This is a genomic window from Microbacterium testaceum, assembly GCF_029761935.1.
Taxonomy (GTDB): Bacteria; Actinomycetota; Actinomycetes; order Actinomycetales; family Microbacteriaceae; genus Microbacterium; species Microbacterium testaceum_A.
This window is the reverse complement of sequence record NZ_CP121699.1, coordinates 1,978,419-2,430,625: the sequence shown is the minus strand read 5'-3', so window position 1 is coordinate 2,430,625 and position 452,207 is coordinate 1,978,419. Positions and strand designations below refer to the sequence as shown.

General features: G+C 69.3%; 440 protein-coding genes, 4 tRNA genes and 4 pseudogenes (2 of these 448 cut by a window edge). 200 read left to right on the top strand and 248 right to left on the bottom strand.

Going from position 1 to position 452,207, the window contains the following annotated elements; all coding sequences use genetic code 11:
• The 11 genes from QBE02_RS11785 to hemE form a co-directional block, all read right to left on the bottom strand.
• A protein-coding gene (locus QBE02_RS11785; protein ID WP_279365867.1) for a hypothetical protein crosses the window boundary here: on the bottom strand, positions 1–72 show its 5' portion. The gene continues 60 nt to the left of window position 1, outside the view; only the first 72 of its 132 coding nucleotides appear in the window; it begins with the start codon at positions 70–72; the stop codon falls past the left edge of the window.
• Positions 73–147: 75 nt separating this feature from the next.
• Positions 148–1,488, bottom strand: coding sequence for a glutamate-1-semialdehyde 2,1-aminomutase (gene hemL / locus QBE02_RS11780; protein ID WP_268102590.1), 1,341 nt, complete (start codon positions 1,486–1,488; stop codon positions 148–150).
• A gap of 102 nt (positions 1,489–1,590) precedes the next feature.
• A complete protein-coding gene (gene hemB / locus QBE02_RS11775; RefSeq protein WP_074694664.1) occupies positions 1,591–2,574 on the bottom strand; it encodes a porphobilinogen synthase in 984 nt (327 codons plus the stop codon).
• Positions 2,571–3,386, bottom strand: coding sequence for a uroporphyrinogen-III synthase (locus tag QBE02_RS11770; protein ID WP_056224614.1), 816 nt, complete (start codon positions 3,384–3,386; stop codon positions 2,571–2,573). The genes hemB and QBE02_RS11770 overlap by 4 nt, the downstream gene beginning before the upstream one ends.
• Entirely contained in the window at positions 3,383–4,384 is a 1,002-nt protein-coding gene (hemC, locus tag QBE02_RS11765) for a hydroxymethylbilane synthase (RefSeq protein ID WP_279365866.1), read from the bottom strand. The genes QBE02_RS11770 and hemC overlap by 4 nt, the downstream gene beginning before the upstream one ends.
• On the bottom strand, positions 4,381–5,052 hold the full coding sequence (hemQ, locus tag QBE02_RS11760) for a hydrogen peroxide-dependent heme synthase (protein WP_074694663.1): 672 nt from the start codon (positions 5,050–5,052) through the stop codon (positions 4,381–4,383). Before hemQ ends, hemC begins: the two co-directional genes overlap by 4 nt.
• A gap of 191 nt (positions 5,053–5,243) precedes the next feature.
• Positions 5,244–5,522, bottom strand: a complete 279-nt coding sequence (locus QBE02_RS11755) for a hypothetical protein (protein WP_074694661.1) — start codon at positions 5,520–5,522, stop codon at positions 5,244–5,246.
• Complete coding sequence (locus QBE02_RS11750) at positions 5,512–5,922, bottom strand: phage holin family protein (protein ID WP_144784080.1); 411 nt, start codon at positions 5,920–5,922, stop codon at positions 5,512–5,514. The genes QBE02_RS11755 and QBE02_RS11750 overlap by 11 nt, the downstream gene beginning before the upstream one ends.
• 3 nt (positions 5,923–5,925) lie before the next feature.
• Positions 5,926–6,327, bottom strand: a complete 402-nt coding sequence (locus QBE02_RS11745) for a hypothetical protein (RefSeq protein ID WP_279365865.1) — start codon at positions 6,325–6,327, stop codon at positions 5,926–5,928.
• Between the two features lie 111 nt (positions 6,328–6,438).
• A complete protein-coding gene (gene hemG, locus QBE02_RS11740) occupies positions 6,439–7,947 on the bottom strand; it encodes a protoporphyrinogen oxidase (RefSeq protein ID WP_279365864.1) in 1,509 nt (502 codons plus the stop codon).
• The gene (gene hemE / locus QBE02_RS11735) at positions 7,944–8,981 is read right to left on the bottom strand and encodes a uroporphyrinogen decarboxylase (protein ID WP_279365863.1); all 1,038 of its coding nucleotides are present in this window, start codon (positions 8,979–8,981) and stop codon (positions 7,944–7,946) included. Before hemE ends, hemG begins: the two co-directional genes overlap by 4 nt.
• A gap of 100 nt (positions 8,982–9,081) precedes the next feature.
• On the opposite strand from hemE, the gene QBE02_RS11730 reads away from it, so the two are divergent.
• Genes QBE02_RS11730 through QBE02_RS11720 form a run of 3 tightly spaced genes read left to right on the top strand, consistent with a single transcriptional unit; the run spans position 9,082 to position 11,356 of the window.
• Positions 9,082–10,419 (top strand): glutamyl-tRNA reductase, encoded by a 1,338-nt coding sequence (locus QBE02_RS11730; protein ID WP_279365862.1) that lies wholly within the window; start codon positions 9,082–9,084, stop codon positions 10,417–10,419.
• 40 nt (positions 10,420–10,459) lie between these two features.
• A complete protein-coding gene (locus QBE02_RS11725) occupies positions 10,460–10,741 on the top strand; it encodes a hypothetical protein (protein WP_144784074.1) in 282 nt (93 codons plus the stop codon).
• A gap of 36 nt (positions 10,742–10,777) precedes the next feature.
• Entirely contained in the window at positions 10,778–11,356 is a 579-nt protein-coding gene (locus QBE02_RS11720) for an HhH-GPD-type base excision DNA repair protein (protein WP_279365861.1), read from the top strand.
• Between the two features lie 12 nt (positions 11,357–11,368).
• On the opposite strand, the gene QBE02_RS11715 is transcribed toward QBE02_RS11720, so the two are convergent.
• The 3 genes from QBE02_RS11715 to menC form a co-directional block, all read right to left on the bottom strand.
• Positions 11,369–15,862, bottom strand: coding sequence for an SCO7613 C-terminal domain-containing membrane protein (locus QBE02_RS11715; protein ID WP_279365860.1), 4,494 nt, complete (start codon positions 15,860–15,862; stop codon positions 11,369–11,371).
• 169 nt (positions 15,863–16,031) lie between these two features.
• Positions 16,032–17,420 (bottom strand): glycine--tRNA ligase, encoded by a 1,389-nt coding sequence (locus tag QBE02_RS11710; protein ID WP_056224644.1) that lies wholly within the window; start codon positions 17,418–17,420, stop codon positions 16,032–16,034.
• 99 nt (positions 17,421–17,519) lie between these two features.
• The gene (gene menC / locus QBE02_RS11705) at positions 17,520–18,653 is read right to left on the bottom strand and encodes an o-succinylbenzoate synthase (RefSeq protein WP_279365859.1); all 1,134 of its coding nucleotides are present in this window, start codon (positions 18,651–18,653) and stop codon (positions 17,520–17,522) included.
• A 330-nt stretch (positions 18,654–18,983) separates the two neighbouring features.
• Here menC and QBE02_RS11700 point away from each other — a divergent pair, with 330 nt between their 5' ends.
• The gene (locus QBE02_RS11700) at positions 18,984–19,799 is read left to right on the top strand and encodes an SDR family oxidoreductase (RefSeq protein ID WP_279365858.1); all 816 of its coding nucleotides are present in this window, start codon (positions 18,984–18,986) and stop codon (positions 19,797–19,799) included.
• Between the two features lie 5 nt (positions 19,800–19,804).
• Entirely contained in the window at positions 19,805–20,014 is a 210-nt protein-coding gene (locus QBE02_RS11695) for a multidrug transporter (protein ID WP_279365857.1), read from the top strand.
• A gap of 36 nt (positions 20,015–20,050) precedes the next feature.
• Here QBE02_RS11695 and QBE02_RS11690 read toward each other — a convergent pair whose 3' ends face one another.
• The 3 genes from QBE02_RS11690 to QBE02_RS11680 all read right to left on the bottom strand — a co-directional run bounded on the left by QBE02_RS11690 (position 20,051) and on the right by QBE02_RS11680 (position 22,954).
• Positions 20,051–20,737, bottom strand: a complete 687-nt coding sequence (locus QBE02_RS11690) for a GNAT family N-acetyltransferase (protein ID WP_279365856.1) — start codon at positions 20,735–20,737, stop codon at positions 20,051–20,053.
• Positions 20,738–20,769: 32 nt separating this feature from the next.
• Positions 20,770–22,092: an MFS transporter gene (locus QBE02_RS11685; protein ID WP_074694653.1), complete on the bottom strand. Its 1,323-nt coding sequence runs from the start codon at positions 22,090–22,092 to the stop codon at positions 20,770–20,772.
• A 301-nt stretch (positions 22,093–22,393) separates the two neighbouring features.
• Positions 22,394–22,954, bottom strand: a complete 561-nt coding sequence (locus QBE02_RS11680; protein WP_279365855.1) for a TetR/AcrR family transcriptional regulator — start codon at positions 22,952–22,954, stop codon at positions 22,394–22,396.
• An 80-nt stretch (positions 22,955–23,034) separates the two neighbouring features.
• Between QBE02_RS11680 and QBE02_RS11675 the strand changes: the two genes are divergently transcribed.
• Both QBE02_RS11675 and purU read left to right on the top strand, forming a co-directional pair.
• The gene (locus QBE02_RS11675; protein WP_279365854.1) at positions 23,035–24,153 is read left to right on the top strand and encodes a zinc-binding alcohol dehydrogenase family protein; all 1,119 of its coding nucleotides are present in this window, start codon (positions 23,035–23,037) and stop codon (positions 24,151–24,153) included.
• A gap of 139 nt (positions 24,154–24,292) precedes the next feature.
• Complete coding sequence (gene purU / locus QBE02_RS11670) at positions 24,293–25,174, top strand: formyltetrahydrofolate deformylase (protein WP_074694650.1); 882 nt, start codon at positions 24,293–24,295, stop codon at positions 25,172–25,174.
• 119 nt (positions 25,175–25,293) lie between these two features.
• On the opposite strand, the gene QBE02_RS11665 is transcribed toward purU, so the two are convergent.
• Positions 25,294–26,187, bottom strand: a complete 894-nt coding sequence (locus QBE02_RS11665; protein WP_279365853.1) for an FHA domain-containing protein — start codon at positions 26,185–26,187, stop codon at positions 25,294–25,296.
• Between the two features lie 14 nt (positions 26,188–26,201).
• Complete coding sequence (locus QBE02_RS11660) at positions 26,202–26,477, bottom strand: hypothetical protein (RefSeq protein WP_056224661.1); 276 nt, start codon at positions 26,475–26,477, stop codon at positions 26,202–26,204.
• A 154-nt stretch (positions 26,478–26,631) separates the two neighbouring features.
• Here QBE02_RS11660 and QBE02_RS11655 point away from each other — a divergent pair, with 154 nt between their 5' ends.
• Entirely contained in the window at positions 26,632–27,156 is a 525-nt protein-coding gene (locus tag QBE02_RS11655; protein WP_279365852.1) for an ArsR/SmtB family transcription factor, read from the top strand.
• Positions 27,153–28,358, top strand: a complete 1,206-nt coding sequence (locus tag QBE02_RS11650; RefSeq protein ID WP_279365851.1) for an MFS transporter — start codon at positions 27,153–27,155, stop codon at positions 28,356–28,358. Before QBE02_RS11655 ends, QBE02_RS11650 begins: the two co-directional genes overlap by 4 nt.
• A gap of 5 nt (positions 28,359–28,363) precedes the next feature.
• Here the strand turns inward: QBE02_RS11650 and QBE02_RS11645 are convergent, their stop codons facing one another.
• Together QBE02_RS11645 and QBE02_RS11640 are read right to left on the bottom strand one after the other, a co-directional pair.
• On the bottom strand, positions 28,364–29,329 hold the full coding sequence (locus tag QBE02_RS11645) for a serine hydrolase (RefSeq protein ID WP_074694815.1): 966 nt from the start codon (positions 29,327–29,329) through the stop codon (positions 28,364–28,366).
• A gap of 48 nt (positions 29,330–29,377) precedes the next feature.
• Positions 29,378–31,357 (bottom strand): M13 family metallopeptidase, encoded by a 1,980-nt coding sequence (locus tag QBE02_RS11640; RefSeq protein ID WP_279365850.1) that lies wholly within the window; start codon positions 31,355–31,357, stop codon positions 29,378–29,380.
• A gap of 103 nt (positions 31,358–31,460) precedes the next feature.
• On the opposite strand from QBE02_RS11640, the gene QBE02_RS11635 reads away from it, so the two are divergent.
• A complete protein-coding gene (locus tag QBE02_RS11635) occupies positions 31,461–32,795 on the top strand; it encodes an MATE family efflux transporter (RefSeq protein WP_279365849.1) in 1,335 nt (444 codons plus the stop codon).
• A gap of 60 nt (positions 32,796–32,855) precedes the next feature.
• On the opposite strand, the gene QBE02_RS11630 is transcribed toward QBE02_RS11635, so the two are convergent.
• Positions 32,856–33,554, bottom strand: coding sequence for a TrmH family RNA methyltransferase (locus QBE02_RS11630; protein ID WP_431844563.1), 699 nt, complete (start codon positions 33,552–33,554; stop codon positions 32,856–32,858).
• A 126-nt stretch (positions 33,555–33,680) separates the two neighbouring features.
• Here QBE02_RS11630 and QBE02_RS11625 point away from each other — a divergent pair, with 126 nt between their 5' ends.
• A complete protein-coding gene (locus QBE02_RS11625; RefSeq protein ID WP_279365848.1) occupies positions 33,681–35,024 on the top strand; it encodes an Nramp family divalent metal transporter in 1,344 nt (447 codons plus the stop codon).
• A gap of 9 nt (positions 35,025–35,033) precedes the next feature.
• Entirely contained in the window at positions 35,034–35,684 is a 651-nt protein-coding gene (locus QBE02_RS11620) for a metal-dependent transcriptional regulator (protein ID WP_279365847.1), read from the top strand.
• Positions 35,685–35,717: 33 nt separating this feature from the next.
• On the opposite strand, the gene QBE02_RS11615 is transcribed toward QBE02_RS11620, so the two are convergent.
• Positions 35,718–36,665, bottom strand: coding sequence for an SDR family NAD(P)-dependent oxidoreductase (locus tag QBE02_RS11615; RefSeq protein ID WP_279365846.1), 948 nt, complete (start codon positions 36,663–36,665; stop codon positions 35,718–35,720).
• 192 nt (positions 36,666–36,857) lie between these two features.
• On the opposite strand from QBE02_RS11615, the gene QBE02_RS11610 reads away from it, so the two are divergent.
• The 3 genes from QBE02_RS11610 (at position 36,858) to QBE02_RS11600 (ending at position 38,135) form a co-directional block, all read left to right on the top strand.
• Positions 36,858–37,028: a CsbD family protein gene (locus QBE02_RS11610; protein WP_055832729.1), complete on the top strand. Its 171-nt coding sequence runs from the start codon at positions 36,858–36,860 to the stop codon at positions 37,026–37,028.
• Between the two features lie 111 nt (positions 37,029–37,139).
• Positions 37,140–37,970 (top strand): HAD-IIA family hydrolase, encoded by an 831-nt coding sequence (locus tag QBE02_RS11605; protein ID WP_056224678.1) that lies wholly within the window; start codon positions 37,140–37,142, stop codon positions 37,968–37,970.
• Positions 37,971–37,988: 18 nt separating this feature from the next.
• The gene (locus tag QBE02_RS11600) at positions 37,989–38,135 is read left to right on the top strand and encodes a hypothetical protein (protein ID WP_176786312.1); all 147 of its coding nucleotides are present in this window, start codon (positions 37,989–37,991) and stop codon (positions 38,133–38,135) included.
• A 147-nt stretch (positions 38,136–38,282) separates the two neighbouring features.
• On the opposite strand, the gene pyrE is transcribed toward QBE02_RS11600, so the two are convergent.
• Complete coding sequence (gene pyrE / locus QBE02_RS11595; RefSeq protein WP_279365845.1) at positions 38,283–38,861, bottom strand: orotate phosphoribosyltransferase; 579 nt, start codon at positions 38,859–38,861, stop codon at positions 38,283–38,285.
• Positions 38,862–38,944: 83 nt separating this feature from the next.
• Between pyrE and QBE02_RS11590 the strand changes: the two genes are divergently transcribed.
• Positions 38,945–39,790 carry an exodeoxyribonuclease III gene (locus QBE02_RS11590; RefSeq protein WP_279365844.1) on the top strand — a complete coding sequence of 282 codons (846 nt, stop codon included), beginning with the start codon at positions 38,945–38,947 and terminating at the stop codon, positions 39,788–39,790.
• Between the two features lie 185 nt (positions 39,791–39,975).
• Here the strand turns inward: QBE02_RS11590 and QBE02_RS11585 are convergent, their stop codons facing one another.
• Positions 39,976–40,548: an NADPH-dependent FMN reductase gene (locus tag QBE02_RS11585; protein ID WP_279365843.1), complete on the bottom strand. Its 573-nt coding sequence runs from the start codon at positions 40,546–40,548 to the stop codon at positions 39,976–39,978.
• A gap of 144 nt (positions 40,549–40,692) precedes the next feature.
• Here QBE02_RS11585 and QBE02_RS11580 point away from each other — a divergent pair, with 144 nt between their 5' ends.
• From QBE02_RS11580 to QBE02_RS11560, 5 genes are all read left to right on the top strand, one after another.
• On the top strand, positions 40,693–41,952 hold the full coding sequence (locus tag QBE02_RS11580) for a sensor histidine kinase (RefSeq protein WP_279365842.1): 1,260 nt from the start codon (positions 40,693–40,695) through the stop codon (positions 41,950–41,952).
• Positions 41,945–42,622: a response regulator transcription factor gene (locus QBE02_RS11575; RefSeq protein WP_279365841.1), complete on the top strand. Its 678-nt coding sequence runs from the start codon at positions 41,945–41,947 to the stop codon at positions 42,620–42,622. Before QBE02_RS11580 ends, QBE02_RS11575 begins: the two co-directional genes overlap by 8 nt.
• A 230-nt stretch (positions 42,623–42,852) precedes the next feature.
• Entirely contained in the window at positions 42,853–43,737 is an 885-nt protein-coding gene (locus QBE02_RS11570; protein ID WP_279365840.1) for an ABC transporter ATP-binding protein, read from the top strand.
• Positions 43,734–44,879: an ABC transporter permease gene (locus QBE02_RS11565; protein ID WP_431844562.1), complete on the top strand. Its 1,146-nt coding sequence runs from the start codon at positions 43,734–43,736 to the stop codon at positions 44,877–44,879. The genes QBE02_RS11570 and QBE02_RS11565 overlap by 4 nt, the downstream gene beginning before the upstream one ends.
• 97 nt (positions 44,880–44,976) lie before the next feature.
• Positions 44,977–46,134: a hypothetical protein gene (locus QBE02_RS11560; protein WP_279365839.1), complete on the top strand. Its 1,158-nt coding sequence runs from the start codon at positions 44,977–44,979 to the stop codon at positions 46,132–46,134.
• A gap of 6 nt (positions 46,135–46,140) precedes the next feature.
• Here the strand turns inward: QBE02_RS11560 and QBE02_RS11555 are convergent, their stop codons facing one another.
• The 3 genes from QBE02_RS11555 to QBE02_RS11545 are packed head-to-tail and all read right to left on the bottom strand — an operon-like array spanning position 46,141 to position 49,140.
• Positions 46,141–46,521 carry a VOC family protein gene (locus QBE02_RS11555; protein ID WP_279365838.1) on the bottom strand — a complete coding sequence of 127 codons (381 nt, stop codon included), beginning with the start codon at positions 46,519–46,521 and terminating at the stop codon, positions 46,141–46,143.
• A gap of 14 nt (positions 46,522–46,535) precedes the next feature.
• Complete coding sequence (locus QBE02_RS11550; protein WP_279365837.1) at positions 46,536–47,318, bottom strand: hypothetical protein; 783 nt, start codon at positions 47,316–47,318, stop codon at positions 46,536–46,538.
• Between the two features lie 40 nt (positions 47,319–47,358).
• Entirely contained in the window at positions 47,359–49,140 is a 1,782-nt protein-coding gene (locus QBE02_RS11545) for a glycoside hydrolase family 15 protein (RefSeq protein ID WP_279365836.1), read from the bottom strand.
• Positions 49,141–49,253: 113 nt separating this feature from the next.
• Here QBE02_RS11545 and QBE02_RS11540 point away from each other — a divergent pair, with 113 nt between their 5' ends.
• Positions 49,254–50,615: a glucose-6-phosphate dehydrogenase gene (locus tag QBE02_RS11540; RefSeq protein ID WP_279365835.1), complete on the top strand. Its 1,362-nt coding sequence runs from the start codon at positions 49,254–49,256 to the stop codon at positions 50,613–50,615.
• A 159-nt stretch (positions 50,616–50,774) separates the two neighbouring features.
• Positions 50,775–51,359 (top strand): nitroreductase family protein, encoded by a 585-nt coding sequence (locus tag QBE02_RS11535; protein WP_279365834.1) that lies wholly within the window; start codon positions 50,775–50,777, stop codon positions 51,357–51,359.
• A 190-nt stretch (positions 51,360–51,549) separates the two neighbouring features.
• Here the strand turns inward: QBE02_RS11535 and rraA are convergent, their stop codons facing one another.
• The 3 genes from rraA to QBE02_RS11520 form a co-directional block, all read right to left on the bottom strand.
• On the bottom strand, positions 51,550–52,017 hold the full coding sequence (gene rraA, locus QBE02_RS11530) for a ribonuclease E activity regulator RraA (protein ID WP_268102626.1): 468 nt from the start codon (positions 52,015–52,017) through the stop codon (positions 51,550–51,552).
• A gap of 73 nt (positions 52,018–52,090) precedes the next feature.
• Entirely contained in the window at positions 52,091–54,289 is a 2,199-nt protein-coding gene (locus QBE02_RS11525) for an ATP-dependent Clp protease ATP-binding subunit (protein ID WP_279365833.1), read from the bottom strand.
• 137 nt (positions 54,290–54,426) lie between these two features.
• Positions 54,427–55,431 (bottom strand): GlxA family transcriptional regulator, encoded by a 1,005-nt coding sequence (locus tag QBE02_RS11520; protein ID WP_279365832.1) that lies wholly within the window; start codon positions 55,429–55,431, stop codon positions 54,427–54,429.
• 86 nt (positions 55,432–55,517) lie between these two features.
• On the opposite strand from QBE02_RS11520, the gene QBE02_RS11515 reads away from it, so the two are divergent.
• Positions 55,518–55,814: a hypothetical protein gene (locus tag QBE02_RS11515; protein ID WP_279365831.1), complete on the top strand. Its 297-nt coding sequence runs from the start codon at positions 55,518–55,520 to the stop codon at positions 55,812–55,814.
• Here QBE02_RS11515 and QBE02_RS11510 read toward each other — a convergent pair.
• The 4 genes from QBE02_RS11510 to QBE02_RS11495 all read right to left on the bottom strand — a co-directional run bounded on the left by QBE02_RS11510 (position 55,751) and on the right by QBE02_RS11495 (position 62,389).
• The gene (locus QBE02_RS11510) at positions 55,751–57,019 is read right to left on the bottom strand and encodes a glycosyltransferase (RefSeq protein WP_279365830.1); all 1,269 of its coding nucleotides are present in this window, start codon (positions 57,017–57,019) and stop codon (positions 55,751–55,753) included. The genes QBE02_RS11515 and QBE02_RS11510 overlap by 64 nt on opposite strands.
• A gap of 3 nt (positions 57,020–57,022) precedes the next feature.
• Complete coding sequence (locus QBE02_RS11505; RefSeq protein ID WP_431844561.1) at positions 57,023–58,279, bottom strand: glycosyltransferase; 1,257 nt, start codon at positions 58,277–58,279, stop codon at positions 57,023–57,025.
• 208 nt (positions 58,280–58,487) lie between these two features.
• Positions 58,488–60,665 carry an ABC transporter ATP-binding protein gene (locus tag QBE02_RS11500; protein WP_279365829.1) on the bottom strand — a complete coding sequence of 726 codons (2,178 nt, stop codon included), beginning with the start codon at positions 60,663–60,665 and terminating at the stop codon, positions 58,488–58,490.
• Positions 60,662–62,389: an ABC transporter ATP-binding protein gene (locus QBE02_RS11495; protein WP_279365828.1), complete on the bottom strand. Its 1,728-nt coding sequence runs from the start codon at positions 62,387–62,389 to the stop codon at positions 60,662–60,664. The genes QBE02_RS11500 and QBE02_RS11495 overlap by 4 nt, the downstream gene beginning before the upstream one ends.
• A 159-nt stretch (positions 62,390–62,548) precedes the next feature.
• Between QBE02_RS11495 and QBE02_RS11490 the strand changes: the two genes are divergently transcribed.
• Positions 62,549–63,142, top strand: a complete 594-nt coding sequence (locus QBE02_RS11490; protein WP_279365827.1) for a hypothetical protein — start codon at positions 62,549–62,551, stop codon at positions 63,140–63,142.
• A 103-nt stretch (positions 63,143–63,245) separates the two neighbouring features.
• On the opposite strand, the gene QBE02_RS11485 is transcribed toward QBE02_RS11490, so the two are convergent.
• The 5 genes from QBE02_RS11485 to QBE02_RS11465 all read right to left on the bottom strand — a co-directional run bounded on the left by QBE02_RS11485 (position 63,246) and on the right by QBE02_RS11465 (position 69,414).
• Positions 63,246–63,683 carry a heat shock protein transcriptional repressor HspR gene (locus tag QBE02_RS11485; RefSeq protein WP_279365826.1) on the bottom strand — a complete coding sequence of 146 codons (438 nt, stop codon included), beginning with the start codon at positions 63,681–63,683 and terminating at the stop codon, positions 63,246–63,248.
• A gap of 92 nt (positions 63,684–63,775) precedes the next feature.
• Positions 63,776–64,756 carry a DnaJ C-terminal domain-containing protein gene (locus QBE02_RS11480; protein WP_279365825.1) on the bottom strand — a complete coding sequence of 327 codons (981 nt, stop codon included), beginning with the start codon at positions 64,754–64,756 and terminating at the stop codon, positions 63,776–63,778.
• A gap of 8 nt (positions 64,757–64,764) precedes the next feature.
• Positions 64,765–65,382: a nucleotide exchange factor GrpE gene (locus QBE02_RS11475; RefSeq protein ID WP_279365824.1), complete on the bottom strand. Its 618-nt coding sequence runs from the start codon at positions 65,380–65,382 to the stop codon at positions 64,765–64,767.
• A gap of 9 nt (positions 65,383–65,391) precedes the next feature.
• Entirely contained in the window at positions 65,392–67,266 is a 1,875-nt protein-coding gene (gene dnaK / locus QBE02_RS11470) for a molecular chaperone DnaK (RefSeq protein WP_279365823.1), read from the bottom strand.
• Positions 67,267–67,659: 393 nt separating this feature from the next.
• Positions 67,660–69,414 carry a DEAD/DEAH box helicase gene (locus tag QBE02_RS11465; RefSeq protein WP_279365822.1) on the bottom strand — a complete coding sequence of 585 codons (1,755 nt, stop codon included), beginning with the start codon at positions 69,412–69,414 and terminating at the stop codon, positions 67,660–67,662.
• 128 nt (positions 69,415–69,542) lie between these two features.
• Here QBE02_RS11465 and QBE02_RS11460 point away from each other — a divergent pair, with 128 nt between their 5' ends.
• A complete protein-coding gene (locus tag QBE02_RS11460) occupies positions 69,543–70,913 on the top strand; it encodes an MFS transporter (RefSeq protein WP_279367884.1) in 1,371 nt (456 codons plus the stop codon).
• An 18-nt stretch (positions 70,914–70,931) separates the two neighbouring features.
• Here the strand turns inward: QBE02_RS11460 and QBE02_RS11455 are convergent, their stop codons facing one another.
• Positions 70,932–71,453: a MarR family winged helix-turn-helix transcriptional regulator gene (locus tag QBE02_RS11455; protein WP_279365821.1), complete on the bottom strand. Its 522-nt coding sequence runs from the start codon at positions 71,451–71,453 to the stop codon at positions 70,932–70,934.
• A gap of 108 nt (positions 71,454–71,561) precedes the next feature.
• Here QBE02_RS11455 and QBE02_RS11450 point away from each other — a divergent pair, with 108 nt between their 5' ends.
• The gene (locus tag QBE02_RS11450; RefSeq protein WP_279365820.1) at positions 71,562–72,326 is read left to right on the top strand and encodes a hypothetical protein; all 765 of its coding nucleotides are present in this window, start codon (positions 71,562–71,564) and stop codon (positions 72,324–72,326) included.
• Between the two features lie 58 nt (positions 72,327–72,384).
• Here the strand turns inward: QBE02_RS11450 and dcd are convergent, their stop codons facing one another.
• The gene (dcd, locus tag QBE02_RS11445; RefSeq protein WP_279365819.1) at positions 72,385–72,990 is read right to left on the bottom strand and encodes a dCTP deaminase; all 606 of its coding nucleotides are present in this window, start codon (positions 72,988–72,990) and stop codon (positions 72,385–72,387) included.
• Between the two features lie 262 nt (positions 72,991–73,252).
• On the opposite strand from dcd, the gene QBE02_RS11440 reads away from it, so the two are divergent.
• The 3 genes from QBE02_RS11440 (at position 73,253) to QBE02_RS11430 (ending at position 74,871) form a co-directional block, all read left to right on the top strand.
• Positions 73,253–73,323: transfer RNA gene (locus QBE02_RS11440), tRNA-Gly, on the top strand.
• Between the two features lie 306 nt (positions 73,324–73,629).
• On the top strand, positions 73,630–74,040 hold the full coding sequence (locus tag QBE02_RS11435) for a hypothetical protein (protein ID WP_279365818.1): 411 nt from the start codon (positions 73,630–73,632) through the stop codon (positions 74,038–74,040).
• A gap of 291 nt (positions 74,041–74,331) precedes the next feature.
• Positions 74,332–74,871 carry a DUF6611 family protein gene (locus QBE02_RS11430; protein ID WP_279365817.1) on the top strand — a complete coding sequence of 180 codons (540 nt, stop codon included), beginning with the start codon at positions 74,332–74,334 and terminating at the stop codon, positions 74,869–74,871.
• Positions 74,872–74,884: 13 nt separating this feature from the next.
• On the opposite strand, the gene QBE02_RS11425 is transcribed toward QBE02_RS11430, so the two are convergent.
• Positions 74,885–75,646, bottom strand: coding sequence for an SDR family NAD(P)-dependent oxidoreductase (locus QBE02_RS11425; RefSeq protein WP_279365816.1), 762 nt, complete (start codon positions 75,644–75,646; stop codon positions 74,885–74,887).
• Positions 75,647–75,866: 220 nt separating this feature from the next.
• Positions 75,867–76,223: a hypothetical protein gene (locus QBE02_RS11420; protein ID WP_144783945.1), complete on the bottom strand. Its 357-nt coding sequence runs from the start codon at positions 76,221–76,223 to the stop codon at positions 75,867–75,869.
• A gap of 125 nt (positions 76,224–76,348) precedes the next feature.
• Between QBE02_RS11420 and QBE02_RS11415 the strand changes: the two genes are divergently transcribed.
• Both QBE02_RS11415 and QBE02_RS11410 read left to right on the top strand, forming a co-directional pair.
• Complete coding sequence (locus tag QBE02_RS11415) at positions 76,349–76,933, top strand: YdeI/OmpD-associated family protein (RefSeq protein WP_279365815.1); 585 nt, start codon at positions 76,349–76,351, stop codon at positions 76,931–76,933.
• A 20-nt stretch (positions 76,934–76,953) separates the two neighbouring features.
• Positions 76,954–77,643 carry an SGNH/GDSL hydrolase family protein gene (locus tag QBE02_RS11410; protein WP_279365814.1) on the top strand — a complete coding sequence of 230 codons (690 nt, stop codon included), beginning with the start codon at positions 76,954–76,956 and terminating at the stop codon, positions 77,641–77,643.
• Here QBE02_RS11410 and QBE02_RS11405 read toward each other — a convergent pair.
• The 4 genes from QBE02_RS11405 to QBE02_RS11390 form a co-directional block, all read right to left on the bottom strand.
• Positions 77,638–78,270, bottom strand: a complete 633-nt coding sequence (locus QBE02_RS11405; RefSeq protein ID WP_279365813.1) for a Pr6Pr family membrane protein — start codon at positions 78,268–78,270, stop codon at positions 77,638–77,640. The genes QBE02_RS11410 and QBE02_RS11405 overlap by 6 nt on opposite strands.
• 40 nt (positions 78,271–78,310) lie before the next feature.
• Complete coding sequence (locus tag QBE02_RS11400; protein WP_279365812.1) at positions 78,311–78,748, bottom strand: BLUF domain-containing protein; 438 nt, start codon at positions 78,746–78,748, stop codon at positions 78,311–78,313.
• The gene (locus QBE02_RS11395) at positions 78,745–79,029 is read right to left on the bottom strand and encodes a hypothetical protein (protein WP_279365811.1); all 285 of its coding nucleotides are present in this window, start codon (positions 79,027–79,029) and stop codon (positions 78,745–78,747) included. The genes QBE02_RS11400 and QBE02_RS11395 overlap by 4 nt, the downstream gene beginning before the upstream one ends.
• Before the next feature lie 122 nt (positions 79,030–79,151).
• Positions 79,152–79,541: an ester cyclase gene (locus tag QBE02_RS11390; RefSeq protein WP_279365810.1), complete on the bottom strand. Its 390-nt coding sequence runs from the start codon at positions 79,539–79,541 to the stop codon at positions 79,152–79,154.
• 131 nt (positions 79,542–79,672) lie between these two features.
• Here QBE02_RS11390 and QBE02_RS11385 point away from each other — a divergent pair, with 131 nt between their 5' ends.
• From QBE02_RS11385 to QBE02_RS11375, 3 genes are all read left to right on the top strand, one after another.
• Positions 79,673–80,380, top strand: coding sequence for a ThuA domain-containing protein (locus QBE02_RS11385; RefSeq protein WP_279365809.1), 708 nt, complete (start codon positions 79,673–79,675; stop codon positions 80,378–80,380).
• Positions 80,353–81,438 (top strand): Gfo/Idh/MocA family protein, encoded by a 1,086-nt coding sequence (locus QBE02_RS11380; protein ID WP_279365808.1) that lies wholly within the window; start codon positions 80,353–80,355, stop codon positions 81,436–81,438. Before QBE02_RS11385 ends, QBE02_RS11380 begins: the two co-directional genes overlap by 28 nt.
• Positions 81,439–81,508: 70 nt before the next feature.
• Positions 81,509–82,828: a cytochrome P450 gene (locus tag QBE02_RS11375; RefSeq protein ID WP_279365807.1), complete on the top strand. Its 1,320-nt coding sequence runs from the start codon at positions 81,509–81,511 to the stop codon at positions 82,826–82,828.
• Positions 82,829–83,078: 250 nt separating this feature from the next.
• On the opposite strand, the gene QBE02_RS11370 is transcribed toward QBE02_RS11375, so the two are convergent.
• The 5 genes from QBE02_RS11370 to QBE02_RS11350 all read right to left on the bottom strand — a co-directional run bounded on the left by QBE02_RS11370 (position 83,079) and on the right by QBE02_RS11350 (position 88,336).
• A complete protein-coding gene (locus QBE02_RS11370; RefSeq protein WP_279367883.1) occupies positions 83,079–84,530 on the bottom strand; it encodes an amino acid permease in 1,452 nt (483 codons plus the stop codon).
• A gap of 151 nt (positions 84,531–84,681) precedes the next feature.
• Positions 84,682–85,680 (bottom strand): magnesium/cobalt transporter CorA, encoded by a 999-nt coding sequence (corA, locus tag QBE02_RS11365; protein ID WP_268102715.1) that lies wholly within the window; start codon positions 85,678–85,680, stop codon positions 84,682–84,684.
• Between the two features lie 71 nt (positions 85,681–85,751).
• Positions 85,752–86,078 (bottom strand): DUF3140 domain-containing protein, encoded by a 327-nt coding sequence (locus QBE02_RS11360; RefSeq protein WP_279365806.1) that lies wholly within the window; start codon positions 86,076–86,078, stop codon positions 85,752–85,754.
• 70 nt (positions 86,079–86,148) lie between these two features.
• Positions 86,149–87,057, bottom strand: a complete 909-nt coding sequence (locus tag QBE02_RS11355; RefSeq protein ID WP_279365805.1) for an EamA family transporter — start codon at positions 87,055–87,057, stop codon at positions 86,149–86,151.
• 7 nt (positions 87,058–87,064) lie between these two features.
• On the bottom strand, positions 87,065–88,336 hold the full coding sequence (locus QBE02_RS11350) for a serine hydrolase domain-containing protein (protein ID WP_279365804.1): 1,272 nt from the start codon (positions 88,334–88,336) through the stop codon (positions 87,065–87,067).
• Positions 88,337–88,524: 188 nt separating this feature from the next.
• On the opposite strand from QBE02_RS11350, the gene QBE02_RS11345 reads away from it, so the two are divergent.
• Positions 88,525–89,178, top strand: coding sequence for a heme oxygenase (biliverdin-producing) (locus tag QBE02_RS11345; protein ID WP_279365803.1), 654 nt, complete (start codon positions 88,525–88,527; stop codon positions 89,176–89,178).
• 3 nt (positions 89,179–89,181) lie between these two features.
• Here the strand turns inward: QBE02_RS11345 and QBE02_RS11340 are convergent, their stop codons facing one another.
• The gene (locus tag QBE02_RS11340; RefSeq protein WP_056224774.1) at positions 89,182–90,555 is read right to left on the bottom strand and encodes an ATP-dependent DNA helicase; all 1,374 of its coding nucleotides are present in this window, start codon (positions 90,553–90,555) and stop codon (positions 89,182–89,184) included.
• Between the two features lie 108 nt (positions 90,556–90,663).
• On the opposite strand from QBE02_RS11340, the gene QBE02_RS11335 reads away from it, so the two are divergent.
• Positions 90,664–91,491 (top strand): hypothetical protein, encoded by an 828-nt coding sequence (locus QBE02_RS11335; protein WP_279365802.1) that lies wholly within the window; start codon positions 90,664–90,666, stop codon positions 91,489–91,491.
• Between the two features lie 161 nt (positions 91,492–91,652).
• Here the strand turns inward: QBE02_RS11335 and QBE02_RS11330 are convergent, their stop codons facing one another.
• Complete coding sequence (locus tag QBE02_RS11330) at positions 91,653–92,201, bottom strand: MerR family transcriptional regulator (RefSeq protein ID WP_279365801.1); 549 nt, start codon at positions 92,199–92,201, stop codon at positions 91,653–91,655.
• Between the two features lie 51 nt (positions 92,202–92,252).
• On the opposite strand from QBE02_RS11330, the gene QBE02_RS11325 reads away from it, so the two are divergent.
• Both QBE02_RS11325 and QBE02_RS11320 read left to right on the top strand, forming a co-directional pair.
• The gene (locus QBE02_RS11325; RefSeq protein WP_279365800.1) at positions 92,253–93,086 is read left to right on the top strand and encodes an NAD(P)/FAD-dependent oxidoreductase; all 834 of its coding nucleotides are present in this window, start codon (positions 92,253–92,255) and stop codon (positions 93,084–93,086) included.
• Between the two features lie 42 nt (positions 93,087–93,128).
• A complete protein-coding gene (locus QBE02_RS11320; protein WP_279365799.1) occupies positions 93,129–94,208 on the top strand; it encodes a hypothetical protein in 1,080 nt (359 codons plus the stop codon).
• 16 nt (positions 94,209–94,224) lie between these two features.
• On the opposite strand, the gene QBE02_RS11315 is transcribed toward QBE02_RS11320, so the two are convergent.
• Both QBE02_RS11315 and QBE02_RS11310 read right to left on the bottom strand, forming a co-directional pair.
• Positions 94,225–96,207 (bottom strand): cytochrome c oxidase assembly protein, encoded by a 1,983-nt coding sequence (locus QBE02_RS11315; protein ID WP_279365798.1) that lies wholly within the window; start codon positions 96,205–96,207, stop codon positions 94,225–94,227.
• Between the two features lie 77 nt (positions 96,208–96,284).
• A complete protein-coding gene (locus QBE02_RS11310; protein WP_013584778.1) occupies positions 96,285–96,572 on the bottom strand; it encodes an HU family DNA-binding protein in 288 nt (95 codons plus the stop codon).
• Between the two features lie 414 nt (positions 96,573–96,986).
• Between QBE02_RS11310 and QBE02_RS11305 the strand changes: the two genes are divergently transcribed.
• Positions 96,987–98,438, top strand: a complete 1,452-nt coding sequence (locus QBE02_RS11305; RefSeq protein ID WP_279365797.1) for a helix-turn-helix transcriptional regulator — start codon at positions 96,987–96,989, stop codon at positions 98,436–98,438.
• Between the two features lie 114 nt (positions 98,439–98,552).
• Here the strand turns inward: QBE02_RS11305 and rpsN are convergent, their stop codons facing one another.
• The 8 genes from rpsN to QBE02_RS11265 form a co-directional block, all read right to left on the bottom strand.
• The gene (gene rpsN / locus QBE02_RS11300; protein ID WP_022878196.1) at positions 98,553–98,858 is read right to left on the bottom strand and encodes a 30S ribosomal protein S14; all 306 of its coding nucleotides are present in this window, start codon (positions 98,856–98,858) and stop codon (positions 98,553–98,555) included.
• A 4-nt stretch (positions 98,859–98,862) separates the two neighbouring features.
• Positions 98,863–99,033 carry a 50S ribosomal protein L33 gene (rpmG, locus tag QBE02_RS11295; RefSeq protein ID WP_013584775.1) on the bottom strand — a complete coding sequence of 57 codons (171 nt, stop codon included), beginning with the start codon at positions 99,031–99,033 and terminating at the stop codon, positions 98,863–98,865.
• Positions 99,033–99,269: a 50S ribosomal protein L28 gene (gene rpmB, locus QBE02_RS11290; protein ID WP_055832508.1), complete on the bottom strand. Its 237-nt coding sequence runs from the start codon at positions 99,267–99,269 to the stop codon at positions 99,033–99,035. The genes rpmG and rpmB overlap by 1 nt, the downstream gene beginning before the upstream one ends.
• Positions 99,270–99,497: 228 nt before the next feature.
• The gene (locus QBE02_RS11285; protein ID WP_279365796.1) at positions 99,498–100,178 is read right to left on the bottom strand and encodes a DNA-3-methyladenine glycosylase; all 681 of its coding nucleotides are present in this window, start codon (positions 100,176–100,178) and stop codon (positions 99,498–99,500) included.
• Positions 100,178–101,602 (bottom strand): hypothetical protein, encoded by a 1,425-nt coding sequence (locus QBE02_RS11280; protein WP_279365795.1) that lies wholly within the window; start codon positions 101,600–101,602, stop codon positions 100,178–100,180. Before QBE02_RS11280 ends, QBE02_RS11285 begins: the two co-directional genes overlap by 1 nt.
• On the bottom strand, positions 101,592–102,449 hold the full coding sequence (locus QBE02_RS11275; RefSeq protein WP_279365794.1) for a TIGR03943 family putative permease subunit: 858 nt from the start codon (positions 102,447–102,449) through the stop codon (positions 101,592–101,594). The genes QBE02_RS11280 and QBE02_RS11275 overlap by 11 nt, the downstream gene beginning before the upstream one ends.
• A complete protein-coding gene (locus QBE02_RS11270; RefSeq protein ID WP_144783887.1) occupies positions 102,442–103,476 on the bottom strand; it encodes a permease in 1,035 nt (344 codons plus the stop codon). Before QBE02_RS11270 ends, QBE02_RS11275 begins: the two co-directional genes overlap by 8 nt.
• A complete protein-coding gene (locus tag QBE02_RS11265) occupies positions 103,457–103,870 on the bottom strand; it encodes a Fur family transcriptional regulator (protein ID WP_056224791.1) in 414 nt (137 codons plus the stop codon). Before QBE02_RS11265 ends, QBE02_RS11270 begins: the two co-directional genes overlap by 20 nt.
• A gap of 242 nt (positions 103,871–104,112) precedes the next feature.
• Between QBE02_RS11265 and QBE02_RS11260 the strand changes: the two genes are divergently transcribed.
• The gene (locus tag QBE02_RS11260; protein ID WP_279365793.1) at positions 104,113–104,325 is read left to right on the top strand and encodes a hypothetical protein; all 213 of its coding nucleotides are present in this window, start codon (positions 104,113–104,115) and stop codon (positions 104,323–104,325) included.
• A 188-nt stretch (positions 104,326–104,513) separates the two neighbouring features.
• Here QBE02_RS11260 and QBE02_RS11255 read toward each other — a convergent pair whose 3' ends face one another.
• The 3 genes from QBE02_RS11255 to QBE02_RS11245 are packed head-to-tail and all read right to left on the bottom strand — an operon-like array spanning position 104,514 to position 107,184.
• On the bottom strand, positions 104,514–105,374 hold the full coding sequence (locus QBE02_RS11255) for a metal ABC transporter permease (protein ID WP_056224793.1): 861 nt from the start codon (positions 105,372–105,374) through the stop codon (positions 104,514–104,516).
• Positions 105,371–106,186, bottom strand: coding sequence for a metal ABC transporter ATP-binding protein (locus QBE02_RS11250; protein WP_279365792.1), 816 nt, complete (start codon positions 106,184–106,186; stop codon positions 105,371–105,373). Before QBE02_RS11250 ends, QBE02_RS11255 begins: the two co-directional genes overlap by 4 nt.
• Positions 106,183–107,184: a metal ABC transporter substrate-binding protein gene (locus tag QBE02_RS11245; protein WP_279365791.1), complete on the bottom strand. Its 1,002-nt coding sequence runs from the start codon at positions 107,182–107,184 to the stop codon at positions 106,183–106,185. The genes QBE02_RS11250 and QBE02_RS11245 overlap by 4 nt, the downstream gene beginning before the upstream one ends.
• Positions 107,185–107,343: 159 nt before the next feature.
• On the opposite strand from QBE02_RS11245, the gene QBE02_RS11240 reads away from it, so the two are divergent.
• Complete coding sequence (locus tag QBE02_RS11240) at positions 107,344–108,858, top strand: CoA-acylating methylmalonate-semialdehyde dehydrogenase (protein WP_279365790.1); 1,515 nt, start codon at positions 107,344–107,346, stop codon at positions 108,856–108,858.
• 136 nt (positions 108,859–108,994) lie between these two features.
• Here QBE02_RS11240 and QBE02_RS11235 read toward each other — a convergent pair whose 3' ends face one another.
• Positions 108,995–110,515, bottom strand: coding sequence for a PucR family transcriptional regulator (locus QBE02_RS11235; protein ID WP_279365789.1), 1,521 nt, complete (start codon positions 110,513–110,515; stop codon positions 108,995–108,997).
• A gap of 84 nt (positions 110,516–110,599) precedes the next feature.
• On the opposite strand from QBE02_RS11235, the gene QBE02_RS11230 reads away from it, so the two are divergent.
• Positions 110,600–111,925 (top strand): aspartate aminotransferase family protein, encoded by a 1,326-nt coding sequence (locus QBE02_RS11230; protein WP_279365788.1) that lies wholly within the window; start codon positions 110,600–110,602, stop codon positions 111,923–111,925.
• 11 nt (positions 111,926–111,936) lie between these two features.
• Here the strand turns inward: QBE02_RS11230 and QBE02_RS11225 are convergent, their stop codons facing one another.
• Positions 111,937–112,815, bottom strand: a complete 879-nt coding sequence (locus QBE02_RS11225) for a 3-hydroxyacyl-CoA dehydrogenase family protein (protein WP_279365787.1) — start codon at positions 112,813–112,815, stop codon at positions 111,937–111,939.
• A gap of 95 nt (positions 112,816–112,910) precedes the next feature.
• On the opposite strand from QBE02_RS11225, the gene QBE02_RS11220 reads away from it, so the two are divergent.
• The gene (locus QBE02_RS11220; protein ID WP_279365786.1) at positions 112,911–113,672 is read left to right on the top strand and encodes an acetoacetate decarboxylase; all 762 of its coding nucleotides are present in this window, start codon (positions 112,911–112,913) and stop codon (positions 113,670–113,672) included.
• Positions 113,673–113,682: 10 nt separating this feature from the next.
• The gene (locus tag QBE02_RS11215) at positions 113,683–114,312 is read left to right on the top strand and encodes a TetR/AcrR family transcriptional regulator (RefSeq protein ID WP_279365785.1); all 630 of its coding nucleotides are present in this window, start codon (positions 113,683–113,685) and stop codon (positions 114,310–114,312) included.
• Positions 114,313–114,448: 136 nt separating this feature from the next.
• Here QBE02_RS11215 and QBE02_RS11210 read toward each other — a convergent pair whose 3' ends face one another.
• From QBE02_RS11210 to QBE02_RS11190, 5 genes are all read right to left on the bottom strand, one after another.
• Positions 114,449–115,834, bottom strand: a complete 1,386-nt coding sequence (locus QBE02_RS11210; protein ID WP_279365784.1) for a GmrSD restriction endonuclease domain-containing protein — start codon at positions 115,832–115,834, stop codon at positions 114,449–114,451.
• A gap of 319 nt (positions 115,835–116,153) precedes the next feature.
• On the bottom strand, positions 116,154–116,564 hold the full coding sequence (locus QBE02_RS11205) for a DoxX family protein (RefSeq protein ID WP_279365783.1): 411 nt from the start codon (positions 116,562–116,564) through the stop codon (positions 116,154–116,156).
• Between the two features lie 72 nt (positions 116,565–116,636).
• Positions 116,637–117,296, bottom strand: a complete 660-nt coding sequence (locus tag QBE02_RS11200) for a methionine ABC transporter permease (protein ID WP_279365782.1) — start codon at positions 117,294–117,296, stop codon at positions 116,637–116,639.
• The gene (locus tag QBE02_RS11195) at positions 117,293–118,318 is read right to left on the bottom strand and encodes a methionine ABC transporter ATP-binding protein (protein ID WP_279365781.1); all 1,026 of its coding nucleotides are present in this window, start codon (positions 118,316–118,318) and stop codon (positions 117,293–117,295) included. Before QBE02_RS11195 ends, QBE02_RS11200 begins: the two co-directional genes overlap by 4 nt.
• Positions 118,315–119,217: a MetQ/NlpA family ABC transporter substrate-binding protein gene (locus tag QBE02_RS11190; protein WP_279365780.1), complete on the bottom strand. Its 903-nt coding sequence runs from the start codon at positions 119,215–119,217 to the stop codon at positions 118,315–118,317. The genes QBE02_RS11195 and QBE02_RS11190 overlap by 4 nt, the downstream gene beginning before the upstream one ends.
• 163 nt (positions 119,218–119,380) lie before the next feature.
• Between QBE02_RS11190 and QBE02_RS11185 the strand changes: the two genes are divergently transcribed.
• Positions 119,381–120,820: an MFS transporter gene (locus QBE02_RS11185; protein ID WP_279365779.1), complete on the top strand. Its 1,440-nt coding sequence runs from the start codon at positions 119,381–119,383 to the stop codon at positions 120,818–120,820.
• Between the two features lie 31 nt (positions 120,821–120,851).
• Here QBE02_RS11185 and QBE02_RS11180 read toward each other — a convergent pair whose 3' ends face one another.
• The 4 genes from QBE02_RS11180 to QBE02_RS11165 form a co-directional block, all read right to left on the bottom strand.
• Positions 120,852–122,180, bottom strand: coding sequence for a dihydrolipoamide acetyltransferase family protein (locus tag QBE02_RS11180; protein WP_279365778.1), 1,329 nt, complete (start codon positions 122,178–122,180; stop codon positions 120,852–120,854).
• Between the two features lie 114 nt (positions 122,181–122,294).
• On the bottom strand, positions 122,295–123,260 hold the full coding sequence (locus QBE02_RS11175; protein WP_279367882.1) for an alpha-ketoacid dehydrogenase subunit beta: 966 nt from the start codon (positions 123,258–123,260) through the stop codon (positions 122,295–122,297).
• An 8-nt stretch (positions 123,261–123,268) separates the two neighbouring features.
• The gene (locus QBE02_RS11170; protein WP_279365777.1) at positions 123,269–124,399 is read right to left on the bottom strand and encodes a thiamine pyrophosphate-dependent enzyme; all 1,131 of its coding nucleotides are present in this window, start codon (positions 124,397–124,399) and stop codon (positions 123,269–123,271) included.
• A 98-nt stretch (positions 124,400–124,497) separates the two neighbouring features.
• Positions 124,498–125,574, bottom strand: coding sequence for a histidinol-phosphate transaminase (locus QBE02_RS11165; protein ID WP_279365776.1), 1,077 nt, complete (start codon positions 125,572–125,574; stop codon positions 124,498–124,500).
• Positions 125,575–125,720: 146 nt separating this feature from the next.
• Between QBE02_RS11165 and QBE02_RS11160 the strand changes: the two genes are divergently transcribed.
• From QBE02_RS11160 to QBE02_RS11140, 5 genes are all read left to right on the top strand, one after another.
• Positions 125,721–126,125 carry a phage holin family protein gene (locus QBE02_RS11160; RefSeq protein ID WP_279365775.1) on the top strand — a complete coding sequence of 135 codons (405 nt, stop codon included), beginning with the start codon at positions 125,721–125,723 and terminating at the stop codon, positions 126,123–126,125.
• 34 nt (positions 126,126–126,159) lie between these two features.
• A complete protein-coding gene (locus tag QBE02_RS11155; protein ID WP_074694583.1) occupies positions 126,160–126,666 on the top strand; it encodes a low molecular weight protein-tyrosine-phosphatase in 507 nt (168 codons plus the stop codon).
• Positions 126,667–126,693: 27 nt separating this feature from the next.
• Complete coding sequence (purB, locus tag QBE02_RS11150; protein ID WP_279365774.1) at positions 126,694–128,073, top strand: adenylosuccinate lyase; 1,380 nt, start codon at positions 126,694–126,696, stop codon at positions 128,071–128,073.
• A gap of 325 nt (positions 128,074–128,398) precedes the next feature.
• Positions 128,399–131,710, top strand: coding sequence for an OmpL47-type beta-barrel domain-containing protein (locus QBE02_RS11145; protein WP_279365773.1), 3,312 nt, complete (start codon positions 128,399–128,401; stop codon positions 131,708–131,710).
• 151 nt (positions 131,711–131,861) lie between these two features.
• Entirely contained in the window at positions 131,862–132,899 is a 1,038-nt protein-coding gene (locus QBE02_RS11140; RefSeq protein WP_279367881.1) for a zinc-dependent alcohol dehydrogenase family protein, read from the top strand.
• Between the two features lie 21 nt (positions 132,900–132,920).
• Here QBE02_RS11140 and QBE02_RS11135 read toward each other — a convergent pair whose 3' ends face one another.
• The 3 genes from QBE02_RS11135 to QBE02_RS11125 all read right to left on the bottom strand — a co-directional run bounded on the left by QBE02_RS11135 (position 132,921) and on the right by QBE02_RS11125 (position 134,652).
• Positions 132,921–133,286, bottom strand: coding sequence for an amino acid transporter (locus tag QBE02_RS11135; RefSeq protein ID WP_279365772.1), 366 nt, complete (start codon positions 133,284–133,286; stop codon positions 132,921–132,923).
• Positions 133,283–133,915: an acyl-CoA synthetase gene (locus QBE02_RS11130; protein ID WP_082450295.1), complete on the bottom strand. Its 633-nt coding sequence runs from the start codon at positions 133,913–133,915 to the stop codon at positions 133,283–133,285. Before QBE02_RS11130 ends, QBE02_RS11135 begins: the two co-directional genes overlap by 4 nt.
• Before the next feature lie 104 nt (positions 133,916–134,019).
• Positions 134,020–134,652 carry a GNAT family N-acetyltransferase gene (locus QBE02_RS11125; protein WP_279365771.1) on the bottom strand — a complete coding sequence of 211 codons (633 nt, stop codon included), beginning with the start codon at positions 134,650–134,652 and terminating at the stop codon, positions 134,020–134,022.
• A gap of 74 nt (positions 134,653–134,726) precedes the next feature.
• Between QBE02_RS11125 and QBE02_RS11120 the strand changes: the two genes are divergently transcribed.
• On the top strand, positions 134,727–135,362 hold the full coding sequence (locus QBE02_RS11120) for a TetR/AcrR family transcriptional regulator (protein ID WP_279365770.1): 636 nt from the start codon (positions 134,727–134,729) through the stop codon (positions 135,360–135,362).
• A gap of 85 nt (positions 135,363–135,447) precedes the next feature.
• On the top strand, positions 135,448–135,633 hold the full coding sequence (locus QBE02_RS11115; RefSeq protein ID WP_279365769.1) for a hypothetical protein: 186 nt from the start codon (positions 135,448–135,450) through the stop codon (positions 135,631–135,633).
• A 273-nt stretch (positions 135,634–135,906) separates the two neighbouring features.
• Here the strand turns inward: QBE02_RS11115 and QBE02_RS11110 are convergent, their stop codons facing one another.
• From QBE02_RS11110 to QBE02_RS11100, 3 genes are all read right to left on the bottom strand, one after another.
• Complete coding sequence (locus QBE02_RS11110; protein ID WP_279365768.1) at positions 135,907–136,968, bottom strand: WxL protein peptidoglycan domain-containing protein; 1,062 nt, start codon at positions 136,966–136,968, stop codon at positions 135,907–135,909.
• A 64-nt stretch (positions 136,969–137,032) separates the two neighbouring features.
• The gene (locus tag QBE02_RS11105) at positions 137,033–139,024 is read right to left on the bottom strand and encodes a metallophosphoesterase family protein (protein ID WP_279365767.1); all 1,992 of its coding nucleotides are present in this window, start codon (positions 139,022–139,024) and stop codon (positions 137,033–137,035) included.
• A gap of 131 nt (positions 139,025–139,155) precedes the next feature.
• Positions 139,156–140,373: a HupE/UreJ family protein gene (locus QBE02_RS11100; RefSeq protein ID WP_279365766.1), complete on the bottom strand. Its 1,218-nt coding sequence runs from the start codon at positions 140,371–140,373 to the stop codon at positions 139,156–139,158.
• A 124-nt stretch (positions 140,374–140,497) separates the two neighbouring features.
• Between QBE02_RS11100 and QBE02_RS11095 the strand changes: the two genes are divergently transcribed.
• Entirely contained in the window at positions 140,498–141,154 is a 657-nt protein-coding gene (locus QBE02_RS11095) for a hypothetical protein (protein ID WP_279365765.1), read from the top strand.
• A 93-nt stretch (positions 141,155–141,247) separates the two neighbouring features.
• Here the strand turns inward: QBE02_RS11095 and QBE02_RS11090 are convergent, their stop codons facing one another.
• Positions 141,248–141,568, bottom strand: coding sequence for an LPXTG cell wall anchor domain-containing protein (locus QBE02_RS11090; protein WP_279365764.1), 321 nt, complete (start codon positions 141,566–141,568; stop codon positions 141,248–141,250).
• Between the two features lie 203 nt (positions 141,569–141,771).
• Between QBE02_RS11090 and QBE02_RS11085 the strand changes: the two genes are divergently transcribed.
• Entirely contained in the window at positions 141,772–142,653 is an 882-nt protein-coding gene (locus QBE02_RS11085) for a pyruvate, water dikinase regulatory protein (protein WP_279365763.1), read from the top strand.
• Positions 142,650–145,067, top strand: a complete 2,418-nt coding sequence (gene ppsA / locus QBE02_RS11080) for a phosphoenolpyruvate synthase (protein ID WP_279365762.1) — start codon at positions 142,650–142,652, stop codon at positions 145,065–145,067. The genes QBE02_RS11085 and ppsA overlap by 4 nt, the downstream gene beginning before the upstream one ends.
• Before the next feature lie 42 nt (positions 145,068–145,109).
• Here ppsA and QBE02_RS11075 read toward each other — a convergent pair whose 3' ends face one another.
• Entirely contained in the window at positions 145,110–145,859 is a 750-nt protein-coding gene (locus QBE02_RS11075) for a FadR/GntR family transcriptional regulator (protein ID WP_279365761.1), read from the bottom strand.
• 121 nt (positions 145,860–145,980) lie between these two features.
• Here QBE02_RS11075 and QBE02_RS11070 point away from each other — a divergent pair, with 121 nt between their 5' ends.
• The 4 genes from QBE02_RS11070 (at position 145,981) to QBE02_RS11055 (ending at position 149,994) form a co-directional block, all read left to right on the top strand.
• Positions 145,981–147,669, top strand: coding sequence for an L-lactate permease (locus tag QBE02_RS11070; RefSeq protein ID WP_279365760.1), 1,689 nt, complete (start codon positions 145,981–145,983; stop codon positions 147,667–147,669).
• A gap of 29 nt (positions 147,670–147,698) precedes the next feature.
• Entirely contained in the window at positions 147,699–148,964 is a 1,266-nt protein-coding gene (locus tag QBE02_RS11065) for an alpha-hydroxy acid oxidase (RefSeq protein ID WP_279365759.1), read from the top strand.
• Positions 148,965–149,086: 122 nt separating this feature from the next.
• Complete coding sequence (locus tag QBE02_RS11060) at positions 149,087–149,485, top strand: DUF6992 family protein (protein ID WP_279365758.1); 399 nt, start codon at positions 149,087–149,089, stop codon at positions 149,483–149,485.
• Positions 149,486–149,601: 116 nt separating this feature from the next.
• Positions 149,602–149,994, top strand: coding sequence for an NUDIX hydrolase (locus QBE02_RS11055; RefSeq protein WP_279365757.1), 393 nt, complete (start codon positions 149,602–149,604; stop codon positions 149,992–149,994).
• Positions 149,995–150,132: 138 nt separating this feature from the next.
• On the opposite strand, the gene QBE02_RS11050 is transcribed toward QBE02_RS11055, so the two are convergent.
• The 3 genes from QBE02_RS11050 to QBE02_RS11040 form a co-directional block, all read right to left on the bottom strand.
• Entirely contained in the window at positions 150,133–151,620 is a 1,488-nt protein-coding gene (locus tag QBE02_RS11050; RefSeq protein ID WP_279365756.1) for an SDR family oxidoreductase, read from the bottom strand.
• A 63-nt stretch (positions 151,621–151,683) separates the two neighbouring features.
• Positions 151,684–151,830, bottom strand: a complete 147-nt coding sequence (locus tag QBE02_RS11045; protein ID WP_279365755.1) for a hypothetical protein — start codon at positions 151,828–151,830, stop codon at positions 151,684–151,686.
• A gap of 9 nt (positions 151,831–151,839) precedes the next feature.
• A complete protein-coding gene (locus tag QBE02_RS11040) occupies positions 151,840–153,033 on the bottom strand; it encodes an acyltransferase family protein (protein ID WP_279365754.1) in 1,194 nt (397 codons plus the stop codon).
• Positions 153,034–153,284: 251 nt separating this feature from the next.
• Here QBE02_RS11040 and QBE02_RS11035 point away from each other — a divergent pair, with 251 nt between their 5' ends.
• From QBE02_RS11035 to QBE02_RS11025, 3 genes are all read left to right on the top strand, one after another.
• Positions 153,285–153,680: a hypothetical protein gene (locus QBE02_RS11035; RefSeq protein ID WP_279365753.1), complete on the top strand. Its 396-nt coding sequence runs from the start codon at positions 153,285–153,287 to the stop codon at positions 153,678–153,680.
• A gap of 95 nt (positions 153,681–153,775) precedes the next feature.
• Positions 153,776–155,611 carry an AMP-dependent synthetase/ligase gene (locus QBE02_RS11030; protein WP_279365752.1) on the top strand — a complete coding sequence of 612 codons (1,836 nt, stop codon included), beginning with the start codon at positions 153,776–153,778 and terminating at the stop codon, positions 155,609–155,611.
• A complete protein-coding gene (locus QBE02_RS11025) occupies positions 155,608–156,534 on the top strand; it encodes a DUF1295 domain-containing protein (protein WP_279365751.1) in 927 nt (308 codons plus the stop codon). The genes QBE02_RS11030 and QBE02_RS11025 overlap by 4 nt, the downstream gene beginning before the upstream one ends.
• A 15-nt stretch (positions 156,535–156,549) precedes the next feature.
• Here the strand turns inward: QBE02_RS11025 and QBE02_RS11020 are convergent, their stop codons facing one another.
• The 3 genes from QBE02_RS11020 to QBE02_RS11010 form a co-directional block, all read right to left on the bottom strand.
• Positions 156,550–157,296, bottom strand: a complete 747-nt coding sequence (locus QBE02_RS11020; protein WP_279365750.1) for a L,D-transpeptidase family protein — start codon at positions 157,294–157,296, stop codon at positions 156,550–156,552.
• 82 nt (positions 157,297–157,378) lie between these two features.
• Positions 157,379–158,185, bottom strand: coding sequence for a hypothetical protein (locus QBE02_RS11015; protein WP_279365749.1), 807 nt, complete (start codon positions 158,183–158,185; stop codon positions 157,379–157,381).
• 170 nt (positions 158,186–158,355) lie between these two features.
• Complete coding sequence (locus tag QBE02_RS11010) at positions 158,356–159,018, bottom strand: ArsR family transcriptional regulator (protein WP_279365748.1); 663 nt, start codon at positions 159,016–159,018, stop codon at positions 158,356–158,358.
• A 138-nt stretch (positions 159,019–159,156) separates the two neighbouring features.
• Here QBE02_RS11010 and QBE02_RS11005 point away from each other — a divergent pair, with 138 nt between their 5' ends.
• Both QBE02_RS11005 and QBE02_RS11000 read left to right on the top strand, forming a co-directional pair.
• Complete coding sequence (locus tag QBE02_RS11005) at positions 159,157–159,420, top strand: DUF6458 family protein (RefSeq protein WP_056224881.1); 264 nt, start codon at positions 159,157–159,159, stop codon at positions 159,418–159,420.
• Positions 159,421–159,473: 53 nt separating this feature from the next.
• Positions 159,474–160,490, top strand: a complete 1,017-nt coding sequence (locus QBE02_RS11000) for a serine/threonine-protein kinase (RefSeq protein ID WP_279365747.1) — start codon at positions 159,474–159,476, stop codon at positions 160,488–160,490.
• Positions 160,491–160,497: 7 nt separating this feature from the next.
• On the opposite strand, the gene QBE02_RS10995 is transcribed toward QBE02_RS11000, so the two are convergent.
• Positions 160,498–161,130, bottom strand: coding sequence for a HEAT repeat domain-containing protein (locus tag QBE02_RS10995; protein WP_431844596.1), 633 nt, complete (start codon positions 161,128–161,130; stop codon positions 160,498–160,500).
• A 641-nt stretch (positions 161,131–161,771) separates the two neighbouring features.
• On the opposite strand from QBE02_RS10995, the gene QBE02_RS10990 reads away from it, so the two are divergent.
• Positions 161,772–162,176 carry a hypothetical protein gene (locus tag QBE02_RS10990; RefSeq protein ID WP_279365746.1) on the top strand — a complete coding sequence of 135 codons (405 nt, stop codon included), beginning with the start codon at positions 161,772–161,774 and terminating at the stop codon, positions 162,174–162,176.
• Positions 162,177–162,284: 108 nt separating this feature from the next.
• On the opposite strand, the gene QBE02_RS10985 is transcribed toward QBE02_RS10990, so the two are convergent.
• The 10 genes from QBE02_RS10985 to QBE02_RS10945 all read right to left on the bottom strand — a co-directional run bounded on the left by QBE02_RS10985 (position 162,285) and on the right by QBE02_RS10945 (position 173,772).
• Positions 162,285–162,854 carry a nucleotidyl transferase AbiEii/AbiGii toxin family protein gene (locus QBE02_RS10985; protein WP_279365745.1) on the bottom strand — a complete coding sequence of 190 codons (570 nt, stop codon included), beginning with the start codon at positions 162,852–162,854 and terminating at the stop codon, positions 162,285–162,287.
• Positions 162,855–162,893: 39 nt separating this feature from the next.
• The gene (locus QBE02_RS10980) at positions 162,894–163,475 is read right to left on the bottom strand and encodes a helix-turn-helix domain-containing protein (RefSeq protein WP_279365744.1); all 582 of its coding nucleotides are present in this window, start codon (positions 163,473–163,475) and stop codon (positions 162,894–162,896) included.
• Positions 163,476–163,858: 383 nt separating this feature from the next.
• Positions 163,859–165,925 carry a KAP family P-loop NTPase fold protein gene (locus QBE02_RS10975; RefSeq protein WP_279365743.1) on the bottom strand — a complete coding sequence of 689 codons (2,067 nt, stop codon included), beginning with the start codon at positions 165,923–165,925 and terminating at the stop codon, positions 163,859–163,861.
• On the bottom strand, positions 165,870–166,211 hold the full coding sequence (locus QBE02_RS10970; RefSeq protein ID WP_279365742.1) for a hypothetical protein: 342 nt from the start codon (positions 166,209–166,211) through the stop codon (positions 165,870–165,872). Before QBE02_RS10970 ends, QBE02_RS10975 begins: the two co-directional genes overlap by 56 nt.
• A 337-nt stretch (positions 166,212–166,548) precedes the next feature.
• Positions 166,549–168,009 carry an RCC1 domain-containing protein gene (locus QBE02_RS16240; RefSeq protein ID WP_431844556.1) on the bottom strand — a complete coding sequence of 487 codons (1,461 nt, stop codon included), beginning with the start codon at positions 168,007–168,009 and terminating at the stop codon, positions 166,549–166,551.
• Between the two features lie 322 nt (positions 168,010–168,331).
• The gene (locus tag QBE02_RS10965; RefSeq protein WP_279365741.1) at positions 168,332–169,792 is read right to left on the bottom strand and encodes an RCC1 domain-containing protein; all 1,461 of its coding nucleotides are present in this window, start codon (positions 169,790–169,792) and stop codon (positions 168,332–168,334) included.
• 246 nt (positions 169,793–170,038) lie between these two features.
• The gene (locus QBE02_RS10960) at positions 170,039–171,355 is read right to left on the bottom strand and encodes an RCC1 domain-containing protein (RefSeq protein WP_279365740.1); all 1,317 of its coding nucleotides are present in this window, start codon (positions 171,353–171,355) and stop codon (positions 170,039–170,041) included.
• Between the two features lie 464 nt (positions 171,356–171,819).
• Entirely contained in the window at positions 171,820–172,395 is a 576-nt protein-coding gene (locus QBE02_RS10955; RefSeq protein WP_279365739.1) for a hypothetical protein, read from the bottom strand.
• A gap of 77 nt (positions 172,396–172,472) precedes the next feature.
• Positions 172,473–173,036, bottom strand: coding sequence for a hypothetical protein (locus tag QBE02_RS10950; RefSeq protein WP_279365738.1), 564 nt, complete (start codon positions 173,034–173,036; stop codon positions 172,473–172,475).
• A 112-nt stretch (positions 173,037–173,148) separates the two neighbouring features.
• On the bottom strand, positions 173,149–173,772 hold the full coding sequence (locus QBE02_RS10945) for a hypothetical protein (protein ID WP_279365737.1): 624 nt from the start codon (positions 173,770–173,772) through the stop codon (positions 173,149–173,151).
• A gap of 270 nt (positions 173,773–174,042) precedes the next feature.
• Between QBE02_RS10945 and QBE02_RS10940 the strand changes: the two genes are divergently transcribed.
• Entirely contained in the window at positions 174,043–174,285 is a 243-nt protein-coding gene (locus tag QBE02_RS10940; RefSeq protein WP_279365736.1) for a helix-turn-helix domain-containing protein, read from the top strand.
• Positions 174,286–174,387: 102 nt separating this feature from the next.
• Here QBE02_RS10940 and QBE02_RS10935 read toward each other — a convergent pair whose 3' ends face one another.
• Positions 174,388–175,125 (bottom strand): acetoacetate decarboxylase family protein, encoded by a 738-nt coding sequence (locus QBE02_RS10935; protein ID WP_279365735.1) that lies wholly within the window; start codon positions 175,123–175,125, stop codon positions 174,388–174,390.
• Positions 175,126–175,632: 507 nt separating this feature from the next.
• On the opposite strand from QBE02_RS10935, the gene QBE02_RS10930 reads away from it, so the two are divergent.
• From QBE02_RS10930 to QBE02_RS10920, 3 genes are all read left to right on the top strand, one after another.
• Complete coding sequence (locus tag QBE02_RS10930) at positions 175,633–176,211, top strand: hypothetical protein (RefSeq protein ID WP_279365734.1); 579 nt, start codon at positions 175,633–175,635, stop codon at positions 176,209–176,211.
• A 59-nt stretch (positions 176,212–176,270) separates the two neighbouring features.
• Positions 176,271–176,942 (top strand): signal peptidase I, encoded by a 672-nt coding sequence (locus tag QBE02_RS10925; RefSeq protein WP_279365733.1) that lies wholly within the window; start codon positions 176,271–176,273, stop codon positions 176,940–176,942.
• Positions 176,943–177,015: 73 nt separating this feature from the next.
• The gene (locus QBE02_RS10920; RefSeq protein WP_279365732.1) at positions 177,016–177,438 is read left to right on the top strand and encodes a response regulator transcription factor; all 423 of its coding nucleotides are present in this window, start codon (positions 177,016–177,018) and stop codon (positions 177,436–177,438) included.
• Positions 177,439–178,086: 648 nt separating this feature from the next.
• Here QBE02_RS10920 and QBE02_RS16235 read toward each other — a convergent pair.
• The 3 genes from QBE02_RS16235 to QBE02_RS10910 all read right to left on the bottom strand — a co-directional run bounded on the left by QBE02_RS16235 (position 178,087) and on the right by QBE02_RS10910 (position 179,944).
• The gene (locus tag QBE02_RS16235; protein WP_431844555.1) at positions 178,087–178,470 is read right to left on the bottom strand and encodes a BLUF domain-containing protein; all 384 of its coding nucleotides are present in this window, start codon (positions 178,468–178,470) and stop codon (positions 178,087–178,089) included.
• Positions 178,471–178,692: 222 nt separating this feature from the next.
• Positions 178,693–179,439 carry a L,D-transpeptidase family protein gene (locus tag QBE02_RS10915; protein WP_279365731.1) on the bottom strand — a complete coding sequence of 249 codons (747 nt, stop codon included), beginning with the start codon at positions 179,437–179,439 and terminating at the stop codon, positions 178,693–178,695.
• 82 nt (positions 179,440–179,521) lie between these two features.
• The gene (locus QBE02_RS10910; protein ID WP_279365730.1) at positions 179,522–179,944 is read right to left on the bottom strand and encodes a hypothetical protein; all 423 of its coding nucleotides are present in this window, start codon (positions 179,942–179,944) and stop codon (positions 179,522–179,524) included.
• Positions 179,945–180,473: 529 nt separating this feature from the next.
• On the opposite strand from QBE02_RS10910, the gene QBE02_RS10905 reads away from it, so the two are divergent.
• Positions 180,474–180,818 carry a histone-like nucleoid-structuring protein Lsr2 gene (locus tag QBE02_RS10905; protein ID WP_279365729.1) on the top strand — a complete coding sequence of 115 codons (345 nt, stop codon included), beginning with the start codon at positions 180,474–180,476 and terminating at the stop codon, positions 180,816–180,818.
• A 406-nt stretch (positions 180,819–181,224) separates the two neighbouring features.
• Here QBE02_RS10905 and QBE02_RS16230 read toward each other — a convergent pair whose 3' ends face one another.
• Complete coding sequence (locus QBE02_RS16230; RefSeq protein WP_431844595.1) at positions 181,225–181,656, bottom strand: Ig domain-containing protein; 432 nt, start codon at positions 181,654–181,656, stop codon at positions 181,225–181,227.
• Between the two features lie 68 nt (positions 181,657–181,724).
• Positions 181,725–183,452 carry a putative Ig domain-containing protein gene (locus tag QBE02_RS10895; RefSeq protein ID WP_279365727.1) on the bottom strand — a complete coding sequence of 576 codons (1,728 nt, stop codon included), beginning with the start codon at positions 183,450–183,452 and terminating at the stop codon, positions 181,725–181,727.
• Positions 183,453–183,809: 357 nt separating this feature from the next.
• On the opposite strand from QBE02_RS10895, the pseudogene QBE02_RS10890 reads away from it, so the two are divergent.
• The 3 genes and pseudogenes from QBE02_RS10890 to QBE02_RS10880 all read left to right on the top strand — a co-directional run.
• Positions 183,810–184,025, top strand: a pseudogene (locus tag QBE02_RS10890) (recombinase family protein); the annotation flags it as partial.
• Positions 184,026–184,149: 124 nt separating this feature from the next.
• Positions 184,150–184,536 carry a hypothetical protein gene (locus tag QBE02_RS10885; RefSeq protein ID WP_279365726.1) on the top strand — a complete coding sequence of 129 codons (387 nt, stop codon included), beginning with the start codon at positions 184,150–184,152 and terminating at the stop codon, positions 184,534–184,536.
• A gap of 1 nt (position 184,537) precedes the next feature.
• Complete coding sequence (locus QBE02_RS10880; RefSeq protein WP_279365725.1) at positions 184,538–184,738, top strand: helix-turn-helix transcriptional regulator; 201 nt, start codon at positions 184,538–184,540, stop codon at positions 184,736–184,738.
• Between the two features lie 59 nt (positions 184,739–184,797).
• On the opposite strand, the gene QBE02_RS10875 is transcribed toward QBE02_RS10880, so the two are convergent.
• From QBE02_RS10875 to QBE02_RS16225, 4 genes and pseudogenes are all read right to left on the bottom strand, one after another.
• Positions 184,798–185,265, bottom strand: a complete 468-nt coding sequence (locus QBE02_RS10875; protein ID WP_279365724.1) for a hypothetical protein — start codon at positions 185,263–185,265, stop codon at positions 184,798–184,800.
• 542 nt (positions 185,266–185,807) lie between these two features.
• A complete protein-coding gene (locus QBE02_RS10870; RefSeq protein ID WP_279365723.1) occupies positions 185,808–186,176 on the bottom strand; it encodes a DUF4913 domain-containing protein in 369 nt (122 codons plus the stop codon).
• Complete coding sequence (locus QBE02_RS10865) at positions 186,166–186,345, bottom strand: hypothetical protein (protein ID WP_279365722.1); 180 nt, start codon at positions 186,343–186,345, stop codon at positions 186,166–186,168. Before QBE02_RS10865 ends, QBE02_RS10870 begins: the two co-directional genes overlap by 11 nt.
• Before the next feature lie 67 nt (positions 186,346–186,412).
• Positions 186,413–186,694: pseudogene (locus QBE02_RS16225) on the bottom strand (TraG/TraD/VirD4 family protein); the annotation flags it as partial.
• A 304-nt stretch (positions 186,695–186,998) separates the two neighbouring features.
• On the opposite strand from QBE02_RS16225, the gene QBE02_RS10860 reads away from it, so the two are divergent.
• The gene (locus tag QBE02_RS10860; RefSeq protein WP_267788700.1) at positions 186,999–187,787 is read left to right on the top strand and encodes a hypothetical protein; all 789 of its coding nucleotides are present in this window, start codon (positions 186,999–187,001) and stop codon (positions 187,785–187,787) included.
• 34 nt (positions 187,788–187,821) lie between these two features.
• Here the strand turns inward: QBE02_RS10860 and QBE02_RS10855 are convergent, their stop codons facing one another.
• Positions 187,822–188,349, bottom strand: a complete 528-nt coding sequence (locus tag QBE02_RS10855) for a hypothetical protein (RefSeq protein ID WP_279365721.1) — start codon at positions 188,347–188,349, stop codon at positions 187,822–187,824.
• Between the two features lie 48 nt (positions 188,350–188,397).
• Between QBE02_RS10855 and QBE02_RS10850 the strand changes: the two genes are divergently transcribed.
• Both QBE02_RS10850 and QBE02_RS10845 read left to right on the top strand, forming a co-directional pair.
• A complete protein-coding gene (locus QBE02_RS10850; protein WP_279365720.1) occupies positions 188,398–188,751 on the top strand; it encodes an SdpI family protein in 354 nt (117 codons plus the stop codon).
• A 236-nt stretch (positions 188,752–188,987) separates the two neighbouring features.
• Positions 188,988–189,920 carry a nuclear transport factor 2 family protein gene (locus tag QBE02_RS10845; protein ID WP_279365719.1) on the top strand — a complete coding sequence of 311 codons (933 nt, stop codon included), beginning with the start codon at positions 188,988–188,990 and terminating at the stop codon, positions 189,918–189,920.
• Between the two features lie 67 nt (positions 189,921–189,987).
• On the opposite strand, the gene QBE02_RS10840 is transcribed toward QBE02_RS10845, so the two are convergent.
• Complete coding sequence (locus QBE02_RS10840) at positions 189,988–191,178, bottom strand: ROK family transcriptional regulator (RefSeq protein WP_279365718.1); 1,191 nt, start codon at positions 191,176–191,178, stop codon at positions 189,988–189,990.
• Between the two features lie 150 nt (positions 191,179–191,328).
• On the opposite strand from QBE02_RS10840, the gene QBE02_RS10835 reads away from it, so the two are divergent.
• From QBE02_RS10835 to QBE02_RS10795, 9 genes are all read left to right on the top strand, one after another.
• On the top strand, positions 191,329–192,099 hold the full coding sequence (locus QBE02_RS10835) for an amino acid ABC transporter ATP-binding protein (protein WP_279365717.1): 771 nt from the start codon (positions 191,329–191,331) through the stop codon (positions 192,097–192,099).
• Positions 192,100–192,160: 61 nt separating this feature from the next.
• On the top strand, positions 192,161–193,114 hold the full coding sequence (locus QBE02_RS10830; RefSeq protein ID WP_235556917.1) for a glutamate ABC transporter substrate-binding protein: 954 nt from the start codon (positions 192,161–192,163) through the stop codon (positions 193,112–193,114).
• 79 nt (positions 193,115–193,193) lie between these two features.
• Positions 193,194–193,838: an amino acid ABC transporter permease gene (locus QBE02_RS10825; RefSeq protein WP_056224894.1), complete on the top strand. Its 645-nt coding sequence runs from the start codon at positions 193,194–193,196 to the stop codon at positions 193,836–193,838.
• Positions 193,835–194,701, top strand: a complete 867-nt coding sequence (locus tag QBE02_RS10820) for an amino acid ABC transporter permease (RefSeq protein ID WP_074694561.1) — start codon at positions 193,835–193,837, stop codon at positions 194,699–194,701. The genes QBE02_RS10825 and QBE02_RS10820 overlap by 4 nt, the downstream gene beginning before the upstream one ends.
• 32 nt (positions 194,702–194,733) lie before the next feature.
• Entirely contained in the window at positions 194,734–195,741 is a 1,008-nt protein-coding gene (locus QBE02_RS10815; RefSeq protein ID WP_279365716.1) for an asparaginase, read from the top strand.
• Complete coding sequence (locus QBE02_RS10810) at positions 195,705–197,498, top strand: copper homeostasis protein CutC (protein ID WP_279365715.1); 1,794 nt, start codon at positions 195,705–195,707, stop codon at positions 197,496–197,498. The genes QBE02_RS10815 and QBE02_RS10810 overlap by 37 nt, the downstream gene beginning before the upstream one ends.
• Positions 197,495–198,265, top strand: a complete 771-nt coding sequence (locus QBE02_RS10805) for a glucosamine-6-phosphate deaminase (protein WP_279365714.1) — start codon at positions 197,495–197,497, stop codon at positions 198,263–198,265. The genes QBE02_RS10810 and QBE02_RS10805 overlap by 4 nt, the downstream gene beginning before the upstream one ends.
• On the top strand, positions 198,262–199,398 hold the full coding sequence (gene nagA / locus QBE02_RS10800) for an N-acetylglucosamine-6-phosphate deacetylase (RefSeq protein WP_279365711.1): 1,137 nt from the start codon (positions 198,262–198,264) through the stop codon (positions 199,396–199,398). The genes QBE02_RS10805 and nagA overlap by 4 nt, the downstream gene beginning before the upstream one ends.
• Before the next feature lie 246 nt (positions 199,399–199,644).
• Positions 199,645–200,826, top strand: coding sequence for an LPXTG cell wall anchor domain-containing protein (locus tag QBE02_RS10795; RefSeq protein ID WP_279365710.1), 1,182 nt, complete (start codon positions 199,645–199,647; stop codon positions 200,824–200,826).
• Positions 200,827–200,911: 85 nt separating this feature from the next.
• On the opposite strand, the gene QBE02_RS10790 is transcribed toward QBE02_RS10795, so the two are convergent.
• Complete coding sequence (locus QBE02_RS10790; RefSeq protein ID WP_279365709.1) at positions 200,912–202,072, bottom strand: GTPase family protein; 1,161 nt, start codon at positions 202,070–202,072, stop codon at positions 200,912–200,914.
• A gap of 122 nt (positions 202,073–202,194) precedes the next feature.
• Complete coding sequence (pdxH, locus tag QBE02_RS10785; protein ID WP_279365708.1) at positions 202,195–202,836, bottom strand: pyridoxamine 5'-phosphate oxidase; 642 nt, start codon at positions 202,834–202,836, stop codon at positions 202,195–202,197.
• A gap of 138 nt (positions 202,837–202,974) precedes the next feature.
• Between pdxH and QBE02_RS10780 the strand changes: the two genes are divergently transcribed.
• The 6 genes from QBE02_RS10780 to QBE02_RS10755 all read left to right on the top strand — a co-directional run bounded on the left by QBE02_RS10780 (position 202,975) and on the right by QBE02_RS10755 (position 208,993).
• The gene (locus QBE02_RS10780; protein WP_279365707.1) at positions 202,975–203,616 is read left to right on the top strand and encodes a TetR/AcrR family transcriptional regulator; all 642 of its coding nucleotides are present in this window, start codon (positions 202,975–202,977) and stop codon (positions 203,614–203,616) included.
• 165 nt (positions 203,617–203,781) lie between these two features.
• Positions 203,782–204,648: an ABC transporter substrate-binding protein gene (locus QBE02_RS10775; protein ID WP_279365706.1), complete on the top strand. Its 867-nt coding sequence runs from the start codon at positions 203,782–203,784 to the stop codon at positions 204,646–204,648.
• A 2-nt stretch (positions 204,649–204,650) separates the two neighbouring features.
• Entirely contained in the window at positions 204,651–205,457 is an 807-nt protein-coding gene (locus QBE02_RS10770) for an amino acid ABC transporter permease (RefSeq protein WP_279365705.1), read from the top strand.
• Positions 205,454–206,221 carry an amino acid ABC transporter ATP-binding protein gene (locus QBE02_RS10765; RefSeq protein ID WP_279365704.1) on the top strand — a complete coding sequence of 256 codons (768 nt, stop codon included), beginning with the start codon at positions 205,454–205,456 and terminating at the stop codon, positions 206,219–206,221. Before QBE02_RS10770 ends, QBE02_RS10765 begins: the two co-directional genes overlap by 4 nt.
• A gap of 38 nt (positions 206,222–206,259) precedes the next feature.
• Positions 206,260–207,816: a gamma-glutamyltransferase family protein gene (locus QBE02_RS10760; RefSeq protein WP_279365703.1), complete on the top strand. Its 1,557-nt coding sequence runs from the start codon at positions 206,260–206,262 to the stop codon at positions 207,814–207,816.
• Between the two features lie 100 nt (positions 207,817–207,916).
• Entirely contained in the window at positions 207,917–208,993 is a 1,077-nt protein-coding gene (locus tag QBE02_RS10755; protein ID WP_279365702.1) for an alkene reductase, read from the top strand.
• A 53-nt stretch (positions 208,994–209,046) separates the two neighbouring features.
• Here the strand turns inward: QBE02_RS10755 and QBE02_RS10750 are convergent, their stop codons facing one another.
• The 3 genes from QBE02_RS10750 to QBE02_RS10740 all read right to left on the bottom strand — a co-directional run bounded on the left by QBE02_RS10750 (position 209,047) and on the right by QBE02_RS10740 (position 212,106).
• Positions 209,047–209,607, bottom strand: coding sequence for a dihydrofolate reductase family protein (locus QBE02_RS10750; protein WP_279365701.1), 561 nt, complete (start codon positions 209,605–209,607; stop codon positions 209,047–209,049).
• The gene (locus tag QBE02_RS10745; protein WP_279365700.1) at positions 209,604–210,953 is read right to left on the bottom strand and encodes a hypothetical protein; all 1,350 of its coding nucleotides are present in this window, start codon (positions 210,951–210,953) and stop codon (positions 209,604–209,606) included. Before QBE02_RS10745 ends, QBE02_RS10750 begins: the two co-directional genes overlap by 4 nt.
• Before the next feature lie 148 nt (positions 210,954–211,101).
• Positions 211,102–212,106, bottom strand: coding sequence for a helix-turn-helix transcriptional regulator (locus tag QBE02_RS10740; RefSeq protein WP_279365699.1), 1,005 nt, complete (start codon positions 212,104–212,106; stop codon positions 211,102–211,104).
• Between the two features lie 98 nt (positions 212,107–212,204).
• On the opposite strand from QBE02_RS10740, the gene QBE02_RS10735 reads away from it, so the two are divergent.
• Positions 212,205–212,660: a VOC family protein gene (locus QBE02_RS10735; protein ID WP_279365698.1), complete on the top strand. Its 456-nt coding sequence runs from the start codon at positions 212,205–212,207 to the stop codon at positions 212,658–212,660.
• A 105-nt stretch (positions 212,661–212,765) separates the two neighbouring features.
• Positions 212,766–212,903 (top strand): hypothetical protein, encoded by a 138-nt coding sequence (locus tag QBE02_RS10730; protein ID WP_279365697.1) that lies wholly within the window; start codon positions 212,766–212,768, stop codon positions 212,901–212,903.
• On the opposite strand, the gene QBE02_RS10725 is transcribed toward QBE02_RS10730, so the two are convergent.
• Entirely contained in the window at positions 212,900–213,310 is a 411-nt protein-coding gene (locus QBE02_RS10725) for a dihydrofolate reductase family protein (protein WP_279365696.1), read from the bottom strand. The two genes, QBE02_RS10730 and QBE02_RS10725, sit on opposite strands and share 4 nt — an antisense overlap.
• A 170-nt stretch (positions 213,311–213,480) precedes the next feature.
• On the opposite strand from QBE02_RS10725, the gene QBE02_RS10720 reads away from it, so the two are divergent.
• From QBE02_RS10720 to QBE02_RS10710, 3 genes are all read left to right on the top strand, one after another.
• Positions 213,481–213,693, top strand: a complete 213-nt coding sequence (locus QBE02_RS10720; RefSeq protein WP_279367913.1) for a hypothetical protein — start codon at positions 213,481–213,483, stop codon at positions 213,691–213,693.
• A complete protein-coding gene (locus QBE02_RS10715) occupies positions 213,620–214,411 on the top strand; it encodes a DNA/RNA helicase domain-containing protein (protein WP_279365694.1) in 792 nt (263 codons plus the stop codon). The genes QBE02_RS10720 and QBE02_RS10715 overlap by 74 nt, the downstream gene beginning before the upstream one ends.
• A gap of 147 nt (positions 214,412–214,558) precedes the next feature.
• Positions 214,559–214,942: a hypothetical protein gene (locus QBE02_RS10710; RefSeq protein WP_279365693.1), complete on the top strand. Its 384-nt coding sequence runs from the start codon at positions 214,559–214,561 to the stop codon at positions 214,940–214,942.
• Between the two features lie 71 nt (positions 214,943–215,013).
• Here QBE02_RS10710 and QBE02_RS10705 read toward each other — a convergent pair whose 3' ends face one another.
• Together QBE02_RS10705 and QBE02_RS10700 are read right to left on the bottom strand one after the other, a co-directional pair.
• Entirely contained in the window at positions 215,014–215,487 is a 474-nt protein-coding gene (locus tag QBE02_RS10705; protein ID WP_279365692.1) for a very short patch repair endonuclease, read from the bottom strand.
• 49 nt (positions 215,488–215,536) lie between these two features.
• Positions 215,537–216,829: a DNA cytosine methyltransferase gene (locus QBE02_RS10700; RefSeq protein ID WP_279365690.1), complete on the bottom strand. Its 1,293-nt coding sequence runs from the start codon at positions 216,827–216,829 to the stop codon at positions 215,537–215,539.
• A gap of 184 nt (positions 216,830–217,013) precedes the next feature.
• Here QBE02_RS10700 and QBE02_RS10695 point away from each other — a divergent pair, with 184 nt between their 5' ends.
• Complete coding sequence (locus tag QBE02_RS10695) at positions 217,014–217,862, top strand: hypothetical protein (RefSeq protein ID WP_279365689.1); 849 nt, start codon at positions 217,014–217,016, stop codon at positions 217,860–217,862.
• Between the two features lie 97 nt (positions 217,863–217,959).
• On the opposite strand, the gene QBE02_RS10690 is transcribed toward QBE02_RS10695, so the two are convergent.
• Together QBE02_RS10690 and QBE02_RS10685 are read right to left on the bottom strand one after the other, a co-directional pair.
• Entirely contained in the window at positions 217,960–218,850 is an 891-nt protein-coding gene (locus tag QBE02_RS10690) for an O-methyltransferase (RefSeq protein WP_279365688.1), read from the bottom strand.
• Positions 218,847–220,274 (bottom strand): ATP-binding protein, encoded by a 1,428-nt coding sequence (locus QBE02_RS10685; protein WP_279365687.1) that lies wholly within the window; start codon positions 220,272–220,274, stop codon positions 218,847–218,849. The genes QBE02_RS10690 and QBE02_RS10685 overlap by 4 nt, the downstream gene beginning before the upstream one ends.
• A gap of 279 nt (positions 220,275–220,553) precedes the next feature.
• Here QBE02_RS10685 and QBE02_RS10680 point away from each other — a divergent pair, with 279 nt between their 5' ends.
• Positions 220,554–221,132, top strand: a complete 579-nt coding sequence (locus tag QBE02_RS10680; protein WP_279365686.1) for a hypothetical protein — start codon at positions 220,554–220,556, stop codon at positions 221,130–221,132.
• Between the two features lie 1,188 nt (positions 221,133–222,320).
• Positions 222,321–222,608 carry a hypothetical protein gene (locus QBE02_RS10675; protein ID WP_279365685.1) on the top strand — a complete coding sequence of 96 codons (288 nt, stop codon included), beginning with the start codon at positions 222,321–222,323 and terminating at the stop codon, positions 222,606–222,608.
• 89 nt (positions 222,609–222,697) lie between these two features.
• Here the strand turns inward: QBE02_RS10675 and QBE02_RS10670 are convergent, their stop codons facing one another.
• The 4 genes from QBE02_RS10670 to dnaB form a co-directional block, all read right to left on the bottom strand.
• Positions 222,698–223,108 (bottom strand): Imm70 family immunity protein, encoded by a 411-nt coding sequence (locus QBE02_RS10670; protein ID WP_279365684.1) that lies wholly within the window; start codon positions 223,106–223,108, stop codon positions 222,698–222,700.
• Between the two features lie 115 nt (positions 223,109–223,223).
• The gene (locus tag QBE02_RS10665; protein WP_279365683.1) at positions 223,224–223,553 is read right to left on the bottom strand and encodes a hypothetical protein; all 330 of its coding nucleotides are present in this window, start codon (positions 223,551–223,553) and stop codon (positions 223,224–223,226) included.
• The gene (locus QBE02_RS10660) at positions 223,550–223,975 is read right to left on the bottom strand and encodes a hypothetical protein (RefSeq protein ID WP_279365681.1); all 426 of its coding nucleotides are present in this window, start codon (positions 223,973–223,975) and stop codon (positions 223,550–223,552) included. Before QBE02_RS10660 ends, QBE02_RS10665 begins: the two co-directional genes overlap by 4 nt.
• A gap of 1,054 nt (positions 223,976–225,029) precedes the next feature.
• Positions 225,030–226,325, bottom strand: a complete 1,296-nt coding sequence (gene dnaB, locus QBE02_RS10655) for a replicative DNA helicase (RefSeq protein WP_371129313.1) — start codon at positions 226,323–226,325, stop codon at positions 225,030–225,032.
• 663 nt (positions 226,326–226,988) lie between these two features.
• On the opposite strand from dnaB, the gene QBE02_RS10650 reads away from it, so the two are divergent.
• Together QBE02_RS10650 and QBE02_RS10645 are read left to right on the top strand one after the other, a co-directional pair.
• On the top strand, positions 226,989–228,047 hold the full coding sequence (locus tag QBE02_RS10650) for a hypothetical protein (protein WP_279365679.1): 1,059 nt from the start codon (positions 226,989–226,991) through the stop codon (positions 228,045–228,047).
• Between the two features lie 78 nt (positions 228,048–228,125).
• Positions 228,126–229,889: a chaplin family protein gene (locus QBE02_RS10645; RefSeq protein WP_279365678.1), complete on the top strand. Its 1,764-nt coding sequence runs from the start codon at positions 228,126–228,128 to the stop codon at positions 229,887–229,889.
• Between the two features lie 237 nt (positions 229,890–230,126).
• On the opposite strand, the gene QBE02_RS10640 is transcribed toward QBE02_RS10645, so the two are convergent.
• From QBE02_RS10640 to rpsF, 10 genes are all read right to left on the bottom strand, one after another.
• Positions 230,127–230,870 carry an amino acid ABC transporter ATP-binding protein gene (locus QBE02_RS10640; RefSeq protein WP_279365677.1) on the bottom strand — a complete coding sequence of 248 codons (744 nt, stop codon included), beginning with the start codon at positions 230,868–230,870 and terminating at the stop codon, positions 230,127–230,129.
• Positions 230,867–231,733: an amino acid ABC transporter permease gene (locus QBE02_RS10635; RefSeq protein ID WP_144783737.1), complete on the bottom strand. Its 867-nt coding sequence runs from the start codon at positions 231,731–231,733 to the stop codon at positions 230,867–230,869. The genes QBE02_RS10640 and QBE02_RS10635 overlap by 4 nt, the downstream gene beginning before the upstream one ends.
• 4 nt (positions 231,734–231,737) lie before the next feature.
• Positions 231,738–232,604 carry an ABC transporter substrate-binding protein gene (locus tag QBE02_RS10630; protein WP_279365675.1) on the bottom strand — a complete coding sequence of 289 codons (867 nt, stop codon included), beginning with the start codon at positions 232,602–232,604 and terminating at the stop codon, positions 231,738–231,740.
• A 114-nt stretch (positions 232,605–232,718) separates the two neighbouring features.
• Positions 232,719–233,150: a cupin domain-containing protein gene (locus QBE02_RS10625; protein ID WP_279365674.1), complete on the bottom strand. Its 432-nt coding sequence runs from the start codon at positions 233,148–233,150 to the stop codon at positions 232,719–232,721.
• Positions 233,140–234,444: an amidohydrolase family protein gene (locus QBE02_RS10620; protein WP_279365673.1), complete on the bottom strand. Its 1,305-nt coding sequence runs from the start codon at positions 234,442–234,444 to the stop codon at positions 233,140–233,142. The genes QBE02_RS10625 and QBE02_RS10620 overlap by 11 nt, the downstream gene beginning before the upstream one ends.
• Entirely contained in the window at positions 234,441–235,811 is a 1,371-nt protein-coding gene (locus QBE02_RS10615) for an adenosylhomocysteinase (protein WP_279365672.1), read from the bottom strand. The genes QBE02_RS10620 and QBE02_RS10615 overlap by 4 nt, the downstream gene beginning before the upstream one ends.
• 192 nt (positions 235,812–236,003) lie before the next feature.
• The gene (rplI, locus tag QBE02_RS10610; protein WP_056224965.1) at positions 236,004–236,456 is read right to left on the bottom strand and encodes a 50S ribosomal protein L9; all 453 of its coding nucleotides are present in this window, start codon (positions 236,454–236,456) and stop codon (positions 236,004–236,006) included.
• A gap of 10 nt (positions 236,457–236,466) precedes the next feature.
• Positions 236,467–236,721 (bottom strand): 30S ribosomal protein S18, encoded by a 255-nt coding sequence (rpsR, locus tag QBE02_RS10605; protein WP_055832386.1) that lies wholly within the window; start codon positions 236,719–236,721, stop codon positions 236,467–236,469.
• Between the two features lie 101 nt (positions 236,722–236,822).
• On the bottom strand, positions 236,823–237,347 hold the full coding sequence (locus QBE02_RS10600; protein ID WP_279365671.1) for a single-stranded DNA-binding protein: 525 nt from the start codon (positions 237,345–237,347) through the stop codon (positions 236,823–236,825).
• A 5-nt stretch (positions 237,348–237,352) separates the two neighbouring features.
• The gene (gene rpsF / locus QBE02_RS10595) at positions 237,353–237,745 is read right to left on the bottom strand and encodes a 30S ribosomal protein S6 (protein WP_056224969.1); all 393 of its coding nucleotides are present in this window, start codon (positions 237,743–237,745) and stop codon (positions 237,353–237,355) included.
• Between the two features lie 190 nt (positions 237,746–237,935).
• On the opposite strand from rpsF, the gene QBE02_RS10590 reads away from it, so the two are divergent.
• Together QBE02_RS10590 and QBE02_RS10585 are read left to right on the top strand one after the other, a co-directional pair.
• Positions 237,936–239,096 (top strand): hypothetical protein, encoded by a 1,161-nt coding sequence (locus tag QBE02_RS10590; RefSeq protein WP_279365670.1) that lies wholly within the window; start codon positions 237,936–237,938, stop codon positions 239,094–239,096.
• Between the two features lie 2 nt (positions 239,097–239,098).
• Complete coding sequence (locus QBE02_RS10585) at positions 239,099–240,193, top strand: hypothetical protein (protein WP_279365669.1); 1,095 nt, start codon at positions 239,099–239,101, stop codon at positions 240,191–240,193.
• Positions 240,194–240,401: 208 nt separating this feature from the next.
• On the opposite strand, the gene QBE02_RS10580 is transcribed toward QBE02_RS10585, so the two are convergent.
• From QBE02_RS10580 to QBE02_RS10560, 5 genes are all read right to left on the bottom strand, one after another.
• Positions 240,402–242,093: an ABC transporter ATP-binding protein gene (locus tag QBE02_RS10580; RefSeq protein WP_279365668.1), complete on the bottom strand. Its 1,692-nt coding sequence runs from the start codon at positions 242,091–242,093 to the stop codon at positions 240,402–240,404.
• Positions 242,090–243,172 carry an ABC transporter permease gene (locus QBE02_RS10575; protein WP_279365667.1) on the bottom strand — a complete coding sequence of 361 codons (1,083 nt, stop codon included), beginning with the start codon at positions 243,170–243,172 and terminating at the stop codon, positions 242,090–242,092. Before QBE02_RS10575 ends, QBE02_RS10580 begins: the two co-directional genes overlap by 4 nt.
• A 1-nt stretch (position 243,173) precedes the next feature.
• The gene (locus tag QBE02_RS10570; RefSeq protein ID WP_144783721.1) at positions 243,174–244,247 is read right to left on the bottom strand and encodes an ABC transporter permease; all 1,074 of its coding nucleotides are present in this window, start codon (positions 244,245–244,247) and stop codon (positions 243,174–243,176) included.
• Positions 244,248–244,368: 121 nt separating this feature from the next.
• Positions 244,369–246,000, bottom strand: a complete 1,632-nt coding sequence (locus tag QBE02_RS10565; RefSeq protein WP_279365666.1) for an ABC transporter substrate-binding protein — start codon at positions 245,998–246,000, stop codon at positions 244,369–244,371.
• A gap of 184 nt (positions 246,001–246,184) precedes the next feature.
• Positions 246,185–246,784: a TetR/AcrR family transcriptional regulator gene (locus QBE02_RS10560; protein WP_279365665.1), complete on the bottom strand. Its 600-nt coding sequence runs from the start codon at positions 246,782–246,784 to the stop codon at positions 246,185–246,187.
• A 91-nt stretch (positions 246,785–246,875) separates the two neighbouring features.
• Between QBE02_RS10560 and QBE02_RS10555 the strand changes: the two genes are divergently transcribed.
• Together QBE02_RS10555 and QBE02_RS10550 are read left to right on the top strand one after the other, a co-directional pair.
• Positions 246,876–247,790 carry an SDR family NAD(P)-dependent oxidoreductase gene (locus QBE02_RS10555; RefSeq protein WP_279365664.1) on the top strand — a complete coding sequence of 305 codons (915 nt, stop codon included), beginning with the start codon at positions 246,876–246,878 and terminating at the stop codon, positions 247,788–247,790.
• On the top strand, positions 247,787–248,590 hold the full coding sequence (locus tag QBE02_RS10550) for an SDR family oxidoreductase (protein ID WP_141377117.1): 804 nt from the start codon (positions 247,787–247,789) through the stop codon (positions 248,588–248,590). Before QBE02_RS10555 ends, QBE02_RS10550 begins: the two co-directional genes overlap by 4 nt.
• 69 nt (positions 248,591–248,659) lie before the next feature.
• Here QBE02_RS10550 and QBE02_RS10545 read toward each other — a convergent pair whose 3' ends face one another.
• Complete coding sequence (locus QBE02_RS10545) at positions 248,660–249,700, bottom strand: putative FMN-dependent luciferase-like monooxygenase (RefSeq protein WP_279365663.1); 1,041 nt, start codon at positions 249,698–249,700, stop codon at positions 248,660–248,662.
• A gap of 77 nt (positions 249,701–249,777) precedes the next feature.
• Complete coding sequence (gene sfnG / locus QBE02_RS10540; protein ID WP_279365662.1) at positions 249,778–250,911, bottom strand: dimethylsulfone monooxygenase SfnG; 1,134 nt, start codon at positions 250,909–250,911, stop codon at positions 249,778–249,780.
• Between the two features lie 123 nt (positions 250,912–251,034).
• On the opposite strand from sfnG, the gene QBE02_RS10535 reads away from it, so the two are divergent.
• Complete coding sequence (locus tag QBE02_RS10535; RefSeq protein ID WP_279365661.1) at positions 251,035–252,096, top strand: LLM class flavin-dependent oxidoreductase; 1,062 nt, start codon at positions 251,035–251,037, stop codon at positions 252,094–252,096.
• Positions 252,097–252,136: 40 nt separating this feature from the next.
• Here QBE02_RS10535 and QBE02_RS10530 read toward each other — a convergent pair whose 3' ends face one another.
• Positions 252,137–253,450, bottom strand: a complete 1,314-nt coding sequence (locus QBE02_RS10530; RefSeq protein WP_279365660.1) for an O-acetylhomoserine aminocarboxypropyltransferase/cysteine synthase family protein — start codon at positions 253,448–253,450, stop codon at positions 252,137–252,139.
• On the bottom strand, positions 253,443–254,384 hold the full coding sequence (locus tag QBE02_RS10525) for an ATP-grasp domain-containing protein (RefSeq protein WP_279365659.1): 942 nt from the start codon (positions 254,382–254,384) through the stop codon (positions 253,443–253,445). Before QBE02_RS10525 ends, QBE02_RS10530 begins: the two co-directional genes overlap by 8 nt.
• A 101-nt stretch (positions 254,385–254,485) precedes the next feature.
• Here QBE02_RS10525 and QBE02_RS10520 point away from each other — a divergent pair, with 101 nt between their 5' ends.
• The 5 genes from QBE02_RS10520 to QBE02_RS10500 all read left to right on the top strand — a co-directional run bounded on the left by QBE02_RS10520 (position 254,486) and on the right by QBE02_RS10500 (position 258,860).
• On the top strand, positions 254,486–255,316 hold the full coding sequence (locus tag QBE02_RS10520) for a class I SAM-dependent methyltransferase (protein ID WP_279365658.1): 831 nt from the start codon (positions 254,486–254,488) through the stop codon (positions 255,314–255,316).
• 83 nt (positions 255,317–255,399) lie between these two features.
• Complete coding sequence (locus QBE02_RS10515; RefSeq protein ID WP_279365657.1) at positions 255,400–256,335, top strand: ABC transporter ATP-binding protein; 936 nt, start codon at positions 255,400–255,402, stop codon at positions 256,333–256,335.
• On the top strand, positions 256,332–257,129 hold the full coding sequence (locus QBE02_RS10510) for an ABC transporter permease (protein ID WP_279365656.1): 798 nt from the start codon (positions 256,332–256,334) through the stop codon (positions 257,127–257,129). The genes QBE02_RS10515 and QBE02_RS10510 overlap by 4 nt, the downstream gene beginning before the upstream one ends.
• Positions 257,130–257,148: 19 nt before the next feature.
• Positions 257,149–258,258 carry a sensor histidine kinase gene (locus QBE02_RS10505; RefSeq protein WP_279365655.1) on the top strand — a complete coding sequence of 370 codons (1,110 nt, stop codon included), beginning with the start codon at positions 257,149–257,151 and terminating at the stop codon, positions 258,256–258,258.
• The gene (locus QBE02_RS10500; protein ID WP_279365654.1) at positions 258,255–258,860 is read left to right on the top strand and encodes a response regulator transcription factor; all 606 of its coding nucleotides are present in this window, start codon (positions 258,255–258,257) and stop codon (positions 258,858–258,860) included. The genes QBE02_RS10505 and QBE02_RS10500 overlap by 4 nt, the downstream gene beginning before the upstream one ends.
• Positions 258,861–258,863: 3 nt before the next feature.
• Here QBE02_RS10500 and QBE02_RS10495 read toward each other — a convergent pair whose 3' ends face one another.
• The 4 genes from QBE02_RS10495 to QBE02_RS10480 form a co-directional block, all read right to left on the bottom strand.
• Positions 258,864–259,253, bottom strand: coding sequence for a DUF779 domain-containing protein (locus QBE02_RS10495; RefSeq protein ID WP_056225001.1), 390 nt, complete (start codon positions 259,251–259,253; stop codon positions 258,864–258,866).
• Between the two features lie 117 nt (positions 259,254–259,370).
• Entirely contained in the window at positions 259,371–260,921 is a 1,551-nt protein-coding gene (gene exaC / locus QBE02_RS10490; protein WP_074694517.1) for an acetaldehyde dehydrogenase ExaC, read from the bottom strand.
• 263 nt (positions 260,922–261,184) lie between these two features.
• Complete coding sequence (locus tag QBE02_RS10485) at positions 261,185–261,709, bottom strand: hypothetical protein (protein ID WP_279365653.1); 525 nt, start codon at positions 261,707–261,709, stop codon at positions 261,185–261,187.
• A gap of 79 nt (positions 261,710–261,788) precedes the next feature.
• The gene (locus QBE02_RS10480) at positions 261,789–263,075 is read right to left on the bottom strand and encodes a GAF domain-containing protein (RefSeq protein WP_279365652.1); all 1,287 of its coding nucleotides are present in this window, start codon (positions 263,073–263,075) and stop codon (positions 261,789–261,791) included.
• Positions 263,076–263,388: 313 nt separating this feature from the next.
• Here QBE02_RS10480 and QBE02_RS10475 point away from each other — a divergent pair, with 313 nt between their 5' ends.
• The 3 genes from QBE02_RS10475 (at position 263,389) to QBE02_RS10465 (ending at position 266,018) form a co-directional block, all read left to right on the top strand.
• Positions 263,389–264,423 carry an NAD(P)-dependent alcohol dehydrogenase gene (locus QBE02_RS10475; RefSeq protein WP_279365651.1) on the top strand — a complete coding sequence of 345 codons (1,035 nt, stop codon included), beginning with the start codon at positions 263,389–263,391 and terminating at the stop codon, positions 264,421–264,423.
• Positions 264,424–264,555: 132 nt separating this feature from the next.
• Complete coding sequence (locus QBE02_RS10470) at positions 264,556–264,915, top strand: PadR family transcriptional regulator (protein ID WP_056225013.1); 360 nt, start codon at positions 264,556–264,558, stop codon at positions 264,913–264,915.
• Entirely contained in the window at positions 264,912–266,018 is a 1,107-nt protein-coding gene (locus QBE02_RS10465) for a hypothetical protein (protein ID WP_279365650.1), read from the top strand. The genes QBE02_RS10470 and QBE02_RS10465 overlap by 4 nt, the downstream gene beginning before the upstream one ends.
• A gap of 321 nt (positions 266,019–266,339) precedes the next feature.
• Here QBE02_RS10465 and QBE02_RS10460 read toward each other — a convergent pair whose 3' ends face one another.
• Positions 266,340–267,767 (bottom strand): CCA tRNA nucleotidyltransferase, encoded by a 1,428-nt coding sequence (locus QBE02_RS10460; RefSeq protein WP_279365649.1) that lies wholly within the window; start codon positions 267,765–267,767, stop codon positions 266,340–266,342.
• Between the two features lie 53 nt (positions 267,768–267,820).
• Entirely contained in the window at positions 267,821–269,335 is a 1,515-nt protein-coding gene (locus tag QBE02_RS10455) for a DUF7059 domain-containing protein (protein ID WP_279365648.1), read from the bottom strand.
• A gap of 107 nt (positions 269,336–269,442) precedes the next feature.
• On the opposite strand from QBE02_RS10455, the gene QBE02_RS10450 reads away from it, so the two are divergent.
• The 4 genes from QBE02_RS10450 (at position 269,443) to trxA (ending at position 274,730) form a co-directional block, all read left to right on the top strand.
• On the top strand, positions 269,443–271,689 hold the full coding sequence (locus QBE02_RS10450) for a DUF6049 family protein (RefSeq protein ID WP_279365647.1): 2,247 nt from the start codon (positions 269,443–269,445) through the stop codon (positions 271,687–271,689).
• Positions 271,686–273,284, top strand: a complete 1,599-nt coding sequence (murJ, locus tag QBE02_RS10445; RefSeq protein WP_279365646.1) for a murein biosynthesis integral membrane protein MurJ — start codon at positions 271,686–271,688, stop codon at positions 273,282–273,284. The genes QBE02_RS10450 and murJ overlap by 4 nt, the downstream gene beginning before the upstream one ends.
• A 74-nt stretch (positions 273,285–273,358) precedes the next feature.
• Entirely contained in the window at positions 273,359–274,345 is a 987-nt protein-coding gene (gene trxB / locus QBE02_RS10440) for a thioredoxin-disulfide reductase (protein ID WP_074694511.1), read from the top strand.
• Between the two features lie 61 nt (positions 274,346–274,406).
• Positions 274,407–274,730 (top strand): thioredoxin, encoded by a 324-nt coding sequence (trxA, locus tag QBE02_RS10435; protein WP_279365645.1) that lies wholly within the window; start codon positions 274,407–274,409, stop codon positions 274,728–274,730.
• 251 nt (positions 274,731–274,981) lie between these two features.
• Here the strand turns inward: trxA and QBE02_RS10430 are convergent, their stop codons facing one another.
• From QBE02_RS10430 to QBE02_RS10420, 3 genes are all read right to left on the bottom strand, one after another.
• Positions 274,982–275,329 (bottom strand): tryptophan synthase subunit alpha, encoded by a 348-nt coding sequence (locus tag QBE02_RS10430; RefSeq protein WP_268102852.1) that lies wholly within the window; start codon positions 275,327–275,329, stop codon positions 274,982–274,984.
• 83 nt (positions 275,330–275,412) lie between these two features.
• Complete coding sequence (locus QBE02_RS10425; protein ID WP_279365644.1) at positions 275,413–276,387, bottom strand: ParB/RepB/Spo0J family partition protein; 975 nt, start codon at positions 276,385–276,387, stop codon at positions 275,413–275,415.
• On the bottom strand, positions 276,387–277,313 hold the full coding sequence (locus tag QBE02_RS10420) for a ParA family protein (protein ID WP_431844552.1): 927 nt from the start codon (positions 277,311–277,313) through the stop codon (positions 276,387–276,389). The genes QBE02_RS10425 and QBE02_RS10420 overlap by 1 nt, the downstream gene beginning before the upstream one ends.
• Before the next feature lie 4,446 nt (positions 277,314–281,759).
• Between QBE02_RS10420 and QBE02_RS10415 the strand changes: the two genes are divergently transcribed.
• Positions 281,760–282,338, top strand: a complete 579-nt coding sequence (locus tag QBE02_RS10415) for a TetR/AcrR family transcriptional regulator (RefSeq protein ID WP_279365642.1) — start codon at positions 281,760–281,762, stop codon at positions 282,336–282,338.
• A gap of 122 nt (positions 282,339–282,460) precedes the next feature.
• Here the strand turns inward: QBE02_RS10415 and rsmG are convergent, their stop codons facing one another.
• The 6 genes from rsmG to rpmH are packed head-to-tail and all read right to left on the bottom strand — an operon-like array spanning position 282,461 to position 285,522.
• Positions 282,461–283,090 carry a 16S rRNA (guanine(527)-N(7))-methyltransferase RsmG gene (gene rsmG, locus QBE02_RS10410; protein ID WP_279365641.1) on the bottom strand — a complete coding sequence of 210 codons (630 nt, stop codon included), beginning with the start codon at positions 283,088–283,090 and terminating at the stop codon, positions 282,461–282,463.
• 8 nt (positions 283,091–283,098) lie between these two features.
• Positions 283,099–283,602, bottom strand: coding sequence for a protein jag (locus QBE02_RS10405; protein ID WP_056225050.1), 504 nt, complete (start codon positions 283,600–283,602; stop codon positions 283,099–283,101).
• 15 nt (positions 283,603–283,617) lie between these two features.
• Positions 283,618–284,682, bottom strand: coding sequence for a membrane protein insertase YidC (gene yidC, locus QBE02_RS10400; RefSeq protein WP_279365640.1), 1,065 nt, complete (start codon positions 284,680–284,682; stop codon positions 283,618–283,620).
• Positions 284,683–284,684: 2 nt separating this feature from the next.
• Positions 284,685–285,041 carry a membrane protein insertion efficiency factor YidD gene (yidD, locus tag QBE02_RS10395; protein WP_143017815.1) on the bottom strand — a complete coding sequence of 119 codons (357 nt, stop codon included), beginning with the start codon at positions 285,039–285,041 and terminating at the stop codon, positions 284,685–284,687.
• Positions 285,038–285,376 (bottom strand): ribonuclease P protein component, encoded by a 339-nt coding sequence (gene rnpA, locus QBE02_RS10390; RefSeq protein WP_056225054.1) that lies wholly within the window; start codon positions 285,374–285,376, stop codon positions 285,038–285,040. Before rnpA ends, yidD begins: the two co-directional genes overlap by 4 nt.
• 8 nt (positions 285,377–285,384) lie before the next feature.
• Positions 285,385–285,522: a 50S ribosomal protein L34 gene (rpmH, locus tag QBE02_RS10385; RefSeq protein WP_013584598.1), complete on the bottom strand. Its 138-nt coding sequence runs from the start codon at positions 285,520–285,522 to the stop codon at positions 285,385–285,387.
• A 295-nt stretch (positions 285,523–285,817) separates the two neighbouring features.
• Here rpmH and dnaA point away from each other — a divergent pair, with 295 nt between their 5' ends.
• The 9 genes from dnaA to QBE02_RS10340 all read left to right on the top strand — a co-directional run bounded on the left by dnaA (position 285,818) and on the right by QBE02_RS10340 (position 295,980).
• Complete coding sequence (gene dnaA / locus QBE02_RS10380; RefSeq protein ID WP_268102860.1) at positions 285,818–287,242, top strand: chromosomal replication initiator protein DnaA; 1,425 nt, start codon at positions 285,818–285,820, stop codon at positions 287,240–287,242.
• A 451-nt stretch (positions 287,243–287,693) separates the two neighbouring features.
• The gene (dnaN, locus tag QBE02_RS10375) at positions 287,694–288,845 is read left to right on the top strand and encodes a DNA polymerase III subunit beta (RefSeq protein ID WP_268102861.1); all 1,152 of its coding nucleotides are present in this window, start codon (positions 287,694–287,696) and stop codon (positions 288,843–288,845) included.
• Positions 288,846–288,890: 45 nt separating this feature from the next.
• Positions 288,891–290,045: a DNA replication/repair protein RecF gene (gene recF / locus QBE02_RS10370; RefSeq protein ID WP_279365639.1), complete on the top strand. Its 1,155-nt coding sequence runs from the start codon at positions 288,891–288,893 to the stop codon at positions 290,043–290,045.
• The gene (locus tag QBE02_RS10365) at positions 290,038–290,526 is read left to right on the top strand and encodes a DUF721 domain-containing protein (protein WP_056225066.1); all 489 of its coding nucleotides are present in this window, start codon (positions 290,038–290,040) and stop codon (positions 290,524–290,526) included. Before recF ends, QBE02_RS10365 begins: the two co-directional genes overlap by 8 nt.
• Positions 290,527–290,645: 119 nt before the next feature.
• Positions 290,646–292,679, top strand: a complete 2,034-nt coding sequence (gyrB, locus tag QBE02_RS10360; protein WP_056225069.1) for a DNA topoisomerase (ATP-hydrolyzing) subunit B — start codon at positions 290,646–290,648, stop codon at positions 292,677–292,679.
• A gap of 47 nt (positions 292,680–292,726) precedes the next feature.
• Complete coding sequence (gene gyrA / locus QBE02_RS10355; protein ID WP_279365638.1) at positions 292,727–295,357, top strand: DNA gyrase subunit A; 2,631 nt, start codon at positions 292,727–292,729, stop codon at positions 295,355–295,357.
• Entirely contained in the window at positions 295,354–295,755 is a 402-nt protein-coding gene (locus QBE02_RS10350; protein ID WP_056225075.1) for a DUF3566 domain-containing protein, read from the top strand. Before gyrA ends, QBE02_RS10350 begins: the two co-directional genes overlap by 4 nt.
• A 65-nt stretch (positions 295,756–295,820) precedes the next feature.
• Positions 295,821–295,894, top strand: a tRNA-Ile gene (locus QBE02_RS10345).
• Positions 295,895–295,907: 13 nt separating this feature from the next.
• A tRNA-Ala gene (locus QBE02_RS10340) sits at positions 295,908–295,980 on the top strand.
• Positions 295,981–296,037: 57 nt separating this feature from the next.
• On the opposite strand, the gene QBE02_RS10335 is transcribed toward QBE02_RS10340, so the two are convergent.
• Positions 296,038–297,300, bottom strand: coding sequence for an acyltransferase family protein (locus QBE02_RS10335; protein ID WP_279365637.1), 1,263 nt, complete (start codon positions 297,298–297,300; stop codon positions 296,038–296,040).
• Between the two features lie 76 nt (positions 297,301–297,376).
• Here QBE02_RS10335 and QBE02_RS10330 point away from each other — a divergent pair, with 76 nt between their 5' ends.
• On the top strand, positions 297,377–297,808 hold the full coding sequence (locus tag QBE02_RS10330) for an NUDIX hydrolase (RefSeq protein ID WP_279365636.1): 432 nt from the start codon (positions 297,377–297,379) through the stop codon (positions 297,806–297,808).
• Between the two features lie 3 nt (positions 297,809–297,811).
• On the opposite strand, the gene QBE02_RS10325 is transcribed toward QBE02_RS10330, so the two are convergent.
• Positions 297,812–298,285 carry an aminoacyl-tRNA deacylase gene (locus tag QBE02_RS10325; RefSeq protein WP_279365635.1) on the bottom strand — a complete coding sequence of 158 codons (474 nt, stop codon included), beginning with the start codon at positions 298,283–298,285 and terminating at the stop codon, positions 297,812–297,814.
• The gene (locus QBE02_RS10320) at positions 298,282–298,854 is read right to left on the bottom strand and encodes a DNA helicase (protein WP_279365634.1); all 573 of its coding nucleotides are present in this window, start codon (positions 298,852–298,854) and stop codon (positions 298,282–298,284) included. The genes QBE02_RS10325 and QBE02_RS10320 overlap by 4 nt, the downstream gene beginning before the upstream one ends.
• A gap of 100 nt (positions 298,855–298,954) precedes the next feature.
• On the opposite strand from QBE02_RS10320, the gene QBE02_RS10315 reads away from it, so the two are divergent.
• The gene (locus QBE02_RS10315) at positions 298,955–299,512 is read left to right on the top strand and encodes a peptidylprolyl isomerase (RefSeq protein ID WP_056225086.1); all 558 of its coding nucleotides are present in this window, start codon (positions 298,955–298,957) and stop codon (positions 299,510–299,512) included.
• Positions 299,513–299,530: 18 nt separating this feature from the next.
• Positions 299,531–300,457, top strand: a complete 927-nt coding sequence (locus QBE02_RS10310; protein ID WP_279365633.1) for a rhomboid family intramembrane serine protease — start codon at positions 299,531–299,533, stop codon at positions 300,455–300,457.
• A gap of 51 nt (positions 300,458–300,508) precedes the next feature.
• Here QBE02_RS10310 and QBE02_RS10305 read toward each other — a convergent pair whose 3' ends face one another.
• A complete protein-coding gene (locus QBE02_RS10305) occupies positions 300,509–300,748 on the bottom strand; it encodes a cell division protein CrgA (RefSeq protein WP_094735171.1) in 240 nt (79 codons plus the stop codon).
• 54 nt (positions 300,749–300,802) lie between these two features.
• On the opposite strand from QBE02_RS10305, the gene QBE02_RS10300 reads away from it, so the two are divergent.
• The 3 genes from QBE02_RS10300 to QBE02_RS10290 are packed head-to-tail and all read left to right on the top strand — an operon-like array spanning position 300,803 to position 302,405.
• Positions 300,803–301,597, top strand: a complete 795-nt coding sequence (locus QBE02_RS10300; RefSeq protein ID WP_279365632.1) for a class E sortase — start codon at positions 300,803–300,805, stop codon at positions 301,595–301,597.
• Positions 301,597–301,752: a hypothetical protein gene (locus QBE02_RS10295; RefSeq protein ID WP_164481586.1), complete on the top strand. Its 156-nt coding sequence runs from the start codon at positions 301,597–301,599 to the stop codon at positions 301,750–301,752. Before QBE02_RS10300 ends, QBE02_RS10295 begins: the two co-directional genes overlap by 1 nt.
• Positions 301,749–302,405: an anthranilate synthase component II gene (locus QBE02_RS10290; RefSeq protein ID WP_279365631.1), complete on the top strand. Its 657-nt coding sequence runs from the start codon at positions 301,749–301,751 to the stop codon at positions 302,403–302,405. The genes QBE02_RS10295 and QBE02_RS10290 overlap by 4 nt, the downstream gene beginning before the upstream one ends.
• On the opposite strand, the gene pknB is transcribed toward QBE02_RS10290, so the two are convergent.
• From pknB to QBE02_RS10255, 7 genes are read right to left on the bottom strand one after another with little or no spacing between them, the layout of a single operon-like run.
• Positions 302,377–304,077, bottom strand: a complete 1,701-nt coding sequence (gene pknB / locus QBE02_RS10285; RefSeq protein ID WP_279365630.1) for a Stk1 family PASTA domain-containing Ser/Thr kinase — start codon at positions 304,075–304,077, stop codon at positions 302,377–302,379. The genes QBE02_RS10290 and pknB overlap by 29 nt on opposite strands.
• Before the next feature lie 30 nt (positions 304,078–304,107).
• Positions 304,108–305,886, bottom strand: a complete 1,779-nt coding sequence (locus QBE02_RS10280) for a serine/threonine-protein kinase (RefSeq protein WP_074694502.1) — start codon at positions 305,884–305,886, stop codon at positions 304,108–304,110.
• The gene (locus QBE02_RS10275; RefSeq protein WP_279365629.1) at positions 305,883–307,337 is read right to left on the bottom strand and encodes a peptidoglycan D,D-transpeptidase FtsI family protein; all 1,455 of its coding nucleotides are present in this window, start codon (positions 307,335–307,337) and stop codon (positions 305,883–305,885) included. The genes QBE02_RS10280 and QBE02_RS10275 overlap by 4 nt, the downstream gene beginning before the upstream one ends.
• A 49-nt stretch (positions 307,338–307,386) precedes the next feature.
• Complete coding sequence (locus QBE02_RS10270) at positions 307,387–308,790, bottom strand: FtsW/RodA/SpoVE family cell cycle protein (protein WP_144783604.1); 1,404 nt, start codon at positions 308,788–308,790, stop codon at positions 307,387–307,389.
• Complete coding sequence (locus QBE02_RS10265) at positions 308,787–310,025, bottom strand: PP2C family protein-serine/threonine phosphatase (RefSeq protein WP_074694499.1); 1,239 nt, start codon at positions 310,023–310,025, stop codon at positions 308,787–308,789. Before QBE02_RS10265 ends, QBE02_RS10270 begins: the two co-directional genes overlap by 4 nt.
• A 9-nt stretch (positions 310,026–310,034) precedes the next feature.
• Positions 310,035–310,574, bottom strand: a complete 540-nt coding sequence (locus QBE02_RS10260) for an FHA domain-containing protein FhaB/FipA (RefSeq protein WP_074694498.1) — start codon at positions 310,572–310,574, stop codon at positions 310,035–310,037.
• Complete coding sequence (locus tag QBE02_RS10255; RefSeq protein ID WP_268102871.1) at positions 310,571–311,308, bottom strand: FhaA domain-containing protein; 738 nt, start codon at positions 311,306–311,308, stop codon at positions 310,571–310,573. Before QBE02_RS10255 ends, QBE02_RS10260 begins: the two co-directional genes overlap by 4 nt.
• 152 nt (positions 311,309–311,460) lie before the next feature.
• Here QBE02_RS10255 and QBE02_RS10250 point away from each other — a divergent pair.
• Positions 311,461–311,547: transfer RNA gene (locus QBE02_RS10250), tRNA-Leu, on the top strand.
• A 55-nt stretch (positions 311,548–311,602) separates the two neighbouring features.
• Here the strand turns inward: QBE02_RS10250 and QBE02_RS10245 are convergent.
• Together QBE02_RS10245 and QBE02_RS10240 are read right to left on the bottom strand one after the other, a co-directional pair.
• Positions 311,603–313,021, bottom strand: a complete 1,419-nt coding sequence (locus QBE02_RS10245) for a ferredoxin reductase family protein (protein ID WP_279365628.1) — start codon at positions 313,019–313,021, stop codon at positions 311,603–311,605.
• Positions 313,022–313,097: 76 nt separating this feature from the next.
• The gene (locus QBE02_RS10240; RefSeq protein ID WP_279365627.1) at positions 313,098–314,021 is read right to left on the bottom strand and encodes a DUF368 domain-containing protein; all 924 of its coding nucleotides are present in this window, start codon (positions 314,019–314,021) and stop codon (positions 313,098–313,100) included.
• 176 nt (positions 314,022–314,197) lie between these two features.
• Here QBE02_RS10240 and QBE02_RS10235 point away from each other — a divergent pair, with 176 nt between their 5' ends.
• A complete protein-coding gene (locus tag QBE02_RS10235; RefSeq protein WP_279365626.1) occupies positions 314,198–314,464 on the top strand; it encodes a GlsB/YeaQ/YmgE family stress response membrane protein in 267 nt (88 codons plus the stop codon).
• 83 nt (positions 314,465–314,547) lie between these two features.
• On the top strand, positions 314,548–315,546 hold the full coding sequence (locus tag QBE02_RS10230) for an endonuclease/exonuclease/phosphatase family protein (protein WP_279365625.1): 999 nt from the start codon (positions 314,548–314,550) through the stop codon (positions 315,544–315,546).
• 190 nt (positions 315,547–315,736) lie between these two features.
• On the opposite strand, the gene QBE02_RS10225 is transcribed toward QBE02_RS10230, so the two are convergent.
• The 4 genes from QBE02_RS10225 to QBE02_RS10210 are packed head-to-tail and all read right to left on the bottom strand — an operon-like array spanning position 315,737 to position 318,805.
• Positions 315,737–316,414 carry a response regulator transcription factor gene (locus QBE02_RS10225; protein ID WP_279365624.1) on the bottom strand — a complete coding sequence of 226 codons (678 nt, stop codon included), beginning with the start codon at positions 316,412–316,414 and terminating at the stop codon, positions 315,737–315,739.
• Positions 316,411–317,715 carry a sensor histidine kinase gene (locus tag QBE02_RS10220; protein WP_279365623.1) on the bottom strand — a complete coding sequence of 435 codons (1,305 nt, stop codon included), beginning with the start codon at positions 317,713–317,715 and terminating at the stop codon, positions 316,411–316,413. Before QBE02_RS10220 ends, QBE02_RS10225 begins: the two co-directional genes overlap by 4 nt.
• Before the next feature lie 4 nt (positions 317,716–317,719).
• Positions 317,720–318,148 (bottom strand): GNAT family N-acetyltransferase, encoded by a 429-nt coding sequence (locus QBE02_RS10215; RefSeq protein WP_279365622.1) that lies wholly within the window; start codon positions 318,146–318,148, stop codon positions 317,720–317,722.
• A gap of 48 nt (positions 318,149–318,196) precedes the next feature.
• Positions 318,197–318,805 carry a GntR family transcriptional regulator gene (locus tag QBE02_RS10210; protein WP_279365621.1) on the bottom strand — a complete coding sequence of 203 codons (609 nt, stop codon included), beginning with the start codon at positions 318,803–318,805 and terminating at the stop codon, positions 318,197–318,199.
• 308 nt (positions 318,806–319,113) lie between these two features.
• Here QBE02_RS10210 and QBE02_RS10205 point away from each other — a divergent pair, with 308 nt between their 5' ends.
• Positions 319,114–319,320 (top strand): cold-shock protein, encoded by a 207-nt coding sequence (locus tag QBE02_RS10205; protein ID WP_056225145.1) that lies wholly within the window; start codon positions 319,114–319,116, stop codon positions 319,318–319,320.
• Positions 319,321–319,380: 60 nt separating this feature from the next.
• Here QBE02_RS10205 and QBE02_RS10200 read toward each other — a convergent pair whose 3' ends face one another.
• The 5 genes from QBE02_RS10200 to QBE02_RS10180 are packed head-to-tail and all read right to left on the bottom strand — an operon-like array spanning position 319,381 to position 325,410.
• Entirely contained in the window at positions 319,381–321,444 is a 2,064-nt protein-coding gene (locus QBE02_RS10200; RefSeq protein WP_279365620.1) for a bifunctional lysylphosphatidylglycerol flippase/synthetase MprF, read from the bottom strand.
• A gap of 60 nt (positions 321,445–321,504) precedes the next feature.
• Positions 321,505–322,701 (bottom strand): hypothetical protein, encoded by a 1,197-nt coding sequence (locus QBE02_RS10195; RefSeq protein WP_279365619.1) that lies wholly within the window; start codon positions 322,699–322,701, stop codon positions 321,505–321,507.
• Positions 322,694–323,398, bottom strand: a complete 705-nt coding sequence (locus QBE02_RS10190; protein WP_144783570.1) for an HAD hydrolase-like protein — start codon at positions 323,396–323,398, stop codon at positions 322,694–322,696. The genes QBE02_RS10195 and QBE02_RS10190 overlap by 8 nt, the downstream gene beginning before the upstream one ends.
• Positions 323,399–323,445: 47 nt before the next feature.
• Complete coding sequence (gene nucS / locus QBE02_RS10185; protein ID WP_279365618.1) at positions 323,446–324,144, bottom strand: endonuclease NucS; 699 nt, start codon at positions 324,142–324,144, stop codon at positions 323,446–323,448.
• Between the two features lie 9 nt (positions 324,145–324,153).
• On the bottom strand, positions 324,154–325,410 hold the full coding sequence (locus tag QBE02_RS10180; protein ID WP_279365617.1) for an MFS transporter: 1,257 nt from the start codon (positions 325,408–325,410) through the stop codon (positions 324,154–324,156).
• Between the two features lie 78 nt (positions 325,411–325,488).
• On the opposite strand from QBE02_RS10180, the gene QBE02_RS10175 reads away from it, so the two are divergent.
• From QBE02_RS10175 to mnhG, 7 genes are all read left to right on the top strand, one after another.
• Positions 325,489–326,538 carry a LacI family DNA-binding transcriptional regulator gene (locus QBE02_RS10175; protein ID WP_279365616.1) on the top strand — a complete coding sequence of 350 codons (1,050 nt, stop codon included), beginning with the start codon at positions 325,489–325,491 and terminating at the stop codon, positions 326,536–326,538.
• A gap of 95 nt (positions 326,539–326,633) precedes the next feature.
• On the top strand, positions 326,634–329,561 hold the full coding sequence (locus QBE02_RS10170; protein ID WP_279365615.1) for a Na+/H+ antiporter subunit A: 2,928 nt from the start codon (positions 326,634–326,636) through the stop codon (positions 329,559–329,561).
• Entirely contained in the window at positions 329,558–330,151 is a 594-nt protein-coding gene (locus QBE02_RS10165; RefSeq protein WP_279365614.1) for a Na(+)/H(+) antiporter subunit C, read from the top strand. Before QBE02_RS10170 ends, QBE02_RS10165 begins: the two co-directional genes overlap by 4 nt.
• A complete protein-coding gene (locus QBE02_RS10160) occupies positions 330,148–331,704 on the top strand; it encodes a Na+/H+ antiporter subunit D (protein ID WP_056225171.1) in 1,557 nt (518 codons plus the stop codon). Before QBE02_RS10165 ends, QBE02_RS10160 begins: the two co-directional genes overlap by 4 nt.
• A complete protein-coding gene (locus QBE02_RS10155) occupies positions 331,701–332,315 on the top strand; it encodes a Na+/H+ antiporter subunit E (protein ID WP_279365613.1) in 615 nt (204 codons plus the stop codon). The genes QBE02_RS10160 and QBE02_RS10155 overlap by 4 nt, the downstream gene beginning before the upstream one ends.
• Positions 332,312–332,578, top strand: a complete 267-nt coding sequence (locus QBE02_RS10150) for a monovalent cation/H+ antiporter complex subunit F (protein WP_141377014.1) — start codon at positions 332,312–332,314, stop codon at positions 332,576–332,578. Before QBE02_RS10155 ends, QBE02_RS10150 begins: the two co-directional genes overlap by 4 nt.
• A complete protein-coding gene (gene mnhG, locus QBE02_RS10145; protein ID WP_279365612.1) occupies positions 332,575–332,955 on the top strand; it encodes a monovalent cation/H(+) antiporter subunit G in 381 nt (126 codons plus the stop codon). The genes QBE02_RS10150 and mnhG overlap by 4 nt, the downstream gene beginning before the upstream one ends.
• A gap of 399 nt (positions 332,956–333,354) precedes the next feature.
• Here the strand turns inward: mnhG and QBE02_RS10140 are convergent, their stop codons facing one another.
• Together QBE02_RS10140 and QBE02_RS10135 are read right to left on the bottom strand one after the other, a co-directional pair.
• Positions 333,355–333,861 carry an SRPBCC family protein gene (locus tag QBE02_RS10140; protein ID WP_279365611.1) on the bottom strand — a complete coding sequence of 169 codons (507 nt, stop codon included), beginning with the start codon at positions 333,859–333,861 and terminating at the stop codon, positions 333,355–333,357.
• Positions 333,862–334,354: 493 nt separating this feature from the next.
• Positions 334,355–335,374: a LacI family DNA-binding transcriptional regulator gene (locus QBE02_RS10135; protein ID WP_103207358.1), complete on the bottom strand. Its 1,020-nt coding sequence runs from the start codon at positions 335,372–335,374 to the stop codon at positions 334,355–334,357.
• A gap of 136 nt (positions 335,375–335,510) precedes the next feature.
• On the opposite strand from QBE02_RS10135, the gene QBE02_RS10130 reads away from it, so the two are divergent.
• From QBE02_RS10130 to QBE02_RS10110, 5 genes are all read left to right on the top strand, one after another.
• Positions 335,511–337,700, top strand: a complete 2,190-nt coding sequence (locus QBE02_RS10130; RefSeq protein ID WP_279365610.1) for an alpha-galactosidase — start codon at positions 335,511–335,513, stop codon at positions 337,698–337,700.
• Positions 337,697–338,641: a carbohydrate ABC transporter permease gene (locus QBE02_RS10125; protein WP_180993415.1), complete on the top strand. Its 945-nt coding sequence runs from the start codon at positions 337,697–337,699 to the stop codon at positions 338,639–338,641. The genes QBE02_RS10130 and QBE02_RS10125 overlap by 4 nt, the downstream gene beginning before the upstream one ends.
• A gap of 9 nt (positions 338,642–338,650) precedes the next feature.
• A complete protein-coding gene (locus tag QBE02_RS10120; protein WP_103207352.1) occupies positions 338,651–339,607 on the top strand; it encodes a carbohydrate ABC transporter permease in 957 nt (318 codons plus the stop codon).
• A gap of 85 nt (positions 339,608–339,692) precedes the next feature.
• Positions 339,693–341,054 carry an ABC transporter substrate-binding protein gene (locus QBE02_RS10115; RefSeq protein ID WP_279365609.1) on the top strand — a complete coding sequence of 454 codons (1,362 nt, stop codon included), beginning with the start codon at positions 339,693–339,695 and terminating at the stop codon, positions 341,052–341,054.
• Between the two features lie 135 nt (positions 341,055–341,189).
• On the top strand, positions 341,190–343,841 hold the full coding sequence (locus QBE02_RS10110) for a hypothetical protein (RefSeq protein ID WP_279365608.1): 2,652 nt from the start codon (positions 341,190–341,192) through the stop codon (positions 343,839–343,841).
• Positions 343,842–343,970: 129 nt separating this feature from the next.
• On the opposite strand, the gene QBE02_RS10105 is transcribed toward QBE02_RS10110, so the two are convergent.
• The 6 genes from QBE02_RS10105 to QBE02_RS10080 all read right to left on the bottom strand — a co-directional run bounded on the left by QBE02_RS10105 (position 343,971) and on the right by QBE02_RS10080 (position 350,313).
• Positions 343,971–345,908, bottom strand: a complete 1,938-nt coding sequence (locus QBE02_RS10105; RefSeq protein WP_279365607.1) for a YhgE/Pip domain-containing protein — start codon at positions 345,906–345,908, stop codon at positions 343,971–343,973.
• Entirely contained in the window at positions 345,905–346,519 is a 615-nt protein-coding gene (locus QBE02_RS10100; protein ID WP_279365606.1) for a hypothetical protein, read from the bottom strand. Before QBE02_RS10100 ends, QBE02_RS10105 begins: the two co-directional genes overlap by 4 nt.
• The gene (locus QBE02_RS10095) at positions 346,516–347,121 is read right to left on the bottom strand and encodes a TetR/AcrR family transcriptional regulator (protein WP_279365605.1); all 606 of its coding nucleotides are present in this window, start codon (positions 347,119–347,121) and stop codon (positions 346,516–346,518) included. The genes QBE02_RS10100 and QBE02_RS10095 overlap by 4 nt, the downstream gene beginning before the upstream one ends.
• A 231-nt stretch (positions 347,122–347,352) precedes the next feature.
• Positions 347,353–348,795 carry an argininosuccinate synthase gene (gene argG / locus QBE02_RS10090; protein WP_279365604.1) on the bottom strand — a complete coding sequence of 481 codons (1,443 nt, stop codon included), beginning with the start codon at positions 348,793–348,795 and terminating at the stop codon, positions 347,353–347,355.
• A gap of 82 nt (positions 348,796–348,877) precedes the next feature.
• Complete coding sequence (locus tag QBE02_RS10085) at positions 348,878–349,555, bottom strand: peptidylprolyl isomerase (RefSeq protein WP_279365603.1); 678 nt, start codon at positions 349,553–349,555, stop codon at positions 348,878–348,880.
• Positions 349,556–349,587: 32 nt separating this feature from the next.
• Complete coding sequence (locus tag QBE02_RS10080) at positions 349,588–350,313, bottom strand: Pr6Pr family membrane protein (protein ID WP_279365602.1); 726 nt, start codon at positions 350,311–350,313, stop codon at positions 349,588–349,590.
• 104 nt (positions 350,314–350,417) lie between these two features.
• On the opposite strand from QBE02_RS10080, the gene QBE02_RS10075 reads away from it, so the two are divergent.
• From QBE02_RS10075 to QBE02_RS10065, 3 genes are all read left to right on the top strand, one after another.
• A complete protein-coding gene (locus QBE02_RS10075; protein WP_279365601.1) occupies positions 350,418–351,203 on the top strand; it encodes a hypothetical protein in 786 nt (261 codons plus the stop codon).
• Positions 351,204–351,276: 73 nt separating this feature from the next.
• Complete coding sequence (locus QBE02_RS10070) at positions 351,277–352,563, top strand: adenylosuccinate synthase (protein WP_150954110.1); 1,287 nt, start codon at positions 351,277–351,279, stop codon at positions 352,561–352,563.
• Complete coding sequence (locus QBE02_RS10065) at positions 352,563–353,765, top strand: lactonase family protein (protein ID WP_279365600.1); 1,203 nt, start codon at positions 352,563–352,565, stop codon at positions 353,763–353,765. Before QBE02_RS10070 ends, QBE02_RS10065 begins: the two co-directional genes overlap by 1 nt.
• A gap of 13 nt (positions 353,766–353,778) precedes the next feature.
• Here the strand turns inward: QBE02_RS10065 and QBE02_RS10060 are convergent, their stop codons facing one another.
• The gene (locus QBE02_RS10060) at positions 353,779–354,903 is read right to left on the bottom strand and encodes an AI-2E family transporter (RefSeq protein WP_279365599.1); all 1,125 of its coding nucleotides are present in this window, start codon (positions 354,901–354,903) and stop codon (positions 353,779–353,781) included.
• Between the two features lie 80 nt (positions 354,904–354,983).
• Between QBE02_RS10060 and QBE02_RS10055 the strand changes: the two genes are divergently transcribed.
• The 4 genes from QBE02_RS10055 to QBE02_RS10040 all read left to right on the top strand — a co-directional run bounded on the left by QBE02_RS10055 (position 354,984) and on the right by QBE02_RS10040 (position 359,054).
• Positions 354,984–355,289 (top strand): chorismate mutase, encoded by a 306-nt coding sequence (locus QBE02_RS10055; protein WP_074694465.1) that lies wholly within the window; start codon positions 354,984–354,986, stop codon positions 355,287–355,289.
• A 387-nt stretch (positions 355,290–355,676) separates the two neighbouring features.
• Positions 355,677–357,011, top strand: a complete 1,335-nt coding sequence (locus tag QBE02_RS10050) for a quaternary amine ABC transporter ATP-binding protein (protein ID WP_279365598.1) — start codon at positions 355,677–355,679, stop codon at positions 357,009–357,011.
• Complete coding sequence (locus QBE02_RS10045) at positions 357,011–358,015, top strand: ABC transporter permease (RefSeq protein ID WP_279365597.1); 1,005 nt, start codon at positions 357,011–357,013, stop codon at positions 358,013–358,015. Before QBE02_RS10050 ends, QBE02_RS10045 begins: the two co-directional genes overlap by 1 nt.
• A 133-nt stretch (positions 358,016–358,148) precedes the next feature.
• On the top strand, positions 358,149–359,054 hold the full coding sequence (locus QBE02_RS10040) for a glycine betaine ABC transporter substrate-binding protein (protein ID WP_279365596.1): 906 nt from the start codon (positions 358,149–358,151) through the stop codon (positions 359,052–359,054).
• Positions 359,055–359,107: 53 nt separating this feature from the next.
• Here QBE02_RS10040 and QBE02_RS10035 read toward each other — a convergent pair whose 3' ends face one another.
• Positions 359,108–359,839 carry a YqjF family protein gene (locus tag QBE02_RS10035; RefSeq protein ID WP_279365595.1) on the bottom strand — a complete coding sequence of 244 codons (732 nt, stop codon included), beginning with the start codon at positions 359,837–359,839 and terminating at the stop codon, positions 359,108–359,110.
• Between the two features lie 80 nt (positions 359,840–359,919).
• Between QBE02_RS10035 and QBE02_RS10030 the strand changes: the two genes are divergently transcribed.
• Positions 359,920–360,147: a DUF3253 domain-containing protein gene (locus QBE02_RS10030; protein WP_235556924.1), complete on the top strand. Its 228-nt coding sequence runs from the start codon at positions 359,920–359,922 to the stop codon at positions 360,145–360,147.
• Between the two features lie 83 nt (positions 360,148–360,230).
• Here the strand turns inward: QBE02_RS10030 and QBE02_RS10025 are convergent, their stop codons facing one another.
• Positions 360,231–360,977, bottom strand: a complete 747-nt coding sequence (locus tag QBE02_RS10025; RefSeq protein ID WP_279365594.1) for a hypothetical protein — start codon at positions 360,975–360,977, stop codon at positions 360,231–360,233.
• Positions 360,978–361,010: 33 nt separating this feature from the next.
• On the bottom strand, positions 361,011–362,003 hold the full coding sequence (locus QBE02_RS10020) for a hypothetical protein (protein ID WP_279365593.1): 993 nt from the start codon (positions 362,001–362,003) through the stop codon (positions 361,011–361,013).
• A gap of 141 nt (positions 362,004–362,144) precedes the next feature.
• Here QBE02_RS10020 and QBE02_RS10015 point away from each other — a divergent pair, with 141 nt between their 5' ends.
• Complete coding sequence (locus tag QBE02_RS10015) at positions 362,145–363,215, top strand: epoxide hydrolase family protein (RefSeq protein WP_279365592.1); 1,071 nt, start codon at positions 362,145–362,147, stop codon at positions 363,213–363,215.
• A 71-nt stretch (positions 363,216–363,286) separates the two neighbouring features.
• Here the strand turns inward: QBE02_RS10015 and QBE02_RS10010 are convergent, their stop codons facing one another.
• Both QBE02_RS10010 and purL read right to left on the bottom strand, forming a co-directional pair.
• Positions 363,287–363,424 (bottom strand): hypothetical protein, encoded by a 138-nt coding sequence (locus QBE02_RS10010; protein WP_164481587.1) that lies wholly within the window; start codon positions 363,422–363,424, stop codon positions 363,287–363,289.
• Positions 363,425–363,478: 54 nt separating this feature from the next.
• Positions 363,479–365,818 (bottom strand): phosphoribosylformylglycinamidine synthase subunit PurL, encoded by a 2,340-nt coding sequence (gene purL, locus QBE02_RS10005; RefSeq protein WP_279365591.1) that lies wholly within the window; start codon positions 365,816–365,818, stop codon positions 363,479–363,481.
• Between the two features lie 225 nt (positions 365,819–366,043).
• On the opposite strand from purL, the gene QBE02_RS10000 reads away from it, so the two are divergent.
• Positions 366,044–367,039, top strand: a complete 996-nt coding sequence (locus QBE02_RS10000) for a glycerate kinase (protein ID WP_279365590.1) — start codon at positions 366,044–366,046, stop codon at positions 367,037–367,039.
• Between the two features lie 39 nt (positions 367,040–367,078).
• Here the strand turns inward: QBE02_RS10000 and QBE02_RS09995 are convergent, their stop codons facing one another.
• Positions 367,079–369,400 (bottom strand): FdhF/YdeP family oxidoreductase, encoded by a 2,322-nt coding sequence (locus QBE02_RS09995; protein WP_279365589.1) that lies wholly within the window; start codon positions 369,398–369,400, stop codon positions 367,079–367,081.
• Positions 369,401–369,461: 61 nt separating this feature from the next.
• Positions 369,462–370,340, bottom strand: a complete 879-nt coding sequence (gene fdhD, locus QBE02_RS09990; RefSeq protein ID WP_279365588.1) for a formate dehydrogenase accessory sulfurtransferase FdhD — start codon at positions 370,338–370,340, stop codon at positions 369,462–369,464.
• Between the two features lie 301 nt (positions 370,341–370,641).
• On the opposite strand from fdhD, the gene QBE02_RS09985 reads away from it, so the two are divergent.
• The 7 genes from QBE02_RS09985 (at position 370,642) to QBE02_RS09955 (ending at position 375,606) form a co-directional block, all read left to right on the top strand.
• Positions 370,642–371,121, top strand: coding sequence for an Asp23/Gls24 family envelope stress response protein (locus QBE02_RS09985; protein WP_056225274.1), 480 nt, complete (start codon positions 370,642–370,644; stop codon positions 371,119–371,121).
• Entirely contained in the window at positions 371,118–371,306 is a 189-nt protein-coding gene (locus tag QBE02_RS09980; protein ID WP_056225276.1) for a DUF2273 domain-containing protein, read from the top strand. The genes QBE02_RS09985 and QBE02_RS09980 overlap by 4 nt, the downstream gene beginning before the upstream one ends.
• A complete protein-coding gene (locus tag QBE02_RS09975) occupies positions 371,303–371,695 on the top strand; it encodes a hypothetical protein (protein WP_268102911.1) in 393 nt (130 codons plus the stop codon). Before QBE02_RS09980 ends, QBE02_RS09975 begins: the two co-directional genes overlap by 4 nt.
• A complete protein-coding gene (locus QBE02_RS09970; RefSeq protein ID WP_268102912.1) occupies positions 371,695–372,273 on the top strand; it encodes a DUF6286 domain-containing protein in 579 nt (192 codons plus the stop codon). Before QBE02_RS09975 ends, QBE02_RS09970 begins: the two co-directional genes overlap by 1 nt.
• Positions 372,273–372,860, top strand: a complete 588-nt coding sequence (locus QBE02_RS09965; protein ID WP_056225284.1) for a hypothetical protein — start codon at positions 372,273–372,275, stop codon at positions 372,858–372,860. The genes QBE02_RS09970 and QBE02_RS09965 overlap by 1 nt, the downstream gene beginning before the upstream one ends.
• A 20-nt stretch (positions 372,861–372,880) precedes the next feature.
• On the top strand, positions 372,881–373,768 hold the full coding sequence (locus QBE02_RS09960) for an Asp23/Gls24 family envelope stress response protein (protein ID WP_279365587.1): 888 nt from the start codon (positions 372,881–372,883) through the stop codon (positions 373,766–373,768).
• Between the two features lie 275 nt (positions 373,769–374,043).
• A complete protein-coding gene (locus QBE02_RS09955) occupies positions 374,044–375,606 on the top strand; it encodes a putative Ig domain-containing protein (protein ID WP_279365586.1) in 1,563 nt (520 codons plus the stop codon).
• Between the two features lie 9 nt (positions 375,607–375,615).
• Here the strand turns inward: QBE02_RS09955 and QBE02_RS09950 are convergent, their stop codons facing one another.
• From QBE02_RS09950 to QBE02_RS09930, 5 genes are all read right to left on the bottom strand, one after another.
• Entirely contained in the window at positions 375,616–376,977 is a 1,362-nt protein-coding gene (locus tag QBE02_RS09950; protein WP_279365585.1) for an ABC transporter substrate-binding protein, read from the bottom strand.
• Between the two features lie 28 nt (positions 376,978–377,005).
• Positions 377,006–377,947 carry a carbohydrate ABC transporter permease gene (locus QBE02_RS09945; RefSeq protein ID WP_279365584.1) on the bottom strand — a complete coding sequence of 314 codons (942 nt, stop codon included), beginning with the start codon at positions 377,945–377,947 and terminating at the stop codon, positions 377,006–377,008.
• Positions 377,947–378,843, bottom strand: a complete 897-nt coding sequence (locus tag QBE02_RS09940) for a carbohydrate ABC transporter permease (RefSeq protein ID WP_322476327.1) — start codon at positions 378,841–378,843, stop codon at positions 377,947–377,949. Before QBE02_RS09940 ends, QBE02_RS09945 begins: the two co-directional genes overlap by 1 nt.
• 340 nt (positions 378,844–379,183) lie before the next feature.
• Complete coding sequence (locus tag QBE02_RS09935; protein ID WP_279365582.1) at positions 379,184–379,678, bottom strand: DUF1990 family protein; 495 nt, start codon at positions 379,676–379,678, stop codon at positions 379,184–379,186.
• A gap of 22 nt (positions 379,679–379,700) precedes the next feature.
• Complete coding sequence (locus QBE02_RS09930; protein ID WP_279365581.1) at positions 379,701–379,946, bottom strand: hypothetical protein; 246 nt, start codon at positions 379,944–379,946, stop codon at positions 379,701–379,703.
• A 98-nt stretch (positions 379,947–380,044) separates the two neighbouring features.
• Between QBE02_RS09930 and QBE02_RS09925 the strand changes: the two genes are divergently transcribed.
• The 4 genes and pseudogenes from QBE02_RS09925 to QBE02_RS16200 all read left to right on the top strand — a co-directional run.
• Positions 380,045–380,503, top strand: a complete 459-nt coding sequence (locus tag QBE02_RS09925; protein ID WP_279365580.1) for a GNAT family N-acetyltransferase — start codon at positions 380,045–380,047, stop codon at positions 380,501–380,503.
• Positions 380,504–380,552: 49 nt separating this feature from the next.
• The gene (locus tag QBE02_RS09920; RefSeq protein WP_279365579.1) at positions 380,553–381,749 is read left to right on the top strand and encodes a molybdopterin molybdotransferase MoeA; all 1,197 of its coding nucleotides are present in this window, start codon (positions 380,553–380,555) and stop codon (positions 381,747–381,749) included.
• A complete protein-coding gene (locus QBE02_RS09915) occupies positions 381,746–382,573 on the top strand; it encodes an NTP transferase domain-containing protein (RefSeq protein ID WP_279365578.1) in 828 nt (275 codons plus the stop codon). Before QBE02_RS09920 ends, QBE02_RS09915 begins: the two co-directional genes overlap by 4 nt.
• Positions 382,494–382,832: pseudogene (locus QBE02_RS16200) on the top strand (hypothetical protein); the annotation flags it as partial. The gene QBE02_RS09915 and the pseudogene QBE02_RS16200, both read left to right, overlap by 80 nt.
• Positions 382,833–383,097: 265 nt before the next feature.
• Here the strand turns inward: QBE02_RS16200 and QBE02_RS09905 are convergent.
• The 5 genes from QBE02_RS09905 to QBE02_RS09885 form a co-directional block, all read right to left on the bottom strand.
• Positions 383,098–383,487 carry a hypothetical protein gene (locus QBE02_RS09905; RefSeq protein ID WP_279367912.1) on the bottom strand — a complete coding sequence of 130 codons (390 nt, stop codon included), beginning with the start codon at positions 383,485–383,487 and terminating at the stop codon, positions 383,098–383,100.
• Positions 383,488–383,583: 96 nt separating this feature from the next.
• Positions 383,584–384,768, bottom strand: a complete 1,185-nt coding sequence (locus QBE02_RS09900; RefSeq protein WP_279365577.1) for a hypothetical protein — start codon at positions 384,766–384,768, stop codon at positions 383,584–383,586.
• Positions 384,765–384,998: a hypothetical protein gene (locus QBE02_RS09895; protein WP_279365576.1), complete on the bottom strand. Its 234-nt coding sequence runs from the start codon at positions 384,996–384,998 to the stop codon at positions 384,765–384,767. The genes QBE02_RS09900 and QBE02_RS09895 overlap by 4 nt, the downstream gene beginning before the upstream one ends.
• Positions 384,999–385,449: 451 nt before the next feature.
• On the bottom strand, positions 385,450–385,665 hold the full coding sequence (locus QBE02_RS09890) for a hypothetical protein (RefSeq protein ID WP_279365575.1): 216 nt from the start codon (positions 385,663–385,665) through the stop codon (positions 385,450–385,452).
• 121 nt (positions 385,666–385,786) lie between these two features.
• Positions 385,787–386,968 (bottom strand): citrate synthase, encoded by a 1,182-nt coding sequence (locus QBE02_RS09885; RefSeq protein WP_279365574.1) that lies wholly within the window; start codon positions 386,966–386,968, stop codon positions 385,787–385,789.
• Positions 386,969–387,020: 52 nt separating this feature from the next.
• On the opposite strand from QBE02_RS09885, the gene QBE02_RS09880 reads away from it, so the two are divergent.
• Positions 387,021–388,103, top strand: a complete 1,083-nt coding sequence (locus tag QBE02_RS09880) for a citrate synthase (protein WP_279365573.1) — start codon at positions 387,021–387,023, stop codon at positions 388,101–388,103.
• A gap of 4 nt (positions 388,104–388,107) precedes the next feature.
• Here QBE02_RS09880 and QBE02_RS09875 read toward each other — a convergent pair whose 3' ends face one another.
• The gene (locus tag QBE02_RS09875) at positions 388,108–388,479 is read right to left on the bottom strand and encodes a hypothetical protein (RefSeq protein WP_056225328.1); all 372 of its coding nucleotides are present in this window, start codon (positions 388,477–388,479) and stop codon (positions 388,108–388,110) included.
• An 81-nt stretch (positions 388,480–388,560) separates the two neighbouring features.
• Here QBE02_RS09875 and QBE02_RS09870 point away from each other — a divergent pair, with 81 nt between their 5' ends.
• Both QBE02_RS09870 and QBE02_RS09865 read left to right on the top strand, forming a co-directional pair.
• On the top strand, positions 388,561–389,310 hold the full coding sequence (locus tag QBE02_RS09870; RefSeq protein ID WP_279365572.1) for a DUF429 domain-containing protein: 750 nt from the start codon (positions 388,561–388,563) through the stop codon (positions 389,308–389,310).
• Positions 389,311–389,319: 9 nt separating this feature from the next.
• A complete protein-coding gene (locus QBE02_RS09865; RefSeq protein WP_279365571.1) occupies positions 389,320–390,393 on the top strand; it encodes a DUF4241 domain-containing protein in 1,074 nt (357 codons plus the stop codon).
• A 125-nt stretch (positions 390,394–390,518) separates the two neighbouring features.
• Here QBE02_RS09865 and QBE02_RS09860 read toward each other — a convergent pair whose 3' ends face one another.
• The 9 genes from QBE02_RS09860 to QBE02_RS09820 form a co-directional block, all read right to left on the bottom strand.
• On the bottom strand, positions 390,519–390,938 hold the full coding sequence (locus QBE02_RS09860; RefSeq protein ID WP_279365570.1) for a hypothetical protein: 420 nt from the start codon (positions 390,936–390,938) through the stop codon (positions 390,519–390,521).
• Between the two features lie 134 nt (positions 390,939–391,072).
• Complete coding sequence (locus tag QBE02_RS09855; RefSeq protein WP_279365569.1) at positions 391,073–391,357, bottom strand: WXG100 family type VII secretion target; 285 nt, start codon at positions 391,355–391,357, stop codon at positions 391,073–391,075.
• Between the two features lie 16 nt (positions 391,358–391,373).
• Positions 391,374–391,859: a hypothetical protein gene (locus tag QBE02_RS09850; protein ID WP_279365568.1), complete on the bottom strand. Its 486-nt coding sequence runs from the start codon at positions 391,857–391,859 to the stop codon at positions 391,374–391,376.
• 17 nt (positions 391,860–391,876) lie between these two features.
• Positions 391,877–392,650 (bottom strand): hypothetical protein, encoded by a 774-nt coding sequence (locus QBE02_RS09845; protein WP_279365567.1) that lies wholly within the window; start codon positions 392,648–392,650, stop codon positions 391,877–391,879.
• Positions 392,647–393,660, bottom strand: a complete 1,014-nt coding sequence (locus tag QBE02_RS09840; RefSeq protein WP_279365566.1) for a putative T7SS-secreted protein — start codon at positions 393,658–393,660, stop codon at positions 392,647–392,649. The genes QBE02_RS09845 and QBE02_RS09840 overlap by 4 nt, the downstream gene beginning before the upstream one ends.
• A 490-nt stretch (positions 393,661–394,150) precedes the next feature.
• A complete protein-coding gene (locus tag QBE02_RS09835) occupies positions 394,151–394,984 on the bottom strand; it encodes a DUF6671 family protein (protein WP_279365565.1) in 834 nt (277 codons plus the stop codon).
• Positions 394,984–395,307, bottom strand: a complete 324-nt coding sequence (locus tag QBE02_RS09830) for a P-II family nitrogen regulator (RefSeq protein WP_056225349.1) — start codon at positions 395,305–395,307, stop codon at positions 394,984–394,986. Before QBE02_RS09830 ends, QBE02_RS09835 begins: the two co-directional genes overlap by 1 nt.
• Entirely contained in the window at positions 395,307–397,853 is a 2,547-nt protein-coding gene (locus tag QBE02_RS09825) for a DUF2309 domain-containing protein (RefSeq protein ID WP_279365564.1), read from the bottom strand. Before QBE02_RS09825 ends, QBE02_RS09830 begins: the two co-directional genes overlap by 1 nt.
• Positions 397,853–399,328: a proton-conducting transporter membrane subunit gene (locus QBE02_RS09820; RefSeq protein WP_279365563.1), complete on the bottom strand. Its 1,476-nt coding sequence runs from the start codon at positions 399,326–399,328 to the stop codon at positions 397,853–397,855. Before QBE02_RS09820 ends, QBE02_RS09825 begins: the two co-directional genes overlap by 1 nt.
• 98 nt (positions 399,329–399,426) lie before the next feature.
• On the opposite strand from QBE02_RS09820, the gene QBE02_RS09815 reads away from it, so the two are divergent.
• From QBE02_RS09815 to QBE02_RS09805, 3 genes are read left to right on the top strand one after another with little or no spacing between them, the layout of a single operon-like run.
• Complete coding sequence (locus QBE02_RS09815) at positions 399,427–399,699, top strand: helix-turn-helix transcriptional regulator (RefSeq protein WP_056225357.1); 273 nt, start codon at positions 399,427–399,429, stop codon at positions 399,697–399,699.
• Between the two features lie 42 nt (positions 399,700–399,741).
• Positions 399,742–400,116 carry an ArsR/SmtB family transcription factor gene (locus QBE02_RS09810; RefSeq protein ID WP_279365561.1) on the top strand — a complete coding sequence of 125 codons (375 nt, stop codon included), beginning with the start codon at positions 399,742–399,744 and terminating at the stop codon, positions 400,114–400,116.
• Positions 400,117–400,134: 18 nt separating this feature from the next.
• A complete protein-coding gene (locus tag QBE02_RS09805; RefSeq protein WP_279365560.1) occupies positions 400,135–401,112 on the top strand; it encodes an SRPBCC family protein in 978 nt (325 codons plus the stop codon).
• A 20-nt stretch (positions 401,113–401,132) separates the two neighbouring features.
• Here QBE02_RS09805 and QBE02_RS09800 read toward each other — a convergent pair whose 3' ends face one another.
• The 3 genes from QBE02_RS09800 to QBE02_RS09790 form a co-directional block, all read right to left on the bottom strand.
• The gene (locus QBE02_RS09800) at positions 401,133–401,576 is read right to left on the bottom strand and encodes a hypothetical protein (protein WP_279365559.1); all 444 of its coding nucleotides are present in this window, start codon (positions 401,574–401,576) and stop codon (positions 401,133–401,135) included.
• Between the two features lie 141 nt (positions 401,577–401,717).
• Positions 401,718–402,173, bottom strand: coding sequence for a Fe-S cluster assembly sulfur transfer protein SufU (sufU, locus tag QBE02_RS09795; RefSeq protein WP_279365558.1), 456 nt, complete (start codon positions 402,171–402,173; stop codon positions 401,718–401,720).
• A complete protein-coding gene (locus tag QBE02_RS09790) occupies positions 402,170–403,411 on the bottom strand; it encodes an aminotransferase class V-fold PLP-dependent enzyme (RefSeq protein WP_279365557.1) in 1,242 nt (413 codons plus the stop codon). Before QBE02_RS09790 ends, sufU begins: the two co-directional genes overlap by 4 nt.
• A 261-nt stretch (positions 403,412–403,672) precedes the next feature.
• On the opposite strand from QBE02_RS09790, the gene QBE02_RS09785 reads away from it, so the two are divergent.
• The gene (locus tag QBE02_RS09785; protein ID WP_279365556.1) at positions 403,673–404,149 is read left to right on the top strand and encodes a hypothetical protein; all 477 of its coding nucleotides are present in this window, start codon (positions 403,673–403,675) and stop codon (positions 404,147–404,149) included.
• Positions 404,150–404,410: 261 nt separating this feature from the next.
• Here QBE02_RS09785 and QBE02_RS09780 read toward each other — a convergent pair whose 3' ends face one another.
• The 7 genes from QBE02_RS09780 to QBE02_RS09750 form a co-directional block, all read right to left on the bottom strand.
• Positions 404,411–405,082 (bottom strand): response regulator, encoded by a 672-nt coding sequence (locus QBE02_RS09780; protein WP_279365555.1) that lies wholly within the window; start codon positions 405,080–405,082, stop codon positions 404,411–404,413.
• Positions 405,079–407,601 (bottom strand): DUF4118 domain-containing protein, encoded by a 2,523-nt coding sequence (locus QBE02_RS09775; RefSeq protein WP_279367879.1) that lies wholly within the window; start codon positions 407,599–407,601, stop codon positions 405,079–405,081. The genes QBE02_RS09780 and QBE02_RS09775 overlap by 4 nt, the downstream gene beginning before the upstream one ends.
• A 158-nt stretch (positions 407,602–407,759) precedes the next feature.
• A complete protein-coding gene (kdpC, locus tag QBE02_RS09770) occupies positions 407,760–408,350 on the bottom strand; it encodes a K(+)-transporting ATPase subunit C (protein ID WP_279365554.1) in 591 nt (196 codons plus the stop codon).
• 11 nt (positions 408,351–408,361) lie between these two features.
• A complete protein-coding gene (gene kdpB / locus QBE02_RS09765) occupies positions 408,362–410,500 on the bottom strand; it encodes a potassium-transporting ATPase subunit KdpB (RefSeq protein ID WP_279365553.1) in 2,139 nt (712 codons plus the stop codon).
• Positions 410,500–412,185, bottom strand: coding sequence for a potassium-transporting ATPase subunit KdpA (gene kdpA, locus QBE02_RS09760; protein WP_279365552.1), 1,686 nt, complete (start codon positions 412,183–412,185; stop codon positions 410,500–410,502). The genes kdpB and kdpA overlap by 1 nt, the downstream gene beginning before the upstream one ends.
• Before the next feature lie 3 nt (positions 412,186–412,188).
• Entirely contained in the window at positions 412,189–412,278 is a 90-nt protein-coding gene (gene kdpF / locus QBE02_RS09755; protein WP_074696280.1) for a K(+)-transporting ATPase subunit F, read from the bottom strand.
• On the bottom strand, positions 412,275–412,415 hold the full coding sequence (locus tag QBE02_RS09750) for a hypothetical protein (RefSeq protein ID WP_279365551.1): 141 nt from the start codon (positions 412,413–412,415) through the stop codon (positions 412,275–412,277). Before QBE02_RS09750 ends, kdpF begins: the two co-directional genes overlap by 4 nt.
• A gap of 405 nt (positions 412,416–412,820) precedes the next feature.
• Between QBE02_RS09750 and arfB the strand changes: the two genes are divergently transcribed.
• Complete coding sequence (gene arfB, locus QBE02_RS09745) at positions 412,821–413,240, top strand: alternative ribosome rescue aminoacyl-tRNA hydrolase ArfB (RefSeq protein ID WP_279367878.1); 420 nt, start codon at positions 412,821–412,823, stop codon at positions 413,238–413,240.
• A gap of 103 nt (positions 413,241–413,343) precedes the next feature.
• Here the strand turns inward: arfB and QBE02_RS09740 are convergent, their stop codons facing one another.
• The 3 genes from QBE02_RS09740 to QBE02_RS09730 all read right to left on the bottom strand — a co-directional run bounded on the left by QBE02_RS09740 (position 413,344) and on the right by QBE02_RS09730 (position 416,955).
• Positions 413,344–413,790, bottom strand: coding sequence for a PLD nuclease N-terminal domain-containing protein (locus tag QBE02_RS09740; protein ID WP_279365550.1), 447 nt, complete (start codon positions 413,788–413,790; stop codon positions 413,344–413,346).
• 122 nt (positions 413,791–413,912) lie between these two features.
• Positions 413,913–416,006 carry an APC family permease gene (locus tag QBE02_RS09735; RefSeq protein ID WP_279365549.1) on the bottom strand — a complete coding sequence of 698 codons (2,094 nt, stop codon included), beginning with the start codon at positions 416,004–416,006 and terminating at the stop codon, positions 413,913–413,915.
• A 100-nt stretch (positions 416,007–416,106) separates the two neighbouring features.
• Complete coding sequence (locus QBE02_RS09730) at positions 416,107–416,955, bottom strand: serine hydrolase domain-containing protein (RefSeq protein ID WP_279365548.1); 849 nt, start codon at positions 416,953–416,955, stop codon at positions 416,107–416,109.
• Between the two features lie 44 nt (positions 416,956–416,999).
• On the opposite strand from QBE02_RS09730, the gene QBE02_RS09725 reads away from it, so the two are divergent.
• The 4 genes from QBE02_RS09725 to QBE02_RS09710 all read left to right on the top strand — a co-directional run bounded on the left by QBE02_RS09725 (position 417,000) and on the right by QBE02_RS09710 (position 419,282).
• Complete coding sequence (locus QBE02_RS09725) at positions 417,000–418,091, top strand: VanZ family protein (protein ID WP_279365547.1); 1,092 nt, start codon at positions 417,000–417,002, stop codon at positions 418,089–418,091.
• A 210-nt stretch (positions 418,092–418,301) separates the two neighbouring features.
• Positions 418,302–418,655: a DUF4190 domain-containing protein gene (locus QBE02_RS09720; RefSeq protein WP_279365546.1), complete on the top strand. Its 354-nt coding sequence runs from the start codon at positions 418,302–418,304 to the stop codon at positions 418,653–418,655.
• An 82-nt stretch (positions 418,656–418,737) separates the two neighbouring features.
• The gene (locus tag QBE02_RS09715; protein WP_279365545.1) at positions 418,738–418,971 is read left to right on the top strand and encodes a ribbon-helix-helix domain-containing protein; all 234 of its coding nucleotides are present in this window, start codon (positions 418,738–418,740) and stop codon (positions 418,969–418,971) included.
• Positions 418,968–419,282, top strand: a complete 315-nt coding sequence (locus tag QBE02_RS09710) for a type II toxin-antitoxin system RelE/ParE family toxin (RefSeq protein ID WP_279365544.1) — start codon at positions 418,968–418,970, stop codon at positions 419,280–419,282. Before QBE02_RS09715 ends, QBE02_RS09710 begins: the two co-directional genes overlap by 4 nt.
• 8 nt (positions 419,283–419,290) lie before the next feature.
• Here the strand turns inward: QBE02_RS09710 and QBE02_RS09705 are convergent.
• Positions 419,291–419,692, bottom strand: a pseudogene (locus tag QBE02_RS09705) (GNAT family N-acetyltransferase); the annotation flags it as partial.
• Positions 419,693–419,769: 77 nt separating this feature from the next.
• Here QBE02_RS09705 and QBE02_RS09700 point away from each other — a divergent pair.
• From QBE02_RS09700 to QBE02_RS09690, 3 genes are all read left to right on the top strand, one after another.
• Positions 419,770–420,360 (top strand): hypothetical protein, encoded by a 591-nt coding sequence (locus QBE02_RS09700; RefSeq protein WP_279365542.1) that lies wholly within the window; start codon positions 419,770–419,772, stop codon positions 420,358–420,360.
• Between the two features lie 69 nt (positions 420,361–420,429).
• A complete protein-coding gene (locus QBE02_RS09695; protein WP_279365541.1) occupies positions 420,430–421,173 on the top strand; it encodes a YcnI family copper-binding membrane protein in 744 nt (247 codons plus the stop codon).
• A 2-nt stretch (positions 421,174–421,175) separates the two neighbouring features.
• Entirely contained in the window at positions 421,176–421,784 is a 609-nt protein-coding gene (locus tag QBE02_RS09690; protein ID WP_279365540.1) for a copper resistance CopC family protein, read from the top strand.
• A gap of 153 nt (positions 421,785–421,937) precedes the next feature.
• Here QBE02_RS09690 and ypfJ read toward each other — a convergent pair whose 3' ends face one another.
• The 3 genes from ypfJ to QBE02_RS09675 form a co-directional block, all read right to left on the bottom strand.
• The gene (ypfJ, locus tag QBE02_RS09685; RefSeq protein WP_056228153.1) at positions 421,938–422,810 is read right to left on the bottom strand and encodes a KPN_02809 family neutral zinc metallopeptidase; all 873 of its coding nucleotides are present in this window, start codon (positions 422,808–422,810) and stop codon (positions 421,938–421,940) included.
• A 127-nt stretch (positions 422,811–422,937) separates the two neighbouring features.
• On the bottom strand, positions 422,938–423,432 hold the full coding sequence (locus tag QBE02_RS09680; RefSeq protein WP_279365539.1) for a hypothetical protein: 495 nt from the start codon (positions 423,430–423,432) through the stop codon (positions 422,938–422,940).
• A 100-nt stretch (positions 423,433–423,532) separates the two neighbouring features.
• Positions 423,533–424,747 carry an amidohydrolase gene (locus QBE02_RS09675; RefSeq protein WP_279365538.1) on the bottom strand — a complete coding sequence of 405 codons (1,215 nt, stop codon included), beginning with the start codon at positions 424,745–424,747 and terminating at the stop codon, positions 423,533–423,535.
• Between the two features lie 90 nt (positions 424,748–424,837).
• Here QBE02_RS09675 and QBE02_RS09670 point away from each other — a divergent pair, with 90 nt between their 5' ends.
• The gene (locus QBE02_RS09670; protein ID WP_279365537.1) at positions 424,838–426,031 is read left to right on the top strand and encodes an NAD(P)/FAD-dependent oxidoreductase; all 1,194 of its coding nucleotides are present in this window, start codon (positions 424,838–424,840) and stop codon (positions 426,029–426,031) included.
• A gap of 139 nt (positions 426,032–426,170) precedes the next feature.
• Entirely contained in the window at positions 426,171–427,424 is a 1,254-nt protein-coding gene (locus QBE02_RS09665; protein WP_279365536.1) for a DUF4190 domain-containing protein, read from the top strand.
• A gap of 446 nt (positions 427,425–427,870) precedes the next feature.
• On the opposite strand, the gene QBE02_RS09660 is transcribed toward QBE02_RS09665, so the two are convergent.
• Complete coding sequence (locus QBE02_RS09660) at positions 427,871–428,488, bottom strand: response regulator transcription factor (protein ID WP_279365535.1); 618 nt, start codon at positions 428,486–428,488, stop codon at positions 427,871–427,873.
• A gap of 180 nt (positions 428,489–428,668) precedes the next feature.
• On the opposite strand from QBE02_RS09660, the gene QBE02_RS09655 reads away from it, so the two are divergent.
• Both QBE02_RS09655 and QBE02_RS09650 read left to right on the top strand, forming a co-directional pair.
• On the top strand, positions 428,669–429,943 hold the full coding sequence (locus QBE02_RS09655) for a sensor histidine kinase (protein WP_279365534.1): 1,275 nt from the start codon (positions 428,669–428,671) through the stop codon (positions 429,941–429,943).
• A 127-nt stretch (positions 429,944–430,070) separates the two neighbouring features.
• A complete protein-coding gene (locus QBE02_RS09650; protein WP_279365533.1) occupies positions 430,071–430,409 on the top strand; it encodes a histone-like nucleoid-structuring protein Lsr2 in 339 nt (112 codons plus the stop codon).
• A 39-nt stretch (positions 430,410–430,448) separates the two neighbouring features.
• Here the strand turns inward: QBE02_RS09650 and QBE02_RS09645 are convergent, their stop codons facing one another.
• Together QBE02_RS09645 and QBE02_RS09640 are read right to left on the bottom strand one after the other, a co-directional pair.
• Positions 430,449–430,685, bottom strand: coding sequence for a hypothetical protein (locus QBE02_RS09645; RefSeq protein ID WP_279365532.1), 237 nt, complete (start codon positions 430,683–430,685; stop codon positions 430,449–430,451).
• A 233-nt stretch (positions 430,686–430,918) separates the two neighbouring features.
• The gene (locus tag QBE02_RS09640; protein ID WP_279365531.1) at positions 430,919–431,344 is read right to left on the bottom strand and encodes a hypothetical protein; all 426 of its coding nucleotides are present in this window, start codon (positions 431,342–431,344) and stop codon (positions 430,919–430,921) included.
• 129 nt (positions 431,345–431,473) lie between these two features.
• On the opposite strand from QBE02_RS09640, the gene QBE02_RS09635 reads away from it, so the two are divergent.
• From QBE02_RS09635 to QBE02_RS09615, 5 genes are all read left to right on the top strand, one after another.
• Positions 431,474–432,775, top strand: coding sequence for a sigma-70 family RNA polymerase sigma factor (locus QBE02_RS09635; protein ID WP_347710260.1), 1,302 nt, complete (start codon positions 431,474–431,476; stop codon positions 432,773–432,775).
• Between the two features lie 358 nt (positions 432,776–433,133).
• A complete protein-coding gene (locus QBE02_RS09630) occupies positions 433,134–434,666 on the top strand; it encodes a beta strand repeat-containing protein (protein WP_279365529.1) in 1,533 nt (510 codons plus the stop codon).
• A 71-nt stretch (positions 434,667–434,737) separates the two neighbouring features.
• Positions 434,738–436,726 carry a beta strand repeat-containing protein gene (locus QBE02_RS09625; RefSeq protein ID WP_279365528.1) on the top strand — a complete coding sequence of 663 codons (1,989 nt, stop codon included), beginning with the start codon at positions 434,738–434,740 and terminating at the stop codon, positions 436,724–436,726.
• 97 nt (positions 436,727–436,823) lie between these two features.
• Positions 436,824–438,908, top strand: a complete 2,085-nt coding sequence (locus QBE02_RS09620) for a DUF7507 domain-containing protein (RefSeq protein ID WP_279365527.1) — start codon at positions 436,824–436,826, stop codon at positions 438,906–438,908.
• Between the two features lie 158 nt (positions 438,909–439,066).
• Positions 439,067–439,669 carry a hypothetical protein gene (locus QBE02_RS09615; RefSeq protein ID WP_279365526.1) on the top strand — a complete coding sequence of 201 codons (603 nt, stop codon included), beginning with the start codon at positions 439,067–439,069 and terminating at the stop codon, positions 439,667–439,669.
• Here the strand turns inward: QBE02_RS09615 and QBE02_RS09610 are convergent.
• On the bottom strand, positions 439,659–440,720 hold the full coding sequence (locus QBE02_RS09610; RefSeq protein ID WP_279365525.1) for a LacI family DNA-binding transcriptional regulator: 1,062 nt from the start codon (positions 440,718–440,720) through the stop codon (positions 439,659–439,661). The two genes, QBE02_RS09615 and QBE02_RS09610, sit on opposite strands and share 11 nt — an antisense overlap.
• A gap of 26 nt (positions 440,721–440,746) precedes the next feature.
• Positions 440,747–442,426: a glycoside hydrolase family 13 protein gene (locus QBE02_RS09605; RefSeq protein ID WP_279365524.1), complete on the bottom strand. Its 1,680-nt coding sequence runs from the start codon at positions 442,424–442,426 to the stop codon at positions 440,747–440,749.
• 65 nt (positions 442,427–442,491) lie between these two features.
• On the opposite strand from QBE02_RS09605, the gene QBE02_RS09600 reads away from it, so the two are divergent.
• Together QBE02_RS09600 and QBE02_RS09595 are read left to right on the top strand one after the other, a co-directional pair.
• Complete coding sequence (locus QBE02_RS09600) at positions 442,492–443,016, top strand: adenine phosphoribosyltransferase (RefSeq protein ID WP_279365523.1); 525 nt, start codon at positions 442,492–442,494, stop codon at positions 443,014–443,016.
• Between the two features lie 166 nt (positions 443,017–443,182).
• Complete coding sequence (locus QBE02_RS09595; RefSeq protein WP_279365522.1) at positions 443,183–444,040, top strand: PhzF family phenazine biosynthesis protein; 858 nt, start codon at positions 443,183–443,185, stop codon at positions 444,038–444,040.
• A 6-nt stretch (positions 444,041–444,046) separates the two neighbouring features.
• Here QBE02_RS09595 and QBE02_RS09590 read toward each other — a convergent pair whose 3' ends face one another.
• From QBE02_RS09590 to QBE02_RS09575, 4 genes are all read right to left on the bottom strand, one after another.
• Positions 444,047–444,763, bottom strand: coding sequence for a GNAT family N-acetyltransferase (locus QBE02_RS09590; protein WP_279365521.1), 717 nt, complete (start codon positions 444,761–444,763; stop codon positions 444,047–444,049).
• Between the two features lie 66 nt (positions 444,764–444,829).
• The gene (locus QBE02_RS09585) at positions 444,830–446,707 is read right to left on the bottom strand and encodes an FAD/NAD(P)-binding protein (RefSeq protein WP_279365520.1); all 1,878 of its coding nucleotides are present in this window, start codon (positions 446,705–446,707) and stop codon (positions 444,830–444,832) included.
• Positions 446,704–448,056, bottom strand: coding sequence for an NtaA/DmoA family FMN-dependent monooxygenase (locus tag QBE02_RS09580; protein ID WP_279365519.1), 1,353 nt, complete (start codon positions 448,054–448,056; stop codon positions 446,704–446,706). The genes QBE02_RS09585 and QBE02_RS09580 overlap by 4 nt, the downstream gene beginning before the upstream one ends.
• On the bottom strand, positions 448,053–449,234 hold the full coding sequence (locus QBE02_RS09575) for an LLM class flavin-dependent oxidoreductase (protein ID WP_279365518.1): 1,182 nt from the start codon (positions 449,232–449,234) through the stop codon (positions 448,053–448,055). The genes QBE02_RS09580 and QBE02_RS09575 overlap by 4 nt, the downstream gene beginning before the upstream one ends.
• Positions 449,235–449,507: 273 nt before the next feature.
• Here QBE02_RS09575 and QBE02_RS09570 point away from each other — a divergent pair, with 273 nt between their 5' ends.
• Both QBE02_RS09570 and QBE02_RS09565 read left to right on the top strand, forming a co-directional pair.
• The gene (locus QBE02_RS09570; protein ID WP_279365517.1) at positions 449,508–450,923 is read left to right on the top strand and encodes an FAD-binding oxidoreductase; all 1,416 of its coding nucleotides are present in this window, start codon (positions 449,508–449,510) and stop codon (positions 450,921–450,923) included.
• A 26-nt stretch (positions 450,924–450,949) separates the two neighbouring features.
• On the top strand, positions 450,950–452,207 hold the 5' portion of the coding sequence (locus tag QBE02_RS09565) for an ABC transporter substrate-binding protein (protein ID WP_279365516.1). It continues 395 nt past the right edge of the window; 1,258 of the gene's 1,653 nt are visible here — the first part of the coding sequence; it begins with the start codon at positions 450,950–450,952; its stop codon lies beyond the right edge, outside the window.

Sequence of the window (452,207 nt, the reverse complement as noted above, 5' to 3'; positions counted from 1 at the left end):
CGTCGGCCACCACGCCACGAGTCTCGAGAACAGCTGCCAGATGGCGGACGGTGCGGGGCGTGCGGGGAGCATGACTCCAGCCTTCCGGCCGCACCTGCCCCGCGCATCATCGCAAAGGACGAAACGTGTCCCCCTCGAGGATGATCCCTACTGCGCGAGCAGCGTCGGATCCAGCGCCTCCGCGGCCGCCTTCGCCGCGACCGGCAGCGCCTCGAGCACGCGGTCGAGCGCGACCTCGTCGTGCGCCGCCGTGAGGAACCAGGCCTCGAACACGCTCGGGGGCAGCGAGACACCGGCATCCAGCATCGCGTGGAAGAACGGGGCGTACCGGTACGACTGCTGCGTGAGCGCCGTAGCGTAGTCGAGCGGCACCTCGGGCAGGAACGCGACACCGAACAGCGAGCCGGCGCGCGGCACGGCGTGCACGACGCCCTCGGCCGTGAGCGCAGCGTCCAGCGCCTCCGACACCTGAGCGGCCGCGGCGTCGACCGCCGCGTAGACCTCGGGAGTCGCGAGCCGCAGCGTCGCGAGGCCGGCGGCCACCGACAGCGGGTTCCCCGACAGCGTGCCGGCCTGGTACACCGGGCCGAGGGGCGCGAGGTGGTCCATGATCTCGGCGCGGCCGGCGAGGGCCGCCAGCGGCATACCGCCGCCGATGACCTTGCCGTAGGTGAGGATGTCGGGCAGGTAGCGCTCGCCCAGCGACGCCTGCAGGCCCCAGAATCCGGCGGGGTGCACGCGGAATCCGGTCAGCACCTCGTCCATGATCAGCAGGGCTCCGTGGCTGTGCGCGATGTCGGCTAGCGCCGCATTGAAGCCGGGGAGCGGCGGAACGACGCCCATATTCGCGGATGCCGCCTCGACGATGATCGCGGCGATGTTCTCACCGTGCACCTCGAACACCTCGCGCACCGCGTCGAGGTCGTTGTAGGGCAGCACGAGCGTCTGCGCGGCGATCGGCGCGGGAACACCGGCCGACCCGGGCAGGGCGAGGGTCGCGACCCCCGAACCCGCGGCGGCCAGCAGGCCGTCGGAGTGACCGTGGTAGTGACCGGCGAACTTGATCAGCAGGTCGCGACCGGTCACGCCGCGCGCGAGACGGATCGCCGTCATGGTCGCCTCGGTGCCGGTCGACACCAGCCGCACCTTTTCGATCGGCTTCAGATCGCCCACCTGCACGCGCTGCGCGACGAGATCGGCGAGCTCGACCTCGGCCCCCGTCGGAGCACCGAAGGACAGACCACGGGATGCCGCGGACTGCACCGCCCCGACCACCTCGGGGTGCGCATGGCCGAGCAGAGCCGGACCCCACGAGGCGACGAGGTCGACGTATTCGCGACCCGCGGCATCCGTGATCCGCGGGCCGGAGGCCGACTGCACGAACCGCGGCGTGCCGCCCACGGAGCCGTACGCGCGCACGGGCGAGTTCACGCCGCCCGGGATGACGTCTTTGGCGCGAGCGAACCACTGGTCGTTGAGATCGGTCATGCGTCAATTCTCCCAAGTGCGCAGGCGTGAGTCGCCAAGTTTTGTCGCTTCCGCGGACAGCGAAGCGACAAAAGTTGGCGACTCGCGCAAAAAGACGAGTGCTCAGAGCTCGGCGCGGAGCCAGCGGGCGGCCTCGACCGCCCAGTAGGTCAGGATCGCGTCGGCGCCGGCGCGACGGATGCCGAGCAGGCTCTCCATGATCGCGCCCCGGCGGTCGATCCAGCCGTGGGCCGCGGCGGCCTCGACCATCGCGTATTCGCCCGACACCTGGTAAGCCCACACGGGCACGTCGACCGAGGCCTTCACGTCGGCGAGCACGTCGAGGTAGGGCAGCGCCGGCTTGACCATGACGACGTCGGCGCCCTCTTCGACGTCGAGCAGCGCTTCGCGCACGCCCTCGCGGCCGTTGCCGGGGTCGAGCTGGTACGAGCGGCGATCGCCCTTCAGCTGCGAGTCGACCGCCTCGCGGAACGGACCGTAGAAGGCCCCGGCGTACTTCGCCGAGTAGGCGAGGATCAGCGTGTCGGTGAAGCCCTCGGCGTCCAGAGCCTCGCGCACCGCGCCGACCTGGCCGTCCATCATGCCCGACAGCCCCAGCATCGCCGAGCCCGCACGCGCCTGCGCGAGCCCCATGGCGGTGTAGCGCTCGAGGGTCGCGTCGTTGTCGACGGCCCCGTCGTCGCGCAGCACGCCGCAGTGCCCGTGGTCGGTGAACTCATCGAGGCACAGGTCGGTCTGCACGACCACCGCATCGCCGACCTCGGCCACCACGGCCTCGGTGGCGCGGTTCAGGATGCCGTTCGGGTCGTCTGCTCCGGAGCCCACGGCGTCGCGCACCTCGGGCACGCCGAAGAGCATGACGCCGCCGATGCGCTGCTCGGCGGCCTCGGCCACCGCGCGGCGGAGGGAGTCCATCGAGTGCTGCACGATGCCGGGCATCGAACCGATCGGGCTCGGCTCGGTGATCCCCTCGCGCACGAACATCGGCAGCACGAGCTGCGAGGGCACGAGGTGGGTCTCGCGAGCGAGACGACGGACGGCGGGGGTGCGGCGCAGACGCCGCGGGCGGTGCTCGGGGAAGCTCATGAGGTCGATTCGTCGGAGTGCAGGGGGAAGCGGGCGACGGCTTCGATGAGGGAGTCGACGGTCTGGGTCTCGGCCACCACGTCGACGCTCAGACCGGCGCGCTTGGCGTCTTTGGCGGTGCGGGGGCCGATGGCGGCGATGACGGTGGATGCCGGGATCTCGGGGAACTGATCGACGACCTGTTCCGCGACCGAGCCACTGGTGACGAGGATGGCGTTGATGCGGCCCGAGGTCACGTCGGCGGCGATCTTCTCGGTCACCGGCACGCCCACCGTGCGGTACGCGACGACGCTGCGCACGTCGTGGCCGGCCTCGATGAGCAGTCGCGTCAGCACCGGCTTGGCGATCTCGCTGCGCAGGGTCAGCACCTTGCGCGGCTCGGTCTCGATCGCGATCATCTGCTCGGCCATACCCTGAGCGGAGTTGTCCCGCTCGGGCACGAGGTCGACGTGGTACCCGACGGCCTGCATCGCGGCCGCGGTCGTCTCGCCGACGACGGCGACCTTCGTCTCGGCGGGGATGACCGCCTTATAGGCGTACAGCACGTCGACCGTCGTGGCGCTCGTGAGCGTCAGCCAATCGAAGGCACCCGCGGCCAGGTCGGCGAGCGCCTGGTCGAGCGTCGCCTGGTCGTTCGTCGGCGCGAAGTTGATCAACGGCGCGATGACGGGCACCGCTCCGAGCTGTCGAAGACTCGCCGCGACGCCGTCGCCCCAGGGGCCCCCTCGGGGGACGAGGACGCGACGACCGGCAAGAGGTTTCGGCACGCTGCCCGTGGAGGGGTTCGGCGTGTGCTGGTGGCCTTCGTTCATGTGGTCGACTCTCGTGGTACCAGGTCGGCCGCCCCGCGTTCGAGCAACCGACGCGCGGCTTCTTGGCCCGCTCGCGTCGCTCGCGCGATCGGTCCCCCGTCGTCGGCAGCATCTGCTCCATTGCCACTGCCCGTAGTGTCCCCACCATACCCCGGGTCGAGACGCACCGTCCGGTCGATGCCGATCCGTTGCGTTCCATCGAGCGCGTAGACCACCGCCCGCAGGCGCAGGTCGCCCTCCGCGAGCGAGGCGTGGGTGCCGACAGGCGCGCTGCACCCGGCATCGAGGGCGGAGAGCACGGTGCGCTCCGCGGTGATGGCCACCCGGGTGCGTTCGTCGTCGAGCTCGGCGAGGGCCGCGAAGATGTCCGGGTCGATGTCGTCGCGCGTCTCCACCGCCAGCGCCCCCTGCCCCGGAGCGGTCGGCCACTCCGCGAGACCGAGCTCCTCGGCGAGGAGTCCGCCCAGATCTCCTCCGAGCCGCGAGATTCCCGCGGCCGCGAGGATCACGGCATCCAATTCTCCCTCGCGCACCCGGGCGAGACGCGAGTCGACGTTGCCGCGGATGTCGCGGATGTCGAGGCGCGGGTTGTGCCGCAGGGCCTGAGCGATACGACGCGGGGAACCGGTGCCGACCCGCGACCCCGGGGCAAGGGACCCCAGGGCGACACCCTCGCGCGTCACGACGACGTCGCGCGCATCTTCACGAGGGGGCGTCGCAGCGATCACCAACCCGTCGGGCTGCTGCGTCGGCAGGTCTTTGAGCGAGTGCACGAGGAAGTCGCAGCGGTCCGCCGCGAGGGCCTCGCGCAGCCCGTTCGCGAAGACTCCGCGCCCGCCCAGCTGCGACAGCGAGGCGCGGTTGACGTCGCCTTCCGAGACGATCGGCACCAGCTCGACGGAACGACCGGATGCCGCGGACACGGCGTCGGCGACTATCTGCGACTGCGTCATCGCCAGGGTGCTGCGGCGAGTGCCGAGGCGCAGAGGCGCACTCACTGAAGGATCTCGGGGATCTCGTCGAGCGTGACCAGACGGCCGGTGTAGAACGGCACCTCTTCGCGCACGTGGCGGCGGGCCTCGGTGTAGCGGAGGTCGCGCATCATGTCGACGAGGTCGGTCAGGACGTCGGCCTCCATGGGCAGGAGCCACTCGTAGTCGCCCAAGGCGAACGAGGCGACCGTGTTGGCGATGACGCCCTTGTAGGCCGAGCCCTTCTTACCGTGCTCGATGAGCATCTCGCGACGCTCGGCCTCGGGCAGGAGGTACCACTCGTAGCTGCGGACGAAGGGGTACAGGCACAACCACTGCTGGGCCTCGATGCCGCGGAGGAAGCCGGGCACGTGCGAGCGGTTGAACTCCGCGTCGCGGTGCACGCCCATGGCGTTCCACGTGGGCAGGAGATTCTTCAGCAGGTCGGTGCGACGCAGGCGTCGCAGGTCGCGCTGAAGGGCCTGGGGGTCTTCGCCGTGGAGCCAGACCATGAGGTCGGCGTCGGCGCGCAGACCACTGACGTCGTAGAAGCCGCGGACGGTGACTCCGTCGGCCTCGACGAGCGAGACGAGGTCGGCGAGTTCGGTCGCGTCGGCGGCGGTGACCGGGTTCTCGGGATCGCGGCGGAAAACCGCCCACAGCGTGTACACGGAGGAGGAGCTGTCGTCGGACATACTTCCAGTCTCGTCCGGTCGGGGCGGCGGTCCAAACCGGTTGACTCGCCGCCGAACCACCGACAGGTGCGCCGGCGGCATCGGCGACCCCACGGCCACCGCCCGGTGCGTCCGCGACACCGCGACCACGGGCCGACCCGCGACGACGAAGCGGCCCGACCCCCGAAGGAGGCGGGCCGCTTCGCGGAGTCTCAGCGCGTGTAGGCGCGGACGATGCCCCAGACGGCGAGACCGACGAGCGCGGCGACGCCGGCGACCGCAGCCGCGGCTGCCCCGGGGTTCTGCTGCGCCTTCTCGCGCACCTCGCCGACGGTCCGGTCGATGGCCTCGCTGACGCGACGCGGGGCGTTGGCCTTCACCTCGATGGCGGCCAGCGCCGCTTTGAGCTCGGCGCGCGCCGACTGCACCGGGTCGGTGATCCCCAGGGGAACCGCGGTGCGGGGGACGGGGACGGGGCGATCAATACTCATCGCGGGCCTCTTTCACGATGCGGACGTCTTCGGAGATGGCCTTGCCCGGGTTCTCGCGGTTCGAGAGCTTCTTGAAACGCAGGTACCCCAGCAGGGCCAGGATCGCGGTGATGACGATCATCACGCCGAACACGACGAGCGCGGACAGCCACACCGGCCACCACGACGAGAGCCCCGCGATGACGAAAGCGAAGAAGACGGGAATGGCCCAGAAAACGACGATCAAGGCACCGACGAACCACCCGGCGCCGATGCCGGCGTCCTTGGCGGTGCGCTGCGCCCACGCCTTCGCGCCGTTGATCTCGGCGACGACGAGGTTGCGCACCAGTTCGGGGATGTCCCCGATGAGGGTGAACAGGCTGTCGTCGGAACGATCGCGGAATCCGCGCGGAGTGGTCATGCGTCAGCTCCCGGACGAGGTGGAGCCGCTCTTGGCCGCACGCGCCCGCGTGGTGGCCGACTTCTCCGCCTGCTTGGCGTCGTCGACGGAGTCCTCGACGACGTCGGCGACCTCGTGGGCCGACTGCTTGGCGGCACGTCCGGCGCGCTCGGCGCGCTCCTGCACGGTGCCCGAGCCGCTCGCGGCACCGGTGACCGACTTCGCGCCCTTCCACACCACGCCGGGAACGGACTTCAGGGCCGAGATACCGAAGGCCTTGACCTTCTCGACCTGTCCCTGGACGACGGGCTGGTCCCAGACCTTCGCGGCCTGAGTCTTGATCTGCTCGTACCGGTCGCGCCCTGCCCGTGCGCCGAGCACGTAGCCCGCCACGAGTCCGACGACGAGTGCTGCTTTGCCCCTCATGGGGTCTCCTCACGCTCGAACGAGTGCTGGTCGAGTCTCACAGTAGTCATGTATGCCGTGCTCGGCATCCACCCTTGACAGCCGGGCGGACTTGGTCGAGAGAGTGCGAGGTCAGCTCGTCCAGAGGGCGTCGCTGCGCACGCGATCGGCCTCATCGCGGGCGTCGGGGATGACCTGGGCGAGGCCCGTGCCCGAGATCCACGCGCCGGTCGCCCCGAGGCCCGGAACCGCGCGTACGGCACCGCGCGCGGCGGCGGTCTCGGCCGCCCGCCCGATGGTCGCCGCGGGCTGCGACTGCACGTATAGCACGCGATGCGCGTCCCGGAGGGCGGATGCCGACAGCTCGACGCCGAGCATCGCGGAGGCCTCCGAGAGGGCCAGGGCTGCCGCCGCATCGTCGTCGAGAGCGGCGGTCGCGGGCTCTTCGCCCTGAGCACCGAACGAGACGCGCACCACGTGGACGCCGGGCTCGGCGGCATCCCGGACCCAGTCCCATTTCGCGGTGGAGTGCGTGAGGGCCTTCGCGACGTGGCTGCCGGGAACGGTGAGGACGCCGGTTCCGCGCGGAGCCCGGTCGAGAGTGGGGGCGTGCACCACGAGGGTCACGACCTCGACGACCGGGGCGGCCGGATCGCCCACCTCGAGGCCGGGGACCACGGGCGCGAGCAGTTCGCGGGCGGGCCCCTCGGGCAGGGCGACGATGACGGCGCGCGCCACGAGCGGTTCGTCGTCGACCGAGGTGGTCACCGTCCAGCCGTCGTCGGTCTTCTCGAGAGCCCGCGCGGCGACGCCCGTGCGCACCTCCACGCCGCTCTCGACCAGGGCGGCGACGAGAGCGTCGACGAGGCGGGACATCCCGCCGGCGATGCCCTCGACCGCGCCCCCGGGGGCGGGAGTCTTCGAGGCCCCGCCGGACACGACGGGAACGTCCGACGCGGGAGCGTCTGCGGGGCGCGCAGCCGCCCGGCTCGCACGCAGATCGGCGACGGCGCCCGTGAGCGAGCCCGTCCGTGTCAGAGCCGCGTTCAGACCGGGAGCCGCGAGGTCGATGTCGATGTCGTCGGGGCGGGCCGAGTAGACCCCGCTCGTGACCGGTGCGACCAGCCGGTCGAGCACACGCGCGCCCAGCCGCGACCGCACGAGCTTACCGAGGCTGTGCGCGTGCCCGATCGTGAGCGGCGGCCGGAGGCGGTCCAGGTACGCGCGCCACGCCCCCGACCAGCCGATGACACGTCGCACGTCGGGGGCGAAGGGGTTGTCCGGGATGCCGAGCACCCCGCCCTTCGGCAGCGGCGCCGCCCCGACTCCCGGCACACCCGCGACCCACGCCCCGGCCGGGTTGGGGGAGACGATGTCGTCGGCGAGACCGAGCTCGTCGAGGAGTCTGCGCACGATTCCGCCGCGCGTCGCGAAGCTCTCGGCGCCGACGTCGAGGGTCATCCCGCCGACCTCGGCGGTCCGCAGGACCCCGCCGAACACCTCGGAGGCCTCGAGGACCGTGACCTTCAGGCCGACCTTGGCGCATTCGCGCGCCGCGACCAGACCCGAGATCCCGCCGCCGACGACGATCACCCGCGTCTCGTGCGCGTGACGCACGAGACGATCGAGGGGCTCGCTCACGCGTCCTCCCCGTGAGCGCGGGCGACGACGCGGGTCAGCACCTCGGGGTCGGTGTCGGGCGGCACGCCGTGCCCGAGGTTGAGGATGTGCGCGCGGGCCGCGCGACCGCGGGCGAGGACGTCGTCGACGTGCGCGGCCAGGACCGGCCACGGAGCGCCCAGCAGCGCCGGGTCGAGGTTTCCCTGCAGCGTCACGCCCGGGCCCACGATCGCCGCGGCCTCGTCGAGCGGCATGCGCCAGTCGACCCCCACCGCGTCGGCGAGACCGCCCAGGCGCATGTCGTCGAGAAAGGCCCCCGTGCCCACGCCGAAGTGGATGCGGGGGACCTCGATCCCCTCGAGGGCGGCGTGAGAATGCGGGGCGATGAACTCGCGGAACGTGGCGGGCGAGAGCGACCCCGCCCACGAGTCGAAGAGCTGCACGGCCTGGGCACCGCCGTCGATCTGCGCGTCGAGGAACGCGCGCGAGACCTTCGACAGCCACCCGGCCAGACGGTGCCAGGACTCCGGGTCGGCGTGCATCATGCCGCGCGCCCGCAGGTGCTCCTTGCTCGGCCCACCCTCGACCAGGTAGGCGGCGAGAGTGAAGGGCGCCCCGGCGAAGCCGATGAGGGGAACGGCCTCGTCGAGCTCAGCGGTCACGCGACGGGCGGCCTCGCGCACGGGCTCGGCCGCCGCGGCGACGTCGTCGGGGTCGATCGCGGTGATCCGCGCCACGTCGTCGGCGGTGCGGACGGGGTCGGCGAAGACCGGGCCGCGGCCGGGCTCGATCACGACGTCGACGCCGGCCAGACGCAGCGGCACGACGATGTCGCTGAAGAAGATCGCGGCGTCCACTTTGTGACGGCGGATCGGCTGGAGGGTGATCTCCGCCGCGAGGTCGGGGGTCAGGCACGCGTCGAGCATGCGCGTGCCCACGCGCAACTCCCGGTACTCGGGCAGGGAGCGCCCGGCCTGCCGCATGAACCACACCGGCTGCCGCTCGGGGCGATCGCCACGGAGGGCACGGAGCAGGGGCGCGTCGAGGGAGGCCATGGCATCCATCCTCCCACCCGCCCCGCGGGAGCACGTGGGATGCCTTGACGTCGAGAGGCCACCCGGAATACCCCGAGGAAGCCGGGCGTAGAATATGGACGTGCTGCTGTGCGTCAGCGCGAGTCACAAGACCGCGTCCTTCGATCTCCTCGAGCGGCTCAGCGTACCCGCGACACCCGTCGCCCCTCTGATCGCCGAGCACGACGAGTGCGTCCAGGGCGCCGTCGTGGTGGCGACCTGCAACCGCTTCGAGGCCTACGTCGACATGGACGAGCCCGTCACCGCGGCCGTCGCCCTCGGCATCGAGGCCACCCTCGCGGCCATCGAGTCCGCCACGGGCGTCCCGGCCGGCGAGCTCGAGGGCTCGTACACCGTCCTCGGCGGCAGCGACGTGGCCGAGCACCTCTTCTCGGTGGCATCCGGTCTCGAATCCGTCGTCGTCGGCGAGGGCGAGATCGCCGGTCAGGTGCGCCGCGCGCTCAACGAGTCCCGCCAGCTCGGCACCACCTCCGCCGAACTCGAGCGCCTGTTCCAGCGCGCCTCCGAAGCGCAGCGCGGCGTCAAGAACTCCACCGCGATCGGCCGCGCCGGACGCTCCCTCGTGCGCCTCGGCCTCGAGCTCGCCGACAGCCGCATCACCGACTGGTCGACCCAGCGGGTTCTGCTCGTCGGCACGGGCGCCTACGCCGCCGCCACGGTCGCGGCCCTCCGCGACCAGGGCGCCGAAGACATCTCGGTGTACTCGCCCTCGGGCCGGGCCGCGAAGTTCTCGGCCAAGCACGGTCTGCGCGCGATCTCGGCCGAGACCTTCCCGAGCGTCGTCGCCCACTCCGACCTCGTGATCACCTGCACCACCAGCGAGAACCACGTCCTCAGCGCGGCGACCTTCGCCGCGGGTCGCGGCGCGTTCGAGGCCGCGGTCGACGAGGCCGCGGGCGTCTGCCCCGTCGACCACATCGCGCGTCGCCTCGTGATCGACCTGGGTCTGCCCCGCAACGTCGACCCCGACGTCGCCACGGTTCCCGGCGTCGACCTGCTCGACCTCGAGACCATCCGCCTGCACGCCCCGCTCGAAGAGCTGCAGGCCACCGACGCCGCGCGCGACCTCGTGCGCGACGCCGCCCGCCGCTTCGCCTCGGTCGGCGAGCGCAAGAACATCACCCCCGCCGTCGTGGCCCTGCGCGCGCACGTCTTCGGCGTGCTCGACGCCGAGGTCGCCCGCGTGCGCGCCCGCGGCGACGAGGGCGGTCAGACCGAGCAGGCGCTCCGTCACCTCGTCGGCGTGCTGCTGCACACCCCGACCACCCGCGCCCACGAGCTCGCCGAGACCGGCCGCGCCGACGAGTACATCGACGCCCTGTCGGCTCTCTTCGGCATCGAGGTCGCCGAGCCCGCGGCCTCCGCCCCCGCGCGTCGCGACATCGCCGACGCGGGCTGACTCCCCGCCTGATCCCGGGTCCTCGGGCAGGATGGATGCCGTGAGCACACCGGCATCCGAGGTCTATGTCGTCGCGGGAGAACCCCGCCGCGGCAATGCGCTGCGCTGGGTGGCGACGTTCGCCCTGGGCCTGCTGCACATCGAGGACGACGCTCCCTCGGTGAGCGAGACCGTCATCCGTCGCGTCGACGGGTCGCTCGTGAAGCGGCTGAAGCCCGGAAGCGTCGCGCACTTCGAGGTGCAGATCAGCGAGGCGACGGAGGATCTGCTCGAGATGGATGCCGTGCCGTTCGCTCGGAAGTGGATCGCCGACCCGGCTTGAGGGCTGCGCCTGCGGGTGTCGCGGGAGAATGAGCGTATGAGCCTGCGCATCACCGACGACCCCGCCGCGGACGAGCTGCTGTCGAGCAACCCGCTCGCCCTGCTGATCGGCATGCTGCTCGACCAGCAGGTCGCCATGGAGACGGCGTTCGCCGGCCCGCTGAAGATCCAGGAGCGCACCGGATCGATGGATGCCGGCGCCATCGCGCACCAGGACCCCGACGCGTTCGCCGCCGCGTTCTCGCAGTCGCCGGCCGTCCATCGCTACCCGGGATCGATGGCGGGGCGCGTGCAGGCGCTCTGCGCGGCGATCGAGGAGGACTGGGACGGCAAGGCCGAGAACCTCTGGACGCGCGACGCCCCCGACGGCAAGACCGTGCTCAGGCGCCTGAAGGCGCTGCCGGGCTTCGGCGAGCAGAAGGCGAAGATCTTCCTCGCGCTGCTCGGCAAGCAACGCGGCTTCGACGGCGCCGGCTGGCGGGAGGCCTCGGCCCCCTACGGCGAAGAGGGCTCGTTCCGCTCCGTGGCCGACATCGTGAGCCCGGAGTCGCTCACCAAGGTGCGCGAGCACAAGCGCGCCGCGAAGGCCGCGGCGAAAGAAGCGAAGGCGAAGTAGGAACGCGCTCCCTCACCGAAGAGATCTGATCGCGAGGGCCACCGCCCTCACCTCCCGGATGCGGCGCTCGTACGTCGCCGCGATCACGATGAGGAGCACGCCGGCGATGCCGAGCCACAGCCACCAGAGGCCGGACGCGCTCTCGTAGAGCGACGCGATCCACGGCCAGAGCTGGGCGACGGCGTGGACGATCAGCACGATCCCGCCGAGCAGAACCGGGGCCTGCCAACGGAACCGCGCGCCGACCAGCAGCGTCAGCAGAGCGACGACGCCGAGCGCGAGGACGCGCCACAGCGCGTTGCCGCTCGAAAAGTCGAACAGCAGCGAGGGGATAAGCAGGAGCGCCAGGCCGATCCCGAGCGCCGGCCACGTCCGCACCGCGGGACGCTGACGGAGGGTCCGGATGCCGTGGATCAAGAGCGCCACGGCGAGGGGGGTCGTGATCGCCTCGACGGGATCGGCACTGCCGAGAACGATCGCCAAGAGGCCGAGGACGGCCGACAGACCGATCGCGGTCCACCGCACCGCCGCACCCTGCCACCACAGCCCGAGGGCGAGGACGGCGACGAGCGTGACGATCAGACGCAGCGGGCCCTCGCCCGTGGCCGAGAGCCGGGTAGCGGTGAGGACCACCGCGACCGCGGGAGCGGCGATCGCGAGCGCCTGCGACACCCCGGGCAGGACGTCCGCGCGCCGACGGTGGAGGAGAACGCCGACGACCACCAGAGGAACGGTCGCGGCGACGAGCCACACGTCGAACAGGGCGGTCACGAGCTCGTGCAGGGCGCGCAGCGACGCGGCCACGATCAGGCCGAGCGAGGCGACGCCGATCACCGGGGTTGCCAGCGGGGCGAGCGCGCCGCGGAAAAGAACGGCTGCGATCACCAGCACGGCGACCGCCGCGAGCGTCACGCCGATCGCGCGCACCGGCGACGCGTCGGCGATCGCCGCGGACGGCAGGAGCCCGACCGCCGCACCGCCGACGGCGAACAGCACCGAGGCCGGGGCGACCGGGCGGCGGCGATCGAGGAGGGCGGCGGCGATCCACACGAGCGCGAGAGGCACGGTGGCCCACTCGATCGGGCGGACATCCGCCCCCACGCCGATGAGGGCGACGAGCCCCGCTCCGGAGTGCGCGGTGATCGCGAGCGGCATCCCCCCGAGCCGGTGACGCACGCGCAGGGCGGCGACACCGACGGCACCGAGCACCGCGACGGCGATCACCATGCGCCCGATCGGCCCGCCGTCGACGGCGACCAGCACGGCCGATCCGAGCGCGAGCAGCACGGCGGCGCCGACCAGAGCGTTGCGCGCGGACGACGCCGCCCACGGGGCCGGGCGTCGCGCGACGCCCACGGCGGCAGCGCCGATCGCCACGACCGACACCACGACGACGAGATCCGCGATGCCGATGCCACCCCGCTCGACGGAGAAGAGGAGCTGTGCGACCGTGAGCAGCACGAGCGAGAGCGCTCCCGCGGCTCCGACCGCGACGGGGAGTTCATCGGGGGTCCGTGGAGGACGCACCCAACCCCCGACCACCAGAACCGCGGCCGAGAGGAGCGCGACCGCCAGCACGTGGACGAGGTCGCCCGAGGCCGAGAGGGCGCTGGGAGCGAGCGCGACGGTGGTCCCCGCGGCGGCGATCACCGCTGGGACGACCGCGGAACGGTTCTCTCCCACCCGCCGCGCCCGCTCATGGCCGGCCGCGATGCCGAGCACCGCGATACCGACCGGCACGGTGAAGAGCTCGACGGTCTCGGTCTGCTGCCAGAGCAGCCGCGTCCACAGCGCGAGGGTGCCCAGGACGAGCGCGAGCCAGATGAGGTGTCGGCGGGGCCCGCGAGAGCGGAAGAGGCCGTCGCCGTCGGTCGCCCACAGCACAGCGGCCACCGCCGCGAGCAGCAGCGGAAGCCACCGGACTCCCTGCGAGGGAACGACGACGATCGACAGAGCGGCCACGAGCGCGGCCCCCACGTCAAGGCAGGCGCGGGTGGACGGGTCGGTGCGGAGCACGCGCAGGCCCGCCGCGGCACTGACGACGGCGATCGCCGCGTAGACGATGGCCGTCACCAGCGGCAGCGGGTCGATCAGCCGGAGCGCGGAACCGGCCGCGCCCGCGACGAGCAGGGGCGTCATGACCGCCGCGAAGGGCCGCGCGACGCGCCATGGCAGGTAGGGCGTCGTGAGGACGGCCGCCGACGCGACCGCGGCGACCAGCGCCGACGCGAGCATCCACACGTCGGTCGCGGTGCCCGCGCGGAACCACAGCGCGGGGGCGGCGACCACCACGATCGCCGCCAGAGCGGTGACCACGCCGGCGCTTCGTTGCGCGACGTCGAGACCCCACCGGTGGAAGAGCGGGGCGACGAGAGCGACGAGACAGAGGGATGCCATCGCGAAAGGAACCGTCGTCGGGGTGGCCCCGTCGACGACGAGGTCGGCTCCGGCGCGCAACGCCCCGGGAACGAGGACGGCGCTCCCCGTCAGGAACAGGACGACCGCAATCGCGGACGGCACCCGGATACTCGGATGCGCTCCGGCCACCGCGGCGAGCACGGCCGCGACCACGACGCTGCACAGCCCCCAGGCGAGCGGAGAGGAGAACGACGACACCCACCCTGCGCCGAGGGCGAGGCAACCCCCGACCGCGGCGAGGGCGATGTCGCCGCGACGGCGGCGGAGGACGACGACGGCGACCACGGCGAGCGCCAGGTACCAGGCGACCACGAGGATCAGGACGCGCAGCTGGGGTCCCGCGAGCAGGGCGACGGCCGCCCCGGCGATCAGCACGGGGGTCCGGCGCTGCGCCCACGATCCCGACAGACGCCAGACCACGGCGGCGAGCACGACGATGGCCGCGAGGGCGATCACGGCCGCCGTGCTGACGGCATCCGGGGCATCGAGATCGAGGGCGGAGCGCCCGAAGACGACGATCGACCGACCCAGGACGGTGCCGACGGCATCCATCGCGCCGACCAGGGGCAGGATCGCGGCGACAGCGGCGGAGATCGCCGCAGCCAGCGAAGCGACGACGACGGTCGTCCGCCCGAGGCCCGGAGTCGCGCGACGCGCGGCGACGTCGAGCCCCAACGCGACGGCCGAGGCGACGAGCACCGGGACGGTGACGGACAGGGTCGCGTCGGCCGCACGGATGATCGTGCCCGCGATCCCCAGCCCGAGGACGACGACCGCTGCCACCGCGGCCGTCGACGCCAGGCGCGCGGCACCTCGGCGCGCGAGCGACCGGGCGTGGAGAGCGAGACCGAGGGAAAGCGCCGCGCCGAGGACCGCGGGCGTCGCCGTGCTGCGCGGGTCGACGATCAGGGCGGAGGTCATCGCGACGACCGCACCGACGGCGGCGAGAGCCCGGACGACCGCGATCTCGATCGTCAACGCCGGGCGCGGAGCCCGGGCGAGGAGCGGCGCGAAGGGGGCCGCGAGGGCCAGGAGCAGCAGGATGAGCCCCCACGCGTACCACCCGAGGGCCGCATCCCGCGTGAAGAGACCGGCGACCAGCATCGCGGGCCCGACCGCGAGGGCCGCGACAGCGACCGAGAGCGGGGCGCGCAGGCGCGACAGACGCGACCAGCCCACGAACGCGGCACCCGCGGCCACCGTCGTCGCGCCCCAGTACACGCTCGGTTCGAGGCTCGCCGCCCCGCCCAGGTCGTTGGCTCGGACGGCCCAGACGTCGAGGGCCACGAAAGCGATCCCGAGCAGCGCGATGCCCTCGGAGGTGGCACCGAGGCCCCGACGGCGCAAGAGCGAGGCGGTGGCGATGATCGCCGCCGTGACGAGTCCGATGATGACGGAGCGCAGGACGAGCCCGCCACTGATCCACGCGACGGTGAGGAAGAAGGCCGCAGCCACGGCGAGAAGCACCACGCCGACCGACAGGAGGAAGACCTGGACGCTCGAACGGCGGGGCGCGGCCGGCCCCGCGGGGACGGGTGCGGCCGGCTCCACCGGAGGACCACCGTCGAACGGCGGCGCAGCCGGGAAGCCTGCGCTCGGCTCGACCAGCGGCCCCGGGGGAATCGTCGGCCCCGACGGCGGTGCGAACGCCACGTCGGCGGCTGCGGCGGGCGCCGACGCCGTCGTCGAGAGCGATGCGGGCTCGGCCGTCACGGAGTCACCCGGGGGCATCGCGACCGGCGACGGAGGCGCGGGGGACGGAAACACCGGGGACGGCAGCACCGGGTGAAGCTCGGACGACGGGGGAGCCGGCATCCGTTCCTCTTCTGCCCGGGCAGCCGCGGTCTCCGCATCGCGGTGCACCCGCATGAGGACGTCGGCGCGCTCGTCGACCAGCTCCACGATTCGCTGCGACAGGTTGAGCACCCGCGTCGTGCGCGCATCGGTCAGGTCGAGTCCGCACGAGGCGCACGGCGACACGGTGATGGGTGCGAAGCACGACGGGCAGCGCGATGTGTCGACGAGCGCCCCCGGCTGCTCGGGCCAGGCGATGCCCGACACTGCTCCCCCGTGATCGACTTCCGTCATCGTGCCCCCTCGGCGTCGGTCGTCGACCCAGGCTAGCGAAGTCCGGCCGTCGCACCGGGGTCATGCACAGCGGCGGTTCCTCCCCAGCCCGGGGGGCACCCGATCCCCAACGACGGAAGACCGGATGCCACGGCCTCGGGCCACGGCATCCGGTCTTCGCTGAATCGGGTCAGGCTCCCCGCAGGCGCTCCGCCAGGTAGCCGTGCAACGCGTCGAGGCCGATGCGCTCCTGGCCCATGGTGTCGCGGTCGCGCACGGTCACGGCGTTGTCGTCGAGGGAGTCGAAGTCGACCGTGACGCAGAACGGGGTGCCGATCTCGTCCTGGCGACGGTAGCGGCGGCCGATCGCGCCCGCGTCGTCGAAGTCGATGTTCCACCCGGCCGCGCGCAGCGTGTCGGCGACCTCGCGGGCCAGCGGCGACAGGCGCTCGTTGCGCGAGAGCGGGAGCACGGCGACCTTGACGGGCGCGAGGCGGGGGTCGAGCTTGAGCACCGTGCGGGTGTCGGTGCCGCCCTTGGCGTTGGGCACCTCTTCTTCGCGGTACGCGTCGACGAGGAAGGCCATCATCGCGCGCGTCAGACCGAACGAGGGCTCGATGACGTAGGGCGTGTACTTCTCGCCCGATGCCTGGTCGAAGAACGTGAGCGACTGGCCCGACGCCTCGGAGTGGCTCTTGAGGTCGTAGTCGGTGCGGTTGGCGACGCCCATGAGCTCGCCCCACTCCTTGCCCGGGAAGCCGAAGCGGTACTCGACGTCGATCGTGCCGGCCGAGTAGTGCGCGCGGTCGTCTTCAGGGACGTCGAAACGCTTCATGTTCTCGGGGTCGATGCCGAGCTCGATGAACCAGTTCCAGCAGGCCTCGACCCAGTGCTCGAACCACTCGTTCGCCTCGGCCGGCGGGGTGAAGTACTCGATCTCCATCTGTTCGAACTCGCGCGTCCGGAAGATGAAGTTTCCGGGGGTGATCTCGTTGCGGAAGGCCTTGCCGACCTGGCCCACGCCGAACGGGGGCTTGCGACGCGATGCCGTGAGCACGTTCGAGAAGTTCACGAAGATGCCCTGCGCGGTCTCGGGGCGCAGGAAGTACAGGCCCGACTCGTCGTCGACGACGCCGAGGTAGGTCTTGACCAGGCCCGAGAACGACTTGGGCTCGGTGTACTGCCCCTTGGTGCCGCAGTTGGGGCAGGGCACGTCGGCCAGGCCGTTCTCGGCCTTGCGGTTCTTGCGCGCCTCGAAGTCCTCGATGAGGGTGTCGGCGCGGAAGCGCTTGTGGCAGCTCAGGCACTCCACGAGGGGGTCGGTGAAGGTGGCGACGTGGCCCGAGGCCTCCCACACGCGCTTGGGCAGGATGATGCTCGAGTCGAGCCCGACCATGTCGCCGCGACCGCGGACGAAGGTCTGCCACCACTGCCGACGGATGTTCTCTTTGAGCTCGGTGCCGAGGGGGCCGTAGTCCCATGCGGAGCGCGAACCGCCGTAGATCTCACCGGCCTGGAAGACGAACCCGCGATGGCGGGCGAGGGCGATGACCTTGTCGAGGCGGGACTGTTCGGCCACGGTGGCTCCAATGGTCGGGAAAGCTGTGGGGTTCGAGCGCGAGTGCGCGGCATCCAGTTTATCGAAGAGGCCCGCGCCCGCCCGGCCGCCCGGCGGACGTCACCGCGTGATGCGCTCGCGACGCACGGTGAACTCCTCGAGCGCGGCTTCATCGATCTCGACGCCGAGCCCCGGGCCCGTCGGCACGCGCACGTGCCCGTCCTCGATCACGGCCGGCTCGGTCACGATGTCGCGGGTGTAGAAGCGGGCGGATGCCGAGATGTCGCCCGGCAGCGTGAACCCGGGCAGGGCCGCGAGCGCCGCGTTGGCCGCGCGGCCGATGCCGGTCTCGAGCATGCCCCCGCACCACACGGGAACGCCCGCGGCGAGCGCGCGGTCGTGGATCGCGACGGCCTCGAGGTAGCCGCCCACGCGCCCCGCCTTGATGTTGATGATCGCGGCAGACCCGAGGGCGAGGGCGTCGGCGGCGGCCTTGTCGCTCACGATCGACTCGTCGAGGCAGACGGGCGTCGACAGGCGCTTCGCCAGGGTCGCGTGATCGACCAGGTCGTCCTCCTGCAGGGGCTGCTCGATGAGCAGCAGGTCGAAGCGGTCCAGTTCGGCGAGGGTGTCGGCATCCTGAAGCGTGTACGCGGAGTTGGCGTCGACCTGCAGCGGAATACCGCCGAAGGCCGCGCGGACGGCGGCCGTGTCGTCGATGTCGCGACCGGGCTTGATCTTGATCTTGATGCGCACGTACCCCTCGTCGAGGTAGCCGCCGACGGCCGCGACGAGAGCCTGCGGGTCGCTCTGGATGCCGACCGAGACGCCCGAGGGCACCCTGTCTTTCTCGGCGCCGAGGTACTCGCCGAAGCTGCGGTTCTCGGCCCGCAGGGCCGCGTCGATCACCGCGAGCTCGAGACCGGCCTTCGCCATGCGGTGACCGACGACGTGGTGCAGCGCTCCGGCGACCTCCTCGGGTGCCACGGTCCGACGCGCGAGCAGCGCCGGGGCGAGGAAGCGGGTCAGCACGTCCCACGCGCCCTGCGTGTACTCGCTCGAGTACGACGGTTCGGACTGCGTCACCACTTCTCCCCAGCCGCTGCCGTCGGGCGTCTCGGCGGTGACGATGATGACCTCGCGCACGGTCTCGGTGCCGAACGAGGTGGTGAAGGGCGACACGAGCGGCATGTGCAGCACGCGCAGGTCGACGGCATCGAGGGTCACGGGCGCGGCGGGGCGGATCAGCGGCATGACGGCAGGCTAGCGGGGGCGGCGGCACAACGCAGGAGACGCGGACGCCGGCCCCCGGCATACGGCCCCGCAGCCGGGACGGCCGAGCAATTCTCCTGCGTTGTGTCGCGGCACCCCGGCACAACTCCTGCAGAACGGGCGCGGAGGGGGAGGACCGGCGCCCGAGCCGGGGGAATCGCAGGAGTTGTGCACGCCACCCTTGCCCGACCCGCCGCGCCTGCGTCAGTCGGCCGGTGGCTTCCGCGCCCGGCCGACCCGCGACCGTAACGCCCGCGCCCGGCCGTGGCAAGGCCGCCGATGCCGCTGCCGCCCGCGCGTAGCGTCGGCCGCATGAGCGCTGACTTCACCCCCCGCCACGCGATCGTCACCGGCTCCGACTCGGGCATCGGCGCGGCCACGGCCCTCGCCCTCGCCTCCGCCGGGATGGACGTCGCCGTCACCTACCACTCCGACAAGGACGGCGCCGAAGAGACCGCCGCGGCCGTGCGCGAGCGCGGCGTGAAGGCGATCGTCGCGCAGTTCGACGCGACCGACTTCGACACGGTTCCGGATGCTGTGAACGCCATGGCCGACGAGCTCGGCGGCCTCGACGTGTTCGTCAACAACGCCGGAGGCGGTATCGGCGGCACCTTCCTCGACCTCGACTTCGACACCTGGCGCACCGACATCTCGCTCAACCTCGACGGGGCGTTCCTCGCCCTGCACACCGCCGCCCGCCGCATGGTGAAGGCGGGCAACGGCGGACGCCTGATCGTCGTGTCGAGCGTGCACGAGCACCAGCCGCGCGTCGGCTCGGCCCCCTACGTCGCCGCCAAGCACGGCGTCGGCGGACTCATCAAGACGATGGCCCTCGAGCTCGGCCCGTACGGCATCACCGCCAACGCGGTCGCGCCCGGCGAGATCGCCACCCCCATCAACGACATGTCGGCCGAAGACGCCGAGCGCACCCACCGCCCCGGCATCCCCCTGGGTCGCCCCGGAAAGCCCGACGAGGTCGCCGATGTCATTCGCTTCCTCGCCTCGCGCGAGAGCGCCTACGTCACCGGAGCCAGCTGGGTCGTCGACGGCGGAATGCTGCACATGGGCCCGCAGGCGGGCTCGCACATGGAGTCGGACGCCTGGCGCTCGGCCGGCGAGAAGGAGTGATCACCGTGAGCGACGAGAAGAGCTTCGAAGAGAACCGTCACGACCAGCTGACGAGCGCGCCGAAGGCGACGGAGGAAGACGCAGCTCCCCGCTTCGACGTCAGCGAGCACGACGGGATCACGCGGATCGACATCCGCGACGACGCGGCCGTGCGGCCGGGTCCGGGCCAGGGCGACCCGGCAGCCGAGAAGGACACCCCGATCACCGAGCAATGACGCCCCCGCGTCCCGGCGCGAGAATGCGGCCCCGTCTCAACCGACGACGAGGTACCCGCGGCGATCGAAGCCACCGATCCGCCGACCGGATGCCAGGTGCCGCCGTAGCTCGTCGCGCACGCGCCGACGCCACTCGGCGGCTGCCGCCGGGTCGCTCGAGCGCAGGGCCTCGATGTCGTCGGGCACGGGCACGACGGCCGAGATCCCGGCATCCGTCGGGGTGGGCGCGGGAGGTTCGGCGAGAGCCCACGACACCATCAGGCGGTCGGACTCGTCGCCGCGGTTCACCGCGTCGGCCATCTCGCCGTACTGGTTCACGAGGTAGTCGGTGACGCGCGCGCCCAGCACCGCGAGGTTGAAGTGGGCGTTGCGACCGACGAGCGGGTCGAACGTCCAGGTGATGCGGCCGACGCCGCGCTCGAGCGCCCACTCGCGCTGGTGGTTCTTCAGCTGTCGGCCCAGTCCGCGCCCCTGATATCCGGGGACGATGCCGGTGATGTGCGAGTGCATCGACCTCTCGGCGGGCGGGCCGAAGAACGCCGCCGAGGCGCCGATCATCCGGTCGCCGTCGTAGAGGCCGACGACGTAGTTTCCGGCGTGCTCGAGAGCCCGCAGGATGTTCGCCGGCATGGTCCCGTGCTCACCCCAGACCCGGTCGAGCACACCCGCGGCCTCGTGGATGGCCTCGACGGTGTCGAGGGTCCGGATGTCGATGTCGCTCATGCTCTCGAGTCTCGCACCGCGGCGCGGGCGCGTCAGCGCGGCAGCACCCCGCCGACGTGACGGATGGTCCGCCCGCGCTCGATGACGATCGCGATCCCGCCCACGAGCCACAGCGGCACCTGCGTCAGGAAGGCGAGACGGAACGCGTCGAGCGAGTACGTCTCGGGGCTTCCTGCACCCTGCACGTCCATCGCGATGCCGATGAACAGGATGGCCAGGAGGGCCGCGAGGAATCCGCCGCCGTTGACGATGCCTGTCGCCGTGCTGAGGCGGTGACTGGGGGTGAACGTACGCGCGTGATCGAACGCGATCATCGACGCCGGCCCCCCGGTCGACAGCGCGAACATCAGCACGACGAGCAGCCACACGGGCGCGGGCCCGGGCCAGACGATCACGACGATCCACATGACGGCCTGGAACACCACGGTCGGCAGCACGAGCCAGCGCGAACGGCGGGTGGGATGCCGACTCGACAGCGCCCCGATCACGGGGCCGCTGAGGATGCTGAAGAGCACGAGCGAGGTCATCACGAGAGACGCGGTGGCGGGGGCGAGGCCCTCGCCCGCGGTGAGGAAGGGGAAGCCCCACAGCAGCATGAACGCCGTGCCCGCGAAGGGAGTGGCGAAGTGCGACCAGAAGCCGAGACGCGTGCCGGGGTGCGCCCACGACTCGCGGAAACCCTGCCGCAGGTCGGGCGACGACCGCACCACGCGGATCGCGCCGGTCTGCGTGTCGACCGAGGTGTCGACCGGGTCGGACCGGCGTTCGGGCGGGCGGTTGCGGATGATCAGGAAGGTCAGGACCGCGAACAGCAGGCCGAGACCCGCGACGCTGCCGAAGGCGACGCTCCAGCTCGTGGCGTGCAGGAGGGCGGCGAGCGGGACCACGGCGACGATCTGGCCCAGCTGACCGATGATCCCGGTCAGCTGCACGAGCACCGGCGCCCGCTGCGCGGGGAACCACGTCGCGATCACGCGCAGCACGCTCGGGAAGATCGCCGCATCGCCCGCACCGATGAGGACACGGGCCAGGATGCCGATCCCCACGGCATCCGCGGAGGCCATGACGAGCTGACCCGCGGCCATCAGCACCATGCCGATCGCGATCATCGGTCGCGCGCCGTACTTGTCGAGCAGGAGCCCGACCGGGATCTGCATCGCGCCGTAGACGAAGAGCTGGATGACGGCGAACATCGACAGGGCCGAGGCGTCGGCTCCGAAGCGCACAGCGGCATCCACCCCCACCGCCGAGAGCGAGGTGCGGTTGATGATCGACACGACGTACGCGAGAACGCCAACGATCCACAGCGTCCAGGTACGCCACCCCGGCCGGTCGAGGCGGAGGGTGCTGGTCACGTCTTCCAGGCTAGCCCCGGCCACCGACATCGGCGGCGGGGTGGCGTTGTGCGCAAGGCATGCTCAGCGGGGTGCCTTCCGTGCAGCGGGGCGTCCGCCGACCCCCCCCCCCCCCGGTGCACGAGACGCGCCCCGGTGCCGGCGAGCAGCGGGTGGCGCGTCGCCGGGTTCGACGCGGCCCGCCGCGACGCCGGGGCACGGGACGGGGCCCCGGGGTGGCAGAAGTGGCCCCGGGGCCACGAACGACGCCCCGAAACGCACCCCGCGCGTGGTCGGCGCGTCACCGGCGCACGGGCGAGCGTCAGGACAGGACGGCCGACATCTCGCGGCGCACCCGTTCGAGATGGGCCCGCAAGGGCGTGCCCGTAACGTCCGCCGCCCACTGCTCGAGGGCCGTCTGCAGCAGTTCCACCGCGACCCCCGCGAGCACCCGGGCTTGCAGGGGCTCCACGCCGCGGGCGCGATACCCCTCGACCAACACCGCCCGCAGGTCGGCCTGTTTCTGCAGGTCGCGCTCGCGCAGGGCGGGCTCGGCCTCGATGAGGCGCCGCGCCGCCGCGATCTCGTCGCGGCGGGGCTCGAAGCGGTCGGTGGCGAGGGACTGGAACCCCGCCCACGCGATCTCGAAGGGCGAGCTGTCCGCCGGGGCGGCGGCGAGTATCTCGGCGGCCAGCCTCGGGATCGCGTCGTCGCCGAAGAACACCTCGCGCTTGTCGCCGAAATGGCGGAAGAAGGTGCGCCGCGTCACCCCGGCCCGCTCGACGATGTCGGGCACCGTCGTCGCGTCGAACCCGCGCTCCGCGAAGAGCTGCATCGCGGCTTCGCGCAAGCGCTCTCTGGTATCGGGTGCCCATCTGGCCATGCGGAGATCCTATGTGACGACACCACGTGTCATCACGTCTATAGTGAAGACACTCCGTGTCATCACGCGAAAGGTCCCCCATGTCCTCGCACGCCGCCGCCCTGCTCTCCGCGCCTCGAGCCGCCCTCATCCGCGGCACGGTCGATACCCCGGCACCCGCCGCCGACGAGGTGCTCGTGCGCGTTCGCGCGGTGGCGGTCAACCCGGTCGACTGGGTGATCCAGGGCACCAGCCGCATCACCTACCGATGGCTGCGCACCCCCGCCGTGCTCGGCTCCGACGTCGCGGGCGAAGTCGTCGCGATCGGGTCCGGCGTCACGCGCTTCCGCGTGGGTCAGCGCGTCTTCGGGCTCGCGACCGGTACCGACCGCGGCCGGGATCCGCTGCGCGAAGGCGCGTTCCAGGAGTACACGACCCTGCTCGAGCGCCTCACCGCCCCCACACCGGACAGCCTCTCCGACGAGGAGGCCGCCGTCTTCCCGCTGGGCCTGTCCACGGCGGCGTGCGCGCTGTTCCAACCCCAGCACCTCGGACTCCGGATGCCGAATGACCCGGCGCCCGACACCGCCCGAGGCGTCGTCGTGATCTGGGGCGGCTCCACGAGCGTGGGCATGAACGCCATCCAACTGGCCCGCGCCGCCGGCTACGACGTCGTGACCACGGCATCCGCCCGCAACGCGGCGACCGTGCGCGACCTCGGAGCGGACGCCGTCGTCGACCACCGCTCGCCCTCCGCCGTGGCCGAGCTCGTCGCGGCCGTCGGCGGACGCCCCGTGGTCGGGGCGGTCGCACTCGGGGCCGGTTCGACCGACGCGTGCATCGACGTCCTCGCCCGCACCGGCGGGAACCGGCTGGCCATGGCGAGCACACCGATCGCGCTCGACTCACTGGTCGGTCGGCGCCGTCTGTTCCCCGCGATGCTGCCGGTCTTCACGCGCATCGGGCTCGGCACGCTACGTTCGACGCTGCGCGCCCGCCGCCGCGGCATCCGCGCGAACTTCGTCTGGGGCAGCAGCCTCCGCGACGACGAGATGGGCCCACGCCTCTGGGGCGAGGTCGTCCCGCGCCTGCTCGCCGAGGGTGCGCTCCGTCCCGCGCCCGCCCCGCTCGTCGTCGGCGACGGCCTCGACACCGTGCAGGATGCCCTCGACCGCCAGCGCGCGGGCGTCTCGGCGCAGAAGATCGTCGTGCGCGTCTGATTCCGGGTCGGGGTCGGGCCTCCGCGGGGCGGCGTAAATGGCCCCGGGGCGTCACAAGTGGCCCCGGGGCCACGAACCACGCCCCGAAGCGACACCGGGCGTGGTCGGCGACGCCACCCGCGCGCGGAATAATGGTCCGATGGTCTCCGCGAGCCCCCACCTGCAGCCCGATCACGCCTGCCTCATCGTGCACGGCAGTGACACCCCCGGCATCATCGCCGCGGTCTCGGCGCTGATCGCGCGCCAGGGCGGCAACATCGTCGCCTTCGACCAGTACTCCGACGATCCCCGTGGCGGGGCGTACTTCCAGCGCGTGGTCTTCCACCGCCCCGACCTCTCGGCCGCGTTCCCCGAGATCGAGGCCGACCTCGCGAAGACCCTCGGCGACGGCTTCGAGCTCGAGTGGACGCTCACCGACCTCTCGACGCCCAAGCGCATGGCGATCCTCGCCTCGAAGCAGGACCACTGCCTGCTCGACCTGCTGTGGCGTCACCGCCGCGGCGACCTCCCCGTCAGCATCCCCATGGTCGTGTCGAACCACACGACGGCCGCCGAGGACGTGCGGTCGTTCGGGGTGCCCTTCTTCCACGTCCCGTCGACGCCGGGGCCCGACAAGTCGGCCTCCGAGGCCCGCATCCTCGAACTGCTGGTCGGCAACGTCGACTTCATCGTGCTCGCGCGCTACATGCAGATCCTCTCGCCGGAGTTCCTCGAGAAGATCGGCGTACCGGTGATCAACATCCACCACTCGTTCCTGCCTGCCTTCATCGGCGCCGAGCCCTACAAGAAGGCCAAGCAGCGCGGCGTCAAGCTCATCGGGGCGACCTCGCACTACGTCACGAGCGACCTCGACGAGGGTCCGATCATCGAGCAGGACACCGTGCGCGTGACCCACGCCGACTCCTCGGCCGAGCTCGCCCGCCGCGGCGCCGACGTCGAGCGCCAGGTGCTCTCGCGCGCCGTGCTCTGGCACGCCGAAGACCGCGTGATCCGCCACGGAAACCACACGATCGTCTTCTGAATCCCGGATGCCGGCCCCCGGCCGCCGCGCGCCGCTCGACGCCCGCAGGCGTGAGGGGTCGTTTCCCGTCGCCTCCGGTGATGCCAAGCGACAGAAGCCGACCCCTCACGCGCGCGTGGTCACTCCGGGTCGGTCGCCCGGCTGAGCGGACCCGAACCGCCGCGCGGCGGCTGCTTGCGCTGATCCGAGAGCTCGCCGCCCTGGCGGCCGCCATAGGGGCGTCCGTGGTCGGCGAACTCCGCGCGGAAGTACGCCAGACGCCAGCCGCCCAGCTCGATGCGCGCGCCGGTGCGCAGGATGCGCCCGCCGCGGTCGCGCCCGGGGCCCTGCTCGCGTGCCCCGCCGCCCCCGACCTCGTCGAAGCCGTAGAGGACGTACTCGTCGTCGCCCTCGTGGCGGATCTCGGCGTGAATCGGCGCGAGACCGGGAAGACGCAGGTCGACCCCCTCGCCCGAACCGATGACCGTCTTGGTCGGCAACAGGTCGAACTCCCGCGGACGCGAGCCGTCCCACGACGAATCGCCCACCGCGAAGATCAGACGCGGCCGGCCGGAACCGGGCGTGTAGTGGGTCGTCGTGATGCGCCGTCGCACCGTGCGATTGACCGTCGGCACGAGGGGCAGCGGTGTCTCGGGCGGAATCGGGAAGGTGAGCGCCTGCCCCTTGTTCCGCCGCGTCAGCAACGGCGCGACCGCCGAGACGGACCCGAGGCGGATGTGCTTCGACCCCGTGATCGCGCGCTGCAGCACGCTGCTCTTCACGTCGCCGAGATGAAGGATCGGGCCCTCGGGTCCCTCGAGCTTCACCGAGATACCTCGGGATGCCAGGGCGTCGGCGACCGTGGACAGCTCGGCGAGCGTCCGCCGGCCGTTGCCGGGCAGCCGCGAGGGGTCGCTCACGACGATGCGCACCTCGGTGCCCGCGGCCGTGACCGTGCCCTCGAACGGCGGGGTGTCGGCATCCTGGTCCTGCTCGTGTTCCGAGAAGGCGAGGTCGATGTCGAGGCGCACCATGATGGCGCCTCCCCTCAGTTGCCGCGGTACGGGTCGGACCCGGCCGCGGTGTCGTCGCTCGTGGTGACGCGGAGGGTGCCGTTGAGCTTCCAGGTCGCGCGGGGCGCGTCGGGGCCGATGTCGCGCGGCACCTCGACGGTCATGTCGACGAACGAGTAGTTGACCGCGGCACCGCGGCCGGTCAGGTACGACCACATCTCGCGGCCAAGGTCGGTCCAGTCGGTGATGGAGTGACCCTCGGGTCCGCTCGAGGCGGCGAACGGGTCGTTGGTGGGAGTGGTGTCCGACATGGCTTCGGTCCCTTCTTTCGTTTCGAGGCCACCAGCGTCCCAGCGGGTCGGGGCTCGAAAGGAGGGATTGCGCTCGGGCGTCGGGTGCGGGACCATCTGCTCAACCCCCAAAGAGCTGTTTGACGGTTGCTCACGGGCGCGCCACGATGGCGGGATGTCAGCGATCGACGAACTGCGCGCGACCGCGCACCCCCTGCGCCTGCGGTTGCTGTCGCTGCTCACGGGAGCGGCGATGAGCGCGGCCGAGGCCGGTCGCGAGCTCGGCATCTCCCAGGCGTCGGCGAGCTACCACCTGCGAGTGCTCGAACGGGCGGGACTGATCCGCGTGGTCGAGGTCGTGCGGCTCCGCGGCGGGGAGGCGCGGCGCTACCGCCACGAGAGCTCTTCGCGGCGGTACGACCCGGATGCGCACCTGGGCGAGCGCGCGCCCGCGGGCGAAGAGGAGTACGTCGCCGCGCTCGTCGACGAACTCCGCCGCCGCGCACGCGCACGCACGGACGGGCCGGCCCTGACCACGGATGCCGAACTCTGGGTCGACCCGCAGATCTGGGGCCGCATCGTGCAGCACGTCGGCGAAGCGTCTGCCCTTCTGCACGCCGCAGCCCAGCCTCCGCGAACCCCCGGCACACGACCGGTGTCGATGACAGCGGCGCTCTTCCCGATCCGACGCCCGCGGTGACAGGGCCCCTCTCCCACGCGCCGTTCCGCTGGCTGCTCGCCGCCCGGACCACCGCGATCGTGGGCAATTCCGTCGCCCCGATCGCGCTCGCCTTCGCCGTGCTCGATCTCACCGGCTCGGCAGCCGACCTGGGACTCGTGGTCGCTGCGCGCTCGATCGCGAACGTGGCGATGCTGCTGTTCGGCGGGGTCCTCGCCGATCGCCTGCCCCGCGGAGCCGTGTTGGTGGGGTCATCCCTGGCGGCGGCCGCCACGCAGGGCACGATCGCCGCCCTCGTGCTGACCGGAACGGCCGGCATCCCGATCCTCATCGCGCTCAGCGTCGTGAACGGCGCGGTATCGGCGGTGAGTCTCCCGGCCGCCGCGGCTCTCGTTCCCGACACGGTGCCGGCCTCCCTCCTGCGCCCGGCGAATGCGCTGCTGCGCCTCGGCCTGAACGGCGGCAGCATCGCCGGCGCTTCCGTCGGAGCCGTCGTGGTCGCCGCGGTCGGGCCCGGATGGGGTCTCGCGATCGACGCCGCCGCTTTCGCCGTGGCGGCGATCCTCTTCACTCGCCTGCGCCTCCCGCAGAGGTCGGATGCCGTGGGCCCCGACGCGACGGCATCGGTCTGGACCGAACTGCGCGAGGGGTGGCGGGAGTTCGCGAGTCGTCGATGGATCTGGATCGTCGTGCTGCAGTTCGCCGTGCTCAACGCCGCGTTCGTCGGAGCCACCACGGTTCTCGGCCCCCTCGTCGCGGACGAGACCTTCGGCCGCGGAGGGTGGGGACTCGTCGTCGCCGCGCAGACCGCAGGCCTCGCACTGGGGGCGGTGATCGCCCTGCGTTGGCACCCGCGACGTGCTCTCGGGCTGGGCGTCGTCGGCATGGCATCCGTCGCTCTCCCCGTCGCGGTGCTCGCGGTGCAGCCGACGCTCGCGCTGCTCGTGGTCGCGTTCGGTGTCGGAGGGGTCGCCATCGAGCTCTTCGCGATCGCCTGGGATCAGTCGCTGCAGACCCGGGTCCCGCGCGAGGCGCTTTCGCGGGTGTACTCGTACGACATGGTCGGTTCGTTCGTGGCCGTCCCCCTCGGGGAGATCCTGGTGGGACCCCTGGCGCACGAACTCGGAGCACCCCGCGTACTCCTCGGCTGCGCAGCCGTCATCGTGGTGGCGACGGTGTTCGCGGTCTGCTCCCGGAGCGTGTGGCGCGTGCGCACCACCTGAGAGCCTCAGTACACGTACTCCATCAGCTCGACGCCCAGCACGCGGAAGGCGTCGTGCGCGCGCAGGCGGTGTGCGATCGAGAGGTCGTCGAAGTTCACGATCAGCGCGTACGAGATCCCCGCGCGGGGCCCGCCGAGCACGCCCGCCTCGGCGCGGACGCCCGGGGCACGCCCCGTCTTGTTGATGAACAGCAGCCCGTGCTGGTCGTTCTCGTGCGCGAAAGGATCGAGGCCGGTGGCGGATGCCACGAGCGAGAGGTCGTGGTTCAGGCTCAGCCATTCGGCGACCTGGGCACTCACCCCGGGCGAGACGACGGTGGAGTTCACGAGCCCCGCGAAGACCTGGGCCATCTCGCGGGCCGTCGACAGGGCGAGATGCGGGGCGTCGTCGGGACCGCGGTCGTCACGGAAGCGGTCGAGCAGAGCCGTGCGACGCAGCCCGAGCTGCTCGACCCGCGCGCGCACCGACTGCAGACCCACCCGGTGCAGCAGGGCGTTGACGGCGAGGGCGTCGCCGGACGACGCGGCGAGCATGGCCACGTCGGTCAGGGGCAGCGCCGGGGCTTTCAGGTGCTGCCAGACGCCGCCGTGTGCGGCGCCGTGCACCGATGCACGATCGATGATCTCGAGCGGGTCGAGGCGCCCCGATTCGAACGCGGCCGCCGCTTCGATGAGCAGGGGGACGACGCCGAGACCTCCGACCGGCAGCGTGACGAAGTCGTCGCCGGCGAGCACCTCGGTGGAGCCCCCGTCGAGGTCGTCGATGCGCACCGACACCTTCGCGCCCGACGCGGCGAGTTCGTCGAGAGAGCGCAGGGTCGCCGTAAACGATCGGCGACCCGCCGCCGCGCGGCGGGGCAGTCGCTTGGGCCCCTTGCGCCCGGCCCCGCGGAGGGCCGGGGCGTCGCGTCGAGACGACTCCACCGGCCCGCCGACGGGATCGGGCAGGGCGGGCTCGGGAACCGGGGGCATGCCCACGAGCGTGGCTCCTTCCGCGTCAGGAGAGCAACAAACGCGACCTCACCAGATGGTGACGCGCTGGTCTGCGTCGAGCCAGAGGGCGTCGCCCTCGGTCACCTCGAACGCTTCGTAGAACGCGTCGATGTTACGCACGATCTGATTGCAACGGAACTCGTTCGGCGAGTGAGGGTCGATCGTGAGCAGGCGGATGGTCTCGGCGTCGCGGCCCTTCTGCTGCCAGATCTGCGCCCAGCTGAGCAGGAGCCGCTGGATGCCGGTGTACCCGTCGACGACCGGGCCGTCGAGGTCGGTCTCGCCCTGGCTCTCGAGGAACAGGCGGTATGCGGCGATCGCGATGCCCAGCCCGCCGAGGTCGCCGATGTTCTCGCCGATCGTGAGCGCGCCGTTGACGTGGTGCTCCTCGCTCAGCCCCTGCGGGACGAGGGCCTCGTACTGGGAGATCAGGGCCTTGGTGCGCTCCTCGAACGCCGAGCGGTCGGCATCCGTCCACCAGTCGCGAAGCGACCCGTCGGCGTCGAAGCGGCTGCCCTGGTCGTCGAAGCCGTGGCCGATCTCGTGACCGATGACCGCTCCGATGCCGCCGTAGTTGGCGGCCGCGTCGCGATCGGCGTCGAAGAAGGGGTACTGCAGGATCGCCGCGGGGAACACGATCTCGTTCATGAGCGGGTTGTAGTACGCGTTGACCGTCTGCGGGGTCATGTACCACTCGTCGCGGTCGATCGGCTGGCCGACCTTGGCGAGCTGGCGGTCGTGCTCCCAGACGTGCGCCCGACGGACGTTGCCGACGAGGTCGTCCGCGGTGATCTGGAGCTCGGAGTAGTCCTTCCAGCGGACCGGGTAGCCGATCTTCGGCACGAAGGTGTCGAGCTTGGCGAGCGCGCGCTCGCGGGTCTCGTCGGTCATCCACGACAGTCCCTGGATCGAGCGCCGGTACGCCTCGATGAGGTTCGCGACGAGACCGTCCATGGCGTCCTTCGCCGCGGGCTGGAAGTGGCGCTCGACGTACACCTTGCCGATCGCTTCGCCCAGGGCCGCCTCGACGAGGCTGACGCCGCGCTTCCAGCGCTCGCGGTTCACCGGCACGCCGGTGAGCTGGGTGCCGTAGAAGGCGAAGTTCTCGGCGACGAACGCCTCGGAGAGGAACGCCGCGGCGGCGTGCACGATCTTGAAGCGCAGCCACGCCTTCCAGTCGTCGAGGCGCTCCTCGACGAGCAGGGCGCCGAGCGACTCGACGAAGCTCGGCTGATAGACGACGACCTCGGCGAGCGCCTCCTCGTGTCCGGGGGCGACCCCTGCGCGCCACGGCTCGAGGTCGACGCCTGCGAGGGCGACGGTGTCGTCCCACGACTTCAGGTTGTAGGTCTTGACCGAGTCGCGGCTGTCTTCGCGCGTCCAGTGGTGCGCGGCGATGTCGGTTTCGAGGGCGAAGGTGCGATCGGCGGATGCCGCGGCCTCGGCGACCCCGGCGAGCTCGAGGATGCGCTCGATGTGCGCACGGTAGGCCGCGCGGGTGTCGGCGAAGTTGTCGAGGCGGTAGTAGCTCTCGTCGGGCAGCGAGATGCCGCCCTGGTAGACGACGGGCACGTAACGGGTCGGGTCGCCCGGGTCGGGCTCGACGAAGAGGGTCAGCAGGCCGCTGATCCCGTCGCGCTCGAGTTCGCCGATGAGCCGGAGGAGCGAGGGGATGTCGGAGACGCCGTCGACGCGCTCGAGCTGCGGGGCGAGCGGCTCGCTACCGGCGGCCTCGATGCGGTCGGTGTCCATGAAGCTCGCGAACAGGTCGCCGATCTTGCGGGCTTCGCTGCCCGGCTCGGCGTCCTGCGACTCCTGGACGATGGTGCGCACGTCCGCCTCGGCCTGCTCGGCGATGAGGTGGAACGAGCCCCAACGGGCCTTGTCGTCGGGGATCTCGGTGCGCTCGAGCCAGCTGCCGTTCACGTGGCGGAACAGGTCGTCCTGCGGGCGGATCTCGTCGCTGAGCTCGTCGAGCGCGAGACCGGAGCGGGGGATGTCGGTCATGGAGACAGGATAAGTGCCACACATCCACGGCGGCTCGGAACGGCCCTCCGCGCCGCGGGTGCGCCGCCGCGGCGGGGTCGGGACCCCGCTCTAGGCTCGGACCGTGACCACCCATCCGCCCGAGACGCTGAACCGCTCGATCCTGCGGCTCGCGCTGCCGGCCCTGGGCGCGCTCATCGCGGAACCGCTGTTCCTCATCGTCGACGCGGCGATGGTGGGCCACCTCGGTGTCGCTCCCCTCGCCGGACTGGGCATCGCGGGCGCCGTCTTGCAGACGGTCGTGGGGCTCATGGTGTTCCTCGCCTACTCGACCACTCCCGCGGTGGCCCGACGCTACGGCGCCGGCGAGTACGGCCGTGCCGTGCGCGTCGGGATCGACGGCATGTGGCTGGCCCTGTGCCTGGGCGCGCTGCTGGCCGCGGCCGGTTCGCTCGTCACGCCCGCGGTCGTCGATCTGTTCGGCGCCGCCCCCGATGTCGCCGAGAACGCGCGCACCTATCTCGCGATCTCGATGTGGGGTCTGCCGGCCATGCTCGTGGTCTTCGCCGCCACCGGGCTCTTGCGCGGCATGCAGAACACGGTCACCCCGCTCTGGATCGCCGGCCTGGGCTTCGGCGCGAACGCCCTCCTCAACGCGCTCTTCATCTACGGCTTCGGGTGGGGGATCGCCGGGTCCGCGATCGGCACGGTCGTCGCGCAGTGGGGGATGGTCGGCGCCTACGTGCTCGTGGCACGCCGACTGGCGCGGGTGCACACGGCATCCCTCGGCTTCCAACGGGAGAGCCTCGGCGGCACGGTGCGCTCCGGCGGCTGGCTGTTCGTGCGCACGGTCAGCCTGCGCGCCGCGTTCCTGGCCACGGTCGCCGTCGCCACGGGTCTCGGCTCGGCGGAGCTCGCCGGCTGGCAGATCGCGTTCACGATCTTCTCGACCGCCGCGTTCGCGCTCGACGCCCTCGCGATCGCAGCTCAAGCACTGATCGGCCGTTCTCTGGGTGCCGCCGACACCGTGACGGTGGGGCGGGTGCTCACCCGCACGAGCGCGTGGGGCATCTGGTTCGGTGTGGCGGTGGGGGCGGTGCTGGCGGCCGCCTCGGGCGTCATCGGCCTGATCTTCACGGGCGATGCCGAGATCGCCGCGCTCATTCAGCCCGCGTTGCTCGTGCTCGCGCTCGCCCAACCGCTGGCGGGGTTCGTTTTCGTGCTCGACGGCGTTCTGATCGGGGCCGGCGACGCGCGCTACCTCGCTCTCGCCGGGCTGCTGAACCTCGTGCCGTACGTTCCGGCGTTGATCCTCGTGGCGCTGTTCGCGGGCGGCGGCGCCGTCGGCCTGGCGTGGCTGTCGGCGGCGTTCTTCGGGGTCTACATGGTGGCGCGGGCGCTCACCCTCGGGCTGCGGGTGCGCGGCCGGTCGTGGATGAGCGCGGGCGACGCCGCCTGAGGCGGCCTCGCGGGTGGGCGCGCACCGCGCGGACACCCGCCCGACGCGGACTGTCGCGGGTCACGCCCAGCGGCGGCACCACTCGTACATGATCACGGCGGCGGCGGACGCTGCGTTGATCGAACGGGTCGATCCGTACTGCGTGATCTCGACGACCGCCGTGGCCGCCTCGATCGCCTCGGGGGACAGGCCCGGCCCCTCCTGGCCGAAGAGCAGGACGCAGGCCTCGGGAAGATCGGCGCGATCGACGGGCATCGACCCCTCGACGTTGTCCACCGCGATCACCGGCAGCCCCGCCTCGCGCGCCCAGGCGGCGAAGGCGGCGACGTCTTCGTGGTGGCGCACATGCTGGTACCGGTCGGTGACCATGGCGCCGCGACGGTTCCAGCGGCGCTTGCCGACGATGTGCACCTCGGCCGCGAGGAAGGCGTTGGCACTGCGCACGATGGACCCGATGTTGAGGTCGTGCTGCCAGTTCTCGATCGCGACGTGGAACGGATGCCGCTTCGCGTCGAGGTCGGCGACGATCGCGTCCATGCTCCAGTAGCGGTACTCGTCGACCACGTTGCGGGTGTCGCCGTTCTCGAGCAGGTCGCGGTCGTAGCGCGGGTCGTCGGGCCAGGCGTCCGCGCCCCCGGGCCACGGGCCCACGCCGTGCGTGGGGGTCGCTTCCTGCGACGACGCCGGGCCGTCGGCATCCGTCGATCGGGGCTCGGCGGCGTCCCCCTGCGACGGCGGGGGGTTCTCGGCATCCGTCACCGTTTCAGGCTACCCGCGGTGCGATGGCGACCTCGTCTCGACGGCACTGGACGGTCGGGGCGTGCGCCGCGCTCTCAGCGATCGCGCGCACTTTTCGGCTGCCCGAAAAATTGCTACGGTTTCGGGATGCCGAAAACAGCGGATGCCGTGCCCCGCCGCCGCGCGCCGCAGCGCGCTCTCTGGCTGCTCGGACCCGCGATGGTCGCCGGCGTCGCCTACCTCGACCCGGGGAACGTCGCGAGCAACATGACCGCGGGCGCGACGTTCGGCTATCTGCTCGTGTGGGTCGTCGTGCTCGGCAACGTCATGGCGTGGCTGATCCAGTACCTCTCGGCGAAGCTCGGCATCGTCACGGGAGAGAGCCTCCCCCAGGTGCTCGGCCGTCGGATCCGCCGCCCGTGGACGCGACGCGCCTACTGGCTGCAGGCGGAGCTCGTCGCGATGGCCACCGACGTGGCCGAGGTCATCGGCGGTGCCGTCGCGCTGCATCTGCTGTTCGGCATCCCCCTCGTGTGGGGCGGGGCGATCACGGGCGTCATCTCGATGGGCCTGCTGCTCGTGCAGACGCGGCGCGGGGCGCGGGCCTTCGAGACGGTGCTGATCGGCCTGCTGCTCGTGATCGCCGTCGGCTTCACGTTCGGCCTGTTCTTCGCGCCGCCCGAGCCCGCCGGGGTGATCGCCGGCCTCGTGCCGAGATTCGAGGGCAGCACCTCGGTGCTGTTGGCGGCCTCGATCCTCGGGGCGACGATCATGCCGCACGCGATCTACGCGCACTCCGCTCTCGCCCGCGACCGTTTCGCGCCCACCGGCGACCTTGCCGACCCTTCGGGCGGCATCGCCGCGGCGCACGCCCACGCACCGGAGTCGGCGACCGCCCAGAGCCGCGCCGACACCCTCGCGCACGCCCGGGGCATCTCGACCCCCCGTCTTCTGCGCGCGACGCGCTGGGACGTCACGATCGCCCTCGCCGTCGCCGGCACCGTGAACCTGGCGATCCTGCTGCTCGCCGCGGCGAACCTCGCCGGCGTCGACGGCACCGACAGCCTGGAGGGCGCCTACGCGGCCCTGCGCGACGGACTGGGCCCGCTCGTCGCCACCCTGTTCGCGGTGGGACTGCTCGCGGGCGGTCTCGCCTCGACGTCCGTGGGCGCCTACGCGGGCGCCGAGATCATGCAGGGACTGCTGCACGCGCGCATCCCCCTGCTCGCCCGCCGACTCGTGACCCTCGTGCCGGCGCTCGTCATCCTCGGACTCGGCGTCGATCCCACCCTCGCGCTCGTCCTCAGCCAGGTCGTGCTGTCGTTCGGCATCCCCTTCGCGCTCGTCCCGCTCGTGGCCCTCACCCGCCGACCCGACGTGCTCGGCGAGTACCGCAACCGCGGGCTGACGACGGCGGCCGGGGTGCTGGCATCCGTCTTCCTCATCGCCCTCAACGCCCTGCTCCTGTGGCTGGTGTTCACCGGCGGATAGGCTGACGGAGTGGAATCGCCCGTGGCCGACGACTATCTCAAGGCGATCTACCACCACACCGAGTGGCAGGACAATCCGATCACGCCCTCGCAGCTCGCCGCGGTGCTGAGCCTCGCGCCGTCGAGCGTGACCGAGATGGTCAAGAAGCTCGCCGCACAGGGGCTCGTCACGCACCGGCCGTACGGACCCGTGTCGCTGACGACCGCGGGCGGACGGCGGGCAGCGGGCGTCATCCGTCGCCACCGTCTCATCGAGACGTGGCTCGTCCGCGAGTTCGGCTACTCGTGGGACGAGGTGCACGACGAAGCCGAAGTCCTCGAGCACTCCCTCAGCGACCGTCTGCTCGAGGGCATCGACGAGCGGCTCGGCCGCCCGCGTTTCGATCCCCACGGAGACGCGATCCCGGATGCCGACGGTTCGGTGCACCGCGAACCCTTCGTGCTCCTCGCCGAGGCGCCGGCCGGGCACTCGGGTCGGGTCCTACGCGTGAGCGACCGCGATCCGGAGCTGCTGCGAGCCCTCGTGGAGAACGGCATCGACGTGGGGCATGAACTCGTGGTGCTCAGCGACGACGTCGTGCGCGCGGACGGTGTCGAGGTCGCGTTGCCCGCGGGGGCGGGGAGCTCGGTATGGCTGACACGCGTCACCGGGGCGAGCTGAGCCCTCTCACCGAGATCGCGCGAAGACCCGGATTCAGGATGCCGCGCGTCGAGCCCGATCGAACGGCCACCGCACGTGCGTCGCCGTCTCGCACGCGCGCCACAGGTCGGCGCCGAGCTCTCCCCCGCGCGTCCGACGAGCGGGTGTCGCCACCCGCGGAGCGCCCCGCGCGACCAGCGCCGGTCCATACATCGAGCCGCCCTCGGCGAAAGGGTCGACGAGCGCGCGGACGAGCGCCCAGGCCCCCTGCTCCTTGGACTGAGTGATCGGGGCCTGCAGGTTGTCGAGGAAGCGGGTGAGACGACTCGGCTCGTTGACCCCGCGCACTCCGCGGGTCCGGCCGCTCGTCGAGTACCCGGGGTGCGCGACGAGGCTCTGGACCGGGACGCCGTGAGCCATCAGGCGCTTCTGCGCCTCGAGCGCCAGAGCGGTCGTCGCCGCCTTCGACTGCACGTAGGCGCGCCAGGGCGAGTAGCCCTCACGCAGTTCGGGGTCGGTGGGGACGTGGCGCCACAGCGAGGTCGACATGCTGCCGACCCACACCATGCGCCCGCGCGCGGCGGCCAGGGGCTTGAGCAGCTCGCCGGCGAGCGCGAAGTGTCCGAGCACGTTGGTCGCGAACACCAACTCGTGGCCGCCGGCGGTCTCGCGCTCCTTGGGCGGGTGGACGATGCCCGCGTTCAGCAGCAGACCGTCGAGGCGCCCGCGCGCGCGGGCCGTGGCAGCGGCGGCACGCACCGAGCCCATGTTGCTGGTGTCGAGCAGCAGCGTCTCGATGCTGGCATCCGGAGTCGATCGCTTGATCGCTGCCTTGGCCGCGGACATCTTGTTGGGATTGCGCCCCGTCAGCAGCACGTGGGCTCCGGCGCCCGCGAGCTGCTCGCAGGCGAAGAAGCCGAGCCCGCGCGTGGCGCCCGTGACCAGATAGGACCGCCCGGAGAGGTTCGGGAGGTTCTCGGGGTCCCATTCGGTTCGCGTCACCCTTCGACCCTAACGAGATCGAGCCCGTCCGTCACGGGTGCATTCCGCAGGCGGAATACCGCCCGATGAAAAGTTTTTCGCGACCTCGCGTGACGAATCCCGCTCGGGGTACGTCTCCTCTGTGAGCAACCCGCTCCGTCGCGACGAGATCCTCCCGCCGCCGACGCCGACACGACAAGAAGGAGTCAGATCATGGGTCTCGACGACAAGATCAAGAACGCCGCTCAGGACATCGTGGGCAAGGCGAAGGAAGCGATCGGCAACGCGACCGACAACGACAAGCTCGCCGCCGAGGGTAAGGCCGACCAGGTCAAGGCCGACGCCAAGAAGGCCGGCGAGAACGTGAAGGACACCTTCAAGTAAGTCGGCTTCCGCGGACGGGCGGGTCACGACTCCGGTCGGGCCCGCCCGCGCTCGTTCATCGGAAAACCAGCCCCTGGGAGCGTGTCGGTGGCTGGGTCTAGGCTGGGCCCCATGCGGACCCGAGGCGATATCGAGTGCTGGCTGACCGACATGGACGGCGTTCTCGTTCACGAGAACACGCCCATCGCCGGAGCATCCGAGCTGCTCGCGCAGTGGCGCTCCGAGGGCACGCCGTTCCTCGTGCTGACGAACAACTCGATCTACACCCCGCGTGATCTCAGCGCCCGCCTGCGGGCATCGGGACTCGTCGTCCCCGAGTCGTCGATCTGGACGTCGGCGCTGGCCACGGCCGACTTCCTGAAGTCGCAGATGCCCGGCGGCTCCGCCTTCGTCATCGGCGAGGCGGGGCTCACCACCGCCCTGCACGAGGCGGGCTTCATCATGACCGAGACCACCCCCGACTACGTCGTCGTGGGCGAGACCCGCAACTACTCGTTCGAAGCGATCACGAAGGCGATCCGCTTCATCCGCGGGGGCGCGCGATTCATCGCGACGAATCCGGATGCCACGGGCCCCTCGACCGAGGGAGTGCTGCCCGCCACCGGAGCCATCGCGGCCCTGATCACCAAGGCCACGGGCAAGGAGCCCTACATCGTCGGCAAGCCCAACCCGATGATGTTCCGCTCCGCCCTCAACCGCATCGGCGCCCACAGCGAGAACACCGGCATGATCGGTGACCGCATGGACACCGACATCGTCGCCGGCATCGAGGCGGGCCTGCACACGGTGCTCGTCATGACCGGCATCAGCGACCAGCGCGAGATCGAGCGCTACCCGTTCCGCCCCGACGAGATCCTGGGCTCGGTCGCCGAACTCGTGCGCGCCGAACCCGTCGAAACCGATCTCGCCGACGGCGAAGAGGGCCTCGAAGCGGGACTCTGAGCCCGAGGAGACCACATCATGGACGACCGCACCCTCTGGCTGATCGTCGCCTTCGTCATCACGGCGGGAACACTCGTCGCCTTCATCGTGCAGTGGCGCCGTTCGCGTCGGGGCGGCAGCGGTCGTCGCGACCCGTTCGACGGGCCGGGAGACGACGCTCCCTGAGCGCGGCCGTCGCACCGTTCGGGGCGGCGAGGGGTCGGCATCCACTCCCTGTGCGTCACGAGAGCAGGGCGCGTCACCGAGGCAGGACGATTCGCGTGGAATCGGCCTGTTCTCGGCGCACCAGGCTGTTCCGGTGGCGCGGCGGGCTTACTGCGGGGCGAGGCCCAGGTCGTCGAGGTCGATCGACCCCAGCCACTGCAGGCCCTCGGCCTCGATCGCGGCCTGAGCGCCGGTCTTGCGGTCGACGACGACCGCGACGGCGACGACCTCGGCGCCCTCGCGGCGCAGGGCCTCGACGGCCTTGAGCGCCGACTGGCCCGTGGTCGAGGTGTCTTCGACGACGACGACGCGCTTGCCCTTCACATCGGCGCCCTCGATCTGGCGGCCGCGGCCGTGGTCCTTGGGCTCTTTGCGCACGACGAACGCGTCGAGCGGGCGACCGGCGTGCACCGACTCGTGCATGACGGCGTTGGCGATGGGGTCGGCGCCGAGCGTGAGTCCACCGACGGCGACGACGCCGTCGAGGTCTTTCACCAGGTCGAGCACCAGGCGACCGATCGCGGGAGCGGCGCGGTGGTCGAGGGTGAGCTTGCGCATGTCGACGTAGTACGTCGCCTTCTTGCCGCTCGAGAGGGTGAAGTCGCCGTGGAACACCGCCTCGTCCTTGATGAGGCCGATGAGGGCCTGACGGTCGGCTTCGAGCTCGGGCGTGGAGGCGGTGGTCACGGCCCCGAGTTTAGTGCTCCATACGGATAACGCCGGGGTCACCCTGGCCGCCGATGTCGGCGGCCGAAAGTAGGCTGGATGCCATGCGCCTGGCCACCTGGAACGTCAACTCCATCCGCGCCCGCGTCACCCGCACCGTCGAGTTCTGCGTGCGCGAGCACATCGACGTGCTGGCGATGCAGGAGATCAAGTGCAAGACGGAGCAGTTCCCCTACGCGGCGTTCGAAGAGGCCGGGTACCACGTCGTCGCGCACGGGTTGAACCAGTGGAACGGCGTCGCCATCGCGAGCCGCGAGCCCCTCGAAGACGTCGAGATCGGCTTCCCCGGCATGCCCGGGTTCGAGAAAGGCAAAGAGGGCCCCGACCTGCCGCAAGAGGCGCGCGCGATCGGGGCCACCGTCAACGGTGTGCGCGTGTGGAGCCTCTACGTGCCCAACGGGCGCGGGCTCGACGACCCGCACTACGTCTACAAGCTCGACTGGCTCGACAAGCTGCGCCAGTACACGGCCGACACCCTCGCCGCCCACCCCGACCTGCCGCTCGCGCTGACCGGCGACTTCAACATCGCCCCGACCGACGACGACAACGGCGACCCCACGGTCGTCGAGGGCGCGACCACCCACGTCTCCCCGCCCGAGCGCGAGGCGTTCCGCGCCTTCGAGGCCGCGGGCCTCACCGACGTCGTGCGTCCGCTGATCCCCACCGGCTACACCTACTGGGACTACAAGCAGCTGCGCTTCCCCCGCAACGAGGGCCTGCGCATCGACTTCATCCTCGGCTCGCGGGCGTTCGCCGACGCGGTGCACGGCGCCGAGATCCACCGCAACGAGCGCAAGGGCGAGGTCCCCAGCGACCACGTGCCCGTCGTCGCCGACCTCGACCTCTCGGGCGCCGACGACGAGGACGACCTGCCGATGATCTTCGGCTGAACGCCGGCTCCCGCGGCATCCCGAAACGCGTACGCAGGCCCGTCGATTCCGCAAGTAGAGGGCTGAGCCCGTCGAAGCCGTGGGGACCATTGCATCCCGCTCCGACGACAGGCTCACGGACGTGGATGGCTCCGATACGACGACGGGGCCGAGGGCGAACCCCCGACCCCGTCGCGAAAGGCGCCTCAGGCTGCGGGGACCTCGGCGGGAGCGGTGCGCTTCGCGAGGGTCACGAGCGCCTCGATGATCGAGCGCAGGAACGCGGCCGTGCCCTCGTCGGTGACGGTGCCGTCCTCTTCGAACAGGCCGGGGGTCGACTGGATGTAGCCCTCGGGCTGACCGAGGACGAGGGCGTTGTAGTGCAGGAGCACGGCGCGCAGGTGCTGCTGGCCGGCGGCGGTGGCGATGCCGCCCTGCGAGGTGCCGATGACGGCGGTGGGCTTGTCGGTGAACGAGGCCTCGCCGTAGGGGCGGGCCGACCAATCGAGGGCGTTCTTGAGCACGCCCGGGATCGAGCGGCTGTACTCGGGGGTCACGACGAACATGGCGTCGGTGTCTTCGATGGCCTTCTTGAAGTCACGCGCGACCTGGGGAAAGTCGCCGTCGTAGTCGGGCGAGTAGAAGGGCAGGTCCTTGATCGGGACCTCCTTCAGCGTCACGCCCTCGGGGGCGACCTTCTCGAGCGCCTTCGCCAGACGGCGGTTGATCGAGGTGCTGGAGATGCTGCCGACGATGTAGCCGATCGTGTAGTCGGTCACGATGATCCTCTTTCTGGACGACGGGGGCGCCGGGCGCCCGAACTCATTCACGTGCAAGCATCACGATCGAACCTGTATTCCCCCTCCTCTTGACTCCGCCTCGCGGGGGATGCAGGTGTCGGCGGTCGGCTCTAGCGTGGAGGGATGCCACGACTCACGCGCGCGCAACAGCGCAACGACATCGTGCTCGCGGTCGTGCTGTTCCTCGGGGGCGTGCTGAGTGCGGTGCTGTCGTCGATATCGGGCATCTACGGTGACCAGCAGGGCTCTCTCGCCGTGGCGCTCGGCTACGTCGCCGTGCTCGCGATCCCGCTGGCGTTCCGCCGACGGTGGCCGTCGGTGGCGGCGGTCATCGTGACCTTCGCGTACTTCCTCGCCGTGACCTTCCGCATCCCCGAGCTCTATGCCGGCAACATCGCCATGTTCATCGCGCTGTACACGGTGGGCGCGTGGGAGACGAACCGCCGGCGCGCGACGATCGTGCGCATCGCCCTCATCGTGGGCATGTTCGCGTGGTTGTTCGTCGTCATGTTCCAGCAGGCCACGCTCCCCGTCGGCGACGAGGTCGAGGGGGCCTTCTCCCGAGCGGGGTCGTTCTCACCCTTCGTCGCGTACCAACTGCTCACCATCGGGGTGAACGCCCTGTTCTTCGGGGGCGCCTACTACTTCGGCGACCGCTCCTACCAGCAGATGCGCGAGCGCGCGGCCCTCGAAGAGCGCACGGCGGAGCTCGAGTCCGAGCGCGAAGTGACCGCGGCGCAGGCCGTGGCCCTCGACCGCGTGCGCATCGCGCGCGAGTTGCACGACGTGGTCGCCCATCACGTGTCGCTGATGGGCGTTCAGGCGGGCGTCGCCCGCTCGCTCCTGACCCGCGACCCCGACGCCGCTCGAGAGACGCTCTCGAGCGTCGAGAGCTCGGCGCGCACCTCTCTTCACGAGCTGCGCCAGCTGCTCGAGACGCTGCGCGCGCCGGGGTCGGACGGCGCCCCCGACACCGCCCCCACCACCCATGGCCTGACGTCGATCCCGTCGCTGGTCGATGACGCCACCGCCGCAGGGCTCCCGACGACCTTCACGCTCGTCGGCGAACCCGCGTGCGACCCGCCACCCCTCGTCCAGGTGAATCTCTATCGCATCGCCCAGGAAGCGTTGACGAACGCCCGCCGCCACGCGGGTCCCGACGCCACCGCCGACGTGCGCCTCCGGTTCGAATCGGATGCCGTCGAGCTCGAGATCTCGAACACCGGGCGCAGCGGCTCCGCAACGCCCGGACTCGGCCAGCTCGGCATGCGCGAGCGCGCCGCCGTCTCGGGCGGGACGATCGAGATCGGGCCGCGCTCGCGCGGCGGATACCTCGTGCGGGCACGTGTGCCCCTCGCCGCGGCGGAGATGGCGAATGTCTGAGCTGCGCATTCTCCTGGTCGACGACCACGCCATGATGCGGGCGGGATTCCGGACGATCCTGTCGCTCGAGCCCGACATCGACGTGGTGGGTGAGGCGGCATCCGGTGTCGAGGCCCTCGCCGCCGCGGCCCGTCTGCGACCCGACGTGATCTGCATGGACGTGCAGATGCCCGACATGGACGGCCTCGAAGCGACCCGACAACTGACCGCCGACCCCGCGTCGGAGGCGGCCGTCCTCATCGTCACGACCTTCGACCGCGACGACTACCTCTTCGCGGCGCTGGCCGCCGGGGCCAGCGGCTTCCTCCTCAAGAACGCGGGGCCGGAGGAGCTGGTGTCGGCCGTCCGGATCGTCGGATCCGGCGATGCCCTCCTCGCCCCCGAGGTCACCCGCCGGGTCATCGAGCGTTTCGCGACGCGTGACGCCGAGGTGCCGGCATCCCTTCCCTCCGCCACCATCGAACCGCTGCACCTCAGCGAGCCGCTGACCGAGCGCGAGAGCGAGGTGCTCTCCCTCGTCGCCGAGGCGCTCAGCAACGCCGAGATCGCGGCGCGCCTGTTCATCGGCGAGGCGACGGTGAAGACGCACGTGTCGAACGTGCTGCAGAAGCTCGGCGCGCGCGACCGCGTGCAGGCCGTGGTGCTGGCGCACCGGCACGGCCTGGCCTGACCGCCGGCGCTCTCGAGCGCCGATCCCGCACCAAGACGCCCTGCGATCCGCGAGCTCACCGACCGTCCGGTGTCATCCCGGGTCGTCTCGACGGACGAGGGTGACCTCGGCGGCGCCGTGGCGGGCGGCACCCCCTCCCCCTCACGGTGGAGCCACGAACCGCCCCACGGCGGAGGTGGCGCGGCATCCCTATCCCTAGCGTGGGAGACATCGAGAAGAAGGGATGCATCGTGCTCCATCTGGACGGCATCACCAAGAGCTACGGCGGACGCCGCGTGCTCGACGGCGTGGGCTTCAACGTCGCCCCCGGGCGTCTCACGGGCTTCGTCGGCGGCAACGGCGCGGGAAAGACCACGACGATGCGCATCGCGCTGGGCGTGCTCGGCAAGGACGCGGGCACCGTCGAATTGAACGGCGCGGCGGTCACCACCGCCGACCGGCGCCGCTTCGGTTACATGCCCGAGGAGCGCGGGCTGTACCCGAAGATGAAGGTGGCCGAGCACATCGCCTACCTCGCTCGGTTGCACGGCTTCGGCAAGGCGGAGGCGACCCGCAAGGCGACGACTCTCCTCGAGCGCCTGGGCCTCGGCGAGCGCCTTGGCGATCTCATCGAGACGCTCTCGCTCGGCAACCAGCAGCGCGCGCAGATCGCCGCCTCGCTCGTGCACGAGCCCGAGGTGCTGATCCTCGACGAGCCCTTCTCGGGTCTCGACCCGCTCGCGGTCGACGTGGTGGCCGGCGTGCTGCAGGAGAAGGCCGCCGACGGCGCGGCCGTGCTGTTCTCGTCGCACCAGCTCGACGTCGTCGAGCGCCTCTGCGACGACCTCGTCATCATCGCCGACGGCACGATCCGCGCGAAGGGGAGCCGCGAAGGCCTCCGCGCCGAGCACGCGACCCACCGCTACGAGCTGGTCTCGCGCGGCGACACCGGGTGGCTGCGCGACGAGCCCGGGGTGCAAGTGATCGACTTCGACGGCGGATACGCCCTCTTCGACGCCGACGACGACCTCACCGCCCAGCGCGTGCTGCGCGACGCGGTCGGCCGCGGCGACGTCGCCAGCTTCTCTCCTCAGCGCCCCACCCTGGCCGAGATCTTCAAGGAGGTCATCCAGTGAGCACTCCGACCATCACCCCTCCCCCCTCGTCGACGAAGGCGGCACCCCACCGCGCGCCGGGAGAACTGCACAGCATCTGGCTGGTCGCCGAGCGCGAGATCGGCTCGAAGCTGCGCAGCAAGGCCTTCGTCATCTCGACCGCGATCCTCATCGTCGCGGCCCTCGCGTCGGTGCTCTGGGGCGGTTTCACCGCCTCGAACGCCAGCGCCAGCGGCATCCCGGTCGCCGTCACCTCGCAGACGCAGAGCGCTGTGTCGGGTCTCGACGGCCTCGAGGTGACGGTCGCCGACAGCGACGACGCCGCGCGCGCCCTCGTGACGGAGGGGACGGTGGATGCCGCCCTGGTCTCGGGATCGTCGGAATCGGCGTTCGACTTCACCGTCGTGGTGAAGGACAGCGTCCCCTCGACGCTCCTGCAGATGCTGAGCGACACCCCGCCGGTGGACCGCCTCGAGCCCGGGTCGAACGCCGCCGACGTGCTGCGGTACTTCATCGCGCTGGCCTTCGGCATCGTCTTCCTCATCGCGGCGACGACCTTCGGCGGGACGATCGCGCAGAGCGTGGTGGAAGAGAAGCAGACGCGCGTGGTCGAGATCCTCATCTCGGCGATCCCCGTGCGGGCTCTCCTCGCGGGCAAGGTGCTCGGCAACTCGATCCTCGCGATGGCCCAGATCGTTCTGCTCGCCGCCGTCGCGGTCGTGGGACTGGCCGTCACCGGTCAGGCCGGGGTGCTCGACGCTCTCGGCGCCCCGATCGCGTGGTTCGCGATCTTCTTCCTGTTCGGCTTCGTCCTTCTCGCGGCGCTGTTCGCCGCGGCCGCGGCGATGGTCTCGCGCCAGGAGGACATCGGGGCGACGACCACCCCGATCACCATGCTGATCATGGCGCCGTACTTCCTGGTGATCTTCTTCAACGACAACCCCGTCGTGCTGACGATCATGTCGTACGTGCCGTTCTCGGCCCCGGTGGGGATGCCGCTGCGCATGTACCTCGGCGACGCGCAGTGGTGGGAGCCCGTGCTCTCTCTCCTCGTGCTGCTGGCCTCGTGCGTGCTCGCGATCGGCGTCGCCGCGCGCATCTACCGCAACTCGCTGCTGCGCATGGGGGCGCGCGTCAAGCTCGGCGAGGCTCTGCGGGGCTGACCGGTTCGGGTCCGGTCGGCGGGCGGGTGGATGCTGCGGCTTCGGCATCCACCCGCCCTTTTCGTCGTCGCGAAGAGGCACCGTTAGGCTCGATGACATGCTGCGCCTGCTCGCTTTCCTCGCGCTCGGAGCCGTCCTCGGCGGTCTCGCGGTAGCCGCCCTCGGGGATCAGGAAACGGGTTTCGAGGTCTTCGGAATCGCTCTCGCGGTCTTCATCATCTCGACCGTGCTCGTCGGCGTCGCGAAGTCCCTGTCTCCCGCGCTCCCCTCGCCGGCGGCGGTCACCGCGGCCCGTGACGCTCGCCGTCTCGGGCACGCGCGCATCGACGGGGTCCGCCAGACCGGCACCCTCGTCAACGACCAGCCGGTGTGCGAGATCGACGTCACGGTGATCGCCCTCGACGGCGGGGCGTGGGCGACCACCCTCCGTCGGATCGTCCCCCTGATCGAGCTCGCCGCGTATCAGCCGGGCCTCGAGCGCGATGTCGTGATCCTGCTCGACGGCGGCCCCGAGGTCGTCTTCGCCGACGGCGAGCTCTCCCCCACCGAGCGGGCGCGACTCGTCGTGCCGGCCCGATCCGCGGTCGAGTTGCGACCGATCGAAGCGGGAACCCGCGTCCGCAACGGGCGCCGGAGCGGCCCCCTGCTCGGCGTGGGTCGTCGCGGGCGGCCGTGGCGCCTGGCCCTGTTCGCGGTGACCACGATCGTGGCCGCGACCGTGGTGCTCCTGCCCTATCGCGACGGAATCGCGCTCACGGTCGCGGCGTGGCAGGACGGCCGCTGGAACGCCGACATGCGCACCCCCGACTCCCTGCAGACGGCGAAGCGTGCCGTGCAGGCCGAGATCGGCCACGATCAGGTGGTCTCGATCGTCGTGACCCCGGATGCCGTGATCGTCGATGCCCCGATCCGACCCGGGGAACAGGCGACCGACGAGTGGAACTTCCGCGCGGGGCGTGTCAGCCACGACGGAGCCGCGCTGAGCCAGCCCCGTGTCGCCGAGGAGCAGTTCTCGTGGAGCGACGTCGCGCTCGACCGGGTGTGGCCCGCCCTTCAGGAGGCCTCGGAGCAGAGCGGCCTTCCGATCGGAGGCACGCCGGTGTCCATCAGGCGCACCAGCGACGGCGATATCGAAAGCCCCACGTTCACCGAGAGCGTGGGGCTCCCTGACGTCTCGTTCGGACTCAGCGACGACTACCGCAGAGCATCCTTCACCCTCTCGGCCGACGGGAGCCGGCTCACACCGATCGGGTGAACCCGGTCACTCGTCGAGGACGGCGAGAACGTTGCCCGCCGGATCGCGGAACCAGGCGACCAGCGGACCGCCCTCGCGCATGATCCCGCGCGAGTCCGTCGGGAAGTCGGCGTCGTCGTAGATCTTCGTGTCGACGCCGCGCGAGCGCAGATCGTCGACGGCCGCCTCGACGTCGGCCACCGGGAAGTTGAGCACGGTGAACGACGCGGGCTCGTGGTGCGGCTTGCCGTAGACGAGGACGCGCCCTCCGGACCCCAGATGGAGCGTGAGGAACCCCGACCCCTCGAGCACCTCCACCCGGAGTCCGAGGGTGTCCGCGTAGAAGCGGTGAGCGGCCTCGAGGTCGTCGACCGCGAACCCCGAAAAGGCGCCATCGGGACGGAACATGATGTTCTCCTTCGCTATTGCGCCACGTAGGCCGTGACGCTCGGTGACAGACGGATCGGGATGCCGGTGACGTCGGAACCGTCGGGGTCGCCGATCGCGACGGTCAGACCCTCGTCGACACCGAAGATCGCGGCTCCCTCCTGCGCTCCGCTCGCGCATCCGGCCGACCACGGACGGTTGTCGGTGGACGTGAACGTCACGATGCAGCGCCCGTCCCCGTCGTCGGGTTGGGCGAGGTAGATGCGGAAGTCGCTGACCGTGGCGATGTAGCGCGTGCTTCCGGCGTCGATCCCGCTGTCGCGCAGGATCTCGGCCGAGATGACGTCCTCGACCGTCTGCGGGAACGTCAGTTCGGGAAGGGCCGCCGCCGCGGGGTCGGGGGTCGCCGCCACGGTCGGCGCCGTGCTCGCCCCGATCGCGATGCCGATCCCGAGCACGACGAGGGCGCCGACGACGGTCGCGACGATGCGGAGGAGGCGGCGCGATGGCGAGGAGGCCGCATCCGGGATCGTGGCGCGGGTGCGGTCCGCGTCGCCAGCCGGTGCCGACGTGCCGAGCGTGGAGGCGAAGACGTCAGAGGCCGTCGAGGGGTCGGCCCGGGGGCCGACGGGGGACGAGGGCCACGTGGGATCGAGCGCTCCGACGGGGGCGGGTGCCGCGACCGTGACGGGGACGGCGGAGCGACGCGCGCGTTCCTCGAGCTCGGCGAGGCGCTCGATCATGTCGGGCGTCGCCGTGGCTCCCTCGGCCCCGTACACGCGCTCGCGCAGGCGGTGCAGCTCGACGTCGTCGTCCATGCGTCGACTCTAGGCCCGGGTCGGCGCGACCGGGCCCGACTCAGTCCTCGCGGGCGGGCGCCGTGGCGTCGAGGGCGTCGGCGGCGCCCACCAGAGCGAGGTGCGAGAGCGCCTGCGGGGTGTTCCCGGCCTGTCGACCGGTCGTCGGGTCGAACTCCTCGGACAGCAGGCCGAGATCGTTGGCCACTGCGGTCAGCCGCTGCATGAGAGCGAGAGCCTCGTCGCGGCGCCCGCTGTGGGCGTACTGGCCGACCAGCCAGAACGAGCACGCGAGGAAGGGGTGCTCGTCGCCGGTGAGACCGTCGACACCCGTCGTCCGGTACCGCAGCAGCCAGCCGTCGGGCATGAGCGTCTCTTCCATGCGCGCCACGGTGGCGAGCATGCGCGGATCGTCGTAGGCGCAGAAGCCCACCTGCGGCAACACGAGCAGCGAGGCGTCGACCTCGTCGGTCTCGAAGTGCTGGGTGAACCACCCGCCGGCGTGCACGCCGTGCGCGTCGATGTCGGCCCGGACCCGGTCGCGCAGCGTGCGCCAGGTCTCGACGTCGCCATCGCGCCCGCCCTCTTCGACGGCCCGGATGCCACGGTCGAACGCGGCCCACACCATCGCCCGCGAGTGCGTGAAGAAGTGCGGGTCGCCGCGCATCTCCCAGATGCCAAGATCGGGGCGATCGACCTCGCCGGCCAGTTGATCGAGGAGCGCACGCTGCAGGGCCCACGAGAACGTCGTCTCTTCGACGCCGGCGTCACGAGCCGCCTCGAGGGCCACCATGACCTCGCCGATGACGTCGGCCTGGTACTGATCGACCGCGCCGTTGCCGATGCGCACGGGGGCCGCGCCCCCGTAGCCGGGAAGACCGGAGATCTCGCGCTCGGGAAGGTCGCGCTCGCCCGCGATGCCGTACATGATCTGCACGTCCGCCGGATCGCCCGCGATCGCCCGCAGGAGCCAGTTGCGCCAGCGGTGGGCCGCGTCGAGGTACCCGTGATCGATGTACGCGCTCAGCGTGAGGGCGGCGTCGCGCAGCCAGACGTAGCGGTAGTCCCAGTTGCGCGATCCGCCGAACGCCTCGGGGAGCGAGGTGGTCGCCGCCGCGACGATGCCGCCCGTCTCGGAGTGGGTCAGGGCGCGGAGAACCATGAGCGAGCGGGTGACGAGTGCCGCGTGCGTACCGGCCGACTGCACCCGGTCGGCCCACGCGGCCCACCATTCGCGGGTCCGCTCGAGCGCCGCCTCGACGTTGAACGGCGCCGGCGGATCCTGCCACGACGGCCCCCACGCCAGCACCGAGTCGATGCTCGCGCCCGCGACCGTCGTCCATCGGCCGCGGTGGGCGGTGTCGACGGCGATGAGGCGGGGGCCCCGGAGGGTGACGGCGTCGGGTCCGGCGACGGCCAGGATGGCGTGCTCGTCGCCGCGGCCGACCTGGCGCACCCACGGCACGGCGCGGGCGTAATCGAAGCGGAGCCGCACCTCGCTGACGAAGTCGACCTCCCCCGACACCCCGACCACGCGGCGGATGAGCGCCTCGACACCCTCGTCGACCGGCATCGCGTCGTAGACGTCGGCGACTCCCGTAGCGGTCTCCCATCGCGTGACGAGGACGAAGGTGTCCCCGTCGTAGCGCCTTGTCGCTGTGGCCTCGGGATCGGCCGGACGCAGCGACCACGCCCCGTGGGACTCGTCACCCAGCAGGGCACCGAACATCGATCCGCTGTCGTACCGCGGCATGCACAACCAGTCGACGCTCCCGGCAGAGGAAACGAGAGCGGCGGATCGGCAGTTGCTGAGGACCGCGTAGTCCTCGATCGGAGTCGTCACCCTCGGATTGTGGCAGGTGCCGCCGACATCATGGCCGAACATCGCGCTAGTGGCATCCATGCGCCCGCTGCAAGCGGCACGGCGATGTCGCAACCGAGCGCTACGGTGGCCCCATGGCGGCGGACACCACCCTGATCATCCTGGGCGCTTCGGGCGACCTCACCTCGCGACTGCTCCTCCCGGCCCTCGGCCAGCTGCTCTCGCGCGAACCGAAGCGATCGGTGCGCCTGCACGGGGCGGGCATGGAGGACTGGACCGACGAGCACTGGCGCGAGGTCGTGCGCAAGGCCTTCCAGACGATGGATGCCGACTCCGCGTTCGCCGCGGTCTCCGACACAACGTACTCACAGGCCGACATCACGAAGGCCGACGACCTGCAGAAGCTCCTCGACGACGCCGATGGCCGCCCCGCGCTGTACTTCGCGGTGCCCCCGGCCGTCACCGAGAAGGCCTGCCTCGCGCTGAGCGACGTGACCATCCCCGAGGGCACGGTCCTGGCCCTCGAGAAACCGTTCGGCACCGACGAGGCGAGCGCGCACACGCTCAACACGCAGCTGGCGACCCTCGTGCCCGAAGACCAGGTCTTCCGCATCGATCACTTCCTCGGCCGCTCGACCGTGCTGAACCTGCTCGGAACGCGCTTCGCGAACCGCATCATCGAGAGCGTCTGGTCGGCCGACGACATCGCCTCCATCCGCATCGACTTCCCCGAGGCCCTCGGCCTCGAGGGCCGGGCCGGGTACTACGACGCCGCCGGCGCCCTGGTCGACATGATCCAGAGCCACCTCCTGCAGGTCATGGCGTTCGTCACGATGGAGCCCCCGGCATCCCTCGATCAACTCGACCTGCGCGACGCGACCTCCGCGGTCCTGCGTGCGACGCACGTCAAAGACGACGACCCGGTCGCGAACTCCCGCCGCGCACGCTACACCGCGGGCGATGTGGGCGACCGCCACTTCCCCTCGTACGTCGACGAGCCGGGCGTCGACGCGTCGCGGGGCACCGAGACCCTGGCCGAGATGACCGTCGAGGTGCGCACGGCCCGCTGGCAGGGGGTTCCGATCCTGCTGCGGTCCGGCAAGGCGCTCGGCGCGGGCGACCCGGCCGTCACGGTCGCGTTCAAGCCCGTGCGGCACCTCCCCGTCGGCTTCGTCGGCGAGAGCGAGCCCTCCGAGATGGTGTTCTCGCTCGGCCCCGACACGATCAGCCTCGGCCTGAACATCAACGGCGCCGACGACCCGCTCGACCTCGAGCGGGTGAACCTGTCGACCCACCTCGGCGAGGGCGCCCTCAAGGCCTACGGCGAGGTGCTCTCGGGCATCCTCGACGGAGACGCCATGCTCGCCGTCCGCGGCGACGCGGCCGAGCAGTGCTGGCGCATCGTGCAGCCCGTCATCGACGCGTGGCGCAAGAACGAGGTGCCTCTCGACGAGTACCCGGCGGGCACCGCGGGACCGTCGTCCTGGAACGACTGACCGATCCCGCGGCACGCCGCCATCACCCGGCGGCGCGGGATGAGGGTCGGCTCCTCATCAGAGACGCATAAGTTCACACGGGAACACGTCGCGCGGCGACGGCGTTCAATGGTGCGGGTCAACGGCGTCCCGCATCCGTCCCCGTTCTCAGGAGAACCCATGTCTCTCACGCTCGACCGCACCGCCCCCACCGACGCTCCCATCCTCGACGTGCTCGCCGAGCGCTGGAGCACCCGCGTCTTCGACCCCGAGACGCCGATCGACGAAGCCGCTCTGCGCTCCGCCCTCGAGGCCGCCCGTTGGGCCCCCTCGGGCATGAACTTCCAGCCGTGGCGCTTCATCGTCGCGCGCCGCGGGACCGCCGCCCACGAAAAGGTCGTCTCGGCTCTCATGGGCTTCAACCAGGCCTGGGCACCCGACGCCGGCGCCCTCCTCGTGGTGCTCGCCGAAACCGAGACCGAAGACGGCGAAGCGCGCACCTGGGCGCTCTACGACAGCGGCCAGGCCGCCGCGCACTTCACCGTGCAGGCGCACGCCGAGGGCCTCTCGACCCACCAGATGGGCGGCTTCGTGGCCGACGAGTTGCGCGCCGCCTTCGACATCGACGCGCGTTTCACCCCGGTCACCGTGATCGCCGTCGGCGCGCTCGGCGACGTCGACGCGGCCGAAGAGGGCCTGCGTCAGCGCGAGCTCGCCCCTCGCCAGCGTCGCACGGTCGAGGAGTCGCTGCTCGTCGACGACTGAGCCCCGGCATCCCGCTCGAAGAACGCCGTCTCGAGTGAGACACGCACCGTTGCGTCGTGTCTCGCTCGGGCGGCGTTCCTCATGGGCGCCCGGCCCGACGGGCGGAGGAGGTGCCCGGGCCGCGCCGAAGCGGCTTCCGCCGACGCGCCGTCACTCTCGCGTAGGACGCGTCGGCTCTCGGAACGCGCGCTCAGCGCTCCACGAGCACCCCGTCGGCGTCCGCCCACACGTGGCGTCCCGGCGCGAAGACGACCCCCGCGATGGTCACCGTCACGTCGACCTCGCCCGCGCCGTCCTTCGCGCTCTTGCGGGGGTTCGAGCCGAGCGCCTTGACCCCCAGGGGCAGCTCGGCCATCGCCGCGCGGTCGCGGATCGCCCCGTTCACGATGACCCCCGCCCACCCGTTGTCGACCGCGGACGCGGCGATCAGGTCGCCCACGAGCGCCGACTCGAGCGAACCACCGCCGTCGACCACGAGCACGGCTCCGTCGCCGGGGGTCGCGAGCACTCTCTTGACCAGCGCATTGTCGCGGTGGCAGCGGACGGTGCGGATCGGTCCGTCGAAGGCGACGTGCCCGCCGAGGTCGATCATCGCGAGAGAGAGCGAGTCGAGTTCGTCGCCGCGCTCGTCGTACAGGTCGGCCGTTGCGATCGTCATGGCGCCAGGCTAACGGGGCCGGTAGGCCAGAAGAGGGGATGCCGTGGTGGCATCCCCTCTTCTGGACGGGGCTCTACTCGACGATCTCGGCCTCGATCACGTCGTCGTCTCCGGGTTCTTCCGTGGCGGGACCGGTGCTCACGAGCATGAGCGAGTCACCGTCGCTGGCCACGTCGACCCGCACGACGTCTCCGTCGCGCACCGAGCCCGCCAGGATCGCCATCGCGAGGCGGTTCTGGATCTCGGTCTGGATGAGACGCCGCAGCGGACGGGCGCCGTACACCGGGTCGTATCCGCGCTCGGACAGCCACGACCGGGCGTCGGGGGTGACCGCCAGGCTCAGCCGGCGCTCGCGAAGACGCTTGTGCAGCGCGTCGACGGCGAGCTCGACGATCTGCGCGAGGTCGTCCTGGCTCAGGGCCTGGAAGATCACGATGTCGTCGAGACGGTTCACGAACTCCGGCTTGAAGGCCTGACGGACGAGCGCCTGCACCTGCTCGCGCTTGGTGTCCATCGACAGGGTCGGGTCGATGAGGATGGGCGAGCCGAGGTTCGAGGTGAGCACCAGGATGACGTTGGTGAAGTCCACGGTGCGGCCCTGGCCGTCGGTCAGTCGACCGTCGTCCATGACCTGCAGCAGCACGTCGAACACCTCGGGGTGCGCCTTCTCGACCTCGTCGAGCAGCACCACCGAGTACGGCCGACGGCGCACGGCCTCGGTCAGCTGGCCGCCCTGCTCGTAGCCGATGTAGCCCGGAGGGGCACCGACCAGGCGCGAGACGGAGTGCTTCTCGCCGTACTCCGACATGTCGATGCGCACCATGGCGTGCTCGTCGTCGAAGAGGAAGTCGGCGAGCGACTTCGCGAGCTCGGTCTTGCCGACACCGGTCGGGCCGAGGAACAGGAACGATCCGACCGGTCGGTGCGGGTCGCTGATGCCCGCGCGCGAGCGACGAACGGCGTCGGACACCGCCTTCACGGCATCCCGCTGTCCGATGAGGCGCCGGCCGAGCTCGCGCTCGAGGTTGAGCAGCTTCTCGGTCTCTCCCTGCAGCAGGCGTCCCACCGGAATGCCCGTCCACGCCGCGATGACGGCCGCGATGTCCTCGTCGGTGACCTGGTCGTTGACCATGCGGTCGCCCGCGGGCTCTTCGCGTTCGGCGACCATGAGCTCGCGCTCCAGCGCCGGGATCTCGGCGTACAGCAGTCGCGACGCCCGCTCGAGGTTGCCCTCGCGCTGCGCGCGCTCGGCGTCGACGCGAGCGGCATCCAGCCGGGTCTTCAGGTCGCCGACGCGGTTGAGCGAAGCGCGCTCGCGCTCCCACCGCGCCTGCAGGTCGTCGAGCTTGGCCTGCTCGGCGGCGAGGGTCTCGCGGAGCGTGGCGAGGCGCTCTTTCGACGCGTCGTCCTTCTCTTTCTTCAGCGCGAGCTCTTCGAGCTTGAGGCGGTCGACGTGGCGACGCAGCTCGTCGATCTCGAGCGGGGCCGAGTCGATCTCCATGCGCAGGCGCGATGCGGCTTCGTCGATCAGGTCGATCGCCTTGTCGGGCAGCTGACGCGCGGGGATGTAGCGGTTGGACAGGGATGCCGCGGCCACCAGCGCCGCGTCGGCGATCGCGACCTTGTGGTGCGCCTCGTACCGCTCCTTGAGGCCGCGGAGGATCGCAACGGTGTCCTCAACCGAAGGCTCGCCGACGTAGACCTGCTGGAAGCGGCGTTCCAGCGCGGCATCCTTCTCGATGAACTCGCGGTACTCGTCGAGCGTGGTCGCACCGATCAGGCGCAGCTCGCCGCGCGCGAGCATGGGCTTGAGCATGTTCGAGGCCGCGACCGAACCCTCGCCGCCACCCGCGCCCATGAGCACGTGCAGCTCGTCGATGAACGTGATGATGCGACCGTCGGACTCGGTGATCTCTTTGAGGACGCTCTTGAGGCGCTCCTCGAACTGCCCGCGGTACATCGCACCGGCCACCAGGGCCGAGATGTCGAGCGAGACGAGCTCTTTGTCCTTGAGGCTCTCGGCGACGTCGCCCGCGACGATGCGCTGGGCGAGGCCCTCGACGACGGCGGTCTTGCCGACGCCGGGTTCACCGATGAGCACGGGGTTGTTCTTGGTGCGCCGGGTGAGCACCTGGCTGACGCGACGGATCTCGCCGTCGCGCCCGATGACGGGGTCGAGCTTGCCCTGACGGGCCCGGTCGGTGAGGTTGATGCCGAACTGCTCGAGGGCGCTGCGCGCGTCCTCCTGCCCCGGCTGTTGAGTGGCGTTCATGTGGTCTCCTGAAAGTCTGTTCGCAAACTTGAGTTGCGTTGACTCAAGTTTAGCAGTGAGGCGTGTGGAGAGCAATGGATGCCGGGACCTTGGGCTCCCCGCGGGAGGGCGGCGCGCGGGCCCGCGCGCGGCGCGACTCAGGCCGGGACGGGCTCGGCGGTCGCCGCCACGACGGAGCCGGATGCCGCCTCCCCCGCGCACGAGAACCGCGCCCGGTAGGCCGTCGGGGTCAGCCCCATCGTGCGGGCGAAGTTCTGTCGCAGCACCGCCGCGGACCCGAACCCGCACTCCGCCGCGATGCGGTCCAGGCCGAGGTCGGTCTCTTCGAGCAGTCGCTGGGCGTGCAGCAGACGTTGGCGCGCGAGCCACGCCGCCGGTGTGGCCCCCAGGTCGGCCTTGAACCGCCGAGCGAAGGTGCGCGGCGACATGTGGGCGCGAGCGGCGAGCCGGTCGACCGAGAGCTCGGCATCCAGGTTCTGCAGCATCCACTCGGTCACCGGGGCGAGCGAGAGCGAGGAGTCGACCGGAATGGGCGAGGCGATGAACTGAGCCTGCCCCCCGTCGCGCTGGGGCGCGACGACCATGCGACGGGCGATGCGGTTGGCGAGCTCGGAGCCGAGCTCCTGGCGCAGCAGGTGCAGGCAGGCGTCGAGCCCGGCCGCCGTCCCGGCACTGGTGATGATGCTGCCCGACTGCACGTAGAGCACGTCGGGGTCGACCTCGATGCGGGGATACATGCGCGCCATGGTGTCGGCGTAGCGCCAGTGGGTCGTCGCGCGTCTTCCGTCCAGAACACCGGATGCCGCGAGCACGAACGACCCGCTGCACACGCTCAACAGCCAGGCGCCGCGCTCGTGCGCCGCACGCACGACCTCGATCACGCGGGGGTCGACGGCATCCCACTGCTCCCGGGGAATGGGCGCGAGCACGAGGATGTCGACATCGGCAGCCGCCTCGAGACCGTGCTCGACGTTGATCGAGAACCCGATGTTCGAGGGGACCACGCCGGGGTCGGGGGCCACGATGCGGAAGTCGAAGTTGGGGATGTCGTCATCGCCGCGGTCGAGGCCGAACGCCTCGCACGCGAGACCGAACTCGAACGGAGCGAACCCCGGCTGGGTGACGACGGCGACCGATCGCATGAAAACCTCCGGTGTGGCAGAAATCGGACGGATGCCGTCCATCATGCCACTCGTGGCCGGATTGCTCCAGTCGTAGCTTTTCGGTCATGGCTTACTTCATCGCTCTCGGCATCCTGGCCGTCGCCGGCATCGTCGGAACGGTGTGGCTCGTCCGCACCGACGGGTACGGCCGGATCCCCACCGACCCGCGCCGCGTCCGCTCCCGCCGGCCGGCCGCACCGCGACCACGACGGCGGGCGGCGCGAGAGACACGCCGTTCCGGGATGCCGACACCCCGGCGCGTCGCCGAAGCCCCCGCCGTCGTTCTCGCGGCGTCGGCTCAGCGCCCCTCAGCGACCGCGCGCGTGTACACGTCGACCATCGCCGCCGTCCGCGAGGACTGACGGAACCGTTCCGCGATCGACGGGTCGGGCACCGCCGGAGTGCCCGCGACGATGTCGGCCGCCGCGGTACGGAGCGCCTCGGCGAGGGCGGGGACCGTGGCATCCGCCACCGCCCACACCCCCGAGCCCAGCTCCGCCGCGATGTCGGGGTCGCTCACCACGGCCGGGGTTCCGAGCGAGGCCGCTTCGAACACGGTCATGCCCTGCGTCTCGAAGCCGATCGAGGTCTGCACCACCGCGTCGGCGTCGGCGAGTCGGCGGAGCGTCTCGGTGTACGGCAGTCGCCCCGCGAAGATGATGGACGCCGCGGGCGACGACCGCTCGACCAGGCGACGCGCGGCACGAAGCTGCGACCCGCCACCGACGATCTCGACCTCGGCCTCGATGCCCGACGCGATGACCGCTTCGAGGAACGGCAGCAGACGCTTCTCGGGACTCATGCGTCCGAGCCAGATGAAACGCGGTCGGCCCGGTCGGCGTTCCGACGCCTCGGCACTCAGGGCGGCGTCGAGCACGTCGTCGTCGATGCCGTTCCAGATCACGTCGACGACCTCGGCGACGCCGTGCGCCTCGAGGCGGCGGGCGAAGTGGCTCGATGGCGCCGTGACCGCCCGCGAGAGTCGGGCCAGCTGACGCAGGAACGCCCACCCGTCGGCCGGTCCGCGCGACGGACCCGTGCCTTCGCGGGCACCCCGGGGTGACGTGCTTGAATCGACTGCTCCCCCGCGAACTCCGGCGCGGTCGGCGGCGCCCCCGGGCAGCACCCGCCGCGCCCAGGCGTTGAGGGCCCGTAGCACGAGACCCGGGAAGGGCGCGGTCGCCTCGATCCCCACGTCGACGCGGTTGTGCATCGTGTGCACGACGGGCAGTCCGTGGCGCGCGGCGTACCGGTGACCGATGAACGCCCCCCAGAAGTCCGCCTGCACGTGCACGACGTCGACGCGAAGTCGCGCACCCATCTCGGCATCCAGGAATCGATCCGTCCGGACGCCCGGCCAGGTGAGGGCGTACTCGCGGTCGGGGGTGATCGCGATCGACGGAAGGTCGAGGTAAGCCGCGTCGCCGGCGCTCTCGCGGTGCGGGCGCGGCGCGACGACCGTGACCACGTGTCCCGCGCGCTCGAGGAAGCGTTTCTGCAAGCGCATGGACACCTGCGCGCCGCCGAGCGACTCGAGGTGCTGGTCGGCGAACATCACGACGTGCACGGGTTACTCCGGCAGCGGCCGACCGCGGTACAGCGCCTCGAAAGTGTCGAGCGTCCGGTTGATGTCGTGCACGGCGACCGCATCGAGCGACGCCTGCTGCATGCGCGTGCGCTCCTCGGGCGCGGCCGTGAGCACGTCGGTCAGGCGCGCGGCGAGCTCGTCGGCGTTGCCCGGCTCGAAGAGGTAGCCGTTCTCGCCCTCGTGAACGAGGTGCGGGAGCGCCACCGCGTTCGCCGCCACGATCGGCAGACCGGATGCCATGGCCTCCATCGTCGCGATCGACTGCAGCTCGGCGATCGAGGCGATGGCGAAGACGCTGGCCCGCGAGTAGAGCGTGCGCAGGTCTTCTTCCGACGCATGGCCGTGGAACGTCACGCGCGAGGAGACACCGAGCTGCTGCGCGAGGGTCTCGAGTTTGGCGCGCTGGTCGCCACCGCCGACGACGTCGAACGTGACGTCGAGGGCGGGGTCGAGCTGCGAAAGGGCCTTCAGCACCACGTCGATGTGCTTCTCGGTCGTGAGACGCCCCACGAACAGGATGCGGTTGGCGTCGCGAGGGGTGAGGTCGGGGCGGTAGTTCGACCGATCGATACCGCACGAGATCGGGATGACCCCCGAGATGTCGATCGTCGACTCGAGGAAGTCCGCGGCCTTGCGCGTGGGCGTCGTGACCGCGCGCGTCATCTTGAACGTGCGCTCGGCGTCGGCCCACGCGAGCTTCACGAAGATGCGGTCGAGGAAGTCGGGGAGCGTGGTGAAGTCGAGGATGTTCTCAGCCATCACGTGGTTGGTCGCGATGACGGGGATGCCGCGCTTACGCGCCTCGCGCGCGAGGCCTCGACCGATGACGATGTGCGACTGGATGTGCACGACGTCGGGCTTGATCTCGTCGAGCAGGATGCGGGCGTAATGCTTCGAACGCCACGGCAGCACGAAGGTGAGCCAGTCGTGCGGGAGGAAGCGGTACGCCGGGAGCCGGTGCATGGTCATCGGCTGATCTTCGATGACCTCGGTCGCCGTGCCGGCGTTGCCGTGGCCCACGCTCGGGGCGGCGACGTGCACGTCGTGGCCGCGAGCGACGAGGCCGGCGGCGAGGCGCTCGGCGAAACGCGCGGCGCCGTTCACGTGGGGGAGGAAGGTGTCGGCGCCGATGAGGATCCGCAGGGGGCGATCGGGGGCCGGCACCGCTTCGAGAGTGGCCGAAGGGTCGGTCGACGCGGCGGGCTCGGACGGATCGGCGGGCGTCGCAGGAGTGGTCACGAGGGGTGAGGCCTATCTATGCGGCGGTCGGTTCGCAGAGGCAGGTGCATGCGCCCGTCCACTGTACCCGAGCGGGTTTCGGGGCTCTGGGGCGCTCCACAGGTGTCGCACTGCCGGCCCGTGCGGAGCCCGGGCCGGCGCCCCCGTGGACCCCGACACGACAAAGCCCGCTCGGCGGGAGACCGAGCGGGCTTCGCGGCGGGGCGCGTTACGGCTGTCCGTCGAGGCGCGCGTCGGGCGCGGGCACGCCCTGCGCGGGGCGCGGCGGCCCGTCGGTGCCGGCCGCAGCGGGGACCTCGGATGCCGCGGCCGCCAGCGCCGACACCACCACGGCGTCGTCGGTGGTCGGGGTGCGCTGCGGGTCGCCGGCCGACGACGTCTCGGCCTCGGTGGCATCGAGGTCGGCGGTCGCCTGCTCGAACTGCGAGCGGTAGAGGCGGTAGTACGCGCCCTCGACCGCGATGAGCTCGTCGTGCGAGCCCTTCTCGACGATGTCGCCGTGCTCCATCACGAGGATGAGGTCGGCGTCGCGGATGGTCGAGAGGCGGTGCGCGATCACGAACGAGGTGCGCCCCTCGCGCAACGCGGCCATGGCCTGCTGGAGCAGCAGCTCGGTGCGCGTGTCGACCGACGACGTGGCTTCGTCGAGGATCAGCACCGAGGGGCGGGCGACGAACGCCCGCGCGATCGTGATGAGCTGCTTCTCTCCTGCGGAGACGTTGGCGGCGTCTTCGTCGAGCACCGTGTCGTACCCCTCGGGGAGGGAGTGCACGAACTGGTCGACGCGCGTGGCGACGGCGGCCTCGACGATCTCTTCGTCGGTGGCGCTTTCGCGCCCGTAGCGGATGTTGTCGCGGATGGATCCGGCGAACAGCCACGGGTCCTGCAGGACCATGCCGGTGCGCGAACGCACGTCGTCGCGACGGAGTTCGGCGATGTCCTGCCCGTCGAGCAGAATGCGCCCGCCGTCGAGTTCGTAGAACCGCATGATCAAGTTGACCAGCGTGGTCTTACCCGCCCCGGTCGGACCCACGATGGCGACCGTCTGACCGGGTTCGACGCGGAACGACAGGTCGGTGATCAGGGGGCGATCGGGCGTGTACGAGAACCGCACGTTCTCGAACTCGATCACTCCCCGGCCGTCGACGTGCGCCGGGGCGTCGGCCGAGTCCGGCTCCTGCTCGTCGGCGTCGAGCAGGGCGAACACGCGCTCGGCCGAGGCGGTGCCCGATTGCACGACCGCGGCCATGCCACCCAGCTGCGACAGCGGCTGGGTGAACTGCTGCGAGTACTGGATGAAGGCCTGCACGTCGCCGAGGCGGATCTGCCCCCCGGCCACCATGAGACCACCGAGAACGGCGATGCCGACGTAGGTGAGGTTTCCGACGAACATCATGCCCGGCATGATCATGCCGGAGAGGAACTGCGCCGTGAAGCTGGCCTGGTACAGCTCTTCGTTCTCGGCCTCGAACTTCTCGCGGGCATCCTTCTCGCGGCCGTAGACCTTGACCAGCGCGTGGCCCGAGAACGACTCCTCGACGCGGGCGTTGAGGCGGCCGACCTTCTTCCACTGCTCGCCGAAGGCCTTCTGCGACTTCGGACCGATGACGCCGAAGATCACCGCCATGAGCGGCAGCGAGACGAGGGCCACGAGAGCGAGCTGCCACGAGATGGTGAACATCATGATGAGCACGCCCACCACGGTGAGCACCGACGTCAGCGCACTCGAAAGGGACTGCTGCATCGTCTGCGTGATGTTGTCGATGTCGTTCGTGACACGCGAGATCAGCTCTCCGCGCTGCACGCGGTCGAAGTACGACAGCGGCAGGCGGTTGATCTTGGCCTCGACGTCTTCGCGCAGGCGCCACATCGTGCGAACCATGATGACGTTGATGACGTACCCCTGGATCCACGACAGCAGCGACGAGCCGACGTAGATCGCGAGCACCGTCACGATCACGACGCGCAGGGCGTCGAAGTCGACCCCCGCACCGACGGAGAAGGTGCTCATCGCTCCGACGATGTTGGCGATGTCGTTCTGCCCGGCGGCCCGCAGGGCGTCGACCACCTCGGTCTGCGAGGTGCCGGCGGGGAACTGCTGCGCGAGTCCCTTCGATACGACGCCCTCGAAGATGATGTTCGTCGCGTCTCCGAGCACGCGCGGGGCGAGCACGGCGAGCACGACGCCGATGGCGCCGAGGATCGACACGAACACGAAAGCGGCAGCGTATGGCCGGAGCAGGCCGATCAGGCGACGGAAGCTCGGGCCGAAGTTCGACGCCTTGCCGGGCGCGACGCTGTCCCAGCTGCCGGAGTTCACCCGCGCCTGCTCGGCGAGCTCGAGCTCTGCGCGTTCTTCTTCGGTGAGGGCGTCCACGGTGCTCATGCCTCGACCCCCAGCTGCGACTCGACGATCTCGCGATAGGTGGCGCTGGTGGCCAGGAGCTCATCGTGCGTACCCAGACCCGCCATCCGACCGTCTTCGAGCACCACGATGCGGTCGGCGCCCGTGATGGTCGACACGCGCTGGGCCACGACGATCTTGGTCACCTCGGGGAGCTCGCGCCACAGAGCTTGTCGCAATCGAGCGTCGGTACTCAGGTCGAGCGCCGAGAACGAGTCGTCGAAGACCAGCACGGCCGGCCGATGGACGATCGCCCGCGCGATGGCGAGGCGTTGGCGCTGGCCGCCCGAGACGTTCGTTCCGCCCTGGGCGATGCGCCCCTCGAGCTTTCCGTCCATCGCTTCGACGAAGTCGCGACCCTGCGCGATCTCGAGGGCATGCCACAGCTCAGCATCGGTGGCCTCTTCGCGGCCGAACCGCAGGTTGGACGCCACCGTGCCGCTGAAAAGGAACGGCCGCTGCGGCACGAGACCGATGCTCTTCCAGAGCACGTCCAGGTCGGCCTCGCGAACGTCGACCCCGCCGACGCGCACGGCTCCCGAGGTCACGTCGAAGAGCCGCGGCAGCAGCGAGACGAGCGTCGTCTTGCCGGCTCCCGTCGACCCCACGATCGCGACGGTCTCACCGGGACGTGCGGCGAAGCTGATTCCGGAGACGACGGGCGACTCGGCGCCCGGGTAGGCGAACGAGACGTCGTCGAACTGCACCGCGCCGGGCTCGGGCAGGCGCTCGACCGGGTTCGCCGGGCGTTCGAGCGTCGACCGGCTGTCGAGGACCTCGCCGATGCGCTCGGCCGAGACGGCGGCGCGCGGGATCATCACCGTCATGAAGCTGGCCATGAGCACGCCGCCCAGGATCTGCGCCACGTACTGGATGAAGGCGAACAGAGTGCCGATCTCGACCCCTCCGGCGTCGACCTGGATGCCACCGAACCAGATGACGCCCACCACCGTGACGTTCAGGACGAGCATCGCGAGGGGGAACAGCAGCACGAAGAGCGAACCGACCTTGCGGCCGACGACGAGGATGTCGGTGTTCGCCTCGCGGAAGCGCTCTTCTTCGATGCGCTCGCGGACGAAGGCGCGCACGACGCGCACGCCGGTGAGCTGCTCGCGCATGACGCGGTTCACGCCGTCGAGCTTGGTCTGGTAGCTGCGGAACAGCGGGACCATCCGCGCGATGATGAGCCCGGCCACGATCACCAGGACGGGCACGGCCACCGCGATGAGCCAGCTGAGCCCGACGTCCTGCTGCAAGGCCATGACGATGCCGCCGATGGCGAGCAGAGGGGCGCTGACCAGCATGGTGGCGCCCATCATCGCGAGCATCTGCACCTGCTGCACGTCGTTGGTGTTGCGGGTGATCAGCGACCCCGCGCCGAACTGCGACAGCTCGCGCTCGGAGAAGCCGCTCACGCGCTCGAACACGTCGAGGCGGATGTCGCGGCCCGCGGCCATCGCGGCCCGGGCGGCGAAGTACGTGGCGATGATCGAGGCCACGATCTGGCCGAGCGAGATGACGAGCATGAGCCCGCCGCGCGACCAGATGAAACCGGTGTCGCCCCGGGCGACGCCGAGGTTGATGATGTCGGCGTTCAGTCGCGGCAGGTACAGCGTCGCAACCGCGGACGCGGCCTGGAAGAGGAGGATGGCGACCAGCAGCCAGCGATAGCGCGAGAGATAGCGGATGAGGAGTTTGCCGAGCACGAGGCCCTCCGAGAGATCGACGCGGTCGCGATGACCGCGGAGTCCAGCCTGGCACTGACCTCTGACATCGGCGACCCCTCCCCGCGTGGGAGCGTTCTCTCGTCGCGAACGCGGGTCATCGGCATCCCCCTCTCAGGAGCCGGATCGTAGGCTGAGCGCATGTCTCGACTGCAGGCCGACGCTCCCGCCGACCTCTGGGTGCCCGTGACCGGCTCCCTCGGATTTCGCGGCCGACGCCACCGCAAGGCGGCGATCGGCATGCTGCTGAGCCAGGCCAATCAGGCCGCGGGCGCTGCTCCGCGCCCGGGCGGTGGAGCCTTCGCGTGGATCCTCAGCCAGGCGGCGCCCCTGCTCATGCGCCGCGCCGGCGGGCGCGTGCTCGTGTGGGTCTGGAAGAGCGACCCCGAACTGCTCGTCGTCATGGCGCAGCTGCAGGAGGCCACACCGCAGCTGCGCACGGCCCGGGCGATGATGCCGATGCAGTACGACGACACCGAGTCGTTCCGCAATCCGCACCTCGGCGTCGGCGAGAAGCTCGCGATGCCCCTGCCGAACGACCCCAAGACGCCTCCGTTCGCCACGTACACGTGGGACACCGGCTCGCACTTCGTGACCGTCACGGCGGTGTGCTCGGACCGCCAGCGTTTCGGCACGGTGATCGACGAGGTGGATGCCGTGGCGCGCACGATCCGAGTCATCGACGACCTGCAGGTCGGCGAGGCGCCGACCGTGTTGCGGATCGACCCGGCCTGAGCCGGGAGCAGCTGAGCCCGTCGAAGCCCGCGGCATCCCGGCCCGTTTCGCCACGCCCAGGAACCTCGCGCAGCGCACAGACCTCGCGCAGCGCGGGGCGGCGTCAGTCGGCGTGCATGTCGCGCGGACGCCACAGCACGATGTCGGTGGCTCGGCGCACGCGCGCTCCGTGGCGCAGCGTGACGACCGAACCGGTGGCCCCGGCCGCGAAGACGCGGGCACCGGGGCGCGACTGCCGCTCGATCGTGAGCTGACGCTCGAGGTCGTTCACGCGACGCGCGAGCTCGTGGACGCGCTCCTCGAGCGCGAGGAGGCGCGCGATGGCCGGCAGGCTCATCCCCTCGCCCGACAGGCGCGCGACCTCGCGCAACTGCTGGACGTGACGGCTCGAGTACCGCCGCGACCCGCCCTGAGTCCGCGCGGGCACGACGAGGCCGAGCCGGTCGTACTGCCGCAGCGTCTGCGGGTGCATGTTCGACAGCTCGGCGGCTGCGGCGATGGCGAAGATCGGGGCGTCTTCGTCGATCTCTCTCTCGGACACGTCTTCACCTCTTTCGTCGTGCCGGATGCGGGTGCCGGGTTCTCGGCATCCTGTCGTATCGGATGCCGAGAACCTCGGCGACGCGCGTGTGTCTATCGCGCCTTGGCCATGAGGTCGGCGCGGGGATTCTCTTTCGGCTCCAGTTCGTGGAACCGCTCGAGGGCCTCGCGCGCGGCGTCGTCGAGATGCGTGGGCACCGCGACCTGGACCTCGGCGAGCAGGTCGCCGGTGCCCTTGGTGGTCGAGATCCCGCGACCCTTGACGCGCAACACGCGTCCCGAGGGTGTGCCGGGAGCCACGCGCAAGCGCACGGGGTCGCCGCCGAGCGTCGGAACCTCGATCGTCGCACCGAGAGCGGCCTCGGTGAAGGTGACCGGCACGGTGATGCGCAGGTTGAGTCCGTCGCGCGTGAAGACCGGGTGGGGCCGCACGGCGACGGTCACGACGATGTCGCCGCTTTCGCCACCGTCGGGGGACTTGCGTCCGCGCCCGCGCAGCCGGATCTTCTGCCCGTCGGACACGCCGGCGGGGATCTTCACCTTGAACGGCACGTTGTCCTCGCCCGCGAGGGTGATGGTCTCACCCTTGGCCGCGGTGACGAAGTCGAGCGTCGTGCGGGCCGAGACGTCAGCGCCCTTCTGCGGGCCGCCGAAGCCGCGGAACCCTCCCGTCGTCTGACCGAACCGGCCGGAGCCGAAGCCGCCGCCCTGCTGATCGAACATCGTGAAGAAGTCGTCGAAGCCGCCCGACGGTGCCTGCCGCCCCTGACCGAACCGGCTGAAGACGTCGTCGAAGCCACCGCCCGCTCCGGCCCCGGGAGCCGAGAAGCGCGCCCCCGAGCCCATGGCCCGGATCTGGTCGTACTCCTCGCGCTGCTCGGGGTCGTTGAGCACCGAGTAGGCCTCGCTGATCTCCTTGAAGGTCGCTTCGGCCTTCGCGTCTCCCGGGTTCGAGTCGGGGTGGTACTGGCGCGCGAGCTTGCGGTACGTCTTCTTCAGATCGGCAGCGCTGACGCTCTTGTCGACACCGAGGACTTTGTAGAAGTCCTTGTCGAACCAGTCCTGACTCGCCATGGGTCCTCCTATTCGGCCGGCACGGCGACGACGACCTTGGCCGGTCGCAGTTCGACCGAACCGAGGCGGTAGCCGACCTCGACGACCTCGAGGATCGTGGTCTCGGTCACGCCGGGGGTGGGGGCCTGGAAGATCGCCTCGTGCTGCTGCGGGTCGAACACGTCGCCCACGGCGCCGTACGACACCACACCGAGGCGCTCGGCCACGGCGCGCACCTTGTCGCCGATCGCCGAGAGCGGGGTGCCCTCGACGAGGTCGCCGTGCTTGGCGGCGCGGTCGAGGTCGTCCATGACGGGCAGGAGGCCCTTCACGGCCTCGCCCTTGGCGCGCTCGATCTCGCGCTCGCGCTGCTCCTCGGTGCGCCGACGGTAGTTGGCGTACTCGGCCTGCAGGCGCTTGAGGTCGATCAGCAGCGAGGCCTCCTTGTCGGATGATGCCCCCTCTGCGGCGGCCTCGGGCGTCTGCTCGGCGCCGAGGATGTCGTCGATGGTCAGACCATCGGCATCCGTCCCTTCGGTCTGAGGCTGGTCGCCCGACGGCGCGGGGCCGGAGGTGTTCTCCTCCGGCCCCGTCTCGTCAGGACCGGCGCCCGAGCCCGTGGGCTGTTCGTCGTCCTTGTGTGCCATGTTCTCTGCTTACTTCTTGTTCTCGTCGGTCGGCTCGTCGTCGACGACCTCGGCGTCGATGACGTCTTCCTCGGGGTTCGGCGTCTCGCCGTTGCCCGGCTGACCCACGTTCGGGTCGGCGGGCTCGCCCGCGGCCTGCGACGAGGCGTAGATGGCTTCGCCGAGCTTGCCCTGGCTGGCGTTCAGCTTGTCGAACGCGGTCTTGACCGCGTCGTCGTCGTCACCGGCGAGAGCCGTCTTGAGCGCGTCGACGTCGCCCTGCACCTCGGTCTTGACCTCGGCGGGGAGCTTGTCGTCGTTCTCCTTGATGAGCTTGTCGATCGAGTACGACAGGGTCTCGGCCTGGTTGCGGGTCTCGGCGGACTCGCGGCGCTTCTTGTCGTCGGCCGCGTTCTCTTCGGCCTCGCGCACCATGCGCTCGATGTCTTCCTTCGGGAGCGACGAGCCGCCCGTGATGGTCATCGACTGCTCCTTGCCGGTGCCCTTGTCCTTCGCGGACACGTGCACGATGCCGTTCGCGTCGATGTCGAAGGTGACCTCGACCTGCGGGATGCCACGGGGAGCCGGGGCGATACCGGTGAGCTCGAAGGTGCCCAGCGGCTTGTTGTCGCGGGTGAATTCGCGCTCGCCCTGGAAGACCTGGATCGCGACCGACGGCTGGTTGTCGTCGGCGGTGGTGAAGGTCTCGCTTCGCTTGGTGGGGATCGCCGTGTTGCGCTCGATGAGCTTGGTCATGATGCCGCCCTTGGTCTCGATGCCGAGGCTCAGGGGGGTGACGTCGATGAGCAGCACGTCCTTGCGCTCGCCCTTGAGGACACCGGCCTGCAGGGCTGCGCCCACGGCCACGACCTCGTCGGGGTTCACGCCCTTGTTGGCATCCTTACCCGTCTCCTTCTTGACGAGCTCGGCGACCGCGGGCATGCGGGTCGAGCCGCCGACGAGCACCACGTGGGCGATGTCGTCGACCTTGACGCCGGCCTCACGGATGACGTCGGAGAAGGGCTTGCGGGTGCGGTCGAGGAGGTCCTTGGTGAGGTCCTCGAACTTCGCGCGGGTGAGGTTCTCGCTCAGCGAGACGGGGCCCGAGTCGGTCAGCGACAGGTAGGGCAGGTTGATCGAGGTCGAGGTCGAGCTCGACAGCTCCTTCTTGGCCTGCTCGGCCGCTTCCTTCAGGCGCTGCAGAGCGATCTTGTCGCCCGAGACGTCGACACCGGTGGTGTCCTTGAACTGCTTGATGAGGTAGTCGACGACGCGCTGGTCCCAGTCGTCACCGCCGAGGCGGTTGTCACCGGAGGTGGCGCGCACCTGGATGGTCGAGAAGTCGTCGTCCTTGCCCACTTCGAGCAGCGAGACGTCGAACGTTCCGCCACCGAGGTCGAAGACCAGGATGAGCTCGTCTTCCTTGCCCTTGTCGAGGCCGTACGCGAGGGCCGCGGCGGTGGGCTCGTTGATGATGCGCAGGACGTTGAGGCCCGCGATCTCACCGGCCTCCTTGGTGGCCTGACGCTCGGCGTCGTTGAAGTATGCGGGCACCGTGATGACGGCATCCGTCACGCTGTCGCCCAGGTACTCCTCAGCGTCGCGCTTGAGCTTCTGCAGGATGCGGGCCGAGATCTCCTGCGGCGTCCACTTCTTGCCGTCGACGTCGAACGTCCAGGTCGTGCCCATGTGGCGCTTGACGCTGGAGATGGTGCGGTCGACGTTGGTGACGGCCTGGCGCTTGGCGGTCTCGCCGACGAGCACCTCGCCGTCCTTCGTGTAGGCGACGACCGAGGGGGTCGTACGGAAACCCTCGGCGTTGGCGATGACCTTGGGCTCGCCACCCTCGAGCACGCTCACGACGGAGTTGGTCGTACCGAGGTCGATTCCCACTGCACGGGGCATATGTGTCTCCTTGCTTGTGAGCGCGGCCGTTGCCGCACTCGGGGTTCTGGTGAAAGTCTCTGCGCGGGTTGAGCCGCGATGACTCAAGGTTATCGGAGCCCGTTCGCGAGGTCAAGGCGACTTGATATGAATTGGCTCAACTTCCGGACGCCACCTAACTCGGTCGCCCCGAGCGCCCACCCCCGCGCGGCCCCGGGCTCTTCTGCGCAGCGCGGTGTCACGGCATCCCTCCACCCATGTCCCCATCTGCGCAGACCATGTCCCAAAAAGGGCTGCCTGAACGCACCCCAGGCAACCAAAAGTGGGACATGGTGCGCGCGATTGCGCTCCCACGACGCACGACGCCCCCGCACCCTCAACGGGGTACGGGGGCGCCGAACGGATGCCGTGGACTCAGTCGCGGTCGCGATCGCGGCGCTGCGGCCGGTCGCTGCGCTTGGCCGAACGGCCGCCCTGGTCGAGGCGCAGGTCGATCAGCTGGCCCGAGATGCGGGTGTCGGCGAGGCGGTCGATCGTGTCGTTCGACAGGTCGACGGGCAGCTCGACGAGGGAGAAGTCCTGACGGATCTGGATCGCACCGAAGTCGTTGCGGCGCAGACCACCCTCGTTCGCGAGGGCGCCGACGATCTGACGAGGCTCGACGCGCTGACGACGACCCACCGCGATGCGGTACGTCGCGAAGCGACCCGAGGAGTCGCGACGCGGACCGCCGTCGCGGGATCCTCCCTCGCGAGAACCGGAGTCGCGCGCGGGGCGGTCGTTGTCGAACCGCTGCTGGCGGAAGGCCTCGGCCTCGAGCAGCAGCGGGGTGTCGCCCTGGGCGACCACGGCGAGGGCCGCGGCTACGTCAGCCTCGGGCACGTCGTGGTGCGCCACGTAGTGAGCGACCACGTCGCGGAACGTCGCGATCGCGGCGGTGTCCTCGAGGGCCGTGGTGATGGCGTCGTCGAAGCGGGTGAGGCGCGTGGCGTTGACGTCGTCGACGCTCGGCAGCGACATCTCGGTCAGCGGCTGGCGCGTGGCCTTCTCGATCGCGGTGAGCATGCGACGCTCGCGCGGGGTGACGAAGCTGATCGCATCTCCCGTGCGCCCGGCGCGGCCCGTGCGGCCGATGCGGTGCACGTACGACTCGGTGTCGATGGGCAGGTCGTAGTTGACCACGTGGCTGATGCGGTCGACGTCGAGACCGCGCGCTGCCACGTCGGTGGCGACGAGGATGTCGAGCTTGCCGCTCTTGAGCTGGTTGACCGTGCGCTCGCGCTGCACCTGAGCCACGTCGCCGTTGATCGCGGCGGCCGTGTAACCGCGGGCGCGCAGCTTCTCGGCGACCGTCTCGGTCTCGTTCTTGGTGCGGGTGAAGACGATCATGCCCTCGAAGTTCTCGACCTCGAGGATGCGCGTGAGGGCGTCGATCTTCTGCTGGTACGACACGATCAGGTAGCGCTGGGTGATGTTCGTCGAGGTCGCGGTCTTGGTCTTGACCGTGATCTCTTCGGGATCGTTGAGGTACTGCGCCGAGATGCGACGGATCTGCGCGGGCATGGTCGCCGAGAACAGCGCGACCTGCTTGGTCGAGGGGGTGTCGGCGAGGATCGTCTCGACGTCTTCGGCGAAGCCCATCTTGAGCATCTCGTCGGCCTCGTCGAGCACGAGGTACTTCAGCTCGCTCAGGTCGAGGGTGCCCTTGTCGAGGTGGTCCATGATGCGGCCGGGGGTGCCCACGACGATGTCGACGCCGCGGCGCAGGGCCGACAGCTGCTGGCCGTAGCCCTGGCCGCCGTAGACGGGGAGCACCGAGACGCCCTTGATGTGCGCGGCGTACTTCTCGAACGCCTCGCACACCTGCAGCGCGAGCTCGCGGGTGGGCGCGAGCACGAGGGCCTGCGGGTTCTTGTGGCCGGTCTCCATCTGCGACAGCACCGGCAGCGCGAAGGCGGCGGTCTTGCCGGTTCCGGTCTGGGCGAGGCCGACGACGTCGCGGCCCTGCAGCAGCACGGGAATCGTGGCCGCCTGGATCGCGGACGGGGTCTCGTAGCCCACGTCTTTCAGGGCCTTGAGCACAGCGGCATCCAGTCCCAGATCGGCGAAGGTGAGCTTCTCGGGAGTGGTCTCGGCTTCAGCGGAGTCGACGGGGGTTTCGGATGCCATGACTCCACGGTAGTCTCCTCCGCGCTCTCGCGCGGGCCGGGGTCTAACCTGAACCCGCGCGCCGACGACGGCGCGGCTGCCTCCCCGGCCGTACCGGGCGTTCACCGAAGGACCCTAGCGTGACCGACATGTCCTCCCCCGGCACCACCGCAGCCCCCGCCACCGACCGCCGACCGGTGATCGCCTGGGCCCTCTGGGACTGGGGGTCGGCGGCGTTCAACGCGGTCGTGACGACCTTCGTCTTCAGCACTTACCTGGCCAGCCAACTCTTCGTCGACCCGACGATCGTGGCCGCCGCGAACGGGAACGACAAGGACCCGGCCCTCGTGCGCGCCCTCGCCGACAACGCGAGCCTGGTGGGTGTCGCGCTGATGATCGCGGGGATCGTGGTGGCCCTGGTCGCCCCGGTGCTCGGCCAGCGCTCCGATGGAACCGGCCGCCGCAAGCTCTGGCTCGGCATCAACACCGGTCTCGTCGTGCTGGCCATGGCGGCGATGGTGTTCGTCGAGGGCACCCCCGGGTTCCTCGTGCTGGGCGCGACCCTGATCGCGGTCGGAAACGTCTTCTTCGAGTTCGCGAGCGTCAACTACTACGCGATGCTGACGCAGGTCTCCACCCGCGAGAACATCGGCCGCGTCTCGGGCTTCGGCTGGGGAATGGGCTACGTCGGCGGCATCGTGCTGCTTCTTCTGCTGCTGGTGCTCTTCATCCAGAGCTTCGGAGATCCGGATGCCGGTGGGCTCCTCGCCGTGACCAAGGAGGGTGGATGGAACATCCGCCTCGCCGTCTTGGCATCCGCCCTCTGGTTCGGTGCGTTCGCGATCCCGGTGCTGCTGCGCGTTCCGGAGATCCCCGCCCGCAGCCGCCAGGTGCGGGTCGGTTTCTTCCGCTCCTACGTGGTGTTGTGGGGCACGCTGCGTTCGCTCTGGCGCGACAGCCGGGAGGTACTGCTCTTCCTCGTGGCCAGCGCCGTCTTCCGCGACGGGCTCGCCGGCGTCTTCACCTTCGGCGCGATCATCGCCGCACAGGTGTTCGGCTTCAGCTCGACGCAGGTCCTGTACTTCGCGGTGGCGGCGAACGTGGTGGCGGGGGTGAGCACGTTCGTCGCGGGCCGCTTCGACGATCGGTTCGGCCCGAAGCGCGTCATCGTCATCTCACTGATCGGACTCATCGTGCTCGGCGGGGCCGTCCTCTTCATCGGGACGTCGCAGGCCGCCTTCTGGATCACCGGCCTCGGCCTGTGCGCCTTCGTCGGCCCTGTCCAGTCGGCGAGCCGGTCCTTCCTCGCCCGCGTCGCTCCTGAGGGGCGCGAGGGTGAGATCTTCGGTCTCTACGCCACGACGGGTCGCGCCGTGTCGTTCCTCGCTCCCGGGCTGTTCGCCCTGTTCGTGGGCATCACGGGCGACACGCGTCTCGGCATCCTGGGCATCGTGCTGATCCTCGGCGCGGGGCTGCTGCTGCTCATCCCGGTGAAGGCGAAGCCGGCCGTCATCGTCTGATCCGCCGGGAGAGGGACGTCAGTCGCGCGGCCAGGAGTCGGCGAATTTCGCCAGCAGACGCGCGAACTCCACCCGCTCGGCGTCGGTGAAGGACTCGAGCGCGGAGCGCACGGCATCCCTTCGACGTCCGCGGAATCCCGATACGAGCCCCTCGCCCTCGGGCGTGAGCCGCACACGCGTGCGGCGGGCGTCGTCGGGGTCGGGCTCGCGCACGACCAGTCCCATCTGCGCCGCCTGCTGCACGAGTCGCGATGCGCGGGGTTGATCGACGCCCACGGCTTCGCCGATCTCGCTGACGGACAGCGACCCGGATGCCGCGATCAACGCGTCGAGCATGCGCAGCCGCGCGGGGCCGCCGAAGCGCCCGTGCGCGGGATCGGCGACCCAGGGCGGAGCGCCCCGCCCCCACGGCCCCCCGTGCCCGCCGCCGTGTTCACCGTGCGGGTGGCGGTGGCCGTCACCCGCGAAGGGCGGCCGCGGTCGTCGTCCACGCAGGCGCCCGAGGGCGGCGGCGATCTCGTCGGCGGGGTCGGTGGACATGGGGAGATTTTACATGTCGCTTGACAAGCATCAGGAATGCATGTCACAGTACATTCGTTGTCACATGACATGCAATGGCGGATCGACCGCCGACGAAAGGACCCCTCCATGAACACCCCCACACCCTCAGATTCCCGCAGCCTCGCCCACCGCCTCACGACGGTCGGCCACGCGCTGCACCACCGCCTGTTCGCGCAGCTACGCGACAGCGACCTGCACCCGAAGACCGTGATGGTCCTCTCCGTGATCGACGGGCGCCTCGACGCCCCGTGGATCAGCGACCGCATCGCCCGCGGCGGAAAGCGCATCAGCGCCCTCGCCGACCGGGGATGGATCGCCCCCGCCGGCGACGGCTGGACGCTCACCGACGAGGGTCGTCAGATCCTCGATCGAGTGGATGCCGATCGCCAGGCGCTTCTCTCCCAGGTCCCGGCCGACGAGATCGAGCGCCTCAACGCCGCTCTCGACGCGATCTCCGCCACCCTCGGGCTCGACGAGGACGCCGAGACGGCAGGCCCGCGGGGACCCCGCGGATTCGGCTTCGGTCACGGCCCGTTCGGCCCCGGCTCGGGCCGCGGATTCGGCCCCGGCATGCGCGGCGGCCCCCGCTTCGGCGGCGGCGAGCGCGATCACCGACGCGGTGACGGCGGCAACGCCCACCACGGCTTCGGACCCCGGCACGGCGGACACACCGACGGGCACCGACCCGACGGCGACCACGCAGCCGCGGACGGCTCCGGCGCGCACGGCGAGCACCGCCACGGCAACCCCGGCCACCGGCACGAGCGCGGACACCGCGCAGCGGAGCGCGCCTACGAGCGCGGTTTCGACGCCGGATTCATCCGTGGGCGCGAGTCCGCGGCATCCGAGTGATCATCGAGAACACGACGCGGCGGGACCTCCCTCGGGAGCCCGCCGCGTCGTCGTTTCGTCAGCGTCCCGCGGACCCCGCGTCGGTCGAACCGACGTCGGTGCGGTGGAAGTTCAGCGCCGACCGCGAGGCCGTCGGTCCGCGCTGCCCCTGGTAGCGGTTGCCGTAGGGGCCGGAGCCGTAGGGGTTCTCGGCCGGCGAGGTGAGCCGGAAGTAGCAGACCTGCCCGATCTTCATGCCGGGCCACAGCTTGATCGGCAGCGTCGCGACGTTCGACAGCTCCAGGGTGACGTGGCCCGAGAAGCCCGGGTCGATGAAGCCCGCGGTGGAGTGCGTGAGCAGCCCCAGGCGCCCGAGCGACGACTTGCCCTCGAGCCGTGCGGCGACGTCGTCGGGCAGGCTCACGCGCTCGAACGTCGATCCGAGCGCGAACTCCCCCGGGTGAAGGATGAACGGCTCGTCGGGCTCCACTTCGATGAGGCGGGTGAGCTCGGGCTGATCCTCGGCCGGGTCGATGAAGGGGTACTTGTGGTTGTCGAACAACCGGAAGTACCGGTCCAGACGCACGTCGACGCTCGAGGGCTGGATCATGGCCGGGTCGAAGGGCTCGAGGCCGAGGCGCTTCGCGTCGAGTTCGGCCCGGATGTCGCGATCGGAGAGCAGCACGGCCCCAGCCTAGAGGCGGGGCCCGCGCCCGTGCTGCCTGTGTCACCCTGTTTGCCCGGGTGGGCCGCGTCGAGGTGACCGGGTTCGCCGCGCGCATGGTGCGCGAGGACGTATCCGTTCGCCGAGAACGCACGCTGTCGCACGCACAGGAACGCGCACTCGACGAACGGATGCGGTTTCGCCGGCGGATGCGATCTCGGGGCGGATGCCGAGGGATGCCGCGCGGACGCTGTTATGCTGGCCGGGTCGCCGCAAGGCGCACGGGGCTGTAGTTCAATGGCAGAACTTCTGCTTCCCAAGCAGATAGCGCGGGTTCGATTCCCGTCAGCCCCTCAAAGGTCCGGTTCATCGCCTTGGCGATGGAACGGACCTTTTGTGTGGGTGCCGTAGGAACCGAACCCGCAGCGGGTGGGCCCACGCCGCCAGAGGCTCCGCGCGCTGCGCAGCGGCGCGTGGAGAGGCGGTGGGGACGATTCCCGTCAGCCCCTCAAAGCCCTCACGGGTGGCCATCGGCCGCCCGGGAGGGCTTTCGTGTTGCCGTGAAGCGAACCCTCGGGTAGTCCGGCGCCGCCGCACGTCAACCCCTCCCCGCCCCGTCGCCGCGACCCGCCAGGGTGGGGACCGACGAAGGGGGACGTCATGACGGAGATCTCGGAAGATCGAACGGATGCCGCGGGGATCGAGAGGCCGGGTCTGCCGTTCTGGGTGAAGGCGCTCGGGTGGCTGCAGGTCGTCGCGATCGCGCTCATCGTGGTGGCCTTCATCGCTCTGCAGGTCGTGCAGGCGCAGTCCACCGGTGTGAACTACACCGCTGCGGCGCTGGCGATCATCTTCGCCCTTCCTCTGCTGGTCGTGTGGCAGCAGCCCGTCGTCGCGGCCGTGGTCGCGATCGTGCTCATCATCGGAGCGGCACTCGGTGTTCGCTTCCGCCGCGGTCGGATGAGCGTGGGTGAGGCGATCTGGGGCTACACGTTGCTGGCGTGGACGCTGTTCTGGGTCGCGATGTGCGTTGTGGGCGCCGCCAGGATCTTCGGCAGCGTGATGGGCTGAGACCCGAGGCGGTGGCATCCGGTCGGGGATTCTCCACAGGGCGAAGCGCCGACGCCGGCCCGCCACTCCGCGAAATTACGCGCGTGTAGTTTCGAACACGTTAACGAATCCGGGGCTTATCCACACTTGTTTGCACAGGCGGTGCCGGTTTCCACACACACTTTCCACAAAGTTATCCACAGCTGTGGAGACGGCTGTTCGCCGGTGTGCACGACTCGGACGCGTTGCGCCTGCCGCATGGGTATCGTGAGGATCCTCGCGGGGCGAATCGGGTGAGCGCACCATCGTTACGTGCGATCGAACACCGGCTCCCCCTCTCACGTCAGCGGCACCTGGGGCTCGTACGAACGACGGCTGAGCGGACACGGGCTCGTCGTCGAGCACCTGCGGGTGCTCCCCCCGAACGGCACCCCCGAGGAGCGGCTCGCCTGGAACGCCGCCGTCATCTGGCCCACCGTCGGCTTCTTCTGCGGGATCGCCGCAGCCGTCCTCGTGCACCACGCCGCCTCCGTCTCGTGGAGCGTGGCGCTCGGCGCGGCCGTGTGGCTCGGACCGTGGGCGTGGCTGGTGTGGCGGAGCCGACCGTTCGCGCGTCGCGTGCGCGAGTCGTGGCAGATCAGCGGCGCGGGCGTGTGGATGACCGACGCCTCACCGCTGCGCGATCACGCGGAACGGCTGGACGAGGCCGGGCGATGGACTGCCGCGACGGGGAGCCGCGCGCACCTGATGCTCACCTGGGGCGACGTCTATACGGCACTGTCGCCCGCGCCAAGGCGCACTCCCGCCACGCTCGTGGAGCACATGACCGCAGTGCGTCCGGCGGGATCCTGACTCGTGCCGGCCGTCACGTGCGCAGGTGCGAGGCGCCGTTCAGATCGAGGATCGTTCCCGATGCCCACTGCGAGCCGGGCGCGCTGAGGTACACCACGGCATCCGCCACCTCTTCGGGCGTGGCCACGCGACCGAAGGGACTTTGATCTCGGATGCCGTCACCCTCCGCCCCGGTCAGCTTCTGCTGCTGCCGGTCGGTACCGACGAAGCCGGGGGCGACGCTCGTGACCGCGATGCCGTGGGGCGCGAGAGCGACGGCGACGGATTGACCCATCGCGTGCAGGCCCGCCTTCGCCGCACCGTAGGCGGGGAACTCCGGCTCGCCGCGAAAGGCGCCGCGCGAGCCGACGTTCACGATCGACCCCGGCAACCCCCGCTCGATCAAGGATCGCGCGACGAGGAAGACCATGTTCGCGGGGGCGTTCAGGTCGACGTCGACCATCCGCTCCCACGTGCGATGCCAGGTGGCGTAGTCGACGGTAGCGATCGGGTGCGAGGTCTCGGGGCTCGGGGCGATCGCGGCGTTGTTGACCAGAACGTCGATGCGTCCGAAGGCCGAGAGGACATCGCCGACCACGCGCTCCGCCGTCGCCGGGTCGGACAGGTCGCCGCCGACGAGCAGATGCCCGTCTCCGCGGAGCAGGGCGAGTGTCTCTTCGGCGGCGGCGCGGTCGTGGCCGTAGTGGACGGCGACGCGGTCGCCGCGTGAAGCGAGGGCGACGGCGATGGCCCGACCGATCCCGCGCGAGGCACCGGTGACGAGGGAGTGCAACATGCCCCCATCCTCCCGGTACGAGCGTCCGGGCGGCACCGCGAAACGGCGGGCCGCCCGAACTGTCCGGGGCTCACGCACCGGGGCGATGAACCGGTCACCTCCGGTGCGGATGACCCACGCTACGTCCGAGCGCGGGAGCGGGGGTGGGCTTGACGAGCTCCCTCACGGGGTGCGGGGGCCGACGGCCGTGCGAACACGGCCTGACCAGGGGCGGGCCCGCTCAGGCGCGGGTGAACCCGTCGAGGTCGGGGTCCCAGAACGCGTCGGGGTTCGCGTCCTCGCTCGGCTGCTCGACGGCGATAGCCGGCGCCTGGGGGAAGCGCTTGTGCTGACGCAGCTCTTCCGCCGCCCACGAGAAGTCGGGCTCCTCACCCGTCCAGTCGGCCGGAGCGCTGAGGACGTCGTTGCCGACGCCGATGACGAGCTCGGCCTCCTCCTCACCGCCGTCGGTGACGATCGGGATGCTCACGGCCTCCGCCTGCCCCTCAGCGGCGATCGACGCCGTCAGCTGGACCAGGGCCTCCGCCACGTCGTCGGTCGTGGTCACGGTCTCACCGGCATAGGTCACACTGCGCATTCAGCGATGATCTCCTCTCGAGCGCGTCGGCGGGGGCCGGTTGCCGTGGGGCGCCCGCTCCGATAGGGCGCGCGTGTCGGGGGTCCGCGCTAAGGTCCGGTGAGCCGTCGGAAAGGACCGCGATCGTGCCTGAAGCCCCCGAACTGATCGTCGACGACGCCGCACGATGGCGGTCGTGGCTCGACACCCACGAAGACACCAGCGACGGCGTGTGGCTGGTGCTCGCCAAGAAGGGCACGACCTCGCCCACGTCGCTCTCTTACGCCCAGGCCCTCGACGAGGCCCTCTGCAGCGGGTGGATCGACGGGCGGAAGCAGTCTCGGGATGCCGCCACCTTCCGGCAGCACTTCACCCCGCGCCGCGCCCGCTCGGTGTGGTCGAAACGCAACGTCGATCACGTGGCACGCCTCACCGACGAGGGCCGCATGCGCCCGCGCGGGGCCGACGAGATCGCCCGCGCCCACGCCGACGGCCGCTGGGAGCGCGCGTACGAGGGCTCCGCGGCGATCGAGGTGCCGGCCGATCTGCGCGCGGCGCTCGACGCCGTCCCCGACGCGGCGCGCGCTTTCGACGCCCTGACGAAGGCGGAGCGCTACTCCGTCCTGCACCCCGTGGTCACGGCGGCGACGCCGGCCACCCGTGCGGCGCGCATCGCACGCCACGTCGAACGCCTCTCCGCAGAATCGGTTCCCCCGGCCCCCGAGCAGTGATCGCCGCCGAGAATGGGGTCATGCGTGCGCGACGACTCCTCGGCCTGGTCTCCGCGGCATCCTTCCTCCTCATCGTCTCGGGGTGCGCGGCCCCGACCGCGGCACCGGCCCCCGCCGCGACCGGCCCGGTCGTGTCGTTCTACGGCGATTCGTACACGCGCGGCACGGGTGCGAGCGCAAACGACAAGCGCTGGTCGACGATCGTCTCGGCCGAGCGCGGGTGGCAGGAGATCAACCGCAGCGAGAACGGCCTGGGGTTCGTCAACCGCCGCGCCTCGATGGGGCCGGGCCTCGACGACATCCCCTCCCAGGTGATCGCGGACGATCCCGACCTCGTCTTCGTCACGATGGGCCTGAACGACAACTTCAGCTACGACCGCGCGGCCGACCGCATCCGCGAAACGATCGACAGCGACCTCGAGCGCTTGCGCGCGGGCCTGCCCGACGCGCGCATCGTCGTCGTCGAGCCCTTCTGGTACACCGCGGACCGCCCGGCGTCGGTCGACGTCATCGCGGGGTGGGTCGAAGACGCCGCCGCGCGGATCGGCGCCGACCACATCGCGGGGGCCAGCCACTGGCTCGATGGTCACTACGCCGATTCGTCCGACAGCTGGATGGCCGCCGACGGCCTGCATCCGAACGACACCGGCTACGCGTACATGGCGGAGCGGATGGATGCCGCGCTCCGCGCCCTCGACCCGCCGCTATGACGACGGGGCGCGTCGGGGTCGACGACCGAGCGCCCAGACCGCCGTGGCCGCGAGCAGGAGCAGGGCCAGGATGCCGACCACGTGCAGAACGAGAGAGGCGAGACCCCGCTCGGGCAGAAGGAAGCCGTAGGGCACCCATCCGTCGGTGGCGCCGCGCACGAGGACGACCGTGACCCACACCACGGGGTACGGCAGCACCCACCAGAGGTGGCGCCACGCGAGTCGGGGACGATCGGGAGCCGTGGCGATGTCGACGACGACGAGCAGCGGGAAGACGAGGTGCAGCACCGTGCTCACCCACGGTGGGGCCGATCCCGTCCCCGGGACGAGACCGTTGTAGACGACGGCGACCACGATGAGGCAGGCCGCCCCGATCGCCCACGCGAGAGCGAGCCCGACGGGCACGGGTCGATCCGCCGCGCCCCGGGCACCCACGCCGATCAGCACGAGCGCCGTCAGGCTGCTCGTCTGATTGGTGAAGTACCCGAAGAAGTCGAAGAAGCCGGGGTCGTCCGCGGCGATGCGTAGCCCGTAGGCGAACAGCACGACCCCGAGCACGCCCACGGCGGCGGCGATGCGGGCGACAGAGCGGGCGCGTCGACGAGAGCCTGCGGGGTGGGAGGTCACCCCGCGACGCTACCGCGCCCGACCCGTGGGGGCCTCTGCGTCAGTCGTCGCTCGCGGTCCGGGCGCGGAACCACACGGTGAGTTCGCGCACGGCGCGGATGCTCGCGTCCTCGTCGTCGGCCTCGAGATCGTCGAAGGTGTCGCGGAACCCCTCGGGAGCGGGAGTGGTGGGGGTGCCGATCGGCTCGTACCCCATCGTCCACTCGGTGAATCGACGGTCGTCGATGTGCTCCGTGAGCAGCACGCGGACACCGGTATGACGCGGGTCGCGACGGATCTTCGTCATGAGCTCGTCCACGGCATCCTGCGGCCCCTCGAGCACCTGGAAGAAGCGTCCGCGACGGTACAGCAGCATGCCGGTGAGGTCGTGCTCGTGATTCGAGCGGCGGCTCTGCGCGAGCAGGTCGTGCAGCCGGTCGTCGTCGAACGGCTCGGCGGCCGCGCTGACGTAGGAGATGGAGACGAGGTCGGAGCTCATGAGGCCTTCTCGCCGTCGATCGACCGAGGCGCGGGAACCCGCACTTCGCGGAGGGTGATCTCGGCGTCCTGCGGGGGCTGATCGTTGGTCACGGCGGCCATGGCGGCAGTGAGCGCGTCGAAGCGGCCGACGAGGCGCGAACGACCGTCGTACGCGAGCAACGCGCCGTCGGTCTGGCGGTCGATGTACCCCAGGAACACACCGTTCCTGCTACCGACATGGAAGCCGTCTTCGACGCGAGCCCACACGACTCCGGCGCCGGGGCGGTCGTGAGACACCATGGTCGCCCCTCTTTCTACCCGGGATGGAAACGGGCGAGAGCGACCGTACCCGGACCCCCCGACATACGGCCGCCCTTGACAGATCGCGCGACGCGATAGACCCCGACCGCACGCGCTCCGACTCAGCCGAGAGCGAGAAGGATCTGCGCGGGATCGTCGGTGCCGCTCGCCTCGACGATCCGGCCGCGCTCGAGACGGTACATCGCGAAAGACGCGATGTTCACCCGCCGCCGAGTCGGGCTCACGTGGCCGAACGAGCCCGTGTGCGATCCCCCGCCCCGCAGGTGCACCGCCAGACGGTCGTCCTCGACGATCAGCTGGATGCGTTTCCACTGCCAATCCGGGAAGCCGTGCCACAGTTCGGCGAGGTCGGCGATCCAGGCCTCCGCCCCCGCGGGAAGGTGCGCACGACGCACGGCGGGGTGCAGCAGCCCGCGAACCGCTTCGAGGTCGTGGCGGTTGAGTGCCTCGAGATAGTCGGCGAACCACTCGCGCGTCTCCCAGACCTCCACAGCTCCATTATCGGACGGGATGCCACGGGCTCGGCCCGTTCGCGCAGGGCCCTGGGCCATGTCGGTGGCCGACGGTAGCGTGAGGCGTCGATACGGGAGCCGGAGCCGGCATCCGGAGCGGAGGAGGGACGATGACGTCACGGACGGCGCTGATCGTGCGCGGCGGGTGGGACGGGCACCACCCCGTCGAGACGACCGAGATGTTCCTGCCGTTCCTGCGGAGCAACGGCTTCGAGGTGCGGATCGAGGAGTCCCCCCGCATTTACACCGACGCCGATGTCATGAGCGGTGTCGACCTCGTCGTCCAGGCCGTGACGATGAGCGAGGCCGACGCCGAGAGCATCGAAGGTCTCCGCGCGGCGGTGGCCGCGGGCACGGGTCTGGCCGGGTGGCACGGCGGGATCGTCGACTCGTACCGCCACGACGCCGCGTACCTGCAGCTGGTCGGCGGGCAGTTCGCCGCGCACCCCCGGAAAGACCCGGGCGACCGCGTCGATCCGGCGACCGACGCCTTCGTCGAGCACCGTATCGAGATCACCGACCTCGGGCGAACGCATGAAATCACGAGCGGGATCGACGACTTCCCCCTCGTCACGGAGCAGTACTGGGTGCTGCACGACGACCTGAACGACGTCCTGGCCACGACCACGCACCCGGTGCGCGGTGAGGAGCCGTGGCACCGACCGATCGTCTCCCCCGCGGTCTGGACGCGCGAATGGGGGCGGGGGCGCGTCTTCGTCGCGACGCCCGGTCACGACCCCGGCGTTCTGACCGACCCGCACGTGCGGACCATCATCGAAAGGGGACTGCTGTGGACGAGCCGACGCGCATCGGGCTGATCGGCCTCGGGGTCATCAGCGACCAATACCTCCGCACCCTGAGGGACCATCCCGCCGTCCGGATCGTCGCCGTTGCCGACCTGCGCGCCGATCGCGCGGCCGAGGTCGCCGAGGCCCTCCCCTCGGCCCGCGCGCTCGGCGTCGACGAGCTGCTCGCCGCGGACGACGTCGACGTGGTCGTCAACCTCACCATCCCCGCCGCGCACGCCGAGATCGCTCGCGCCGCGATCGCCGCGGGCAAAGGCGTGTTCGGCGAGAAGCCGCTCGCCACGACGCTCGCCGACGCGGAGCGCGTGATGGCGGATGCCACGGCCGCCCGCGTCGCCGTCGGGAGCGCCCCCGACACGGTGCTCGGCACGGGGGTCCAGACGGCCCGGGCGGCCATCGAGAGCGGCCTCATCGGTCGGCCGACGGCGGCCACCGCGACCTGGGTCTCGCCGGGCCACGAGCATTGGCATCCGAATCCCGACTTCTACTACCGCGAGGGCGGAGGGCCCCACTTCGACATGGGGCCGTACTACCTGACCTCTCTTGTGCACCTGCTCGGCCCGGTCGTGTCGGTCAGCGGAGAAGTCTCGCGTGGGCGGACCGAACGCGAGATCGGGTCGGGGCCGCGGGCGGGCGAGCGCATTCCCGTCGAGGTCGACACCCACGTCACCGGCACCCTCCGGCACGCGAATGGCGCCCTATCGAGCGTGACGTTCAGCTTCGACGCGGGCGGGACCACGGCCGCGCCGATCGAGGTACACGGCGAAGCCGGGTCGCTGGCCGTCCCCGACCCGAACGACTTCGACGGCGAGGTGCGTCATCACGCCGTCGGCTCGGACGGGTGGGTCGCCCTGCCGGTGAGCGCGGGGTACGTGGGGGCGGGGCGAGGGGTCGGCCTCGTCGACATGGTGCGGGGCCACGGGCGGGCGAGCGGCGAGATCGCCCTGCACGTCACCGAGATCGTGACGGCGCTCCCCCTGTCGGCACGCGAGGGCCGACGGATCGACCTGCGCACGACGCCCGCCATTCCACCGCTCGTGCCGTTGACGCCGCCGGAGCAGTGGCGCTGAGGGTTATCACACCGACCCGCGGTCGCGCCGCCCCCTCGGCGGCCGTCGCTCCGCGTGGAACCGTGAGGGCATGGCATCCCCCCTCGCCCTGCTCCGTGATGACTCGCTCTCTCTTCTGATCCGTGGATACGGCTTCGGCTCGCACCTGTGGCGTCGGGCCGACCGCGGTGCCCGCGCCGTGCCGTTCCGCCTGCTCGGGCGTGAGGCGCTGTTCGTGCGCGGCGAGGAGGGGGTGGAGCTCTTCTACGACGAGTCGCGTATCCGTCGTCACGGCGCCATGCCCGCCTTCATCCAGGAGTCGCTCTTCGGCCACGCATCGGTGCACAGCCTCGACGGCGCCGAGCACCGCCACCGCAAGGCGACCTTCGTCGACGTGCTGTACGACGACGTTGAGGTGCAGCGCCTGCTCCCCGAGCTCGACGGGCAGTGGCAGCGCGAACTCGACGCCTGGGTCGCCGGCGGCCAGCGTTCGGCGTACGACGCGGCGGTGGGCGCCCTCGGCCGGTCGATCATGCGCTGGGCCGGGATCCCCGGTACCGCGTCGGCGCAGACCCGCTGGGCGAAGCGCCAGGCGCAGATCGTCGACGGCTTCGGCGTCCCCTACTCCCCCGAGTTCGCGCTCGCGCTCATCAACCGCCGGTGGTCCGACCGTCACGCTGCCGAGCTCATCGACGCGGTACGCGCCGGCACCCTGCGCCCCGCCGAGAACACGGCCCTGCACGCGTGGGCGCACCACCCCGACGAGGACGGCGAACTCCTCTCCGCGAAGACCGCGGGGATCGAGCTGCAGAACAGCTTCCGGCCCATGATCGCCGTCTCGCGTTTCGTCGCCTTCGCCGCGAAAGAACTGCACGACCGCCCCGAGTGGCGCGAGCGCATCGCCGCCGAGACGACCGAACGCGGGACGCTCGTCGGCGGAGAGCTCGCGATGGCCTTCGCGCAGGAGATCCGCCGCACCGCCCCCTTCGTGCCGATGCTGCCCGCGTGGGCCGAGACCGACATCGAGCTCGACGGTCAGCGCGTGCCGGCGGGCGGGCGGGTCGTGCTCGACATCCTCGGCACCGACACCGACACCCGCGAGTGGGAGCGTCCCTCCGATTTCGCCCCCGAGCGCTTCGTCGGCGTCGACGACTACGAGGCGATCCGCGCGTTCGTCCCCCACGGCGGCGCCGACGTCCGCACCGGCCACCGCTGCCCCGGAGAGAAGCTCGCGATCGCCGGGCTCGCGGCATCCATCGCCGTCCTCAGCGACCCGCGCATCCGCATCAGCGGCCGCGGGCTCGAGGTGAACAGGCGACGGATGCCGACCAAGCCGCGCTCGGGTGGACGCGTGCGCCGGGCGCATGCGCCGTCGTCCTGCCCGTTCCACCTCGGTCGGTCCGCGCGCTGACGCGGTCCGGCACCGCGCTGCGCCCCACGAGAACGGGGGATGCGACGAGAACAGTCCGATCCGCGCCGAATCGGCCTGTTCGGGTGCCAATCCGGTTCTCGTGACGCCCCCAGGCGGATCGGCACCGACGCTCCGGCCTGCAGCGCCGCCGGTCACTCCTCACATCGCCAGCGCGCCCGGCGCGCCGGCGGGCTCGGCGGGCTCGGCGCGCAGGCCGTTGCGCAGCGCCGCGCGCGGGTGCCGCGCGGGCTCAGTCCTTCTTGTCGCGCGGCTTCGGGAAGGGGCTCGGCACCACCGGCACCGTGCCCGTGTACCCCTCGCGCTCGGCCGCCAGCTCCGCGATGCGCGTGCGGCACGCGAACCACCCGATCGTGATGGCGATGCTCGCGATGACGGCCACGAGCAGGGTCGCGGGCGAGTCGATGAACACCAGCACGAGCACGATGGCGAGGAACAGCAGCGTCGCGTAGCCCGTGTACGGCGCCCAGAACAGTCGGAAGGCCGGGCGCACCAGCTCGCCGCGGTCGGTGAGGCGCTTGAACTTCATCTGGCAGAGCATGATGGTCGCCCACGTGACCAGGATGCCGACGGCGGCGACGTTCAGCACGGTCTCGAACGCGTCGCTCGGGGCCACGAAGTTGATCACGACACCGAAGAGGGCCACGAACGCGGTGATCGCGATGCCGCCGTAGGGCACGCCCGCCTTGTTCATGCGCGCGGCGAACTTCGGCGCCGAGCCCGCGACCGCCATCGAGCGCAGGATGCGGCCGGTGGAGTACAGCCCCGCGTTCAGCGACGACAGCGCGGCGGTCAGCACGACGAGGTTCATGATCACGTCGACGCCGGGAACGCCGATGGAGGCGAAGAAGGTCACGAAGGGGCTCTCGTCCTTCGAGTACGCGGTGAAGGGCAGCAGGAGCGACAGCAGCAGCACCGAGCCGACATAGAAGACCGCGACGCGGAAGATCACCGAGTTGATCGCGCGGGGCATGACCTTCTCGGGGTTCTTGGTCTCGCCGGCGGCGGTGCCGACCAGTTCGATCGAGGCGTACGCGAACACCACGCCCTGCATGAGGATGATGGCGGGCAGGATGCCGTTGGGGAAGAACCCGCCGTTGTCGGCGATCAGCGAGAACCCGGTGGGCGCACCCGTGGGGGTGCCGAAGACGACGAAGTAGATGCCGACGAGCAGGAACGCCACGAGGGCGGCGACCTTGATGAGCGCGAACCAGAACTCCAGCTCGCCGAACACCTTGACCGAGACGAGGTTGACGGCGAGGACCGTCACGAGGGCGGCGAGCGCCCACACCCACTGCGGGACGGCGCCGATCCACGGCACGTACTTGCCGAAGAAGTTCATGTAGAGCGCGGCGGCGGTGATGTCGACCATGGTCGTCGTGGCCCAGTTGATCCAGTAGAACCAGCCCGAGACGAACGCGGCCTTCTCACCGAAGAACTCGCGCGCGTACGACACGAACGACCCCGACGTGGGGCGGTGCAGGACGAGCTCGCCGAGCGCGCGGAGGATGAAGAACGCGAACAACCCGCACACGGCGTAGGAGAGCACGATCGCGGGGCCGGCCTGCGCGAGGCGGCCGCCGGCGCCGAGGAACAGGCCCGTTCCGATCGCACCGCCGATCGCGATCATCTGCACCTGACGCGACGTCAGGCGCTTGTGGTACCCGTCGTCCTCGAGCTGCACGGTCGAGGTGGTGCGGGGCGGCTCTGCGGCGTCGCTCGAGCGGGGGGAGGAGTCGGTCACGTACCCATCGTGCGAATTGCGCAGCGTCTGTCCAGCAAGCGCGCCGCAGTGTCGGCATCCCGCATCGGATGCCGTGCCCCGGCGGGAGCGTTCAGAGCCACTGCTTGCGCTTGAACGCGAACCACAGTCCGATCGAGGTGGCGGCCATCAGGGCGAGGGCCATGGGGTACCCGAAGGTCCAATCGAGCTCGGGCATGTTCTTGAAGTTCATGCCGTAGATGCCGCCCACGAGGGACGGCGCGAACAGGATGGCCGCCCACCCCGAGATCTTCTTGACCTCTTCGTTCTGCTTCAGCGAGGTCTCGGTCTGTCGCTGCGTCACCAGCGTCGCGTTGACGGTGAGAGCGTTGTCGAGGATCGCCCGGAGCGCCGTGAGCTTCTCGCACTGTCGCAGTACGTGATCGAGCACGTCGCGCAGCGAGCGCTGCAGCTCGAGGTCGACGCCGTACTTGTCGGCCCCGCGCAGCAGGGCTTCGAGCATGTCGCGCAGGGGTTCGGTCGCCCGCTGGAAGTGGATGACCTCGCGCGCGAGCTCGTAGATGCGCTGCGTGAGATCCGCGCCGCCCTCGCCGAACAGCTGGTCCTCGATCTCGTCGACATCGTTCTGCAGGCCGCGGGCCACGGGGTCGTACTGGTCGACGACCTCGTCGAGGATCGCGTAGAGCACCGCCTCGGGACCGCGCGCGAGCAGGTCGGGGTTCTTCTCGAGTCTTCGGCGCACCTGCGAGAGGTCGGGAACCTCGGCGTGACGCACGGTCACGACGTAGTCGGGGCCGATGAAGACGTGGAGCTCGCCGAACTCCACCGTCTCGGTCTCGTCGATGTAGCGCGCGGGTCGGAGCACCGCGAAGAGGTTGCCCCCGTAGCGCTCGAGCTTCGCGCGCTGGTGGCCGGCGAGAGCGTCCTCGACGGCGAGCGGGTGCAGCGAGAACTCGGCGGCGACGCGCTCGAGCTCCTCGGGCGAGGGCCGCAACAGGCCGATCCACGCCATACCGCCGTGGGCCTCCATGTACTCGAAGGTCTGGTCGAGGCTGGCCGGGTTCTCGATGCGGTGACCGTCGACGTACACGGCGCTGTCGATGATGGGCATGAGTCCGTTGTACCCCGGATGCCTATGCGCGCGGGCCCCGTCGCGCCGACCCTCACGATGTCCTTACGGGGTCACTTCTTCGGGTCGTTGCCCCAGTTCATGAGCGAGTACCGCCAGTCGGTGTCGGTGATGTCGCCCTTCGGCTTCTGCGCGCTGTGCCGTTTGACGTAGCCGACGACCTTGCGCATGTGCGCGTAGTCGTCGTCGGTGAGGTCGGCCTTCCTCTTCTCGAGGATGCGCACGATGTGCCGCCCGCTCTCGTGCCCGGTCGACTCCCCGCCGTCCTTCTTCTGGCCGACGGACTTCGACTCGTCGGTGTCGAGCCACTTCTTCAGCTCGCTCGCGGTCATGTTGACCGCCTCGTCGAAATCCTTCTTCGTCTGATCGTCGTCGCTCATCCGGTCATCCTCGCCACCGCCCGGGTGCGCGAGAGACCCCTTGCGGAGTCGCCGGGGTCATGGCATCCGCTCAGCCGATCGGCTCGCTGAGGGGTTCTTCGGCGTCCGGTCCCAAATGCCGCGCCCCGGCGCTGCGGCGCGCGGCGGCGAGGACGGCGCCGATGCTGGCCGTGATCACCAGGGCGATTCCGGCCAGCTCGAGCCACGACAGGTGCTGACCGAGCAGCAGGAACCCGGCGATCGAGGCGGTGGCCGGGCCGAGGCTCATCAGGATCGCGAAGGCAGACGCCGCCAGACGGCGGAGGGCGACGAGTTCCAGGGCGTAGGGGATGGTCGACGACAGCAGCGCGACCGCGGCGCCGAGGGCCAGGATGTCGGGGCGCAACAGGGCCGATCCGGCCTGGGCGATGCCGAACGGCAGGGCGATGACGGCCCCCACGGCCATCGCGAGCGCGAGGCCGTCGAGTCGCGGGAACTCCCGACCCACCCGCGCCGAGGCGAGGATGTACAGGGCCCAGCTCACCGCTGCGCCCAACGCGAAGAGCACGCCGAGGGCGTCCAGGCGGTCCCATCCTCCGGCTCCGAGGGCGACGACGCCGCCCAGCGCGAGTCCGGCCCACACCCAGCGGGCGACACCCGTCGCGGTGAGGATCGACAGCGTGAGGGGCCCGAGCACCTCGATGGTCACGGTCACGCCCAGCGGCAGCCGCTCCAATGCGAGGTAGAACAGTCCGTTCATGGATGCCAGCACCACGCCGAAACCGACCACGGAGCGCCACGCGGAGCCCGTGTGCCCGCGCAGACGCGGGCGGGCGATGATGAGCAGCAGGACGGCCGAGAAGAGCAGCCGCAGCATGACGATGCCGAGCGGTCCGGTCTCGGGGAAAAGCATCACGGCGAACGACGCGCCGACCTCCTGGCACGCCAGTCCGACGAGCACGAGCGAGGCGGCCGACCCCTGCCCGCCGCGCGCGGTCATCGCGGGGTCATCCGGCGGGAGGAGCGCAGATGGCGTTGCCGGCGATGTTGTCACGCATCTGCTCGGCGGTCCACGGCAGCCCCGCCTGCGGAGCCGTCTGCCCCTGGGCGGCCGGAGCCTTCGACGCGATCGCCGCGAGCTCCCAGGCCAGCCACGCGCCCGTGGTCTTGTTGCCGCCGGAGTTGTTCAGCACGACCGCGATGGACATCCCCGTCGTCGGGTCGGCGAAGGCGCCGACCAGGTACCCCGGGGTCGATCCGTACTGACCGATGAGCGATCCCGCCTGGAAGGCGCCGCCCGCGGCGGTGAACCACGTGGGCTGATCGCCGCCGACGGGCACGGGGGCGGCGAATCGGTCGTTCCCGGCGGGCAGGAGCGCACCCGTGGCGAGCGCCTGCGCGTACCGCCCCAGATCGGTGATGTTCGTCACGGCTCCCGCCGCGGCGCCGCCGTAGCTCGAGGACATGTCGGTGTAGTCGCCCGGGTCGGTGCAGTTCCAGGCGCCCTCGGCGTTCTGCTGCGACCAGTAGCCCGAGAGCGAGACCGCTGCCGGATCCGCCGGGGCGGGGTCGGGGAGTCCGGTCGCGCCGAGGCCCAGGGGCTCGGTGACGCGCTCGGCGATGAGCTGGGAGAGCGGCTCGTTGGCGATGCGCTCGGCGGCGAGACCGGCGAGCACGTAGTCGGTCGCCGAGTCGGAGAAGGCCACACCGGGGGCGTTGGTCCGGGGGCTCGCGATGCCGTAGGTCATGAGCTCGCGCGGGTTCCACACGCGCTCGGGGTTCTTCGCCACCTGGCCGTCGAGCACCGAGGTGTAGGACGCGAGGCCCGAGGTGCCGTCGCAGAGTTGACGGAGCGTGATGTCCTCGTACCCGGGGAGGTTGCTGACCCAGTTGGTGACGGGATCGCTCAGCGACGCCTTGCCGTCTGCGGCCAAGCGGTAGAGCACGTCGCACGTCATCGCGCCGGTGACATCGCCCGCGCGGAATCCGAGGTCCGCGGTGACCTCTGCGCCGCCGGGTCCCTGGGTTCCCATGCCCGACACCCACGTGCCGCTCCACGGCGCCCAGACGCCCACGATCGCGCCAGTGGAGCCCGTCGCGGTCATGGCCGCGGTCACGGCGTTCTGCAGCTCGGTCACCGTCGCCTCGGGCAGCGGCGCGTCGACCTGCGCGGGGACGTTGACCGAGACCGAGCCTTCCGGCGTGCAGCCGCTCAGGACGACGGCGAGCACGCTCGCGCCCGCGATCGCGATGGCCGCGGAACGACGCCATGCCCGCATGTGAAACCCCCAGCACTTCCGCGCGCGACGAAGCGCCCGCTCCGAAGATTCAAACACACGGCACCTGAACGAAAGGGCCGCTTGCGCCCCCGTTACCGTCACGTCTGCATCACGACGCGGCTGACGCCGAGCGAGCCCGGAGGGAAATAGGGGTTAGGGGAACCTAACTCTGTGCGTAAGATGGCCGCATGAACGCCGTCGTCCCGTTCTCGACAGCTCTGCGCGAGCGTTCCAGCGACGCGCACTCCCCCAGCGAGTGCGACGGTTTCATGACCGACCTGCTCACGGGCGCCGGCACGCGCGACGACTACATCGCCCTCATCGCCCAGCACTGGTTCATCTACGCGGCCCTCGAAGAGGCGGCGAGCCGCATGCGGACCGATCCCGTGGCATCCGTGTTCCTCCAAGGCCGACTCTCGCGTCTTCCCGCTCTCGAGGCCGACCTGGCCTTCTTGATCGGTGCCGACTGGCGCGAGCGCATCGCCCCTCTTCCCACGACGCAGGCCTACGTGTCGCGTATCCGCCGCGTGGCCGCCACCTGGCCCGGCGGTTTCGTCGCCCACCACTACACCCGCCTGCTCGGCGATCTGTCGGGCGGTCCGTCGATCGGCCGCCTGATGCGGCGCCGGTTCGGTTTCGAGACCAACGGCATCGGCTTCCTGCTGTTCGGCGACATCGCCGATCCCAAGGCGTTCAAGACCGTCTATCGCGAACAGCTCGACGCCGCGCCGTGGGACGACCGCGAGAAGGAGCGGGTGATCGCCGAGGTGCTCGTCGCGTACCGGTTCACCACCGAGCTGTTCGCCGACCTCACCCGCGCGAAGGCCCACCAGGTCGCGTGAGGCTCACGCCTTCGCGGCGTCCTGCCGCGAGAGCCACGCCTGCTTCATGAAGCGTCGGACGTCCTCGTCGACCCGGATGTCGCTCGGCTTGAGCGGCCGCGTGAGGTAGAGGCCGTCGAGCGAGGTGAGACGGCTGAGGGCGACGTAGGTCTGCCCCGGGGCGAAGGCCCCCGCCCCGAGGTCGACGACCGCTCGGTCGTAGGTCTTGCCCTGAGACTTGTGGATCGTCACGGCCCACGCCAGGCGCAGCGGGAACTGCGTGAACTCCGCGACGATCTCGCGCGAGAGGTTCTTGGTCCCCGGGTCGTACGCGTAGCGGTACCTCTCCCACACGGCCGGCTCGACATCGTGCTGGATGCCGTCGACCTCGACGCGCACGCTGTCGCCGGCGATGCGGGTCACGGTGCCGATCGTGCCGTTGACCCAGCGCGGAGCCTCGCCGAACTGCGCGCCGTCGTTGCGCAGGAACATCACCTGTGCACCGACCTTGAGCGTCAGCTCCATCTCGGCCGGGTAGTTCGCCTCGCCGCGCCCGAAGTCGCCCGAGATCTCGGCGTTCGCGGTCTGCGTGCGACCGATGAGCTCATCGAGGTGCTTGCGGTTGATCGTGTTGACGCGGTCGTTGCGGGTCGCGAGCGTGATGATCGGGTGCTCGCCGTCGGCCGGGTGCGGGGGCGTGCGCGCACCCGCGGTGTTGAGCACCCCGGCCATCTCGGCGGTGACCCGGCCGTACCGCACGGCGTTCAGCAGCTGCTTGAACCCGGGGTCGGACTGCCGGTGGATCTCGACGAGCTCGTTCACGTGCAGGTCGGCCCCGTGGCGGCCGATGTCGATGAGACCGTCGCTGGCGGCCTCGCCCGACCACACCTTCGCGTCGAAGAACCAGAACGAGCGGTAGTGATCTCGGATGTAGCGCGCCTCGTCCCCACGCGGCGGCACGGGCGCCAGCTGGTACGGGTCGCCGAACATGACGATCTGGGTGCCGCCGAACGGCTCCGAGCGTCGACCGCGCGCCTGGCGGAGCGAGCGGTCGATGGCATCCATCAGGTCGGCGTTGACCATCGAGATCTCGTCGATCACGAGGGTGTCGATGGCGTTCAGGATCTTGCGCGTGGCGTCGTTCTGGTCGATATCGCCGTTCGCGATGAGCCCGATCGGCAGGCGGAACAGCGAGTGGATCGTCTGTCCCTCGACGTTGAGCGCGGCCACCCCCGTGGGTGCGCAGACCGCGATCTGCTTCTTGGTGTTCCACGCCAGGTGCTGCAGGAGGGTCGACTTGCCCGTGCCCGCGCGCCCGGTGACGAAGACGTGCTCGCGGGTGTCCTCGATCAGCCGGAACAGCGCCTGCTGCTCGGCGGAAAGGGGCGGCGTGGTCACCGGCCCATGCTAGTTCGCGCGGGTCGCCTCGGACGGCGAGCTGGGGATGGGCCCGCCTGGCCTGTGGAAAACGTCGGGGCCGGCACTCGCCGCCGCTAGCCTCCGTACATGGAACCGATGCCGTGGTCAGCGAACCAGCTGAAGCGGCTGAGCCGTCAGATCAGGACAGGCGAGCCCCCCAGCGGCTCGACCCCGTCCTATGGCGAGGTAATGCTCTGGTACAACGACCTCGCGGAATACGTCCAGTCGGCGATCGGGGGGTTGGATTGGACGCCGCTCCTCGGAAGTCGGTCCTACGAGATCACCTCCCGCCCGAAGACGCTGGACACCCTGCGCCAAAAGCTCCAGCGCGACCCCCGCACTCCTCTCCCCAGCGTGCAAGACGTGGCCGGGGTCCGTTTCGAGGCGGAGATGACACTCGACGAGCAGGATGCGGTAGTCAATGCCATCGCGGGCTTGTTCCGACATCCCCTTCCGGACTGCGTCCGAGACATGCGCGGTGCGCCACATTCCGGGTATCGCGCGGTCCATCTGTGGTTGCGGCTCGACGCTCGGGTCGAAGTGCAGGTCCGGACGCACCTCCAGGGCGACTGGGCAAACATGTACGAGGTCGCCGCCGACCTGTTCGGCCGGGGTATCCGATACGAAGCGCTGCCGGAAGGGGAGATCGAGCGTCAGATCGTTCTATCCCTTCGCGCGATCTCGACGAAAAGGGTTGCCCAGATCGAGAAGGACCGCAACGAGATCGCCACTCTCCTGATGTCTCTCGATGAACTTCCCGACGGGATTCGCACCAGGGCGCACTACCGCGCAGCCCGCCGTAGGGTAGAAATACTGGAAGAGCGGAACCTTTCTAACGAGCTGAAGCTCCGCTCTGATCTCGATCGTCTAAGAAATCTGCTGCACGATCAACGCGCGGAGAAAGAGGGGGGCTGATCATGGCTGGATTCGTCATCGAGTACAACCGCCTGAGCGGTGAACGTCGCGTCCACAGCTTCCCCGGTTCGACCGGCCATCGCGATGCGCTCCGTCTTCGTCTTGAGTTGGAAGACGCACGCGAGAGCGACGACTGGGAAATCGTCTCGCTCAACAGCGACTCACTCGCAACGGTTCAGCGCACCCACGCGCGGTACTTCGAGCGCGACCGGCTTACGGCCTGACTCACCCACGAGCGTCGCCTCGGACGGCGAGCTGGGGATGGGCCCGCCCATCGGCTCGGTGTGGACGAGCAGCCACCGCGCCTCCCCCGACAGCACGTCGGCGACGTGGCTGCGGAAGCGCGGGCACTCGGTGATGTCGTGCGCGCGGCAGCGCAGGGCGTGCTCGGTCATGGCGCGGGCCTGGGCGATGTCGGCCGCACGTCGGTCCAACTCCGCGACGTGCTCCTCGAGCACGCGATGCCGGTCGGGGGCTCCGTCGTCGAGCAGCACCCGGATCTGGTCGAGCGAGAGCCCCGCGGCCTTGTTCCGCAAAATCACCGCGATGCGCACGCTGTCGCCCTCGACGTAGCGGCGTCGGCCCGCGGCATCCCGAGCCGGATCCAGGAGTCCCGCGTCCTCCCAGTGCCGCAGGACATGCGTCTCGAGCCCGAACCGCGCCGCCGCCTCGCCGATCGACTCGCCGTCCTTCGCCGCGCTTGACTTCATGTCGACATGAAGTCACAGGATGGACGAGAACGCAAACGGAAGGAGCTCATCGTGTACGACGCGATCATCATCGGAGGCGGCCCCGCGGGCCTGCAGGCGGCCCTCACCCTCGGGCGCATGCACCGCCGGACCCTGCTGCTCGACTCGGGCGACTACCGCAACGGCACCGTGCGCCACGCGCACAACCTGCTGACGAACGACGGGCGCGACCCCGCCGAGCTCCGCCGCCTCGGCCGGGAGGAGATCGCCGCCTACCCCGACGTCGAGATCCGGGATGCCGCCGTCTCGGCCGTCGCCCGAGAGACCGACGCCGTGACCGTCACGGTGGGCGACGAGATCCTCCGCGCCCACGCCGTCATCCTCGCCACGGGGGTCGCCGACCGGCTGCCCGACATCCCCGGCCTCGCCGCGCAGTGGGGCGACCGCGTCGCCAACTGCCCGTTCTGCCACGGTCACGAGTTCGCCGGCCGACCGGTGGCGATCGTCAACGGCAGCGCCCACGCGGCAGCCCTCGGACGCATGCTCGAGCCCGTGGCATCCGAGGTGCACCTCGTCGATCCCGCCGACCTCGTGCGCGTCGCCGGGACGACCGACGGTCTCGCGCTCGAGCGCACCGACGGCTCGGCGCTCGAGGTCGCCGGGGCGTTCGTCGCCCCGACGTGGAGCTCACGGGCCGGCTTCGTCGAGGGGCTCGGCGTGGAGCTGCAGGAGTCGGGGGCCGTGCGCACCGATCCCTTCGGGCGCACGAGCATCGAGAACGTCTACGCGGTGGGCGACCTGGCGCACCCCGATCACCTGCCGGGACCCCTGTTCTCGCTCGCCGCAGCCATCGCCGGCGGTCAGCTGGCGGCGGTCGCGATCGTGCAATCGCTCGTCATGGACTGACGCGCGCGGCGCCTCCACAGGAGCTTTTCCTACACTGGAGGCGTGGACACCGCAGGCGGGGGCCCCGCGACGCCCGAAGGCGTTCGCGGCGCGCGCGCACGCCCCGCGGCCACGATCACCGGGATCGTCCTGGTCGGCGTGCTGCTGATCGCCGCGCTCGGGGCGGGAGCCGCCTCGCTGTACCGCGAGTTCTACAGCCCCCGCGCCTTCGTCCAGCACTACCTCGAGCTCCTGCAGGAGCGCCGCACGGCGGAGGCTCTCGCGGTTCCGGGCGTGGCCGTCGACTCCGCCGAGCTGCAGTCGGCGGGCCTGCCGGCCACGGCATCCGAGGCGTTGCTGCGCCCCGATGCCCTGACGTCCTTGACGGATGCCGAGATCACCGGCGAGAGCGCCGACGGCGACGAGACGCAGGTCACGGTCTCGTACACCGCGGGCGGGTACGCCGGAAAGACGACCTTCTCGGTGCAGCACGACACGAACGAGGGCCTGCTCCCCCGGTGGCGGTTCGCCCGCAGCCCGCTGTCGGTGATGAAGCTCACGGTCGAGGGATCGATGCGATTCGCCGTGAACGGGTTCGAGGTCGACAAGCGACAGGTCTCGGTCGACGGGGCCGACGTCGATCCCACGTCCGCTGTCCCGCTCCTGGTGTTCTCGCCGGGGCTCTACTCGGTCGACGTCGACACGGCGATCTCGGCGACCCCCGGTGTCGCCGTGCTCGCCGACGCGCCGCTGGCCGGCATCCCGGTCGACGTGCAGGCGCAGCCGACCGACGAGTTCATCTCGGTCGTGCAGTCGCGCGTCGAGGACTTCTTGACCACGTGCGCCCAGCAGAAGGTGCTGCAACCCACCGGCTGCCCCTTCGGTTTCACGGTGCGCAACCGCATCGACGACGCGCCCACCTGGTCGATCGTGCAGCAACCCGAGGTGACCGTGGTCCCCGACGGCGCCGGGTGGCGCATCCCCTCGGCGAAGGCCGTCGCGCACATCGTCGTCGACATCCGCTCGATCTTCGACGGCAGCGTCCGCACGGTCGAAGAAGACGTCGCGTTCCGCGTCGACGGCGAGATCACGGTGCTGCCGGACGGCACCGCCTCGATCCTCGTCGGCGGATCGTCCGACTGAGTCCCGCGCGACCCGCCTAGTTGCCGCGGGATGCGACCCGGGCGTCGCGCTCGGCGAGGCGAGCGAGCTCCTCGTTGTACGCGTCGAGCTCGAGATCGCCGACGCGGTCGACGTGACGGTCGCGTCGGCGCTGCTGACGCTCGTCGCTCCGGCTCCACTGGATGGCCACCGCGATCGCCAGAATGAGCGTGGGGATCTCGCCGACCGACCAGGCCACACCACCGCCGACGTACTGGTCTTGAAGAGGTGTCGCCCCCCAGGTCCTGCCCATCGCGCCGAACCACTCCGCGACCATCAGACCCGAGTTCATCATGATGGCGATGCCGAAGAAGGCGTGCATCGCCATGATCGCGATGAGCACGAGCAGGCGCATGGGGTAGGGCAGGCGGTACGGAACGGGATCGATGCCGATGAGGCTCAGCACGAAGAGGTAACCCGTCACCAGGAAGTGCGCGACCATCCAGATGTGCCCGACGTGGTCGTACAGCGACCAGCGGAACAGGTCGGTGTAGTAGAACGACCAGAGCGAGCCGATGAACAGGCCCGCCGCCACGTAGGGGTTGGTCAGCACCTTCGCGACCGGGTTGTGCACCGCCCAGAGGATCCACTCGCGGCCGCCGCGCGTCCCGTCGGTGCGCTTGCGGATGGCGCGCGCCGCGAGCGAGACCGGGGCCCCCGCCACGAGCATGAGCGGGATCGCCATCGACAGCAGCATGTGGCCGATCATGTGCATGCTGAACAGGTAGTCCTGGTACACGTTGATCGGACCGGACGTGACCCAGAACACGCTCAGCATGCCGAGGACCCACAGCACCGTACGGTAGATCGGCCACGAGTCGCCGCGGCGGAGCAGACGCCAGACGCCGGCGAGGTAGAAGAAGATCCCGAACGCGACCACAAGGGTCCAGAGCAGATCGACGTCCCACGCGGTGAACCAGCGCTCGATGGTCAGATCGGGAGGCAGCGGCGCGCCGGTCAGCACCTCGGCCGGGGTCTGTCCCACCAGCGGGGGCTGCACCGGCGGGGGTGTCCGCGCGAGGGCTGCAGCGACACCGCTGGCGATGCCCATGAACGCCAGCTCGAGGGTGATGACGCCCCAGAAGCGGCGGGAGCCGGGCTCGTCGGCCATGCCCGAGATCAGTCGACGGCGATACCAGGCGCCCAGGACGCCCATGGCGATCAGCGCGCCCACCTTGACGAGCACGAGGACGCCGTAGGCCGACCAGAGGTTCTGGAGGCCCAGGAGGCCGATCGAGGCGCGGACGGTTCCCGAGATCGCGACGACGATGAAGGCGACGAGGGCGATCGACGAGTAGCGCAGGAGCGCGGTCTGCAGGTGCCCGCGCGACATCGCGGGGCGGACGACCACCAGCAGGATCAGTCCGCCGAGCCACACGGCCGCGGCCATGATGTGCAGGACGAGCGAGGTCACGGCCGCGTTGTGGCTGGCCTCTTCGCCCGCGTGCCCCTGCGTGCCCATGGGGATGAGCGAGGCGAGGGCGAGGATCGCGACGACGAGCGTGGGGATCCACGAGCGGACGGCGAAGGTGAGCACGGTCAGCACGGCGCCGGCGATGGTGGTGATCAGCCACGCCTGCCCGATCGAGCTCTCGACGAGGAAGCGTCCGAGCTGCTGCCCGAACACCGCGTCGAGCGTCGGCTTCGCATTCAGGACGTTGAGGAAGGTCAGATACCCCGTGGTGGCCGCCGAGACGGTGAACACGGCGGCGCCGATGGATGCCGTGTCCAGGGCGATCTCGAAGGGTCGCTCCCCCGCCGTCAGGGCGAACAGCGCCAGGACCAGCGAACCGACCATCGTGGCGGCGGCGAGGTTGACGACGACGGTGGCGATCGGCAAGCCCCACCGGACGACCGGGCCGGGGTCGGCGAGCTGCGTGGGAGCCGCTCCGCCTCCGTACGCGAGCCCCACCGCGACGGCGATCAGCGAGACCACGACCAGGATGACGGGTCCCGCGACGCGGAGCAGGCGGGGATTCACCCCCTCAGCCTACGTCGCGAGAGAACCACAGAGGGGGGATGCCGTGTGGCATCCCCCCTCTGTCGTTCGACGTCGTCTTACTTGACGGCGGCCTTCAGCTTGGAGCCCGCGGTCACCTTGACGCGCTTGCCGGCGGGGATCGAGATCTCCTCGCCCGTCTGGGGGTTGCGGCCCGTGCGAGCCGACGTCGCGACCTGCTCGAAGGCGATCCAACCGGGGATCGAAACCTTGCTGCCCTTGGCGACCGCCTCGGAGACGGTGGAGAAGAGGGAGTCGAGCACGCCCGACACGGCGGACTGGCTCTGCCCGGTCGCGCTGGCGATGCTCGCGACGAGCTCGGTCTTGGTGATGGACTTGTCAGCCATGTGGTTGTCCTCCAGGCGACGACGTAGGTCGCCTCTCGTTACGCGGACGAGGGGGGAATCCTCCTCGGTGGTCGGGAGACCGCCTCGACAGTATCAACCGAACCGCGGAATTACGGGGATTCTGACGGATTTCGACCCATTCTCGACCGGCGTGTCGTGCGACCTATGGGACGCGTGAGGCGGATGGGTCGGGTGAGCCCGCCCGCGTCACCGCGCAGCCCCGGGCCCGGAGTCGAGAGTCCGCGCTCGTCCGAGCGTGCCCCGTCGCCGGCCGTCCGCGACGCCGCGACACGCTGTCACGCGTTGTTGACAGCATGCCCCGCTCACGCCGTCGGCGAGACCCACCCGAAGTACATTCGGCCGGATTGCGCTCCGCGCGCACTCCACCCGCTGGGCAGCGACGAAGGGGGAGAGATGCCAGGTTCACCCGCCTCGATGGAGGCACGCGCCATACTCCGCGCGGCCGCCACGACGACGGCCCTGCGATTGCTGCCCGGCCACGGAGTCCCCGCACCCCGCCACCTCGCGCTGCTCTCGGAGGCGGAGCTTCCCGAGCCGCCCGCGGTCTGGACCGACTCCACGGCTCTTCCGCTGGCAGCCCTCCTGGCCGCCCGTGCCCGCCGCGACGCCCTCACCGAGGGCACCGCCGCCCTCTCCCGCTACTTCGACGAGGTCCGCCTGCGGCGACCGGCCACGCTGTCGTCCGGCGCGCGGTCCCAGTTGTACGCCTCCGCCGGCGAGTACGGCACCGCCATCGGCTGGCCGCAGATGGGCGCACGCTTCGGAGTCGAGGCTCTCCTGTTCGCCGACACCGACGCGACCAGGTACCGGGCGCTGTCGGTGAGCGCCCTGGCACACGCACTGAACGGCGAATACCTCACGGCCGAAAGCGCCCGAGCCGAGGCCGCCGAGCTGTTCACGGCTCGGGAATGGGCTGCCGCCGACATCTCCCCCCTGCTTCAGCTCGCCGAGGCTCTCATCGCCGCCGCCGATCTGAACGTCTCGCGACTGCGGGGTGTGGCGGTGACGATGCGATGCGCGCATCCGGACGACCCCTACGCGGGGTACGCGGCACGCGTCGTCGAGGTGATGGCGATGGTCCTGGACCGTGACCTGGGCACCGGCCGCGCCGAATGCCAACGGCTCCTGCACGGCAGCCGCCGACTCAGCAGCCAACGCATGGTCCGGCATCTCCTCGTCTGCATGCTCGCCGACATCCTCGTCGCGCAGGGCGAACACCGTGAGGCGTTGACCACGCTGGATCCCTTCGAGTCCCCCGAGGGTCACGGCTCCTGTTTCGCGATGCAGCGGACCGGCGCGTTGCTCGGGCTCGGCCGCGAGCGCGAGCTGCTGCTCGAGACCGACGCCTGCGTCGCACCCGGATCGAACCATTGCCTGCGCACCCTGACCCCCGCCCTGGTGAGACGGGCGCTGGCGCAGAACCGGCTGGGTTACACCCGGCGTGCACGCCAGAGCATGCAGGCGGCCCTGCATCTGATCGTGCGCACCGGCTCCTCGGCGACGCCGTTCCTCGCTCTGCCGCACGACGAGACCCGGGCGCTGATGGACGCCGTGGCCGACGATGACACCGTGCTCGCCGCGGCCCTCCCGCACCTGCAGGCGACACTCGCGCGCGTCGCCACGTCCGGCTGCGACGCCCACTCGCCGGTCGCGGCGGCTCGTCTCACCCCGACCGAGAGGGCGACGGCCGACCTGTTACGGCAGTCGCTGAGCCTCGTCGAGATCGCCCGCGAGCGCGGCGTCTCGCTCAACACTGTCAAGAGCCAGGTGCGCTCGATCTACCAGAAACTGGGCGTGCGCGGTCGGACCGACGCCGTCGAGATGCTCGCCGCCCTCGACAAGTGAGCGTCGTGCAGCGCCGCGCTCCGGACCCTGATGGAGCCGCCGCCGATCGACGCCGTCAACGACGAGAGGCGAGGGCCCCGCTGGGGCCCCCGCCTCTCGTACGGTGTCTGGTGCTTACCAGGACGACTTGGTCACACCGGGCAGCTCGCCACGGTGGGCCATGTCACGGAAGCGGACGCGCGAGACGCCGAACTTCGTGAGGACACCACGGGGGCGGCCGTCGATGACGTCGCGGCTGCGCACGCGCGCGGGCGACGCGTTACGGGGGAGCTTCTGCAGACCCACGCGGGCGGCCTCGCGGGCCTCGTCGGTCGCGTTGGGGTCGACCAGGGTCTTCTTCAGCTCGGCGCGCTTCGCGGCGTAGCGCTCGACGACGACCTTGCGCTGCTCGTTGCGCGCGATCTTGCTCTTCTTAGCCATGTGCTTAGCGCTCCTCTCGGAAGTCGACGTGCTTACGGACCACGGGGTCGTACTTCTTGAGCACGATGCGGTCGGGGTTGTTGCGGCGGTTCTTGCGCGTCACGTAGGTGTATCCCGTGCCGGCGGTCGAACGCAGCTTGATGATCGGACGAACGTCCTGAGCCTTCTTCGCCATTACAGCTTCACGCCCTTCGCCTGCAGGTCACGGACGACGGACTCGATGCCGCGAGCGTCGATGACCTTGATGCCCTTCGCCGAAACGTTGAGCTTGATGTTGCGACCCAGCGACGGAACGAAGTAGGTCTTCTTCTGCACGTTCGGGTCGAAGCGGCGCTTCGTCCGGCGGTGCGAGTGCGAGATGTTGTGACCGAAGCCGGGAACCGCTCCAGTCACCTGGCACACTGCTGCCATGGTGATGTCTCCTTCTGTACCGTGACACCGGACGGTGTCACCCAAGATCCCTTGTCTGCACCCCGTTCGAGCACGGCGGAAGGCCGGGATCGAGAGGAGGGATGCGAACTGCGTGCTGGAGTGCGCGCAGACAAGGGGTCAGTCTAGCACGGCGTGTCGCCTTGACCTGATCAGGTCATCGAACGCGAGGTCCCCGAGCCCGTCGAAGGCACCGGGGCTTCGGCGGGGTCAGCCCCCTCGCGCCCAAGCCGCCTCCGCCGCGCCCCGGCCCCAGCGGAACGCCGAGACCGTGGCATCCCCCTCGATCCAGAAGCGCCACGGGAACGCGTCGGTGCCGGCGATGCCCGCGACCCCCACGCGCGGCCCCGTCGCCACGACCGGCGGCGGGCCCGCGGGCAAGAGCAGCCGCGCTCGAGCCCCGGCCCGCTCCGCGCCGGTGACCGCGTCGATGCCGTCGTGGATCGGATGCCGAAGACCCACCGCGTCGCCGAATCGTCCGGGACCGCGAGCGAGATCCCGCGACGCCCGCACCGCCCCGCGGCGCTCGAGCCGCCGCCGCTCTGCGATATCGGCCCCCTCGACGATCTCGCCGCCGCGCAGCAGCACTCCGCCCGCGACACCCTCGGGGCCGCACACGACGTTCACGCACGAATGGATGCCGTGACTCAGGTAGACGTATAGGTGCCCCGGCTCCCCCCACATCGTGGCGTTGCGCGCCGTCGGCCCCATGCGGGCGTGCGAACCCGGATCGGGGCGCTCTCCGGTGCCGAGGCCGTGGTACGCCTCGACCTCGGTGAGGCGCGCGACGACCCGTTCTCCGGCGACCTCGGTCTCGAGCAGGGCGCCCAGCAGCCGGGGAGCGACCTCGACCGGCAGATCGACGAGGTCGGCGCGGGTCGCGGGGCGCATCACTGCGGGGGCACCTGGCACCACGACAGGTCGAAGCCCTGCAGCGCGACGACCTCCTGGCCGGTGTCGACCTCGACGAGGTGGGTGAGCAGGCGCTGCGGAAGGGGCAGCTGGTAGCGGTCGAAGGGATTGTCGACCGCGCGCGGCGCGACCAGCACCGCGGCGTAGCGCCCGCTCGGCGACACGCAGGTCTGCAGCACGGTGTCGGAGCCCGGCACGCTCAGCAGCTGGCGAACGGTGCCGTCGGTGTCGACGTGCGAGACGATCGTCGATCGCGAGACCCCGTCGGAGCTGATGTCGGCGAACGAACGGATCGTCCCCGCCCCCGCCCCGGGCATCGGCGTCGCCCGTCCCGCCATCCCCGGCGGGTCGACGGGCTCGACGAGCCCCTGCTCTGAGCCGTCGGTCAGATCGATCTCGCGGATGCCCTCGAGCCTCTCGACGATCGCGACCGAAGAACCGCGGGCGATGCCGTCGATCGACACGGCGCTGCCGAGGGGCGCGGCGTTGCCGCCCTGCGCGTCGGTCAGGAGCAGGCGAGAGTCGAAGGTGAGCACCAGCATGCTGTCGGTGTCGGGCACGAAGCGATAGTCGGCGATGCGCACGTCGCCGCCGTTCAGCCCCACCTCGACGGGCGGGGAATCGTCGGCCGCCGACGCCGTGAACAGGCGACTCTCGCGACCTCCGGCGGCGCCCAGGTCGGCATCCGAGAAGGTGAATCCGATGCGCTCCCCCCGGTCGGCCGACTGCAGATTGGTCACGTACCCGGGGCCGGGGAGGGCGATGTCGCGCTCATTCTTGCCGTCGGGGTCGGTCACGATCACGCGCGGGGTGTCGCCGTCGCGCACCGAGATGACGAGGTGGTTGGCGGTGGCGCGGAAATCCTCGATGTGGGGGTTCACGAACACCGGGAGCCCCGCCTGGCCCTGCAGGTCGGTGCGGAAGATCGTGTCGCCCTCGGGAGTGCCGCGCTGCATCAGGTAGGCCTGCAGCGGAGGGGTGCGGAACGTCTCGGTAAGCGTCGAGGCCGGACCCGCACCCAGGCCGTTCACCCCGTTGACGGTGATGCGGTAGTCGGTGTCGTCGCGCAACGGCAGCGTGAAACGCACGCCGACGCTGCGCCCCGAGGTGTCGACCGTGAACGGCGTCGCCGGGTCGACCTCGACCTGCGAGGGGTCGACCTTCTGCAGCGACTGCGTCGTGGTGAGGATCACGCGCGACCCGGATGCCGCAACGGCCGCGGCGGGATCGACCTGCACGTCCGTGACGCGTGGCCCCTGCGCCACCGCGACCACTCCGCCGAGGCCGCCGACGACCACGAGACCGACGAGGACGGCGGCGAACGCGATCGCGAATCCACGCCCGCGCCGGCGGCGGGCGCGCGAACGGCGGGAGTCGCCGCCGCGACGGGAGTCAGTACTCATACGGGTCCGAGGGCTCGTCGATCGCGGCGACCTGATCGGCGTGCACCGCGAGCTTGCCGTCTCCGCTCGAGCGCACCGTCCCGGTGACGGTCACCCACTGGCCGGTCGAGGGGGTACCGGTCGCCGCGGCGATGGGCAGACGCGCGGTCTGCGCATCGATCACGCAGTGCGTGATCACGAGCCGGGTGAGGTCGAAGCTCGAACCGTCGTTCGCCGGGGTGATGAACCCGGTGAGGGTGACGGGCTTGCCGTCGAAGGTCTCGGGGTTGGTGGCGTGCGCGAAGACCGCCGACCAGTCGCCGATGCCGAATTTCGAGGTGTCGCCCGAGGCGGCCAGGGTCACCGCGTCGGAGCCGGCGAACAACGGAGGCGCACCCACGTCGCGCGACACCGCCAGCTCGGTCGACAGCGAGGCCGCGGGGGTGAGCAGCACGGCGATCACCGCCCCCGAGGCCAACACGCCTCCAGTGAAGGCGGCGATCCCGCCGGGTGTCAGGCGCGGGCGGGCCGCCAGGTGGTCGTGCGCGACGTGATCGTGCTCGTCGAGCGGGTCGGCGTGCGCGTGGTCGGCGTGAGCGAACGCCTCGCGGCGGGCGGAGGCCGCGGCGGGGGAATGCCCGTGCTCGTGGTCGTGGCCGTGATCGGCCTCGGCTCCGAGCGGCAGGGCGAACGAGGCGATCGCGCCGATCAGCGCGATGAAGGCCATGCCGACGGCGAACCACGCCGAATCGGGGTTGATGTACAGCGCCATCCGCCCGGTCGCCCAGAGCGCGATCGTCGTGATCGACAGGCACGCGGTCAGGCCCACCCCGAGCCAGCGCGTGGCGAGAGCACCCGTTCTAGACAAGAAGGTTCACCACCGTTCCGAGCGTGAAGGCGAAGAGCACGACGACCACCGTCATGCCCACGAGGACCCGTGACGAGAAGGTCGTGCGCAGCAGCGCCATCATCTTGAGGTCGATGATCGGCCCCACCACGAGGAAGGCCACGATCGAGCCGGGCGTGAAGGTCGAGGCGAACGACAGCGCGAAGAACGCGTCGACGTTCGAGCAGAGCGAGACCACGATCGCGAGCGCCATCATCGCGGCGATCGACAGCGCGGGGTCGGATCCGATCGCCAGCAGGGCGCTGCGCGGCACGAGCACCTGCACGGCCCCCGCGAGGAGAGAACCGATGATGAGCGCCGGCATGACCGAGCGCAGCTCGACGACGAACTGGGCGAGGGTGCGCCGACCGCGGTCGCCGCGCTCCTGGACGACGATCTCGCACGTCTCGAGGAAGCGCTCGGTGAGCAGCTTGTCGGGATCGGGATGCCGGCTGTACAGCCAGCCGATGAGGTTGGCGACCAGGTACCCGCCGATCAGACGCGCCACCAGGATGCCGTCGCTGAAGCCGAAGGCGGCGTGCGTGCTGATGATGACGATCGGATTGACGATGGGAGCGGCGACCAGGAAGGTCAGCGTGTCGCTCACCCCGAAACCGCGCATCAGCAGGCCGCGGGCGAAGGGCACGTTGCCGCACTCGCAGACCGGGATGAACATGCCCAGCAGCGAAAGGACGGCCCGGCGCGCCCACGGCGCGCGTGGCATCCATCTTTCGATCGCCCCCGGGGGCACCCAGACCTGCACGATGATCGACAGCACGACGCCGAGGACCACGAACGGCAGCGACTCGATCAGCACGCTGAGCGCGAGCGTGAGCCCGTCCTGCGCGCGGGTGGGGAGCGGTTGCGCGAAGAACGTGGGGGCGAAGGCGTCGACAAGGAACAGCGCCGTGACCACGACGACACCCAGGCCGAGCGCGACGAGGGTGCGGGAGGCGCCCGAGCGTTGCGGCGGGGGTGCCGTGGTGCGACTACTCGTCGCCACGCTCACGAGCCCGGGCGTGGGCGCAATCGGTGCAGATGCCGAAGATGTCGACCACATGCTCGGCCTCGCTGAAGCCGTGCTGCGCGGCGGTGCGCTGCGCCCACTCTTCGACGTCGGTCGCCGCGATCTCGACCGCCTTGCCGCACGAACGGCAGATCAGGTGGTGGTGGTGACCGCGGGTCTCGCAGGCGCGGAACAGGTTCTCGCCGTCGGGGCTCTGCAGGGAGTCGGCGTCACCGCGGGCCGCGAGACCCGCGAGGGTGCGGTAGACGGTCGCGAGGCCGATGCCGGTGTTCTCGTCGCGCAGGGTCGCGTGCAGCGACTGGGCGCTGACGAAGCCGGGAGCTCCGGACAGAGCCTCCCGCACGCGTTCGCGCTGCCACGTGTTGCGCTGGACCATGGCCGCGAGTCTAGCGAGGGGATCGGTGAATCGGCTGGGCGCGGGGCGGGTGCGCCCCGCGGGTGAATCTGCGGGTGAAATCCGACCGGGAGGGTGGAGTGCGTCTCACGGCGCTCGTTAACACGCCGCTCATGGATTCACGGGGGCGGATCTCGATGAGTGGCGACGCACTCACAGACGTGGCGCGTCGGGTGGACGGAGTTCGAGACCAGGCTCCGAGCGGGGTCTCGACACCCCCATCGGTGCACGACGACGATCTGGCGCGAGCGGGGAGCGACGCCGCCGACGCGCTGCGACTGTCGTTGAACGCACGGCGGGCCGATCTCGAGACCCTCGCCACGGGTGTGCGACAGACCGTGGCGCTGTGGCAGGAGCACGAACGAGCGATGGTGTCGCTTCTCGACGGCATCGAAGGGGGCTTCGACGATCCAAACCTGACGGCGGGTCCGCGGTGAGGTCTCCGGTCGGGCCCCACCGCGCCGAACTCGGAGACACCGACGATCCCGCTAGCTACGCGCTCCGCCTGTTCGACCTCGACGCTCCGTTCGAAGACCAACGCGGGAGCGCGAACTGACGGTCGTTGGCCTCTCGCGGGCGTCGCGCGTGACGGAACCCGCACCGCGTGGCATCCCCGAGGAACCCCTCAGACCGCCCGGGTCGTGCGATCGCGGCGGGCGCCGACCAGGCGGCAGACGAGGTAGATCGCGAACGAGATGGTCGTGATGTACGGGCTCACCGGCAGCGTTCCTGCCACGGCGAGCAGCACTCCGCCCACGGCCGAGACGAAGCCGAACAGCGCGGCCAGCAGCGGCACCGAGAGGGGACCGGATGCCACGCGCATCGCCGCCGCGGCGGGAGTGACCAACAGCGCCATCACCAGCAGCGCGCCGATGATGTGCACGGCCACGGCGACGATCAGGCCGAGCAGCAGCATGAACGCGAGCGACACGGCAGTGGTGGGCACTCCGCGCGCGGCCGCCGACTGCGGGTCGAGGGAGTCGAAGCGCAACGGGCGCCAGATGAGCAGAAGGGCGACCAACACCGCGACGCCGATCACCACGAGCCACCCCAGCTGCTCGCTCTGCACCGACACGATCTGCCCCGTCAGCAGGCTGAAGCGCGTCGCACTGCGCCCGTTGTAGAGCGAGAGGCACAGGATGCCGACACCCAGGCCGAACGGCATGAGCACGCCGATGATCGAGTTGCGATCGCGCGCGCGGGCGCCCAGCACCCCGATCAGTGCGGCCGCGATCAGGGAGCCCACGATCGAGCCCGACACGACGTCGACGCCGATGAGCAGGGCCACCGCGGCACCGGCGAAGGACAGCTCGCTGATCCCGTGCACGGCGAAGGCCATGTCGCGCTGCATGACGAAGACGCCGATGAGGCCGCCCACCAGGCCCAGGACCGCACCCGCGTAGACGGAGTTCTGCACCAGCTCGAGGATCGCGCCGTACTGGCTCACCCCGCCGAAGAGGGCGGTGCCGACGTCGGACCAGTTCATGCGTCGTCCTCGTCGTGGTGATGGTGGTGGGCGTCCTCGGCATCCGGGGCTCCGACGACGATGAGCTGGCCGCCGGCGCGGACGACGAACACGGGGGCGCCGTACAGGGCCGAGAGGGTCTCGGTCGTGAGCACCTCGTCGGGAGTCCCGAGGGTGAAGCGGCCGTTGGCGATGTAGAGGATGCGGTCGACGCGCGACAGCACGGGATTGATGTCGTGGGTGACCAGCAGCACGGCGGCGTCGCGCTCGCGACGGTGGCGGTCGATGAGCCGCACGACGGCTTGCTGGTTGGCGAGGTCGAGGCTCGTCAGCGGCTCGTCGCAGAGCAGGAGGGCGGGGTCGTCGGCGAGCGCTTGGCCCACGCGCAGTCGCTGCTGCTCTCCGCCGGAGAGGAGCCCCACGGGGCGGTCGCCGAACGCGGTGGCCCCCACGGCCTCGAGCAGTTCGTCGATGCGCGCGCGATCCTTCTTGCGTGACAGGGGCAGACCGAGACGGTGCCCGTCGACCCCGAGACCGATGATGTCGCGGCCGCGGAGGGGCGTCTCGCGCGGCAGGGGGCGCTGTTGGGGGATGTAGCCGATGCGGCGGTTGCCGGCGCGGCGCACCGGGGCTCCGAGCGCCTCGATCGATCCCCCGCTGAGGCGTTCGAGCCCAAGGATCGCGCGCAGCAGCGTGGTCTTGCCCGAGCCGCTGGGTCCGAGCACGGCGACGAGCTCGCCGGGCTCGACCTCGAGGTCGAGCCCGGCCCAGAGCTCCCGGCCCCCTCTTTCGAGGGCGGCTCCGCGGATGCGCAGCGGTGCGGTCGCGCTCACGCCGCCAGCGCGTCGGACAGCGCCGTGATGTTGCTCTGCATCCACGAGATGTAAGTCTGTCCCTCGGGAAGCGTTTCCGTGAACTCGATCACGGGGATGTTCTTGGACTTCGCTTCGTTCTGCACCTGTGTGACCTCGGCGCCGCCGGTCTGCGGGTTGACGATCATGACGGTGATCTGACCCGAATCCAACAGCTGGAGCGATTCGAGCAGGGTCGCGGGCGGGACGTCCTGGCCCTCTTCGACCGCCTCGCTGAACTCGTTGGGGGTGGCGTTGTCGAGGCCTGCGGTCGTGGTCAGGTACACCGGCACCGGCTCGGTCACGAAGATCTTCTTGCCGGCATCCTTCGCCTTGATCGCGTCGAGGGAGTCCTCGAGGCCGGCGATCTGCTGGGTGAAGGCCTCGGCGTTGGCGTTGAAGTCGGCGACGTGGTCGGGCGCGATCTTGCCCAGTTCGTCGGCGATGGCCTCGGTGAGGTCTTCGATGGTGTGGGGGTCGTACCAGACGTGCTCGTTGAAGCCCTCGATGTGGTCGTGACCGTCGCCCTCGGCGTGCGCGTGATCGTCGGCGCTCTCGCTCGGGGCGGGGCTCGCGTCGTCGTCGGAGTGATCCTTCGACCCGGGGTAGTCGTGGTTGTACTCCACGGCGGTGAGCACGGGAGCCGACGTGCCGCTGGCCTGGATGAGGGACTCCATGAACGCGTCGTAACCGGCGCCGTTCTCGATCACGAGACCGGCGTTCTTCAGCGTCAGCTGGTCTTGCGCGCTCGCCTCGTACTCGTGCGGGTCCTGGCTGGGCGAGGTGATGATCGAGGCCACGTCGACGTACTCGCCGCCGACCGCCTGGGCGATCGAGCCGTAGACGTCGGTGGATGCCACGACCTTGACCTTTCCGGACGAGTCCGATGAAGCGGGCGAGGCGGTGCCTCCGGCGCAGCCGGCGAGCGCGAGAACGGAGACGGCCCCGAGGGCGACGGGGGCGAGAATGCGGCGGGTCATAGGGAAACCGTATCGCCGTTGATAATCGTTCTCAAACTCAGGGTGTACCGCATACGAGGTTCTCAGGATCCGGCATCCTGCCGATCTGTCCTCCCCTCACGGGTGCGGTCGCCCGATTGTCGACGGCGGACCCGGGTCGGGATCTCTTTACTGGGATCCATGACCGACCACGACCTCCCCGTCATCGCGCACTGGATCGACGGCGCCGAGAGCGCCCCGACGGGCGGACGCACCGCCCCCGTCTACAACCCCGCCACCGGCGCGGTGCAGGCGCACGTCGCGCTGGCCGGTGAGGCCGACATCCAGGCCGCGATCGCCTCGGCCAGCCGCGGCTTCGCCGAGTGGAGCGGCTCCTCCATCGCGAAGCGCCAGAGCGTGCTGTTCGCGTTCCGCGAGCTGTTGAACGCGCGCAAGGGCGAGCTGGCCGAGATCCTCACCGCCGAGCACGGCAAGGTGCTCTCCGACGCGATGGGCGAGATCGCCCGCGGCCAGGAGGTCGTCGAGCTCGCGACCGGCTTCCCGCACCTCATCAAGGGCGCCTACAGCGAGAACGCCTCCACCGGCGTCGACGTGTACTCGCTCAAGCAGCCGCTCGGCGTCGTCGGCATCATCAGCCCCTTCAACTTCCCCGCCATGGTGCCGATGTGGTTCTTCCCCATCGCCCTCGCCGCCGGCAACGCCGTCGTGCTGAAGCCGAGCGAGAAGGATCCCTCCGCGTCGCTCTGGCTCGCGCGCCTGTGGAAGGAGGCGGGCCTTCCCGCCGGCGCCTTCACCGTGCTGCAGGGCGACAAGGTCGCCGTCGACGGACTGCTCGAGGCCCCCGAGGTGCAGTCGATCTCGTTCGTCGGCTCCACCCCCATCGCGCAGTACATCTACGAAACCGCGTCGAAGAACGGCAAGCGCGTGCAGGCCCTGGGCGGCGCCAAGAACCACATGCTGGTGCTGCCCGACGCCGACCTCGACCTCGTGGCCGACTCCGCCGTCAACGCCGGCTTCGGCGCCGCGGGCGAGCGGTGCATGGCCGTCTCGGTCGTGCTGGCCGTCGAGCCGGTCGCCGACGAGCTGATCGCCAAGGTCACCGAGCGGATCATGAAGCTCCGCATCGGAAACGGAGCGGATGCCGACGAGCCCGACATGGGCCCCCTCATCTCGGGCGCGCACCGCGACAAGGTGTCGTTGTACGTCGACATCGCTGAAGCCGACGGCGCGACCATCGTCGTCGACGGTCGCGGCTTCTCGGTCGACGGGCACGAGGAGGGCTTCTTCTTCGGCCCCACCCTGCTCGACGAGGTGCCCACCACTTCGCGCGCTTACACCGAGGAGATCTTCGGCCCCGTGCTCTCGGTGGTGCGCGTGAAGACGTACGAAGAGGGCCTCGCCCTCATCAACAGCGGTGAGTTCGGCAACGGCACGGCGATCTTCACCAATGACGGCGGAGCCGCCCGCCGCTTCCAGCACGAGGTGCAGGTCGGCATGATCGGCATCAACGTGCCCATCCCCGTGCCGGTGGCGTACCACTCGTTCGGCGGGTGGAAGAAGAGCCTGTTCGGCGACGCGAAGGCCTACGGCGTGCACGGCTTCGACTTCTTCACCCGCGAGAAGGCCGTCACCAGCCGCTGGCTCGACCCCGCCACCCACGGCGGCATCAACCTCGGCTTCCCCCAGAACAGCTGAGTCGTCGACACCCGATGCCGCGGCCCCGGGCTCCCCGCGAGCCTCGGGTCGCGGCATCCGTCGTTCTGTCCCGCGCTTCGCGTGAGAGGTCAAGAAGTGTCGCCTGGCGACCGCCGAAGCGACAGAAACCGACCCCTCACGCGCGGGCGGGAGGACCCGCCAGTTCCAGCGCGGCCCACAGCTCGGCGCGCGCGGCGAAGCTCGACAGGTCGATCTCGAGCACCTGCTCGAGCTGCGCCATGCGCGCCCTCAGGGTGTGGCGATGGATGCCGAGGCTCCGCGCCGCGGGATCCCAGGCGCCGTTGGCGTCGAGCCAGACCCGCGCCGCCGCGATCAGTCGCTCCCGCTCGAGCGCCGGGAGCACCTCGAGAGGCTGCAGCAGGGAGCGGGCGAGCACCGCGCCGCCCCGTTCGCGGAGCGCCCCCACCAGGCCGCGGCCCGCGAGCTCGTCGTAGGCGCGGACGGTGCCGGCCGCAGCGTCGCTCGCCGCGTGCTCCGCTCGTCGCAGATCCTCGGCGAGGTCGTCGTCGTCAGTGTGACGGACGGTTCCGACGCGTAGCGACCGTCGCTCCGCGAGCGCCGCGAGCGCGGGGGCCGCGTCGTCCGCCACGAGCACGATGATGTCGTCGTCGCGCTCGGCAGAGAACATGCGGGCGGGGTCGCTCGAGACGAGGTCGAGCTCGTCGTGCAGTCCCGCACGCGCTGCCGCCCCGCGCACGACCCCGACCAGGTACGGCGCCGCGGGGAGACCCCCGAGCGCAGACGCGGCCACGCGCCGCGCCGTGTCGCCGTGTCCGTCGACGAGCAGGTCGATGACCCCCGCGCGCACGCCGCGCAGGGCCGACTGCAGTCCGCGCTGCTGCTCGAGCGCGATGCTCGCCAGCGCCACGACCGAGGCCACGAGATCCCGGCCCGCCGGGTCGAGCGGCTCGGGTCCACCGACCGCGAGCACGCCGCGCAGTCGCCCGCTCTGCCCGATCGTCTGCACCAGCGCGTGGCCGGCCGACGGCACGACGAGGCTCGCCGCGGTGCGTCGCTCGAGCAGGCGCCGCACGTCGCGACCGACCTCGGCCTCGACCTCGGCCGGCGCGGCCCGCAGACCCGGCGACGACAGGCGCCCACCGACCGCGTCGTACAGCTCGACCCACGCGTCGAGAAGGCGTGACAGGGTGGCGAGGATCTCGCGCAGGCCGTCGTCGCGCACCGCAGCTCGGGCCACCGCGCGCTGGGCGTCGAGCAGCCACGACAGGCGCGCGGCGCCCTCGGCGGCGATGATGTCGGCGACGAAGCGGATGATCCGGATGAACGGCGCGCGATCGGCGATCTCGACGATCGGCAGGTCGGCCGCCTCACCCGCGCGCAGCACCGCCTCGGGCACGCGGTCGTGGATGATGTCGGTCGCGAAGCCGAGGCCCGCCACCCCGAGCTCACGGAGACGTCGGCAATAGGCCCGTGCCTCATCGGCATCCGGATCCGGAGAGAACTGCGCCCCGTTGGTCAGAAGCAGGTTGCCGGCCTCGAGGTACGGGGTGGGATCGGGCAGGTCGGAGCTATGCACCCACGACAGGGGCCGGTCGAGCGCGTCGTCGTCGAGTCGGGTCAGCACGCGCAGGGGGAACGACGGGTCGTCGAGGAGGGTGCGGAGCGTCGCGGGCATGGCGGGCCAAACTGTCGATCGTCCGTAGAGATTACCGACAGATCGGCGCTCCCCGGCACGGCGCGACGCTTTCACACTGGAGGCATGCCGACACCCCTCTCGACTCCCCGCAACGCCGAGATCAGCGACCGCGACCGCACGAGCGTCTTCCACTCGTGGTCGGCGCAGGGCTCGCTCGCGCCGCTCCCCCTCGCCGGGGGCTCGGGAGTGGAGGTCTGGGATGCCGACGGCCGACGCTACCTCGACTTCTCGAGCATGCTCGTCAACGTCAACATCGGGCACCAGCATCCGCGGGTCGTCGCCGCGATCCAGGAGCAGGCGGCGCAGCTGACCACGGTCGCTCCCGCGCACGCGAACGAGACGCGCGCGCACGCGGCCGAGCTCATCCTCGAGCGGACCCCCGAGGGGTTCTCGAAGGTCTTCTTCACCAATGGCGGGGCGGATGCCAACGAGAACGCCATCCGCATGGCCCGCCTGACCACGGGCCGCGACAAGATCGTGTCGCACTACCGCTCGTACCACGGCAACACCGGGTCGGCGATCGTGGCGACCGGCGACTGGCGCCGCATGCCGAACGAGTACTCGCGCGGACACGTTCACGTGTTCGGCCCCTACCTCTACCGGTCGGAGTTCTGGGCCGAGACGCCCGAGCAGGAGTGCGAGCGCGCCCTTCGCCACCTCGAGCGCACCGTGCAGGCCGAGGGGCCGGACACGATCGCGGCGTTCCTGTTCGAGACGATCCCCGGCACCGCGGGCGTGCTCGTTCCGCCGCCCGGATACCTCGAGGGCGTCCGCGCGATCGCCGACCGCTACGGCATCCTGCTGATCCTCGACGAGGTCATGGCCGGCTTCGCCCGCACGGGCGAGTGGTTCGCGTTCGACGCGTTCGGCGTGCGGCCCGATCTCATCACCTTCGCGAAGGGCGTGAACTCCGGGTACGTTCCCGTGGGTGGAGTGGCGATCTCGGATGCCGTGGCCTCGGTGTTCGACGACCGCGTCTTCCCCGGTGGCTTGACGTACTCGGGTCACCCGCTCGCCGCGGCATCCATCGTCGCGGCCCAGCAGGCGATGGCCGATGAGGGCGTGATCGAGAACGCTCGCCGCATCGGAGAGGAGGTCATCGGCCCGCGCCTGCGCCAGCTGGCCGAGGACTCGCCGCTCGTCGGAGAGGTGCGCGGCCGCGGCGTGTTCTGGGCCGTCGAACTCGTATCCGACCAGGCCACGCGCGAGCCCCTGGCCGCCGCACGCATCGGCGCGATCAAGGCCGCGATGCTCGAGAAGGGCCTGCTCGGCTTCACCGCCGACAACCGCGTGCACGTGGTGCCGCCCGCCGTGATCGGCGATGCCGACGCCCACCGCGGCCTCGACGTGCTGGTCGAGGTTCTGCAGGCCGAGGCCGCGCGCGCCTGACGCCCCGCGGGTCAGGCGGCGGCGGCCTTCTCGCTGTAGTCGTAGAAGCCGCGGCCCGACTTCACGCCGAGGTTCCCGGCATCCACGTAGCCCTTCAACAGCTCGCGCGGACCCTCGGGCAGGTGCGGGTTCTCGTCGGCGTAGTGCTGCTCGATGTCGAGCACGACGTCGAGGCCGACCTGGTCCATCATCTGGAACGGGCCCGCGGGGGCGCCGGAGTTGACCCGCCACATGGCGTCGACGTCTTCGGGGGTCGAGACGCCGTCGGCGACGACCGCGAGGGCCTCGCGCTTGATGGCGGCCCAGATGCGGTTGAAGATGAAGCCGGTCGACTCCTGACGGGCGACGAATGGAAACACCCCGAAGTTCGGGAGCTGCTCCTGCAGGAAGGCGATGACCTCCGGCGCGGTCTGTCCATCGCTCATGAGGTCGACCGCGTTCTGCTGCGGCGGCATGTAGAAGTGCATGTTGAGCACGCGCTCGGGTGCCGAGACCTCGTCGATCATCAAGCGCGACGCGAACGACGACGAGTTGCTGGCGAGGATGGCGTCCGCCGGCGCGAGGCGGTCGAGATCGCCGAACACCGACGTCTTGAGCTCGATGCGCTCGGGCACGGCCTCGACGACGAGCCAGGCGTTCGAGACGGCGGATGCCAACTCGTCGGCGCCGTGCACGGTTCCCGCGGCGGCTCCCTCGCGGGCGGCCACCACCGAGGGCAGCGTCTGCTCGACGTAGGCGACGGCGGCGGAGCGCACGGCATCGGCGAGATCGAAGATGCGCACGTCGGCTCCTCCGCTGGCGAACATCAGCGCGATGCGACGACCGAGCGTGCCACCCCCGATCACGGTGACGGGTCGGGTGTCGATGTTCTGGGGCAGCTGGACGCTCATGTCATTCCTCTCGTGCGGGCGAGGGTCGCTTGCGAACGCGAACCTCTCGATACACACTGTACTCAATACACTTCGTACTGAACAGGTGATGACCGATGAACCCCCTCGAGATCCTCCGCCGCGGCACCACGCCGCTGACCGCCCCCGTCTACCCGCTGCGGGTCACGCGCTTCCTCAACCGCGAGTACTTCAACGTCGTCTATCGAACGGATGCCGAGGCGTTGCGCGCCGTGGTTCCAGAGCCGCTCGAGATCGACGAGCCGCTCGTGCGCTTCGAGGTCATGAAGATGGGCGAGGTCGACGGCTACGGTCCCTACGTCGAGTCGGGACAGGCGATCCCCGTCACCCTCGACGGCGAGCGCGGCGAATACCTGCACGCGATGTACCTCGACAATTTCGCCGCCACCGTGTCGGGGCGAGAGCTCAGCGCCTACCCGAAGGTGACCGGAACCCCCGACCTGCGCGTCGACCAGGGCGCCCTCGTCGGCACCCTCGACCGCGGCGGCGAGCGCGTGGCCACGGCCACCATGGGCTACAAGTGGGAGCCGCTCGACCTCGACGAGGCGAAGGCGCAGATCACGGTGCCGACCTTCATGGTCAAACTCGTGCCCGACGTCTTCACGCAGGGCCTGCGCGCGGCGCACCTCGTGCGCACCGAGATCACCGACATCGAGGTGAAGGAGGCGTGGACCGGACCCGCCCGCCTGCAGCTCTTCGAGCACGCGCTCGCCCCGATGGCCGATCTCCCCGTGCGCGAGATCGTCAGCGCCTCGCACATCGTCACCGACCTGACCCTCGCCCCCGTCCGCCCGGTGTTCGACTACCTCGACGAGGTGAACCGCGCCGCCGCTGCGTAACGTGGAGCCCGTGACGACCACCCCCGCAGAGGCGCCGAAGCCCGTGCGACGCCGCAGCAGCACCCGCACGGCGCTGATCGCGGCCGCCGAGGCGATCTTCGACGAGACCGGCAGCACCTCGGTGAGCGTCGAGGCCATCACGCGCCGCGCGGGATACACGCGCGGGGCGTTCTACTCGAACTTCCGCTCGGTCGACGAGGTGTTCTTCGCCGTCTACGAACAACAGGCGAAGCTGGTGTTCGACCTGCTCAGCGACATGCTCGGCGACGCGCGCAGCAGCGAGCAGCCGACCCTCGACGACATCGTGCGCGGCGTCGTCGAGGGGCTCCCTCCCGAGGAGAAGTGGTACGCGATCCGCTCGGTGCTCATCACGCGGGCGCGTCACGACGAGGAGGTCCGCGTAGTGCTCACCGCGCACACCGACCATTTCCACGACACGCTGCAGCCGCTGCTCGTCGAGTGCCTCTCGCGCATCGGCCTGCATCCGGTGATCGACCCCGCCCTGTTCACGCGCGCGGTCGTCGCCGCTCACGTCGGGGCGGTGAGCCAGAGCGTGCTTCACGCCGACACCCAGCGGGTGCGGGTCGCCGCGGTCGAGGGCTGCATCCTCGGGCTGACGCGCGGGGCCGCCTCCGCCTGAGCAGGAACCATGGCCGGTGTCGCCCGGCCCGAACCCGGGGCCGCGGCATCCGCCCCTCTGCCGACTGTGCGAGACGCGCCGCCCCCGATAAGGGAGCGGCGCGTCTCAGGCGTTCAGCGGGTGAGCGCCGCGCTCATCACTCGCAAGCCACTCCGTCGTTGTCGCGGTCCAGTTTCGACCGGTAACCCGGCTGATCCCGATACAGGGGCGCCTTGCCCGCCGCGCGAACGGCGTCGCAGTTGGCGTAATACGCGTCCTCTGCGGGCGGCGCCGGCGCGGGCTCGGCGGGAGCGGGCTGAGGCTGCGCCGGCGCGGGCTCGGGCGCGACGACGGGAGCGACGACCGGCTCGGGCTCCACGACCGGGGCCGGCGCCGGAGCGGCGAAGGCCGAGGTCGGCACGAGCTGATCGGGGCACGCCTCGAGCACCCGCTTCATCGCATCGCGCTCGGCCTCGGTCACCCACAGCCCGTAGGTGGCCTTGACCGCGATCTGCGCGGCCACGTAGGTGCAGCGGTAGCTCTTCTGCGCGGGGAGCCACGTGGCGGCGTCGCCGTCGCTCTTCTGCGCGTTGGCCGCGCCGTCGACGGCGAGCAGGTTGAGGGGGTCATTGGCGAAGCTGGCGCGCTGGTCGGCGGTGAGCTGCTGAGCGCCCTTCTGCCACGCGTCGGACAGCGCGACGACGTGATCGATCTGCACGAGCTCCGAGGTGCCCTGGCCGCGGACGAAGGCGATGCTCCGCCCCGTGTACGGGTCGGCGAGCGTGCCGGCGGTCACTCGGCAGGTTCCGGAGCGCACGGCATCCTTCAGGTCGCGGCCGAGGATGTCGTTGCGGGTGTCGCATCCGTTGCGGTCGACGTCGAGCCAGCGCTGACCGAACTGGGCGCGGTCGTACCCGGTCTTGGGCGCGCGTCCCTTCACGGCGAGGGTGTCGAGCACGGAGAGCGCTGTCTTGTCTGTGGTCGCCGAGGCGTCGGCGACGGTACCCGGCTGTCCCGCGAATGCGGCGAGGGCGGCCTGATCGTCGGCGAAGGGGGTGGCGGATGCCGTGGGAGTGGGCGACGGCGTCGGAGAAACCGTGGCGGCCGGCACCGCCTGGGCGACGGAAGACGCGTTCTTCGGCGAGGTGGCCCCCGTGATGCCTCCCGCGACCGCGAAGGCGACGACGCCGGCGACCGTCCAGATCGCCGCCGTCGTCCGCGAGCGGAACCGCAACCAGGTCGGGGTGTTGCGCGCGAGCGAGACGATCCCGGTGACGAGCACCACGAGGGCGACCATCGCGACGAACGGGGCGAGCAACCACAGCGCCACGAGCAGGACGAGGCCGGCCACAACCCGGCCCCACATCGGAACGCGCGAAAACCAGGGGCGCGCCTCGCCCGGCGCCACCGGCGGAGGGGCGGTGGTCACGGTCGGCGCGGGCGGCAGCGGGGTGAAGTCGTTCGTCCACTGGCGGCCGTCCCACCAGCGCAGGCGACCGGGAGTCTCGGTGTCGGGGTACCACCCCGGCGTCGCATTCGTCACGCGGCCACCGCCGCCTTCGTTCGGACCACTGCATTCCGGAATCGCATGGATTCCCCTTCCCCCGCTTGGACAACCTCGCGAGTCTATTCAGGGGAATGCAGGTCGCCCGACCGCACCGAATGCACCTGGACGGATTACGAATGCAGGATGCGCGGGCGGGAAATGTCGAGACGAAATCGATACCGGGTGCGCTCCGTGGGCGGGGTCGACCCCGTTGAGTGCCCAAAACACCCGGACGGACTCGAAAATCGCCCGGGTGTTTTGAACACTCAACAGGGGGTGCCGAGGCCCAGAGGCGACGCGGGTTGTGGGATGCGGCTCAGCGAACTCGTCTTCGGGTTCGCCACGCCTTCCATGCCCCGGTCGACCACAGCGCCCAGATCACCAACAAGGGCTGGAAGAGCAGGCGGATGCCGCGGGCGAGGTCGGTGTCGAGGCCGAAGGCGTCGGTGCCCCGGACGAACTGCTCGATGTTGCCGGGGAAGATCGCGACGAAGAAGGCAGCGACGATCCAGCCGACCGCGACGCGCCAGCGGCCGAGGACGAGGAGGGCGAGTCCGAGGGTGATCTCGACGACCCCGGATGCCACGACCGTCACGTCGACCGGAAGCGGAAGCCACGCGGGCACCTGAGCGACGAAGTCGTCGCGGGCGAAGGTCAGATGCGCGGTGCCGGTGAACACGAGTGCGGCACCGAGCAGCCAGCGAACGAGTGTGCGGGGGAGGCTCATCCTCCGAGGGTAGGCGGGCTGTTCGGCACGCGCGGAGCGCGGGGGCGGACACGCCACCCCCCGCCGCCCCCGTCAGCGGCGCAGAATGCGGTGCGCCAGTGCGTTGCCGATCAGCTGGCCCGCCTGCACGATGACGACGATGATCACCACCGTCACCCACGTCGCCTGCTGGTTGAACTGCTGATAGCCGTAGATGATCGCGAAGTTGCCGAGTCCGCCGCCGCCGATGTACCCGGCCATCGCCGACATGTCGACGACCGCGATGAACATGAACGTGTAGCCGAGGATCAGCGGGGCGAGGGCCTCGGGGATGACCACGCCGAACAGCACGCCGATGCGGCGCGCGCCCACGGCCCGGGCCGCCTCGACGGTTCCGGGGTCGACGGCCACGAGGTTCTGTTCGACGACGCGGGCGATCACGACCGTGGCCATGATCGTGATGGGCACGATCGCGGCATCCGTTCCCAGGGTCGTCCCCGTCACCGCGCGCGTGACCGGGGCCACGGCGGTGAGGAAGATGATGAACGGGATCGGCCGGATGAGGTTGATCACGAGGTTCGCGACCGCGAAGACCGCCCGGTTCGCGAAGAGATTCCCGGGGCGCGTCGCGTACAGCAACGCCCCGATGACGAGTCCCGCGACGCCCGAGATCAGCAGCGAGACGGCCACCATGTAGACGGTCTCGCCGATCGACTGGATCAGCACCGGGGTCAGGGTGTCCCACTTGTTCACGAGCGCGCCTCCCTCGCCGGCACGACGACCTCGGTGTGCGCGCGCAGTTCCGCGACCACCGCATCGAGGTCGTCGGCGTGCACGCGGTAGGTCAGGGTGCCGAGCTGTCGGCCGAGGACGTCGGTCACCCCGCCGTAGACGACGGAATGACGGACGCCGTGGCGGTGGAACACCGCCGAGACGTCCTCGCTCGAGAACTCGTTGACCTCGACGCTCACGAGCTCTCCCCCGCCCGCGGCGAGCGCCGCCAGGGCTTCGCCCGAGGGCACGCCCTGCGTCACGGCGGCCACGAAGCGCTTCGTGAGGTCGGCGCGGGGGTGGGCGAATACGCGGTACGTGTCCCCGCTGTCCACGACCCGTCCGCCGTCCATGACGATCACCTGATCGCACAGCTCGTGCACGATCGAGATCTGGTGCGTGATGACGACGATGGTGATGCCCAAGCGGCGATTGATCTCGCGCAGCAGGTCGAGCACCTCGGCCGTGGTCTGCGGGTCGAGGGCGCTGGTGGCCTCGTCGGCGAGCAGGATCCGGGGGTCCGTGGCGATCGCACGGGCGATGCCGACGCGCTGCTTCTGCCCGCCCGACAGGCGCCGCGGGTACTGCTTCGCCTTATCGCCGATGCCGACGAAGTCGAGCAGCTCGGCGACGCGCTTGTCGCGGTCCGCCTTCTTCCAGCCCGCCACCTTGAGCGGGTAGGCGACGTTCGCCGCCACCGTGCGCGAGGTGAACAGGTTGAACTGCTGGAAGATCATGCCCACGCGGCGTCGCAGGTCGCGGAGCTTCGCCTCCGTGGCATCCCCCACGTTCACTCCCAGCACCTCGACGGTGCCGGATGTCGGCTGCTCGAGCCCGTTGAGCAGCCGGACGAGGGTGGACTTGCCGGCGCCGGAGTATCCGATCACCCCGACGATCGACCCCTCCTCGACCGACAGCGACACGTCGTCGACGGCGGTGGTGGAGGTGCGGCGATCGGTGCGGAAGCTCTTCGTGACGCCCCGCAGCTCGATGACCGCGGTCATCCCTTCTGGGCCTTGAGGGCGTCTTCGAGGCTCGTCAGCTCGTCCTGCAGTTGCGCGCCGGTCCACTCGGTCTTGAACTGCAGGTTGCCCTGGTTCAGCTCGGTGACCGCCGTCTCGACCTCGGTCGAGTGGTACGCCTCGACGAGCTTGGCCCAGCGCGGGTCGTCCTTCTTGTCGTCGCGCGTGACGAACGCGTTGATGTACGGAGCGAGCTGCGGGTTGTTCAGGTCTTCCTTGAAGATGATGAGCTCGTCGCCGAGCCCGCCCTTCTGCGCCTGCGTGTTGTTGACGATCGCGGCCTGGGCGCTGCCGTCCTTGAGCGCGGTGACGGTCTGATTCGTGTCGACGGGCAGCAGCTCGACCTTGGTCGAGACGATGTCGGCCGGCGTCGAGAAGGCCGTGCCGCCGTCCTTCAGCGTCAGCAGCCCCGCCGTCTGCAGGTTGAGCAGACCGCGGGCGAGGTTGGTCGGGTTGTTGGGGATGGCGACCTTCGCACCCTCGGGCAGGTCCTTCACGTCCTGGTACTTCTCGGAGTACAGCGCGAGCGGGTACACCGCCGTCGCACCGACCGGCACGAGCGAGCCGTTGTTCTCGACATTGAACTGCGACAGGTAGATCAGGTGCTGGAAGAGGTTCACATCGAGCTCGCCGTCCTGCACGCCCTGGTTGAGCTGCACGCCGTCGTTGATGGTGCGCACCTCGAGGTCGATGCCCTCGCCGGCGAGCTTCTGCTTCAGCACCGTCCAGTGCGCCTCGTTGCCGTCGTCGGCGCCGAGGACGATGCGCGAGGAGTCGCCTGCGGATGCCGCACCCCCGGCGCAACCGGTGAGGGTCAGCATCAGGGCAGCGGCGGAAGCACTGAGGATCGTGGCCAGGCGTGCGGTGCGGCGAGTAGTCATGAGACCACGTCAGCACGCGGCATCCGGGATCGGAATTCGAGGCGTTACGACCGGTAACGGGCTGTCACGCGGAGTAATCGATTGGGCGGATGCCGAGGCATCGGCGATGATCGCACGCCTCATCGACCCGCGGGCTCACAGCGGAGGCGTAGCCTGGACAGTGATGTCACGGGATGAAAACGCGCGTAAGAGATTGTCCCGGAACAGCCCTCAGGGTCTGGTCGTCGCGATCCTGGCCCTCGCGGGCCTGTGCTCGTCGTTCATGTTCACCCTCGTGGTGCCCATCCAGTCGCAGCTGCCGCAGCTGCTGAACGCCTCGCGTGACGACACCGCCTGGGTCGTGACCTCGACGCTGCTCGCCGCCGCCGTCATCACCCCCATCGCGGGCCGCCTGGGCGACATGTACGGCAAGCGCCGCATCGTGCTCGTGCTGCTGATCGTGATGATGCTCGGCTCGGTCGTGGCCGCGCTCTCGACCGGGATCATCGGCATGATCATCGGTCGCGCGCTGCAGGGCGCCGTGGTGGGCGTCGTGCCGCTGGGCATCTCGATCATGCGCGACGTGCTGCACGAGAACCGCGTCGACAGCGCGATCGCCCTCATGAGCGCGACGCTCGGCGTCGGCGGCGCCCTGGGGCTGCCGATCAGCGCCCTCGTGGCCGAGAACACCGACTGGCACTGGCTGTTCTGGATCGCCGGAGCCCTCGGCGCGATCGTCTTCGTGCTGATCCTCTGGATCGTCCCCGTCAGCGTGCTGCGCACCGCCGGGCGCTTCGACTACCTGGGCGCCGTCGGCCTCGCGATCGGCCTGATCGGCGTGCTGCTCGCGGTCTCGCGCGGCAACTCGTGGGGCTGGACCTCGCCGCTGACGCTCGGCCTCGCCATCGGCGGCATTCTCGTTCTGCTCGTGTGGGGCTGGTACGAGCTGCGCGTCGAGAACCCGCTGCTCGACCTCCGTGTCGCCGCGCGCCGCCCCGTGCTGCTCACCAACCTGGCATCCGTCGCGATGGGTTTCGCCCTCTTCACCTCGAACGTCGCGTACCCGCAGATGCTCGAGCTTCCCGTCGCCACCGGCGTCGGACTCGGCCTGTCGCTGCTGGCCGCGAGCCTCGTGGTCATGCCCTCGGGCCTGGTGATGATGGTGCTGTCGCCGATCTCGGGCACCCTGGCCCGGACGATCGGACCCCGTGTGCTGCTCGTGGCCGGCTCGATCTCGCTCATCCTCGCCTACGGCTTCAGCCTCATCTTCTCGACCGAGGTCTGGCACTTCGTCGTCGCGAACATCCTGATCGGCTTCGGCATCGGGTTCGGGTACGCCGCCATGCCCATGCTCATCATGCGCGCCGTGCCGCCGAGCGAGACCGGCGCCTCGAACGGCCTCAACGCCCTCGCGCGTTCCCTCGGCACGAGCACCGCCGCCGCGATCGTCGGCGTCGTGCTCGCGACCCTGTCGACCGGCTCGGGTGAGACGCGCGTGCCGACCTCGCAGGCGTTCCAGGTGTCGTTCCTGATGGGCATCGGCGCCGCGGCGATCGCGCTGGTGCTGGCGCTGCTGATCCCCACGCGGTCGACGCCGGTCGAGAAGCGGCCGTCGCTGCGCTGAGCCCCCTGCGCGCCGGCAGTGCGCGCGCCGCTCAGTCGAGCAGCAGCGCCGGCTCCTCGAGCACGGATGCCACGTCCGCGATGAACCGCGAGATTCCGTCGCCGTCGACCACGCGGTGATCGAACGAGCCCGAGACCGTGGTCACCCAGCGGGGACGCACCTCGCCGTCGACGACCCACGGCTTCTGGCGGATCGCGCCGAGCGCGATGATGCCGGCCTCGCCGGGGTTGATGATCGGGGTCCCGGCATCCACTCCGAACACGCCGATGTTCGTGATCGTGAAGGTGCCGCCGGTCTGGTCGGCGGGGCTGGTCTTGCCCTCGCGCGCGGTGAGGGTGAGGTGCTCGAGTGCCTTCGCCAGCTCGCGCGTGTTCATCGACTGGGCGTCCTTGATGTTCGGCACGAGCAGGCCGCGGGGTGTCGCCGCGGCGATGCCGAGGTTGACGTAGTGGCGCACCGAGATCTGCGCGCCGTCTTCGGAGTCCACCCACGCGGCGTTGATCATCGGGGTCCGGCGCAGGGCCCAGATCACGGCGCGCGCCATGATCAGCAGCGGCGAGATCTTGACGTCGGCGAAGTCGGGCGAGGCCTTGAGGCGCTTGACGAGCTCCATCGTGCGCGAGGCGTCGACGTCGACCCACACCGACACGTGCGGCGCCGAGTACGCGCTCGAGGTCATCGCGTTGGCGGTCGCCTTGCGGACACCGCGGACGGGGATCGACTCCTCGCGGGCGTCGGAGGAGGGAGCGGATGCCACGGGGGCGGGCGTCGCGGGTGGGGCCACGGCGATCGTCTCCTCGCGGACGGCACCCCACGCGGGCGTCTCGATGTTGCGGAACACGCTGGCCTGCTCGGCGTGCTTCACAACGTCGTCGCGGGTCACCTCGCCGGCGGGTCCGCTGGGCGTGACGGCCGAGAGGTCGACACCGAGGTCGCGCGCGAGCTTGCGGATCGGGGGCTTGGCGACGACGCCGACCGACGCCTTCACGGGGCGCTCGGCGGGCTTCCGCCGCCGCGACGACACCGCTCCGCCCGTGCCGTAGCCGACGAGCACGGCCCCGCCGGGGTCGCTGGGCTCGGGGGCGCTCACCGGTTCCGCGGGGGCCGGGGTGTCGGCATCCGCCGATCCGATCGTGATGATCGGTGCGCCCACCTCGACGGTGGAGCCCTCGGAGGCCAGCAACTCGCCCACCGTGCCCGAGTATGGCGAGGGCAGCTCGACGAGCGACTTGGCCGTCTCGATCTCGACGATCACGTCGTTGACGGCGACGGTGTCACCCGGCGCGACGCGCCACTGCACGATCTCGGCCTCGGTGAGCCCTTCCCCGACGTCGGGGAGAACGAAGGTCTGCTCGGTCACGGTGGTGTCCTTTGCTCGCGAGACGTCATCTCGCTGACGAAACGGTGACAGGCTGTCGCGGATTCGTCAGCGAGTTGCAGTCTCGCGGTTCATGGCGGGGAGAGGAAGAGCGGATCAGTACGCCAGAGACCGGTCGACGGCCTCGAGGATGCGGTCGGCGTCGGGCAGGTAGGTGCCCTCGAGCTTCGCGGGCGGGAAGGGCACGTCGAACCCCGACACCCGCAGCACGGGCGCCTCGAGCGCGAAGAAAGCCTTCTCCATGACGGTCGCGGCGATCTCGGAGCCGAGCGAGGTGAAGCCCGGCGCCTCCTGCGCGTAGACCATGCGGCCGGTGCGGCGCACCGAGTCGAGCAGGGGGCCGTAGTCGACGGGCGAGAGCGAACGCAGGTCGATGACCTCGCAGCTCGTGCCCTCGCTCTCGGCGAGAGCGGCGGCCTGCAGCAGGGTCGTCACCATCGCGCCGTGTCCGACGAGCGTGACGTCGGTGCCGCGGCGGACGATGCGGCTCGCGTGCAACGGCAGCGCGGGGGCCTCGAGGTCGACCTCGCCCTTCTGCCAGTACTTGGCCTTCGGCTCGAGGAAGACGATGGGGTCGGGCGATTCGATCGCCTGCTGGATCATCCAGTAAGCATCGTTCGCGTTCGAGGGGCTGACCACCCGGAGCCCTGCCGTGTGCGTGAAGTACGCCTCGGGGCTCTCCTGGTGGTGCTCGACCGCGCCGATGTGTCCGCCGTAGGGGATGCGGATGACGACGGGCATGCGCACCGCGCCCTCGTGGCGGTTCGTGATCTTCGCGAGCTGCGAGGTGATCTGGTCGAAGGCGGGGAAGACGAACCCGTCGAACTGGATCTCGAGGACGGGCGTGAAGCCACCCATCGCGAGACCGATCGCGGTGCCGACGATCCCCGACTCCGCGAGCGGGGAGTCGATGACCCTGCGCGGACCGAAGTCCTTCTGCAGGCCCTCGGTCACGCGGAAGACGCCGCCGAGCGGGCCGATGTCCTCACCCATGAGCAGCACGCGGTCGTCGGTCTCGAGCGCGCGACGGAGCCCGGCGTTCAGCGCGCGGCTGATCGGCATGTTGTCGGTCACTGCGCGCCCCCTTCCATCGAGTTCTCGTAGTCGTCGAGCCAGCGCTGCTCCTCGGCGATCAGCGCGTGGGCTTCGGAGTAGACGCTCTCGAACATGTGCACGCGCGGGATGCCACCGAGCTCGTTCGTGCGCACGCGCACGTCGTCGGCGAGGGCGGCACCCTCGGCATCCGCGTCGTCGAAGAACTGCTGCGAGGCGCCGCGTCCCTCGAGGTAGGCGCGCATGCGGGCGATCGGGTCGCGCCCGGCCCACGCCTTCTCTTCGTCGGAGGTGCGGTACTTGGTGGGATCGTCGCTGGTCGTGTGCGCGCCCATGCGGTAGGTCATCGCCTCGATCGCGCGGGGGCCGCCGCCTGCGCGCGCCTCGTCGAGGGCGACCTTCGACACGGCGTAGCTCGCGAGCACGTCGTTTCCGTCGACCTGGAGGCTCGGGATGCCGTAGCCCTCACCGCGCTTGTACAGCGGCGAGCGCGACTGCGTCGCGACCGGCACCGAGATGGCCCACTGGTTGTTCTGCAGGAAGAACACCTCGGGGGTCTGGAAGCTCGCGGCGAAGACCATCGCCTCGTGCACGTCGCCCTGGCTCGAGGCGCCGTCGCCGTAGTAGACGATCACGGCTTCGTCGCGCTCGGGGTCGCCCGTGCCGCTCTTTCCGTCGAACACCAGGCCCATCGCAAGACCCGTGGCGTGCAGCGTCTGCGCGCCCAGGACCAGCGTGTAGATGTGCGTGTTGCCGTTCTTCGGGTCGGTCGGGTCCCACCCGCCGTGCGTGAGTCCGCGCATGAGGCGGATGATGTCGAGCGGGTCGACGCCGCGGATGCGGGTGACCACGTGCTCGCGATACGAGGGGAAGACATGGTCCTGCGCGCGGGCCGCGCGAGCGGAGCCGACCTGCGCGGCCTCCTGCCCGAAGGACGGCGGCCACAGGGCGAGCTGCCCCTGGCGCTGCAGGTTGGTGGCCTGCACGTCGAACGCGCGGATCGAGACCATGTCGCGGTAGAAGGTCTCGAGTTCGGCGTCGGTCAGGGCGTCGATGAGCGGCAGGTAGCGCTCGGCGGCGGGCGTGGGGGCCAGCGTGCCGTCGGCTGCCAGAACGCGCACGAGAGCGGGGTCGTCGAGCGGGGTCATGAACCCACGCTAACGCGCGACCCATGCGCGAGACCGCATGAGGTGCACAACGGATGCCGTGATTCGGCGTTCGTTGTCGACAAAGGCGCCGCCGCGGATCAGTGCGGGGCGGTGGCCGCGGCGACCTCGACCACGCGGTCGAGCGACTCCTCTTCGCCGATCGAGATGCGGATGCCGTCGCCCGGGAACGGACGCACGATGAGCCCGGCCTCTTCGAAAGCGGTGGCGACCTCGACCGTGCGATCGCCGGCGGCGAGCCACACGAAGTTGCCCTGGGCGTCGGGGACGTTCCACCCGGCCTCGCGAAGGCGGCCGACGAGGCGGTCGCGTCGCTCGGCGATGACCTTCACGCGGTGCAGCAGCTCGCTCTCGGCATCGAGGCTCGCGATCGCCGCGGCCTCTCCGGCCGCCGTGACCGAGAGCGGGATGGCGGTGGTGCGCGCGGCATCGAGCACCCCGGTGTGGCCGATCGCGTAGCCGATACGCAGACCCGCGAGCCCGTATGCCTTCGAGAAGGTGCGCAGGACGACGACGTTCGGGCGACCGAGCACCGCGCGCACCCGACTGCCCTCGACTGACGCGGGGTCGGTCACGAATTCGGCGTAGGCCTCGTCGAGGACGATGAGCACGTCGCGCGGCACGGCGTCGACGAACGCGGCGAACTCGTCGTACCCGACGGTCGGCCCCGTGGGGTTGTTGGGGCTGCACACGATCACCAGGCGCGTGCGCTCGGTGACGGCGGCGGCCATCGCGGGGAGGTCGTGACGCGAGTCGGCGGTCAACGGCACCTGCACGCTCTTCGCCCCCGCGACCGCGACGAGCGAGGGGTAGGCCTCGAACGAGCGCCAGGCGTAGACGACCTCGTCGCCGGGACCCGAGGTCGCCAGCAGGAGCTGCGCCAGCACCGAGACGCTGCCGGCGCCGACGTGCACCTCGTCGGGCGAGACGCCGTACCGCGCCGCCAGGCGTTCGCGCAGGCGGGCGGCCGTGGCATCCGGGTATCTGTTGAAAGCTCCCGCGGCGACGACCGCATCGAGGACGCCGGGAAGCGGCTCGAAGGGGTTCTCGTTGCTCGAGAGCTTGAAGGCGTCGGGGCTGGCCTGTCGTCCCTGCCGGTACGCGGGCAGCGCGGCGATCTCGGGGCGGATACGGGGCAGGACCGGCTCGTCACTCACCCCGCGAGCCTAACCGGGGGCCCGCCGTGCGCGTCAGTCCCACTTTAGGCGCCCTATCCCCCGGCGAGTCCTCCCCAGGCCTCGAGCGCGCGGGGCGTTCTCCACAACCCCGTGGCGCGACGGCGGGTGCGTGCCACGATGGGGGCATGCGTTTCGTCGTCCGCGTCGCCGTCAACGCCTTCGCCATCTGGATCGTCACTCTGCTGCCCGCCCTGCAGGTGCGGCTCATCCCCTTCGCCCCGGGCGAGTGGTTTCAGGTTCTGCTCACGCTGCTCGTGGTCGGGCTCATCTTCGCGCTGGTCAACACGATCATCGGCACCGTCGTCAAGATCGTCGCGATTCCGCTCTACATCCTGACGCTCGGACTCATCTCGCTGATCATCAACGGTTTCCTGCTGTGGCTCACGGGCGTCATCACCGCGAACGGGGACTGGGGCCTGCGCACCGGCGAGTTCTGGTTGACGGTCGTGGCCGCGCTGCTCATCGGCATCATCAACGCCGTCCTGGGCGGCATCCTGCGTCCGCGGCGCGAGGAGCGCGAACGCCGCTGATGCGTTCGAGGCCCATCACCGCCATGATGGGGGGATGACCGCGAACCCCGACGCGCCGTTCCGCGTCGTGTTCGTATGCAGTGGCAACATCTGCCGCTCGCCGATGGCCGACGTCGTGTTCCGCCGCATCGCCGACACCTCGGGCCTCGGGGCGCACATCGCGTCTAGTTCGGCCGGCACCGGCGACTGGCACGTCGGCGAGCGCGCCGACCACCGCACCCTCGCGGCTCTCGATCGCCTGGGCTACGACGGCTCCTCGCACCGCGCCCGGCAGTTCCAGTACGCCGATTTCGAGCGCAACGACCTCGTCGTCGCCCTCGACCGCAGCCACGAGCGCGTGCTGCGCGGGTGGGCGCGCGACGACGACGACGCCGACAAGATCGCCCTGCTGCAGTCCTTCCTTCCGGATGCCGAGACCCTCGATGTCCCCGACCCGTACTACGCCGGGGCCCCGATGTTCGACGAGGTGCTCGGTATGATCGAACGCGCCAGCAGGGCCCTGTTCCGACAGCTCGAGCCCGCCATCCGTTCCGCGGGCTGACCCGTTCGCGCAACCCCCGGGAGACCCGTGTCCTCTCTGCCCCCGCAGCCCCTCAGCCCGCTCGACGGACGGTACTTCGCCACCGTCGCGGAACTCGGCGATTACCTGTCGGAGGCCGGGCTCAACCGCGCCCGCGTCGAGGTCGAGGTCGAGTGGCTGCTCGCCCTGACCGACCGCTCGCTGTTCGGCACCTCGCCCGTCTCCGACGCCGACCGCGCGCGCCTGCGCGCCCTCTACGAGGAGTTCGGCGCCGACGAGATCGCGTGGCTGAAAGAGAAAGAGGCGGTCACCCGCCACGACGTCAAGGCCGTCGAGTACCTCGTGCGCGACCGCCTCGACACCCTGGGCCTCACCGCCCTCGCCGAGCTGACCCACTTCGCGTGCACCAGCGAAGACATCAACTCCACCGCCTACGCCCTCACCGTGCAGCGCGCGGTCGAGCGCGTCTGGCTGCCGAAGCTCCGCTCGGTCACCGCCGCCCTCGCCGAGCTCGCGACGCAGCACCGCGACGCCGCGATGCTCTCGCGCACGCACGGCCAGCCCGCCACCCCCACGACCATGGGCAAAGAGATCGGCGTGTTCGCATGGCGCCTCGGGCGCGTCATCCGTCAGCTGGATGCCGGGGAGTACCTCGCCAAGTTCTCGGGGGCCACCGGCACCTGGTCGGCGCACGTCGCCGCTGAGCCCGACGTCGACTGGCCCGAGCTGACGCGCGCGTTCATCGAGTCGCTCGGCCTGGGCTTCAACCCGGTCACCACGCAGATCGAGTCGCACGACTGGCAGGTCGAGCTGTACGACCGCGCGCGTCACGCGGGCGGCATCCTGCACAACCTCGCCACCGACATCTGGACCTACATCTCGCTGGGATACTTCACGCAGATCCCCGTCGCCGGCGCCACCGGTTCGTCGACCATGCCGCACAAGATCAACCCGATCCGCTTCGAGAACGCCGAGGCGAATCTCGAGATCGCCGGCGGGTTGTTCGGCACCCTGGCATCCACCCTCGTCACCAGCCGCATGCAGCGCGACCTCACCGACTCGACGACGCAGCGGAACATCGGCGTCGCGTTCGGACACTCGCTGCTCGCGCTCGACAACCTGCAGCGGGGCCTGACCGAGATCTCGCTTGCCGAAGGCGTGCTGCTGGCCGACCTCGACGCGAACTGGGAAGTGCTCGCCGAGGCGATCCAGACCGTCGTGCGCGCGGAGATCGCCGCGGGTCGCTCGCAGATCACCGACCCCTACGCGCTGCTGAAGGACCTCACGCGCGGACGCCGCGTCGGCGGCCCCGAGCTCGCGGAGTTCGTGCGCGGCCTCGACATCGGCGACGCCGCGAAAGAGCGCCTGCTCGCGCTGACCCCCGCCGCGTACGCGGGCCTCGCGTCGCAGGTGGTCGACGCGCTGTAACGCGCTGCGGGCGCGGGCACGCGCCGCCGCCCGCCCCCTCCGTGAGTGTCCAGAACACCCGGACGATCTTCGGAAACGTCCGGGTGTTCTGCGCAATCGGCGTGTTCTCGCGCCCGCGTCGTGCCGGCGCGGCGTTCGCGTCGGCGAGCACCACACCGCGAACTGCCCCTGGACGTCGCGCACCGGTGCCCCATAGTGTTGACGTCAACATCCCCACCGCGGCCCCCGGGCCGTCGTGCGCCGCACCGTCGCGGCGCAGATCGGAACAGACGCGATGACGCCTCGACGCCCCTCTTCCTCTTTCGTGCGCACGCTCCTCGCGGCCGTGACCGCTGCCGTGGTCGGCGGAGCCCTGGCATCCCCCCTCGCGGCGAGCGCCGCGGGCGGCGTGCCGACCGATCCGAACGACGGGGTGCCCCGGATCGACCCGCCCGTCACCTACACGAACTTCCAGCCGCTCGCCGACCCCGGCCTCGGCGCGGCCGACTACTTCCAACCGGCCTGGTACGACACCGACGGCCGGCACATCCAGGCGCACGGCGGGCAGGTGGTCACGACCGAAGAGAACGGCCAGACCGTCTCCTACTGGTACGGCGAAGACCGCACGAACGGCTACTGGAACAGCCCCGGCGTCGCGGTGTATCGATCGACGGATGCCAAGAATTGGACGAACCTCGGAGACGCGCTCCGCAGCATCTCGACGCGCGACGACCTGCTCACGCCCTACTTCGAGGATCTGTACGACACCGTCGACGAGAACGGCCAGCCGCGCACCGAGAAGATCGACGCCCTCGCGTACCACCTCAACTCGACGCAGAACTCGGATTACACCGCGATCTTCGAGCGCCCCAAGGTGCTGCACAACGCCAAGACCGGCAAGTGGGTCATGTGGTGGCACGCCGACGGGCGCACCGAGCCCGGCGGCAGCACCTACGCGCGGTCGATGGCGGCCGTCGCCGTATCGGACTCGCCCGCGGGCCCGTTCCGCATGACGGGCGCCTTCCGCATGCCCAACCGCACCGACTACCAGGCCTGCACGCCGTACGCGGTCCCCGGTCAGGCGCGCGACATGACGGTGTTCCAGGACGACGACGGCAAGGCATACATCTCGTACTCATCGGAGGAGAACTACAGCCTCTACGTCGCCGCCCTCGACGACACCTACACGAACGTCACCCACACCACCGATCGCGACACCCTCGACGTCAACCAGTACTCCGAAGACGGCCGCTACCCCTACGTCTTCGCCGACGGGACCCCCGCGGCGCCGGAACGGGGGAAGGACTTCCAGATCGTCAAGGAGTGCGGCCACCTCGAGGCGCCCGCGATCTTCGAGCGCGACGGCACCTACAGCGTCGTCACCTCGGGCGCGACCGGCTGGGCGCCCAACCCGCAGACGTACTACACGACGAAGAACCTGATGGGCACGTGGATCCGCGGTGTCGACGCGAACGACGTGAACGAGACCGTCTCGTACAACGCCATCCCCGACGGGGGTGACGGCCTGCTCTCGATCGGCGACGTGCGCCGCTCGACGTTCGGCTCGCAGACGACGAACGTGTTCGAACTCGAGCCGGGCAAGTTCGTCTACATGGGCGACCGCTGGAACGAGGGCAAGTCCGACTCGACCTACGTCTGGCTCCCGCTCACGGTGGGCGAGAACGGACGCCTCGAGATGCACAACCCCGCCGCCGAGGACCCCGCGCGGTACGGCAAGGGATGGGACGCCTCGTACTGGGATGACAAGGGCTTCGGCCACGGCACCTGGCGCGCCGTGACCACCGGCCTGCCCGAGACCGTCCGCCGCGGCGCCATCCCGCAGCTGCCCACCAGCGTCCCCGTCGACACCTCCGCCGGCACCGCCCCGGTCGCCGTCACCTGGTCGACGATCGACACGAGCGTGCTCGGCCCGCAGACGATCACCGGCACCCTCGCCGCCGACGCGAACTTCACCGCCGGTCGCTCGTTCCAGCGCACGATCACGGTCGCCGAGCCCGGCATCGCCGACATCGCCCCCGAGGCGACCGTCACCGCGTCGAGCCGCTCCGACCTCGTCGCCACCCTCACCGACGGCAACCCCACGGCCAAGGGCTGGGACGACTGGACCGGAAACGGCTACCCGCGCGACAGCTGGCTGCAGTTCGACTGGGGCACCGACCGCACGTTCGACTCGATCGTCGTGCACACCTACAAGGACGGGGCGACGGCGACCTGGCCCTCGCGCATCCAGGTGCAGTACCGCGACGCCTCGGGCGCATGGAAGGACACCGCGGTCGAGGCGACTCTCGCTCAGGATGCCAGCGCCCCGGCCCCCACGGCCGTGATCGACGCCCGCACGCTTCCGGCGGCCAGCGCCCTGCGGCTCCGGCTGACGAGCCAGGCGAACACGTGGCAGTCGATCTCTGAGGTCGACGTGTGGGGCAACGCCTCGGCCGTGAACGTATGCCGCGATATGGGCACGACGGTGTCGGCATCGTTCCACCAGACGAAGTGGGCCACGATGCCCGCCTCCAACGCGTGCGACGGCCGACTCGGCACGGCGTGGTCGACCTGGACCGACGCGGGCTACAAGGACTCCGCGACCTTCACGATGGAGACGTTGGAGATCCACCGCCTGAACGAGGTGCGCTTCACGAACCTCGAGGGATCGATCGCGGGTGTCTCGCTCGAGTACCGGGACTACCACGACAACCAGTGGAAGCCGCTGCCCCTCACCGGTGACGCGCCCACGGTGACGAACGGCGTCGAGACGACGTTGTCGTTCCAGAAGGTCCTGGCGACGGGCCTGCGCTTCACCTTCGCGACCCCCGGGTCGTACCTGAAGATCCCCGAGTTCTTCGTGGCCGAGGCCGGCGGGATCGCGCACATCGAGCCGTTCCTGCGGACGCAGCCCAACGCCGCCGGCTGGTACACCGCCGCTCCCGTCCCGGTGAGCCTGTCGCACGACGGCAACACCGACGTCGAGGTGCAGTACCGCCTCGACGGCGGGGCGTGGCAGACGGGACCGGACTTCGACGTCACCACCGACGGCGACCACACCGTCGACTACCGCGCCCTGTGGAACGGCACCGAGGTGCCCGAGGTCGCCGGATCGCTCCCCATCCGCATCGACACGGCCGCCCCAACCACCGAGGCCTCGACCGAGAAGCCCTCGACGCTGCTGCGCCTCATGCAGCCGGCCGCGGTGTTCCAGGCCCTGGCGCCCGCCGAGGCGACGGTGGTGTTCCAGGCGACGGATGCCACCTCGGGCGTCGCCCTGACCGAGTACTCGCTCGACGGCGGGACGACGTGGACCGCGGGCTCGAGCGTGACGCTCACCGGCGCCGGCGACCACCTCGTGCAGTTCCGCTCCACCGACGTGGCCGGCAACCTCGAGCAGGCGCGGTCCGCGACCGTCACGGTCGTGGCGGGGGCCGCACCGGGGGATGGCGCGGGAGGGGGCGACGGCTCCGGAACGGGCACGGGTACCCCCGGCACCCCGGCGGGCACCGTCGGCGGATCCGGCGGGACCGCGGCGGCCGGCGGCGGTCTGGCCGCCACCGGCTCCGAGATGCCTCTGGCCCTCGGCATCCTGGCCCTGGTCTTCGGTGGTCTCGGCGCGGGGCTGCTCCTTCTGCGCCGTCGCCGGCACGCCTGACGCCGCCGCTCACGCGACGTGAGTGTCCAGAGCACCCGGACGACATCCCAGAGCCTCCGCGTGTTGTGGACACGCGACGGGTGAGCACCTCGCCGTCGCGGCCCACCGCACCGCGCGCGGGCCGCGCACGCGGAGCGGGAGAATGGATGCCATGCGCGCGATGATCATGGATGCCCTGGCCGAACCCCTCGAGGTGCGTGAGGTCGAGGCCCCGAGCGCCCCCACCGGCGGGGTCGTCGTCGAGGTGCACGCGACGGGCCTGTGCAAGAGCGACTGGCACGCGTGGGTCGGGCACGATGACGTCTCACTCCCCCACGTTCCGGGGCACGAGCTGGCGGGCGTGATCGTCGAGGTCGGCGACGGCGTGCAGCGCTGGAGCGTCGGCGACCGCGTGACGGTGCCCTTCGTGATGGGCTGCGGGGCCTGCGAGTGGTGCCTCGGCGGCAACGCACAGGTCTGCCCCGACCAGCAGCAGCCGGGCTTCACCCAGTGGGGGAGCTTCGCCGAGCACGTCGTGCTGCGCGCGGCCGACACGAACGTCGTGCGCATTCCCGACGACGTCTCGTTCGAGGCCGCGGCCGCCCTCGGCTGCCGCTTCGCCACCGCCTACCGTGCGCTCACGGGGCGGGCGCGCGTGCAGGCGGGCGAGTGGATCACCGTCGTCGGCGCGGGCGGCGTGGGCCTCAGCGCCGTGATGATCGGCGCCGCCCTGGGCGCGCGCGTCATCGCGGTGGATCGCACCCCGGCGGCTCTCGACGCGGCGAAGCGGCTCGGGGCGGAGCACACGCTGGTCGCCGACGGTTCGGACATCGCCGCGGCCGTGCACGAGATCACCGGGGGCGGCAGCCACGTCTCGGTCGACGCCGTCGGCAGCGCCCAGACGGCGCGCGACGCCGTGCTGAGCCTGCGTCGACGCGGGCGGCACGTGCAGATCGGGCTGCTCCCGACCGCCGACGGCATGACCTCGATGCCCATGGCCCGCGTGATCGCGTGGGAACTCGACCTGCTCGGCAGCCACGGCATGGCCGCGGTGGACTATCCCGAGATGCTCTCGCTCATCGAGAGCGGCGCCCTGCGACCGCAGGAGCTCGTCGAGCGCGTGGTGGGACTCGCCGAGGCGGCCGACCTGCTGCCGACGATGGACTCGGCGTCACCCGCGGGAATGACGATGATCGACCCGCGCCGCTAGTCGCGGGGCGCGGGCTGCGCGTCAGGCGCGCGGCTCGGTGGGGCCGTCGTCGACGCGCGGGGACTCGGGCGCGGCCGCGGCCTCGGGGGCGTCGGCATCCGGAGCGTTCTTCGGAAGAAGCAGCGGACGGTCGACCGTGGCGGTGACCTTGGAGGGGTCGACGGCCAGCAGCAGCAGCGCCAGCGAGACGAGAGTGACGATGAACGTCGCTCCCGCGGCGACCAGGCCCACGATCAGCGCACGCTGGATCTGGTCGGCGGGCCGCGTCTGGAAGAAGCCCATCGACATGAGCGTGACGAACCCGGCGAACAGGGCGGCGATGAAAGCCAGACCGAGAAGCTGAACGGGCTTCATCAGGTCGCGGCGGGTGGTGGGCTTGTCGGTCATGACGCGGCCTCCTCGGAGGGTACGGCCGGAACGGGCTCGGTGCGGCGCGGAGAGAACCCCGCGATCGCGAGGAACACGGCGACGACCGCCGCGTACCCGCCGAAGAGACCCACGGCGATGGTGATGCCGGTCAGCGTGAACGAACCCGCCCCGGCGATGCTGTAGTCGAGCGCGTACTGCTGGATCGGGAGCAGCAGCACGACCCCGAGGACGAGACTCAGGATGCCGATGAGCACGCCGTCGCGCGCACCCGCGGCCCCGACCGTCTTGCGCTGGCGCAGGGCGCCGATCAGCTCGATCGCGCCCGAGACGAGAGCCCACGCGATCACGACGCCGAAGAAGACGCCGGTCGTGCGCCAGGTGCCGACGCTGGCGACCATGCCCGCGACGATCGAGACGATCGCGAGCAGCGCCGGGATCAGGCGCTGGCCGCGCGGGTGGACGAGCCACACCGACAGGGCGAAGACGAGCCCGGTCGCGAGCGCGAAGCCGCTGAACACCCCCAGGCCGAGGGGGGCGGAGTGGTCGGACGAGAAGGTGACCATAACGGCGGCCAGCGCCGCGAAAAGGGCGCGCGCGAGCTGCACGTGGCGAACGTCGAAGGCGCGCTCGGAAGAAGGAGTGGTCACGGAGGGTCCCGGAGAGACGGTGTCGATGTCGCCCAGTCTATTCCTCGGCGCCTGAGCGGACTTTGTGGACGCTCGACGTCGAGATGCCTGCCCGGGATGCCCCCTCAGACCGCTCGGGCGGGCACCGCGTGCCGAGCGGGCGCGGGCGGGCGGAGCATGGCCATCGGCGAGGCCCCGCGGATCCCCGGGATCGGCGCGATCTCTTCGAAGCCGAGGCGGCCGTAGAGGCGGCGGTTGTCGGGGGTCGACGACTCGAGGTAGGCGGTCGTGCGCGTGACGTCGAGCGTCTCGAGGCGGGAGCGCAGGAGAGCACCGCCCACGCCGAGTCCTCGCGCGGCGGGCGAGACGCCGATCTGGGCGAGGTACCAGTGCGGCGACCGCGGGCGGTGACGCGCCAACCGCGACGACAGGGCCGCCGCCCGGACGATGCCGGCGACGCCGAGGGCCGACAGGTAGCCGGGAAGCTGGCGCCAGGGGAGGGATGCCGCGCCGGGGCCTTCCCACGCGGCCACCCCGAGGATCTCGTCCCCGTCGGAGCGACGAGCGAGGTCGACGCTGCCGGTCTCGAAGGCGGCGCCCCGCAGGAGCGCGGTGAACAGGGTCGTGAGCCGCTCGATGCGGCGACCGCCCGGAAGGATCGCGGCCATCACGGGATCGTCGCGGAAGGCCTCGGCGAGCACGCGCGCGGCGGCGGGGAGGTCGGCCTCTCGAGCGGGGGTGATGTGCAGGTCGGTCATCTCGTCCTCCAATTGGTCCGTGTGGATATATTCAGTATGCGAGACTCGACCGCCCCGATCGCTTGGAGAACGCCGTGAACGCCGAGGCCCCCACCCGTGACTACCTTCCCCTCGAAGAGCGCCGCGAACGCCTGCTCGACGCCGCCCTCACCGTCGTTGCCGATGCGGGCGCGTCGGCACTGAGCCTGCGCCGGGTCGCCGAGCGCGCCGGCGTCGCGCATCGCGTGGTGACCTACGCCTTCGGATCCAAGACCGCCCTCGTCGAGGCCGTGCTCCACCGCGCATCCCAGCGCACCCTCGAGGCCGTGTGGGCCGACGACCTCGCCCTCGACGACTTCGCCGCGGCCGTGCGTCTCGCACTGCGCGGACTCGCGCGGGATCTGCGCCGACACGAGAGCGAGTACCGCGTCGTGAGCGAGCTGACGGCATCCGCCCGCTCTCATCCCGACCTGCGGGCCGCAGCGCAGAGCGAGATCGAAGCGAGCATCCGCGCCATCTCGGACAGCATCGAGCGCTGGTCGACGGCGACGGGACGCACCCTCGAGACCCCGATCCCGATCGTCGCCTCCGCCCTGCGCGCGAGCGTGGACGGGCTGGTCGAGTGGTGGTTGAGCAGTCGCGACGATGCGGCTCTCGACGACGTGGCGGACGTCGTGGCGTCGGCGTTCGAGGGCCGGGAAGCCGGTCGGACGCCCGGGCCGAGGGGGTAGCCGACGGCGTTCCCAGCCGATTGCTCACCTTCGCGTACGTTTTTCACCATACGATCGTCTTGCCGAACCGATCGAAGGAGAAGCCGTGATCCCCCCGTCCGTGAGCCGCACCCGACCATCCGGTCTCGCCGTCGTCGCCGTCGCCCTCGGGGCGTTGCTGACGGTCGGCCCCGCCGTCACCGCCGCGATCGTGCCCGCCACCGTCCAGGCGGAGGTCATCCACTACCGGCCCGCGACACCGATCGCGCACGGGCCGTCGATCCACTTCTGACCGCCCGATACGCGACCGAGGGACCGAGCCGAGGGGCCCGGTCCCTTCGTCGTCCTCACGTCGCGGATCGTTCTCGTGTGCGTTCCGTGAGGAACCCTGGCCCCACCCCCGGGGCGGCGGCAGAATCGCCGGGTGAGTGAAGCAGAAGGTTCCGATCACCCCGCCCTCGCGTCCTCGGACGTCGACCTCGAATCGGGCGTGATCCTCGGGTACAACTGAAGCTTCGGCGGGTCACCGACGTCGATCCCCATGACGAGGTCGGTGACCTGCCGGTCACTCGACGGGCTGGCGCTCCTTCTCGGCCAGCGTGCGCTCGACGGCGGCGGCCACGCGCTCGTCCTCCGCCTGCTGGGCCCGGCGACGGCGCTCGCGCAGCAGACGCGGACCGAAGACCGCCCCCGCGACGATCAGCACGACCAGGAGCAGCAGCGGCCACGGAATCGCCCACCCGAACGTCGACACCTCGATCGGATCGAGGGTCGAGATGGAGCCCGCGGCATCCGTCACGATCGGGGTCGCCGACACCGACGCGATCAGTACACCCATCGCGGCCACCGCGGGAACCCGCACGTCGCGCTCCCAGCTCTCGCCGGGCAGCAGGGTGGGGGCCGCGTCGTCGGGCGCGGAGTCGAGACGCGCGAGCCCGAACGGACCCGTGACCGCGTCGGCCTCTTCGGCCGCGAGCGAGACGTTCCCGGTGTTGTGCAGGCGGTAGTGCACGGTGGCGTCGCCGAAGAGGAAGGGCACGAAACCGCCGTCCCACCCAACGCGCAGGTCGTCGACGGCGAGCGCCGGGGCGAGGTCTCCCCCGACACGGATGCCGGTGCGGATGCCCAGGCGACGATCGACGTTGACGTTCGCGGAGGCGTCCGCGACCGTGAGCGTGGTGACAACCCCGCCCGCGTAGTCGCCCGGCGTGGCGTTCTGGGGCACGTCGACCGCGAACGGCACCTCGACCGTCTGACCGGCCGGGACGGTCACGTGACGCTGCGGCACGGTGACCCACGCGCCCACGCCCACCGACTGCTCGCCGGCGACGCGCAGATCGAGAGCGCCGGTCGAGGTGGTGTAGCCGTCAGCGGCGTACACGTCGAGCTCGACGGCCTCGGCACCGCGGTTGGCGACCACGAGGGCGTCGTCGAGGTGGGCGCCGGGGTTCAGCGCGTAGCTGTAGTTCGTGCGATCGGCGCCGAGCGCGTTCGAGGCGGTCCGCACGGTCCAGGTCACGTCGTCGGTCGCGGCCAGGGCGGGCGCGGCACTCCACGCGCCCCCGGCGACCACAGCGGCGGCGAGGGCGAGGGCGGCGAGCCGCGACAGGGAGGGCAGTCGAGTCATGGGGGATCCTTCGAGAGGGTCGCCGGCGGGGAGACGAGCTCCCCGCCGGCGCTGTTCGCTCTGGTCAGCCGGCCAGGGCGGTGAGGGTCAGGGTCGCGCGGTAGCTTCCCTTGTCGATGGTGTTGGGGATCTTCAGGTCGAGGTCGGCGCCGACAACTCCGGCGCTGCGGTCGTGACCGGTGGGAGCCGAACCGAGCAGACGGGAGACCGACAGACCGTCGCCGCCGTCGTACCCGGAGTTCACCGCGGCACCCGCGACGGCTCCGGCACCCGGGGTGACGACCTTCGGCGCCCAGCCGAGGAACGAGCCCTTGAAGGTCTTGCCGTCGTCGACGAAGTCGCCCACCGACGCCGAGACCGACCACGGCGACTTGCTCGCGCGGGTGTCGGTGACGGTGATCGGGTTGATCTGACCGGTGGCCTCGAAGTACTGCAGGTTCTTCTCCTGCGCGGTGCCCATGTCGACCAGGCCGTTGTGACCGTTGATCGTCCACCCGAACTCACCGGGGGCGCTGGTGGGCACGTCGACCTGGATGTCCTGTCCGTCGCCGTGGTTGGGGTGGATGGTGACCTCGTCCTGGATGGAGCCGACAGCCTCGGCCGGCTTCGTGCCGTTCTCCGGCCCGCACCAGAGGACGTTGCCCTTCTCGACGGCCGCGTTGGGCGCCTGGCAGTTGCCCGATCGGATGTTCTGAACGATCAACTGATCCTTCTTCACCTGCACCTTGACGTACGTGCGCACGTGCTCCTGGTTCTGCACCGAGTTGTACCAGTAGTTCGCCGGGTTCAGCGGGTCGGCGCCGTTCCCGGCTCCACTGGTGCCGCTGCTGTCGGGCGTGGTGATGTCGTAGTACTTCGATCCGGATGCCGAGTTGGCGGTGACGTACACGACGCCGCCGGGGCCCTCGAAGACCTCGTCCTGACCGGGCTTCTCGTCGGCGTTCGCCTTCGCCCCGTTCTTGATCTCGTACGAGCGCGAGTAGCTGTGGTCGTGGCCCTGGAGCACCAGGTCGACGCCGAGCTTCGAGAAGGCGGTGGGGAAGTCGGTGCGACGGACCTTGTTGTCGGCGTCCTTCGCGTGGTCGGCCGGCGAGTAGATCGCGTGGTGGTACACGAGCACCGTGTACTTGGCATCCGCTCCGTGCTTGTTGACGACGTCGGTGACGTACGAGATGTGCGCGTCGTCGCCGCCGCCGCCCTGCGAGGTGGCGTAGCTGTTGCTGTTCAGGTCGATGTACAGCACGTCCTTGTAGATGAACCAGTAGTCACCGCCCGACTCGGTGCCGATGCTGCCCGAGCCCTTGCGGTAGTAGGCGCCGGAACGATCGGTGTTGGGGGTGTACAGGTGCTGCTCGTAGGCCTTGCCGCCCACGTCGTGGTTACCGATCGTCGCGGCCCAGGGGTACTGACGAAGCTGATCCGGCGCGAGGAAGGCGTCCCACTGCGATTCGGTGTTCGCGCTCTCGACCTGGTCGCCGCCTGAGACGAGGATCTCCGCGTTCGGGTTGGCGTTGAGGGCGACGTTCATGGTGTCCTGCCACCCCGCCTGGTCCTTCGCCGTGTCCTTCGACGACCCGATCTGCGGGTCGCCGAAGAAGAGGAAGTCGTAGTCGCCCTCGAACGACTGCGTCTTGAAGGCGTAGGTGTTCGACCAGTTGCCCTCGGAACCGACGCGGTACGAGTACGCCGTGTTCTCGGCGAGGCCCGTGATCGTGGCGTGACGGTTGAAGCCGCCGCTCGAGGCGATGTTCGCCGTTCCGGATGCTGCGAAGGTCGTCGCCGACGCCGGGAACTGGCCGCCCGTCAGCGCCGAGGTGGGCGCAAGCTGCACCGTCTGGGCGGTGTCGGCCGAGGAGTACCAGGTCACGATGCGCTGCGACTGGTCGGCACCGACGCCGAGGATGACGCCGGTGAGGGTGGCCGTGGTGTCGGCCATCGCCGCCGGGACGCTCGCCACGCCCGTGAGGACGAGGGAGGCGCCGACCGCGGCGGTTGCGATCCACGAGACACGGCGACGCGTGCGCGTCCCGTGCGACGTCGATGCGGTGAGGAACATGGCTGTCCGTTTCTTTCAAGGGGGTCTCTGGTGCGCACTCACCGATGGCGAGCGCATCCCACGCTCCGCCCGCCGGGTGTCGTCCGAGTGAATTGTTGACTCAGCACACGTATCGGCTGCGCCAACACCCGTCACTCGATGCCGAGGATGCGCTGCACGAACCAGACGAGTCCCGCGACGGTGACCACGACCGCGATCGCGGCGCTGACCCACATCCCCACGCGCGGGGCGCGACGGCGCAGCAGCACCAGCAGGGGGAAGACGATCACGATGATGCCGATCTGCACGGCCTCGATGCCCACGTTGAACACGAGCAGCGACCACAACAGCGTCCACGACCAGGGCTCGTCGATGCCGAGCGCCGAGGCGAAGCCGAGACCGTGCACGAGACCGAAGACGAACACGACCGCGACGCGCAGCCAGCCCGCGCGGTCGAGCCGCAGGAAGCCGTGGGCCTTCGACAGGTCTTCGTCGGCCTGATCGCGGCGGACCAGACGCCAGAGGTACCACGCCGCGACAACCGCGATCGAGAGGGCGATGGTCGGCTCCACCACCTCGGGGGGAGCGGCGATCACCCCGGTCGCGGCGAGGATGAACGTCACCGAGTGCGCGATGGTGAACGTCGTCGCGGCGATCACGATCTCGCGCAGGCGCCGGGATCCGACGATGAGGGCGAGCAGGAAGAGGATGTGGTCGATCCCGGTCAGCAGGTGCTCGGCGCCGAGGCGGAAGAACTCCCAGAAGCGTTCGAGCGGCGACTGCGCGGTGGTGAACGAGGGGTGCTCGGCATCCAGCACCGTGCTGCCCTCGTGCAGGTCGAGGTTGTACGTGAGGATCGTCTTGGTGTCGGTGACGTAGCCCTCGGCGTCGGGGAAGAGCGAGGCCGCGATCTCGTGCCCGTTCTCGGACGGCGGGCAGGCGTCTTCGAGGGTGACGACGGCGTAGGGCACTCCGTCCTGCCGCGTCATCGAGATGTCGTCGTCCATGCGCGGGGTGCACGCCGCCCCGGACGCGGTGATCCGGAACCGCTCGCTGACGTAGTGGGCGATCGTGTCGCGGTGCGCGATGAGCACGGCGGCCTGCGCCGTCGCGTCGCCGTCCTGGAACGCGGCCATCCCCTCCTGGTAGAGCGGGTCGTCCTTCTCGGCGTCGGCGGCCGAGACGACGAGCAGGTCGTACTCGAGCTGCAGCTCGGCGCGCACGACGCCGGTGCCGCCGCTCTCGAGGTTCGCGTAGACGACCGACAGGATGCCGTGGGCCGAGGCCGGCGCCGAAAGCGACAGCAGCGCCGCGATCCCCGCGGCCACGAGCAGGACGCGCGAGAGGACGCGTCGAACAGAGTCAGACATGTGCACCTTTCCGTTGGAGATCGTGCGCGCTCGTCGTGAACGGTTGTCCGCGGTGGGGCGAACGGAAACGAAACGTGCGGGCGGTGTTCTCCTGCGCGCCACCTGCACGGTTCAGGGTGAGGGGGTGAAGCGACGGGTCCTGGCCGCGGTGTCGGCGGCGGCGATGGTGGCGGTCCTGGCGGGCTGCGCGAGCGACGAGGGCTGGTCGGCGATGCGTCCCGCCCCCGCGGCCGTGGGGTCCCCCGCGCCGGGCTTCGCCCCCGCGACCGCTCCGGCGCCCGAGTCGACGCACGCTCCCGTCCCCGGCTCGTGGAACGGGGTGTCCACCCCCGCGGGGTACCGGGTCGCCCTGCTCACCGTGGGCGATGACGCTCCCACCGCGACCCTCGTCGCCGCGGTGCGCGACTGGGCGGAAGAGACCCACGCCGACCTGCGCGTCGTGCACGCCGACGACGACATGATCGACGGGGCCGTGCGCGCGATGGACCTCAATCCCGACCTGATCATCAGCGCGGGAGACGCCCTCGTCGACCCGCTCGCGACGGTGACCGCGAATCACCTCGACCGCCAGTTCCTCATCGTCGGCGCCGAGCTCGCCGAGCCGACCGAGAACGTCACCGCGGCGGACTGGACCGGGGCCGCCTACCGCGGCGAGGGTCTGGGCACCGCCGCCGCGTACGATCCGTCGACGTTCACTCCCAAGCGCGCGGGGGCGGCGGTGCGCGCGGGAGTCGCGGCCGTGCTCACGGGTCTCCGCGGCATCGTGCTCTGGATCGACTGATCCGGGATGCCGGTGCCCGGCGCGACGGGCACGGGCCCGATCGCGCGGGAGCGGGTCCGAGCGCGCGGGAGCGGGCCCGAGCGCGCGGGAGTGTCAGGCGCGACGACGGCGGCGCAGGGCGACGAGCCCCAGCCCTAGTGCGGCGACCCCGGCGACCGCCGCGGCGACGAGCACGGTGGGGTCGACTCCGGTGACGGCGAGGGGGCCGGCGGCGGGGGTCGGTGAAATCGCCGGCGTCGGGGCCACGGCAGGCGACGGGACGACGGCCGTCGGCGAAGGACTCGCGGTGGGGGTCGGCGACGCCGCCCGCGCCGGGACGGTGACGACGATGGTCTGCGCGTCGGCTGCGTCGCCGGGGGGAACCGCAGAGGGTGCGAGAGCGAGCACGACTGCCATGACCACCGCGACGGACACGAGACACCACCTCCGTTGTGCACTGTCGTCGGACCGAGTGGCCGCCCGCCCGACGCCAGACATCCATCCGGGTAACGACGGACGAACGACGGGAGTGACTGGAGGTCAGACCACTACGCAGGTCTTACCTATGTGACATTTTCGGCATTTCTTTCGCGCGAGAACGGCGCAATTCCCGCCTGGAGGTCCCCTAGCTTCGGGTCATGGCCGGTTCTTCCCCTTCCTTCCCCGCGAGCGCTTCCGCTCCCCAGGGCCCCCGGCGCGCCGTGTTCTTCGTCTCGGACAGCACGGGCATCACCGCTGAGACCCTCGGCAGCGCCCTCCTCGCCAACTTCCCCGGCACGGCCTTCGAGCGTCGTACGGTGCCGTTCGTCGGGACGGTGACCCCGGTCGAGGCGGTGATCCAATCGCTGCGGAAGACCGCCCGGACGGGCGAGGGGCCCATCGTCTTCGCCACAATCAAGGACGCCGGCATCCGTCGACGCCTCGCCGAGGGCGCCGCGGTGGTCATCGATCTGCTCGCCGGCCACCTCGCCGAGCTCGAGACCGCCCTCGACACGGCAGCCGAGACGCGCGCCGGGCAGTACCACGGCCTGGGCGACCTCGAGCAGTACTTCGCCCGTATGCGCGCGGTCGAGTTCGCGATCGAGCACGACGACGGGCAGAGCCGCCGCGCGCTCGACAGTGCCGACGTCATCATCGTGGCGCCGTCTCGGTGCGGCAAGACGCCGACCACCATGTACCTCGCCCTGCACTACGGCCTGCTGGTGGCGAACTATCCCCTGACCGACGACGACTTCCCCACCGACGCCCTGCCCCCGACCGTCGCCCCGCACGCCGAGCGGTGCTTCGGGCTCACCACCACCGCCCTGCGCCTCAGTCAGGTGCGGCACGAGCGCCGTCCGAACTCCACCTACGCCAGCCTCGCGCAGTGCACCCTCGAGATCCGCCGCGCCGAAGACCTCTACCGCCGCAACCGCATTCCCTTCCTCAGCTCCGCGACCCGGAGCGTCGAGGAGATGTCCGCCGTGATCCTGCAGTCGATGACGCTGCGGGACCGACCGAACGAAAGGCCCCTCACATGACCACCATCCTGCGCTTCGACGAGATCGGCATGAGCGACCTCGCCCGCGTCGGCGGCAAGAACGCCTCGCTCGGCGAGATGGTCTCGCACCTGGCATCCGCCGGCATCCGCGTTCCTCCGGGATTCGCGACCACCTCGGACGCCTTCGAACGCTTCCTCGCCGAGGGCGATCTCGCGGGCCGCATCCGCGCGGCCGTCGAGGGGATCGACGTCGACGACGTCACCGCCCTGACCCGGCTGGGCGCGCGCGTGCGCGCCTGGATCGAGCAGCAGCCCTTCCCCGCCGATCTGGAGTCCGACATCCGGTCGGCCTACGACGCGCTCGTCGCCGGGGAGGAGGATCCGGATGCCGTGACCTGGGCCGTCCGCTCCAGCGCGACGGCCGAGGATCTCCCCGACGCGTCCTTCGCCGGGCAGCAGGAGACGTTCCTCAACATCGGCGGGGTCGACAACATCCTGCACGCGGTGCGTCGCGTCTTCGCCTCGCTCTACAACGATCGCGCGATCGCCTACCGCGCACACCACGGCTTCGACCACCACGAGGTCGCGCTCTCGGCGGGCGTCCAACGGATGGTGCGTTCCGACGTCGGCGCCTCGGGCGTCATGTTCACCCTCGACACCGAGTCGGGCTTCGAGGACGCGGTCTTCATCACCAGCTCGTACGGCCTGGGCGAAGCCGTCGTCCAGGGCGCGGTCAACCCCGACGAGTTCTACGCGTACAAGCCGGCCCTGCGCGCCGGTCGTCCCGCGATCCTCAAGCGGAGCGTGGGCGAGAAGGCCATCGCGATGCGGTACACCGACGGCCGCCAGGTGGACGCCAGCACGGCTTTCGTCGAAGTGGATGCCGCCGACCGGGGCCGGTTCTCGATCATCGACGCCGAGGTCGAGGAGCTGGGCCGTATCGCCCTCGTCATCGAAACGCACTACGGCCGCCCGATGGACATCGAGTGGGGCAAGGACGGCGTGGACGGCCGGCTGTACGTGCTGCAGGCGCGGCCCGAGACGGTGGTGTCGCGTCGTTCGGCGAACGTGCTCAGCCGGTTCGTCCTCGCCGAACGCGCTCCGGTGCTCGTCGAGGGCCGCGCGATCGGTCAGCGGATCGGGGCGGGACGCGTGCGCGTGCTCACCTCGATCGAGCAGATGGCGGACTTCTCCCCCGGCGACGTCCTGGTGGCCGACATGACCGATCCGGACTGGGAACCGATCATGAAGCGGGCGTCCGCGATCGTCACCGACCGCGGCGGCCGCACGTGCCACGCGGCGATCATCGCCCGCGAGCTCGGTATCCCCGCCGTGGTCGGCACCGGTGTCGCCACCGCGGTGCTCGAGGACGGTCGAGAGGTGACCGTCTCGTGCGCCGAGGGCGACGACGGCGTCGTCTACGACGGCATCCTGAGCTTCGCCGAGGAGACGACCGAGCTCGACCGGATGCCGTCGGCGCCGGTCAAGGTGATGATGAACGTCGGCACCCCCGACCAGGCGTTCGCCTTCTCACGGCTTCCGAACGCGGGGGTCGGGCTGGCGCGGCTGGAGTTCATCATCAACCGTCAGATCGGCATCCACCCGCGCGCCCTGCTCGAGCTCGACCGGCTCGAGGACGACCTGGCCGACGACATCCGCGCGCGGATCGCCGCCTACCCCTCCCCCGAGGAGTACTTCATCCAGCGCGTCGCCGAAGGGGTCTCGATGATCGCGGCGGCGTTCGCACCCGAGCCGGTGATCGTGCGCCTGTCGGATTTCAAGTCGAACGAGTACGCCAACCTCATCGGCGGCCCGCTGTACGAACCCGACGAAGAGAACCCGATGCTCGGCTACCGCGGGGCCGCGCGCTACGTGTCGCCGGACTTCCGGGCGTGCTTCGACATGGAGTGCGAGGCGCTGCGCCGCGTGCGCGACGACATGGGTCTGACCAACGTGCAGGTCATGGTCCCGTTCGTGCGGACGGTCGGTGAGGCGGCGGCGGTCGTCGAGCTGCTCGCCGCGAACGGATTGCGCCGGGGAGACAACGGGCTCACGGTCGTCATGATGTGCGAGCTACCGGCCAACGCGATCCTCGCCGAGCGCTTCCTCGAGCACTTCGACGGGTTCTCGATCGGGTCCAACGACATGACTCAGCTCACCCTGGGCCTCGACCGCGATTCGGCGCTCATGGCGGCGTCCTTCGACGAGCGCGATCCGGCGGTCCTGCACCTGCTCGGCATGGCGATCGACGCCTGCCAGCGGCAGGGCAAGTACGTCGGCATCTGCGGGCAGGGACCCAGCGATCACCCCGACTTCGCACAGTGGCTCGTGGCGCGCGGCATCCACTCGTTGTCTCTCAACCCCGACACCGTCGTCGAGACCTGGCTGGCCCTGGCCGCGAACGAACGCCCGAAGGCTCAGATCCTCGCGCAGGCGCACCTCTCCCGGCTGTGACGCCGACGTCGGCCGGGTCGCCCCCACCGGCCCGGCCGACGTTCAGTCGACGAAGAGAACCGATGACGCCCGGCGGATGTGGGCCTCGGTCGCGGCGGCGGCCCGATCGCCGTCTCGCGCCACGATGGCGTCGAAGATCGCGCGATGCTCCTTCTGCAGCAGCGCCGACTGGTCTCCCCACGCGGCGTTGCGCTCGATCGCGTGCAGCAGGGGCACGCGCACGGCCTCGCGGATGGCGCCGGTCAGGGCGGCGGACAGGCTGCTGCCCGATGCATCCGCGATCGCGAGGTGGAAGCGGGTGTCCGCCTCGTTGAACGCCTGCCGGTCACCGATCGCGGCATCGCCCGCGGCGAGCGCCTCGGCGATGCGCGCACGTCCGGACTCGTCGAGCTGGGCGGCGGCCGACGCGGCGCTCGCGCGCTCCAGCACGACGCGCGCCTCGGTGACGTCCTGCACGGTGAAGTTCGAGAGGGCGACGTGCAGACGCAGGAAGCGGCTGAGCGCCTCGCGCGGCAGCGCGGCGACGAAGGTGCCGGCGGCGGCGCCAGCGCCCGGCTGCGAGCGTAGGACGCCCTGACTCTCGAGGACGCGCACCGCTTCGCGGACGCCGGCGCGACTCACCTCGAGATTGGCGGCCAGCTCCCGCTCCGGGGGCAGCGCATCGCCCACCTTGAGTGCACCCGAAAGGATCCGGTCCTCGATCACCTCGATGACGAGTTCGTGCGCGCGTGCCCTTTTGACGGGGAGCCAGAGGCCGTCCGCGGCCTCGTCGGAGGGAGAGGGGGATGCCATGCGCTGCCGCCTTCGGAAGAGAGTGTTGACAGCGTATCGGTCGAGCCGTTACCGTGCGTTAGCGGTCTGACCTCTAAATGGTCGGACGCTTCGCAACAACGACGTTCGAAGGAAGGCCCGCATGTACACCCCCGAACTCGCGCCGATCGGCGCCAGCATCGTGACGTCGGCGCTCGTCGCGAGCCTGCCGTTCCTCACTGTTTTCGTGACGCTCGGAGTGCTGCGCTGGAAGGCCCATTGGGCGGGCCTGTCCGGTCTCGGCGTCGCTCTGCTCGTGGCCGTCCTCGGGTACCGCATGCCCGTGGACCTCGCCGCCCTCTCGGCCACCCAGGGCTTCATCTTCGGCCTGTTCCCGATCATGTGGATCGTGCTCAACGCCATCTGGCTCTACGAGCTGACCGTCCGCAGCGGCCGCTTCGAAGACCTGCGCCTCGTCATTAACGCTCTCAGCGACGATCCGCGCATCCAGGCGATCATCATCGCCTTCGGCTTCGGCGGCCTGCTCGAGGCCCTCGCCGGCTTCGGCGCCCCGGTCGCGATCACCGGCGTCATGCTCATGGCCGTCGGGTTCACCCCGATGCGCGCCGCCGTCATCGTGCTGCTGGCCAACACGGCCCCCGTCGCCTTCGGGGCGGTCGGCACCCCGATCGTCACCGCCGGCAGCCTGACGGGGATCGACTACCACGAGATCGGCGCCTACGTCGGGCATCAGACCCCGCTCGTCGCCCTGTTCGTCCCGTTCATCCTCGTGCTCCTCGCCGACGGCTGGCGCGGCCTGAAAGAGACCTGGCCCGCCGCGCTCACCTTCGGCGTGGTGTTCTCGATCGCCCAGTGGGTCAGCGCGACCTGGATCTCGGTCGAGCTGACCGACATCGTGGCATCCCTCGCCGGAATCGCCGCCGCGGTCGTCCTGCTGCGCTTCTGGCAGCCGCGCGGCACCACCGCCGCCCGCGAGCGCCTGCTCAAGGAGCGCTCCGCGAGCCTGGTGGGCGCGGGCGTGACTACCTCGGGCGGCGGCACCGGATCCGCGGATGCCGACACCTCGACGCAAGGCCCGCGACTGACGCCGCGCACGGTCTTCTTCGCCCTCTTCCCGTACCTGCTCGTGGTCGTCGTCTTCTCGCTCGCGAAGCTGTGGAGCCCGCTGAAGACCTTCCTCACGGCCACCGACGTCAAGATCCCGTGGCCCGGCCTGGACGGCAACATCCTCACCGCGAGCGGCAAAGCCGCCACCTCGACGGTCTACACGCTCGGGTGGCTGTCGTCGGCGGGCAGCCTGCTCATCATCTGCGGGATCGTCGTGGCGCTGGTGTACCGACTGCCGCTGCGCGAAGCCGCGCGCACGTGGTGGCAGACGCTGGTCAAGCTCCGCTTTTCGCTGCTCACCGTCGGCTCGGTCCTCGCCCTCGCCTACGTCATGAACATGTCGGGCATGACCCTCACCATCGGCGCCTGGATCGCCGGCACCGGCGCCCTGTTCGCCTTCCTCTCCCCGATCCTCGGCTGGTTCGGCACCGCCGTGACCGGCTCCGACACCAGCGCCAACGCCCTGTTCGCCACGCTGCAGCAGAGCGCGGCGGTGCAGGCGGGCATCGACCCGACCCTCCTCGTCGCCGCCAACACCTCCGGTGGCGTCATCGGCAAGATGATCAGTCCGCAGAACCTCGCGATCGCCGCGACCGCCGTCGGCCTCGTTGGCCAAGAGGCCACCATCCTGCGGAAGGTCATCTGGTGGAGCCTCGGCATGCTCGTGGTCATGTGCCTGCTGGTGGGCCTGCAGTCCTCCGTCCTGTCGTGGATGCTCCCGTAACCCGTCCCCCCTCACCCGAAAGGCACGCCATGTCCGCCGTGACACGTCAGTTCCCCAACCCGATCGAGCTGCTCGAACTCATGCAGTTCAAGCGCCCCGACTTCAACGGCCGTCGACGCCGCCTGAACGCCGCACTCACCATCGGCGACCTGCGCGACATCGCCAAGCGCCGGACCCCGGCCGCGGCGTTCGACTACACCGACGGCGCGGCCGACAGCGAGGAGGGTCTCGCCCGCGCCCGCCAGGCGTTCGCCGACGTCGAGTTCCACCCGTCGATCCTGCGCGACGTCTCCCGGGTCGACACGACGTGCCAGATCTTCGGCGGCTCGTCCGCCCTGCCGTTCGGCATCGCCCCGACCGGCTTCACCCGACTGATGCAGACCGAGGGCGAGATCGCGGGTGCGGGTGCGGCCGGGGCCGCCGGCATCCCCTTCACCCTGTCGACGCTGGGAACCAGCTCGATCGAGTCGGTCAAAGAGGCGAATCCCCACGGGCGCAATTGGTTCCAGCTGTACGTGATGAAGCAGCGCGAGATCTCGTACGGCCTGGTCGAGCGCGCCGCCGAAGCGGGTTTCGACACCCTGTTCTTCACCGTCGACACTCCCGTGGCGGGGGCCCGCCTGCGCGACAAGCGCAACGGGTTCTCGATCCCGCCGCAGCTGAGCGTGTCGACGATCGTCGACGCACTCCCCCGCCCCTGGTGGTGGTGGGACTTCCTCACCACCCCCAAGCTCGAGTTCGCCTCGCTGAGCGCCACCGGCGGCACCGTCGGCGAACTCCTGAACGCCGCCATGGACCCCTCGATCTCGTTCGACGACCTCGCCGAGATCCGCGCCCTGTGGCCGGGCAAACTCGTCATCAAGGGCGTGCAGAACGTCGAGGACTCGCGCCGTCTCGCAGACCTCGGGGTCGACGGCATCGTGCTCAGCAACCACGGCGGACGCCAGCTCGACCGCGCTCCCGTCCCCTTCCACCTGCTGCCCGAGGTGGTGCGCGAGGTGGGCGCCGACACCGAGATCGCGATCGACACGGGCATCATGAACGGCGCCGATATCGTGGCATCCCTCGCCCTGGGGGCGAAGTTCACGCTGATCGGGCGCGCGTATCTGTACGGCCTCATGGCGGGTGGACGCCAGGGCGTCGATCGGGCGATCCAGATCCTCGCCGACCAGGTCGTGCGCACCATGCAGCTGCTGCAGGTGACCTCGCTCGCCGAGCTCACGCCGGCGCACGTCACCCAGTTGGAGCGCCTGGTGCCTCGCGCCGCGGCCTCGGCCGTCTCGCCGCGGCGGTGACACGGGGGCGGCCGGGCGCTCTCGTCGGCGGCCGCGCACGTGCGGCTCGTCGATCGACCCACCCCCGAGAGGCACGGTCGGCGGGGCACCCGGAAGTCGCGCGGGGCGGCATCATGGATGTCATGGCATCAACGAAGGCCGTCGCCGACACCCTCGTACGTCGTCTGCGGCGATGGGGCACGGCATCCGTCGTCGTGGGAGGCGCCCTGACGCTCTTCCCGCGCACCCGCGCCTTCGGCGTGCAGACGGCGATGTGGGGGGCCGTCGACCTCGGGTTGGCGATGTTCGCGGTCCGCCGCGGGGCTGCGCCGAAGCGCCGCCCCCTGCGGCGTCTGCTGCTGATCAACACCGCGCTCGACGTCGGGTACGTCGCCGCGGGCGCACATCTCGCGGTTCGCAGGCCGACGTTCGGGGGGCGTCTGAGCGCCGCCGACGCGCGCGGTCACGGCGTGGCCGTCGTCATCCAGGGCGCCGCACTGTTCCTGCTCGATCTGACCGCCGCGCGACGCCTGCGCCGCTGAGACCCGGGCCGGTCACGGTCCAATCGCCACTCCCGACGCGGGCGGAGGGCCCGGACGCGTGCGCGACACCGCGCGGGCCCCGCTCCTGCTAGCGTGCGGGGGTGATTCCGGATGCCATGCCCCCACGCCGAATCCACGTCTCGGCCGCGGTGATCACCGACGCCGACGGCCGCCTGCTGGTCGTGCGCAAGGCTGGGACCACCGCGTTCATGCAGCCCGGCGGCAAACCGGAGCCCGGCGAGTCACCCGCCGAGACGCTCGCCCGCGAGCTGGCCGAAGAGGTGGGCCTGCGCGTCCGCGCCGACGAGCTCGAGCCCCTCGGCTCGTTCACCGCGAGCGCCGCGAACGAACCGGGGTTCGAGGTCGTCGCCGAGGTCTTCCGCGTCGACATCGGCGACCAGCGGCCGATCCCGGATGCCGAGATCGCCGAGCTCCGCTGGGTCACCGCGGCCACGGCATCCGGCCTCGACATCGCGCCCCTCGCTCGCGAGTACTTCCTGCCCGCCTGAGCCCGCGCGAGCCCCCGACGCACGTCGAGTGTCCACAACACCCGGATGGATTCGAAAATCGTCCGGGTGTTCTGGACACTCAACCGAGCCGGGGCGGGCGCGGCGCGGGACGCGACCCGCAGACCACCCCGCTTCGGCCTACCAGCTGCCCTTGCTGTAGTCCTTCAGGAAGATGCCGAACAGGTCCTCGCCGGCCTCGCCGCGCACGATCGGGTCGTAGACGCGGGCCGCACCGTCGACGAGGTCGAGCGGGGCGTGGAAGCCCTCTTCGGCAAGGCGCACCTTGGTGAAGTGCGGGCGCTCGTCGGTGATCCAGCCGGTGTCCACGGCGGTCATGAGGATGCCGTCGGTCTCGAACATCTCGCGGGCGCTCGTGCGCGTCAGCATGTTCAGCGCGGCCTTGGCCATGTTCGTGTGCGGATGGCCGGGGCCCTTGTACCCGCGGCCGAACACACCCTCCATCGCCGAGACGTTGACGATGTACTTCCGGCGCGCGGCCGACGCGGCCATCGCGGGGCGCAGCCGGCTCACGAGCAGGAACGGCGCGGTCATGTTGGCGAGCTGCACCTCGAGCATCTCGAGGGGTTCGACCTGGTCGACGTGCTGCGTCCAGCTGTTGATGCGGTCCTCGTCGGGCACGAGACCGCCCGCATCGATCGCGGTGCCGGCGGCCAAGCGCTCGAGCGACGACGATCCGGCGGCCATCGCCTCGGCGGTCAGTTCGTCGGCGGTGCGCGCGGCGGAGGCGAGGATCGGGTGCGCCGACACCGACTGCGCCAGCGCCAGCGGGTGGGCGTCGTTCGTGTGGCCGAAGGTGACCAGCTCGGGCAGGGGGCCGTCCGGGAGCGGTGCGAGTTCGGCATCCACCAGGGGTTTGTAGGCCCCAGGGGACCGCCGAACCGTCTGCGCGGCGTTGTTGATGAGGATGTCGAGAGGACCATCGGATGCCACGGACTCCGCCAACCCGATCACCTGGGCGGGGTCGCGCAGGTCGATGCCGACGACCTTGAGCCGGTGGATCCAGTCGGCGCTGTCGGGCAGCGACGAGAAGCGGCGCACCGCGTCGCGCGGGAAGCGCGTGGTGATGGTGGTGTGCGCGCCGTCACGCAGCAGCCGCAGGGCGATGTACATGCCGATCTTGGCGCGGCCGCCGGTGAGCAGGGCGCGCTTGCCGGTGAGGTCGGTGCGGGCGTCCCGCTTGGCGTGGCTCATGGCCGCGCAGTCGGGGCAGAGCTGGTGGTAGAACGCGTCGACGAGCGTGTAGTCCTGCTTGCAGATGTAGCAGGCGCGCGCCTTGATGAACTCTCCGGCGAACGGCGTGGTCGTGCGCGTGGCGAGCGGGATGCCGCGCGTCTCGTCGTCGATGCGGTCGGCGGCTCCGGTCGCGGTGGCGGCGACGACGGCGCGATCCGCGTCGGCGATGCGCTGGCGCTTCTCTTTGCGCGACTGGCGCTTGACGTCTTTGTAGAGCTTGCCGGTCTGGCGGCGCAGGGCGATGTACGCGGGGTCTTCGGGGTCGAGGGAGGAGGCGGCGTCGATGACGCGCAGCGCGATCTCGAGCTCGGTCGGATCGATGGATGCCGCCGACGCGGCGTCTCGATCGGGGCTCAGGGGTGTTTCGGGCACAGGGAAGTGTACCGAGCCGACTCTGGACGATCGGTGGGCCGGGCGTGGCGGGCGCGGTCCGCGTCAGCGCTGGCCGGACTCGACCCAGCGCGTGTGCGACTTCAGCGCGTGCAGCACGGCGAGGCGCACCGCGACGTACAGCACGGCCCCGACGGCGACCAGGGCCACGCCCCACACGAGAAAGAGGTAGAGGAAGTGGGCTCCGAACATTCCGCGAGCCTAGCGAGAGGCGGCGCGAGCGGCCGTCGACGCGCCCGATGTCGCTCCGCCGACGGCAGCCCCGGTGCCTTCGGACACGCGCCGCGAGCGGTCGTAGCGCAGCAGCCACTTCTGCGCGGGGATCTCGACGGCCCGGTGCAGCACCCACGCGATCGCGAGGGCGATGGCGAACGCAGCGAGCGCGAGCAGCAGAGCGCGCCGCCACGGCAGCTGCGGATGGCCCTCGGGCCACCACGACGACACCGACGCGATCACGAGCAGGTGCACGAGGTAGAAGGCGAACGACACGCGTCCGAGCTCCTGCCAGAGCGGGCGGGCGAGGAAGGTCGAGCGACCGTGCACGTCGGCCGCGGCGAGCGAGGCGACCAGCAGCGCGAACGACCCGACGGTGGCGGCGAGGCCCGGGTGGACATCGGTGCCGGGGATCGGGGGCGCTTCCGACAGGGCGTAGCCCGCGACCGCGAGGGGAAGCGTGTAGCGCAGCTTCCACGGCATCCAGCCTCCGCTCTTCATGAGCAGCGCGAGGGTGACACCGAGCACGAACTCGGGCAGGCGCAGGAGCGGAGTGGATGCCGCCGACATCGGAACGGGCGAGATCGCGGCGATCTGGGGGGCCAGGGCGACGAGCACGAGCGCTGCCACGACCACGCCGCCGCGCGCGCGGTTCGACAGGCGCACGAGGGGGCGGATGAGGAACGGGAAGCTCAGGTAGAAGAACGCCTCGCACACGAGCGACCAGCTGGCGGGGTTGCCGGCCTGCCACCAGTCGGGCACCCAGCCGTTGACGAGGAAGACGTTCGCGACCAGGGGCGCTCGTCCCGCGGTCTGGATCTCGGGCACGAGGGTCGCCGCGGCGACGAGGGCGAGTCCCACCCCGACGAGGTGCAGGGGGTAGATGCGGGCGAAGCGGTGCCAGTAGAACGACCCGGCGCTCTGGTGCGGTTTGTGGCCCCAGGCGAGCACGAAGCCCGACAGGATGAAGAACAGGGTGACGCCGGTCTTGCCGGCCTCGAAAACGAAGGCCCAGACGGTCCCGGCGGTGCCGCCGAAGTACTCGACCGCCATGAGGTGGTGCCCGAAGATCAGCATCGCGGTCGCCCAGCGGAGCCCCGTCAGAGAGGGCAGGTGACGGGCGGGATTCGTGGGACGGGATGCCGTCGGCGCGGCCGTCACGCGAGCCACGGGTGCCGTCATGGTGCTGATGGTCGTCGCCTCCGTGTCGTCTCTCGCGCCGGCGATGAGCGACTCGTGCGGGGCGCACGAGTCCACACCGACCCGGGAGAAGTTACCGGTCCAGTGTCAAGAAATGCCTGGAAGGGCCGGGGCTTGACGGCGACGGCATCCCTTCACGTGCACGGAAAGGTGCGTGCTCCTGGCTCCCGTGGGGCGTCGTGACTACGCTGGCGGTTCCCGGCCGCGAGCCGGGAAGAGCGAGAGGGATGCCGATGAGCATGGGCTACCGGGGCGATCTGCCGCCCGCGACGCGGGTCCGCCGAGCGCGGATCCTGGCCATCGCCGCGGCCGTGGTCTACACGGCGTTCGGGATCCTCTTCCTGTCGTTCTCGGGGGACACCCCCCTCTTGCTCCTGGGCGGGAGCGCCACGATCGTTCAGGCAGCGATCATGATCCTCGCCGTCTCCCGCGCGTCCGCCGCGATCCGGGCCCTCTCGATCGGCGTGGCCGTCCTCGCCGTCGCGGGCGGGGCCGCCATCGCCTTCACGTCGTCGGCGACCGACGGCGGCTCGGCGGTGGCATCCCTGTTCGGATTGGCCGCCATCCTGGCGGGGGAGGCCTTCCTCGTCCACATGCTCTCGCGCACCGTCGAGGTGCACAGCACCTGACCCCGCTCGCGCGGCGGCAATCCGATCGGCGTCTTCCTCCGAAAAAATGCGTGACGGTCTCCCACCCGAGGACCGTGCACTCGCCCGGAGGAATAATGTTCGAGACGCACACGCCCGCTTTGGCGGGCCTGGACGCGTTCACCAACGTGACCGATCTGCTCGTCCGCCGCGCGGAGGAGGCGCCCGATCACATCGCCTTCGAGGTGCCGGCCGACGGAAGGTGGGAGCCGGTCACCACCGTCGCGTTCCTCGACGCGGTCCGCGCCCTCGCGAAGGGGATGGTGGGTGCGGGGCTCCAGCCCGGCGACACCGTCGCCATCATGGCGCCGACGCGCTACGAGTGGGCGGTCGCCGACCTCGCCGCCTGGTTCGCCGGGGGTGTGGTCGTTCCCGTGTACGACTCGTCGTCGGCCTCGCAGGTCGAGGCGATCGTGCGCGACGCGCGCGTGCGCCTCGCCGTCGCCGGAACCCGCGCCCACGCCGACCTGCTCGCCGACGCCCTCGCGCAGGCCGGGGGCGAGACGCTCGGCACCTGGGCGATGGCGGGCGTCGACGGCGTCCCCTCGCTCGATGAGCTCAGCGCTCGGGGCGCGGACGTCTCGGACGCCGAGCTCGAGGGCCGGCGCACTCTCGCCGGTCACGACGACCCGGCGACGATCGTCTACACCTCGGGCACCACGGGCGAGCCCAAGGGCGCCGTGCTCACGCACGCGAACTTCCTCGGTCAGGTGCTGAACATCGCCGCCGCCTACCGCGAGGTCGTCAACCCGCAGGGCAACACGATCATCTTCCTGCCGCTCGCGCACGTGCTCGCCCGCGGCCTGCAGCTCATCTGCATCGCGAGCGGCATGCGCATCGCGCACCTCTCCGAGCCGGCGCAGGTCGTCCCCGCTCTCGCCGTGCTGCGTCCCACCTTCTTGGTGGCGGTTCCGCGGGTGCTGCAGAAGATCCAGTCCGCCGCCGCCGACAAGGCCGCCGATAAGAACCTCGACCGGGTCTGGGCCCGCGCGGTCTCGACCGCGATCCGCGCCGGTCGCTTCGCCGAGGTCCAGGATGCCGGCTACCCGCGCCGCGTTCCGTTCGGCTTCCGCGTGCGAAAGGGCGTCTTCGACGCCCTGTTCTACTCGCGCCTGCGCGCGGTGATGGGGGGTCGCGTGGGGTACATCCTGTCGGGCGGGGCAACGCTCGACCGCGATCTGTCGTTGTTCTTCCGGGGTATCGGTGTTCCGGTCATCGAGGGCTACGGGCTCACCGAGACGACCGCGCCGCTCACCGGCAATCTCCCGGGGCGGATCGCCTCGGGAACCGTGGGGCTCCCGCTCCCCGGCTCGACCGTGCGCATCAGCCCGCAGGGCGAGGTGCTCGCCCGGGGGGTGGGCGTGTTCTCGGGGTACCGCGATCCGCGGCACGACGCCGAGGCGTTCGTGGACGGGTTCTTCCGCACGGGCGACCTCGGGCGCATCGACGACGCGGGGCGCCTGATCCTCGAGGGGCGTCTGAAAGACGTCATCGTCACCTCGAACGGTAAGACGGTGGTGCCCGCGCGCTGGGAGGGCGCGGTCGAGGCGAGCCCGCTCGTGCAGCACGCCGTCATGGTCGGCGAGGGCAAGCCCTACCTCTCGGCCCTGTTGATCCTCGATCCCGAGCAGTCGGCCGCGTGGCTGGCCGCGAACGGTTCGGCGCTCGAGCCCGGCACTCCCGGGGCCCTGCGCGCGGTCGACGATCCGCGCCTGACCGCTCACCTGCAGACCGCCGTCGACGCGGCGAACGCCCTCGTGTCGCGCAGCGAGCAGGTGCGTCGCTTCACTCTCGTGCTCGCCGACCTCGACGACCGCGAGCTCGTCACCCCCACCCTCAAGATCAAGCGCCGCGAGGTCCTGCACCGCGCCGCCGAGACGATCGACACCCTGTACCGAGGAGCCGCATCATGACCGCACCCGTTCCCTCCACCTCGGAACGATCGCCCGCGGCCCAGAACCGCACGGCGCTCGTCGCGGTGGTGGTGGCCCTCGTCGTCGGCGCGGGGCTCGCTGTCGCCGGGAGCTTCCGCGGAGCGCAGGTCGGTGGCGTCCCGGTCTTCGCGATCGCCGTGACGGCCGCTTTCGTGATCCAGTTCCTCGTCTTCATCCCCTCAGCCGTGCGTCGCACCGAGCTTTTCTTCGACCTGACCGGCAGCCTCACCTTCATCGCCGTCTCGATCACCCTCGCCCTGCTCGCCCCCGCGCAGGACGCCCGCGGGTGGATCCTCGCCGCGATGGTCGTCGTGTGGGCGGCGCGTCTCGGCTCGTTCCTCTTCGCGCGCGTGCACCGCGCGGGCACCGACGGACGCTTCGACGAGATCAAGACGAACCCGCTGCGCTTCTTCCAGGTGTGGTGCATCCAGGGACTCTGGGTGGCCCTCACCGCCTCGGCCGCGTGGATCGCCACGAGCGCGGATGCCGCCGACCGGGCGTCGCTCGACGGGTTCGCGGTCGCGGGGATCGTCGTGTGGCTCGCCGGGATGGTGTTCGAGGTCGTCGCCGACCTGCAGAAGCAGGCCTTCCGCGCCGACCCCGCGAACAAGGGCGAGTTCATCCGCACGGGCCTGTGGTCGCGGTCGCGCCACCCCAACTACTTCGGCGAGATCCTCGTGTGGGTCGGCGTCTTCGTCGTCGCCGTGCCCGTGCTGCAGGGCTGGCAGTGGGTCGCCGTCCTGTCGCCGCTGTTCGTGGTGCTGTTGCTGACGCGGGTCAGCGGCATCCCTCTGCTCGAGAAGCGCGCCGACGAGCGCTGGGGCGACCGGGCCGACTACCGCGCCTACCGCGATCGCACCCCGGTGCTTATCCCGGCGCTGACCGCGCGGTCGGGGTCGTGAGGACCGCCCCCGCCGTCAGCTGATGGTGATGGGGGTGCCGAGCGGCAGCAGGTTCGCCAGCTCGGTGATGTCGGCATTCGACAGACGGATGCACCCGTGGCTGGCCGACTGGCCGATGCTCTCGACGTCGTCGGTACCGTGCAGGCCGATCTGGCCGGGCCCGCCGCCGAAGCTCGAGAGCACGTCCGAGAACGCCGAGAGCCCGAAGGCGAACGGTCCGTAGCCCTCGTTGGTCGGCTCGAGCAGCTCGGTGATGAAGAACTCACCGTGCGGGGTCGGCGTGCCACCGGTGCCGGTGGCCGCGCTGAAGGACTTCACCACCTGCCCGTTCTTGAGCAGGGTGAGCGTGTTGGCTTCGGTGGAGGCTTCGAGGCTGTACTCGAGACGGTGCTGCTGGACGGCATCGGCCTTGACCCAGCCCGTGCTGCCGTTGGGCCGCTGGACGAGGTGCACCTGCAGCCAGTCCCCCTGCGTCGCGGCGACGAGAAGGGTGAGGGGCGCGCCGGATTCCTGCGGGTTCTGCAGGGTGGTGGTCACGCTGCCGCCCGGCTCGGCGTACACCTCGAGGGTCGCCCCCGTCGCTGTGGCGGAGGTGGCGGTCGCCGCGGGTGCCGAAGCCGTCGGGGTCGCGGTGGGGGTCGGCTGCACCTCGACGGTCGTCGAGGGGGCCGCGTCCGGGGTGGCCGCGGGAGTGCATCCCGCGAGCAGGAAGATCGTCAGAAGCGCCGAGGCGCCGACGCATGCGGTCGTGCGGGTGGACACGGAGAACTCCTGGGATGGAACGGAAAACGGGAACGCCGGGCCGGAACGAAAGTCCCGGCCCGGCGTCGAAGAGCCGAGTCGATCAGCCGGTGAAGGTCGCGGCGCGCTTGACCGGAGTGGCCGGGCCCGCGACGGGGGCCGGGGCAGCGGCAGCCGCGTCAGCGGTCACGGCGAAGGTGAGGGGCGCGGCGCGGACGGCTCCACCGTCGCTGAAGGCGCTGAGGAGGTACTCGCCCTCGTTGGCGTAGTTCGTGCCGACCTCGGGCACGAAGCGCAGCGTGACGGTGCCGGTGGCGTCGGCGACGGCGTCAGGGCCGGCCTGGTCGCCCGTTCCGGGGGTGGAGATGCCGAACGAGACCGTGGCGCCGGGGGCGAAGCCCGAGAAGGTCGCGGTGACGCCGTTCTTGAGGTACGACGACAGCGGCTGCGTGGCCGGGGTCACCGACGATGACGGCTGGGCGACGACGGTGATCGTGGTGCTCGCCGAGGCGGGCAGCGCGCGCAGGAGGACGGCGGAGGGGTCGACTTCGCCCGTCACGGTGATCGTGTGCTCACCCGGGGTCGTGGTCGCGGGCAGGAGGGTGAAGCCTTCGTACGTGCCGTTCTGGTCCGCGACCTCGGCCGTGCCGTTGACTGAGGAGACGGTCAGCGGCTCGTTGTCGAGGGTGAAGGCCAGAGCGCTGTTCGGCGCGAAGTCCTTCGCGGTCAGCGTGAGCGCACCGGTGGGCGTCGCCACGGCGGAGCTCGACTCGAGCGTCGGCGTCGGCACGGGAACGGCCTGGGCGGCGCTGGCCCCGCCGACCGCGAGGGCGGTGGAGAGGATTCCGGCCGAGACGATGGCGGCGGCGCGACGCCAGGCCGAGGCGGTGCGCGGAGTGTCGACAGACATACGGGTGTCCCTTTCAGGAGAAAAGGCAGCGCACGCGCGGGCGATCGGGAGCGTTGCCGATGGAATGGGCGCACCCGGGTGTTACCCGCTCGTCGACGAGCGGAGGTGAGCTACTGCATTGAACCATAAACCGAGAGATTCTTATGAATCCCTTCCGCGTCCCTTTTGGTTCACGCCGCGACAAGCTGCGCGGCCACTGCCGCAATGCGGGAGCGCAGCGCGGAAACGGTCGCATCGAAGGCCTCGGCGCTGCCGATTCTCGCGGGATCGCGGATCGACCAATGCACATCGTCGCGGCCCCGCATCTGCTCGTGCGCCTGGTCGCAGACGCTGATCAAGAAATCGCCGGGGCGCGCGACCTGGTCGAGTGATCGGGGCGTGGCATCCGGGTCCAGAGAAATGCGGTGTCGGGTTGCCGCGGCGATCGCCCCGGGATTCACGTGATCGGCGGGGTGCATTCCGGCGGAGGCAGCGGGAATGTCGCTGTGGTCCGCCCAGATCGCCTGGGCGAGCTGCGAACGCGCGGAATTGGCGGTGCAGACGAAGACGACACGACCCGCGACCGGGGTGGGAACGGCCCCGAGCGCCGAGAACGCCTCGGGAATCAATTGCAGGTAGGTGCGGCGCCCGTCGAACTCGGACCGCACCCGCCGCACGATTCCCCGCTCGTGCAGCACATTGGTGTGGAACGCCACGAGATTCGATTTCATCCCGAGGGCCGCGGCGATCTCGCTCGACGACATGTCGCCGACCGCCAGAAGGTCGACGATGCGCAGGCGACCGCGATCCCCGAGCGCCGCAAAAGCGTCGACTCTGCGCTGAAGGTCGTCCATTATGCACCCCGGGAATGCGCCGCGCCATCGGTCGCGGCAAACGCTTTTCGCTCAGTAACGTTTGAGCGATCGCGACCGGTGAAGGTCCAAGTCACCGGTTGCGATCCCTAGACAAGCACAGCAACGAGGGAGTTTCCCATGGGTATCGGCAGCGGCATCGCCCTTTTCGTGATCGGCGCCATCCTGGCCTTCGCGGTCAATCTCGACCTCGGTGGCGTGGCGAACCTTCAGACCATCGGATACATCCTGATGGCCGCGGGCGTCGTCATCTTCTTGATCAGCCTGGTCTTCATGTTCCGTCGTCGTTCGGTCGAGTCCACGACCCGTTCCACGGTCGACCCGGCCAGCGGCCAGAGCGTCACCACCCGTCGCACCAGCGACAACGGCGACCCCCTCGTGTGACGACCCCGTCCGAGCTCCACCCGCACGGCGACCGGCCTCTCGACAAGGATCCGATGGGCACCCCCAACGCGACGCTCCCGTCGCTCGAGGGCGCCTTCGCGGGGCGTTACCGGCTGATCGAGCCCCTCGGCTCCGACCGCGAGGGCACCGTGTACCGGGCGCGCGACGACGTGCTCGCGCGCGATGTGGCGGTGAAGGTCTTTCCTCTCGACCCCGACGAGGTCGCTCATCCCCGCCGGCGACTCGCGGCCGCGCGCATCCTCACCGCCCTCGATCACCCGTCGCTCGTGACGCTGTACGACGCGCACCTCACGCGCGAGGGGCATGGCTACCTGGTCATGGAGCTCATCCCGGGTCCGACCCTGCGCCAGCATCTCGACGACCACGGCGCGCTGGCTCCCGACGTCGCCGCGGGACTGCTCCAAGATGTGGCCGAGGGCCTCGCCGCGATCCACGAGGTCGGTATCGTCCACCAGCACCTCGAGTCCTCGAACGTGCTGTTGCGCCCCGAGCGCGCCGCGCCCCGCCCCTTCACCGCCGTCCTCGCGGACTTCGGCGTGACCCAGGTTCTCGGCGCCCGGCCCGCCACCGCGCAGACGCATCCGGATGCCGAATACCTCCCGCCCGAGCGACTGCACGGAGAGCCCGCGACCCCGGCATCCGACATCTACGCCCTGGGCTTGTTGGCGCAGGAGATGCTCACGGCCGAGGGTCCGTTGAGCGGCGGTGCGATGCAGGAGCTCGTGCTCGGCCCCCTGGACTACGACCCCGAGGTGCCGCAGGGCTTCGGCTACGGCTGGGAGGTGCTGCTCACGGCCATGACCGACCCGAATCCCGCGGGCCGTCCGACCGCCGGCGAGGTGGCCGATCTCGCGCGCGAGCTGCGGAGCGGGCCCGTGCCAGAGGATTCGCCGGCCGTCGCCGCGGTCTCGGCGGACTCCACCGCCGTGGCCGCCGTCACCGCCGATGCCGAGCCGGTCACCGCGCTCCGCGCCGTGAAACAGGCGCGGGAGACGTCGGCGCGACGCCGTCGACCCCCGCTGTGGGCCTGGGTCACGCACTACCACTGACCCGAGTTCAGTCCTCCGCGGGCAGCGCGCGCTGGGCCACGAGGCGCCGCGCCTCGACCGCGGCGGCGGCGAAGTCGGCATCCGGGTCGTCCATGATGATCGCGGTGGCCCGCGCGTGCGCGCTGACGACGTCGTACGGCGAGGCCGCCGCGCGTTCGACGGTGGGCTCGGCGCGCCAGCCGATCGCGGCGAACGCCCGGCTGAGGCTGCGCTGCGTGTCGTGATCGCCCCGGCCGAACTGCGTCGACAGCTCGTCGGCGAGGCTTTCGCGCTGGTCGTCGGGAACGAGACCGGATGCCGTCCGCCAGGCCGCCCGGGCCACCTCGGGGTGTCTGTCGCGCAGCACCGCCGGCGTGATCGCCGTGTAGGCGATCGGGTCGCCGATCTTCGACAGGGTGTGCAGGGCCTGGCTCCGCGCCTGGGGGATCTCGGACCCCACCTCGGGGAGCAGGGCGGGCACGGTGCGCGCGGGGTCGTGGCGCGTGAGCGCCCACGTCAGCATGTCGCGCACGAAGAAGTCGGATTCGACCGCGCACCGCGCCACGAGCACGTCGACGTAGCGATCATCGGGTCGCGTTCCCGCGGCGAGCGCGGCCTCAGGAGCGCAACCCGGACCTACTGGCGGGGGAGTACCCCGCAGCCCTGGCCGCCGCCGAGAGCGCCGCAGCAGCCGCCACAGCTGCACGCGAAGCACTTGAGGAAACCATTGCGGCTGAAGCCATGGCCACAGGCCAGCAGCAGTGGGCCAGCGACTACACCGCCGTGACGCAGGCAGACGCTGCAGCGGAGTCCGCGTCCGTGTTCCGGAGAAGCACAGTCCAGCGTGACGCGGAAGCCGCCCGCGCGCAATTCCAGGTCCGACACCGAGCAACACCAGCACCGTCGCCCACTGCAGCGCACAAGGCTGCGTGGGCACGCGCGGCCACGTCGGCGGGTGCTCACGCGAGCCTCGACGCCGCACGTGCAAAGGAACAAGCCGCCATTGCGCGGCACGCCCGCCTGGCGGCCAGCCCTGCCCCCGGCGGCAAGCCCGCCGCCCCGCGCCCCGGTACTGCTGAAGAAGAGGCACGCAAGGACGCTGCCTTTGCCACTCGCCGGGCGCCTAGAACGCAGCGTCAGGAAGCCGCCGCGGAACGGGCAAAGCAGCCACAGAAGTCGCCTGAGCAATCTCCGTCGCTAGAACGCTGATCCGGTAGCTGGAACCCGCCAGCTGCCACCGCGGTCACGCGCGATATTCTCGAGGGCGGGTTTGCGACATCCGCTCACCTACGAGGATACGGCGTGAGACGCCACCTCATCGTGATCCACCCCGCCAAGAGAGCAGATGGGCTGCTTCGTCTTATGACCGCCGTGCAGCGACCTTCGGGCGCGGAAATCTCCGAGTGGGTCGCTCTCTTCGAGGCCCAGGGTATCCCCGCGCTCGGCACCGTACGCGTCCTGCCCCAATACGACGCCGACAGCGAAGACGTCTTCATCGTCCTCATCTACCTGCGGTATGCGCCGGCTGCGGTCTACCTGCAACTTGATGACAGCGCTCGATGGATTGCCACCCTCACCGAGCGTCCGAGCGATCTCACCGGCACCCCCCTTGATCTCATCGGACTCGGAGCCGAAGTCGAGGCAGCAGGACAGCTTTGCGCATACTTGCAACGGTGCACCGACCTACGCTCAACGACGCCGCACTGACCATCGAGTGGCGCCAGTTTCTCAGTGAGCAAGATCACTGCTCGACAGACGTCACGAGCAGAAAGACGCACCGGCAGGAACAGAGAGCTGCCGTTCAATCCGTATGGCTTACGGGAAAAGATCAGGAAGGTCCGGAAGAGAACCGACGCGTGGCCCAGCGTCGAGCAGCTTCTGCACTCGGTCGTACGTCCGGGGAGAAAGGTCTTCGGAGGGGAAGAACTCGTTCATCAGGTCTTCGGCCTCATCAGCCGTCCGGATTCCGAGGACCGTCAGCAACACGTCGACGTCGCCGAAGTCTCGTAGCCCTCGTCGCTCGGCCGCGCGAAGTTTCATGGCCAGGAGCATCGCCGCGGACGCTGCCTGGATGAGTATGCCGTCCTGGTCGTAGAGGGTCACCCACTCGGCGCTGCGGCCCATCCCATCCGGGAGAAAAATCTTCGCCTTGTCGTTGACCCAGTCCAGCGGCCAGTCACGTTCTTGCGCGATCTCAATGGTGACCGCCTCAACGGCCTCCGGTGGGGTGAAGGGTCCGTCCACGTCGACCGTCGCGGGGCGGTCCCCATCGATGGTGAGCGCGATGGCGGCTCCACCCACGATCTGGATGGTCGCCGAGACGCCGGCGTGCGTGAGGCGGGCAATGATCTCGCGGATCCCGTCGATGATGTCATCGCGGGTCAACAGGCTAGTCATGTGCTTCCCACCGGACGGAGCCGGGCACTAGACGCTCACCAGCTCGCCCTGCTCGATCGCGACGCCTCGGCGAACAAATTCAGGGAGCACCTGGCCGAGATCGGCGGTCAGCGCAATAGGGCGGGTACCGCGTTGCGGCTCCCACAGGGCATCTGGATGACCACCCTGTTCGATCACCCAGGACGGGACGGGAGCGGACACTTCCCGCAAACGCACCTCGAGGAGAGCTGCGACGGCATCCACCCAGCGCGACGGCACCTCCTCTGGTTTCTCTGCGGACAGGAGAACCCGTGTCACGGCATCGGCGGAGGCGAGATCATCGGCGAGCTGGATGAACCGCCGGTATGCCTGAGCGAACTGACCCTCCGCCTCGGCGCGCGCAATGTCCTCCAACGCTCGTGCGGCTGATGCCCGCCCCTGCGTTGCAACCGGGACCCACTCGATTCCGATCGCGGATGACAGTCGGTCCACAGTCGACGACGTCGGGTCGCGCCGGCCGTTCTCGATCGCGCTGAGGTTGCTGGCGCCCACACCCGAGCGCGCGGCAACGCTCCGAAGGCTCGCGCCAGAGCGCTTGCGCGCCCTCCGCAAAGAATCCGTCAGACTCATGACCACCTCCGTTATCTAAAACGATAACATTCGTAGCCGCGACATGATTCCCGCGGGCGGTTTCAAGCAAGCGGGGGAGTCGTCCAGCTGTGCCCATCGTCCGGGGTGAAGGCAGCTCCGATTGACGTGATCCGGGATGCTCGAGTGAGGCCGGCTAGTCGCCAGGTGGGTACCCCGAGCGTCGAGTGCCACTAAGTATTCGGTAAAGCGTCGGCGGGTGTCGCGTTTCGCGCCCGCCGAGTGCCCCTGGCGCGCGCCGTCCGCTGCACGGCGTGGCGCTCACCGCCGCTGGGTAGCTGAAACGTCTTACCCGGCACTTGCGAGCGACAGCTCACAGGGTTGGTGGGCCGGCTTCGCTTCGGGCTGTCCGCGGTCACTGTTCCCTAGAACTCCTCGGGCCGCCACCCGGCGACGTACGTTTCCGCGAGAAGCACGAGAGGTGACGGACCATCCGATTCACGGAGCCGAAGAACCGCCTCCGCAAGCTTGTCCTCACCGCCGGCCACCCTGACCAAGCCGTCCCAGGCAAGGCGATCCTCTTCTCTGACGTGCCGGGAGCCCATGGATTGCGCACGGGCTACAGACCAAGCCGACTGAAGTAGCGCCCGTATCTGCACGGCGTCGGTCAACGGCGGAGGGACGTAGTCGTCGCCATCGCGCTCCGCGACGAACCACAAGACCCGAAACAGACCCCACTCTCCTTCCGGCGTCGGCGAATCCGTTGTTCGCACCCGGCGAAGGAGGTCATCGTCGAGTTCTGCGGTGCACTCGGCCGAGATCAGTGCGTTGGTCGGGTCTTCTACGCGCCCCACGCTCCGGATCAACAATTCCTGCGACGAGTAGGACTGCACACCAGTAAGAATTGCGCGTACAGCGCGCTCTCTGGCGGTCTCACTCTCGAGTCGCCGTAAGAGACGGATGACAACGCGCGTGACGACCATGTCCGGTCGCATGAAGTCGAACATGCCTCGGTTGCGACGCTCTGGCATATCCGCGATTCGGTTGAGCAAGGTCACGGAGGCAGGTACCACCGACTCCTTAGAGAAGTCCGCCTGATAGGCCTCTAGTCCGCCGATTGCTGACTCCAAGTCCTCGCGCGGCAAGGAGTCCAGATACTCTCCAAGTGCGTCCGGGTCGGCGATCCGAGCATAGGCCCGTTCGGCTTGCTGGAACGACGCCAGATCAGACGGAAGCGTGCGGCCGAAGTAGAGATCCAGGTAGCCGATATACGCGAGCCGGTGTTCACGTTTCCACGTGTCGACCCATTCAGGGCCATAGGTGTTGTTCTCGATGTAGGTGCGTCCAGCGGGGAACAGTTGCTGGATGAGCGCACGCACTATGCCTCCATCCGCGCCTGCGACTCTCAACAGTGCGTCGATCTCTGCCTTCCGATCTGGATCCTGAGTTCGCCCCCACAGGCTGTGCGTCTCGGTAAGAGCGACACGTGCATCATGCAGCGCCTGGAAGATCTCGGGTCGAAACACACGCACCGCTTCGAGCGCCAATAGGTCCACGGCCTCGATCTGCTGACCGAGCGCACGAAGAGTTGGTCGCGCCGACAGCGCGAGCCTCGTGACGTCGCGAAGACTTCCAATCAAAGGGTCGATGATCTCGATGTAGACGTCCGGCCAGATGGCTCCGTTAAACCGCAGACCTTCGATCTCTTGCAGGACAACGTCCAACCGCTCGAACACTTGCTTGCGTAAGACCTCGGTGGAGATCATGGGCACGTCGAAGCTGAGCTGCAGGATTTTTTCGAGGTATGCCCTACCAGGCACCCCGTCTTCCGTGAGTGCTTGTTCAACCCTTCGTCGATCGAATACGAGCACGTAGATGATATTTGGGAAGCTCGCTGTCAGGCGCACCAACTTGAAGATGTCGCGGATCTCGTTGGTGGTGAGCCTGTCGATGTCGTCGATCACCACGACGACGGGCTCGTCAAGTTGCTTCAGCGCGCCGGATACTGTCTCCCTGAATGTCCGGCTGCCCTTCTTGCGGTCATTCCACCAAGTCGTCGCCGCCTTCGCGGCTTTGAATGCACGGTCAAACCAGCCGCCGAACCAAGGGATGACCGCGAGCGGGCTGAGAACGTCCCCGTATTTGTCGAGCCCTTCGGCGATTGCTCCGAACTTCGACTGATCCTTTAGCCGAAGCTCCGCGGCGATCTCATGAAAGAAGACGTCTGTTAACTGCTGGTCGCCTGAAAAGACCCAGGGATTGAACTCAATGACCGGCAGCACCGGCGCCTCAGCGAAATCTTCACGCATGAGGTTGACGAAGGAACTCTTGCCGTGACCCCATGCTCCCAAAACACCAACGACGACTCCTTGCGACGCGTCTAGTTCCCGCACGGAGCGCGCAAAATCCCGTGCGACAACCGCACGGCCGAGTACATCATGTTTCGATGAAGTGATGGGGTGATCGACGGGCAGTGAGTTCGAGTCGGCCATCCTTGATGTTCCTCCGAGCTTGGGCGTGTGCCGCGAGGCTAGCGCAACTGGACTCGATGGCGACCTTCAGCCAGTGGCGTCGGGAGCATTCGCCGTCTGACGGGCGCCACGGCAGATCCTCAATCGCTGCCATCGCGCCGAGCGCGCCTGCCAATTCGGCCACGGCCGACTCGATCCGCTCGTCCTTTGAGGCACGTATTTTCAGCGCCTCCCCGACAGCGAAGGTAGCGGCTGCCACAGCCGCTGGGATGCCTGCCACCAACAGCGCGACGACGGCCCCATCCATCAGTGAAGGAAGAGCGCGAGAACCGCTGCGACCGTCGCCACGGCCGCGAGAACCGTGCTCGCTAGAGCCATCCAGTACGACCGCACCGCGAGCCGGTTGGACGCCTCTGCAGAACGCTCACGGCGCCCTGAGCCAAAAGGGCAAGGGCAAGTAACAACGGTGTTGGGGTGCGGTCGGGAACCTCGACCGCACCGCAGCATTGCCTAGGCGGGCCGCCGCAAACTGACATAATAAAGACTATCGGTTCGTATCCGCCAGGCATGTCTCACAAGCCCCAGGCGATCCTCCGCCCACCAGCCGCCCATTTCGTCCGAAAGAGCTGGCGTTTGGGCGAGAGCTACCCGTTCGCGGTGGCCTCGGCTACGCCCGACTTCCACCCGGCGTACGTGTAACTCACGGAATATCGCGTTCCGGGTGGTGGGGCACAATATCCGCCTTTGAGTGCCATGCCGGATGGACAACTGCCGGGGCCACGAACTTGTGACGGAGAGCCAAGAGTGGACCCATCCCCGCTGCCGCGGGGGCCGTTTCCCCAGGCCCATATGTTTGTTCCGGAGCCCTGGGATGGTTGAACGATGCCCAACGCTTGAGAGCCGGAGATGCTGAGCGACGTGAGACTTTTGGAGGTGGCAGACGTGGCCGTGACCGGTGTAGAGCTTGATGTCGTTGTTCCGTCCATCAATAGTCCCACGTCGTTCGAACCCCAACACAGTACTTGTGAATCGGTTCTTTGTGCGCAGGCGCTAATCGCTCCTGCGTCGATGTAATTGAATCCACCGGAAACGATTACCTCAGGAAGAATTCGAACAGGTGATACATCATCTTGCATTGACCCCCACGTCCAAATGCGTCCGTCATAATCCTGCGCAATGACGAAATACGCACCGGACGAGACTTGCTTGAATCCGTTCGCGCCTACTTGGCTTTGGAAAGAAACCGCCGATGGTTTGCTCTTTACCGAAGAGTTCCGACCCAGCTGACGTTTCGAGCCATCGCCCCAGGTTAGGACATCTCCTCCGGTGCTCCGCGCTGCGGCATGCTCCGCACCGGCCGAGACGGCTGTGACGGTAACATCCGGAACAGCGGTTGGGTAGACCCTGTCGACTGTATCGCCGAGGCCCAACTGATACCGATCATTGTGACCCCACGAATACAAGGTGCCAGTCGGGGTGATCGCGTAGCTTGCGTAGAGGGCGTTCGTCAGATCTCCAAGCGCGCCAATTGTGACCCCCGCAGGGAAAACCACTTGTACCGGAGAGTAGCGTTCTGTCGTTGATCCGTCGCCCAACTGCCCGAAGGTATTACGCCCCCAAGCCCAGACAGACCCATCCTCGAGGAGCGCTAGCGAGAAGCCCCCCGAGGAGGCCTCTACTTGTGTGGCCTTGGCGCGCAGGGGGACGTAGACGGGGAGCGTCGAATCGTAGGTGCCGCCAGTACCGAGCTGTCCGTGATCCCCCGTTCCCCAGGCCCACACCGTTCCATCCTGCGCAAGGGCGAGGACGTGATTGTTGCCTGCCGAAACTTGAACGAATTGCGTAGCCTTGGGCGCGGAGGAGGGGTCGGTGTATGACTGACCCGTGCCGGTATACACGGTCGTCGGGGACTGACTGGGCAGAGTGCGCTGCACGCTGTAAGTGATGCCATTGGATATGCCGTTTGCCTGGGCCCAGGTCTGCGACGTAGCAGATGACCACGACACGACGTTCCCGCTCGTGCTGTCCGGCGCGATGGCTAGGTTGGTCGGAGCGCCCAGAGTTGCGGAGGCAATCGTGTTCCCGCTGATTTCCTTCGATGCCATGAACCACGCACCTGTGGCGGAAGCTGGGGCCAGAATTCCGGTTACGACGGCTGATGCCAGAGCGGCTGCCGCAATGCTCGACCGTATACGTGCGCGTCGTCGAGAAGGGATTGGCTTTGACATTCTATTTCCTAAAGTCGTTGGTCGCGGAATGGATGCTGAGGGGAGGCTGATAGGGGTTGCACCTCCCCTCAGCTAGCCGCCTGTGTGGGGCGGCCATGGGAGCAGTGGTGGGATTCATGGGGGAGAAACCCTGCTCCCAGCTTAGGAATGAGATCAATTCCGCGTGTTGCTGGTTGCGAAAACATTCAGCCTTCAGGCGTTATTGCGCCGTCGCTTGGGCTGTTGAAGAAAGCCACGATCTGAATGCATAGCTAACTGTGTATACGGCAGTTCCCGTAGGTGCGCAGTAGTTCTCACTATTAAGCGTTCCTGAACTGCATCCGGCAAGGCCGCCCCCCCGCTTTAAGCTCAGCGAGTCCTGAAGGCGTTTCGGGCTCAGATAGAACACATTTCCCGTACTATCGTTAATGCCGAAGAATGTGTATGTCTTGTCCGACGCAGTGCCCCATCCCCAAAGATTGTCGGACGAATCCACGTAGTAGCTCTGCGACGTTCCTACGAAGATGTCTCGCGGTGCTGGAGACGAGGAATTGTTCACACGCACGAATTCTGTCGACACATTCGGGTTTGTCCCGTTTCCGAGCTTCCCCGTCGAACCTTTGCCGACGCTCCACATGCTTTTATCGTCCGACGATATGATTGTTGTTGTCCCAGATCGTGTTTGCGCATCCGACCATTGATGGCCCTGAGGAACTCTGACAGTGGTCGGGGTGGTAATTACGCTGCTGCTGCTGCCCGAGGGTGCGAGCTGCCCAGTGGAGTTATCACCCCAGCCGTAGATTAGGCCGTCCTCGCCAATGGCAACCGCGGATTGGGTATCCGCGGAAATCTGGCTAATTTTTACTGGCGTTTGCGCCTGTACAGGAGTAGTGCTGTTGGTCGTCGTCCCGTCGCCGAGCTGACCGGATTTATTTGCCCCCCACGACCACACTGTTCCATCGGTGGCAAGAACGGTTTCGGCTTTTGTTAACTGTTTCACAGATCTCCCTCCGGGCAGAGTGATCGGCGCAAAGCTGGTGCTGCTCGGCGAAAAGGTTCCGCTGTCAGAAGATCCCCCTCGTTGCCAGATTTTTCCGTCCGTGTCGACAGCAATGATGGTGCACACCCCTGCAGCAATTGCGTCTTTTACGCTCTTGTTCGAGGGCAGGCGAAGCTGTCGGGGGCTGTCCGCGCCGTTCCTGTCACATCCGCCATTGACGTTAAATCCCCATGCGTAGAAGGAGCCATCCGTCGCCGTTGCGACCGCGGTGCTGTCATACATGCTGATGGTGGTAATCTGCGGGCTTGTTTGGAACAGAACCTGTTGTGGTGTATTTGCCACTTGATTGCCGTTCCCGACGCCGTACGTGTTAAATCCCCACGTCCACACGCTGCCGTCCGACTTGACGTAGCCAGCCCACTTATTCCCTACATCAAAGTTGCGCGCTTTTCCTGACTGGGCAACAGGGTAAGCATCGGTATAGGTCGTGGTAGTGGCGCTTGTCGAGAGTGTGGTGGTTTTCCCATCGACCGTTTTGGTGATCGTGTATGCAGGCTCTGCTGAGACGTTGTTCGACGTGGCCCAAGGCTGTTGGAGGGCGCTCGTCCACGAAATCGTGACCCCGTTAAAGGCGGTCTTGGCCGTCAGCCCCGCGACGGCTTGAAGGCTTGCGGAGCTCATCGAGTTATTCACGACTTTGCGACCGTTCGTGAACCACGCGCCTGTCGAGGCCGGAGCCGCGAACACCCCCACTATGAGGGTAATCGCGAGGGTTATCACTGCGAGGCGACGGCGACGGTGGGGTGTGTACCGGTTACCGAGAGCAGCGTCAGCGAGAACTCCGCGTCGGGTTGGTTGCGACGATTTTAGACCTCGGTCAGCGCGAACTGCAATCGCCTTGTTTCCGTCCGAATTCTTCACCGATACTCAATTCTGAGGACTGGCCACAGATGGGCCTGAGAGCCAAGATTGGTACTTGTACGAAACGGAATACTCAGGGTTTTGAGTCGGCACGCAGTACCCGTCGCTGTTCACGTTTTCCCCCGATTTGCAAAAGACTCGAGGATCCGGTGGAGCGCTAATAGCTTCGCTTCGAACGCGTTTTGGCGTCTTGTAGTACTGGGTCGACGAGTCATTGTTTCCAAAGTATGCCCGGCCTCCCTCGGCGGCTAAACCCCACCCGTAAAGATCGCTCGAACTTTTGTCGAAGTAGTAGCTCTCAGACTCCCCCATGAAAATTCTCCACGGAGTGATACCGCTTGGGGTAGGCATTTTTTGGGGTTTGTTCGAGTAGTCGGAGACTTTGTCGTCTGTGCCCAGCCGTTCGTTCCGGTCCGAGCCCATTGCCCAGACCGTGTAGTCATCCGCGCGGAGGGTTGCTACGTAATTCGAGACTTGAACCTCGACCCAGGCTACTCCCGGTGTGCTTACTGCGGTGGGCGTTGTGACGTAAAGCCCTTCGTTGCCGAAATTGCTATATCCGTTTCCGACCTGTCCCCATCGGTTATCACCCCATGCATAGTAGGTGGAGGATCTGTCCGCGAGGGCGACGACGTTGCTGGCGTCTGCCGAGAGTTGAGCTATTGGTAGGGAGATGTTTTGTGCTTTGACGGGAGTGTCGCTGTCACTGCGTGTGCCGTTACCGAGGCGGCCGGAGCTGTTCGGGCCCCACCCCCACACGGTCCCGTCTGTAGCCAGGACTGTGCGGGACTTTGTCAGCTGCTTAACGGTGAGACCGCCGGGGAGGGGGATACTGCTAAAACTGGTTTGCCCAGAAGACCCGGATCGGGCCCAGACGGTCCCAGAATTGTCCAGTACGAGAAGGGTGCAGTCACCGGCTAGCGACACGGCGATGGGCGAGACGTTGTTTGGCATCGTCGCCTGGACGGGTGTCCGTGCTATTCCGCCGCATCCCAGCGCACCATATCCCCACATCCATACGGAGCCGTTCGAGCTCAGGGCAACGGCCGTTGAGGATGCGAACGCGATGCTGATGATGGGGTTGTTGTCCGGAACCGAAGCCTTCTGCGGGGTGGGGTTGTAATTCTGGCCGTTTCCAAGGGCTCCATTCTCGTCGTATCCCCAAAGCATGACGGATCCGTCGTTTTTGACGTATCCCGCGAATGTGCTCCCCGCGTCGTACGTGACGGGGGTGATGGAAACGCCTTTGCTGTAGGGGTCCGTGATGGACAGGTTCGTTGTGGAACCGAGGGGGCTGGACTGCCCGTTCAGTGTGCGTGTCACTGCGTACGTCGGCTCGGCGCCGACAGAGTTACTCGATGCCCAGGGCTGTTGCAGAGCACTCGTCCACGACAAGTTGACGCCGGCTGCGGTTTTGACCGCGCTAAGGCCGCTGACGGGCTGAAGCCGAGCCGCAGTCAGGGAGTTACTTGGAACGCTCTTAGCTGCGGTGAACCAGGCCCCGGTCGAGGTCGGCGTCGCGATGATTCCTGTAAGGAGAACGCCGACAAGAAGGAGCGCAGAAAGGTGACGTGATTGACCCTGTGATGACCAAACTCGGTTGCGGGTTGAGCGGGTGGGGGGCATGACAGCTCCTGCGGGTCTTGAAAACGTCAAAAGCCGGATGGTGTAGTCCGGGCGCGCCGTACGGTGCCGGGTGAGCGCGGCTAGGAGGGTGCGAGGTCTCTACGTGGCGCGGATGGAGAGCGGGGGGCGCCAGCAAACACCTGGCGCCCCCCGCGGCCGACTTAGGCAGGGAACTGAGCGCCAGCCTGGATTGCGTTCACCGAAAGCGTGAACGTCAGGGTCTTGTTCTGCGCCGAGTTGTCGGTGCTGGAGGGAAGCCATGCACGGAACTTAATGACCGCGGTTCCGCTGGCAGCGAGCGAAGACGAGCTGGGGATGGAGACGCTTGAGAGGGCGTCGGCGGTTGTCTTGTTGGACCAGGTCGTGCCACCGTCGGTGCTGTACTGGACGTTGACCTGCTTTGCGAAGTCGCTCGAGGTCGAGCTGACAGCGGCCTTCCAGTCGATGGCCGCCGTTCCGTTGTTGCGGACGTTGATGTTGAACGTCTTCGCCTTGGTGGCAACGTCCGAGTCTGCGACCGGGAGGACGTTGCTGAAAGTCAGCGGGGCGGTGGAAGATGCGTCGTCGCCGACGTTTCCGATCACAACGGTGCCGGAGGCGAGGGTGTTGCTGGCGACGGTCTTGTCGGCGGTGAAATAGGCACCGGTGGCGACGGTGCCGCCAAGGCCCATGGTGAGCAGGGCGATGGATGCGACGAGGACCTTCTTCTTGGAGAAGGAGGATTTGGTTGTGGACATTGGTTCTTCTTTCTGGTGCGGTGATTTATCAGGCGCCCATGTTGGGCATCTGAGTGGGTGATATTGGTCGGATAAGTTCAGGAGAACGGTGCGCCGACTTGAATGCCATTCACATTCAGTGTGAATGAGACTTGCTTACCCTGGGTGCTGTTGTCGGCATTGAAGGGCAGCCAAACCCGGAATGCCACAACTTGGTACTTGCCAGGGTCGATGGAAGACGTGGAGAAAATTTTGGACCCACTCATCGCGCTGACGCTTGTCGCATCAGACCAGCTGCCGTTGCCAATTTGGTACTGAATGCGAGCTTGATTGGCGAGCTCGTTTGTCGAGGTGAGCGTGTAAGACGCGTTCCAATCGATGGGTACGTTTCCCTGGTTGTCGGCGAACACCAGGAACGTTTTTGCTTTGCTGGAGACTTCGCTGTCGGCAAGTGGAATCAGATTGGTGAAGGAAACTGCGGCGGATCCGGACGCGATTTCCCCCAGGGTGACGGTCGCAGAAGTGAGCTGGTTGTTGGCCACCGACCTGCTGGTGGTGAACCATGCGCCCGTAGCAGCCGTGCTCCCCATGCCGATGCTGAGGAGAGCGATCGAGGCGAGGAGTATTTTCCGCGTCGAGGAGAATGTGGGGCGAGATTTCATTCGAATCCCTTGTGGTGTGCGCCAAGGTGGGGACGACGCGGCGAGCGACGGTGCTGTGGCGTGTGGCGGTCAAGGTGCCGGGAGGGGTGGTAAGGCGACATGAGCGGGTTCTTTAGAAGCCCTGCTGAACGGCTCGAACGGAGAGGTTGAGCGACACTGTCTGTCCCTGGTATTCGTTCCCCACTGACGCGGGAAGCGTGAGGGTGAACGTCACTACCGTGCTCTCCCCCGGCTGAAGAGTGCCGAGCGAATGCGGCCCGGAGTTGCTGAGCGGGGTCTCGGCGGCGATCCCGATGGAGCTATCCGTCTTCCACAGGATTTGTTGTGTCAAGGCGACTGCCTTGTCGGTTTGTGCGAGAGCGGTGAGCGTAACGGGCACGTTCGCTACGTTTTTCAATGACGCACGGATCGAGACCGGGTTTGCACCAGGGAGCAGCTGGAGAGCCCCATCGACGAGCGCGGATGAGTCGATCTGGACGTCAGACACGGCGATGGCGTTGCACTGCTGAGCGGTGTCGGCGTGTGCAGCAGGTGTTGGGATGGCGGCGCCAAGGAGCAGCACTAGGCCCAGGACACTCGATAACGCCACGCCCATTCCTGCAGTGGCCCCTGAGTGAGTCCGCGAAACCTGACTGCGGCGACGGCGGCGCGCATGGGCGAGCGCCACGGCACCGCTGACTAGGAGCGCGACAGCGACGATGCATGCAAGCAGGATGTCCAGGGTCGAGCCCGTCACCGCGAGTCCCGAGCCTCCGGACGCTGAAGTCATAGGGACTGCCGGGGAGGGCGTCACCGGCACAAAACAGTCCACTTGGAATCCTTCGGTACAAAAAGGGTTGAAACGGGTCGAGTTGGACACTAGCGGACTGTGATGGTTCTAAACAAGTTTTTACTCTGTCTGCGTGCATGCCCGCTCTAGTACGTTTCACGCAAAATCGCGCCGGATCAGGCCGTTCCTTGCCAGATGACCCGTAAACTGTGGCGAGTCCGTTACCCCGGGAGCGTCATGCCCAATCACCTCGAGCACCTGTTTGCTGGATACCCGCCGATCCTCTCCGCGAAGGACCTCGCGGAGGTGCTCGGGCTCAACAGCAAGACCGTTTACGAGTACCTCCAGTCCGGAGAGCTGCCCGCGTACCACGTCGGCTCGAAGTGGGTCATTGTGCGGGATGAGGTCATCGAGCACATCTCTCGCACCTCGAATGTGACGGAACGAAAGCCCACGGGCCTCGCGGCAGCTGCGATCTGAGTCACGCCGCTCATCTACCGGGTGGTGACGGGTTAGCGGGTTCGCCCTCGAATATCCGAACAGTGGGCCGCGAGAAAGATCAATTCTCCCCCGCTGGCGTGTTCAGTAGCGGTGAATGGCTTCCGCTTCACCAATGGACCATGTGCTCTCGAAGGAGTGGCAAGAGCCGATGTGCCGAATCGGCAGCTGGTCGAACGGTGCCATGATGTGCCCGCTCAACGTCAGTCGTGCTGGAACTTTGTACGCCTGACTGACGTCAACCTGCGAGCTCCGTAGTAGGAACAACGTCGGCTTCGCCGGCTCGCCCAACGCTGGCCTCCCGAGCACCTTCAAAAAGAACTTGGGTCGTTGAAGGAATGTGACGGCGTCGTCGATGAACATCGGCTCGCTGCGGTACCCCGCGCTCCCTTGAACCACGACTGTGTCGCTTACCGTGAGAGAAAAGTTGCTGGCCCCGTCCCGGTGAACGAGGGAGCCAACCCCGTAGAGGATGGGCTGAAGGTACGCCTCGCGGTTGTGGATGATCGAGGTCACGTTGTCGGTGTAGACGGCTTGAATGTAGTCCCCCGTCACTCCCGCCGGACTGACGGCCTCAATCGACTGGGTGACCTCCAGCAGCGGAGTGTCGCCATGTGACTCGAAAAACTGAGTGAAAAACACGCTGGCGCGCGGGATCAGAGGTAGCTGAAGCGGCTCGGGAAGAAGTTTCCTCGCCGCATGCTCGTCGGTCACGTAATCGACGCGCAGAACGCTCCGCTGGATGTGCCGAGCCCCCGAATACGCGATGACCGGCACATTCGCTGGCGTAGTCAGCATCTGTAATACGTCGGAGCTCAACACGGGCAGCATCCTAAGTTGACTCGGACTGGACCAGCTGCTGCCTCAGCCGTTGTCGTCTTTCCGCTATCATCCGACGACTATCAGGGCCTCCGCTCCGTCTTTTGCCAGCCCACGCAGTCATCCCGTGTCCGCCTGGCAGACGAATGCTCAGCGACCGGTCGCGAGGTGACTCCTCTCCTGTGTCTTCATGATCCCGAGGAGGACAGCGCCCATCGCAACCATGCGAGTAAGGCTTATCCGAGGACAGACCGCTGGGGCCAGCGGCGGCTCTTTCGCAAAACGGTGGTCAAGGGATGTGCAGACCCTGATATGGTGTGCCCAATCCGTTTTAAACCGATTCGACCCGTTACGAACCGATCTGCATCGAGTACAGGCTCCGATGCTGCTGATCTCCGTCGTTGCCGAGCCCGAGGCCCGGTGGATTTGAAAGCTCGACGGGCGACCGCGCGTCGGGAGAACGTGTGTTTTCGACCGCCGGAACTCGGCCACGAAAGGACCCGCGCCGCTGTGAACGCCCTCACCATAAGTCCCGCGGAAACCCGCGTAGTCCTGGTCGCTGCGGTGATTCTGACGCTCGGCATCACTGGCGCCACAGTGCCAGCCGGGCGACCCACCCCCGCGACAGAACGCCCCTGCGCACACACCCCCATCCTCCTCGGACAAGGCGCCGGCGGACCCGTATCTACCTGCGCGACATCAACGCTCTCCACACCGCAGTTCCAAGAGGAAACCGGCGCGTACGCCTTCGCGATCACGACCCACAACACCGGCGACGAGGCCATCGATTGGACCCTGGGCATCGAACTCGCCAGCGTCCACACGGGAATCCACGATGTGATGCTGGCCGTCAGTGTGACTGGCGGCGCAACATGGTCATCTCCACTCGACATCGACACGTCCGGCAACCCCGCCTTCTGCGCCGTACGGCCCCTTGCCCCCGCATCTACACAAACCGTACTTTTCCGCGTGTGGGTGCCCGCGAGCACAGATGAGCGGCACCTGACCCTCACGGCCGTCACCACCCAATCTTCCGTGCGTCCCACCCGGCAAAGGCTGCCGTGGAGTTGGCTCTTCCGCTCCCCCTGAGCTCAGAGACAGTCCCTCCCCCGATTTCCCCCGTCCTCACCACACCGTTTGGAGGCGCCGTGCGTATCCTCTCTCTTCTCCGCTGGAGCATCGTGGGCGCGCTGCTCACCCTCCTCATCGCCCCCGCCGCCATCACCCTTGTCACCGGGACCCAGCTCGTCGTCGTCGACGGCAAGTCCATGACGCCCACCTACGACTTCGGTGACCTCGTCCTCATCGGCTCCCCCACCCCCGAAGACTTCCAACCCGACCACGTCGTCACCGTTGGACGCCCCGACGGGAGCATGTACACGCACCGCATCCAGGAGATAACTGACGGAAAAGCACTCCTCAAAGGCGACGGCAACACCGCAGCAGACCCCGACACCATTACCTACGACCAGCTCGTCGGCGCGGTCCGCGGGCATATTGGTTCACCCCTCGCGCCCTTCCTCGCGTACGCGCAAACCACTCCTGCACGTATTAGCCTCGCCGTCCTGATTCTCGCCCTCATCATCTTCCCCCTGGAACGCCGACCTGCTTCTGCCACAAAGGACAACACCAGCAACGCCGAGGAGACCAACCCTAGGACCGAGGATGACAGCTCCCCCACCACGAGTGACGAAGCCGCCCCCGCACTCGAGGACATCTTCGGACTCAGCGAACAAGGGCGCGCGCACCCCGAAGAGCCACTTCTCCTCCCGCCCGGCGAGCAGCACACTCACACGCGCCGTCAGTACCACCAGGGTTGAAACCGCTCAGCCCACCATCCCTCCCCGCCTGAGCGGGCGAAAATCCTCACCTCTCGCAGAAATGGCCACCGTTATGAGCCTTCTCAGGAACCAACCGGAAAGTACAAACAGAGCAAGCTTCTCCGACTGCCCCACCGCCGTCGTCGTCGATGACGACCCCCACGTCCGCTCCCTGCTCAAGCAGATCCTCGAAAGCGCCGGCTACGCCACCGACACCTTCGATAACGGCGCCGAAGGCGCCCGCGCCGCACTCGCCATCCGCCCCGACCTGATCACAATGGACGTCACCCTTCCCGGCATGGACGGGATTGAAGCCATCCGACGCGTCCGCGCCGCCGGGGCCGACACCCACATCATCGTCGTCTCCGGGCTCCACGACGATGCAGACAAGATCTCCGCCTTCGACGCTGGCGCCGACGACTACGTCACCAAACCCTTCCGCCCACGCGAGCTTCGAGCCCGTGTCGACGCCTTGACTCGGCGCCTCAGCCGATAGCTCCCTTGTCGCTCATCGTCGAAACTCGATGCTCACTAACCCCTCCGCCCGTGCTTGGCCTCATCCTCGCGCCCCCACGCATTAAGAGCTCGAGAGCTAACGCTTGGGCTCGCCAGGTCAAGGGCCGGGCAGATTGAGCGCAGGGGTCCACCAGCTCGTCGACGGGCGCGGTCGGTCGTTCCCAATCACAGCGCAGTGAGGCGCCGCGAGAACTTCATCAAGAGGTATCAACTCCATCGCTTCAAAAGTCGTGCGGCAAGGCCCCAGTCTGTCGAGGTCGTTGGCGAGAGCGCGGAGGGTGCTGATGCCTGCGTACATCGTTCTCCATCTCCTAGCTGAGGTTCGCGGCGTTGCCGATTGCTTCTCTTCGGATCGCTCGCCTGGCCTCTGTAGTCCTAGGTCACCTCGGAACTCGCTGGCCTCTGCCATTGTGCGGAGGGAGCGCCCGCCCCCACAGTGCAGGACAGTTCTTTTGGCCGCGCCTCGCTGGATACTCGCTCGTAGACGGCGTATTTGAGGTACCACCAGTGGCGCTGATCAGTGCGGGAGCTGCTCTCGCGCTCCGGGGTGGATCCCACACCGTCCACAGCCGGCGCGGTGTTTCCGAGCTCGATCCGTCGTTCGATCGCGGAAATGAGGAATGCCGCTTCACCCGTGCTTGGCTCCAGCATGCCAATTATCGTCACAAGGATGCACTGAACCACGTAAACCGTAGCGTTCACCCGTTCCGGCATGGCAGTCGAAGAGCATGGGGATGTCAGCGTACTGACGTCTCCCAGTCCGCTCGATGCGCGAGAAGTGCATGTGCTCGTGTCGAACGTCCTTGACGATGCGGGCTAGAAGAGTCGAGACCGCCGCGCGTGGCCCCTCGATTACTTGAAAGAAACGTCCACTCGTAAACCGGAGTATCCCGCCGACACCAACCGAGGAGTTGTGGGCACGGCTCCTGGCTACCAGCGCTTGAAGATCATCCTCCGAATAGGGCTGGGTGGCGTAACTGGAGTAGGAGACGGATATCCACGCCTCGGCCAAACGATTACCCTCCGTGATTACCCTGACGCGAGGGCGAGTTGTCCACCCCCCGGCAGCTAACTCGCCCTCGCAGTGGTTGACGTGCAGCTCGGGAACTACCCCGCACCTCAACCACCCTCGGGGGAACCGCTTATGCGATTCGCAATTCCCCCTTCATCTACAGGGATGCAATACGGATCATAACGGTACAAAACGGATCATTTCAACTATCCATATTGTTCGTCAGCTGATGGTGATGGGGGTGCCGAGCGGCAGCAGGTTCGCCAGCTCGGTGATATCGGCGTTCGACAGACGGATGCACCCGTGGCTGGCCGACTGGCCGATGCTGTCGACGTCGTCGGTACCGTGCAGGCCGATCTGGCCGGGCCCGCCGCCGAAGCTCGAGAGCACGTCCGAGAACGCCGAGAGCCCGAAGGCGAACGGTCCGTAGCCCTGATTGGTCGGCTCGAGCAGCTCGGTGATGAAGAACTCACCGTGCGGGGTCGGCGTGCCACCGGTGCCGGTGGCCGCGCTGAAGGACTTCACCGCCTGCCCGTTCTTGAGCAGGGTGAGGGTGTTCGCTTCGGTGGAGGCTTCGAGGCTGTACTCGAGGCTGTGCTGCTGGACGGCATCGGCCTTGACCCAGCCCGTGCTGCCGTTGGGCCGCTGGGCAAGGTGCACCTGCAGCCAGTCCCCCTTGGTCGCGGCGACGAGGAGGGTGAGGGGCGCGCCGGATTCCTGCGGGTTCTGCAGGGTGGTGGTCACGCTGCCGCCCGGCTCGGCGTACACCTCGAGGGTCGCCCCCGTCGCTGTGGCGGAGGTGGCGGTCGCTGCGGAGGTGGTCGGCGTGGGCGTCGTCGTGGGCGTCGGCTGCACCTCGACGGTCGTCGAGGGGGCCGCGTCCGGGGTGGCCGCGGGGGCGCATCCCGCGAGCAGGAAGATCGTCAGAAGCGCCGAGGCGCCGACGCATGCGGTCGTGCGGGTGGACACGGAGAACTCCTGGGATGGAACGGAAAACGGGAACGCCGGGCCGGAACGAACGTCCCGGCCCGGCGTCGAAGAGCCGAGTCGATCAGCCGGTGAAGGTCGCGGCGCGCTTGACCGGGGTCGCGGGGCCCGCGACGGGAGCCGGGGCAGCCGCGTCCGCGGTCACGGCGAAGGTGAGCTGCGCGGCGCGGACGGCTCCACCGTCGCTGAAGGCGCCGAGGAAGTACTCACCCTCGCCGGCGTAGTTCGAGCCGGCCTCTGGAACGTAGCGCAGGGTGACGGTGCCGCTGGCGTCGGCGACGGCGTCGGGCCCGGCGGTGTCGCCCGAACCGAGGTTGCCGATGCTGAACGAGACCGTGGCACCGGGAGCGAAGCCGCTGAACGTCGCGGTGACGCCGCTCTTCTGGTACGTCGACACCGGGAGGGTCGCCGGGGTCACCGAAGACGTGGGCTGAGCGACGACGGTGATCGGCGCGAGTGAGCCGTACGAGATGTCTCCGTCGTGCATAACCGTGATGATGTGGTCACCGGGGGTCAGACCGTCAGGTATAACCGCTGATCCCTCATACTTTCCGTTCGCGTCTGCTTTTTCAACGCTTCCGGTTGAGGGAATCGTGGTGAGTGGGATCGATCCGTCCACGGTGAATGACAGGTCGTCATCGGGCAAAAAGCCGGTGACTGTGAGCGTAATCCGGCCTTCAGGGGACACTGTCGTTGAGCTCGGGGTGAGTTCAGGAGAGGGCGCCGCCTGCGCGCTAGTAGCGCTAGCGAAGGTGAGCGCTATGGCAATGAGGCCGGTAGTGACGACGGCGGCGACGCGTCTCGATCGCGTACGAAGCTGAGGTGATGTCGTTGACATGCAGGTGTCCTTAATCTGCGGCAGAGCCGAGGTGTGCTCGAACGCGCAAACAGAGAAGCTGCCCACGACAAGCGACCCGCTCTCCGAGAGCGCAGGCCCAGATTCGAAGCAAGGCCCAAAACGGATCATAACGGAACTAGATTCTAGTTTTCACCGTTTTAGTGGAATGATAGGTAGCATGGCTACCAAGCATGTGACGCAGCTCACGGACGACCTGGACGGAGCGATTCTTGAGGATGGTGAAGGTCAGCACATTGCGTTCTCGGTTGATGGTCGCTCTTATGAGATCGACTTGTCGGCCAGTAACGCAGATGCGCTGCGACGTGCTTTCGCGCCGTACATCGATGCGGCGCGAGTGGTCAAAGCTGCCGGCTCTAATGGAGTCCGGCGCACACCCCGGCGCCGTAGCGATCTCGACCTTGGCGCGGTACGCGAGTGGGCTCGCGCGAACGGCCACACGGTAAGCGATCGCGGCCGAATGCCGGTCGCTGTCATTGACGCATACAAAGCCACCCAGGTCTGACCGGATCCCCTCAGGGAGCTGTCTCAACGAGCGGTTTTCCTCGAGTGAACGAACTAGCAGTTTGCCTGCCGCGGGGTCCGGGGTGATATCTCTCCAGCGGAGGGTGGATTCTACTCTCGCACCCAAATGCACGCCGGATGAGCGCCTACAGTCGGCTGCATGTGGACTTTCCAGTTTCTCTCCGTCCGCGATGCCGCAAAGATAATCGGAGTGCGCGCCTCAACGCTTGAACTGTGGACGGAAAGCGGCGTAGGCCTTCCAACGGAGGGACAGAGCCGATACCGGTCTGACCTAGTCGAGTTGTGGATCCGCGAGATGCAAGACCAGCTGAAATAGGCAGCTGGCTCATCAGTAGAAGGGGCCAGCCTGCAGGCTGGCCCCTTCTACTGAGGTGATGCTGACTGTCCTATCTGGTGGGGTGAGAGGTGCCCCGGCGGCGAGCGAAAAGCAAGACGATACCGGCGGCGATGAGGATCACTGCGAGAGCGAAAGCAATCGATACTCCTGCCACACCCGTGGCCGCCAGCACCGCGGCTGGTGCCGACGCCGCTGAAGAATTCGCAACCGGTACGGATGGAGATGTGGCAGTGGGCGACGGAGACGGCGCAGCCTTTTCGTTGACGGTGAAGGTGATCGGATCCGACGTTTCCGTGCCCGCAGCGTTCGCCGCCGAGATCCTGAATGTGACCGTCCCTGCCGTTGTGGGTGTCCCGGATAGCTCGCCCGTGGTGGTATCCAACGTCAGCCCGGCGGGGAGGATGTCGTCCGCGGCGATGCTGTAGATCGGGGCGGGGTAGCCAGACGTGGCGAACGTGTACGAGTACTCCTCACCCGCCATCGCCGGCGGCGGCGTAACGGCTGTGAACGCCGGTGCAGCATGAACCTCGAACCGGATCGGATCCGACGTCACCCTACCGGCGGCGTTCGCCGCAACGATGCGGAACGTTTGGTGCCCGCCGTCGTGGGTGTGCCGGAGAGTGCACCGGTGGTGGCATTCAGCGACAACCCGGCAGGGAGAACGTCACCCGTCGCTACCGAGAACGAGGGAGCAGGATATCCCGAGGCGGCAAACGTGTACGAGTATGCCGAACCTACCAACGCCGCCGAAGGGGCAACCCTGGTAAACGCTGGCTCCTCATACACGCTGAAAGTGATCAGATCCGACGTCACCGTGCCTGCAGCGTTCGCTGCCACTACCCGGAAGGTGCTCGTCCCTGCCGTCGTAAGGATGCCCGAAAGCTCACCGGTCGTAGCGTCCAGCGTGAGCCCATCGGGAAGTGTGCCATCCGTCGCAACACTGTACGAGGGCGCAGGATAGCCCGCCGCCGTGAACGTGTACGAGTACTTCTCCCCCACCTCCGCCGTGGGCGGAGTGGCTGCAGTGAACATAGGCGATTTTTGAACCGAGAAGGTGATCACATCTGACGTCACCGTCCCGGCCGAGTTCGCGGCAACAACCCGGAACGTGCTGGAGCCTTCCACAGCGGGGGCGCCTGAAAGCTCACCGGTGGCGGAATTCAACGTCAACCCTGAGGGAAGAGTGTCCCCCGAGGCCACCGAGAATGTCGGAGCCGGACTGCCCGACGCAATGAACGTGTAGGAATATGCCGATCCCGCTGCAGCCGCGGGCGGCGCGGCCGCCTTAAACGTCGGCGGGGTGAAGGTAGGCAGCGAGACCCGTGAAACGGTGTTATCAGACGAGTTCGCGGTATAGAAACTGGCCCCATCCGGAGAGACCGCCACCGAAAACGGTGTCTTGCCGACGACGGTCTTCGTCACCGCGGGATTCGCTGTCGTCAGGTCGGTAATCTGCGACACAGTGTTCTCACTGAGGTTGGCCGCGTAGATGGTATTTCCATCGGGAGACACAGCAACCGAGTACACGCCCGAACTCAGAGGGATGGTGCTTACGGTTGGATTCGATGCGCTGAGGTCAGTGACCCGCGACACCGATCCGGCGTAATAGTTGGCTGTATAAAGCGTCTTCCCGTCAGGCGACACCGCCACGTCAATGGGCCCTACTCCGAGCGAAAGACTCGTCACGGTCGGGGTTGCCGCTGTCAGATTAGTAATCCGTGAGATCGTTTTGTCATCCAGGTGCGCAGCGTAGACCGTGGAGCCATCCGGCGATACTGCAACCGAGTACGGTCCCTTGCCCAGGGGGATAGTGGTCACCGTCGGGATCGCCGCTGACAGATTAGTGATCCGTGACAACGTGCCGTTACCAATATTTGCTGTATAGATGGCGCTCCCGTCCGGGGAGACAGCAACAGAAAGTGGGGTATTACCGACTTTAAAGGTGGTTACGGTCGGGTTGACCGATGTCGGATTAGTAATCCGCGACACCGAGCTGGTGTCGTCGTTGGCCGTATAGACAACATCTCCTCCCGGAGAAACTGCAACTGACCGGGCCGCCACGCCAAGCGGAATGTTGGTCACGGTCGGGTTCGCTGCGGTCGGATTAGTGATCCGCGAAACCGACTTTCCTGCCCGCTGAGCGACATAGACGGCACTCCCATCCGGGGCAACCGCAACCGAAACCGGATCCTCGCCGACAGGGATGTTAGTCGCCTCCGCCGCGTTCGCCGCAGCTGGAACTACCAACGTGAGTACCCCCACCAGCGCGACGGCCAACAACGACCGCCCTCGTCCCAATCTCATCGTCATCCCAATTGACCTCTCGCCTCAAATCGCAGCAGCAAATATTCACGCAGCGATCCAACCTCCCGTGAAGGCAGCCGCACGTGACGCGGTACCGTGGGAACCAAAACGGTATCAAACGGCACGAAAAGGTGCGTTACCGCCTCGAGTGGCTTTCGATTGCCCACTGCCGCCGCGGCGACCGCTCGCAGGAGCCCGCAGCGAAGCCTCCCGCTCGCGTCACGGGTCTTGCATCTCTTCCCGTGCGGGACGTCTCGCCGCCCCCACCTCGAGCAGCGGTAGGTGCCGAAATGGGCGGCAGGTGCATTCGAGACGGGTAAGAGGCGCACAATGACCAAACTCATTGGCTACGTCCGACTGTCCACAAAACCACAGACCACCGATCGGCAAGAGGCCGACCTGCTCGCGGCCGGCGTCCGCCGCGACGACCTCTACGTCGATCGTGGCGTCTCCGGCGCCCGCGCCTCACGGCCCGAGCTTGATCAAGCCTTAGCAGCGCTGGAGGCGAGCGACACCCTCGTCATCACGACCCTTGACCGCCCCGGCCCCTGTGAACGCATGTAGTCGCTGCACTGTGGAGAGCGGCTCGGCGGGCGCCCCCCCTTGCGGATGTCTAGTTGATGCGACATCTTGGAATGACAAGTAAGTTTGACATTCGAGGAGACGCTCCATGAAACGCTTCGCACCTGCGGTGATTCTGGCTACCGGAATCGCCCTCATCGCCGTCCTGCTCGGCCTAGCGGCGGCAACCGACACAGCGTGGGTGCGATACGCCGCTTTCGCCGTCATCCCCGTTGCCGGCATCGCCGTCGTGGCCGTGCGGAAAAAAGGCGAAGCTGCCTCGCGATCTTTCGCGGAGGAGGGTGTCGAAGCTGATCTCGACCGTAGAGCGCGGGCTGCCGCTTTCCGCGACGTGCTGGTTGCGGCGCCAGTTCTTCTTCTCGCTGCCGTGCTGTTGACGGATGTTGCAGGCTGGGTATGGCTCGCGGGTCTGCTGATCATCGCACTTGCGGATTATTGGGTCCGCATCGCCGCGACTCGGCCGCGGAGCGCGTGAGGTGAAGACCTCCAACACCATTCGAACCGTCCGTCGAGAGCGCGGACTCACGCAGGAGGCCCTCGCTGCCCTCTGTTTCGTTTCCCGCCAGACCATCGTGTCGCTCGAGGCGGGCCAACACGACCCGTCCCTTGTCCTCGCCCTTCGCATCAGCGATGCGCTCGGCGCATCCGTCCACGACGTCTTCAAACTGAACGACTGAGCCGGGCACCGTGTGGTTGGCACGATGCCCGGCCCAGTCGGTTGTGAGCGAGCTTTCGCTCAGGTCACGCAGGCGTACTGCGGCTCATCTCGAGCGCGGTTGAGGTAGATGCGGAACTCGCCCTTGCACTTTCCGTTGTGAGCGAGAGCGACCGCCGCGATCGTCAGTGCCGCGGTGATGGCGGCGCAGCTGACCCAGCCCACGGCGGGGATCGCGCACGCGGCGAGCCCGATCGCTGCAGCACCACCGCTGATGACCAGGTCCTGATCGAACTGGTTCAGGTCCAGGTAGGGGCCATGCTGGTTGGAGCCGCCGGCCAGCATTGGCACGATGGCGCCGTCGTCGTGAACTTCCACGGCGTAATCCATCACGTACCCGGCAGGTACACCTTCACCTTCGGGCGTGAGCTCAAAGGAGTAGCGGGTGACTCCGTCTTCCTTCGTGACGGTGCGGGGCAGGTCGCTGGCCACGAGGGCGTCGATCTCTGCCTCCCATTCCGCTTGCGTGGCTCCGACGGATTCGAGCACCGTTTCACTCGAGGAAGCGGGTGCCGATGGTGGTGTGGCCTCCACGGGCGGGGCCGCGGTTGCAGGTGCCGCCGTGAGGAACGAGGCGACGAGGGCGGTGAGTACTGCACCACCGGAAACAGAAAGTAACGATTTTGTTTTCATGAATGATCTTTCACTTCGGTCTCAATAGATGGTTTTACGGGCACAGCACGATGGTTATGTGCGCGTCTTTTCACCGTACGGGCGAAGGCCGCCGCACATAAGTGGATTTCGCGAACCGGCTCTCGCGTGCGGCCTGGCTGGGCACGTTCCCTGAGGCGCCAGGACGCTCGACCCCAGTGGCGTCCGACGGGTTTCGCTATCCGATATTGCCGTCGCTATCCGTCCTCTGCGTCGTCCATCTGACCTTGCCTACGCCTGCCGGTCGGGGAGCGTTTGTCGGGGAAGCTGCGGCACGCATCCCGTACCCCGCACAGGTGGGTCGCACCTGCGCGAGGCCGCGCGAGGGAGGGCAGGGCAGTTCCGGGAATGGCCTCTCCGTTGGTTAGCCGGGACGCTGGTCAGTTCCTGCTGCCGGTACCGGGCGTCACGTCGTCGAGTCGCCTGGCGGTTTTGTGGCCGTAGTTGCAGGGAGCGAACACGCCTCGTTCCTTGTCGACGAGGAGGGGCATGTGGTGGTCGAGCGCATCGCGGAGGAACGAGTGCAGGTCTGCGTCGGCCTCGACGTCGCTTCCGGCGCCGGCGCCGAGCATGTGGTTCCATGCATCCGCGATCGCGGCGAGTCGCGTGACCGCGTCGGGGTGCTCCCGCCAGTTTGTGCACCACACGGTGTTGGATCGGCCGCTGGTCAGTGTCGCGAGCAGGACGTTGTCTACGAAGGCGGGAAGGTGCTCAGGAACTTCGGTAACAGGTAGGTGTTCAGGCAGCATCGACGTTCTCCCTCCTGTTGGTGTGGGCTGCAGCTGCAGCGTTTGCGTTGAGCTGAGCCAGCTTCTTGTCTTCCCACCACGGGATCGAGCGCACCAGCGTCGGACGGCACCCCGACGCGAACACAACCATCCGGCCGAGTGAGAGAGCCGCGAGGTCGGCGACATCCATGATGCGCTCCGACCTGCGTGATTGGTTTCTCGAGCGACCACCCTGGTGGTCGGTGGTGGTATTCGTAGTCACCGATGAGCTCTGACAGGTCGCGGAGGAACGTGTTAGAGCCGTTGCCGCCGCCGAACACGCGGACGGTGGATGAAGCCCACAGCTTTCCAAAGCCGGTGACACCCCACACCTGCTCCCCCTGCTCCTGGGTCTGCAGGATGGTGACGGGGATGATGCCGCGTGACCCGTACGTCGTGTATTTGTCTGGCAGGTCAGGGATGCGGCAGATGTTGCCCGCCTCATCCAGAATCGCCAAGAACGGTTTTGGGAGCCTCCCGGACGGTTGGTGCTTGGCCATGTCTTCGGCCGCGGACAGCACTGCGCGGGTCAGTGCCGCAATGAGAGGACCGGCGGAGCCTGGCCCTTCTTCGCTGAAAAGGTAGAGGGTGTCCGAGCAGGACGCGACGAGTGCGCGCGGGTTGAGTTCGGGGTGTCCCCCGTGAGGCTGCACCCACTCCCTGACCGACTCCGACGCGAGGAAACTCATGGCCTCACGGGCGTACGCGAAGATTCCCGACCGGGTGCGTCCAGCGTTTCACGGCCCGGGGCGGGGTGGGCCGTGCGGTGGTCCGCCCGGCCGCTGTCTTCCTAAAGTGGATGCCATGAGACGAACGTCGACGACGGCCCTCGGGCTCACTCTCGCCTCGGTCGGCCTTCTGCTGCTCGCTGCCTGCGCGCCGACCGGCGAACCCGGAACCGCTGACTCCCCCACCCCCACCGCGATCGCATCGCAGACACCGGCCGGCGTTCCCGCGGTCTCGTCTCCGCGCGAGTGCGACGACGTCGATCTCATCGCCGACGCGACGGTCACCGGCGATGCTCTCTCGGCCTGCGTGATCGCATACTCGCGCGCCGCGGGCAGCGGCCACCTGCACCTGCAGTCGGCCGATCTGACGGGCGAAGCCGACTTCGTCTTCGGCGACGCACCCGCGACCTCGGGATCGGTCACCGGCTCCGACGGCACGCACGACTTGGTGCTCACCTCCGACGAGGCGTGGGTGAGCTTCGACGGCGCGTGGGTGCGCGCCGACGCCACCAGCAGCGACTACCGCGCGGTCATCGCCGCCACGATCGGTGAGACGTACCGGGCGTTCGCCGATCCCTCGGCCGCCGCAGCGCTGCTCGCGGCCGCTCCCGGCTGGACGGTGCAACCCGATCAGGACACCGTCTCACTGCCCGACGGCACCGAGGTGCGCGCGTGGCGGGTGCACGCGAACGGCTCCTTCTCGGCATCCGGGGTCGACGTGAAAGACATGACCGTGTGGCTCGGCGAGGGGCACCGCGTCGTCGCCATCCAAGAGACGGGATCGTTCGGCGGCATCGAGACCACCACGATGCAGCAGTTCACGGGGTGGGGCGAGCCCGTGAAGATCGAGGTCCCGAAGGGCTGACCGCGCTCGGCTTCCTCGGCACGGCCCGCCGTGGTCAGTCGAGGCGCGTGAACCGCCAGCTCTTGCCGTTCTCGCCGCACTCGGGCATGCGCGGGCTGTTCCAGTCGGGGTCGCGCAGCACGGAGCCGCCCTTGCCCGCGCGCAGGATGAGCGACGAGTCGTCGAACTGCACCCGGATCCCCCACTCGCCGACGACCTCCCAGGTGGCGGGCCCGGTGTAGACGCCCGTCCCCGCGGGCGCGAAGCAGAGGTGCCGGCGGCCGTTGCGGTTCTGCCGCGCCTCGTCGCGGTCCTGACGCGTCACGTCTCCGCGCGGGGCATCGATGACCTCCGCCGTACCGTCTCGCTGCAGCCGGATGCGCATCTCGCTCCCGGGCGCGGCTCCGTCCACGGCCCCGCGCCACTCGACGGGAGCGACGGAATCGCGCACCGCGTGATCTTTGGCGCTGGTGAGACTCGCCCCCGCGACGACCGCGATGACGAGCACCACGATCGCCACCAGCAGGCCCCGGCGTTCCCGGAACACACGTGGAAGCCGCGGGGCGCGATCTGACGAGGACATCACGTGGAGCGTACGACGTCGAGCGTATGTCGGGCGTATCCTCTCGCCATGAGCACAGGGGCGATCATCCTCGCCGTCGTCGGTCTCGCTTTCATCCCCATCCTCGCCCTGTGCGGGCGCGGGGTCATCCCGAGGGGCTGGGGAGTCGGCATCCGGCTTCCCGCCATCCAGCAGAGCGACGCCGCGTGGCGGGCCGGGCACCGCGCCGCGGTGCTCCCCTATGCCGTGTTCGCTCTCGTGGCGGTCGGCGTCGCAGTCCTGCCGCTGGCGGTTCCGGCTCTGTCGGACGCCGATCCCGCCCTGACCGCGGTGGTCATCATCGCCGGACTCGTCGTGGGCGGCATCGTCGGCAGCCGCGCGGCCGAACGGGTGGCGTCGGACCGCGATCTGCGCGACGCCTGAGCGGCCGGCGGGCTTATGAATCCGCCCAGCGTCGACCGCCGTCGCCACGAATCCGACCTCGGGGTCAGTACCTAACGGTCAGGTGCGTACGTGTGCGCGCGACGGGATCTTGCGATCCTGCCGGTACTCCACGAGCCGCCGATCGCGTGCTCGTGTCTCCACCGGTCACCGTCGCCGAGAGGACCACGAGTCGACGGAACGGTGACTCGAAGATCCGCACTGCGTAGGAGAACACCATGCCCCCCTTCACCCCCCGAATCACCCGCGCGTCCGCTCTCGTCGCCGGGGCAGCCCTCATCGGCGTTCTCGTCGGCGCCGCGCCCGCCAGCGCTTCGCCGACCGGAGCCCCCGCGTCCACGGCCCCCTCCGGCGACCGGCAGAACGTCGGCGCCGAGGAGTTCAACGCCTGCCTCGTCCGCACGCTCTTCGCCACGGCGTTCGCCGATCCCGACAGCCCGTTCGCGCAGGCGATCGCGGGTCAGATCGTGGCTCCGGATGCCATCGCCCACGGCAGCGGAACGGCATCGGGCCCGCAGGGGCTCCTCGCCCAGTTCGCGGCCGACCGGGAACGCCTCCCCGGCGCTCAGGCCGTGATCAAGCACCTCGCGTCCGACGGAGACCTGGTCGCGGTGCACTGGCAGATCGCCCCCGACCCGAGTGATGAGCGCCGCGGCGACGCGGCCGTCGATCTGTTCCGCCTGCAGGACGGCAAGATCGTCGAACACTGGTCGCTCGACCAGGCGATCCCGACCGGAACCCCGGCCAGCGGCAACACGAACACGATGTTCAGCGACCTGTACCGTCCGTCGCAGCCCACCCCGCCCCCGACCGAGCAGCAGGAGGAGAAGAACCGCGTCTTCGCCGTCTCGGCCTACAACACGCTGTTCCGCGACAAGGACGTGACGATTCTCGACCGGGCATTCGACCCCGCGTACCTGCAGCACAACTCCATCGCCCCGAACGGGACGGCCGCGCTGAAGCAGCTCTTCGGCAGCGGTGCCCAGTTCCCGGCGCAGCAGTCGGTCATCTCGCTGTCGGACGGCGACATCGTCTGGACGTTCTCGCAGGCGGTGGGCGATGGGCCCGACGACCCGCTCCTGGCGGCCGACCTGTTCCGCGTCGACGGCGGTCTGATCCGAGAACATTGGGACGTGGTTCCGACCCGCTGAGGATCAGCAGGGGCGGTGGGCCCGCTGCAGGAAGGGCCCACCGCCGCGCCCGAGCGGGCCCCGCGGGCTAGGCGCGAGCCGAGACCCGCAGGGCCGAACGAGCGGACTCCGGCCCGAAGGCCGCGTCGAGGAACAGGCGCGCAGCCCCGAGGATGCCGCCCGTGCGCGGGTGACGCGGCACGGCGACCTCGAGCTTCTCCGTCGCCATCGGCAGGCAGTCGGCCCACAGCTTCGACTTGATCGCGGCGATGAAGACGTCGGACGCGCTCAGCGAGCCGCCGACGACGAGACGGTCGGGGGTGAAGAAGTTGACGATCGTGGCAAGAACACCGCCGGTCATGCTCCCCGCTTCACGGAGCAGGCCGGTGGCGAGCGCGTCCCCGTTTCGGGCGAGATCGATCACCGTCTCGACGTCGGAGACGTCGCGTCCGGCCTCCTGGGCCGCGCGGGTGAGGGCCGACCCGCTCGCCACGGCGTCAAGGCAGCCGACGCGCCCGCACGAGCAGGGCACCGGCGCCGCACCGGGCACGGTGACGTGGCTGATGTCACCAGCGGCCCCGCTCCGGCCCGTGTAGAGCCGTCCGTCCGCGACGACGCCCGACCCGATCCCGGATCCGGCCTTGATGAACACCTGGTTGAGGGCCTCGGGATCGCCCCCGACGAGCTCGCCGACCGCCATGCAGTTGGCGTCGTTGCTGGCGAGGGCGGGCACCCCGAGGACGTCGGACAGAAGGGCCGCGACGTCGACGTCGTGCCAGCCGGGCATGCGCGACGGCGCGACGAGCCGACCCGTCTCCGCCGACACCGGCCCGGGCAGCGCGATCGCCGCCCCCGTCACCGTGGGCGCGCCGTTCGCCGCCGCCAGCGCAGCGAGTTCTTCTGCGACGCGGCGGAGAACGGCATCCGGGCCCTCCGCCAGATCCAGCACGAGGTGCCGGTGGGCGAGGGAGGAGCCGGCGTAGTCGACCAGCCCGATCGTGCTGCGCTCGACCCCGAGGTCGACGCTGGCCACCGTGCCGAGGTCGCCGCGGACCGCGAGGCGCCGGGGTCGGCGACCGCCGCGTGAATCGTCGGTGCCGTCCTCGACGATCACGCCCGCCGCGATCAGCGGATCGACGCGCGCGGTCACGGTTGACGGCGACAGACCGGTGTAGGCGGCGAGCTCGGCTCGAGATCGCGCAGCGCCCGTGCGCAGCGGGGTCAGCACGGCGAGCGTCTGCGGGCTGTAGGTCGGCAGGGCCGCGTGGAGAGGCTTCACACCCGTATCTTAATCCAAACTTGGAGTTTCTGTCTCGAATTATCTCTGTAACATGGCCTCGTTAGTTTGATTTCACCAAGGACGCGGAAATCACCTCCCGCGTCGGCTGTACCCGATATCGCGGCGAGTCCGCGGGAAGGATCCACCCCCGTGTCGACGCCCGCCTCCCCCGCAGCCCCCGCCTCCGCACCCCTCGTCGCGGTCCGCGAGGTGCAGAAGCACTTCGGCGACCACCACGTGCTCAAGGACGTCGATCTCGACGTGGCTCGCGGCGAGGTCGTCGTCATCGTCGGCCCCTCGGGCTCGGGCAAGTCGACGCTGTGCCGCTGCCTCAACCGTCTCGAGACCATCACCTCGGGCACCATCACCATCGACGGCGTCCCGCTGCCGAGCGAGGGGCGCGGGCTCGCCGACCTGCGCGCCGAAGTGGGCATGGTCTTCCAGTCCTTCAACCTCTTCGCACACCGCACGGTTCTCGACAACGTCGCCCTCGCCCCGCGCATCGTCTCGAAGGTGCCGCTGAAGAAGGCGCGGGAAGAGGGCCTGGCCCTGCTCGACCGCGTCGGGATCGCCGACAAGGCCGACCGCTTCCCCGGCGAGCTCAGCGGCGGTCAGCAGCAGCGCGCCGCCATCGCCCGCGCGCTGGCGATGAAGCCCAAGCTCATGCTCTTCGACGAGCCGACCTCGGCCCTCGATCCCGAGATGGTCAGCGAGGTGCTCGATGTGATCACCTCGCTCGCCGAAGAGGGCATGACGATGGTCGTCGTCACGCACGAGATGGGCTTCGCCCGCCGCGCCGCCGACCGCGTGATCTTCATGGACGACGGACGCATCGTCGAAGACACCACCCCCGAGCGCTTCTTCACCCACGCCGAGAGCGACCGCGCTCGGGCGTTCCTGTCGAAGATCCTCGCCCACTGACATCCTCCCCGCCCCCGACGCGGCTCGTTCCGCACGCACCCGCAACCGAAAGGCAGTACCCGTGATCTCCTCTCGCTCGATCCTTCGCCGAGGCCTCGTCCTCTTGGCGTCCGCGGCCACGGTCGCGTCTCTCGCCGCGTGCTCGTCCGGCACCGCGGCCGTCCCGGGGTCCGACCCCAGCGCGTCGGCCAAGGCCAGCAGCCTCGAAGAGGTCTACGCGAACGCGCCCGTCGCCGACGCCGCGGCCCTCATCTCCGACTCGACGATGGCCAAGATCAAGGCGCGTGGCAAGCTCATCGTCGCCGAGGCCCTCGACGCCCCCCTGCTGTCGCAGCAGGACCCCACGAACCCCGAAGACGTGCAGGGCTTCGACGCCGACCTCGCCAAGATGCTCGCCATCTACATCCTCGGCGAGCCCAACGTCGAGATCGTCCCGCCGGCGTCCGAGACCCGCGAGGCCCTGCTCGCCAATGGCACCGTCGACGTCGTCTTCAACACGTACACGATCACCGAGAAGCGCGCCGAGCAGGTCGACTTCGCCGGCCCCTACCTCGAGTCGGGTCTGGCCGTCGCCGTCCGCAGTGACAACACCGACATCAACGGCATCGACGACCTGGGCGGCAAGACGGTCATCGTCGGCGCGAACACCCCCGCTGTCACGGCCGTGCCCGAGAAGCAGCCCACCGCGAACATCGTCAGCTTCGCCACCGACCCGCAGGCCCTCCAGGCCCTGACCCAGGGCCGCGGCGACGCGTACGTGCAGGACTTCACCTTGCTCGCGAGCCACGCCATCGACGACAAGAGCATCAAGGTCGTCGGCCAGCCCTTCACCAGTGAGGCGTACGGCATCGGTCTGAAGAAGGACGACGCGCAGTTCAAGTCGTTCATCAACGACTGGCTGAAGAAGATCCAGGACGACGGCTCGTGGGCCAAGATCTGGGACGCCACCCTGGGCTCGGCCGTCGAGTCGAGCGCTCCGACTCCCCCCGCGATCGGCAGCGTCCCCGGCTCCTGATCCCCTGACCGACCGGCGTCCGTTCCGCACATGACGGGCGCCGGTCTCCCCTCCCCTCTCACGCTCCTCTGAGGACCCCATGGACTTCTTCGCCTCGAGCGCCGGGCCGATCGCGCAAGCGCTCGGTACGACGATCCTGCTCGCCGTCTCGGCGGGCATCGGATCGATCGTGCTGGGCACGCTCGTCACCGCCGCGCGCATCAGCCCGGTGCCGGTGCTGCGCTGGGCCGCCTTCGCCTACGTGCAGTTCTTCGTCAACGTCCCGCTTCTGGTTCTCCTCGTGCTGGCGGTGTTCGCCCTGCCGGATGCCGGATTCCTGCTGCCCCTGACGCCGACGGCGATCATCGTGCTCACCCTCTACGAAGCGGCGTACGTCGCCGAGGCCGTCCGCAGCGGCGTGAACACCGTGAGCCGCGGCGAGATCGAGGCCAGCCGCGCGCTGGGGTTCTCGCTCGGCCAGACCCTGCGCGTGCTCGTCATCCCCCAGTCGCTGCGAGCCGCGATCCAGCCCATCGGCAACGTCATGATCGCCCTCACCATGAACACCGCCCTGGCCGCTGCGGTGGGCGTCGTCGAGCTGACGAGCGCCGCCAACAAGCTCAACCTCGTCGAGGCTCAGCCCATCCTGATCTTCACCGCGGCGGGGCTCATCTACATGGTGCTCGCGCTGGCGATCGGCCTCACCGCCGGCCGCCTCGAGAAGAAGTTGAGGATCCGCCGATGACCTCCCCCCTTTCGCTCTACGACGAGCCCGGGCCCCGTACTCGCCGCCGCATCCTCATCTGGTCGATCGTCAGCGCGGTCGTCATCCTGGGCCTCATCGCCCTCGCCCTCGTGCAGTTCGCGTCGAAGGGCCAGCTCGACAGCGACCGGTGGTTGCCGTTCCTCGACATCGCGATCTGGGAGTACCTCGGCGTCGGCCTGCTCGGCACACTGCAGGCCGCGGCCCTGACCGCCGTGTTCGGGTTCGTGCTCGGTCTGCTGCTCGCCCTCGGGCGTCTCAGCCGCGTCCGCTGGATCAGCTGGATCTGCACCGCCTACATCGAGATCGCCCGCACGGTCCCCGTGCTGCTGCTCATCTACCTGATGCTCTTCGGCCTCCCCCAGCTCGGCCTGAACTTCCCGGTGCTGTGGAAGCTCGTCATCCCGCTCACGATCGCCAACGCGGCCGCCTTCGCCGAGATCATCCGCGCGGGTGTCCTCGCCCTGCCCCGCGGGCAGACCGAAGCCGGTCTCAGCCTCGGTATGACCCGCTGGCAGGTCGACCGCAAGGTGGTCCTGCCCCAGGCGCTGCGCTTCGTCGCGCCCTCGCTCGTGGTCCAGCTGGTGAGCCTGCTCAAGGACACGTCGCTGGGCTACATCGTGGCGTTCACCGAGCTGCTGTACCGCGGGCAGGTGCTGTCGAGCTTCAACGGCCTGCTCATCCAGACCTTCGTGGTGGTGACCGTGATCTTCCTCGCGCTCAACGGCGGCCTCTCGGGCCTGGCCGCTCGCCTGCAGAAGCGACCGGGCCGCCGCAGCCTCGCGACCCCCGCCAAGGTCGCCCCGGCCGGCCTCACCACCCCGAACGCCCCTGTCGACCGCTGATCCGCCTTGCCCCGGCATCGAAAGAACCACCCATGACGTCCCTTCCCCCTGTTCCCTCCCCCCTGGCCGACCTCGCCGTCGTCATCCGCTCGGGTGTCGTCGAGAGCCGCCACCTCGGCTCGATTGCCGCCCTGTCCGCCGACGGATCGGTGGCCTGGCAGACCGGGAGCGGCGAACAGATCCTGCCCCGTTCCACCGTCAAGCCCGTGCAGGCCCTCGCGTGCCTGCTCGCCGGGGCCGACATCGACGGAGCCGACCTCGCCATCGCCGCGGGCAGCCACACCGGCGAAGACGTGCACGTCGACGTCGTGCGCGATCTGCTCACCCGCGCGGGCCTCGACGAGAGCGCCCTCGGGTGCCCGGTCGACTGGCCCGAGGACGAGCCCACGCGCGAACGTCTCATCCGCGACGGCGAGCAGCGCTCGCGCGTGCGCATGAACTGCTCGGGCAAGCACGCCGCGATGCTGCTCGCCTGCGCGGTCAACGGGTGGGACACCGCGAGCTACCTCGACCCGTCGCACCCGCTGCAGCAGCTCGTGCGCTCGACGCTCGAACGCCTGTCGGGCGAGACGGTGGCGCACGAAGCCGTCGACGGGTGCGGGGCGCCCCTGTTCAGCGTCTCGCCCCTCGGCATCGCCCGCATCTTCCGCGCCCTCGTGACGGGCGCCCCCGGCACGCCGGAACGGAGAGTGGCGGATGCCATGCGGTCGTACCCCCGCTTCGTCGGCGGCGACCACCACGCCAACACCGACGCGATGCTGCGCGTACCGGGGCTGCTGTCGAAGGGCGGCGCCGAGGGGGTGATCGGCATGGCGACGGCCGACGGGGCTGCGGTGTCGATGAAGATCCTCGACGGCAACCCCCGTGCGACGACGCTCGTCGCCCTCACCGTCCTCGAAGCCCTGGGCGCCGACATCTCGGGCGCGGGCGACCTCGTCGAGCTGCCGATCCTCGGCGGCGGGGTCCCGGTCGGCTCGATCGAGGTGGGTCGCGACGTGCGGGAGTGGCTCGACGCCTCGGCAGCGAGCGCCGCACCGTGACGACCGCCGCAGACCCGGCATCCCTCGCCGAGAAGTCCTCCACGCGCGCCCGCGCCCTCGTGGAGATCTGCGTCGACGACCTCGCAGGGGTGCTCGCCGCCGAGCGGGCGGGGGCCGATCGCGTCGAGCTGTGCGCCGACCTTCTCGAGGGGGGCACGACGCCCAGCCTCGGAATGATCGAGTCCGTCCTCGCCGCGGTGCGGAGCGTGGGTGTGCAGATCATGGTCCGCTCGCGCGGCGGCGACTTCGTCTACTCCGACGACGAGCTGCGTGTGATGCGGGCCGACGCCCGCGCCATCGCCGCCCTGGCGCGCACCAGTCGGGTGCCGGTGGGCATCGTCTTCGGCGCGCTCACCGTCGACGGGCACGTCGACGAACAGGCACTCGAGGCGATCCGGACCGCCGCGGGAGGGGTGCCGATCACTTTCCACAAGGCTTTCGACGACACCGTCGACCTCTTCGACGCCTACGACACGCTCGCCCACCACGGCATCGCCCGCGTACTCACCTCCGGGGGAAAGGCCACGGCCGGCGAGGGGACCGATGTGCTCGCCGCGCTGCGCGCCCGGTCGGAGGGCACCCGGATGCCGACGGTCCTCGTCGGCGGCTCGGTCCGGGCCCACAACGTGACGGCGCTGCTCGATCGCACCGGCGCCCGTGAGGTGCACCTGCGCGCGCAGGTCGCCTCGGGTCGGGGACAGCTCGTTACCGACGAGTCGGTCATCCGCGACACGGTGCTCGCGGTGAGCGAGAGCGACCGCGCGTCGCACCCGGCCGTGATCGCCGTCGACATCGGCGGCACCTCGGCGAAGGGCGCGCTCGTCGACATCGACGGCCACGTGCTGAAGAGCTCGCGCATCGCGACGGGCGGTTCCGGTGCCGAGACGGTCACGCGCATCGCGGACCTGCTCACCGACCTCGTCGCGGGGGCTGAGGACCTCGGCCGCTCGGTCGTCGGTGCGGGCGTCGTGAGCCCCGGCCTGATCGACAGCGCCACCGGCACCGTCCGTTACGCCTCGACGCTCGGGTGGACCGACGTCCCCCTCGCCCGTCTGCTCACCGACGCCACCGGACTCCCCGTCGCGGTCGACCACGACGTGCGCGCCGCGGGTGCGGCCGAAGGGGCCTACGGCGCCGCCGCCGGTTCGCGCAACGTCGTCTTCGCGGCGATCGGCACCGGAGTCGCGGCATCCCTCACCTCCGACGGACGGGCCGTCGAGGGGGCCATCTCCGGGGCCGGCGAGCTCGGTCACATCCCGGTGGTGCCCGGCGGCGAGCTCTGCGCGTGCGGTCAGCGCGGCTGCCTCGAGGTGTACTTCTCGGGCGCCGGCCTGGCCCGGCGGTACGCGGCGAGCGCCCCGCTGCTCGACGGAGAGACTCCGGATGCCGCGTCGATCATCGCCCGCGTCGACACGGATCCCGTCGCCGCCCGCGTGTGGTCGGAGGGGCTCGACGCCCTGGCCACGGGGCTGGCGACCCTGACCTTGCTCGTCGACCCCGAGGTGGTCGTGCTCGGCGGTGGCGTCGCGCAGGCGGGGGACGCGTTCCTCGAGCCCCTGCGCGAACGGCTGACCGCGGCGCTCGCGTGGCGAGAAGCCCCCCGGTTGACGACCGCGGCTCTGGGCACGCACGCCGGCCGCATCGGGGCCGCGATGCTGGCCTTCGAGGCCGCGCAGCGACCCGAGGTCACCCGCTCGTGGACCGCACCTGTCATCCTGGCTGAGCCGACCACCCCCCGAACGGAGGCCCGCTCGTGACCGAGATCGCGATCGTGCAGAATCAGACGGATGCCGGCCGCATCGCCGCCGACCTCATCGTCGCCGCGCTGAGTCGCCGCAGCGACCCGACGCTGGGACTCGCGACCGGCTCGACACCCCTGCCGGTGTGGGCGGCCCTGGCGGAGCGCTCCCTCGACCTCTCGGCCGTTCGGGGTTTCGCCCTCGACGAATACGTGGGCCTGCCCGCCGGACACCCCGAGAGCTACCGCGCCGTGGTCGATCGCGACATCGTCGGCCCCCTCGGACTCGACCCGTCGCTCGTGCGCGTTCCGGGCGACGACGGGGGTCCGCTGGCCGAGGCCGGCGAGCGGTACGAGGCCGCGATCGCCGCGGCCGGCGGCATCGACCTGCAGATCCTGGGCATCGGCCGCACCGGGCACATCGGGTTCAACGAGCCGGGCTCGTCGCTCGCCTCGCGTACGCGCCTGAAGGCGCTGACGCCCGCGACCCGCGCCGACAACGCACGGTTCTTCGACAAAATCGACGACGTCCCCACGCACTGCCTCACGCAGGGCATCGGTACGATCCTCGACGCGGGCGTGCTCGTGCTGCTCGCCTTCGGCGCGGCGAAGGCCCCCGCCGTCGCCGCGGCCGTCGAGGGGCCGCTGACCTCGTCGTGCCCGGCATCCGCGATCCAGCTGCACCGGCGGGCCGTGGTCATCGTCGATGAGGCGGCCGCCGCCCAGCTCGAGCACCGCGACTACTACCGCTTCGCCTGGGACCACCGCGAGATCGCCTCGGCATGACCGCCGACCTGCTGCTCACCGGCGCCCGGGTGGTCGACGCGCGGCGCGACCTGCCCGACGCGTGGGTGCGGGTGCACAACGGTCTGATCGCCGAGGTGGGCACCGGGCTCGCTCCGCGCGCGTCCGAGCGCATCGACCTGGGCGGGGCGACCCTGACCCCCGGCCTGATCGACCTGCACGTGCACGGGGGCGGCGGGCACGCTTTCGAAGACGGTACGGATGCCATCACCGCCGGGGTCGCCGCGCACCGCCGCCACGGTACGACGGCGACCCTCGTGAGCCTGGTCTCGTCTCCGCTCGACGTCCTGCGTCGGCAGCTCACTCACGTCGCCGTCGCACGACGGACCGATCCCGCGATTCTGGGCGTGCATCTCGAGGGCCCCTGCCTCTCGCCCGCCCGGCGCGGGGCGCACGACCCCGGCGCGCTCGCTCTCCCCGACGGACCCGTCCTCGACCTCGTGCGCGATGCCGAGCCCGGCCTCATCCGGCAGGTCACCCTTGCGCCCGAACTCCCCGGGGCTCTCGACGCGATCACGGAGCTCACCGCCCTCGGCATCCGCGTCGCGATCGGCCACACCGAGGCCGATTACGCCCTCACGCGCGAGGCGATCGCGCGTGGCGCCACCCTGCTCACTCACGCGCTCAATGCGATGCCCGCGATCGGCCACCGGCTGCCGGGTCCGGTGCCGGCCGCTCTCGAAGACGACCGCGTCACCCTCGAGCTCATCCTCGACGGCGTGCACGTTCACCCCGCGGTCGCCCGCATGCTGCTGACCTCGGCGCCGCGCCGGGTGGCCCTGATCACGGATGCCATGGCCGCCGCCGCCCACGCCGATGGCGCGTACCGCCTGGGCGAGCTCGACGTTCACGTCGCGGACGGCCGCGCGTTGCTCGACGACGGCGTCACGATCGCGGGGTCGACGCTGACGCTGGATCGTGCGGTGCGCGCGGCCATCGTCGACCTGGGTCTTGCCGCGTCGGATGCCGTGGGAGCGGCGACGGCCGTTCCCGCGGCGGCGCTGGGCGACCCCGCGCGCGGGCTCCTCGAGCCGGGAATGCGCGCCGACCTCGTCGCGTGGGACGCGGACTGGCGCGTGCGGCGAGTCTGGGGTGGCGGGATCCGCGTCGAGTAAATGCGGCCCGCAAGACCTTTCCTGCGCACTTTTTCGCAAAGCGTCCATTCGCGTGGAAACGGCGAGAAAAACGAAGATGTATCACAGAATTTGACTCTTCATCAGGCTTCTTTTCCCTTGTTAGCGTGACCGTGGAACGTCGCCTGCTCGCGGAGGAGCGTGCGTCGGTTCTCACGTCGAGTGCACCATTGCAACCACGTCGTTGCTCGCCCTTTGGCCCACTCTCTCAATGGAGAAGGTCAATACATGTCACGTCGCCCGTTCTGGCGGAAAGCACTGACCGTGCCCGCCGCCCTCGCCCTTGCCCTCGGGGGTGTCGCGCTCACCGCCGCGCCCGCATCCGCCGCAGAGGCAGGCCTCACCGTCACCAGCCCGATCGACGGCTCGACCGTCGATTCGCGCACGGTGACCGTCCAAGGATCCGTCTTCGGCGGGTCCACCGTCATCGTGTACGACCAGAGCGGGAACAACGTTCTGGCGCGCTCCAACGTCGGCGGCTCCTTCGGTCAGCCCACGCCGTATTCGCTGACCCTGCCCGCTTACGCGGACGACGCCCCGGTCGCGCAGACCATCGTCGTCGGCGGCCTTTACGGGGGCAGCGGCATTCCGCAGCAGTCCGTGTCGTTCGCCCTGCCCGCGGCCGCCCCCGTTGGCAACTTCACCGTCACCGCACCCACCAACGGCCAGACCGTCGACTCCCGCACCGTGACCTTCACCGGCACCGGCACCGACGGCTCCACCGTCAACGTCCTCGACGCCAACGGCAACCGCATCCCCGGCACCACCGCCGCCGTCGTCGTCAACGGACAGTGGTCCACCACCGGCACCTACCCCGCTGACGCCCCGGTCGCACAGACCATCACCGCCAACCAGGTCACCGGAGGCGCAGGCCGCGGCGAACAGACCGTGTCCTTCACCCTCCCCGCCGTAACCCCCGTCGGCAACTTCACCGTCACCGCACCCACCAACGGCCAGACCGTCGACTCCCGCACCGTGACCTTCACCGGCACCGGCACCGACGGCTCCACCGTCAACGTCCTCGACGCCAACGGCAACCGCATCCCCGGCACCACCGCCGCCGTCGTCGTCAACGGACAGTGGTCCACCACCGGCACCTACCCCGCTGACGCCCCGGTCGCACAGACCATCACCGCCAACCAGGTCACCGGAGGCGCAGGCCGCGGCGAACAGACCGTGTCCTTCACCCTCCCCGCCGCCGTCACGCCGACCCCGACCCCCACTCCCGCTCCCGCGGGCAACGGGTCGAGTGCCGCGCCCGTCGGCGGCTCGTCGAGTGTCGCGTCCGGGTCGAAGCTGGCCGTGACCGGTAGCGCCGACGTGATGCCTCTCGTCGGTGCCGGAGCCCTCGCGCTCATGGCTGGCGCGGGCATCTTCCTGTACGGAAAGCGCCGCCGCGTTCACAACTGAGCGTCGCTGAAGAGACGATGCCCGCCCCCTCCGGGGCGGGCATCGTTCTTTGTCGGGTCGGGCGCGTCCCCGCTCGACGTGTCTCTCAGCTCTTCTTCGTGACGCGCCGCTCCACGAGCTTGCGTGCCACGTCCATGAAGCTGGGCGCGTACTTCGCCCACTCCTGGTCGAGCTTGCGCACGTCGATCTTGCCGGTGTGCAGCAGCTCGCAGATCTTCAGCCAGCTCTCGCCGGTCGCCGCCGTCAGCGCACCCGCGACCGCCGCGTTCACGACGATCCCGGCGCCCGGGATCAGCTTGAGGAAGCTCGTCGCGAGCGCCCGCCCCGCCACCTGCACACCGAACTGCGCGAGCGCGCCGGCCGAGAGCATCGTCTTGACCTCGAGGTCGTAGATCGCGGCGATCCGGCCCATCATCGTCAGCTGGATCGGCGCCAGCGTGACAGCATCCGAGACAGGAAGCGGAACGGTCGCAGCCCCCGCTGCGGCCGCGGCCGCCGCGGCGATGATCGGCCGCGCCATCTCCCTCTTCCACGGGAGGTTGAGTCGCTGTGCGATGCGAAAGGCGTCCTTGTCGCGCTCGGGGGCGAGCTCGAGGGTCTGCGTGACAAGGTCACCGAGGCCGTGCCCCTTGCCCTTCCCGTTCTTGTCGCGGGTCGAGGTGAGGACGACCTGCCGGTAGGGGATGCGCAGTCGTTCACCGGTGTTCGGGTCGACGGGGTCGTTGAGCCATTCGACGAACGCCTCCAGATCTTTCGCGATGCCCTGGTGCCCGGTGAGGGGGTTCTTGATCCAGTCGACCTTCGTCAACACCAGGATCACGGGCAGCCCCCGCGCGTCGAGCTCGCGGATCATCGCGATGTCGGCCGGGGTCAGCCGATCGTCGGCGGCCCGCACGCAGTACCAGACGACCGAGATCTGGTGGTCGCCGGGGTGGGCGGCGATCGCGTCGAGGTGGGTGCGCAGCTGCTGATCCGGCGGAACGGGCGAGCCGATCTCGAACCCCTCGACGTCCCAGATACCGAGCGAGTCGTCGCTGTAGAAGTGCACGCCGCGCGTGACCGGCAAGCCGCGTCCGACCTTCGCCCAGTCGCGCCCGAACACCGCGTTGACCAGCGACGACTTGCCCACGCCCGAAGCGCCGACGATCGCGAGGTTGAACCGGCCGTACCGCGACTTCGCCTCGGACGTCGCCTGGACGAACGCCTTGTCGTCGAGCTGACGCGCGTCGGTGTTCTTCTTTGCCATGATCTGGCCCTACCCCCGATGATTCGCGTCGCGACCCGCGTGCGCGGGATGGATCGAATCTACGGGGCCGGGCGGCACGAGGGACTTTCGGGAGCGCCCCTTGCGCGACGACCCGGTACAGGTCACGGCTGCCGCCGCGCCCCCACCCACCCGTCGTCATCCCGCGTGAACACGACCCGATCGTGCAGCCGCGATCGCCGGCCCTGCCAGAACTCGATCTCGCGCGGCTCGACCCGGTACCCGCCCCAGTGCGGAGGCCGCGGCACGACCTGATCGTCGGCGAACCGGGCGGTGACCTCGGCCATCTGCTCTTCGAGAGCGGCTCGGGATGCCACGGGCTCCGACTGATGGCTCGCCCACGCCGACAGTTGGGAGCCGCGCGGCCGCGACGCGAAGTACGCGTCGTCGCGCTCCGGCGGCAGCGGCGTGGCCGTGCCGAGCACGATGACCTGTCGCTGCAGCGCGTACCAGGGGAACAGGATCGACACCGCCGGGTTCCCGGCGAGCGCGCGACCCTTCCGCGACTGCCGGTTGGTGAAGAACCACAGGGCGCCGTCGTCGTCGATCCCGCGCAGCAGGACCGTCCGCGAGGTGGGGCGGCCCTCGGCATCCACCGTCGACACGACCATCGCGTTCGGCTCGGGCTGGTCCGTGGCATCCGTCAGCCACTGCTGCAGCAGCTCGAGAGGCGAGGCCGAGAGGACGTCGTCATCCAGCTCGGCGAGCGTGTAGTCGAGCCGGTGGGCGAGGGGGTTCTCGGTCATCGCGGGTCCTCCGGTGGGTGGCTGGGACCCCAGCGTATGACGGCGCGGCAGAGACCGGATCGCCGAGAAGAGGGACATGTCGGCCCCCGGTAACGCCCCCGTCCGGGGCCCCGGCCTAGCGGCCGATAGAATCGCCGCATGGAAGAGGGGGGAACGCGGCAGCAGATCCTCGTGCACGCGGCCCGCCTGTTCGGCCGTCACGGGTATCACGGCACCACGACGCGAGAGATCGCGGATGCCGTCGGCATCCGACAGCCGTCGTTGTTCTATCACTTCTCTGCGAAGCACGTCATTCTCGCCGAGCTGGTCGACGCCGACCTCGCGCAGACCTTCGGTCGGTTGCAAGAAGCTCGCGACCTCGACGCGTCGTGGGCGGAGCGGTTCCACTACTTCCTCACGATCAGTTCGCACGACTATCTGACGCTGCCGTACGACGCGCGGGGGTATTACAGCGATGCGATCTTCACCGAGCCGGAATTCGAGACCCAGCGCGGCGAGATCTCGCGCTTCCACGACGAGGTGCGCGCCCTCGTCGAGCACGGCATGACGGCGGGCGAGTTCATGGCGATGGATGCCGAGTTCGTCCAGCGCGCGATCACCGGCCTGCAATTCGAGGGCATGCGCGAGCGCGAGACGAATGCGTCGGCGCCGGTCGCCCACCGCCCCCTTCAGGTGTCGGATTTCATCCTGCGCGCGGTGCTCGTCGATCCTTTCCGTCTCGACGACGTGCGTTCTGCGACCCAATCGCGCCTCGAGGGCGCGGTCTCTTTCTCGCAGTAGTCCCCGCCCCTTCCCCCCCGACTTTTCTCGGGGGTGACACCGTCGCGAAATGCGGGCGCAACACGCGCCCTCTATCAATTGATAGACGCATTACCTATCACTTGATAGCCTGCTCCGCACGTCACTCCCGAGGTGGCGGAGCACCGAGCATCGACGGAGATTTCCATGCACACCACCACTCGCATCGCCGCTGTCGCCGCGGTCGCCGGTATCGCCGCCCTCGGCCTGGCCGCGTGCTCCTCGAGCCCGGCGCCGGCAGCAGACACGGCATCCGCCATCACGACCGTCGCTCCCACCGCCCTGCGGTCGGCCGACACGCTGTCGATCTGCACCACCAACCTGGGGTCGCCCCCCAACATCAGCACCGACGAGTCGGGCAACCTCGTCGGTAGCGAGATCGACCTGGCCAAAGCGGTCGCGGGCCGCCTCGGCCTCACGCCCGATTTCGTCACGGTCGACTTCTCGGCTCTCATCCCGAGCCTGCAGGCCACTCAGTGCGACGTCATCATGGCCTCGCTCTACATCAAGCCCGAGCGCAAAGAGGTCGTCGACTTCGTGCCGTACCTCACCTCCGCCACCGGCGTCGCGGTGAAGCAGGGAGCGGATGCCGGCATCACCGGCCTCGACGACTCGCTCTGCGGCAAGAAGGTCATGGTGACCGTCGGAACCACCGCCCAGGATCTCGCCGAGAAGCAGTCGACGACCTGCACCTCCGAGGGCAAGAAGCCCCTCGACATCAGCACGAACAACCAGGCCACGGTGGGCTTCCAGCAGCTGGTCAGCGGACAGCTCGACGCGTACCTCGACGCGGCCGAGCTGATCGGGTACTACCAGAAGCAGGGCACCGCGGGCATCGAGATGGTGGGCGACCCGACCGACGCGATCGACATCGGCGCGGCCACCCTCAAGGACAACACCGCGCTGCACGAGGCCATCCAGAAGGCCTTCGACGACCTCGTCTCCACCGGCGACTACACGAAGATCCTCAGCACGTGGGGGCAAGAGGCCCTCGCGTACAACGGAAGCAACTGACGGTGAACTTCGACTGGGGCTTCTTCTGGAAGAACCTGCTCACCCCGGGCGCGCCCTTCCTGCAGGGGCTCGCGCTGACGGTGCTCATCTCGGTGCTCGCGATGGCCGGCGCGCTCGTCGTCGGTCTCGTGATCGCCATGATGCGACGGTCGTCGTTCGCGCCGCTGCGCGTGATCGCGAGCCTCTACATCTGGTTGATCCGCGGCACCCCGCTGCTCGTGCAGCTCGTGATCATCTACACGGGGTTCGCGGCGGCGAACGTGTTCCGGTTCCAGGACGTCGATCTCGGCGGCATCCTGATCAAGGCCGCCATCCAGGCCGCGATCGTCGGGCTGATCATGAACGAGAGCGCGTACATCTCCGAGATCATCCGCGCGGGCCTCGACTCGGTGCCGGTCGGTCAGACCGAGGCGGCGCAGGCGCTGGGCATGTCGGGGATGTCGGCGGTGCGGTGGATCATCCTGCCCCAGTCGCTGCGGCTGATGGTTCCCCCGCTGGGCAACTCGTTCAACGGGCTCATGAAGAGCACGTCGATCTTGAGCGTCATCGGCGTCTCGGAGATGTTCCTGGTCACCCAGAGCATCAGCGCCGCGAGTTTCCGCACCTTCGAGATCTTCGCGGTCGTCGCGATCTACTACCTCGCCCTCACCACGATCTGGACGATCATCCAGAGCGCGATCGAGAAGAAGCTCAACGCCCGCGTCGGCATCGTCACCACGGCGTCTCCGTGGCAGCGGTTGTTCGGGGGTCGTCGGTCGGCGCCCCTCACCCCCGTCACCACCCTCTCCGACTCGGGAGTCCTGAAATGACCGATCCCCTCGTCAGCGCGAAGAACGTCACCCGCGAACTCGGCGGGCGTCAGGTGCTCGACAACGTGTCGTTGGACGTGCAGCCGGGCGAGGTCGTCGTGCTCGTCGGTCCCTCGGGTGCCGGCAAGACGACGTTCCTGCGCACGATGAACGGCCTCGAGAGCATCGACGGCGGCGACCTCACGGTCGCGGGGCAGCCGATGGGCTACCGGATCGCGCCCAATGGTCGTCGCGTGCCCGCCACGAAGTCGGCCCTCCGGCAGCAGCGGCAGGAGATCGGGTTCGTCTTTCAGCACTTCAACCTCTTTCCGCACATGACCGCGCTCGAGAACATCTGGCACGCTCCCGTCCGCGTCCGCGGTGTCGCGAAGGCGGAGGCCGTCGCGCAGGCGCAGGCGCTCCTCGAGCGCGTCGGTCTGGGCGACAAGGCCGATGCCCGTCCGAGCAAGCTCTCGGGCGGTCAGCAGCAGCGCGTCGCGATCGCCAGGGCTCTCGCGATGAAGCCGCGGCTGATGCTGTTCGACGAGCCGACCAGCGCCCTCGACCCCGAGATGATCGGCGAGGTGCTCGACGTCATGCGCGAGCTCGCCGCCGACCACATGACCATGGTCGTGGTCACGCACGAGATGGGCTTCGCCCGCGAGGTGGCCGATCGCGTCGTGGTGATGGATGCCGGAGCGATCGTCGAGGTCGCCTCGCCCAGCCAGCTGTTCGCCGCGCCCGAGCACCCGCGCACGCAGGCGTTCCTCTCGAAGATCCTCTGACCCTCTCCCCTCCCCGCACGATCCACCGAGGAACACCCATGTCTCGCACGCCCCTGACCGGCGCCATCGCCACTCCGCACGCCGACGCCACCCGCTCCGCCGAGCGAGCGTTCGCCCACGGCGGCAACGCGATCGATGCCGCCCTCGCGGCCGCGGCCACTCTCAGCGTCGTCTACCCGCATAACGTCAGCATCGGCGGCGACCTGATCGCCCTGGTCCGCGACCCCTCGGGGCGCACGCGCTGCGTGAATGCGTCGGGCCCCGCGGCATCCGCTGTCGATCGTGCGGCGATGCGCGAAGCGCACGGCGAGGTGCTGCCGTATCGGGGCATCGATACGGTGACGGTACCGGGCGCGGTTCGCGGGTGGGAGGTGCTGCGGCGCATGGGCGGTCAGCTCGGCTGGGAGGAGATCTTCACGGATGCCGTGGCTGCCGCCCGCGACGGAGTCCCGGTGTCGCGCTCGCTCGCCGCCGCCTTCCGCGAAGAAGAGGCCGCGATCGGGTTCGATGCAGGGTTCCGCGACACGTTCCTCGCGCAAGGCCTGCCCGTGAAGGGCGATGCCCTCGTGCAACCCGTGCTCGCCCGCACCCTCGAGGCGATCCGCGACGGGGGCGCCGCGGCCCTGTACGACGGCGAGCTCACCGCCGGTTTCGTCGACGGTCTCGCGCGCCTCGGCTCGCGCATCGGGGCGGCCGACTTGCTGCTTTTCCACCCCGAGGTCGTCGAACCGCTCACCACCTCGTTCGGTTCGTATCGCGTCCTGACGAGCCCACCCAACACGCACGGTTTCGTGCTCTTGCGGGTGCTCGGCGAGCTGGAGCGACAGGGCATCGCCGACCCCCTCGGTGCGGACTTCGGCCGCATGATGGAGCGCTTCTTCGCCGCGAACCTCGTGCGCGACGAGCTGCTCGCCGACCCGCGGGTCACCTCGGGAGACGTCACCGAGCTGCTCACCGGCGACGCGACCGCCCACGGCGACGAGCCCGTGCTGCCCGGCTTCCGCCGCCCCCGCGGCGACACGGTCGGCATCGCGGTGTCGGACTCGTCGGGGTGGTCGGTGTCGCTCATCCAGAGCGTCTATCACGCGTTCGGAGCCGCCGTCGTGGAGCCCTCCACCGGCATTCTGCTGCACAACCGAGGCACCGGATTCTCGCTCGACCCCGCATCGCCGAACGCCCTCGCCCCCGGCAAACGCCCGCTGCACACCCTCATGCCGGTCATGGTCGACGACGCGCAGGGCCTGCGTTTCGTCTCGGCGACGATGGGCGGCCAGGGTCAGCCGCAGATCCACGCGCAGACGCTGCTGCGGGCGATGGCGGGAGCGTCTGCGCAAGAGGCGGTGTCGGCTCCCCGCGCCATCGTGGGCCCGCAGCGCGACGGCGACAGCCCGTCGGACATCTACGTCGAGAGCAACCTCGCCGCGCCGGCCCGCGAATCGCTGGAAGCGACGCGCCTGCACATCATCGAGACTCCGGATGCCGACGAGCTCGTCGGCCACGCCAACCTCGTCATCGTGGCCGCCGACGGTGGCCTGGACGCCGGCAGCGACCCGCGATCGGATGGCGCGGCGAGCGTGCGGGGGTATGGGGGCTGAGGTTTTCTCTGGCACGCCTGAGAATTCGTGCGTTCCTGGAATGCCCGTTGAGGTCATCGGGTTGGGGGTCTCGGTTCTGTTCCCCCACGAAAGGACACCCATGAGCCTGTTCAGCCCCACCACCGTCGGAGAGATCGGCGTCCGCAACCGCGTCTCGCTCGCCCCGATGACCCGCCTGCGCGCCGGCGCTGACGGAGTCCCCGGACCGATCGTCGCGAAGTACTACGCGCAGCGCGCCGGTATCGGCCTGCTGGTCACCGAGGGTGTCTTCCCGAGCGACGAGTCGCGCGCGTACCCGGGTCAGCCGGGCATCGTGACCGACGCTCAGGCCGCGGGCTGGGCCAAGGTCGCCGACGCCGTGCACGCCGAGGGCGGCACCGTCTTCATGCAGCTCATGAACGGCGGACGCGTCACGCACCCCGAGATCACGGGCACCGACCGTATCGTCGCCCCCTCGGCGATCGCGATCGAGGGTGACACGCGCCTCGCCGACGGCACGAAGGTCGCCTACGCTACCCCGCACGCCCTCGACACCGCTGAGCTCGCCACGGTTCGCGACGAGTTCGTCGCCGCTGCCCGCAAGGCCGTGGATGCCGGCTTCGACGGCGTCGAGCTGCACAGCGCCAACGGCTACCTGCTGCACGAGTTCCTCTCGCCCGCGTCGAACCAGCGCACCGACGAGTACGGCGGATCCCCCGCCGCCCGCGCCCGCTTCGTCATCGAGGTCGCGCAGGCCGTCGTGGCCGAGGTCGGCGCGACGCGCGTCGGCATCCGCATCTCGCCCGCGCACAACATCCAGGACGTCTGGGAGACCGACGACGCCGAGACCCGCGCCACCTACGAGGCGCTCGTGTCGGGCCTCGCCCCCCTGGGCCTCGCGTACCTGAGCGTGCTGCACGCCGACCCCGCCGGTGACCTGATCCAGGACCTCCGCCGCACCTTCGGCGGCACCTTCATCATCAACTCGGGCTTCTCGAGCGTCACCACGCGCGACGAGGCCGTCTCGGTGGTCGAGAAGGACCTCGCCGACCTGGTCGCCGTCGGTCGCCCCGCCATCGCCAACCCCGACCTCGTCACCCGCTGGGAGCAGGGCGCCGACGAGAACGAGGTCGACCAGGCCTCCGTTTACGGCGGCGACGAGCGCGGCTACACGGACTACCCGTTCCTGCAGGCCTGATCAGTCCCGCTTCAAGGGCCCCGCGCGACTCGTTCGCGCGGGGCCCTTTCGCTCTACACCGGTCGGTAGCGCTGCACGCTGGCGCCCGATCGGAACTCCCATCGCTCCACGAGCTCGAGCTTCATCTGATCCCGCACGCCCTCGAGCAACCGCGGCCCACGCCCCGCAATCACCGGATGCACGACGAACGTGAACTCGTCGATGAGTCCCTTCGCCGCGAGCGCAGCAGGCAGCTTCACCCCACCGAGCGCGATACCTCGCCCCGCTTCCTCCTTGAGCCGCCGAACAGCCTCGACCGCATCCCCCCGGACAAGCTCGGCGTTCCAGTCGACGGCGTCGAGAGTCCCGGATGCCACGACCTTCCGCATCGGATCCATCACTTCCGAAAACGAGACCTCACTGGCATCCATCCAGTCCGGCCACTCCCCCGATCCCGGTCTGCGCCACGCACCCTCCATCAGCTCGTAGGTGACGCGGCCGTAGAGGAGGGTGTCGGAGCGGCGGAGCTCGTCGGTCCAGAACGCCATGGACTCGGCATCCGGCGGCAGGCCCGCCTCGTGATGGACGCAGCCGTCGAGGGTGACGTTGATGGCGTAGCGGAGGGACTGGGTCATGGGCTCTGTCGCGCGTCCGTATTCACCCAGCTGCCGATCGCATCGGACGGCGAGCGTCCTTGATCATCGGGAGTATCGCCCTCTCGCTGTAGGCGCTTCGCCAGCTTCTCGGCCCAGCGACCAGCCGATTGGCGCGCGTTATCCAGCGCCTCTCCGCCGAAGCGACCGACAGCTTGAGCCCCGTCCGCGCCGGCTTCGAAGACGTCGTCTCGCACAGCTGCCGCCGCGCTGACCCAGCTGCGCGCCTGAACGGCGCTCTTCTCGTCGTCCAGCCCCAAGCGCGTATGGAACTCGCCGAGACCCTCCGCGACTTCGTTCCTGGCCTGCACGACCGCGCCCGCGGAGAAAGGATTGAGCAGCACCTTCGCGTTCGCGCGCTCGGCCCCCGCGTCCATCCTCGTCAGCAGTGAACGAGTCGTCTGCACAATGACCTCGCGACGCCGCTGGCGTGCTGTCTGAAGCGCAAGGCGATGCTCATCGATCTCCTCAGGCGAGGCGGTGAGAACGCGCTCGAGCTCAAGCATTCCCAGCGCTTCCTGCAACTGGAAGGACTTGGCAACCACGCCTAGCCACTCCGCGACTGCAGATTGCGCCTCCTTAGCAAGATCAGCTAGATCGCCAATCTTCGCCGTCCGCTCGATCTTGTCGGCGATAGCGTCCAGCTGGCGGAGGGCATAGGCCTGCGTGCGGGCGATTGTCGAGGCCGAGTTCTGAATCTTTGACCACGTGACCTCTGACACCCTCCCGACCGTGTCTCGAACGACGATGGCCTCGTCGATCAACATCTCGACGCCGATCATCTCTGAAAGTACGGCGTCCTTCTGCGCACGCAAAACATCGTCGACCTTGGCGTCGATCTTCGCCAGATAGTCGGTGATCTCCTCCATCGTCTGCTGCATGGCATACTGCGCCATGATCCCGCCGACGCCGGCCAGGATGGCGGGGTTCGTAAGGAGAGCACCAGGCTTGGCCAGCGGGGAGCCTGGCTTCGTGACGAACTGCAGGTTCTTCACGAAGTGACCTTTGTCACCGCGCGTTGTTGCATGCCAGAACTTCGTGCTCGAATTCTGTACCACCGGCAGAAGTTGGGCCGCCTTCGCGGACTCTTCAGTGAGCTTCACCCACCGACCAGCGTTCGCGGAAATATCCGCTGCTGCGTTCAAGACGGCGGCTCCTGCGGCGGCTGAGGGGGTCAGTTTCGCGATGTCGAACGACGTCGAGGGCAGCCCTGAGGCGGCGACAAACTTTGCCACCTGCGTGGGCTCGCCTACGAATACGAGCCCATCACCGTCGCTAATGACCTCCACGTCGTCGAACTCTTCCGCTCGGCGTTCAAGGTCGCTCATCGCTCACAGCCTGTTGTCGTCATTGACTTCGACATACCTATCGGTCCCACCTTCGCCGCGCCCCTAATCCGGTAAGGGGCAGCATCTCACAATCGTGGACTGCAATGTACGCCCGAGGCGCGGCAATGGGGGGGCGGCCGGGGGACCTTTACTCCTGCCGCTTTCCAGAGTCATTCATGGAGGCGATGAACGCCGTACGCGCAAACCGCCCAGCCTGCACCGCGAACGCCTCCGCAAGCTCCGGCGGCCCGACGACCTCCATCGCCACCTCGAACCTCCCGAACGATGCGGCGAGCGCGCCCCACGACCATGAACCGACTTCGAGGGTGCACCGCTCGTCGTCGACGGCGGTGACGATGCCGTCGCCGGCGAACGGCAGCACATCCCGCGCCGGCGCATGCAGCAGCACCGTCCCGCGGCAGGCCCATTCATTCGTGTCCGATCCCTTGAACCGCGCAGATACAAACGCGTCGACGTCCCCGCCCGGCACGACCCGCAGCACGAACGGAGCGCCGTGCGGCACCCGGGGTCGCACCCGGTCCGCCGAGAAGAGCCGCCAGTCCTCGCGCTCGAGGTCCCACCCGAGCAGGTACCACCGACCATGGGATGCCACGAGGTGATGGGGCTCCACCCGCCGCGGCGGGCCGGGTTCGGTGCCGTCTCCCTCCCGGGACAGGTAGTCGAAGCGGATCGACACACGATCGCGCACCGCCTGCGCGAGCGTCAGCAGCACCTCCAGCGGAACGGCAGCAACCGGCGCTTCCCCCGGGCGGCCCACCGTCGTCACCTCCACAGCGTCGAGCCGATGCCGCAGCCGCGACGGCAGCACCTGCCGCATCGTCGCGAGAGCGCGCACCGCCGCCTCGCCGATGTCCGCACCCAACGCGGGAGCCGCGCGCAGAGCGATCGCGACCGCAAGCGCCTGATCGTCGTCGAACAGCAGCGGCGGCATCTCGGCGCCCGCGTCGAGGCGGTACCCCCCGTCGGGGCCCATCGTCGTTTCGATCCGGTAGCCCATCTCGCGCAGGCGATCGATGTCGCGCCGCACCGTGCGATCGCTGACGTCCAGCCGCGACGCCAACACCGACCCCGGCCAGTCCCGCCGCGCCTGCAGCAGCGACAGCAGGGTGAGCAATCGCGACGTCGTGGCCATGCATCCGACGGTAGTCGTGGTCTAGGACAGAAATCGACCTATACGGGTGGGACCGTGATCTCACGAGCCGATTCCGGCCCACTCATCGAGGAGCAGATATGCCCGTGCAGACCACCACCCACCTGAACTTCCGCGGCGATGCCCGTCAGGCGCTCGAGTTCTATCAGTCCGTCTTCGGCGGCCACCTCGTCGTCAACACCTACGCCGACTTCGGCATGCCGGCCGAGATCCCCGGCGCCGACAAGGTCGTCTTCGGCCTCGTCGCTGGCGAGAACGGCTTCCGCATCATGGGCTATGACATTCCCGGCGGCACCGAGGGAGGCATCGTCGCCCCCGGCTCCACCCACCGCGAGAACAACACCACGGTCACCGACCAGTCGCTGTTCGTCTCGATCAGCACCCCCACCCTCGAGGAGCTCCAGGGCTACTGGGAAACCCTGGCGGTGGATGCCACGATCGTCGAGCCCCTCGCGGCATCGGCATGGAGCGCGGGTTTCGGCATGCTGACCGACCGCTTCGGGGTTACTTGGAGCGCGTCGGTTACTGAGGAGTGACGTGCGCGGTCGCGGCGCGCACCCGTTTGCGCGTCGCGGCCGCTGACCGGCCCTATCGGACGCCGGCCCCGTCTCGGCGTCGCGCCTTCATCGTCAACTCCACCCTTGGTCGCCCCGCGATCGCGAAACCCCGACCTCGTCACCCGCTGGCAGACGGGCGCCGACGAGAACCAGGGCGACCAGGTCTCCGTCTACGGCGGCGGCGAAACCGGATACACCGACTACCCGTTCCTCCAGGACTAAGTTCCGGATGCGAGGCCTCGCGCGACCAGTTCGCGCGAGGCCCTTTCCTGTGCGACGGGCCGGTAGCGCGGCACAATCGCGCCCGAGCGGAACGCACGTCGCTCGACGAGCTCGAGGTGGATCTGATCCCGCAAACCATCGAGCAGCCGTGGTCCGCACCCCGCGATGACCGGATGCACAAGGAACGTGAAATCGTCGATGAGCCCGTGCGCTGCGAGCGTAGCGGGGAGCTTCGCTCCTCCGAGCGCGATGCCTCGGCCCGGTTGCTCCTTGAGCCGTCGGACGGCATCGACGACGTCGCCTCGGATGAGTTCGGCGTTCCAGTCGACGGCGTCGAGAGTCCCGGATGCCACGACCTTCCGCATCGGATCCATCACTTCCGAGAACGCCGCCTCACTGGCATCCATCCAGTCCGGCCACTCCCCCGATTCCGGCCGGCGCTACGCGCCCTCCATCAGCTCGTAGGTGACGCGGCCGTAGAGGAGGGTGTCGGAGCGGCGCAGCTCGTCGGTCCAGAAACTCGCCACCACCAAAGCGAAGTATCCAGTCGAGCGCTCGAAGGGGCGGAGCACAAAATATGACGCCTTTTGAAATCGAGCGGTTCGACTTCACGACAACCGCGGTCAGCACCTGGGCCGAAGAAGACGAGCGCCGGACGAATTGGCCGGTCGTCTACGTACTCGGCGGGGCGAAGTTGGAGGCGGCGGCCTCCGTGTATGTCGGCGAGACGGTCAGCGCGGCTTCGCGGATACGGCAGCACCTGGGTTCGGCCAGCAGACTTGTCCGGTGAAACTCTGACTCCAACGATCGCGAGCGCCAGGAGCGACAACCGGTGGTTCCCCCTCGCTAGGCAAATGCGGGTCCGCGCCGACGCCGACTACGTGGGGTTCGTTAGAAGTCTGCTGCGCGGCGTGCTCCCCCCTGGGGAGACGGCCGATTTCGGAGAATATGACCTGCGATTGTTCGACAGCGTCAACGAGATGCGCGGAGCAATTCTTGCGCGCGAGCGGGAGGTGGGCCTCGCCCGTCTCGTTGCTGGTTACGCATGGGACTGGAAGACGCGCGGCAACGAGCCCGGCTTTGATTTTGAGATCGAGGGCACACAGTTCACGTGGAACCGCACCGACAAGGATTGGATCAACGCGCCGACATCGATTGACGAAGTCGGCTCCATCCACACCGTGCAGGGGTACGACCTGAACTACGCAGGAGTCATCGTCGGCGAGGACTTGCGATTCGATGAGGCTACCCAGCAAATGGTCGTGAACCGCGCGTCCTACCGGGATCGAAAGGGCAAAGAGAACCTTTCGAAGCTTCAGCAGAAGACGACCGATGACGATCTCCTGCGCCTGGTCCAGAACATCTACGGGGTGTTGCTTAGTCGCGGCGCATTGGGCACGTACATATACGTCGCCGACCGCGCCTTACGTCGCTACGTGAAGTCGGTGATACCGGGCTCCCACACTGCGCAGCGCCATGGCGGCCACCCACTGCCAGGGAGGAGCTAACGGGTCCGGGACGCTGATGACTCGAACACAACGGTCAGAGAATCCCCCAGACGCACGATGTCCAGCAACCGATGTCGGCTGTGCGGCAATGACGCCTGGCGTTGTTCTCGACGATAGAGCGGCGCGCGCGGAGCCTCGGACTATCGCGTGGCGGATAAATTCCGGCGTCTGGAACCGACCGATATTTCCACGCTTAACGCGATACGGTGCAAGCAGGCGGGGTCGGGAACGGCCCACAAACTGGAATGGATGGCCATGGCGAGGATTGTCAAGATCGAAGACGGAAAACTAAATTCAACAGCACACCCAACGTCGGTCGTGTGCGCTGCCCAATTGGTGGATGATGGGAACGGCAATTTTCTCGTTCAGTTGGCGTCCTTCGGTTCGGAAAATTCGACGTCGCAGGGCACCCAGCACGTGACGCAGACATATCAGTTCGGGAAGGAAGCCGCCGCGGAGCTCGTAGGCTACTTCATGAAAGCTTTCGGACCAGACATCGTAAAGACCGAAGTGGACTCGGATCCCGACTAATCATTTTGTAAGGTCAATTCTGTGACCACTCGCGCCCCAGTTTCCAACGAAATCGGGACACACAATTGACGTCAGGGCCCCGGGAAACTTGGATCGCGAGACGTGATCCTATCGACTGTTCTGCCGCGCGCTGCAAGAACCACTTCGGCGATGTGGGACGCCGCCTCGGCGGGATCCTCGTGCTCCCACACGCGGACAACCTCCCAACCCGCCTCGGCCAACCTTTTGTCCGTATCACGGTCCCGTTGGACATTGGCGGCCAACTTTTCCGACCACCATTGGGCGTTTGATTTTGGCTTAGAACCATGCACCGGACAGCTGTGCCAGAAGCACCCGTCCACGAAAACCGCAACGGAGCAAGGCCGAAAGACGATGTCGGCCGTCCGACGCATTGCGGCCACCGGGCGCGTGTCGACGCGATAGCGGAAGCCCATTGCGTGAAGCCGACGCCTCAGCGCCAACTCCGGAGGCGTGTCCCTAGAGGCCGTATTCTTCATCCTCCGGGATGCAAGCTCGCTCGACGGTTGCGGCCTAGGACGAGTCATGGGGCGATGGTACGACAAAGACGTTCACGCAGGGCCACAAACTTGAATATCACCGCCCGCGCGCCGGGATGACTCTCTCAGTCAGACCGAAATGACGGTGCGCCTCCATTGGACCCATCAGAAGGAGTTCCTCGCGGCCGAGGGGGAGGATCTCCTCCATACGACGCGGAGCTACACGGTCCGCCTCAAGAATTGCGGCACCCACCGCTCGTCCTAAATGAGGCGGCACCGAGTTGCCTATCTCCCGAAAGCCATTCCATTTTGTCGTATGAAATCGAAACCAGTCAGGAAAGCCATGAAGTCGCGCGGCTTCACGCACCGTAATCACTCGAGGGTAATCGGGGTGAATTGGCCGTGGCGCTGTGTATGCGCCACGATCCGACCCCGTACCCGCCCGAAGAGTATTGCTAAGACCGTCTGAGTGCAAGCGTAAGAATCGCGAGATTGGCTCCGTCTGACCTTGCAGAGTTCGCTGAAATTGAGCGCGCGAACTTGGACCATGCACCGTTCTCCGGGAAGCAGTGAGAACATCACCTGTGCTAGGTCGGGGACGCGAATAATCAGCCTCGTCCAGAACCTCCCCGCGCAGTTTTGCAGAGTAGACACTCCCAGCACCGAAGACGACCCCTGATATGCTCTCAGCGCGTATCAGTTCGTCGAAATCGTCAGCGTTGGGTAGACCGGCCAGCGCCTCGCGAACGCTCGGTCCTAGCGGTGGGGACGCGCTCTGTATCGCTGGTATGGATCCCTTGATCGTCCGCGGCGTATTGATGGCGTCGGGGTAGCTCGGCATTGCGACGTCCTTGCGCGCGCCCAGCAGAATAGTTCGACGCCGCGACTGCGGGGACCCGTATTCAGCTGCCTGAAGAACCCTGACTGGCGTCAGGACTCTGTATGAGCCACTCTGCTCAAATATTTCAATTACCTCGTCGAGCAATTGGCGGTGGGCTCCCGCCATCAGACCCGCGACGTTCTCCATGAGAAAGTAGCGAGGCCGCAACTCCAGGACGATGCGAACAAACTCTTTCAGAAGTGCATTGCGAGGGTCGTCAATCGCCCTGCGTCCCATCATGGAAAAACCCTGACAGGGCGGCCCCCCAGCGACGAGGTGAACTTCCCGCGTTCCGATTGTCGAACCCCGGCGTATGTCCTCGCCCGAGACATTGCGTACGTCCGCGCAGAAAGTCTTTCCGTCTGGGAAGTTGAACTCGTGAACTGCCGCGTGAATGGGGTCGTACTCGACCGCGGCGACTACGTCAAACCCAGCTTGCTCAAGCCCTAGGGAGAGGCCTCCCGCCCCACAGAAAAGATCGACCGCAATCGGACGGTCTCCAGAACTCATATGTACGATCCTACGATCGGGCAGCGTGCCGCCCCAATCGACACGCACTGAACTACGGCGGCCGCATCGGAAGAGAGCGCGCTCGTCCGGAGGCGCGCGTCGAACAACGCGAAACCATGAGTTCAGTTCCAGAAGACCCGGCATTGCCCGCCCGCGCTCGTCCCGCGGCCCCTAGGATTTTGCTGTGCCAGAAGATGATAACGAACTCACCCCTCAGCAGCACCTGACGAATCCTGCCGGGCGCCTGCTACTACTGTTAGAGCACCTTCGATCGGCGGGCATGCAACCACGGAGCGACGGGCCGCTTCTCACGAAGCAAGGTGTCGCTGAGTATTTGGGCATCGACCCCGACGACCAGTCGGCCTACTTTGCCGCGATCGCCGCCATAATGCAGCTTCCCGGTGATGCACGGGACAGGGTTCAGTCCCTGCGGGACCCCGCTGTTCCAAAGGGCACGTTGCTGAAACCCATCCATGCGGTGGAAGGCGCTCTCCCTCTAATCGCCACCAGTCGATCAACGGTGGACGTCTTCAACCAGATGCTCGATGCGGGTGTACACGCGGGCATGACAGTCACAAGCGCGGTTCTCTTTCGCCACTCGTACAGTAAGGCCGTTGATGCAGGGTCCCTGGACGAGATTCGGCGCCTCGCTATGAAGGTAATCGACAGCCTGAGGGACACGTCTCTGCCCATGGATCTGCGGGAGACGCTCCTTACCCACGCAAACCGTCTGATCTCAGCGGTCAACTCGTACAAAGTTCGCGGCGCGAGCGGGATTGTGGACGAGATGGACGGCCTAACGGGGGCCATGGTCCGCAACAGCACACGACTGAGCTCCAAACTGGGGAACCCTCTTCTAAAACGAGTGGTCGCTCTTGCCACGGCCGTGACGGCGATCACGACTATTATCAACGCGCCCGTTGCGATTTACGATGGAATACGCGATTTCGGTCAAGTTGTCCGTGTACTGGAGACGATCACCGAGGCCCCCGGCGCGTCCGTGGTCGACGCCGAAATTGTAGACGAAAGCTAGGCGTTCACACTGAGGAATGATCAGCCGTTCAAACTGAGTAATAATTAGCGATTACCGACCACCGGATGTCGGTCGACTTAGGCGCGGCAACCACCGATCAACGGGACAGATAGCGATAAACTTCCCGAAATGCTCTTAGATCGTCTAAGCCGATGCCACCAGGGCGCGGACGCTCGGCAATTTCCTCTCCATGCGTTCTTTCCAGATGGTCCCACTCTCGCGCGGTAAGTTTGGGAACTCTAAGCTTCAGCGGTCTCTCACCGCGTTGACGCGAGAAGGTGAGATCGTCAAAGCGGCATAACTCAATCATCCTTGCGAAGTTCACCGAGGATACAACGCCTCCCCACGTAGTGCGCTTCTTCGCTGTCTGGTACTCGATGTCCAGTATCTGACGGAGGGCATCCCCATGAGCGGCGCGGCCGTGCGTGCTTCCCTGATCGGCGAGGACCTTTTGCTGGATCCGCGCAACACCGGAACCGGTTACTGCACTAACATCTAGGCCGCTGGGCGCAAGATCGCCTAAATTCTCCCTTACGAGTCTGATGCGATCTTCGAATGAGCCGTCGACCTCCGCCTCTACCCCTATGGCAACGAAGCTTCCCACTTGTGCATTGCTGATGATGTACTCGAAATCGCGAAGAACGTCGCGGGTCAAGGGGTGTGCATACTCGAGCCAGACAATGACCGGCATCTTCCAGTCGATGAGTGGAAGTTGATCTCTTACTGCACCGGTTAGTATCTTCATGCCCTCGAAAGGTTTATTGAACTCGAGCCTCTCCGCCGCGTGCTCGTCCACAGATATGGACGTCATTGCGGTGATTCCGAGAGACGAGTGGACGTCACGAAAATCTTGGAAGGCCAGCCCTCCCGAGCCCACGAATTGGTAGCTGGTAAGCGGCGCAATCGCTGTCAGTCTTCGACAGGCATCTACCACCATCCTGGCTTGCGCCGATCTCGCCGGATGATCCGTCAGAGCGACGACATTCACTCCGACACCTCGGCTTTCCACACGTAGTCGAACGTTGCCCGACCGAGCGCCGATCCGTTGTTGGTCCCGAAAAGCGTGGACAACTTCTGATACCTATCAATCTCGACCTGGTATTGAATACGCTGCGTAGTGGGACCTGGACGCGGAATTGGTGGCAATGCCGCGGGTTCAGGCGCGACTAGCACTCTCGAAGTGGGGATGGACTCGAGCGGAAGGTTGCGAGTTACGTCCATCGCAGAGGAGAGTTTTGGAGAAGTGTAATCCTCGATCCCGGCCTCGTCCAGAGATTTCACACGCTCTCGCTCGATTTTCGCTCTATTAATGAGAGCTTGGACGTCGACGAGCGCAACCTTCATCTTAGTCGCGACTTCGCGAAATACCGCGGAGTCGCGATCTACTGCTGTTTTCGTCGTGTTCCACGGGAGGAAGCGAGCATCCTCCGATTCCATGTAAACATAGCCTCGGAAGTTTCTGTACTGTGGGTGATAAGCAGCTGCGGTTGATCCCCAACCCGTAAAACTACTGCGGTCCGCCGCGAGCAAAAGGCGGTCATTACAGAATACGTACCATCCCGCCTCGCCCGTGTTCGTGAAGTTCGATGCCTGACCATCGTCGAGATCTTTCTGGGCACTCGGGGGCGCGACGGTACCCGCTGTGAGCTTAACGTGCACTTTCCCCGAATACCCCTCCACCTCGGCGTCGACCACGAAACTGTAATTGATGGGCGCAAACTCATCAGACGACTGCAAAATGGGCCGATGCGCCTTCAGTCGTCCGCCATTAACGGTCACTTTGAGTCCATTGAGAATGGATTGCTGGTGACGGATGGCGAGTTCGTTCTTGAGCTGCTGAACCACCGAATCGTCCGCTAAATCCTCGGCGACGCTTCGGTGCAGCGGGGAGACCTTGATCCTTGTGCCGGTCGGATCGGCATTTTGCTGTTTAATGTTCTCGTCTAGTTCGGCGAATGAGAATGACCAGTCATCGCCTCGAGCCGCCCACTTCGAGACGCTCTCTTTGACTAAGAAATGCGTTTGAGTTTCTCCACCTTGAGAGGCCCAATTGCTCTCGACCTCGAAGGCCGTCCCGAGCTTGAAGATTGCCCTCTTCATCCCGATTCCGAATTGACCGACCGACCCGGGCACACCTTGAAACTCGGCGGGGCGACCGAAGTGGAAGGCGTAGTTTCGCGCGATATCGGTCGAGATCCCGCCCGCGTTATCCCTAATTTCGAAGCCCGCGCCATCGACATCTATCGCCACCCAATACCCCTCCAAGTCGGAGTCGCTTGCGAGATGACGAACCCCGTCGACACTGTTATCCACGAGATCGGCGATCGCGGGCAGCAACTCGATGTCCTTGGTGAGCATATCGATGAAGAATCTCTTCTCCGCACCGGACTTGACTTGCTTGGGATTACTCACGGTCATTTTTGCCTCACTGCATCTATGTCGATACACGCGTCACGCGTTCATCGGCAAGCTACACGACGGGGCGTCAGGATCCGAAACACGCAGAGGGATGAGGGGGCTAATCGATGCTCGAACACCCCTGAGTCGGTGCGTATAAACGATCAGGCAACACGCTCGACCGCCGACATGCCCGCCGAGAAATGATTGGGGACGTAGGTGCTGGGAGTACCGCACATCAGGGGCCAGAACGCCTCTGGCCCCCACCCCCACCCCGGAGTACCCTCCCCATTCATGAGCCCCGCCACTCTCTTCCTTCGCGCCGACGCCGCGCTACGCGAGGTCGTCGATCAGCTCGATCCGGCTGACTTCTCGGCATCCGTGCCAAAGAAGTGGAGTCAGCTTGAGTCGCCCACGTTGCTCGGCATCCTGGGTCGCCATGCATACGACGAAGCCTGGGTTCCCGACGTGATCGCCGGGCGGTCGGCCGCAGACAGCAATCCGTTCGCCGATGTCGACCTGCTAGGCGACGACCCGATCGCCTCGTACGACGCCCTCAACGACAAGGCCACGGCGGCGGTTCGCGCGGGTGAGTTCGCGGACACCTTCCACTTCACCTACGGCGACTACCCGGCCGACGAGGGCTTCGCGCACCTCGCGACGTACCGCGCATTCCAAGCGTGGTCGATCGCGAAGGAGTCCGGCATCCCGTTCCACCTCTCCCCCGAGCTCATCGCGGGCATGAACCAGCACGTCACCCCGCACGCCGACGAGTGGCGTCAGTGGGGCGTCTTCCCGCCGGCCATCGACCCGCCGGTGGGCGCCGACGACGAGACCGTGCTGCTGTGCACGCTGGGGTTCTGGAAGCCGTGAGCACCCTGACCATGTCCCCGACGACATGTCGATGAACCGCGACTTGCAGCAACACCCCTTCATCATCGTGCCGGCCAGACCGACGATGATCAGGCGATCCGCACCGGCATTCCCATACGAGTGCTCGCGTCGAACGCCGCATCCATCACCGTGAGGAGCGGTCGACGAGCGGTCGTCAAGAAGTAGTCGTCGAGCGACGTGATCGTGTCAGCGATGTCGGTCCCTCAAGATGGGACGACTGGGGGTCGTCTAGATGCGGAACACCGGCTTGATAGCTGTCCGGCTGGGGATCGCCACGGAGGATGCGCCGAATCAGGGCGGAGGGGTGAGGTGTCTCGCACGGGAAGCGGTATGAGACAGCGACCTGTGCCGGACACCGCGATGGGTGCCCGACACAGGTCGCGCGTCTTACTTGTCGAACGAGAAGGTCAGCTCAGCGCCGCCCCCGGTCGACGTCATGGTGACGCCCTTCGGAAGTGGGTTCTCTGATGTCCAAGCCGATTCCAGGTTCTGGTCTGCTTGGGGAGCGGCCGCGATTCTGCGGCGGCGCGTCACGCGGCGCAGGCGGTTGGGAATGTCAGTGCGGGCATCTCTGCGCCTCTCCTTCATTCACGGGTCGAGTCGGTGCGAAGGATGATGGTTTCTTCAGTGCCGCCACCGTCAGCCGGCGAGCCTTGGAGGCGGTAGTAGTCGGGTGATCCTGCCCGTACGAACAGTTCGTACGGGTTTCCCTGGGCATGCTCATCAGCCCACCTCAGGGCTTGGTCAAGATCACCGTTGGTCAGTTCCCAGTCGTCCACTTGCCACGCGAAGCCGTCTGCGGACGGAGGGACCCAGAGGCGCACGCGAAAGATGGCTCCCTCTTGTATCGCCACTGGGTGCACAAGCTCTTCTTGCATCGTTTCCTCCCTCGCCCCCCATAGGCATAAGACAACTCGTGACGTCATCCTTCGCCGTCTCTTATGGATCTCGTCGGAGGCCCCGCTTGACTCAAGGCCCCCGCTCGAGTTCATTCGGAGGCTACCGATTCTGACGGCGCTCCGGCACCCACCATTCGGGGGACACGTTCCCGCACCCGCCGAAGGGCTCAATCAGGAACCGATGAACTCCGGATGGTCCGCGCCCGTCGCGGCCAGCACCCCCACCCGGGCGCCACGTACCGCTTTCGGGATTTACCCCGCGCCAAGCGTGTCCGCCGCTCCCGTGCACTGCGCGCCCACCTACGGCGACTACCCCGCCGACGAAGGCTTCGCGCACCTCGCGACGTATCGCACATTCCAAGCGTGGTTGATCGCGAAGGAGTTCGGCATCCCGTTCCACCTCTCCCCCGCGCTCATCGCCGGGATGACAGAGCACGTCACCCCGCACGCTGACGAGTGGCGTCAGTTTGGGGTGTTCCCGCCGGCTATCGAATTGCCGGCGGGTGCCGACGACGAGACCGTGCTGCTGTGCACGCTGGGGCTCGGGAAGCCGTGAGACCCCGAGACACGTCCCTGACGACCTGTCGGTGAACCGCGACTCGCAGCAACACCGCTTCATCATCGCGCCGGCCAGACCGACGATAATCAGGCGATCCGCACTGGCTTTCCCGTACGAGTGCTCGCGTCGAACACGGCGTCCATCACCGTGAGCAGCGGACGACCAGCGGTCGTCAAGAAGTAGTCGCCGAGCGACGTGATCGTGTCGGCGATGTCGGTCCCCCAGGGTGGGAGGACGCCCGGCTTCTCGATGTCCCAGACCGCGTCCGCAGGTGAGTGTTGACGCAGCTCACTCTCGACGGTCGACAGTTCGGTGCGGGCGGCCTCCGCGGCATCCGGAGACACCGCACCGTCCCGGTAGAGGGCCGCCAGCATCGGGAACCGCGAGCCGCGAGCGCCGCCCTCGAGCCGGATTCCGACCGTGTCGAAGAACGACCCGAAAAGGTCAGCGCCCCCGACCGGGTACGCGATCGGTCCCACTCGCAGGTTTACGCCCATGAACGGAGCTTAGGAGAGCCGATCTGGTCGGCGAAGGCGATCTGCAGCGCAGTCGACGCAGGCTCGTCACACTGTCATGATTGCGCGAATCATCAGTGGAGTTGAGCGTTCGCTATTAGGGCATGTGCAGTGTGATTACTCCGTGACGATCCATGGTCCCAGACTGGGCCTGGGTGTCGTATGCCTCCTGAACGGGGACGGCGATACCCCAGCGCGTCCACTCACGAAGGTTGATGGTCGTGTCGTCGAACGCGTTCCACGTCGCATCCCCCACCTCTCTCGGGAGCGGAACATGTATGCGAAAGACACCGGGAAAAGGCGTCGAACTGGAGAACTCGATCTCCACACCCTCGTCGACCTCGCGAGCATGCCGCAAGGTCAGCCCCTTCAGGAGACCGCTTTCGAACTCGACGCGAAGTGGACCAAGGAAATCGAGTTTGTTCATCCGGCGACCTGACGCACCCACGCAGGGCACACGGTCGGACCGACGCAGTAAGCGGTGATGATCCCCCGAGGCGCTCCGTCGTTCAGGCGAGTGTTGTTGGAGACCACTCGGACGTCCATCGTCTTGTCGACTCGGCACGAGCCGAGCCAGCACGTGAACAGATTCGCAGGCGTGACGTAGGTGATGGTCGTGCCGTTCACGTCACGGTTGCGGGGGAACTGCGTGGTCTTCTGCAGCATCGCGAGGCTCACATTGTGCTTCTGCAGGTGCTGCCAACCCCACGTACCGGTCCCGTTTCTCACCGCAGCCTTGATGCGCTTGTTGTCCCACCACTGCGAGTAGATCGAGTAAGCCGGGTCCCCAGCGAGCTTGATGGAGGGCCCGGTGTAGGAAGCCAGCGCCGGAGCCCCCGCTGAGGCCATGCCTGACGCCGCGACACCTCCCTCGCCACTCCCGAGAAGCTCTGCTCGCACATCTTGGTCAGTATCCTCGGCAAGCTCGATGAGCTCAGTGACGGGAACTGTATCGCCCACCGACACGTCCTCCAGCCCCATGACCGTTACCTCCGTCGGAGTTGCGACGGTCACCTCCCCGTCACCACTCACGAGATCCCCCACCGCCGACGGAGCCGCAGGCGCGAAAACCAGCACAGCGACGGCGAAAGCCGCACCGATGGACTGTAGAAGCATTCGTTATCCCCCTCAGGATGACGGGCCCCGGCGGACCCAACGACCAGAAAGTAGCAGCCCGGCGCTGGTTGCCGCCTCTCAACAAAAAGGGACAGCCCCCGTTTGCGCCGAGACCACGGTGCGGACCTAGGGACAATGCCCCATCACGATCTGAAGGGAGGAGCTCGATAGGCGTCTCTTCGGCCTGTGGAAGGCAACGGTTGGGCACCCGACCCCGCGTGACTGCGAACGCGCGGTCGGCTGAAGCAGCCGGTCGGGGCGGGGTGTCATTCGTGAGGCAGGTCGAGGTGGCGGGCTTCTCGTCGAGCGGCGATCGTGAAGCAGATCCCACCGGCGGCCACGGGGCTGCCGCCGAGGACGAGACCTCCGGGAGGAGGTGCACGGCCCGGGGCCATGTACGAGATGGCGGCGAGTATGAGCGCGCCGAGTCCTGCAAACGTCGCCGTCATCCCGAGGCGGGGCGTGCGGCCCCTCAAACACCCCCAGGACGGGCCTGCAGACTTTCCCCCAGCGAGCCGGCGACGCCGAGACATAGTTCGCACCCCTGCGGGCGTCATCTTTGCTGCGAAGCCTCCGGCAGCTCTCTCCGCCCTGCGCGCTCCGGTCGTTGCAGCCTCCGAACTCCACGCAGGCCCCCGCCGACGCGGATGCTGGCTCGCCGACGTTTTGCACGCCTATGCGGCCGTTTCCTGGTGCTGCGTCGACTTCCACGGCAGTTGGCGGATCCGCCGTATGCACGTCAAGTAGCCGGGGATACCGCCAAGCACATGCGGAACCTACAGCGTCGTTACATCCCCGGCGCCATATCCGTGAAGCGCGAGTAATGCCCCTGGAACGCCACCGTGATCGTGTCGGTCGGGCCGTTACGGTGCTTCGCCACGATCAGGTCGGCCTCGCCGGCGCGCGGTGAGTCCTTCTCGTACGCGGCCTCGCGGTGCAGCAGCACCACCATGTCGGCATCCTGCTCGATCGAGCCCGACTCACGCAGGTCGCTCAGGGCCGGCTTCTTGTCGGCGCGCTGCTCGGCACCGCGGTTCAGCTGCGACAGGGCGATCACCGGAACCTGCAGCTCCTTCGCCATCAGTTTGAGCGCGCGCGAGAACTCACTGACCTCCTGCTGGCGCGACTCGACGCGCTTACCGCTCGTGAGCAGCTGCAGGTAGTCGATCACGACCATCTTCAGACCCTCGCGCTGCTTGAGGCGACGGCACTTCGCGCGGATCTCGACGAGCGTCATGTTGGGGCTGTCGTCGATGTAGAGGGGCGCGTCGTTGATGCGACCGCGGGTGGAGGCCACCGTGGTCCAGTCGCGCGAGTCGAGCGTTCCCTTGCGCATGCTCTGCAGGGGGATCTGACCCTCGGCGCTGAGCAGGCGCATGGCGATCTCGCTGCGACCCATTTCGAGCGAGAAGAAGATGCAGGGCGCGTTGGCGCGGATCGCGGCGGCGCGGGCGAAGTCGAGCGCGAGCGTCGACTTACCCATGGCGGGGCGCGCGGCGAGCACGATCATCTGGCCGGGGTGCAGGCCGTTGGTGAGCTGGTCGAGACCGGCGAAGCCGGTGGGAATGCCCGTCATCGACCCGTCGCGGCCGCGAGCGGCCTCGATCTCTTCGACCGCGGCATCCACCGCCGTCGTCAGGGGGATGTAGTCCTCGGCGCTGTCATCGCCCGAGACGTTGTAGATCTCGGCCTGGGCGCTGTTGACGAGCTCGACCGGGTCGCCCTCGCCGGCGTAGCCCATCTGCACGATGCGCGTGCCGGCCTCGACCAGGCGACGCAGCATGGCGCGCTCGGCGACGATCGAGGCGTAGTAGCCGGCGTTGGCGGCGGTCGGCACGATCGAGGTGAGCGTGTGAAGGTAGTCCGCTCCCCCGGCGCGCTGCAGCTCGCCCGTCTTGATCAACTCGTCGGTGACGGCGACGACGTCGGTCGGCTCGCCGTGCGAGTAGAGGGTGAGGATGGCCTCGAAGATCAGCTCGTGCTTCGGCACGTAGAAGTCGGGTCCGCGGAGCGACTCGATGACATCGGCGACGGCGTCCTTCGAAAGCAGCATGCCGCCCAGCGCGCTCTGCTCGGCGAGCATGTCGTGCGGGGGCGTGCGCTCGGGGCGCGGCGCTTTTCCGAGACGTTCTTCGGCGATATCGGCGATCGACACGGGCTCTCCTTCAGTTCGGGCACCCCTGGCCGGGCCTCGCGCGCGCGTGAAGCGTTCGCGGAAACGGGGCTCGGGGCGGCCTCGGCAGCATGAAATCACCGACGTCCGACATCGACGCGCGCGGCAGCGCGATCCAGCTGCCCGAGGGGCTCCACCCAAACTAGATACGCCTTCCTCCACACGCAAACAAGCCTGTGGATAACTCTGTGGACAGGCTGCGGGAAACGCCGTCAGGTCTGTGCACAAGTGCTGTGGAGAACTCGGTGGATGGATACGAATATCGGGCGTGTATGCGCCTCTGACCTGGTTTTTAGTTGTCCACAGTTTTCCTGGGGAAATCCCGTGTGAAGTGGACGTTGAAGGTTGCTGCTAGGTGCATTCACATGTGTACAACTCGGGGGATAACTCACTGGAGCCGTACCGAACGCGAGGCCTCGCTGTCAAATTTTTCTCCACCGTCCGGCGTGTCGCCTTTCACCCGCTCATCACCCTCCGACTACTTAGATTTCACCCGACCTCTTCCGCCCGGGTGAATCCGGGCGTAACGTCGCCGCCCATAGGTTTCGAAGATTCACCTTTGGGGGGCGAATCATGGAGAACGCGTCCGGTCGGGGGGCACCGCACATGCTGCGGATGCTCTTCGTCGGCGTGTCCACCGCCCTCGGAGCAGCAGCTCTCTCCGTCGCCCTCTCGGCCTCTCCCGCCTCCGCGGACGACGGCTCCGGTGGCCTCCTCGGCACCATTGGCTCGACCGTCAACCAGGTCACCGACACGGTCGACGGGGTCGTCGGAACGGTCGTCTCCCCGACGGTCGAGCACGTCACCGAGACGGTCGCTCCCGTGACGCAGGTCGTCACCGACGTCGCCCCCGTGGCCGAGGTCGTAACCACCACCACCGACACGGCGACGAACACCGTCTCGCAGGTCGTCGACACCGCGAACTCCACGGTCAGCGACACCGTCGACACCGTGGGTGACACCGTCACCGACGTCGCCGGCTCGGGTGTCGTGGGCGAGGTCGTCGCCCCCGTGGTCGACACCGTTCAGACGGTCCCCGTCGTGGGCGACGTCGTCAGCTCGATCGGCCTCGGAGACCTCATCTCGGGCGTCACCGACGCGGTCGACGCGGCCCTGCCCGTCATCGTCGGCACCCTCCCCCCGATCTCCCCCGTCATCCCCGCGATTCCGGGCGTCCCGACGGTTCCCGGTGGCGACATCACCACCCCGATCATCGACATCGCGCCCGCTGAGATCGTCTCGACAGCGGCCGTGAGCGATGCCACGGCGGTCGTCACCGGCATCCTCTCGACGGATCCCTCCCTCGTCCCGTCGTCGTCCCGCACGGCCCCCTCGAGCGGGGCGGCGACGGTCTTCAGCGCCACCTCGACGGGCGAGGTCTCTGCCGCCGTCGCCGGTGCGCAGAGCGCCCCCTCCGGGCCGCGGGGATCCGACGAACCCCTCGCGACCTTCGGCGCCAGCACGGGCACGAGCTCGTCGGCATCCGGAAACTCCGGCTCAGGCGGCGTGGGCGCCGCCACCGCCGGCAACGCCACGCTCTTCACCGCTTCGCTTGTTCTCGACCGCCGGAACGTCGTCGACGACGACCTGCCCGGCACCCCGGTCTTCGGCACCGACGTCTCTCCTGACTGAGGACGGTCGCACCGTGCATCGCACGGCAGACGACCCCGCGCTTTCGCGCACCCTCATTCATCTACAGGAGAAACTCTCATGCGCAAGATCTACTCGCGTGTCCTTCTGGGCACGCTCGTCGGAGGCGGCCTCGCCGTCCTCGGAGCCGGCATCGCCAATGCCGCAGACACCTCAGGCGTCGACGGTCTGCTCTCGGGCGACCAGGTCGGTGTCTCGGTCAACCTCCCGGTCACCGTCGGCGGCAACGCCGTCTCGGTGCTCGGAGACAGCACCAGCGACGGCGCCGACACCTCGGTCCCCGCAGCCCCCGCCCCCGCACCCGTCACCATCACCGACGGCAGCGACGGCGTGGGTTCGGGAAACCAGGGCCTCGTGTCGGTAAACGTCCCCGTGACGGTCGGCGGCAACGCCGTCTCGGTCATCGGAGACAGCCAGAGCACGGATGCCGACACCTCGGCGCCCGCACCCGAGGCCGCGGCCCCCGCGGCTGACAGCAGCACCGACGGCAGCGACAGCGTCGCCGGCGGCAACCAGGGCGTCATCTCGGTCGAGGCTCCGGTCACCATCGGCGGCAACGCGGTCTCGGTGATCGGCGACAGCAGCACCGACAACGCCGGAACCACCGGTGGCAGCACCTCCGGCTCGACCGGCGGCAGCACCGTCACCGACGGCACCGACGGCATCGTCGGCGGCAACGTCGTCGACGCTCCGGTCGGCCTGCCCGTCACCATCGGCGGAAACGCCGTGTCGGTGATCGGTGACAGCGTCTCGAACGACGCCGACACCACCGGCGGCACCACGGGCGGCACCGGCTCGGCCGGCGGCACCGTAACCGACGGCACCGACGGCATCCTCGGCGGCAACGTCATCGGCTTGCCGGTGGGCGTGCCCATCACTATCGGCGGCAACGCCGTCTCGGGCATCGGCGACAGCATCACCGACGGCGCCACCACCACCGGCGGCAACAGCTCCACCGGCGGAACCGGCACCACCGTCACCGACGGAACCGACGCCATCGGCGGCGGCAACGTGATCGGCCTCCCGGTCGGCATCCCCGTCACCATCGGCGGCAACGCCGTCTCGGGCATCGGCGACAGCGTCACCGATGGCGCCACCACCACCGGCGGCTCCACCACCGGCGGAACCGGAAACACCACCACCGACGGCACCGACGGCATCCTCGGCGGCAACGTGATCGGCCTGCCGATCAACGCCCCCGTCACCATCGGCGGCAACGCCGTCTCGGGCATCGGCGACAGCACCTCCGAGAACGCCACCACCACCGGCGGCTCCACCACCGGCTCGACCGGCGGTTCCAGCACCGACGGCACGGGCAGCATCGGCGGCGGCAACATCATCGGTCTGCCGATCAACATCCCCGTCACCATCGGGGGCAACGCGGTCTCGGTGATCGGTGACAGCACCACCACCGGCTCGACCACCGGAACGCCCGGTACCCCGGGTACCCCCGGAACGCCCGGCACCCCCGGAACGCCCGGCACCCCCGGAACCCCCGGAACGCCTGGCACCCCCGGAACGCCCGGCACCCCCGGAACCCCCGGAACGCCCGGCACGCCCGGCACCCCCGGGACCCCCGGGACCCCCGGCACCCCGGGAATGAACGGAACGAACGGAACGAACGGCATCAACGGTACCCCCGCCGTGACCGCTAAGGTCGCGTCGGTCGGCTCCGTGGCCGCCACCGGCATGGGCTCCACCCGCGGCACCCTGGCCGTGACGGGCACCGACGGCTCGATGGCCGCCGGTCTCGGCATCGCCGGTCTGCTGACCCTGCTCCTCGGAGCCGGTCTGCTGCTGCGTCGCCGCCGCTCGGTCGCCTGACCCGGAGCGTTCGCCCGCAGAACGCGACACCGGATGCCACGCCCTCGGGCCGGCATCCGGTGTCGCGGCGCGCCCGGACGTGACTAATCGACGGCGGCCCACCCGATTCCGTTCGAGCGTCGCGATACGCGGGGTTCGGGGCGGATCCCGCCGTTGGGGGCGCGAGAATTTCGTCCCGAAGCGCAACACGCGACCCAAAACGCCGAGCCACCGCACCCCCGCGGCGACCCCGACGCGTTACAGCGCCCCGCCGCGCCTCTCGCGCTCGAGGAACGCGATCGTCTCGGGCTTCTGCGGGGCATCGAAGATCTGCGCGGGCGTGCCCTGCTCGACGATCTTGCCGCCCTTCATGAAGACGATGCGGTCGGCCACCTCGCGCGCGAACGACATCTCGTGCGTGGCCATGAGCATGGTCGACCCGCGGTCGCGCAGCACCCGTACCAGGTCGAGCACCTCGCCCACCAGCTGGGGGTCGAGGGCCGAGGTGATCTCGTCGAGCAGCAGCAGTTCGGGGTCGGTCATCACGGCGCGCACGATCGCGACGCGCTGCTGCTGACCGCCCGACAGCCGGTCGGGGAACTCACGTGCCTTCGCGCCGAGGCCCAGTTGCTCGAGCAGTTCGGTGCCGCGGGCGTAGGCCTCGGCCTTCGGCATCCCGTGCACTTTGCGCGCGGCGAGCGTGACGTTGTCGATCACGCGCAGGTGCGGAAAGAGGTTGAAGTGCTGGAACACCACGCCGATGCGCGACCGGGCGGAATCCTGGTCGATGGTCGGATCGGTCAGATCGTCGCCGTTCAGCAGGATCTGGCCGTCATCGACGCGCTCGATGAGGTTGATGGTGCGCAGCAGGGTCGACTTGCCCGAACCCGAGGCACCGATCAGCACGACGACCTCGTGCTTCGCGATGTCGAGGTCGATGCCGTCGAGCACGACGTGATCGCCGAACGCCTTCCGCACCGCGCGGACGTCGAGCACGCTCATACGATCCCGCCCATCTGCTCGCGCTTGGCCAACCGCGCCGAGACGTAGTCGGTGAGGCGGATCATCGGCAGCGCCATCGCCACGAACAGCAGCGCCGCCACGATGTACGGCGTGAAGTTGTAGTCCTCGGCCGCGGCGATCTGCGCCGCGCGCACGGCATCCACCGCTCCGAGCACCGAGATCAGCCCGACATCTTTCTGCATCGACACGAAGTCGTTCATGAGCGCCGGCACGACCTTGCGCACGCCCTGGGGAATCACGACGATCCGCAGCGTCTGCCCGTGCGTCAGCCCCATCGACCGGGCGGCGACGCGCTGAGAGGGGTGCACGGCCTCCATGCCCGCGCGCAGCACCTCGGCGATGTACGCCGAGTACGTCAGCACGATCGCGATGGTCCCCCACAGCACGACCGGCACGCGCCCGAAGATCCCGAGCGCCGGCAGGCCGAAGCCCACCAGGTACAGCACGATCAGCAGAGGGATGCCACGGAACAGATCGGTGTAGATCGTGGCCAGGGCGCGCAGCGGAAAGAACACCGGCCCCCGCAGCGAGCGCATGACCGCCAGGGTCGTGCCGAGCACCGCCACGGCGAGCGCCGCGACGATGAGCACCTGGATGTTGACCCACAGCCCCGCGAGGATCGACGGGAAGCTCTTGACCGCAATGTCGAGGTCGAAGAAGCTGCGGCGCACGTCTTCCCAGCCGGGGCTCGAGAGGATCGCCCAGCCGACGACCACGACGAAGACGACCGAGCTGACCAGCGCGATCAGCACCGACTTCGTCGACTGCTGACGCCGCGTGGCGCGCCGACCGAGCTCGAGCTCGCTCGGCCGCCACGCGGTGTCGGAAGACGTGGATGCCACGGAGTTACTTCAGCACGGGCGCGGCGGCCGTGCCACCGAGCCACTTCTGCTGCAGCTGGTCGAGGGTGCCGTCGGCCTTGAGGGCGTCGACCGCGTCGCTGACGGGAGTGGTCAGCGCCGAACCCTTGGGCAGGACGTAAGCGAGCTCGTCGCCACCGGCCGAGGAGTCCGGCAGCTGGCCCACGACCTTGCCGTTGTCGAGCACGGCCCCGGCGAGGTAGAACGCGGTCGGCAGGTCGACGACGATCGCATCGACCTGGCCCGACTGCAGGGCCGCGACGGCGTCGTCGTTGGAGTTGAACACGCTGAGGTTGCCCGTGCCGAGCTGGTCGGCGGCCACCTGGTAGCTGGTGGTGGCGCTCATGACACCCACGGGGATGTTCTTCAGCTCGGCGACCGTCGTGGCCGAGGCGGCGGGAGAGGTGCCCGTCGTGACGATCGCCTGGGTGGTCGTGTAGTACGGCGACGAGAAGTCGACGGCCTGCTTGCGCTGGTCGGTGATCGAGAACTGCTGGACGTTCATGTCCCAGTCCTTCGGGCCCGGGGCGATCGCGCTGTCGAAGTTGGAGCGCACCCAGACGATGTCGTCCTTCGTGAACCCGAGCTTCTCGGCGACGGCGCACGAGACGGCGGCCTCGAAGCCCTCGCACGAGGCGGGGTCGTCGTTCTCGACCCACGGCGAGAACGCGGGCTCGCCGGTGGCGATGGTGAGCTTGCCGGCGGCGACGGTCTGCAGGGCGCCCTCGGTGGCGGGGGCGGAACCGGCGTCGGACCCGGTGGGGGCGAAGGCGCAGGCCGTCAGCGTGACGAGCGTGGCGGCGGCCACGGCGGTCAGGGCGGCGGCGCGGCGCAGGCGTGCGGAAGCGGTCACGATGTCTCCTCGTGGACGTATCGGGGTCATCCCCGGAGTGCTGTGATGTGCACAGCGTACCGAGCGGATGTTTCAGGGGATGTCGCCGGTGAAACCTGGCGACACGGGACGCGGCTACTCGGCGAGGCGCCAGTCGGCGAAGCTGAAGCCGGGAGAGACCACGCAACTGACCACGACCTCGGTGTCGTCCGCCGGTCGGGCCGCCTGCCAGACCCCCGCGGGCACGGTGTGCTGCAGCACGTGCCCCGCGGCGAGGTCGGGCCCGAGCGTGACGGTGCGCGTGGCCCCGGGCTGCTCTCCGTCGCCGCCGAGCGAGAGCTCGAGGGCTCCCGGCCCGTGCCAGAGCCACACCTCGTCGCTGGTCACGACGTGCCACGCGCTCTCTTCGCCCGGGGTGAGCAGGTAGTGGATGCACGTGGCCGCGGGCCGCGTGCCCGCGGGGGTCTCGACCTCGACGGTGCCCGTCCACATCCGGCGGAACCAGCCGCCCTCGGCGTGCGGTTCGAGATCGAGCAGGACGGCGGTGGCGGGATGCTCAGCGGTCATCGGCGGATACTCCGGTCTCTCGGGTGAAGGCGGCGGATGCCGAGCGCACCTCGCCGTCGATGAACGTCGCGGCGGCACGCCCCTCGCCGTCGACGACGAGGTGCTCGATGGTGTCATCGACCTCCGACACCGGCACGTCGAAGAACGCCAGGTCCGCCACGGCCCCCACCGCGAGATACCCCGTGCGGGCGGGTCCGGTGTCGAGCCCCATCGCGTGCGCTCCGCCCAGGGTCGCCGCGCGCAGCAGCAGCTCCGAGAGGTCGCGGTTCGCGTACCCCTGCGCACGCGCCAAGCGGTGAAGCGCCGACACGTCGGCGAGCAGATCGAGCGAGGGACTGGATGCCAACGAGTCGGTGCCCACAGCCAGCGCGTTGCCCTCGAGCAGGTACGCGGCGACCGGCGGCTCGTCAAGACCGATGACCGCGTTCGAGCGCGGGCAGAGCGCCACGGTGGTCCCCCGCGCGCGCAGGATCGCCCGATCGCGCGCCGTCATGTAGACGCCATGGGCGATGTGGCAGTCGGGGCCGAGCACGCCGAGCTCGTCGACGAACTCCGTCGCCCCGGTGCCGAAGCCCTCGTCGCGCAGCGCGCGGAAGCTCGTCGGCCGGTGCAGCTGCCACGGCACGGCCTCGCCGTGCTCGCGTTCGAAGGCGGCCTCGCCCAGGTGCAGGTGCAGGCGGCTGCCGCGCTCGCGCACGATGTCGGGGATCTCGAGCAACGGCTCCACGTCGAGCGAGTACGGCGCGTGCGGAGAGAGCCCGGTCCCGGGAGGAGCGGGCAGCGCGTCGAGGCGCGCCTCCACCTCGGCGCGGCCGCGCTCGGCCCACGCCGCGTTCGTCCAGCTCATCACCTCCCAGTAGGTGATGCCGTGCAGCCGCGCGTCGTGCAATGCCGACGCCGCCTCGACGTCGGTGACGATGTCGGCCACCGCCGTGGTCCCCGCGGCGATCATCGCGAGCGCTCCGGCCCTGGCATCCGCCGCCCAGTCGTGACCGGCGCGATAGACGGGGGTGAACGCCTCGTCCCAGTCGTCGAAGCCCGCGTACGAGCCCCGGCCGACCTCGGCCATGCCGGTGTACTGCAGGTGCGAGTGGGCGTTGACGAGTCCGGGGGTGAGGACGCCCGGCCAGTGCACCTCATCGAAGGCGACCCCGCGCGCCCGCAGTTCGTGACGCACCCAGTCGCGATCCCCGACATGCCGGATGCGCCCCCCGGCTACGGCGATCGCCCCGCCCGGGATGGGCGGTGCCGTCACGGGCACGACGAGGGATGCCGAATACACCACGACGCTCATGCGGCACCGCCCGCGAATCGCGGCGACCGCCAGTCGTCGAGGCCTTCGGGGTCGGGGGCGCGCGCGACGTCGACCGCCGCTCCCCGCACCGCGAGTGCCGTGCGGGCGACGAGGTCGTCGACCTCGGGCCCGAGGGCGTGGACACCCGGCGCGGGCCGCCGCTCGACCACCTCCCCGAGGGCCGCGAGCTGCACCGAGAACGACAGGTCCATGATCTCGATGGGATTGCCCTCGGCCGCCGTGATGTTCACCGCTCCCCCGCCGCCCAGCAGCAGCGCGGACCCCGCCTCGACGACCTCGCCCGGCACGCCCCCGGCGACCGCGACCACGCGGGCCACGGCGGCGATGTCGGGCGTCACGGTCGCGGGCACGCCGGTCGCCGAGACCACCAGGGCTCCCCCGGCCGACTCGAGCGCTCGGCCCGTGCGGAACCCGTCGTGCCGCGCCTCGAGCGCCCGCACGGGGTCGGTCTCGGCGACGCGCACCTCTGCCCCGAGGGCGCGGAGGTGCGCCGCCACCCCCTGCCCGACCGGCCCGTAGCCAATGACGAGGGCCGGCTGATCCGTCAGCGCGATCCCCCGCTCCTCGAGCAGATCCGCGATCGCGAAGACGCACGACTGCCCCGTGCCGTAGCGGTTGTCGAACATCGTCTTGGTGCGCGCGTCGTTCACCGCCATCACGGCGCAGCGCAGCAGACCGGCATCGTGCATCCGGCGGAGCGGGGTCAGCCCGCTCGTCGTCTCTTCGCAGGCCCCGATCCAGCCGTCAACGAGCGCGGGATCCGCCTCGTGCGCCAGGCGGATCAGGTGCGCCCCGTCGTCGAGCAGCACGTCGAGCCCCGCGCGGAGGAACCCCAGGGCCGCCGCCCGCTCCTCGGCACCCGAGAGCGCCGGATCCGCCGTCACCGCGAAGCCTCGCTCGCGCAGGTCATCGGCGACCGCGACGTCGGTCTCGTCCGGATGCGCGTACACCGACACCTCGGCGCCCCGCTCGCGCAGCAGCAACGACAGCACGGCCGTCTTGGGCTCGAGCACCATCGCCACGCCCACCCGCAGGCCGGTCAGGTCGAGGCGCTGGGCGAGGGCCGCGGCGACGGGCATGTGCTGTCGCGCGAACGCGATCCGCCCCGCCGCGTCGCCCCGCTCGGGCAGGGGCTTTCCGTCGAGCAGCACCCGGTCGGCATCCAGATCGAACTCGACGCGCCCCGCACTCGGAGAGGGACTCGGGATGCCGCCCAGCCCCACCAACAGCTCCGTCAGCGCACCGGCGCCGGCCCCGGTCGCCGCGAAGGGGCGTCCGGCGATCATGAGGTTCGACGAGCGCGCGAAGCGGCGGACGATGCGCTCGGGTGCGCGATGGTCGGTCACGGCACTCAGCCTAGGGTCACGGCATCCCTCCCCCCGACGACCCCCGCGGCGGGCGGGTTCGGCGCGCATCCCGCACGTCGGGGCGGACAATTCACGCCCCAACCGCGAAAATCCGCCCCGAACCGACGAGGGCGAACGCGAAAAGGCCCCGCCCTGCCGAAGCAGGAGCGGGGCCGAGTCGTGCGACGCGAATTACTTCGCGGCGACCACCTGGAGGGTGATCACGGCGGTGACGTCGTCACGCAGGCGAACGGTCGCCTCGTGCTCGCCGACCGACTTGATCGAAGAGGTGATCTGGATCTTGCGCTTGTCGAGCTCGCCCAGACCGGCGGCCTTGACGGCGTCGGCGACATCGGCGGGCTTGACCGAACCGAAGAGGCGACCCTCGTTGCCGGCCTTGACGGCCAGCTTGACGGTGTTCGACTCGAGCGTGTTCTTCAGCGACACGGCCTCTTCGTGGTCGTGGATCGCGCGGGTCTCGCGAGCAGCGCGGATCGACGCGACCTGCTTCTCGCCACCACGGCTCCACGACACGGCGAAGCCCTGCGGGATGAGGTAGTTACGGGCGTACCCGTTCTTGACCTCGACAACATCACCGGCGCTACCGAGCCCGGTGACCTCATTCGTGAGAATCAGCTTTGCCATCGGGTGCTCCTTAGCGGCCGGCGCCGGCGTAGGGCAGAAGAGCCATCTCGCGCGCGTTCTTGATGGCGCGGGCGATCAGACGCTGCTCCTGCACGGAGACACCGGTGATACGACGGGCGCGGATCTTGCCGCGCTCCGAGATGAACTTGCGGAGGGTGGGGACGTCCTTGTAGTCGATGACGCCGACGCGGATCGCCTTCGCGGGGGCTGCGTTCTTCGCGCCCTTCCGCGGCTTGCGGCGGTCGCCAGTGGCCTTTCCAGCCATGCTTCCTTCTTTCGTGTGGTTCGGACGCCGAGTCGGTCACGCGGACCGGGACAGGGCATCCGGAATTTCAGGGGTCGTCTCGCTCGAGAGCGGGGCGAAGTTCAGAACGGGGTGTCGTCTCCGTAGGAACCAGGGGTGCTCCACGCGTCTGCGCCGCCGTTGTTGCCGCCGCCGTTGTTCGAACCGGGCGTCGACCACGGCTCGTCGTTCGACTGCTGCACCTGCGCGCGCTGACCGCCACCGCCGCCACCGTTACCGCCACCGGCGGCACGGGTGACCTGGGCGGTCGCGTAGCGGAGCGAGGGACCGATCTCATCGACTTCGAGTTCGATGGAGGTGCGGTTGTTTCCCTCGCGGTCCTGGTACGAACGCTGCTTGAGGCGACCGGTCGCGATGACACGGCTGCCCTTCGTCAGCGAACCGGCGACGTGCTCGGCGAATTCGCGCCACACCGAGGCACGCAAGAAGAGCGCCTCGCCGTCCTTCCACTCGTTCGCCTGACGGTCGAACGTGCGGGGGGTCGACGCGATGGTGAAGTTCGCGACCGGGAGCCCGTTCTGCGTGTACCGCAGCTCGGGGTCGGCCGTGAGGTTACCCACGACGGTGATGACGGTTTCGCCGGCCATCGTCGTTACTTCGCAGCCTTCTCGGCGGACTCGACCTTGCGGGGAGCGGCGGCCTTGCGGGCGGCCTTCTCCTCGGAGCGCTTGGCCTCGGCGGCGACCTGGGCGATCGCTTCTTCGGCGCGCAGGACCTTGGTGCGCATGATCTGCTCGTTCAGCTTCAGCTGACGGTCGAGCTCGTTCGTGGCCTCGCTGGTCGCGACGAAGTTGACGACGGCGTAGATGCCCTCGTTCTTCTTGCGGATCTCGTAGGCGAGACGACGGCGGCCCCAGATGTCGATCTTGTCGATGGTTCCTCCATCGGCCGTGATGACCTTGAGGAATCCGTCGAGCTTCGGAGCGACCTGGCGCTCGTCGATCTCGGGATCGAAGATGACCATGAGTTCGTACTGGTGCGTCACTAACCCACCTCCTTCGGACTAGAACGGCTGACGGGCATTTCCCGGCAGCAGGAGGGTGTGTTGCACGTCATCACGGGCTCACACGCGCATGGGCGTCGCCGGACAACCTTCGTAGTCTAACGGATGCCGCTCGCCTCGGGGAATCGGACATCGGTAGCGTGGACGTGACCAGACGACGGCGGGGGGCCGCATGGCAGGGATCCGACCATTCGACGCACGAGCGTTGCTGACGCCGCCCGACCCCCGGGCCGCGAAGGCGTTCACCGCCGACCTGCGCAGGACCGGTCGGCTTCCAGGCACGGGTGCGGCCGTCGTCACCTTCGCCATCGCGTTCGCGCTCATCGGCGGGATCGGCGTCGTCATCATCGTCGCGGCGGTGCTGCTGGCGCCCGTGCTGCGCGAAGGGTCGTTCATCCTCGGCATCTTGTTCCTCTTTCCGATCGTGCTGGGTCTCGGCGGGTTGGCACTGGCGTGGTTCCTCGGTCAGAGGGCCCAGCGCACCCAAGAGGATCGCCGCTGGCGGCTGGCGGGATTCAGCCGCGACGTGAGCATGGAGTACGTGCCGGCGGTGCCGACTCCCCCGCTTCCGGGGGTGCTGTTCGGCGTCGGCGGTGATCGCACGGGCTACGACATCCTGCGCGGGCGCGAGCCGCGATTCGTCGAGATCGGCAACTACTCGTACACGACGAGCGACGGCAAGAACACGCATACCTCGCGCTGGGGCTACATCGCGATCCGCCTCGACGTCCCCCTCCCCCACATCGTGCTGGATGCCGCGGGCAACGGCGTGAAGCTCGGGCTATGGGAGCGCGGGCAGCGGCTGAGCCTCGAGGGCGACTTCGACCGGTACTTCCACCTGTCGTGCCCCCAGGGCTACGAGCGCGACGCGCTGTACCTCTTCACCCCCGACGTCATGGCGCGTTTCATCGACAACGCCTCGGCGCTCGAGGTCGAGATCGTCGACGACTGGATGTTCCTCTACTCGCCCGACGAGCTCTCGACCCTCGACCCGGCGCGGTGGGCGTGGGCGTTCGCGGTCGTCTCGGCACTGCTCGACAAGCTCGAGCAGTGGGGGCGGTGGCGCGACGACAGGCTGCAGGAGGGGGCTTTCGTGCCGCGACCCGTTCCGGTCGCCGCGACGCCGGGAGCCGTTGCACCGACAGCCGCGGCGCCGACACCCGCACCCCTGCCGATGACGTTCACCCCCGCGCCGGTCGGAGTCGCCCCTCCCGGTCAGAGGCTCAAACGCAGCAACGCCTGGCTCATCGCGCTGCTCGTCGTGGCCGGGTCCCTCGTCGTCATCCCGCTCGTCGTCTTCGCGGCCGGCTTCCTCTTCTTCTTGGCACAGTGAACATGACTCTCGACACCACCGCCCTGACCCAGCCGATCGACCGCGCGAAGGTCCGCGCCTTCAGCAAGGCGCTGCGCGAGAAGGGAATGCTGCAGAGCCGCGCGTTCACGATCATCGTGTTCGCGTTCGTGGGCCTCGCGGCCCTGTTCATCATCGTTCCGACCTTCGTCTCGTTCATGGCGATCGCGTTCACGGGCAGCAGCGGCAGCGTCTTCGGGCTCCTGCCCTTCGCGATCATGCTCGTCATCGCGGGTCTCATCGCGTGGGCGGTCATCCGCGGGGTCGGCGGCGCCGCGGCACGCCGCTACCGGCTGAGCCTGTTCGCGAGCGCGAACGGCATGACATGGCATCCGGGATACTCGAACCCCCGACTCCCGGGCATGATCTTCGACCTCGGCCGCAACCAGGAGTTGCACGACGTGATGCGGCGGACGCAGCCGCGCACCCTCGAAGTGGCCAACTACACGTACGAGACCGGGTCGGGCAAGAACAAGCAGACCCACCGCTGGGGATACGTGGCGTTGCGGCTCGACACCCCTCTGCCCCACATCGTGCTGGATGCCGTGGGCAACAACGGTCTGTTCGGCGGCTCGAACCTGCCGATCACGTTCGGACGCGACCAGCGCCTGAGCCTCGAGGGCGACTTCGACCAGCACTTCGCTTTGTACTGCCCCGAGGGCTACGAACGCGACGCGCTGTACCTCTTCACCCCCGACGTCATGGCCCGCTTCGTCGACAACGCCGCGGCCCTCGACGTCGAGATCGTCGACGACTGGCTGTTCCTCTACGCCAAGCGCGACCTGGCGACCCTCGACCCCGCGACCTGGGAATGGCTGTTCGCCACGGTCGCCGCGATCGACGACAAGCTCGCGCAATGGGCGCGCTGGCGCGACGACCGCCTGACCCGAGCGACGGCCGGGGCGGTGGCATCCGGGATCCCGGGGGCCACCGTCCAGGGCGCTCCCCTGCTCACCCCGCCGCCCGCGGGCGTGGCCCGCGAGGGGCGGCGACTGAAGCGGGGAATCCCCGTGTGGTCGTTCGTCGTGATCGCCGGTTTCGCCGCGTGGTGGATCCTCACGACGATCTTCGGGCGCTGACGCGGGGTCGAGGGCGGGTGCCGTCGCCGCACAAGCTCGGCGATCCGTACAAGCTCAGCCGGCATCCGGCTCACTCCGCTGAGGTTGTGCAGATCGCTGACGATGCGCGGGCGACGAACGGATGCCGCGGCGCACAAGCTCGGCGCAGCGCGCCGGACGCGAGAGTCGGGCCCCCACGCCGCGCGTGAGGGCCCGATCTCCGTTCTCGTCAGACCCCGCGGGTCGACCGCCACAGCTCGCGGCGGTTCTCTTGCTCGACCGGGTCGGGCACCGGTAGCGACACGAGCAGGCGCTTTGTGTAGTCGTCGCGCGGCTCGGTGAGCACCTGCACGGTCGTGCCCTGCTCGCGGATCACGCCCCGCTGCAGCACGACCACGCGGTCGGCCACCTCGTCGACGACGGCGAGGTCGTGGCTGATGAACAGGCACGCAAACCCGAACTCCGCCTGCAGCTGCGCGAACAGCTGCAGCACGCGCGCCTGCACCGACACGTCCAGCGCCGAGGTCGGCTCATCGGCGATGAGGAGCTTCGGGTCCAGGGCGAGGGCTCGAGCGAGCGAAGCGCGCTGACGCTGACCACCCGACAGCTCGTGCGGGTAGCGATCGCCGAACGCGGTCGGCAGCTGCACGGCATCCAGCAGCTCGTTCACGCGCTGGCGGGCGGCGCGGGCTCCCGAGACGCGACGGTGCACCACGAGCGGCTCGGCGATGCACTCCGCGATCGTGAGCAGCGGGTTGAAGCTCGTCGCCGGGTCCTGGAAGACGAACCCGATGTCGGGGCGCGTCTTGGCGAGGGTGCGGGGCTTCGCGCCGTTCATCTCGGTGCCGAGGACCGTGAGCGATCCGCCCACGACCGACGTAAGACCGACCATCGCGCGACCGATCGTGGTCTTGCCCGACCCGGACTCTCCCACGAGCCCCAGCACTTCGCCGGGACCGATCCAGAAGTCCACGCCCTTCACGGCGACGACCCCCGGCGACCCGAAGCGACCGGGGTACCCGATCTCGACCTTGTCGGCCACGACGAGGCTTCCCGCCGGCGGCGAGGTCGGTGCCGCATCGGCGAGCGACTGCCGCGAGCTCTTGCCGCGACCCACGTGCGGCACGGCCGCGAGCAGTTCGCGCGTGTACTCCTCGCGCGGGGCGGCGAACAGCTCGCGCACGGGCGCCTGCTCGACGATGTCACCGCGGTACATCACGATCACGCGGTCGGCGAGGTCGGCGACGACGCCCATGTTGTGCGTGATGAGCACGATCGTCGCGCCGAACTCGTCGCGGCACGTGCGCAGCAGGTCGAGGATCTCGGCCTGCACCGTCACATCCAGCGCCGTGGTCGGCTCGTCGGCGATGATCAGGCCGGCGTTCAGCACGAGGGCCATCGCGATGACCACGCGCTGCTTCTGCCCGCCCGAGAACTGGTGCGGGTAGTCGTCGACGCGCTTCTCGGGATCGGGGATGCCGACCCGGCGCAGGATGTCGACCGCCTTGGTCTTCGCCTCGGACTTCGACAGCTTCTCGTGCGCGCGCAGGCCCTCGGCGATCTGCCACCCGACCGTGTAGACGGGGTTGAGGGCGGTCGACGGCTCCTGGAACACCATCGCCGCATCGCGCCCGCGCATCTCGCGCAACTGCGCGCGGGTGGCGTGCACGATGTCGGTCTGGTCGCCGTCGCGACCGCGCACGATGACCGCACCCGACAGCGTCGCCGTCTCGGGCAGCAGCCCCAACAGGGTGTTGGCGGTGACGGTCTTGCCCGAGCCCGACTCGCCGACGATCGCGAGCACCTCTCCGGCGTGGGCCTCGAGCGAGATCCCGTTGATCGCGGCGACCGGCGCGCCATCGGTGGCGAAGGCGACGCGCAGGTCGTCGATCCGGGCGACGGGGGCGGTGGTGCCGGTCATGAGGGGCTCCCATCGGAGGGGGCGGATGCCGGGGACCCGGCGGGGGACGCGGTCGCCGAGGCCTCGGCGGGAGACGTCGACGGATCGACCGCGGTGACGGGAGCGGGAGCGCGACCCGCGCGGCGGCGCGTGCGCAGACGCGGGTCGCTCAGGTCGTTGAGGCTCTCGCCGACGAGGGTGATGCCGAGCACGGCGAGCACGATCGCGACCCCGGGCGGGATCGCCGTCCACCAGATGCCGCTCGTCACGTCGCTCACCGAGCGGTTGAGGTCGTAGCCCCACTCGGCGGCGGCGGTGGCCTCGATGCCGAAGCCGAGGAAGCCGAGGCCCGCCAGGGTGAGCAGCGCCTCGGAGGCGTTCAGCGTGACCACGACCGGCAGCGAGCGCGTCGAGTTGCGCAGCACGTGACGCAGCAGGATGCGCGCCGTGGGCACCCCGATCACGCGCGCCGACTCGACGAAGGGCTCGGCCTTCACGCGCACCACCTCGGCGCGGATCACGCGGAAGTACTGCGGCACGAACACCACGGTGATCGAGATGGCGGTGGCCAGGATGCCACCCCACAGGGTCGACTGTCCCTTCGTGATCGCGATCGACATGACGATGGCGAGCAGCAGCGAGGGGAACGCGTAGATCGCGTCGCACAGCACCACGAGGATCCGGTCGAGCCAGCCGCCGAAGTAGCCGCCGACGAGACCCAGGAAGATGCCGAGGAAGATCGAGAACGCGATCGCGCAGAGGATCACGAGCAGCGCGGTCTGCGCTCCCCAGATCACGCGCGAGAGGACGTCGTACCCGCCGACGGTCGTGCCGAGCAGGTTCATCGCGCTGGGCGCCTGCTGGGTGCCGAACTTCACACCGTCGGCCTCTTGCTGCGCGAACCCGTAGGGCGCGAGAAGAGGGGCGAACAGAGCCGTCAGCAGGAACACCGTGGTGATCACGAGGCCGAGCACCAGCATGGTGCGCTGCAGGCCGACGCTGCGGCGCAGGTGCGAGATCACCGGCAGGCGGTCGCGAAGCGGCACCTTGCGCACCGTCACGCTGTCGTCGGAGAGGGCGGGGGTCGTGGCATCCGACATGTCAGTACCTCACTCGCGGGTCGATGATCGCCGCGATGACGTCGACCAGGAAGTTGGTGAAGGCGACCAGCACGGCGATGATCACGACGATGCCCTGCACCGCCACGAAGTCACGGGCCTTGAGGTACTCGCTGAGCATGAAGCCGAGGCCCTTCCACTCGAACGTCGTCTCGGTCAGCACCGCACCCGACAGCAGCAGGGCGATCTGCAGGCCGATCACGGTGATGATCGGGATCAGCGCGGGGCGATACGCGTGCTTGGTGACCAGGCGGTACTCCCCCACGCCGCGCGAGCGCGCCGAGGTGACGTACTGGGCGCCGAGGGTGCCGATGACGTTCGTGCGCACCAGACGCAGAAAGATCCCCGCGGTCAGGATGCCGAGAGCCACCCCGGGCAGGATCGCGTGGATCAGGACGTCACCCGCGGCCGCCCCGTCGCCCAGGCGGATCGCATCGAGCAGGTAGATGCCGGTGGGGTTCTCGATCGAGGCGAACTTCAACTCGGTGCGGGTGCTCGCGCGCCCGGCGACCGGCAGGACGCTCAGCCACACCGAGAAGACGAGCTTGAGCAGCAGGCCGACGAAGAAGATGGGCGTCGCGTAGCCGAGGATCGCCCCGATGCGCAGGGTCGCGTCGGGCCAGCGGTCGCGCTTGTACGCGGCGATCAGGCCGAACGGGATGCCGATGAGCAGCGCGACGAAGAGCGCGTAGATCGCGAGCTCGAGGGTGGCGGAGCCGTACTGCAGCAGGATCTCGATCACCGGACGGTTGTCGGTGAGCGTCGTGCCGAAGTCACCGCGGAGGATGCCGCCGATGTACTCGAAGTACTGCACGATCAGCGGTCGGTCGTAACCCGCCTGGGCGATGCGCGCAGCGAGTTGGTCGGGGGGAAGGCGGCCGCCGAGGGCGGCGGTGATCGGGTCGCCCGTGATGCGCATGAGCACGAACACCACGGTGACGAGGATGAACACCGTCGGGATGATCAGGAGCAGACGGACCAGGATGTAACGCCACAGTCCTCCGCCCTTGGGAGAGACGGGTTTGGCGATGTCGGCAGCGTCGACGGCGGTGACCATACGGGAGAGACCTCACTCAACGGGGGAACGGCGCCTCATCGCTCCGCTCTCACCCAACGACCGAGGGTACGTGACCCCCGGTCGTCGGGTGAGCGGAATCGCGCGAGGCGCCGATTCGGTCTTACTTGTGCAGCGGTGCGTAGCGGAACTTGAACGACCCGTCGAGGACGGCGCCCTCGACGCTCGAGCCCACGATCGCGACCTGCTTGCCCTGGAGCAGCGGCAGCGTCGAGAGGTCGGCGGCCACCTTGTCCTGGATCTCGCCGATCTCCTGCTCACGCGTGGTCTTATCGGTCTGCGTCGCCTGGTCGACGAGCAGCTTCTGAACCTCGGCGTTGTCGTAGTGGTTCAGCAGGAAGTTGTCCTTCGCGAAGAACGGGGAGAGGTAGTTGTCGGCATCCGAGTAGTCGGGGAACCAGCCGAGCTGGTACGCGGGGTACGCGTCGGCCTTGCGGTCCTTGGTGTACTGCACCCACTCGGTCTGCGCGAGGTTGACCGTGAACAGGCCGTCCTTCTCGAGCTGCGCCTTGACGGCGGCGTACTCGTCACCCGACGAGGGGCCGTAGTGGTCGCCGTTGTACTGCAGGTTCAGCGTGACGGGGGTCGACAGACCGGCCGCCTCGAGGGTCGCCTTGGCCTTGGCGGCGTCGGGCTTGCCGCTGCCGTCGCCGTACATGTCCTTGAGTGCCTCGTTGGCACCCGCGAGACCCTGCGGCACGTAGGAGTACAGCGGCGAGTAGGTGTCCTTGTAGACGTCGGTCGCGATCGCCTGGCGGTCGACGAGGTCGGCCGCGGCCTGACGGATCGCGAGCGACTTGGCGGCGTCGGCATCGGGGGTCTTCGTGCCGTACGGCATGGTGTCGAAGTTGAAGACGATGTAGCGGATCTCGCCGCCGGGGCCGTCGACGACCTTGACCGCGTCGTCCTTCTGCAGGTCGGCGACGTCGGTCGCGCTCAGGCTGCGGTAGGCGACGTCGATCGCACCCGACTGCACGTCGAGCTTGAGGTTCGACGAGTCGGCGTAGTACTTGGTCGAGATGCCGCCGTTGGCCGCCTTGGGGAGCGACCCCATGTAGTCGGCGTACGGCTTGTACGAGATGAGCTCGTTCGGCTTGTACGAGTCGATCGTGTACTGACCGGCGAAGGCCTTGCCCTCGACGATCGCGTCGTCCGAGGTGACGGCGGTGGCCGAGAAGACTTCTTCGTCGACGATCGGGGCGGCGGGGCTCGAGAGGATCTGCGGCCAGACCTGGTCGTTGCCGTTCTTCAGCGTGAAGACGACCGTCGTGTCGTCGGGAGCGGCGACGCTGTCGAGGTTGCCCAGCAGCGACGCGGGGCCGTTCGGGTCGTTGATCGCGACCTGGCGGTCGAACGAGAACTTCACGTCGGAGGACGTAAGGTCGTGGCCGTTCGCGAACTTCAGGCCCGACTTGAGCTTCACCGTGTACTCGGTCGGCGAGGTGAACTCGGCCGACTCGGCGATGTCGGGGGTGACCTCGGACGTGCCGTACTGGCTGTTCATGAGGAAGGGGTAGATCTGCGTCATGACAGCGAACGAACCGTTGTCGTACGAGCCGGCCGGGTCGATCGAGGTGATCTTGTCGGTGGTGCCGATGACGAGGGGGTCGGTCGAGCCGCCGTCGGAGGCGCCGCCTCCGGTGGTGGTCGTGCAACCTGCCAGAACAAGGGCCGAGGCGCCGAAGGCGCCGATGACGAGGCCGAGACGGCCCCGCCCACTGATGTGCAGTGTCATGAAGTACCTCTGCTGTGAAGTGTCGATTGCGACAGACGCCGCAGTCCTTCGGACATCTTGGTCTTCAGCAGCCCGCACACCAACTCTTTGCCCGTCTTTTTTACGATAACGAAACCTCGAATATCTTCCGGTGTGCGTATTTCGGGTTCGGACATGTTCCGGGCGGGAGCGCTCCCAGGGCAATTCAGGGCAAGCGCCCCGCGAGCGCCGGTGCGATCGCACCCAGGGCCTCGACGGCCGCCTCCCGGGCCGTGGGAGACTCGCCGAGCGCCCAGGACTCGACGGCCATCGTCAAGGACGCGATCGTCGCCGCGGCCAACCCGCGCACGGCGAGGGGCCCCAGCTCGGGACGCTCGCGCCGGAACAGCTCGACGAGGTCGTCCTGCGCCTGACGCCCGGCGGCGAGCCACGACGCGCGCAACGCCGGCGTCTGCACGATGATGCGGGTCAGTCTGCGGCGCATCTCGGGCTCCACGGCGGTCGACTCCGCGAACCCCTCGACCACGGCCGCGAGCAGCGGCCCCGGCAGATGAGCGGCGAGGTGTCGGATGAACGTCGCGGGGCCATCGGCCAGTTCGCCCACCAGCGTGCCGTCCTTGCTCGGGCAGTGCCGGTAGAACGTGCGCATCGAGATCCCCGCGCGGTCGGCGATCTGCTCCACGGTCGTCTGCTCGTAGCCCTGCGCCTCGAAGAGGTCTGCCGCAGCGGCCTCGATGAGGGCCATCGTCTCGATGCGGCGCCGCTCACGCAGCGTCGGTGCGGGCGGAAGACGGCTTTCGGACATGGGCCAAGTATGCCGCCTCTCTAGTGACACACATATGCGTAGTGGCAGACTGTGCCACACAGCGCATCGCTCAGCTTCAAAGGAGAACAACATGTCCGAAATTTCGTTCGCAGGCAGAGTGGCCATCGTCACCGGTGCCGGCGGAGGACTGGGGAAAGCCCACGCGCTCGAACTCGCTCGACGAGGGGCCAAGGTGGTCATCAACGACCTCGGCGGAGACATCTCCGGCGCGAACGGCGGCACCGCGATGGCCGACGACGTGGTCGCCGAGATCCAGGCCGCCGGCGGTGAGGCCGTCGCGAACTACGACTCGGTTGCCACGCCCGAGGGGGGAAGAGGAATCGTCGAGACCGCGCTCGACGCCTTCGGCCGCGTCGACATCCTCGTCAACAACGCCGGCAACATCCGAAACGCTCCTTTCACGGACCTCTCGCCCGAGTCCGTCGAGTCACTGCTCGCCGTGCACGTCAAGGGCGCGTTCCACGTCACTCAACCGGCGTTCGAGGTCATGCGGGACAACGGCTACGGCCGCATCGTCTTCACGTCCTCGGCGGCCGGACTCTTCGGCTCCATTCAGCAGGCGAACTACGCCGCCGCCAAGGGGGCCGTCTTCGGCCTCGCGAATGTCGTCGCCCTCGAAGGAAAGCCGCACGGCATCCTGGTCAACACGATCCTCCCCGCCGCGAACAGTCGCATGCAGGCCGACATGAATGCGGAGCAGTTCGTCGGAATGCCGACTACCCCCGCACACGGCGAGCCCGAGATGATCACCGCGATGGTCGCGTACCTCGCCAGCGAACAGAACACCGCGACCCGCGAGCTGTACTCGATCGCGCGGGGACGCTACGCCCGCGTCTTCATGGGCGTCGCACCCGGGTGGCACGTCGCTCACGACGAGCCGGTCGCCACCGCCGACGACGTCGCCGCCCACATCGAACGTATCCGCGACCTCGAGGGCTACGCGGTCCCCGAGTCGATGGTCGCCGAGTTCGCGCTCGTCCCGTGACGGCGGCATCGGAGGGCACGACGCCCCGCTCCTACGTCGTCACCGGGGCAGGATCCGGAATCGGCGCGGCCACCGCCGCCCTTCTGCGCTCGCGCGGGCATCGCGTGATCGGGATCGACCTGCGCGGCAGTGACATCGATGCCGACCTGTCGACCGGGGAGGGCCGCCGGTCCGTCGCCGACGCGGTTCGCGGGGCGGTCGGCGACACCGTCGACGCCGTCATCGCCGTCGCGGGCGTGGCCCTGCCCACGTCTCTCACGGTGCGGGTCAACTACTTCGGCGCGATCGCGACTCTCGAGGAGCTCCTTCCGCTCCTGCGGAACTCGCCCGCACCCCGCGCCGTCGTGGTCGCCTCGTTCTCGGCCCTTCAGCAGAACGACGCGGAACTCGTCGATCTGCTCCGTGCGGGCGACGAGGATGCCGCGGTCGCCCGCGCCGACGAGCTCGTCGGTGAGAACCAGGGCGATCTCATCTACCCGTCGACGAAACGCGCGATCGCGGAGTGGGTGCGCGAACGGGCCGTGACGCCCGAGTGGGCGGCATCCGGAATCCCGCTCAACGCGGTCGGACCCGGCATCATCCTGACGCCCATGACCGAGCCTCTGCTCGCCACGGCCGAGGGACGCGACGCGCTCATGCAGGTCGTGCCGATGCCGCTGGCCGGACCGGCCCGACCCGAGGCGATCGCCGAGGTGCTGGCCTGGCTCTCCGACGCCCCCAACGCCCACATCACGGGTCAGGTGGTGTTCATCGACGGCGGCGCCGACGCCGTGATCCGCGGACCTCGCGTCTTCGATTGACCGTGCGGGTGGGCGTCGCTCCGGGCGTCCACCCGCACCTCTGTGCGCCGGCCATCACGCAGCTCGCGGTCAGCGGGGGAGTGACGGCGAACCCAGGGCCCGCAGCTCCTCCGCCGCCTCGGCGCCCGTGCGCAGACCCACGCGCGGCGCGACCTCGGTCGCCAGCAGCTCGATCGAGCGCAGGGTGATCTCGTGCGCAGGATCGACGGAGTGCACCTGGAACGCGACGTCGGTGGCCAGCGCGAGGGTCTCATCGGCGGTCAGGGAGGCGGTGACCTGTTCGACGGTTCCGAGGTGCGTGTCGGTCTGACGCGCGAGGTCGCGCAGGTCACCGTCCGCATTCCGCCTGAGGAATGTACGCATCAGGCGTCGCACACCGGGCTCGGCCGCGCTCCACGTGGCGTCGAGGTTCTCGGCATCCACCACCACCGCCGTCCGCGAGGCGAGGATGCGCGGCGTCACGCCCGCGGGCAGAGCGGCGAGATAGGCCTCGACGATCGGAACCTGCACCGCGTGCAGCGGCACGCCCTCCTCGCGCGGCTGGGTGCGCGAGAGCAGCAGCCCGTCGCCGTCGGCGCCCGCCCTGCGGCCGCCCTCGACCGAGAAGGTCGCCTGCCACAGGCGCCCGCCCAGGTGTGGCGCAGCGGGATCCAGGCGCGAATCGGTGCCGCGGATGCCGCGCCCGGCGAAGGCGTCGCGCAGGACCTCCAGGTGCGCGGCCTGGATTTGGCGTCGGTCATCCGAGGAGCGCTCGAACGCGACGAACGAGCCCGGCGTCCCGCCCGTTCCGATCCCCAGCTGCACCCGGCCGTCGCTGAGCGCATCGACGACGGCCGCATCCTCGGCGACGCGTATCGGATCGTCGAGGGGCAGGGTCACGATCCCGGTTCCGAGGGCGATCCGCTCGGTCTGCACCGCCGCTGCCGCCAGGAACGCGAAGGGCGACGGCAGCCCACCCTCGTCGCGGTCGAAGTGGTGTTGGGCCACCCAGAGCGACGCGAAGCCGTGCCGCTCGGCGGCGCGTACCTGCGCGAGCGCCCGGTGGTATCGCTCGCCGTCGGTGCCGGCATCCAGGAGTCTCGTGAAGAAACCGAGTCGTGCGCCGCTCATGTCGAAGCCTCACCGTCCTATGCCCGTCAAGGAATGTCCCTCCAGGCTAAGACGGATCCGCGGGCTCGCGGCCGTCGTCAGCGCATCGCGACCTCGATCGGGTCGCCCGTGCGCTCGAGGTCGGCCTCGATCTCGCGCACGATCGGGATCACCGTCTCGCCGAAAGTCTCGAGCTCCTCCTGGAAGTGCAGGAAGCCGAGCAAGAAGAGGTCGACCCCGCGCTTCTTGTACTCGATGATGCGCTCGGCGATCTGCTGCGCATCTCCGAACAGCTGGGTGCGGAACCCGTCGTTGTACTGCACGAGGTCCTCGAGCGAAGAATCCGCCCACATGCCCTTCTTGTCGGCCGTGGAATTGCCCGCCTCCTGCACGCTCTTGCGGAAACCCTCGACGGCGCCCGAGTCCGCGCGGGCGATGATCTCGCGCAACTGCGCCTCGGCCTCGGCGCGACTGTCGCGCTGGATGACGAAGCCGTTCAATCCGAAGCGCGTGCGTCGACCGTGTTCGGCCGCGACGCGGGTGACGTCGTCGTATTGCTCGGTGAAACCGTCGAAGTCCTTGCCGTTCGAGAAGTACCAGTCCGAGAACGCGCCGCCGTTGAAGCGCGCTGCCGTGGAGTTGCCGCCCTGGAAGATATCGGGGTGCGCCCGCCCCGGCACCTCGAACGGGAACGGGCGCAGCGTGAAGTCGGTGATGTCGTAGTACCTGCCGTGGAACGAGAACTTTTCCTGCGTCCACAGACCGCGCAGCACCTGGATGAACTCGGCCGCGCGCTCGTAGCGCTCGTCGTGCTCGAGCCACTCCAGGCCCAAGTCCGTGTACTCGTCCTTGAACCACCCGCTGACGACGTTGACCGCCGCACGCCCGTGGGAGAACTGATCGGCCGTGTTGATGAACTTCGCCAGGACGGCCGGATGCCAGATGCCGGGGTGGATGGCGGCGATGACCTTGAGCTTCTCGGTGGCCAGCAGCAGAGCCAGGCTGATCGAGGTGGACTCGTGCTGCTGCGCGGCGCCATAGCTGGAGGCGTACCGCACCTGGCTCAGGGCGTACTCGAACCCGACCCGCTCGGCCGTGCGAGCCAGCTTCACATTGTAGTCGTAGTCCCACTCGGTGCGCTGTTCGATCGAACTGATCACGAGCCCGCCGCTGACGTTCGGCACCCAGTAGGCGAACTTCAGCGGCTCGTGGGTGGGGGTGGAATCGGTCATGGGGTTCTCCTCGCGGATCGGAACCCGGCCAATTTCGCACCGCTTCGGTCAACGGTCAACGACATGTGACGGACCGTTTCGCCCCGTGACGCCGGGCGACGCCCACCGGGTGAGGATGGAGCCATGACCTCCCCCCAGCGCGTGCGTTTCGGCTACTGGACCCCCATCTTCGGCGGGTGGCTGCGCAACGTCGACGACGAGCAGACGCCCGTGTCGTTCGCCCACATCGCCGAGATCGCGCGGGCCGCGGAAGAGGGCGGATTCGATCTGACGCTCATCCCGGAGCTGAACCTCAACGACATCAAGGGCGTCGAGGCGCCGTCGCTCGACGCCTGGGCGGTGACCGCGGGACTCGCCGCCGTGACCTCGAAGCTGGAGCTGCTCGCGGCCGTGCGCCCGGGCTTCCACAACCCGTTCCACACCGCCAAGCAGGCGGCGACCATCGACGAGATCAGCGGGGGGCGCTTCACCCTGAACGTCGTGTCGGCGTGGTGGGCCGAAGAGGCCAAGCAGTACGACGGCCTCTTCAGCGCCCACGACGACCGCTACGCCCGCACGATCGAGTGGGTCGAGGTGCTGCGCGGCCTATGGTCCGAGACGCCGTTCGCGTACGAGGGGGAGTACTACCGCACCGAGGGGACGTACCTCGAGCCGAAGCCGCAGGTGCGGCCGCGCCTGTACGCGGGCGGCGAGAGCGAGGCGGGACGCAACGCGATCACGCGCTTCGCCGACGCGTATCTGACGCACGGCGGCACCCTCGAGGAGCTCGAGACGAAGGTCGCCGACATGCGCCGGCGCCGGGCCGAGGCCGGGGCCACGCCGTTCGAGGCGTTCGGAATGGCGGCCTATGCCGTCGTGCGCGACACCGACGACGAGGCGCAGGCCGAGATCGACCGCATCACGGATGTGCGCGGGGGAGCGGCCTACGGCTCGTACCAGGACTTCGTCAGCAAGTCGAAGCTCGACACCCAGGTCGACCTCAAGGAGTACTCGGTCTCGAACCGCGGCCTGCGGCCCAATCTCGTCGGAACCCCTGACCAGGTGGCGGAACGTATCGTCGCCTTCGCGAACGTCGGCGTCTCGACCCTGCTGCTGCAGTTCTCGCCGCACCTGCCCGAGCTGCAGCGCTTCGCCGCCGAGGTGATCCCGCGCGTCCGGCGCCTGGAGGCGCAGCGCGACGCCTGATCGCGCGCCGCGCCGCGGGGACTCACCCCGCGCGCGGATGCTAGGGCGCCGCGCGCAGGGCCTGATCGAGGTCGGCGATGAGGTCCTCGGCGTCTTCGAGGCCGATCGACAACCGGATGAGGCCATCGCCGATGCCGAGGCGATCGCGCGTCTCTTGCGTGAAGCCGAGGTGCGTCGTGGTCGCGGGGTGCAGGGCCATCGATCGGGTGTCGCCGATGTTGGTCATGCGGCTGAACAAGCGCAGGGCGTCGAAGAACCGCTCGGCTGCGGGACGGCCGCCGCGCACGGTGAACGAGAACACCGAGCCCGAGAGACCGCCGTAATCGCGCACCGCGAGCGCGTGCTGCGGGTGCGAGGGCAGGCCCGCGTAGTCGACGCTCTCGACGGCGGCGTGCTCCTCCAGCCACTCGGCGACCGTGCGGGCACTCGCAAGGTGTTGGCGCATGCGCACCGACAGGGTCTCCATGCCCTGCTGCAGCAAGAAGCCGTTGAGCGGCGAGAGCGCCGGTCCGGTGTCGTTCGCGATGCCGAACCGCAGCGACAGCTCGAACGCGCGCGGTCCGAACGCCTCGACGAACGAGGCGTGCCCGGCGATCGCGGTGTCGGTGAGGGAGGGATAGGACCGAGCGGATGCCACCCAGTCGAACGTCCCACCGTCGACTACGGCACCCGCGAGGTTCGCACCGTGTCCCGAGAGGAACTTCGTCGCCGAGTGCACCACGATGTCGGCTCCGTGCTCGATCGGGCGGATGAGGAACGGCGTTGCGATCGTATTGTCGACAACCAGAGGGATGCCGTGCCGCTTCGCCACGCGCGCGACGGCGTCGATGTCGACGACGTCGTTCTTGGGGTTCGGGAGCGTCTCGGTGAAGATCGCCTTCGTCTCGGGGCGGATCAGCGCGTCCCATTCGGCGTCGTCCGCGGGGTCCCAGACGTACTCGACGGTCACGCCCATGCGCGCGAAGGTGCGGTCGAAGAGCACGCGCGTTCCGCTGTAGATGCTCGCGGTCGAGACGATGTGCTCGCCACTACCGGCGAGACCGAGCAGGGCGATCGTGATCGCCGCCTGGCCTGAGCCGACGACGATCGCGCCCGAACCGCCTTCGAGCGACGCCAGCCGCGCTTCGGCCACCTGGTTGGTGGGGTTGGCGTTGCGTGAATAGAGGTGGCCGAGATCGGCTCCCGCGAACCGGTCGGTCGCCTCTTGGAAAGAGTCGAACCGGTAGGCGGCCGACAGGTGCACCGGTGTGATGCGCGAGCCGTGCGTCAGATCTTCGACCTCGCCCGCGTGCACCTGGCGCGTGGCGAAGCCGAAGCCCTGCCAATCGGAGTGGGGGGGAGCGGCCTCAGCCACGGAGACCGACCGCTTCTTGCGGCAGCAGCGAGCCGAGCCAGCGAGCGATCTCGCGCGGCCCGGAGCGCGGCGCGGTCGCCTCGACGTCGGGGTTGTAGTTCGTGTTGGTGTTGACGTCGTAGGTGACGGTCCGGCCGTCGCGCGTCTCGATGAACTCGATTCCCGCGATGCCCACGCCCTCTGCCGCGAGGAAGGCGAGGTAGCGGTCGATGAGCGCCGGATCGACGTCGTCGCGACGACGGAACAGCGGCTCGGGCTCGACGCCGTCGGCGCCCGGGACCGCGCAGGCCTCGGCGGGGCAGAGCTCGAAGCTGCCCGCGCTCGTGTCGACGCGCACCGCGTAGACGAAGTCACCGGCGACGAACTCGGCGCGCGTGATGAACGGCGCCTGCGCGACCAGCAGCTCCTGCAGGAGGGTGATGCCGTCGGGGGAGGCCTCGAAGTCCACGCTCGCCACCCACGACGAGAATTCGTCGACGGAGTCCCAGCGACGCACGCCGAGGCCCTTTCCGCCCTGGTTGTGCTTGCTGATGAAGGGCGCCCCGAACTCCCGCGCCTTGGCGACGAGATCGTCGGTGCCAAAGACGGCCACCGTGCGCGGAACGTCGATCCCCGCGTGACGCAGCGCGGCATGCTGCGCCACCTTGCTGACCTCGAGCTCGAGAACGTCGGCACCGTTGATGACCGTTCGTCCCCACGACGCCAACCATCGCAGCACGGCCCGACCGAACTCCTTGCTGTGCGCGTGGTCACGTGTGTGCGCCGATGCGCTCAACCGCGACCAGAACACTCCCTCGGGAGGCTCGACCGCGAGATCGATCGACCCGTCCGTGAGCAGCCACTCCTCGAACGGCACGCCCTCCGCCTCGAACGCCGCCGCGAACGGCGGAATCCACTGGGGGTTTTCGTGGATGACATAGACCTTGCCCGACATGCCGCCAGGCTAACCCGCCCCTCCGACATCACGCCCGCCCCGCGTCACGCGGCGACACCGGGTCATGGCATCCCTAGGCTCGATTCCCGGAAAGGGATGCCATGACCTCCGACTACATCGACGCCAACCGCGCCAACTGGAACGAGCGCGCGACGCTGCACGCCGCCCGGGACGGATCGGGATACGGAATCGCGCGCTACATCGACGACGCCGACGCGCTCTCGGACGTGGTGCGCTTCGACCGGCCGCTGCTGGGCGACATCGCAGGCAAGCGCACCGCGCACCTGCAGTGCCACATCGGCACCGACACCCTGTCTCTGGCCCGTCTCGGCGCGACGGTGACCGGTCTGGACTTCTCCGAGAACGCCGTCGCCGAAGCCCGCCGCCTCGCTGCCGACGCGGGCGTCGACGTCGAGTTCGTCCAGGCAGATGTTCGGGACGCCGCTGACGTCCTGCCCCGCGGAACCTTCGACCTCGTCTACACCGGCATCGGCGCCCTGTGCTGGCTGCCGTCGATCTCGGAGTGGGCCGGCGTCGTGGCCGAGCTGCTCGCACCGGGAGGGACTCTGCACATCCGCGAGGGGCATCCCGTCCTGTGGGCGATGAATGAGGATCTGCCGGGCTTGTCCCTGGCATTTCCGTACTTCGAGCAGACCACCCCGTTGGAGTGGGACGACGACAGCACGTACGTCGAGGTGGCCGCGCCCCTGAAATCGACGCGGACGTACGAATGGAACCACGGTCTCGGCGAGATCGTCACGGCCCTGATCGAGCGCGGTCTGCGCCTCGACACGCTGGTCGAGCACGACAGCGTGCCGTGGGAAGCGCTGCCCGGCCGCATGACGCTTCGCGGTAACGGCGAATACGCGCTGACCGAGCAGCCGTCTGTCGTGCCGCTCAGCTACACGATCAGGGCGACGAAGGTGGCGTAACGGATCCACCCATGACTAACGTCACCTCTGAATGGTGACAGCCGTCCGATGTGCGGCGAGCGCACCGAGGCCAGCATGAACACATGACCTCCTCCACCCCCACCCCCGCCGCGATCGACGCGCGGGGCGTCGTCAAGAGCTTCGGCTCCGTCCACGCCGTCCGCGGCGTCGACCTCACCGTCCGACCGGGCGAGATCGTGGCCTTCCTCGGCCCGAACGGCGCGGGCAAGACCACCACGATCGACATGATCCTCGGCCTCACGAACCCCGACGCCGGCAGCATCGAGGTGTTCGGCCACAGCGCGCGCGGAGCCGTCGCCCGCGGCCTCGTCTCGGCGGTGCTCCAGTCGGGCGGTCTGCTGAAAGACCTGACCGTGCGCGAAACGGTGGAGCTGACGGCGAGCCTGTTCGCCGAGAAGCGCCCCGTCGACGAGGCCCTCGAGCGTGCCGGCATCCTGAACCTCGCCCGCCGCAAGGTGGGCCTGTGCTCGGGCGGCGAGCAGCAGCGATTGCGTTTCGCGATGGCGCTCGTGAGCGACCCGGCGCTGCTGATCCTCGACGAGCCCACCACCGGCATGGACGTCGAGGCACGCCGGTCGTTCTGGAACGCGATCCGGGCGGATGCCGCGCGCGGACGCACCGTGATGTTCGCCACGCACTACCTCGACGAGGCCGACGAGTACGCCGACCGCATCGTGCTGATGCGCGGCGGGCAGATCGTGGCTGACGGCAGTACCACCGAGATCAAGAACCTCGTCTCGGGGCGGATCGTCCAGATGACGCTTCCGGATGCCGACCTCACGGCCCTCGCGTCCGTGCCGGGGGTCGACTCGGTCGAGGCCGCCGGCGAGCGCATCACCGTGCACACGCGGGATTCCGACGCTCTCGCGCGTCACCTGCTCACCTCCACCTCGGCGCGGGATCTCGAGATCACCGCCCAGAACCTCGAGAGCGTGTTCCTGACGCTCACCGCCGAGCCCTCGGCATCCGACCTCGTCTCGACAGGAGCACTCCGATGACCGCCATCGCCCTCGACCGCCCGCTGCCCGCCATGGGCGGGTTCACACTGACCTATCTGCGCATCGAATTGGTGCGAAAGCTGCGCAATCCGCGCAGCATCCTGTTCACCGTCGCGTTCCCCGTGCTGATGTTCTTCATCGTCGGATTTCAGACGCTCGACGTGCCGCTGACGGATACTCCCTTGGCGTCCGGGGGAGTGTCGGTGGCCGCGTACATCATGGTCTCGATGGCGATGTACGGAACCATGATGTCGGCGACCCAGACCGGGGCATCGGTCGCGGTCGAGCGCGCACAGGGCTGGTCGCGGCAGCTGCGGCTCACCCCTCTCAACCCCATCTCGAACGTCGTCGTCAAGATGCTCGCGGGCATGATGTTCGGCCTGATCGCGGTCATCGCGACCTACGCGGTGGCTGCCGGCGCGGGCGTGCAGCTCGCCCCGGTGCAGTGGATCGTCACGGGTCTTTCGGCCTGGGTGCTCGCCGGAGCCGTCTTCACCACCCTCGGCCTGATGGTCGGGTACATGGTGCCGGGCGAGAACGCGGCGCAGATCACGAGCCTCGCGGTGGTGCTGCTGTCGTTCCTCGGCGGGCTATTCTTCCCCCTGTCGTCGATGCCCGACTTCCTGCAGGTGATCGGCAAGCTGACGCCGGTCTATGGCATCGGTGAGCTCGCCCGCTCGCCCCTCACCGGCGACGGATTCGACCTCGGCGCCCTCGTCAACGCGGTGGTCTGGCTCGCGGTGTTCGTGGCCGGCACCGTGTACTTCTTCCGTCGCGACACGCGTCGCGGCTGACACGCCTAGGGTGAACGACGTGAGCACGACGACCGGCCCGGAGCGCACCCGCGTTCCGGGCCGCCGTCCGTTCCGCCGCGGCTGGTTCATCGGGGCGTCGATTTCGCTGATCTGGACCTTCCCGGTCCTCGTCGAATTGTGGGAGGGTCCGAGCGTCGCGGGTCACCTCGTGGGCACAGGGATCGTGGTCGCGTTCGCCGCCGTGTTCATGGGGACGGTTCCCTGGGCCCGCGTCACCGCGTCGCGCCTGCGCCGGCTCGCGCCGACGCTAGTGCTGTTCGCACTCACGCTGACGCTATTGCCCTGGCTCGGCACCGACATCCGCTGGATGTGGACCTTCGTCGGCGTCGCGTTCGCCGTCTCGGCCATGGGCCGCAGAACCACCTGGCTCTTCGTCCCCGCCCTCAGCGCCCTGTCGTTCGTCGTCGGCGAGGCGATGGGGGCCGACGCGTTCTCGAACGTCGTGAACTCGGCGATCATCCTCTCGATCTCGATCATGATGTTCAGCTTCGTCGAGAACATCTCGACCCTCGAACGCCTGCGCGCCGCTCACGAGCAGATCGCCGAACTCGCCGCCGAACGCGAGCGCGGCCGCGTCGCTCGCGACGTGCACGACATCCTCGGACACTCGCTCACGGTGATCACCGTGAAGGCCGAGTTGGCGGGACGACTGATGGATGCCGGCTCCCCGGCCGCCCGCGACGAGATCGCCCAGATCGAGGGTCTCTCCCGCGGAGCCCTGGCCGACGTGCGCGCGACCGTGCACGGCTACCGTGGCGTGAGCATCAGCGGCGAGCTCGCCGCAGCCCGCGCCGCGCTCGAGAGCGCCGGTGTCTCGGCCGACCTCCCCGGCTCCACCGATCAGGTGCCCGCAGACCGCCGCGAGCTCGCGGGATGGGTCGTGCGGGAGGCCGTCACCAACGTGGTGCGCCACTCGGGCGCGAGCGCCTGCCGCGTGCGACTCGACAACCGCTCGATCGAGGTCGCCGACGACGGTTGCGGCCCGGCGTCCACGGCATCCACCGGCTCAGGACTCACGGGACTCCGCGAACGCGTCGAGACCTCGGGAGCACGGTTGACCATCGGTCGCAGCGACCTCGGCGGATTCAAAGTGAAGGTGGCGTGGTGATCCGACTGCTCATCGCCGACGATCAGGCCCTCGTTCGCGGCGCCCTCGCCGCCCTGCTCGGACTCGAGGCCGACATCGAAGTCGTCGCGCAGGTCGGACGCGGAGACGAGGTGGTCGAGGCGGCGCGCACGTCGGGGGCCACGGTCGCCCTGCTCGACATCGAGATGCCCGGGATCGACGGGATCGCCGCCGCCGCGCAGCTGCGTGCGGAGGTTCCCGGATGCCGTGCCCTCATCGTCACGACCTTCGGACGCCCCGGCTACCTGGCGCGGGCGATGCAGGCCGGCGCCTCGGGCTTCGTGGTGAAGGACACGCCCGCGGCCGAGCTGGCCGACGCGGTGCGGCGGGTCTCCCAGGGACTGCGCGTGGTCGACCCCGCTCTCGCAGCCGAGTCGTTGGCGCAGGGCGACTCGCCCCTGACCGAGCGCGAGACCGACGTGCTCGCCGCTGCCCGCGACGGCGGCTCGATCGCCGACATCGCGCGCACCGTCCACCTCTCGGAGGGCACCGTGAAGAATCACCTCTCGAGCGCGATCGGCAAGACCGGCGGGCGGAATCGTGCGGATGCCGTGCGGGTGGCCGTCGAGCGCGGGTGGCTCTAGCGGTCAGCGGTCGGCGCCCACCCCGAACGCCTCCGCCTCCTCCTCCGTCAGCATCCGGGAGCGGATGAGGAAGCGCATGCCCGTCGGTCCCTCGACCGAGAAGCCCGCGCCACGACCGGGGACGACGTCGATCGTCAGGTGCGTGAACTTCCAGTACTCGAACTGCGACTCCGACATGTAGACCTCGATCGGGTCGTCGAGACCCGCATCGATGTCGCCGAGGTGCACGTCGCTAGGCCCCGTGATGAACATGCCCACCGGGTAACACATGGGGGAGCTGCCATCGCAGCACCCGCCGGACTGGTGGAACATCAGCGGCCCGTGCGTGGCCGTCAGCTCGCGCAGCAGCGCGGCCGCGGCATCCGTCACATCGACGCGAGAGAACTCGGCCATGTCCCGTTCCTTTCGAACGATGTCCCACTTTCGGTCGTCTGGGGAATGCTCAGACGACCATTTGTGGGACATGGCGAGGCGGCGCCGAGGCCCGAAAGGCCCCGGCGCCGCTGCGACTCAGAAGAAGCCCATCGCCCCGTCGGCGTACGACACGAGCAGGTTCTTCGTCTGCTGGTAGTGATCGAGCATCTTGAGGTGGTTCTCGCGACCGATGCCCGACTGCTTGTATCCGCCGAACGCCGCGTGCGCGGGGTACTGGTGGTACGTGTTCGTCCAGACGCGGCCCGCCTCGATCGCGCGACCGGCACGGTAGGCGGTGTCGCCACTGCGTGCCCAGACGCCCGCGCCCAAGCCGTAGAGCGTGTCGTTGGCGATCGAGATGGCGTCGTCGAAGTCGTCGAACGACGTAACCGACAGCACGGGGCCGAAGATCTCCTCCTGGAAGATGCGCATGTCGTTCGTGCCCTCGAACACGGTCGGGGCGACGTAGTAGCCGCCCGACAGGTCGCCGCCGAGGTCGACACGCTCACCGCCCGTGAGGAGCTTCGCGCCGCCCTGCGTGCCGATGTCGATGTACGACAGGATCTTCTCGAGCTGGTCGTTCGAGGCCTGCGCGCCGATCATCGTCTCGGGGTCGAGCGGGTTGCCCTGACGCACCTTCTTCACGCGCTCGAGGCCGTCGCCGAGGAACTGGTCGTAGATCGACCGCTGAATGAGCGAGCGCGACGGGCACGTGCAGACCTCGCCCTGGTTCAGCGCGAACATCGTGAAGCCCTCGAGCGCCTTGTCGTAGTACGCGTCGTCGTTGTGCAGGGCGACGTCCTCGAAGAAGACGTTGGGGCTCTTGCCACCGAGTTCGAGCGTCACCGGGATGAGGTTCTGCGAGGCGTACTGCATGATGAGGCGGCCGGTCGTGGTCTCGCCCGTGAAGGCGATCTTGCGGATCCGCTTGTGCTGCGCGAGCGGTGCACCCGCCTCGATGCCGAAGCCGTTGACGATGTTCACCACGCCCGCGGGGAGCAGGTCACCGATGATGTCGAACAGGAAGAGCAGCGACGCCGGCGTCTGCTCGGCCGGCTTGATCACGACGCAGTTGCCCGCGGCGAGGGCCGGAGCGAGCTTCCACGCGGCCATGAGGATCGGGAAGTTCCACGGGATGATCTGACCCACCACACCGAGCGGCTCGTTGAAGTGGTACGCCACGGTGTTCTCGTCGAGCTGGCTGAGCGAGCCCTCCTGCGCCCGCAGCACGCCCGCGAAGTAGCGGAAGTGATCGACCGTGAGGGGAATGTCGGCGGCGAGGGTCTCGCGCACCGGCTTGCCGTTCTCCCACGTCTCGGCGACGGCGATCTTCTCGAGGTTCTCTTCGATGCGGTCGGCGATCTTGTTCAGGATGACGCTGCGCTCGGCGGGAGTGGTCTTCTTCCACGACGCGAACGCCTTCCACCCGGCCTCGACCGCGCGGTCGATGTCGTGCGCGTCGCCGCGGGCGACCTCGCAGAACGGCTTGCCGGTGACGGGGGTGATGTTCTCGAAGTACTCCCCGGAGTGGGGTTCGACCCATTCGCCGCCGATGTAGTGCCCGTACCGCGAGCGGTACTCGGCGACGGCCCCGCGGGTTCCGGGGGCGGCGTAGACGCTGGATACGCCTTCTTCGACGATGGTCATGCGTGTCTCCTTCGACGGTCATGAGTCGCCGCGTCGGCTTCGGGCGGCGATGCGCCGACGGTACGCCGCAGGAGGTTGCATCGGGTTGCACGGGCGAGCGGGCGTGCGCTCAGGACGCGTTCGTTCGACGAGACCGCACCAGTTCGACGCGAAACGGGTGCGTCGTCGACGAACGAATGCGGCTTCGGCGCGGGCAGGACGGCCGGACAGAAAGACGGATGCCGCGACCCTCGGGCCACGGCATCCGTTCGAGCGAGCGCTGTCTACGCGTCGGCGTCGGCGAGCACCGAGCGCAGCGGGGGCACGTTGACCTCGTGCAGGTCGACGCCGTCGAGGCGCTCGATGCTCTGCACGCGCGGCGCGATCGCGCGGTCATCGGCGACGATCCAGCTGCCGACGAGCAGGAAGCGGTCGTTGCCCGCCGTGATCGGGCCGGTGAGGGCGAAGGTCTGGTGCGTCGGCGTGAGGAAGGTCACGCGCACGGGCGTTCCGTGGGGGAGGGTCGAGGGATCGACGACATCGGCCTCGAGCGCGGGCTGGGGAACCTCGATGCCGAGGTCGATGCGCTGGATCTCGGCGCTCGTGGCGAGGATGACGTCGCCCACGAGCGGCTGCCCGCCCACGCCGATGCGCACGGTGCCCTCGAGCGCGTACAGGCCGTAGCGCGGGGAGCGGACGATGACGCGCGCGACGTCACCCGCCTTGACCTCGGCGAGGGCCTCGCGGATACGCCCCACGTCGCGACGGGCGCGTGCTGCCGAGAAGATGTCGAGCGCGTTTTCGTCCATATGTTCAGCGTAACGAGGGCCTCCGACATCGGGGACGCTCTCGGGAAATCCCCTGGTAGCGCCGGGCGAGCGCGGAGTGTCACCCCCGAGCGAGACGCTCCAATCGAGAAACCAGTCCCGCTCGCTTGGGGGAGCGGGCGGGAACCAGCTCGAGGCAGAGCCGCAGCACCTCTTCGTCATCGCGCGCGTCGGCTGTCTCGGCGTAGGCGAGCAGGACGTCGACCCCCGCCTCTTCGATGAGGGCCTCTCGCAGCGCCGAGCGCACCGATTCGCGCACCTCGACCACTCCCGGCGCCTCCGACTCCGGCAGCACCGGTCCGGCGTACGCGGCGAGCGCCACGCGATGCGCACCCCTGTCCAGCAGCGACAGCACGTGCTGGGCGTCGGTCTCGAGGCCCACGGGCAGTCGATAGGGGCGGGATGCCGGAACGAGACGCGGCGCCACCGGCACGAGCGCGCGCCGAAGCCGCACCATCTCGGGCCGCAGCGTCTCGACGGCGGCGTGGCCGTACACCGCCTCGCTCAGGGCCTCGGCCGACAACCCCTCCCGGTGCACGGCGAGCAGCAGAAGGATCTCGGCGTGCCGGGCGCTCAACTCGACCGACGCACCCCCGACCTCGAGCAGCGCACGATCCCGCCCGAGGATGCGCAGCAGAGCCCGCTCCGGCGCGGACCGCCGCGGGGGAGGAGCCTGCTGAGCACGGAGCCGCCCCACGAGGATCTCGCTCTCGATCGCCCGGGCCGTGGCATCCACCAACAACTGGGCTTGAGGGGTCACGGCCTCGGGCCCTCCGGTGACGTCGATCACGCCGAGCAGACGCCGCGTCTCGGGATCGTGCACGGGCGCCGCGGTGCAGGACCACGGCTGCACAAGGCGATTGAAGTGCTCGGCACCGCGGATCTGCACCGACCTGTCGAGAGTCAGCGCCGTTCCGGGAGCGGACGTGCCCACGGCATCCTCCGCCCAGTTCGCCCCCGCCACGAACCCCATGTCGCCGGTCAGGGCGCGGATGTGACGATCGCCTTCGACCCACAGCAGACGGCCCGCGGCGTCGCCGACCGCCACGACCACGCCCGATTCCTCCGCAGTTCCGGGCAGGAGCAGAGAACGCACCATGTCCATGACCCCGGCGAGCGGGTGAGCGCGGCGGTAGGCCTCCAACTCACCGCTGGGAAGGTCGAGCGGAGGAAGACCTTCGGGGCCGACGAGGGATGCCAAGGACCTCCGCCACGACTCCTGCACGAGCGGTCGCACGTCGTCGAGTCGGCGGTCGTCGTTGCCGGCGATGAGCTCCTCGTGAGCACGCGCGATCAACAGCCCCGAGGTCTCGGGGGAAACAGTCGGTCGCGACCATGGAGAGGGCACGGGACTCCCATCGGCGGTGACGGAGGTGGCTCCCAGTGTAGGTCGCGTGGTGCGCGTAGGGGAGGGCGGGCATCACTGGGGCGCACTCGGTGCACCGGGGCGGGCGTCGACCACCCCACTGCCCGAAACGTGCCCCGTTACGGCGCGACCTCCCATGACACGACGTGCGCGCGGTCCAGCGGCACCGGGCGCGAGGCAGCCCTTCGTCCCCTGGCGATGAGAACGGTTCCCGATCCCCTCGAAACGCCGTCAACCCCCGTTACCGCCCACGGCCGGCGAGCGCACGGTGGAAGGACCGACAGAAAGGAACGCCATGAAGGCTGTGCAGTACCGCGAGATCGGCAAAGGACCCGAGGTCGTCGAGATCGAGGAGCCCCACGCGGGCCCGGGCCAGGTGCGTCTGAAGGTGACCGCGGCGGGGCTGTGCCACTCCGACTGGTTCGTGATGGACCTCCCCGAAGACCAGTACACCTACGGCCTGCCGCTCACCCTCGGCCACGAGGGCGCGGGTGTCGTCGACGAACTCGGCGAGGGCGTCGAGGGTGTCGAGATCGGCGCGGCCTACGCGATCTACGGACCGTGGGGCTGCGGGCGCTGCCACGCGTGCGCCCACGGTGCCGAGAACTACTGCCCCTACGCGGCCGAGATGGGCATCACCCCTCCGGGCCTGGGCAGCCCGGGCGCCATGGCCGAATACGTGATCGTCGATGACCCGCGTCACCTCGCCCCGTTGGGCGACCTCGATCCCGTCGAGACGGTCTCGCTGACGGATGCCGGGCTCACCCCGTACCACGCGATCGTCTCGGCGAAAGAGAAGCTGTACCCCGGCGCGACGGCCGTCGTCATCGGCGTCGGCGGCCTCGGTCACGTCGGTGTGCAGATCCTCCGCGCGATCACCCAGGCCACCGTCATCGCCGTCGACCTCGGCGAAGACAAGCTGGCCCTCGCTCGCGAAGTCGGCGCCCACCACACGGTGAACTCCGACGAGCACGCGGCCGACCGCATCCGCGAGCTCACGAACGGACTCGGCGCCACGGCGGTCTTCGACTTCGTCGGCGTGCAGCCCACGATCGATCTCGCGCGCGCGGTCGCCGGGATGGACAGCTTCATCCACATCGTCGGCATCGGCGGAGGCATCATGCCGGCCGGGTTCTTCTCCACGCCGATGGGCGCCGCGGTGCGCGCTCCCTATTGGGGCACCCGCAGCGAGCTCATCGAGGTGCTCGACCTCGCGCGCAGCGGCGCGGTCGGCGTCCACGTCGAGCGCTACGGCTTCGACGGTGCCGTCGAGGCGTACGCGAAGCTGCACAAGGGGCAGGTGCGCGGCCGCGCCGTCGTCGTGCCCTGACGCGAACCTCGAGGGGGTGGCATCCGGAGCATGGATGCCACCCCCTCGGTGTTCCGAAATCACCCGGGTGTGCACTCCGCACTACTACGCAGTGCGTGGTACTGTCCGAGGCAGACAAGCGAAGGGGGCCGCGTGGATACGACGCAGCTGTTGAAGGGGGTGCTGGATGCCGCGGTGCTCGCGGTCGTGCAGCACGATGACGGGTACGGGTACGACATCGTGCGGCGCCTGCGCGAAGCGGGGCTCGGCGAGGTCGGCGACGCCTCGGTGTACGGAACGCTGCGGCGCCTGTACTCCGCGGGCGCGCTGTCGAGCTACGTCGTGCCATCGGAAGGCGGGCCGCACCGCAAGTACTACGCGATCAACCCGCAGGGGCGCGAGCTGCTCGACGCGCAACGCGCCAGCTGGACGCACTTCTCGTCCGCCATGACGAGCCTTCTCGACGACACCACTCCCACCCCGAAGCTGCGCACGATCGGAGACGCACGATGACCACCACGACCGTCCACGACGATATCCGCGCCTTCGCCGCCGCCGTCCGCTCTCATCTCGATGATCTCCCCGTCGACGAGGTCGATGACCTGCTCGACGGTCTCGAAGCGGATCTGTCGGATCAGGCCGCGGAGGCCGGAGAGCACTTCGAGACCCCGGACGCCGCCGCCTACGCCGCCGAACTCCGCTCCGCCGCGGGGCTCCCCGAGCGTGGTGCGCCTCGCACAGCCCGGAAACGCGAGCCGCTCTTGAAGCAGGTGGAGGACGGGTGGCGCGAGGTCGGCGAGGTCATTCAGAGAAACCCGGTCGGCGCCTGGATGCTGGACCTGTTCGGCGCGCTGCGTCCGGTCTGGTGGCTGGTTCGCGGCGCCACCTGGTACGTCTGCCTGTACCTGTTGGTCTGGATCGTCGTGCCGTCGAGTGTCTCCGGCGGCCTGCTCGGCGCCATCCTCGCCCTCGGCGGCAATGCGGTCGCGTGGGCGGTCCTCCTCGCCGCCGTCACCCTGAGCGTGCAGTGGGGCCGCGGGCGTTGGCTCCCGGGAAACGGCGTGCGGATTCTGCGGTCGTTCCTGACGATCGGCGCCGTACTCGCCCTTCCGATTCTCGCGGGCCTGTTCGCGCAGGGTGTGGGCCTCGCGCTGAACCGCGCCAACGCGGTTCCCGAGCCCTACGTAGTCTCGGGGCTCTCGGTCGACGGTTCGCGCATCCGCAACATCTTCGCGTTCGACGCCGAGGGCAACCCCATCCCCGTCGTTCAACTGTTCGACCAGGACGGCACTCCGCTCACCACGGTGGGACGTGACCAGGGGCCGCAGACGATCGACGGCTACTTCTACGGTGGCGGCGGTCCGGTGCCAGTGCCCTACCCGGTGCCCGGGGGTAACGACGCCTGGAACATCTTCCCGCTCAGAGAGTTGCCGGCGGGTTCTTGGATGACGCCGAACGATATCGCGAACGCGGAACCTACGGACTTCCCGTTCTCACGGGTGCAGTCGCTCCCCGAGGACGTCGTGAAATCGGCAACGAAAACCGACCAGACACCGCTCCCCACAGCCATGCCCCAGCCAAATGCTGATGGTCAGCTCGGGGCGGTCACGCCGTGACCGACCAGCCGCGCATCGTCAGTATCGACCTGACCCACCTCGTAATCGCCGCCCTCGCCCAAGCCCACGACGAGGAGGACTGAGGTCCGGAGTTTCGGGGCGCGGTTCGAGCGAGCGGTACGGCTCGAGCCGCGCCTCGACGCCGTCGCCCCTGTGCGTTCGTGGCCCCGGGGCCACGAACCACGCCCCGGGGCCACGAACGGCGCCCCGACGCGAGCGCCGGGGCGCACCTGCGCCGTTCACCCTGATACCGGGCACCACGGCCCGTCGCCCGCTCCCGCCGCGCCGCCCGAGACCCGGCCGCACCGGAAGCCGCGGACCTCAGCCCCGCGCCGCCCACCATTCGCGCAGGCGCTTCTCGGCCTCTTCTTCGCCCAGCACGCCCTCGTCGAGGCGCAGCTCGAGCAAGAAGCGGTAGGCCTCGCCGACCTCGCGACCGGGCGTGAGGCCGAGGACCTCCTGAATGCGGTTGCCGTCGAGCTCGGGGCGGATCGAGTCGATCTCCTCCTGCTCGCGGAGCGCGGCGATGCGGGCCTCGATGTCGTCGTACGCGGATGCCAGGCGCTGCGCCTTGCGCTTGTTGCGCGTGGTCACGTCGGCCCGGGTCAAGATGTGCAGGCGTTCGAGCTCGTCGCCGGCGTCGCGCACGTAGCGCCGGACCGCGGCATCCGTCCACGCTCCCTCGGCGTAGCCGAAGAAGCGCAGGTGCAGCTCGACCAGTCGGGCGACGACGGTGGTCGTGGCGGCGTCGAATCGCAGGGCCTGCAGGCGCTTTCGCGCCATGCGCGCGCCCTTGATGTCGTGGTGGTGGAAGGTGACGCCCCCGCCCGCTTCGAGGCGTCGGGTGGCGGGCTTGCCGATGTCGTGCAGGAGCGCCGCCAGCCGCAGGGGCACATCGGGGGCGGTATCCGGGTGTCGCTGCTTCTCGAGCGCGATCGCCTGGCGCAGCACCGTCAGCGAGTGCTCGTAGACGTCCTTGTGGTGGTGGTGCTCGTCGACTTCGAGGCGCAGGGCGGGGACTTCGGGGAGGAACTCCTCGATCAGACCGGTCTCGACGAGAACCCGGATGCCGCGGACGGGATCATCCGTCTGCAAGAGCCGCACGAGTTCGGCCTGCACGCGCTCGGGGCTGACGATGGCGAGCGAGCTGCGCAACTCGCGGATCGCGTCGAGGGTGTCGGGGTCTAGGACGAAGTCGAGTTGCGACGAGAAGCGGGCTCCGCGCAGCATACGCAGGGGGTCGTCGCCGAAGCTCACGGCGGGGTCGATGGGTGTGCGCAGGCGGCCGGCGATGAGGTCTTCCACACCGCCGGTCGGGTCTACGAGCGTGCGGGCGGGAACGCGGAGCGCCATGGCGTTCACGGTGAAGTCGCGGCGGCTGAGGTCGGCCTCGAGGGTGTCTCCGAACTCGACGGTGGGCTTGCGGGTGACCCCGTCGTAGCTGTCCGCGCGGTACGTGGTGATCTCGACCTGTTCGCCCTTCACCCGCGCGCCGATGGTGCCGAACGCCCGTCCGACGTCCCACTGCACGCTCGAGACGGGTTTCACGAGCGCGAGGATCTCGTCGGGACGGGCGTCGGTGGTGAAGTCGAAATCGTGGGTCACGCGCCCCAGCAGGGCATCGCGCACGGGACCGCCCACGATCGCGAGATCGCGACCGGCATCGGCGAAGACCCGGGCGAGCGTGGCGACCACGGGATGCGCGGCGAGCTCCTCGAGGCGCGCGAGACCCTCAGCCATGTTCAGCATGCCTTCGAGCCTATCCGGGGTCACCGACGGCCCCGTCGGGCAGGAAGGGCGCGTCAGTCGTCGGCGAAGCCCAGAAAACCGGTCACCAGCAACTCGCGCACCCGCGGCAACAGGTCGGCGCGCAGGGCCTCGGCATCCACCTCCACGAGCTGGGCGATCGCATCGATGAGCGCTCCTACGGCCAGATCGCCGTCGCAGGCGCCGACGAGGGCCGCGAGCCCCGGGTCGACCTCGAGTGTGCGCGCGAAGCCGCCGCCCTGTCGGAGTTCGATGACCGAGGGGTCCTCCTCGCCCGGTCGGTGGTGGCGCGCCTCGGTGACGTCGGGGGCCACGCGCAGCACGCTCGAGGCCAGTCCGTCGTCGTCGAGCAGGGCGGCCCGGTCATGGGCGGCGAGGGATGCCGACAGGTGCGGCCCGAACGCCGATTCGCCTCCGCCCGAGACGCGTTCGTACCGCGCGAGGGTCGGCCCGCCCGCGAGAGGTCGCCGCAGCAGCACGTACCCGAACCCGACGCCGGTCACTCCCCGTGCGGTGAAGTCGTCGAGCCACGCGTCGATGAGCCGCGCGTACTCGGGTGTGCCGGGGACCGTTCCGCCGTCACGCACCCACAGCTCGGCGTACGCGAGGGGGTCGAGCACTTCACGTTCGATCACCCACGCGTCGAGCGACGAGCCGACCCACTCGCGCACGCGGTCGAGCCCCGACTCTCCCCACCGGTACTCCCAGTTTCCCAGCGACTGCGCCACCGCCCCGGGCGCGAGATGTTCCCCCACGCCCGAGATGACCGCGGCGACGAGGGAGTCGCCCTCTATTCCGCCGTCGCGGTACTCGTACGCCGGAACCCCCGCGACGCGCGGCGTGATGACGAACGGGGGATTGGATGCCACTCGGTCGAACGTCTCGCCGGCGACGGGCTCGAACAGCGAGCCCAGGCGGGTCTCGATCCCGTCCACGCCGTTCACGAAGGCGTTGAGGCGGGTGAAGCGCAGCGCGCGCTCGGAGATGTCGGTCGCGACCACGTGGTCGACGAGCCGGCGCAGCCGGAGGGCCTGGATGCCGCAGCCCGTGCCGATGTCGAGGGCCGTGCGCGCTCGGCGGGTGAGTTGCAGGCGCGCGAGGGTCTGGGAGGCCCCGCCGACGCCGAGCACGTGGTCCTCGGGGAGCGGACCCTCGAGGGCCGCTTCGTCGAGGTCACTGGCGATCCACCACTCGACCTCGCCCTCGTCGTCGGCGAAGGACTGAGGCCTCACGAGCACGGCGGGGGTCACGGCATCCCCCGAGATCTCCAGGAGTCCGAGCGCGGCCGCTCCGTCGACGCGCAACGTCGGCAGCGCCGCCTCGGCGTCACCGCGCGGGACGGGCAGCCCGAGCCCCCACAGACGACCCAGCACGGCGAGCGCATCGCCGCGCTCACCCAACGCGCGCGTGGCCGGGCGGCGGAGCCCCCTCGCGACGGCGTCGTCGGCCTGGGCTCCCCAGGCGGCGCGGAGGGCGGCGCTCGTGTAGTCCGCGGTGCGGAGGTCGTCGGCGAGGGCCTGACACAGCTGGGGATCGGGTTCGGGAAGCACCGGTCCATTCAACCGTCTGCGCGAGGCTATCGGGGGGCTTGGAGGGAGGCGGGCCTAGACTCGCAGGCGGTGCGAGGCCCCCTCGTTCCACCGACGCTCGTATGACCGTGACCTCCCAGCCTTCGGGCGCACCCGTGCCGCGGCGCTCCTTCACGCGCCGGCTCCTGGCGACCCTCGCCGCCGGGGCCATCGTCGCGGGCGTGGCACTGCCGGTCTCGGCGGCTTCCGGTGCGACGCCGAGCCCTTCGCCGTCGGCCTCGAGCTCGCCGTCCGTGCTCATCGCGGCTCCCTCGGCGAACGGCATCCTGCGTCCCGGTGACGCCCTGTCGGTCGTCGTCAGTCTCGCGGCCGGGTCATCGGCTGCGCCCGCCGGCCCCGTCGCCCTGTCGATCGGGTCCGCCCCTCTGGCCGATGACGCCGCCATCGATCGATGGCTCAGCGGTGACGCCTCCGGCATCGCCTTTCAGCAGGTCGCGACGGGAACCCTGGATGCCACCGCCTCCGGCGCCCAGTCGATCACCACCCTCACGGCACCGGGGACCGACCCGGCCCTCGCGAACCGCGCCACCGGCGTCTACCCGGTCCTCGCGACGAGCGGCGGGCTGACGGCATCGAGCGTGGTCGTCGTTCCGGCTGACGCGGGGGCGCAGACGCCGATCGCCCTCGTCGTCCCGGTCACGGCGGCCCCCCTGACGCGCGGTCTTCTCACCGCGAACGAGCTGGCCGAGTTGACCGCGGTCGACGGCGGTCTGTCCGCGCAGCTCGACGCGGTGGACGGCACCGCGGCCACCCTGGCCGTCGATCCCGCGATCCCCGCGGCCATCCGGGTGCTCGGCTCGGCCGCCCCGCCCACCGCGGTGGCGTGGCTCCAGCGACTTCTGGCCCTGCCGAATGACCGGTTCGCCCTCCAGTTCGGCGACTCCGACGTCGCCGCGCAGCTGCACGCCGGGCTCACGGCCCCGCTCGGCCCCACCTCGCTGCAGAACTACATGGCCGCGGCCGACTTCGTGCAGCCCGCCCCGGCGGTGTCCGCCGTGTCGACGCCCGAACCGGCGTCCAGCACGACGCCCGGCCAGCCCTCGTATCCGTCCCTCTCCACGCTGCTCGACATCGGGGTCGCGACCCCCAACGTGTACTGGCCCGCGACCGGAACCGCGGGAGCGGACACCGTCGCCACCCTCGGCGCGCTCGGCAGCGCCGACGACCCCACCCACGTGCTCATCCCGTCGACCAGCGTCTCCGGCGGGGGGCGGCAAGCCTCCGCCCGCGTCGGAGGGGTCTCGACGCCGGTCTACGACGCGGAGGTCTCGCGCGCCCTCGCCGACGCGGCCGGTCAGAACGACAGCACCCGTCGCGGAGCCTCGCTGGCGGCCACCCAGGCCTACCTCTCCATCGCCCGCACCGTCACCGCCGATCAGCCGGTCCTCGCCGTCCTCGACCGGGGCACCGATCGTTCGCGCGTGAGCCTGCGCGCGACCCTCGGCCTCGCCGCCACCGCGCCGGGGTACACGGCGTCGACCCTGCGCGCCGTCGCCTCGGTGCCGGCATCCGACATCTCGCTCGAGGCTCCCGACGTCGACGCGGCTCGTGTCGACGAGGTCCGCAACCTCGTGAGCGACGAACAGAACGTCGATCGGTTCGCGTCGATCCTGGATCAGCCCGAGCTGCTCACCGGACGCGAACGCGCGGAGCTCCTCCAGGTCACGAACGTGTCGTGGACGGGGGATGCCGCCCGCCAGGCCGTCGCCGACCACCGCGCCGCCACGCGCACGACGCTCGACTCCGTCGGAATCCTGTCATCCGATTTCCGTCTGGTCAGTTCGAGCGCGCCGCTGCGCCCGTGGGTGCGCAACGACCTGCCGTGGCCGGTGACCGTCGTGATGTCCGTCCGCACCAACGACGTCCGCCTACGCGTACAGGACCGCACTACGATCGATGCCCAGGCCTCGGCCAACACACGCGTCGAGGTGCCCGTCGAGGCGCGTATCGCCAACGGCGAGGTCAGCGTCGACCTGCAGCTGTACAGCCCCTCGGGCGTGCCGATCGGATCACCCCAGGCGGTCGACGTTGAGGTGCGCGCGGAGTGGGAGAACATCGGCATCGTCGTCGTCATCGCCCTCATCGTGGGCTTCTTGAGCCTCGGGGTCGTCCGCACGGTCGCGCGCCGTCGCCGGCTGCGCGCCGAGGAGGCGTCGTCCCCGGTCTCCGATGACGACGAGCCCGTGGATGGGATCGGCGTGAAGGATCCGGATGCCGACGGGCGCAGCCCCGCCGAGGACGCCGACGATCCCCTCACCGACGAGCACGCCCCCCACGAGAACCTTTCGGACATCGAGCAGGAGACACGCCCGTGAGCAGCATCGGACGGGCCAGTGTGCTCATCGGGGCCGGAACCATCGTGTCGCGCGTCAGCGGGGTGCTGCGCACCATCGTGCTCGTGGCCGCCATCGGGTCGATCAGCAGCGCGGGTGACGCCTTCGCCGTCGCCAACCAGTTGCCGAACAACATCTACGCGATCATCTCGACCGGCCTGCTGACCGCCGTCGTCGTCCCGCAGATCGTGAAGGCCGCCGCGCACGCGGACGGGGGACAGGCGTTCATCTCGAAGCTGTTCACCCTCGGCACGGTGGGCCTGCTCGGGGCCACCGCTCTCGCGATGATCGCCGCACCACTCCTGGTGCACGTGTACGCGGGCAAGTTCACCGACGATCAGCTGGCCCTCTCCACCGCATTCGCCTACTGGTGCCTGCCGCAGATCTTCTTCTACGGTCTCTACGCTCTGCTCGGCGAGATCCTCAACGCCCGTCGCGTCTTCGGTCCGTACACGTGGGCGCCGATCGTCAACAACATCGTGTCGATCGCGGGCTTCGGTGCGTTCATCCTGCTCTTCGGGGGACAGCAGGTGCGCGTCGACGCGTGGTCGCCCTCGATGATCGCCGTTCTCGCCGCCACCGCGACCGGCGGTATCGTCGTGCAGACGGCGGTGCTGATGTTCTTCTGGCGCCGCGCGGGACTGACCCTGCGTCCCGACTTCCAGTGGCGAGGCGTGGGGCTCCGACACATCAGCCGCCTCGCGGGCTGGACCTTCCTGATGGTCGTCGCCGGCCAGCTCGCCGGAATCGTGCAGTCGAACGTGCTCTCGGGCGCCTCCGGCAACGATCCCGCGATCTTCGCCTCGCAGAACGCCTGGCTGCTGTTCATGCTGCCGTACTCGATCATCGTGCTGTCGATCGGAACGCCCTACTTCACGCAGCTCAGCGAGCACGCCGCCGCGGGACGCGACGACGAGGTACGAGCCGACATCGCTCGCAGCATCCGCACCCTGGGGTTCTTCATCGTCGCGGCCACCGCCGCCCTCGCCGTGGCCGCCGTCCCCGCCAGCCGGATCTTCACGAACGGATCGGAGCAGGCCCTCGCCGCCGCTCCCGTCCTGTGGTGCTTCCTGGTCTGCCTCGTGCCCCTCGCCGTGCTCTTCGTCATCCAGCGCACCTTCTACGCCTACAACGACACTCGCACCCCCTTCTTCTTCACTCTGCTGCAGTGCGCGCTCGTCGCAGGAGGGGCCATCGCGGCCGGCGCGTTCGTCGATCGGTCCGACCTGGCCGCCGGCGTCGCCCTGACCCAGTCGTTCGCGAGCATCGTGCAGGTGGTCGTGGCGACGGTGCTGCTGCGCCGCCGCCTCTCCGGCATCGGCACGGGCTCCTGGCTGTCGGCACTCGGACGTTTCGCCCTCGCCGCGATCCCCGCCGCCGCGGCCGGGTGGGGCGTCCTGATCCTGCTGGGCGGCCCCGAAGGATGGATGACGAGCAGCGTCGCGGCCGGGATCGCCGGTGCCGCGGTGCTGGGCCTGGTCGTCCTCGCCGTGTACATCGGCATCCTGGCCCTGTTCCGCACTCCCGAACTCGCCCCGGCGCTCGCGCTCGGCCGGCGGTTCCTCCCCCAGCGCTAGCCCCCGTGGCCGTGGAATACCCCGCGGCTACCATGGGTTTCATCCGACGGAATCAACGAGAGGGAGGCGCAAACGTGCGTCACGTCATCATCATCGGATCGGGCCCGGCCGGATACACGGCCGCCATCTACGCTGCCCGAGCCAACCTCGAGCCCCTCGTCGTCGCGAGCTCCGTCGAAGCCGGCGGCGACCTCATGAACACGACCGAGGTCGAGAACTTCCCCGGGTTCCCCGACGGCATCCAGGGGCCCGACCTCATGGCCAAGATGCAGGCCCAGGCCGAGCGCTTCGGCGCCCAGGTGCTCTACGACGACGTCGTGTCGCTGGAGCTCGACGGTCCCGTCAAGAAGGTCACGCTCGGAAGCGGGAAGGTCGAAGAGGCCGTCTCGGTCATCTACGCGACCGGTTCCGCCTACCGCAAGCTCGGTCTCGAGGGCGAGGAGCGCCTGTCCGGCCGCGGTGTCTCGTGGTGCGCGACGTGCGACGGCTTCTTCTTCCGCGACCGCACGATCGCCGTGGTCGGCGGCGGCGACTCCGCGATGGAAGAGGCGAACTTCCTCACCAAGTTCGCGTCGAAGGTCTACATCATCCACCGCAAGGACTCGCTCCGCGCGTCGAAGATCATGCAGGAGCGCGCCTTCGCGAACCCGAAGATCGAGTTCATCTGGAACAGCGCCGTCGACGAGATCCTCGGAGACGAGGCCGTGAACGGTGTACGCCTGCGCTCCACGGTCGACGACTCGACGCGTGAACTGCCGCTGGACGGTCTGTTCGTGGCGATCGGCAACGACCCCCGCACGCACCTCGTCCACGACAAGCTGCAGCTGACCGACCAGGGCACCATCTGGGTCGACGGCCGTTCGTCGCGCACGTCGGTGGAGGGTGTCTTCGCCGCCGGTGACGTCATCGACCCCACCTACCGCCAGGCCATCACGGCCGCGGGCAGTGGAACCGTCGCCGCCCTCGACGTGGAGCACTTCCTCGCCGCCCGCGGCGAGGCCGGCGAGCCCGCTGTCGCCGAGAGCCCCATCGAGGGCCTCCCCGACGCCGCGGTCGTCTGAGGAACAAAACCCGGTTCACCGGCGTTTTCATCAATTGACGCTTTCACTAAGGAGAAATGCAATGACTGCCAAGGCGACGACCTCCGCAACGTTCGAGCAGGACGTCCTGCAGGCCGACGGACCCGTTCTCGTTGACTTCTGGGCTGAGTGGTGCGGACCGTGTCGCATGGTCGCCCCCGTCCTCGACGAGATCCAGAACGAGAACGCGGGAAAGATCACCGTCCTCAAGCTCAACGTCGACGAGAACCCGGACCTCGCGATGAAGTACCAGATCACCTCCATCCCCGCGATGAAGGTCTTCCAGGGCGGTGAGGTCAAGACGACCATCATCGGCGCGAAGCCCAAGTACGCGCTCGAGCAGGACCTCGCCGCGTTCCTCGACTGAGACCTCTCACGGAACGTCCCCGGTGCCTCAGGGCGCCGGGGACGTTCGCATGTGCGGGCGGGCTCCGCTGAAGCAGAAAAGCGGACTCAGGATGCCATCACTCCCGGCGACAGCGCTGACGACGGATCTGATTGACGAGGCGCAAGACGGCGTCGATCACACAGACGCCCGCCGTGCGAGCGCTCATCGGCGATCTGAGGGCCGTTCGACGCTGTTTCGACCCCGGAGTGCCCGAGGGGCGACCGAGGGGCTCAGGAGGCGTCGAGCCTGACGTTGGCGTCCCACCGGCGGTGGGGTTCTTCCTCGCCCAGGATTCTCCACACGGCTTTCGTGAGCGGGGGGTAGTCGAGCGCGATCTGGCGAAGCACGCGGTAGTTGCGCGAGCGATTGGGGCGAACTCCACCGTTCTCGAAGATGTTGTCGGCGCGCAGAGTGAGGACGACGAGTTCGTCGACACTGGGCAGGTCTTCCATGAAGTCCCACGGATCTTCACCGCCGCGCAGACGTTCGTGAACGAGGACCGCGAGTTCGTCGGAGGCTTCAGCGCGCAAGAGCTCGAGGCTGGCGCGACGGCGCGGGGTATCGTCGTTCGCTGTCACCGTTCCAGCGTACGTCGACCTACCGACACCGGGCGCGGGGCCGCGTTCGCTCGCCGCGAGATCAGCTTGCCGGCGGTCCCGCTTCAGCCGGTGTAGCCCTCTTCACCCAGCGTCGCGAGGATGCGATTGAGGTCCTGGATGCTGGCAAAATCTATGCTGATCTGGCCTTTTTTGGCGTTGAGAGACACGCGGACCTTGGTGTCGAACCTGTCGCCGAGACGATCCGCGATGTCGTCGAGTCCCGACCGGCGCGATCCGGCCTTCGGCTTCTGACGAACCGGGGCGACACCCGGCATCTTGGCGGCAGCCTCAGCAGCGCGAACCGACAGATCCTCGTTGACGATCTTGTCCGCGAGCTTCTGCATCTCTTTGGGGTCGTCCAGAGAGAGGATCGCGCGAGCATGCCCGGCGCTGAGAACGCCGGCAGCAACGCGCTGTTGCACCGGGACGGGCAGCTTCAGCAGGCGGATCGTGTTGCTGATCTGCGGGCGCGAGCGACCGATGCGCGTCGCCAACTCTTCCTGAGTGATGCCGAAGTCCTCGAGCAGCTGCTGATACGCGGATGCCTCTTCGAGGGGGTTCAGCTGAGAACGATGAAGGTTCTCGAGCAGCGCGTCGCGAAGGAGGTACTCGTCATCGGTCTCGCGGACCACCGCCGGGATGCTCTCGAGCCCGGCCTCGCGAGAGGCACGCGTGCGTCGCTCACCCATGATCAGCTCGTAGGTGCCGTCGCCCTTGTCGCGAACGACCACGGGCTGAAGGACACCGAACTCGCGGACCGAGTGGACGAGCTCTGCGAGGTCATCCGCATCGAAGTGCGTACGAGGCTGACGAGGGTTGGGGACGATGGTCTTCGGGTCGATGTGCACGAGGCGTGCACCCGGCACCGTCACCAGCGCCGCGTCGTCATCGGCGCGATCCGCCTCGGTCTTCGCCGCCGCGTCCTTCGCCGCCGCGACCCCGTCGGGGAAGAAGACATCGACGGGACGTGCCTCCGACGGCTCCATCGTGGGGATGAGGGCGCCGATACCGCGCCCCAGACCGGTCCTCTTGGCCATCAGGAGCCCTTCTTGGTGGTGTCGCGAGCGACGATCTCTACTGCTGCCTCGCGGTAGGCGATGGCGCCCGCTGACTGGCCATCGTACGCGATGACGGTCTGCCCGAAGCTCGGCGCCTCGGACACACGGACGGATCGAGGAATGACGGTGTCGAGCACCTCGTCCGTGAAATGCGAACGAACCTCCTCCGCGACCTGCTGTGCGAGACGCGTACGCCCGTCGTACATGGTCAAGAGGATTGTCGATACGTGAAGACCGGGGTTCAGGTGCTTCTGGATCATCTGCACACTGCCGAGCAACTGGCTCAGCCCCTCGAGCGCGTAGTACTCGCACTGGATGGGGATCATGACCTCGTCGGCCGCGGTGAACGCGTTGATCGTCAGCAGTCCCAGCGAGGGAGGGCAGTCGATGATGACGAAATCGAGGTGATTGCCCTCGATCGCGAGGTAATCCCGCAGCGCCCCCCGAAGCCGATGTTCACGCGCGACCTGCGACACCAGTTCAATCTCGGCGCCGGCCAGGTGGATGGTGCTCGGAGCACAGAGCAGGTTGGGGGATTCGGGGCTGACCTGCACGATATCCGCGAGAGGGAACTCATCGATGAGCACGTCGTAGACGCTGGGTGTATCAGCGTTGTGGGGGACACCCAGGGCGGTCGACGCATTTCCCTGGGGGTCGAGATCGATGACGAGGACGCGAGCACCGACCGAGACGAGTGCGGCAGCGATGTTAACAGCGGTCGTGGTCTTCCCCACTCCGCCCTTCTGGTTAGACACCGTGAAGACACGGGTTCGACCGGACAACTCGACGGTGGTCTCGTCGAGCACACGCCTCCGCGCCGAGAGATTCGCGATCTCACGTGCAATGGGGGAGTCCTCGAAGGATGACGGCGTGGCTGCCTCATCGGACTGTTTCACGTGAAACACACCTTCCCGTCGCCAACCCGATCAGTCTACTCGCGGGTGCTGACATTCCTGATGGGCGGATGAATGGGATCACGTTGAGCAGAGGCATGAGCGCCGAGGGTCCAGCCCGACTCACAAGGGGGTCGCAGCCCCCGGAGAGGGCCTCTACGTACGTTTCACGTGCAGATCTGACCACCCGGTGGTTTCAATCTCGCGCTGCAAAGTCGAGCACACGTCGCCCGGTGAGGGATGTTTCACGTGAAACGTATGCGGAGAATTGAGACTGTGCCGAAAAGTGCGCAGCGGAAGGTCGGTACGCATCCAGCTTCCAGCGTTTGGCGCTTTGCGTCAGCTTAAGGACTCCTGCTTGAGCTGAGCCGCTACATGTTTCACGTGAAACATGCGGTGCCGCGGCTCGCTCTGCGCCCCCTCGCGCTGTGCCGGGTTGATGCCGAACGCCGTGAGCGCGGCCATTCGTTCGTTCGTTCGGCTGGGGAGTTCATGTTTCCGCGACAATCCACGAGAGGTTGAGCTGTCGCGCGATTTCTGTAACCACCCCACCCCGGACGGGGGAGGGCGTAGCTCATCGGGGCGCGAGGAAACGACCGCCATCGTCGGCTGACGTCGACACGACCCAGCGATACAGGATGACCGCGGCGCCTGGTGACAACAGGGAACTCCGAGTCTCGTCGCGAGCGCGACCAGCCAGCCCGCGTCTCCGGGAAGCGTTTACGTTCTTGTCACCCGCGCCAGCGCAAAGTCTTCGGGCTGGCCTCACAACCTGGGCGTGTGACGCATCGTTGCGCGCGATGCACGCACCCGAGTGCACTCCTACGGCTGCTGGCGGCACACGTCCTCGGACCTCAGAACCGGTGATGGCTCTGGGAGATCACACAGCAGCGGATTCGGCACATGCGAGCGATTCGCCCCGCCGCGGGCATCACGCACCGCGAAGGGGAGCGGACCGCAATCAAATGGAGTTGCGCGGTTCCCACAGACGGCGGGCGCCAGTCCGAGGGGATCCACGCCTCTGCAAGAGCCGGGCGCGGCCCAGGGGGTCGGCCGGAATCACGCAGCGTTGAGCAGTTCCGTCCGACGACGACCGCTGACCCGTTTCGATCCACGCCTACGTAAGAGCCGCGCTGGGCACAGGGGTGAACCGAACTCACACGGGCTTGGGCAGCTCCGTCCGACCACGACCGCCGACCCGGTGCGAGCCACGCCAGCGTACTGGCAGGGCACGACGCGGGGAAGCGGACCGAGATGAGGACGCGTCGAGCAGTACCGCCAGAAGACGACCGCCGGCCAGCGATCGCAGCGAGTCGCTCAACGCCCACGTGAGCGATGAGGGGCAGGAGAGGAACTCGCACCACAACGGCATGAACCAGCGGCCGCCGTGCGTAGAGCACACTCCGCCGGCCGTGCCCGCCACCAGTCCGTCCGCGAGGCGTGCGCGGTGAACGGGCGCAACCGCCTACGCAGACGGGGAATGCCAGACCGGAATTCCATCCGCCCATTGGCCGGGGACTGAGTCCACTCTCGAGACAAGCGAAAAGCCTTGCGATCTCACCGGTCCTCCGGCTCGACCAGACATATGCCAGACACCCACCGGCAGATTTCGCAGACTGATGCGCGACAGATGCGCTCAATTATCGGACAGGCGGCGATGCATACGCGTCCGGCTGACACCTGGGGCATTCACGTCAGCGCGAGGTACTCAGGGATTGCGCGCACGTCCACATCAGCGCCGAGCTCCGCCGCCATCTGCCCAGAGCGGTGCGCATCGGTGTCGGCGCGCAGCTCCGGCGTCGAACTCCCAGCTTCACGCACGCCCCTCTCCAGCCGATGTTTCACGTGAAACGTCTCGTGAGCAGATCTGTGAGAGTCGACGTTGTACCGAGCCTGCGCAATGAAGTCGTGCGCTGACCAAGTGTGCTGCCCTGAACTACTCGGTCCTTGACCGCATCAGGACGTGTGTCTCGGGCCCACACACAGGCAGCTCTTCCGTCACCGAAAACACCAGTGCACGCGTGAGAGGACATAGATCGCCAGCGCGGAACCGTTTTGTCACACCCATTGCCTATCAACACTCGAATGGAGAGCAACCGCACGCGCTCCGTCTGCGCTGAGCCGGTTCCCTAGGGGGAGTTAGTCACCAGTCCAGATCGCTCCACCCCTGGAAACAGGCGAGCGACTGCCGGGCACGCCCTTCACCGTGGTGCCATCCCGACGGGCGTCGTCATATACGTGAGTGGCTGCGGACGCCCGTGAAGTCACGGTTCAGGTCGTCAGGAGAGGACCTCCCACTGCTCTTCGGCTCGTCCTGCGGAGCATCACGGATGACATGTTTCACGTGAAACATGCCGCCGCACCTTCCGTGCGAAGCGACCAAGTGGGCCACGGCTGATCTTCTGACGCAGCACAGTCGCCGGCTCTGCGTGGTCAATCGCGCACGACTGCATCGCCCGGTCGTGACACCCATTCCATCGCGACGACTTCCAGGGGAGGGGATTCCCGCATTTCAATGCATGACGTCGGCCGGGGGAGTGGCTTCCTCAGGCGGCGTATCGCGGGCTACGCGAGGTGATGAGGAGAGTGGCCTTCGGCAGGGGTGTATGGACGGCTACGCGAGGCGATATGGGGGAAGGGCTGCGCGCCTACGTGAGAGCGCCGTCCGTGTCGCGCGTGCGTGGCGGAAAGCACTTCAGGGAGTAGCGCGGCACCACTGCGCCACCCCGCACTCCCGAAACGAACACGAGGAGAGCGCCAGAGGTGACTCGGTGCTGTGAAGCAGCGCCCTCGACGTTCGAGGACGCATCGGACCGCCAAACGCCGACTAGCCCGCCCTGAGAGGCTCAGCCCAGCGCAAGGATGGGCCTCGTGCCGCACCTGCGGGTGGCATCGCGCCAGACTCAGAAGACGAGGAAATGGGCCCACCGATAGGCGCTGGGTGGCGGCAAACGGGTATGAAGGCGGGCGGAGCGCCAACAGATCACCCGTCGCGAAGGCGGTCTTCTGATTCTCCACACGTCCCGACACAGACCGTGCTGACAGGGGCCCAGTGCGCCAGGATGATCCCCAACAACCAACGCGGTCGAGATCCTCTGCAGAGACGCCCAGCTCGAATACCTCCTGCGATCGTCTGACGTTTCACGTGAAACATCGCGATGGGAGTGGGACGTTCGCGGTGCAACGAGCCGGGGCCGCCGCATTCGTTATGCGACCAAGACCCGGCATCACACTCCACCCGACCGGCACACCACCATCAACAACGGAACCATCGGGCGGCCCTCTCGCGGCGCACTGAACCACTCGGGAGGCCCAACGTGCTCCCGAGTGCATCCAGAGGGTGTCATCCATGATCACCGACAACATCCACGCAGGACCCGGGCAGTCGTTCGATCACCACCACAACAGAGCGCAGGAGTCGCCCATACCCACGGAATGCCGCTTTCGCGCGGACCACTCTCAGCGGAAAGGCTTGCCCACCCCGACAGACGCGAGGGCCTGCCCAACGACCACGCACTGGCACCTGAATCCCAGTTCGCTCCACACAACCGCCGCGTTGAGACGATCTCCCCACCGGCCTTCTCCAGCGTCCGTTTCACGTGAAACGCCCGCTGCTCACTCCTTAGATGCCCCACCGTCCCACCATTGCTAGCCAAGCGCCCTTGATCCTGCGGAGAGCGAAAGCTTCACGTTCGCGCATCGCAGAAGCAGTTCGATCTCATCGACAACAAGATCGGGACGTGAGACGAAGAGATGGTGGCCGGTCGGAAGCTCGACGAACCTTCGCGCACGAGCAGCATGAACGCGCTGCTGAACGACAGACGTACTGCGGTCCTCCTGGCACACGATGCACGTCGAATGCACACCGTGCCGGCCCGCGCACGAGGCCGGGGTCGCGAAAGCCGCCGTGGATTGAACCGTCCCTCGGTCCCAGGCTTCGGACTGGATGGCGGCATCGGCGTCTTGGAGGAATCGCCGCCCGGACGACGAGACGCCCTCTCCCTCGAGATCGAGGAGCCCCCATCGCCGAACTTCACGCGCACCGGGTCAGGCTCATCGCTCATGATGTCTCCTTGCGATTGACCCACCTGCGGCAGATACGAGGTCATGTACGGCAGCTTCTTCACCGCAGGATGATGACCCGCCTCTGCGATGACGGTGCCACCGTAGGAGTGGCCGACGACGATAGCCGCCTCCGCCTGGTTCAGAGCGAAACGCAGGGCCGCGGCATCCGCCACCAGACCTCCAGACGCGGGCTCAGCCGTCTCACGGCACGAAGGAAGCGCGACAGCGCGGCTCACGATCCCGTACGGACCTGTAGGAGATCAGCCGTCGCCCTCTACCATCAGCCCCCCGCACCAACGTGCGTGAGCAAGTGCGGCCTCCATGACCCGCCGCTTTCGTGCGGACCCTCCTGCCACGTTAGACGTACCTCCTATTACGTGAAATGATCGCACCGTGGGCAGACAGAAGCAGCCGGCAATCGCAGAAGACCTGTTGGACCAGTGCGCCGAATATGCCCTCGCGCACGGGCTCCCCGATGGCCTCGAGCCGTTCGCCCAGACGACGGGCACATCCGCCCGGATGCTGCTCTACCACTTCGGCACCCGCGACGAATTGTTCCGCGCCGTGCTGCGTCGAGCACGCGAGATGCACCTCGCCTCCTTCGGCGAGCCGCTCCGGGTCGTCCCGGGGGAGAGCTACACGCACACGCTGGCCGCAGCCTGGGTGGGCATGACCGAACCCGAGGGCCAGTCCTTTTTGCGGATGTTCACGCAGCTCCCTGAGCAGCGCGAGAACACGCTGTGGCCGGGCTTCCGCGCACGAGCGACCACCGACTGGCTCCCGCTGCTCGCCCAGGGTCTGTCGACGATCGACCCGCCGCCGTCGGAAACGCTGGTCCTCGCCGTCATCCGCGGATTGATCATGGACCTCGATGCGACGGCGGACTTCCGCCGCGTCGATCAGGCCTTCACCAAGTTCCTGCGGAGCATCGACGCGGGTGCACCCGAGGTGTCACGTCCGCACCACCCCTAGCTCGGACCGGCGCCCGGCCGGCGGTCGACCACGACCTCGCGTGCTCGTCGACGACGACCCGTGGGGTCTGGATGCCGTGTGATCCGGCTCGCTCGCGACCGTCAGTCCGACACGAAGGTCTCTCAGCGCGAAACAGTGGCCACGAACACGCGCGTGGGTTCGTCGAGCACTCCCTCGCCGACGACCTCGATCGCGACGTCTGTCAGCCCGAACTTCCGCACCTGCTTCGCGGCCGCATCTACCTCGGCGCCCACATTGGCGCCCTTCAAGAAGACAAGTCTGCCACCGGGTCGGACCAGGGGAGCGGTGAACGGCAGAAGCGTGCGCAGAGCGCTGACCGCGCGGGCCGTCGCGACGTCGAACACCCGTCCCTCGGACCACTCCTCGCCACGCATACGCGCGACGGTCACGTTCTCGAGTTCGAGCTCCGCAACCTGCTCCGACAGCCACGCGGTACGGCGCTCCATCGGCTCGATGAGCGTCCACTCCACGTCCGGACGAGCGATCGCGAGCACGAGGCCCGGCAGACCCGCACCCGATCCCACGTCGACGGCGCGCCCCGAGAAGTAGGGCGCGGCGATCGCGCTGTTCAGAATGTGACGCGTCCACAGTCGCGGCACCTCGAGCGGGCCGATGAGCCCGCGTTCCTCCCCGTGAACGGCGAGATTCCGCGTGAAACGACGGGCCTTCTCGATGTGATCGCCGAACAGCGTCAGCGCCGCGGTCGGCTCGGCCTCGAGCTGTTCCGGCATCCGATCACTCAGCCGCGACGGATCACGGTGTGGCGGTCGGCACCCTCACCGAACGACTCGGAGGTGAACCCGCGGTCGGCGGCGATGTCGTGCACCAGCTTGCGCTCGTAGCTCGACATGGCCGGCAGCGACGCCTGCGAGGCTCCCTCGTCGAGACGGGCGATAGCCCGGTCGACGAGGTTCTCGAGCTGCCGCTGACGGGCGTCGCGCGATCCACCGATGTCGAGGATCAGTCGCGAGAACCGTCCCGTCGAGTTCTGCACGGCCAGACGCGTCAGCTCCTGCAGCGCCTGCACGGTGTCAGGGTGCGACAGGGTCGACAGCGCCGCGGCATCCTCGGCCTCCACCGAGACGTACGCGCGGCCGGCGCGCACGTCCATGGCGAGGTCGCCGTCGATGTCGGCGATGTCCAGGAGACCCTCGAGGTAATCGGCGGCGATGTCGCCCTCCTGCTCGAGCTGCTCCTCGGTGGCGGCGGTCTGGTCGGGGGCGATCTGATCGGACGTCGTCATCGTGATCTCCGGTTCTCAGGAGGCGGGTGCGGAGCCGGCGGATCCACCCGCGGCACCGGTGTTCTTCGTGGACTGCTGCTTCTTCGCGCGCTGCTTTCCGACCGGCTGCTGACGCTTCGGCTGGGCCGCGCGAGCCTTCTCGGCCTCTTCGAGGAGGCGCTCCTGCTCGGCGCGATACTTCTCGACCGGGACGACCTTGCCCGACGAGTCGATGGCCTTGCCCTTGCGCGCCAGGCGCTCCTCGCGGGCCTTAGCGGCGTCGGAACCGGGCGTCGGCATCTCACGGATGACCACGAACTGCTGCACCATCGTCCACAGGTTGCTGACGAACCAGTAAATGACGACACCGAGCGGGAAGAAGACGCCCGAGAAGATGAAGGCCAGCGGCAGGATGTAGAGCATGATCTTCTGCATCTGGTACGCCTGACCGGTCTTGGCCTCAGGCGACAGGTTCTTCGAGATGATCTGCAGCTGCGTGAAGAACTGCGAACCGATCATGAGCACGACGAGCGTCAGCAGGATCGCGACGGTGACCTGCCCGTCGGGCTGGCTCCACGCGGTGACCAGGTTGACGTGCATGGATGCCACGTCGAACAGGCGCGCGTCGTAGAACTCGGTCGTGAGCTCGGGCGTGAGCAGGCCCACGCCACCGATGCCGCTCGCCGCGTGCTTTGAGACGTCGTTCAGCACGCTGAAGAGGGCGAAGAAGATCGGCATCTGCACGAGCAGCGGGAGGCAGCTCGAGACGGGCGTCGTTCCGTGCTTCTTGTACAGCGCCATCGTCTCGCGGCTCATGGCCTCGCGAGAGAGCTGGTCGCGCTTGCCCTTGTACTTCTCCTGGACCTTGCGCAGCTCCGGAGCGATCTCCATCATCTTGCGCTGGCTCTTGATCTGCTTCACGAACAGCGGAATCAGAGCGGCGCGCACGATCAGCACGAGGCCGATGATCGACAGCACCCAGGTCAGACCGGCAGCCGGGGCCATACCCAGCGCGGTGAAGAGCGCGTGCCATCCGACCAGCACGAGTTCGACCATCCATTTCAATGGCCAGAGGATGGTCCCAATGAGATCGAATTGCACGATCAGTCCTTTCGGGAGGGCACGACGAATCCGTGCCGAGTGAGTTCGTGGCGGAAGGCCCGATGAGGACGGACGTCGTCGATGCCACCCTGAGCCCAGGGATGGCAGCGTGCGAGACGGGCCGCTGTGAACGCGATGCCCTTCACGAGTCCATGCTGCTGCACGGCGCCCACCGAATAGGCGGAGCAGGACGGGTAGTACTTGCACACGTCGCCGTAGACGTGCGAGATGGTCGCTCGATACGCGTGCAACAGCGCCAGCCCCGCGTTGCGGGGGAGGAGCGGGATGGATGCCACGACACCGTCGGCCGAGAGACGGCCAGCCCCCGTGGAGGAGGTCGGGAGAGTCGAAGCGCTCATACCGATGCTTTTCGTTCGAGGCATCGCACCACATCGGCGCGAAGCGTCGGATAGTCGACGGTCGCCGCCGATGGCAGCGCACGGATGACAATCGAGGCGCCCCCGCGAACAGACGGGAGCGCCTCGGCGCACACCGCCTTGAGGCGGCGGCGAATGGTGTTGCGGGTGACCGCGGAGCCGACCTGGCGGCTCACGATGAAGCCGAACCGGGGCGAACCACTTTCGGCCGAGGTTCCGACGTAGGTCACGGTGTGCGCTCCGGCACAGCGAGTGCCCCGTCGGACCGTGGCTTTGTAGTCCGATCCGCGGGTGAGTCGGTTCGGCTTCGCGAGCACCGGGGCTGTCAGGCCGAGAGCTCGGTGCGGCCCTTGGCGCGACGGGCCGCGAGGATGCCACGGCCGGCGCGCGTACGCATACGGGCGCGGAAGCCGTGCTTCTTGGCGCGGCGGCGGTTGTTGGGCTGGAAGGTGCGCTTGCTCATGGGTCACTCCGGAGGTGATGTCGCCCGATGCTCTTCTGCCGGGGACGGGGGTCGGGACTGCCGTATAGGCATAAGTCAACCGACTAAGGCTACGTCGCGAGCGGCGTTAACTCAAACCGAGAACGCGACCGCCCATTATCCCCAGGCGTTGTCCACAAGCGTGGCAAAGACACGCGACCGAGTCCTACAGTGGATTTTGCTCCGACTGAGCCGCGAACTAGCGTGGCCCCGGAAGTTATCCACAGGTTCGACGCGACACGTCGATCTCCCGTCGCGTCAAGATCCCGGAGGGGATATGTCTCTGCACGAAGCACCGGATGTGCCCGTCTGGTCGTCCGTGCTGGACCAGCTTCTCACCGATGATCGCGTCACCCCGCAACTCCACGGCTTCTTGAACCTCGCCGTTCCGCAGGGTGTGATGGGCGGGACGCTCTATCTCGACGTGCCGAACGATCTGACCGCGGCGCAGTTCAACAAGCGCATGCGCGCCCCCATCCTCGAGGCACTCGCCCAGGTACAGGGAGACGATCCGCAGATCGGCACGTTCCGAGTCGTCGTGAACCCCGACGTCATCGAGACCCAGCGCAGCTCGTCGGCGGCGCCGAGTGAAGAGCGCGCGATACCGGCCGCCCCCACGCACGCCGCCCTCACAGAGCAGGCCCCCGAGCCGATCGTTCCCGCGTCCCGCAACGACACCCGCCTCAACCCGAAGTACACCTTCGACAATTTCGTCATCGGCCAGTCCAACCGCTTCGCCCACGCCGCCGCGGTCGCCGTGGCCGAGGCGCCGGCGAAGGCGTACAACCCCCTGTTCATCTACGGGGACTCCGGGCTCGGCAAGACCCACCTCCTCCACGCGATCGGCGACTACGCCGCGAGCATGTATGCCGGCATCCGTGTCCGCTACGTGTCGAGCGAGGAGTTCACGAACGACTTCATCAACTCGATCGCCAACAACCGCGGCTCTGCGTTCCAAGCGCGCTACCGCGACGTCGACATCCTCCTGATCGACGACATCCAGTTCCTGCAGGGTCGCGCCGAGACGCAGGAAGCGTTCTTCCACACCTTCAACACGCTGCACGATCACGACAAGCAGGTCGTCATCACCAGCGACCTTCCGCCGAAGCAGCTCACCGGCTTCGAAGACCGCATGCGGAGTCGCTTCGAGTGGGGCCTGATCACCGACGTGCAGGCACCCGACCTCGAGACCCGCATCGCGATCCTGCGCAAGAAGGCCCAGAGCGAGCGCCTGCTGATCCCCGACGACGTGCTCGAGTACATCGCCACGGTGGTGTCGTCGAACATCCGTGAACTCGAAGGCGCCCTCATCCGCGTCTCGGCGTTCGCGAGCCTCAACCGCTCGACGCTCGACATGTCCCTGGCGCAGACGGTGCTGCGCGACATCATCGACCAGGACGACGCGAACGTGATCTCGCCGACCGACATCATCACGGCGACCGCCCAGTACTTCAAGCTGTCGGTGGACGACCTGTACGGCTCGAGCCGCTCCCAGGCCGTGGCCACCGCCCGCCAGATCGCCATGTACCTGTGCCGCGAGCGCACGAGCCTGTCACTGCCGAAGATCGGGCAGCTCTTCGGCAATCGCGACCACACGACCGTGATGTACGCCTACAAGAAGATCAGCGACCTGATGAAGGAGCGTCGATCGATCTTCAACCAGGTGTCCGAGATCACGAGCCAACTCGGCCGCATGCGCTGAGCGCCCGTCTAATGAAGGGGTCCGACCACGATCGTGGTTCGGGCCCCTTTCTCTTTTTCGGCCCCTGATCAGGTCCTGAAGAGCGCTCAGCAGCAGTTTTCATCGAGGTTCTGCACAGTGTGGAAAACCTGTGGATAACTCTCTTTTCCTCGGGATGATCTGTGCACTGCGCTGTTAACACTGTGGAAGACGGGCGACCGCCCCCGCGCCCCCGACGCGTTAAGTGCCCAGGCTGTCCGCAGCTCCTCCACAGTTAACGGAGCCCGACACCCCTGCTGTTAACACGCGTGTCGAGAGTTATCCACACTCTCCACAGCTGTTAACAAGATGAAGATTCCAAATCATTGTTAAGAGAGATTCGATGACCTTGCCGTGGAGACGTCGGTCGACAGGCTCGGCCGGACGTGGGCACTAGCATGGGTAAGCCATACCCGCCGTCAAGGGAGCACCCGTGAAGTTCCACGTCAATCGCGATGTGTTCAGCGAAGCCGTCTCGTTCGTGGTCAAGCTCCTGCCGCAGCGCAATCCGCAGCCGATCCTGGCCGGTGTGCTGATCGAGGCCAACGAGCAGGGCCTCACCCTCGCCGCCTTCGACTACGAAGCATCCGCGCGGACGACGATCGAAGCGACCGTCGACGAGCCGGGCACGATCCTGGTCCACGGTCGCCTCCTCAGCGACATCGCCAGCCGTCTGCCGAACGCGCCCATCCAGATCGCCGTCGACGACGACGGCGGCATCCTGCTCACGTGCGGATCGGCGCGATTCACGCTTGCCTCCATGCCGGTGCAGGAATACCCCGCCATCCCCGAGGTCACCGGCGAATCCGGCCTCGTGCCGGCCGACGAGTTCGCCACGGCCATCGCCCAGGTCGCCTTCGCGGCGTCGCGCGACGACGTCACGCCCGTCCTCACGGGTGTGCAGCTCGAGGTCTCCGGCACGCGGCTGAGCCTGGTCGCGACCGACCGCTACCGCGTCGCCCTGCGCGAGATCCCGTGGGACGGCGGTGCCGCGGCATCCGAGGAGCCCACCTCGGCCCTCGTGCCGGCCCGCACTCTCCAGGAGGTCGGTAAGACCTTCGCCCACGGTGGCGACATCTCGATCGCGTTCTCGGGTTCGGGCGATCGCGAGATCATCGCCTTCTCGTCGGGCAACAAGACCGTCACCTCGCTGCTGATCAAGGGCAACTTCCCGCCGGTCCGTCGCCTGTTCCCCGCGCAGACCGAGCACCACAGCGTGGTCAACACCGCGGAGCTCATCGAAGCTGTCCGTCGTGTCGCACTCGTGCTCGACCGCTCCGCGCCGCTGCGTTTCACCTTCGGTCCCGACGGCGTCTCGATGGATGCGTCCGGCACCGAGCAGGCTCGCGCCACCGAGTCCGTCGACGCGACACTCGTCGGCGACGAGGTCACCCTCGGTCTCAACCCGCAGTACCTGATCGAGTCGCTGGGTGCCGTGCGCAGCGAGTTCACGCGCATCACCTTCACCTCGAGCGATAACGCGAACAAGCTCAGCCCCGTGCTGGTCACTCCGCAGACGTCGGTCGAGAAGGGCGGCGAGGGGACGTTCAAGTACCTCCTGCAGCCCAACCTCCTCCTCCGCTGAGCTGCGTCTCGCTGCCGTGTCGGAGGTGGCGGGTAGTCTGACTCGGTGATCGTGGAGCAGCTGGGACTGAAGGACTTCCGCAATTACGCGGAAGCCGACGTCTCGCTCTCTCCGGGAGCGAACGTCTTCGTCGGTCGCAACGGTCAGGGCAAGACGAATCTCGTCGAAGCCGTCGCGTATCTGGCCACCCTCGGCTCGCACCGCGTCTCGAACGACGCGCCCCTCGTCAGAGACGGAACGGATGCCGCGATCGTGCGCGCGCGACTGGCCCACGGCGAGCGGAGCGTGCTCCTGGAGCTCCAGCTCAATCGCCAGGGCGCCAACAAGGCACGGGTCAACGGCGTCAATGTGCGGACATCGGAGCTTCCCCGATACGCGCAGGTGATCCTGTTCGCTCCCGAGGACCTGCAGATCGTCCGGGGGGATCCCTCCGCTCGTCGTCGCTTCGCGGATCAGCTGATCGTGCAGCGCACCCCGCGCATGGCCGCCGTCCTCGGCGACTACGACCGGGTTCTGCGCCAGCGCAGCGCTCTCCTCAAATCGGCGCGCGCCCGCGGTCTTCGCGGCGACGCCCTCAGCACCCTCGACGTGTGGGACGACAAGCTGGTCACCCTCGGCACCGAGGTGATCGAGGCGCGGAGCGCGTTGGCATCCGATCTCTCCGATCCCGTCGCCCGGGCGTACGCCGCGATCGCCGGCGCCGATCACGAACCGCGCCTGTCGTGGGCGCTCTCGGTCGGCGGGGGCGACCCCGAAGAGGGCGACGCGGTCGATGGTGCGGGCTCGAGCGAGCCGCTGGCCGACCAGTTCCGCGCGGCCCTCGCCGCGAAGCGACCGGCCGAGCTCGAGCGCGGACTCACGCTGGTCGGACCCCATCGCGACGACCTCGTGCTGCGCGTGCGCGGCCTGCCGGTGAAGGGTTACGCCTCGCACGGCGAATCGTGGTCCGTCGCGCTCGCGCTGCGGTTGGCCTCGGCCGAGATCCTCCGCGCGGAGTCGCGGCTGGGAGACCCCGTCCTCATCCTCGACGACGTCTTTGCCGAGCTCGACGCCGGACGCCGGACGCGATTGGCGGAGCTCGCCGGCGGGTACGAGCAGGTCATCGTGACCGCCGCCGTCGAAGAAGACGTCCCCGACGGGCTGCGCGCCCATGTCGTGCGCGTCGACGCCGGGCGCATTCGGGACATCGACGATGAATGACGACGCGGAGATCCCCGAGACCATGTCGACGTATCTGCGTCTGCGCGGTCTCGAGCCGTCGCCGTATCGCAAGAAGAAGCGTCGGCGCCGCGCCGACGACGGCGAGAACGCCCCGTTCACCCCGGGGCGGGACCCGCGCGGGTTGGGCGATGTGCTGTCCTCGCTCACCAAGTCCGCTGGATGGGACCCCCAGCTCTCGCGCGAGGACCTCGTGCGCACGTGGGACGAAGTCGCCGGAGCCGACACCGCGGCGCACACACGTCCCGTCGCCCTGGACGGCGGAACCCTCACCGTCCAGGCCGATTCCACGGCGTGGGCCAAGCAGCTGCAGTTCATGCGCGCGCAGATCCTCTCGGAGATCCTCCGCCGCTTCCCCGATGCCGGTGTCGAGGCGATCCGGTTCGTGGGCCCCGACGTCCCCTCTTGGAAATGGGGGCCCAGAGCCGTTCCAGGCCGCGGTCCGCGCGATACCTACGGCTGAGCCATGGTCAATCCCGGCTTGACGTGATTTATCCCCGCATTGGGGCGTACAAGCCATTTCGAGGGCCCTTCCGCGATAGGATGGAGGTTCCGACGAACCGATCTGGAGCGCGCGTACCCATGACGTCCGAAAACCCCGACAGCGTTTCCGAGGAACCCGAAGCGACCAGCAAGAAGGTTCCCAACGAGTACGGGGCAGACGCCATCCAGGTGCTCGAAGGTCTCGAGGCGGTCCGCAAGCGCCCGGGCATGTACATCGGTTCCACCGGTGAGCGCGGCCTGCACCACCTCGTGCAAGAGATCGTCGACAACTCCGTCGACGAGGCCCTCGCCGGCTACTGCGACACCATCGAGGTGACGATCCTTAGCGACGGCGCCGTGCGCGTGGTCGACAACGGTCGCGGCATCCCGGTCGACATGCACCGCACCGAGGGCAAATCGACCGTCGAGGTCGTCCTCACCGTCCTGCACGCCGGTGGAAAGTTCGGCGGTGGCGGGTACGCGGTCTCGGGCGGTCTGCACGGCGTCGGCTCGTCCGTCGTCAACGCCCTCTCGACGCGCCTCGAGGTCGAGGTCAAGCGTCAGGGTCACGTGTGGCGTCAGTCGTTCCGCGACGGCGGCGTGCCCCTCGCCCCCCTCGCGCAGGGCGAAGAGAGCGACGCGACCGGTACGACGATCACCTTCTGGCCGGATGCCACGATCTTCGACACCATCGATTTCGACTACGACACGCTGCGCACGCGCTTCCAGCAGATGGCCTTCCTCAACAAAGGCCTGCGCATCAGCCTGCGCGACGAGCGCCCCCAGTCGCTGATCACCGAGGGCGAGCCCGGTGAAGAGGTCACCGACGCCCGCCACGACACGTTCCTCTACGAGCGCGGCCTCGTCGACTACGTCGAGCACCTCAACCGCGTGCGCAAGGCCGACGTGGTCAACGACGAGATCATCGAGGTCGAGTCCGAGGACACCGAGCGCAAGATCGCGCTCGAGCTGGCCATGCAGTGGACGACGGCTTACACCGAAAACGTCTTCACCTACGCGAACACCATCAATACCCACGAGGGTGGAACGCACGAAGAGGGCTTCCGCGCCGCGCTGACGACTCTCGTCAACCGCTACGCGCGCGCGAACAACCTGCTCAAAGAAAAGGACGACAACCTCACCGGCGACGACATCCGCGAGGGTCTCACCGCGGTCATCTCGGTGAAGTTGTCGGAGCCGCAGTTCGAGGGTCAGACCAAGACCAAGCTCGGCAACACCGAGGCCCGCGCCTACGTGCAGAAGGTCGTCGGCGACAAGCTCGGCGACTGGTTCGACCGCAACCCGGCGCAGGCGAAGAACATCATCCGCAAGGCGATCGACGCCGCCACCGCCCGTCTCGCCGCCCGCAAGGCGCGCGAGACCGCTCGTCGCAAGAGCGTCTTCGAGTCGGCCGCGATGCCCGACAAGCTCAAGGACTGCACCTCGAAAGACCCCTCGATCAGCGAGATCTTCCTCGTCGAGGGTGACTCGGCCGGCGGCTCCGCCGTGCAGGGTCGCGACCCGCACACGCAGGCGATCCTGGCGCTGCGCGGCAAGATCCTCAACGTCGAGCGCGCGCGCCTCGACCGCGCACTGGGCAACAAAGAAGTGCAGGCGATGATCCAGGCCTTCGGCACGGGCATCGGCGAAGACTTCGACATGGCCAAGGCCCGGTACCACAAGATCGTGCTCATGGCCGATGCCGACGTCGACGGCCAGCACATCACCACGCTGCTGCTGACCCTGCTCTTCCGCTACATGCGCGGACTCATCGAGGCGGGTTTCGTCTATCTCGCGCAACCCCCGCTGTACCGCCTGAAGTGGTCGAACCACCCGCACGAGTACGCGTACAGCGACCGCGAGCGCGACGCGATGCTCGTCGACGGTCAGGCCTCCGGACGCCGCATCCCCAAGGACAACGGCATCCAGCGCTACAAGGGTCTCGGCGAGATGAACGATCACGAGCTGTGGGAGACCACGATGGACCCCGAGACCCGCACGCTGAAGCAGGTCACCATCGACGACGCCGCATCGGCCGACGAGATCTTCTCGGTGCTGATGGGAGAAGACGTCGAGTCGCGTCGCAGCTTCATCCAGCGCAACGCCAAAGACGTCCGCTTCCTCGACATCTGATCCGCACGACAGATCTCGCTCCGACGTATTCACGAAACTGAGAAGACATGGCTGACGACACCACTCCCGGGCCCGCCGACGCGCGCGAAGAAAGCGCTCACAACCACGGCAAGATCGACCAGGTCGACCTGCAGCTCGAGATGCAGCGGAGCTACCTCGACTACGCGATGAGCGTCATCGTCGGGCGCGCCCTGCCCGACGTGCGCGACGGTCTCAAGCCCGTGCACCGCCGTGTGATCTACGGCATGTACGACGGCGGCTTCCGCCCCGACAAGTCGTTCTCGAAGTGCGCCCGCGTCGTCGGCGAGGTCATGGGTCACTACCACCCGCACGGTGACGCCCCCATCTACGACGCCCTCGTGCGTCTCGTGCAGCCGTGGTCGCTGCGCTACCCGCTGGCCCTCGGCCAGGGCAACTTCGGCTCACCCGGCAACCAGGGCGCGGCCGCTCCGCGTTACACCGAGACCAAGATGGCCCCCCTCGCGCTTGAGATGGTGCGCGACATCGAAGAAGAGACCGTCGACTTCGAGGACAACTACGACGGCCAGACGCAGGAGCCCACGGTCCTGCCGGCGCGCTTCCCGAACCTGCTGGTCAACGGCTCGGTCGGCATCGCCGTCGGTATGGCCACGAACATCCCGCCGCACAACCTGCGCGAGGTCGCGGCCGGCGCCCTCTGGGCCCTCGAGAACCCGGATGCCACGCGCGAAGAGCTGCTCGAGGCGCTCATGGAGCGCATCCCCGGCCCCGACTTCCCCACGCACGCCCAGATCCTCGGTACCCGTGGCATCAAGGACGCGTACCGCACCGGGCGCGGCTCGATCACGATGCGCGCCGTGGTCAACATCGAAGAGATCCAGGGCCGCACGTGCCTCGTGATCACCGAGCTGCCCTACCAGGTCAACCCCGACAACGTCGCCGTCAAGATAGGCGACCTCGCCCGCGAGGGCAAGATCACGGGCGTCGCCGACATCCGCGACGAGAGCTCGGGTCGCACCGGTCAGCGCCTGGTCGTCGTGCTCAAGCGCGATGCGGTCGCGAAGGTCGTGCTGAACAACCTCTACAAGCACACCCAGCTGCAGGAGAACTTCGGCGCCAACATGCTGGCGATCGTCGACGGCGTGCCGCGCACGCTCTCGCTCGACGGCTTCATCAGCCTGTGGATCGACCACCAGGTCGAGGTCATCGTCCGCCGCACGCGTTACCGCCTGCGCAAGGCCGAAGAACGCATGCACATCCTGCGCGGCTACCTCAAGGCGCTCGACGCGCTCGACGAGGTCATCGCGCTCATCCGTCGCTCGCCGACTGCTCAGGATGCCAACGAGGGGCTGCAGAAGCTCCTCGACATCGACGACATCCAGGCGCAGGCGATCCTCGACATGCAGCTGCGTCGTCTCGCCGCCCTCGAGCGCCAGAAGATCGTCGACGAGGCGACCGAGCTCGAAGCTCGCATCGCGGACTACAACGACATCCTCGCCACGCCCGCCCGCCAGCGCACCATCATCCGCGACGAGCTGACGGCGATCGTCGACCGCTTCGGCGACGACCGTCGCACCGAGATCCTGCACGGATTCGACGGCGACGTGTCGATCGAAGACCTCATCGCCGAAGAAGAGATGGTCGTCACCGTCACCCGCGACGGCTACATCAAGCGCACGCGCAGCGACAACTACCGCTCGCAGCACCGCGGCGGCAAGGGCGTGAAGGGTGCGCAGCTGCGCGCCGACGACGTGGTCGAGCACTTCTTCGTCACCACGACCCACCACTGGCTGCTGTTCTTCACGAACAAGGGCCGCGTGTACCGCTCCAAGGCGTACGAAGTCCCCGAGGCCGGGCGCGATGCGAAGGGTCAGCACGTCGCGAACCTGCTCGCGCTGCAGCCCGACGAAGAGATCGCCCAGATCCTCGACATCCGCGACTACAGCGTCGCCACGTACCTCGTGCTCGCCACCCGCAACGGGCTGGTCAAGAAGACCCGCCTCGACGAGTACGACACGAACCGCCAGGGCGGCGTCATCGCCATCAAGCTCCGCGGCCAGGTCGCGGACGACACCGACGACGCCGAGCAGGGCGGTGCCGACGAGCTGGTCAGCGCGATGCTGGTCGACGAGGGCGACGACATCCTCCTGATCAGCCGCCTGGGGCAGTCGCTGCGCTTCTCCGCCACCGACAGCGCGTTGCGCCCCATGGGCCGGTCGACGTCGGGCGTGAAGGGTATGGACTTCCGCGAGGGCGACAGCCTGCTCTCGGCATCCGTCGCCAAGGACGACGAGTTCGTGTTCGTCGTGACCGAGGGAGGCTATGCCAAGCGCACCGCCGTCACCGAATACCGGATGCAGAATCGCGGCGGTCTGGGCATCAAGGTGGCCCGTCTGACCGATGACCGCGGGGTGCTCGCGGGCGGAATGATGGTGTCGGAGGGCGACGAGGTCCTCGTGGTTCTTGCCAGCGGCAAGGTGGTACGCTCTGCCGTGGCCGAGGTCCCCGCCAAGGGGCGCGACACCATGGGTGTCGTGTTCGCACGAGCCGGAGGTGATGACAGGATCATCGCCATCGCCCGCAACGCAGAGCGGAACCTGACCGAGACGACGGAGACGATCACGGAGCCCACCGCTTCTTCCGCGGATGAGGCCGACGCCTCCTCTTCCGAGACCCCCGAGGAAAGTACTGACGCATGAGCACGGTAGCCGACAAGCTCGCCAAGAAGTCGACTCACAAGACCCCCGCCAAGCAGGTCCGCCTGCGTCTGGTGTACATCGACTTCTGGTCGGCGGTGAAGCTGTCGTTCCTGGCGGCGGTCGCTCTGGCCATCGTCACCGTCGTGTCGTACTTCCTCATCTACCTCGTCGTCTCGGCGACGCTGCTGACGAAGCTCGATGAGTTCTTCACGAGCTTCACCGACGGTGGGGCGACCCTGTCGCAGTACGTGGGCCTGCCGCAGGTGATGGCGTTCGCCGCCATCGTCGCCATTCTCAACCTCGTCATCGTCACCGTGCTCGGCGCCGTGATGGCGGGTATCTACAACCTGGCGGTGAAGGTCACCGGTGGCCTTCTCGTCGGGTTCACCTCGAACTGACGCCGATTCGTCAAAACCTCGCGAGTCCGGTAAAGTCTTCGAGGTTGACATCACGTCAGCGAGACGGGGCTATAGCTCAGGCGGTTAGAGCGCTTCACTGATAATGAAGAGGTCCCAGGTTCAAGTCCTGGTAGCCCCACCCCTTCCCTCGCGGGGCCTTAGCTCAGCTGGTAGAGCGCCTGCTTTGCAAGCAGGATGTCAGGAGTTCGAATCTCCTAGGCTCCACAATCGATAACGAAGAGCCGGTCCCTCAGGACCGGCTCTTCGCCTTTCCCCCGTGGCTCAGCCGGCGGCGCGACGTCGCCCCGCACGGAGAAGAATCACCGATACCGCGTAGAGCACGGCTCCCGATACCGCCAGCACCGTGTTCATGCCCTCCAGCGTGACGGCGAACGGCGGGAGGAACGCACACACCCACGCGACCGCGAGCACCACAGGGCCCGGAGGCGGGGGCAGCTCGCCCAGCGCCTCGAAGCGGACCAGGACCAGCGAGAGCAGCCACAGCACCACGGCCGTCGCGGCGAAGACGAGGGGGCGGGTCGCCCACCACTCCGGGCTCGCCGGCGTAGGTGCGGCGCCGGGGATCAACAGGGCGACACCCGAGACGATGAGGATGACGGGTAGGTGCCACAGGTAGACCGTCATCAGCCGGGAGCCGATCACGAACACGATCGCCTGGGCGACCCTCGTGCGCATCAGGGCGGTGAGAACGGGCTTGGCGAGACGCAGCAGGCAGGCCTGCGCGAGACCGAACAGCACGAGCGGGAGCGTCGGCGGGTTGAGGTTGGCGAGCATGTTGTTCGAGTAGGGCCCCCAGACCACGATGGCACCGACGACGAGATAACTGCCGGCCGCGAGACCGAGAAGAGACAGCGACGAACGGCGGTCGAACCATCCGTCGCGGTACCAGTAGCCCAGCTGTTGGATCAGGGGCCAGACGAACAACAGGTTCGCGTACCCCAGCTCTTGGACCCCCGAGGCGAAGCGCAGCGCGTCGACCGCCATCACCGCGACCAGAAGCATCGCGACCGTGCGGCGGGGCGCGACCTCGTGCCAGTGCGTCGTGAGCGGCACGACGGCCTGGCAGAGCAGGTACGCCGCGAGGAACCACAGCGGCATCCCCACTCCCACCACCGCGGCATCGACGAGCGACGGATCCACTCCGACGAGGGCGGCGACCACGAGGACGGCCGCGACGACGAGGAACAGCGGAAGCGCCGGTTGCGCGAGGCGCAGAGCGCGGGAGCGGATGAAGCCGCGCGCGTCGCCACCCCGACTCGTCCACGTCGCCCAGCCGGCGGCGGAGGCGAAACCGCCCACGACGAAGAAGAGCGGCATGATCTGCCCGAACCAGGTCGCGGTGTCGAACCACGGCTGCATCTCGGCGGGTCGCGAGGTCACGATGGCGCCGTCGGGACCCCGACCGACGCCCACCTGGAGCAGGTGCACGACGACCACGAAGCACACGGCCGTGACGCGGGCGAGATCGAGCGTGAGGTCGCGGCGCGAGACGTCGGGCGTCGACGGAGAGAGCTCAGTGCGCATGGGACCATCGTGGCGCGACCCGGACGTCTGTCGTCACCTCCGACACGCGGGTGAAACCCGTCGCTAAAGTTCGGTCATGGATATGCGCGTGGCCGCGTACGCCGTCGTGACCGACGCAAACGACCGCGTGCTGCTCGCCCACTGGATCGACGGACGACGGGGAGCGTGGACCCTGCCCGGCGGCGGCCTCGAGGACGGTGAAGACCCCGCCCAGGCGGTGCGCCGGGAGGTGCGCGAGGAGACGGGGTTCCGTGTCGTGGTCGACGAGCTGCTCGGCATCCACTCCCGGGTCATCCCCGCCGAGGCGCGGCTCGCCGACGGCGCCACAGGCCCTCTGCACGCGCTCCGGATCGTCTACCGGGCTCGCGTTGTGGGCGGTCGCCTGCGGTTCGAGAGGGACGGTTCGACCGATCGCGCGGAGTGGTTCACCCTCGCCGCGACCCGCAAGCTGCGGCGGGTTCAGCTCGTCGACGTGGCTCTGCGGATGGCCGGCATCCTCGGCTCGTGAGCCTCAGGCGCGTTCTGCGGTGATGTCGGCGACCGTCGCGCCGTAGGCGGCTATCAGATCGTCCGCGTCGACGAACAAGCTGTATCCGTGCGCTCCCGCGCCCATGGCGATCCGCGACCCGACGATGCGTTCGTCGGCGTACACGGGCCAGTCGGTCGAGCTGCCGATCGGAACGATGGTGCCCCGTTCATAACCCGTCGCGGCGAGGGCCAGCTCGGGCTCGGGCAGCCGCAGCTTGTTCACGCCGACCACCGCGCGCAGCTTCGGCCACGAGATGGCGCGATCGCCCGGGACCAGCGCGAACAGATAGGTGTCGTCCGAACGCTTGACGACCAGCGTCTTCACGATCGAGGCAGAGGGGATGCCGAGCAACTCGGCCGCCTCGTCGAGGCTCGACGCCGCGGGACGCTCGCGCACATCGACGGAGAGGCCGCGCTCTCGCGCGGCCTCTCTGACTCTGATGGTGGGATCGCTCACGCGTCCGGCGCGCGCAGCGGGTCGTCCGCCACCCACAGCTCGTCGTCGGCGCGCAGCGTCTGCCACGCGGCGTACGCGACGCCGGCAGCGGCGACCACGCCGAGGATGATGGCGATGACGCCGCCGGCGCCGATGCCGTCGTGCTGCGACGGAAGCTTCTTGGCGAGACGCTTCGACGCCTGCTTGCCGTACTTCTCGGCACGCTTGGCGTACTTGTGGGCGTCGAGCTCGAAGCCGCGACCCTTGGCGAGACGGTCGCGGGTGTCGCCCGCTGCGTCCCACACCGACATCGCTCCGCCGACCACGGCACCGGCCGCGGGGACCACCTTGTGGCTGAGGAAGCGGTTGCTGTACTTCACGCTCTTGTCGACGTACGGAGCGGCGTACTTGTTGTACCCGTCCTGCACGGCGGGGACGAGGTCTTCGCGGCTGAAGCGACCGAGCTGGTGGCCGGCTTCACGAGCGACCTTCCCGCTCTCGCCCAGCAGCACCTGCTGCGACTCCCACACCTTCGCGGCGTGCTTCTGGAGCTTGCGCAGTTCCTTCTTGCTCTTGCGGCTGAGGCCCACGGCTCATCCTCCCTGTCGATGGGATGTACGTTCGTTCATCTTGCCAGAACGGGTCGCTGACGCCGCCGACCCTTGCAGATAACTCTGAGAGAATGTACTCATGGCCAACCACACCGCCGTCGCGACCCTGCACACCAACCACGGCGACATCGTCGTCAACCTGTTCGGAGACCACGCTCCGCGTACCGTCCGTAACTTCGTCGGGCTCTCCGACGGAACCCAGGAGTGGACGAACCCGGCTACGGGCGCCAAGGGTGAGGGTCCTCTGTACAAGGACGTCATCTTCCACCGCATCATCCCCAACTTCATGATCCAGGGCGGCGACCCCCTCGGTCAGGGCATCGGTGGCCCCGGATACAACTTCAACGACGAGATCAGCCCCGAGCTCGACTTCACCCAGCCCTACAAGCTGGCCATGGCCAACGCTGGTCTGCGCCGCAACGCCATCACCGGCCAGGCCGAGGGCACCAACGGCTCGCAGTTCTTCATCACGACCGACCCGACCCCGTGGCTCCAGGGCAAGCACACGATCTTCGGCGAGGTCGCCGACGACGCGTCCAAGGCCGTCGTCGACAAGATCGCCTCCGTCCCCACCGCCGCGGGCGACCGTCCGATCGAGCCCGTCGTGCTCCAGTCGGTCGACGTCGTCTCGGTCTGACCTCTCAGGCGGCGGCGGGTGTCCACGACTGAGGAGTTCCGTCGCAACAGCGACAACTTCTGTTACCGGCATCCCGACCGGCAGAGCTTCGTGCTGTGCCAGCGGTGCATGCGCACCGTGTGTTCGGAGTGCCGCACACCCGCCGCCGTCGGCGTCATCTGCCCGGAGTGCATGGCGCAGCAACGCGCCGCGCAGACCCCCGCGCAGAAGAAGGCTCAGCGCCGCTGGGCCTCTCGGCCCATGTCGGTCGTCTCGTCCGGCCGACCGCAGATGACCCTCGGCATCATCGCCGTCACGGGCCTGGTCTACATCATCGGGCTCATCCCGGGCGTGGGCGGCGTCGTGTCGAACCTGCTCGCGTTCAACAGCCTCTACGTGCTGCCGCAGGCCGGTTTCATCGAGCCGTGGCGCCTGTTCACCGTGGCCCTCGTCCACAGCGGGTTCTTCCACGTGGGCCTGAACATGCTCGCTCTCTGGTTCATCGGGCGCAGCCTCGAGCCGCTGCTCGGTCGCGCGCGGTTCCTGGTGCTCTACCTGATCGGTGCCCTCGGCGGATCGGTCGCCGTCGCGCTCCTCGCCCCCGGGGTGTGGACCGTGGGTGCGTCCGGTGCGATCTTCGCGCTCTTCGGCGCCCTGCTCGTGATCGGACGCCACATCGGCGCGGACATCCGCGTCATCGCCGTGTTGATCACCATCAACTTCGCATGGCCGTTCGTGATCGCCGGTCTCAACGCGATCGGATCGGGCGACTTCGCCGGCTCACTCGCCGCGGTGGGGATCTCGTGGCAGGCGCACCTGGGCGGATTGATCACCGGCGCCGGCGTCGGACTGATCTACGCGCGAACGCGCGCAGCGACGCAGAAGCGGGTGCAGATCGTCTTGCTCGTCGTTCTCAGCGTGCTCCTGATCGCACTGCTCGCGATCCCGGCTGTGTTCTACGTCTGAGAGTTATCCACAGCCTCATCCACAGGTGGGGATGAATTACACGAGTGTAAGTCAGCGCCACTTCGTGGTCATGAGGAACCCGACGAACGCGATGCCGAAGCCGATCACGAGGTTCCACGGACCGATGCCGGGGATCGGGAACTGCGAGTTGCTGAGATAGAACACCAGCACCCACACGAGGCCGATGAGCATGAGGCCGATCATGATGGGCAGGAACCACACCGGGTTCGGAGCCGATCCGCCTTCGTTGCGCTCAGCGATCGGGTCTTCGCCTTTGCCAGTTCGAGCCATGCCGGACAGTCTAACGGTCAGGTGCGCGTGATCCCGCGGAACTAGACTGCCCCCGTGCAGACCGTCGACCAGCCGCAGACCCGCCGGGGATCACGGCGCGGTCGCGCTCCACGCCGGCGGGTGTCCGTGATCGGGGTCATCGGTGATCTGCTGGTCACCGCGGGCGTTCTCGTCCTGCTCTTCGTCGTCTGGCAGCTCTGGATCGGCGACGCCATCATCGGCGCGCAGTTCAAGGATCAGGGCAGAGAGATCAGCGAGCAGTGGGCCACCAATCCGCCGCCGTCGGCGCCCCTGCCCACGACGACCGCTCCCGCTCAACCGGCGGCACCCCCCACGGCCGACCCGCCCGCCCTCGAGCAATCGAAAGACGCGCAGATCTTCGGCGTCGTCTACATCCCGCGCCTCGGCCCTGACTACCATTTCCCGGTCGCCGGGGGAGTCAGCTCGTCCCGCACCCTCGATCCGATCGGCCTCGGTCACTACCCCGACTCCGCCATGCCCGGGCAGGTGGGCAATTTCGCCATCGCCGGCCACCGCGGCAGCCACGGGGCGCCGTTCGCGGACCTGCCGTCGTTGCGCATCGGCGATGCCATCGTCGTCGAGACCGAGGGCGGCTGGTACACCTACCGGTTCCGCAACATCGAATACGTGCGTCCCGACGGCGTGAACGTCCTGCTGCCAACGCCCCAGCAGCCGCAGATCGAGGCGACGGACCGCGTCATCACGATGACCACCTGCAGCCCGCGCTACGGCTTCTCGGAGAGAGCGATCGGCTACGGCGTGTTCGAGTCCTTCACCCCGCGGACCGACGCCGGTCCGCCGACGTCTCTGACCTCTGGAGCAGCCTGATGTACGGAGCCCTGTGGCGCGTCCTCCCCGGTCCGTGGTGGGTGCGTCTGCTGATCGTCCTGGTGCTGCTCGCGGCCGTTCTGTACGGCCTCTTCTTCTACGTCTTCCCCTGGGTGAGCGACCTCGTCTATCCCCAGGAGGTCACGGTCGAGTGAGTCCCTGGCGCGTCGTCGTCGTCGACAATCGCGACAGCTTCGTCCACACGCTCGCCGGCTACGTCCGAGACCTCGGGGCCGAGACCATCATGATCGCGGCGGACGATTCCGGGCTGCCGGATCTCGCCGTGCGCGACGCACAGGCGATCCTCGTCTCACCCGGCCCCGGTCACCCCGACGACGCCGGACACTCGGTCGCCGTGGTGCACGCGGCGCTGGGTGCCGGCATCCCTCTCCTGGGAGTTTGTCTCGGACATCAGGCCATCGCGACGGCGTTCGGCGGACGCGTCGGACACGCGCCGGAACTGCTGCACGGGATCACGAGCGTCATCCGGCACGGGGGAGACGGGGTGTTCGCCGATCTTCCCGACGGCTTCGTCGCCACCCGCTACCACTCGCTCTCCGTCGACGCGGAGTCGCTCCCGGCGGAGCTGGAGGTGACGGCGCGGACCGACGCAGGAGTGGTGATGGGCCTCCGGCACCGGACCGCGCCGATCGAGGGCGTGCAATTCCACCCCGAGAGCGTGCTGACCGAGGGCGGACATGTGCTGCTCGGCCGCTGGCTCGAGAACGCCGGACTTTCGGGCGCCGCTGCACGCGGCTCCCGACTTCACCCGCGCGGTGTCAGGCGCCCGAACACACCGTCAGCGTGATCTCGCTGTGCACCGGGACCTCACCCGGGGCGAGAGACTGCGTCTTGACCGTCGGGGGCGTCGCGGCCTTGCAGCCGGGATCCTGCTGCGTCTTGACCGTCAACTGCTTCGCGTCGGACTCCAGCTCGCGCTGGGCCGCCTCGAGGGTGTAGCCGGTGTAGTCGACGATGACCACCTGTCCGCTGGCGACCACGAGGTTCACCGTGGTGCCCTTCGCGACCTCGGCACCCGACTCGACGCTCGAGGAGATGATCGTTCCGGCGGCGAGAGCGGGATCATCCTGGCGGCGGATCGAGCCGACCGACAGTCCCGCGTTCTGCAGCGCTGTCCGCGCCTCGCTCTCGGTGATCCCGTCGAGGGTCGGAACCGTGGCCGTATCGGGTCCGGTCGAGACGTAGACCGTGATCCTCTGCCCGGCGGTGACATTCGTCCCGGCCTCGGGGACCGTGCTCACGACATTTCCGGCGGCGACCTTCTCGTCGGACTCGTTCACGCGACTGGTGGTCAGCTGCTGGCCCTCGAGCGTCTCGACCGCGCGGTCGTACGACATGTCGACGACGTTGGGGACCGTGTATGCGCTGGTGGGCACGTCGTTGCTCGGCTGGATCTGCATGACCCAGATGAGGACGGCCACGAGGAGCACGGCGAGCACGGTCACGCCCGCCCAGATCCAGGCCACCGGGGGGCCGGGCTGCGTGCGGCGCATCGTGGTGTCGGTGCTGAGCTGCCGCAGCGAACGCGCGGTCTCAGCCGCTTGACGCGGGTTCGGACCGTACAGTTCGTTCGACAGCGCCGACATCTGGCGCTTGGTGGGGCCCTTGCCGTCGACGGTATCGTCGAGGGCTTCGCGGAAGCTCGCGGCGTCCTGCGGGCGCTGGAACGGGTCCTTCGCGAGGGCGCGGAGGACGATGGCGTCGAGCGCGCGAGGTACCGTCTCGACAATCTCGCTGGGCGGGACCGGGGCCTCGCTGACATGCTGGTAGGCGACGGCCACGGGGGTGTCGCCGCGGAACGGGGGTCGACCCGTGAGGAGCTCGTACAGCACGACGCCCGTGGAGTAGAGGTCGGCGCGGGCGTCGACGGACTCGCCCTTGGCCTGCTCGGGCGAGAAGTACGCCGCCGTGCCGACGATGGCCGTGGTCTCGGCGACCGTGGACGAGGAGTCGGACACCGCGCGGGCGATGCCGAAGTCCATCACCTTGACGCGTCCGGAGTCGGTGATCATCACGTTTCCGGGCTTGATGTCGCGGTGCACGACGCCGGCACGGTGCGAGTACTCCAGAGCCTCCAGGATGCCGTCGACGTACCGCAGCGCGTCGTCGGTGGGCACGGGCCCCTCGGCGATGACGTCCTTGAGCAGACGGCCGTGCACGAGTTCCATGACGATGTACGGAACCGGGCGCTCGTGGCCGTCGACGCCCGTCTCGACGTCCTCACCCGCGTCGAAGACCCGCACGATCGTGGGGTGGGCCATGCGCGAGGCCGCCTGCGCCTCGAGCCGGAACCGCGTGCGGAAAGCGGCGTCGCCCGCCAGATCGGCCTTCAGGACCTTGATCGCGACCGTGCGCCCGAGCGTCTGGTCGTACCCGCGATAGACGCTGGCCATGCCGCCGCGACCGATGAGGTCGTCGACGCGGTAGCGCCCGGAAAGGACGCGCGTCTCAGTGGTCACGGGTGGAGCTCCTGGCGTGGGGGATGGGGATCAGGGCTTGACGGTGGGAACCGCCGCGGGCGTCGCCGACGGCGAAGACGAGCTGCCGCCCGTGATCGTCGCCGACGCCTCGCCCGAGGGACCGGCCGTCCGGTCGCCGGCGCCCGAGCAGCTGACGGTGTACGTCACCCGCAGGGTCTGACCGGCGGCGTTGTTGACCGTCAGCTTCGCGTTGCGCGCGTCGGGAGCGAACACCGCGGTCGACTGTCCCGTGGCGTCGAAGGTGCCATTGGTGGCGGTGAAGTTGTACGACGTGACCGACCCGGTGCCCGAGGGGCACGAGTACTGCTGCCACGAGACCTGGATGTCGCTGCCCGCCGTCACCGAGGTGCCGGGGAGGGTCGGCGTGCCGGGCGTCGAGAGCGGCGTCTCTTCGCCGTAGACCGTGACCTCGATGTTCGTACCCTGCGGGTTGCGTCCCGTCGGATCGACGACGTAGATCTTGCCGACCTGGTCGGCGTTCTCGGCCGCGTTCCCGGTGGTGCAGGTGGCACCGAGGTTCGCGTTGCGGAGGGCCGTGCGCGCTTCGTCGCAGGTCTTGCCGATGAGGTTGAGGGCATCGACGTCGACGAGGGTGCTCGACGGGGTCGGGCTCGGGGACGGCGAGGACGGCGTCGGAGCCGGCGTCGAGGCGGACGCGGACGGGCTGGCCGGAGCCGCGTTCGAGTCGCCCTGGTTCGTCAACAGCGTGACGAGCGTGCCGATCAGCACCAGCGCGAGCAGGGCGATGAGCGCGATGAGCGGCCACGTCCAGGGACTGCGCTTCTTCTTCTGCGGCGCGGGGTCTTCTTCGGTGTGTTCCTCGGTGAGAAGCGACGTCGCCGCCGCCGGGGCGGGCATGAGACGCGTGGTCGCCGAAGTCTGCCCCCCGGCCGTGAGCAGCTGGGTCGCGTCATCGGCAAGAGCAGCACCGGCCGCGATCGCGGGGACGGCGGCGGCCGCGGCCGCGAGGTCGCCGCGACGCAGAGCGGTTGCGGCGCGCGAGACGGCGGCCGACGAGGCCGGACGGTCGTCGGGCTTCTTGGCGATCATCGCCATCACGAGGTTCTGGACGGGCTGCGCCACCGTGGGGGGCAGGGGAGCGGGCTGCTCGTTGATCTGCGCCATGGCGATCGCGACCTGCGACTCGCCCGTGAAGGGACGCTTGCCGGCCAGGCACTCGTACGCGACGATGCCGAGGGAGTAGGTGTCGGTCGCGGGCGATGCGGGGTGACCCGACGCCTGCTCGGGGGAGAGGTACTGCACCGTTCCCATGACCTGACCGGTCGCGGTCAGCGGAACCTGGTCGGCGATGCGCGCGATGCCGAAGTCGGTGATCTTGACGCGACCGTCGGGCGTGATCAGCAGGTTGCCCGGCTTGATGTCGCGGTGCACGAGGCCCGCGGCGTGCGCCGCCTGGAGCGCGGCGGCCGTCTGGGCGACGATGTCGAGGGTCTTGTCGGTGGAGAGCGACCCGTCGCGCTCGAGGATCGTCGACAGGGCTTCACCCGGGACGAGCTCCATCACGAGGAAGGCGCTGCCGTCCTCCTCGCCGTAGTCGAACACGCTGGCGATGCCTTCGTGGTTGACGAGGGCGGCGTGGCGCGCCTCGGCGCGGAAGCGCTCGAGGAAGCCCGGGTCGCCCATGTACTCGTCTTTGAGGATCTTGATGGCGACGGTACGTCCGATGACGTGATCCGTCGCCTCCCAGACCTCGCCCATACCGCCGATCGCGATCCGCGAATCGAGCTCGTAGCGTCCTCCGAAGGTCACACCTTGCGTCGGTCTCATTTACCCAGCACCGCCTCCATGACCTTCTTCGCTATCGGGGCGGCGATCTCGTTGCCGCTCCCGTTCTGCCCCTGGCCTCCACCGTTTTCGACGACCACGGCGACGGCGACCTTGGGGTCTTCCGCCGGTGCGAAGCCGGTGAACCAGAGAGTGTAGGGACGGGAATCGTTCTCCGCCGTGCCGGTCTTACCCGCCACCGCGACCCCGTCTATTCTTGCATTCGATGCTGCGCCGTCCTGGACGTTCGCCGTCATCATGGTGACCATCTGGGCGGCGATCGAGGAGTCCAGAGCACGTCCGAACTCGCTGCTGCTCGCCTCGTCCTTCACCGAGAGGTTGGGCTCGATCACCCGATCGACCATCCGCGGGTTCATCACCACGCCATCGTTCGCGATGCCGGCCGACACCATCGCCATCTGCAGCGGGGTCGCGCGGACGTCGCCCTGACCGAAGCCGCTGAGGGCGGTCTGCGGAGCGTTCGGCGAGGTCGGGTAGGTCGACGGCGTGGACTCGAGCGGCAGGCTGAACGAGGTGTTGAACCCGTACTTCTCGGCCTCGGCGCGGATCGCGTCATCGCCGAGCTCGACCGCGAGCTCGGCCATCGGGATGTTGCAGCTCAGCCGCAGCGCCGTCGCGATGGTCACGGTGTCGCCGCCGCCGCAGGTGCCGCCGCCGGCGTTGCTCACGACGTTCGTGGACTGGGGCAGCGTGTACGCGGCGAGGTTCGGGAAGGCTGAGTCCGGCGTGTAACGACCGGATGCCAGCGCCGCCGAGGCGACGACGAGCTTGAAGGTCGAGCCCGGAGGGTTGAGGTTGCCGCCGATCGCGCGGTTGTCCATCGGCTTCGACGGGTCGGCGATCAGCTGGTCGTACGCCGCGTTGACGGCATCCGTGTCGTGTGAGGCGAGGATGTTGGTGTCGTAGCTGGGCTTGGACACCATCGCCAGGATGCGCCCGGTCGAGGGCTCGATCGCCACGACGGCGCCCTGCAGGTCGCCGAGGGCGTCCCACGCGGCTTTCTGCACCTTCGGGTCGACCGAGAGCTCGACGTTCGAACCCCGCGGCGCCTGGCCCGTGATGGCGCGGTCGATGCGCGAGAAGAACTGGTTCGAATCGGACCCGCTCAGCACGCTGTTCTCGGCCGCTTCAATCTGGGTCTTCGCGTCGAGCACCGGGTTCATATAGCCGGTCACGGGCGCCCACATGTCGGCATCCGTGTACTGACGCTGCCAGCTGTAGACGTCGTTCGAGGGAACCGATGAGGCGATCGCGGTGCCGCCGGCGATGATCGATCCGCGCTGGATCTGGTACGAGTCGTACAGCGCACGCGTGTTGCCGGTGGTGTTGGTCAACGAGTTGGCCTGGGCGACCTGGATGATGCTCGTCGAGGCGAACAGGGCCAGGAACATCGCCAGCATGACGATGCTGAGGCGTCGGAGCTCTTTGGTCACGGTGCCTCCTCGGGAATCGGGGCGTCGAGGGGGGCGAACGGGCGGGTCATCAGCCGATCACCACCCGGGGGCGGCTGCGCACCGCGTCGGAGATCCGCAGCAGGAACGCGACGATGATCCAGTTCGCGATGAGCGACGATCCACCGGCCGCGAGGAACGGGGTGGTGAGGCCGGTCAGCGGGATCACGCGGGTGACGCCGCCGACCATGATGAACACCTGCAGGGCGATCGTGAACGAGAAGCCCGTCGCGAGCAGCTTGCCGAAGTCGTCCTGCCCCGCGAGACCGATGCGGATGCCACGGCTGGTGAAGACCATGTAGAGCGCGAGGATCGCGAACAGGCCCACCAGACCGAGCTCTTCGCCGAGGCTCGGCACGATGTAGTCGCTCTGCGATAGCGGGGTGATGTACGGCCGTCCCTGACCGAGACCGGTGCCGAAGAGGCCGCCGTGCGCGAGGCCGAAGATGCCCTGCACGAGCTGGTAGCTGCCGCCGTCGCGGTTGATCACCTCGGGGTCGAAGGCGCTCAGCCAGTTGGCGAAGCGCCCGTTGACGTAGGGGAGGACCCGGGATGCCAAGAAGGCACCGCTCGCGACCAGCACCAGGCCGATGAGCACCCAGCTCGTCTTGCCGGTGGCGACGTAGAGCATCGCGACGAACATGCCGAAGATCAGCAGGCCCGTGCCGAGGTCGCGCTGCAGCACGATGATGCCGAGCGAGACGAGCCAGATGATCAGCACCGGGCCGAGTTCACGGGCGCGCGGCCACGTCATGAACAGGAACCGCGTGCCGGTCGAGGTGAGGCTCTCTCGGGTGCGGACCAGATAGCCGGCGAAGAAGATCGCCAGACAGATCTTGGCGAGCTCACCGGGCTGGAACGACACGAAGCCCAGCGACACCCACACGTCGGCGTTCTGGTCGGTTCCAAGGCCCGGGACGAAGGGCAGCAGGAGCAGCAGGATGCCGACGAGGCCGAACAGGTACGTGTAGCGGAAGAGCACCCGGTAATTGCGCACGAAGATCAGCACGGCGAGGGCTGCGACCATCGCGATGGCCGCCCAGGCGATCTGGCGGTTGCCCGTGGCATCCCATCCGCTCGCCTTGTCAGCGAGGTCGATGCGATAGATCATCGCGATGCCCAGGCCCGTGAGGACGGTGGCGATGGGAAGCACGAACGGGTCGGCATCGCGGGCGCGCAGGCGCAGCACCACGTGCATGATCAGCGCGAGGACCGCCGGGATTGCGGCGACCGAGAGGTAACCGGCTTCGACGGTGTTGTTCACGCCGAGCTGCACGAGGACGATGGCGCCGCCGTAGACGGCGATCGCGAACAGGAGCAGGCCGAGCTCGCGGTTGCGCTGCTTGGCGGGGACGCGGATCTTCTTGAGCGCGCGCATCACGGCCGTGTCGGTGGACACGGCGTCGCCCGATCGGGTGAGCTTCTGGTCGGTCATCCGCTTCCCTCCGCCGCGGGACGCAGGCGTTCGACGATCTTCTCCGCGTCGTTCAACGACGGCGCGGAGATGGTGGCCTGGACGGTCTGCCGATCGAAATCGGACAGCTCGGACAGGGGGATGTTCGTGTCCTGGTAGACCGTCGAGAGCGAGATCGGACCGATGGACTGCTGGATGCCGCGGTAGATCACGACCGAGTCGCTGTCGGCGCCGACGTAGTAGAGCGTCTGCGTCCAGTTGTAGCCGGCGAACAGGCCGACGCCGATGCCGGCCAGCACCAGAATCAGCGCGGCGAGCCAGCCGAAGCGGCGGCGGCGGGCGCGGCGACGGTCTTCTTCGATGAGCTCCTCGAGGAACTCGGCCGCCGGCTCGAAGTGGGTGGGCTCGTTCGCGACCTGGCGGGCGTGGTGCAGCCACCCCGACCGGCTGGGACGGGCGGCGGGCACGACGACGCCGCTGGGGGTGGACGCGGAGCCGACGATCGTGGGGGTTCCGATGAAGACCGGGTGCTGGCCGCCGACGTCGACGAGCACGACCGTCACGTTGTCGGGAGCGCCGCCGTCGAGCGCCTGCTTGAGCAGAGCGTCGGCCGTGCGCGCCGGGGGCATGCCGAGGGCCAGCGTCTTGGCGGTGTGGGCGTCGTCGACGACGCCCGAGAGGCCGTCGGAGCACAGCAGCCAGCGGTCGCCGTCCTGCGTCGGCATGATGAAGCTGTCGACCTCGGGGTCGGGATCCATGTCGCCGAGTACTCGCATGAGCACCGAGCGCCGCGGGTGGTACCGGGCCTCTTCGGGCGTGATGCGACCCGAGTCGACCAGACGCTGGACGAACGTGTGGTCGGCGGTGATCTGCGTGAGGGTGTCGTCGCGGTACAGGTAGATGCGCGAGTCGCCGATGTGGCCGATGACGGCGTAGTCGTCGACCATGACGAGAGCGCTCACCGTCGTTCCCATGCCGGCCAGCTCGGGGCGGCGGGCCACGGTGTCGATGAGCTCCGCCGCCGTGTCGGCGAGGGAGTCTCGGATGGCGTGCTCGGCCTGGGCGGGGGAGCCGAAGGGCTGATCGAGCTCGGTGAGGCGGCGGATCGCCAGGCTCGAGGCGACGTCACCGCCCGCGTGGCCGCCCATGCCGTCGGCGACCACGAAGAGGTTGGACCCGGCGTAGCCGGAGTCCTGGTTGTTGGAGCGCACCTTGCCCGTGTGGGAGATGGCGGCGCTCGAGCCCTGGAAGACCATGGAGGAGGGCTACTTCCTCAACTCGAACGTCGTCGCGCCGACCTTGATCGGAGCCCCCACCTTGACCTGAACCGGTGCAGCGACGCGGACGCCGTCGTGCGAGGTGCCGTTCGTGGAGTCGAGGTCCTGCAGCATCCACTGCTCGCCCCAGAGGACGAGTCGGGCGTGGTGGCTCGAGGTGTAGTCATCGCGGATGACCAGACCCGACTCGCTGGAGCGACCGATCGTCAGCGGCTCGGTGCCCAGGGGCAGCTCGAGGCCGGCCTTGGGACCGCTCGTGATGACGATGCGCGAGACGGCGGACGTGGTCGCCAGACCCCCCGCGGGCGCCGGGGCCGGAGGGGCGGGGCGCTTGACCTGCGTGGTCACGGCGTCAGGCGATGACGTGGGGGCGGCTGCCGCCGGAGCGGGGGATGCCGTGGGCTCGGGGAGCTTGCGCACCTTGACGCCGAACAGGTCGGCGCGCAGCGAATAGACGACACCGAACACGAAAAACCACAGCAGGACGAGGAAGCCGCCCTGAAGAAGAAGGAGAGTCAGCTGACTCATGAGAGGGGTCCCCGTTCCCGGACGTCGAAGATGCTCGTGGCGTCGGACGCCGAAGGGCGTCGCGGCGGCTGCGCCTGGGCGACCACACGGAACACGATATTGGTGCGGCCGATCGAGATCGTCGAATCGGGCGGAAGAGCGGCCTCCGAGACCTTGCGGCCGTTGAGGGTGGTGCCGTTGGTCGAACCGAGGTCGCGGACCATCGCGCGCTCGCCGTCCCACAGGATCTCGACGTGCTTGCGGCTCGTGCCGGCGTCGGGGATGGTGATGTCGGCGTCGCTGCCGCGGCCGATCACGGTGCGGGCAGCGGTCAGAGGGTGACGAGTGCCGTCGATGTCGACGACCCCGCGCCACGCGACCTGCCCCTCGGTGGTCTGCGAGTCGACACGGAGCGTGCCTGTCGACAGCGACCCGTCGCGTTCGATCGTGATCGCGACCGGACCGGCGAAGGAGTAGCCCTGCGTACGGGCGTGCTTCTTGACCAGGGTGTCGAGCTCGGACACCAGGGTCGAGCCCAGCGCGCTCATCTTCTCGTCGTCGGCGGGCGAGAGGCGCACCGCGAACGTGTTCGGCGCGAGGATGCGCTCACGCGTGACGACCACGGCTTTCTTGTCGAGTTCGCTGCGCAGAGCGGACGCGATCTCCACCGGCTGGATGCCACTGCGGAAGGTCTTCGCGAACGCACCGTTGACGGCGCGTTCGAGACCCTTCTCGAAACTGTCGAGTAGCCCCACGAGACTCCTTCAGGCAGGCAGACCAGTAGGCACATCGTAGTCAGCGCGGCTGGGGAGGTCATGGACGCGGGCTTCGGAGCCGCGTTTCGTGACGCGGTCGCGGCCGTGATATTCTCGGGAAGTTGGTCGCGTGGCATCCTGTGTCACGCAACGCGCGAGTGGCGGAATAGGTAGACGCGCTGGCTTCAGGTGCCAGTGCCCGCAAGGGCGTGGGGGTTCAAGTCCCCCCTCGCGCACCAATGAGAAAGACCCCCGGGTTCGTCCGGGGGTCTTTCTCATTGCGGAAAGCAGTCGTCACACGAACTTCTCGACGTGGATCCGACGCTCGGGGAGGCCAGCGGCTCTCGCCTCGCCGACGACCAGGTCGGCCCAGTCGCCGGGACCGCAGACGAAGAGATCCGAGTCCAGCAGGTCCGGCAGGACGGCGACGATCGAAGCTCCTCGGGTGACGGCATCCGCCGACATCCAGGACGACTGCCCGGAGGGACGCCGGCCGATCATCTCGACGACCGCGCCGCCGCTCTGCTCCACCAGCCTCTCCGTCTCGTCCCACAGGAAGACCTGCGATCGATCGGTGGCACGCAGGACGACGGTCGCCTCGCCCCGTGCCAGGTCGGTGTCCTCGAGCAGCGCCCGCGCGGGCGTGATGCCGATCCCGGCCGCGACGACGGCGAGGCGCGGGGCGGTGCGCGCGGCATCCGTGAATATTCCGTAGGGGCCCGCGAACGACACCTTCGTTCCGGCCTTCAGCCGCGCAAGACGCTCCGTTCCCGCACCGAGTGCGCGCACAGTGAGGCGGGCCTCCGTGTCGGTCGGCACCGCGGAGAACGAGATCGGGTGCGCGTGCCACCAGGTGCGGCGACTCCAGAACCGCCAGATCGCGTACTGGCCCCCGCGCACACCGAGGCGCGACAGGTCGCGGCCCGAGAGGTGGATCGAGAACACACCGGGGCTCAGCGGCTCGACAGCGGTCACGCGGAGCTGGTGTTCGTCGGTGGCGAGCAGCGGCGCGGCGAAGCGGAACCACGCGATCGATCCGAATGCCAGGACGTAGAGACAGATCCAGTAGAAGGTCTGCGGTGTGCTGCCGGAGAGCACCTGCCCCGCCGAGAGCTGATGCGGAATGGCGACGAGAACAGCGACGTAACTGAGCAGATGGATCGCGTGCCACACCTCATGGGCGAGACGGCGACGCACGACGACGAGAGAGGTCACGACGACGACGACCAGCAGACCCGTACCCAGCCACGCGAGCAGCATGTCGGCGCCGGAGAACAACGACAGTGTCTGGTGCCAGAGTGACAGACCGTCTCGCAGGGAGTATCCGACGATGATCAGGGCGCCGTGACTCAGGATGAGATACACCGCGGGTTTGCCGAGGCGCCGGTGAAGCCGGATCGCAGCGTCCTGGCCGAATGTGCGATCCACCCACGGGATTCGCGCGGCGAGCACGAGCATCAGCAGCAGGAAGTCGGAGCCGACGAGGCCCGTCACAATCCCTGCGGCGGTGACTGCGCTGGCGAGGTCGGTGATCTGAGCCGGTCGCCCCGACGTCAGGAACAGCATCACCGCGACGATCACCGAGACCCAGCAGGCCGCGACCAGGACGACCTCGGCCCGTTCTCGTCGGCGGAGGGAACGAACGCGATCCCGTTGCGCGGTCGCCTCGCGCCCGGACGGCGAGGGGCCGTTCGATCGGATCGTGCTGCTCACGGGATGCCCTTCAACCCGCAGACGTGGAGCGGGCCTCTCCCAGTTTCGCACCCCCGCCCGGGCGGGACCCGGCTCGTCAGGTCGCGCGACGACCGCGCGCCACCCCCGCCTGCAGCGCCACGACAAAAAGAACGACCGCCGCCCCGGCCGCCGCGAGAAGGGCGATCGCACCGGCGTCGGCGCCCGGAGCGGACGCCTGACCGAACTCGTCCTGCCAGGGCCAGAGCGCGCGGAGCGAGCCCAACATGAGCCCGGTCATCAGCGCGAGCATGAGGGCGTGGTACCGGCGCAGCATCACGCGAAGCAGGTTGACGAAGAGGCTGAGGCCCACGACGGCGCCCAGGACGAAGGCCGCGATGTACGGCAGGTCGCGTTCATTGAGGGCCACGAGTGTGGTCTCGTAGAGGCCGAACACCAGCAGAAGGAAAGCGCCCGACAGGCCGGGCAGGACGAGGGCGCACACCGCGACCGAGGCCGCGAGGGCGACGATCACCAGCGGCGGCTCCGCGACGGTGACCGTCGGCAGACCGGTCAGGGCGAACGCCGCGGCGCTCGCGACGAGCGCGATGAGACCGAGACGCCACGTCCAGCCTCGGCCGAGCATACGGACGGGGATGAGGAGGGATGCCGCGATCATCCCGCCGAACACGGCTCTCGTCTCGGTCGGATACGCGGACACCAGCGGCGCCAGGACCCGGGCCCCCACGACGACGGCGACCACCATTCCGAGCAGCACTGGCGCGACGACACTCCAGCGCACGGCCCGGAAGTGCGCGGCGGTTCGTGTCATGCCTCGACCGCGCACGACGTCGGCGCTCGCGACGAGCCCGCGCACGATGTGGCTGGCCGCGTCGATCAACGTCGCGTACACCCCGACGATGAGGGCGACCGTGCCGCCGCTGACCCCGGGGACGACTTCCACCGCCCCGATCAGCGTGCCGCGGACGAGGTTTCCCAGGGGGCGCAGAGGTGAACGTCGGTCGGCAAGGGTGTCGGCCATTCGGACAACGCTATGCGAGACCGCTCGGGAATGCGATTCGCGCGGACGCGTGATCGCACCAGAAATGAGCGGCTTATGCAACCCACCCCGCAAATGTCGTTCCTGAGAGGAAGCTGGATGCAACGAGAGTCCCGCCTCGAGCGGGCATCGGTTCACACTCGCGAAAGGAACACATCATGGGATTCTTCGGATTTCTTCTCCTCGGCCTCATCGCCGGCGCTATCGCCAAGCTGATCCTCCCCGGAAAGCAGGGTGGCGGCTGGCTCATCACGCTGGTGCTCGGCGTCGTCGGCGCTCTGCTCGGCGGATTCCTGGGAACCGCGATCTTCGGTGTTGACCTCGGCGGTTTCTTCGAACTCCGCACCTGGCTCCTCGCCATCGGTGGTTCGGTCATCGTTCTGCTGATCTACGGCCTCATCGTGGGTCGTCGCGCCGCGCGCTGATCGACGAGGAAAGGCCCGGGGCGATTGGACCGCGCCCCGGGCCTTTCGCTGTCTCCGGTCGTCCACCCGCTTTACTGGGCAGGATGCCGAAACACCGCCGCCTCCGTTTCCTCCTCGTTCTCGCGGGGGGATCGGTGGCGGCGTTCCTCGTGGTGTGGCCGCAAGGTGTCGGCATCCATCGTCTTCCCCTCATCGCGAATGCGATCTCGCTCCGTGCGCTGCTGGCCCTCGGATTCGGGGTTCTCGCGATACTGGTCGCCGGTGCGGCCGTGTGGCGCCGGCGATGGGGAGTGGCCGCGGCTCTCGCGATCGCGCTCGCCGCGGCATCCGTGGGCAACGGCGCCGTGCTGCTGATCCGCGGAGGGGGAGCTGCCGTGCAGCCGGGTGAGCTCACGATCGCCGCCTGGAACACGTACGGAGGATCGGTCTCTCCCGAGACGATCGCCCGGATGGTGCGTGAGACCGGGGCCGACGTCGTCAGCCTTCCCGAGACCGATGCGATCGCGGCGGCCGAGGTCGTCGGCATCCTGGATCAAGAAGGCATCTCGATGAGCCACGACACCGTGGTGGCCGCGCCGGACGGCGAGACCATCCCGACGTCGATCCTCATCTCGCGCGAACTCGGCGACTACGCACTCGACACCGGGGTCGGTTCGACCGTGGGCCTGCCGAGCGGCGCGTGGAGACCGGTCGACGGCTCAGGACCGGTCCTCGTGGCTGCGCACCCCATGCCGCCGCTCCCGGGCGTCACCGACCGCTGGGAACTCGGGCTCGAGTGGATCGCCGGACGCTGCGCCGAGAGCGAGGTCATCGTCGCGGGCGACCTCAACTCCACGGTCGATCACTTCGAAGGTCTCGGCGTCGACGGAGGGACTGTCGGCGGATGCCGCGACGCGGCCGCCGCCGCGGGCTCGGCAGCAGCGGGAACCTGGCCCGTCCGGCTGCCGGTGGGGCTGGCGTCGCCGATCGACCACGTGCTGGTCGGCTCCGCGTGGCGCGTGAACGGCTTCGCCGTGCTCACCGACTTCGACGACGCGGGCAGCGACCACCGCCCCATCGTCGCGACGCTCAGCCGCGGCTGACCGCTCCGGGCAGGCACGGGCGCTTGCCGCGCGGGGCCGCCCCCAATACCCCGACCCCGCGCGGACGCGGCGGCGGAGCCTGCTCACGCCGTGCAAGCAGTCTGGCCCCGGCGCGCGCCCCCCGCGTGCGCGGGCCAGCCGGGTCCGCGGGGCCGCGCGGCACCTCGGCCGGCGATTTCATCCGATCGGACTACGCCCCGGTGCGCGGGAGCCCGTTGCGCGCTCCCCACAGCGCGAGCTGCGTGCGGTCGTCGAGGTCGAGCTTCCGCAGCGCCGACGCGGTCTGGCTGCGCACGGTGTTCACCGACACGCTCAGTCGCTTCGCGATGTCCTCGGTCGAGGTGACCCCGCTGCTGAGCAGCCCCACGACCCGACGCTCCGCCCCGGTCAACAGGGCCACCTGCTCGGGCTCGGCGGGGGTGCTGCGCGCGTCGCGGAGCTCGCGGATCAACCTCGGTGCGACGCGAGGCGAGATCGTGGCCGTTCCCGCGGCCGCCCCGCGGATGACCGGCAGCAACTGGTCGCTGTCGTGACCCTTCAGCAGATATCCGCTGGCGCCGGCTTCGATGGCGTCGACGACGAACGCGTCCGAGACCTCGCTCGTCAGCAGGATGACACGGCATCCGCCCTGCTCGTCCGCCGTGATCAGGCGCGTGGCTTCGATCCCGTTCATGCCGGGCATGTGCAGGTCCATGAGGACGACGTCCGCGCGCTCGGCATGCGCGAGGACCACCGCGTCGCGACCGTTCGCGGCCTCTCCGGCCACGCGGATGCCCGTCGCGTTCTCGAGGCGGAGCCGGATCCCCCGGCGCACCGTGCGGTTGTCGTCGACGATCAGCACGCGGATGTCGGCGCCGGGCGCGGTCACGGCGTCAGAACGCGGGTCGAGGCCTCCGAGGCGCTGAGCGGGGCCTCCATGATCACAGCCCAGCCGCCCGTCGAGACGGGACCGGCGGTGAGAGTGCCGTGCAGCAGGTCGACGCGCTCCGCCATACCCGCAAGTCCCCATCCGAGCCCGGTCGGAAGATCGGATGCCACGGCCGCTCGCCCGGGCTCGTTGCCGACGGCCACACGGATCGACGTCGGCGCCACGCGCACGTCGACCGACACGCGAGCGCCGGGGGCGTGCTTGCACGCGTTCGTCAGCGCCTCCTGCACCACGCGGTAGGCGGTGGTGGAGACCATCGCGGGCAGGTCGTCGACCCCGGCGTGAACGCGGACGACGATGTCCATCCCGCGTGACGACCAGTAGTCGAGCAGCTCGTCGAGCGAGCGGAGGTCGAGGGTCGGCTCGGCGCGCGCATCGCTCTCGGCGCGCAGGTCGCGCAGGGCCGCGTAGAGGCTGGCCGACGCGAAGCGTCCCTCGGCGCGCATCTCGGCGATGAGGGTCGCGGCCTGGGCGGCGTCCAGGCCGTCGATGTCGACGGCCGCGTCGGCCAGAGACAGCAGGCCGGCGAGGTGTTGTCCGGCGACGTCGTGCAGCTCCTGGGCGATGCGGGCGCGCTCCCGCGTTCTCGCGCGTTCGAGCCCGGCTTCGTGCTCGGCGGCGGCTGCGGCGAGCTCCGCGCGCGCACGCCGCAGTCCGGACATGCGCCTCGCCCACCAGATGCCGAGCGCTGCGGCGCCCGCCACCGGTGCGCCGAACGCGAGCCCCGCGCTGAGGACGAAGCTCCACGCGACGGCCGCCGGCGCCCCGGTGGAGGTCGACCACAGGGCCAGGATGCCGACGGCGGCGCCGACCACCACGATCGTCCAGAGGACCGCGACGGCCGCGCGCCGCTGTGCGGCGAGGAGGAAGACGGCGATCCCCACCACCAGGGGGAGGGCCCCCAACCACCGCGGGATGTCGAGGCCGGCGACGAGGGCGAGGTAACACGCGGCCGTGCCCAGGGCGGCGACGACCGGGAAACGGGGAGACAGCAGGAGGAACGCGCTCTGCGCGGCGCACCCGGCGATCACCAGGGCGATGACCACGCCGAAGGGGATGCGGTCCTCCCAGACCACGTCGCCCTGCAGGATCGTCGCGAGGGGATCCGACAGGGACTGGACGACGGTGACGACGAACACGATGACGACGAACGCCGTCATGACGCGCGGCCGGCTCAGGATGCGGGTGAAGCCCTCGGCATCCGCCGTGCGGGGGGTCGGTTCTTCATCACTCGTCGGCACCGCGTCACTCTAACGTCGGCGGCAACACGTAGACCACGTCGTCGCCGTCGCGCTCGTGCTCGACGAAACCGATGCGGGCCAGGACCGCGTGCGAGGGCCGATCGTCGACGGAGACGCACGCGTAGAGGGGCCGCTCGGCCTCGTGCGACGTGAGCAGGCGCAGCGCTTCGGTCGGGGCGTCGTCGTGCGCCGAGGGCGAGATCGCGAGCAGGATCTCGCGCTCCTCGTCGACGTCGAGAGCGGCGGCGAGCCCGACCACGGCGTCGTCCTCGACGATGACGTGTGCGTCGACCTTCGCGTCGTCGCTCCAGCGGTCGAAGGCCGCCCGATCGTCGAACGCGGCGCGCGGCCACGCGGAGGTGCTCGCCGACACCGCACGGAAAGCGGCATCCCGGTCGTCGTCCTGAAGGGCTCGCAGCTCGATGTGGGGCATGGCGTCACGCTAACGGGAGCGGGGGAGCGGGCCACCGCTCTTGTGCGCTCAGGCGAAACCGTGCAGGGCGAGGAAGGTCCACGTGGCGCCGTTCGTGTCGCGACGGGCGATCTGCTCGTGCAGATGGCGGAACAGGGTGTCGCGCGTGCCGTCGTCGACGCTCATCCAGCCCTCGAGATTGCGACGCAGCACGAGATCGATCTGCACGAAGGTCTTCTGGAAGACGACATTGCGCGAAATGGCCACGAGGTGCGAAGCCAGGGCCATCATCGCGTTCACGTATTCGGGCGAGCTTTCGGCGGAATGCAGCTCGTCGACGATGCGCGCCGTTTCGACGAGTTCGTCGTCGGAGCAGCGGGGCAGGGCCACGTGCAGGACGGCGGCGATCGTGTGCGCGGCGTACTCGCGCATGTCGTTGCGAGCGCGATCGGTCAGGGCGGCCACGCGGGTGTACCGGTTCGCCGCGACTTCGACCAGCCCGATGCGCTCCAGCCTCTGCAGAGCCTCGCGCACCGGAGTGCGGGATATGCCCATGAGCGTCGCCAGCTCGACATCCCGCAGCCGGTCACCCGCCTGGAGCCGACCGTCGACGATCGCCTCGCCGAGGGCCCTATAGGCCTCGTCGACGAGGGCGGAAGCACGCCGACGACTATCCATCAGCCGGATTTTACGGCCCTCGGTTACCACAGCACATGGACAGAACTTGCTGATTCTTCGTTTTCGTGTCGCGCGCGGGCCTCTGCGCCGGTAAAGTGATCGCCGTCACGCCTCGCGTGACATATCCGGGGGGATCCGTCGACGCCCGGGCTTCGAGCTTGCTCAGCCCGGGCGTCGTATGGGCTTACGGCGTATGACGCCGCGCAACGTTTGTGTCACGGACCCGTGCGCGAGAAGAGTCCGGCCGTTACCGTGAAGGCACAGACCGGCGCGCTCGGCGCCGGCTCAAGCGGAAAACGGCACAACGAATGAGCACGCAGGGCACGGTCAAGTGGTTCAACTCCGAAAAGGGCTTCGGCTTCATCGCCCCCGATGACGGCAGCCAGGACGTCTTCGCGCACTACAGCGCGATCCAGTCGGGCGGTTACCGCTCGCTCGAAGAGAACCAGCGCGTCGAGTTCGAGGTCGCCCAGGGCCCCAAGGGCCTGCAGGCGGAGAACATCCGCCCCCTCTGATCTTCTCCGGCTCCGGCCGGTCGGGCCCCGGTCGCGCGTTCTTCGCGTCGGCCGGGGCCTTCAGCGTTCGTGGCGCACGAGGTCGACCCCCGCAGCGGCGAACTGGCCCAGCGTCGCGTGCGGAAGGAACGCTCGCGTGAGGGCGGCGCCGATGCGGGTGAGATCCGCCTCGTCGCGGTAGAGCAGGTACATCGTCTCGTAGCGCGGGTGGAACTTCTGCTTGAACCGGTGCAGCGAGGCGAAGCCGTAGACAGGCTCGAGCATCGCGGCCATGCGCTCCTGTAGGTCGGCGATGGCGCCGGCATCCGCGGGGTACTCGTGCGCCAGCGGAGCACCCGACAGGGACATGATCTGTGCCCCCTCTGCCGAGAACTGCCGGGCGGACGCACCGATCAGGAACTCCATCACGGGCCCGAAACCGCCGTCGCGCCGGCGCATCAGGTCGAGCGTCCACCCGCGGATCCCGCCCTCGCCGTAGATCGGGAGCCACGACAGGAAACCGTCGACGTCGCCCTGCGGTGACACCGCCAACGCGAGGCGCACCTCGGGATCGGCCGCCTCCTGCAGCGTGCCCAGGGTGAAGCCCATCTCGGGCAGCCCCTTGTCGCCCACCCAGCTCTCGGAGATCGCGCGAAGCTGCTGGCGCACGCCCCAGGTCTCGTCCGAGAGTCTCGACAGGCGGAAGGTCATGCCCTCGCGCTCGCCGCGGTTGAGCGAGGTCCGCACCGCGCCCCACGCCTTTCCGGTGAACTGCAATCCCGGAAGATCGACCACGGTGTCGTCGGCGACCACGATGCGCCGCCAGTCGCCCGGGACGGCGTCGGCCGTCGTGTCTCCGGCGCTGAAAAAGCACGGCGCGAGACCCGCGGCCTCGGCGGCGTCGATGAACGAGCGGACGGTCCGATCGCGGGAGGACGGAGGGCCGAGCGGATCCCCGAGCGCCAGGGCCACCCCGGAGCGTCGCTGGTAGGCCACGATTCCGCGGCCGAACCGGGCGTACGACATGCCGTCCCACGTCGTCATCCACGACAGAGTGCCCCCGCCGCTCACGTGCAGCTCCTTCTTCACGTCCTCCACGGTCGGCGCAGGCGTTTCCCCGAGCGCCGCGCGCGGCCGGGCGCGGAACGCGGCCCGCACGAGGAAGAAGTACACGGATGCCACGAGCCACAGCGCCGACGAGGCCAGCACGCTGGTGAAATCGGCGTCCAGGTCCGCTTCGATCCCGGTGAGGCCCACCAGGAGCAGGACGGCGAAGAGGAGGACCACGAGCAGGAGGTTCAGGGCGCTGTAGAGCATCACGACGACCCACGCCCAGCGGCGGCCGCGGCGCAGGGCGGTTGCCACCACGAGCACGACGAGCGTGTTGACGGCGACGTCGATCCACGAGCCCGAGGTCGCCGCCGACGAGCCGAACGGACCGGTCATCGGGGCGACGTACCCGAGGATCTCGAACGCGCCGAGGGCGCACAGCACCACGAAAGCGATCAGGCGCTGCTCGCGGACGCTCACGCGCTGGGGTCGCAACGACCGGTCCACACCGAGCACGAGGGCGACGGCGAGGACGCGCTCGAGGTCGGGGAGCGAGCCGTAGTAGAGGAAGGTGAGGGCCAGACCAGCGATCAGGACCGTCCAGCCGCGCAGCCGCCACGGCGAGGGGAGCAGCGCGAGAGCCGCGGCGAGACACGCGAAGACGCCGCCGGACGGACCGACGTCGAGGGCTATGGCCTGCTGCTGAGCCCACGGCCACGGCAGGAAGGCCGCCACCCAGAGGAGCAGCGACGCGGCGAAGATCGAGAAGAGCTGTCCCACGGTGAAGTACGCGGCGGCGACGCGGGTGCCGCGGCGCACCTCGAGGAAGCCCATTCCCACGAGCGTCGGGATGCCGACGAGGTACAGCCAGGGCGCCCCGACCACGAACGTGCCGGTGACCGGCGTCCACCAGCGACCGGCCTCGAGGGCGGGAAGACCGTAGGCGAGCGAGGCGAAGGCGTCAGAGGTCGCGAACGGGCTCCAGAGGGCGCCGGTGGCGACACCGACGACCACGAGGATGCCGACCAGGACGAGCGTGGCCGGTAGTCGGCGCGCGAAGTGCGTCGCCCGTCGGAACGTCGAGTTCTCCGCCATGCCGCTCACGATAGGGCACGGTCGTTCCGCCCGTGAGGAGCGGGTGCGGCGGGCGGCGGCTCAGGCCACGGGATCGGAGACGGCGTGCCACCCGGCACGCGCGTGGGCGAGGGCCTGCTCCGCATCGGTCGCCGCCCGAGCCGCGGCCAGCTGCCGACGCGCGTCCTCGAGGCGCAGGCGTTCGCCGATCGCGGCAGTGGACCCGCGGGCCTCGGCGGCGGCCAGAGCGGCGCGCGCGCACGCGAGGGTGCCGGGGAGGGCGGCACGAGCGGCCTCGAGACGCTCGCGGGGGCTCATCGCGTCGCCGAGGGCGTCGTCGCGCGTCTCGCGGACCCGGGCGACGGTCGCGATCGCCCACCGCGGCCGACGGACGGCCTCCGCGGCGGCCAGGTCGAGGTCCCGCGCCGCGGCGCGCAGACGGTCGAGGGCGTCGGGTGCCGCTTCGGTCGGGCGGCGGGATGCCGACGCGGTCGCCGCCTCGATCTCTGCCCGCGCGGCAACGAGTTCGGCGTCCGCGTTCTCGGCCGCCTGCAGGGCGATGCGATGCGCGTCTTCGACCGCGCGCAGCTGCCGTTCGGCGCGCAGGAGCGCGGCGGTGCCCGCGACGAGGTGGCCCCCATCGGGCTCGGATGCCGCGCGCTCGAGGGCGTCGTCGACCTCGTGGAGGGCGTCGGATGCCGCCCGCGCGGCCGTCTCGGCATCGTCTCGGTCTTCGCGCGTGAAGCGGTCGCGCAGAGCGGCCACCAAGGGCTCGGGGTCGCCCGTCGTCTCGATCAGCTCGTCGCGTCGACGGCGGGTGAGCTCAAGGAGGTCGGCCGGGGTACGGTGCGCCCGCGCCCACTCCTGCAGCTGCTCCCGAGTGCGCTCGACTCGTCGGATCTGATGGTCGAACCCGGCGCGCAGTCTGCGCGCGTCGTCGGCGCGCCGGGCCGCGACGCCCGTGTCGGCCTCGAGCCGCGAGAGGTCGGCGAATCCGCGGTCGCGCGCCCGGACGGCCGCCGCGCGGGCTCGGCGGAGATCGGCCGGCTCGTCCGCGGCATCCATCGCATCGACGGCGCGGAAGGCCACGTCGAGCCGGGCCACGGCGTCATCCAGACGCAGGAGCGCCTCGCCCGCTGCGGTCACGGCCCGGGCAGCCGTCGCGCGCGCCCGCGGGGAGCGACGAGAGAACCGCACGGCGATCACGATCACCGCGACGGCCAGGGCCGCCACGAGGAGGGCGACCGCCGCGGGGATCACCCCCTCGAGCTCAGACACCGGCGGGGGCGTCCGATTCCGACGAGTCGTCGATCAGCAGAAGGGCGCGCAGCTGGTCGACGTCGTCGACGGCGGCCTGAGCGCCGTCCGCCTCGTGGGGCCAGCTGAAGCCCCAGCGCACGAAGATCACCGGCACCCCGGCATCCGCCCCTCCCTCGACGTCGTGGTGTCGATCGCCGATGAGGATGGGGCGCGAGGTGTCGGCCCCGGCGGCCTCGAGGCGACGCAGCGCTTCGCGGACGACGTCGGCCTTGGTGCTCAGGGTGCGCTCGTCGAGGGTGGCGCCGACCATGGCCTCGAGGGAGGGGGCGAGACCGAAGTGGTCCATGAGGGCGACGACCTGCACCTCGGGCTTCGAGCTCGCCGTCGACTGCGGGATGCCCGCCGCGTGCAGCTCGTGCACCAGTTCGCCGACACCCGGGTACAGGCGCGCGCTGACCGTGTAGCCCTCGCTCTTGTTCAGCCCGCGGTAGAACGTGACGGCCTCGGTCGCCTGCTCGGGTGTCATGCCCACGTTCACCTGGAACGACTCGTACATCGGCGGACCGATCCAGCGCGACAGCTCTCCGCGCACCGGGGGCGTCCGCCCGAAGTGCTCCAGCGTGATGGTCAACCGGCGGAGGATGCCCTCCGATGCGTCGACGAGGGTTCCGTCGACGTCCCACAGGACGCAGGAGAAGGGAGAGCGTGCAGACATGCGTCCACGCTACCGGCGCGGCATCCGCCCGGCTCGATCCGGCGCGGTCAGAACAGGCGCGGGGCGCCCGACTGCACGCCCTTCATCTCGTCGTAGTCGAGGACCAGGCACCGGATGCCGCGATCGGTGGCGAGGACGCGGGCCTGCGGCTTGATCTCCTGCGCGGCGTAGACGCCCGTGACCGGCGCCAGCAGGGGGTCGCGGTTGAGGAGTTCGAGGTAGCGCGTGAGCTGCTCGACGCCGTCGATGTCGCCGCGACGCTTGACCTCGATCGCCACCGTTCCCGTGCCGTCGTCGTTGCGCAGCAGCAGGTCGACGGGGCCGATGGCGGTGGGGTACTCGCGGCGCACGAGGGTGAGGTTTTCGCCGACGACCGAGACCTGTTCGGCCAGCAGCCGCTGCAGGTCGGCCTCGACGCCGTCCTTGATCAGGCCCGGGTCGACGCCGAGGTCGTGGGCGGTGTCGTGGATGACCTCGTGGATGCGCACGAGAAGCGCATCACCGGTTTTCGCGTGGGTGACGCGCCACCGCTCGATCACGCCGTCTTCGACGTCGACCTCGTCGGGCTGCTCGAGGGTGAGCGAGCACGGCGGGCTCATCCAGTTCAGCGGCTTGTACGAGCCGCCGTCGGAGTGCACCAGCAGGCTGCCGTCGTTCTTGTGGACGAGCAGGCGGGTGGCGAGGGGGAGATGCGCGTTGAGGCGGCCGGTGTAATCGACGGAGCAACGGGCGATGACGAGACGCACCCGCTCAGCCTAATTGCGCCCCGCCGCGTCGCGTCGCGCGGGCTCGGCCTCCGCCTTCTCGGAGGCGACCAGCGGCTTGGCCGCGCCGGAGAAGAGTCCGGATGCCACGATCAGGCCGACCACGATGAGCAGGGTGTTCAGCAGGCCGATGTGGTCGCCGATCCATCCGAGGATCGGGGGACCGCAGAGGAAGGCGACGTAGCCGATGGTGGCGGCCGCGGCCACGCGGGAGGCGGCCTTGGTGGGGTCGTCGGCAGCGGCGGACATGCCGATCGGGAAGCCGAGCGAGGCGCCGAGACCCCACAGGGCGGCGCCCACGAAGACGAGCGGGCCGTACGGAGCCAGGATGAACAGCAGCAGGCCGGCGGCGGCGGTGCCGGCGAGCACCCGCAGGACGAGCACGCGACCGAGGCGATCGACGACGGGACCGCCCGCGATGCGGCCGACCGTCATGGCGACGGAGAACACCGCCAGAACCGCCGGCCCCGCCTCTTCGGGCGCGCCGTGGCCGTAGACCACCGCGGAGGGGAGCCAGTCGTTCGCGCTGCCCTCGGCGAAGGCCATGCCCAGCATGATGACGCCGAGCGTGTAGGTGCGCGGCTCGCGCCAGGCCTGCAGCGACACCGAGAGGCGCTCGCGCCAGTGGGCGCGCTCCTCGTCGGCGGGGGCGTCCATCGCGACCTCTGCCCGCGGCACGTTCGCGACCGACACGAAGGCGACGACGATGATCACGACCCCCATCGCGACGCAGTGGGCGATCACCGGGATGCCGAGGCTCACCGCGACGAAGCCGAGGCCCGCTCCGATGACGGTGCCGAAGCTGAAGAAGGCGTGCAGCAAGGGCATGATCGTGCGCCCGGTGGCCTTCTCGAGTGCCGCTCCCTCGACGTTCATCATCACGTCGACGGCGCCGTTGCCGAATCCGAAGAGCGCGAGGCCCACCAGGGCGACGGCGAAGAGCTGCAGGGAGTCCGCCCCGAAGCCGATGATCATGAGCCCGATGCCGACGAGCAGCAGGGCCACGAGCATTCCGCGGCGCGCGCCGATGCGCGCCATCACGGCCGGGGCGATCGACAGGCCGATGATGGATGCCACGCCCATGCCCAACAGCAGGAGCCCGACGCCGGAGTTCTCGATGCCGAGCGATTCGCGGATCGCGGGCACCCGCGACGCCCAGGTGGAGATGCTGAGCCCGCTCGCGAGGAAGATGGCGCAGATCGCGATGTGCCAGCGGACGAGCTGGGATCGGGTGAGCGTCGAGTGCATGTCGACACTGTACCGAATCGATTCGACGCATATCGAATCGATTCGGCAAGGCGCCCGGTCGGCGGGTACGATCGGCCCGTGAGCACCCGTCGCGCGACCATCAGCGATGTCGCCCGTGAGGCCGGCGTCTCGGCGTCGACCGCCTCGGTGGTGTTCAGCGGCAAGACGCCCACCTCGCCGGCGACCCGGGCCCGCGTGCTGGCCGCCGCCGAGAGCCTGGGCTACACCGGACCGGATCCGCGCGCGGCCTCGCTGCGTCGCGGGCGCTCGGGCATCGTCGGCGTGGTCTTCGACCAGCACCTCGGGACCGCGTTCCTCGATCCCGTGACCACCCACATGATGGACGGACTGGCCGACGGCGTCTCGCGCCTGGGTGCCGCGCTCCTGCTGCTGCGCGACGACGGCGAGACGGTGAGCGAACCCTCGTTGCACACCGCCCCCATCGACGCCGCCGTGCTGATCGGCTGCAGCCCGCGCATGCGCGATTCGCTCGAGATCGTCCGAGGTCGCGGCATCCCGGTCGTGGTCGTGGAGGGCGACGCGGGTGAGGGCGTGCCGCAGGTGTTGCTCGACAACACCGAGGCCCAGCGCGCGGCCGCGCGCCACCTGTCGGCGCTCGGCCATCACGACGTCGTCATCGTCACCCTCCCCACCGACACCGCTCGTCGCCGCGGTTGGATCACCGACGACGCCGAGGTTCGCGTCGACGTGACCGCCGACCGTCTGGCCGGAGCCCGCGCGGTGTTCCCCGACGCGCCCGCGGTGGCCGCCGCCACCAGTTCTATCGACGAGGGCACCATCGCCGGTCGGGCGATCTTCGCCGATCCCGACCACCGCCCGACCGCCGTCATCGCCCAGAGCGATCTGCTCGCGGCCGGGGTGATCCGTGCGGCCGAAGAGGCGGGGCTCCGCGTCCCCGATGACGTGAGCGTCACCGGATTCGACGGCGTGGTCGTCGACGGCCTCGCCCCGCACGTGCTGACCACGCTCGTCCAACCCGCCACCGCCAAGGGTCGGGCGGCCGGTGAGGCGGTCGCCGCGATGCTCGAGGACGAGACGCCCTCGGGGCTCGACCTGCGGTGCACCTTCCGCGAGGGGACCACGACTGCTCCGCCGCGTATCACATGAGCCGACGGGTGCTGGGACTCTCATGCTCCGCATAGAATAGGGACGACACCCCGAGAGCCCGGGCACCCGCCCGTCGACCCCGAGGAGGCCCGACCGTGCTGATCTTCCTCGGCGCCTTCGCGGCCGTGCCCCTTCTTCTGCCGTGGCTCGTCTCGCGCATCGGTGCCCGCGCCTTCTACGTGGCGGCGGTTCTCCCGGCTCTCGCTTTCGCGCACGCCATCGTCCTCGCCCCCGCGGTGTTCGCGGGGGACATTCCCTTCGAGGAATATCGCTGGATTCCGGCGATCGACGTCTCGCTGTCGATGCGCATGGACGTGCTCGGCTGGTTGCTGACCCTCGTCGTGACCGGCGTCGGTGCGCTGGTGATGCTCTACTGCCGGTGGTACTTCCGCGGCAAGACCGCCGGTGTCGGGCAGTTCTCCGCCGTGCTGCTCGGCTTCGCCGGTGCCATGTACGGCCTCGTCCTCACCGACGACATCGTCGTCCTCGTCATGCTGTGGGAAGCGACGAGCGTGCTGTCGTACCTGCTCATCGGGTACTACCACAGCCGTTCCGCGAGCCGTCGAGCCGCCCTGCAGGCGCTGCTCGTCACCACGCTCGGCGGACTCGTCATGCTCATCGGCGTGGTTCTGCTCGTCGTGCAGGCGGGCACCTCGAGCCTGTCGACGATCCTCGCCGACCCGCCCACGGGCGCCGTCGTCGACATCGCCGTCCTGCTGCTGTTGGTGGGAGCGCTCAGCAAGTCGGCGATCTTCCCGTTCCACTTCTGGCTTCCCGGGGCCATGGCCGCCCCCACCCCGGTCAGTGCGTACCTGCACGCCGCTGCCATGGTCAAGGCCGGCATCTACCTGGTCGCCCGCCTCGCCCCCGGCTTCGCCGATACGCCGTTCTGGCGGCCCACCCTCATCGCCCTCGGTGTCTTCACGATGCTGCTCGGCGGGTTCCAGGCTCTGCGCGAGCGCGACCTCAAGCGCATCCTCGCCTTCGGTACGGTGAGCCAGCTCGGCTTCCTCACCGTGATGCTCGGATACGGGACGAGGGATGCCGCTCTCGCCGGCGTCGCGCTCCTGCTCAGCCACGCGCTGTTCAAGTCGTGTCTCTTCCTCGTCGTCGGTGTGATCGACCGCCAGCTGAACACCCGTGACATCGGGCAGCTCTCCGGCCTCGGCCGACAGGCGCCGGTCATGGCCACCGCGTCGTTCATCGCGATCTTCTCGATGGCGGGGATCATCCCCACCCTCGGGTTCGTCGCGAAAGAGACTGCGCTGACGGCCCTGCTGCACGAAGCCGAAGGCGGAGCTGCGTGGGGATGGGTCGCCCTGATCGGCGTCGTGCTGGGCTCGGCGCTGACGGCGGCGTACGGCATCCGCTTCCTGTGGGGGGCGTATTGGACCAAGCGCGACGTCGAGACCACCGAGTGGCCCGACCCGCCGATCGGCTTCCTGTCGGCGCCGGTGCTCCTCGCGGCGACGTCACTGGGGCTCGGATTCCTCGCCCCGATCGTCGACCATTGGCTCGCGCCCTACGCCGACGGCCTGCCCGAAGCGACTGCGGGCGTCTCCGCTCCCGCGTACCCGTACCACCTGGCGCTCTGGCACGGCCTCGAGCCGGCGCTGTTCATCTCGCTCGGCACGCTCGCACTCGGCGCCGGCATCTTCTGGGCCGTGCGCAAGACGCAGCTGCACAAGCGTCGTCGTGTCCTTCCCTTCACCGCGAACGACGCCTACAACGTGGCCCTGCGCGGGATCGACCACTCGTCCGAGTGGGTGACCGCCCGCTTCCAGCGCGGTTCTCTGCCGTTCTACGTCGGAACGATCTTCGTCGTGCTCGTCGTCGCCGAAGGCACGGCGCTGCTCGCGTCGAGCGCGTGGCGCGCCCAGCTCGCCGCGTGGCAGTCGCCGGCGCAGCTGATCTCGGCACCGATCATGATCGCCGCCGGCATCCTGGCCGTCCGCGCCCGCAAGCGGTACACCGGTGTCGCCCTCGTCTCGGTGACGGGCCTGGGCATGGTGGTGCTCTTCGCCACCAGCGGCGCGCCCGACCTCGCCCTCACGCAGGTGCTCATCGAGACCGTGACCCTCGTGGTGTTCGCGCTGGTGCTCCGGCGTCTGCCGGCCCGCATGGGCGAGCAGAACGAGTCGGTCGCCCCTCTCGCGCGTGCCGTGCTCGGCGCGGGCGTGGGCCTCACGATGGCCCTCGTGGCGATCGTGGCGACCGGCGCGCGGCAGGACCTCCCCGTCTCGCTCGAGTGGCCGCCCCTCGCCTACGAGATCGGTCACGGTCGCAACGTCGTCAACGTCGCTCTCGTCGACCTCCGCGGCTGGGACACCATGGGCGAGCTCTCGGTGCTGGTCCTCGCCGCCACCGGCGTGGCATCCCTCGTCTTCATCACCAATCGCAGTGACAACCTTGCACGTCGGTCGGGCACCGCCCGCGCACGGGTGGGACTCGGCCGTCGCCGGCCCCTCGTCGAGACCGACAGCGGCGTGCGCGCGCAGCGCGTGGGCGAGACCGGTGCTCCGCGCGCGTGGCTCATCTCGGGCGCGAAGGTGCAGCCCGAGAACCGTTCGATCCTGCTCGAGATCATCATCCGGGTGCTCTTCCACTCGATCATGATCGTGTCGCTCTACCTGCTCTTCGCGGGCCACAACCTGCCGGGTGGAGGCTTCGCCGGTGGCCTGGTCGCCGGTATGGGCCTGGTCATGCGGTACATCGCGGGCGGCCGCTGGGAGCTCGGCGCCGCCGCCCCCACCGACGCGGGGCGCTTGCTCGGGGCGGGCATGGCGATCGCCGTGCTGTGCGCCCTCGTTCCGATGGTGTTCGGCTTCGCACCGCTGCAGAGCTTCACCTTCGAAGGTGAACTGCCGATCATCGGTCACTGGGAGTTCGTCACCAGCACGATCTTCGACGTCGGCGTCTACCTCGTCGTCATCGGCCTCGTGCTCGACGTGCTCCGCAGCCTCGGCGCCGAGGTCGACCGCCAATCGCAACTCCCCGAGGACGCGGAGGTGGTGACGCCGTGACCATCTCGCTCGTCCTCGTCATCGTCATGGCCGTGCTGTTCGCGTGCGGGGTCTACGCCATGCTGGAGCGCAGCCTCACCCGCGTGCTGATCGGCTTCCTTCTGCTCGGGAACGCCGGCAACCTGCTCCTCCTCATCGTCATGGGCGCGCCCGGCCGAGCCCCGTTCTACGACGGGGGGCAGACGGATGCCGCGGACATGTCCGACGCTCTTCCCCAGGCCCTGACGCTCACCGCGATCGTCATCACCTTCGGCATCTCGGCGTTCCTGCTCGCCCTCATCTACCGCTCCTGGCAGCTCGGTCAGGCCGACACGGTCATCGACGACGCGGACGACGTGGCGCTTCGCGCCCGCACGGCGAACGAGCCGGAGGACGCGATGGACGAAGAGTCCCGCTCCGACGACGAGGACGTCACCACCGACTTTGTCGGCGACGTCGCCTCGCCCATCCGCGTGCTGCACCAGGGCGACCTGTCGCAGCTCGTCGACGACGCCCCGGTCGATCGCGTCGCCGTCTCGCGCGAGTCCGACCCGGCGCGAGACGACGACAGCGACGCCCCCCGCGACCCCCAGGACGGTGATCGCTCGTGAGCGCCCTCGTGCCCCTGCTCGTCGGCATCCCTCTCATCGGTGCCGCGATCAACCTCATCTTCGGTCGGCGCAAGAAGACGCAGATCGTCGTGTCGGTCGCCTCCCTCGCGGCCGTGCTCGTGCTCGGTGCGATCCTTCTCGTCACCGTCGACACGAGCGGGCCCATCGCGGTGGCGATCGCCGCGTGGGACATCCCGTTCGGCATCGTGCTCTACGTCGACGTGCTCGCGGCTCTTCTCGTCGTCGTCACGAGCATCGTGCTGCTCGCGGTCCTGCTCTTCTCGATCGGGCAGGGCGCGGCCGACAACGACGAGGACACCCCGGTCTCGATCTTCTACCCGGCGTACCTGATCCTCGGCGCGGGCATCTTCAACGCCTTCATCGCGGGCGACCTCTTCAACCTCTACGTCGGTTTCGAGATCCTCCTCGTCGCCTCGTACGTGCTCATCACGCTGGGCGGCACCGAGTCGCGCATCCGCACGGGCGTCGTCTACATCGTCGTGTCGCTGGTGTCGTCGATCCTCTTCCTCGCCGCGATCGCCATGGTCTACGGCGCGCTCGGCACGGTCAACATGGTGCAGATCAGCGAGCGGATGGCGCTGCTGCCGCAGGACACGCAGACGATCCTGCACCTCATGCTGCTGCTCGCGTTCGCGATCAAGGCGGCGGTGTTCCCGCTGTCGTTCTGGCTGCCCGACTCGTATCCGACGGCTCCCGCACCCGTCACGGCGGTGTTCGCGGGTCTGTTGACCAAGGTCGGCGTCTACGCGATCATCCGCACCGAGACGCAGCTCTTCGTCGCCAACGACCTCAACTTCCTGCTGATGATGGTCGCCCTGTCGACGATGATCGTCGGCATCCTGGGTGCCGTCGCGCAGGCCGAGCTCAAGCGCATCCTGTCGTTCACGCTGGTGAGCCACATCGGCTACATGATCTTCGGGCTGGCGATCAACACGCCGCTCGCGGTGGGAGCGACGATCTACTACATCGTCCACCACATCATCGTGCAGACGACCCTGTTCCTGGCCGTCGGCCTCATCGAGCGCCGAGCGGGCAGCACCTCGATCCTCAAGGTGAAGGGCCTCATGCGCGCGGCGCCCCTGCTCGCGGTGCTGTACTTCATCCCGGCGATCAACCTCGGCGGTCTGCCGCCGTTCTCGGGCTTCATCGGCAAGTACGCCCTGTTCGACGCGGCGGCGCAGGTGGGCACCCCCGTGATGATGGTGCTGATCGTCGGCGGCGTCGTCACCTCGATCCTCACGCTCTACGCCCTGATGCGCGCGTGGAACCTGTCGTTCTGGCGCGAAGACGACGACTCCGCCGAGACGACGGAGCGCATCGCCTACCTCGGCAACGCCCCGGCCGCGACCATCTCGACCGAGCGTCGCACGACGCCGAAGATCATGACGCTCGCCACCGTCGGCATGGTGGCCGTCACGGTGTCGCTGACCGTGTTCGCCGGACCCCTGCTCGACATGTGCCTGCGGGCGGGCGTCGACATCACCGACGGCGTGAGCCTCGTGCAGATCCAGGAACAGGCGGGTCAAGGATGAGCCCCTCCCGCCGATCGCAGGTGTCGCTGTTCCTGCACCAGCTGCCGTTCCTGGTGTGGCTGGTCGCTCTGTGGATGCTGCTGTGGGGCCAGTTCACCTGGCTGGCGTTCCTCACCGGTCTGGTCATGGCGGTCTTCGTCACGCGCGTCTTCCGCCTGCCCCCGGTCGAACTCTCGGGTCGCATCAACCTCTGGTACGGCCTCGTGTTCGTCGTCACCTTCCTGGGCGCGGTCATCAAGGGATCGCTCATCGTCGCGTGGCAGGTGATCGACGTCCGCCGTCAGCCCGGCGCCGCCATCATCGCCGTCCCGCTGCGCGTCGACGACGACGTGATCATGGCGCACACCGCTGTCACGGCATCCCTCATTCCGGGATCGCTCATCGTCGACGTCGACCGCGAGAACCGCACCCTGTTCCTGCACACCATCGGCGTCAGAAGCGACGCGGATGCCGAACACCAGCGCCGCGTCGTGCTCGGGTGGGAAGCCCGCATCACGCGTGCCGTCGGCTCGAAGGAAGAGTTGCAGGAGCTGCGGGCCAAGATCGCCGAGTCGGACGCCGACGCGCTCCACGGTGCCGAAACGCCGCCCGACGGGAGGACCCTGCTGTGAACATCCTCGTCGTGGTCATCCTCGTCGTCTTCGCCGTCGCCGCGGTGCTGGCGCTCATCCGCCTCGTGATCGGTCCGTCGATCCTCGACCGCGCGGTCGCCGCGGATGTTCTGCTGACCGAGGTGGTCTGCATCCTGGGCGCCGACATGGTGATCAATCACCACACGCGCTCGCTGCCGGCGATGCTCATCATCGCGGCGGTCGGCGTGTTCGGGTCGATCGCGGTCGCCCGCTTCGTCGCGCGGAAGGAGAACCCGCGATGACCCTCGAATCGGTGCTCGACACCGTCGCCCTCGTGCTCGTGCTGATCGGCGCCGTGCTCTGCCTCACGGCGACGATGGGACTGCTGCGCTGGCGCGACGTCCCCACGCGCTTGCACGCGGCGACGAAGCCGCAGGTTCTGGGTGTGCTGCTCATCGTCATCGCCGTCGCGCTGTCGCTGCGCACGTGGGAGGTGGTCGCTTTCGGCATCCCGATCGTGCTCATCCAGTTCGCCACGGCCCCGCTGGCCGCGCACATGGTCGGGCGAGCCGCGTACCGCAACCGAACGACCGACGAAGAGGGCCTGTACATCGACGAGCTGCGGCACCGCACGGAGCAGCCCGGGTCGACCGGCGCGGAGACGCGGCCGGAGAGCTGAGCCGGCGCCGCGGCGCCGCCCGCGCTCCCGCCCCCGCTCGGTGCTGCCTCTGCCCGCTGCTGCGTCCGCTGGCCGTTGCGAGTGCTGGTCGCTGTGACTGCTGGCTACCGCGACTGCTGGCCGCTGGGAGTGCTGGCCGCTGCGTCCGCTGGCCGCCGCGACTGCTGCCTCCGCTGGCCGCCGCGACTGCTGCCTCCGCTGGCCGCTGCGACTGCTGAATGCTGCTGCTGCCGCTACCGCTGCTGCCGCTGCTGGCCGTTGCTGGCCGCCGCGACTGCTCACCGCCGCGACCGCTGGCCGTTGCGACCGCTCACCGCTGCAATAAACGCTCTCCCTAGCGAGACACGCCGTGAGGCAGCGTGTCTCGCTAGAAAGAGCGTTTATGGAGGGGCGGTCGGGTCAGCTGCCGGCTTCGCCGAGGTCATCCGGATCGGTCTTCCGGTGCTGCGGTTCGCGCGCTTCGCGTTTCTCTCGCCGCCCTTCGGCGAGGAAAGCCAGGCGGTTGAGGCACTCGTGGTTGCGCGCGACGAGCAGGGGCTTCCACAGCAGCGACGGCAGCAGAGCCGCCGCTCCCGACACGGGCTCCTCGGCGATGGTGACGGCGGTGCCGAGTTCATGCGGCCGGGCGTCGATACGGATGACGCCGCGGCCCAGGATGCCGGCCTCGGGCCGCAACCGCATTCGGCGCGGAGGGTCCCACTCGACGATCTTGGTCTCGTCGTGGATCATGACGGGCCAGATGCCCAGGGAATGATGGATCTGCGACCCCTTCTGGGGCCATTGCTCGTCGACATCGCGCATGCGCGCCGCCCCCACCACCCAGATGGGATAGAGCCAACCGTCGGAGAGAACCGCGAACAGGTCGTCGGGCGTGCAGCGCATGAGGCGGGTGTTGCGGGCGGCCATGGCATCCCTCCGTTCGACATTTCTTACGGTAGATCGTGATCGTCGAGAGCGGCGCACCCCTTGACCGAACGCACGGGCGGGTCCGCTCGTCTGCAGGCTCGGGAACCTGAGAAGTGGGGAGGCGCAGAACAGTGAAGGAACCCGCCTCACGCTGGATGGGCGCGACCCAGGGCGCGCGATGAGGGGGCACAGACCCGTGCCGGTCGGAGCAGCCGCGCGTGATGTCGGACGCGAACCCCGGTCTCGCGGTACCGGCGCCAGCGGGCACGTCGAGTCACGTCCGGAGCCGTGCGCGATGACGCGCTGAGCGTGACGGCCCCTCTCGGAAGGGGCGGGTCAGGCTTCGATCAATCTGCGGCAGCGTCTCTTCGTCGGCGCAGGCCGCGCCCCCGGACGGTGTTCGACGTGCGGCTGCCGGTGCGACCGAGGACCGCCCCCACTCGTCCCGGCCTGAACAGTGCTCGCGCCCGATCGTGAGCGGCCGCGGCGTGGATCACGCGTGCAGGCGCGGCGCCCCCGCACTCTCGCGCACGACGAGCTCGGGCGTCACGGCGGAGTCTTCGGGAGGACGCCCCTGCTCCATCCAGGTGCCGAGCAGCGCGAAAGTGCGTCGGCCGAGGTCGACGAAGTCCTGGCGGACGGTGGTGAGGGCTGGAGTCCACATGCGCGCGAACGGTTGGTCGTCGAAGCCGACGACGCTGACGTCTTCGGGGATGCGTCTACCGATCTCCTGGTAGGCGCGCGCGACACCGATGGCGAGTTCATCGTTGCCGCAGAGCACCGCTGTTACGGCATCGTCGTCGAGGAGAGTCTGGGCGACGTCGTATCCCGACGTGGGCGAATAGCTCGCCTGCAACAGGGGAGGGACGCGCGCGCCGGCTTCGTCCAGCGCCGCACGCCACCCCCACGCGCGACCCGTCCCGGGGCGGGTGGCGGGGATGGCGACGTGGTGCACGGTGTGATGCCCCTGGGCGAGCAGGTACTTCGTGGCTTCGTATCCTCCGACGTAGTCGTCGAGGAACGCGTGAGGAGTCTCGCCCGGTGGACGCCGGGCACCGGCGGCGGCGACCACGGGCACCGTCTTGGGCATGGCCGCCAGGGTTGCGACGCCCAGCTCGTCGAACTCGATCACGATCACCCCGGCAAGGGGCTGCGAGAGGGCGCCGTCGACGGCTGCCGAGATGGCCGCGGGGTCGTCGGACTCGACCACGGCGATCATGATGACGTAGCCGGCGGCCCGAGCGGCCTCCTCGATACCTTGCAGAGTGGCGGCGTACCCGTAGCGGATCGTGTTGCGCGCGAACACGGCGACCGTCGATCGACGTCCGCTGACCAGGGATTGCGCGGCGGCGTTCGGCCGATAGCCCAGCTCGGCCACCGCTGCCTCGACCTTTTCGCGGAGCCGATCGCTCACGCGGGTGCGTCCTGAGATCACGCGGGACACCGTGGAGAGACTGACTCCGGCTCTCTCGGCCACGTCGACGATCCCGGGGACATCTCGATCGAGTGGCATGACCCAAGTCTAGTGACCAACGTTTTCTTTGTTCGAAGAAAATGTCTGACTAACGTTTGCAGAGCGAGTGAACGCATGCTAGCTTGACCAACGTTTGCAGAACCCGACGAGGGGTTCTCCGGAAGGCGATGACGCAGTGACCACCCAAACGATGAACGAGATCAACGGCGACCTCGAGGCCCTCTGGCCATCGGCCGTGACCCTCCGGGCGGCCGGCGTCGCCGTCGTCCTCGGCCTGCCGCAAGACGCTCTCCCTTTCGTCATCCACTGGGGTGGTGACATCGGGGCGCAGGATGCCGACTCCCTCCGCGAGCTCGCCCTGCACGCACAGCCGCCACTGGCCACCAACGGTGTCGACGTGCCGGTGATCGTCGGAGTCGTGCCCGAGAACGCCGCGGGATGGACGGGTACCCCGGGTCTTCAGGGCCACCGTTCGGGACAGGCGTGGTCGACGCGGTTCGTTCCCGTCTCGGTGGACATCTCAGACGATGCGCCGTCGGGTGGATCGGTGAGCGTGCGGGCGGTCGACGTCGACGCCCAGCTCTCCCTCGGGCTCCTGCTCGAGCTGCTGCCGAGTGGACTCCTGCGCCTCTCGGCGACGTTGCGGAACGACGGCGTCGATTCCTACACGATCGACGCGCTGGATCTGGCGCTGCCGGTACCGACCCGCGCGGATGTCGTGTTCGACATGGCCGGGCGGTGGGCCAAAGAGAGGGTCGCCCAGTCGCGTCCGTTCACGGTTGGTACGCACCTTCGCGAGGGTCGACACGGACGCACGGGCGCCGATGCGGCCACGTTCCTGGCCGCGGGGACAGCCGATCTCGATTTCGGCCAGGGCGAGGTGTGGGGGCTTCACGTCGCGTTCAGTGGCAACCACCGTGTGCTCGCGGAACGCGCCTTCTCGGGGGAGCGGCTGATTCTCGGCGGCGAACTCCTGCTGCCTGGCGAAATCCAGCTCGCTCCGGGTGAAACGTACGAGACCCCCGCCCTCTTCGCCGGATACGGTGCCGGACTGGATGCCGTCGCCGCGCGTTTCCACGCTCACCTGCGCTCGCGGCCCTCGCACCCGCGCTCCGCCCGCCCCGTGGTGATGAACGTGTGGGAGGCGGTCTACTTCGACCACGAACTGCCGCGGCTGCTCGAACTCGCCGACGCGGCCGAGCGCGTGGGAGTGGAACGCTTCGTGCTCGACGACGGATGGTTCGGCTCGCGCCGTGACGACACGTCGGGTCTGGGCGATTGGGTGATCGCAGAAGACGTCTGGGGCGGCGGACGGTTCCGCGCCCTCGTCGAGGGGGTCAAGCGACGCGGCATGCAGTTCGGACTGTGGTTCGAGCCCGAGATGGTCAATGTGACCTCCGACCTCGCCACCGCCCACCCCGAGTGGCTCCTGCAGGTGCCCGGTCGTCTGCCCGTCGACTTCCGACACCAGCAGGTTCTCGATCTCTCGCACCCGGGTGCCTTCGCCCACGTCTTCGACCAGATCGTCTCGCTCGTGCGCGAGCACGGAATCGACTACATCAAGTGGGACCACAACCGCGACCTCATCGAGGCGGGGTCCACCCGGACCGGGCGAGCGGGCGTGCACGAACAGACCCTCGCGACCTATCGCTTGCTCGACGCGATCCGCCGCGCCTGCCCGGGACTGGAGATCGAGTCGTGCTCCTCCGGAGGAGCACGCGTCGACCTCGGCATCCTGGAGCACACCGATCGCGTGTGGGCGTCGGACTGCATCGACGCCCGCGAACGGCAGCAGATCCAACGCTGGACCGCGCAGCTGCTTCCGCCGGAGCTGGTCGGCAGCCACGTCGGCGCGGACAGGGCGCACACCACCCGCCGCCGCGTCGACCTGGACTTCCGGGCGGCCACCGCGCTCTTCGGGCACTTCGGAATCGAGTGGGATCTCACCACGGTCTCGCCGGATGACCTGCAGCGACTGACGGCGTGGGTCGCCTACTACAAGGGCGTCCGCGGCCTCATCCACTCCGGTACGACGGTGCGCCGCGAACTCGAGGGCGGCGACCTGTGGTTGCACGGCTCGGTCAGTCCCCACCGCGATCGCGCCCTCTACGCGGTCATCCTGCGGGAGCGGCACGTCACGTGGCCCCTGGGTCGAGTGCGTCTCCCGGGCCTGGATCCCGACCGCGAATACCGCGTCCGCGTGGGCGGACCGGGGCCGCTGCCGGCCTACGACCCGCGTATCCATCCGTCGTGGTACCGCAGCGGGATCAATCTGTCCGGTGCCGTCCTCCAGGAGATCGGCGTACACGTCCCCGCCCTCGATCCCGACACCAGTGTCCTGCTCGACGTGGAGGTCGTCCGATGAGCGCCCCGACCCAGTCCCCGACGACCCGATCGCTGGACACTCGCGCGATCGTCGCTCCCCGTGCCGCGCGTCGTCGGCGCGGCGACGCGAAGATCGCCCTTCTGTTCATCGCCCCCGCCGCTCTCGGCTTCCTCGCCTTCTATCTCGTCCCCTCGCTGCGAGGCATCTGGTTCAGCTTCACCGACCAGAACCTCATCGGCGCCGGGAAGTTCGTGGGTGTCGAGAACTACACCCGCATGGTCGCGGATCCGCTCTTCTGGAACTCCCTCGGCGTCACCGTCGAATACGTCGTCATCAACATCGGCGTGCAAACGGTGCTCGCGGTGGGCATCGCCGTGCTGATGCACCGTCTCACCCGCTCGGCCGTCATCCGTGGCATCATCCTGCTGCCGTACCTTGTGGCCAACGTCGTGGTCGCGTTGGTCTGGTTCTGGATGATGGATTACTCCACGGGCATCATCAACGTCTTCCTCGACGCTCTCGGCGGCGACCGCATGGCCTTCTTCGGCAGCGAGGCCTTGGCCATCCCGACCATCGCGCTCATCAATGTGTGGCGCTACGTCGGCTACACAGCGCTCTTGGTCTTCGCCGGCCTGCAGACCATCCCGACACAACTCTATGAAGCCGCAGCTCTGGACGGTGCGTCCGAGGTGCGCATGTTCCGCTCGATCACGCTGCCGCTGTTGCGACCGGTGCTCGCCCTGGTCTTGGTGATCACCGTCGTCGGGTCGTTCCAGATCTTCGACACCGTCGCGGTCACGACCGAGGGCGGACCGATCAACTCGACCCGGGTCATTTACTACTACATCTACCAACAGGCCTTCGAGAAATTCCACCTCGGATACGCGTCGGCCATGTCGGTCTTCCTGCTGGTCGTGCTGGCCGTCGTCGCCTATTTCCAGCTCAAGATCATGCGCTCGAACTCGTCGGATCTGGCATAGGAGCCCCTCATGACCTCCGTCGCAACACCTCCCCGCGTCACCCGGTCCGAGCCCGCGCCCGTCGGCTCACGCCGTGAAGTTCCCCGTCGCCGCCGCATCGGACTCGGGCGCCTCCTCGCCTGGGCCGCTCTCGTGGTGCTGCTGGTGGTGACGCTGTTCCCGTTCTATTGGATGCTGCGCACCGCGCTGTCGACCAACACCGCGTTGTACACGAACGCCGGCAGCCTTCTGCCGGTGGAGTTCAGCTGGGGCGGCTTCGCACGCGTCCTGGGTCTGTCGTCACCGGAGCAGGCGGCGGCAGAGGGGGGGACCACGGGGTCGATCGACTTCTGGCTGTACCTGCGCAACACCGTCATCGTCGCCACGGTGATCACGTTCGGCCAGGTGCTGTTCTCGTCGATGGCGGCCTACGCTTTCGCGCGGCTGGAGTGGAAGGGGCGCGACGCCGTCTTCTTTCTCTTCCTGACGGCGTTGATGATCCCGCCGATCTTCGTGCAACTGCCGAACTTCATCCTCATCCGCGATCTCGGCCTGCTCAACACCCTCGCCGGCATCATCCTGCCGTTCTTCTTCATGACGCCGTTCGCGATCTTCTTCATGCGCCAGTTCTTCCTCGGCATCAGTCGCGAAGTGGAGGAGTCGGCCAAGATCGACGGTGCAGGACACCTGCGCATCTTCTTCCGGATCGTGCTGCCGATGTCATCCACTCCGGTTTTCACCCTCGCCCTGCTGACCTACATCACGGCATGGGGCGAGTACTTCTGGCCTCTCCTGGTGGGGCGCGCGGACGACTCGCGCGTACTCACCGTCGCGCTCGGCATCTTCCGCTCGCAGACTCCGCAGACGGGCCCAGACTGGGCCGGCCTCATGGCCGGGACGCTGATCGCGGCCCTGCCGATCTTCCTCCTGTTCATCCTCTTCGGCCGGAAGCTCGTCGACAACCTCGGCTACTCCGGCATCAAGTGACCCCCCGCCCCTCATCTCCCGCCCGGCGACCCGAACGTCGGGCGGGGAGCCCCACCCGCACATCCCTTTCCTGAAAGGCAATCCCATGCGCACCATCTCACGCGCGCACCGCACCGTCGCGGTCGCCGCCGTCGCCGCGGCTGTTCCCGTCATCCTCGCCGGGTGCTCTTCCGCGGGCGGTACCGCGGCCACCGGCGGTGACTCGATCACCTACTGGCTGTGGGACAGCAATCAGCAGCCCGCTTACCAGCAGTGTGCGGAAGACTTTGAGAAGTCGTCGGGCATCTCCGTCAAGATCGAGCAATTCGGCTGGTCGGACTACTGGCAGGGTCTGACGACGGGCTTCGCCTCGGGCACCGCCCCGGACGTCTTCGCCGACCACCTGTCGTACTACCCCGAATTCGTCTCTCAGGGGCAGTTGCTCGACATCTCCGATCGCGTCGAGAAGGACGGTCTCGACCTCGGCATCTATCAGGAAGGCCTCGCCGACCTCTGGACCACGCCGGAGGGCGGTCGCTACGGCCTTCCGAAGGACTTCGACACCGTCGCGACGTTCTACAACGAGAAGATGGTGACGGATGCCGGTTACACGGCCGACCAGCTCTCCACACTCGCGTGGAACACCACCGACGGCGGCTCGTTCGAGAAGCTCGTCGCCCACCTCACGATCGACCAGAACGGCGTTCGAGGAGACGAGGCCGGTTTCGACAAGTCGAAGGTCGCCGTCTACGGACTCGCGCTCAGCGGTAACGGGCTGAATGCCAGCGGTCAGCAGACCTGGTCTCCCTATGCCCTCAGCAACGATTGGTACTACGGCAACAAGACGCCCTGGACGAGCTCCTGGAACTATGGCGACATGAAGTTCAGCGACACCCTCGCCTGGTACAAGGGGCTGATCGAGAAGGGCTTCATGCCCAGCGTCGACATCGCTCTGTCGGAGCAGGACCCGCTGAACGGCTACCTCGCCGGTCGCTACGCGCTCGTCACCGACGGCAGCTGGATGAACGGCTCATACCTCGGTCAGAACAAGATCGCCACGAAGGTCGCCCCCACCCCGGTCGGCCCGAGCGGTCAGCGCGCCAGCCTCTTCAACGGTCTCTCCGACGGCATCTGGGCCGGGAGCAAGAACCAGGATGCCGCGTGGCAGTGGGTGAAGTACCTCGGCTCGGCGGACTGCCAGGATGTCATCGGCAAGGCCGCCGTCGTCTTCCCCGCCGTCAAGACCTCGACCGCCAAGGCCGAGGCTGCCTTCGCGGCCAAGGGCTGGGATGTCACGGGATTCACCGAGCAGGTGACCGATGGCACCACCAAACTGCTCCCCATCGCCGACCACTGGTCGGACGTGAACGACACGATGAAGGCCGCGATCGAGTCCTACCTCAAGGGCGTGTCCGACGTGAGCGCGCTGAAGACCGCGAACGACCAGGTCAACGCCCTCTTCAAGTGACATGACTCTCGGGGTGCCCGTTCGTCGCCGGGCACCCCGAGAGCCGCGCTGCGGCACATGACCGCGCGACGCGTCCGACCTGGCATCCCCCATCCCCCTTGCAGCGCCCCCGCCCCACCGTACGAAGGAGTACACGTGATCCGCCCCCGCCAGAATCTCGATCGAGTGACCGCTTCCGCGGCGCTAGCCGCCCTGGTGATCTCCGGCCTCGCCGCCGGAGCAGCCGCACCCGCCAACGCCGCGACCGTCGATGTCATCGGCGTCGACTTCAGCCAGCCGACCGGCGCCGTCAAGGGAGGCGCGTCGGGGATGCTCTACGGCCTCTCCGATGACGGCGTGCCCACCGACCCGATCATCGCCGGCGCCAGCCCCAAGAACCTCACGCAGAAGGCACCGCACGGCGCGCAACACCCCAATGGTGATCCCCTCGAGGTCGAGGACGCGTTCTTCGAGAACGGGGGCCAGTACCTGATGACCAACATCCAGGACTATTACCCCGACTGGGCCTACAACGGCGGCAAGCGTCCGTCCGACTTCTCCACCTACCTCGACATCGTCCGCACGGTGGTCAAGAGCGTCGTCGACGAGTCCGACCACCCCGAGAAGTACGTCTTCACGCCGTTCAACGAGCCCGACGGGGGCAACTGGTACAGCGACTGGAACTCGATGAAGGACGTGTACCTCCAGGATTGGAAGGCCGTCTACCAGGCCATCAAGGAGGTCTACCCCGACGCGAAGATCGCCGGCAACGGCGATACCGGCTGGCAGCCCACGCGTACGCGCGACTTCCTCGCCTTCGCGAAGGCCAACGACGTGCTGCCCGACCTGTTCACGTGGCACGAGCTCGGTCGTGGAAGCCTGCAGTATTTCCGTCAGCACCTGGCGGAGTACCGACAGATCGAGAGCGACCTCGGTGTCTCACCGCGACCCGTCAATATCACCGAGTACGCCATGCGCCGCGACATGTCGGTTCCCGGGAGCCTCGTCCAGTGGCTCGCGATGTTCGAGGACGAGAAGGTCGATGCACAGACGGCCTACTGGACCTACGCCGGAAACTTGAACGACAACATGGCCAAGACCAACGGCGCGAACGGCGCGTGGTGGCTGCTGAAATGGTACGGCGACCTCTCGGGCCAGACCGTTTCGGTCACGCCTCCCGCGTTGAACGCTCCCGACACCCTGCAGGGCATCGGCGCCGTGGACACCGCGAAGAAGCAGGCCACGGTGCTGTTCGGCGGGACGAACGACGCCACCCGCCTCGACGTGTCGGGACTTGATCCTGCCGTCTTCGGCACGACCGTCGACATCCAGGTCCGCAAGGCCGAATGGTCGGGTCAGGAGGGCGAGGCTCAGGCGCCGCCCGTGGTCGTCACGAAGAGGGTCGCGGTCGGCGGCACGATCGAGATCGATGTGCCGAGCGACAACCGGCTCGACGCTTACCAGGCTGTCATCACCCCCGCCTTGCCGGTCGCCCCGGTCTCCGACAGCACCTGGTCCGCGACGATCGAGGCCGAGAACACGACACTGCGCGACGTCGAGGTATACGAGAAGGACCCAGCCGCGGACTGGACATTCTCCGCATCCGGCGGTTTCGATGTCGGCTCGACGAACCAGGTCACCTCCTCGCTGACGTGGACCGTCGACGTGCCCACGACCGGCACGTACCGCTTCGGTGCGATCGCCGGTGTCAACGGCAGCAAGATCGGCCCGGGCTCGCACGCTCTGTTCGTCGACGGTCAGCAGGCCGCCACGATCGACTACGAGGCGGGCTTCGACTGGGGCTACCGCGGTCGCGGCGAAACCCTCGTCTCCCTCAGCCAGGGCCGTCATGAGCTCTCGGTGCGCATGAGCGCCGACGGCACGACGTTGCTCCCCGGCTCCGACATCTCGCTCGACCGCTTCGACCTGACGCGCATCGACGGACCCGAGACCACGACCTATCCAGCCGTGCTCTCACGCACCGACGCGCCGCTGGACTACGGCAAGGGCGCGGCGATGTTGAGCGGCGACAAGAGCGCCACGTTCTTCGCCTCCGCGCGGGAGACGGGTTACTACGACGTCGCGGTGCGCTACTCCACGACCGGAGCCGCCGATCTCGGCCTGCGTCTGAACGACCGCACGATCACCGGGCTCGGCGCCGACGCGGCGGGCACCTGGACGTCGACGGCACGGGTGCACCTCGCCGAAGGCATCAGCGAGCTGCGTCTGGCGTCGTCCCAGGGGGCGGCCGTGCAGTCCGTCACAGTCACCCGGGCCACCGACGGCGACGCGGCGGGCGTGCAGGTCGAGGCGGAGGACTCCTCGCAGATCACCCTGCACGGTGCAGCCCGCCTCGAGACTCCGGGAGCGCCGACCAACGTCTCGGGCCAGCATCTGGGGTGGCTCGGCGGCGGAGCCGACAACTACGCAACCCTCACGCGTCCCCGCGGACTCGGCGCGGGGCAGTACGACCTGACGGTGCGATATGCCAACGCCGACAAGAACACCGGACATGCGTACAACACCGACGTCATCACCCGCTTCCTCGACATCAGCGAGGACGGGGGCGCGACCACGCGCGGTGCGTTCCGCAACAACTACTCGTGGAACGGGTTCTGGACGCACACTGTTCCCATCGACCTGACCACGGCGGGCGGCGCATTGCGCCTGGGCAACACGACCGGCAACGCTCCGAACATCGATTGGCTCGTGTTGTCACCCCTGGTGACCAAGACCACCAATGCACCCGACGCGGTCCGGACGGCCGACGCCACGTCATCCCGTGGGGAGGGTGCGGGCAAGAACTGATTTCTCACGCTCACAACTGAGGACGGGTGGGGACGGCAAACCGTTCCCCACCCGTCCTCTTGTCGGGAGCACCCCGTTCCTCCTCGACAGGCCGGCTTATCGGTGCGCGCGCCGCGCCGGGTGCCCGCCTCAGCCGATCAGGCTCGGCTGCAGGTCGCGCAGGGTGCGGTGGTGCGTCATGCGTGTCACGCCGATCGCCGCGACCAGCACGCCGCCGACCATCCACGCACCCAGCACCAACAGGTCCTGACCGACCCTCGAGACGTCTCCGCCGTACATGACCTGGCGCATGGCATCCACCACGTAACCCATGGGCAGCACGTGGTGCAGCGCCGCCAGGGGCCCGGGCAGGGTCTGCCAAGGGAAGGTGCCCCCGGCGGTGACGAGCTGGAGCACCATCAGCACGAGGCCGAGGAACTGACCCACCGACCCGAGCCAGACGTTCAGCGCGAGGACGATCGCCGCGTACGTCGCCGAGGCGAAGAGCAGGATGCCGAGCGCTGCCCACGGGTTCGCGAACGAGAACTGCAGCGCGAACGCGAGGATCGTGAACAGCCCCACCATCTGCAGGGCCCCCAGGCCCGCGGGCGTGAGCCACCCGGCGAGGGTGACGCGGAAGGGCGAGCGCAGCGCCGTCACGGCGCGCTTCGACACCGGCTTGACGATGAGGAACAGCGCGTAGATGCCGATCCATCCAGCCAGCGCGGCGAAGAACGGGGCCAGCCCCGCACCGTAGTTCTGCGCCTTCGTGACCGAACTCGTGCCCACGGCGACGGGGTCCGAGATGGCCGAGGCCTGCGCCTGGCGCGTGGCGTCGTCGGAGTCGGGGATCTGCTGGACGCCCGCGCTGAGACCGTCGCGCAGCTGGGTGGCGCCGGTCGAGAGCTGCCCGATGCCGTCGTCCAGCTGGGTCGCTCCGTCGCGCAGCTGAGCGGATCCGTCGCGGAGCTGGGAGGCCCCGGATGCCGCGGTGGCGGCGCCGTCGGCGAGGGCCGATGCACCATCGGCCGCGGTGGCGGCGCCGGTGGCCAGGGCGGCGCTTCCCGAGGCGACCTGGCGGGCGCCGTCGTCGAGCTGATCGATTTGCTTCACCGTGTCCTGCACGCGCGAGTTCGCGGTCGTGAGGCGCTCGCCCACCGGGTCGAGGCGCGAGAGGATCTCGTCGATGCGGGACTGGTCGAGTCCGGCGTCGGCCAGCGCCTTCGCAATGTCCGTTCGGGCCTGCGGCAGCTGCGATGCGGCATCGCCTGCGACCGAGCCCACCTGACGGGCCACGGCGTCGAGGCGGTCCACGCCACCGGCGACCTGCTGGGCGCCGTCAGCCACGCGGGCCGAGCCGTCGCGGAGTTGAGCGGTTCCGTCGCGCAGTTGGTTCGTGCCGGAGGACAGCTGGGCGTTGCCGTCGGCCAGTTTCGCCGCGCCATCAGCCAGGGTGGTCGACCCGGTCGAGAGCTGCGACGACCCGTTCTTCGCGGTCGCGAGACCGTCGACGAGCTGGGTCGCCCCGTCCGTGGCATCCACGAGCTTCACGCGGATGGTGTGCAGGGCATCGAGGAGCGAGCGACCCGCCTCATCGACGACCTTCTTCGCCACCGACTCCTGGATCTTCGCCACCGCCTGCGTGCCGATCGTCGAGGCGAGGTAGTTGTTCGCGTCGTTGGTGCGCAGCTCGATGTCGGCCTGGCGAGGAGAGCTGCTCGACAGCGTCGCCACGGCTTCGGAGAAGTCGGTCGGCAGGGTGACGATGAAGTCGAAGTCGCCCGCCTGCAGACCGGCGTCGGCCTGGTCGGACGAGACCCGGTGCCACTCGAAGGTGTCGCTGTCGAGCAACTGCTCGGCGGCTTCGTCGCCGAGGTTGCGCTGCTGGCCGTTCACGTCGGCGCCCCGGTCGTCGACGACGAGCGCGACGGGGACGTTCGCCAGGTTGCCGTACGGGTCCTGGTTGGCCCAGAGGTAGAGTCCGCCGTACAGGATCGGGACCGCGAGCAGTGCGATGAGGGCGATCACCGACATGCGGGTCGAGGTGAGGCGGCGCAGCTCCGCCGTGATCATCTGCGGGATCTTCATCGGCCGGCCTCCACCGTCTCATCGAGCGCGTCGATCGTGGTTCTCGAGGCGTGGCCCGCGACCACGAGCACGGCGTACCCGCGCTCGGCGAACTCCTCGGCGATACGCCACCAGGCGAGCGGTTCGCCGCCGTGGCGGTCTGGGGCGACCAGGACGAGCCCCTCGACGTCTGTGCGCAGGGCTGCGAGTTCGAGCAGCAGGCGCACCCGGGCTGCGGGCTCGACGTTGCCGATCGCCGTGGTGGCGAGCGACTCGAGCCCGATGCCCTCGAGCCAACGCGCGGCGGCGAACGGGTTGGGGGCGTGGCCGGCGAACATCAGCTCTTCGGCGACGACACCGGTCACGGTGACGTTCGACTCGGGTTCCGACACGACAGGGGCGTCCACGAGGGCGACACGTCGACGGATGGCCGACGCGTCGGCGCGGCCGTCGATCGTGACCGTTCCGCTGTCGACTTTCATGCGACCGGATGCCACCAGGCCCAGCACCGTGGGACGCTGCTCGGTCTCGGCGACCACCAGGGTCGCGCCGCCGGTCTCATACGCGGTGGACGTCTCGGGCAGGGCGCTCTGCGCGCGGCCCTTAGCGACGGCGTTCAGGACGATTCTCACTGCGCCTCCAGGTCAGGGTGTTGTCCCAGCAGAGCTCGCGCTTCGATCCACGACAGGCCGGCGATGCTCAGAACCGCGCACACCGCGATCGAGCGGGCCGTCGAGGAGCCGGCATCCACTCGGGCGACGACCATGCGGCCGGTCTCTTCGAGCAGGCGGGCGAGGGTCGGCGCGGGAAGGTCCGTCCGCAGCTCTCCCGCTTCTTGTCCGCGGCGCACGATCTGGTCGATACGGCGGCGGAGCGGGGCGAGCGCGTCGGAGGTCTCGGCGAGGTGCGCGTCGTCGAGGGCGAGGGCGGCTGCGGCCTGCACGTGGGCGGCTTCGCGCCAGAGTTCGGATGCCAGGCGGGCGAGCGCGACGCGGGAGTCCTGGTCGTCGACGCGGGCGGCGATGGCGTTGAAGCGGGTCGCTCCGGCGGCGATGACCTCGCGGACGATGGCGTTGCGGTCGTCGAAGTGGCCGTAGAGGGCGCGGCGCGAGAGGCCGGCGCGGCGGGCGATCGTGTCGATCGAGGCGCGCGGGTCGTGGCCGATGGCCGCGGTCGCGGCGTCGAGGATGCCGGCGCGGTTCTCGACGGCGTCGCGGCGGGTGGGGGTACTCACGGGTGACCAGTGTACGCCGAAAGTGCACGCTCGTGTGCAACTTACTGCGACCCCGTCAGCATCCGCGCGCGTGAGTCGCCAGGAATTGTCGCTTCGAGACCCCGGCAAGCGACAGAAAGTGGCGACTCACGCGCGCGCGGAGCGCGGGAGAGGCGGCGGCGCGGGGGAGGCGCCGCGCAACGACGGAGCCCGCGGCGCCGGAGGCGGGGGCGGGCTCCGTCGAAGGAAGCGTCAGTCGGTGCCGGCGTCGAACGCGGCGCCCTCGCCCGCGGCATCGGTCGCGTCGGCGAGGCGCTCGCCGGCCGCGTCGAGCGGCGAGGCCGATTCGATGATGTCCTGCGCGCCGCCGGCGGCGACGTCGCCGACGAGCTCGCCGGTGGGCCCTCCGAGCAGGCCCATCGCGGCGTACTGCTCGAGGCGCGCGCGCGAGTCGGCGATGTCGAGATTGCGCATAGTGAGCTGACCGATGCGGTCGACCGGGCCGAACGCGGCGTCGCCCACGCGCTCCATCGAGAGCTTCTCGGGCGAGTACGACATTCCGGATGCCACGGTGTTCAGGATCGTGTAGTCCTCACCGCGGCGCAGGCGCACGGTGACCGAGCCGGTGATGGTCGACCCGACCCACTTCTGGATCGACTCGCGCAGCATGAGCGACTGCGGCTCGAGCCAGCGGCCCTCGTACATGAGGCGACCGAGGCGGCGACCCTGTTCGTGGTAGGTCGCGAGGGTGTCTTCGTTCAGGATGCTGTTGACCAGGCGCTCGTAGGTCAGGAACAGCAGGGCCATGCCCGGGGCCTCGTAGACGCCGCGCGACTTGGCCTCGATGATGCGGTTCTCGATCTGGTCGCTCATGCCCAGGCCGTGGCGGCCGCCGATCGTGTTGGCCTCGCGGACGAGCTCGACCGGGTCGGCGAAACGCGTGCCGTTGATCGCCACGGGGCGTCCGGCCTCGAACTCGACGGTGACGTCCTCGGTCGCGATCTCGACCTCGGGGTCCCAGAAGCGCACGCCCATGATGGGCTCGACGATCTCGAGCGAGACGTCGAGGTGCTCGAGGGTCTTGGCCTCGTGCGTGGCGCCCCAGATGTTGGCATCCGTCGAGTAGGCCTTCTCGACGCTGTCGCGGTAGGGGAAGTCGTGCGCGACGAGCCACTCGCTCATCTCTTTGCGCCCGCCGAGCTCGGTGACGAAGTCGGCGTCGAGCCACGGCTTGTAGATGCGCAGGGCCGGGTTGGCGAGCAGGCCGTAGCGGTAGAACCGCTCGATGTCGTTGCCCTTGTAGGTGGAGCCGTCGCCCCAGATGTCGACGCCGTCTTCTTTCATGGCGCGCACGAGCAGCGTGCCGGTGACGGCACGGCCCAGCGGCGTGGTGTTGAAGTAGGTGCGTCCGCCGGAGCGGATGTGGAACGCGCCGCACGCGAGGGCGACGAAGCCCTCTTCGACGAGCGCCGTCTTGCAGTCGACCAGGCGCGAGACCTCGGCGCCGTACTGCGTCGCGCGGCCCGGGATCGAGGCGATGTCGTCTTCGTCGTACTGCCCGAGGTCGCCCGTGTAGGTGCAGGGGACGGCGCCCTTGTCGCGCATCCACGCGACGGCCACCGAAGTATCGAGACCACCCGAGAAGGCGATGCCGACGCGCTCGCCGACGGGAAGGGACTGAAGGACCTTGGACATGCCCTCGATTCTAGAGCGGAGGGATGCCGAGCCCCGACTCCGGGGGAGGATCGGGCGCCCCCGAGGGGATGGGGCGGTCCGATCAGCCGATCGTCACGGCGCTGATCGTCACCGGGGTGGCGGGGGCGCCGTCGGGCGAGCCGCCGGCCGTCCCCGCCGCGGCGATGTTCTTCACGACCTGCAGACCCTCGGGCGACATCGTGCCGAACACCGTGTAGTCCGGGGGCAGCTTCGAGTCGGAGTACACCAGGAAGAACTGCGAGCCGTTCGTGCCGGGGCCCGCGTTCGCCATCGCGACCGTGCCCGCGGGGTAGGTCTCGCTGCCGTCGAGCTCGTCGTCGAAGCGGTAGCCGGGGCCGCCGCGTCCCGTGCCGGTCGGGTCGCCGCACTGCAGGACGAAGATGCCCTGGGTGGTGAGGCGGTGGCACTCGGTGTTGCTGAAGTACTGCTGCTGCGCCAGTGAGACGAAGCTCTCGACCGTGCAGGGGGTGCGCTCGCCGTTCAGGGTGATCGGAATGGCCCCGGCGGAGGTCTCGAGCGTCGCCTCCACCGTCCCGGTGGGGCGCTCCGTCCCCGCTGCCGGCGGGGTGACGTCCACGGCCGGCTGCCCCGAGGTCGGATAGGAGCATTCGCCGGAGGCGGTGGTCGCGCTGGATGCGCTCGCCGTGGGCGCGGGGGCGGACGAGGTGCCTCCGGCGCAGCCGGCGAGCAGGAGCAGGGCGGAAGCGGCGACGGCCGCGGACATCAGTCGAGTACGCACGGGTTCCAGGGTAGGGCGTCGACCCCGACCCGTCAGGTCCCGGGACGCGTTGCGGGCGCCGGGTCGATCGGCATCCGGATGCCGCGTGCCCGACCGATCGCGACGACGCCGACCGCGAGGGCGATGATGGCCACGGCGATGACGACGATGTACACCGCGACGCTGCCCCACCCGCCGGTGCTCGGGTCGAGGAAGGGGTACGGGTACCAGAACGGCGCCCCCGTGGTCGGGTTCGTGATCAGGGGCGCGCGCAGGAGCGTGTAGACGATCCACACGATGGGGAAGATCGCCGCGGCGAACGCCGCCGACCAGGGCAAGCGGCGTCGCGTCGGCCCGAGCAGCACGTCGAGCAGGAGGAAGAGCGGACCCCAGACGTGCATGATCTCGTTCGACCACGGCACGGTCTCGGGCTGGAGGGGGATGCCGCGCAGCAGCAGGTTGTAGACGATGCCGGTCACGATCATGTACGTGGAGACGAAGGCGAGAGCGGTCGCGAGGGCCGGCGGATCGACCTCGACCCGGCGGCAGCGTGCGAAGAACCGCACGCCCAGAAGCACCAGCACGACGGCCGACGAGACGTTGGACAGGATCGTGAAGAAGCTGAAGAAGTTCGCGGTCACGGTTGCCACGTCGCGGTCGCGCGCCACCGCCTCGGCCACCGACGAAGAGAACTGCGCCCCCACCGCGACGAGGATGAGCACCGCGATCGCCACGCGTGCCGCGTTCCACCCGGTCGTCCACCCGCGCGATGTCTGCATCGCCCCAGGCTAGTGAGTGGCCGCACGAGGGGGCAGGGGTTGCGGCGGGCGGGCTCGTGCGAGCGGGCCGTTAGGGTGGTCGCACCCCGACCCAGGAGTCCGCCGTGAGCTACGACATCCACGTGTTCGACCCCGCCGCCGCCCCCATCGGACGAGAGGCGCTGCGGGCATGGCTCGCTGGACCCGCCCGCGACGAGCAGCCCAGCGCGCTCATCACCCGGGCCGTCGGTGCCCTGCAGCAGTTCTACCGGCCCCTGTCCGAGGCCCCTGACACCCTGACGGAGGGGGAGCACTTCGCCGACTACGCACCCGAGGGTGCGCTCCTGTCCCTCTCCGCGCCGTGGTACGAGGCCGAAGACCTCACCGCCGTCGTCCACCGTCTTGCCACGGAGCACGGATGGGGCTTCGAGGACGTCAGCGTGACGGACGGAATGCTCTGGCGTCCGGATCCCGCGCGTCAGGTCGATCCCACCCCCCTGGTGGGAGCGAGCCTGACGGTCGAGAACGGGGGAACCCATGCCGATCCGAGCCCCGCGCTGCTGGCGGCGTCGGTCGATTGGATCGCCGACCACCGCGGGCCTGCATTCGCGATCCTCACCCTCGGCGAGGACGACTACGTCCAGTACGCGGGTGGGCGCGACGGTCTCACCGTGGAGAGGCGCACGCCGGCAGCCACCCCGCCCGGGTTTCGGCACACGGTCGCCGCCACCTCGGCCAGCACCGCGGGCCACCTCGTCGATCTCCCGGGCGCGACGCGCTCGTTCCGCGTCCTGCCGAACGAGGTCCTGTCGGCTCCGGATGCCGTGACCCTGGTGCTGGCATCGGCGCGGGGCGCGACCGTCCCGGCGTCGATCGCCTGGCACGACATCACGAGCACCTTCGGCGCATAAGGCGCGCGCGGGCCGTATCGGGCCCGCTCGATAGGATGGGGTGTACCGCCGGAATCAGACGCGAGGAGCGCACATGCCCGGAATCGTGATCGTCGGCGTCCAGTGGGGCGACGAAGGCAAGGGCAAGGCCACCGACTTGCTCGGTGAGCGCACCGACTGGGTGGTGAAGTTCAACGGCGGCAACAACGCCGGGCACACCGTCGTCATCGGCGACGAGAAGTACGCGCTGCACCTGCTGCCCAGCGGCATCCTGTCTCCGGGGGTCACCCCCGTGATCGGCAACGGCGTCGTGGTCGACCTCGAGGTGCTCTTCAACGAGCTCGAGGCCCTCAACGCGCGTGGCCTCGACACGAGCCGCCTCAAGATCAGCGCCAACGCGCACATCATCACGCAGTACCACCGCACGCTCGACAAGGTCACCGAGCGCTTCCTCGGAAAGCGCATGATCGGCACCACCGGTCGCGGCATCGGCCCGGCCTACGCCGACAAGATCAACCGCGTCGGCATCCGCGTGCAGGACCTCTTCGACGAGAACATCCTGCGTCAGAAGGTCGAGGGTGCCCTCGACCAGAAGAACCACCTGCTGGTGAAGATCTTCAACCGCCGCTCCATCACGGCCGACGAGATCGTCGACGACCTGCTCTCGTACGCCGAGCGCGTGCGCCCGATGGTCGCCGACACCTCGCTCCTGCTGAACGACGCGCTCGAGGCCGGCGACGTCGTCGTCTTCGAGGGCGGCCAGGCCACCATGCTCGACGTCGACCACGGCACCTACCCGTTCGTGACGTCGTCGTCGGCGACGGCCGGCGGCGCCTCGACGGGTTCGGGCGTCGGTCCCAACCGTCTCGACCGCATCGTCGGCATCGTCAAGGCGTACACGACGCGCGTCGGCTCCGGTCCCTTCCCGACCGAGCTGTTCGACGAGAGCGGCGATTGGCTGCGCTCGCGCGGCTTCGAGTTCGGCACGACCACCGGACGCCCCCGTCGCGTCGGCTGGTACGACGCGCCCATCACGCGCTACGCGACGCGGATCAACGGCATCACCGACCTCGTGCTGACCAAGCTCGACATCCTCGGCGGGCTCGAGCAGATCCCCGTCTGCGTCGCCTACGACGTCGACGGTGAGCGCTTCGACGACCTGCCCGTCAACCAGACGGACTTCCACCACGCGAAGCCGATCCTCGAGTACTACCCGGGCTGGAGCGAGGACATCTCGACCGCGCGGACCTTCGAGGACCTGCCCCAGAACGCACAGGATTACGTGCTCGCGCTCGAGAAGATGAGTGGCACGCGGATCTCGGTCATCGGCGTGGGCCCGGCCCGCGATCAGGTGATCGTGCGCCACGACCTGATCGACTGATGCGTTTCTGGGTCGGCGCCTACGCCCCCGACACCGGGGCGGCCGAGGGCATCGGCATCCTGCAGGCGGGCGAGCCCGACTCACTCGGGGCCGGCGGCCCCCTCGGCATGGTCGCGACCGCCGCCGCCGTGCCGGGCTCCGCCTCGTGGGTGGCCGCGCACCCGTCGAACGACGACATCGTCTACGCCGCTGTCGAGTTCGACGGGACGGTGCAGGCGTTCCGACGGACCGCCGAGACCCGCCTGACACCTCTCGCACCGCCCGTCGAGGCGGGTGGTGCCGTCTGCCACATCGCGGTCGCGTCCGACGCCTCGTTCCTCGTGGCGAGCTGCTGGGGGGACGGCCGGATCGTCCGCATCGCGCTCGACGCCCAGGGTCGGCCGTCGCGCCCAGTCGTCGCCGCCGAGGCCGCGGACCCGTACGGGGCGGCCTCGGACGAGGGCACCGTCTCGACCGGCGCCCGAGTCTCGGGCGCGGTGGTGCCCGACCTGGCCGCCGCGGCACGGGCTCTTCGCGACGCAGCCGGGGAGGAGTACTCCCACCTCGTGCCCGCGTACGACGATGTCCCCGTCACCGACGCCGAGTCGGAAGAGGCCGTCGCGGGAGCCCGCGTGTCGCGTGCTCACCAGGCGGTGTTCCTGCCCGGCGGCCTGATCGCGACGACCGACATGGGCTTCGACCTCGTGCGGTTCTGGCGCACGCACGAGGGCGGGCTGCGGCTCGCGCAAGAGGTCGCCCTCCCCAAGGGCAGCGGACCGCGCCACGGTCTGTGGCATCCCTCGGGTCATCTCTACGTCATGACCGAGCTGAGCTGCGAGGTCTTCGTCCTCGCGCCCGACCGCGCGGGACGGTGGCACCTCGTCTCGGGTCAGCCGCTGCTCGGCACCCTCGACACCGACACCGCCGCCGAGCTGTCGAGCAGTCGCGACGGGTCGACGCTGTACGCCGGCGTGCGCGGCAGCGACACCGTGGGCGTGCTCTCGGTGCGCGGGCACGGTGAAGAGCTGCAGCTGCTCGCTCTCGCCGAGACGGGCACCCGTTGGCCGCGACATCACGTCGTCGTCGACGACACCCTGCTCGTCGCGGGTCAGCTGGCGCACGAGATCGTCTCTCTGCCGCTCGATGGCCGCACCGGCATCCCCGGCAAGGTGCGCCACCGCACCCCGTCTCCGTCTCCGACGCGCCTGCTGCCGATGCGCTGAACCGCCTCGGGCCCTACTTCTTGGCATCCTGCCGCGGGATCACGATCTGCTTGATGATCAGCAGCACCGAGGCGGTCACGGGGATCGCCACGAGCGCTCCGAGAAGGCCCAGGAGCGTGCCGCCGACCAGCGCGCCGATGACGACGAGAGCGCCGGGGACCGAGATTGTGCGGTTCATCACCCGGGGCGTGAGGATGTATGCCTCGATCTGCATGTAGACGAGGTAGACGATCGCGAAGATCAGGCCGGCGCTCGGGCTGACGATGAGTGTGAAGACCGTCGCGGTCGCCCAGAACAGCACGGACCCGACGAGCGGGATGAGGGTGATGCCGAACGCGAGCGCGGCGAGTAGGGCGGCGAACGGCTGCTGCAGGATGGTCAGCACGATGAACGCGAAGACCGCGTTGCAGAGGGCCAGCACGACCATCCCCGCGAGGTAGCCGCCGACGGAGTCGGTGATCTGGCCCGTCATGTCGGCGACGGTCTCGCGGCTGCGGGCCGGGGTGAGGCGCACGAGCGAGTTCTTCATCTTCGGCAGGGATGCCAAGAAGTACAAGCTCAGGACGAGCACGATGATCGCACCCGAGATGAAGGTGCCGATGTTGATTCCGACCTGGAGCAGCCCGCCGCCGATCGCGGCGATGTTGGCGGGGTTGGTGACGAAGCCCTGCACCTCTTTCAGCACGTCGCCGAGGCTGTCGCCGAAGTTCGTCTCGACCCAGCGCACGGCCTCGCTGTCGATGAGGTCGTTGACGAAGGTCGGGATGTCGCCGACGAACTGCTCGACCTGGCGGACGACCGGAGGGATGAGCAGCCACAGGGCGCCAGCGAGGATCACGGCGAGCCCACCGAACACGATCACGATCGCCCATGCGCGCGAGAGCCCACGGCGCACGAGCAGACGCACGAGGGGGTCGAGGGCCAGAGCGATGAACAGCGCGATGGCGATGTAGATGAGCACCGTCGAGAGGTTCGACAGAGCCAGCGCGAGCAGGATCGCCGTGAGTCCGCCCAGGGTGAGGAAGAACCCGGCCGCATACGGGCGGGCCAGGGCGGACCAGACCGGCTTGTCGCGCGAGGTGGTGGCCCCGGCGTCTGCGCCTTCGGCGGTCGGGTCGGGGCGCGTGGATCGGCTCATGCTCACACTGTAGGACTCGCTGAGAGTCGTGCTCGGGCGTCGGCGCCGACCGGTAGGGTCGGAGCGATTGAGGAGGACACATGACCGAGGCCGATCCTTCGACGATTCTGCAGGGGCTCCGCGGCAGCATCGACAACATCGACGCCGCCCTGATCTTCCTGCTGGCGGAACGTTTCCGCTGCACCAAGCAGGTGGGCGTGCTCAAGGCGAAGCACGGGATGCCGGCATCCGACCCCTCTCGTGAGGAACAGCAGATCGCCCGGCTCATGCAGCTCGCCGAGCAGGCCGACCTCGATCCGGCCTTCGCGGAGAAGTGGTTCAACTTCGTCGTGGCCGAGGTCATCCGTCACCACCGCTCCGCCGCGGCGCAACCCGCCGTCGACTGAGGCGTCGCCACACCGTCCCGTTCCCGCGCAGGGGGTCGGCGACACGCCCGGGCTGACATCGGCGATGTGGTCGGAGACGGCTGCGCGGGCACCTCATCCACACGCGCACGCGTGACACACGGCATCCGGGATCGCAAGGCCGTGGGCGATTTGCCAGGGATTCCATCAGCGTGAAACGTTTGTGGAGGCCCGTTCTCGGGCCGCCCACCCGACCAGTCCGCGGTCGCCGGTGACGACTCGGGGGAGTCGACCCGGTGAGCGTACGGTCGGCGGCCTGAGCGCCGGATCCGATATCCGTCGCTGACGCGCTCCACCCCCGGAGAGCGCCGACGGCTGCCACCCGGGCGTGACCGCTGCGGCCACCCGAAGGCCGCCGAGGTGCACACAGTGACCCATCCGCCTGCCTCCGCGCCGCCCGCAACCGCGGCGCCCGCTCTCTCCGCCAAGAACCTGTTCAAGGTCTTCGGTCGAGCCCCTCAGGCCGCCGTCGACAAGCTCCGCTCCGGTGCCCGACGCGAAGACGTGGCCGACGACGGAACCGCCGCCGTCATCGATGCCAGCTTCGACGTCCAGCCCGGCGAGATCTTCGTCATCATGGGCCTCTCCGGCTCGGGCAAGTCCACCATCATCCGCATGCTGAACGGCCTGCACGAGGCGACCGCCGGCACCGTCGAGGTGAAGGGCGACGCCCTCACCGGCGTCGGCGCCGCGCGCTTGCGGTCCCTGCGCCGCGATCGCCTCGCGATGGTCTTCCAGCACTTCGCGCTCCTCCCGCACCGCACGGTCGCGGCGAACGTCGCGTACCCGCTTGAACTCCGCGGCGTCGGCAAGGCCGAGCGCCTCGCCAAGGCGAACGAGATCCTCGCACTCGTCGGCCTCGACGGGTGGGGCGACAAGCTCCCCTCGGCCCTCTCGGGCGGCATGCAGCAGCGCGTCGGCATCGCCCGCGCCCTCGCCGCCGACACCGACATCCTGCTGATGGACGAGGCGTTCAGCGCCCTCGATCCGCTCATCCGTCGCGAGATGCAGGAGCAGCTGCTGGAACTCCAGCGCACTCTGAAGAAGACCATCGTCTTCATCACCCACGACCTCAACGAGGCGATGTTCCTCGGCGACCGCATCGCCGTCATGCGCGACGGTCGCATCGTCCAGATCGGCACACCCGAGGACATCCTCACCGACCCCGCCAACGACTACGTCGAGCAGTTCGTGCAGGACGTCGACCGCGCCCGCGTGCTCACCGCGGGCAACGTCATGGAGCGTGCGCGTCCCCGCGTCGACGCCTCCGCCGGTCCCCGCACCGCGCTCCGTCAGATGCGCGACGCCTACATGTCCGCGGTCTACGTGACCGACCGCGATCGCAAGCCGCTCGGCATCATCACCGATCGGGATGCCATCAAGCTCGTGCGCGCCGGCGAGAACTCGCTGCTCGGCACGCTCAGGCCGCTGCCGCAGAGCGTGGGCGTCGACGACGTGCTGATGAACCTCTTCGTGCCGTCGGTCGAATCGCCCCTTCCCCTCGCCGTCCTCGACGCCGACGGGCGCCTCGCCGGGGTCATCCCCCGCGTGACCCTGCTCGCGGCTCTCGGCCCCGGCCCCACCGCGACCGAGGAGCTCACCGTGCTGCCCCAGCCCCTTCCCTCCGCAGAGATCGACGCGGCCCTCGATGGGACTCCCGCCGATGCCGGGGTCTCGGCATCCGAGACCGAGGGGGTGCGCTGATGGATGGTTTCCGCATTCCGGTCGGATCCTGGGTGGATGCCGGCGTGGACTGGGTCCGCGACAACCTCTCGGGCCTGTTCGACGTCGTCGCCCTGGTCGTGCGTTTTCTCGTCGGTGGGCTCAGCGACGTGCTTCTGGCGGCGCCCATCATCGTGGTCATCGTGGTCGCGGCCGCCCTCGCGTGGCTGCTGCGTTCGTGGAAGCTCGCGCTCGGCACGGTCATCGGCTTCGCGTTGATCCTGGCGATGGGCCAGTGGGTCACCGCCATGCAGACTCTCGCCCTGGTGCTCGTGGCGACCATCGTGGCGGTCGCCATCTCGGTGCCTCTCGGCATCTGGTCGGCTCGCAACCCCACGGTCCGCGCGATCCTGAAGCCGATCCTCGACTTCATGCAGACGATGCCGGCGTTCGTCTACCTGATCCCGGCGATCACCTTCTTCTCGATCGGCGTCGTTCCCGGTGTCGTCTCGACCGTCATCTTCGCTCTGCCGCCGGGTGTGCGACTGACCGAGCTCGGCATCCGCGGGGTGGACTCCGAGACGGTCGAGGCCGGACACGCGTTCGGTGCGACCCCCGGTCAGATCCTCCGCGGCATCCAACTGCCGCTCGCGATGCCCACGATCATGGCGGGCGTCAATCAGGTCATCATGCTCGCGCTGTCGATGGCAGTCGTCGCCGGCATCGTCGGGGCGGACGGCCTGGGCAAGGAGGTCGTGCAGTCGATCTCGACCGTCAACCTGCCCAAGGGTGTCGAGGCGGGTCTGAGCGTCGTGGTGCTCGCGGTCTACCTCGACCGGTTGACCGCGGCCCTCGGCAACCGTGCCGACAACCGCGGTTCGCTGCTGGGCCTGCTCTCGCGTCGCCGCGCCGCGCGCTCCGCGACCGCCGTCACGGCCGGATCCACCGCTGCGCCGCACGCCGACACGTCTTCGTCGGATGCCGCGAGCGAGGCCGAGCGCGAGAAGGCCTCGCCGCGTCGAGCGCCGGTGTCGACGGGGCACTGAGTCCCGGCATCCCTCCCTCGTCCGTGTGAGGGGTCGCTTCCGGTCGCTCCGGCTCGCGCCAGGCGTCACGAATCGACCCCTCACGCGGGAAGGCACCTACGGAATCACATACGAAAAGGAAGAGAACACAGCAATGAACACGCGACACCTCACCTCTGCCCTCGCCCTCGGCGCCGTGGGCGCCCTCGCCCTCGCCGGCTGCGCCAGCGGCAACCAGGCCGAAGGCGGCAACGGCGGCGGCGGCGACAAGGGCACGATCACGCTCGGCTTCCTGCCCTCGTGGACGGACGGCCTCAGCACGGCCTACCTCCTCGAAGACCAGCTCGAGAAGCTCGGCTACAACGTCGAGATGCAGACGCTCACCGAGGCGGGTCCCCTGTACACGGGCCTCGCCCAGGGCGATGTCGACATCTACCCCTCGGCATGGCCCGAGCTGACGCACAAGTCGTACATGGACCGCTACGGCGACAAGATCGAAGACCTCGGCGCCTACTACGACAACGCCAAGCTGACCATCGCGGTGCCCAGCTACGTCGACATCGACTCCATCGAAGAGCTCAAGGCCAACGCCGCGCGCTTCGACGGCCGCATCTACGGCATCGAGCCGGGCGCCGGTCTCACCACGCAGACGCAGGAGACCATGATGCCCGGCTACGGGCTGGACGGCGACTTCGAGCTCGTCACCTCGTCGACCGCGGCGATGCTCACCGAGCTCGACAACGCCATTGCGGCGCAGAAGGACATCGCCGTCACGCTGTGGCGTCCGTTCTGGGCCAACGACACCTACGACGTCAAGGATCTCGAAGACCCCCAGGGTCTGATGGGCGACCCCGAGGCGCTGCACTTCCTCGGTACGTCCGGCTTCGCCTCGACCTACCCGGATGCCGCCGAGCTCATCAAGGGCATCCAGCTCGACGACGAGCAGTACGGCTCGCTCGAGGACCTCGTGGTGAACGAGTACGGCGAGGGCCGCGAGGCCGAGGCCGTGGACGCCTGGCTCGAGAAGAACCCCTCGGCGTTCTCGACGCAGCGCGACTGACGCCCCGCTCGATGACGCCCCCTTCGCTTCGCGGCGGAGGGGGCGTCGTCGTGTCAGGCGATCGCGTGGGCCCCCGTGAACCGCGTGATGAAGCCCGGGTGATCCGCGGGCATCGCCAGCACGGAGTCGGGCGTGCGACCGGCGAGTTGGGGGAAGCCGGAGTCGGCGACCAGGTCGTCGTCGAGTGCATCGAGCTCCGCGCTCACGAGCGGCCATGGCTCGTGCGCGTTCGCCGCCCAGATCGTGCGACCGAGGTGCCGCTCGTGGAAGCCCCACCGCGCGGTGAGGAAGCGCGACAGCGGGGTGTCGACCGTCTCGGTGCCGAGGGTGGCCCGCACGTGAGTGCCCGGATGCCGACCCCCGTGGCGCCGTGACCGGAACTCGATCCGCGCGCCGTCGGTGCGCACCCCCGCGCGCGCCCAGCGGTAGGGGAGTCCGAACAGGGCCTGCGCCGCGAGCACCGGGGCGAGGTGCTCGGCCTCGAGCGTGCGGAAGACGACCCCCTGACGCCCCTCATCGTCGACGGCGTACGTGCGCACGTTGATCTCGGTGAAGGTGCCCAGCAGGGGCACCGGCGGCAGCGGCAGGAACCGGAACTCGCTCAGTACGAATGGCACCAGCCCTACCCAGGCGGAGCCGTCGTGCACGTCGGGGCGCGTACCCCGGGGAAGCAGCGGAGCGACCTCGGCGGGGTCGATGCGCCAATGCACGAAGACCGCGCGGTTCCATCGCTGCGCGATGACGGCGCGTCCGGGGAGGTCGGGGGCGTGTCGCTCGGTGATCACCGGGTCATTCTGGCCCCGTCGCCTCGGCGCGGAGGGAGACTGGACAGATGGCCCCGTCATCTGGTGCAGACCCTCGGCTCGTGGCATCCATCCGCGAACTGCTCGCGGCGCGCGACGCAGGAAAGACGATCTGCCCCTCCGAGGCCGCGCGCGCGGTCGGCGGCGACGACTGGCGCGACCTCATGCAGCCCGCACGCGACGCCGCGCACGCGCTGGTCGAGCGGGGCGAGGTCGAGGTGACGCAGAGGGGCGAGGTGGTCGATGTGACCACCGCCCGCGGGCCGGTGCGCATCCGTCGGGTGGGCTGAAGGCGCGCGTGTTCAGCCGGTGAACCGGGGCTGGGTGGGCTCGCGGAGGGCTTCCTGAGTCGGATCCGACGGAGCCCGCGCGGTCAGGCGGCGGAGCCGGGCGCCGCCTCGGCAGAGGGCCCGGATGCCCGAGGTGCGGTGCGCTCGCGGGGAAGCTCGAGCGCGACCTTCTTCTCGAGCACATCGACGGCTTCATCCGACAGCAGGATCAGCCCGTCGAGCTCCTCCCGGACCCGCCTGTAGGCGAGCTGGCGCTCGTTCGGGGTGGCAGCCTGATCGGTCGCGACGGTCAGCAACTGCTTGGCGGTGTCGAGGCGCTTGCGCTCGTCGGCCGTGAACGCCGCGTCCTTCACGCGTCGCGCGTCGCGCTCGGCCACGTCGAAGGCGACCTCGTAGTCGGTGACCGCGTCGCGGTACTCCCGCAGCCGCTCGGGCGAAAGAGTCTCGCCCTCGGCCGGGCGCAGGTTGTCGGCGGCTTTCTTCGCCCGAAGGAACGCGGCGGTGAGCGGCTGGCGGCCATCGCTCATCGCGGGATAGGTGATGAGCTTCGTCGCGTCGAGTTCGTACTCGAGCCAGCGGTGCGTGACGGCGTCCTGCGCGGCGATCAGACGCTGCTGACCGTCGGTCGGTGCGGCGAGGGGCATCGGCGCCGCACCCGATGTCTCGATCGAACCACCCTGAGCGCGGATCAGCTCGAGCTGCTCACGGTGGCGACGGCGGGCGGCGAGCTCCCGACGCTTCACGCGCGCGTTGACGGCTCCCATCGTCATCCCGAACACGGGGAAGGCCAACCACCAGTAGTGGCCGAGGAAGTTCAACAGCTCCGTCACAGCGTCATGCTACGCCGGTGCCTCCAGCGGTTCTCAGGAAGACGACGTCGGCGGCCGGTCGCGTGCGGGCGGCGGCCAGACCGGGCCACTCGACGGCGGCGGGCTCCCGGCATCCGGAGACTTCTTCTGGTTACGCTTCGCGCCCCGCTCGCTCCAGGTGCGGGCGGCAGCACGCCCCACCGACTCCATCGAGCGGGCGAGGGCACGCTGGGCGGTTTCGGCGAGGTCGGATGCCACGCGGCTCCACGCGTCGTTGCCTTCGACGCTCGGCTGCTCGCCGGCACCGCGGCGGGCCGCCCGCTCGGCGCGGTCGAAGGCGTGAGCGGTGCGGCGCACGGCGTCGCGGTAGGCGAGGAAGTCGGCGGGAGACAGGCGCGTCTGCACCGAGGACGGCCGGAGCCACTGCGCTTTTTCGTGCGCGCGGAGGAACTCCGCGAGCAGGGGGGAGCGGGAGTCGCTCATCTGCGGGTAGTCGATCGCGAGCCCGGGGTCGGTCTCGTAGGCCATCCAGCGCGCGAGGATCGCGTCGTGATCGGCCAGCAGGCGGGCGACCGGCAACGGCGCGCTGCCCGAGCGGATCGCGGGGAGCATCGCCTTCGCGGCCTTCACCCCGGCGCGGCGTGCGCGCACCTCGGCCAGGGCGGCGCGAAGGTCGCGCTGAGCGTCGGTCAACCGCCCCCGCGCGGCGGCGACCGCGTCGGACGGGATGCGGGATGCCGCCCGCTCGGCCTGGGCGCGCACGACTTCGGCGTCGGCGACCTTCACGTCGGCGCGGCCGCGGGTGACGGCATGGCGCGCGGTCTGGAGATCGAGCACGGCGGCGTCGAGCTCGAGCCGGCGTGCAGCCGCCTTGCCGAGGGGGCGCGACGACCAGGCGCGAACGGCGCGATCTGTGGTGGTCGTGGTGCCCGCGGGAAGAGCCCGCTGGCGGGAACGACGCACGCCGAGCCAGCCGACGGTGCCCGCACCGGCCGCAGCCGGGCCGATCCACCACCAGTCGACCAGAAGGGCCATCAGCGGTTCCACGGTCCCCATGCTATGCCGGGGGTCCGACACGCGGCTGGGTGTCGAGCCGGAATCCGCAGCCGCGGCACCTGCGGGCGCAGCCCTCACGGACCCTGTTCCTCCCTCTGCGGCACCGGCGGCTGCCGTGCCAGGGTGGACCCCATGATCACCCGCCTCGACCCGCGCACCTCGGCTGACGAGATCGACGACCTGCGACGGCGCATCGCCGCGACGCGGTGGCCCGACGACGTGGGCGACGACTGGTCGCGCGGGACACGTCCCTCGGCGCTTCGTCGCGTGCTCGATGCCTGGGCGGAGTTCGACTGGAGCCGCGTCGAGCGGCGGCTGCGCGACGAGCAGCACCTGCTCGTCGGCGACCCGGGCCGCCGCGTGCACCTGTGGCGCTCCGGCACGCCTGGTGCTCCCGCGATCGTGCTCATCCACGGGTGGCCCGACAGCTTCGTGCGCTTTCGCGGAGTGGCCGAGCACCTGGCGGACCTCGATGTGATCGTGCCCAGCATCCCGGGGTTCGGGTTCAGTGACCCGGCGGGTCGCGACGAGGGCGGTCCGCGATGGAACGCCGCGCGCCTCCTCGCCGCGCTCGAAGAGATCGGCGTGCGGTCGTTCGCGGTGCACGGCGGCGACCTGGGCACCGCCATCGCCGATCAGATCGCCACGCTCGCCCCCGAGCGCGTGACGGCCCTGCACCTCTCGGACGTGCCGCTCTGGCACACGATCGACGACGACGATCTGTCGGTCGAAGAGAAGGAATGGGCGGATGCCGCTGCCGCCTGGGAGGTCGCGGAGGGTGCCTACGCCGCCGAGCAGCGCACCAAGCCCCAGACGCTGGCCGCCGCGCTGACGGACTCACCGGCGGGACTCGCGAGCTGGTACTTCGAGAAGTTCCAGGCCTGGGGCGAGGGCGACGTGTTCGGGCGCATCCCCCTCGAGCTGATCCTCGAGAACCTGTCGCTGCACTGGTTCACCCGCACGGCCGGCAGCGCCGCCCGCGTGTACTTCGACCGGCGGCGCTTCCCACCGACCGGCCGGGTGAGCGTGCCGACGGCGTTCGGGCTCTTCCCCCACGACCTCGACCACGGGGTCGAGTCGTTCGCTCGCCGCTGGTACCCGACCGTGCGGTTCACGCGCTTCCCGTCGGGCGGGCATTTCGGCGCGATGGAGCACCCGGCGATGCTCGCCGCCGACCTCCGCGCCCTGCTCGAGAACGCATGAGGGGTCATCTTCTGTCGCCGAGGCGCTCCCCAGGCGACAGAAGATGACCCCTCACGCGGGGATCGCGGGGTTCAGCCGAGGATCAGCGAGATGACCGTCGCACCGCCGCCGGTGAGCACGAGCGCGCCGATCACGACCCACGCGGTGATCTTGACGCGCTTCTGACGCTTGTCGCTGAACACGGTCATGTCGTCGTCTTCATCGGTCATCGCGCGTCTCCTCTCGTCGGTGCGGGGGTGCGGTGCGGGGCCGGAGCCCGGGCCTCAGGCCACCGGCTCCGAGACGGTCGGCCCGAAGACCGCGGGCAGCGTCTCGTTCGACAGGCGGCGCAGCCCCGAGACGGGGACGGTGAAGACGTCCTGGATCTCGAGGGTGGCCTCGGTGCCGGGCTCGACGTCGGTCACGCCGATGCGCAGCACCGGGTAGCCGCGACCGTCGCAGAGTCCGCGGAACTTCACGTCTTCTTCGCGGGGCACGCTCACCAGCACGCGGCCGGTCGACTCGCTGAACAGGGCGGCCGTGGCATCCACCCCGTCGCGCTCCATGAGTTCGGTCAGCCAGACGCGCGCGCCGACGCCGAAGCGCATGACGCCCTCGGCGAGGGTCTGCGCGAGACCACCCGACGACAGGTCGTGCGCGCTCGAGACGAGCGACTGGGAGCCTGCGGCCTGCAGCAGCTCGGCGAGCTTGCGCTCCATGCCGAGGTCGACCTTCGGCGGGCGGCCGCCGAGGTGGTCGTGGATCGTGCCGGCCCACTGCGAGCCGTCGAGCTCGTCGGCGGTGACGCCGAGCAGGTACAGGTTCTCGCCGGCGTCCTGCCATCCGCTGGGGATGCGGGCGGCGACGTCGTCGATGATGCCCAGGACGCCCACGACGGGGGTCGGGTGGATCGGCTGGTCGCCGGTCTGGTTGTAGAACGACACGTTGCCGCCCGTGACCGGGATGCCGAGTTCGAGGCAGCCGTCGCTCAGACCCTCGACGGCCTGACTGAACTGCCACATGACCTCGGGGTTCTCGGGGCTGCCGAAGTTGAGGCAGTCGGTGACGGCCGTGGGCACCGCTCCCGTGACGGCAACGTTGCGGTACGCTTCGGCGAGGGCGAGCTTCGCACCGTTGTAGGGGTCGAGCTGGTTGTAGCGGCCGTTGCAGTCGGTCGCGATCGCGAAGCCGAGGCCGGTCTCCTCGTCGACGCGGATCATGCCGGCGTCGTCGGGGAAGCTCAGCGCCGTGTTGCCGAGCACGTAGTAGTCGTATTGGTTGGTGATCCACGAGGTGTCGGCGAGGTTCGGGCTCGCGACGAGGGTCGTGAACTGGTCGCGCAACACGTCGTTGTCGGTCGTGCGAGGCAGTTTCGTTGCGGAGTCGGCCTGAAGGGCGTCGATCCACGTGGGGTACGCGACAGGGCGCTCGTAGACGGGGCCGTCGACCGCGACGGTCGAGGGGTCGACGTCGACGATGCGCTCGCCGTACCAGTCGATGACGAGGCGGCCGTCTCCGGTGACCTCGCCGAGCACGCTGGTCTCGACGTCCCACTTGCCGACGACGGCGAGGAACGCGTCGAGCTTCTCGGGCGCGACGATCGCCATCATGCGCTCCTGCGACTCCGACATGAGGATCTCTTCGGGAGTCAGCGAGGGGTCGCGCAGCAGCACCTTCGACAGCTCGACCTTCATGCCGCTGTCGCCGTTGGCGGCGAGCTCGCTCGTGGCGCACGAGATACCCGCGGCCCCGAGGTCTTGGATGGCCTCCACGAGGTCGTCGCGGTACAGCTCGAGGCAGCACTCGATGAGCACCTTCTCGGCGAACGGGTCGCCCACCTGCACCGCGGGGCGCTTGGTGGGGCCGCCGTCGGCGAAGGTGTCGGATGCCAGGATGCTCGCGCCGCCGATGCCGTCGCCGCCCGTGCGGGCACCGAACAGCACGACCTTGTTGCCCACGCCGGTGGCGTTGGCGAGCTTGATGTCTTCGTGGCGCATGACGCCCACCGCGAGGGCGTTGACGAGCGGGTTGCCCTGGTAGACCGCGTCGAACACGGTCTCGCCGCCGATGTTCGGCAGGCCCAGGCAGTTGCCGTAGAACGAGATGCCGCTGGTGACGCCGTGCACGACGCGCGGGGTGTCGGGGTGGTCGATCGCGCCGAAGCGCAGCTGGTCCATGACGGCCACCGGGCGCGCGCCCATCGAGATGATGTCGCGCACGATGCCGCCGACGCCGGTGGCCGCGCCCTGGAAGGGCTCGATGTAGCTCGGGTGGTTGTGCGACTCGACCTTGAAGGTCACCGCCCAGCCGTCGCCCACGTCGACCACGCCGGCGTTCTGGCCCATGCCGACCATGAGGCGCGTCTTCATCTCGTCGCTGACCTTCTGGCCGAACTGACGGAGATAGATCTTGCTCGACTTGTAGGAGCAGTGCTCACTCCACATGACCGAGTACATCGCCAGCTCGCCGCTGGTGGGGCGGCGGCCGAGGATCTCGCGGATCTTCGCGTACTCGTCGCTCTTGAGACCGAGGGCGCCGTACGGCTGATCCTTCTCGGGAGTGGCGATCGCGTTGTCGACGGTGTCCGCAAGAGCGGTACGGGCGGCGGGGTTCGGGGTGGTCACGCGGCTGAGCTCCAAGATCGCAGGGGCCGGACGCCAGTCAGTCTAGTTGGGAGCGCCGACATGCCCGGGGTCGACGACAGCGTGAGAGCGCAACCTCGGTGATCCGCGGAACGTCGGCCGGGTTCCCGGCATCCGGGCTGAGGATGTGCGGATCGCCGTGCCCGTGCGGCGGCTCGGGGCAAGATGGTCGGTGCGGCGCCGTCCGCAGTCCGCGGAGGGAGAAGCTTGCGCATCGTCATCGCCCCCGACAAGTTCAAGGGCACGCTGACCGCGCGGGAGGCGGCGGATGCCATGGCCCTGGCCGTGCGCGACCGATGGCCGGGCGCCGAGATCGCCATCGTGCCGATGGCCGACGGCGGAGACGGAACGCTCGATGCCCTCGGCGGGGCCAACGTGCACGACGAGGTGACGGGACCGCTCGGCGCACCCGTGCGCGCGGCCTGGCGCCTCGACGGTCGAGCCGCCGTGATCGAGTCGGCAGCGGCATCCGGACTCGTCCTCGCCGGGGGAGCGGAGGCCAACGACCCCTGGGGGGCGACGACACGCGGCGTCGGCGAGCTCATCGGACTCGCCCTCGACGCGGGATCGGTCCGCATCGTGGTGGGTACCGGCGGCGTCGCCGCGACCGACGGTGGACGCGGGGCGATCGAGGCGCTCGGCGACCACGTGCCGTTCGCTCCCGGGCAGGTGACGGTGCTCACCGACACGACCACGACGTTCATCCACGCGGCCGAGGTGTTCGGTCCGCAGAAGGGCGCCGACGCCGAGCTCGTCGAGCGCCTGACGGAGCGCCTGCGGGCGGATGCCGCGGACTGGGCCGAGCGCTTCGGGCTCGACGTCTCGGTCATGCCGAGGTCGGGCGCCGCCGGTGGTCTCTCCGGCGCGTTGCTCGCGGCCGGCGCCGAGGTGGTCGACGGCGCGGCCTACGTCGCGCAGGCGCTCGAGCTGAGCGAGGCGCTCGCCGAGTCGGATCTGGTCCTCACCGGGGAGGGCGCGTTCGACGCCACGAGCCTCGCGGGCAAGGGGCCGGGGCACGTGCTCTCGGTCGCCGCGCGCCACCGGGTGCCGGCGGTCGTCATCGCGGGGGTCGTCGCCGCCGACGCCGTCGGCTCGCGCGTCTTCTCGATGAGCGAGGTCGTGGGCGCCGAGCGCGCACTCGCCGACGCCGCCGACGCCCTGCGCGTCACGACGACACAGGCGCTCTGGCAGCTCGACCTCTGAGGGTCGCCGCCTCCGCGGGGGTCTCGACTCTTCCCGGCGTCAGGCCGTCTTCGCGATGCGCACCCGGATGTCCTTCATCAGCGGCTGGTCGCTCTGACGGCTGTAGTCATCGGGGCCGAGCAGCACGTTCAGCTCGGGGAAGTAGCCCGCGGCGCTGCCGCGCGGGGTGTCGTACTCCAGGGCGCGGAACGACGTGACGCTGCGCACCGAACCGTCGCGCGAGGTGGCCACGATGTCGACGAGGTCGCCCTCGGCGATGCCGCGCTGCTTCATGTCGCGCCGGTTCATGAAGACGAGCTCGCGGATGTTGCGCACGCCGCGGTAGCGGTCGTCGGCCGAGTAGATCGTGGTGTTCCACTGGTCATGCGAACGCATGGTCTGCAGCACGAGCACGTCGGCCTCTTCGGGGATGACGTTGGGCAGATCGGCGTGCGAGAACTCGGCCTTGCCCGACGGTGTCTGGAAGTCGCGCTCGCGCGCGGGCTGCGGGATGCGGAAGCCGTAGTGCTGGCGCACGAGCTGGTTGAAGCCCTCGAAGCCGGGCAGCACCTTCGCCATCGTGTCGCGGATGCGGTCGTAGTCGCCGACGTACCACTCCCACGGCGTCGCCGACTCGGGCATGGTGGCCCGGGCGATGCGCGCGATGATCTCGGGCTCGCTGAGCAGGTGCGGCGAGGCGGGTTTGCGCGACCCCAGCGAGAGCATGACCGAGCTCATGGCGTCTTCGGTCGAGATCGACTGGGGTCCCGACTCCTGCTCGTCGCGCTCGGTGCGGCCGAGGCACGGGAGGATCAGCGCCTGCTTGCCGTGGGTGAGGTGGCTGCGGTTGAGCTTGGTGCTCACGTGCACCGTCAGCTCGCACCGGCCCATGCCCTCGGCGGTGAGCGTGGTGTCGGGAGCGGCCCGCACGAAGTTGCCGCCCATGCCGAGGAAGACCTTGAGGTCGCCGCGGTGCAGCGCCGCCACCGTGTGCACGGTGTCGAGGCCGGGCTCGCGGGGCGAGGTGATGCCGCAGACCTCGTCGAGCTTCGCGAGCCAGTCCTCGGTGGGCTTGTGGTTGATGCCGCACGTGCGGTTGCCCTGCACGTTGCTGTGTCCGCGCACGGGCGAGGGCCCGGTGCCCTTGCGCCCGACGTTTCCACGCAGCAGCAGCAGGTTGACGATCTCGCGCACGGTGTCGACGCCGTGCTGGTGCTGGCTGACGCCGAGGCACCAACTGATGACGCAGCGTTCCGAGGCGAGGTACACCGCCGCGGCTCCGCGAATTTCGGCCTCGGTCAGACCCGCCTGCTCGACAAGCTCGGCCCACGTCGTCGCCTCGACCATCGCGCGGTACTCGCCGAGTCCGCTGGTGTACTGGTCGAGGAACGCCTGATCGATCGCGGTGGGGTCGGTCGCCGAGGCTTCGAAGACCACCTTGGCCATGCCGCGGATGAGAGCGAGGTCGCCGCCGGGGCGCACCTGCAGGTTCATCGTGCTGGTCGGGGTGGAGTGGAAGGTCGCCATGTCGACGATCTCGTGCGGCACGATCGTGCGGGTGCCGGCGACCTCTCGCAGCGGGTTCACGTGCACGACCTGAGCGCCCCGGTCGATCGCCTCGGCGAGGCTGGTGAGCATGCGCGGCGCGTTCGAAGCTGCGTTGACGCCGAGGATGAACAGCGCGTCGGCGTTCTCCCAGTCCTCGAGGTCGGCGGTGCCCTTGCCGGTGGCGAGCGATGCCGTGAGTCCACGGCCCGAGCCCTCGTGGCACATGTTCGAGCAGTCGGGGAGGTTGTTGGTCCCGAGCTCGCGCGCGAACAGCTGGTAGAGGAACGACGCCTCGTTGCTGAGGCGGCCCGAGGTGTAGAAGGCGGCCTGGTCGGGGGAGTCGAGCGCGGTGAGGTGCTGCGCGATCGTGCGGAACGCGTCGTTCCACGAGATCGGCACGTAGTGGTCGGTCTCGGCGTCGTAGACCATCGGGCCGACGAGACGGCCGGCGTCCTCGAGCTCGAAGTCGCTCCATCGCGACAGCTCGGTCACCGAGTGCTCGGCGAAGAACTCCTTGCCGACCCTCTTGTGCGTCATCTCCCACGTGACGTGCTTGATGCCGTTCTCGCAGATGTCGAGGGTGACGCCCTTGTCGTCGGGCCAGGCACACCCGGGGCAGTCGAAACCGCTCTTCGGGTGGTTCATCGTGAACATCGCCCTGGTGCCGGCGACCGGCTGGCGCTGCTGGTAGAGCACCTTGCCGACGGTGAGGGCGGCGCCCCAGCCGGCGGCGGGGTGCTCGTAGGGGCCGGTGCTCGACCACTCTCCCTCGACCTGCGGGCCGAGGCCTCCCTGTCGCGGTTCCTCGGTCATCAGCCCGAACGATTCACCCATGTTCACCCTCCGTGGATTGCGGCGCAGGGGCGGTGGCATCCACTCGCCCTGCACTCGGTCGTCAGCGTACGCTCGCGAGATCGGTCGTCGCGGGGGTTGTGGACGGCGCGATGATGCGATCCGTCCGCGTGTACAGGTTCATGCTGTTGCCCCGCACGAAGGCGGCGAGGGTGAGACCCGCGCGCTCGGCGAGCTCGATAGCGAGCGATGAGGGCGCCGACACGGCGGAGAGCATCGGGATGCCGGCCATCACGGCCTTCTGCACGAGCTCGAAGCTCACGCGGCCCGACACCTGCAGCACGGTGCCGCGCAGGGGCAGTCGGTCGTTCAGCAGGGCCCAGCCGACGACCTTGTCGACGGCGTTGTGCCGGCCGACGTCTTCGCGGGCGACGAGAAGATCGCCGCTGGCGACATCGAAGAGCGCTGCGCCGTGCAGGCCGCCGGTCTTATCGAAGGTTTTCTGCTGCTCGCGCAGACGATCGGGGAAGGCGGCGACGTCGTGCGCCGAGACCTGGATGCCGTCGGAGGCGACGTCGTAGCTCGACACCTTCTCGACCGCGTCGATCGACGCCGTTCCGCACACTCCGCACGAGCTCGTCGTGTAGAAGGAGCGCGCGATGTCGGTGGAGGGGAGTTCCACGCCGGGTGCGAGCGTGAGGTCGAGCACGTTGTAGGTGTTGCCGTCGGCTCCGCCCGTTCCGGGGCCGCCGCAGTGGATCGCCCGGGCGAACTCGTCGCGGCGACTGATGACGCCCTCCGACACGAGGAAGCCGGCCGCCAGCTCGACGTCGTGCCCGGGGGTGCGCATCGTCACAGACAGGGGCGTACCGGCGACGCGGATCTCGAGCGGTTCTTCGACGGCCACGGCATCCGGCCGCTGTCTGTTCACGCCGTCGAGGGTGAGGCGCGTCACGCGACGCGACGCGGTCAGGCGGCCCATGTCAGGACCGAATCCGAGAGCTGGAGGGGGACATGGGTCGAGCGTACGCCGGGCCTCCGACACCGCGGCGCGCTCTTCCGCGACGAAATGACCGATCGAGGGGATGCCGACACCCGGTCGCCATGGGAACGTGCACAGTCGCGAAATTCTGCGGTTTCCGGCCATCCGCATTCATGCGAATACAGATCCGCAGAAGTTTTTCAAGTCCGACGTGACGATTCCCCCACCCGGTACGTCTTAGTCCTGTAGGCCGAAGCGCCCACCCCGGACACCCGGGTCCAGACATTCGAAAGGCACGGACATGGCTGAGAACGCCCCCACCACCCCCGCTGCGCAGAACGTCCCCCAGGCGGCGTCGCGCGTGAACCGTCCCCTCGCCGGTCGCGGTCAGGAAGCCCACACCGAGGGCAAGACCACGATCGCCGAAGGCGTCGTCGCGAAGGTCGCCGGCATCGCGGCCCGCGAGGTCAACGGCGTCTACGCCCTCGGCGGCGGCGGAGCCCGCGCCCTCGGTGCCATCCGCGACGCCATCAACGCCACCGACCTGACGCAGGGCGTCAAGGTCGAGGTCGGCGAGACCCAGGCCGCCGCCGACGTCACCATCGTCGTCGAGTACGGCGCCCCCATCCAGGAAGTCGCCGACCAGGTCCGCGCCCGCGTGGCCGGTGCCATCAACCGTCTCGTCGGCCTCGAGGTCGTCGAGGTCAACGTCGACGTGAACGACGTCCACATCCCGGGCGACGAGAACAACGACGCCGAGTCCGAGAAGCGCGTCCAGTGAGCGCCACCACGAAGGGCGCCCTGGTCGGCCTCGTCCTGGCCCTCAGCGCCCTGATCTTCGGTTTCTGGGGATTCATCCTCGTCGCCCTCTTCATGGCGATCGGCGTGGTCGTCGCCCGCATCACGGCGGGTGAACTCGACTTCGGCAACATCGTCAACGCCTTCAAGGGTCGGAGCACATCGTGACCACCGTCACCGCTTCCCCCGGGGTCGGCAACCGCACCACGGTTGCCGGCCCCGGCCTCCCCGCCGGCCGGGTGACCATCTCGGACCGCGTGCTGCAGAAGACGGCCGAGCGGGCCGCCGCCGACATCATCGGAGTGGATGCCAAGAGCGTCCGCGTCGAGATCGTCTCGGCCCGTCAGACCGCCGCCGTGCGTGTGACGACCGCGTTCCCCGTCCCCCGCCTCGACGACACCGAGGCCGTGCACGCCGCGACTCCCGTGCTGGAGGCCGCGCGCGTCGCCCAGACCGAGCTGCGCTCGCGTCTGACCCGTCTGTTCGGCCGCGAGATCTCGCGCGTCGACCTCACCATCTCGGGCGCCACCGCCCCTCAGCGAAAGCGAGTGCTGTGATGACTGACACCGTGCTCCGCACCGTCGTGCGTCGCGAGACCCACTCGCCCCGCACCGTGGCCATGCTCGTCGTGGTCGTGCTGCTGCTGCTCGCCCTCGCGTACGCCGCGGTCGAGATCATCCTCGACCTGTCTGGAGCTCAGCCGTTGCTGGTCGCCCCGGGCGAGGCCCTCAATGCCGTCGTCGCGGCGCCCACCGCTCTCATGCCGGTCGCCTTCGTCGTCGGCGGGGTCGTGCTCGCCATCGTCGGGCTCATCGTCCTGGTCCTGGCCCTCAAGCCCGGCCGCCTCTCGCGCCACGAGATGTCGTGGGGGGAGCGGGCCGTCGTCGTGGACAACGGCGTCGTGGCATCCGCCCTCGCCCAGCACCTCAGCAACGAGTCGGGGATCGCTCGGGAGGACATCGTCGTGGGCGTCGCCCACCGCTCCGTCGACGTGACGGTGCGGCCCCCGGTCGGCATCCCCGTCGACGAGGCGCAGCTGCGCCGCATCGTCGATGAGGAAGTCAGCTCGTACAAGCTCTCGCCCGCCGTGCGCACCCACCTGCGCGTACAGCGTCCCGACACCAAGGAGTCCTGATGAACGCGACGCGACGCGGTCTGAACCGCTTCCTCCTCTTCCTGGTGGCCGTGGTGCTGCTGGGCCTGGGAGCCCTTGCGCTCGCCGTGGGTCTGCTCCCGGGCGGGACCGACACCTGGACCTCCGTCATGGGCGGCTTCCAGGGCTGGCTCGAGTCGCTGGGCCGTGAGTCCGCCGGCTGGGGCGCCGTCGCGGCCATCGTGGTCCTGGCGATCATCCTGATCCTGATCGCCTCGGCCGCCGTGCGCGGGCGCCGCCAGGCTCCGCTGCAGTCGACCGGCAGCGCGAACGACGAAGGACGCATCACCGTCACCGACGGGTTCGCGTCCGAAGCCCTCAAGAACGCCCTGGGCGAGCGCGACGAGATCCTCTCGTCCCGCGTCAGCGCCGGCGAGGTCGGCAAGGAGTCGGTCCTGCACGTGGCCGTCACCCCGCGCCAGAACACCTCGCCCCGCGACGTCGCCGAGCACGTCGACACGCTGGTCACCAACCTGGCCGCTCTCACGGGCCAGAACCTGCGCGCCTACATCTCCATCCACTCGGGTCTGCGCGCGAAGCTCGCACGCGACAACACCCGCGTCCACTGACACCCCCACGAGGAGACGTGATGTCCACCATCGATGCGACCATCGACCCGCCCGACCTCGACGCGGCGGCGACCCTGGCGGCGACCGCCGCAGGCGCCGTCCCGGGCGTTCACGCGCTCGGCAGCCTGATCGGACGGGCGTCGGATGCCGTGCGCGAGCGTGTCGGTCTCGCAAGCACCGCTCCGGGTGTGAAGATCGACACCGATCGGGCCGACGCGGTCACCGCGACCATCTCGCTCGTCGTCGACTACCCGCACAAACTGCGCGAGGTGTCGGACGAGGTCCGCCGGGCCGTGCGCACCGCGCTCGAGCCGCTGGGCCGCGGTCGGGTCGACGTCGACGTGGTGGTGACGGGCGTGTTCGGACCGTTCGACCGTGACGTCGTGGCCGAGGCCGAAGAGCGGGCGGATGCCGTCGCCGCCCGCGCATCCGAGGTGACCGACGTCGCGAAGGCCAAGGCGAAGGACGTCGCGGACCGGGCATCGGCCGTGGCCGACGACGCGAAGTCCCGGGCCTCGGAGGTGGCCGATGATGTGCGGTCGCGGTCGAAGGACCTCGCGGCCAGCGCCTCGGAGACGATCGACACCGCCGTCTCCAGGACGAAGGACGTCGCCGCCGGCGCAGCGGCTGCCGTGGACGAGACCGTTCGTCAGGCACGCGAGCGCGTGGTCGCGGCCGACGCGGAGTCCGACATCGACGCCGCGGATCGCGTGACCGAGGGCCTGGAGCCCGAGCGCACGTCGCCCGCCGCGGATGATCGTGGAGACGTGAGCGACGTCGTCGCCGAGGCGCTCGAAGACGCTGCGATCGACATCGCGATCGCCGCCGACGAGGTGCGCGCCGACGACAAGACCCCGGCGACCGACAGTGTGCAGTCGGTCGTGGAGGACGAGCGCCCCCGCGCCTGAACCGCGAGATTCGAGAGGGCGCCCCGGCTTCGGCCGGGGCGCCCTCGCGTGCCGCGGCAGACGCACCCCACCCGACACGTCCCGGACACGTCACCGGAAGTTGTCGCTCGGGCAGGTATCCCACCCCGAGAAGCGACATGCCTGCATGATGGGCAGCATTTCCCTTCGGTGCCCGTGAGCCGGAGTCGATCACGCGATGAGACAGCAATGCCAGCGGCCGCGTCCGCTCTCGGTGATCCCTCCGCGCTGCGGTCCTTCCTGTGAATCGAGAGCTCATGAAGCGTTTGGCCACGACGGTATCCGTCAGTGCTCTGGCCGTCGGCCTGATCGCGTCCGGCGTCGCCGTCGGCGCGTCGCCCGCGGCGGCCGCGAGCTGCACCACGACCCCCACGACGTGGGTCGACCTACAGGACGCTTTCGCGAACGCCCCCCTGGCGGGGGCGGTGATCTGCCTCGGGGCCGACATCACGAGCCCCGCGTCACCGACGGTCAACCTGTCCCTTAATCAGCCCGTCGGGTCGAACGTGATCTTCGATCTGAACGGTCACTCTCTGACCAGCGTGCTCAACCCCGGAGGCCCCAGTTCTCCCGACGCGGGCATCGACGTCAGCGCGGGCAAGACGCTCACCATCGAGGCCACGGGCGGGGGCGCCCTCACGATCAGCGGGGGAGCGCTGTCGGCCGCGATCGGCGCTCACAACGGGGACGACCTCGGGACGATCATCATCAACGGCGGCACGATCAACGTCTCCACCGTGTGGGACGGCGCGGGAATCGGGGGTGCGAACCTCTCGAATGCCGGAGGCGGGTCGATCACCATCAACGGGGGAGACATCACCGCCACGGCGTACGACTGCGGCCCCGGCATCGGAGCCGGCGAGTACAACACCGTCGCGGCGGACATCACGATCACCGGAGGCACCGTCACCGCCCACGGCTCATGCGGGAGCCCGGGAATCGGTGGTGCGGCCGGCGCATCCGGCGGCAACATCACCATCACCGGCGGTGTCATCACCGCAACCGCGACGCAAGGCGCCGGAATCGGGGGTGTCATCGACAGTCCCGGCGCGAACATCACGATGTCGGGGGGCGAACTGACCGCATCTACCGCCGCCAGCGGGGGTTTCAACGGCGCGGCGCTCGGATCGGGATACACCCCCGGAAACGGGCCGTTGCGCGCACCCGGATCACTCACCCTGATCGGCGCGGGTGTGCCGACCGCGACATCGGGGACCAGCCCCCGGGCGTCGTCACCGACGGCGACGGTACTGCCGGGTCCGCCCGGTGTGGTCTTCACGCAGACGACGCAAGACGGCACGGCCACGCAGCCGGCGATGACGCACATCGTGTTCGCGCGCCTGGTGCCCCCGCGGATCACGACCCCGGCACTCGCGGGCGGCACGGTGAATCAACCGTACGCGCAGACGGTGCAGGCAACGGGTACGGGTCCTCTGACGTTCGCCGTGGTGGGCGGAACCCTCCCGCCGGGGCTGACTCTCGACCCCCTCAGCGGGGTCATCTCGGGTCAGCCGACGCAGTCGGGCACGTTCACGGTCATCGTCGAGGCCACCGGTCCCGGCGGCACGGACTCGCGTCCCTACACGATCGCTATCTCCGCCGCGCCGGCCCCTGCGTCGTCGCCGAGCCCCACGTCGAGCACGACGCCGTCGTCATCGGCGCCCGCCTCAGCGCCGGCACGGGCGGCGTCCACGGGCCCGAAGCGGCTCGCCGTCACGGGAGTCGACGGCACCCCGGTCATCGTCGCGGCAATCACGGGGGCGGTTCTTCTGCTCGCCGGGGCGGTCGCCCTGGTCGCTCGTCGGCGTCGCCGCAGCTGATCTCGACGGTCAGTTCGCCGTGGCGTTGTCGTACGCGCGTTGCGCGGCCTGCTGCGCGTCGGCCAAGGCCTGCTCGGTCGTCTTGTCGCCGAGCAGCACAGCGGTGATGGCGTTGTTCAGCTCGTTCTGGATGTCCTGCCCCGCCGGAGATGAGCCGAACGACTTCCCGCTCTGGACGACGTCGTAGTAGGCCGAGATGACCTGGTCGAAGCCGGCGTCGCCGGTCGGCTCGACGAATCGGTCGCGGATCATCGTGTCGGCTTCGGGTGAGCCGGTGAACAGGCCGGTGTTGAGCCCGCCTTTGCCCGATATGGTCTCCGCGCGTGCGGTCCCGGCCGCCATCCACGCGTCCGTCGACGTGAGGTCGGTCATCCAGGCACACGCCGCGGCGGGGTTCTTCGCACCGGCGGGGATCACGAACGCGGTCCCCGAGGCGAGAGAGAACGGCTTCCCGTCGGCATCGCGGAACGGAACCGCCTTCAGCGAGATCCGGTCGCGATAGGCGCCGAGCACGTTGGGGTACCACTGGTTCGCGACCTGCGCGCCGACCTGGTTCTGCACGAACTGGTTGGCGTCGCCGAAGGTGTCGAACGAGTCGGTGAAGCTCTTCACGGCGGCGTAGCCGCCCTGGGCATCGGTGATCTGCTTGAGCGCGTCGATACCCGCGGCGTTGGCCGGGTCGTCGAGGGTGGGCTTCCCGTCGGCGTCGGTCAGCTGTCCGCCCATGCCGAGCACCCAGAGGCCGCCCTGTCCGGTGGCAACCGGGTCGAGGCCGAGTCGCGTGGGGTTGCTGCCCGACGCCTGGTAGATCTTGCTGATCGCGGCCAGGAGGCCGTCCATGTCGGAGGTGTCGAACTGCTCGGGCGTCACGCCGGCCTCGTTCAGCACGTTCATGTTCAGCAGGATCGCGGGCGGCTGGTAGAACTGCGAGACCGCGTAGACGGCATCCTGGTACGTCACGTCGTCGACGACGTTCTGGTACCAGCGCTCGGTCGGATCCACGCCCTTCGCCTCGAAGCATGCGTCCAGCGGCATGATCAATCCCTGAGCGGCATACGTTGTGACGTAGCGGCGATCCATCTGCACGACATCGGGCACGTCGCCGCTGGCGATGCGCGTCGTGAACTTCTGGGCGTCGAAGGCCGTGGCATCCAGGGTCACCTCGACATCGGGCAGTTGTTCGGCGGCATAGTCGAGACGGGATTGCCCGACGTCGTCGGCGTTCTCGAAGCCCCAGGCGGCGAGGGTGCCGCTCGGTGCGGCGGAGAAGTCGGCGTCGGCGGCGGGATCGTCGTCGCTCCCGCTGCAGGAGGTGAGAAGGAGCGCGGATGCCGCGACCGCGGCGACACCGGCGAGGGAGCGTTTGCGCATGATGGGGTCCTTTCGAGACGGGGGGATCTCAGCCCTTACGGCCTTGGGTGGCGACGCCCTCGACGAAATATCGCTGGCCGAAGGCGAAGATGATGAGCATCGGGAGGGTCACCAGAAGAGAGGCGACCATCACGTACTGGTAGTCGCCCTGTCCGCCCGCGCTGGGGCTGTATTTCGTCATGGCGTACGCGATGCCCAGCGGCGCGGTGAACTCCTCGACGCTGCCCGCGTTCAGATAGATGAGCGCTGCCTGGAGGTTGTTCCAACTCGCCTGGAACTCGAAGAGGAACACGATGATGAACGACGGGATCGACAACGGCATGGCGATCCGCCAGAACAGGCCCCACGCGCTGCAGCCGTCGAGCCGTGCCGCCTCGAAGAGCTCGCGCGGGACGCCGAGGAAGAATTGCCGCTGCAGGAAGATGTAGAAGGCCGAGCCGAAGAGGTTCATGCCCCACAGCGGCACCCACGTGCCGAGCAGCCCGGTCTCTTTCCAGATGAGGTAGATCGGGATCATCGTCACGGCGCCCGGCAGCATCATCGTCGCGAGCACGAGACCGAACAGCAGTCCTCGGCCGGGGAAGCGGAAGTACGCGAAGCCGAAGGCGACGATCGAACTCATGACGGCGACGGTGGTCGCGGCGAGCAAGGCGATCGCCACGCTGTTGAACATCCAGCTCAGCAAAGGCAGCTGGTTCCACACCTCGACGTAGTTGCCGGGGAGGAAGGTCTTCGGAATGAGGGCGTTGTCGAACACCTCGCCGCGCGGCTTGAGGCTCGCGGCGAGCAGCCACGCGAAGGGGTAGAGGAACAGCAGCGCGAACAGCACGAGCACGCCGGCGAGGATGACCCGGCCGGCGAGCGTCTTCGGCTGCTTCAGTGCCCGGCGCCACCGGGACGGCCCGGCGGCGGAGGCCGTGAGCTCGGGGCGGGCCTGGGCGACGCCCGGGGTCTGCAGGGTGTTCGTCATCAGCGGTCCCCCTCGTAGTAGACGAAGCGGTTGCCGAGGCGCACCTGCACGAGGGTGATGAGCAGGATGATCACGAACAGCAGCCACGCCATCGCGGCGGCGAACCCGAAGTTGAACTGCCGGAACGCCTGCTGGAAGAGATAGATCGCGTAGAAGAGGGATGCCTCGGGCGAGGCGTTGCTCTGATCCCGCCAGAACAGCAGGTAGGCCTGGTCGAACACCTGGAACGCCGCGATCGTCAGCACGATGACGTTGAAGAACATCGCGCCCGAGATCATCGGCAGGGTGATGGAGAAGAAGCGGCGGACGGGACCTGCTCCGTCGATCTGCGCGACCTCGTACAGGTCGACGGGCACGTTCTTGATCGCGGCGAGGAAGATCACCATCGTGCCGCTGACCGTCCACAGTGCCATGATCACGATGCTCGGCTTGACCCATGCGGGATCGACGAGCCACTGCGGACCCGGGATGCCGATGGCCCCGAGCGCCTGGTTGACCGCTCCGGAATTGCCGTTCAGCAGCAGGAAGAACACCGCCGCGGTCGCCACGGCGGGCGTCATCTTGGGCAGGTAGTACAGGGTGCGGAAGATGCCGGCGCCCCGGCCGACCCGGCTGAGCAGCAGCGCGAGGAACAGGGCGAAGGCGATCTCGAGCGGAACGGCCATGACCGCGTAGAACAGGGTGTTCCCGAGCGAGACGGCGACGCGCGGGTCCTCGAAGAGCTGCGCATAGTTCGAGGTGCCGACCGGCCGGGCGGCGCCCGTTGCCAGGTTGTAGCTCGAGAACGAGATGACGAGGCTGTAGATCATCGCCCCGGCGGTGAAGATCAGGAACCCGATGATCCAGGGCGAGATGAACAGGTAGCCGGCGAGGGCCTCGCGGCGGTTGTATTTCACCTTCTGCCGCGGGACGCGGCGTTTCGCGGAGGAGGGATCGGTGGTGTCGTCGTCTCTTGGCCGGGCGGGGGAGAGCGTCACCGGAAGAACCGGTCGGGGGCGGTGGTCTCGATGCTCATGGGGGTCTCCTCTCGCGTGCGCCTTCGTCGTCGAGAAGCGCTTCGCCAGGGTCGAGAAGCGGGGAGAAGGGGTCCAGGGCGTTGCCAAGCGCGCGCGAACGTGGGATAACCCGCGTCCCCCGGCACGAGGACACCCGCCTCGCGCGAGGTCACGGGAAAGAAGCGGCTCGGACCACGTGACATCGCACGATCGTGTGCTCGCGCACAAGGGTGGGCCGGCGTCAGCGCCCGTCGAGTGCGCGGAGGTACCGCCGCGTCATCCAGGACTGCACCCGCCGGCCGACGGGAGCACCGAGACGCGTGAACCAGCGCCCGGGCGAGGAGAACGCGGCGATGTCGAACACCACCTCACCAGATGGCGTGAGGGTCAGGGTGAACCGCTCTTCCCCGCGTTCGGGGTGACCGGGCAGGGTGCCATAGGCGAAACCCGCGAGGGTCTCGGTGCGGTCGGCCCACACGACGAGGCACGGAATGCGGAAGCTCAGGATGCCGACGCCCAGGCGCATCGTCACGCGCGTGCCCGTGCGCATCGGGGTGTCGGACAGGTCGATCCGCGCACCGGCGCGGCGCTGCGCTTCTCCCGCGAGCAGGGCGTCGGCTGCCCTGGCGAAGTCCTCGGGGCCCCGACCGATCACGCGACGGGCGCGCACGTGGTGGTAGCCCGCGGGCATCTGCCCGGCGGTCGCGCCGACCTCGTCGTACGTCAGCTCGCCCATGGCCTCACGCTATCGGGGGCCGTCAGTGCGGCGGGTGGGTCTTGCGGATCCCGACGATCAGCTCCCGGTGAGCAGGGTGCAGGTAGAGGGCGGTCGGGCTCTCGAAATGGCATGCCGGGTGGAGTGCCGACGTGAATCTGACCTCGACGTGGGGCCTCTCGCTCAAGACTTTGTCCACGGCTCTGGCGACGTACGTTTTCATCACGTTCTCGTGCTCCTCCACACAACCGACGCGGGAAAACTCGGGATCGACAACGAGGGTACCCATTCGAGTGAATGAGATGAAGGGGTCTCGGCGGGCGTCCTGCTGCGCGGCCCGCACACGAGGTGCGCGGCGGCGTCGGAGGGGGATGCGAGGATGACGCGATGATCGACTTCCGCGAAGCTCGCCCCGACGACATCGACGCGATGGTCGAGGTGCAGAACGCCATCCACCGCGCGGGCCTGCGGTCGTGGCCGGTCGACGCCGCTCTCGTCGAGGAACGATACTTCGACGCGGAGCACTCCGTCGCGTGCACCGTCGCCGTGCGAGACGGCGTGGTCGTCGGCTTTCAGTCGCTCAAGCGGGCGTGGCCCGGCAACCCGTACGGGGTCGAAGAGGGGTGGGGCATCATCGGCACGCACATCCACCCCGACCTCGGGCGCAGCGGCATCGGGCGGAGCCTCTTCGCGCGATCGGTCGCCGCGGCGCACGCCGCGGGGCTGCGGCACATCGATGCCACGATCGGCGCCGACAGCGAGCCCGCCCTGGCCTACTACCGGGCGATGGGCTTCGTCCCCTACCGGGAGACGGACGGCGCGATCCCGCACCGCTACAACCTCTGACGCGCGCTTACGCTGAGGGCATGGTGTCGACAGTCCCCGGTGCGCTCGCGTGATCGACGTCGCCGAGCACCTCGCCGCGATCCTCGAGACGGTCGTGCCGCTCGAGCCCGAGCCACGTGACGTCGCGGCCGCGCGCGGCCGGGTGCTGCGCGTCGCCGTGCACGCCGCTGTCGACGTGCCGGGGTTCGATTGCTCCGCGATGGACGGCTTCGCCGTGCGTGCAGACGACGTCACGGGCGTGCCGACGACCCTGCGGGTGGTCGCCGACCTGCCGGCAGGCGCCGACCTCGACCCGCCGATCGCGGCCGGCGAGGCGGCTCGCATCATGACCGGAGCCCCCGTGCCGACGCACGCGACCGCCGTGGTGCCGTTCGAAGACACCGCCGACGGGCTCGCGGGCGGACTCGGTCCGGTGACGGTGCTCATGGTGCCCCGCGGACCCGGCGCGCATATCCGTCGTCGCGGGTCCGACGTGCGGGAGGGGTCCCTCGTCGTCGCCGCCGGGGTACGGCTCACCGCCGGTCGGGTCGGTGCGATCGCGGCATCCGGGGTCGGGACCGTCTCGGTCGCTCGCGCTGCACGGATCGCCATCGTGTCGACGGGATCCGAGCTGCGACCGGCGGGAACACCGCTGCGACGCGGGCAGATTCCCGAGTCGAACAGTCTGCTGCTCGCCGGCCTCGCCGAAGAGGCGGGGGCCGAGGTCGTCTTGCGCACCAGTGTCGACGACAGCGGTGACGGCCCGCGCCGGGCGATCACCGCCGCCGAAGCCGCGGGCGCCGACGTCGTCGTGTTCTCGGGCGGGGTGAGCGCGGGCGCCTACGAGGTCGTCAAGAACACCCTCGGCGATCTCATGCGGTTCGAGCCGGTGCGCATGCAGCCGGGCAAGCCGCAGGGCTTCGGTCGTTCCGAGGCGGGGACGCTGCTGTTCGGACTGCCGGGCAACCCGGTGAGCGCGGCGGTGTCGTTCGAGCTCTTCGTGCGTCCCGCCCTGCGCGCGCTCGAGGGTGATCGTGAAATCGGCCGCTCGCGTGCCGTCGTGCCGTTCGCCGCCGAGTGGCGCGCGCGGCCCGAGCGGGCGCAGTACGTGCCCGTTCGGATCGACCGGTCAGACCCGGCGTTCCCGGTGGCCGAGCCGGTCGAACGCGGTACGCGCGGCTTCGGAGAGGCGAACGGCCTCGCCGTGATCCCCCCGGGGACGCGCGCGACCGGCGCGGGAGATCCCGTCGAGGTGCTGCTGTGGTGAGCGTGGACGCGATCCTGCTCGCCGGTGGACGCGCCTCGCGCGTCGACGGGGCGACGAAGCCGTTGTTCGAGGTGCACGGAACCACCCTGCTGGACGCGGCGACCGGGGCCGTGCGCTCCCGTGGTGCGCAACGGATCGTCGTGGCCGCACCCGCGCTCGCCGACGACCTCGACGTCGAGTGGGTGCGCGAAGACCCGCCCTTCGGTGGACCGGTCGCGGCCATCGTCGCCGCCCTGACCCGCGTACGCGCCGACGAGGTCTTCGTGCTCGCGTGCGACCTGCCGACCGCTCGCGCTGCGGTCGGTCTCTTGCCCGACGAGCTGGCCCCGGACATCGACGGCGCTTGCCTGGACGATGGCCGCCGACAGTGGCTCATCGGTCGCTACCGTGCCGCGGCGCTGCGGGAGGCGGCATCCGGCCTCCCCGAGAAGGGGCGCGACGCCTCGATGCGCGCGTTGCTGGGCCGACTGCGCATCGCCGCGATCGCCGCGGACGCGTCCCTGACGCGCGACATCGACACGTGGGACGATCTCCGGATAGCCCGAGGAGGAGCCATGACCGATTCCCGCACCCTGCCGCCCGAGGCGCTGAACGACTGGAGCGCCGCGCTCGCGGAGCGCTTCGGCCTGGCCGAGGGCGACATCCCCATCTCGTTGATCCTCGATCTCGCTCGTGATGTCGCGAACGGGGTGGCCCGGCCGGCCGCGCCGCTCAGCGCCTTCGTCGCGGGTCTGGTCGCCGGTCGTGCCGGTGGCTCACCCGCCGATACCGAGGCCGCTGTCGCCGCGGTCGTCGAGATGGCCCGCGGGTGGAAGAACGACTGAGCGGGCTACTCCCCAGCTGCTGATCGTCGCCCCGCGCCCCGTGGCGGGCTTCGCGCTCGTGTGGGTAGCGCTCATCGCCGTGCTGTGGTGGCAGCAACGACGCTCGGGTGGCGACATCGACCGGCGGGCCGTGCTGCGCCTGGCGCCCGATGTGATCCGCCTGGTGCGCCGCCTCGCCGTCGATCCGGCCGTGCCGCGGGCGACGCGATGGTGGCTCATCGGATTACTCGCCTACCTGCTCTCGCCGATCGACCTCGTGCCCGACTTCCTGCCGATGATCGGCTACGCCGACGACGCGGTCGTGGTCGCGATCGCGCTGGGATTCGCCATCCGTCATGCCCGGGATGCCGGCCATCGAGCGCCACTGGCCGGGGACGCCCGAGGGGTTGAGCAGCGTCTTCCCGGCTCGTCGGTGCGGCGAGGGACTGAGGGTCAGCCGAAGACCCCCGACAGCACCACCGTGCGCGTCTGCGGGTCGATGGCGGCTCCCGGGTGGGGTGTCTCCCGTCGAAAATTGTTTACTGTCACTCGAAAAGCCCGGACAGCACGATTGTCCGAGCGCGGGGGTCCAGAGCGACCGTTGCGTTGTGGCCCGACGCGGAGAAGAGCTCGTCGAGCGCGGGGCCACCTTCGAAGGGGCCGGCCGGTAGCTCGGCCCGCATCCCTGAGACAACCTCTGGAGCAGGAACTGAGCTGAGATCGCCCAGTGCTCGCAGCGCCTCAACCTCGGATTGCGGAATGACTGCAACAACGTCGACCCAATATGTCGTCGGCCCGACGTCAGACGAGCCTGTCGTGCCGCCCATCCATTTGATGGACTCTGCCGCCGCGAGCTGCGGGTAGCGCTTTGCGATTGGCTCGAGGTCGGTGCGCAGGGTGCCATCGCCCTGCTTTTCCGCTGAGCGGCTTGTCATGTCGTTCCCCCTGGGTTGGTGTGACGTAGGCGCACAGCCCGTCGCGCTCGCGAGTGTGACCGCGAGAATAACGGCGGCGACGTATCGACGCATCATTTATCGACCTTCGTTTGGTGATGGTGAAACGGTCACGGTCGAGGGGTCGCCGACCGTCCAGGTGACGGTTCTTGTGACGCTACCGCTGCTGTCGAAGGGTTTCGCCCAGCCAATCTCTGTGAATCGACCGTTCTCGTCATCCGGGGCATCCGACGCTATGTCTGCCTGACCTCGGTTGAAGTTGTAGTGGTCATCGGCGTGCACCGTGACTGTCATTGTGGCGGTGTTGCCATTGACCACGACATCGCCGCTTGGCCACTGCTGATGACCGCCGATTGCCTTTTGCCAGTTCTCGGTGGTGGGGTAATGAGCGGTTACGCTGGGCTGCCCCGTGAAAGAGAAGGAAGAGTTCCCGCTTCCGATGAGTTCTTCGGCCGCTTGCCGCGCAGCCGCAATCTGCTGGTCAACATCTGCCCGTACGCCGCTGTCGTCTAGGTACGCCTTCTCGTAATCGAATTGCCAATCGTCGCCCGTGTTGCTCCAATAGTGGGAGTACGCCTCGGTTGCGTCCGAAAGGTCTGGCCGGAGCAGTCGAGCCCCCGCCAGTTTGGTTTTCCATTTCTCCGAGCTCAAAAAATCATCAAAGTCCGCGCTCTCCGAGCCGTAGATAAAGTCTTCATCCCACGTGTAGCTCGGCTGCTGGGGTGGACCGATCCGAAACCTTCCATCAGATGTCACTGTCCCCGCGGCCGACCCATCGCCGTCAGGCGAATCGGCGAAGATCGCTGCAACCTCGGACATTTGCGATCCCAGAGTGGTGAGCTGTGCCGACGCGTCTTGGGCAGAGTGTTTGGCAGCCCATTCGCGCCGCATCGCGAACGCGTCGGCAAGGACACTGTCGAGTCCCGCAGATGCAGCGGCGTCTCGCAGGGCGTCTGGCGGGGTCGCTGACGGGAGCAGATCCAGTGCCCTCAGCGCGCTGGATCTGACATCCTCCGCCTCGGACAGCAACCCCGAAGCGCGCTTCGCTGCAGCCGATAGCGAGGAGGAGAACTGCGAAAAATTGCTCATGGCCGCCGCGGCAGCGTCGCCAGAAACCCCTCGAATGCCGGGATCGCCGACACACGCCCGATGAACGCCCGCAGCGTTCTCCCACAGCGAAGAGTAGGCGCCGAACGCGTCGTGACCGGCATACGAGGAGCTCTCGGCGAACTCGGTGAGGAGTTGCTCCCAGTGTCCGGTCACAGGGTCTTGCCGATCTCGAGATGGTCTGCATGGATGGCGCGAATGGTTTGAGCCGACTGGTCGTCGAATCCTGCGATATCCGTGGCCGCCGAAAGCAAATTGCCGGCCAGCTGTTCGGAAAGGCTCGAAGACAGCTTCATAGCCCGGTGCGCGGCTCGCTCTGCCTGTGACTGAGCTCGATCGAAGGTGGCTGCCAGCGCACTCCTCCGGGGCCGCTCGGCGAACGCCATAGGCGTCAAGTCTTCCCCGACCGCCCGTGTCTGATTGACGACGTGCATCACCCGATCGGCGTCTACTGAGATCATTTCCAGCCCCCCTGGCTTTGATCACGCGGATTTGGAACCAACTGTATCCCCGTCGACTCGCCACATAGGAGGTTCTCTACAGGGTGAAATTGAAAGTCTCACGGGTGACAGATCCGATCTCCGGAGGCTGACGCTGTGGTGGGAGCGAAACGGAAGGATCGTCGACGGGCGATGTCTTGATGACGTACGTCGACGACAACGTCGCGGCGAATATCGGACACCAGTGGTGTGCCCGTCTTGCTTTGGATGTCCTGGTCGCGCTGGGCTTCGCCATCCGTCATGCCCGGGATGCCGGCCATCGAGCGCCACTGGCCGGGGACGCCCGAGGGGTTGAGCAGCGTCTTCCCGGCTCGTCGGTGCGGCGAGGGACTGAGGGTCAGCCGAAGACCCCCGACAGCACCACCGTGCGCGTCTGCGGGTCGATGGCCACGGTCGCCCCGTGGCCGCCCGACGAGAACAGGTCGTCGAGCCCCGGCCCCCCTTCGAACGGGCCGGTCGGAAGTCTCGGCGCGAGGTCTCCGACGAGGGCGGGCGGATCGACCGTGACGAGGTCCGCGGTCGATCGATACACGTCGATCTCGGACTCCGGCATGACCGCGATCACGTCGACCCAGTACGTCGAGGGTCCGACGCCGCTCGCGCCCCGTTCCGCGCCTCCAGGACGTCGTACATCATGGGGGGAAGCTAGCCAGGCACATAGCCAGATTCAAGACTCACGGCCCCACGTACTCCCCGCGCGGGCGCAGTCGCATCGCGGGTTCGGCGTACTCCGCGGCGATGTGCGCGATCCATCCCGCGATCCGCCCCAGCACGAAGATCGTGCTCGCGGCATCGTCGGGCAGGCGGGCGCCCGAAACCAGCGCCGCCAGCGCGAGGTCCACGTTGGGCAGCAACCCCGTCCGGGCGGCGACGACCTCGGACAACCGGCGCACGGCATCCATCGTCCGGTCTCCGTCGGGCAACCCGGCCAGAAGGGGGAACAGTGCCGCGGCCCGGTCGTCGCCCCCGGTGTAGAGCGGATGGCCGAAGCCCGGGATGCCGTTGCCCTCCTGAAGCGCGTCGGTCAGTGCCCGCTCGGGTTCCTGACCGCGGTTCACCCGCGTGAGCAGTCGCGCTGTGCGGGTCGCGGCGGAGATGTGCAGCGGGGAATCGGCCGCGCCGAGCGCAGCGCTGACGGCGGCGTAGCCGTCGGCGCGCGCCGAGGCCGCGACACGCGCGGCGAACGTCGAGACCGCCAGGTCGTGGTCGATGGCGAGGACCAGCGCGGCGTTGACGGCGGTGATCGTCGCGTCGTCGGCGGTCGCGGTCCACGTGCTCGTGAGCGAACGCGCGAGATCGGCGTGCGGGCGCCCGCCGAGGGCGATGGGCAGGCCCGTGAGAAGGGTCCAGCCGATGCGGTGGGCGGTGCCCGCCGAGGCGTCGTAACGCAGGGGGTCGTCGGCGGCGAATCCGGTGAGAGCGGCGCGTAGACGATCCATCGATCCGGCCGGGAACGGGAGCGCCTCGACCATCGCGCGGGCGCTGCCGATCGCGGGGTCGGGGGCGTCGATGCGCTCCGCGTTCCACAGCCAGGCGACGACCTCGGCGAACGGCTGAGGGATCAGGTCGCGGGTACGCCGCCCCCGGTAGAGCAGCTCGTCGTCTTCGATATCGGCCACGTCGGTCTGCACGACCCCGAGGGGCATGCCGGTCGTGGGGTGGGTGGGCGTCCGGACGGCCGCGCGACGGCGACCGGCGGCGAAGGCCTCCACCTCGAGTGCGTCGAAGGTCGAGCCGCGGGCGTCGCGCTCGCGGGGAAGGAGGCCCCGCGACACGTAGGCGTACACGGTCTCGGGTTTGACGCCGAGGCGGGCGGCCACCTGAGCGGCGGAGAGACGGGGGAGAGGCGCGCTCATCTTGATCCGATCAACGTTGACGCTATCGTCGTCATGTTCGCACACTGAGCGCATGAGCGACCTGATCGATGTGCCCCGCGGCCTGAACGGCGTCGTCGCGGCCGAGACGACCATCAGCGATGTCGACGGCGACGCCGGCGTCTACCACTACCGAGGCCTCTCCGCCGTCGACCTCGCGCGCACCCGGTCGTTCGAGGATGTCTGGCACCTACTGGTTGTCGGAGAGCTCCCGGATGCCGCGACCCGGGCCGCCTTCGCCGCGCGCGTCTCATCCGCCCAGTCCGATCCGGCCCTGCCCGATCTGGTCGCCGCGGTTACGGCCCGCACCGACCAGCCCCTCGCGGCGCTGCGCGCGGTGTGGACGCTCACGGCATCCGCCCGCTCCTCCGCGCCGCTGTACGACCTCGCTCCCGCCGCGCGGCTCGACGAGGCGATCACGTTCGCCGCGATGACGCCGCTCGCGCTGGCTCCCGGGAGTCCGAGCGGCCGGGGGGTCGTCGCCGACTACCTCGAGCGGGTGACCGGCCGCGAGCCCGACGAGGAGCACGTGCGCGCACTGTCGGCCTACCTCGTCGCGGCGATGGACCACGGTTTCAACGCCTCGACCTTCACGGCCCGCGTGATCGCCTCGACCGGGGCCGACATGGCCTCATGCCTGTCCGGCGCGCTCGGGGCGCTGGCGGGGCCCCTGCACGGCGGGGCTCCGGCCCGCGCCCTCGACAGCCTCGACCGCGCGGGCGACGACCCGACCGCCTGGATCGCGGGGGAGCTCGCCGAGGGACGGCGTCTGATGGGCTTCGGGCACGCGGTGTACCGCACGAGCGACCCGCGCTCCGAGCTGCTCCGCGGCGTTGCCGAACGACTCGGAGGAGATCGCGTCGCCCAGGCGCTCGCTTTCCAACGCGAGGCGGAGCGGCAACTCGCGGAGCGACGCCCCGAGCGCCCGCTGCACGCCAACGTCGAGTTCTACGCGGCCGTGGTGATGGAGCAGTGCGGCATCCCGCGCGCGATGTTCACGCCCACCTTCGCCCTCGCCCGCACGATCGGCTGGACCGCGCACGTGCTCGAGCAGGCGGCCGACCCGAAGATCATCCGCCCGGCGGCGCGGTACGTGGGGCCATCGTTCAGGGGCTGAGCCGTCAGCCCAGCAGCTCGAGACCGCTGAACAGACCGATCGTCACCGACAGCAGACCCGCGGCGACCCCGGCGATGAACCCCGCGGCGGCGAGCTCGCGCGCCATGCGCGCGTTCAGGCTCAGGATTCCGCACACGAACGAGACCACCGCGAGCACCCACATGCCGATCTGGATGAACGGGAGGTTGTCGATTTCGGCGATCGCGCTCGCCGTGGCGATGAAGAGGTACCAGGCGATGACGATCACGCCGGTGACGATCGCGACGATCGACACGGCGCGGAGATCGCCCTTCGGCGTCGGGGGTGCCGGCGGCTCTTCGCGCGGCGGGATGTCGACGGCCGGTTCGAGCGAATCGGGGAGGTCGTCATCTGCCATGCCTCGATCCTCCCAGGTCGCGGCTGCATTCGGCAGGTCTTGACGGGCCGCGCGTCCCGCCACGACACCTAGGCTCGTGGGGTGAGAACCGTCGGAGTCGACCTCGCCGCGGGAGCCCCCGGCACCGCTCTCGCCGAGATCGTCTGGTCGGGCGGTACGGCGCGGCTGACGCGGCTCGAGATCGGGATGCAGGATGCCGACATCGTGGCGTCCGTCTCGGCCGGCGAGGCCTGGCTCGGCGTCGATTGCCCGCTCGGTTGGCCCGACGCGTTCGTCGATTTCGTGCAGGCCCACCACTCCGACGTCGACCCGCGGCTCGGGCCGGTCGACGGGGGAGCCGACTGGCGCCGCACGCTTGTCTACCGCCACACCGACCACGTCGTGCGCGAGCGCATCGGCCGCTGGCCGCTGAGCGTCTCGACCGACCGGTTGGGGGTCACCGCTCTGCGTGGCGCGGGCCTGCTGCGCCGCCTGGCCGCAGCGGGATTTCCCGTCGACCGCGCCGGCGAGGGGCGCCTGTTCGAGGTCTACCCCGGTGGGTCGCTGCGCCTGTGGGGCTTCGACACGACCGGATACCGAGTGGATGCCACCCGCCGGGCCGTCCTGCTCGACGCACTGACCCGGCGCGCGCCGTGGCTCGACCTCGGAGCGTTCGACGACCTCGCCATCGCGAAGGCCGACGCTTTCGACGCCGTCATCGCCGCTCTCGCCACGCGCGCCGGGGCTCTCGGGGCCTTCGAGCGACCGGCATCCGAGAAGCTCTCCGTCGCCCGACGCGAGGGGTGGGTCGTGTTGCCGGACGGACCGTTCGAGGCCCTGGCGTCGATCTAGGCTGGCGGCATGTGGGGCGATCGCGGAGCGAAGGCGGCCGAGAAGCGCGTGCAGCGCTTTCTCGAGGACTACGACGCGCAGTGGCGGCGGGCGGCGCCCGCTTTCGAGGACCGTGCCACGAGGCGTGATGCGTTCGCCGAGTGGCGGGATCTCACGATTCCTTTGATGCGAGATCACGTCGGGGGAGACCGCGTTCGCCTGGACTCGTCATTCGGGACGCCGCCGCAGTACGGGGTGGCCGTCGAACGGATCGTGCGGTCGGAGGTCGAGGGCGACCGCGCGTTCGTGCTGACCGAGGTGTTCGAATCGCAGACGCGCAAGAAGCACGAGTACGTTCTCGAGCGCGACGGGCGCGGGTGGAAGATCACCGCGATCGAGCAGCACTTCGACGATCCGCGGACCCCGTTCTCGGGTGCGGAGCAGGCACACGCCCTCGCCGCCGACGCGACGCCGGACGCTCGCCTCGACGACGTGCCCGTCGAGCAGAGCGGCCTCGACGAGGTCCGCAACTTCACCGAGCGCACGGTCGTCCACCGGCGCAGCCAGGAACCATCAGAGGTGCGCGTCTCGCCGGCGGGAACACTCGTCACCTCATCGGGTGTGCTCGCGGTGCTCGACTTCGGCTACGACAACGACGACGCGCGCCCCCTCGCCCGCAGCGTGGCCCCGGGCTCATACCCGGTCGAGCGGGTGACCGGGTTCGGTCGCAACGCCGCCCTGCGGGTGCGCTTCAGCGAACGGATGCCGGTGACCTGGCATCCCGCCGATCTGCCGTCCGGACCGGGGCACTTCTTCGGCGTCGACGCCGGCTCCGTCTGCATCGTCGACCTGCCCGCGTACGCGACGATGAGCCGCCGGGCCAAGGCGGCGGCGTTCACGGACTACATGTACGCGCCGTCACCGAGCGTGCAGGAGGTCGCGCTCGGCTCCCGCGACGTGGGGATCGTCGCGGAGTCCGGGTACGGCGACGGTCAGTACCCGGTGTACTGGGGGCTCGACGAGACGGGTGCGGTCGCCCAGCTCGTCGTCGACTTCCTGGTGCTCGTCACCGCGGATGACGAGGGGAACTGGCGGCACCTGTGACATCAGGGCCGTGATCCTGCGGGTGGGCGCTCTGCGCGGCCGTCAGTGTGTGGTCCTCGGGGCAGGGTGGAGTGAGGGTGCCGAGGCTGAGGGCTTCGTCGCAGAGCCTCCGAGAACCTGCCCACTCAATAATCTGCGAACGGGCTCATGTCATCGGGCAGTCGGAAGCATGGTGAGAAGGACAAGATCTCGATGCGGGAGCGATCGAAGCTGAGGGTAAGCGAGTAAGACGAGCCTGCGGGCCCGACGACAACCGCGGAGGGTGCGCCGTCGTGAGTCGTGTCGGCCAGCGCCATGAATGGGGGCCTGTCAGCGAATCGTGCCACCACCTCGTCCACGATTTTCTTGTCGTCGACCGGGGCGGAGAGGGTCACGTAGTTGTGTCCGGTCCATTGATAGATGCTTTCAGCGCCGCAGCTCCAGAGGATGCCCTCATCGAGTTGCTCTGACGAGGCCACGCTGCTCGCAGGGACGTAGCCCGCTAGCTCGTTCTCCATCGACTGCGCGACCGCCTTCGCGCCGTACACGTCCAAGGTCTCGTCCACCGCGGCCCCACTCGCCGCTGTTGCGCACCCGCTGAGCGCACCGATGAGGACCAGAGCCAGGATCAGGGGGCTGAGTCCTCGTCTCACTGAATCACCTTTCGAAACGCGTCTTTCGGGGCCTGCTGGCTGATGCGTCAGTCCCAGAGTCCGCGAACACCGTCGTCGGCGGCCCGCACCTTACGTCCCGCGTCCGCCGCCCCCTCGCGTGCACGATCGAGCACCGCGCGAACCTCGCGCATTGAACGGGACCACTCCGACTGCGCGATGCGATAGGCGTCGCGCGCTTCTCCGGACCAGGCCGACTGCAGCGTCTTCACGGAAGTATCGAGGCGGTTCAACTCACCGTCTATCGCCGAGATGCTCGCGTTGATCTCGTCGAGAAATGACAGGTGCTTCGCGGGGTCGAGCTTGATCTGCATGAGCATTCTCTCCCTTTCAATACGCCGCGAACGGGCTCATGTCGTCGGGCAGCCGGAAGCACGGTGAGAAGGAGAAGATCTCGATGCGCGAGCGATCGACGCTGAGAGTGAGCGAATACGAAGAGCCCGCCGGGCCGACCACCCGTGCCCGAGGTACACCGTCTTGCGTCATCTCGACTCGCGACGCGAAAGGCGATCTCTTGGCGAACCTCTGCTCGATCTCGTCGACCGTCTGCCGCACATCCACCGGACGGGAAAGGGTCAAATACTTGTGTCCCGTCCACTGGAACACGCCGTCAAGTCCACAGGTGATGAGGACGCCTTTGTCGAGCTGCTCCACTGAAGACACACCGCTGGCAGGCACGTAGTCGGCCAATTCGTTCTCCATCGATTGTGCAACCGCCTTCGCGCCATGCACGTCCAAAGTCTCGTCCACCGTGCCCCCATTCGTCGTCGTCGAGCAGCCACCGAGCGCTCCGATGAGGGCCGTGGCCACGAGCACCGCGCAGAGTCCTCGCTTCACTGATTCACCTTTCGGAGGATGTCTTCGAGGGCCTGCAGATTTTCTGCCCTGTCGCTCGCGATGAGATTGTGATTCTCCACCGGCGAAAGAGAGCCGCGGAACGTCGGCTGTTCTGTCCCCATTCCGTACACCTGCGGGACCTCCGGGTCTCCGATCGGCACCTCGAAGTCCCCTTCTCTCGCGTACACATGGGAGTCGAATGCTGCGTTCGTGTTCGGGTTCTGCCCATCCCACACCACGCCCAGCTGCTGCGCCATACTCAGTGCGTCCGTATAGCCCCAATGACTGTAGGAAGTGCCGGGAGCGGGTGCCCAGCCCGGAGGCATTCCGGCACCGGCCAACGAGTGCACCTGATCGTAGTGAACACCGTCAGTTTCGGAGCCGGTGATCGGGACGAGCCCCCACGAGTGCCCCATACCGATCTGCTCAGCGCCGGAAAGTCGCGGGTCGGAGGCCCTCATCTCCTTCTCGAAACCGGAGAGCAGCTCGGCCTGCGCATCCGCGAGCTTCGGATCGTTCGCCTCCATGAACCCGGTCGCAGCAGGTACTTCGATGAGGACTCCCGACCCATAGGGCGACTTGGCGACCTCCCCAGGGAATGTGCCCTCCTTCCACACGAATGCCACGATGTTCGGATCGCGTCCATGCAGCCACCGGGCCACCGATTGCACCTCATTCCCGTAGAAACTGTCCGTGGTGGTGAAGGTCCCCGGGACGTACGTCACGGTGGCTGATGTCGTGTCCGAGGGCTGACCGACCATCTCGATCATGTCTCCGCGTTCGGGGTCGTGCAGGTATAGCTGCACCTCTCCATCGACGGCGGCCTTGAGGTAGCGGCGCTCCCGTTCCAGCGTGGCACGGTCGTCGCCGGTGACGTTCGAGGCCTCGAGAGCGCTGTCGATGACGTCGATCGAGCGGCCGCGTTCGATCTGTTCGCGGCCACGCGGATAGCAGGAGGGAGGCCGCCGAGCGAGCCCAGTATTCCGGGGGCGGAGGACAGCAAAGCGTGCTGCACGGTTGGGTCCTGCTCGCTCCACCACTTCGCAAGGACCTCGGGGGCGGGTTGATGATCTTTGAGCAGTGAGAGCCATTCGGGGTGGAGCTTCATGAGTTCTGCGACTTGTTCCTCGTCGGAGCGCGACAAGCGCTTGAGGATCGACAAGATCAGTTGGTCGGATACGGCTCGTGGCGTCTTATCGGTGAGAGAAAGCGCTGGTCCTCCGGTCAGCAAGACGCCCCAGAGCCCTTTCTCCGGAGTCGCCTCGTGTGCGGTGCGCAGCTGCATCGCCGCCTCGGCTGCGGCCTCTTCCGCCGCCGCGCGCGCCGTCTCCAGGACCTCGGCGGCTGCGATCCGAGCGGCGTCGCCCGGGTCGACGAACGTCGGCACGATGGACAGCCCTCCCGCTGACCTCTCTTGCTCGCGATGAGCGATCTGCGCGTTCCGCGTGGAGGCCTGGCCTTCGTTCCAGAGGCGGATCGCCTCGGCCGCCTGTTGTTGCGCCCACCGCAGCGTGGCCTCGTAGGCGTCGCACGCTGCAGCGCTCAGAGCGAGTGCTTCCCCCATCGCGGACCAGCTGTCGGCGATGGTCGTTCGGCGGTGCTCGAACGCTTCCGCCGACGACCCCGCCCAAGAGCCCGCAGCGGAAACTCTAAAAACCGCGTCGCTGAGCCGCGACGCGCTCTGGCCGGCAGTGCGCCACGCCGCCACTGCATCTGCGATGCCATCGGGCGATCCTGGAATCAATGCGACGGGGTCGTGCGTCGAGCCGAGTTCCGTCATCGAGGAACCCCGTCGAGATCCGCTTGTTCGTAGGCGTCGGCAGACGCCCGCAATCGCTCCACAAGTTCGTCGAACTCTTCCGCTCGGGCTGACCACACCGCGGCGACATTCTGAGCGAAGGCTCGGGCGGCAGCCTGGAGGACCTGCTCCCCGAAGTTCGGCAGCGTCGGCCACCGTGGCTCCGATTCAGACTGCCGAGCGCCCCTCAGCCGTGCCGCTGCGACGCGCAGCGCTTCGGGTTCCACGCAGAAGGTCGACATGACTACCCCCTCGGTGACGGTCCGTGAACAGCCGCCAGCTTGCCTTGACAGGGCGGCCTCTTGGGGTTTTTTCACCCCGGTGGTGCGTGAAAATCACCCGTTCGGTCGCGGCGAAAAAGTTCAGGCGGATCGTGTCGCGTCCAGGCTGAGGCCGACGCGTCACGGTCGGCTGAGACGGCGAGACAACCGCGCTGCGTCCCTTTCCCCTCCCGCCGGCCTCGCGACATCCGCTACGGGTTGCAGGCGTCACACGTCGCCGGGTCGGCCTGCCGCTCGGGCCGCGGGCGCTCGCGCTGCTCGTCGCAGGCGGGGCAGCCGTCGACGTCGAGACGCACCTGCGAGGTCGCGTTGCCGCACGCTGCGCACGGGAGACCCCGCACCACGCCCACCGCCCCGAAACCCGGACATCCGCACCCCGGGCACAGCTGGGTGAGTCGGGCGGCGAGCAGCCACGACAGGCGGCGCAGGACCCGCCGCCGGGTGGGGTTCATGTGCGCGCGGAGGTCGGGCTCGAGCTCGACGGGGCCGCGGCGCAGCAGGGCGTCGATGACCGCGGCATCCTGGATGCCCTTCTGCAACCCGTCGGCGGTGCGGGCGACGACGCCGTGGTGCGGAAATCCGGCGCGGGCGAGGTAGCGCCGCGCTTCTGCCGACGTGCGCACGGTGCGGGCCGGGGCGACGTGCGTGTACCGGCGGATGCCGTGACGCACGCGGATGCCGCGCTCGAGGTCGATGAAGACGGCGAGCTCCTCGTGCACCATGGGTCCGAAGCCGCCCAGCGCCGGGGCGTACGACGCTTCGGTGGCCAGACCGGTGGCCGTCCCCAACTCGAGCGCCGCCCCCCGGGCCTTGGCCGTGGCCGCGTGCTCGGCGGTGCCCGCCCTCGGCACGTCTCGGGTGAACGTGCCGAGGGAGTCTGTGTCGAGCTGCGCCGTCGGCGCGACGCCCGCGTCGAGCCATCGGGCGAAGGCCGGGGCGAACGCGGACTCCTTGCCGTGCAGGGTGCCGACGGCGATCGTCTCGCCGGCGTACGGCGCCCCCCGGTGACTGGTCGCGGCGCGCATCAGGCGAAGTAGTCCGCGCGGCTGACCGAGGTCGGCGAGACGAACATCACGCCCGAGGCGTGGTCGAGGACCGGACGGATGCCGGCGATGATCGCATCGGCCTTCTCGGGCGCCACGACCGTGACGAGGAGAGTCAGGGTGTCGTGGTCGTTGAAGAGCAGGCGGCCGCCACGGGGGCCGTGGTGACCCACCCCGGCCACGCCGGTGATCGCGGTGTACCCGCGCGCGCCGAGCGATTGCATGAGGGCGGACACCTCGGCGACGTCGTCGCTCGCGACGACCACCTCGATCTTGGTCATCGGGGTCAGTTCGGACAGGCTCATCAGCGGATCTCCTTCGTGGTGGATTCTTCGGTGGCGGTAGGGACGCCGGTGGGGGCGGGGGTGTCCAGGTCGTCGGCCTGCCAGCCGTAGCGTCCCCACCGCATCCAGCGGGCGCTGTCGTGCTCGCGGACGCGGAGGGAGATCCACCGGTTGGCGACCAGGGTGCGGACGGCCTCGGAAGCGTCGATGATGTCGTTCACCCGCGCGAGCGGGGCCTCGACGAACACCTGCAGCCGGATCGGTTCGTGCCGACTCGCGCGGCCGACGCCCACGGACTGCCAGGGCAGGCCAAGCCGCAGGTCGCCGCCGTAGCCCGACAGCACGCCGACGGTGCCGACCACGTTGTGCAGGGGCTTGGGGCCGGCGCCCAACCGGTCGGGGGCGACGGTCGAGGCCGAGTACTGCGCGTTGATCCACTGCGCCACGATCATCGGCGCGGTCAGGATCGTCTCGAGACCCGCGCCGTCGGGGTCGGCGGCGGCGTCGTAGCTGTGCAGGAAGGCGCGGCGACCGAGGTCGGTGCCCGCGGTGATCGAGCGCGGACCCACGATGAACGCGGCGTTGCCGACGAGACCCCACTCCGCGTACGACTCGGCCCAGTCCGCGGACCGGCGCTCGGTGTCGCGGACGGCGCCGTGCCGCCCTCCCGACCCGGGCAGGCTCGCGCTGCGCTCGGCGGCGTTCGCCGCGCGCGCGGTCTCGAGCAGCCGGGTCACCTCGAGCGCGACGGTTTCGTGCGTCGCCGGAATGGCCCAGGGCTCGAGCAGGGTGACCTCGTCGGTGACGGTGTCCATCCGCGCCGCGACGAAGAGCGTGTCGGCGGGGATGGAGATGCCCCGTCCGGCGAGGGCGTCGCGCGTCTCGGGGTCGTTGAAGATCATCGCCGCCGCCCGCGCGTTCGGTTCGCCCTCGTGGCCGCCGCACGCGCCGCACTGCAGCGACGATGCGAAGGGGTTGTTGGCGACAGTGGCGCCGTGACCGCACAGCAGCACGATCGGGGCGAATCCCTCGACCAGGCCCATCATTCGCAGCGCGGTCTCGGCGTACAGCACGCGCTCCTCGAGCGTGAAGACGACGTTCGCATCGACGTGCGTGGACGGCTTGCTCGGCCGCATGCGCGACACCGTCGCTCGCCAGCCCTCCGGCGCGAGCGTCCGCGCGGCGCTCACCGCTCCCAGCACCCATCCGGCGGTCTCGGCGAAGGCGTAGGGGGCCACAGCGGACTTTTTGAGGGAATCGATGGTGGCATCCCGCTCCACACTCGTCTCGTGCTGCCGCTTCCAGCGCGCGATCGCGTCGCGCTCCACGGACGACTCGGTGATCGCCACGCGGGGCGTGAGCAGCACCGGGCACGAGGCGACCTCGGCCGACCCGTCGGCGGGCCGGAACGAGATGGGCGCCGCGAAGAATCCCGCGAAACCGAGGGTCTCGACGGCTCCGGCGTCCTCGAGGTGCCGGCGGAAGCTCTCGGACCGCGTGTCGATGCAGAACACCGCCTGCGCGAGTGGCCGCTGCGGCGCCGTGCTCGCGCGGAGCACCGGGGCGGTCGCGGGGGCGAGCTCGCGCGCGATCCCCCGTTCGTACGCCTCCTGCCAGACCGCGAGGCGTGCGGCCGGGTCGATCAGCGAGAGGACGGGGCGAAGGGCGGTCCGCACCGCCGCGTCGGCGGGGTCGACGCCGAGAGCGAGGGCGACCGTGCCGATCCGCGCGACCTCATCGGCCGGGCCCTTTTCGGTCGGGGACGCTGCCGGCAGGGCGACGTCGGCGGGCAGCAGGAGCCGTTCGAGCGTCGCGCGGATCGCGACGAGCGAGGTCAGATCGACGCCGCTCGCGGCCGTGTGCCGGACGAGCGCCGCCCACCCCGGCAACGCGAGCACGTGGGCGCGGAGGAACGATTCCGCGGCCGGCCCGTCGAGCTCCCACCGGGCGAGCGCGTCGCCGATCGCCGCGGCCGGGTCGTCGGAGGAATGCCGGATGCCGCTGCGCACCTTCCGCGACAGGGTCGGGTCGAGCGCGGTCAGGCGCCGCCACGCCACCCAGATGCTCTCGTCGTTCGTCGGCGACCACGGTGCGCTCCCGAGCGATGCGGCGATCCAGCGTGCGGTGAGGTCGTCGATGCGCGCGTGGATCCGCGGCGACAGCCGTGCGGCGGGGGTGGGTTCGGGCGCGGCCGCGGTCAGCGGGGGAGCGACGAGCAGGTCGTGGCCGAGGATCTCGCCCACGGTGACGCGCGTGCCGCCGATGTCGAGAGAGCGCGGGGCGCCCGCCTCGGGCACGGTGAACCGCAGGGCCGCCTGCAGGTCGGCGGGGCTGATCCGCCCCTGTGCGTACAGGTCGCGGAAGCGCTGTTCCGGAAGGGAGAGCAGGATGCCGTGATCCCGGGCGATCAGTCCGATCGCCTCTTCCCAGTCGAGGTTCTCGTACCCGGCGACGGGGTTGCGTGCGATGAAGGTCTCGAGGGGGAAGTGGGGCGAGATGGCGCGGCCGGCGGCGGCGATCCAGCCCCGGATGACGGCGGGAGAGGGAGGGGAGGCGGGGGTGGTCATCAGAATCTCCGGTACTCGAGGGGGCCGTCGGCGGGTGCCGGGGTCCAGGGCGTGTCGATGCGGGATGCGGTCGGAGGGAGGGGCGGTCGGCCCCACGAGAAGGCGAAGGCGAACAGTCGATCCGCGACGGGACCGGAGCCGCGGGCGGGCAGGCCCGAGGCGGCGGCGAGGACGAAGACGGCCACCGCGAACACGGCGGGGACCGGGTCTGCCGCCGTGACCGGCGCGAGGGCCTCGGCCGCGGGGAAGACCACCGCGAGGTAGACGGCCGTGAGGGCGGCCAGGCCCGCGAGCTGGGCCGCGCGCGCGGCGACCGACCGGGAGCTTGCGCCGATCCGCGCCCCGGCGACCACCGCGGTGGCCCCGGCGAAGAGCAGGAGGACTGCCGCGCTGTGCTCCCACGCGCCGGATGCCGCGATCGCCGCGACCCCGGTCAGGAGGATGATCACCGCGCCCACGATCGCTCCCGTGGTCGACCGAGCCGGGTGCGCGACGCCCCGCGCCTTCAGCGCGTGCTCGACCGCGGAGCCGGCGCCGAGGAAGAGGCTCGCCTTGTAGAGCGCGTGACCGATCGCGTGGACCAGGGCGACGCCGAAGGCGCCGAGACCGCAGGCCAGGAGGAGGAAGCCCATCTGCGCGGCCGTGGACTGCACGAGGCGGCCCTTCACGTCGGGGCGCGTGAGCATCGCGAGCCCCGCGACGATCATCGTGATCGCACCGGCGGCGGCCACGATCCAGGGGCCCACGACGGAGGGGACGGCCGCGTAACGGAGGAGGAGCAGGGCGCCGGCGTTCACGAAGCCCGCGTGCAGCAGGGCCGACACGGGAGTGGTCGTGGCCGCGGTGGCGGGGAGCCACCCGTGCAGGGGGAAGGCGCCGGCGCGGGCGACCGCCGCGAGGGCGACGAGCGCGCTCACCACCGCCGCCGAGATCGCGTCGACGCTCCCGAGAGCGGCCAGCGACACCGATCCGGTCGAGGCGACCGCGATGATGACGGCCGTCCAGAGCGCCGCGTCTCCGAGCAGCAGGGCCACCGCGCTCCGCGACACGGCAACGCGCGTCTGCGGACCCGCGCCGCCCGTGCCGATGAGCGCGATCATGCTGACCGTGCCGAGCGTCCACCCCGCGGCGAGGAAGACGACGTCCCCGGCCGCAATGGCGGTGGTCGTCCCGACGGCCGCGAGCGACGATAACGCGAAGAAGCTGCGCGAACGCGGGTCGCCGCGCAGGTTGCGGCTGGCGTAGGACTGCACGACCACGGTGAGGGCGACCACGAGCAGCGACAGCGCGGCACCTGCCACGTCGTCGCCGGCGGCGAGGGTCGAGGCCAGAGCGACCGTGGCGAGGACCGTGGCGGCGCCGGCGGGCCACACGGCGAGAGAGCCCGGGGTGCGCCGACGCGCGACATCCGGGAGGAGGGCGGCGACGACCGCGGCGAGCAGCGCGGCGATCGTGAGCGGGGCGAGAAGCGACATGCGCGGCACGTTACATGCAACAAATTGCGTGTGTCAAAACGCAGGTAATGAATAACCGGTACTTGGATTCCGGTACCTCGGGTCACTATGCTGTGGCGATGACCACCTGGACGTTCCTCACGAATCACGCCCACGTGTTCATCTACGTCTCCCGCGACCCGGGCGCCCGCGTGCGCGAGATTGCGGATGCCGTGGGCATCACCGAGCGCACGGCGCACGGCATCCTGGCCGACCTCGTCGATGCCGGCTATCTCAAGCGTGAGAAGGAGGGTCGACGCAACCGCTACGAGTGCGTCGAAGACCTGCCGCTGCGTCATCCGATCGAGAGCGACCACCCGGTCGGCGCGTTGCTGCAGGCGTTGCGCGGCTGACGCCCTTGCGGGTCACGGCCCTCCGCGCTAACGTGCAACCAAATGGTTGAACAACAGAGCGACGCCGACATCGACCGGGTCTTCCACGCCCTCGCCGACGCGACCCGTCGCGACATCATGCGGCGCACGCTCGTCTCCGAACAGTCGGTGACGCAGCTCGCCGCGGCCTACGCGATGTCGTTCGCCGCCGTGTCGAAGCACATCGCCGTGCTCGCCGACGCGCGGCTCATCACCAAACGCGCGGAGGGGAGGGTGCGACTCGTGTCCGCCGACCCCACCGCGCTCGCCCGGGCGCAGGACCTGCTGCGCTCGTACGAAGACCTCTGGCGGGGACGCATCGACCGACTCGACGCGATCCTGCTCGAAGACGCCAGGGTGCCGGCATCCCTCCCGCCCTCCGAACCCGCCGAGAACTGAACCGACGAAGGAGTCGTCATGTCCGTCACATCCGTCGAGAGCGACGCCGAAGCGCTCACCATGACCCTGGTCGCCGACTTCCCCGTGGGCGCCGAACGGTTATGGACGGTCTTCACCGACCCGCGGCAGCTCGAACGCTTCTGGGGTCCCCCCGGATGGCCGGCGACGTTCGCATCGTTCGCCTTCGAGGTCGGCGGTCGCGCCCGATACGCGATGGCCAGCGCGAGCGGCGAGATCGCACGCGGGAGCTGGGAGTTCCTCGGCATCGACGCTCCGCGCGGCTTCGAGGTCGTCGACTCGTTCGTCGACGAGAACGGCGAGGCGATCCCCGGCATGCCCGCGATGCGCATGACCTTCGCGTTCGACGAGACCGAGGGCGGCTCGCGGCTGACGAACGTGACGTACTTCGACTCCCTCGAGGGTCTCGAAACGGTGCTCGCCATGGGCGCCGTCGAGGGGTCGACCCTCGCCATCAACCAGCTCGACGCCGTGCTGCAGGGGCTACGGGATTTCGCGCAGGGCAAAGGCACGCAGCTCGAGATCCTCGACGACCAGCACGTACGCATCACGCGGCTCATCGACGGGCCGCGCGAGCTCGTCTGGCGGGCCCACGTCGACCCCGAGCTGATGCGACAGTGGATGCTCGGGCCCGACGGATGGCGCATGACCCACCGCGAGGTCGACCGGCGCGAGGGCGGCGCGTACCGCATCGCGTGGGAGCCCGAACCCGGCACCGAGGGGGAGCCCTTCGGATTCGACGGCGAGATCCTGCTGCTCGACGAGCCGCGCCGCATGGTGCAGACCGAGCACATGACCGGCACCGACTACCCCTCGACGATCAACGACCTGTCCCTCTACGAAGAGGACGGGGCGACGCTGGTCACCCTGCTGATCGAGTATCCGGATGCCGAGACCCGCGACGCCGTGCTCGCCACGGGGATGGTCGAGGGGATGGAGCAGAGCTTCCGGCGGATGGAGCGGGTCGTCCTCGGGTGAGGGGGGCGGGTGGCGCCGGCTCAGGCGGCGGGCGCCGCCCGGCGCACGGCCTCGCGAATGCGCTGCTCGACCGTGTCCGTCACCTCGACGACCGCGAACGACACCGGCCACATGGCGCCGTCGTCGAGCTGCGCGCTGTCGTCGAAGCTCACCGTGCCGTAGCGCGTCTTGAACTTCGACGCCGGCTGGTAGAAGACGACGACCTTGCCGTCTTTCGCGTACGCCGGGAAGCCGTAGTACGTCTTCGGGTTCAGGTGCGCGGCCTCTTCGAGCACGATGACGTGCAGGCGCTCGGCGACCGCGCGGTCGACGCCCTCGAGCTTGTCGATCGCCTCGAGGCAGGCCTCGTTCTCCTTCTCGAGCTTCGCCGCGCCCTTCAGGCCCTTCATGGCTTTGAGCTCTTCGGCGCGCTGCTTCATCGCCGCGCGTTCTTCGTCGCTGAATCCTGCTCCGCCGGTGGCCATGGCATCCGCCCTCTCGTTCGTCTGACGGAAGGCTAGCGCGCGTCGGCCCGGTCGTATCCTCCGCGATCCGCGCATTCTCAGCCCGAATCGGCGGATGCCGACTGAGCTTGCGCGTATCGCCGAGCTTGTGCGCCGAGGCGCTCAGGCCTGCCGCAGCCCCTCTTCGAGCGCGACCCACGCGAGCATTGCGCACTTCACGCGCGCGGTGAACTTCGAAACCCCGGAGAGGGCGGCGGCGTCGGCGAAGGTCTCCTCGTCGAGGGGGATCTTGCCGCGGGAGCGTAGCGCCTCGCGGAACCGCGCGATCAGGGCGTCGGCGTCGGCGCGCGGCATCCCCTCGTCGCCCCCGTCCTCCTGCAAGAGGGCCACCAGCATCGACGCCGAGGCCTGCGAGATCGAGCAGCCCGCTCCCTCCCAGGTGACGGAGCTGACGCGGTCACCGTCGATGGAGACCCGAAGGGTGATCTCGTCACCGCAGATGGGGTTGCGCTGGTGCACGGTGGCGCTGCGTGCGCCGGGGTCGGCCAGGCCGAAGCCGCGGCGGTTCTTCGCGTGGTCGAGGATGAGCTCCTGGTACAGCGACTCGAGCCCGCTCATGCGCCCGCTCCGAAGAAGCCGCGCACGCCCGAGACGGCGTCGAGGAAGGTGTCGATCTCGTCCTCCGTGGTGTGGATCGCGGCGCTCGCGCGCACCGACGCCGTCATCCCGAAGCGGCGGTGCAGGGGCTGCGCGCAGTGGTGTCCGACCCGCACGGCGACGCCGCGCGAGTCGAGGAACTGGCCCACGTCGTGCGCGTGCACGCCCTGCACCTCGAAGGCCTGCAGGGCGACGCGCTCGGCGTCATCCGTGTCTCCGAGAAGACGGATGCCGTCGATCGAGCGGAGACCCTCGCGCATGCGCTTCTCGATCGCAGCTTCGTGCGCGTGCGCGGCGTCCAGGTCGTGCTCGCCGAGCCAGCGGACGGCGGCGGCGAGGGCGACGGCCTGCGACACCGGCTGCGTGCCGGGCTCGAAGCGCTGCGGCGGGGGCAGGTACTCGGCCGTGTCGAGCGTGACGGTGGTGATCATCGACCCGCCCGTGGTGAAGGGCGGGAGCGCCTCGAGCACCTCGTCGCGACCCCAGAGCGCTCCGATGCCGTAGGGCCCGTAGACCTTGTGGCCCGAGAAGACGGCGAGGTCGACCCCGGATGCCGGCAGGTCGAGGCGCAGATGAGGTGCCGACTGGCACGCGTCGAGCACGGTCAGCGCGCCGACACCGCGGGCGAGGGTGGCGAGCTTCGCGACGGGGTTCACGATGCCGAGCACGTTCGAAACGTGCGGGAAGGCGACGACCTTGGTGCGCTCGCCGATGAGGTCGGCTGCGGCGTGCAGGTCGAGCATGCCGTCGTCGAGCACGGGGATGTGGCGCAGGCGCGCCCCGGTGCGGGCAGCGAGCTCCTGCCAGGGGATGAGGTTGGCGTGGTGTTCGGCCTCGGTCACGGCGATCTCGTCGCCCGCGCGGAGGCGCCCGGCGTACCCGAGCGAACCCGCGACGAGATTGAGGCCGGCCGTCGCGCCGCTGGTCCAGACGAGCTGTTCGGGCTCGGCGCCCACGAACTCGGCAACCGTGACGCGCGCGTCTTCGAACAGCTCGGTGGCCTCGGCCGCGAGGGTGTGGGCACCGCGGTGCACGGCGGAGTTCGCCCGCTCGAGGAACTCACGTTCGGCGTCGAGCACGGCACGAGGCTTCTGGCTCGTCGCTCCGGAGTCGAGGTACACGAGGGGGCGACCGTCGATCTCGGTCTCGAGGATCGGGAAGTCGGCGCGCACGGCGGCGACGTCGAAGGGGAGGCTCACCCCTCCAGGCTACGTCGCGCCGGGTGGGTGGGTGCCGTGCGGCCGGCTCGGGGTCCTCGTGGCCGGTCGTGAGACGCCCCTGGGGCCGCGAGACTGCATCTCGTTGACAACCCGCGCGTCATCCTGCAACGGACATGTCAGCGAGATGCAGTCTCGACGCGCCACCCCCCTCGCGAGCGAAGAGTGAGGAAATCGCCCGCCCCCGTTCGCGAATCGTCAGGGCCGCGGATCCGCCGCCCGATGCCGCGTAGACCGGATGCCATGACCCTCACGGCCCTGCTCCCCACCCTCCGCGCCAGCATCCCGGCGCCCTTCGACGCCGCGGCGTGGCCCGCCGGCTCCGCGCCGACGCTCGACGACGTCACGGTGCGGGCGGTGTCGGTCGGTCGCTACGCCGACCTCTGCGGCACGCCCTGCGTCTGCACGGGCCCCGCGGTGATCCCGGCGTCGGGGGGGATGGCATCCGCGACGCTGTCGACGACAGTGGTGATCGCGACGGTGACCGAGGCCACGCCCGACACCTTGCGCCTCGACGCCTGCGTCGCCGGACTCGAGGCTGTCTGGCGCGAGGCGCGGCTCATCGGCCGCGTCTCGCACGCGTACGACGAACCGTTCGACGTCGTCGACGCCCACGGGGAGGAGTCGTGCGCAACCGTCGTGCTCCCCGGTGACGTCCACGCGGGTGACCGCATCGCCTTCCCGTGCCCCGGATGCCACACGGTCGGGGAGGTCCGCTGATGCTGCTCCACTCGATCGTCTTCGCTTCGCGCTGCGCCCGCGTGCAGGCGGAGTTCCTGGCGGCGGAGGCCGAGGATGAGCCGGCGGACGGCCGGGACGTACGAAACTCCTGACTTTCGGAGGCGTGCTCTCGTGCTCCCGCGTCCCCGCGGGCACGCGGCCGGCGGGCAAGCCGAGGCCGTGCGAAATGACAGGAGTTTCGCCCGCTCGCCCGCGGACCGTCGGGTCGCCGCGCTGGGGACTCTGCACGCCGAGGGCCGATCACACGACCAGCCGATACCCCATCCCCTGCTCCGTCAGCAGGTGCACGGGGTTCGACGGGTCCGCCTCGAGCTTCTTGCGCAGCTGCGACATGTACAGCCGCAGGTAGCCGCTGTCAGCGACCTGCTCGCTCGCCCAGATCTCCTTCAGCAGGGTCTGGCGCGTGACGAGCGAGCCGGGGTTGCGGGCGAGGAATTCGAGCATCCGCCACTCGGTCGGGGTGAGGTGCACGCGGGTGCCCGCGCGCAGCACGGCCTTGGCTGACAGGTCGACCTCGACGTCGCCGAAGCGCACGACGGCGTCGCCCGCCGAGGGCACCGAACGTCGGGCGTGCACGCGCAGACGCGCGAGCAGCTCGTCGATCTGGAAGGGCTTGGTCACGAAGTCGTCGGCGCCGGCATCGAGCGCCTCCACCTTGTCGGCGGAACCCGTGCGGCCCGAGACGACGATGATCGGCGCGGTCGTCCACCCGCGCAACGCGTGGATGACCTGCACGCCGTCGAGGTGCGGCATCCCGAGATCCAACAGCACGATGTCGGGGTGCGCTTGAGCGGCGAGCGTGATCGCTGCGGCGCCGTCGGCCGCGGCCACCACGTCGTAGCCGTGGGCTGCGAGCGTGATCCGCAGAGCGCGCACCAGCTGCGGGTCGTCGTCGGCGATGAGTACCTTCACGGCGTCCTCCTGGAGATTCCGGATGCCACGGCATCCGCGCCCGCGACGGGAAGCGCCACGACCATGGTGAGCCCGCCGCCGGGGGTGTCTTCGGGGGTGAGGGTGCCGCCCATGCCCTCGGCGAAGCCGCGCGAGAGCGCGAGCCCGAGGCCGAGACCAGCGGTGTTGTCGGTGTCGCCGAGGCGTTGGAATGGCGAGAACATGTCTTCGCGACGCTCGGCGGCGATGCCCGGACCGTGATCGATCACGCGGATCTCGGCGGTGCTGCCGAGGCGGCTCGTGGCGATGCGCACACGCTCGCCGTCGGGTGTGTACCGCTGGGCGTTGGTGAGCACGTTGACGAGAACGCGCTGCAGCAGCACCGGGTCGGCGCTCAGCGAGGGCAGGTCGGGGTCGAGGGCGAGGTGGACGTCGTCGGGGCCGAGGTCGAGCTCGTCGAGGGCCATGAGCACCACTCCCGCGGCATCGGTCGGCGTGAGCGAGACGGCGAGCACCCCCGCCTGCACGCGGCTCACGTCGAGCAGGTCGGTGACGAGCACCGACAGGGTCGCGAGGCTCTCGTCGGCGGTCTCAAGCAGCTCGCGGCGGTCATCGTCGGAGAGCTGGTCTCCCGCGGCGCGAAGGCCCCCGAGCGAGGCGACGGCAGCGGCGAGGGGGCGGCGCAGGTCGTGGCTGACCGCCGACAGCAGGGCGCTGCGCACCTGGTCGGTCTCGGCGAGGGCGTCGGCCTCGGCGGCCGTCTCGGCGAGATCGGTGCGCTCGAGGGCGGCCGCGAGCTGCGCGACGACGACGTCGAGCAGGCGACGCTCCGAGGCGTCGAGATCGCCGCCGTGCAGCTCGAGGGTCGCGCGACCGTCGCCGACCGGGACCGAGACCGAGCGACCGTCGCGCACGGGCTCGCCATCGGTGGCGAGAACCGTGCCGTCCGCGGCGACGAGACGCACCCCGGCCAGGCCGAAGGCCTCTCGGGCACGGGTGACCAGGGCGGGCACCGTGCTCTCGCCGCGGAGCACGCTGCCCGCGACCGTGGCGAGCAGCTCGGCCTCGGCCGTGGCGCGGCGGGCGGAGCGGGCCCGACGGGCTGCCTGGTCGACGACGGTGCTCACGAGCATCGCGATGACCACGTACAACACCAGCGCGATCGTGTTCGCGGGATTGCTGATGGTCACGGTGTACAGCGGTTCGATGAAGAGGAAGTTGAGCGTGAAGCCCGACAGCACCGCAGCGAACAGGGCCGGCCAGATCCCCCCGATCAGCGCCACGACCACGACGAGCAGCTGGTACACGAGCACGTCGGCGGCGATGGAGTCGTCGGAGCCCGTCGAGATCAGCAGCAGCGAGATCAGCGGTCCCCCGAGGACGGCGACGACGAAGCCCAGGAGGCGGCGCTTCGCGCTCAGCGCGGGGCCGCTGAGGCGGGGGAGGGCGAAGCGTCCGCCCGCGCGCGCGTGGCTGACGATGTGCACGTCGATGTCGCCCGAGAGGCGGATGACAGTGGCACCGATGCCAGGGCCGGTGAGGGCGGCGGCCAGGCGGCCGCGACGGCTCACGCCGATGACCAGCTGCGAGGCGTTGACCGATCGCGCGAAGTCGACGAGGGCGGTGGCGGGATCGTCGCCCACCACCTGGTGGTACGAGCCGCCCAGCGACTCGACGAGGGCGCGCTGCTCGGCGAGGGTGGCCGGGGCGCTCGTGCGCAGGCCGTCCTGGCTCGACACGTGCACGGCGAGCAGCTCGCCGCCGGCCGAGCGGGCCGCGATCCGGGCTCCGCGGCGCAGGAGCGTCTCGCCCTCGGGGCCGCCGGTGAGGGCGACGACCACGCGCTCGCGCGCCTGCCACGAACCCTCGATGCCGTGCTCGGTGCGGTAGCGCTGCAGGGCCGAGTCGACCTCGTCGGCCAGCCACAGCAGAGCGAGCTCGCGCAGCGCCGTCAGGTTGCCGAGGCGGAAGTAGTTCGACAGGGCGGCGTCGATGCGCTCGGCGGGGTACACCGAACCTGCGGCGAGGCGATCACGCAGAGACTGCGGTGCCAGGTCGACGACCTCGATCTGATCGGCGGAGCGGACGACGGCATCCGGAACCGTCTCCCGCTGAACGACGCCGGTGATCTTCTCGACCACGTCGTTGAGAGATTCGATGTGCTGCACGTTCACGGTCGTGATCACGTCGATGCCGGCGTCGAGCAATTCTTCGACATCGGTCCAGCGCTTCTCGTTGCGCGAGCCCGGGACGTTCGTGTGCGCCAGTTCGTCGACGAGCGCGATGCGCGGATGCCGTTCGAGCACCGCATCGAGGTCCATCTCGTCGAGCGCGACCCCGCGGTGGGCGACGGCGCGGCGGGGGATCACCTCGAGGCCCTCGGCTTGCGCTGCGGTCGCGACGCGGCCGTGGGTCTCGACGATCGCGATGACGACGTCATGGCCCTCGTCGCGCAGGCGCCGGCCCTCTTCGAGCATCTCGTACGTCTTGCCGACACCGGGCGCCATGCCCAGCAGCACGCGCAAGCGCCCGCGCTTCACGAGGCGCACCTCGGAGCCCAGGTCGCTGCGCATGTCGAAGGGACCCGCGCGAACGCCTCGACGGGCTCAGCGACCGCTCGCTCGAACGCACGGCGCCGCCGCCGCGCGAGAGGCGCGGCGGCGGCGGGTGAGAGATGCATGTCCCTGATTCTCGTCTCTCAGAGGGCGTCGAGCGCGCGATTGAGTTCGACCACGTTCACGCGCGGGTCGCCGAGGTACCCCAGGTCGCGCGGGATCGTGTGCGCGCTGACGAGGGATTCGACCTCAGATGCCGAGAGGCCCCGGGCCTCGGCGACGCGGGCGACCTGTCGCTCGGCGCCTGCGACCGAGATGTCGGGGTCGAGACCGGAGGCCGAGGCGGTCAGGGCATCGGCCGGGATCTGACCCGACCCGTCGAGCTCGACCGAGGCGGCCTTGCGCTCCTCGATCGCGGCGATCAGGTCTTCGTTCTCAGGGCCCCAGTTCGATCCGCTCGACGCGGTGGAGTCGTAGCCGTCGCCCGCGGCCGAGGGACGGGACTGGAAGTACTGCGGGAGCGCGTTGCCATCGGCATCCGTGAAGGACTGCCCGATCAGCTGCGAGCCCGAGACCTGCCCGTCGGCGGTCTTGATGAGCGAACCGTTCGCTTGGAACGGCAGGGCGACCTGGCCGACCGCGGTGATCAGCAGCATGTATGCCACGCCGAGGAGAAGGGTGAAGACGACCATCGCGCGGACGGCGACGGCGGTGGTACGCAGGGTGGTGCGCATGACGGGGCCTTTCAGAAACCGGGGAGCAGGCTCACGACGAGGTCGATGAGCTTGATGCCGATGAAGGGGACGATGACGCCGCCGAGCCCGTAGACGAGCAGGTTGCGGCTGAGGATGCTCGACGCGCTCGCGGCGCGGTATTTCACGCCCCGCAGCGCGAGGGGGATGAGCACGATGATCACGATCGCGTTGAAGATGATCGCGCTCGTGACGGCGGATGCCGGGGAGTGCAGACCCATGATGTTCAGCGCCGCGAGGCCCGGGAACACGCCCATGAACATCGCCGGGATGATCGCGAAGTACTTCGCGATGTCGTTGGCGAGCGAGAACGTGGTCAGGGCGCCGCGCGTGATGAGCAGCTGCTTGCCGATGCGGACGATGTCGATGAGCTTGGTCGGATCGGAGTCGAGGTCGACCATGTTGCCGGCCTCTTTCGCGGCCGAGGTGCCCGTGTTCATCGCGACACCCACGTCGGCCTGCGCCAGGGCGGGGGCGTCGTTCGTGCCGTCACCGGTCATCGCGACGAGGTTGCCGCCTTCCTGCTCGCGCTGGATGAGGGCGAGCTTGTCCTCGGGCGTGGCCTCGGCGAGGAAGTCGTCGACGCCCGCCTCGGCGGCGATCGCCTTGGCGGTGAGGGGGTTGTCGCCCGTGATCATCACGGTACGGATGCCCATCGCGCGCAGCTCGCCGAAGCGCTCGCGCAGTCCGTCTTTGACGACGTCCTTGAGGTGGATGACGCCGAGCACCTGCCCCACGCCCTTCGACAGGGTCGCGACCACCAGGGGCGTGCCGCCGGACTGGGCGATGGCATCCGTCTCGCTCATCAGCTGCGCGCGCAACGCCGGGGCGACCGGGCTGCCCGAGGCCTCGAGCCACGCGAGCACGGCCGAGCTCGCGCCCTTGCGCACCTGCGTGCCGTCGACCAGGTCGAGGCCGCTCATGCGGGTCTGGGCGGTGAAGGGTACGGGCTCCGCACCGCGGGGCATGTCGGCGACGATGCCTTGAGCTGCGGCCAGCTCGACCACCGAGACGCCCTCGGGCGTGGGGTCGGCCTGCGACGACAGCGAGGCGTACTCGGCGAGCTCGGGGCTCCCGACGCCCTTCATCGGCACGAAGGCCGACGCGCGACGGTTGCCGTAGGTGATGGTGCCGGTCTTATCCAACAGCAGGGTGGTGACGTCTCCCGCGGCCTCGACCGCGCGACCCGACATCGCGAGCACGTTGCGCTGCACGAGACGGTCCATGCCCGCGATGCCGATCGCGCTCAGCAGAGCACCGATGGTCGTGGGGATCAGGCAGACCAGCAGCGCGACCAGGACCGGGATCGACACCGGCGATGCCGCATACGAGGCGATCGGGTTCAGCACGAGCACCACGACGACGAAGACGATCGACAGGCTCGCGAGCAGGATGTTCAGCGCGATCTCGTTGGGCGTGCGCTGACGCGACGCGCCCTCGACCAGGGCGATCATGCGGTCGACGAAGGTCTCGCCCGGCTTCGAGGTGATCTTCACCACGATGCGGTCGCTGAGCACGCGCGTGCCGCCGGTGACCGCGCTGCGGTCACCACCCGATTCGCGCACGACCGGGGCGGACTCGCCCGTGATGGCCGACTCGTCGACCGTCGCGATGCCCGACACGATGTCGCCGTCGCCGGGGATGAGTTCGCCGGTCTCGACCAGCACGATGTCGCCGACGCGGAGGTCGCCCGAGGGGACGTCTTCGGTGGCGGCACCGGATGCCGAGGGGTCGGCCTTCTCGTCGTACGAGACGACGCGGCGGGCCGAGGTCGTCGTGCGCGTCTTGCGAAGCGTCGCCGCCTGCGCCTTGCCGCGGCCCTCGGCGACCGACTCGGCGATGTTCGCGAAGAACACCGTCAGCCACAGCCAGATCGCGATACCCCAGGTGAAGCCGAAGGGGAGGCTGTCGTCGCTGCCGCCGAGGAAAGGCTCGGCGATCGCGATGAGCGTCGTCAAGGCGGCGCCCACCCAGACGAGGAACATCACGGGATTGCGCCACTGCGCGGCGGGGTTGAGCTTCTTGGCCGCGCCCGGCAGGGCGGCCACGACCTGCGCGGCGCTGAACGCGCGACGAGGGGCGGTCGAAGCCGGTTCGGCTTCGGGGGCCGGGGCGTGGGTGAGGGTGGACATCAGCGGGTCAGTCCTTCAGCGAGGGGTCCGAGGGTGAGGACCGGGAAATAGGTGAGAGCCGTCACGATCACGGCCACGCCGCCCAGGAGGCCGGCGAATTGCGGGCGGTGCGTCGGCAGGGTGCCGGCGGTGGAGGGCACGGCATCCTGAGCCGCGAGCGAACCGGCGAGGGCCAGAACGAACACGATCGGCAGGAACCGGCCGAGCAGCATCGCCACACCGAGCGCGGTGTTGAACCACGGGGTGTTGGCGGTGAGGCCCGCGAACGCCGAACCGTTGTTGTTCGCAGCCGAGGTGAAGGCGTAGAGCACCTCGCTCAGGCCGTGGACGCCCGGGTTCCAGATCGAGGTGGTCTCGACGTCGGAACGGATCGCGGGGACGCCGAAGCTCAGCGCGGTGCCGGCCAGCACGAGGGTCGGGGTGACGAGGATGTACAGGCTCGCGAGCTTGATCTCCTTCGGCCCGATCTTCTTGCCGAGGTACTCGGGCGTCCGGCCGATCAGCAGGCCACCGACGAAGACCGCGATCACGGCGAGGATCAGAATGCCGTAGAGGCCCGATCCGACACCGCCGGGGGCGATCTCGCCGAGCATCATGTTGATCATCGGCATCATGCCGCCGAGAGCCGTGTAGCTGTCGTGCATCGAGTTGACGGCACCGGTCGAGGTGAGCGTGCTGGTGGTGCCGAAGAGGGTCGAACCGAAGATGCCGAAGCGCACCTCTTTGCCCTCCATCGCACCGCCCGCGAGCATCGGAGCCGTGCCGCCTGCGGCCGTCTCGGCCCAGGTGAGCAGGGCGGTGGATGCCACGAAGATGGCCCCCATCACGCCGAGGATCGTGTAGCCCTGGCGGTCGTCGCCGACGATGCGGCCGAAGGCGCGGGGCAGCGAGAACGGGATCACCAGCATCAGGAAGATCGAGAACAGGTTCGTCCAGGGCGTGGGGTTCTCGAACGGGTGCGCGGAGTTGGTGTTGAAGATGCCGCCACCGTTGGTGCCGAGCAGCTTGATGGCCTCCTGCGAGGCGACCGGGCCGCCGGGGATCGACTGGGCTGCTCCCGCCACCGTGGTGGCATCCGTGAATCCCGAGAGGTTCTGGATGACGCCGCCGGCGAGCAGCACGATCGCGGCGACGACCGCGAAGGGCAGCAGCAGACGGTAGGTGCCGCGTACGAGGTCGACCCAGAAGTTGCCGATCACGCCGCTGCGGCGGTAGGCGAAGCCGCGCACGAGGGCCACGGCGACGGCGATGCCGACGGCGGCCGACACGAAGTTCTGCACGGTGAGGGCGGCGAACTGCACGGTGTACCCGAGGGTCAGCTCACCCGAGTACGACTGCCAGTTGGTGTTCGTCACGAACGACACCGCCGTGTTGAACGACAGAGCCTCGCCGGGGGAATCGAAGCCGAGCGACAGCGGCAGCACCGCCTGCAGGCGCATGATCGCGTACACGAACACGACGCCGACGAACGAGAACAGCAGCACCGAGCGCAGGTAGGCCTGCCAGGTCTGGGCGCTGCGGGGGTCGACGCCGATCAGGCGGTAGGTGCCGCGCTCGACGGCGAGATCGCGCTCGCCGGTGTAGATGCGGGCGATGTAGTCGCCGAGGGGGCGGTAGGCCAGGCCCAGGGCGACGACGAGGGTGAGGCTGGTCAGGACAATGGACCAGACGATTCCGCTATCCATGGGTCAGAACTTCTCCGGTCGGACGAGCGCGACCACGAGGTACACGACGGCGGCGACCGCGAGCACGGCGGCCAGGATCGAGAAGAAGATCACGAGCGCTCACCGCCTCGACCGGTGGGGCGGGCGGAGGAGGGGCGGGCCTCGGGGCCCAGCTTCTCGACCCCCTTGGCGACGAGCGCGACCAGCGCGAACAACGCGACGGTCACGGCGAGGAAGACGACATCGAGCACGACGACTCCAGATTCGGGTCTGTACCGCGGGAAGGCCGCGGGCGCCGCGGGGCGGCACGTCTGTCGATACAACTCCTCGAGCCCGCGGCATCCCGGCGTCCTAACGCTTTCCCTACGGGTCGCTGACGGACACATACGGGGTGCTTACGGGGAAGGAGCTCTCACGCGCACGGGGTGCTTACTCGTACGGGGTGAGGTGGACGCAACGGAGCCGGAGCGCTGTCCCGGATGCCGGAGCCGTCCGGGATGGTTCACCGCGGAGGGGACGACACAACGCAGGAGTATCGGCCGTCGGATGCCGTCGGCCGTGCGGGATCGGGACCGTAAGGGCCGAATGTCCTGCGTTGTGTCACGTGGGCTACCTCTTCACAGGGCCCACCGACGCATGATGGAGGCATGGCCGACATGGACGTGCGCGTGACCGCGGGGCTCACCATCCCGGCGGCCGAGCTGTCGTGGCGGTTCTCACGCTCGTCGGGCCCGGGCGGTCAGGGCGTGAACACCGCCGACTCCCGGGTGGAGATGATGTGGGATGCCGCGGCATCCACCGTTCTGTCACGGGTTCAGCGTGAGCGCGTGCTCGAGCGGCTCGGCGATCGGCTGGTCGACGGGGTGCTGACGATCGCGGCCTCAGAGCATCGGGCCCAGCTGCGCAATCGCGACGCCGCGCGCGCCCGTCTCGCGGCCCTCGTCGCCGAGGCGGTTCGCCCGCCCGCCCCGCCGCGCCGGGCGACGAAACCCACGCGCGGGTCGAAGGAACGCCGCCTGCAGGCCAAGCAGCGCCGCACCGACGTGAAGCAGATGCGCCGGCGCCCGACCGATTGACGCGGGCCCGTCCGGTCCCGTCATCCTGCGGTGAGTGTCCAAAACACCCGGACGCTTCCGAAAAACGTCCGGGTGTCTTGGACGCTCGAGGGGGCGACCGGAGTCAGCTGGTCGCGCCGCCCTCGGCCCGGCGGCGGCGCACCTGCTCTTCGAGATCGGCGAGGTGCATCTCACGCTCGAGGTCGGCGATCTGCTGCTCGGTGGTGCGGCTCTCGCGCGGGGCGGGCGGGGGAGCGGACTGCGCGTCCTTCTGCCAGCGCCGCGGGTCGCCGAACGACATCGGGGTCGACCGTTGCTCGTACTCGCGGCCGAGCGTGAACCACAGGATCGACCCGATGAGCGGCAAAAGCACGATGAAGAAGATCCACGCGAACTTCGGCAGGTGCTTCACCTGGTCCTCGCGGCGGGTGATGGCGTCGATGAGGGCTATCACCATCACGACGAGGGTCAGCAGGGCGAGGACGGGCATGGCATCCACCCTGGCGGAGACTCCCGGCGGCGTCCACCGCTGCTTCGCGAGCGGGCCGAACTCCTGACTTTTCGTGCGCACGGCGCCTCCGGGGCTGATTCCAGCGGCAGCGGCTCGCGTTTCTTAGGAGTTCTGCCCGGCGCCGGTCGCGCGCCGAAACGCCGAACGCCCCCGCCGGAGGGGCGGGGGCGTTCGGGAGGGGCTCAGGATGCCGAGTCGGTGGGCGTCTTCCGCGCCTTGTGCGCCGGGGCCTCGGCCACGGGCTGACCACCGCGCTGCTGACCGGGGAGCGGACGCGACCGGCGGCCGTAGATGACCTCGGACGAGTCGAGCAGCCAGGGCACGAGGGTGATCGAGACGCCGTGCACGAGCATCAGCTGGTGCGCGAGGCGGCGCGATCGACGGTTGTGCAGGATCGACTCCCACCAGTGACCGACGATGAACTGGGGGAGGTAGACGGTCACGACGGCGGAGCCGTTGTTCTCGCGGTACTTCTTGATAAAGGCCGAAACCGGCGAGGTGTACGTGCGGTACGGCGAGTCGATGATGACCAGCGGAATGGGCATGTCGTGGTCGGCCCATTCCTTCTGCAGCTTCGCCGCGTCTTCGTCGGTGATGGCGACGTGGACCGCGAGGGTCTTCTGATGGTTGGCCGCGAGGGCGTAGTCGATCGCCTTCATGACGGGCTTCTGGAGGCGGTTCACGAGGACGATCGCGACGTCCCCCGACGAGCCGAAGTGCACGGTCTCGTCCATGCGGATCTCGTGCTCGACGTCGCGGTAGTAGCGGTTCACGCCGATCATCAGCACCGCGAGGATCGGGATCGCGATGAACACGAGCCACGCGCCGTGGGTGAACTTCGTGATCGTGACGATCAGCAGCACGAGGACGGTCATCGCCGCGCCGACGGAGTTGATCCACAGGCCCGAGATCGCCGAGCGGCGCTCGATCGCGGCCGACTGCTGCTTCGCCGCCTCGGGCGGCAGGTCCTTCAGCCCGCGCAGTGCGCGGCGCCAGTGCCTGACCATGCCGATCTGACCGAGCGAGAACGAGACGAATACACCGATGATGTAGAGCTGGATCAGCGTCGTGAGGTTGGCCTGGTAGACGATCAGCACGCCGATGGCGACGATGCCGAGGATGATCATGCCGTTCGAGTAGACCAGCCGATCGCCGCGGGTGTTGAGCGCCTTGGGGGCGTAGCCGTCGCGGGCGAGCACGGCACCCAGCAGGGGGAAGCCGTTGAAGGCGGTGTTGGCGGCCAGCAGCAGCACGCACGCGGTGGCGGCCTGGATGATGAAGAACGGGATGCTTCCCATGCCGAAGGTGGCGGCGGCGACCTGGGCCATGAGGCTCGGCTGCGGGTTGTTGGCGCAGTCGAAGCCGATCAGGTGGCAGGGGTTCTCGGCGTAGTGCACGCCCGAGATGAGGGCGAGGATCGTCAGACCGGCGAACAGCACGATGGCGATGCCGCCCATCATGGTGAGCGTCGTCTGCGCGTTGCGAATCTTCGGCATGCGGAACGCGGGCACGCCGTTGGACACGGCCTCGACGCCCGTGAGGGCCGAGCAGCCGCTCGAGAAGGCGCGCAGCACGAGCAGGATGAGCGCCGCTTGCGTGAGCGACTCGGCCTGTACGGCGTACTGGGCGCTCTCGGCGACGGGGGCATCGCCGAGGAGCGTGCGCCCGAGGCCCACGACGATCATGACCCCGACCGAGCCGATGAAGAGGTACGTCGGGATCGCGAAGACGCTCGAGGCCTCGCGCACGCCGCGGAGATTGACGATCACGATGAGGATCACGAACCCGACCGCGATCTCGACGCGGAAAGGATTCAGTTCGGGCAATGCCGAGATGATGTTGTCGACTCCGGATGCCACCGACACGGCGACCGTGAGCACGTAGTCCACCAAGAGAGCTGCGGCGACGACCACCCCGGGCACCTCGCCCAGGTTCTTGCTCGCGACCTCGTAGTCACCGCCGCCCGAGGGGTACGCCTTGATGAGCTGGCGGTAGCTGAGCACGACCACGACCAGGAGTGTCACGACCGCGACCGCGACCCACGGACTGAGGGTCAGCAGGGCCGTTCCGCCGATGAGCAGGATCATCAGCAGCTCCTGCGGCGCATACGCCACGGAGGAGAGCGCGTCGGAGGCGAAGATCGGCAGCGCCATCTTCTTCGGGAGGAGCTGCTCGTCGAGTTTCTCCGACGTGAGGGGCTCGCCGATCAGGATGCGTTTCGCGATCGGCGTCTCTTCGCCGTCAACGCGACTTTCGTCAGTCACGGCGCGCGACATTACGCGCACTGGACGCCATGCGCAATCTGACGCGCACACCGTTCAGCGCACGGTCGCCGGACCGTGATCTTCCCGCGCATTCCTGCAGAGCAGGAAACGCTCACGTCGCGGCGATATTCCCGATGAATTCCGCGACGGCGTCGGCCCCACCGTGATCGTGCGCGGTCACCGTCACGACGGCCTCGCCGGCGAAGACGATGAGCTGACCGTGGGCACCGTGCAGGCGCCACGCATCTCCCGGTCCGTCCCACCCCGACAGGGCGTAGCGGCGGTACCCGTCGCCGACGCTGCCCGTCTCGATCCAGCCCGAGTGCATGGCATCCACGATTCCCGGCGACACCACGCGGCGACCGGCGACGATGCCGCGGTCGCGGATGAGCAACCCGAGCCGAGCCAGCTCGTCGGTGCGCAGCTCGAGGCCCTCTCCGCCGAGGACGCGGCCACTCGGGGAGCGCCGCCACGAGAGGTCAGCCCACCCCAACGGGGCGAACAGGCGAGGGCGAAGAAATTCTTCGATGTCGCCGGTCCGCTGCGACAGCGCGGCCATCGCCGTGTACGTGCTCGCATTCGAGTACTGGAAGATCCGACCGCGCGAGGGGCGCGACAGGAATTCGGCGGCCAGGTCGGGCCAGTCGGTCATCATCGTCTCGGACCAGGGCAGGTCGATGCCGCTCGACATCGAGAGCAGATCCCGGAGGGTCACCTGAGCCGCGGCGGGGAGCACCGTGCGGACCGGCTCGTCGAGCGACACCAGCCCCTCGTCGACGGCGATGCCCGCGGCGAGCACCGCCACAGCCTTCGCGACGGAGTGGATCTCCTCCCGCTCATCGGGCGTCCACCGGTGCATCGCGACATCGTCACCCACGCGCACGTGGAGGCCGTGCGCGGCGAAGCCGGTGTCGTCGATGCGGGCGACGAGCGCATCGCGAAGGTCGTCGGCGCGGGTCATCCGCCCAGGCTACGTCGCCCGCCGATCCTGCCTAGGCTCTCGGGGTGGACAACATCGTGGGCTCGGGGCTGCTGGCCGTCGTCGCGGGGGCGGTGGTCGCCGTCCTCGCGTTCGTGCCGTTCGTCGCGGTCAGCTACCGTCGCCGCGGTCATCTCACGCTGGGGCGCTCCCTCCTGTGGGCCGGGGCGGCCGTGTACTTCTGGGCGATCTGGACGTACACGCTCATCCCCGTGCCCGATTCCGAGGTCTACCGCTGCGCGGGGGTCAACCTCCACCCCTTCGCCTTCGTCGACGAGGTCCGCGCCGCCGTCGCCGTGTCGGGGCGCTACCTCACCGATCCCGTGGTCCTGCAGGTGGCGTTGAACGTGCTGCTGTTCGCCCCGCTCGGGTTCTTCCTGCGGGTGCTCGGGGGCCGCGGCATCCTGATCGCGGGCCTCGTCGGCTTCGCGACCTCGGGGATCATCGAGACCACCCAGCTCACGGGTGTGTGGGGCCTCTTCCCCTGCGCGTACCGCGTGTTCGACGTCGACGATCTCATCGCGAACACCGGCGGGGCGCTCCTCGGCTCGATCCTCGCGTTCGTCGTTCCGGCGCAGCACCGGGGTGTGGAGAGAGCTCCGGATGCCGAGACCCCGCGCCCGGTGACCCGTCGCCGCCGCCTGCTCGGGCTGGTGTGCGACGTCGTGGGCGTCTGGCTGGTCGGCTTCGCCGTCGCCGTGGTGGTGCAGGCCGTGCTCGTGCTGCTCGTTCGCGAGACCTCGTCGTTCTCGACCGATCGCGTCGCCTCGCTCGCGGGCGTGGTCGCGGCGGCGGGGCTCTGGCTCGCGGTGATCCTGGCGACGGGTCGCTCGATCGGCGACCTCGCCACGCGCGTGCGGTTCACGAACGGCGTGTTGCCGGCCTGGGTCGCACGACCCCTGCGCTTCGCGACCGGAGCCGGGATGTACACGGTCCTCGCCGAGCTTCCGACGCCGTGGTCGCTGACGGCGTTCCTCCTGGCGCTGGCCACCGCGGCCCTTCTGCTCGCGTGGTCCGACGGTCGCGGGCTCACCGGGTGGATCGGCCGGCGCCGCCTGGTCGACGACCGTGCGGGGGTGGTCAGCCCGACGGTGGACCGGGGCGCTCGAGCTCGATGACACGGCCTGCCGGAGGGAGTGATCTTCGCTCGTGGCCACGAGCCGAATGCGCCGCGGGCGTTCGCGGGTGAGCAGGTCAGCTCGCACCGTCCACTCTGGGTGTCATCTCCGCCATCGGGCCCTCGCTACGGTGGAGCCAAGCCAGCCCCGACCGAGGAAGACTCCCGCAGATCGGGGGATCCTCGTCTCGTCAGTGAAAGCGACACCGTCATGACCAACCCGCAGCAGCCCTACCGTGACCACGCCCCCGCGCAGCCCTCCGGGACGCCGCCCACGCAGGGGTACGTCGTCGGATATGAGCCCGCGCCCCCGCGCGGGCTCAGCGTCGCCAGCATGGTCCTGGGCATCGTGTCGATCTTCTTCGGCTTCACGTTCATCGTCCCCCTCACCGGTCTCATCCTCGGATTCGTCGGTTTCCGAAAGGAGCCCGCCGGACACGGCATGGCCATCGCGGGCATCATCCTGAACGGTCTCGTGCTCGTCGGTGCCATCGCCATCGGCCTCTTCCTTCTCCTCGGCTTCGCCGGCGTCCTCGGCACCGGACTTCTCTACAGCGGCCGCTGACCTCCGCAGCCCGTGCCCGACCGGTGCGCCGGGGCGCTTCGACTCGATGACAAGGTTTGCCATCGACGCGTAGGCTTCTCTCATGGCCACGATGAACATCTCCCTCCCGGATGAACTGCGTGCGTTCGCCGACGAGCAGGTGAACTTGCACCTCTACGCGTCGAGCAGTGAATACGTACGCGAACTCATCCGCCGCGACCGTGACAACGTGCGCCTCCGCGATGCCGTCCTCGACGGCATCCGTTCGGGCGACGGTTCGGAAATGGATGCCGCCTACTTCGATCGACTGCGGGCGCGCGCCACCGAATCGCGATGACGCGCCGCGTCGTCTCCTCCCACGGCGCCGACGATGACCTCGCCGGCGCCGTGGAGGTCTACCGACAGACCGCCGACGCGGCGACGGCCGAGCGGTTCGTCGACGCGATCGAACAGTGCGTTCGCCGCATCGCGGCCTTGCCCTCGGCGGGATCGGTGTCGGCCGAAGCCCTCACCGGAATCCCGGGACTCCGCAGTCTGGCGGTCGAGAGGTTCCCGTATCAGCTCCTGTACACGAACGATGACGATGTCGTCCGGGTCCACCGCGTGCTGCACGCGCGCCGCGATGTGGGACGCGTCTTCGCCGACTGAGGGGCCGGTCAGCCCGCGCGGAACTCCTCGGCGAGCACGCCCATGAGGACCTCGTCGTGGAACCGCCCGCCGTGGAACGCCACCGCGCGTCGCACGCCCTCGCGCACGAATTCGGCCTTCTCGTAGGCCCGGATGGCGCGGTCGTTGAAGACCCAGACGCGGAGCTCGACCTTGTGCACCCCGAGCTCGTCGAAGGCGAACCGCAGCATGGTGCGCGTGGCATCCGCGCCGTATCCGCGGCCGACGGCGTCGGGGCCGAGGATGATCGCGAAGGTCGCGATGCGGGCCGGGAGGGCGGCTCCCCACATCGTGGCGTGACCGATGAGCTGCCCGGTCTCGTCGTCGATGCTGAAGCCCGCCCCGCCGGGGGAGTCGTTGCGGCGAACGCCCCGCATGTGCTCGCGCACGACCCACGGGTGTCTCGACGGCGGACCACCCCTCGCCGCCCTCGGCGGCCCCGCCGCCTAGGCTGGACGCGAGGAGTGAGATGTCGTCGAGAGCAGGGCGCGCGCAGCGGGCGGGGCGCGGCATGGCCGCAGCCGCGGTCGCGACGTTCGTGGCGACCCTGTCGCACTCGGCCGTCTCGGCTGAGCGGCCGCCCCTCGTCAACATCGTGCTGGCCCTGTGTCTCGCGGCTCCCGTCTGCGTCATGCTCGCGGGTCGCGCGCTGTCGTGGACGCGTCTGTCGCTCGCGGTCGTGCTCAGCCAGGCGCTGTTCCACGCGGTGCTCGTGCTCGATCTGCAGGGCGGGTTCGTCCCGGCCGCTCACCACGGCGCGGCATCCGTCTTCAGTGCGGCCGGAGCGCACAGCGCATCCGCTCACGGCACGGAGTCACCATGGATGTGGGCGGCACACGCCGTCGCCGCTCTCGTGACGGTCGTCGCGCTCGGCCGTGGCGAGCGAGCGGTGCAGGCGATCGCCCGGTTCTTCGTCGCGGTGCTCTCCGTGCTGCGCCCCGTGCGTGGTCTTCCTCCGCGGACGGATGCCGTTCTCTCGGCGCCCGAGCCGCTGCTGCTGACGACGGCGATGACCGTGCTGTCGTCGATGAGGCACCGGGGTCCGCCGCTCGCGGCCTGATCCCGACCTCTCATTTCTCGCGCGAAAGAAGCGCCTCATCGGCGTGCGCACTTCTCAGAAAGCAGCACCATGTCTCGAAAGACCACTCTTCGCCGGGCCCTCGTCGGCCTCGCCGCCGGCGCGGCCCTGGCGATCGCCGTGCCCCTCGCGGCGTCGGCCCACGTCACCGTCAATCCCAACACCGCCACGGCCGGCAGCTACGCCACCGTGAACTTCCGCGTTCCCACCGAGTCGGAGACCGCGTCCACCGTGAAGGTCGAGGTGACGCTGCCGACCGACACCCCGCTGACCTCGGTCCTCGTCGAGCCCGTCCCGGGCTGGACCGCCACCGTCGAGAAGGGGGCGCTGCCCGCCCCCGTCGAGGTCGACGGCAACACCATCTCGGACGGCCCGCTCAAGATCGTGTGGCAGGCCGACCCCGGTGTGGGCATCGGGCAGGACCAGTTCCAGATCTTCTCGGCGGTCCTCGGGCCGATCCCCGACACGGGTCACCTCGTGCTCCCCGCCGTGCAGACGTACTCGGACGGCTCGGTCGTCGACTGGACGAACACCCCCGAGCAGGTCGCGGCAGACGACACGCTCGAGCCCGCGCCCGTGCTGTACATCAACGACACCCCGCCCGCGAGCGGCCACGGCGGTCACGGTGGGGCATCGGCCGCGCCGACGATGGACGACCACTCGATGGAGGCCGCGGCTCAGACGAGCGACTCCTCGGGACTGTCGCTGGGTCTCAGCATCGCCGCTCTCGTGATCGCGATCGCCGGTGCCGTTCTCGGCGCCATCGCCGTGTCGCGTCGCCCGAAGCGCAGCTGAGCATGGGCTCCCGGAACGCTCTGCGCCGGGCCCTGGTCGGGGCGGTGGTCGTCGCTGCGGCGATGACCGCCGCTCTCGGCGGGGCGTCGGCGGCCTCTGCGCACGACAGCCTCGTGTCGTCGACGCCCGCCGAGGGTGAGAGCGTCTCGTCGCTGTCGGAGGTCACCCTCGATTTCAGCGCCAATCTGCTCGGCTACGACGGCGGCAACATCGTCATCGTGGTCGGACCCGACGGCAAGCACTACGAGAGCGAGTGCGTGGCCCTCGCGGGGCCGACCCTGACCCTCCCGGTCGCTCTCGGGGCGCCCGGCGGGTACACGGTCGAGTGGCGAGCGGTCTCGTCCGACGGGCATCCCGTCTCGGGTGAGATCCCGTTCACGTACACGGGTGAGAGCGTGTCGCCCGGTGCCGACGCCTCCCCGTGCGCGAGCGCTCAAGGCGCCGTCCCGGCGGAGACCCCGGTGGCCGCACCCTCGACCTCGGGCGGGATGTCGGGCCTGACCGTGGGCCTGCTCGTGGGCGGTGGGGCGGTCGTGCTCGTCGGCGTGATCGTCGTCGTGATTCTCAGCCGCCGTCCCCGCGAGGAGCAGGAGTCGTCCGACACCGAGTGATTCCGGATGCCATGACCCGGCGCGTCCACACCGAGTCCCGTTCCGCGGGGTCGAGGTGGGTGCGCCGGGTTTCGGCATCCCGAGTCGAACGGGCAGTCCTGGGAGGCGGGGGACGACGCTGATCGACTCTCGCGAGGGGACGTCGCCGGAAGACTAGAGGCTGCCGCCGGGCACCGAGAACGTGTCGCAGGCGTTGACGCCGCCCTGGCGGCCCTCGTCGAACCACCGGGTGCGCTGCGCGCTCGATCCGTGCGTGAAGCTGTCGGGGTTCGAGATCTGACCCGCCTCGGCCTGGATGTGGTCGTCGCCCACGGCGGACGCGGCCGACAGGGCGTCGAGGATCTGCTGCTCGGTCGGAGGCTGCAGGTAGGGGGTGCCGTTCTCGTCCACCTGCTCGGAGGCCGCGGCTACCCAGGCCCCCGCGAAGCAGTCCGCCTGCAATTCGGTGCGGACGCCGTTGCTGTCGGCGCCGGTGCCGTTGTTCGGGTACTGCTCCATCACGCCGGTGAGGTTCTGGACGTGGTGGCCGTACTCGTGCGCGAGCACGTAGAGCTGGGCGAGGGGGCCCGCGGTGGTGTCGTACTGCGCGCGAAGGATCGAGAAGAAGGTCGGGTCGACGAACACCGTCTCGTCGGGCGGGCAGTAGAACGGACCGGTCGCGTTCGAGGCCGTGCCGCACGAGCTTCCCGTCTGCTGGTCGACGATGACGAGCTGGGGCTTGCGATAGCCGTCGAGGCGTTCCGCCCAGAACTGGTCGATGTCGAGCGATGCCGCGGCCAAGCGGCAGGCGTCGTCGCTGTTGGCATCCCGGCCCGTCTCGCAGCTCGCGACCTGTTCGCCGCCGCTGCCGGGGGCCGCGCCGCCACCCGAGCCGAGCAGGCCGGTGAGGTCGGTCCCGGTGAACATCGAGATGAGCAGCACCACCACGGCGCCGAGGCCCACGGCCCCACCGCCGACGGCCGCCACGGTTCCCCCTCGGCGCTTGGCCGAGTTGCCGCCGACGCGGGCATTGTCGTTGAACGTCACGGCGGTCACGCTACGCGCCGACCGGACCGTCGCCGAGGGGCTGGACTTCGCGTGAGGGAGGGGTTCGCGTCGGCGTCGTCCGTCGGCACACCCCGCGGTGTGACTCTGCTCTGTGTCCCGTCCCCGGTTACCGCTGTGTGATCGGCCACGTCTCGATGTCGAACTGCCCGAAGGGCAACGGCGAGTGCAGCGAGAACGAGCTCCAGTCGTCGACGTGCACTGTCATGATCGCGATCCAGCCGACGGCCAGGGCCACCAGCGTGAGGACGACGATCGCCATCCGCGCGTTGTTCAGCATGCGGAAGGCGTGATCTTCGTCACCGGCTCGGCGGAGGATGCGGGTGATCGTTCCGATCACGACCACCGCGAGGAGGGCGAAAAGGAGTGGGCTCGGACTCAACTCGATCAACCCGCACCGCGGCTCGATGGCGGTCGGAGCGCCCCCGGCATCGATGAACCCCTGTCCGTTCGCGGCGAGGCCGCCCGAGCAGCTCTGGTGCGTGCCGCGGAGGAACATCGCCGACACGGCCGACGCGACGATGGCCCAGACGAGCAGGGAGCGGATGCCGACGAGGAGCGCCGCTCCGGGAAGGAGCGGCGTCGTGTTCTCTGTCGTGGTCACAGCGTCCTCCGGGGGAAGGGGCGAGATCCCACCCTCACACGGATCGCGGCGCGGCGCGAGGGCTACCGGCCTCGCGGTTCCTGCCGGAGGCAGGACGCCCTCAGCCCAAGAACTCCCGCGCCGCCACGACGAGATTCTCCACGCCGCGGTCGATCGTCGGCTGCATCACCGGGGCGAAGTACGGCGAGTGGTTCGTCGGGATGTCGCGCTCGATCGTGCCTCCCGCGAAGGCCCTCTGGAAGGTCTCGGGGTCGACACCGCCCCAGAACCAGAACACGAGAGGAGCGCCTGACTCACGCGCGAACCACGACACGTCCTCGCTCCCGGTGAACATGCCGGGGTCGACGACCGAGCCCTCACCGAACGAGCGCTGGAACGCCGCGGTGAGGCGGGCCGTGGCATCCGTGTCGTTGATGGTCGGCGGCAGGGTGTGATCGGTGGTGATGGTGGGCGTCTGCTCGGCCCCCGAGGCCTCGGCCTCGGCGCGGATGATGCGCTCGACCTTCGTCATCACGCGCTCGCGCGCGGCGTCGTCGGGGTAGCGCAGGCTCAGCTCGAGCCTGGCCTCGGCGGGGATGATGTTGTTCTTCAGCCCGGCGTGGATCGATCCGACGGTCACGACGGCGACGTCGCGGGGGTCGACCTCGCGCGAGACGACGGTCTGCAGGCGCATGACGGTGGCGGCGGCCATGACGACGGGGTCGATCGTGGAGTGCGGGCGCGAACCGTGACCCCCGCGGCCGTGGAGCACGACGGTGAGGCCGTCGGATGCCGCCATCTGCGTGCCCGGTCGCACGCCGATCATGCCGGCGGGAAGGGGCGTGACGTGCTGGCCGAGCACGATGTCGGGCTTCGGGTACCGGTCGAGCACGCCGTCGGCGATCATCGCCTTCGAGCCCGCTCCGTACTCCTCGGCGGGCTGGAAGACGGCGACGACCGTCCCCGCCCACTCGTCGCGGGTGGCGACGAGACGCTCGAGGGCGCCGATCAGGGCGGTGACGTGCATGTCGTGGCCGCACGCGTGCATCACGGGGACGGCGTTGCCGGCCGGGTCGGTGCCGCGCGCGGTGCTGGCGTAGGCGAGGCCCGTCTGCTCCTCGACGGGAAGACCGTCCATGTCGGCGCGCAGCCATACGACGGGACCCTCGCCGTTGGCGATGGTCGTGACGAGGCCGGTGCGGCCGACGCCCTCTTCGATGTCGAGCCCGAGATCCGCGAGGTGGCGGGCGATGACACCCGCCGTCCGCGTCTCCTGGAACGACAGCTCGGGGTGGGCGTGCAGGTCGGTGTAGAGGCTTTCGAGGTCGACGCTCATGCCCCGAGCCTAGTCAGCGGGGCGCTACCGGATGCCGCTCACCCCCGCAACCCATCCGCTTCGGTCAGGTTGAGCGACGACGCTGGCGCCATGACCACCACACACTTCGACTACCTCATCGTCGGCGGCGGAATGGTCGCCGACACCGCCGCCCGCGGCATCCGCGAGATCGACGCCGACGGATCCATCGGGATCCTGAGCGACGACGTCGACGAGCCGTACACGCGCCCCGCCCTGAGCAAGAAGCTGTGGACCGATGACGAGTTCACATGGGAGAAGGTGCCCCTCGGCACCGCCGACGACACCGGCGCCGACATCCGGCTGCGCACGCGCGCCACGGCGATCCGCCCCGACGAGCACGAAGTGGATGCCGGAGACCAGACGTTCTCGTACGGCAAGCTCCTGCTCGCCACCGGCGGCAAGCCGGTCCCCCTCCCCGTCGACGACCGCTCGAACGGAGAGCGCGCACTGACCTTCCGCACGGCCGAGGACTACCGCCGCCTGCGCGCCCTCGCGAAGGACGTCGATCGCATCGCCGTGGTCGGCGGGGGATACATCGGCTCGGAGCTCGCCGCAGCCCTCGTGCAGAACGACGTCGAGACCGTGCTGATCCACACCGGTGCGGTGCTCGGTGACGCGGTGTTCCCGCCGGCGCTCGCGGAGCGGTTCGAGAAGCTCTTCCGTGATGCCGGCGTCGAGATCGTCGCCGGTTCGAAGGTCTCGGGAGGAGAAGTGGATGCCGCGGGCGCCCGCCTCGACCTCGAGAACGGTGATGAGGTCCGCGCGGATGCCGTCGTGAGCGGTCTCGGTATCGAGGTCGCCACCGACCTGGCGGAGGACGCCGGGCTGACGGTGGACGACGGCGTGCACGTCGACGCGCAGCTGCGGGCGTCGGCCGACGACGTGTACGCCGCGGGCGACGTCGCCAGCTACCCCGACCGCCTGCTCGGGCGCCGCCGCGTCGAGCACGTCGACAACGCCAACGAGCAGGGCAGGGCGGCCGGACGCAATCTCGCGGGCGCCGCCGCGCCCTACACGCACACGCCGTACTACTACTCGGCGGTCTTCGGCATCCGGTACGAGGCGGTCGGAACTCTCGACTCGTCTCTCGAGACGGTCGAGGACTGGATCGACACCGAGCGCGGCGTCGTCTACTACCTCGACGACGACCGGGTGGTCGGCGTCCTGCTCTGGAACGTCGAAGAGGCGCGGGATGCCGCCCGCTCGGTGCTCGCCGAGGCGGACACCCTGACGCGCGAAGACCTCGTCGGGCGAATCCGCTGACGGTGCGGGCGAGGCGTGAGGTGCGAACGGCCTCGCCACTCGCCGTGCGCCGGGCCCCGCGCTCGTGCGGAGGGCCCCGCGGCACTAACCTGGACGCGCGCTGACAGTCTTCGGCGCGAGAGACCCCCAGGAGCGCCCGATGGCCACCGCTGAACTCCGATTGTCCGTCCCCGTCGATCGAGCCCGCGACGCGGTCGGCTACGCCCTCGCCGAGCAGGGCTTCTCGGTGCAACCGACGGCATCCGGCTCCCTCGACGTCTCGCGCGGCAGCATGGGCACCACGCTCGTCGCCGGCGCGTTCGCCGGGCAGGACATGCACGTCCGTTTCGACGTGCACTTCGCCGAGACGGCTGAAGGCACGCTCGCGTCGTTCGAACACTCCACCCTGGGCGGCTTCTTCAAGGGCGGGGCGATCGGAGCCGCCAAGGTCGGCGACGTCGTGCGTGAGGCAGCCCACCGCGCGGGGGCTCGCCTCGCTCAGCAGGGCGTTCTCATCGGCAGCGTGCCCGCGTCTCCGTCCGATGCGGGTGCCGCACCGCAGCCGGACGCGGCGGGCCCGGCCTGGGCGCCTCCGGTCCCGCCCGCACCGCCCGGGTACCCGGGCGCGCCAGTCACCGAGGCCGACGGCTCGAGTCCTGCCCCGGCTTACGGCGCGACGGCGGGAGGCCAGCAGACGGGCGCCCCCGCGTACGTTGGGTCCTCCTATGGGACCGCGACGGCGGCTTCGGGCCGCACCAACGGCATCTCGATCCTCGCGATCATCCTCGGCTTCGTGTTCCCCATCGGCGGCATCATCGCGGGTGCGGTCGCTCTCGCCCAGATCAAGCGCACCGGCGAGAAGGGACGAGGTCTCGCCATCACCGGAATCATCGCGGGTGCGGTCATCAGCGTTCTGACGATCATCGCCGTCATCGGTCTGCTCATCTTCTCCTTCACGGTCGGCTCGAAGGCATCCTCGGCCGATCCCTTCGACATCCCCGATTTCCCGCAGGATGGTGGAGTCACCGTGGGCCCGAGCGAGGCGGCCCCCGGCGACGGCGACACGTTCACTCTGACGGTCGGCGCCTGCCTCGACGACGTCCCTGGCGGTTTCATCAGTTCGTCCAACCTCGTCGACTGTGCTGTCCCGCACACGTACGAGGTATTCAGCAGCTTCTTCCTGCCCGAAGGGGCGTTCCCGGGCGACGACGCGATCGCGTCCGCAGCCCAGGAAGGCTGCGATGCCGCGTTCCCCTCGTTCGTCGGCATCCCCTTCGACCAGTCGGCGCTGAACTACCAGTTCGTCGCTCCGACCGAGAGCACGTGGGCCGACGGCGATCGCGAGATCTCGTGCCTGCTCTACGACCCCGCCGTCGAGGAGACGACCGGATCGTTGGCCGGCTCGGCGCGCTGACGCCGGGCGCGAACGGCGTCCATGCGAGGCGCTGCGTGGCGCGCGGGGCGGGAGGTGCCTCGCGACGGGTGCGACGGTGGTGAGTTCGCCGACGGCGCCATGAGATTCGTCTGTGTCCTGACAGTGGGCTCGTGCCCACCGGCGGAGGAACACACGGAGGGGTGAGCGGGGAGACGCAGAGTGGGCCGCGTCCCCCCGCCCGACGCCGAATCGGGTACATTCGGCGCTTGAGCAACCGGGGGAGTCTCTAGGGGGAGAACAGGTTGCTCAAGTCGAAGGTGGGATGAGGCGGGCGTGAATCTCGAACTTCCACACCCGCCCCGAGCGGCCCACCACAGGCTCTGACCACGCGAGGAGCTATCTCGCGCGGACAACATCCTGACCGTGTGCCCGCCCGCCAGGAGGGCTGAGCGCGAATTTGTCCACTTCAGGTGACGCTTGCGCAGTTATGGCGTATCCACCCGATCACCGAGCAGATGCGACTCGGCGAGCCCGTGGAACCAATTCGACAACTGCACTCTGTTCGTGGTGTCGGTTTTGTCCATCGCGCGAGAAACGTACGTCTTGACCGTGTTCTGACTCAAATGCAGGGCCGCGGAGATCTCTTCGTTGCTCGCCCCCATCGCCAGCAATTCGACGACTTGGATCTCTCTGTCGGAGAGCACTGTGGTGCTGGTCTTCGATGGGAAGTCTGCGCCGACGAGCGCCGTGATGAATTCGGCTGCGGGAGCCGTCTTGGCGACGAATGCGTTGACACCGACGTTGCGTGCGTCCGCATACAGCGCCGGGTTGTCGATCGACGACATGAGGACCATGCGCAGGTCCGGGTACATGAGACGGATCCGGCGCGCGACGGAGAGGCCTGATTCCTCGGGCATGAAGAGGTCCATGAGAAGAACGTCGGGTTGCAGATCTTTCACGGCCTCCAGGAGCCCCCGATGGCCGGCGAACTCACCCACGATCGAGACGCTCGTATTCCCGCGCAACAGGAGCCTGATGCCGGTGCGCACCAGCGGATCGTCATCGATCACCAGCACGCGAGCCGGCTTGATAGAAACGTTCATCGAATTCTCCCTCGCGAGCACCCCCAGGCGCCGGAGACGAAACGTATCACCCGACCTCCGCCCTCCCCGGGCGAGATGCAGCCCAACCATCAACATCGGTTTACACGGAGCATCCCGACAGAGCGCGGTATCCGGTACTGTCGGTCTCCAATCCGTCGGGAGACGGAAAACGCACTCACGTTGCACCCGATCAGCGCTAGGCGGACTATTCGTCGTGTCGCGATGCAGCGCCCGACCCGTGCGGAGGACGCATTGGTGAAAGACAACCTCGACTACTTCAGGTCGTATCAGCGAAACGCACTACTCGCTGCGGGTGCGGGAGCGATCGGGTTGGCGCTCTTCGCCTTAGCCGCCCCGCCTCTGCAATTGTGGAATCTGCTCGTCACCCTCGCGATCGGGTCCATCGGCGTGACAGCTCTCCTCTGGAATCACAAGCGAACGCGTCTCGTGGCCGGGATCGTCCTCGCCACCGCCGCCCTGACACCCATCGCCGCCCCCGCCGGGTGGGCGATGATGTTCCTCCTCGGGCTCCGGTACACCCCACGGGTGACCATCTGCTTCGTCATCGCGGGGATGACATCGAGCGCCGGTCTTTTCGTGCTGTATCTCATTCGCTGGGCGAATACCTCCAACGCCGGCCTTGCCGCTCTCATCGCGGTGTTCTCGATCCTCACCACCGCCGGCGCCGGCTTCGCGGGAATCGTTGCCGGCCACCAGCGTCGGCGGAACGCCGAGGTGACCGATCTCTTCCTGGACGCGATGAAGCAGGCGCCTCGTATCTCCGAGCAGGCGACGCAGGCGGAGCGCTCACGCATCGCCCGCCTGCTCCACGACGAACTCGGTCACAATCTGGTGCTCATCAACCTTTTCGTCAGCAGCATCGAGACCGCCCGGCTGACCGACAGCGAGATCAGAGAAGCGCTCAGCACCATCCGCGATCAGAACCGGGCGGCTGCGCGGGCGCTCGCGAACACCGTCACCGACCTCACGTCCACGTCGAGCACGGCTGTGCTGGAAGACAGGCTCGCCGATATCGTCCGCGAAGTCGAGCGCGCGGGGCTCGCCGTGTCGATCGACATCGTCGACGACCTCCCGCTCAGCGGTGCTCATTCCGACTTCGTCGTACGCACCGTCCGCGAAGGACTGACGAACGCCGTGAAATATGCCCGGCCCGCTCGGGCGGACGTCACTTCCGCGTTCGACGAGCGATCGGCGACGGTGACCTTCACCATCGCGAGTCCACGCGCAGAAGAACAGGAGGCGGGACACCCGATCTCGAGCGGGAATGGCATCCGAAGCCTCCAGACAGATGCCGTTCCCGTCGGGGGAGTGGTGACCTTCGCAACAGACGACGCCCGTGCGTACTTGACTCTCATGTTGCCCGTCGATTTAGAAGAAGTCGGTGGTCACCAAATGACGGACGCAGCCCACCGGTCGGGACATTCCGAGGAATAGTGCGCGCTCTCGTGGCCGAAAGTTGATCTCCCACCGGGATTGCTCCGCAGCCGTGTCAGCGGGTCGTTAGATTCGCACGCATTGCGGCGTCTGTCGCCGCATCCGGAGAAGACGAAAGGCCTCCCACGTGGCGCAGCGGAAAATTATTCAGATGGTCGACGACCTCGACGGGGCAGTCATCGAAGACGGCGAGACCGTCCACTTCTCGATCGACGGTCGTGTGTATGAGGTGGATCTCTCGAGACGGAACGCCCAGACCCTTCGTGACCTTCTCGCCCCTTACGTGGCCGCTGGCCGCCGCTCCGGGGGTCCCGCTCGCACGCGACGCGCGGCGTCGACCCGTGACGTCGAGGCCATCCGGAGATGGGCGACCGCGAACGGCTTCGCGGTCAGTGACAAGGGCAGGATGTCGAACACCGTCCTCGAGGCCTACCGGGCGGCGAATCACTCCTCGTCCCGGGACTGAGCGTTCCTCCGCCCGACGACAGGCGCGCTCGCCGTTCGCCTACCGCGAGAGGGCGAGGGCCACGACGGCAATCACAACGCCCCACACGGGGATGACGAGAAGAGCGGCGACGAGAGTCCCTCGGAAGAACGACAGCGACTCGGCCCGGCCCGCGTCGCGGCCGTTGGCACTCGCCGACGGGTCGCCGGGCGGGTCGTCCGATCGTCGCGGGTGAGGGGGTGCTCCGGCGGAGCGTTGAGACGCGCTGAGCGCGGCGGGGGCGAAGAATGTCGGCATCGCGATCACCTCGGGATCAGGTCGCCGGGCCCGGGATGCCCGGTGATCGCATCACTGTAGGAACGCCCACCTCGACCCCGGCGCGCGCCGACGCCGTTTGTCAACTTCTGACCACCGATCGCACCGCGCGTCGCGCAGCAGGCGCTCCCCGGGGGAGAGGGGCGGACTCGTCCGCTGCTCGCCAGATCGAGCGCGAGCTGGGCCGCGCCGATGAAGAACACGATGGCATCGGGCTAGCGAGAGGTAGCGCCATGATGTGGGAGACCGAGGTGATGTGCTCCGCTGGTCGCCGCCGCCAGCTGGGCGATCTCGGGGTGGAACCGCCAGGTGATGATGACGCGCTGGGTGTCGTTTCGCGCGACGCGCGATGCTTCCGCCAGCACGTCCCACAGGTCGACCAGGGCGACATCGTCAGCGAACACCACACCGGACGGGATCAGATCCAGTGCCGTGCGGACGGCGGTCGCTGTCGGGGCCGTCAGTCGTATCCACTCGGACGTCTGCTCCACGGCATCCGCGACGATGGTCGATCGCAGGCGTTTCGTCGCTCCCGTGACGATCACGACACGGTGCGGCCCGGTGAGAGCATCGTGCACCGCGCGCCGCAGGGGTTGCACGGCCGGCCCTCTGTCGGCGGGAGTGGAGGGGGAGATGTTCATCGGGACTCCTTCATGTGCGGGCCCCGCGCATGAGACAGCGCGGGAAACGAAACTCCTTCCGTCGGTTGACGCCCGGGGCGGAGGAATCTATCGCCGACCCGAGCGCGCGAATTCCGCTCTTTCGAGGGGATGCCGATGAGAGCTGAGGAGAGTACGACGGCGGAAGACGTGGATTGCCTCGCCGCTCGCGCCGCAGCCGGAGACCGAGCCGCGGTAGCCCGGTACTTGCAGAGTGTGCTTCCCTACCTGAGACGGATGGCGAACCATGTCACCTCGGCGCCCCTCGACCCCGACGACGTCCTCAGCGAAGCCCTTTCGCGGCTTCTGCAGAAGTGGAACCAGGGCACCGGACCCCGATCGCACGCGCACACGTATGTCATCCGAACGATGCGGAACATCGTCGTCGACGAATACCGAGCGTCGCGTTCCCGAGATGTTCCCCTCGGCCTCGAGGGGATGCCCACGGACGAATCGGTCGACTCTTCGTTGCGCGAGATCGAGCTGGATGGCGAGTTCACGCTCATCCGGGAAGCCTTCCGCAGCCTCCCCGAGGACCAGAGGAAGGTTCTCGACGCCGTCACCGTTCATGGACGGAAGCCCTCCGAGCTGACCAACGAACTCGGTCGAAACGCCGCCGCCGTCTCGAATCTGCTCCGACGAGCCAAACTCGCCCTCCGCCGTGCCACTCTCGTGTCGACACTGCGCCGGGGGCACGCCGACTGCGCCGCCAACGCCGCGCACATTCCGCGGACTCCGCAGCCGGAGTGGCGGGCGCACGAACCCGATGCGCCGGGGCTGGCGCACATCGGCGGCTGCCGCACGTGCCAAGACAACTGGCGGCGGTGGGCGACCCTGACGTCGGCGCTCGGCGTCACGACCGTCCTCGTCGTGTCATCCGTGAGCGAGCCCCCTGCTGCCGCGGCTCTCTCGCCCGCTCAAAAGAGGAGTCGTCACCAGGTGGTGGAGCGCGGGAGGAGCGTGAGCTCGCGGGCGCTCCCGTGGCTCACGCCGGGCGCGCTGTCCGTCGCTGCCGGCTCAACCTTGGCCGCGGTCGGACTCGTCACGCTCTTCCTCACCTCCGCCGCCGAACCCCCCGCGCACTTCACCGCCGAGGCGATCTCATCGACCACCCTGTCGCTCTCGTTCGCCGTCGACGCGGAGACCTGGCGGGCCGACTCGATCGCCCTCACGATCGAGGGCGGGCGCCTCGGCGAGGTGCCTCCCGCATGGAGGTGTGAGACGCGCGCCGACACTGTGGTGTGCGACCCCGGCCCGGGACCGATCGACGTCGTCCTCACCGTCATCCCCGACGGCACGGCGGCCTCACCCGCCTACCGCGTCGTGGTTCACGCACGGGCGGGTCAGTTCGATTTCGAGGGGACCGCCACCGGGGACTTTCCACACGGCGCCGCATTTGTCACCGAAAGTTGACAACCGCTACGCGGGGTGAGGCATGTGTATGTGTCCCCCTCTACGTTCCAGAGAACGTCCCGGCCCGGCGACGTTCTCTGTGCGCCCTAGGGGGGACCGCGACATGTCTTCGACCCGTTCCATCGCTCGCCGAGCGGCCGCGCTCGGAGTGAGCATCTCTCTGATTGCTCTCGGGGCGCTGGCAGCGTCGCCCGCCCAGGCCGCGACCTGCACGGTCACGCCGACGACGTGGCCGGACCTGCAGGCCGCGTTCGCCACTGCGCCCGCAACCGGCGCGGTGATCTGCCTTGGCGCTGACATCACTCATCTGGGTGATGGTTCCCTCAACGACCCCCTCATCTCTCCGGCGGGGTCCAACGTGACCTTTGACCTCAACGGTCACAGCCTCATCGTGAGAGTCGGTGACGGCAGCCAGATAGGGAACGGGTGGGCCGCGATCGATGTCAGCTCCGGTAAAACGCTCACCATCGACGCAACTGGCGGAGGAACCCTCACCGTCTACACCGAAACGGGTGCTGCAGCCATCGGCGGTTCTCAGGGCGAAGGCGCCGGGACGATCATCATCAACGGCGGCACCATCAACGCCTCCACCGGCTACGACGGAGCCGGCATCGGCGGCGGACAATACGGGACGAGCGCCGGATCGGTGACGATCAACGGCGGCGACGTGACCGCCTCCACCACCAACTGCGGGCCCGGCATCGGCTCCGGCGATAACGCTGATGCCTCCGCCGTCATCAACGTCACAATCAACGGCGGCACCGTCACGGCGACCGGATCCTGCGGTGCCGCCGGAATCGGAGGCGGTTCCGACATGGCAGGCCAAGCGACCGTCACCATCACTGGAGGCGCCGTCGTCGCAAAGGCGACCCAGGGTGCGGGCATCGGCGGCGGCCGCAACGGTGCCAACATCACCATCTCCGGTGGCGACGTCACCGCCTCGGCCGCCCTCAACGGAGTCGGTACCGGTGCGGGCGCCGCCATCGGGACACAGTGGTCCGGCGGCGGCAACCCCGGCACTCTCACCCTCATTGGAACAGGAATTCCCACCCCCACATCCGGGGCGAACGGGTCCGCGCTTTCGCCGACCCCGACGGTGCAGCCGGGCTCTCCGGGGGTGACCTTCGTCCAGACCACTCAAGACGGATCAGCTACCCAAGCGCCTTCGACGCGGATCGTCTTCGCGGTTGCCGTCGCGCCGCGAATCACGACCGCGAGCCTGCCCGGGGGGACCGTCGCGGCACCCTACGCGCAGACAGTCGCGGCATCCGGAACAGGGCCCATCACCTTCGCCCTCGCCAACGGCACGGCCCTGCCTGCCGGGCTCACCTTGGATCCCGCGACCGGCGTCCTCAGCGGCACGCCCACGACGGCGGGGTCGTTCTCGTTCCAGGTCCGCGCCACCAACATCATGGGCGCCGACACCAGAACCTACGCCCTCGAGATCGCTGCCGCGCCGGCGATCACCACAACGAGCATTCCCGGCGCGACGGCAGGCGCCGCCTACTCCCAGACCATCACGGCGACGGGAACCGGCCCCGTCACGTTCGCCCTCGCCAGCGGCTCCGCCCTCCCCGCGGGGCTGACCTTGGACCCGGTCAGCGGCGTCATCTCCGGAACGCCGACAGCGTCGGGAGCATTCGCGTTCACCGTCACCGCGACGAACGCCACCGGCACTGACTCACGCACGTACACGTTGACCGTCGCGGCGGCAGCGGTCACCCCGACCCCCTCCGCGACGTCGGCGCCAGCTGCACGAGCAGGTAGCAGCACACTCGCCGTCACCGGCATCGATGGAGCACTCGCGCCGCTTCTCGCGGGCGGCGGTGCGCTGCTCCTCGCCGTCGGCGCCGGGTCCCTCGTCCGCGCACACGGACGCCGGCAGTCCTGAGCGCCTCATCGCGGACGCCGACATCTTCCTCCCCGAACGCGCCACGTAGACATCCCAGAAAGAAGTCGTCCATGACTCCCTCTCCCCGTTCATCGGCCCGGCGCTGGTCCGCGCGGGTTCTCGGCGCCGCGATGCTCTCCGGCGCGCTCGTCGTGGCGCCCGCATTGCAGGCGTCGGCGGTCTCCTCGCCCCCTGTGGTCGTCAATCAGTTCACCACCACGAATGGCGCCTTCCTCCTTCTGAAGCCGAGCGCGGGCAACGTCCTCTACTCGGCGAACGGCGGCGGCGGCAACCTCAACGTCACCGACCTGTCGACGTCGCCGCCGTCCACCACGCAGCGGGTGCTGCGCGCAGGTCAAGGCGGGACCAACCGTGAGCTCGACGAGAACACGGACGGGTCACGGCTCTACGCGACATCAACCGCGGGCATCGATGTTCTCGACGTGCTGAACCCGTCCGCGCCGTCGGTCTTCTGGGCCGCCCCGGCCGGCACCAGCTACTACTCCACGGCATACAACCCGACGACGGGTCAATTGTTCGTGTCCGCTACGGACGGTGCCGGCTCGTCCATCCTCGAACTCGACCCTGCCTCGGGCGCCGTCGTCGCGCAGCACTCGACGCCAACCGGCTACACACAGCTCGCCGTCGACTCCACGCGCGGACTCCTCTACGGCACTGCGGGCTCTGCTGCCGGCCTGGTGCTGACAGCTCTCCGCACCTCGGACCTCAGCGTCGTTGCGACGGCGTCCACCCTCGCCACCGGGGGGAACAACTCGAATGGTGTGGCCATCGACAGTGCCGGTGGTCGGGTCTTCGTCACCACCGGCAGTGGCAGCAGCGAGGTAACAGCCTTCGACGCATCCACGTTGGCGGCCCTGGCCACCTATCCGCTCGGATCGGTCTCGGCTGCGGCACTGTCTTACATCACCAGCTCCAACTACCTCGTCGTGAGTTTCCTCAGCGCGAGCAAGCCCCGCCTGATCGACCTCAACGACGGCACCGTGGCCCAGCTCACCGCCGCTCCCACCGGGTTGAACCGCGGAATCGCCGTGGACCAGGTCAACGGCTACATCTACAACGCCGGAACCACCAACAATCAGGTCACCGTCCTCGCTACCGCCGTCGACATCCTCACCACCACCGTGCCGGCCGCGTCAGCGGGCGTTGCGTACACCGCCACGATCGATGCCGCCGGCTCGCTGCCGCGGACCTTCGCGGTCTCCGCCGGAGCGCTCCCCCCGGGCCTGACACTGAATAGCGCCACCGGCGCGATCACCGGCACCCCCACGGCGGGAGGGACCCACACCTTCACGGTGACGGCAACAAACGTCGCCGGCACGGACTCGCAGGCGTACACGGTCTACGTGGCCCAGCCGCCGGTCATCACGACCACCGCCGTCCCGAACGGCACGAGCGGGACGGCGTACACCGCGACGATCGCCGCCACCGGCAACGGCCCCATCTCCTACGCCATCAGCTCCGGGGCGCTGCCGGTGGGCCTGACCCTCGACGCGGCCACCGGTGTGATCAGCGGCACCCCGACCGCCGCGGGGTCGTCTTCTTTCCAGGTCACGGCGACGAATGCCGACGGAACGAATACGGCCGACTACTCGATGCAGGTCCTCGCGGCACCGGTCGTCACCTCCCCGACGCCCCCGGCGGCGACCGCCGGCGCGGCTTATTCGCACACCGTCACCGCATCGGGCTCCGGGCCGATCACCTTCACCGTCAGCTCCGGCTCGCTGCCGACCGGTCTGACGATCGACGCCTCCACCGGGGTCATCTCCGGAACGCCGTCGGTCTCGGGTTCCTTCGCCTTCACGATCACCGCGACCAATGCCGCCGGGTCCGATGCGCGCGCCTACACGCTGGCGGTCGCAGCCGCACCGGTGACCCCGGCACCGTCTTCGACGCCGACGGCGGCGGGAACGGGGAGTAGCAAGCTCGCCGTCACCGGTAGCGACGGCGCACTCGCGGCGTCCCTCGCGGGCGGAGGGCTGCTGTTGCTCGCCGTCGGGTCCGTCACTCTGATCCGCGCGCGCAGACGCCACCTGTCCTGATCCGACTCCGCTTCACCTGGCCCGGTCGGCGTCGGCGCTCACCATTCCTCGTCGTCGGAACCCGTTCGCCGACCGCAGGCCCGTCATTGGAGAAACCATGAATCCGAACTCCCTCTCTGCGGGGCGCGCTCTTCGCGCCGAAGCTTCGCCACCTCGCGCTGACACGCGTCCAGGCGGTTTCGCGCGCTTCATCGGGATCCTCGCGGCAGCCCTTCTGGCGGGGCTGTTGGGGCTCGTCGTCCCCGCGGTGGCGGCCCCCGCCGCTCATGCGGCAACGGCGTGCGCCGCGGGGAGCATCTACGCCAACGTGGGGACCGGCCGGCTCGCGCTGAATGAGTACTCGACGACGGGGACGCTCCTCAGTTCCGTGCCGCTCACACGGGACTACTACGACATTGCCTTCCTCGGCGACGGGATCACGCTGTACGGCGTCCGCGCCAACGTCCTGTGGCGTATCGACCCGACGACCGGGCAGGAGATCTCGGGCACGCCCATCACGGGGCTTCCCGCGAACTACGAGGCGAACGCTTTGAGCGCCCTCCCCGCCGGCGACCTCCTGACCGGGACGAGCAACTCCACTCAGATTTTCCAGATCAACCCGATCACGGGCGTCGCCACTCCTTTTCGCGCGTCCTTCCCTCCGGGCTTCGGATCGGCCGGCGACTTCCTCAGCCTGAACGACGGCGACATCCTCGCCGTCGGCACCGGTCCGAACGTCAGCACGTTGTTCCGCATCAAGCCCGACGACTCCGTCATCGAGGTGGGCACGGTCCCCGCCACCTACGGCGCGGCTCAATCGGGCAACGTCATCTACCTCCCCAGCGGCAGCGGTGAGATTTACGCGGTCGACAACTTGCCCACCACCGCGTCCACGGCGCCGATCTCCGTGAACGTCATCGCATCCACGGGGCTGTTCTTCTACGGAGCGACGTCCCCTCAGGACAGCGGGCTCTGCGCCGGTCTGACGCTGGAGAAGACGGTGACGCCCTCGACGGCGGCACCTTATGCCGCGGGGCAGGCAATCACCTTCTCGTTCCGCGTCACCAACTCCGGGGCCATTCCCGTTCGCGATGTCGCCATCGATGAGACGGCCTTCACGGGCTCAGGCCAGCTCGGTCCGATCAGCCCGAGCACCTCGGGCTCGCTCGCGCCCGGAACATCGACGACGTTCACCGCGAGCTACGTCCTCACCCAGGCGGACGTCGACGCCGGCGTCGTCTCGAACACCGCGGAGGCGACCGCGAGGTACTCCCAGCGGTCGACCATCACCTCGGAGCCATCGACCGCGGCGCTTCCCATCCAGGCGGCAGGCTCTCTCTTCCTGCGGAAGAGCGCATCTCCCGCGGGAGTGGGCTTCTACACCGTCGGCCAGAACATCACCTACACCTTCGACGTCCTCAACACGGGCAACGTCACCGTGACGGACGTCGCGATCCGCGAGGACGCGTTCACGGGGAGTGGCGTCATGAGCGTCCCCACTCCCACCACGGTCGCGGCACTCGCGCCCGGCGAGGCAACGGTGTTCACCGCGACCTACACGCTCACCCAGGGCGACATCGATCGGGGCACCACGTCGAACACCGCCACGGCCACCGGCACCGCACGGGGCATCCCCGTGACGTCGGCGGCGTCGCGGGCGCTTCTGTCCGGGACGGCCGCCCCGTCCCTCGCTCTCGACAAGACCGCCGCCCCCGCACCCGGCGGCGCGTTCCACGTCGGCGATCAGATCTCGTACCGCTTCACCGTCACCAACACCGGCAACGTGACGGTGACCGGCGTCGGGGTGGCCGAGGGCGCGTTCACGGGCACGGGCACGATGGGGGCTGTCTCTCCGTCCGGGACGACGACGCTCGCCCCCGGTGAGAGCACCGTCTTCACCGCCACCTACACCGCCACGAGTGAGGACGCGACGAGGGGTTCTGTTTCGAATACGGCGACGGCGTCGGGCACCGCGCCGGGGAACGTCCAGACGGTCTCGGCCCCGTCCACCGCCGTCGCACGCATCGCGGCGCTCCCCGTTCCTCAGCCCTCCGCGTCTCCGACTCCGACGTCAGCGGGTCGTGCCAACCTCGCAGTCACCGGCGGCGACGGCGCGATGGCCCCCGTCCTCATCGGCGGTGCGCTTATGCTCGTCGTCGCCGGCTCGGGGGCCCTGGTGCGCGCACGGCGGCGTCGACTCTAGGGTCGTCTCATCACGTCCGGTTCGGTCCGTCCCCTCCCTCGGTGCGGGCGGACCAAACCCGACGTGTCGCGCCCCGCGGGTGAATGCGGACGACGCAGGGGGGAGCCCGCTGCGTCATCGGGGCCGGAACACTCCGACTCAGAAGGGATCCGTCTGAAGTGTCCCGTGCGCGTTGGCGAGCAGTCATCGCCGTCCTGGTGATCGCCGGGGGAGTCCCGATCGCGCTGCTCGCGTGGATCGGCGGGGTCGTGCTCGCCGATCGGCTCGGGCTCGCCGTGTCGTCGGAGCAGATCTTCACGGGGCTTCTCGCCCTCCTCATCGGAACCGTCGTGTGGCCCCTCGCTCTCCGCCGGCTCCGGCGCGAGCTGTGGCGCCGCGACCAATCGGTTCCGGCACCGGCGCCGACGCGAGGAGACGGCCTTCTGCGAGTGCTCATCGTGATCTGCGGAAGCGTCGGGATCCTGGTTCTGTGCGCTCCGCGCGACGTCGTCGCAGCAGTGATCGGCATCTGGGCCGCGGTGTCCGTGGGCCCGCGAGAGGACGGCATCCTGCTCCAGCTCATCCTCACCCTCGTGAGCCTGCTCCTGGCTGCTCCCGCGCTCCTCGTGACGGGATATGCCCTCCGGCGCCTGGACGGTCAGGACCCGCGGCGTCTCCGCTGGCAGGAGCGGCAGAACTGGTACACCGCGGCCGCCGTCGCATGGGCGGTCTCGCTCGGCCTCGGCCTCGTTCTCTCCGTGGTGGCCCTGCTCACTCTCTAGAGCGATCCGTGACCGATGCGGCGGGGGTGCCCTCGAACGGCCCGCGGGCCCGAGGGCCCGGAGCCGCGGTCGAACCGCGGTCGACCACCTCGAACGGCAGGGTGCCGAGGCCCCGCCCCGGCTCGGAGCCGTCGAGAGCGGCGAGAACGGCCTCAGCTGCACGCGCCCCCTGACCCCGCGCGAACTGGTCGATGGTGGTCAACGAGAACCATCGGCCCAGCTCGTGTCCGTCAACCCCGATGATCGAGACGTCGTCGGGAACCCGCAGGCCGAGCTCCCGGGCGGCGAGGATCGCACCGATCGCCATCTCGTCCGACGCGGCGAACAGCGCGGTCGGCCGGTGCTCTGCTGTGAGCAGCCGGGTCGCCGCCGCCGAGCCTCCCTCGATCGTGAAGTCGGCCGGTTCCACCACGGCATCCGCGATGCCCGCCGCCGCCAGCTGCTCAAGGAAGCCTCGACGCCGCAGCCCCGGCACCGTCGAGCCCGCGGCGGTCGCAGCATCCGCTCCGATGTGAGCCAGGCGGTGATGGCCGAGCCCCAGCAGATGGTCGGTGGCCGCGCGGCCCACGGCGAGATCGTCGACCGTCAGGGTCGTCAGCAGCGGGTTCGGGCCCGCGATCGCCACGATCGGAACGCCGAGGCCGCGTAGTGACGCCGACTCCTCGGCATCCAGTTCGAGGGCGACCGTGATGACGGCGTCGATGCGGCGGCGGCGCAGGTGGTCGTCGAACACGCGTCTGCGCTCAGCGGGGTCGGCGCTGACGCTGTAGAGCGTGATGTCGTAGCCCTCGCGGACGAGGGCGTCGGAGATACCCGCGAGGACCGTGCTGAAGAACCACCGATCGAGGAACGGCACCACCACCCCGACCGCTCGCGCCCGCCCGGTTGCCAGACTCGAGGCCGCCGCCGAGACGACGTAGCCGAGCCGGTCGGCCGCGGCCAGCACCCGGTCGCGGGTGGCGGTCGAGACGGGTCCGCGCCCGCTCAACGCGCGCGAGACCGTGGCCGTCGACACCCCCGCCGCGTGTGCGACGTCGTCGATACCGGCCACGATCTCGCGATTCCGGATGCCGCGGCTCAGGCCGCCGCGATCCAGACGGTCGTGTCGGTCGGCAGGCGCTCGCCGTCGAGGGGGCCGCTCGCGATGAGCACCTCGCCCTCGGGCAGCTCGACCGCGGCGTCGCCCAGGTTGGCGATCACCAGCAGCGAGCCGTTGCGGAACGCCACCACGTCGTCACCGAAACCGTCGAGCCACTCGAGGTCTCCCGCGCCCAGACTGCGTGCGCGGCGCTCGGCGAGCAGCGACCGGTACAGCGTCAGCGTCGACGAGGGGTCGTCGACCTGCGCGTCGCGGGCGAGGTCGGCCCACTCCGCGGGCTGCGGCAGCCACGACTGACCCGTGGTGTTGAAGCCGTACGCGGGGGCGTCGGCGGTCCACGGGATGGGCACGCGGCAGCCGTCGCGCCCGTACCGCTCGCCGTTCGTGCGGAACCAGGTCGGGTCCTGACGTGCGTCGTCGGGCAGGTCGATGACCTCGGGCAGGCCGAGCTCCTCGCCCTGGTACAGGTACGACGAGCCCGGCAGGGCGAGCATCATCGACGTCGCCGCGCGCGCACGGTGCAGCCCCTTCACGGGGTCGGGCTTGCCGGGCGTCTTCGGGCCGATACCGGCACCCTGCGGGTTCTCGGCGGTCAGCGCGAGACGCGAGGCGTGGCGCACGACGTCGTGGTTCGAGAGCACCCAGGTACTGGGGGCGCCGACCTCGCCGTACGCGCGCAGCGACTCGGTGATCACGTCGCGGAGGGCAGCGGCATCCCAGGCGGTCTCGAGGTAGTGGAAGTTGAACGCCTGGTGCATCTCGTCGGGCCGCACCCACAGCGCCGTCTGCTCGACGGTGGGCAGCCACGCCTCGGCGCAGAGCGCGCGGTCACCGTCGTACGCGGCGAGCACCTCGTGCCACTCGCGCCACACCTCGTGCACACCGGGCTGGCCCCAGTACGGGACCTCCTCGGCGTCGCCGCCCATCGAGCCGCCCTCGGGGTCGGGCGTGAAGTCGGGCAGACCCTCGGCCTTGATGAGGCCGTGGGCCACGTCGACACGGAACCCGTCGACCCCGCGGTCGAGCCAGAAGCGAAGGATGTCGCGGAACTCCGCGCGCACCTCGTCGTTGGTCCAGTCGAAGTCGGGCTGGGTCTCGTCGAAGATGTGCAGGTACCACTGGCCGGGCGTGCCGTCGGCCTCGGTGACGCGCTTCCACATGCCGCCGCCGAAGACGCTCTCCCAGTTGTTCGGGGGCAGTTCGCCGTTCTCACCCGTGCCGTCGCGGAAGATGTACCGCGCCCGCTCGGGGCTGCCGGGAGCGGCCTTCAACGCCTCCTGGAACCAGACGTGCTGGTCGCTGGAGTGGTTCGGGACGAGGTCGACGATGACCCGGATGCCGCGATCGTGCGCACCCGCGAGCATCGCGTCGAAGTCGGCCAAGGTGCCGAAGATCGGGTCGACGTCGCGGTAGTCGGCGACGTCGTAGCCCGCGTCCTTCTGCGGCGAGCGCTGGAAGGGGCTCAGCCAGATGGCATCCACCCCCAGGTCCTTCAGGTCGTCGAGGTGGGCGGTCACGCCCGGCAGGTCACCGAGGCCGTCGCCCGAGGCGTCGGCGAACGAGCGGGGGTAGATCTGGTAGATGACGGCGGTGCGCCACCACTCCGAGCCGGGAGCGGCGACGAGATCGGCGCGCGCGTCTTCCTGCGTGAAAGTCATGGCGTCGACCTTACTGCAAGCGCTTGCAGTGAGGTGAACGAAGTGGCCGCGATTAGGCTGGGTCGGTGCCCGACGCCTCCGCCCTCGCCCGCGCTGAATCGCTCATCACGAGCATCCCCGACTACCCCAAGCCCGGGATCGTGTTCCGCGATATCACGCCGCTGCTCGCCGACGCCGCCGCGCTGCGCGTCGTGGTCGAGGCGCTGATCGAGCCGTTCGCCGGCCGCTTCGACGCCGTCGCCGGGGTCGAGGCGCGCGGCTTCCTGCTCGCCGGAGCCGCGGCCATCGTGGCGAACGTGGGGCTCATGCCGATCCGCAAGGCCGGCAAACTGCCCCGCCCCGCGGCCACCGTCTCGTACGACCTCGAGTACGGCTCGGCGCAGATCGAGATGCACGACGACGCCGCGGACGGCGCGCGCGTGCTGCTGCTCGACGACGTTCTCGCCACCGGCGGAACCCTCGGCGCGGGTCGCGAGCTGCTCGAGGCCGTGGGCAGCGAGGTCGTGGGCATCGCGACGCTGCTCGAGATCGACGGCCTGGGCGGCCGCGAGGTGCTCGGCGGCGACCTGCACTCCGTCTTTCACGTTTGACGCGGCGTCCGCGAGAGCCCTGGCGGCGCGGCGCGTGCGAAACTCCTGAGTTCTCGGTCGAGAACGAGCGCGTGCCGACTGTCTAACGGCCCCGCCGCCCGATTGCTCAGGAGTTCGGCACGGCCCCCGCGTCCCGGCCGCCTCCGCCGTCGACCAGAATCGACACATGACGACCCGCCCCGGCATCCTGCACCTGCTCGCCTTCGCCGCGGAGCCCGGCGGCGGCAACCCGGCGGGAGTCGTCCTCGATGCCTCGGGCCTCGACGAGCCGCGCATGCAGCGGATCGCGACCGACCTCGCCTACCCCGAGACGGCCTTCGTCACCGCGCGCGACGATCGGCGCGCGCGGGTGCGGTACTTCTCGCCCGGCGCCGAGGTGCCGTTCTGCGGGCACGCGACGATCGCCACCGCCGTGGCCCTGGCCGAGGCGGAGGGCCCCGGTCCCTTCGTCTTCGACACCGCGGCCGGCGAGATCGCCCTCGAGACCGCCGTCGACGCCCACGGTCGCGTGACGGCCGGTTTTACGAGCGTCGACCCGGTGCAGAGCGAACTCGATGCCGAGGTGGGGCGGCGGCTGCTCGGCATCCTGAATCTCTCCGCGGGCGATCTCGACGTGCACCTGCCGCTGGCGCAGTCTTTCGCGGGCAACACGCACCCGGTCGTGGCGGTGGCCTCACGCGAGCGCTTCGATTCGTTCGACTTCGACCCGGCGGCCCTGCGGGCGCTGATGGACGAACGCGGATGGGCGGGCACCGTGACGGTCGTGCACGCGGAGAGCCCGGATGCCGAGGCGTTCGAGGCCCGCAATCTGTTCCCCGTGGGCGATATCACCGAGGACCCGGCGACGGGGTCGGCGGCGGCCTCGCTCGGCGCGTACCTGCGCGACCGCGTGGGGCGCACGGCGCCCTTCTCGTTCACCGTCCGACAGGGGCGGCACGTGGGAAGGCCGAGCGAACTGCGCGTCGACGTCCCGGCGAGCGGCGGCGTGCGCGTCAGCGGGACGGCGACGCCGCTCGAGCACTGACGTCCATCACGCCGGCGTGCGCACCGCCGCGAAGCGGTTGCGCCGACGCAGGGCGAAGCCCAGACGCTCGTACGCGGCGATCGCACCGGCGTTGCTCGCGGCGGCGTGCATCATCGCGCGGTCCCCGCGCTGCTGGATGTGGAACGCGACGTCGAGGACGAGCCGTGAGGCGAGTCCCTGGCGGCGGTGGTCGGCGTCGACCGCGACCGCGCTGATCTCGGTCCAGCCGGTGGGGTGCAGGCGCTCGCCCGCCATCGCGACGAGACGACCCTCGCGGCGGATGCCGATGTAGCGGCCGAGCTCGTAGGTGCGGGGCCGGAAGGGGCCGGGCTGGTTCCGCGCGACGATGTCGATCATCTCGGCGGCGTCGTCGGCTCCCAGCTCGATCGCTTCATCGTCGGGACGGGTGCGAAGGGCGTCCGTCTCGACGAGCTGCACACCCTCGCCGCCACCGACCCACTCCCAGCCGGTCGGGATCTCGCCCTCGAAGCCCGAGAGGCCCACGTCGGCGCCGGGCCCGACGAGGTCGCGCAGGGCCTCCCACACGTCCGGATCGTCCCAGGTGCGTACGGCCACGAAGGGGGCGACGTCCTCGGGATAGCGCTTGACGAGGTCGCCGCCGATCGCGAAGTGCGCGTGCGGACCGGCGAGGGCATGCCACGCGGCGTTGTCGAGCACGGTGGCGTCGGCGTGCGGAACGGGGAGGGCGGAGGTGGTGGTCATGGGCATCCGTTCTGGGGGAGGTGCACGTAAGACAACAGCGTCAGGCGCTGCGCATTCCGCGGGGCCTCAGCGCACCCCGGCGGGCGCCCGCGCGGCGAGGGCGGCGGCGACGGCCCCGGCGATCCGGTCGGTCTGTCGCAGCGACAGCGAGTCGGAGCGCGGGCGGGTGAAAGCCCCGGCCTCCATCGACGAGGTGAAGGGTCCGATCGCGAACATCGCCGCGCGCGCGTGCCCGTCCCGTGCGACGACGCGGCCGTCGGCGTCGACGTCGATGCGCCCCAGCGAGCCGGTGAACGTCTCGTCCGACACGTGCACCTCGCGGCCGTGGCGGCTCGCGAGCTCGCGAAGCGCGGGGTTCTCGCTCGCCGAGGCGGTCGCGGCGGGAAGCCACGCGTCGATCAACCCTCGAGCGCTCACCTCACCGTCGGTACGCGGCGAGGAGGCGACGAAGCCCCGATCGGCGTCCACTCTCACTGCGACGTCGGGCCCGAGGAAGCGGACGATCTCCGCTTCTTCCAGTGCCAGGAACTCCTCCAGCCGGTGCGCGGGCGGCCCCGAAGCGACGTAGCTGAAGAACGCGTGCCAGGTCACGGGCAGGTCGACCGCGCGGGAGCGCGCACTCCACCGCTCCGTCGGGATGTCGGACAGGCCCAGGAAGGACGTCAGGATCGTCAGGAACAGCGCCTGCGCGGTGCTGCGCTCCTGGCTCGTGCGCAGGTGCAGGTCGTCGACGATGTGCCGACGCACCCGCTCGTGCACGTCCGTGGCACGGGCGAAGGTCTCCTCGCCCAGCGGCACGTCGAGCGTGCGCACGTCGAAGCGGTCGAGGGGATCGGGGACCACCGCGGCGGCGGCGCTACGAAGGGCCGAGGTGTCGGCATCCACTTCTCGAAGGGTTTCACGAAAGGCCTCCCACGTCGTCGTGACGCGCTCGGGGTGACCCGTGAAGAGCTCGCGGTAATGGCCCCACACGAGCTCGCGCGCGATGAGAGGCCATACGTCGTCGAGGAAGTCGATGCTGCCGGGGCGCGCGAGCAGTTCGGCGACCGCGGCGGGGGTCAGCACCTCGCGCACGGGCGGGTCGCCCTGCAACTGCGACGACACCTTCGAGCGATAGGGCACGCCGCGGCGGGATCCGAGGTGAAGTCGCGGCTCGCGTCCCGACGGTTCGTAGTGCAGGCGCCCGTCGTCGCGCCGGGTGAAGACCCCGCCCCGGCCGGCGGTGAGCAGCACCACGGCGTCGACAGCGGCCAATCCCATTCCGCGGACGATCACGTCGTCGCCGGGGGCGAAGACGGAGAGGTCGGCGTCGGCGGTGAACGCCGGCGGGACGTAGGCCAGCCCCGCGCCCACGGCGGCGTCCCGCAGAGCGACCACCGCGTCCTCGGGCTCGCGCGCGTTGTGGCCCATCGCGTAGACGAGTACGTCGGCGGGCAGGCGGATGCCGTCGGCGAGGGCGACCTCGTAACCGTCGAGGGTGTCGTCGACCCACTGCACGGTTCCCTCGTGCCACCGCACCTCGACCCCGGGCGGGGCGATCGCGACCGTGCGGCGCCAGAACCAGTCGAGGTACGCGCTCTGCAGTCGTCGCGTGGGGAAGGAGTCGGGGCGGAGGTTGCGCAGCTCGGCATCCACCTCCGGATCGTCGATCGCGACGTCGGGGAGGGTGCCCGCGCGCACCCGCTCGGCCCACTCGATGAGCGACGGTCCCGAACGGATCGGTCCCGCGATCGTGCAGGACTCGTCGGTGAAGACGGTCACGTCGCGCGCCATCGAGTTGAGCTTCAACAGGGGCGACTGCTCGCGCCGCCAGATGCGCCCCGCCCCCGGGGGGAACGGATCGACGAGAGTGATGCGCAGCGGGCCGGGCGCCCGCCGCGCGAGCAGGCGCTCGACGAGCATGACCGCGCGCGGCCCCGCCCCGACGATCACGAGCTCGGTCATCGCGCCCCGGCGTTCGCGGGGACCGGGGGCAGGCCGAGCAGGTCGTGCAGCGTGGCGCCCTCGTCGTACGAGCGGCGGTACGACCCGCGCTCTTGCAGCAGCGGCACGACCTTGTCGGTGAACTCGTCGAGGCCGTGCGGGGTGACGTGACCGACGACGGTGAACCCGTCGGTGGCGCGCTCCTGCACGTACCGGTCGATCTCGGATGCCACGTGTTCCGGCGTCCCGACGAAGGTGTGCGTCGCGGTCAGGCGGATGACGAGCTCGCGGATGCTGAGGTTCTCGGCGACGGCCTGCTCGCGAAGCTGGCCGACGCGGGCGCGGATCGCGGCGTGGCGCCCGGCGAAGCCTTGCGCGGTCTCGACGCCGGTGTCGGGCTCGACGTCGGGCAGCGGGCCGTCGGCGTCGTACCCGCTGAGATCGCGGTTCCAGATCTGCTCGAGGTAGGTGATCGCCGTCTGCGGCCGCACCTGGGCCAGGGCGATCTCCCGCGAGCGCTCGCGGGCCTCGTCGGCGGTGTCGCCGAGCACGAAGGTCGCGGCCGGCAGGATCTTGAGCGAGTCCTCGTCGCGACCGTTCGCGGCGAGCCGGCCCTTCACGTCGCGGTAGAACTGCTGCGCGTCATCGAACGCGGTGTGCAGCGAGAAGATCACGTCGGCGTGCTGCGTGGCGAAGTCCCGGCCGTCGGGGGAGTCGCCCGCCTGCACGATGGCCGGCCGCCCCTGCGGGGACCGCGGCACGTCGAACACCGCGTCGACGTCGAACAACCGCGACTCGTGCCGGACGCGCTCGATGGCGTCCGCGCGCAGGAACTCACCCGTCTCGGCATCCGCCTCGATGGCGTCGTCGCGCCACGACGACCACAGCGCCTTCGACAGGGCGGCGAACTCCGCGGCCCGCACGTACCGGTCGGCGTGATCGAGGTAGCCGCCGCGGCGGAAGTTCGCGCCGTGGAACGCGTCCGAACTGGTCACGGCGTTCCACCCCGCGCGGCCGTTCGACAAGAGGTCGAGGGTGCCGAGCTGCCGCGCCAGCTCGTACGGCTCGTTGAAGGTCGTGTTGAGCGTGCCGACCAGGCCGATGTGCTCGGTGACGGCGGCCAGGGCCGTGAGGATCGCGAGGGTGTTCGGCCGTCCCGCGACGTCGAGGTCGTGCAGCTGCCTGCGGTGCTCGCGCAGGCGCAACCCCTCGGCGAGGAAGAGGTAGTCGAAGAAGCCGCGCTCGGCCGTGCGCGCGAAGTGCTCGAACGACGAGAAGTCGATCTGGCTGCCCGCGCTCGGGTCGGTCCACACGGTCGTGTTGTTCACACCCGGGAAGTGCGCGGCGAGGTGAATCTGCCGACGGGTCACGCGCCGACCTCCTGACGGGCGTAGCGACTGGCGAGACGGGGGAGTCCGAGACGTTCGCGGAGCGTGGGGGAGCCGTCGTCGGGGAGCAGGATGCCGGCCGCCGCCGCCGCGGGGACGACCCGGTCGGCGATCGCGTCGAGGTCGGCCGGAAGACGGGCGGGTCGTAGGCGGACCCCGTCGACGCCGGCCGCGGCGAGGGCCCTGATCTCGTCCACGACGTCGGCGGCGGTCCCCACCACCACCCGGGCGTCGGTCGTGAGCGGTGCGCGCTCCTGCAGGCGGGCCCACACGGCCTCGGCCTCGGCGCGCGAGTCCTCGACGAGCACGAGCAGGTCGGCGAACACGCGCAGGTCGTCGCCCCCGTCGAGGTCACCGAGGATGCCCCCCACCGCGGTCGCATCGGCGGGAGTGACGAACACGAGGTCGGCGTGCTCCGCCGCGAAACGGTAGGGGACCGTCTGGTGCGCGAGAGCGGTGATGAGGGGTTGTCCCTGCGGCGACCGCGGCACGATCGACGCGCCCGTGATCGAGAAGAACTCCCCCTCGAACTCGACGTTGTGCACCCGCTCGCGGTCGAGGAACTTCCCCGAGTCGAGGTCGCGGACGATCGCGTCGTCCTCCCACGAGTCGGCCAGACGCCGGATGACGTCGGCGACCTCCCCCGCCTCGCGGAAGGCGGCGAGAAGCGCGGGGTCGTCTTCGACGCGACCGGATGCCGGCAACCCGGCCGGTCCGTCGGTGCGGCGCCCGAAGTTCCGGCGCTCCTGCGCGGTCGAGCCCGCGACGAGTCGGACACCCGCGCGGCCGCCGCTCACGTGGTCGAGCGTCTGCAGGCCCGTCGCCAGGTGGAAGGGCTCGGGGTGGGTCGTCGTCGCGGTGGGGACGAGACCGATCCGGCGTGTGGCCGGGGCCAGGAACGACGCCAGCAGCACCGCATCGAGACGCCCGCGGGCGCGGTCGCGGCGGGTCTCGGCATCCGGCTCGAACGATCGTCCGCCCAGGCTCAGCGCGTCTTCGATCGTCGCGAGGACGAGTCCCGCTCCGTCGGCCGTACGGGCCAGGGCGCGCCAGTAGGCGGCCGAGGTCAGCTCGGTGGGCCGGGCCGTGGGCTCGCGCCACGCAGCCGGGTGCCAGCCGGCCCCGTCCAGGGCGACGGCGAGGTGGATGCGGTCGGGCATCGGGGCTCCTTCGGTCAGGCGAGTGCTGCTCACTGTCGCCCGGACCGCGACACGGCTCAATGCGTGACGTAACGAAACGCCTCGAATCGTCATGAACCGACGACGGGGGCGGAACATACCGGCCGCGCCTCACCGATCGTTCGACTGTGACGCCGCGCGACACACGATGTCGGTCGGTGACGTCTCGCGACGGACGGTGTCGCTCGGGATGAGTGCGCGTCCGGTTCCGCCTAGCTTCGGCTGCACTCCCGCCCCGTTCTGAAAGGTGCTGCCATGAGCGTCCCCACCGCGATCGCCCCGTCCACGGGCGTGCTCGCCCTGATCGACGATCTGCGTGACGAGGCGCCCGGCATCGAGGTGCGCCCGCCCTCCGCGGCGACGGCGGAGTTCTCGTTCGACGCCGGCACCGCTCCGCGAGCCGACGCCCCCGTGACGGACGGCCCCGCGGTGGCGTTTCCCACCTCGGTGACCCAGGTCCGGCAGCTCGTGCGTCTCGCCGCCCGCCACGGCGTCAGCATCGTGCCGCGCGGGGCCGGCACGGGTCTCTCGGGCGGCGCGACCGCCCGGGCCGAGCAGCTCGTCGTCTCGACCGAACGGCTGAACCGCATCGTCGAGGTGTCGCCCGCCGACGAGGTCGCCGTCGTCGAACCCGGCGTTCTCAACGCCGCGCTCAACGAGCGACTGGCCCCCCTCGGCCTGTTCTATGCCCCCGACCCGGCGAGCTGGCGCATCTCGACCATCGGCGGCAACATCGCCACCAACGCCGGGGGCCTGCGGTGCGCCAAGTACGGCGTCACGCGCGAGTCTGTGCTCGCCCTCGACGTCGTGCTCGCCGACGGAAGCCTCGTCTCGGTCGGACACCGCTCGATCAAAGGCGTCACCGGGCTCGACCTCGTCTCGCTGTTCGTCGGGTCGGAGGGCGTGCTCGGCATCGTGGTGGGGGCGACCGTGCGCATCCGACCGCTTCCGGTCGCTCGCCGCACGCTGACCGCGTTCTTCGACTCCACCGCCGCGGGCGCGGCGGCCATCGGGGCCATCACGGCCTCGCGCGTTCGGCCGAGCGTCATCGAGTTCCTCGATGAGATCACCCTCGACGGCATCGACGCCGCGCAGAACTCGGGCCTGCGCGCCCGGGGCGCCGCCCTGCTGCTGATCGAACTCGACGGCTTCGGCATCGACGAGCAGACCGCCGAGCTGACCGCTGCGCTCGTCGCGGCGGGCGCACGGGTCGAGATCGAGAGCGAGACGGATGCCGAGACCCTCTGGGAACTGCGACGCTCGGGCCGACGTTTCGACGCGGACACGTGGTTCGCCGGGGGCGACGTCGCCGTGCCCAAGTCCCGCATCGCGGAGCTGTTCGCGGGCTTCCCCGCGATCGCCGACCGGTTCGGGGTCAGCGTGAGCGCCGTCGCGCACGCCGGCGACGGCAACCTCCACCCGGTCATCTCGCTGCCCATCCCCGCGGGCGTCGATCCCACCGCCGTACCGGCCGCCGTCCACGACGCCGCTGACGCGGTCGTGCGCGCGGCGCTCGCCGTCGGCGGCACCGTGAGCGGTGAGCACGGCATCGGCACCGTCAAGCGCGCCCTCGCCGCGGAGGAGCTCTCCGTGCGCGTGCGCGAGGCGCAGCTCGTCGTCAAGAACGCGCTCGATCCCGCCGGTCTGTTCAACCCCGGCAAAGCCCTGTAATCCGTCCCCACAGCCCGAGGATTCCCATGACCTTCGCCCGCCGTCCCCGCCGACGCCTTCTCGGCCTCGCCTCCGCCCTCGCCGTCGGCGCCCTCCTGCTCAGCGGATGCGGTGCCGCGTCGACAGCAGCTCCCGCCGACGCCGAGCCGAAGACCGGCGGCGACCTCGTCTTCCTCATCGACTCTCTCGGCGCCACCTGGATCCCGAACAACAGCTCGATCTCGAGCTACCAGGGCCAGATCTGGGGCAACGTCACCGACAAGCTCGTCTACGTCGACGCCGAGGGGAACCTCAGCCCCTGGATCGCCGAGAGCTGGGACGAGAACGCCGACAAGACGCAGTTCACCCTCCACCTGAAGTCGGGCGTCACGTTCTCGGACGGCACGCCGCTCGATGCCGCCGCGGTCGTCGCGAATCTCGACATCTGGGCGAAGGGACGCCCCGACGAGGGCATCAACCGCATCGGTCTGTTCCCCTCCGCCAACTATCAGGGAGCGGAGGCGGTGGATGCCACGACGGTCACGGTCTCGTTCTCGGCCCCGACGCTCAGCTTCATCCCGACGCTGGCGTACCACGGCTCGATCCTGCTTTCGCCCGAGACCCTGGCGCTCCCCGCCGATCAGCAGGCCGACCTCACGAAAGACATCGGCAGCGGGCCGTTCGTCGTCGAGAAGGTCGCCGAGGGCGACAGCGTCGTGCTGAAGATGCGTGAGGACTACGACTGGGGACCGGAGGCGGTCGGTCACGAGGGCGCCGCCTACCTCGACACCATCACCTACAAGCAGGTCGCCGAGCCGACGCTGCGCACCGCCTCGGTCGAGTCCGGTCAGGCGCAGGTGGCCTACAACGCCAGCCCGCAAGACCTCGACGCCCTGAAGCAGGAGGGCCTCACCGTCGAGACGCCTCGGTATCTCGGCTTCGTCAACGGCTACGCCCTGAACACCTCCGTCGCCCCGTTCGACGACATCAAGGTGCGGCAAGCGGTTCAGCACGGCATCGATCGCGACGAGATCCTCTCGACCGTCTACACCTCGGACTGGCACGCGGCCGAGTCGTTCTTCCAGAGCACCGTGCCCGAGTCGACCGATCACACCGCCGACTTCGCGCACGACCCCGAGGCCGCGGCATCCCTCCTCGATGAGGCGGGCTGGGTGAAGGGCGCCGACGGCGTGCGGACCAAGGACGGGAAAAAGCTGTCGCTCACGCTCTACCCCAATCCTTACCTGCAGGCCTCGCAGTCGGTCGATGAGCTCGTCGACCAGCAGCTCACCGCCCTGGGTTTCG

Excerpts from the sequence above, each read along its gene's own strand:
- QBE02_RS11240 (WP_279365790.1), top strand. The coding sequence starts at position 107,344 with ATGACCGACCACGACCTCCCCGTCATCGCGCACTGGATCGACGGCGCC.
- gyrB (WP_056225069.1), top strand. The coding sequence starts at position 290,646 with ATGACGTCCGAAAACCCCGACAGCGTTTCCGAGGAACCCGAAGCGACC.
- QBE02_RS11515 (WP_279365831.1), top strand. The coding sequence starts at position 55,518 with ATGGCTTACTTCATCGCTCTCGGCATCCTGGCCGTCGCCGGCATCGTC.
- QBE02_RS11400 (WP_279365812.1), bottom strand. The coding sequence starts at position 78,748 with ATGAGCTCCGACCTCGTCTCCATCTCCTACGTCAGCGCGGCCGCCGAG.
- QBE02_RS11645 (WP_074694815.1), bottom strand. The coding sequence starts at position 29,329 with ATGCCCCCGGTTCCCGAGCCCGCCCTGCCCGATCCCGTCGGCGGGCCG.
- arfB (WP_279367878.1), top strand. The coding sequence starts at position 412,821 with ATGGACGTGCGCGTGACCGCGGGGCTCACCATCCCGGCGGCCGAGCTG.
- QBE02_RS10980 (WP_279365744.1), bottom strand. The coding sequence starts at position 163,475 with ATGAGTCTGACGGATTCTTTGCGGAGGGCGCGCAAGCGCTCTGGCGCG.
- QBE02_RS11335 (WP_279365802.1), top strand. The coding sequence starts at position 90,664 with ATGGAACCGATGCCGTGGTCAGCGAACCAGCTGAAGCGGCTGAGCCGT.
- QBE02_RS10465 (WP_279365650.1), top strand. The coding sequence starts at position 264,912 with ATGACCACCACGACCGTCCACGACGATATCCGCGCCTTCGCCGCCGCC.
- QBE02_RS11235 (WP_279365789.1), bottom strand. The coding sequence starts at position 110,515 with ATGCCCGCGACGCTCCGCACCCTCCTCGACGACCCGTCGTTCCCCCTG.
- QBE02_RS11025 (WP_279365751.1), top strand. The coding sequence starts at position 155,608 with ATGACCGCACCCGTTCCCTCCACCTCGGAACGATCGCCCGCGGCCCAG.
- QBE02_RS10620 (WP_279365673.1), bottom strand. The coding sequence starts at position 234,444 with ATGAGCGTCGTGGTGTATTCGGCATCCCTCGTCGTGCCCGTGACGGCA.
- QBE02_RS11205 (WP_279365783.1), bottom strand. The coding sequence starts at position 116,564 with ATGAGCCTCCCCCGCACACTCGTTCGCTGGCTGCTCGGTGCCGCACTC.
- QBE02_RS09895 (WP_279365576.1), bottom strand. The coding sequence starts at position 384,998 with ATGGCGTTCGCCGAGCGGCCCCGGAGGAGTGCGCTGGCAGCCACCTTC.
- QBE02_RS09985 (WP_056225274.1), top strand. The coding sequence starts at position 370,642 with ATGGCTGAGAACGCCCCCACCACCCCCGCTGCGCAGAACGTCCCCCAG.
- QBE02_RS09640 (WP_279365531.1), bottom strand. The coding sequence starts at position 431,344 with ATGAACATCTCCCCCTCCACTCCCGCCGACAGAGGGCCGGCCGTGCAA.
- QBE02_RS09810 (WP_279365561.1), top strand. The coding sequence starts at position 399,742 with ATGGTTGAACAACAGAGCGACGCCGACATCGACCGGGTCTTCCACGCC.
- QBE02_RS11280 (WP_279365795.1), bottom strand. The coding sequence starts at position 101,602 with ATGAGTACTGACTCCCGTCGCGGCGGCGACTCCCGCCGTTCGCGCGCC.
- QBE02_RS09815 (WP_056225357.1), top strand. The coding sequence starts at position 399,427 with ATGACCACCTGGACGTTCCTCACGAATCACGCCCACGTGTTCATCTAC.
- QBE02_RS10640 (WP_279365677.1), bottom strand. The coding sequence starts at position 230,870 with ATGAGCGTGCTCGACGTCCGCGCGGTGCGGAAGGCGTTCGGCGATCAC.
- QBE02_RS10790 (WP_279365709.1), bottom strand. The coding sequence starts at position 202,072 with ATGGCAAAGAAGAACACCGACGCGCGTCAGCTCGACGACAAGGCGTTC.
- QBE02_RS10570 (WP_144783721.1), bottom strand. The coding sequence starts at position 244,247 with ATGGTCACCGCCGTCGACGCTGCCGACATCGCCAAACCCGTCTCTCCC.
- QBE02_RS10600 (WP_279365671.1), bottom strand. The coding sequence starts at position 237,347 with ATGGCCGGCGAAACCGTCATCACCGTCGTGGGTAACCTCACGGCCGAC.
- QBE02_RS10735 (WP_279365698.1), top strand. The coding sequence starts at position 212,205 with ATGCCCGTGCAGACCACCACCCACCTGAACTTCCGCGGCGATGCCCGT.
- kdpA (WP_279365552.1), bottom strand. The coding sequence starts at position 412,185 with ATGGATAGCGGAATCGTCTGGTCCATTGTCCTGACCAGCCTCACCCTC.
- QBE02_RS10905 (WP_279365729.1), top strand. The coding sequence starts at position 180,474 with ATGGCTACCAAGCATGTGACGCAGCTCACGGACGACCTGGACGGAGCG.
- QBE02_RS11605 (WP_056224678.1), top strand. The coding sequence starts at position 37,140 with ATGCGGACCCGAGGCGATATCGAGTGCTGGCTGACCGACATGGACGGC.
- QBE02_RS09995 (WP_279365589.1), bottom strand. The coding sequence starts at position 369,400 with ATGGGTGAATCGTTCGGGCTGATGACCGAGGAACCGCGACAGGGAGGC.
- QBE02_RS10820 (WP_074694561.1), top strand. The coding sequence starts at position 193,835 with ATGACCTCCCCCCTTTCGCTCTACGACGAGCCCGGGCCCCGTACTCGC.
- QBE02_RS11345 (WP_279365803.1), top strand. The coding sequence starts at position 88,525 with ATGAACGCCGTCGTCCCGTTCTCGACAGCTCTGCGCGAGCGTTCCAGC.
- QBE02_RS10885 (WP_279365726.1), top strand. The coding sequence starts at position 184,150 with ATGAAACGCTTCGCACCTGCGGTGATTCTGGCTACCGGAATCGCCCTC.
- QBE02_RS11040 (WP_279365754.1), bottom strand. The coding sequence starts at position 153,033 with ATGACGGCACCCGTGGCTCGCGTGACGGCCGCGCCGACGGCATCCCGT.
- QBE02_RS11065 (WP_279365759.1), top strand. The coding sequence starts at position 147,699 with ATGTCCGCCGTGACACGTCAGTTCCCCAACCCGATCGAGCTGCTCGAA.
- QBE02_RS09575 (WP_279365518.1), bottom strand. The coding sequence starts at position 449,234 with ATGCCCGACCGCATCCACCTCGCCGTCGCCCTGGACGGGGCCGGCTGG.
- QBE02_RS09645 (WP_279365532.1), bottom strand. The coding sequence starts at position 430,685 with ATGCCGACATTCTTCGCCCCCGCCGCGCTCAGCGCGTCTCAACGCTCC.
- QBE02_RS11075 (WP_279365761.1), bottom strand. The coding sequence starts at position 145,859 with ATGGCATCCCCCTCTCCCTCCGACGAGGCCGCGGACGGCCTCTGGCTC.
- QBE02_RS11265 (WP_056224791.1), bottom strand. The coding sequence starts at position 103,870 with ATGGTCCAGCGCAACACGTGGCAGCGCGAACGCGTGCGGGAGGCTCTG.
- QBE02_RS10515 (WP_279365657.1), top strand. The coding sequence starts at position 255,400 with ATGACCTCCTCCACCCCCACCCCCGCCGCGATCGACGCGCGGGGCGTC.
- kdpB (WP_279365553.1), bottom strand. The coding sequence starts at position 410,500 with ATGTCCACCCTCACCCACGCCCCGGCCCCCGAAGCCGAACCGGCTTCG.
- QBE02_RS10240 (WP_279365627.1), bottom strand. The coding sequence starts at position 314,021 with ATGGCCGACACCCTTGCCGACCGACGTTCACCTCTGCGCCCCCTGGGA.
- QBE02_RS10650 (WP_279365679.1), top strand. The coding sequence starts at position 226,989 with ATGGAGAACGCGTCCGGTCGGGGGGCACCGCACATGCTGCGGATGCTC.
- QBE02_RS10585 (WP_279365669.1), top strand. The coding sequence starts at position 239,099 with ATGACTCTCGACACCACCGCCCTGACCCAGCCGATCGACCGCGCGAAG.
- QBE02_RS10670 (WP_279365684.1), bottom strand. The coding sequence starts at position 223,108 with ATGGGCGTAAACCTGCGAGTGGGACCGATCGCGTACCCGGTCGGGGGC.
- QBE02_RS11160 (WP_279365775.1), top strand. The coding sequence starts at position 125,721 with ATGCGTTTCGTCGTCCGCGTCGCCGTCAACGCCTTCGCCATCTGGATC.
- QBE02_RS10725 (WP_279365696.1), bottom strand. The coding sequence starts at position 213,310 with ATGGATGCCAGTGAGGCGGCGTTCTCGGAAGTGATGGATCCGATGCGG.
- QBE02_RS09625 (WP_279365528.1), top strand. The coding sequence starts at position 434,738 with ATGACTCCCTCTCCCCGTTCATCGGCCCGGCGCTGGTCCGCGCGGGTT.
- QBE02_RS09875 (WP_056225328.1), bottom strand. The coding sequence starts at position 388,479 with ATGGCAGATGACGACCTCCCCGATTCGCTCGAACCGGCCGTCGACATC.
- QBE02_RS10700 (WP_279365690.1), bottom strand. The coding sequence starts at position 216,829 with ATGAGTTCTGGAGACCGTCCGATTGCGGTCGATCTTTTCTGTGGGGCG.
- QBE02_RS11185 (WP_279365779.1), top strand. The coding sequence starts at position 119,381 with ATGTCACGGGATGAAAACGCGCGTAAGAGATTGTCCCGGAACAGCCCT.
- QBE02_RS11005 (WP_056224881.1), top strand. The coding sequence starts at position 159,157 with ATGGGTATCGGCAGCGGCATCGCCCTTTTCGTGATCGGCGCCATCCTG.
- QBE02_RS11675 (WP_279365854.1), top strand. The coding sequence starts at position 23,035 with ATGTCCTCGCACGCCGCCGCCCTGCTCTCCGCGCCTCGAGCCGCCCTC.
- QBE02_RS10190 (WP_144783570.1), bottom strand. The coding sequence starts at position 323,398 with ATGTCTGCACGCTCTCCCTTCTCCTGCGTCCTGTGGGACGTCGACGGA.
- QBE02_RS11745 (WP_279365865.1), bottom strand. The coding sequence starts at position 6,327 with ATGAGGGGCAAAGCAGCACTCGTCGTCGGACTCGTGGCGGGCTACGTG.
- QBE02_RS11035 (WP_279365753.1), top strand. The coding sequence starts at position 153,285 with ATGAGCATGGGCTACCGGGGCGATCTGCCGCCCGCGACGCGGGTCCGC.
- QBE02_RS09970 (WP_268102912.1), top strand. The coding sequence starts at position 371,695 with ATGACTGACACCGTGCTCCGCACCGTCGTGCGTCGCGAGACCCACTCG.
- QBE02_RS10680 (WP_279365686.1), top strand. The coding sequence starts at position 220,554 with ATGAGCCCCGCCACTCTCTTCCTTCGCGCCGACGCCGCGCTACGCGAG.
- QBE02_RS10295 (WP_164481586.1), top strand. The coding sequence starts at position 301,597 with ATGTACGGAGCCCTGTGGCGCGTCCTCCCCGGTCCGTGGTGGGTGCGT.
- QBE02_RS10645 (WP_279365678.1), top strand. The coding sequence starts at position 228,126 with ATGCGCAAGATCTACTCGCGTGTCCTTCTGGGCACGCTCGTCGGAGGC.
- QBE02_RS10825 (WP_056224894.1), top strand. The coding sequence starts at position 193,194 with ATGGACTTCTTCGCCTCGAGCGCCGGGCCGATCGCGCAAGCGCTCGGT.
- QBE02_RS11230 (WP_279365788.1), top strand. The coding sequence starts at position 110,600 with ATGCCGACACCCCTCTCGACTCCCCGCAACGCCGAGATCAGCGACCGC.
- QBE02_RS11455 (WP_279365821.1), bottom strand. The coding sequence starts at position 71,453 with ATGTCCACCGACCCCGCCGACGAGATCGCCGCCGCCCTCGGGCGCCTG.
- QBE02_RS09695 (WP_279365541.1), top strand. The coding sequence starts at position 420,430 with ATGTCTCGAAAGACCACTCTTCGCCGGGCCCTCGTCGGCCTCGCCGCC.
- QBE02_RS10230 (WP_279365625.1), top strand. The coding sequence starts at position 314,548 with ATGCCGAAACACCGCCGCCTCCGTTTCCTCCTCGTTCTCGCGGGGGGA.
- QBE02_RS11010 (WP_279365748.1), bottom strand. The coding sequence starts at position 159,018 with ATGGACGACCTTCAGCGCAGAGTCGACGCTTTTGCGGCGCTCGGGGAT.
- QBE02_RS10015 (WP_279365592.1), top strand. The coding sequence starts at position 362,145 with ATGATCACCCGCCTCGACCCGCGCACCTCGGCTGACGAGATCGACGAC.
- QBE02_RS10200 (WP_279365620.1), bottom strand. The coding sequence starts at position 321,444 with ATGGCGGAGAACTCGACGTTCCGACGGGCGACGCACTTCGCGCGCCGA.
- QBE02_RS11350 (WP_279365804.1), bottom strand. The coding sequence starts at position 88,336 with ATGCGGGCATGGCGTCGTTCCGCGGCCATCGCGATCGCGGGCGCGAGC.
- QBE02_RS10475 (WP_279365651.1), top strand. The coding sequence starts at position 263,389 with ATGAAGGCTGTGCAGTACCGCGAGATCGGCAAAGGACCCGAGGTCGTC.
- QBE02_RS11055 (WP_279365757.1), top strand. The coding sequence starts at position 149,602 with ATGCCCCCACGCCGAATCCACGTCTCGGCCGCGGTGATCACCGACGCC.
- rpmG (WP_013584775.1), bottom strand. The coding sequence starts at position 99,033 with ATGGCGAAGAAGGCTCAGGACGTTCGTCCGATCATCAAGCTGCGTTCG.
- QBE02_RS10850 (WP_279365720.1), top strand. The coding sequence starts at position 188,398 with ATGAGCACAGGGGCGATCATCCTCGCCGTCGTCGGTCTCGCTTTCATC.
- QBE02_RS11555 (WP_279365838.1), bottom strand. The coding sequence starts at position 46,521 with ATGTTCCGTCCCGATGGCGCCTTTTCGGGGTTCGCGGTCGACGACCTC.
- QBE02_RS11465 (WP_279365822.1), bottom strand. The coding sequence starts at position 69,414 with ATGGCATCCGAAACCCCCGTCGACTCCGCTGAAGCCGAGACCACTCCC.
- QBE02_RS11475 (WP_279365824.1), bottom strand. The coding sequence starts at position 65,382 with ATGGCACACAAGGACGACGAACAGCCCACGGGCTCGGGCGCCGGTCCT.
- QBE02_RS09960 (WP_279365587.1), top strand. The coding sequence starts at position 372,881 with ATGTCCACCATCGATGCGACCATCGACCCGCCCGACCTCGACGCGGCG.
- QBE02_RS10560 (WP_279365665.1), bottom strand. The coding sequence starts at position 246,784 with ATGTCCGAAAGCCGTCTTCCGCCCGCACCGACGCTGCGTGAGCGGCGC.
- QBE02_RS09890 (WP_279365575.1), bottom strand. The coding sequence starts at position 385,665 with ATGCCGGAGTCCGAGATCGACGTGTATCGATCGACCGCGGACCTCGTC.
- QBE02_RS10260 (WP_074694498.1), bottom strand. The coding sequence starts at position 310,574 with ATGAGTCAGCTGACTCTCCTTCTTCTTCAGGGCGGCTTCCTCGTCCTG.
- rpsR (WP_055832386.1), bottom strand. The coding sequence starts at position 236,721 with ATGGCTGGAAAGGCCACTGGCGACCGCCGCAAGCCGCGGAAGGGCGCG.
- dnaA (WP_268102860.1), top strand. The coding sequence starts at position 285,818 with ATGTCTCTGCACGAAGCACCGGATGTGCCCGTCTGGTCGTCCGTGCTG.
- QBE02_RS10765 (WP_279365704.1), top strand. The coding sequence starts at position 205,454 with ATGACCGATCCCCTCGTCAGCGCGAAGAACGTCACCCGCGAACTCGGC.
- QBE02_RS11085 (WP_279365763.1), top strand. The coding sequence starts at position 141,772 with ATGGCCGGTTCTTCCCCTTCCTTCCCCGCGAGCGCTTCCGCTCCCCAG.
- QBE02_RS09845 (WP_279365567.1), bottom strand. The coding sequence starts at position 392,650 with ATGATCGAGATGGTCGGTCAGCCCTCGGACACGACATCAGCCACCGTG.
- QBE02_RS10970 (WP_279365742.1), bottom strand. The coding sequence starts at position 166,211 with ATGGATGGGGCCGTCGTCGCGCTGTTGGTGGCAGGCATCCCAGCGGCT.
- QBE02_RS10115 (WP_279365609.1), top strand. The coding sequence starts at position 339,693 with ATGCGCACCATCTCACGCGCGCACCGCACCGTCGCGGTCGCCGCCGTC.
- QBE02_RS09885 (WP_279365574.1), bottom strand. The coding sequence starts at position 386,968 with ATGAGCGCGCCTCTCCCCCGTCTCTCCGCCGCTCAGGTGGCCGCCCGC.
- QBE02_RS10575 (WP_279365667.1), bottom strand. The coding sequence starts at position 243,172 with ATGTCGGATGCCACGACCCCCGCCCTCTCCGACGACAGCGTGACGGTG.
- gyrA (WP_279365638.1), top strand. The coding sequence starts at position 292,727 with ATGGCTGACGACACCACTCCCGGGCCCGCCGACGCGCGCGAAGAAAGC.
- QBE02_RS09880 (WP_279365573.1), top strand. The coding sequence starts at position 387,021 with ATGAGCGACCTGATCGATGTGCCCCGCGGCCTGAACGGCGTCGTCGCG.
- QBE02_RS09855 (WP_279365569.1), bottom strand. The coding sequence starts at position 391,357 with ATGCAGATCAAGCTCGACCCCGCGAAGCACCTGTCATTTCTCGACGAG.
- QBE02_RS10750 (WP_279365701.1), bottom strand. The coding sequence starts at position 209,607 with ATGACCCAGTCCCTCCGCTACGCCATCAACGTCACCCTCGACGGCTGC.
- QBE02_RS10125 (WP_180993415.1), top strand. The coding sequence starts at position 337,697 with ATGAGCGCCCCGACCCAGTCCCCGACGACCCGATCGCTGGACACTCGC.
- sufU (WP_279365558.1), bottom strand. The coding sequence starts at position 402,173 with ATGAGCGGGCTCGAGTCGCTGTACCAGGAGCTCATCCTCGACCACGCG.
- rpsN (WP_022878196.1), bottom strand. The coding sequence starts at position 98,858 with ATGGCTAAGAAGAGCAAGATCGCGCGCAACGAGCAGCGCAAGGTCGTC.
- sfnG (WP_279365662.1), bottom strand. The coding sequence starts at position 250,911 with ATGACCGATTCCACCCCCACCCACGAGCCGCTGAAGTTCGCCTACTGG.
- QBE02_RS10010 (WP_164481587.1), bottom strand. The coding sequence starts at position 363,424 with ATGACCGATGAAGACGACGACATGACCGTGTTCAGCGACAAGCGTCAG.
- QBE02_RS10965 (WP_279365741.1), bottom strand. The coding sequence starts at position 169,792 with ATGAGCTCCGCAAGCCTTCAAGCCGTCGCGGGGCTGACGGCCAAGACC.
- QBE02_RS09805 (WP_279365560.1), top strand. The coding sequence starts at position 400,135 with ATGTCCGTCACATCCGTCGAGAGCGACGCCGAAGCGCTCACCATGACC.
- QBE02_RS10135 (WP_103207358.1), bottom strand. The coding sequence starts at position 335,374 with ATGCCACTCGATCGAGATGTCCCCGGGATCGTCGACGTGGCCGAGAGA.
- QBE02_RS11500 (WP_279365829.1), bottom strand. The coding sequence starts at position 60,665 with ATGAGCACCGTGGACGCCCTCACCGAAGAAGAACGCGCAGAGCTCGAG.
- QBE02_RS10265 (WP_074694499.1), bottom strand. The coding sequence starts at position 310,025 with ATGGTCTTCCAGGGCTCGAGCGCCGCCATCTCCCACACGGGCAAGGTG.
- QBE02_RS10080 (WP_279365602.1), bottom strand. The coding sequence starts at position 350,313 with ATGCAGACATCGCGCGGGTGGACGACCGGGTGGAACGCGGCACGCGTG.
- QBE02_RS09865 (WP_279365571.1), top strand. The coding sequence starts at position 389,320 with ATGTGGGGCGATCGCGGAGCGAAGGCGGCCGAGAAGCGCGTGCAGCGC.
- QBE02_RS11520 (WP_279365832.1), bottom strand. The coding sequence starts at position 55,431 with ATGCGATCGGTCGCCGTCGTCACCCAGCCGGGGTTCGCTCCGTTCGAG.
- QBE02_RS10815 (WP_279365716.1), top strand. The coding sequence starts at position 194,734 with ATGACGTCCCTTCCCCCTGTTCCCTCCCCCCTGGCCGACCTCGCCGTC.
- QBE02_RS09820 (WP_279365563.1), bottom strand. The coding sequence starts at position 399,328 with ATGTCGCTTCTCGCCCCGCTCACGATCGCCGCGCTGCTCGCCGCGGTC.
- QBE02_RS10525 (WP_279365659.1), bottom strand. The coding sequence starts at position 254,384 with ATGTCGGGCAAGGTCTATGTCATCCACGAAAACCCCCAGTGGATTCCG.
- QBE02_RS09620 (WP_279365527.1), top strand. The coding sequence starts at position 436,824 with ATGAATCCGAACTCCCTCTCTGCGGGGCGCGCTCTTCGCGCCGAAGCT.
- QBE02_RS09690 (WP_279365540.1), top strand. The coding sequence starts at position 421,176 with ATGGGCTCCCGGAACGCTCTGCGCCGGGCCCTGGTCGGGGCGGTGGTC.
- QBE02_RS11720 (WP_279365861.1), top strand. The coding sequence starts at position 10,778 with ATGAGCCTGCGCATCACCGACGACCCCGCCGCGGACGAGCTGCTGTCG.
- QBE02_RS11105 (WP_279365767.1), bottom strand. The coding sequence starts at position 139,024 with ATGTTCCTCACCGCATCGACGTCGCACGGGACGCGCACGCGTCGCCGT.
- QBE02_RS10590 (WP_279365670.1), top strand. The coding sequence starts at position 237,936 with ATGGCAGGGATCCGACCATTCGACGCACGAGCGTTGCTGACGCCGCCC.
- fdhD (WP_279365588.1), bottom strand. The coding sequence starts at position 370,340 with ATGGGCCGCCTGACCGCGTCGCGTCGCGTGACGCGCCTCACCCTCGAC.
- QBE02_RS11060 (WP_279365758.1), top strand. The coding sequence starts at position 149,087 with ATGGCATCAACGAAGGCCGTCGCCGACACCCTCGTACGTCGTCTGCGG.
- QBE02_RS10305 (WP_094735171.1), bottom strand. The coding sequence starts at position 300,748 with ATGGCTCGAACTGGCAAAGGCGAAGACCCGATCGCTGAGCGCAACGAA.
- rplI (WP_056224965.1), bottom strand. The coding sequence starts at position 236,456 with ATGGCAAAGCTGATTCTCACGAATGAGGTCACCGGGCTCGGTAGCGCC.
- QBE02_RS10330 (WP_279365636.1), top strand. The coding sequence starts at position 297,377 with ATGGATATGCGCGTGGCCGCGTACGCCGTCGTGACCGACGCAAACGAC.
- QBE02_RS10580 (WP_279365668.1), bottom strand. The coding sequence starts at position 242,093 with ATGACCGGCACCACCGCCCCCGTCGCCCGGATCGACGACCTGCGCGTC.
- QBE02_RS10365 (WP_056225066.1), top strand. The coding sequence starts at position 290,038 with ATGAATGACGACGCGGAGATCCCCGAGACCATGTCGACGTATCTGCGT.
- QBE02_RS09825 (WP_279365564.1), bottom strand. The coding sequence starts at position 397,853 with ATGACCACCCCCGCCTCCCCTCCCTCTCCCGCCGTCATCCGGGGCTGG.
- QBE02_RS10065 (WP_279365600.1), top strand. The coding sequence starts at position 352,563 with ATGCGTTTCTGGGTCGGCGCCTACGCCCCCGACACCGGGGCGGCCGAG.
- QBE02_RS11170 (WP_279365777.1), bottom strand. The coding sequence starts at position 124,399 with ATGACCCCGCTCGACGACCCCGCTCTCGTGCGCGTTCTGGCAGCCGAC.
- QBE02_RS11305 (WP_279365797.1), top strand. The coding sequence starts at position 96,987 with ATGCCAGGTTCACCCGCCTCGATGGAGGCACGCGCCATACTCCGCGCG.
- QBE02_RS11640 (WP_279365850.1), bottom strand. The coding sequence starts at position 31,357 with ATGACCGACATCCCCCGCTCCGGTCTCGCGCTCGACGAGCTCAGCGAC.
- QBE02_RS10510 (WP_279365656.1), top strand. The coding sequence starts at position 256,332 with ATGACCGCCATCGCCCTCGACCGCCCGCTGCCCGCCATGGGCGGGTTC.
- QBE02_RS09605 (WP_279365524.1), bottom strand. The coding sequence starts at position 442,426 with ATGACTTTCACGCAGGAAGACGCGCGCGCCGATCTCGTCGCCGCTCCC.
- QBE02_RS10940 (WP_279365736.1), top strand. The coding sequence starts at position 174,043 with ATGCCCAATCACCTCGAGCACCTGTTTGCTGGATACCCGCCGATCCTC.
- QBE02_RS11360 (WP_279365806.1), bottom strand. The coding sequence starts at position 86,078 with ATGAGCGACGACGATCAGACGAAGAAGGATTTCGACGAGGCGGTCAAC.
- QBE02_RS10715 (WP_279365694.1), top strand. The coding sequence starts at position 213,620 with ATGTCGGCGAGACGGTCAGCGCGGCTTCGCGGATACGGCAGCACCTGG.
- QBE02_RS09665 (WP_279365536.1), top strand. The coding sequence starts at position 426,171 with ATGGCCACCGCTGAACTCCGATTGTCCGTCCCCGTCGATCGAGCCCGC.
- QBE02_RS11000 (WP_279365747.1), top strand. The coding sequence starts at position 159,474 with ATGGGCACCCCCAACGCGACGCTCCCGTCGCTCGAGGGCGCCTTCGCG.
- QBE02_RS11490 (WP_279365827.1), top strand. The coding sequence starts at position 62,549 with ATGTCTCGACTGCAGGCCGACGCTCCCGCCGACCTCTGGGTGCCCGTG.
- QBE02_RS10105 (WP_279365607.1), bottom strand. The coding sequence starts at position 345,908 with ATGAAGATCCCGCAGATGATCACGGCGGAGCTGCGCCGCCTCACCTCG.
- QBE02_RS09710 (WP_279365544.1), top strand. The coding sequence starts at position 418,968 with ATGACGCGCCGCGTCGTCTCCTCCCACGGCGCCGACGATGACCTCGCC.
- QBE02_RS11680 (WP_279365855.1), bottom strand. The coding sequence starts at position 22,954 with ATGGCCAGATGGGCACCCGATACCAGAGAGCGCTTGCGCGAAGCCGCG.
- QBE02_RS11535 (WP_279365834.1), top strand. The coding sequence starts at position 50,775 with ATGTCTCTCACGCTCGACCGCACCGCCCCCACCGACGCTCCCATCCTC.
- QBE02_RS10955 (WP_279365739.1), bottom strand. The coding sequence starts at position 172,395 with ATGTCCACAACCAAATCCTCCTTCTCCAAGAAGAAGGTCCTCGTCGCA.
- hemQ (WP_074694663.1), bottom strand. The coding sequence starts at position 5,052 with ATGTCCGACGACAGCTCCTCCTCCGTGTACACGCTGTGGGCGGTTTTC.
- QBE02_RS10315 (WP_056225086.1), top strand. The coding sequence starts at position 298,955 with ATGGCCAACCACACCGCCGTCGCGACCCTGCACACCAACCACGGCGAC.
- QBE02_RS10865 (WP_279365722.1), bottom strand. The coding sequence starts at position 186,345 with ATGGATGTCGCCGACCTCGCGGCTCTCTCACTCGGCCGGATGGTTGTG.
- QBE02_RS16230 (WP_431844595.1), bottom strand. The coding sequence starts at position 181,656 with ATGGCGGGTGAGGAGTACTCGTACACGTTCGCCACGTCTGGCTACCCC.
- QBE02_RS09700 (WP_279365542.1), top strand. The coding sequence starts at position 419,770 with ATGTCGTCGAGAGCAGGGCGCGCGCAGCGGGCGGGGCGCGGCATGGCC.
- QBE02_RS10495 (WP_056225001.1), bottom strand. The coding sequence starts at position 259,253 with ATGGCCGAGTTCTCTCGCGTCGATGTGACGGATGCCGCGGCCGCGCTG.
- QBE02_RS10705 (WP_279365692.1), bottom strand. The coding sequence starts at position 215,487 with ATGACTCGTCCTAGGCCGCAACCGTCGAGCGAGCTTGCATCCCGGAGG.
- QBE02_RS09925 (WP_279365580.1), top strand. The coding sequence starts at position 380,045 with ATGATCGACTTCCGCGAAGCTCGCCCCGACGACATCGACGCGATGGTC.
- QBE02_RS11375 (WP_279365807.1), top strand. The coding sequence starts at position 81,509 with ATGGCATCCCCCCTCGCCCTGCTCCGTGATGACTCGCTCTCTCTTCTG.
- ppsA (WP_279365762.1), top strand. The coding sequence starts at position 142,650 with ATGACCACCATCCTGCGCTTCGACGAGATCGGCATGAGCGACCTCGCC.
- QBE02_RS09595 (WP_279365522.1), top strand. The coding sequence starts at position 443,183 with ATGACGACCCGCCCCGGCATCCTGCACCTGCTCGCCTTCGCCGCGGAG.
- QBE02_RS11750 (WP_144784080.1), bottom strand. The coding sequence starts at position 5,922 with ATGACCACTCCGCGCGGATTCCGCGATCGTTCCGACGACAGCCTGTTC.
- QBE02_RS11385 (WP_279365809.1), top strand. The coding sequence starts at position 79,673 with ATGACGTCACGGACGGCGCTGATCGTGCGCGGCGGGTGGGACGGGCAC.
- QBE02_RS10280 (WP_074694502.1), bottom strand. The coding sequence starts at position 305,886 with ATGAGACCGACGCAAGGTGTGACCTTCGGAGGACGCTACGAGCTCGAT.
- QBE02_RS11690 (WP_279365856.1), bottom strand. The coding sequence starts at position 20,737 with ATGAGCGACATCGACATCCGGACCCTCGACACCGTCGAGGCCATCCAC.
- purU (WP_074694650.1), top strand. The coding sequence starts at position 24,293 with ATGGTCTCCGCGAGCCCCCACCTGCAGCCCGATCACGCCTGCCTCATC.
- QBE02_RS09570 (WP_279365517.1), top strand. The coding sequence starts at position 449,508 with ATGAGCGTCCCCACCGCGATCGCCCCGTCCACGGGCGTGCTCGCCCTG.
- QBE02_RS11355 (WP_279365805.1), bottom strand. The coding sequence starts at position 87,057 with ATGACCGCGCGCGGCGGGCAGGGGTCGGCCGCCTCGCTCGTGCTCGTC.
- QBE02_RS11070 (WP_279365760.1), top strand. The coding sequence starts at position 145,981 with ATGTACACCCCCGAACTCGCGCCGATCGGCGCCAGCATCGTGACGTCG.
- QBE02_RS10040 (WP_279365596.1), top strand. The coding sequence starts at position 358,149 with ATGAACACGCGACACCTCACCTCTGCCCTCGCCCTCGGCGCCGTGGGC.
- QBE02_RS11560 (WP_279365839.1), top strand. The coding sequence starts at position 44,977 with ATGCTGCGCCTGCTCGCTTTCCTCGCGCTCGGAGCCGTCCTCGGCGGT.
- QBE02_RS10520 (WP_279365658.1), top strand. The coding sequence starts at position 254,486 with ATGACCTCCGACTACATCGACGCCAACCGCGCCAACTGGAACGAGCGC.
- QBE02_RS10140 (WP_279365611.1), bottom strand. The coding sequence starts at position 333,861 with ATGGCCGCCCGCAACACCCGCCTCATGCGCTGCACGCCCGACGACCTG.
- QBE02_RS10460 (WP_279365649.1), bottom strand. The coding sequence starts at position 267,767 with ATGCTGAACATGGCTGAGGGTCTCGCGCGCCTCGAGGAGCTCGCCGCG.
- QBE02_RS10335 (WP_279365637.1), bottom strand. The coding sequence starts at position 297,300 with ATGCGCACTGAGCTCTCTCCGTCGACGCCCGACGTCTCGCGCCGCGAC.
- kdpC (WP_279365554.1), bottom strand. The coding sequence starts at position 408,350 with ATGCGCACCACCCTGCGTACCACCGCCGTCGCCGTCCGCGCGATGGTC.
- QBE02_RS10045 (WP_279365597.1), top strand. The coding sequence starts at position 357,011 with ATGGATGGTTTCCGCATTCCGGTCGGATCCTGGGTGGATGCCGGCGTG.
- hemL (WP_268102590.1), bottom strand. The coding sequence starts at position 1,488 with ATGACCGATCTCAACGACCAGTGGTTCGCTCGCGCCAAAGACGTCATC.
- QBE02_RS10795 (WP_279365710.1), top strand. The coding sequence starts at position 199,645 with ATGTCACGTCGCCCGTTCTGGCGGAAAGCACTGACCGTGCCCGCCGCC.
- QBE02_RS11480 (WP_279365825.1), bottom strand. The coding sequence starts at position 64,756 with ATGGCGAGTCAGGACTGGTTCGACAAGGACTTCTACAAAGTCCTCGGT.
- QBE02_RS10055 (WP_074694465.1), top strand. The coding sequence starts at position 354,984 with ATGACCGAGGCCGATCCTTCGACGATTCTGCAGGGGCTCCGCGGCAGC.
- dnaB (WP_371129313.1), bottom strand. The coding sequence starts at position 226,325 with ATGCTCGCCGAGCAGAGCGCGCTGGGCGGCATGCTGCTTTCGAAGGAC.
- QBE02_RS11410 (WP_279365814.1), top strand. The coding sequence starts at position 76,954 with ATGCGTGCGCGACGACTCCTCGGCCTGGTCTCCGCGGCATCCTTCCTC.
- QBE02_RS09720 (WP_279365546.1), top strand. The coding sequence starts at position 418,302 with ATGACCAACCCGCAGCAGCCCTACCGTGACCACGCCCCCGCGCAGCCC.
- QBE02_RS11045 (WP_279365755.1), bottom strand. The coding sequence starts at position 151,830 with ATGTTCGGAGCCCACTTCCTCTACCTCTTTCTCGTGTGGGGCGTGGCC.
- QBE02_RS11600 (WP_176786312.1), top strand. The coding sequence starts at position 37,989 with ATGGACGACCGCACCCTCTGGCTGATCGTCGCCTTCGTCATCACGGCG.
- QBE02_RS10555 (WP_279365664.1), top strand. The coding sequence starts at position 246,876 with ATGTCCGAAATTTCGTTCGCAGGCAGAGTGGCCATCGTCACCGGTGCC.
- QBE02_RS11140 (WP_279367881.1), top strand. The coding sequence starts at position 131,862 with ATGCGCGCGATGATCATGGATGCCCTGGCCGAACCCCTCGAGGTGCGT.
- QBE02_RS09965 (WP_056225284.1), top strand. The coding sequence starts at position 372,273 with ATGAACGCGACGCGACGCGGTCTGAACCGCTTCCTCCTCTTCCTGGTG.
- QBE02_RS09785 (WP_279365556.1), top strand. The coding sequence starts at position 403,673 with ATGACCCTCACGGCCCTGCTCCCCACCCTCCGCGCCAGCATCCCGGCG.
- QBE02_RS11590 (WP_279365844.1), top strand. The coding sequence starts at position 38,945 with ATGCGCCTGGCCACCTGGAACGTCAACTCCATCCGCGCCCGCGTCACC.
- QBE02_RS10660 (WP_279365681.1), bottom strand. The coding sequence starts at position 223,975 with ATGGCCTCAGCGGGGGCTCCGGCGCTGGCTTCCTACACCGGGCCCTCC.
- yidD (WP_143017815.1), bottom strand. The coding sequence starts at position 285,041 with ATGAGCGCTTCGACTCTCCCGACCTCCTCCACGGGGGCTGGCCGTCTC.
- rraA (WP_268102626.1), bottom strand. The coding sequence starts at position 52,017 with ATGACGATCGCAACGGCCGACCTGTACGACGAGCGCGGCGACGAACTC.
- QBE02_RS11665 (WP_279365853.1), bottom strand. The coding sequence starts at position 26,187 with ATGGTGCGCCTCGACATCGACCTCGCCTTCTCGGAACACGAGCAGGAC.
- QBE02_RS11225 (WP_279365787.1), bottom strand. The coding sequence starts at position 112,815 with ATGAGCGTCCAGCTGCCCCAGAACATCGACACCCGACCCGTCACCGTG.
- QBE02_RS09590 (WP_279365521.1), bottom strand. The coding sequence starts at position 444,763 with ATGACCACCACCTCCGCCCTCCCCGTTCCGCACGCCGACGCCACCGTG.
- QBE02_RS11175 (WP_279367882.1), bottom strand. The coding sequence starts at position 123,260 with ATGCCGATCAGCCGCGCGCTGAACGCCGGGCTCCGTCGCGCGCTCGAG.
- mnhG (WP_279365612.1), top strand. The coding sequence starts at position 332,575 with ATGACCCTCGAATCGGTGCTCGACACCGTCGCCCTCGTGCTCGTGCTG.
- QBE02_RS11450 (WP_279365820.1), top strand. The coding sequence starts at position 71,562 with ATGAACACCCCCACACCCTCAGATTCCCGCAGCCTCGCCCACCGCCTC.
- QBE02_RS10545 (WP_279365663.1), bottom strand. The coding sequence starts at position 249,700 with ATGAGCGGCGCACGACTCGGTTTCTTCACGAGACTCCTGGATGCCGGC.
- QBE02_RS11245 (WP_279365791.1), bottom strand. The coding sequence starts at position 107,184 with ATGACCCGCCGCATTCTCGCCCCCGTCGCCCTCGGGGCCGTCTCCGTT.
- QBE02_RS09715 (WP_279365545.1), top strand. The coding sequence starts at position 418,738 with ATGGCCACGATGAACATCTCCCTCCCGGATGAACTGCGTGCGTTCGCC.
- QBE02_RS09730 (WP_279365548.1), bottom strand. The coding sequence starts at position 416,955 with ATGACCCGCGCCGACGACCTTCGCGATGCGCTCGTCGCCCGCATCGAC.
- QBE02_RS11550 (WP_279365837.1), bottom strand. The coding sequence starts at position 47,318 with ATGGACGACGACGTCGAGCTGCACCGCCTGCGCGAGCGCGTGTACGGG.
- QBE02_RS16240 (WP_431844556.1), bottom strand. The coding sequence starts at position 168,009 with ATGGCATCGAAGGAAATCAGCGGGAACACGATTGCCTCCGCAACTCTG.
- QBE02_RS11610 (WP_055832729.1), top strand. The coding sequence starts at position 36,858 with ATGGGTCTCGACGACAAGATCAAGAACGCCGCTCAGGACATCGTGGGC.
- QBE02_RS09840 (WP_279365566.1), bottom strand. The coding sequence starts at position 393,660 with ATGACGGAACTCGGCTCGACGCACGACCCCGTCGCATTGATTCCAGGA.
- QBE02_RS11425 (WP_279365816.1), bottom strand. The coding sequence starts at position 75,646 with ATGTTGCACTCCCTCGTCACCGGTGCCTCGCGCGGGATCGGTCGGGCC.
- QBE02_RS11420 (WP_144783945.1), bottom strand. The coding sequence starts at position 76,223 with ATGCGCAGTGTGACCTATGCCGGTGAGACCGTGACCACGACCGACGAC.
- QBE02_RS10565 (WP_279365666.1), bottom strand. The coding sequence starts at position 246,000 with ATGACACTGCACATCAGTGGGCGGGGCCGTCTCGGCCTCGTCATCGGC.
- QBE02_RS11100 (WP_279365766.1), bottom strand. The coding sequence starts at position 140,373 with ATGTCTGACTCTGTTCGACGCGTCCTCTCGCGCGTCCTGCTCGTGGCC.
- QBE02_RS10405 (WP_056225050.1), bottom strand. The coding sequence starts at position 283,602 with ATGACGACGTCCGATCAGATCGCCCCCGACCAGACCGCCGCCACCGAG.
- QBE02_RS11700 (WP_279365858.1), top strand. The coding sequence starts at position 18,984 with ATGAGCGCTGACTTCACCCCCCGCCACGCGATCGTCACCGGCTCCGAC.
- QBE02_RS11030 (WP_279365752.1), top strand. The coding sequence starts at position 153,776 with ATGTTCGAGACGCACACGCCCGCTTTGGCGGGCCTGGACGCGTTCACC.
- QBE02_RS10760 (WP_279365703.1), top strand. The coding sequence starts at position 206,260 with ATGTCTCGCACGCCCCTGACCGGCGCCATCGCCACTCCGCACGCCGAC.
- QBE02_RS09585 (WP_279365520.1), bottom strand. The coding sequence starts at position 446,707 with ATGACCGAGCTCGTGATCGTCGGGGCGGGGCCGCGCGCGGTCATGCTC.
- nagA (WP_279365711.1), top strand. The coding sequence starts at position 198,262 with ATGACCGCCGACCTGCTGCTCACCGGCGCCCGGGTGGTCGACGCGCGG.
- QBE02_RS11540 (WP_279365835.1), top strand. The coding sequence starts at position 49,254 with ATGGCGGCGGACACCACCCTGATCATCCTGGGCGCTTCGGGCGACCTC.
- QBE02_RS10215 (WP_279365622.1), bottom strand. The coding sequence starts at position 318,148 with ATGCCCCACATCGAGCTGCGAGCCCTTCAGGACGACGACCGGGATGCC.
- QBE02_RS10975 (WP_279365743.1), bottom strand. The coding sequence starts at position 165,925 with ATGGCCGACTCGAACTCACTGCCCGTCGATCACCCCATCACTTCATCG.
- QBE02_RS11330 (WP_279365801.1), bottom strand. The coding sequence starts at position 92,201 with ATGAAGTCAAGCGCGGCGAAGGACGGCGAGTCGATCGGCGAGGCGGCG.
- rsmG (WP_279365641.1), bottom strand. The coding sequence starts at position 283,090 with ATGCCGGAACAGCTCGAGGCCGAGCCGACCGCGGCGCTGACGCTGTTC.
- QBE02_RS09930 (WP_279365581.1), bottom strand. The coding sequence starts at position 379,946 with ATGGGTACCCTCGTTGTCGATCCCGAGTTTTCCCGCGTCGGTTGTGTG.
- QBE02_RS10350 (WP_056225075.1), top strand. The coding sequence starts at position 295,354 with ATGAGCACGGTAGCCGACAAGCTCGCCAAGAAGTCGACTCACAAGACC.
- QBE02_RS11255 (WP_056224793.1), bottom strand. The coding sequence starts at position 105,374 with ATGAACTGGTCCGACGTCGGCACCGCCCTCTTCGGCGGGGTGAGCCAG.
- QBE02_RS11625 (WP_279365848.1), top strand. The coding sequence starts at position 33,681 with ATGCCGAAAACAGCGGATGCCGTGCCCCGCCGCCGCGCGCCGCAGCGC.
- QBE02_RS10180 (WP_279365617.1), bottom strand. The coding sequence starts at position 325,410 with ATGCACTCGACGCTCACCCGATCCCAGCTCGTCCGCTGGCACATCGCG.
- QBE02_RS11135 (WP_279365772.1), bottom strand. The coding sequence starts at position 133,286 with ATGACCGACAAGCCCACCACCCGCCGCGACCTGATGAAGCCCGTTCAG.
- corA (WP_268102715.1), bottom strand. The coding sequence starts at position 85,680 with ATGCCCATCATCGACAGCGCCGTGTACGTCGACGGTCACCGCATCGAG.
- QBE02_RS10060 (WP_279365599.1), bottom strand. The coding sequence starts at position 354,903 with ATGAGCCGATCCACGCGCCCCGACCCGACCGCCGAAGGCGCAGACGCC.
- rpmB (WP_055832508.1), bottom strand. The coding sequence starts at position 99,269 with ATGGCAGCAGTGTGCCAGGTGACTGGAGCGGTTCCCGGCTTCGGTCAC.
- QBE02_RS10950 (WP_279365738.1), bottom strand. The coding sequence starts at position 173,036 with ATGAAATCTCGCCCCACATTCTCCTCGACGCGGAAAATACTCCTCGCC.
- QBE02_RS09735 (WP_279365549.1), bottom strand. The coding sequence starts at position 416,006 with ATGTCGCGCGCCGTGACTGACGAAAGTCGCGTTGACGGCGAAGAGACG.
- QBE02_RS10425 (WP_279365644.1), bottom strand. The coding sequence starts at position 276,387 with ATGGCCAAGAGGACCGGTCTGGGGCGCGGTATCGGCGCCCTCATCCCC.
- QBE02_RS09635 (WP_347710260.1), top strand. The coding sequence starts at position 431,474 with ATGCCGATGAGAGCTGAGGAGAGTACGACGGCGGAAGACGTGGATTGC.
- QBE02_RS11285 (WP_279365796.1), bottom strand. The coding sequence starts at position 100,178 with ATGCGCCCCGCGACCCGCGCCGACCTCGTCGATCTGCCGGTCGAGGTC.
- argG (WP_279365604.1), bottom strand. The coding sequence starts at position 348,795 with ATGTCCAAGGTCCTTCAGTCCCTTCCCGTCGGCGAGCGCGTCGGCATC.
- QBE02_RS10870 (WP_279365723.1), bottom strand. The coding sequence starts at position 186,176 with ATGCTGCCTGAACACCTACCTGTTACCGAAGTTCCTGAGCACCTTCCC.
- QBE02_RS11655 (WP_279365852.1), top strand. The coding sequence starts at position 26,632 with ATGTCAGCGATCGACGAACTGCGCGCGACCGCGCACCCCCTGCGCCTG.
- QBE02_RS11195 (WP_279365781.1), bottom strand. The coding sequence starts at position 118,318 with ATGACCGCGGTCATCGAGCTGCGGGGCGTCACGAAGAGCTTCCGCACC.
- QBE02_RS09835 (WP_279365565.1), bottom strand. The coding sequence starts at position 394,984 with ATGCGCGCCGCGACCAGTCACCGGGGGGCGCCGTACGCCGGCGAGACG.
- QBE02_RS10270 (WP_144783604.1), bottom strand. The coding sequence starts at position 308,790 with ATGACCGACCAGAAGCTCACCCGATCGGGCGACGCCGTGTCCACCGAC.
- QBE02_RS10205 (WP_056225145.1), top strand. The coding sequence starts at position 319,114 with ATGAGCACGCAGGGCACGGTCAAGTGGTTCAACTCCGAAAAGGGCTTC.
- QBE02_RS11125 (WP_279365771.1), bottom strand. The coding sequence starts at position 134,652 with ATGACCGACCTGCACATCACCCCCGCTCGAGAGGCCGACCTCCCCGCC.
- hemB (WP_074694664.1), bottom strand. The coding sequence starts at position 2,574 with ATGAGCTTCCCCGAGCACCGCCCGCGGCGTCTGCGCCGCACCCCCGCC.
- QBE02_RS09935 (WP_279365582.1), bottom strand. The coding sequence starts at position 379,678 with ATGGGCGAGCTGACGTACGACGAGGTCGGCGCGACCGCCGGGCAGATG.
- QBE02_RS09905 (WP_279367912.1), bottom strand. The coding sequence starts at position 383,487 with ATGACAAGCCGCTCAGCGGAAAAGCAGGGCGATGGCACCCTGCGCACC.
- QBE02_RS10780 (WP_279365707.1), top strand. The coding sequence starts at position 202,975 with ATGGAAGAGGGGGGAACGCGGCAGCAGATCCTCGTGCACGCGGCCCGC.
- pdxH (WP_279365708.1), bottom strand. The coding sequence starts at position 202,836 with ATGACCGAGAACCCCCTCGCCCACCGGCTCGACTACACGCTCGCCGAG.
- QBE02_RS11580 (WP_279365842.1), top strand. The coding sequence starts at position 40,693 with ATGCCACGACTCACGCGCGCGCAACAGCGCAACGACATCGTGCTCGCG.
- QBE02_RS10740 (WP_279365699.1), bottom strand. The coding sequence starts at position 212,106 with ATGGCCACGACGTCGCGATTGCTCACCCTGCTGTCGCTGCTGCAGGCG.
- QBE02_RS10070 (WP_150954110.1), top strand. The coding sequence starts at position 351,277 with ATGCCCGGAATCGTGATCGTCGGCGTCCAGTGGGGCGACGAAGGCAAG.
- QBE02_RS09675 (WP_279365538.1), bottom strand. The coding sequence starts at position 424,747 with ATGAGCGTCGACCTCGAAAGCCTCTACACCGACCTGCACGCCCACCCC.
- QBE02_RS10910 (WP_279365730.1), bottom strand. The coding sequence starts at position 179,944 with ATGCACGACGGAGACATCTCGTACGGCTCACTCGCGCCGATCACCGTC.
- QBE02_RS10535 (WP_279365661.1), top strand. The coding sequence starts at position 251,035 with ATGACCTCCCCCCAGCGCGTGCGTTTCGGCTACTGGACCCCCATCTTC.
- QBE02_RS11715 (WP_279365860.1), bottom strand. The coding sequence starts at position 15,862 with ATGACGGAAGTCGATCACGGGGGAGCAGTGTCGGGCATCGCCTGGCCC.
- QBE02_RS09660 (WP_279365535.1), bottom strand. The coding sequence starts at position 428,488 with ATGAACGTTTCTATCAAGCCGGCTCGCGTGCTGGTGATCGATGACGAT.
- QBE02_RS11015 (WP_279365749.1), bottom strand. The coding sequence starts at position 158,185 with ATGTCTGTCGACACTCCGCGCACCGCCTCGGCCTGGCGTCGCGCCGCC.
- QBE02_RS11575 (WP_279365841.1), top strand. The coding sequence starts at position 41,945 with ATGTCTGAGCTGCGCATTCTCCTGGTCGACGACCACGCCATGATGCGG.
- QBE02_RS09950 (WP_279365585.1), bottom strand. The coding sequence starts at position 376,977 with ATGCGCAAACGCTCCCTCGCCGGTGTCGCCGCGGTCGCGGCATCCGCG.
- QBE02_RS10665 (WP_279365683.1), bottom strand. The coding sequence starts at position 223,553 with ATGAACAAACTCGATTTCCTTGGTCCACTTCGCGTCGAGTTCGAAAGC.
- QBE02_RS11310 (WP_013584778.1), bottom strand. The coding sequence starts at position 96,572 with ATGGCTGACAAGTCCATCACCAAGACCGAGCTCGTCGCGAGCATCGCC.
- QBE02_RS10235 (WP_279365626.1), top strand. The coding sequence starts at position 314,198 with ATGGGATTCTTCGGATTTCTTCTCCTCGGCCTCATCGCCGGCGCTATC.
- menC (WP_279365859.1), bottom strand. The coding sequence starts at position 18,653 with ATGCCGCTGATCCGCCCCGCCGCGCCCGTGACCCTCGATGCCGTCGAC.
- QBE02_RS11395 (WP_279365811.1), bottom strand. The coding sequence starts at position 79,029 with ATGGTGTCTCACGACCGCCCCGGCGCCGGAGTCGTGTGGGCTCGCGTC.
- QBE02_RS09670 (WP_279365537.1), top strand. The coding sequence starts at position 424,838 with ATGACCACCACACACTTCGACTACCTCATCGTCGGCGGCGGAATGGTC.
- QBE02_RS10485 (WP_279365653.1), bottom strand. The coding sequence starts at position 261,709 with ATGGACGAAAACGCGCTCGACATCTTCTCGGCAGCACGCGCCCGTCGC.
- QBE02_RS09800 (WP_279365559.1), bottom strand. The coding sequence starts at position 401,576 with ATGGCCACCGGCGGAGCAGGATTCAGCGACGAAGAACGCGCGGCGATG.
- rpmH (WP_013584598.1), bottom strand. The coding sequence starts at position 285,522 with ATGAGCAAGCGCACCTTCCAGCCCAACAACCGCCGCCGCGCCAAGAAG.
- QBE02_RS10755 (WP_279365702.1), top strand. The coding sequence starts at position 207,917 with ATGAGCCTGTTCAGCCCCACCACCGTCGGAGAGATCGGCGTCCGCAAC.
- QBE02_RS11660 (WP_056224661.1), bottom strand. The coding sequence starts at position 26,477 with ATGTCGGACACCACTCCCACCAACGACCCGTTCGCCGCCTCGAGCGGA.
- QBE02_RS10210 (WP_279365621.1), bottom strand. The coding sequence starts at position 318,805 with ATGGATAGTCGTCGGCGTGCTTCCGCCCTCGTCGACGAGGCCTATAGG.
- QBE02_RS11155 (WP_074694583.1), top strand. The coding sequence starts at position 126,160 with ATGACCGCGAACCCCGACGCGCCGTTCCGCGTCGTGTTCGTATGCAGT.
- QBE02_RS10855 (WP_279365721.1), bottom strand. The coding sequence starts at position 188,349 with ATGTCCTCGTCAGATCGCGCCCCGCGGCTTCCACGTGTGTTCCGGGAA.
- QBE02_RS09945 (WP_279365584.1), bottom strand. The coding sequence starts at position 377,947 with ATGACGAACACCCTGCAGACCCCGGGCGTCGCCCAGGCCCGCCCCGAG.
- QBE02_RS10120 (WP_103207352.1), top strand. The coding sequence starts at position 338,651 with ATGACCTCCGTCGCAACACCTCCCCGCGTCACCCGGTCCGAGCCCGCG.
- QBE02_RS11190 (WP_279365780.1), bottom strand. The coding sequence starts at position 119,217 with ATGACTACTCGCCGCACCGCACGCCTGGCCACGATCCTCAGTGCTTCC.
- QBE02_RS10720 (WP_279367913.1), top strand. The coding sequence starts at position 213,481 with ATGACGCCTTTTGAAATCGAGCGGTTCGACTTCACGACAACCGCGGTC.
- QBE02_RS11770 (WP_056224614.1), bottom strand. The coding sequence starts at position 3,386 with ATGAACGAAGGCCACCAGCACACGCCGAACCCCTCCACGGGCAGCGTG.
- QBE02_RS10920 (WP_279365732.1), top strand. The coding sequence starts at position 177,016 with ATGAGCCTTCTCAGGAACCAACCGGAAAGTACAAACAGAGCAAGCTTC.
- QBE02_RS11435 (WP_279365818.1), top strand. The coding sequence starts at position 73,630 with ATGACGGAGATCTCGGAAGATCGAACGGATGCCGCGGGGATCGAGAGG.
- QBE02_RS10845 (WP_279365719.1), top strand. The coding sequence starts at position 188,988 with ATGCCCCCCTTCACCCCCCGAATCACCCGCGCGTCCGCTCTCGTCGCC.
- QBE02_RS11460 (WP_279367884.1), top strand. The coding sequence starts at position 69,543 with ATGTCCTCCCCCGGCACCACCGCAGCCCCCGCCACCGACCGCCGACCG.
- QBE02_RS10860 (WP_267788700.1), top strand. The coding sequence starts at position 186,999 with ATGAGACGAACGTCGACGACGGCCCTCGGGCTCACTCTCGCCTCGGTC.
- QBE02_RS10775 (WP_279365706.1), top strand. The coding sequence starts at position 203,782 with ATGCACACCACCACTCGCATCGCCGCTGTCGCCGCGGTCGCCGGTATC.
- QBE02_RS11110 (WP_279365768.1), bottom strand. The coding sequence starts at position 136,968 with ATGACTCGACTGCCCTCCCTGTCGCGGCTCGCCGCCCTCGCCCTCGCC.
- QBE02_RS11755 (WP_074694661.1), bottom strand. The coding sequence starts at position 5,522 with ATGAGTATTGATCGCCCCGTCCCCGTCCCCCGCACCGCGGTTCCCCTG.
- QBE02_RS10155 (WP_279365613.1), top strand. The coding sequence starts at position 331,701 with ATGAGCCCCTCCCGCCGATCGCAGGTGTCGCTGTTCCTGCACCAGCTG.
- QBE02_RS11220 (WP_279365786.1), top strand. The coding sequence starts at position 112,911 with ATGAACCCCCTCGAGATCCTCCGCCGCGGCACCACGCCGCTGACCGCC.
- QBE02_RS09955 (WP_279365586.1), top strand. The coding sequence starts at position 374,044 with ATGAAGCGTTTGGCCACGACGGTATCCGTCAGTGCTCTGGCCGTCGGC.
- QBE02_RS10745 (WP_279365700.1), bottom strand. The coding sequence starts at position 210,953 with ATGAGCGACCTTGAACGCCGAGCGGAAGAGTTCGACGACGTGGAGGTC.
- exaC (WP_074694517.1), bottom strand. The coding sequence starts at position 260,921 with ATGACCATCGTCGAAGAAGGCGTATCCAGCGTCTACGCCGCCCCCGGA.
- trxA (WP_279365645.1), top strand. The coding sequence starts at position 274,407 with ATGACTGCCAAGGCGACGACCTCCGCAACGTTCGAGCAGGACGTCCTG.
- dnaK (WP_279365823.1), bottom strand. The coding sequence starts at position 67,266 with ATGCCCCGTGCAGTGGGAATCGACCTCGGTACGACCAACTCCGTCGTG.
- hemE (WP_279365863.1), bottom strand. The coding sequence starts at position 8,981 with ATGGCCTCCCTCGACGCGCCCCTGCTCCGTGCCCTCCGTGGCGATCGC.
- QBE02_RS10625 (WP_279365674.1), bottom strand. The coding sequence starts at position 233,150 with ATGACCGCTGAGCATCCCGCCACCGCCGTCCTGCTCGATCTCGAACCG.
- QBE02_RS09830 (WP_056225349.1), bottom strand. The coding sequence starts at position 395,307 with ATGAGCCTGTCCGAACTGACCCCGATGACCAAGATCGAGGTGGTCGTC.
- QBE02_RS11525 (WP_279365833.1), bottom strand. The coding sequence starts at position 54,289 with ATGAACGCCACTCAACAGCCGGGGCAGGAGGACGCGCGCAGCGCCCTC.